General features: G+C 41.3%; 393 protein-coding genes, 3 pseudogenes and 1 riboswitch (1 of these 397 only partly in view). Of the genes and pseudogenes, 169 read left to right on the top strand and 227 right to left on the bottom strand.

Translation table 11 applies throughout. The features are described from left to right. From GLIP_RS20625 to GLIP_RS20610, 4 genes are all read left to right on the top strand, one after another. Nucleotides 1-139: the final stretch of a TonB-dependent receptor gene (locus tag GLIP_RS20625; RefSeq protein ID WP_008846669.1), read on the top strand. The gene continues 2,537 nt to the left of window position 1, outside the view; the window shows 139 of its 2,676 coding nt (coding positions 2,538-2,676); its start codon lies beyond the left edge, outside the window; the stop codon is at nucleotides 137-139. A 618-nt stretch (nucleotides 140-757) separates the two neighbouring features. Beyond that, entirely contained in the window at nucleotides 758-2,560 is a 1,803-nt protein-coding gene (locus GLIP_RS20620; RefSeq protein WP_040523707.1) for a copper resistance system multicopper oxidase, read from the top strand. A gap of 14 nt (nucleotides 2,561-2,574) precedes the next feature. Then, nucleotides 2,575-3,744, top strand: coding sequence for a copper resistance protein B (locus GLIP_RS20615; protein WP_008846667.1), 1,170 nt, complete (start codon nucleotides 2,575-2,577; stop codon nucleotides 3,742-3,744). Between the two features lie 157 nt (nucleotides 3,745-3,901). After that, the gene (locus GLIP_RS20610; protein WP_040523705.1) at nucleotides 3,902-5,239 is read left to right on the top strand and encodes an APC family permease; all 1,338 of its coding nucleotides are present in this window, start codon (nucleotides 3,902-3,904) and stop codon (nucleotides 5,237-5,239) included. Between the two features lie 1,377 nt (nucleotides 5,240-6,616). Here the strand turns inward: GLIP_RS20610 and GLIP_RS20600 are convergent. The 3 genes from GLIP_RS20600 to GLIP_RS20590 all read right to left on the bottom strand — a co-directional run bounded on the left by GLIP_RS20600 (nucleotide 6,617) and on the right by GLIP_RS20590 (nucleotide 8,073). Further along, entirely contained in the window at nucleotides 6,617-6,934 is a 318-nt protein-coding gene (locus GLIP_RS20600) for a DUF4156 domain-containing protein (RefSeq protein WP_008846663.1), read from the bottom strand. A 213-nt stretch (nucleotides 6,935-7,147) separates the two neighbouring features. Continuing rightward, nucleotides 7,148-7,705 (bottom strand): c-type cytochrome, encoded by a 558-nt coding sequence (locus GLIP_RS20595; protein WP_008846662.1) that lies wholly within the window; start codon nucleotides 7,703-7,705, stop codon nucleotides 7,148-7,150. Between the two features lie 65 nt (nucleotides 7,706-7,770). Beyond that, nucleotides 7,771-8,073, bottom strand: coding sequence for a hypothetical protein (locus tag GLIP_RS20590; protein ID WP_040523702.1), 303 nt, complete (start codon nucleotides 8,071-8,073; stop codon nucleotides 7,771-7,773). Between the two features lie 774 nt (nucleotides 8,074-8,847). Here GLIP_RS20590 and GLIP_RS20585 point away from each other — a divergent pair. Genes GLIP_RS20585 through GLIP_RS20570 form a run of 4 tightly spaced genes read left to right on the top strand, consistent with a single transcriptional unit; the run spans nucleotide 8,848 to nucleotide 11,830 of the window. Further along, nucleotides 8,848-10,065: a copper resistance protein B gene (locus tag GLIP_RS20585; protein WP_008846658.1), complete on the top strand. Its 1,218-nt coding sequence runs from the start codon at nucleotides 8,848-8,850 to the stop codon at nucleotides 10,063-10,065. 5 nt (nucleotides 10,066-10,070) lie between these two features. Continuing rightward, the gene (locus tag GLIP_RS20580; protein WP_226992264.1) at nucleotides 10,071-10,505 is read left to right on the top strand and encodes an ion channel; all 435 of its coding nucleotides are present in this window, start codon (nucleotides 10,071-10,073) and stop codon (nucleotides 10,503-10,505) included. A 22-nt stretch (nucleotides 10,506-10,527) separates the two neighbouring features. After that, complete coding sequence (locus tag GLIP_RS20575) at nucleotides 10,528-11,037, top strand: DUF305 domain-containing protein (RefSeq protein ID WP_040523700.1); 510 nt, start codon at nucleotides 10,528-10,530, stop codon at nucleotides 11,035-11,037. Nucleotides 11,038-11,077: 40 nt separating this feature from the next. Next, on the top strand, nucleotides 11,078-11,830 hold the full coding sequence (locus GLIP_RS20570) for a MauE/DoxX family redox-associated membrane protein (RefSeq protein WP_008846655.1): 753 nt from the start codon (nucleotides 11,078-11,080) through the stop codon (nucleotides 11,828-11,830). Between the two features lie 64 nt (nucleotides 11,831-11,894). Here the strand turns inward: GLIP_RS20570 and GLIP_RS20565 are convergent, their stop codons facing one another. From GLIP_RS20565 to GLIP_RS21790, 22 genes and pseudogenes are all read right to left on the bottom strand, one after another. Then, nucleotides 11,895-12,344 (bottom strand): hypothetical protein, encoded by a 450-nt coding sequence (locus GLIP_RS20565; RefSeq protein ID WP_008846654.1) that lies wholly within the window; start codon nucleotides 12,342-12,344, stop codon nucleotides 11,895-11,897. A 14-nt stretch (nucleotides 12,345-12,358) separates the two neighbouring features. Beyond that, nucleotides 12,359-12,568 (bottom strand): serum response factor-binding protein, encoded by a 210-nt coding sequence (locus GLIP_RS20560; protein ID WP_226992263.1) that lies wholly within the window; start codon nucleotides 12,566-12,568, stop codon nucleotides 12,359-12,361. Nucleotides 12,569-12,715: 147 nt separating this feature from the next. Next, nucleotides 12,716-12,840 (bottom strand): annotated as a pseudogene (locus GLIP_RS22525) (hypothetical protein); the annotation flags it as partial. Then, nucleotides 12,814-13,343, bottom strand: a pseudogene (locus tag GLIP_RS21805) (Glu/Leu/Phe/Val dehydrogenase dimerization domain-containing protein). The pseudogenes GLIP_RS22525 and GLIP_RS21805, both read right to left, overlap by 27 nt. Nucleotides 13,344-13,567: 224 nt before the next feature. Next, on the bottom strand, nucleotides 13,568-13,936 hold the full coding sequence (locus GLIP_RS20550) for a hypothetical protein (RefSeq protein WP_008846651.1): 369 nt from the start codon (nucleotides 13,934-13,936) through the stop codon (nucleotides 13,568-13,570). A gap of 49 nt (nucleotides 13,937-13,985) precedes the next feature. Beyond that, a complete protein-coding gene (locus GLIP_RS20545) occupies nucleotides 13,986-14,438 on the bottom strand; it encodes a hypothetical protein (protein ID WP_008846650.1) in 453 nt (150 codons plus the stop codon). A gap of 10 nt (nucleotides 14,439-14,448) precedes the next feature. Then, on the bottom strand, nucleotides 14,449-15,102 hold the full coding sequence (locus GLIP_RS20540; protein WP_008846649.1) for a methyltransferase family protein: 654 nt from the start codon (nucleotides 15,100-15,102) through the stop codon (nucleotides 14,449-14,451). After that, nucleotides 15,092-15,415 carry a DUF2933 domain-containing protein gene (locus GLIP_RS20535; RefSeq protein WP_040523698.1) on the bottom strand — a complete coding sequence of 108 codons (324 nt, stop codon included), beginning with the start codon at nucleotides 15,413-15,415 and terminating at the stop codon, nucleotides 15,092-15,094. Before GLIP_RS20535 ends, GLIP_RS20540 begins: the two co-directional genes overlap by 11 nt. 46 nt (nucleotides 15,416-15,461) lie before the next feature. Next, nucleotides 15,462-15,818 carry a cupredoxin domain-containing protein gene (locus GLIP_RS20530; RefSeq protein WP_083880152.1) on the bottom strand — a complete coding sequence of 119 codons (357 nt, stop codon included), beginning with the start codon at nucleotides 15,816-15,818 and terminating at the stop codon, nucleotides 15,462-15,464. A gap of 9 nt (nucleotides 15,819-15,827) precedes the next feature. Next, entirely contained in the window at nucleotides 15,828-18,176 is a 2,349-nt protein-coding gene (locus tag GLIP_RS20525; RefSeq protein ID WP_008846645.1) for a heavy metal translocating P-type ATPase, read from the bottom strand. A 24-nt stretch (nucleotides 18,177-18,200) separates the two neighbouring features. Then, nucleotides 18,201-18,611, bottom strand: coding sequence for a MerR family transcriptional regulator (locus GLIP_RS20520; protein WP_040523696.1), 411 nt, complete (start codon nucleotides 18,609-18,611; stop codon nucleotides 18,201-18,203). 225 nt (nucleotides 18,612-18,836) lie between these two features. Beyond that, nucleotides 18,837-19,016, bottom strand: coding sequence for a hydrogenase 1 maturation protease (locus GLIP_RS20515; RefSeq protein WP_008846643.1), 180 nt, complete (start codon nucleotides 19,014-19,016; stop codon nucleotides 18,837-18,839). 14 nt (nucleotides 19,017-19,030) lie between these two features. Next, nucleotides 19,031-20,254 carry a hypothetical protein gene (locus tag GLIP_RS20510; RefSeq protein ID WP_008846642.1) on the bottom strand — a complete coding sequence of 408 codons (1,224 nt, stop codon included), beginning with the start codon at nucleotides 20,252-20,254 and terminating at the stop codon, nucleotides 19,031-19,033. 12 nt (nucleotides 20,255-20,266) lie between these two features. Further along, nucleotides 20,267-21,061, bottom strand: a complete 795-nt coding sequence (locus GLIP_RS20505) for a cytochrome c3 family protein (protein WP_008846641.1) — start codon at nucleotides 21,059-21,061, stop codon at nucleotides 20,267-20,269. Then, nucleotides 21,058-21,816 (bottom strand): hypothetical protein, encoded by a 759-nt coding sequence (locus GLIP_RS20500; protein ID WP_008846640.1) that lies wholly within the window; start codon nucleotides 21,814-21,816, stop codon nucleotides 21,058-21,060. The genes GLIP_RS20505 and GLIP_RS20500 overlap by 4 nt, the downstream gene beginning before the upstream one ends. Beyond that, on the bottom strand, nucleotides 21,816-23,750 hold the full coding sequence (locus GLIP_RS20495) for a 2Fe-2S iron-sulfur cluster-binding protein (protein WP_040523694.1): 1,935 nt from the start codon (nucleotides 23,748-23,750) through the stop codon (nucleotides 21,816-21,818). The genes GLIP_RS20500 and GLIP_RS20495 overlap by 1 nt, the downstream gene beginning before the upstream one ends. Then, complete coding sequence (locus GLIP_RS22010; protein ID WP_008846638.1) at nucleotides 23,747-24,589, bottom strand: hypothetical protein; 843 nt, start codon at nucleotides 24,587-24,589, stop codon at nucleotides 23,747-23,749. Before GLIP_RS22010 ends, GLIP_RS20495 begins: the two co-directional genes overlap by 4 nt. 28 nt (nucleotides 24,590-24,617) lie before the next feature. Then, a complete protein-coding gene (locus GLIP_RS20485; protein ID WP_008846637.1) occupies nucleotides 24,618-24,974 on the bottom strand; it encodes a hypothetical protein in 357 nt (118 codons plus the stop codon). Between the two features lie 66 nt (nucleotides 24,975-25,040). Beyond that, on the bottom strand, nucleotides 25,041-25,496 hold the full coding sequence (locus GLIP_RS20480; RefSeq protein WP_008846636.1) for a hypothetical protein: 456 nt from the start codon (nucleotides 25,494-25,496) through the stop codon (nucleotides 25,041-25,043). Nucleotides 25,497-25,588: 92 nt separating this feature from the next. Continuing rightward, entirely contained in the window at nucleotides 25,589-26,122 is a 534-nt protein-coding gene (locus GLIP_RS20475; RefSeq protein WP_008846635.1) for a c-type cytochrome, read from the bottom strand. A gap of 8 nt (nucleotides 26,123-26,130) precedes the next feature. Then, nucleotides 26,131-27,294 (bottom strand): porin, encoded by a 1,164-nt coding sequence (locus GLIP_RS20470; RefSeq protein ID WP_226992262.1) that lies wholly within the window; start codon nucleotides 27,292-27,294, stop codon nucleotides 26,131-26,133. 85 nt (nucleotides 27,295-27,379) lie between these two features. Continuing rightward, the gene (locus tag GLIP_RS21790; RefSeq protein ID WP_226992261.1) at nucleotides 27,380-27,574 is read right to left on the bottom strand and encodes a hypothetical protein; all 195 of its coding nucleotides are present in this window, start codon (nucleotides 27,572-27,574) and stop codon (nucleotides 27,380-27,382) included. A 322-nt stretch (nucleotides 27,575-27,896) separates the two neighbouring features. On the opposite strand from GLIP_RS21790, the gene GLIP_RS20465 reads away from it, so the two are divergent. Together GLIP_RS20465 and GLIP_RS20460 are read left to right on the top strand one after the other, a co-directional pair. After that, nucleotides 27,897-30,026, top strand: coding sequence for an SDR family NAD(P)-dependent oxidoreductase (locus tag GLIP_RS20465; RefSeq protein ID WP_008846632.1), 2,130 nt, complete (start codon nucleotides 27,897-27,899; stop codon nucleotides 30,024-30,026). Nucleotides 30,027-30,094: 68 nt separating this feature from the next. Next, complete coding sequence (locus GLIP_RS20460) at nucleotides 30,095-31,507, top strand: hypothetical protein (protein WP_008846631.1); 1,413 nt, start codon at nucleotides 30,095-30,097, stop codon at nucleotides 31,505-31,507. A gap of 227 nt (nucleotides 31,508-31,734) precedes the next feature. Here GLIP_RS20460 and GLIP_RS20455 read toward each other — a convergent pair whose 3' ends face one another. From GLIP_RS20455 to GLIP_RS20410, 10 genes are all read right to left on the bottom strand, one after another. Further along, nucleotides 31,735-32,430 (bottom strand): DUF1624 domain-containing protein, encoded by a 696-nt coding sequence (locus GLIP_RS20455; RefSeq protein ID WP_008846630.1) that lies wholly within the window; start codon nucleotides 32,428-32,430, stop codon nucleotides 31,735-31,737. Nucleotides 32,431-32,441: 11 nt separating this feature from the next. Then, nucleotides 32,442-32,927 (bottom strand): nuclear transport factor 2 family protein, encoded by a 486-nt coding sequence (locus tag GLIP_RS20450; protein ID WP_008846629.1) that lies wholly within the window; start codon nucleotides 32,925-32,927, stop codon nucleotides 32,442-32,444. A gap of 25 nt (nucleotides 32,928-32,952) precedes the next feature. Beyond that, on the bottom strand, nucleotides 32,953-33,432 hold the full coding sequence (locus tag GLIP_RS20445) for a YybH family protein (protein WP_008846628.1): 480 nt from the start codon (nucleotides 33,430-33,432) through the stop codon (nucleotides 32,953-32,955). 12 nt (nucleotides 33,433-33,444) lie between these two features. Beyond that, on the bottom strand, nucleotides 33,445-34,359 hold the full coding sequence (locus GLIP_RS20440; RefSeq protein ID WP_008846627.1) for a copper resistance D family protein: 915 nt from the start codon (nucleotides 34,357-34,359) through the stop codon (nucleotides 33,445-33,447). A gap of 15 nt (nucleotides 34,360-34,374) precedes the next feature. Beyond that, entirely contained in the window at nucleotides 34,375-34,776 is a 402-nt protein-coding gene (locus tag GLIP_RS20435; RefSeq protein WP_008846626.1) for a copper resistance CopC family protein, read from the bottom strand. Between the two features lie 246 nt (nucleotides 34,777-35,022). After that, a complete protein-coding gene (locus GLIP_RS20430) occupies nucleotides 35,023-35,673 on the bottom strand; it encodes a peptidase (RefSeq protein WP_226992260.1) in 651 nt (216 codons plus the stop codon). Next, nucleotides 35,634-38,768 (bottom strand): efflux RND transporter permease subunit, encoded by a 3,135-nt coding sequence (locus tag GLIP_RS20425; RefSeq protein ID WP_008846624.1) that lies wholly within the window; start codon nucleotides 38,766-38,768, stop codon nucleotides 35,634-35,636. Before GLIP_RS20425 ends, GLIP_RS20430 begins: the two co-directional genes overlap by 40 nt. Next, a complete protein-coding gene (locus GLIP_RS20420) occupies nucleotides 38,765-40,762 on the bottom strand; it encodes an efflux RND transporter periplasmic adaptor subunit (RefSeq protein ID WP_008846623.1) in 1,998 nt (665 codons plus the stop codon). The genes GLIP_RS20425 and GLIP_RS20420 overlap by 4 nt, the downstream gene beginning before the upstream one ends. Further along, nucleotides 40,762-42,123: a TolC family protein gene (locus GLIP_RS20415; protein WP_008846622.1), complete on the bottom strand. Its 1,362-nt coding sequence runs from the start codon at nucleotides 42,121-42,123 to the stop codon at nucleotides 40,762-40,764. The genes GLIP_RS20420 and GLIP_RS20415 overlap by 1 nt, the downstream gene beginning before the upstream one ends. After that, nucleotides 42,123-42,638, bottom strand: coding sequence for a DUF411 domain-containing protein (locus tag GLIP_RS20410; protein ID WP_008846621.1), 516 nt, complete (start codon nucleotides 42,636-42,638; stop codon nucleotides 42,123-42,125). The genes GLIP_RS20415 and GLIP_RS20410 overlap by 1 nt, the downstream gene beginning before the upstream one ends. Before the next feature lie 767 nt (nucleotides 42,639-43,405). On the opposite strand from GLIP_RS20410, the gene GLIP_RS20400 reads away from it, so the two are divergent. Together GLIP_RS20400 and GLIP_RS20395 are read left to right on the top strand one after the other, a co-directional pair. Beyond that, nucleotides 43,406-44,083 (top strand): heavy metal response regulator transcription factor, encoded by a 678-nt coding sequence (locus tag GLIP_RS20400; protein WP_008846619.1) that lies wholly within the window; start codon nucleotides 43,406-43,408, stop codon nucleotides 44,081-44,083. After that, entirely contained in the window at nucleotides 44,073-45,485 is a 1,413-nt protein-coding gene (locus tag GLIP_RS20395; RefSeq protein WP_008846618.1) for a heavy metal sensor histidine kinase, read from the top strand. The genes GLIP_RS20400 and GLIP_RS20395 overlap by 11 nt, the downstream gene beginning before the upstream one ends. 417 nt (nucleotides 45,486-45,902) lie before the next feature. Here the strand turns inward: GLIP_RS20395 and GLIP_RS20390 are convergent, their stop codons facing one another. The 3 genes from GLIP_RS20390 to GLIP_RS20380 all read right to left on the bottom strand — a co-directional run bounded on the left by GLIP_RS20390 (nucleotide 45,903) and on the right by GLIP_RS20380 (nucleotide 49,160). Then, a complete protein-coding gene (locus GLIP_RS20390) occupies nucleotides 45,903-46,481 on the bottom strand; it encodes an aminotransferase class III-fold pyridoxal phosphate-dependent enzyme (RefSeq protein WP_008846617.1) in 579 nt (192 codons plus the stop codon). 294 nt (nucleotides 46,482-46,775) lie between these two features. Then, entirely contained in the window at nucleotides 46,776-48,173 is a 1,398-nt protein-coding gene (locus GLIP_RS20385) for a PhoH family protein (protein ID WP_008846616.1), read from the bottom strand. 222 nt (nucleotides 48,174-48,395) lie between these two features. Next, nucleotides 48,396-49,160, bottom strand: a complete 765-nt coding sequence (locus GLIP_RS20380; protein ID WP_008846615.1) for a substrate-binding periplasmic protein — start codon at nucleotides 49,158-49,160, stop codon at nucleotides 48,396-48,398. A gap of 257 nt (nucleotides 49,161-49,417) precedes the next feature. Between GLIP_RS20380 and rapA the strand changes: the two genes are divergently transcribed. From rapA to GLIP_RS20360, 4 genes are all read left to right on the top strand, one after another. After that, nucleotides 49,418-52,252, top strand: coding sequence for an RNA polymerase-associated protein RapA (rapA, locus tag GLIP_RS20375; RefSeq protein ID WP_008846614.1), 2,835 nt, complete (start codon nucleotides 49,418-49,420; stop codon nucleotides 52,250-52,252). 25 nt (nucleotides 52,253-52,277) lie between these two features. Beyond that, nucleotides 52,278-52,955, top strand: coding sequence for a pseudouridine synthase (locus tag GLIP_RS20370; RefSeq protein WP_008846613.1), 678 nt, complete (start codon nucleotides 52,278-52,280; stop codon nucleotides 52,953-52,955). Between the two features lie 55 nt (nucleotides 52,956-53,010). Beyond that, nucleotides 53,011-53,889 carry a DUF3530 family protein gene (locus GLIP_RS20365; protein ID WP_008846612.1) on the top strand — a complete coding sequence of 293 codons (879 nt, stop codon included), beginning with the start codon at nucleotides 53,011-53,013 and terminating at the stop codon, nucleotides 53,887-53,889. A gap of 279 nt (nucleotides 53,890-54,168) precedes the next feature. Then, nucleotides 54,169-54,492: a hypothetical protein gene (locus tag GLIP_RS20360; RefSeq protein WP_008846611.1), complete on the top strand. Its 324-nt coding sequence runs from the start codon at nucleotides 54,169-54,171 to the stop codon at nucleotides 54,490-54,492. Between the two features lie 7 nt (nucleotides 54,493-54,499). Here GLIP_RS20360 and GLIP_RS20355 read toward each other — a convergent pair whose 3' ends face one another. The 8 genes from GLIP_RS20355 to rppH are packed head-to-tail and all read right to left on the bottom strand — an operon-like array spanning nucleotide 54,500 to nucleotide 63,113. After that, nucleotides 54,500-55,720, bottom strand: a complete 1,221-nt coding sequence (locus tag GLIP_RS20355) for an AmpG family muropeptide MFS transporter (protein WP_052155042.1) — start codon at nucleotides 55,718-55,720, stop codon at nucleotides 54,500-54,502. A gap of 53 nt (nucleotides 55,721-55,773) precedes the next feature. Beyond that, nucleotides 55,774-56,727: a GGDEF domain-containing protein gene (locus tag GLIP_RS20350; protein ID WP_008846609.1), complete on the bottom strand. Its 954-nt coding sequence runs from the start codon at nucleotides 56,725-56,727 to the stop codon at nucleotides 55,774-55,776. 6 nt (nucleotides 56,728-56,733) lie between these two features. Beyond that, nucleotides 56,734-57,804 (bottom strand): response regulator, encoded by a 1,071-nt coding sequence (locus GLIP_RS20345; protein ID WP_008846608.1) that lies wholly within the window; start codon nucleotides 57,802-57,804, stop codon nucleotides 56,734-56,736. 12 nt (nucleotides 57,805-57,816) lie between these two features. After that, a complete protein-coding gene (locus tag GLIP_RS20340; RefSeq protein ID WP_008846607.1) occupies nucleotides 57,817-58,650 on the bottom strand; it encodes a thymidylate synthase in 834 nt (277 codons plus the stop codon). Beyond that, on the bottom strand, nucleotides 58,651-59,481 hold the full coding sequence (gene lgt, locus GLIP_RS20335; protein WP_008846606.1) for a prolipoprotein diacylglyceryl transferase: 831 nt from the start codon (nucleotides 59,479-59,481) through the stop codon (nucleotides 58,651-58,653). It lies immediately after the preceding gene. Between the two features lie 8 nt (nucleotides 59,482-59,489). Continuing rightward, nucleotides 59,490-60,257, bottom strand: a complete 768-nt coding sequence (locus tag GLIP_RS20330; RefSeq protein ID WP_008846605.1) for a sulfite exporter TauE/SafE family protein — start codon at nucleotides 60,255-60,257, stop codon at nucleotides 59,490-59,492. 33 nt (nucleotides 60,258-60,290) lie between these two features. Further along, nucleotides 60,291-62,579 carry a phosphoenolpyruvate--protein phosphotransferase gene (gene ptsP / locus GLIP_RS20325; protein WP_008846604.1) on the bottom strand — a complete coding sequence of 763 codons (2,289 nt, stop codon included), beginning with the start codon at nucleotides 62,577-62,579 and terminating at the stop codon, nucleotides 60,291-60,293. Nucleotides 62,580-62,585: 6 nt separating this feature from the next. Then, nucleotides 62,586-63,113, bottom strand: a complete 528-nt coding sequence (gene rppH, locus GLIP_RS20320) for an RNA pyrophosphohydrolase (RefSeq protein ID WP_040523778.1) — start codon at nucleotides 63,111-63,113, stop codon at nucleotides 62,586-62,588. A gap of 126 nt (nucleotides 63,114-63,239) precedes the next feature. Here rppH and mutH point away from each other — a divergent pair, with 126 nt between their 5' ends. After that, a complete protein-coding gene (gene mutH, locus GLIP_RS20315) occupies nucleotides 63,240-63,926 on the top strand; it encodes a DNA mismatch repair endonuclease MutH (RefSeq protein ID WP_008846602.1) in 687 nt (228 codons plus the stop codon). Between the two features lie 160 nt (nucleotides 63,927-64,086). Next, nucleotides 64,087-64,857, top strand: coding sequence for a PEP-CTERM sorting domain-containing protein (locus GLIP_RS20310; RefSeq protein WP_008846601.1), 771 nt, complete (start codon nucleotides 64,087-64,089; stop codon nucleotides 64,855-64,857). An 82-nt stretch (nucleotides 64,858-64,939) separates the two neighbouring features. Here GLIP_RS20310 and GLIP_RS20305 read toward each other — a convergent pair whose 3' ends face one another. From GLIP_RS20305 to GLIP_RS20290, 4 genes are all read right to left on the bottom strand, one after another. Next, nucleotides 64,940-66,370 carry an aldehyde dehydrogenase family protein gene (locus GLIP_RS20305; protein ID WP_008846600.1) on the bottom strand — a complete coding sequence of 477 codons (1,431 nt, stop codon included), beginning with the start codon at nucleotides 66,368-66,370 and terminating at the stop codon, nucleotides 64,940-64,942. A gap of 9 nt (nucleotides 66,371-66,379) precedes the next feature. After that, nucleotides 66,380-68,020, bottom strand: coding sequence for an acetolactate synthase large subunit (locus tag GLIP_RS20300; RefSeq protein WP_008846599.1), 1,641 nt, complete (start codon nucleotides 68,018-68,020; stop codon nucleotides 66,380-66,382). A 352-nt stretch (nucleotides 68,021-68,372) separates the two neighbouring features. Further along, nucleotides 68,373-69,500: a helix-turn-helix domain-containing protein gene (locus GLIP_RS20295; RefSeq protein WP_161602063.1), complete on the bottom strand. Its 1,128-nt coding sequence runs from the start codon at nucleotides 69,498-69,500 to the stop codon at nucleotides 68,373-68,375. 16 nt (nucleotides 69,501-69,516) lie between these two features. Further along, the gene (locus GLIP_RS20290; protein ID WP_008846597.1) at nucleotides 69,517-71,016 is read right to left on the bottom strand and encodes a CYTH domain-containing protein; all 1,500 of its coding nucleotides are present in this window, start codon (nucleotides 71,014-71,016) and stop codon (nucleotides 69,517-69,519) included. Nucleotides 71,017-71,173: 157 nt separating this feature from the next. On the opposite strand from GLIP_RS20290, the gene GLIP_RS20285 reads away from it, so the two are divergent. The 13 genes from GLIP_RS20285 to rpoS all read left to right on the top strand — a co-directional run bounded on the left by GLIP_RS20285 (nucleotide 71,174) and on the right by rpoS (nucleotide 85,169). Further along, nucleotides 71,174-71,779, top strand: coding sequence for a TIGR04211 family SH3 domain-containing protein (locus tag GLIP_RS20285; RefSeq protein WP_008846596.1), 606 nt, complete (start codon nucleotides 71,174-71,176; stop codon nucleotides 71,777-71,779). Between the two features lie 256 nt (nucleotides 71,780-72,035). Next, nucleotides 72,036-75,836: a bifunctional proline dehydrogenase/L-glutamate gamma-semialdehyde dehydrogenase PutA gene (gene putA, locus GLIP_RS20280; RefSeq protein WP_008846594.1), complete on the top strand. Its 3,801-nt coding sequence runs from the start codon at nucleotides 72,036-72,038 to the stop codon at nucleotides 75,834-75,836. A gap of 104 nt (nucleotides 75,837-75,940) precedes the next feature. After that, complete coding sequence (locus GLIP_RS20275) at nucleotides 75,941-76,444, top strand: TIGR03546 family protein (RefSeq protein ID WP_008846593.1); 504 nt, start codon at nucleotides 75,941-75,943, stop codon at nucleotides 76,442-76,444. A gap of 2 nt (nucleotides 76,445-76,446) precedes the next feature. Then, nucleotides 76,447-78,192, top strand: a complete 1,746-nt coding sequence (locus GLIP_RS20270; RefSeq protein WP_008846592.1) for a TIGR03545 family protein — start codon at nucleotides 76,447-76,449, stop codon at nucleotides 78,190-78,192. 101 nt (nucleotides 78,193-78,293) lie between these two features. Beyond that, a complete protein-coding gene (gene ftsB / locus GLIP_RS20265) occupies nucleotides 78,294-78,572 on the top strand; it encodes a cell division protein FtsB (RefSeq protein WP_008846591.1) in 279 nt (92 codons plus the stop codon). Between the two features lie 63 nt (nucleotides 78,573-78,635). Beyond that, nucleotides 78,636-79,346 carry a 2-C-methyl-D-erythritol 4-phosphate cytidylyltransferase gene (gene ispD, locus GLIP_RS20260; protein WP_008846590.1) on the top strand — a complete coding sequence of 237 codons (711 nt, stop codon included), beginning with the start codon at nucleotides 78,636-78,638 and terminating at the stop codon, nucleotides 79,344-79,346. Then, complete coding sequence (ispF, locus tag GLIP_RS20255; RefSeq protein ID WP_008846589.1) at nucleotides 79,337-79,813, top strand: 2-C-methyl-D-erythritol 2,4-cyclodiphosphate synthase; 477 nt, start codon at nucleotides 79,337-79,339, stop codon at nucleotides 79,811-79,813. The genes ispD and ispF overlap by 10 nt, the downstream gene beginning before the upstream one ends. Further along, the gene (gene truD / locus GLIP_RS20250; RefSeq protein ID WP_040523685.1) at nucleotides 79,813-80,859 is read left to right on the top strand and encodes a tRNA pseudouridine(13) synthase TruD; all 1,047 of its coding nucleotides are present in this window, start codon (nucleotides 79,813-79,815) and stop codon (nucleotides 80,857-80,859) included. The genes ispF and truD overlap by 1 nt, the downstream gene beginning before the upstream one ends. Continuing rightward, nucleotides 80,840-81,592 (top strand): 5'/3'-nucleotidase SurE, encoded by a 753-nt coding sequence (gene surE / locus GLIP_RS20245; RefSeq protein WP_008846587.1) that lies wholly within the window; start codon nucleotides 80,840-80,842, stop codon nucleotides 81,590-81,592. Before truD ends, surE begins: the two co-directional genes overlap by 20 nt. A 35-nt stretch (nucleotides 81,593-81,627) precedes the next feature. Next, entirely contained in the window at nucleotides 81,628-82,266 is a 639-nt protein-coding gene (locus GLIP_RS20240; RefSeq protein ID WP_008846586.1) for a protein-L-isoaspartate(D-aspartate) O-methyltransferase, read from the top strand. A 27-nt stretch (nucleotides 82,267-82,293) separates the two neighbouring features. Further along, nucleotides 82,294-83,235: a DUF368 domain-containing protein gene (locus tag GLIP_RS20235; protein ID WP_008846585.1), complete on the top strand. Its 942-nt coding sequence runs from the start codon at nucleotides 82,294-82,296 to the stop codon at nucleotides 83,233-83,235. 5 nt (nucleotides 83,236-83,240) lie between these two features. Beyond that, the gene (locus GLIP_RS20230) at nucleotides 83,241-84,113 is read left to right on the top strand and encodes a peptidoglycan DD-metalloendopeptidase family protein (protein WP_008846584.1); all 873 of its coding nucleotides are present in this window, start codon (nucleotides 83,241-83,243) and stop codon (nucleotides 84,111-84,113) included. 69 nt (nucleotides 84,114-84,182) lie between these two features. Further along, nucleotides 84,183-85,169, top strand: coding sequence for an RNA polymerase sigma factor RpoS (rpoS, locus tag GLIP_RS20225; protein WP_008846583.1), 987 nt, complete (start codon nucleotides 84,183-84,185; stop codon nucleotides 85,167-85,169). Nucleotides 85,170-85,299: 130 nt separating this feature from the next. Here the strand turns inward: rpoS and GLIP_RS20220 are convergent, their stop codons facing one another. Together GLIP_RS20220 and tpx are read right to left on the bottom strand one after the other, a co-directional pair. Beyond that, nucleotides 85,300-86,385 (bottom strand): polysaccharide lyase family 7 protein, encoded by a 1,086-nt coding sequence (locus GLIP_RS20220; protein WP_008846582.1) that lies wholly within the window; start codon nucleotides 86,383-86,385, stop codon nucleotides 85,300-85,302. Between the two features lie 245 nt (nucleotides 86,386-86,630). Then, nucleotides 86,631-87,125: a thiol peroxidase gene (gene tpx, locus GLIP_RS20215; RefSeq protein WP_008846581.1), complete on the bottom strand. Its 495-nt coding sequence runs from the start codon at nucleotides 87,123-87,125 to the stop codon at nucleotides 86,631-86,633. 149 nt (nucleotides 87,126-87,274) lie between these two features. Between tpx and GLIP_RS20210 the strand changes: the two genes are divergently transcribed. Together GLIP_RS20210 and GLIP_RS20205 are read left to right on the top strand one after the other, a co-directional pair. Then, nucleotides 87,275-87,793, top strand: coding sequence for a hypothetical protein (locus GLIP_RS20210; RefSeq protein WP_008846580.1), 519 nt, complete (start codon nucleotides 87,275-87,277; stop codon nucleotides 87,791-87,793). A 115-nt stretch (nucleotides 87,794-87,908) separates the two neighbouring features. After that, nucleotides 87,909-88,484, top strand: coding sequence for a TetR/AcrR family transcriptional regulator (locus GLIP_RS20205; RefSeq protein WP_008846579.1), 576 nt, complete (start codon nucleotides 87,909-87,911; stop codon nucleotides 88,482-88,484). A 44-nt stretch (nucleotides 88,485-88,528) separates the two neighbouring features. Here the strand turns inward: GLIP_RS20205 and GLIP_RS20200 are convergent, their stop codons facing one another. The 4 genes from GLIP_RS20200 to folA form a co-directional block, all read right to left on the bottom strand. After that, nucleotides 88,529-89,659, bottom strand: coding sequence for a tetratricopeptide repeat protein (locus GLIP_RS20200; RefSeq protein ID WP_040523683.1), 1,131 nt, complete (start codon nucleotides 89,657-89,659; stop codon nucleotides 88,529-88,531). 14 nt (nucleotides 89,660-89,673) lie between these two features. Further along, nucleotides 89,674-90,240, bottom strand: coding sequence for an elongation factor P-like protein EfpL (efpL, locus tag GLIP_RS20195; RefSeq protein WP_008846577.1), 567 nt, complete (start codon nucleotides 90,238-90,240; stop codon nucleotides 89,674-89,676). A gap of 86 nt (nucleotides 90,241-90,326) precedes the next feature. Next, entirely contained in the window at nucleotides 90,327-90,812 is a 486-nt protein-coding gene (locus tag GLIP_RS20190; protein WP_008846576.1) for an AraC family transcriptional regulator, read from the bottom strand. Nucleotides 90,813-90,824: 12 nt separating this feature from the next. Continuing rightward, nucleotides 90,825-91,307 (bottom strand): type 3 dihydrofolate reductase, encoded by a 483-nt coding sequence (gene folA / locus GLIP_RS20185; protein WP_008846575.1) that lies wholly within the window; start codon nucleotides 91,305-91,307, stop codon nucleotides 90,825-90,827. Between the two features lie 301 nt (nucleotides 91,308-91,608). Between folA and GLIP_RS20180 the strand changes: the two genes are divergently transcribed. After that, complete coding sequence (locus GLIP_RS20180) at nucleotides 91,609-91,986, top strand: PA2779 family protein (protein ID WP_008846574.1); 378 nt, start codon at nucleotides 91,609-91,611, stop codon at nucleotides 91,984-91,986. 8 nt (nucleotides 91,987-91,994) lie between these two features. After that, the gene (locus GLIP_RS20175) at nucleotides 91,995-92,999 is read left to right on the top strand and encodes a PA2778 family cysteine peptidase (RefSeq protein ID WP_052155026.1); all 1,005 of its coding nucleotides are present in this window, start codon (nucleotides 91,995-91,997) and stop codon (nucleotides 92,997-92,999) included. A gap of 4 nt (nucleotides 93,000-93,003) precedes the next feature. On the opposite strand, the gene cgtA is transcribed toward GLIP_RS20175, so the two are convergent. The 3 genes from cgtA to rplU all read right to left on the bottom strand — a co-directional run bounded on the left by cgtA (nucleotide 93,004) and on the right by rplU (nucleotide 94,874). After that, nucleotides 93,004-94,167, bottom strand: coding sequence for an Obg family GTPase CgtA (cgtA, locus tag GLIP_RS20170; RefSeq protein ID WP_008846572.1), 1,164 nt, complete (start codon nucleotides 94,165-94,167; stop codon nucleotides 93,004-93,006). Nucleotides 94,168-94,286: 119 nt separating this feature from the next. After that, complete coding sequence (gene rpmA / locus GLIP_RS20165; RefSeq protein ID WP_008846571.1) at nucleotides 94,287-94,544, bottom strand: 50S ribosomal protein L27; 258 nt, start codon at nucleotides 94,542-94,544, stop codon at nucleotides 94,287-94,289. An 18-nt stretch (nucleotides 94,545-94,562) separates the two neighbouring features. Beyond that, on the bottom strand, nucleotides 94,563-94,874 hold the full coding sequence (gene rplU, locus GLIP_RS20160) for a 50S ribosomal protein L21 (RefSeq protein WP_008846570.1): 312 nt from the start codon (nucleotides 94,872-94,874) through the stop codon (nucleotides 94,563-94,565). A 224-nt stretch (nucleotides 94,875-95,098) separates the two neighbouring features. Here rplU and ispB point away from each other — a divergent pair, with 224 nt between their 5' ends. Beyond that, entirely contained in the window at nucleotides 95,099-96,070 is a 972-nt protein-coding gene (ispB, locus tag GLIP_RS20155; protein ID WP_008846569.1) for an octaprenyl diphosphate synthase, read from the top strand. 33 nt (nucleotides 96,071-96,103) lie between these two features. On the opposite strand, the gene pepQ is transcribed toward ispB, so the two are convergent. Together pepQ and GLIP_RS20145 are read right to left on the bottom strand one after the other, a co-directional pair. Continuing rightward, nucleotides 96,104-97,423 carry a Xaa-Pro dipeptidase gene (gene pepQ / locus GLIP_RS20150; protein ID WP_008846568.1) on the bottom strand — a complete coding sequence of 440 codons (1,320 nt, stop codon included), beginning with the start codon at nucleotides 97,421-97,423 and terminating at the stop codon, nucleotides 96,104-96,106. 118 nt (nucleotides 97,424-97,541) lie between these two features. Next, entirely contained in the window at nucleotides 97,542-99,506 is a 1,965-nt protein-coding gene (locus tag GLIP_RS20145) for a lytic transglycosylase domain-containing protein (protein ID WP_153886387.1), read from the bottom strand. A gap of 286 nt (nucleotides 99,507-99,792) precedes the next feature. Here GLIP_RS20145 and fadB point away from each other — a divergent pair, with 286 nt between their 5' ends. Both fadB and fadA read left to right on the top strand, forming a co-directional pair. Next, the gene (fadB, locus tag GLIP_RS20140) at nucleotides 99,793-101,952 is read left to right on the top strand and encodes a fatty acid oxidation complex subunit alpha FadB (protein ID WP_008846566.1); all 2,160 of its coding nucleotides are present in this window, start codon (nucleotides 99,793-99,795) and stop codon (nucleotides 101,950-101,952) included. A 21-nt stretch (nucleotides 101,953-101,973) separates the two neighbouring features. Beyond that, nucleotides 101,974-103,134, top strand: coding sequence for an acetyl-CoA C-acyltransferase FadA (gene fadA / locus GLIP_RS20135; RefSeq protein ID WP_008846565.1), 1,161 nt, complete (start codon nucleotides 101,974-101,976; stop codon nucleotides 103,132-103,134). A gap of 151 nt (nucleotides 103,135-103,285) precedes the next feature. On the opposite strand, the pseudogene GLIP_RS22375 reads toward fadA, so the two are convergent. The 3 genes and pseudogenes from GLIP_RS22375 to GLIP_RS20120 form a co-directional block, all read right to left on the bottom strand. Then, a pseudogene (locus GLIP_RS22375) lies at nucleotides 103,286-103,462 on the bottom strand (IS5/IS1182 family transposase); the annotation flags it as partial. Nucleotides 103,463-103,987: 525 nt separating this feature from the next. Then, entirely contained in the window at nucleotides 103,988-106,105 is a 2,118-nt protein-coding gene (locus tag GLIP_RS20125; RefSeq protein WP_008846563.1) for a TonB-dependent receptor, read from the bottom strand. 177 nt (nucleotides 106,106-106,282) lie between these two features. Continuing rightward, nucleotides 106,283-107,353, bottom strand: a complete 1,071-nt coding sequence (locus GLIP_RS20120) for a PepSY-associated TM helix domain-containing protein (RefSeq protein ID WP_040523767.1) — start codon at nucleotides 107,351-107,353, stop codon at nucleotides 106,283-106,285. A 130-nt stretch (nucleotides 107,354-107,483) separates the two neighbouring features. Between GLIP_RS20120 and GLIP_RS21780 the strand changes: the two genes are divergently transcribed. Continuing rightward, a complete protein-coding gene (locus tag GLIP_RS21780; protein WP_322786229.1) occupies nucleotides 107,484-107,894 on the top strand; it encodes an AAA family ATPase in 411 nt (136 codons plus the stop codon). On the opposite strand, the gene GLIP_RS22005 is transcribed toward GLIP_RS21780, so the two are convergent. Next, nucleotides 107,876-108,055 (bottom strand): hypothetical protein, encoded by a 180-nt coding sequence (locus GLIP_RS22005; RefSeq protein WP_153886386.1) that lies wholly within the window; start codon nucleotides 108,053-108,055, stop codon nucleotides 107,876-107,878. The genes GLIP_RS21780 and GLIP_RS22005 overlap by 19 nt on opposite strands. 326 nt (nucleotides 108,056-108,381) lie before the next feature. Beyond that, nucleotides 108,382-109,077: an esterase/lipase family protein gene (locus GLIP_RS20115; protein ID WP_008846561.1), complete on the bottom strand. Its 696-nt coding sequence runs from the start codon at nucleotides 109,075-109,077 to the stop codon at nucleotides 108,382-108,384. Between the two features lie 271 nt (nucleotides 109,078-109,348). Between GLIP_RS20115 and GLIP_RS20110 the strand changes: the two genes are divergently transcribed. The 6 genes from GLIP_RS20110 to GLIP_RS20085 all read left to right on the top strand — a co-directional run bounded on the left by GLIP_RS20110 (nucleotide 109,349) and on the right by GLIP_RS20085 (nucleotide 113,434). Continuing rightward, nucleotides 109,349-109,780: a hypothetical protein gene (locus GLIP_RS20110; protein WP_008846559.1), complete on the top strand. Its 432-nt coding sequence runs from the start codon at nucleotides 109,349-109,351 to the stop codon at nucleotides 109,778-109,780. Between the two features lie 235 nt (nucleotides 109,781-110,015). Further along, nucleotides 110,016-110,438, top strand: a complete 423-nt coding sequence (locus GLIP_RS20105) for a hypothetical protein (RefSeq protein WP_008846558.1) — start codon at nucleotides 110,016-110,018, stop codon at nucleotides 110,436-110,438. Next, on the top strand, nucleotides 110,435-110,635 hold the full coding sequence (locus tag GLIP_RS20100; RefSeq protein ID WP_008846557.1) for a helix-turn-helix transcriptional regulator: 201 nt from the start codon (nucleotides 110,435-110,437) through the stop codon (nucleotides 110,633-110,635). The genes GLIP_RS20105 and GLIP_RS20100 overlap by 4 nt, the downstream gene beginning before the upstream one ends. Further along, nucleotides 110,601-111,638: a hypothetical protein gene (locus tag GLIP_RS20095; protein ID WP_161602062.1), complete on the top strand. Its 1,038-nt coding sequence runs from the start codon at nucleotides 110,601-110,603 to the stop codon at nucleotides 111,636-111,638. The genes GLIP_RS20100 and GLIP_RS20095 overlap by 35 nt, the downstream gene beginning before the upstream one ends. Nucleotides 111,639-112,016: 378 nt before the next feature. Then, nucleotides 112,017-112,700: a YitT family protein gene (locus GLIP_RS20090; RefSeq protein WP_008846554.1), complete on the top strand. Its 684-nt coding sequence runs from the start codon at nucleotides 112,017-112,019 to the stop codon at nucleotides 112,698-112,700. A gap of 206 nt (nucleotides 112,701-112,906) precedes the next feature. Next, nucleotides 112,907-113,434, top strand: coding sequence for an EF-hand domain-containing protein (locus GLIP_RS20085; protein ID WP_008846553.1), 528 nt, complete (start codon nucleotides 112,907-112,909; stop codon nucleotides 113,432-113,434). Nucleotides 113,435-113,602: 168 nt separating this feature from the next. Here the strand turns inward: GLIP_RS20085 and GLIP_RS20080 are convergent, their stop codons facing one another. The 15 genes from GLIP_RS20080 to rimK all read right to left on the bottom strand — a co-directional run bounded on the left by GLIP_RS20080 (nucleotide 113,603) and on the right by rimK (nucleotide 127,408). Continuing rightward, complete coding sequence (locus GLIP_RS20080; RefSeq protein WP_008846552.1) at nucleotides 113,603-114,562, bottom strand: hypothetical protein; 960 nt, start codon at nucleotides 114,560-114,562, stop codon at nucleotides 113,603-113,605. Beyond that, nucleotides 114,552-114,992, bottom strand: a complete 441-nt coding sequence (locus GLIP_RS20075; protein WP_008846551.1) for a VOC family protein — start codon at nucleotides 114,990-114,992, stop codon at nucleotides 114,552-114,554. The genes GLIP_RS20080 and GLIP_RS20075 overlap by 11 nt, the downstream gene beginning before the upstream one ends. Nucleotides 114,993-114,994: 2 nt before the next feature. Then, the gene (locus tag GLIP_RS20070) at nucleotides 114,995-116,389 is read right to left on the bottom strand and encodes an aldehyde dehydrogenase family protein (RefSeq protein ID WP_008846550.1); all 1,395 of its coding nucleotides are present in this window, start codon (nucleotides 116,387-116,389) and stop codon (nucleotides 114,995-114,997) included. Between the two features lie 133 nt (nucleotides 116,390-116,522). After that, nucleotides 116,523-117,821 carry an adenylosuccinate synthase gene (locus GLIP_RS20065; protein ID WP_008846549.1) on the bottom strand — a complete coding sequence of 433 codons (1,299 nt, stop codon included), beginning with the start codon at nucleotides 117,819-117,821 and terminating at the stop codon, nucleotides 116,523-116,525. Nucleotides 117,822-117,986: 165 nt separating this feature from the next. Then, nucleotides 117,987-118,190, bottom strand: a complete 204-nt coding sequence (locus tag GLIP_RS20060; RefSeq protein WP_008846548.1) for a DUF2065 domain-containing protein — start codon at nucleotides 118,188-118,190, stop codon at nucleotides 117,987-117,989. Between the two features lie 181 nt (nucleotides 118,191-118,371). After that, nucleotides 118,372-119,091: a response regulator transcription factor gene (locus GLIP_RS20055; protein ID WP_008846547.1), complete on the bottom strand. Its 720-nt coding sequence runs from the start codon at nucleotides 119,089-119,091 to the stop codon at nucleotides 118,372-118,374. Between the two features lie 79 nt (nucleotides 119,092-119,170). Beyond that, the gene (locus tag GLIP_RS20050; RefSeq protein WP_008846546.1) at nucleotides 119,171-119,887 is read right to left on the bottom strand and encodes a spondin domain-containing protein; all 717 of its coding nucleotides are present in this window, start codon (nucleotides 119,885-119,887) and stop codon (nucleotides 119,171-119,173) included. A 12-nt stretch (nucleotides 119,888-119,899) separates the two neighbouring features. Then, nucleotides 119,900-120,583 (bottom strand): spondin domain-containing protein, encoded by a 684-nt coding sequence (locus GLIP_RS20045; protein ID WP_008846545.1) that lies wholly within the window; start codon nucleotides 120,581-120,583, stop codon nucleotides 119,900-119,902. 120 nt (nucleotides 120,584-120,703) lie between these two features. After that, the gene (locus GLIP_RS20040; protein WP_008846544.1) at nucleotides 120,704-121,129 is read right to left on the bottom strand and encodes a group I truncated hemoglobin; all 426 of its coding nucleotides are present in this window, start codon (nucleotides 121,127-121,129) and stop codon (nucleotides 120,704-120,706) included. 5 nt (nucleotides 121,130-121,134) lie between these two features. After that, nucleotides 121,135-121,959: a DUF3034 family protein gene (locus tag GLIP_RS20035; protein WP_226992269.1), complete on the bottom strand. Its 825-nt coding sequence runs from the start codon at nucleotides 121,957-121,959 to the stop codon at nucleotides 121,135-121,137. A gap of 43 nt (nucleotides 121,960-122,002) precedes the next feature. Next, nucleotides 122,003-124,327, bottom strand: coding sequence for a bifunctional diguanylate cyclase/phosphodiesterase (locus GLIP_RS20030; protein ID WP_008846542.1), 2,325 nt, complete (start codon nucleotides 124,325-124,327; stop codon nucleotides 122,003-122,005). A 3-nt stretch (nucleotides 124,328-124,330) separates the two neighbouring features. Beyond that, on the bottom strand, nucleotides 124,331-124,975 hold the full coding sequence (locus tag GLIP_RS20025) for a cupredoxin domain-containing protein (RefSeq protein ID WP_008846541.1): 645 nt from the start codon (nucleotides 124,973-124,975) through the stop codon (nucleotides 124,331-124,333). Nucleotides 124,976-125,011: 36 nt separating this feature from the next. Continuing rightward, nucleotides 125,012-125,455: an ATP-dependent zinc protease family protein gene (locus tag GLIP_RS20020; RefSeq protein WP_008846540.1), complete on the bottom strand. Its 444-nt coding sequence runs from the start codon at nucleotides 125,453-125,455 to the stop codon at nucleotides 125,012-125,014. A gap of 19 nt (nucleotides 125,456-125,474) precedes the next feature. Continuing rightward, a complete protein-coding gene (locus tag GLIP_RS20015) occupies nucleotides 125,475-126,503 on the bottom strand; it encodes a succinylglutamate desuccinylase/aspartoacylase family protein (RefSeq protein WP_008846539.1) in 1,029 nt (342 codons plus the stop codon). Next, nucleotides 126,503-127,408 (bottom strand): 30S ribosomal protein S6--L-glutamate ligase, encoded by a 906-nt coding sequence (gene rimK / locus GLIP_RS20010; protein WP_040523672.1) that lies wholly within the window; start codon nucleotides 127,406-127,408, stop codon nucleotides 126,503-126,505. The genes GLIP_RS20015 and rimK overlap by 1 nt, the downstream gene beginning before the upstream one ends. A gap of 286 nt (nucleotides 127,409-127,694) precedes the next feature. Here rimK and GLIP_RS20005 point away from each other — a divergent pair, with 286 nt between their 5' ends. Next, on the top strand, nucleotides 127,695-128,528 hold the full coding sequence (locus GLIP_RS20005; RefSeq protein ID WP_008846537.1) for a mechanosensitive ion channel family protein: 834 nt from the start codon (nucleotides 127,695-127,697) through the stop codon (nucleotides 128,526-128,528). A 26-nt stretch (nucleotides 128,529-128,554) separates the two neighbouring features. Here GLIP_RS20005 and GLIP_RS20000 read toward each other — a convergent pair whose 3' ends face one another. After that, nucleotides 128,555-129,067, bottom strand: a complete 513-nt coding sequence (locus GLIP_RS20000; protein WP_008846536.1) for a hypothetical protein — start codon at nucleotides 129,065-129,067, stop codon at nucleotides 128,555-128,557. Nucleotides 129,068-129,278: 211 nt separating this feature from the next. Between GLIP_RS20000 and GLIP_RS19995 the strand changes: the two genes are divergently transcribed. From GLIP_RS19995 to tamB, 5 genes are all read left to right on the top strand, one after another. After that, nucleotides 129,279-130,151 carry a mechanosensitive ion channel family protein gene (locus GLIP_RS19995; protein ID WP_008846535.1) on the top strand — a complete coding sequence of 291 codons (873 nt, stop codon included), beginning with the start codon at nucleotides 129,279-129,281 and terminating at the stop codon, nucleotides 130,149-130,151. Nucleotides 130,152-130,153: 2 nt separating this feature from the next. After that, nucleotides 130,154-131,143 carry a zinc transporter ZntB gene (locus GLIP_RS19990; protein WP_008846534.1) on the top strand — a complete coding sequence of 330 codons (990 nt, stop codon included), beginning with the start codon at nucleotides 130,154-130,156 and terminating at the stop codon, nucleotides 131,141-131,143. Nucleotides 131,144-131,158: 15 nt separating this feature from the next. After that, entirely contained in the window at nucleotides 131,159-132,496 is a 1,338-nt protein-coding gene (locus GLIP_RS19985) for a magnesium transporter (RefSeq protein WP_008846533.1), read from the top strand. A gap of 121 nt (nucleotides 132,497-132,617) precedes the next feature. Continuing rightward, entirely contained in the window at nucleotides 132,618-134,366 is a 1,749-nt protein-coding gene (locus tag GLIP_RS19980; RefSeq protein ID WP_226992257.1) for an autotransporter assembly complex protein TamA, read from the top strand. Beyond that, the gene (gene tamB, locus GLIP_RS19975) at nucleotides 134,363-138,124 is read left to right on the top strand and encodes an autotransporter assembly complex protein TamB (RefSeq protein ID WP_008846531.1); all 3,762 of its coding nucleotides are present in this window, start codon (nucleotides 134,363-134,365) and stop codon (nucleotides 138,122-138,124) included. Before GLIP_RS19980 ends, tamB begins: the two co-directional genes overlap by 4 nt. 121 nt (nucleotides 138,125-138,245) lie before the next feature. Here the strand turns inward: tamB and GLIP_RS19970 are convergent, their stop codons facing one another. Next, nucleotides 138,246-138,722, bottom strand: coding sequence for a MarR family winged helix-turn-helix transcriptional regulator (locus GLIP_RS19970; protein WP_008846530.1), 477 nt, complete (start codon nucleotides 138,720-138,722; stop codon nucleotides 138,246-138,248). Between the two features lie 328 nt (nucleotides 138,723-139,050). Here GLIP_RS19970 and proB point away from each other — a divergent pair, with 328 nt between their 5' ends. Together proB and GLIP_RS19960 are read left to right on the top strand one after the other, a co-directional pair. Next, nucleotides 139,051-140,154, top strand: coding sequence for a glutamate 5-kinase (gene proB / locus GLIP_RS19965; protein WP_008846529.1), 1,104 nt, complete (start codon nucleotides 139,051-139,053; stop codon nucleotides 140,152-140,154). Then, nucleotides 140,151-141,398, top strand: a complete 1,248-nt coding sequence (locus tag GLIP_RS19960; protein ID WP_008846528.1) for a glutamate-5-semialdehyde dehydrogenase — start codon at nucleotides 140,151-140,153, stop codon at nucleotides 141,396-141,398. Before proB ends, GLIP_RS19960 begins: the two co-directional genes overlap by 4 nt. Nucleotides 141,399-141,458: 60 nt before the next feature. On the opposite strand, the gene GLIP_RS19955 is transcribed toward GLIP_RS19960, so the two are convergent. Then, a complete protein-coding gene (locus tag GLIP_RS19955) occupies nucleotides 141,459-141,869 on the bottom strand; it encodes a DUF2177 family protein (protein ID WP_008846527.1) in 411 nt (136 codons plus the stop codon). Between the two features lie 263 nt (nucleotides 141,870-142,132). On the opposite strand from GLIP_RS19955, the gene GLIP_RS19950 reads away from it, so the two are divergent. The 5 genes from GLIP_RS19950 (at nucleotide 142,133) to GLIP_RS19925 (ending at nucleotide 147,295) form a co-directional block, all read left to right on the top strand. Beyond that, nucleotides 142,133-142,567 (top strand): hemerythrin domain-containing protein, encoded by a 435-nt coding sequence (locus GLIP_RS19950; protein ID WP_008846526.1) that lies wholly within the window; start codon nucleotides 142,133-142,135, stop codon nucleotides 142,565-142,567. A 306-nt stretch (nucleotides 142,568-142,873) separates the two neighbouring features. Continuing rightward, nucleotides 142,874-143,800 (top strand): phospholipase A, encoded by a 927-nt coding sequence (locus GLIP_RS19940; protein WP_008846524.1) that lies wholly within the window; start codon nucleotides 142,874-142,876, stop codon nucleotides 143,798-143,800. Nucleotides 143,801-143,954: 154 nt separating this feature from the next. After that, nucleotides 143,955-145,577 carry a diacylglycerol kinase family protein gene (locus GLIP_RS19935; RefSeq protein WP_008846523.1) on the top strand — a complete coding sequence of 541 codons (1,623 nt, stop codon included), beginning with the start codon at nucleotides 143,955-143,957 and terminating at the stop codon, nucleotides 145,575-145,577. A gap of 238 nt (nucleotides 145,578-145,815) precedes the next feature. Further along, nucleotides 145,816-146,295 (top strand): ferritin family protein, encoded by a 480-nt coding sequence (locus GLIP_RS19930; RefSeq protein WP_008846522.1) that lies wholly within the window; start codon nucleotides 145,816-145,818, stop codon nucleotides 146,293-146,295. 19 nt (nucleotides 146,296-146,314) lie between these two features. Further along, the gene (locus GLIP_RS19925; RefSeq protein ID WP_008846521.1) at nucleotides 146,315-147,295 is read left to right on the top strand and encodes a mechanosensitive ion channel family protein; all 981 of its coding nucleotides are present in this window, start codon (nucleotides 146,315-146,317) and stop codon (nucleotides 147,293-147,295) included. Nucleotides 147,296-147,478: 183 nt separating this feature from the next. Here the strand turns inward: GLIP_RS19925 and GLIP_RS19920 are convergent, their stop codons facing one another. The 5 genes from GLIP_RS19920 to GLIP_RS21775 all read right to left on the bottom strand — a co-directional run bounded on the left by GLIP_RS19920 (nucleotide 147,479) and on the right by GLIP_RS21775 (nucleotide 151,917). Beyond that, a complete protein-coding gene (locus tag GLIP_RS19920; protein WP_008846520.1) occupies nucleotides 147,479-148,879 on the bottom strand; it encodes a hypothetical protein in 1,401 nt (466 codons plus the stop codon). A gap of 127 nt (nucleotides 148,880-149,006) precedes the next feature. Continuing rightward, nucleotides 149,007-149,582: a BON domain-containing protein gene (locus GLIP_RS19915; RefSeq protein ID WP_008846519.1), complete on the bottom strand. Its 576-nt coding sequence runs from the start codon at nucleotides 149,580-149,582 to the stop codon at nucleotides 149,007-149,009. Between the two features lie 223 nt (nucleotides 149,583-149,805). Further along, nucleotides 149,806-151,128, bottom strand: a complete 1,323-nt coding sequence (locus tag GLIP_RS19910; RefSeq protein WP_008846518.1) for a DUF2254 domain-containing protein — start codon at nucleotides 151,126-151,128, stop codon at nucleotides 149,806-149,808. Between the two features lie 358 nt (nucleotides 151,129-151,486). Next, the gene (locus GLIP_RS19905) at nucleotides 151,487-151,681 is read right to left on the bottom strand and encodes a hypothetical protein (RefSeq protein WP_008846516.1); all 195 of its coding nucleotides are present in this window, start codon (nucleotides 151,679-151,681) and stop codon (nucleotides 151,487-151,489) included. A 59-nt stretch (nucleotides 151,682-151,740) separates the two neighbouring features. Beyond that, on the bottom strand, nucleotides 151,741-151,917 hold the full coding sequence (locus tag GLIP_RS21775) for a DUF1328 domain-containing protein (protein WP_008846515.1): 177 nt from the start codon (nucleotides 151,915-151,917) through the stop codon (nucleotides 151,741-151,743). A gap of 291 nt (nucleotides 151,918-152,208) precedes the next feature. Here GLIP_RS21775 and GLIP_RS19895 point away from each other — a divergent pair, with 291 nt between their 5' ends. Further along, a complete protein-coding gene (locus tag GLIP_RS19895; RefSeq protein WP_008846514.1) occupies nucleotides 152,209-153,411 on the top strand; it encodes an MFS transporter in 1,203 nt (400 codons plus the stop codon). Nucleotides 153,412-153,427: 16 nt separating this feature from the next. Here the strand turns inward: GLIP_RS19895 and hemB are convergent, their stop codons facing one another. The 7 genes from hemB to tatA are packed head-to-tail and all read right to left on the bottom strand — an operon-like array spanning nucleotide 153,428 to nucleotide 158,976. Beyond that, entirely contained in the window at nucleotides 153,428-154,426 is a 999-nt protein-coding gene (gene hemB, locus GLIP_RS19890; RefSeq protein WP_008846513.1) for a porphobilinogen synthase, read from the bottom strand. 23 nt (nucleotides 154,427-154,449) lie between these two features. Next, complete coding sequence (locus GLIP_RS19885) at nucleotides 154,450-156,348, bottom strand: sensor domain-containing diguanylate cyclase (RefSeq protein ID WP_008846512.1); 1,899 nt, start codon at nucleotides 156,346-156,348, stop codon at nucleotides 154,450-154,452. After that, a complete protein-coding gene (locus GLIP_RS19880) occupies nucleotides 156,338-157,126 on the bottom strand; it encodes a TatD family hydrolase (protein WP_008846511.1) in 789 nt (262 codons plus the stop codon). Before GLIP_RS19880 ends, GLIP_RS19885 begins: the two co-directional genes overlap by 11 nt. 1 nt (nucleotide 157,127) lies before the next feature. Beyond that, nucleotides 157,128-157,649, bottom strand: coding sequence for a hypothetical protein (locus GLIP_RS19875; protein ID WP_008846510.1), 522 nt, complete (start codon nucleotides 157,647-157,649; stop codon nucleotides 157,128-157,130). Next, nucleotides 157,646-158,398: a twin-arginine translocase subunit TatC gene (gene tatC, locus GLIP_RS19870; protein ID WP_008846509.1), complete on the bottom strand. Its 753-nt coding sequence runs from the start codon at nucleotides 158,396-158,398 to the stop codon at nucleotides 157,646-157,648. Before tatC ends, GLIP_RS19875 begins: the two co-directional genes overlap by 4 nt. Further along, entirely contained in the window at nucleotides 158,399-158,704 is a 306-nt protein-coding gene (gene tatB / locus GLIP_RS19865) for a Sec-independent protein translocase protein TatB (RefSeq protein WP_008846508.1), read from the bottom strand. Between the two features lie 20 nt (nucleotides 158,705-158,724). Further along, on the bottom strand, nucleotides 158,725-158,976 hold the full coding sequence (tatA, locus tag GLIP_RS19860; protein ID WP_008846507.1) for a twin-arginine translocase TatA/TatE family subunit: 252 nt from the start codon (nucleotides 158,974-158,976) through the stop codon (nucleotides 158,725-158,727). 118 nt (nucleotides 158,977-159,094) lie between these two features. Here tatA and GLIP_RS19855 point away from each other — a divergent pair, with 118 nt between their 5' ends. From GLIP_RS19855 to GLIP_RS19845, 3 genes are all read left to right on the top strand, one after another. Next, nucleotides 159,095-160,012: a hypothetical protein gene (locus tag GLIP_RS19855; protein ID WP_226992256.1), complete on the top strand. Its 918-nt coding sequence runs from the start codon at nucleotides 159,095-159,097 to the stop codon at nucleotides 160,010-160,012. Between the two features lie 109 nt (nucleotides 160,013-160,121). Further along, nucleotides 160,122-161,093, top strand: a complete 972-nt coding sequence (locus GLIP_RS19850; protein WP_008846505.1) for a glutathione S-transferase family protein — start codon at nucleotides 160,122-160,124, stop codon at nucleotides 161,091-161,093. Then, a complete protein-coding gene (locus GLIP_RS19845; RefSeq protein ID WP_008846504.1) occupies nucleotides 161,090-161,926 on the top strand; it encodes a pirin family protein in 837 nt (278 codons plus the stop codon). Before GLIP_RS19850 ends, GLIP_RS19845 begins: the two co-directional genes overlap by 4 nt. A 78-nt stretch (nucleotides 161,927-162,004) precedes the next feature. Here GLIP_RS19845 and acuI read toward each other — a convergent pair whose 3' ends face one another. From acuI to prlC, 7 genes are all read right to left on the bottom strand, one after another. Further along, the gene (gene acuI / locus GLIP_RS19840) at nucleotides 162,005-162,982 is read right to left on the bottom strand and encodes an acrylyl-CoA reductase (NADPH) (RefSeq protein ID WP_008846503.1); all 978 of its coding nucleotides are present in this window, start codon (nucleotides 162,980-162,982) and stop codon (nucleotides 162,005-162,007) included. A gap of 54 nt (nucleotides 162,983-163,036) precedes the next feature. Further along, entirely contained in the window at nucleotides 163,037-163,672 is a 636-nt protein-coding gene (gene acuR / locus GLIP_RS19835; RefSeq protein WP_008846502.1) for an acrylate utilization transcriptional regulator AcuR, read from the bottom strand. A gap of 93 nt (nucleotides 163,673-163,765) precedes the next feature. Further along, on the bottom strand, nucleotides 163,766-165,391 hold the full coding sequence (gene ubiB / locus GLIP_RS19830; RefSeq protein WP_040523669.1) for a ubiquinone biosynthesis regulatory protein kinase UbiB: 1,626 nt from the start codon (nucleotides 165,389-165,391) through the stop codon (nucleotides 163,766-163,768). A gap of 4 nt (nucleotides 165,392-165,395) precedes the next feature. Beyond that, nucleotides 165,396-166,037 (bottom strand): ubiquinone biosynthesis accessory factor UbiJ, encoded by a 642-nt coding sequence (locus GLIP_RS19825; RefSeq protein WP_008846500.1) that lies wholly within the window; start codon nucleotides 166,035-166,037, stop codon nucleotides 165,396-165,398. Continuing rightward, complete coding sequence (gene ubiE / locus GLIP_RS19820; RefSeq protein ID WP_008846499.1) at nucleotides 166,037-166,858, bottom strand: bifunctional demethylmenaquinone methyltransferase/2-methoxy-6-polyprenyl-1,4-benzoquinol methylase UbiE; 822 nt, start codon at nucleotides 166,856-166,858, stop codon at nucleotides 166,037-166,039. Before ubiE ends, GLIP_RS19825 begins: the two co-directional genes overlap by 1 nt. An 86-nt stretch (nucleotides 166,859-166,944) precedes the next feature. Next, nucleotides 166,945-167,643, bottom strand: coding sequence for a DNA-3-methyladenine glycosylase I (locus GLIP_RS19815; RefSeq protein ID WP_008846498.1), 699 nt, complete (start codon nucleotides 167,641-167,643; stop codon nucleotides 166,945-166,947). Between the two features lie 26 nt (nucleotides 167,644-167,669). Continuing rightward, a complete protein-coding gene (prlC, locus tag GLIP_RS19810) occupies nucleotides 167,670-169,724 on the bottom strand; it encodes an oligopeptidase A (RefSeq protein WP_008846497.1) in 2,055 nt (684 codons plus the stop codon). A gap of 186 nt (nucleotides 169,725-169,910) precedes the next feature. On the opposite strand from prlC, the gene gorA reads away from it, so the two are divergent. Then, nucleotides 169,911-171,260, top strand: a complete 1,350-nt coding sequence (gene gorA / locus GLIP_RS19805; RefSeq protein ID WP_008846496.1) for a glutathione-disulfide reductase — start codon at nucleotides 169,911-169,913, stop codon at nucleotides 171,258-171,260. A gap of 20 nt (nucleotides 171,261-171,280) precedes the next feature. Here gorA and GLIP_RS22000 read toward each other — a convergent pair whose 3' ends face one another. From GLIP_RS22000 to GLIP_RS19795, 3 genes are all read right to left on the bottom strand, one after another. Continuing rightward, nucleotides 171,281-171,445 carry a hypothetical protein gene (locus GLIP_RS22000; protein WP_008846495.1) on the bottom strand — a complete coding sequence of 55 codons (165 nt, stop codon included), beginning with the start codon at nucleotides 171,443-171,445 and terminating at the stop codon, nucleotides 171,281-171,283. Nucleotides 171,446-171,514: 69 nt separating this feature from the next. Next, on the bottom strand, nucleotides 171,515-174,784 hold the full coding sequence (locus GLIP_RS19800) for an ATP-binding protein (RefSeq protein ID WP_008846494.1): 3,270 nt from the start codon (nucleotides 174,782-174,784) through the stop codon (nucleotides 171,515-171,517). A 113-nt stretch (nucleotides 174,785-174,897) separates the two neighbouring features. Next, nucleotides 174,898-175,821, bottom strand: coding sequence for a GGDEF domain-containing response regulator (locus GLIP_RS19795; RefSeq protein WP_008846493.1), 924 nt, complete (start codon nucleotides 175,819-175,821; stop codon nucleotides 174,898-174,900). A 322-nt stretch (nucleotides 175,822-176,143) separates the two neighbouring features. Here GLIP_RS19795 and GLIP_RS19790 point away from each other — a divergent pair, with 322 nt between their 5' ends. From GLIP_RS19790 to GLIP_RS19755, 8 genes are all read left to right on the top strand, one after another. Then, nucleotides 176,144-176,584, top strand: a complete 441-nt coding sequence (locus GLIP_RS19790; protein WP_008846492.1) for a response regulator — start codon at nucleotides 176,144-176,146, stop codon at nucleotides 176,582-176,584. A gap of 13 nt (nucleotides 176,585-176,597) precedes the next feature. After that, nucleotides 176,598-178,349 carry a putative bifunctional diguanylate cyclase/phosphodiesterase gene (locus tag GLIP_RS19785; protein ID WP_008846491.1) on the top strand — a complete coding sequence of 584 codons (1,752 nt, stop codon included), beginning with the start codon at nucleotides 176,598-176,600 and terminating at the stop codon, nucleotides 178,347-178,349. A 3-nt stretch (nucleotides 178,350-178,352) separates the two neighbouring features. Further along, nucleotides 178,353-181,214: a PAS domain S-box protein gene (locus GLIP_RS21565; RefSeq protein WP_052155024.1), complete on the top strand. Its 2,862-nt coding sequence runs from the start codon at nucleotides 178,353-178,355 to the stop codon at nucleotides 181,212-181,214. A gap of 227 nt (nucleotides 181,215-181,441) precedes the next feature. Beyond that, nucleotides 181,442-182,158, top strand: a complete 717-nt coding sequence (locus GLIP_RS19775; RefSeq protein WP_008846489.1) for an RNA polymerase sigma factor — start codon at nucleotides 181,442-181,444, stop codon at nucleotides 182,156-182,158. A gap of 85 nt (nucleotides 182,159-182,243) precedes the next feature. Further along, the gene (locus tag GLIP_RS19770; protein ID WP_008846488.1) at nucleotides 182,244-182,894 is read left to right on the top strand and encodes a hypothetical protein; all 651 of its coding nucleotides are present in this window, start codon (nucleotides 182,244-182,246) and stop codon (nucleotides 182,892-182,894) included. A 2-nt stretch (nucleotides 182,895-182,896) separates the two neighbouring features. After that, nucleotides 182,897-184,162, top strand: coding sequence for a peroxidase family protein (locus GLIP_RS19765; RefSeq protein ID WP_008846487.1), 1,266 nt, complete (start codon nucleotides 182,897-182,899; stop codon nucleotides 184,160-184,162). A gap of 9 nt (nucleotides 184,163-184,171) precedes the next feature. Beyond that, nucleotides 184,172-184,651, top strand: a complete 480-nt coding sequence (locus GLIP_RS19760) for a hypothetical protein (RefSeq protein WP_008846486.1) — start codon at nucleotides 184,172-184,174, stop codon at nucleotides 184,649-184,651. Between the two features lie 128 nt (nucleotides 184,652-184,779). Further along, nucleotides 184,780-188,025, top strand: a complete 3,246-nt coding sequence (locus tag GLIP_RS19755) for a CHAT domain-containing protein (protein ID WP_226992268.1) — start codon at nucleotides 184,780-184,782, stop codon at nucleotides 188,023-188,025. 40 nt (nucleotides 188,026-188,065) lie between these two features. On the opposite strand, the gene GLIP_RS19750 is transcribed toward GLIP_RS19755, so the two are convergent. From GLIP_RS19750 to priA, 5 genes are all read right to left on the bottom strand, one after another. Further along, a complete protein-coding gene (locus GLIP_RS19750) occupies nucleotides 188,066-188,464 on the bottom strand; it encodes a hypothetical protein (protein ID WP_008846484.1) in 399 nt (132 codons plus the stop codon). A gap of 198 nt (nucleotides 188,465-188,662) precedes the next feature. Further along, the gene (gene hslU, locus GLIP_RS19745; RefSeq protein WP_008846483.1) at nucleotides 188,663-189,991 is read right to left on the bottom strand and encodes an HslU--HslV peptidase ATPase subunit; all 1,329 of its coding nucleotides are present in this window, start codon (nucleotides 189,989-189,991) and stop codon (nucleotides 188,663-188,665) included. Between the two features lie 51 nt (nucleotides 189,992-190,042). Continuing rightward, nucleotides 190,043-190,567, bottom strand: coding sequence for an ATP-dependent protease subunit HslV (gene hslV, locus GLIP_RS19740; RefSeq protein WP_008846482.1), 525 nt, complete (start codon nucleotides 190,565-190,567; stop codon nucleotides 190,043-190,045). Nucleotides 190,568-190,787: 220 nt separating this feature from the next. Next, nucleotides 190,788-191,363 carry an SPOR domain-containing protein gene (locus GLIP_RS19735; RefSeq protein WP_008846481.1) on the bottom strand — a complete coding sequence of 192 codons (576 nt, stop codon included), beginning with the start codon at nucleotides 191,361-191,363 and terminating at the stop codon, nucleotides 190,788-190,790. A 187-nt stretch (nucleotides 191,364-191,550) separates the two neighbouring features. After that, nucleotides 191,551-193,725, bottom strand: a complete 2,175-nt coding sequence (gene priA / locus GLIP_RS19730) for a primosomal protein N' (RefSeq protein ID WP_008846480.1) — start codon at nucleotides 193,723-193,725, stop codon at nucleotides 191,551-191,553. Nucleotides 193,726-193,926: 201 nt separating this feature from the next. On the opposite strand from priA, the gene rpmE reads away from it, so the two are divergent. Further along, entirely contained in the window at nucleotides 193,927-194,139 is a 213-nt protein-coding gene (rpmE, locus tag GLIP_RS19725; protein WP_008846479.1) for a 50S ribosomal protein L31, read from the top strand. 53 nt (nucleotides 194,140-194,192) lie between these two features. On the opposite strand, the gene GLIP_RS19720 is transcribed toward rpmE, so the two are convergent. Next, nucleotides 194,193-195,317: a hypothetical protein gene (locus GLIP_RS19720; RefSeq protein ID WP_008846477.1), complete on the bottom strand. Its 1,125-nt coding sequence runs from the start codon at nucleotides 195,315-195,317 to the stop codon at nucleotides 194,193-194,195. A gap of 435 nt (nucleotides 195,318-195,752) precedes the next feature. Here GLIP_RS19720 and GLIP_RS19715 point away from each other — a divergent pair, with 435 nt between their 5' ends. Both GLIP_RS19715 and GLIP_RS19710 read left to right on the top strand, forming a co-directional pair. Next, nucleotides 195,753-197,000 carry a malic enzyme-like NAD(P)-binding protein gene (locus tag GLIP_RS19715; RefSeq protein ID WP_008846475.1) on the top strand — a complete coding sequence of 416 codons (1,248 nt, stop codon included), beginning with the start codon at nucleotides 195,753-195,755 and terminating at the stop codon, nucleotides 196,998-197,000. A gap of 53 nt (nucleotides 197,001-197,053) precedes the next feature. Continuing rightward, nucleotides 197,054-197,542, top strand: coding sequence for a GNAT family N-acetyltransferase (locus GLIP_RS19710; RefSeq protein ID WP_008846474.1), 489 nt, complete (start codon nucleotides 197,054-197,056; stop codon nucleotides 197,540-197,542). A 60-nt stretch (nucleotides 197,543-197,602) separates the two neighbouring features. Here GLIP_RS19710 and GLIP_RS19705 read toward each other — a convergent pair whose 3' ends face one another. Beyond that, on the bottom strand, nucleotides 197,603-198,778 hold the full coding sequence (locus GLIP_RS19705) for a hydroxymethylglutaryl-CoA reductase (RefSeq protein WP_008846473.1): 1,176 nt from the start codon (nucleotides 198,776-198,778) through the stop codon (nucleotides 197,603-197,605). Nucleotides 198,779-198,999: 221 nt separating this feature from the next. Continuing rightward, the gene (gene metJ / locus GLIP_RS19700) at nucleotides 199,000-199,317 is read right to left on the bottom strand and encodes a met regulon transcriptional regulator MetJ (protein WP_008846472.1); all 318 of its coding nucleotides are present in this window, start codon (nucleotides 199,315-199,317) and stop codon (nucleotides 199,000-199,002) included. Between the two features lie 189 nt (nucleotides 199,318-199,506). Here metJ and metF point away from each other — a divergent pair, with 189 nt between their 5' ends. Together metF and GLIP_RS19690 are read left to right on the top strand one after the other, a co-directional pair. Beyond that, entirely contained in the window at nucleotides 199,507-200,397 is an 891-nt protein-coding gene (metF, locus tag GLIP_RS19695) for a methylenetetrahydrofolate reductase (protein ID WP_008846471.1), read from the top strand. Nucleotides 200,398-200,431: 34 nt separating this feature from the next. Continuing rightward, on the top strand, nucleotides 200,432-201,361 hold the full coding sequence (locus tag GLIP_RS19690) for a virulence factor BrkB family protein (RefSeq protein ID WP_008846470.1): 930 nt from the start codon (nucleotides 200,432-200,434) through the stop codon (nucleotides 201,359-201,361). 30 nt (nucleotides 201,362-201,391) lie between these two features. On the opposite strand, the gene GLIP_RS19685 is transcribed toward GLIP_RS19690, so the two are convergent. Further along, the gene (locus tag GLIP_RS19685; protein WP_008846469.1) at nucleotides 201,392-202,027 is read right to left on the bottom strand and encodes a DUF2959 domain-containing protein; all 636 of its coding nucleotides are present in this window, start codon (nucleotides 202,025-202,027) and stop codon (nucleotides 201,392-201,394) included. 2 nt (nucleotides 202,028-202,029) lie between these two features. Next, nucleotides 202,030-202,251 carry a hypothetical protein gene (locus tag GLIP_RS19680; protein WP_008846468.1) on the bottom strand — a complete coding sequence of 74 codons (222 nt, stop codon included), beginning with the start codon at nucleotides 202,249-202,251 and terminating at the stop codon, nucleotides 202,030-202,032. 125 nt (nucleotides 202,252-202,376) lie between these two features. Here GLIP_RS19680 and pip point away from each other — a divergent pair, with 125 nt between their 5' ends. The 3 genes from pip (at nucleotide 202,377) to GLIP_RS19665 (ending at nucleotide 204,839) form a co-directional block, all read left to right on the top strand. After that, a complete protein-coding gene (pip, locus tag GLIP_RS19675; protein WP_008846467.1) occupies nucleotides 202,377-203,348 on the top strand; it encodes a prolyl aminopeptidase in 972 nt (323 codons plus the stop codon). Next, nucleotides 203,345-203,785: a D-aminoacyl-tRNA deacylase gene (gene dtd, locus GLIP_RS19670; RefSeq protein ID WP_008846466.1), complete on the top strand. Its 441-nt coding sequence runs from the start codon at nucleotides 203,345-203,347 to the stop codon at nucleotides 203,783-203,785. The genes pip and dtd overlap by 4 nt, the downstream gene beginning before the upstream one ends. A 145-nt stretch (nucleotides 203,786-203,930) precedes the next feature. Beyond that, nucleotides 203,931-204,839, top strand: a complete 909-nt coding sequence (locus tag GLIP_RS19665) for a bifunctional GNAT family N-acetyltransferase/hotdog fold thioesterase (RefSeq protein ID WP_008846465.1) — start codon at nucleotides 203,931-203,933, stop codon at nucleotides 204,837-204,839. Between the two features lie 97 nt (nucleotides 204,840-204,936). Here the strand turns inward: GLIP_RS19665 and rpoH are convergent, their stop codons facing one another. Then, complete coding sequence (rpoH, locus tag GLIP_RS19660; protein WP_008846464.1) at nucleotides 204,937-205,791, bottom strand: RNA polymerase sigma factor RpoH; 855 nt, start codon at nucleotides 205,789-205,791, stop codon at nucleotides 204,937-204,939. A 248-nt stretch (nucleotides 205,792-206,039) separates the two neighbouring features. On the opposite strand from rpoH, the gene GLIP_RS19655 reads away from it, so the two are divergent. Both GLIP_RS19655 and GLIP_RS19650 read left to right on the top strand, forming a co-directional pair. Continuing rightward, nucleotides 206,040-207,260: an EAL and HDOD domain-containing protein gene (locus GLIP_RS19655; protein WP_008846463.1), complete on the top strand. Its 1,221-nt coding sequence runs from the start codon at nucleotides 206,040-206,042 to the stop codon at nucleotides 207,258-207,260. Between the two features lie 47 nt (nucleotides 207,261-207,307). Continuing rightward, nucleotides 207,308-208,540: an EAL and HDOD domain-containing protein gene (locus GLIP_RS19650; protein WP_008846462.1), complete on the top strand. Its 1,233-nt coding sequence runs from the start codon at nucleotides 207,308-207,310 to the stop codon at nucleotides 208,538-208,540. Between the two features lie 9 nt (nucleotides 208,541-208,549). On the opposite strand, the gene ftsX is transcribed toward GLIP_RS19650, so the two are convergent. Genes ftsX through ftsY form a run of 3 tightly spaced genes read right to left on the bottom strand, consistent with a single transcriptional unit; the run spans nucleotide 208,550 to nucleotide 211,577 of the window. Next, on the bottom strand, nucleotides 208,550-209,530 hold the full coding sequence (gene ftsX / locus GLIP_RS19645) for a permease-like cell division protein FtsX (RefSeq protein ID WP_008846461.1): 981 nt from the start codon (nucleotides 209,528-209,530) through the stop codon (nucleotides 208,550-208,552). Further along, nucleotides 209,530-210,234 (bottom strand): cell division ATP-binding protein FtsE, encoded by a 705-nt coding sequence (gene ftsE / locus GLIP_RS19640; RefSeq protein WP_008846460.1) that lies wholly within the window; start codon nucleotides 210,232-210,234, stop codon nucleotides 209,530-209,532. Before ftsE ends, ftsX begins: the two co-directional genes overlap by 1 nt. 14 nt (nucleotides 210,235-210,248) lie before the next feature. Next, nucleotides 210,249-211,577 carry a signal recognition particle-docking protein FtsY gene (gene ftsY, locus GLIP_RS19635; protein ID WP_008846459.1) on the bottom strand — a complete coding sequence of 443 codons (1,329 nt, stop codon included), beginning with the start codon at nucleotides 211,575-211,577 and terminating at the stop codon, nucleotides 210,249-210,251. A gap of 179 nt (nucleotides 211,578-211,756) precedes the next feature. Between ftsY and rsmD the strand changes: the two genes are divergently transcribed. After that, a complete protein-coding gene (gene rsmD / locus GLIP_RS19630) occupies nucleotides 211,757-212,344 on the top strand; it encodes a 16S rRNA (guanine(966)-N(2))-methyltransferase RsmD (protein ID WP_008846458.1) in 588 nt (195 codons plus the stop codon). Here rsmD and GLIP_RS19625 read toward each other — a convergent pair. Continuing rightward, a complete protein-coding gene (locus GLIP_RS19625) occupies nucleotides 212,341-212,931 on the bottom strand; it encodes a YjaG family protein (protein ID WP_008846457.1) in 591 nt (196 codons plus the stop codon). The two genes, rsmD and GLIP_RS19625, sit on opposite strands and share 4 nt — an antisense overlap. Further along, nucleotides 212,928-213,527 (bottom strand): YhgN family NAAT transporter, encoded by a 600-nt coding sequence (locus GLIP_RS19620; protein WP_008846456.1) that lies wholly within the window; start codon nucleotides 213,525-213,527, stop codon nucleotides 212,928-212,930. The genes GLIP_RS19625 and GLIP_RS19620 overlap by 4 nt, the downstream gene beginning before the upstream one ends. A gap of 192 nt (nucleotides 213,528-213,719) precedes the next feature. Between GLIP_RS19620 and GLIP_RS19615 the strand changes: the two genes are divergently transcribed. Then, nucleotides 213,720-213,902, top strand: coding sequence for a hypothetical protein (locus tag GLIP_RS19615; protein WP_008846455.1), 183 nt, complete (start codon nucleotides 213,720-213,722; stop codon nucleotides 213,900-213,902). A gap of 66 nt (nucleotides 213,903-213,968) precedes the next feature. Here GLIP_RS19615 and pepB read toward each other — a convergent pair whose 3' ends face one another. Continuing rightward, complete coding sequence (gene pepB / locus GLIP_RS19610) at nucleotides 213,969-215,261, bottom strand: aminopeptidase PepB (RefSeq protein WP_008846454.1); 1,293 nt, start codon at nucleotides 215,259-215,261, stop codon at nucleotides 213,969-213,971. 91 nt (nucleotides 215,262-215,352) lie between these two features. On the opposite strand from pepB, the gene sfsA reads away from it, so the two are divergent. The 3 genes from sfsA (at nucleotide 215,353) to gluQRS (ending at nucleotide 217,674) form a co-directional block, all read left to right on the top strand. After that, nucleotides 215,353-216,057 carry a DNA/RNA nuclease SfsA gene (gene sfsA, locus GLIP_RS19605; RefSeq protein ID WP_008846453.1) on the top strand — a complete coding sequence of 235 codons (705 nt, stop codon included), beginning with the start codon at nucleotides 215,353-215,355 and terminating at the stop codon, nucleotides 216,055-216,057. Nucleotides 216,058-216,284: 227 nt separating this feature from the next. Then, entirely contained in the window at nucleotides 216,285-216,731 is a 447-nt protein-coding gene (gene dksA / locus GLIP_RS19600) for an RNA polymerase-binding protein DksA (protein WP_008846452.1), read from the top strand. 85 nt (nucleotides 216,732-216,816) lie between these two features. Next, the gene (gene gluQRS, locus GLIP_RS19595) at nucleotides 216,817-217,674 is read left to right on the top strand and encodes a tRNA glutamyl-Q(34) synthetase GluQRS (protein WP_008846451.1); all 858 of its coding nucleotides are present in this window, start codon (nucleotides 216,817-216,819) and stop codon (nucleotides 217,672-217,674) included. Here the strand turns inward: gluQRS and treF are convergent. The 3 genes from treF to GLIP_RS19580 form a co-directional block, all read right to left on the bottom strand. Then, complete coding sequence (gene treF / locus GLIP_RS19590; protein ID WP_008846450.1) at nucleotides 217,641-219,203, bottom strand: alpha,alpha-trehalase TreF; 1,563 nt, start codon at nucleotides 219,201-219,203, stop codon at nucleotides 217,641-217,643. The two genes, gluQRS and treF, sit on opposite strands and share 34 nt — an antisense overlap. Then, nucleotides 219,200-220,471, bottom strand: coding sequence for an MFS transporter (locus GLIP_RS19585; RefSeq protein WP_008846449.1), 1,272 nt, complete (start codon nucleotides 220,469-220,471; stop codon nucleotides 219,200-219,202). The genes treF and GLIP_RS19585 overlap by 4 nt, the downstream gene beginning before the upstream one ends. 108 nt (nucleotides 220,472-220,579) lie before the next feature. Beyond that, on the bottom strand, nucleotides 220,580-222,853 hold the full coding sequence (locus GLIP_RS19580; protein WP_008846448.1) for a TonB-dependent receptor: 2,274 nt from the start codon (nucleotides 222,851-222,853) through the stop codon (nucleotides 220,580-220,582). A gap of 264 nt (nucleotides 222,854-223,117) precedes the next feature. On the opposite strand from GLIP_RS19580, the gene GLIP_RS19575 reads away from it, so the two are divergent. From GLIP_RS19575 to panC, 5 genes are all read left to right on the top strand, one after another. Next, the gene (locus GLIP_RS19575) at nucleotides 223,118-224,140 is read left to right on the top strand and encodes a LacI family DNA-binding transcriptional regulator (protein WP_008846447.1); all 1,023 of its coding nucleotides are present in this window, start codon (nucleotides 223,118-223,120) and stop codon (nucleotides 224,138-224,140) included. A gap of 216 nt (nucleotides 224,141-224,356) precedes the next feature. Next, complete coding sequence (pcnB, locus tag GLIP_RS19570) at nucleotides 224,357-225,670, top strand: polynucleotide adenylyltransferase PcnB (protein ID WP_040523749.1); 1,314 nt, start codon at nucleotides 224,357-224,359, stop codon at nucleotides 225,668-225,670. Beyond that, on the top strand, nucleotides 225,670-226,176 hold the full coding sequence (gene folK / locus GLIP_RS19565) for a 2-amino-4-hydroxy-6-hydroxymethyldihydropteridine diphosphokinase (RefSeq protein WP_008846445.1): 507 nt from the start codon (nucleotides 225,670-225,672) through the stop codon (nucleotides 226,174-226,176). The genes pcnB and folK overlap by 1 nt, the downstream gene beginning before the upstream one ends. A 59-nt stretch (nucleotides 226,177-226,235) precedes the next feature. Then, the gene (gene panB, locus GLIP_RS19560; protein ID WP_008846444.1) at nucleotides 226,236-227,033 is read left to right on the top strand and encodes a 3-methyl-2-oxobutanoate hydroxymethyltransferase; all 798 of its coding nucleotides are present in this window, start codon (nucleotides 226,236-226,238) and stop codon (nucleotides 227,031-227,033) included. Between the two features lie 23 nt (nucleotides 227,034-227,056). Then, entirely contained in the window at nucleotides 227,057-227,908 is an 852-nt protein-coding gene (gene panC / locus GLIP_RS19555; RefSeq protein WP_008846443.1) for a pantoate--beta-alanine ligase, read from the top strand. Nucleotide 227,909: 1 nt separating this feature from the next. Here panC and panP read toward each other — a convergent pair whose 3' ends face one another. After that, the gene (panP, locus tag GLIP_RS19550) at nucleotides 227,910-229,523 is read right to left on the bottom strand and encodes a pyridoxal-dependent aspartate 1-decarboxylase PanP (RefSeq protein ID WP_008846442.1); all 1,614 of its coding nucleotides are present in this window, start codon (nucleotides 229,521-229,523) and stop codon (nucleotides 227,910-227,912) included. 235 nt (nucleotides 229,524-229,758) lie between these two features. On the opposite strand from panP, the gene GLIP_RS19545 reads away from it, so the two are divergent. Then, nucleotides 229,759-230,472 (top strand): EAL domain-containing protein, encoded by a 714-nt coding sequence (locus GLIP_RS19545; RefSeq protein ID WP_008846440.1) that lies wholly within the window; start codon nucleotides 229,759-229,761, stop codon nucleotides 230,470-230,472. 73 nt (nucleotides 230,473-230,545) lie between these two features. Here GLIP_RS19545 and trmB read toward each other — a convergent pair whose 3' ends face one another. From trmB to GLIP_RS19530, 3 genes are read right to left on the bottom strand one after another with little or no spacing between them, the layout of a single operon-like run. Next, on the bottom strand, nucleotides 230,546-231,217 hold the full coding sequence (trmB, locus tag GLIP_RS19540; protein WP_040523666.1) for a tRNA (guanine(46)-N(7))-methyltransferase TrmB: 672 nt from the start codon (nucleotides 231,215-231,217) through the stop codon (nucleotides 230,546-230,548). A gap of 25 nt (nucleotides 231,218-231,242) precedes the next feature. After that, nucleotides 231,243-232,013 carry an ABC transporter permease gene (locus tag GLIP_RS19535; protein WP_008846438.1) on the bottom strand — a complete coding sequence of 257 codons (771 nt, stop codon included), beginning with the start codon at nucleotides 232,011-232,013 and terminating at the stop codon, nucleotides 231,243-231,245. Next, nucleotides 232,013-232,945: an ABC transporter ATP-binding protein gene (locus GLIP_RS19530; RefSeq protein ID WP_008846437.1), complete on the bottom strand. Its 933-nt coding sequence runs from the start codon at nucleotides 232,943-232,945 to the stop codon at nucleotides 232,013-232,015. The genes GLIP_RS19535 and GLIP_RS19530 overlap by 1 nt, the downstream gene beginning before the upstream one ends. A gap of 281 nt (nucleotides 232,946-233,226) precedes the next feature. On the opposite strand from GLIP_RS19530, the gene GLIP_RS19525 reads away from it, so the two are divergent. Next, nucleotides 233,227-234,144, top strand: coding sequence for a M14 family metallopeptidase (locus GLIP_RS19525; RefSeq protein ID WP_008846435.1), 918 nt, complete (start codon nucleotides 233,227-233,229; stop codon nucleotides 234,142-234,144). On the opposite strand, the gene GLIP_RS19520 is transcribed toward GLIP_RS19525, so the two are convergent. Genes GLIP_RS19520 through pdsO form a run of 3 tightly spaced genes read right to left on the bottom strand, consistent with a single transcriptional unit; the run spans nucleotide 234,141 to nucleotide 237,606 of the window. Then, on the bottom strand, nucleotides 234,141-234,755 hold the full coding sequence (locus GLIP_RS19520; protein ID WP_083880148.1) for a class GN sortase: 615 nt from the start codon (nucleotides 234,753-234,755) through the stop codon (nucleotides 234,141-234,143). The genes GLIP_RS19525 and GLIP_RS19520 overlap by 4 nt on opposite strands. Then, complete coding sequence (locus GLIP_RS19515; RefSeq protein WP_052155023.1) at nucleotides 234,725-236,848, bottom strand: marine proteobacterial sortase target protein; 2,124 nt, start codon at nucleotides 236,846-236,848, stop codon at nucleotides 234,725-234,727. The genes GLIP_RS19520 and GLIP_RS19515 overlap by 31 nt, the downstream gene beginning before the upstream one ends. 11 nt (nucleotides 236,849-236,859) lie before the next feature. Further along, complete coding sequence (gene pdsO / locus GLIP_RS19510) at nucleotides 236,860-237,606, bottom strand: sortase-associated OmpA-like protein PdsO (protein ID WP_008846432.1); 747 nt, start codon at nucleotides 237,604-237,606, stop codon at nucleotides 236,860-236,862. Nucleotides 237,607-237,830: 224 nt separating this feature from the next. On the opposite strand from pdsO, the gene pdsR reads away from it, so the two are divergent. Together pdsR and pdsS are read left to right on the top strand one after the other, a co-directional pair. Further along, on the top strand, nucleotides 237,831-238,523 hold the full coding sequence (gene pdsR / locus GLIP_RS19505; RefSeq protein ID WP_008846431.1) for a proteobacterial dedicated sortase system response regulator: 693 nt from the start codon (nucleotides 237,831-237,833) through the stop codon (nucleotides 238,521-238,523). A gap of 3 nt (nucleotides 238,524-238,526) precedes the next feature. After that, a complete protein-coding gene (gene pdsS / locus GLIP_RS19500) occupies nucleotides 238,527-240,686 on the top strand; it encodes a proteobacterial dedicated sortase system histidine kinase (RefSeq protein ID WP_008846430.1) in 2,160 nt (719 codons plus the stop codon). A gap of 63 nt (nucleotides 240,687-240,749) precedes the next feature. On the opposite strand, the gene GLIP_RS19495 is transcribed toward pdsS, so the two are convergent. The 5 genes from GLIP_RS19495 to GLIP_RS19475 form a co-directional block, all read right to left on the bottom strand. Continuing rightward, entirely contained in the window at nucleotides 240,750-241,640 is an 891-nt protein-coding gene (locus tag GLIP_RS19495; RefSeq protein WP_008846429.1) for a LysR family transcriptional regulator, read from the bottom strand. 64 nt (nucleotides 241,641-241,704) lie between these two features. Next, the gene (locus tag GLIP_RS19490; RefSeq protein ID WP_008846428.1) at nucleotides 241,705-242,403 is read right to left on the bottom strand and encodes a pirin family protein; all 699 of its coding nucleotides are present in this window, start codon (nucleotides 242,401-242,403) and stop codon (nucleotides 241,705-241,707) included. 8 nt (nucleotides 242,404-242,411) lie between these two features. Then, the gene (locus tag GLIP_RS19485) at nucleotides 242,412-242,861 is read right to left on the bottom strand and encodes a DoxX family protein (RefSeq protein WP_008846427.1); all 450 of its coding nucleotides are present in this window, start codon (nucleotides 242,859-242,861) and stop codon (nucleotides 242,412-242,414) included. Nucleotides 242,862-243,162: 301 nt separating this feature from the next. Beyond that, on the bottom strand, nucleotides 243,163-244,356 hold the full coding sequence (locus GLIP_RS19480) for an RtcB family protein (RefSeq protein WP_008846426.1): 1,194 nt from the start codon (nucleotides 244,354-244,356) through the stop codon (nucleotides 243,163-243,165). A gap of 137 nt (nucleotides 244,357-244,493) precedes the next feature. Then, nucleotides 244,494-245,663, bottom strand: a complete 1,170-nt coding sequence (locus tag GLIP_RS19475) for a slipin family protein (protein ID WP_008846425.1) — start codon at nucleotides 245,661-245,663, stop codon at nucleotides 244,494-244,496. 573 nt (nucleotides 245,664-246,236) lie between these two features. Between GLIP_RS19475 and rtcR the strand changes: the two genes are divergently transcribed. Further along, on the top strand, nucleotides 246,237-247,838 hold the full coding sequence (gene rtcR / locus GLIP_RS19470) for an RNA repair transcriptional activator RtcR (protein ID WP_008846424.1): 1,602 nt from the start codon (nucleotides 246,237-246,239) through the stop codon (nucleotides 247,836-247,838). 89 nt (nucleotides 247,839-247,927) lie between these two features. Continuing rightward, a complete protein-coding gene (locus tag GLIP_RS19465) occupies nucleotides 247,928-248,425 on the top strand; it encodes a thioredoxin family protein (RefSeq protein ID WP_153886384.1) in 498 nt (165 codons plus the stop codon). A gap of 40 nt (nucleotides 248,426-248,465) precedes the next feature. Here the strand turns inward: GLIP_RS19465 and GLIP_RS21770 are convergent, their stop codons facing one another. Together GLIP_RS21770 and GLIP_RS19455 are read right to left on the bottom strand one after the other, a co-directional pair. After that, nucleotides 248,466-249,188, bottom strand: coding sequence for an NINE protein (locus tag GLIP_RS21770; RefSeq protein WP_008846422.1), 723 nt, complete (start codon nucleotides 249,186-249,188; stop codon nucleotides 248,466-248,468). Between the two features lie 490 nt (nucleotides 249,189-249,678). Then, the gene (locus tag GLIP_RS19455) at nucleotides 249,679-252,621 is read right to left on the bottom strand and encodes a KAP family P-loop NTPase fold protein (protein ID WP_008846421.1); all 2,943 of its coding nucleotides are present in this window, start codon (nucleotides 252,619-252,621) and stop codon (nucleotides 249,679-249,681) included. A 189-nt stretch (nucleotides 252,622-252,810) separates the two neighbouring features. Here GLIP_RS19455 and GLIP_RS19450 point away from each other — a divergent pair, with 189 nt between their 5' ends. The 4 genes from GLIP_RS19450 to GLIP_RS19440 all read left to right on the top strand — a co-directional run bounded on the left by GLIP_RS19450 (nucleotide 252,811) and on the right by GLIP_RS19440 (nucleotide 255,518). Further along, the gene (locus GLIP_RS19450) at nucleotides 252,811-253,596 is read left to right on the top strand and encodes an SDR family NAD(P)-dependent oxidoreductase (RefSeq protein ID WP_040523745.1); all 786 of its coding nucleotides are present in this window, start codon (nucleotides 252,811-252,813) and stop codon (nucleotides 253,594-253,596) included. Nucleotides 253,597-253,667: 71 nt separating this feature from the next. Next, the gene (locus GLIP_RS19445; protein ID WP_008846419.1) at nucleotides 253,668-254,045 is read left to right on the top strand and encodes a VOC family protein; all 378 of its coding nucleotides are present in this window, start codon (nucleotides 253,668-253,670) and stop codon (nucleotides 254,043-254,045) included. A gap of 387 nt (nucleotides 254,046-254,432) precedes the next feature. Further along, a complete protein-coding gene (locus GLIP_RS21995) occupies nucleotides 254,433-254,600 on the top strand; it encodes a hypothetical protein (RefSeq protein WP_008846418.1) in 168 nt (55 codons plus the stop codon). Between the two features lie 90 nt (nucleotides 254,601-254,690). Next, the gene (locus GLIP_RS19440; protein ID WP_040523664.1) at nucleotides 254,691-255,518 is read left to right on the top strand and encodes a LysR family transcriptional regulator; all 828 of its coding nucleotides are present in this window, start codon (nucleotides 254,691-254,693) and stop codon (nucleotides 255,516-255,518) included. 41 nt (nucleotides 255,519-255,559) lie between these two features. Here GLIP_RS19440 and GLIP_RS19435 read toward each other — a convergent pair whose 3' ends face one another. Beyond that, nucleotides 255,560-255,793, bottom strand: a complete 234-nt coding sequence (locus tag GLIP_RS19435) for a hypothetical protein (protein ID WP_008846416.1) — start codon at nucleotides 255,791-255,793, stop codon at nucleotides 255,560-255,562. 242 nt (nucleotides 255,794-256,035) lie between these two features. Between GLIP_RS19435 and GLIP_RS19430 the strand changes: the two genes are divergently transcribed. Genes GLIP_RS19430 through GLIP_RS19420 form a run of 3 tightly spaced genes read left to right on the top strand, consistent with a single transcriptional unit; the run spans nucleotide 256,036 to nucleotide 259,485 of the window. Next, nucleotides 256,036-257,496: a RimK family protein gene (locus tag GLIP_RS19430; RefSeq protein ID WP_008846415.1), complete on the top strand. Its 1,461-nt coding sequence runs from the start codon at nucleotides 256,036-256,038 to the stop codon at nucleotides 257,494-257,496. A gap of 9 nt (nucleotides 257,497-257,505) precedes the next feature. Further along, the gene (locus GLIP_RS19425) at nucleotides 257,506-258,687 is read left to right on the top strand and encodes a GNAT family N-acetyltransferase/peptidase C39 family protein (RefSeq protein WP_008846414.1); all 1,182 of its coding nucleotides are present in this window, start codon (nucleotides 257,506-257,508) and stop codon (nucleotides 258,685-258,687) included. A gap of 12 nt (nucleotides 258,688-258,699) precedes the next feature. Continuing rightward, complete coding sequence (locus GLIP_RS19420; RefSeq protein ID WP_008846413.1) at nucleotides 258,700-259,485, top strand: RMD1 family protein; 786 nt, start codon at nucleotides 258,700-258,702, stop codon at nucleotides 259,483-259,485. Between the two features lie 64 nt (nucleotides 259,486-259,549). Here GLIP_RS19420 and GLIP_RS19415 read toward each other — a convergent pair whose 3' ends face one another. From GLIP_RS19415 to GLIP_RS19385, 7 genes are all read right to left on the bottom strand, one after another. Then, the gene (locus GLIP_RS19415) at nucleotides 259,550-261,430 is read right to left on the bottom strand and encodes a TonB-dependent receptor plug domain-containing protein (protein WP_040523663.1); all 1,881 of its coding nucleotides are present in this window, start codon (nucleotides 261,428-261,430) and stop codon (nucleotides 259,550-259,552) included. Between the two features lie 239 nt (nucleotides 261,431-261,669). Further along, nucleotides 261,670-262,290, bottom strand: coding sequence for a cation transporter (locus GLIP_RS19410; protein WP_008846411.1), 621 nt, complete (start codon nucleotides 262,288-262,290; stop codon nucleotides 261,670-261,672). Between the two features lie 308 nt (nucleotides 262,291-262,598). Next, the gene (locus GLIP_RS19405) at nucleotides 262,599-264,338 is read right to left on the bottom strand and encodes a GMC oxidoreductase (RefSeq protein ID WP_008846410.1); all 1,740 of its coding nucleotides are present in this window, start codon (nucleotides 264,336-264,338) and stop codon (nucleotides 262,599-262,601) included. A 56-nt stretch (nucleotides 264,339-264,394) separates the two neighbouring features. Beyond that, a complete protein-coding gene (locus GLIP_RS19400) occupies nucleotides 264,395-265,015 on the bottom strand; it encodes a gluconate 2-dehydrogenase subunit 3 family protein (protein ID WP_008846409.1) in 621 nt (206 codons plus the stop codon). Further along, nucleotides 265,008-266,249 (bottom strand): nucleoside permease, encoded by a 1,242-nt coding sequence (locus GLIP_RS19395; RefSeq protein WP_008846408.1) that lies wholly within the window; start codon nucleotides 266,247-266,249, stop codon nucleotides 265,008-265,010. Before GLIP_RS19395 ends, GLIP_RS19400 begins: the two co-directional genes overlap by 8 nt. Nucleotides 266,250-266,312: 63 nt before the next feature. Beyond that, nucleotides 266,313-267,365: a sugar phosphate isomerase/epimerase family protein gene (locus GLIP_RS19390; RefSeq protein ID WP_008846407.1), complete on the bottom strand. Its 1,053-nt coding sequence runs from the start codon at nucleotides 267,363-267,365 to the stop codon at nucleotides 266,313-266,315. Further along, nucleotides 267,362-268,558 carry a Gfo/Idh/MocA family protein gene (locus GLIP_RS19385; RefSeq protein WP_040523661.1) on the bottom strand — a complete coding sequence of 399 codons (1,197 nt, stop codon included), beginning with the start codon at nucleotides 268,556-268,558 and terminating at the stop codon, nucleotides 267,362-267,364. Before GLIP_RS19385 ends, GLIP_RS19390 begins: the two co-directional genes overlap by 4 nt. A gap of 159 nt (nucleotides 268,559-268,717) precedes the next feature. On the opposite strand from GLIP_RS19385, the gene GLIP_RS19380 reads away from it, so the two are divergent. Further along, the gene (locus GLIP_RS19380; RefSeq protein ID WP_052155022.1) at nucleotides 268,718-269,488 is read left to right on the top strand and encodes a helix-turn-helix domain-containing protein; all 771 of its coding nucleotides are present in this window, start codon (nucleotides 268,718-268,720) and stop codon (nucleotides 269,486-269,488) included. A 68-nt stretch (nucleotides 269,489-269,556) separates the two neighbouring features. Here GLIP_RS19380 and GLIP_RS19375 read toward each other — a convergent pair whose 3' ends face one another. After that, the gene (locus GLIP_RS19375) at nucleotides 269,557-270,399 is read right to left on the bottom strand and encodes a sugar phosphate isomerase/epimerase family protein (RefSeq protein WP_008846404.1); all 843 of its coding nucleotides are present in this window, start codon (nucleotides 270,397-270,399) and stop codon (nucleotides 269,557-269,559) included. Nucleotides 270,400-270,524: 125 nt separating this feature from the next. Here GLIP_RS19375 and GLIP_RS19370 point away from each other — a divergent pair, with 125 nt between their 5' ends. After that, complete coding sequence (locus GLIP_RS19370; RefSeq protein ID WP_008846403.1) at nucleotides 270,525-271,322, top strand: MOSC domain-containing protein; 798 nt, start codon at nucleotides 270,525-270,527, stop codon at nucleotides 271,320-271,322. Between the two features lie 56 nt (nucleotides 271,323-271,378). Here the strand turns inward: GLIP_RS19370 and GLIP_RS19365 are convergent, their stop codons facing one another. The 10 genes from GLIP_RS19365 to GLIP_RS19320 form a co-directional block, all read right to left on the bottom strand. Then, entirely contained in the window at nucleotides 271,379-271,720 is a 342-nt protein-coding gene (locus GLIP_RS19365) for a rhodanese-like domain-containing protein (RefSeq protein ID WP_008846402.1), read from the bottom strand. Between the two features lie 69 nt (nucleotides 271,721-271,789). After that, nucleotides 271,790-273,139, bottom strand: a complete 1,350-nt coding sequence (locus GLIP_RS19360; RefSeq protein WP_008846401.1) for a sugar MFS transporter — start codon at nucleotides 273,137-273,139, stop codon at nucleotides 271,790-271,792. A gap of 15 nt (nucleotides 273,140-273,154) precedes the next feature. Further along, nucleotides 273,155-274,291, bottom strand: coding sequence for an N-acetylglucosamine-6-phosphate deacetylase (gene nagA / locus GLIP_RS19355; RefSeq protein ID WP_008846400.1), 1,137 nt, complete (start codon nucleotides 274,289-274,291; stop codon nucleotides 273,155-273,157). 9 nt (nucleotides 274,292-274,300) lie between these two features. Further along, complete coding sequence (gene nagB-II, locus GLIP_RS19350; protein ID WP_008846399.1) at nucleotides 274,301-275,299, bottom strand: glucosamine-6-phosphate deaminase NagB-II; 999 nt, start codon at nucleotides 275,297-275,299, stop codon at nucleotides 274,301-274,303. After that, a complete protein-coding gene (locus GLIP_RS19345) occupies nucleotides 275,296-276,189 on the bottom strand; it encodes a BadF/BadG/BcrA/BcrD ATPase family protein (RefSeq protein WP_008846398.1) in 894 nt (297 codons plus the stop codon). The genes nagB-II and GLIP_RS19345 overlap by 4 nt, the downstream gene beginning before the upstream one ends. A 130-nt stretch (nucleotides 276,190-276,319) precedes the next feature. After that, entirely contained in the window at nucleotides 276,320-278,929 is a 2,610-nt protein-coding gene (locus tag GLIP_RS19340; RefSeq protein ID WP_008846397.1) for a family 20 glycosylhydrolase, read from the bottom strand. Then, nucleotides 278,919-280,484 (bottom strand): tryptophan halogenase family protein, encoded by a 1,566-nt coding sequence (locus GLIP_RS19335; protein WP_008846396.1) that lies wholly within the window; start codon nucleotides 280,482-280,484, stop codon nucleotides 278,919-278,921. The genes GLIP_RS19340 and GLIP_RS19335 overlap by 11 nt, the downstream gene beginning before the upstream one ends. Before the next feature lie 17 nt (nucleotides 280,485-280,501). Next, on the bottom strand, nucleotides 280,502-282,073 hold the full coding sequence (locus tag GLIP_RS19330; protein ID WP_008846395.1) for a tryptophan halogenase family protein: 1,572 nt from the start codon (nucleotides 282,071-282,073) through the stop codon (nucleotides 280,502-280,504). An 18-nt stretch (nucleotides 282,074-282,091) separates the two neighbouring features. Beyond that, on the bottom strand, nucleotides 282,092-282,811 hold the full coding sequence (locus tag GLIP_RS19325; protein ID WP_008846394.1) for a SapC family protein: 720 nt from the start codon (nucleotides 282,809-282,811) through the stop codon (nucleotides 282,092-282,094). A 148-nt stretch (nucleotides 282,812-282,959) separates the two neighbouring features. Beyond that, nucleotides 282,960-285,551 carry a TonB-dependent receptor gene (locus GLIP_RS19320; protein WP_008846393.1) on the bottom strand — a complete coding sequence of 864 codons (2,592 nt, stop codon included), beginning with the start codon at nucleotides 285,549-285,551 and terminating at the stop codon, nucleotides 282,960-282,962. A 332-nt stretch (nucleotides 285,552-285,883) separates the two neighbouring features. Here GLIP_RS19320 and GLIP_RS19315 point away from each other — a divergent pair, with 332 nt between their 5' ends. After that, nucleotides 285,884-286,921: a LacI family DNA-binding transcriptional regulator gene (locus tag GLIP_RS19315; protein WP_008846392.1), complete on the top strand. Its 1,038-nt coding sequence runs from the start codon at nucleotides 285,884-285,886 to the stop codon at nucleotides 286,919-286,921. 9 nt (nucleotides 286,922-286,930) lie between these two features. Here the strand turns inward: GLIP_RS19315 and GLIP_RS19310 are convergent, their stop codons facing one another. Next, a complete protein-coding gene (locus GLIP_RS19310) occupies nucleotides 286,931-287,392 on the bottom strand; it encodes a hypothetical protein (RefSeq protein WP_008846391.1) in 462 nt (153 codons plus the stop codon). Between the two features lie 204 nt (nucleotides 287,393-287,596). Next, nucleotides 287,597-288,694 carry an acyltransferase family protein gene (locus GLIP_RS19305; protein ID WP_008846390.1) on the bottom strand — a complete coding sequence of 366 codons (1,098 nt, stop codon included), beginning with the start codon at nucleotides 288,692-288,694 and terminating at the stop codon, nucleotides 287,597-287,599. 280 nt (nucleotides 288,695-288,974) lie between these two features. Between GLIP_RS19305 and GLIP_RS19300 the strand changes: the two genes are divergently transcribed. From GLIP_RS19300 to ggt, 4 genes are all read left to right on the top strand, one after another. Continuing rightward, entirely contained in the window at nucleotides 288,975-291,026 is a 2,052-nt protein-coding gene (locus GLIP_RS19300) for a TonB-dependent receptor (protein ID WP_052155034.1), read from the top strand. Between the two features lie 256 nt (nucleotides 291,027-291,282). After that, complete coding sequence (locus GLIP_RS19295; protein WP_008846388.1) at nucleotides 291,283-291,789, top strand: EF-hand domain-containing protein; 507 nt, start codon at nucleotides 291,283-291,285, stop codon at nucleotides 291,787-291,789. Nucleotides 291,790-292,076: 287 nt separating this feature from the next. Beyond that, complete coding sequence (locus GLIP_RS19290; protein ID WP_008846387.1) at nucleotides 292,077-293,453, top strand: Na+/H+ antiporter NhaC family protein; 1,377 nt, start codon at nucleotides 292,077-292,079, stop codon at nucleotides 293,451-293,453. Nucleotides 293,454-293,457: 4 nt separating this feature from the next. Beyond that, nucleotides 293,458-295,131 carry a gamma-glutamyltransferase gene (gene ggt, locus GLIP_RS19285; RefSeq protein ID WP_008846386.1) on the top strand — a complete coding sequence of 558 codons (1,674 nt, stop codon included), beginning with the start codon at nucleotides 293,458-293,460 and terminating at the stop codon, nucleotides 295,129-295,131. A 13-nt stretch (nucleotides 295,132-295,144) separates the two neighbouring features. Here ggt and GLIP_RS19280 read toward each other — a convergent pair whose 3' ends face one another. The 6 genes from GLIP_RS19280 to GLIP_RS19255 all read right to left on the bottom strand — a co-directional run bounded on the left by GLIP_RS19280 (nucleotide 295,145) and on the right by GLIP_RS19255 (nucleotide 301,885). Next, nucleotides 295,145-296,491, bottom strand: coding sequence for a uracil-xanthine permease family protein (locus GLIP_RS19280; RefSeq protein ID WP_008846385.1), 1,347 nt, complete (start codon nucleotides 296,489-296,491; stop codon nucleotides 295,145-295,147). Nucleotides 296,492-296,675: 184 nt separating this feature from the next. After that, nucleotides 296,676-298,160, bottom strand: a complete 1,485-nt coding sequence (gene glpK, locus GLIP_RS19275; RefSeq protein ID WP_008846384.1) for a glycerol kinase GlpK — start codon at nucleotides 298,158-298,160, stop codon at nucleotides 296,676-296,678. A gap of 57 nt (nucleotides 298,161-298,217) precedes the next feature. Further along, entirely contained in the window at nucleotides 298,218-299,147 is a 930-nt protein-coding gene (locus tag GLIP_RS19270) for a GGDEF domain-containing protein (protein ID WP_008846383.1), read from the bottom strand. Nucleotides 299,148-299,253: 106 nt separating this feature from the next. Continuing rightward, on the bottom strand, nucleotides 299,254-300,036 hold the full coding sequence (locus GLIP_RS19265; protein WP_008846382.1) for an AsmA family protein: 783 nt from the start codon (nucleotides 300,034-300,036) through the stop codon (nucleotides 299,254-299,256). Between the two features lie 228 nt (nucleotides 300,037-300,264). After that, nucleotides 300,265-301,035 carry a polysaccharide deacetylase family protein gene (locus GLIP_RS19260; protein ID WP_008846381.1) on the bottom strand — a complete coding sequence of 257 codons (771 nt, stop codon included), beginning with the start codon at nucleotides 301,033-301,035 and terminating at the stop codon, nucleotides 300,265-300,267. Between the two features lie 19 nt (nucleotides 301,036-301,054). Further along, nucleotides 301,055-301,885, bottom strand: a complete 831-nt coding sequence (locus GLIP_RS19255; RefSeq protein ID WP_008846380.1) for a hypothetical protein — start codon at nucleotides 301,883-301,885, stop codon at nucleotides 301,055-301,057. A gap of 174 nt (nucleotides 301,886-302,059) precedes the next feature. Between GLIP_RS19255 and GLIP_RS19250 the strand changes: the two genes are divergently transcribed. Continuing rightward, nucleotides 302,060-303,043: an LLM class flavin-dependent oxidoreductase gene (locus tag GLIP_RS19250; protein WP_008846379.1), complete on the top strand. Its 984-nt coding sequence runs from the start codon at nucleotides 302,060-302,062 to the stop codon at nucleotides 303,041-303,043. A gap of 73 nt (nucleotides 303,044-303,116) precedes the next feature. After that, nucleotides 303,117-304,046, top strand: a complete 930-nt coding sequence (locus GLIP_RS19245; RefSeq protein ID WP_008846378.1) for a glutaminase — start codon at nucleotides 303,117-303,119, stop codon at nucleotides 304,044-304,046. A gap of 21 nt (nucleotides 304,047-304,067) precedes the next feature. On the opposite strand, the gene GLIP_RS19240 is transcribed toward GLIP_RS19245, so the two are convergent. Further along, on the bottom strand, nucleotides 304,068-304,850 hold the full coding sequence (locus GLIP_RS19240) for a substrate-binding periplasmic protein (RefSeq protein ID WP_052155021.1): 783 nt from the start codon (nucleotides 304,848-304,850) through the stop codon (nucleotides 304,068-304,070). Nucleotides 304,851-305,112: 262 nt separating this feature from the next. On the opposite strand from GLIP_RS19240, the gene GLIP_RS19235 reads away from it, so the two are divergent. Continuing rightward, nucleotides 305,113-307,296, top strand: coding sequence for a TonB-dependent receptor family protein (locus GLIP_RS19235; protein WP_008846375.1), 2,184 nt, complete (start codon nucleotides 305,113-305,115; stop codon nucleotides 307,294-307,296). A 67-nt stretch (nucleotides 307,297-307,363) separates the two neighbouring features. Here the strand turns inward: GLIP_RS19235 and GLIP_RS19230 are convergent, their stop codons facing one another. Beyond that, nucleotides 307,364-307,777, bottom strand: a complete 414-nt coding sequence (locus GLIP_RS19230) for a hypothetical protein (protein WP_008846374.1) — start codon at nucleotides 307,775-307,777, stop codon at nucleotides 307,364-307,366. Nucleotides 307,778-308,098: 321 nt separating this feature from the next. Here GLIP_RS19230 and GLIP_RS19225 point away from each other — a divergent pair, with 321 nt between their 5' ends. The 12 genes from GLIP_RS19225 (at nucleotide 308,099) to GLIP_RS19165 (ending at nucleotide 325,251) form a co-directional block, all read left to right on the top strand. Beyond that, nucleotides 308,099-310,405 (top strand): TonB-dependent receptor, encoded by a 2,307-nt coding sequence (locus tag GLIP_RS19225; RefSeq protein WP_052155031.1) that lies wholly within the window; start codon nucleotides 308,099-308,101, stop codon nucleotides 310,403-310,405. Between the two features lie 22 nt (nucleotides 310,406-310,427). After that, nucleotides 310,428-312,581 carry an FAD-dependent oxidoreductase gene (locus GLIP_RS19220; RefSeq protein WP_008846372.1) on the top strand — a complete coding sequence of 718 codons (2,154 nt, stop codon included), beginning with the start codon at nucleotides 310,428-310,430 and terminating at the stop codon, nucleotides 312,579-312,581. A gap of 1 nt (nucleotide 312,582) precedes the next feature. Further along, nucleotides 312,583-313,389, top strand: a complete 807-nt coding sequence (locus GLIP_RS19215; protein ID WP_008846371.1) for a DUF547 domain-containing protein — start codon at nucleotides 312,583-312,585, stop codon at nucleotides 313,387-313,389. Beyond that, nucleotides 313,376-314,671 (top strand): ABC transporter substrate-binding protein, encoded by a 1,296-nt coding sequence (locus GLIP_RS19210; protein ID WP_040523656.1) that lies wholly within the window; start codon nucleotides 313,376-313,378, stop codon nucleotides 314,669-314,671. The genes GLIP_RS19215 and GLIP_RS19210 overlap by 14 nt, the downstream gene beginning before the upstream one ends. A 16-nt stretch (nucleotides 314,672-314,687) precedes the next feature. Beyond that, nucleotides 314,688-316,421, top strand: a complete 1,734-nt coding sequence (locus tag GLIP_RS19205; protein WP_008846369.1) for an ABC transporter permease — start codon at nucleotides 314,688-314,690, stop codon at nucleotides 316,419-316,421. Between the two features lie 41 nt (nucleotides 316,422-316,462). Beyond that, a complete protein-coding gene (locus GLIP_RS19200; RefSeq protein ID WP_008846368.1) occupies nucleotides 316,463-317,116 on the top strand; it encodes an ATP-binding cassette domain-containing protein in 654 nt (217 codons plus the stop codon). Beyond that, entirely contained in the window at nucleotides 317,106-317,750 is a 645-nt protein-coding gene (locus GLIP_RS19195) for a CDP-alcohol phosphatidyltransferase family protein (protein ID WP_008846367.1), read from the top strand. The genes GLIP_RS19200 and GLIP_RS19195 overlap by 11 nt, the downstream gene beginning before the upstream one ends. Then, complete coding sequence (locus GLIP_RS19190; RefSeq protein ID WP_040523655.1) at nucleotides 317,743-318,534, top strand: sterol desaturase family protein; 792 nt, start codon at nucleotides 317,743-317,745, stop codon at nucleotides 318,532-318,534. Before GLIP_RS19195 ends, GLIP_RS19190 begins: the two co-directional genes overlap by 8 nt. 299 nt (nucleotides 318,535-318,833) lie before the next feature. Continuing rightward, entirely contained in the window at nucleotides 318,834-320,192 is a 1,359-nt protein-coding gene (locus GLIP_RS19185) for a TolC family protein (protein ID WP_161602061.1), read from the top strand. A gap of 9 nt (nucleotides 320,193-320,201) precedes the next feature. Beyond that, nucleotides 320,202-321,386, top strand: a complete 1,185-nt coding sequence (locus GLIP_RS19180; protein ID WP_008846364.1) for an efflux RND transporter periplasmic adaptor subunit — start codon at nucleotides 320,202-320,204, stop codon at nucleotides 321,384-321,386. Then, nucleotides 321,376-324,486: an efflux RND transporter permease subunit gene (locus GLIP_RS19175; protein ID WP_008846363.1), complete on the top strand. Its 3,111-nt coding sequence runs from the start codon at nucleotides 321,376-321,378 to the stop codon at nucleotides 324,484-324,486. Before GLIP_RS19180 ends, GLIP_RS19175 begins: the two co-directional genes overlap by 11 nt. 303 nt (nucleotides 324,487-324,789) lie before the next feature. Beyond that, on the top strand, nucleotides 324,790-325,251 hold the full coding sequence (locus GLIP_RS19165) for a hypothetical protein (protein WP_153886383.1): 462 nt from the start codon (nucleotides 324,790-324,792) through the stop codon (nucleotides 325,249-325,251). Between the two features lie 156 nt (nucleotides 325,252-325,407). Here the strand turns inward: GLIP_RS19165 and GLIP_RS19160 are convergent, their stop codons facing one another. After that, on the bottom strand, nucleotides 325,408-325,983 hold the full coding sequence (locus tag GLIP_RS19160; protein ID WP_040523654.1) for a DUF3299 domain-containing protein: 576 nt from the start codon (nucleotides 325,981-325,983) through the stop codon (nucleotides 325,408-325,410). A 130-nt stretch (nucleotides 325,984-326,113) separates the two neighbouring features. Further along, nucleotides 326,114-326,524: a hypothetical protein gene (locus tag GLIP_RS19155; RefSeq protein WP_008846359.1), complete on the bottom strand. Its 411-nt coding sequence runs from the start codon at nucleotides 326,522-326,524 to the stop codon at nucleotides 326,114-326,116. A gap of 149 nt (nucleotides 326,525-326,673) precedes the next feature. Here GLIP_RS19155 and GLIP_RS19150 point away from each other — a divergent pair, with 149 nt between their 5' ends. The 7 genes from GLIP_RS19150 to GLIP_RS19120 all read left to right on the top strand — a co-directional run bounded on the left by GLIP_RS19150 (nucleotide 326,674) and on the right by GLIP_RS19120 (nucleotide 334,208). After that, nucleotides 326,674-327,918 carry an RNA polymerase sigma factor gene (locus GLIP_RS19150; RefSeq protein ID WP_008846358.1) on the top strand — a complete coding sequence of 415 codons (1,245 nt, stop codon included), beginning with the start codon at nucleotides 326,674-326,676 and terminating at the stop codon, nucleotides 327,916-327,918. A gap of 101 nt (nucleotides 327,919-328,019) precedes the next feature. Further along, on the top strand, nucleotides 328,020-328,868 hold the full coding sequence (locus GLIP_RS19145; RefSeq protein WP_008846357.1) for a YciI family protein: 849 nt from the start codon (nucleotides 328,020-328,022) through the stop codon (nucleotides 328,866-328,868). A gap of 10 nt (nucleotides 328,869-328,878) precedes the next feature. Further along, complete coding sequence (locus tag GLIP_RS19140) at nucleotides 328,879-329,238, top strand: YciI family protein (RefSeq protein WP_008846356.1); 360 nt, start codon at nucleotides 328,879-328,881, stop codon at nucleotides 329,236-329,238. A gap of 43 nt (nucleotides 329,239-329,281) precedes the next feature. Next, nucleotides 329,282-329,635, top strand: a complete 354-nt coding sequence (locus tag GLIP_RS19135; protein WP_008846355.1) for a DUF1428 domain-containing protein — start codon at nucleotides 329,282-329,284, stop codon at nucleotides 329,633-329,635. 24 nt (nucleotides 329,636-329,659) lie between these two features. Continuing rightward, nucleotides 329,660-329,839, top strand: coding sequence for a hypothetical protein (locus tag GLIP_RS22175; protein ID WP_407638180.1), 180 nt, complete (start codon nucleotides 329,660-329,662; stop codon nucleotides 329,837-329,839). A gap of 158 nt (nucleotides 329,840-329,997) precedes the next feature. Next, nucleotides 329,998-331,116 carry an efflux RND transporter periplasmic adaptor subunit gene (locus GLIP_RS19125; protein WP_008846353.1) on the top strand — a complete coding sequence of 373 codons (1,119 nt, stop codon included), beginning with the start codon at nucleotides 329,998-330,000 and terminating at the stop codon, nucleotides 331,114-331,116. Nucleotides 331,117-331,130: 14 nt separating this feature from the next. Beyond that, entirely contained in the window at nucleotides 331,131-334,208 is a 3,078-nt protein-coding gene (locus tag GLIP_RS19120) for an efflux RND transporter permease subunit (RefSeq protein WP_008846352.1), read from the top strand. An 84-nt stretch (nucleotides 334,209-334,292) separates the two neighbouring features. Here GLIP_RS19120 and sodC read toward each other — a convergent pair whose 3' ends face one another. From sodC to GLIP_RS22450, 3 genes are all read right to left on the bottom strand, one after another. After that, nucleotides 334,293-334,832, bottom strand: a complete 540-nt coding sequence (gene sodC, locus GLIP_RS19115) for a superoxide dismutase family protein (protein ID WP_008846351.1) — start codon at nucleotides 334,830-334,832, stop codon at nucleotides 334,293-334,295. A 266-nt stretch (nucleotides 334,833-335,098) separates the two neighbouring features. After that, nucleotides 335,099-336,196: a mechanosensitive ion channel family protein gene (locus GLIP_RS19110; RefSeq protein ID WP_008846350.1), complete on the bottom strand. Its 1,098-nt coding sequence runs from the start codon at nucleotides 336,194-336,196 to the stop codon at nucleotides 335,099-335,101. Nucleotides 336,197-336,336: 140 nt separating this feature from the next. Then, entirely contained in the window at nucleotides 336,337-336,846 is a 510-nt protein-coding gene (locus GLIP_RS22450) for a prepilin-type N-terminal cleavage/methylation domain-containing protein (RefSeq protein WP_008846349.1), read from the bottom strand. A 243-nt stretch (nucleotides 336,847-337,089) separates the two neighbouring features. On the opposite strand from GLIP_RS22450, the gene GLIP_RS19100 reads away from it, so the two are divergent. The 10 genes from GLIP_RS19100 to GLIP_RS19055 all read left to right on the top strand — a co-directional run bounded on the left by GLIP_RS19100 (nucleotide 337,090) and on the right by GLIP_RS19055 (nucleotide 347,076). Continuing rightward, complete coding sequence (locus GLIP_RS19100) at nucleotides 337,090-337,881, top strand: substrate-binding periplasmic protein (protein ID WP_008846348.1); 792 nt, start codon at nucleotides 337,090-337,092, stop codon at nucleotides 337,879-337,881. Between the two features lie 115 nt (nucleotides 337,882-337,996). After that, nucleotides 337,997-338,104: riboswitch (TPP riboswitch) on the top strand. 66 nt (nucleotides 338,105-338,170) lie between these two features. Next, entirely contained in the window at nucleotides 338,171-339,001 is an 831-nt protein-coding gene (gene thiD, locus GLIP_RS19095; protein ID WP_040523653.1) for a bifunctional hydroxymethylpyrimidine kinase/phosphomethylpyrimidine kinase, read from the top strand. 5 nt (nucleotides 339,002-339,006) lie between these two features. Continuing rightward, on the top strand, nucleotides 339,007-340,026 hold the full coding sequence (locus GLIP_RS19090) for an FAD-dependent oxidoreductase (RefSeq protein WP_008846346.1): 1,020 nt from the start codon (nucleotides 339,007-339,009) through the stop codon (nucleotides 340,024-340,026). Continuing rightward, the gene (gene thiS, locus GLIP_RS19085) at nucleotides 340,023-340,223 is read left to right on the top strand and encodes a sulfur carrier protein ThiS (RefSeq protein WP_040523651.1); all 201 of its coding nucleotides are present in this window, start codon (nucleotides 340,023-340,025) and stop codon (nucleotides 340,221-340,223) included. Before GLIP_RS19090 ends, thiS begins: the two co-directional genes overlap by 4 nt. 2 nt (nucleotides 340,224-340,225) lie before the next feature. Next, nucleotides 340,226-340,999, top strand: coding sequence for a thiazole synthase (locus GLIP_RS19080; protein ID WP_008846344.1), 774 nt, complete (start codon nucleotides 340,226-340,228; stop codon nucleotides 340,997-340,999). A 26-nt stretch (nucleotides 341,000-341,025) separates the two neighbouring features. Beyond that, a complete protein-coding gene (locus GLIP_RS19075; protein WP_008846343.1) occupies nucleotides 341,026-341,643 on the top strand; it encodes a thiamine phosphate synthase in 618 nt (205 codons plus the stop codon). Further along, nucleotides 341,643-342,662, top strand: a complete 1,020-nt coding sequence (locus GLIP_RS19070; protein ID WP_008846342.1) for a HesA/MoeB/ThiF family protein — start codon at nucleotides 341,643-341,645, stop codon at nucleotides 342,660-342,662. Before GLIP_RS19075 ends, GLIP_RS19070 begins: the two co-directional genes overlap by 1 nt. A gap of 57 nt (nucleotides 342,663-342,719) precedes the next feature. Next, complete coding sequence (gene tenA / locus GLIP_RS19065) at nucleotides 342,720-343,418, top strand: thiaminase II (RefSeq protein ID WP_008846341.1); 699 nt, start codon at nucleotides 342,720-342,722, stop codon at nucleotides 343,416-343,418. Between the two features lie 7 nt (nucleotides 343,419-343,425). Beyond that, nucleotides 343,426-344,865: a sodium:solute symporter family transporter gene (locus tag GLIP_RS19060; RefSeq protein WP_008846340.1), complete on the top strand. Its 1,440-nt coding sequence runs from the start codon at nucleotides 343,426-343,428 to the stop codon at nucleotides 344,863-344,865. Between the two features lie 426 nt (nucleotides 344,866-345,291). Further along, nucleotides 345,292-347,076 (top strand): arylsulfatase, encoded by a 1,785-nt coding sequence (locus tag GLIP_RS19055; RefSeq protein ID WP_083880144.1) that lies wholly within the window; start codon nucleotides 345,292-345,294, stop codon nucleotides 347,074-347,076. Nucleotides 347,077-347,756: 680 nt separating this feature from the next. Here GLIP_RS19055 and GLIP_RS21990 read toward each other — a convergent pair. The 11 genes from GLIP_RS21990 to GLIP_RS19005 all read right to left on the bottom strand — a co-directional run bounded on the left by GLIP_RS21990 (nucleotide 347,757) and on the right by GLIP_RS19005 (nucleotide 363,476). Then, complete coding sequence (locus GLIP_RS21990; RefSeq protein ID WP_008846337.1) at nucleotides 347,757-347,987, bottom strand: hypothetical protein; 231 nt, start codon at nucleotides 347,985-347,987, stop codon at nucleotides 347,757-347,759. A 119-nt stretch (nucleotides 347,988-348,106) separates the two neighbouring features. Next, nucleotides 348,107-349,309, bottom strand: coding sequence for an ImmA/IrrE family metallo-endopeptidase (locus tag GLIP_RS19050; protein WP_008846336.1), 1,203 nt, complete (start codon nucleotides 349,307-349,309; stop codon nucleotides 348,107-348,109). A 9-nt stretch (nucleotides 349,310-349,318) separates the two neighbouring features. Beyond that, entirely contained in the window at nucleotides 349,319-349,603 is a 285-nt protein-coding gene (locus tag GLIP_RS19045) for a type II toxin-antitoxin system HigB family toxin (RefSeq protein WP_008846335.1), read from the bottom strand. A 141-nt stretch (nucleotides 349,604-349,744) separates the two neighbouring features. Beyond that, on the bottom strand, nucleotides 349,745-350,845 hold the full coding sequence (locus tag GLIP_RS19040; RefSeq protein WP_008846334.1) for a hypothetical protein: 1,101 nt from the start codon (nucleotides 350,843-350,845) through the stop codon (nucleotides 349,745-349,747). Beyond that, complete coding sequence (locus tag GLIP_RS19035) at nucleotides 350,845-352,560, bottom strand: AAA family ATPase (RefSeq protein ID WP_008846333.1); 1,716 nt, start codon at nucleotides 352,558-352,560, stop codon at nucleotides 350,845-350,847. The genes GLIP_RS19040 and GLIP_RS19035 overlap by 1 nt, the downstream gene beginning before the upstream one ends. Next, nucleotides 352,560-353,972 carry a restriction endonuclease subunit S gene (locus GLIP_RS19030; protein ID WP_008846332.1) on the bottom strand — a complete coding sequence of 471 codons (1,413 nt, stop codon included), beginning with the start codon at nucleotides 353,970-353,972 and terminating at the stop codon, nucleotides 352,560-352,562. Before GLIP_RS19030 ends, GLIP_RS19035 begins: the two co-directional genes overlap by 1 nt. Further along, nucleotides 353,972-355,615 (bottom strand): class I SAM-dependent DNA methyltransferase, encoded by a 1,644-nt coding sequence (locus GLIP_RS19025; protein WP_008846331.1) that lies wholly within the window; start codon nucleotides 355,613-355,615, stop codon nucleotides 353,972-353,974. The genes GLIP_RS19030 and GLIP_RS19025 overlap by 1 nt, the downstream gene beginning before the upstream one ends. Nucleotides 355,616-355,669: 54 nt before the next feature. Next, nucleotides 355,670-356,788 (bottom strand): protein adenylyltransferase Fic, encoded by a 1,119-nt coding sequence (gene fic, locus GLIP_RS19020; RefSeq protein ID WP_008846330.1) that lies wholly within the window; start codon nucleotides 356,786-356,788, stop codon nucleotides 355,670-355,672. A gap of 273 nt (nucleotides 356,789-357,061) precedes the next feature. Continuing rightward, nucleotides 357,062-360,577 carry a type I restriction-modification system endonuclease gene (gene hsdR / locus GLIP_RS19015; RefSeq protein ID WP_008846329.1) on the bottom strand — a complete coding sequence of 1,172 codons (3,516 nt, stop codon included), beginning with the start codon at nucleotides 360,575-360,577 and terminating at the stop codon, nucleotides 357,062-357,064. Between the two features lie 280 nt (nucleotides 360,578-360,857). Beyond that, complete coding sequence (gene glmS / locus GLIP_RS19010; protein WP_008846328.1) at nucleotides 360,858-362,690, bottom strand: glutamine--fructose-6-phosphate transaminase (isomerizing); 1,833 nt, start codon at nucleotides 362,688-362,690, stop codon at nucleotides 360,858-360,860. Nucleotides 362,691-362,699: 9 nt separating this feature from the next. Beyond that, on the bottom strand, nucleotides 362,700-363,476 hold the full coding sequence (locus GLIP_RS19005) for a DeoR/GlpR family DNA-binding transcription regulator (RefSeq protein ID WP_008846327.1): 777 nt from the start codon (nucleotides 363,474-363,476) through the stop codon (nucleotides 362,700-362,702). Between the two features lie 342 nt (nucleotides 363,477-363,818). On the opposite strand from GLIP_RS19005, the gene GLIP_RS21560 reads away from it, so the two are divergent. Then, complete coding sequence (locus tag GLIP_RS21560; RefSeq protein ID WP_052155020.1) at nucleotides 363,819-365,951, top strand: PAS domain-containing hybrid sensor histidine kinase/response regulator; 2,133 nt, start codon at nucleotides 363,819-363,821, stop codon at nucleotides 365,949-365,951. 31 nt (nucleotides 365,952-365,982) lie between these two features. Here GLIP_RS21560 and glmU read toward each other — a convergent pair whose 3' ends face one another. Further along, entirely contained in the window at nucleotides 365,983-367,341 is a 1,359-nt protein-coding gene (gene glmU / locus GLIP_RS18995; protein WP_008846325.1) for a bifunctional UDP-N-acetylglucosamine diphosphorylase/glucosamine-1-phosphate N-acetyltransferase GlmU, read from the bottom strand. 178 nt (nucleotides 367,342-367,519) lie between these two features. Between glmU and GLIP_RS18990 the strand changes: the two genes are divergently transcribed. Continuing rightward, nucleotides 367,520-368,941, top strand: coding sequence for a sensor domain-containing diguanylate cyclase (locus GLIP_RS18990; protein ID WP_040523647.1), 1,422 nt, complete (start codon nucleotides 367,520-367,522; stop codon nucleotides 368,939-368,941). A gap of 30 nt (nucleotides 368,942-368,971) precedes the next feature. On the opposite strand, the gene GLIP_RS18985 is transcribed toward GLIP_RS18990, so the two are convergent. Genes GLIP_RS18985 through GLIP_RS18975 form a run of 3 tightly spaced genes read right to left on the bottom strand, consistent with a single transcriptional unit; the run spans nucleotide 368,972 to nucleotide 371,724 of the window. Then, nucleotides 368,972-369,850, bottom strand: a complete 879-nt coding sequence (locus GLIP_RS18985; RefSeq protein ID WP_008846323.1) for a DMT family transporter — start codon at nucleotides 369,848-369,850, stop codon at nucleotides 368,972-368,974. A 9-nt stretch (nucleotides 369,851-369,859) separates the two neighbouring features. Beyond that, entirely contained in the window at nucleotides 369,860-370,351 is a 492-nt protein-coding gene (locus tag GLIP_RS18980) for a methylated-DNA--[protein]-cysteine S-methyltransferase (protein ID WP_008846322.1), read from the bottom strand. Next, nucleotides 370,348-371,724: a DNA-3-methyladenine glycosylase 2 family protein gene (locus GLIP_RS18975; protein ID WP_008846321.1), complete on the bottom strand. Its 1,377-nt coding sequence runs from the start codon at nucleotides 371,722-371,724 to the stop codon at nucleotides 370,348-370,350. Before GLIP_RS18975 ends, GLIP_RS18980 begins: the two co-directional genes overlap by 4 nt. Before the next feature lie 188 nt (nucleotides 371,725-371,912). Here GLIP_RS18975 and GLIP_RS18970 point away from each other — a divergent pair, with 188 nt between their 5' ends. Then, nucleotides 371,913-373,010 carry a serine hydrolase domain-containing protein gene (locus GLIP_RS18970; protein WP_008846320.1) on the top strand — a complete coding sequence of 366 codons (1,098 nt, stop codon included), beginning with the start codon at nucleotides 371,913-371,915 and terminating at the stop codon, nucleotides 373,008-373,010. Nucleotides 373,011-373,021: 11 nt separating this feature from the next. Here the strand turns inward: GLIP_RS18970 and GLIP_RS18965 are convergent, their stop codons facing one another. From GLIP_RS18965 to GLIP_RS18945, 5 genes are all read right to left on the bottom strand, one after another. Further along, nucleotides 373,022-374,548: a sulfatase family protein gene (locus tag GLIP_RS18965; protein WP_008846319.1), complete on the bottom strand. Its 1,527-nt coding sequence runs from the start codon at nucleotides 374,546-374,548 to the stop codon at nucleotides 373,022-373,024. A gap of 202 nt (nucleotides 374,549-374,750) precedes the next feature. After that, nucleotides 374,751-376,673, bottom strand: a complete 1,923-nt coding sequence (gene speA / locus GLIP_RS18960) for a biosynthetic arginine decarboxylase (RefSeq protein ID WP_008846317.1) — start codon at nucleotides 376,671-376,673, stop codon at nucleotides 374,751-374,753. A gap of 135 nt (nucleotides 376,674-376,808) precedes the next feature. After that, nucleotides 376,809-377,024, bottom strand: a complete 216-nt coding sequence (locus tag GLIP_RS18955) for a helix-turn-helix transcriptional regulator (RefSeq protein WP_008846316.1) — start codon at nucleotides 377,022-377,024, stop codon at nucleotides 376,809-376,811. 2 nt (nucleotides 377,025-377,026) lie between these two features. Then, complete coding sequence (locus tag GLIP_RS22170) at nucleotides 377,027-377,497, bottom strand: hypothetical protein (protein WP_008846315.1); 471 nt, start codon at nucleotides 377,495-377,497, stop codon at nucleotides 377,027-377,029. Nucleotides 377,498-377,608: 111 nt separating this feature from the next. Then, a complete protein-coding gene (locus GLIP_RS18945) occupies nucleotides 377,609-378,049 on the bottom strand; it encodes a nucleoside deaminase (RefSeq protein WP_008846314.1) in 441 nt (146 codons plus the stop codon). Nucleotides 378,050-378,344: 295 nt separating this feature from the next. On the opposite strand from GLIP_RS18945, the gene GLIP_RS18940 reads away from it, so the two are divergent. Further along, nucleotides 378,345-379,100, top strand: coding sequence for a phosphatase (locus GLIP_RS18940; RefSeq protein ID WP_008846313.1), 756 nt, complete (start codon nucleotides 378,345-378,347; stop codon nucleotides 379,098-379,100). A 17-nt stretch (nucleotides 379,101-379,117) separates the two neighbouring features. Here GLIP_RS18940 and GLIP_RS18935 read toward each other — a convergent pair whose 3' ends face one another. Beyond that, nucleotides 379,118-380,125, bottom strand: coding sequence for a bifunctional helix-turn-helix transcriptional regulator/GNAT family N-acetyltransferase (locus GLIP_RS18935; protein ID WP_008846312.1), 1,008 nt, complete (start codon nucleotides 380,123-380,125; stop codon nucleotides 379,118-379,120). 229 nt (nucleotides 380,126-380,354) lie between these two features. Between GLIP_RS18935 and GLIP_RS18930 the strand changes: the two genes are divergently transcribed. The 3 genes from GLIP_RS18930 to GLIP_RS18920 are packed head-to-tail and all read left to right on the top strand — an operon-like array spanning nucleotide 380,355 to nucleotide 382,106. Further along, a complete protein-coding gene (locus GLIP_RS18930) occupies nucleotides 380,355-381,053 on the top strand; it encodes a hypothetical protein (RefSeq protein ID WP_008846311.1) in 699 nt (232 codons plus the stop codon). Nucleotides 381,054-381,061: 8 nt separating this feature from the next. After that, nucleotides 381,062-381,541: an RNA polymerase sigma factor gene (locus GLIP_RS18925; RefSeq protein ID WP_008846310.1), complete on the top strand. Its 480-nt coding sequence runs from the start codon at nucleotides 381,062-381,064 to the stop codon at nucleotides 381,539-381,541. 10 nt (nucleotides 381,542-381,551) lie between these two features. Next, nucleotides 381,552-382,106, top strand: a complete 555-nt coding sequence (locus GLIP_RS18920; RefSeq protein WP_008846309.1) for a hypothetical protein — start codon at nucleotides 381,552-381,554, stop codon at nucleotides 382,104-382,106. Between the two features lie 126 nt (nucleotides 382,107-382,232). Here GLIP_RS18920 and GLIP_RS18915 read toward each other — a convergent pair whose 3' ends face one another. Both GLIP_RS18915 and GLIP_RS18910 read right to left on the bottom strand, forming a co-directional pair. After that, a complete protein-coding gene (locus tag GLIP_RS18915; protein ID WP_040523725.1) occupies nucleotides 382,233-382,613 on the bottom strand; it encodes a DUF3224 domain-containing protein in 381 nt (126 codons plus the stop codon). 203 nt (nucleotides 382,614-382,816) lie between these two features. After that, nucleotides 382,817-384,328, bottom strand: a complete 1,512-nt coding sequence (locus GLIP_RS18910; protein ID WP_008846307.1) for a winged helix-turn-helix domain-containing protein — start codon at nucleotides 384,326-384,328, stop codon at nucleotides 382,817-382,819. A 227-nt stretch (nucleotides 384,329-384,555) separates the two neighbouring features. Here GLIP_RS18910 and GLIP_RS18905 point away from each other — a divergent pair, with 227 nt between their 5' ends. The 4 genes from GLIP_RS18905 (at nucleotide 384,556) to GLIP_RS18890 (ending at nucleotide 388,487) form a co-directional block, all read left to right on the top strand. After that, nucleotides 384,556-385,341 (top strand): sterol desaturase family protein, encoded by a 786-nt coding sequence (locus GLIP_RS18905; protein WP_040523645.1) that lies wholly within the window; start codon nucleotides 384,556-384,558, stop codon nucleotides 385,339-385,341. Between the two features lie 331 nt (nucleotides 385,342-385,672). Beyond that, complete coding sequence (locus GLIP_RS18900; protein ID WP_008846305.1) at nucleotides 385,673-386,068, top strand: DUF3718 domain-containing protein; 396 nt, start codon at nucleotides 385,673-385,675, stop codon at nucleotides 386,066-386,068. A 276-nt stretch (nucleotides 386,069-386,344) separates the two neighbouring features. Then, complete coding sequence (locus tag GLIP_RS18895) at nucleotides 386,345-387,970, top strand: endonuclease (protein ID WP_008846304.1); 1,626 nt, start codon at nucleotides 386,345-386,347, stop codon at nucleotides 387,968-387,970. Between the two features lie 97 nt (nucleotides 387,971-388,067). Next, nucleotides 388,068-388,487 carry a hypothetical protein gene (locus GLIP_RS18890; RefSeq protein ID WP_008846303.1) on the top strand — a complete coding sequence of 140 codons (420 nt, stop codon included), beginning with the start codon at nucleotides 388,068-388,070 and terminating at the stop codon, nucleotides 388,485-388,487. A 52-nt stretch (nucleotides 388,488-388,539) separates the two neighbouring features. On the opposite strand, the gene GLIP_RS18885 is transcribed toward GLIP_RS18890, so the two are convergent. From GLIP_RS18885 to GLIP_RS18870, 4 genes are all read right to left on the bottom strand, one after another. After that, the gene (locus GLIP_RS18885) at nucleotides 388,540-389,316 is read right to left on the bottom strand and encodes a BPSS1780 family membrane protein (RefSeq protein ID WP_008846302.1); all 777 of its coding nucleotides are present in this window, start codon (nucleotides 389,314-389,316) and stop codon (nucleotides 388,540-388,542) included. A 167-nt stretch (nucleotides 389,317-389,483) separates the two neighbouring features. Continuing rightward, nucleotides 389,484-390,191 (bottom strand): sulfite exporter TauE/SafE family protein, encoded by a 708-nt coding sequence (locus GLIP_RS18880; RefSeq protein WP_008846300.1) that lies wholly within the window; start codon nucleotides 390,189-390,191, stop codon nucleotides 389,484-389,486. Nucleotides 390,192-390,343: 152 nt separating this feature from the next. After that, nucleotides 390,344-391,114, bottom strand: coding sequence for an SDR family NAD(P)-dependent oxidoreductase (locus tag GLIP_RS18875; RefSeq protein ID WP_008846299.1), 771 nt, complete (start codon nucleotides 391,112-391,114; stop codon nucleotides 390,344-390,346). 64 nt (nucleotides 391,115-391,178) lie between these two features. Beyond that, complete coding sequence (locus GLIP_RS18870; protein WP_008846298.1) at nucleotides 391,179-391,895, bottom strand: FadR/GntR family transcriptional regulator; 717 nt, start codon at nucleotides 391,893-391,895, stop codon at nucleotides 391,179-391,181. A 341-nt stretch (nucleotides 391,896-392,236) separates the two neighbouring features. Here GLIP_RS18870 and GLIP_RS18865 point away from each other — a divergent pair, with 341 nt between their 5' ends. Next, complete coding sequence (locus GLIP_RS18865; protein ID WP_008846297.1) at nucleotides 392,237-393,865, top strand: sodium:solute symporter; 1,629 nt, start codon at nucleotides 392,237-392,239, stop codon at nucleotides 393,863-393,865. A 444-nt stretch (nucleotides 393,866-394,309) separates the two neighbouring features. Here the strand turns inward: GLIP_RS18865 and GLIP_RS18855 are convergent, their stop codons facing one another. Continuing rightward, nucleotides 394,310-395,350 (bottom strand): glycoside hydrolase family 43 protein, encoded by a 1,041-nt coding sequence (locus tag GLIP_RS18855; protein ID WP_008846295.1) that lies wholly within the window; start codon nucleotides 395,348-395,350, stop codon nucleotides 394,310-394,312. A gap of 119 nt (nucleotides 395,351-395,469) precedes the next feature. Here GLIP_RS18855 and GLIP_RS18850 point away from each other — a divergent pair, with 119 nt between their 5' ends. After that, complete coding sequence (locus GLIP_RS18850) at nucleotides 395,470-396,465, top strand: arabinan endo-1,5-alpha-L-arabinosidase (protein ID WP_052155019.1); 996 nt, start codon at nucleotides 395,470-395,472, stop codon at nucleotides 396,463-396,465. Between the two features lie 128 nt (nucleotides 396,466-396,593). Here GLIP_RS18850 and GLIP_RS18845 read toward each other — a convergent pair whose 3' ends face one another. From GLIP_RS18845 to GLIP_RS18815, 7 genes are all read right to left on the bottom strand, one after another. Next, a complete protein-coding gene (locus tag GLIP_RS18845; RefSeq protein ID WP_008846293.1) occupies nucleotides 396,594-397,025 on the bottom strand; it encodes an FKBP-type peptidyl-prolyl cis-trans isomerase in 432 nt (143 codons plus the stop codon). Between the two features lie 87 nt (nucleotides 397,026-397,112). Further along, nucleotides 397,113-399,569 (bottom strand): glycoside hydrolase family 127 protein, encoded by a 2,457-nt coding sequence (locus GLIP_RS18840; RefSeq protein ID WP_008846292.1) that lies wholly within the window; start codon nucleotides 399,567-399,569, stop codon nucleotides 397,113-397,115. Nucleotides 399,570-399,584: 15 nt separating this feature from the next. Further along, a complete protein-coding gene (locus GLIP_RS18835) occupies nucleotides 399,585-400,529 on the bottom strand; it encodes a glycoside hydrolase family 43 protein (RefSeq protein WP_008846291.1) in 945 nt (314 codons plus the stop codon). 11 nt (nucleotides 400,530-400,540) lie between these two features. Then, nucleotides 400,541-401,884 carry an MFS transporter gene (locus GLIP_RS18830; protein ID WP_008846290.1) on the bottom strand — a complete coding sequence of 448 codons (1,344 nt, stop codon included), beginning with the start codon at nucleotides 401,882-401,884 and terminating at the stop codon, nucleotides 400,541-400,543. A 309-nt stretch (nucleotides 401,885-402,193) separates the two neighbouring features. Further along, nucleotides 402,194-404,869, bottom strand: coding sequence for a TonB-dependent receptor (locus GLIP_RS18825; protein WP_008846289.1), 2,676 nt, complete (start codon nucleotides 404,867-404,869; stop codon nucleotides 402,194-402,196). 310 nt (nucleotides 404,870-405,179) lie between these two features. Continuing rightward, on the bottom strand, nucleotides 405,180-408,086 hold the full coding sequence (locus tag GLIP_RS18820) for a TonB-dependent receptor (RefSeq protein WP_008846288.1): 2,907 nt from the start codon (nucleotides 408,084-408,086) through the stop codon (nucleotides 405,180-405,182). Nucleotides 408,087-408,191: 105 nt separating this feature from the next. After that, a complete protein-coding gene (locus tag GLIP_RS18815; RefSeq protein WP_008846287.1) occupies nucleotides 408,192-411,623 on the bottom strand; it encodes a LamG-like jellyroll fold domain-containing protein in 3,432 nt (1,143 codons plus the stop codon). Nucleotides 411,624-412,051: 428 nt separating this feature from the next. On the opposite strand from GLIP_RS18815, the gene GLIP_RS18810 reads away from it, so the two are divergent. Both GLIP_RS18810 and GLIP_RS18805 read left to right on the top strand, forming a co-directional pair. Continuing rightward, nucleotides 412,052-412,999, top strand: coding sequence for a glycoside hydrolase family 43 protein (locus GLIP_RS18810; protein ID WP_008846286.1), 948 nt, complete (start codon nucleotides 412,052-412,054; stop codon nucleotides 412,997-412,999). Continuing rightward, on the top strand, nucleotides 412,996-414,573 hold the full coding sequence (locus GLIP_RS18805) for an alpha-N-arabinofuranosidase (RefSeq protein ID WP_008846285.1): 1,578 nt from the start codon (nucleotides 412,996-412,998) through the stop codon (nucleotides 414,571-414,573). Before GLIP_RS18810 ends, GLIP_RS18805 begins: the two co-directional genes overlap by 4 nt. 446 nt (nucleotides 414,574-415,019) lie before the next feature. On the opposite strand, the gene GLIP_RS18800 is transcribed toward GLIP_RS18805, so the two are convergent. From GLIP_RS18800 to GLIP_RS18760, 9 genes are all read right to left on the bottom strand, one after another. After that, the gene (locus GLIP_RS18800; protein ID WP_008846284.1) at nucleotides 415,020-416,948 is read right to left on the bottom strand and encodes a family 43 glycosylhydrolase; all 1,929 of its coding nucleotides are present in this window, start codon (nucleotides 416,946-416,948) and stop codon (nucleotides 415,020-415,022) included. Then, entirely contained in the window at nucleotides 416,932-418,872 is a 1,941-nt protein-coding gene (locus GLIP_RS18795; protein ID WP_008846283.1) for a glycoside hydrolase family 97 protein, read from the bottom strand. Before GLIP_RS18795 ends, GLIP_RS18800 begins: the two co-directional genes overlap by 17 nt. A 66-nt stretch (nucleotides 418,873-418,938) precedes the next feature. Further along, entirely contained in the window at nucleotides 418,939-420,003 is a 1,065-nt protein-coding gene (locus GLIP_RS18790; RefSeq protein ID WP_226992254.1) for an aldose epimerase family protein, read from the bottom strand. 248 nt (nucleotides 420,004-420,251) lie between these two features. Beyond that, entirely contained in the window at nucleotides 420,252-420,836 is a 585-nt protein-coding gene (locus GLIP_RS18785) for an HAD family hydrolase (RefSeq protein WP_008846281.1), read from the bottom strand. A gap of 169 nt (nucleotides 420,837-421,005) precedes the next feature. Beyond that, nucleotides 421,006-422,505, bottom strand: coding sequence for an L-arabinose isomerase (gene araA / locus GLIP_RS18780; protein WP_008846280.1), 1,500 nt, complete (start codon nucleotides 422,503-422,505; stop codon nucleotides 421,006-421,008). A gap of 33 nt (nucleotides 422,506-422,538) precedes the next feature. Continuing rightward, nucleotides 422,539-423,234 (bottom strand): L-ribulose-5-phosphate 4-epimerase, encoded by a 696-nt coding sequence (locus tag GLIP_RS18775; RefSeq protein WP_008846279.1) that lies wholly within the window; start codon nucleotides 423,232-423,234, stop codon nucleotides 422,539-422,541. Then, nucleotides 423,231-424,886: a ribulokinase gene (locus GLIP_RS18770; protein ID WP_008846278.1), complete on the bottom strand. Its 1,656-nt coding sequence runs from the start codon at nucleotides 424,884-424,886 to the stop codon at nucleotides 423,231-423,233. Before GLIP_RS18770 ends, GLIP_RS18775 begins: the two co-directional genes overlap by 4 nt. A gap of 195 nt (nucleotides 424,887-425,081) precedes the next feature. Continuing rightward, on the bottom strand, nucleotides 425,082-427,076 hold the full coding sequence (gene tkt / locus GLIP_RS18765; RefSeq protein ID WP_008846277.1) for a transketolase: 1,995 nt from the start codon (nucleotides 427,074-427,076) through the stop codon (nucleotides 425,082-425,084). 106 nt (nucleotides 427,077-427,182) lie between these two features. Beyond that, on the bottom strand, nucleotides 427,183-428,712 hold the full coding sequence (locus GLIP_RS18760; protein WP_040523637.1) for a glycoside hydrolase family 172 protein: 1,530 nt from the start codon (nucleotides 428,710-428,712) through the stop codon (nucleotides 427,183-427,185). Nucleotides 428,713-429,118: 406 nt separating this feature from the next. Here GLIP_RS18760 and GLIP_RS18755 point away from each other — a divergent pair, with 406 nt between their 5' ends. Continuing rightward, nucleotides 429,119-429,916 carry an IclR family transcriptional regulator gene (locus GLIP_RS18755; protein ID WP_008846274.1) on the top strand — a complete coding sequence of 266 codons (798 nt, stop codon included), beginning with the start codon at nucleotides 429,119-429,121 and terminating at the stop codon, nucleotides 429,914-429,916. An 87-nt stretch (nucleotides 429,917-430,003) separates the two neighbouring features. Next, nucleotides 430,004-430,879, top strand: a complete 876-nt coding sequence (locus tag GLIP_RS18750; RefSeq protein WP_008846273.1) for an alpha/beta hydrolase — start codon at nucleotides 430,004-430,006, stop codon at nucleotides 430,877-430,879. Between the two features lie 649 nt (nucleotides 430,880-431,528). Here the strand turns inward: GLIP_RS18750 and GLIP_RS18745 are convergent. Further along, complete coding sequence (locus tag GLIP_RS18745) at nucleotides 431,529-434,777, bottom strand: BACON domain-containing protein (RefSeq protein ID WP_008846272.1); 3,249 nt, start codon at nucleotides 434,775-434,777, stop codon at nucleotides 431,529-431,531. A gap of 154 nt (nucleotides 434,778-434,931) precedes the next feature. Further along, nucleotides 434,932-435,693: an SGNH/GDSL hydrolase family protein gene (locus GLIP_RS18740; RefSeq protein WP_008846271.1), complete on the bottom strand. Its 762-nt coding sequence runs from the start codon at nucleotides 435,691-435,693 to the stop codon at nucleotides 434,932-434,934. Between the two features lie 284 nt (nucleotides 435,694-435,977). Between GLIP_RS18740 and GLIP_RS18735 the strand changes: the two genes are divergently transcribed. Further along, a complete protein-coding gene (locus GLIP_RS18735; RefSeq protein WP_008846270.1) occupies nucleotides 435,978-437,549 on the top strand; it encodes a sodium/sugar symporter in 1,572 nt (523 codons plus the stop codon). 188 nt (nucleotides 437,550-437,737) lie between these two features. Here the strand turns inward: GLIP_RS18735 and GLIP_RS18730 are convergent, their stop codons facing one another. The 3 genes from GLIP_RS18730 to GLIP_RS18720 form a co-directional block, all read right to left on the bottom strand. Beyond that, nucleotides 437,738-440,134 carry a fatty acid cis/trans isomerase gene (locus GLIP_RS18730; protein ID WP_008846269.1) on the bottom strand — a complete coding sequence of 799 codons (2,397 nt, stop codon included), beginning with the start codon at nucleotides 440,132-440,134 and terminating at the stop codon, nucleotides 437,738-437,740. A 206-nt stretch (nucleotides 440,135-440,340) separates the two neighbouring features. Then, the gene (locus GLIP_RS18725; protein WP_008846268.1) at nucleotides 440,341-441,423 is read right to left on the bottom strand and encodes a glycoside hydrolase family protein; all 1,083 of its coding nucleotides are present in this window, start codon (nucleotides 441,421-441,423) and stop codon (nucleotides 440,341-440,343) included. Between the two features lie 90 nt (nucleotides 441,424-441,513). Then, a complete protein-coding gene (locus GLIP_RS18720; protein WP_008846267.1) occupies nucleotides 441,514-442,647 on the bottom strand; it encodes an alpha-L-fucosidase in 1,134 nt (377 codons plus the stop codon). Between the two features lie 158 nt (nucleotides 442,648-442,805). On the opposite strand from GLIP_RS18720, the gene GLIP_RS18715 reads away from it, so the two are divergent. The 4 genes from GLIP_RS18715 (at nucleotide 442,806) to GLIP_RS18700 (ending at nucleotide 449,559) form a co-directional block, all read left to right on the top strand. After that, entirely contained in the window at nucleotides 442,806-444,335 is a 1,530-nt protein-coding gene (locus GLIP_RS18715; protein ID WP_153886380.1) for a sulfatase-like hydrolase/transferase, read from the top strand. 350 nt (nucleotides 444,336-444,685) lie between these two features. Then, on the top strand, nucleotides 444,686-445,228 hold the full coding sequence (locus tag GLIP_RS18710) for an RNA polymerase sigma factor (RefSeq protein ID WP_008846265.1): 543 nt from the start codon (nucleotides 444,686-444,688) through the stop codon (nucleotides 445,226-445,228). 18 nt (nucleotides 445,229-445,246) lie between these two features. Further along, nucleotides 445,247-446,362 (top strand): FecR family protein, encoded by a 1,116-nt coding sequence (locus tag GLIP_RS18705; RefSeq protein WP_008846264.1) that lies wholly within the window; start codon nucleotides 445,247-445,249, stop codon nucleotides 446,360-446,362. 146 nt (nucleotides 446,363-446,508) lie between these two features. Continuing rightward, entirely contained in the window at nucleotides 446,509-449,559 is a 3,051-nt protein-coding gene (locus tag GLIP_RS18700; protein ID WP_040523633.1) for a TonB-dependent receptor, read from the top strand. On the opposite strand, the gene GLIP_RS18695 is transcribed toward GLIP_RS18700, so the two are convergent. Continuing rightward, a complete protein-coding gene (locus GLIP_RS18695) occupies nucleotides 449,542-451,488 on the bottom strand; it encodes a hypothetical protein (RefSeq protein ID WP_153886379.1) in 1,947 nt (648 codons plus the stop codon). The two genes, GLIP_RS18700 and GLIP_RS18695, sit on opposite strands and share 18 nt — an antisense overlap. Nucleotides 451,489-451,713: 225 nt before the next feature. On the opposite strand from GLIP_RS18695, the gene GLIP_RS18690 reads away from it, so the two are divergent. Together GLIP_RS18690 and GLIP_RS18685 are read left to right on the top strand one after the other, a co-directional pair. Further along, nucleotides 451,714-454,872, top strand: coding sequence for a glycoside hydrolase family 2 TIM barrel-domain containing protein (locus GLIP_RS18690; protein ID WP_008846261.1), 3,159 nt, complete (start codon nucleotides 451,714-451,716; stop codon nucleotides 454,870-454,872). A 15-nt stretch (nucleotides 454,873-454,887) separates the two neighbouring features. Then, complete coding sequence (locus tag GLIP_RS18685; protein WP_008846260.1) at nucleotides 454,888-456,456, top strand: arylsulfatase; 1,569 nt, start codon at nucleotides 454,888-454,890, stop codon at nucleotides 456,454-456,456. A gap of 629 nt (nucleotides 456,457-457,085) precedes the next feature. Here the strand turns inward: GLIP_RS18685 and GLIP_RS18680 are convergent. From GLIP_RS18680 to GLIP_RS18670, 3 genes are all read right to left on the bottom strand, one after another. Beyond that, nucleotides 457,086-459,356 carry a dockerin type I domain-containing protein gene (locus GLIP_RS18680; protein WP_008846258.1) on the bottom strand — a complete coding sequence of 757 codons (2,271 nt, stop codon included), beginning with the start codon at nucleotides 459,354-459,356 and terminating at the stop codon, nucleotides 457,086-457,088. Nucleotides 459,357-459,434: 78 nt separating this feature from the next. Further along, nucleotides 459,435-460,022, bottom strand: a complete 588-nt coding sequence (locus GLIP_RS18675) for a PEP-CTERM sorting domain-containing protein (protein ID WP_008846257.1) — start codon at nucleotides 460,020-460,022, stop codon at nucleotides 459,435-459,437. Between the two features lie 81 nt (nucleotides 460,023-460,103). After that, nucleotides 460,104-460,301 carry a hypothetical protein gene (locus GLIP_RS18670; RefSeq protein WP_008846256.1) on the bottom strand — a complete coding sequence of 66 codons (198 nt, stop codon included), beginning with the start codon at nucleotides 460,299-460,301 and terminating at the stop codon, nucleotides 460,104-460,106. A 346-nt stretch (nucleotides 460,302-460,647) separates the two neighbouring features. On the opposite strand from GLIP_RS18670, the gene GLIP_RS18665 reads away from it, so the two are divergent. Further along, nucleotides 460,648-461,148: a hypothetical protein gene (locus tag GLIP_RS18665; protein WP_008846255.1), complete on the top strand. Its 501-nt coding sequence runs from the start codon at nucleotides 460,648-460,650 to the stop codon at nucleotides 461,146-461,148. A gap of 68 nt (nucleotides 461,149-461,216) precedes the next feature. Beyond that, the coding region (locus tag GLIP_RS22520) for an IS3 family transposase (RefSeq protein WP_161602049.1) at nucleotides 461,217-461,373 on the top strand (157 nt) is incomplete at its 3' end.

Here is a 461,373-nt window from a genome sequence, read left to right as displayed (position 1 = left end):
GCTATTATCTTTGGGGATTGACAATATATTTGATAAAAAAGCACCATATCTTACCTCATGGAACGATGCCAATACCGATGTGATGACATACGATTTATTGGGCCGCAGAGGTTTTGTGAGAGCAACTTACAACTTCTAAGGAACAGTAACTATTGATCAAGTCTCGTCACTTTAAGCATAAGTGACGAGCTTTTCTATGTAAGATGTATCCAATACATAAGCATTGGTGATAAGTGGTGAAACTGAAAAGACAAAACAGCGAAAAAGGGACGTAATTTTTCATTCTAAACCAGCCCCATCTTTTGATCGCGCTTTATTCAATGGGTTATCAGCGGTCATTCGATACCTAAATCACCATAAACTGGTGGCGCTAAAAATACGATACGCTTCTCATAGTCGTTTTTTTTTTGGCAGACTAACAAACATATTTACCAAAATAAAAATTAGGTACATTCAAAGCTACATTTAAGAAGATCGAATGTTAATTTGGAAGGTGAATTATATATAGGAAACGCTCGATTCTGATGAATATCTAACTCATCGAAATTAATTGTCGGAAAAACTAATTCAATTGTAAGTTGATCTAAACTTAAAGTTTCGACTTCGCTGCTTAACGACTTTCAGATGAGCTTTACTTTTTAAACTAATCGTAACATTACAGCCTCATTACATTTTAGTAAATGCTCTTTATATCCAGTTAATTGATGTTAGTCTTAGGTTTAAAATTCTTACTAGAGTTGGTCCGATTAGAAAGCTTATGTCAAAAAACAACAGTAAATGCATTCTGCCTACTTGTGTACCGCGTCGACATTTTGTCAAAGGAACCCTTGCCAGTTCTATAGCTATTGGCATGGGAAACTTAAGTACAGCACATAGTCAAGAACATGCCAGTTCAGCCAAAAACAATACGTTAACAGGTAACGAATTTGATCTCACCGTAAGTGAGACAAGCGTGAATTTTACCGGTAATGTAAGGTCTGCAACAACGATCAACGGTAGCATTCCTGCGCCCACTTTAGTTTGGCGTGAAGGAGAAACAGTGACTATTCGGGTTACCAATCGTTTATCGGTTTCCACGTCCATTCATTGGCACGGGCTCATCTTACCCTACCAAATGGATGGTGTACCTGGAATCAGTTTTCCTGGCATAGCGCCCGGTGAAACATTTACCTACCGCTTTAAAGTGCAGCAGGCTGGCACTTATTGGTATCACTCCCATACTGGTTTTCAGGAAATGACCGGTATGTACGGCAGTATTGTTATTCAGCCTAAAGGGGGAGAGAAAACAACCACCGACCAAGATATGGTGGTGCAGCTTTCTGACTGGACCGATGAAAACCCCATGTCTGTTTTTGCCCATTTAAAACAGCAATCTGATTTCTATAATTATAACCAGCCTACGGCGCGTGACTTTTTCAACGATGCATCCCGTTACGGGATAGGCAAAGCAGTGGCAATGCGTAAGATGTGGAATGAAATGCGTATGAGCCCAACAGATTTAGCCGATGTATCCGCTACAACCTTTACCTATTTAATGAACGGCCAAACACCAAATGGCAATTGGACTGGGATATTCAAACCCGGCGAAACCCTACGCCTGCGCTTTATTAACGGCTCAAGCAACACCTTCTTCGATGTACGTATTCCTGGTTTAAAGCTTACGGTTGTATCTGCAGACGGTCAGGATGTTGAACCTGTTAGTGTCGATGAATTTAGATTCGGCCCGGGTGAAACCTATGATGTTGTAGTTAAGCCCATCGATGAGGCCCACAGTATTTTTGCTCAGTCGATGGATAGAACCGGTTATACCCGAGGAACATTGGCAGTGCGACAAGGACTGAAAGCCGAAGTTCCTACTGTCGATAAACCCATTTGGCTAGCCATGAAAGATATGATGGGCAAAATGGCGCAGGGTAATGATATGTCTGGTATGGATCACGGCAGTATGCCAATGGATCATAGCGCCATGGGGCATGGTGCTAAGTCTATGGATCACAGTCAGCATACTATGAGCAACAATCCTTTGGCAATACCTTCTCAAACTGTCAATCACGCACGTAGCGAGTATGGTCCGTCAGTAGATGCCCGAGTGGAAATGCCGAGAACCAATCTGGACGATCCGGGTATTGGCTTACGTAACAATGGAAGACGCGTGTTAACCCTTGCTGATCTGCATACGCTCGGAGGTTCATTCGACCCTCGTTTACCGGAGCGTGAAGTTGAATTGCATCTTACCGGTAATATGGAACGATATACCTGGTCCTTTGATGGACTCGAGTTTGGAAAATCTACTCCGGTGCATTTTCGCCATGGAGAACGAGTCAGGGTTATTTTACAAAATGACACTATGATGACTCATCCCATGCATTTGCATGGTGTTTGGAGTGATCTGGAAAATGACAAAGGTGAATTCATGGCCAGACGCCACACCATACCAGTACAGCCCGCGCAACGTATCAGCTTTCTGGTAACCGCCGATGCTCTCGGGAGATGGGCATGGCATTGTCATCTGCTATTTCATATGGACGCAGGCATGTTCCGTGAAGTGGTGATTTCATGAGGAATAAACAGAAAATGATTAAAAATAGCGTTATTGCCAGTGTGTTGTGTTTGTATTCACTAGCGGCACTTGCGCAGCAACATGTTCACACTGAATCTGCGGATGAGACGCAAAATACCATGGGTGGTCTGGACTCTATGCAAGGGATGGATCATCCCAAAATGCAGCAAAAGGATGCTGACGAAGCAGATATGCCAATGGATAAAGATACCATGAGTGGAATGGATTCTATGCAAGGAATGGATCATTCCAAAATGCAGCAAAATAATGCTGACAAAGCGGGTATGTCTAAGGATAAAAGTGCCATGAGTGGTATGGACGCTATGCAAGGGATGGATCATTCTAAAATGCAGCAAAAAGATGCTGCCGAAGCAGATATGCCAATGGATAAAGATGCCATGAGTGGAATGGATTCTATGCAAGGGATGGATATGTCCAACACTCCGCCGCCTAACGCACGGGATCCTCATGCTTACTCGGATGGGTTAACCCTAGATAGCGGTGCTTTCGCCTTGCCCGGACCACGGCAATTAATATTGGCCGATGAACATACATTTTGGGCGGTCACTTTTGATCGTTTTGAATATGCCGATGGCCTGTCCAGTAGTTTGGAAAGCCTCAGTCAATATGACGCGCAAGCTTGGTATGGCAATAGTTACGAGCGTTTAGTAATTAAGGCGGAGGGAGAATTAACTGACAACAAACTGGCCGAAAGTGAAACCCAGATCTTGTGGGGACATGCGATCAGCACCTTTTGGGACAGTCAGATTGGGCTCAGATTTGATAGTTCAGAAGGTCCTTCGCGGCAATGGCTAACATTTGGTGTACAAGGGCTGGCTCCTTACTGGTTTGAGGTGGATACCAGCCTGTCTGTCGGTCCCGAGGGTCGTACCGCTTTTAATTTAGAAGCCGAGTATGAGCTACTTATTACGCAGCGCTTGATATTGCAACCACGTTTTGTGGTCAGTGCCTTTGGCAAAGATGATCCTGAAAATGGTGTCGGCAAGGGACTTTCATCGTTAACTACGGGAATTCGACTTAGGTATGAATTCAGCCGCCAATTTGCCCCTTATCTAGGTGTTGAATGGACCGGGCAATATGGTAATACCGCAGATTTTGCCAAATTAGAGGGCCGGGCAACCAGACAGACACAGTGGGTTGCCGGGATACGTTTCTGGTTTTAATGAAAAATACAATGCACCAAACGTCTAAATCTCGGTGCAAAGCGACCACAGATTATGGATGGTTTAAAATTTGTTTTCGCTAGAGAGTAGCGATATTGAAACTTGCACAATCATATTCCATAAACTCCCGTCATCTATAAATAACAGGTTAAATTAAATGCAACGTAATTCATACAACAAGGACAGTCTAAGCCTAGCCGGAGCGGTGGCCATGGGCACTGGAGTCATGATTGGCGCAGGCATATTTGCATTGACAGGTCAGGTCGCCGAGTTATCCGGGTCACTATTCCCCCTTGCTTTTCTAATTGGCGCGATAATAAGTGGGTTTAGCGCCTATACCTATATAAAAGTATCGAATAAATATCCCTCAGCTGGCGGCATAGCGATGATCTTAAAAAAATCATATGGACCAACGACGGTTACGGGCGCCGCAGCTTTGATGATGGCCTTTTCAATGATCATCAACGAAAGCTTAGTTGCCAGAACCTTTGGGACCTATACGCTGCAATTATTCGATATAGGAGGTGACTCCGTACTTGTTTCGATACTCGCGATAGGCCTGATAATCTTCGCCTTTGTTGTCAATATCGCCGGCAATAAGATTATTGGAGCGATATCGACAATCACTGCGATTTTAAAAATTGGCGGCATACTGATCTTCTCACTGACAATACTTTGGGTATCTGGATTTACGTTTGAGTTTACACAAAGTGCACCAAGTTCAGAAAGTTCGAATACGGGTTTTATAGCTGGGATTGCACTCGCGATTTTAGCGTTCAAGGGGTTTACGACAATCACGAATAGCGGCGGAGAAATTGTTGAGCCTAAGAAGAATGTCGGCCGTGCAATTGTGTTTTCTTTGGCAATATGTCTGCTGGTCTATATGACCGTTGCCCTTGCTGTTGGCTCGACCTTGACTATTAACGAAATTGCTACCGCTAAAGACTATGCACTGGCAGAAGCAGCGCGGCCTGCTTTTGGTGAATACGGCGTCTGGTTCACGGTAGCAGTTGCCATTATCGCAACCGCATCGGGTCTCCTTGCAAGTATCTTTGCTGTATCACGCATGCTCGCGATGCTCACTGAGATGAACCTCATTCCACACCGTCATTTTGGAATGCCCGGTGATATTCAAAAACATACGCTAGTTTTCACCGTTATTGCGGCAGGCCTTTTGGCTGCATTTTTTGATTTAAGCCGTATTGCTTCCTTAGGCGCAATTTTTTATCTGGTCATGGACATCATCATCCATTGGGGCGTGTATCGCTATCTTAGAGAGGATGTCAACGCTAAAGCCTCAATATTACTGGGTGCTATAATTCTCGATTTGATTGTACTTGGCGCGTTTCTGAGCATGAAAGCAGCGAGTGATCCAATGATTATTGCCATTTCTTTTATGGGAATTATCGGATTCTTTGCATTTGAGAAGTACTATTTGTCAAAACGTCGGACCGACGACAAAGCAGAAAATGGCAAAGAAAAGCATTCCCATTGATATATACAAATCTGATTAACATGGTGAGCATAGGCGAAACGAAAATTATTCACTACCAGTGTATTTATCATTAACACAAAGGGAAAGAGCGTCAACAAATATCGCACTTTCATTCAATAGAATTCTATTATCTTGATCCAAAAAGCCATTTTTCTATTTCTGGTACGAATCAAATAACTTCGCAAGTTGGCTTAGGTATTCATGGGAATTGTCTCTTTGCTTGGCGTTCCCAATCTCTTCTTTGTCAAAGTAGCAAGTGCCAAGCAGACTATCAATGTAGTAAACAAGCAAAAATTGACATTCTCTTCTGCTGCTGTAACTTCCATATGTTGAATACAGTGCACCATATTATCTTGGTAAAATCCGGTAGTTTTACTGGGAATTACGGATAAGACCATATTTTCACAAATAGTTACTTGATGCACGAGGGCTCTAGTTTAAACCGCAACCAGATGTTTCATTCTGCCAGCAAATGAAGGTTGGCATATTGGTCTGCCGAGCGTTCTTTTTTATTGTCAGTTATCAGTACCTGATGAAAGTCACTGACCGCCTTAGCAGGTGCAAAATCCGTGTTCACAAAAATGCTGGGGCTTAGGATGTTTTCGTTTCTGTATGCATAGGGCAATGGTGTAAAGCATTAAAGTATGATATTCACCCGATGAAATAAACTTCTTGGTGTAAGACTTTTGAAGGACCTAGACTTCTGACACGAATCACCGCCGTAATTCAGATCGTCGTTGCTTTTAATAAAGACAAATTTAACCCTTTGGCATATTCACACTATTTAACCGCAATTTTAAAAGTAACGAGCGACCTAAGAAAAGCACTTTTCTAATGGATGCTTAAGGTCTGTCTGTGGACTACAAAGAGGATCAGAAACGTCAAAATTGACCATTGTAGTATAGTTAGTAACCCATAGCTTGGAGTGGGTAAAACAGGCATATTTGCCGGCTACTGCCAACGAGTTAGTATGTCAGTTGCTAACCACTCCATAAAAATAGTGATACTTAATCCAGTCGCTAGATAAGCTATCACCGGTGTTATAGTAATAGCATTGATCCAATTTCGGGATAGAGCAATTGCAACAGCACTCCAATATCCCAACATCATTCCCATGTTGTTTATTATTTTTCTTTTCTCACTTATCCAAAAGCGTGACAGGATTTAATCGTTTTCCATTAATAGCTGCCGAGTTTTTCGCAAGAACAGAGACCTGCTCGCTTGAATGTATGTATTAAGGTGTTTGCATCGGTCGGCAGGAATCCACTTCATTTTGCAAATTGCTTCGCAGCACAGCCATACGTTTAACACATATTATATACTATAATTTCAACTTATCTATCGGCCACCCCTCAGTTAAGTTAGTAATAGCGCTATTCAAGTGCAGCTATAGACTGTAAAGGTTTGACTACCCATGATTAACGCCGTTTTTTCAACCAAGGTATTGCCACCCAATTTGGCCGCTTCGCTGCGTGCTAAATCAAGCACTTCAGTGGCTATCTTTTTATCTGTACGCGCTGAAGCCCATCTATCTCTTGATTTCTCGGTGACAGTACCGAGCAACGTGCAATCAGCAACATCCGATGGGTTTTGTAGTTTCACTGCTTGATTCTCAGCTTGGAACTTCCCCAAACTACAGGCCGAAGTCACCGCCAGTAAAAATGTTAGCGTAAAATATCGTGTCAGCATGTTCATAATTCAATCTCAATTGTTAGAGTTATAAAAACAACCCAATATATTTTATTGCGTCTCGGCAGAAGTAGTAGCAGTAAGAAAAAAACAGTTTAAATAAAAAATTATCTGCCAACGCTAGGTAATATTAGACTTAGCAAAAGCGTTTAATTTTATTGTCATGTTTATTTTCTGTGTTTAAACATTAATAGTTAATTCGATCTTCAATTTGGCTCATTAATGGGCCATTTCTTGATTGTCCTTGGGATCGCGCGCAGTCAATATATTGTACTGTTCTGCCGTTAACTCAGGTAGTTGTTGTAAAAAAGCTACCATCGCCCAAATTCTTTCGTCCTCATGGGTCGGTCCCCAGGCTGGCATACCTGATGCCTTAATACCATGTTTGATAACCCAGAATTGTCGCTGGGCTAAGCGAATTTTGTCATCATTTTCCAACTCCAATTCCCTTTCATTAGTCGCGAGATTAGGTGGTGTGGGATACAAGCCCAAACTCATATCACTTCTAGTTTTACCCGGCTTTAAATGACAAGCACTGCACATATCGTTGTAATCGACGCCCCCCATAAGAAGAAGATCGGGCGAGTCCAAAGCCGGTACCAGAATGTCTTTAGATGAACGCTCTATCGCCTTGTTCCTAAGTGTTTCTAACAGCCAATATTCCACTTTGTTATGGGGCACATCAGCACCGATCGGATAAGTGCCAGAATAAATAAAGAGACCAACACCTATCACTGCACTTAAAATAACAATAACAATGGCTTTAATCATGTTCATATTAGATTCTTTTTATCGTCTAAGTTTTCAGAGGCAGATTTGACTTGCACGCCCCAGAGAATCAGCTAGTGCTTATCTTTGTGCGCTTGCTCGCTCTTGTCCATTATCGCGTTGTGATGTTCTGTCTGTCCTTCCATTTTCATATTTCCGTTCATCTTCATTTCACCGTCCATCATCTTCTGGCACTTTTTCATCATTGCCATAGCGACGGGATCGTTTTTCTTCATGTTTTTTATATCCTTCATGGCGCTACAATCTAGAGCTTGGTTTTCTTTAGCATGCTCTTTGGGATCGTGCGCCGCTGCATTTATTGATATTCCTATCAATGCAAATGTTAGTACAGATAATATTTTGTGGCTTTTCATCATTAATACTCAGGTTTATTGTTTATGTTTATTGTAGAAGTATTCAAATACTTTTACTTAGGTCTTCAATCAATTTTACTGACAACAATTCTAATCGTCGAAAGGTTCATCATTGTTGTCATCGTTCATTGTCAATTTTACGTCAACACCAGTACAGGTCATAAAGATTACAGAAAACGCTTCGTCAACTTGCTGCGTGAACATGACTAGAAGAATGACAATTTAAGCAATTCTGTGTAACACCAAAGCCTTTCTATTATAACACAAAGAGTACAATTCAATTCTGCTCAAATAGAAACGGATTCACTATACTCCTCAAACATGTCTATGCGATTACCCTTACATTACACTTACGTAATTTAGGGCGACAACGTTGTATTTATAATTTCTATTGAGTAACAGAAGATCGTAATCGATGGAGTATAAAGTGGTCTAACAACTGATTCCAAAAGGCGTTTATTCACTTCATTATGTTGCGCTAAGCTATTTTATTTCCCTTAAGATGTGAACACACTGCATTGTTATTGGAGTTCATTAGCTGCTTTTTTCTATCTGCTCAGCAAAGGAAAGTTTATTGATTTTGACAAATAACTCTATTGTGGATGGTTAACTGCTTCTTGAATCACTCTTATGGCACAAAACTTGATGTAACGGATAGAAAGTAAGCCAAACTAATAAGAAAATGGACTGTTTGAACAGATTGTTCATAGTAATAGTTACACAGTAAGTAAATTTTACACAATAGTTAAGAACGGAATTGAGGGTTTATAAATTTATATGACTCACGGCACTTACAGATTTATTACTTTTAGCGATTTACTTAAGTACCTGCTACTTATTGCAGCCATGCCTAATGGCTTTTCTGTGATTGCCTGTGAGAGTCAAGATATAAAAATTAGCTCGCCTATACTTCAAATGATTGAAGCGGAACATTTTGCGTCTAACACTAACAGTCAGGGACACAGAAAAAATCACGATAGCCAACATTTTATGGAAAAGTGTTGTTTGGGTTTCTGTGATTGTTCTCATGCGAAATCTATTTCGATTTGGACGCCTGTTAGTGATTACGGTTCTTCACTTGGAGAGCTACTGCAACTAGAGGAAGTTCAACATATGACTATAAATGTCACAAGTAATTTAACTGAAATTGGGCCAACTCATTGGCATGAGTTGATACTCCCTTACACTATAGACGGGATTTCATGCGTGCCTTTTCCCGTTATTGCGGCAGGCCACACCTTTACCTATGAATTCGATATTGAACAAAACGCTACATATTGGTATCACTGCCAATCAGGTCCTCAGGGACAACTTGAGCACCTTGGTCCTAAGATCATTGAACCTAGAGATGGCGATATCGGTGCGGAGGGGGAACACAAAATTATTCTCAGTGACTGGACCTTCGAGGACCCTCACGATGTATTCCGTCATCTGAAAGTTGCCCAAGGGAATTACAATTACCAGCAGCGCACAATTGATGACACGATTAATGATATAAAGAATCAGGGACTCATCAATACAGTCAAGGAACGAGCAACGTGGTCTCGTACGCGCATGAATCCAAGAGACATACTTGACGTAACGGGCGCGACCTATACATACCTAATGAACGGCCGTGACCCACAAACAAACTGGACTGAGTTATACAAATCGGGAGAAAGCGTACGTATAAGGCTTATTAACGGGTCTATAATGACATACTTTGATACCAGTATTTCGATGGAAGCGGAATATGATTATCGAGTTTTGCAAACGTCGTACATACAACCACGCAAATCTGTGTCTGCGTCACTATCAGAGTCAGAGCGGTTCGATAGACCATCTGGGGTTAATGCCATTCGTGTTGGCCTACGCTATCGAATGGAGGTTTCTCGTGAAATTGCTCAGTATGTTGGTGTTTTTTGGTTAAAAACATTAGGAAATACTGCATACAACCTTTGTAGCATTGGAGGTTCTGTTCACGAAACAGGCATTGTTTTTGGTGCTCGAGCATGATTCTGATGCCTGAACTTTACCAACAACTTATGGCGCTTTTTCTTCAGCTTTTGATTGCATTAGTTGCGGTTATTGCATGTGCGATGAGTCACTATCGTATATTGCAGTTCTTGGAAAGGCGAATAATGAACGCCTTCACTGGAGCGTACGGTCTAATTGTGCTTTTTTGTGGAATTACCGTTTCTCAACTATTCGCAGCACTATGGTTCACATTTGCTTTTCAAGCGTCCATAACGATGGACTTAGGCAACGTAAGTGGTGGCACACTAAATCCATTCATTGAGCTTTTCTACTATTCGATTATTAACTTAACTACGCTGGGTCTTGGTCAGATTGAGGCTTCTGACCACTTAAGATTTCTTGCTGGCGTGGAGGCCATGACGGGCTTTTTGCTAGTGAGTTGTTCAGCGTCTGTGCTTATTCGATATATGAAACATTAACCCTAAACTTGAGGAATTATATATGTCTAAATATACAAAATTTTTCGCAATGATACTTACTTCGACGGCTTTCATGCTGGTCATGATGTACTTCAATTCGTATTCAATTGAACACGTGTTTTTTAGTGAAACTCGCCTATACATGGCTATTTACATGGGCGCAATGATGGCAGTTATCATGCTGCTATTTATGCTCAACATGTATGAAAGCAAAACTAAAAACGTAGCTATTTTAGCAAGTAGCGTTGCCGTCTTTTGCTTTGCTCTATTTTTGGTGCGATCGCAAGCTACTATTGAAGATAGCGCGTGGATGAAAGCGATGATACCCCATCATTCCATTGCAATATTAACCAGTGACCGCGCAAACATCGCCGATGCCCGTGTTCAGCAGTTAGCAAAAGAGATTATCAGCGCACAAGAGCGAGAAATAAAAGAAATGGAATGGCTAATCGCAGATATTAAAGAAAACGGTATTGCGTCATCAGAAAGCGAAGCTTCAAGACGTCCTGTACCGGATTTTTCAGGCGAGTAATTACGAGTTTTCACAATCAAAAAATAGTTGGAGAATCATCATGAGTAAATCGGCATCGCTGTATAGAATGCATACGAAAGAACACATTTGCCCCTATGGTTTACGTTCAAAAGACTTATTAGAGAGAAAAGGGTATGACGTCAAAGATCATAAACTGAGCTCTCGTGAAGAAACAGATAAATTTAAAGATAAACATGGCGTTGAAACAACGCCTCAAACCTTTATTGATGACGAACGTGTTGGAGGTTATGACAACCTCAGAGAATTTTTCAACATGGGCGAAGCCGGGCAGACTGGCACAACCTATACACCTGTTATTGCAATTTTCGCGACCGCATTTCTAATGGCATTAGCTATTGTTTTTGCTCAAACCGGAACTATCGAATCGCTGTTATCAGTTTCAGTAATCGAAATATTTGTCGCGCTAAGTATGTCCATTTTAGCTATCCAAAAATTACGGGATTTGTATGGCTTTACCAATTCTTTTATTACTTATGACCTGTTGGCAATGCGTAGCATTCGGTATGGATACGTTTACCCATTTGCTGAAGCATTCGCAGGAATAGGTATGCTTGCGGGATTGTCTGGCTTTGTTGTTGGCCCAGTGTCCTTATTTATTGGGACAATAGGTGCGATATCGGTATTTAAAGCCGTGTACGTGGATAAGCGTGAATTAAAATGTGCCTGCGTTGGTGGAGACAGTAATGTTCCCCTTGGGTTTGTTTCGTTGACCGAAAATCTATTTATGATAGGCGCGGGACTTTGGATGCTATATCTGGCAATCGGCAGTTAAGTGTTATGTGTCGCTCCAACCATTATGGATGGAGCGACAAGTTATGAGTAATTGTGTCAATATTTTAACCAACACTTTTAACCTTATTAGTGCAATACCAGAGGACCCAACTACCTAAGGTTATATCAAGGGCACCGCAAAACATTGGCCACCACTGCGGTATATGGTTTCCAACGCTTAAAATATGCATGGCAAAATCGTAAAGGCCATGACCTATTAAAAGGACACCAATTGCCAATGTATAGCGAGAATACCAATACAATGTAATGAGTGTGAAGAGCACAAAAAACATCCACTCATGCCATATAAATCGACTTTCTAGCACTCCAAATAATGGATAATAACTCGCGATCACAATAGTGAGTGTTGGAAAAAAACTTCGGTCTTTATCGAATTTATTTAACTTCGCCAATCCAATGATTAAAACCGCTACCATAGCCCCTATTGAAGTACTCACTAACACGTTAATCACCCACGTGCCGGCAATAGGAAAATTGCCCCTTCCAGCGGCCAAAACTTGCCACGTTTTTACTCGTCTTTGCTTGTAGAAAACGCTTTTAAAGCTTGTTCCAGCGAATCTTCAAATTTTTCTTTATTGCGACAACCGTCATCATTTTGATCAGAACCGTTTTCTGCTGGTTTAGCAGCTTGATTTGGTGTGTTTGTGACTTGGAGTAAATCGTTATTAAGCATTGTGGAATCCCATTTGTTCGCGTTGATTACATTTTGAAAATTCATGTGCCAATACTGCACTAGTTATCTTCAGCAAAGACCAAGCCAAAGTTTAAAATGAACACACGTTTTGAATTAATCCGACTGACAGTAAACAGAATTGAAAACGGATACTCTCAATGCAGCTATACAATGCGCCTAACAATCTGCCCATCACATCATTACAACGACTTTCGCACCTTCGCTCGTCAACTTTTCTACGCAAAAAATAGCGACATTGCCAGCGCCCGAAATAAGCGCTGTTTTTCCCGCTAGTTTTCGTTGCGCATATTGAGCATATGTTGGGTGAAATAAACAACACCGTAACCTGTCGCCTCGGTTCTGATAAGGCTACCGCCATAAGAAAGTCCTTTGCCCGTTAGCGTTACGACAAATCGATTCTTTAATCGCTTATATTGACCAAATAAAAAACTAATTTCCCTTCCACCTACACCGATGTCGCCGGCTGGGATGTCTGTATCTTCCCCAATATGGTTTGAAAGCTCAATCATTAGTGATTGGCAAAAGCGCATGATTTCACGATCACTTTTTCCTTTAGGATCGAAATCACTGCCACCTTTTCCTCCCCCAGAGGAAGTCCAGTCAGTGCATTTTTATAGACTTGCTCAAACGCTAAAAACTTTAATACACTTTGCGTAACATTCGGGTGAAATCGCAGCCCGCCCTTATAAGGCCCAATAGCATTATTAAACTGAACTCTCCATGCTCTATTGCAGTGGAAGTGCCCCTTATCGTCCTCCCAACACACTCGAAAAATCACAATGCGGTCAGGCTCTGTCATTCTTTGCAATATATGGCCATCACATAAGGCATAACGGAACCTGTGAATTCATGTTCTGCTTGATGGAATTCATGCTCGGCTGGGTTTCTTTCAATTATTCCCAAATTAAATGACTTAATTCTGTCCGCTTCGTTTTTATTATGTTACACAGTGTTGTCCTGTTTTCGTTTGGTATGGCTGAACGATCAGGCGTAATATAAGGCTGATCGTTGCTATTGAAACAGTTACTTTTTATAGGTTTTCCTAGGTGGAACACGGTGGCAACTCCAGGGTTTGTGTTTTGCATTTTCACGAATGTTTTCGTCAACGAATTGATAATAGCCTTCTTTCATTTTTGTCCAAAAGTCGTCCGAAATGTCTGCCCCGTTGTCACGAATGATTGTCTCAATGCCATCTAAATTGCAGTGGGTTGCATCGTAGCCTATATGCAGGGTACTTTTGGCGTCCTCAAATGAAACCGCATCGATTCCAAAGGTCCCATCAATGCCAGCAATAATTGCTTCTATGTTATCTTCGGTAATGCCAACCAACTTTAAATGCCGCACGACTAAATTCGCCTCTGATACACCGACTCTGTGATCTAAATCGCTCATCTTTTCCTCCTATAAATCGATTGTTAACTTGTTTATTTTCGTCATTTCTTTAATTATTTAAAACACTATAGGCACCTAGCTGCTGCTTCATTAACGATTGTAAAATTGACATTCTTTGTTCAAGATAAAACAAATGTTCGTCGACCGAATTTCCCATGACTACAAAGTCGTCCCCTTCTATAGCGCTGTCGATAAGAACGAGACTTCGTTGAAGGCCATTTGTGTACGTTTCTTCCAAATGTGCTTTGTGTTGCACATCCGTTTCACTTTGGAGCCTCTTCTCAATATTCGTTAAATAAGTTTCCATCATCTTCATATGCTCAACGATGAGTGTTTGCCTTTCAGAGACGTCGTTGATCCGTTGAATGCGTTGCATAAGTGCATCCATGACACGCTCGTTACTTCGCAGCATATCATCCGCGCTCATCGACGTTTGAGCAGCAGCAAATATAGCGGGTAACAACCCTCCGACGAACACTAATGAAAGTAGTACTTTGTTCATTTTGTAATCCTTAATTAGCGCTTGAAACGTTTGAAATACCCATACGGGGAAACCAACCGGGCGTCGTTTGTTTATAGTGTCTGTAGCTATCACCAAACTCGGATTCAGCTTGCAGCTCTTCTCGTGTGGCGAGTCGAACATAAACAACAATAAGAATTGGAAACATAAGTAAGGTTGGCAGTGTTGGCCATTGCAACAAAAAGCCAAACATGATCAGTATAAATGCAACATATTGTGGATGCCGGCAGCGCGCGTACCATCCAGTAGTGGCTAAACTACGCGATTTTTGCGCGTGGTGAAGGACACTCCAAGAAGCGGAAAGTAAAAAGAAACCTAAAATGATGATGACATTACTTAAGATGTGTAAAACATCCCAGTGAGCATCGCCGGATAGCCCCAGCAAGGTATGCCACAAGTGACCATTTTCATGCGCTAAAAAGTCTACCCCTGGATAACTTTCCGCTAACCACCCTGACAAAAAGTATATTGTCAGGGGGAAACCATACATTTCGGTAAATAAGGCCACAATAAAAGCGGAAAATACACCTAGGCTTCGCCAATCTGTTTTCGACTTCGGCTTGATGAAACTAAACGCAAAAAAGATAAAAATGGCTGAGTTTATGATGACTAGTGCCCAAAGCCCATAATCAGAATCACCGTGCATTACTATTCTCCGTTTTATGTTTTCCTTTACAGGCCTGCTCTAACCCTTCGATATAGCCTTTTCGATATTGCTCATTGTCCTCGGTTTGTTCTTTAAATGTCTTTTCGGTGTGATCATGTGTTTCATGTCCTTTGCCATGACTGCCGTGCATAAAAATGTGCATGACAGGGCACAACAACAAGATCAAGTAAGGTAAATACGGAAACACATGCTCACCATGCTCAACCAGCAAGAAGTAGCTCGCGGCGGTAATAAGGCCTATGGCAGACCAACCACTGGGTGTGCGCCAAAAGGGGACTTTTTGTTTATTCATAATACACCTCGCTTTGGAATCGTTTACGTTAATAAAAAGCGTTTAATCACTTGATCACCAACGTGCCACGATACATTTGCATCTGACAATGAAATGGGTAAACGCCGGCACTGGAAGCAGGAATGGTGACCGTCACTCGCTTGTTAAGCGCTAATGTTTCATTGATATCCAACTCCGGGATCAATAACGTTTCTGCACAGGGCGTTGCATCTTGTCTGACGAACATAAGCTGAAAGGATTGATGCGCCGGCACCGTGATATTGGCAGGCTGATACACGCCATCTTTTACAAGGACTTCGATACTGCCGTCTTTTATCTCCGTTGATTGAGCTTTGTAAAGCCAAAACCACCAAACAATAAGCCCAATCAGAATAAGCCCTGCTAAATTAATCCATATCATCATTGTGTTCTCCTAGTGCTCTTTCGCTTTAAATAGACGTAATCGGTTAGCATTGGTCACCACCGTTAGTGATGAAAATGCCATCGCTGCACCAGCAATAACTGGGTTAAGCAGTATCCCTAAGAAAGGATAAAAGACGCCTGTCGCAAATGGTATTCCAGCGACATTATAGATAAATGCACCGAAGAGGTTTTGCTTAATGTTACGCAGCGTTGCTTTGCTCACGGCAATTGCATCCGCTAACCCGTGGAGGGAGCCGCGCATCAACGTTATATCCGCACTCTCTATTGCTACGTCAGTTCCTGTACCAATCGCAAAGCCGACATTGGCATGAGCAAGGGCCGGTGCGTCATTGATCCCATCACCGGTCATACCCACGATTTCGCCTTCACGTTGAAGTTCAAGTATTTTGTTTGCCTTATCTTCCGGCAATACTTCGGCAACGTAATCTGCAATCCCCGCTTTTCGGGCGACGGCTTTTGCGGTCAGTCGATTATCTCCGGTTAACATCACAACACGTATCCCGTTATGCTGTAGCCGCTTTATCGCATCTATTGAGTCGGGTTTTATTGGGTCAGCGACGGCAATCACGGCGACTAATGTAGAATCAATAGCAAAATACATAGGAGTCTTTGCATCCGCTGCTAACCTCTGCGCTTTATCGATGTAATGATGAAGCTCTATCCCTTGTTCTATCATCAATTTTTCATTTCCAAATAGCAGGCGTTGAGAATTTAGCATGGCTTCAACTCCCTTCCCCGCAATGGACTGAAAATCAGTAACGGAATGGATCGGCACACCTTGCTCCTTTGCAGATTCTACGATCGCCATGGCAAGTGGATGCTCAGAACCAGACTCAAGGCTAGCCGCCAAAGAAAGCACGTCGTTGTGACTATGATCTGAAGCTATAACGACATCTGTTACTTTAGGGGCCCCCTCAGTAATAGTGCCTGTTTTATCTAGAACCATAGTGGTTATTTTTGATGCAGATTGCAGCGCTTCGCCGTTTCGGATAAGAACCCCCGCTTCAGCCGCCTTTCCCACACCGACCATCACCGACATCGGTGTGGCCAAACCCAAGGCGCAAGGGCATGCAATAATCAGTACTGTGGTTGCAGAAACGATTGCAAAAGCTACTTCAGGAGATGGACCAAAATTCAGCCAGACCAGCGCACTGATCACGGCAATGATCATGACGACCGGTACAAAATAGGCGGAAATCATATCTGCTAATCGACCAATAGGCGGTTTAGAATTTTGTGCGCGTTTTACCATGTTAATAATTTGAGCAAGCGCGGTATCTTTTCCCACGCGCTCTGCTCGAAAGACGATAGAGCCAGATTTGTTGATCGTGCCGGCAACAACCTCATCGTCTTTTCGTTTTTCTATGGGCATGGGTTCACCCGTTAGCATTGATTCATCAATACTTGTCTGGCCCTCGACAACTAAGCCATCAACAGAGATGCGTTCCCCAGGGCGAACCCGGATAAGATCATTTAGAAGAACATCTTCAATCGGAATATCTATATCATGCCCATCACGAATGACGCGAGCTGTTTTGGCTTGTAAACCAATCAGTCGTTTAATTGCCTCGGACGTTTTACCGCGTGCTTTTATCTCAAGCGCTAAGCCTAAATTAATGAGACCAATGATCATGGCTGTTGCTTCAAAATAGACATGCCGCGCCATTTCAGGCACATATCCGGGGAAAAACACAACGACCATAGAGTACAACCAGGCTGTTCCTGTCCCCAATGCAATCAAAGTATCCATGTTCGCGGCGTGATTTTTAAAGGAGTTCCAAGCACCTACATAAAAATGCCGACCAGAAAACACCATAACACCCAATGTCATGATCCCTACAATCAACCACACGATCCGCTCAGTGGTCGTGTTGACGCTCATTTCCCCCGTCACCAAGCCATAAAGCATAAGTGGCACACCCAGAGATAATGCAATGACCATGTCTCGCATTAGTTTTTTATAATATGCCCAGTCCGCCTGTTCCTTTTCTTCAATGGCAGCCTCATCTGAATCCGTATTCGCTAATGTTGCGTTATACCCAGCTTGCTCTACCGCCTTAATCAATGCGTGGGAGGATGAACTGCCCAACACCAACACCGTGCGTTCAGCAAAATTCATCTCAGCATTGGTGACACCCGAGACCTGTTTTAAGGCCGCTTCAATTTTAGACACACAACTGGCGCAACTTGCACCTTGGATATTGAGTTGTACCTCACCTGAAGACGCAGAGACTTGCTCAGCATGTGTTTCACTCTCGACCGCCTTACTAGCGGTTGATACTTTTTTGTCACCGCCACAACACGCATGGGCTTTCGTATTGTCTGTTTTTGCATTCATGAGCCGCTCCTTCTCTAAATATTGTTATGATTTAAGTGCTGTGAAACCTTCAATCAAATGGCAAATTGTATCGGCAGTTTGATGCTGATCCGGTGTATTTTCCCATTCTGACATGGCTTTTCGCATTCGCATTCTTAGCTCATGCATGTCCTGATACCGCCGTTCGGTTTCTTTCAACCTTTTTTCAATAAGGCATCGCACAGTCGGGCAGGGTACGTTTGTTCGCGAAGACGTAACTAATATTTCTTTGATATCATTGACCGAAAATCCTAATGATCGCGCACTTATAATAAATCTCAATCGTGTTAAATCTTGAGGCCGATAATATTTGTAACCATTGTGAGATTTACTTGGCTCCAGAAGCCCAATGCGCGTGTAATACCGCACACTGTCGGCGCTAATTCCTAGTGCATCTGCAATTTCTTTAACGCGCATTTCAACGCTCCTCTTTTATCAACATAGATATGCGGTTAAGCACGCCTTTAATCCTATGTTCTACTCTCACGTTACCAGGATAAACCTATGTGTTGCTCACAGGTCAACATCTATTCTTTCAGCAGATCCTTGGAAGCGGCTCATCTTCGAGTTCATTCATGAAACGCCTTCCTCCCATTGGCGTAACAATGGTCACGCGCCCTTTTGATTCGGTGTTTTTTACTATTACACCAATGTGTTCGGCCTGCTCCCCGTTTCGAATGCTCCGCCAGTGTGCATAGCACGAACCGCGTGCACCCCAATGCCATCATCTCGCTGCAATAGATTTCCAACACCAATGATAGCGTAACGCTTAGCCGCATTTTTGATTTGGTCAATTGGTGTAATAGTTTCTAGTGATAGCATCGGTATTTTCCTTATTAGCTATGAGGTGCTGGAATTGACCAGCCAATTACAAAGGATAAAGAGAGAACGATCACCGATAGACCAAGTAATTTTGTTGACCTAATGCGTAGACTTGTGCTTTGGCGCATCACGAGTTTGACCGCGATTATTGTTTGGATCAGGTAATAAAGTGCAAACCCTTTTGATGCGAGATTAATAATTTCAAATACGTTGGATGACCAAACTAATATACCTGCGATGGCGATGACTAAAACATAGTAAAATTGGGGGGAGATAGGTAAATGGAAAAGCTCTTTTAAGAGACCTCCGCCACCGATAGTATCGGCTAATGCTGCACTTAACTGACTTGCCGTAGCGGCAACCAGTAATAAAATCGGCAATACCCATATTGCTTGCCCTAGAGTGTAGCTAATCGTTGTTTCGTTTAATTCCGTGATCGGAAAATCCAGAAAAATAGGACACGTTAGACCGATAAAAACAACATAAAGAAAAATAGCGATCCACTGAGCATAACGACTCGCTTTAATACGCTGTTCTGGCGTATAGTTAATCCCCATAAAACGGGTTGTCTCGAACCCTTGCGTTACCATAAGCATCCCTGCGAGCATGCTAACAGTTTCAAAATGGCTCAATGCCTGTATCGCTTCATGTTGAAACCAAGCACTTTGTACTTGCATGTCGTAGGTTGCCAGCGCTGCGAGCACACCTACTATAATAGCCAACTTTATTGTCACGGCGAATAGCTCAATGGTCTCTAGTCCCCTAGCACCACGGAGCCAAGCGACCACCATAATGATGACAAGCAACCCACTGGTAAACAGTTTGATGTACGTCGTATCAGAGATTGATAAACGATCAAAAACAAACGCTGCAAACAAACTAATATAAAACGCCACGGAAATGGCATATGCCGTACCAAGCGCCCATTGACTTGCTTTTTCAAGCGTCACAATAATGCTTTGTTGATTGCTAGCTAGCTCAGGTTCTGCATGGCGTATATTGAAGCGAATGACCGATCCCAACGCATATGCCAGAATAGACAACAAAACTATTCCAAGCAGTGCCCATTTCCCCATTACCGAATGCAGCAGTGGTGCAATGATCAAAAAGCCGCTACCAATAATGGAAGCCAACGGTGTGACTGTTGCCCGCCATTGGACAGATTGTCGTAAGCGAGACAGAAACAATACTATTGCGATCAACACCGAGGTTACGAGCGCAATGGAATTTGTGATCACGGTTTGCCCCCTTTAATGGTGTTTATACCATCCGGCACGCTTAATATCGTTCCAGGACGTAGATTGATGACAGGCATAGCATTCCTCAACTTTAGCTTTAGGCTCGCCTGCCACTTTGGCGGAAATCATTTTAAAATGCTGCATATAGTGACTGGGCGGCGCTTCATGACATTGATTGCAATCACGTGATTGACTCGACGGGTGAATAAACTTTGGCAGTGACCATTTGTCTGTACTGTGACACTGCACGCAATCCTCTCCAAATAGACCTAAATGGCGATCATCGTTGCTGTGACATTGCGTACAATTTAATAAGGCTTCTTTATCACTGACCTCAGGGTGCACAAACAAGGGATCGGGAGTTTGTTTATTCGCTAGTATGTTCTCTAAAAACGCCATGGTGGCAGCGCCCTCGTCAAACGGGACATTTGGGGTGGGGAGCATATTGAAACCAATGTCGACTAACGCTATATGGCTCATGAGCGAAATATTGGCCGATTCACCTTTGTGTTCTACATGGCAACTTGCACATTCTTTAATGTCGGTATGAAATGCAGTGGGTTGACGCGCTACGATATGCGTATCATTTGCATGACACGCCACACATTTGTCACGCTCAACGCCCTTCATCGGCGTGTGACAACTCAAACAGTCATCCGCGAGAAAGGCATGTGCCTTACTGAGTGAACCGGGTTCAACCATTTTTTCCCATGGAATTTGTGCGCTATCTTCAGGCATATGAATGAAATGACTGACGCCAAAGCCAGCAGCAACTAAGCCAAGAACAATTATTATCCATTTCATCATAACCAGCGCAGTCCAAAGTAAACTTCACTGAAAATGTGAAAAAACAGGACTACATAAAGTGTCATTGAAATCACGATGTGAAATTTTAACCAACGAGAAAACCACATCTTAGCCGTGTCATGAATGAGAATGCTGTACTCAACATCGGAAATTGTATCAATGATGGACAGAACCTGGCTTTCTTGTTTGAACAATTTACTTTGTGCTGAAGTAGGCACATTTAACGTGATGTAAGGAATATGTCGTGCGGATGTTTGGGCAAACGTCGAATATCTGACATCACAGACTGCGTTTTTCAACGCCTGTTTTGCGTTAGAAAGCGCAAGGTGGAGTTCATTTACTTGGCGCTTTTTCTCTTTCACATTCGATGAAATAAGACCGAGTACATATCGACCCACAAACCCACTGATCACAACGACCATCATAAAGATAACAAGCGAAACTCCGGTAGCACTATCAAAACGATGGGCGCTATGGATCAGCGCTAGAATAGGCCCCAGCACACCAGCATAGATGTGTAGACGCAGGAGCGTTGACATAGCAATGTGCTTCGTCACGACTTTTTTAAGTGATTTGTTACGCTTAATGATCATGTATACTAATGGGATAAGCATTAATACCGAAGCGCTTAAACCCACGCCAAATCCAATAAAACTGCCTGGGAATGCTGGGTCTCTATGCCATACAAAACCGAGCCATAGCAGGATCATTAGGACAACCAAGCTGCTTACAATTGTGCGCTCTTGAGAATTCATTAAGCCTCAACCTCCACATCAGATTTAGGGATAGCTTGGCACGCCAGAATATACCCACTGATCTTATCTTCAGGTTCCAGCCCATCATCAACCTCCATATCGACGTCACCACGTAGCAGTTTCACCTTACAACTCCCGCACGAACCCGCTCTGCATGAATTCTCTATATCTACATCGAGTCCATCAGCGACGTCTAATACGGTCTCATCCGGACCCGCGTGGGCTTCGACGTCTGAAAGACTAAACCGTACTTGTCTGTTGTCGCCTGCGTTGGTGTTAGTGGCTAATTGAGGTTTAACGGGGGCGGGCTTTGGTTTAGCAGCCCCAAACGCTTCGGTTTTAATATGCGTGTCAGGCATACCCAATTCGGCTAGCATTTTTTTCGTAGCATCCATCATTGCAGGAGGACCACAAATATGCGCAGTTTTTGAGGCAATATCTGGCACAAATTCGTTTATCATTGCGGATGAGAAGCGGCCTTGGGGACCCATCCAGGATGTACCCTCTGCTTGAGTCATACTGACCAGTACTTTTAACCGAGGGTGACGTGCTTGCAGATATTTTAATTCCTGCTCAAAAATAAAGTCGTTGGACGTTCGCGTACAAAACAGAAAATAAATATCACCGTCCCAGCACGTCGTCGTTAAGTAACGGACAGCGCTCATCATCGGTGTGACCCCCACTCCCCCAGAAATCAACACAACGCTGTTTGCACCATGACCATTGAAATAAAATTTACCGCCGGGGGCTTTAATTGAAAGCGTATTTCCTACCTCAACCGCGTCATGCATATAACGAGAAACCACACCGAACTCCTCTCGTTTAATCGTAACTTCAAAGTAATACTGTTCAGTGGGCGATGATGCAATGGTGTATGAGCGCTTAACTGGCTTTTCAATACCATCGATGGTCAGTGTGAACGTGACAAATTGACCTGGTTCAAAATCAAATGGAATGGTTTGTCCATCTGGGCTGGCTAGACGTAACGTTTTAACATCATGGGTTTCATTAAAAATCGCGGTTACTACCATATCGCCACTAAAAGTGCCCTTGCGCGGTGAGGCAGTGGATGACAATGCTGGCTCGCTACTTTGCGCAGTTGCCGAAGCATGCTGCTGGGCAGGCGGAATAGATTCGGCAATAGAGGGAACTTTTGTCGTTGGCGCAGATGTGCTTGCGGCGTCAGTAGACTTAAGCTCTTCGAGCAGCGCAGCAGCTCTGCGCATCTTAAATCCATACACATACACCATAACGATTGTAAATATGAGTAAAACAAGCATCACTGCGCTGTGAAACGGTGTCATACCAAATAGGGTTGAAGTACCTTTTTCCGGCGCACTGGGAAGCAAATTCATTTGTGACTTGAACCAGGTTAATGCCACTCTTCGCGGTTCTTGGCCGTCTTGTATGGCACGTTTCGCAGCAAGACCACTGTCAAAATGGGCTATACCCTCTTTAACTGTTTCAACAGCCATTTGCATTTGGGAATAGTCATCAGTGGCAGCAGCGCGGGCAAGCCAATCAAAACCTGTAGCGAGTTGCTCACTTCCTTGTTGCATCCTCGCGGACGCTTTACTCAGAACAATCTCTCTTTGCTCGGGTGTGGCTGAATGCATTCGCATTAGCGTGGGATAGAGATCTTTAGGTTTGGGTGCACCCATTTTCTCCATCATTTTATCCATGCCTTTTGCCATACCAGGACCCATCATGGAACTAACATTGCCCGGTGGCCCTTTACCTTGAGTAGCAGTCAGTTGAACATCCGTATTAGCGTTGACAGTGGGATTATTGGTTGCTTCAGGATGGTGGCTTGCATGCTCACTATCCTCTGGCTGTTGCTGTGCGTAACTGCTCGTCGTTGCGAATAACAGCATAACGTTCAGAATGACGGCGTAACGCAGAAAAAATGATGTGTGTGGCCACCACATTCTCATAACTCACCTGTTTGTTCGGCCATCCACAGGCTATTTATCTTCGCGATCTGAGAGGGCGTTAATACTGATACCGCTTTCCCTACCGATGTAATAAACTGCAACCGCAAGGCGCTGTTTGTGGCCTCTATTTCGCTAATGATATCTTTGATTTTGTCGTATTGAGGTAGCCCTAGAGCTGTCAATTCCCACAATGATGCTTCTAGTGTACTTCGCTGCTGCGTTAGGCTTTGTTGAGTCGACTCCCACTCAGTTTGGATCGTTAGAAGCGTTTGGTACTGATCATTGGTCAATTCCAGCGTTTCTTTATGGTTTAAGAAAAAGGCTTGCTCTCCAACGTGATATAAATGCAGCGCGCCACTGACACCGGGTAAGCTTTTATTTGATGGAAAACTAGATAATAACTCTTTTTTATTTTGTTCAGGTGGTGTACCCATCATTGAGCTATTTTTCATCATCATCTTGCACATCATTCCCATGCACGATTTCCCGCGCATTGTCATCATGCCTTTACCCTTTCCCATTTCCATTGTGTTTGTTGCCGAAAGGGGCATTGAAGATGTATTGAGTGAAACACTGGTATCACTCGGATTAACACTCTCATTGCTTTTTGACTGGGTCGCTAATGAATTGTCTAACGAGCGCAAAGCGGTTTGGATTTTAGCGAAGTCATCAACGTTTAACTCAGGCTTAGTATTCATAGTTTTTGATGAACTGGGTTTATTTTCTGAATTCGTTTTTTGTGTTGCTGATGAGCACGCGGTTGTGAATAAGACACTCGCTAACCCCAGCGCCACAATAACCGCAATACGGTAGTCTTGGTGATAAATTCTAATATTCACAACGGCATACTCCTATCTGAAATGTCGACTAAAAGCCACGATCAAACTCGACCATGTCATAGCGAGCAATTTCGCCATTAAGTACTGAAGCTTCAGCGAAGTGTTCATCTTTAGTTTTACCTAGGCGGATTTTGCCAACGAATTCACGCGAATAACCATCATCACCTTCTGAAATAACATAAGGATCATAAACTGTGCGATAAACATTGAAGACTTGATGTTCCTTCAGTCCATCCGTATCAGATACACATACCACGACTTGTTTATCGTCAACCGTAACAACCTGCCCACTCATGATGTAGTCGTGATAAATCTGGCTTGCGCAGCCGCCTAGTAATCCAACTGACAAGACTACAATTGAAAAAAACTTAATTAATTTATTCATGTAAAATTCCTGCAATTATTGGTATAAACGAGACAGCAGGTCCCCTCCTGCCTCGTAACGTGGTGATTAGTTCTTTTTGTGCTTATGTATTGGCTTAGATTTTTCAGCGGTGTGCCCCATCATTTGGCTCATCATGTCTTCCATCATCGACATACGCTGTTCCAGTGTTTTCATTTTGTCTTCGGTGGACATATCACTGTGTTTGTGTCCCATTCTCTTTTCGCCTTTCATTCCTTTTCCCGCTTTCATCCCCATTGAGTCGCTTCCTTCCATCATGCCCATCATGTCTTGCATCTTTTGAGCATGCTCTTGCAGCATGACTTCGCGCTTCTCTGGATCCGATTCACTTTTAACGGCATTTAAGATCGCGCGCATTTCTTCCATATGCGTTTGCATTTTTTGCATCATCTGACCGTCCATCATCGACATTTCAGATTTGTCAATGTTTTGTTGTGCATAAGAAGTTGCGATTGGCGCAGCAACTATAGCGCTGGCCAGTAATAGTGAAGTAAGCTTTTTCATAATGTTTCCTTTGGTTATGCTCAGTTGAGCGTGTTAGATTGAAAATTAAGCCTTTTCACCTTAATCCTATGTCTTAGACTCAGGTCAATAGGCTATTTGGATGATAAAAATTCAGCTAAAGCTTCAAGCTCTTCATCTGTAATCGGCATTTGCGGCATTGCAGAAGAAGCGTTATTAAATTGAGGCTCTTTAACCTTGCGCAAAAAGAATGCCCTGCCTTTTTCGCTGATAACATTATCCAGCGATGGACCGAGTGTTCCGCCTGCGCCTTGCACTTGATGACACCCCTGACAGCCATAGCGAGTGAGCACCTCTTTTGGATCTGCAGCAATATTGACAACCTCCTTCACGTTCATTGCTTGAGCAGGTGTTGTAGCAATTTCCATAAATTCGAGAATGGCCTGTACTTCGGCCCCCTTCAGGTGTGCCTTTTCTCGCATGTGGGGCATAATGACTTTCCATTCACTCTTGGAAAATTCTTGAATTGGCCGACTGTTATGACATCGTGCGCAGTTGTTGTTGATCAATTCTGCACCTGACAATAGCTCGGTACTGCTTACTTGAAGCGAGGTCAGTAAGGTGGAGAACAAAACAAAAATGGTAACAGTTAATTGGTTTTTCATCATTAGCCCTCCTAAAAGCCATAGCTGAATTGCACAGCGAAACGCTTGTCATCTGGACCATCAACTACATCAGTATCCTCATAACCCACTTTGATAACTGAACGAGGATCTAACCAGTAGTTAACACCGACCATCCAACGTTCAGCTTCTTCTACTTTTTTGGTTTGAGCATGTTCAATGACAATTTCAGTGCTGCCGAGCCCATCAAATAAGTGACCTATAAAAAATGTCCCTTGTAAAAACCACCCATTGCGGGAAAACGAATCGATAACATCTTCGTAATCTTTCTCAACAAACGCATCGGTTTCTGTGCGAATGTACTCGCCTCGTAAAATAGCGTGTGTACTGATCAAGTTGATGTCCACACCATTGGCCTTAATGTCTAATTGCCCATTTTCGTCATAGGCTCCTTGATAATAAGAGGTACCAATTTCTATCGACGGGAGCAGCGCTACGGCAATTCGGCCGCCAAAGGCTTTATTGCTATTGTTATCAGAGTTTGTCGCTTCAAACTCGACCTCAGGAAACGCTTCTCCATGTTCATCCGCATCAGGATCTATCGACGCGGTGGGTGAAATTAAGCGAGCCAGTGCAATATCATGGTCGTCGACCACTCCTTCTTCGTCATATTCCGCTTCTGACCGAGGTCCGTTTGTCATAAAGACATCAAGAAACACTTTGGCTGAGCCCACTTGATAAACTTGTTGAGCTGCAACACCAACATCGCTCAATATTGGCAGTATGGGATCCATTGCTTGGCTAGAGCCATGCGCGCCATATATTCCAGGCGTCCAGATACTGCGGTTGATCCAACTGGGATGCCAATTGGCACTAAATTGTCCAAACGGCAGTAGAAATTTACCTGCCGTAATGGTCGTGTTGTCGTTTAAAAAGTAGTGGATATCTGCGTATTCAAGTTCAGTTACCGTTTCTCCATCTGCATTTAATCCAACCTCAAGCTCTGCCTCTACGTGCATCTTGTCATTTAGACTAAATAAGAAAATCGGTACAAAACGTGCCGAAAACGCATCAGTACCAGCCACATCGGCACTTTCGTATTTTACATCTCCATACCCAACAAAGACGAAACGCTCACTCGATTCAGCCGCGTATAATGGCTGCTGCATCATCAGCCCAGCGGACAATATGGTTGCCAGTTGTAGTGTTTTTTTCATTCGCATTGCAGTTTCCAGTATGTACTGTTTTGATTACTAACTTGGGTGTGCGGTAACATAAGCGCCGCCCTATTCTTCTTTGGAATTACGTATCCACTAGGAATGCTATGGAGGGGCGGTCATCCGGTGGAATTGTGCGTTTTAACGTGACGTACACCTCAATGAAACTATCTGTTTCAATTTCCACAGGCATAAACCAAGGCGATAGGGCGATAATGGCCAACGATACGTTCGAGTTAGCATTATCCGAGCGCATTAATTCTGGCTTCTTCAAATGCATGCGAGCTTACTGTTTCCGAATTGAGCAGTAATAAGGCAATACAGAGTAATGTTTTCGTAAGTCGTTGCACCGAACTTCCTTTTCGCTTTTATTAATATTCATCCTAAACCCCACATCTTAAATTTAATTGATCTAGATCAAACTTTCACAAAAATCGGATTACAAACACATTACAATTTTGTAATGAAATCATTAACTTATTTATCGTTAATTCAAAGTTATCTATTCTCGAACTCGGTTAGTTGACCTCATCTAGATTGTTCTAAAGCAATATATTTATTTGGGAGGGGCGTTTTTTAATTGGGTGAATGGATAACAAGAAATGATGAAGTACAAAGTTGCGGTAATTACCGGTGCAGGTTCAGGCATTGGATTGGCATTAACCAATCAGTTTTTGTCAATGGATGATGACACGTTTGTAATTGCAATAGGTCGACAGAGCTCTGAATTGAGAGCGCTTTGTGAAAAGTTCAATGCTCGACTTGTCATCAAGCACATCGATTTCAATCACACAGGGGCAACAAAAAGAATCGAACAGGTGCTCGGTAAATACGACCGCATTGATTATTTAGTGCACTGCGCAGGAATTGTTACACCGCTGAAACGTATCCACACAATCGACTATGAAGATTGGTGTGCAACACAAAAAGTGAATAGTGATATCCCCTTCTTAATAACAAAATTATGCCTAAACAAGTTCAAGCATAGCCGTGTACTTTTTTTGACAAGCGATCATCCTGTAACGGCTGTTGAAGGTGCATCAGCATATTGCGTGAGTAAAGCAGCTATACAAATGATGTGTGATTGCTTTAGACAAGAAATTAGTCATGATATCGCGGCTTTTGCCACAGTGGCCCCAGGGAACGTCGATACCCCGATGCAAAAAAAAATACGAGAGATATCCAGCGACGTGTTGCCGATGTCAGTGCTTTTAAGAGATATGCATAAAGAAAGCAAACTGCTTCCGCCCCACTTAGTGGCCGAATACCTCTGCCAACTACTAACTCGTATCGACTTTAAGACGTTTGGAACAACGCAGTGGAACGTATTACGAAGTGCAGTTAAAGAGCCGCAACGACCAATGAATGCAAATAGCAATATTTTAACGACAGCGGAAAAAACTTCCTTGCAGTATCTACAAGACAAAATTGACGGCGATGTCTGGGCAACTGGAAGCAAGGAATATACGTTGCGGCGTCGTTTATTCAATCAAGCCATTTCGCATTTTCCGATTGCGATAGTCGTACCTAAATCAGAAGCTGATATTGTCAAGACAATCGACTATGCAAACAGGCAAAATTTACAGATTACTATTAAGGGGGCTGGACACGGTGTGACAGGGGCGGCCGTCATTAATGGTGGGATAGTAATTGATATGTCAGCCTTTCAAAGTATAGAACTTTATGCGGATGGCGAATCAGTTAAAGTCGGCGCAGGCGTTAGAAACCGAGATTTAGACTTCTTTTTGTCACACCATAATAAAGTAGTGCCTTTGGGCACCTGTCCGGATGTGGGTGTAGTAGGGGCTACACTAGGCGGAGGTATTGGTTTTCTATCACGTAAACACGGTTTAAGTTGTGACAACGTCTTAGCATTCAACCTGATCACAGCTGATGGTCAGAAGAGGGTCGTAAACGTTAGAGAACATACAGATCTTTTTTGGGCATTGCGCGGCTGCGGAGGGGCTCAGTTTGGGGTAGTCACTCACGTGACATTCAAATTACACTCAGAACCAGACTATATCGAAGGAGGGACCGTTGAATGGCCAATCCACAAGGCGAAAGGGATATTGACACAATACAGTAAAGCAGTTTTACATGGACCGAGAACACAATTTTTGTACGCATACATCGCTCGCTCAACTGCGAAACAAGCAAAAATTTCAATTATGGGATTTAGTGAAGACCCAAACTCTAGCCTACGTGATATTTCAAGTTGGGAAACGGCTGCTGATATCTCCATCAAGCAAAAGCAATATACTGAATGCCAATCCAATAATTATGAGCAAGGGCATGCGTTATATTGGCGTAACGGGATCATTGAAGGCGCACTGACACAAGACTTTATTAGTACTCTGCTGCAATGCTTTCAATCCTGCCCTGATAATGCAGGAGGCATAATGCTAGATCCATTGTGTGGTGCAATACAAGATATTGGTGCTCACGAAACCGCTTTCATTCATCGAAATTCTTCATTTGTTTGCAGTATTACCGCTGTTACACTACCTGATCAATTCAATATCGAAGTAACAGAGTGGGTCAATCAAACCTACGAGCGATTATCCCCATTTTTTAACGGCCACGCCTACCAAAATTATGACATGGGTAAGGACTATCCGTTGATTGGTTACTATGGTCAGCACACAAAACGTTTGATTGCGATAAAACAAAAGTTTGATCCCGAGCTTAGATTTGTAGGCTCTCTGCAATGGCATTTACAAAAAACTGTATAGCTGATGTAATAGCCTACCAGCAAGAGCTTTTCCAACGAATAACCAAGTTATCAATAAGGATATAAGCAGTGTTAAAATGGATGCTATTGTTTACCCTACTCGTCTCGAACAGTTGTTTTGCAGACACGGACGATTATGTGCATGCTGACTTCTACAGGGGATTAGCAGGCCTTAAGCAACACGTAGACGAAATTAACCGAGATTTGCTGTTATTGGAAAATGCCACACTATCCAGTGCTGAGGTCAACCGTCGGCTCGCGCGCATTGAACAAGAAATCGATGCTGTAAAAGCGTTATATGATAAAGCCTACTCTATGCCCCGCACACCGTTAAGCGCATCTGAGCTAGCACAAATAAAGCTATCACTGGATATTCTCGATATGCAAGAAATCCGCTCAAGGCTGCAGTCCGACATAACGCAACAACATCAAAGTGTAAAATCGGAGACTCTGCTCGCTTCACGTGACTTTACGAACCAAGCAACACGCAATATGGCGACGAGTGCGTTAACATTTGCAGCCATCCTTGTAGCTGTCATTTCAGCCGTTATCGCATGGATGAATCACGTTCAAAGTAATCGAACCAAAGACGTAAAAGAAAAAGCAAAAGATGATTTGGAGAAACTTAAAGATGCAACTGATCAAGACTTAGTTGAATTAAGGGCGGTAACCCAACGTCAAATTTCAGCGATCACCGAACGACACCAACGCGATATTGATAGACTGACCGATGGGCATCAACAAAAAATAGAGCGTTTAGAGCAAATAAATTTAGAGAAAGTTCAAGATGCGGAAAATGCGTTCGATAAGCTAATGAGTGAAACGGAGACACAAAACGGACTGGTTTTTAAAAACTTGGCTATATCAATTTATCTTCGTCGTTTTTTAATTGAGGACGGTTATGATCGTTTCTTTGATGATTTAAGCGTTACGTCAATCGAAGACAGTTCAACTGCACGTTGCGATCCGAGTGTTCTTAGAGAAGTCATCGCGATTCAAGAACATGCGATATCGCGCTTTGAGCGGGTCAAGGACAAGCTAGATGACGCACGAATGCTCTATTTTGAAGCATTATTAGATCTGGCGTTTTATGAAGCAGAAATGACACGTTTCGGTGTATTAAATGATCAAGCCTTAGGGCGAATTAGTGACAGTTTAAACAGTTTTGAAGATAATTTAAGTTTCTGGTTAGCTGAAGAGCGCAGTGAGTACCAGGATCCTGAAAGGCTACCGCGATTTATTTTTCGCGTAATATGCATGGTTGACAGCTTAATTTTCATACGAGTCTGCTTACTTGAAAAAAACATCTTCACAAAAGAAGCAGCGAAGAAGGAGATGTTGTTTCATACAAGACAACTCTTAGCCGAAAGTATGGCTACTGATGACGCTATCAGTGGTGTTCTTGCTGGGGAACAATGTGCCAGTCTGTGGAAAAAATATATTGAGTTTCAGACAGAACGTCCAAAATTATTCGAACGCTAGCGGTAGTCTGGGTTTGTTGGAACCAAAAGCATAACGGATCTCCTCGTCTGTAATATTGTTGTTGCATTGGCAGTCATTATTCGTAAAGTATATCGACAGTACTACTAATACGCAAGCATATGTCGCGTTGTACCCGTTAACGTAACGAACAAGTTCACAGTAATGACAATATCACAGCTCTGCACTGAAAGTCTTTTTGTGCATGCCACTGGCAATGCTAAATGGCGTTAGCCAACCACTACGTAAATAGCACCTAAAATGGCAAAAAATATCGGCTGATGTAACACATATACCGCTAAACTATGGCGTCCTAGAAATGTAATTTTTGTTGATAATTTAAGCGAAGCACAGGGGTCTAATCCCTTTTCAAAAAGATGACCTAAGCCAATACCCAACAAAACAACACCTGTCCATGGGAAAAGTGCCACGTAATCGTTGGGCGATGGCGGTAGCCCAAGCTCCCAAAAGTTAAAAGGCCATTTGCTCGTAACCACACCCGTTAAAAATAACACAACAGTAAATACGCCAACGATGGCCGCAATTGCCGGATAGCGAACAAGCGGCAAGCATAAAATACTGGCAACTGCGATAAAGTGTAAAACGCCAAAATATATCCAATTGTTATGGAAAAAGGTGTAGGTGAAAAGCGATATGATTAACGCCCATATCATTATCCACACAATACGTTTAGCAAAGGATTTGAAATCAACCCGTTGGCGATGCGCAAATACCAACGATGCTCCCACGCTCAGGAAAAAAAGCGTTAAGATGACATAGCGAAATTCTTTCCATCCTTTACCATTTGGCACATTCCAATCAACCCAGCCAAAAAAGCGCAGGTCGTACGCAAAATGAAAAATCACCATCAGTACAATTGCAACGGTACGTATGATGTCTATCGTTACGTTACGAGTACCGGCCATTCTTTATTCGCCTAATGATGGTCATGCGGTCGTTTATCGCGCGTAGAAGAATGTGAATGGATGACTTTCCAACCCGAATTCGTGCGCTTGAACAAGTATGTCTGATACCCGTTTTTATCAAAGGTTTCGCTTGATCTTCGAACTTCACCAGACACATTGATAGTTGTGATCGCCCATGCCATGTCATCATCTATCGAAATATCCATATCCAAAATATCGATGGTAAGGCGCGAGAGTACTTCTTTTTCCGGCTCTACGTGATTTTCGACAAGATCCTTTAATCCCTTATTCTGCCCTCCTGACTCAATGTATCGGGCACCTGTATGATCGAGATAATGCTGATAAAAAGGGCGACCATTGCCAGACTCCCATCCCTTCTCAATTGCTATGATTATTTTTTCAATCGCCGCTTTGTCCGCGTCTACTTGCGCTGCATATACGCCTTGTACGGCACTAGTCAACAGCATTATTAATGTTGCTCTGAAGAATAACGTCATTTTTTTTGTCCTATAAAGTAAGTAGTTAGTGGGACCAATGGATGTGACTTATCATCCAATTGCCATCGATACGCTTAAGTACCAGAGTTTCATTGCCTTGTTTGTCAATTTGCTTATCTTTGTATAAGCCCACAGTGTGACTTCTTGAAATTGAGACCGCCGTATCCCCATAAACATGAACATAGTGCTCAATGGTTGCGGTTTTAACCGAAGAAGAAAATCGCATATCAGCTTGCAAATGATGCTGGCGATACTCTTCAGCACTGCGTTCTATGCGTGCCCCTTCTAAGATAATGACATTGGGAGATAGCGCGCTCATAACGCTTTCCGCTTGTCCTTTGGCTAACGCTTCGTGAAATGAGAGTACAGTGCGTCCCGCTTCAGTTTGTAAACCACTAAACTTCGTTGCTGTGAGCTCGCTTGCTGTAGATGGCTCATGAGCAAATACACAAAACGAAAGCAACGATGTAGACAAAAGAGCAATTAAAAAATAGTTATTTTTCATGTAGATCCTTAGTTAAGATTGAGGGCCAAGCACCGTAGTCAACACGGCGGTGATCACAAAAATGCATAGCCCAAGGACCATTTCAATTTGGATCGAACGGCGCAAGACCATCGCAGCGTTACCGTGAGTTAACAGCCTGGGAGTTAATTTAAATTTATGCCATGCAGCGAGCAGCAGGATTGCTGTGACAAAGGACAGCTTTATCAGCAGGCTGAGCCCGTAAGTTTGATTGAGTAAATTACTCACAGTACCAATGAGTTCCCACGCAAGGAGCGCACCAACAAGGAGCAACAAGCACACTAGCCCAATAGCAAGATGGCCAAAATGGCGCATGAGCGTATTTAACACTACAGGGGATAGCTGCTTACAAGCATCAGATAAGGGCCAAAGTGCGCCTATCCAACTAAGTGCAATGACCACATGCACCGCCAAGGCATAGCCATATAAACTATCCAGTTGTACAGTGTGACCGGAGAGCATAAAAGTATAGCCAACGCTCCCCCATTGAATAATTGCAACAATGAGTGTCACATATGCATTAGGTGTTATTTTGCGAGCGAGTTGCCAATAAACCATCCCACAGAATACTAAGCCGACGATAAACACACACAACCGACTGAGCGCGACGGTTCCTAGTGCAGACTGTGCAACCATATTTTGCATGACAGTATCAAACATGCCGGTGAAACCGCTTTGAGACAGAGCCCCCACTTGGAAAAAGAAATCCAATATCGTCGCCAATAAACCGATTAACGCCAACAGGGTCATATAGTTCAAAATATATGATTGCCAAAGAAGTCTGGTCTGGGACGGCCTATCCTGAATAAAAGGCATCATAAGAAAAAGCAGAAAACCACCCATTAGCCCCGACAGCCCGAGATAGACCAAAAGCTTACTGGATAGAATTAATACTTCCCATATTGGCATGTTGAAATATCCTCTTTAGTGGTTCTTGTGTTGGCTGTGGGATTTCTTGTCTTTTTGCATAGACATATTGCCGTGTACCATAAATGTGAATGAGCCCTCCATTTTGTGCCCGTCCTCGCCCAGTATCATCCACTGTGCGGTATAGTTGCCTGGGGACAATACAGGCAATTCATAATCAAATGAGGTGCTCGGTTCCATTGTTGGTATAAATCCAATCGAGACAGGTTCACTGTTTTGACTGTTCAAACTTAATTTGGCTAAACGAACGGGCTCCGTAAAAGAAACGGATAACTGCGGTGGTGATGACATTAACATCGCGTTGTTTTTCGGTATTGATGCGTTCATCGATGTGTGTGCAGAAATACTTGTACTCACAAGCACAGTGGTAAGTAAGAGAGTTGATAGTAATGTTTTCATATGTAAACCTCGATAGTTTTAAGTAGTGGTAAAGGGTGAAAATGAATCGATATAGATAGCATTTTCATCAATGGTGTAATAAATAAAAAATGTTGACTTCTCTTTTAGGTATGTCGAGCATACTTAGTCATGAGCTTAAAATCCGGATGACCCATGAGTTTAACTAACTCTATATTGAAAGTACTTTTCGAATGTGAAAACACAATCATCGCGGGGTACTTATGAATGATGGCGAGTGCATATTAATCAATGACCTTTTGCGACAATGACCAAGAACGAGGACGTAACATCAAACCAACGAGACAGGCTACCAACTCCGACAGTCATTATAACCAATAGTGTATTACTCACATTCTTACTGTCTTGGCTGGTATATAATATGGGGGCAAATAAACACTTAAAATCAACTTGCCACAATGCTCTCGCTAGCGCCGCGACAGCGGTTTTTTCATCGGTTTCACGCAGTAATGTGACACTCTCAACTTCATATGGTTGGTTTATTTGCGATATTGCGATGACGGCAGCCTGTTTATCTGACAGCGGTTTCACAATGTCTCCGGATAAACCACTGACCAAAATAGACTCACCTCCTTGCATTAATTGATAGACAGGCTCCCCCCTTAAGGTCGTTAGTACGATTGATGTCGCGCCTGGAACTCGGTTAAGTGCATCCTCAAAGCCAATATCTGACGTTGGTGATGACGAAAGTTTGGATGGCGCTTTAAGGAAGTGATCGCCATGAATATAGTAAATATCAACCCAGACCATATAGATTCCACTCAACGCCCACAGCAGCATCTGCCCGCCGACTACCAACATCAGATAACCATGTAATCGACGAGCAATACGGCTCATGACTACGCGACACTCATCGATTTGAGTTGCTGCTTTCGCCATATCAAATAGATTGCGGGCAGAATAAGTAGCGTTAATAAAATGGCACTCACCATCCCGCCAACCATTGGCGCAGCGATGCGACTCATAACTTCAGACCCCGTACCTGAGCCATACAGCACAGGTAATAAGCCAAAAATTATGGTTGCCGTCGTCATCATGACGGGTCGAACGCGTAAACCAGCACCATGAAGTACGGCTTCAGTTAGCATGCCAACAGTAGGTTTAATACCCTCTGATTTGCATTTGTCGATTAGCGCTTGATACTCTTGATTTAAATACACCAGCATAATGACACCAATTTCTACAGCGACACCGGCTAACGCAATAAAACCCACCCCTACGGCTACTGAAAAGTTAAACCCCTCTAAGTACATCAGCCAGATACTGCCAACCATTGATAGCGGCAATGTACCCATAATAATGGCCACTTCTATAAAATTGCGGAAGTTGAGATATAACAGGATCACAATTATGGCTAAAGTCAAAGGAACCACGTAGGTTAATTTCTCTTTTGCCCGCAACATATACTCATATTGTCCAGACCATGTTATCGAGTAACCTGCTGGCAACACTAACTGCTCGCTCACTGCTTGCTGAGCACTAACGACATATGATCCAATATCAACACCATCAATATCGACATACACCCAGCCATTAAGTCGCGCATTCTCACTTTTAATGCCGGGAGGGCCATTTTCAATATACACATCAGCAACGTCGGCTAACGCAATCCGTTTACCTTGCGGTGTAACAATGGGAAGTAAAGACAAAGATTCCGGTGACGAACGATAGGACTGTGGATATCGAATATTCACTGGGTAGCGCTCCAACCCTTCGACGCTTTGCGTGACATTCATTCCACCGATAGCGCTAGAAACCACCTGTTGCACGTCGGCAATGTTCAGACCATATCGCGCTGCTTGTTCGCGCTGAATATCAACTTTAACATAGCGCCCGCCTGCGACTCGCTCTGAATAAACCGATGCTGTTCCCTCAACATCTGACAGTATCGTTTCAATTTGCTGACCTATTTTTTGGATTTCCGTGAGATCCGGACCTCCAATCTTTATCCCAACTGGCGTTTTAATACCAGTAGCCAACATGTCAATCCGTGTCTTGATAGGCATAACCCACGCATTGGTTAGTCCTGGCAAATTGACCACAGAATCAAACTCCTTGATTAGATCTTGTGTGGTCATGCCTTCACGCCACTGGTCTTGAGGTTTCAATTGAATAAACGTTTCAATCATTGTAAGGGGCGCCGGGTCTGTCGCAGTATCTGCACGACCAACCTTACCAAATACGGTGTCAACTTCAGGCACGGTCTTTATGAGTTTATTGGTTTGTTGTAGCAATTCACGCGCTTTACCAATCGAGATCCCCGCATACGTTGTCGGCATGTACATCAAGTCACCTTCATCAAGCGGTGGGATAAACTCGCTACCAATTTTATTGATAGGCCAAAGTCCAATAGCCAACACAATAACCGCAATAAGCGTGGTGATTTTTGGAAAACGCAATACCGTTCTTAACGTTGGCATATAGAGAAACGTTAAGAAGCGATTCACGGGATTTTTATGCTCTGCGAGTACTTTACCGCGTACAAAATACCCCATAAGTACTGGTACAAGTGTAATCGCCAGCGCAGCTGATGCTGCCATCGCGTATGTTTTGGTAAAAGCAAGCGGTGAGAACATCCGCCCTTCTTGTGCTTCCAGCGTGAAAACGGGCACAAAACTTACGGTGATAATGAGCAAGCTGAAAAACAATGCCGGCCCGACTTCAGACGCGGAATCTATGACCACTTGCCAGCGGTTTTCTTTTGTCAGGGGAGTACGTTCCATATGCTTGTGCATGTTTTCTATCATGACTATTGCCCCATCGCTCATTGCGCCAATAGCGATGGCAATTCCTCCCAACGACATAATATTGGCATTGATGCCTTGCATGTACATCACAATGATTGCGGTAATGATACCAACGGGGATACTGATGATTGCAACTAGGGATGAACGCACGTGAAACAAAAACGCAATACACACTAGTGCAACAACAATGAACTCTTCGACGAGCTTAGAAGCTAAGTTATCTACTGCTCTTTCAATCAATGCTGAACGGTCATAAACCGTGACAATTTCAACTCCCTCGGGTAATCCCTTTTTAAGGTCTTCGAGTTTAGCTTTAACACCGTCAATGGTTTTTTGGGCATTTTCTCCAAATCGCATGACAACAATACCGCCAACCGTTTCACCTTCACCATTGAGTTCTGCCACTCCCCTTCGCATTTGAGGACCTAACTGAACATCAGCAATATCTCTCACCAATAACGGCGTACCGTTTTCGTTGACACCCAATGGAATCGTTTCGATATCTTGCTTGCTTGAAATATAACCCGTCGCCCTGACCATATATTCGGCCTCGGCCATTTCGATAACGGATGCCCCAACTTCTTGGTTACCTCGCTTAATTGCCATTTGGATATGAGAAAGCGGGATTCCATAAGCTCGCAACCTTTCAGGATCAACCTTGACTTGATACTGCTTTACCATTCCGCCCAACGCAGATACTTCGGACACTCCCGGTACGGTTTGCAGTTCGTATTTGAGGAACCAATCCTGCAAACTCCGAAGTTGTGATATGTCGTTTTTACCGGTGCGATCTACGAGTGCATATAAGTACACCCAGCCCACACCAGTTGCGTCAGGACCTAATTGTGGTCGAGCATTCTCAGGTAGGTTGGGCGCTACCTGTGACAGGTACTCCAGCACTCGACTTCGAGCCCAATATAAGTCTGTACTGTCATCAAATATGATATAAACATACGAGTCACCAAAAAAAGAATATCCTCTTACTGTTTTTGCACCGGGCACTGACAGCATTGCAGTTGTCAACGGATACGTCACCTGATCTTCGACCACTTGAGGGGCTTGCCCTGGGTAACTGGTTTTAATGATGACCTGAACATCAGACAAGTCTGGTAACGCATCGATTGGTGTATTTTTTAGCGTAAAAAGACCACCACCAACGATAATTAAGGTTGTCAGCAACACGAAAAATCGGTTAGAGACTGACCAGCGAATAATAGCTTCAATCATTCGTGTGCACCTCCATGATTGCTATGACCCTTAGCAGAATCGTGATGTTCAGACTCAATGTTTACGATCCTAAAGCTATCTTCGGTGACCTCAAACGTAAAGGTGATCTGATCACCCACCTTCAATTGGTTAATGTCAATTGCATCGTTAATGCTGAAGTCTAGTGTTGCGGCTGGTCTATCCCACTTTGGTATTGCATCGCGTGAGATATTGACCAAACGAGCCTCTAAATCGATGGAGTTAATCTTGCCTACAACCGTTGCCGAATGCGCAGATTCATCATTAGATGATTTAACATGGACGGTTGTGATCAAGTAATCGCTATCACCGGTCTTGGTAATTTCAACATGAAGTGTCATGCCCTCTTTAATCTGCGATAAATCGATATTTTCTGAAACTAAGAAATCCATAGTCATCGCTGGCCATTCCCATTCTTCGATTGCACCGTGATCAAGATTGAGCATATTGTGTGAAGCCATAACCGAGTTGACCGATGCCTCTATCCATACACTCTCTCCACTTGCCCCTTGTGTATCGGCTTCATCAATAACATGCACAGTCGTGACCACATACTGACCATCGTTTTCCTTCCTGATTTCAATGTGTGTGAGCATCCCCTCTTTGAGGTTTTTTAGGTCTACATGGTTAGCGACCGTGAAATCCATTGTCATCTCAGGCCAATCCCATTCATTGATAGCGCCATGATTGACGGTAATCATGTTGTGTGATGGCATAACATCGGTGATAGTTGCTTGCGTAAAGACTGATGAAGGCATTTCATCGGGCACTTCCATACGTTTAAAATCTGAACTAATACTGCTCTCTGAATCGAGTAAAAAGTGTGCCGACGTGACAATCTGGTCACCGTCGACAAGACCTGTTGTAATTTCAGTAAAGTCATCCACCACTCGACCAACTTCCACGGCTATAGACTTGAATTGTCCATCGCCAAAGGCTAGTACGACACGATTTTGCGTACCAGTTCTAATAACGGCTTCTGATGGTACGAGAACATTAGCAGTATCAAAGTCGGAATGTATCGTCACCTGAGCGAACATATTCGGTTTAAGGGCGTAATCGTCATTTTTAAAACGTAAACGAACGCGCAGGGTACGTGTACTTTGTTCAAGTGTTGGGTAAACGTAATCAACCTCACCCTCCCACTCTTTTCCGGGCAAAAATTCTGAAGTCATTGTTACAGGAAGTCCAACAGTGACTTGTGCAGATTGTCTTTCAAAGATTTCAGCATCAACCCACACCTCGTCCAATGCACCAATTGACATAAGGGTAGTACCTGGCTTGATAAAGAATCCTTCGCGGATATTTAAGTTGTCAACAAACCCGGTTTGAGGTGCTGAAAACGTGATTGTTTGACGCACTTTTTTAGTCGATATTAATGACTGGATCGCTTCCCTCGGCATCTGCAATGCGTCTAATCGCGAACGTGCAGCAGCAATCAAATCTTCATTCCCGCGGCGCATTGCTATTAGAAGTTCTTCCTGTGCATTCACCAATTCAGGAGAATAGAGTGAATAGATTGGGTCGCCTTTTTTAACATACTCGCCAGTTGCTCTCACGTGCAGTCGGTCGACCCATCCTTCGACACGGGGGTGTATGTGTATCAGGGTGTCTTCATTGTACTGAACATACCCCACCGTTCGAATAGGCACATGCAATGAACGGCGTTGCACAGATGCTGTTCTTACACCTAAATTATTCACGACATTTGAAGATATTTTGATGGTTCCAGGTCCTTCGCCACCTTCTGTACCGTCTTCATAAACAGGAATCAAATCCATCCCCATAGGAGACTTACCAGGCTCATCACGGCGATAATTAGGATCCATTGGGGCTACCCAATAAAGTGGTTGTTTTTCATCACTTTGTGCTGTTTCAACGTTCGTTGGACCAGTAGGAAGAAGGAACGAATAGACCAACGCAGTCATTACGCCGCCGATAACCCCCCCTAAAACAATTGCTTTAGTGTTATTCATTATTGCTCTCCGGTTTGAGTCTTGAAAATACCAGCGGGGGTATTGAAGTAGTAATTAAGTCGAATGTTTGTTTTAAAGAGATCCACATCTATATCAAGTGCATCAATACGTGCATTCAAATCTGCGATACGCGCTCGAACAACTTCTGCGAAATCTCCATCATCATTGGTATAGGCATTCAAAGATGCTTCCGCTTGCTCTTGCATTTGCTTTAGCAACTCCTCTTTGTACAGGAGTTGTCTGTCCTTTAGGCGCTCGCGCTCAGCATAAAGTGACTGTATTGCTGACATCATTTCTCGCAGCGCGAGAAGTTTGTCGGTCTTTATAGCTTCTGATTGACTAACAGCTGCTGCGACTTCTTGGTCTTGACGGTTTTCAGTAAATATGGGCAAATCAAAACTTACTCCAACGGACAAGAAATCAGCTCGACTGGAGCCATCAGGGGCGTCATCTCTATATGCATAGCTGGCATTAACCCCCCATTGTGGTTTGTACATTTCCCTAGCGAGTTCAACTCCAGTTTTACTTGCTTGTATCCGTTGATTGATGGATAAAATGTAGGGGTGCTCCGCAAGCAGAGTTGCGAGTTCTTGCTGATTTCTATTTTTAACTAGTGTTAACGTGTTTTCAGATACGTTGGTAATGGTCGGTAAAGCGTTGGGCAACTGAAAAACAGTAAACGCGTTAAAACCAAGTTGGCGCATAGACTGTTCGCTTTTTAAAAGCCATTCCAGAAGTTTTCCAGTTGCTCTTTCTTCCAATGCTTGTAACTTGGTTAACCGATCTTTTAACCGAGTCAATTCAAGCTTTGCTCTAATGATGTCTTGTTGTCTTACACGCCCTACAGCAGAGGCATAATTGGCTTTGGCAATGTCGCTAAGTTGCTCAAACAACGTTCTATCTTGATAGATTAATTTTATGCTCTGTTGCGCGCGATAAATTTCCAACCAAATGTCAGATACCTGAACACGGGTGCGAGCTACGCGATCTATACGCATCAGTGGGTGCTCAGCAGCCTGCTCCCGTAATTGACGAGACCGAATATCTAATGAATCGCCTCTTGGGAACATCTGCGAGACCCCGGCCTTAAGTTGCGTCATGGGTTCCTGAGCAAATGCAAATCCATCTGTTGGTAAGTTTGCCAGTCCAATATTGACAACCGGATCCGGCAAACTCGAAGCGGCAATACTACTTGAGACAATTGCTTGTTCGCGATACTTGCTGCCCACAAGCCAAGGGTCGTTATCAATAGCGATTTCAACAGCCTGCTCCAATTTGAGGACTCGTTCAGATTGGCTTTGAGCTAAACCCGCGTTCAAAAGAGTCATCAGTGCAATTACATAGTATGCAGACCGAGTCATTAAAACTGCTCCTCATAAGTCATAACTTCAACGTAGGTCGTTGCACTACCATCATCATTTAATTGCAACACAATGTACGGACGAAATTGCTCATCGACTTCCATACCGGGCGACCCAATTGGCATCGCAGGAACACTCAGTCCAATCGCACCTTCAGGTACATTTTCAAGAAATTGCTGAATGAATTTTGCTGGTACATGTCCTTCAAAAACAAAACCGTCGGCAGACAGGGCCGTATGGCACGAACGATATTTGGGTGCTATGCCATATTTATCCTTAATTCGTGACATCAAGGTAACGTTCGTTACATCCGGTTCAAATCCATGCTCTTTAACGTGTTTCACCCATTTTTGGCAACACTTGCAAGAACGGCTTTTATAAATCTCCAAAGTAATTGTCGGGGCATCAGACACTACATCTGACTCATTGTTCACTTGTGTAGCGTCGGAACAGGCTGATAAAAACAGCACAAAAATAGGCGCTATCCACAACGTGCGTCGTGTAATAATTTTCATAATGAATCTCTCATTTTATTTTTTACAAGTTGCTTGTGACTCATCTCGTCGGCCAAGCGATATCATGTCCGAATAGTAAATGGACTTATCCTATTTAAATGAGAGAGTATTTAGGAGGGCGCTGCAATGCAGCTATGAATACTTGGTGTAGATTGGAATTGTGTGATTGAATGCTCAGTGACACGTCTTCTTGGGACGAGGTGGCATGCCGAGAGGGCAATCCGATGTGAAACATAGCCATAGGGCAGCAGCAGTCTTGAATACAGCAATTTTTCGTATCATCACTTTGAGAATGATCCATCATAGCGTGCGAACTGTGCTCCATCTCAGCAGTCATCTCGCCATTACATGGCATCTGTGCGAGAACAAATGCTCCCCCCACTTGCACGCCAAGCAGTGCGATAATAATAAACATGTTGACGCAGGCGCTTTTCACGTTTCTGTCATTCCTTACCGTTTACAAACTGTGGTGGTTAATCGCTCAATATTTGTGACGATGGTAGCACCCAACTCTGTCAATTAGATTACCCTCACATTACAATTTTGTAATAAACAACCGAAAAGGAAAACTTGTTAATAAATAGTCATGGATCCGTTGCATAATCAGTGCCCAAGGGGCTAACATCTTCTTCGTACATAGCGTGGTACTTAATAAGTAATACCGAAACTACAGCACCATGAATTCAATGTTTATTACGCTTTAAAGATCCTGTTGAACTCAAAAGGGGCCAACCGGGGTAGTAAAAATAACGCAGACAGGACTTTACATGAAAATCTTAGTCGTCGAAGACGAAGTAAAAACAGGGGACTATATAAAACAAGGCCTGATCGAGTCTGGCTTTGTGGTTGAGCTAGTTCGTACAGGCCTCGATGGTCATCACAAAGCAATGACCGGCGAATATGAATTATTAATCTTGGACGTCATGCTCCCTGATATCAATGGTTGGAAAATATTGTCATCGTTGCGTGAAGCTAATAATCATACACCTGTTCTTTTCCTTACGGCCCGCGACCACGTCAACGACCGGGTCAAAGGCCTAGAGCTCGGTGCAGATGATTACTTAGTGAAGCCATTTGCATTTGCAGAGTTGCTAGCAAGGGTGCGTACGCTTATACGCCGCGGCACGTCAGTTCCTAATAACACGATACATATAGCCGATTTAGAGCTTGATATCCCCTCACGTATTGCCACTCGCAACGGGCGAACGATCAACCTAACGACTAAGGAGTTTACCTTATTAGAGTTGATGGTAAGGCGGCAAGGTGAAGTGTTACCGCGTTCACTGATTGCCTCGCAAGTGTGGGATATGAATTTTGATAGCGACACCAATGTAATCGATGTCGCTATCCGTCGTCTTAGAGCAAAAATCGATGATGACTTCTCACCAAAGCTCATTCAAACTGTCCGTGGAATGGGTTATAAAATGTGTATTCATGAGAATTAAGAATATTTCGAAACGACCAAGCTCTCTCGCCTTTCGCGTTACGGTTCTCGTTGGGATTACAATCTTCGTGTGCTTGACGTTTATAAGTCTGATGGTGCAGCAATCTATAACCCAGCATTTTGCAGAGCAAGATGCTGATGAGCTCAATGAAGTATTTTTAGCCGTTAAACGGAAACTCCATGAGGCATTCCACGAAGGTGTTTCACCCTCTAGTATATTGTTCCAAGCTGTCTCGGGACATCATGGTGTCTACTATTTAGTTAAAAATGAGGCCGAAGAGATTATTTATAGTAGCGAAAACGTGGCCTTGGAAAAATATCCAGGAGATACTTTTGAAACTGAACATATTTTGCCATCGAATTTAAGCCTCTTTTTCGATGGCAAACATACATTACGAGCTACTGAGATCAAAATCCCCATTGATGGGGCCCAACATAAAACACAATACCAACTCATTGTTGCTTCAAATATGGAATTTCATATGGACTATATGGAGGCGTTTGAGAAAACACTTTGGAGCATCATTATATTATCCGGGGCTATTACTATATTGGTCGCTCGATTTGCCGTGTATCGTGGGCACTCTCCAATTAGACGTCTAAGTCGGAAAATTGGTTCAATTTCAGCGGATAAGTTGGATATTCGGTTGGATCCGAATGAAGTGCCTGTGGAGCTAGCCAATCTCGTTAAATCCTTTAATGCGATGATAGAAAGGCTTGAAAGTGGATTTGAGCAGTTGTCTCATTTTTCTGCTGACATAGCGCACGAGTTGAGAACCCCAATAACCAATCTTACAACGCAGACTCAAGTGATACTAAACATACCTCGTTCAACTGATGAATACATTGAAATTTTGTATTCAAATTTGGAAGAGTACGAGCGTATGACCAAAATGGTGAGTGACATGTTGTTACTGGCACAAACTGAACATGGATTAATTAAGCCGAAAGCTGAACTGATTGACAGTAGTAAAGAGATTGATGAGTTAGTTGAATATTTCGAGCTATTGGCTCACGAAAAGCATATACGCATAGAACGTACAGGTCAGAGCATGGAATTAATGTGCGATAAGTCAATGTTTCGGCAAGCATTTAGCAACTTGCTATCCAATGCTATACGGTATACTCCAGAGAATGCAATTGTGACTGTGTCAACGCAATCGCTGGATGGAGAAGCGCATATTTCTATTTCAAACCCAGGCAGTAGGATCCCAGAAGCTAAACTTTTACGCCTTTTCGATCGTTTCTATCGTGCAGACCCTTCTCGAAAACGTGATGGGCAAGGGGCTGGATTAGGGTTGACTATTGCTCGCTCAGTCCTTGAAGTCAATGGTGCTTGCATACGAGTAGAATCAAGCGAGTATGAAACGACGTTTACAGTCGTATTTACGTTGAATAGCTAACGTCTCAAATACACTGCCGAGTGAATTCCAAATGTCAGTATAAGAACAGCCATGAATACCAATAGGGACGTCATAGGGGATATTGGACCAGCGATTTCGGATCATTAACATGAGATCTAGTTTCGAAGTCAACAGTTATGCAGCCTACACAAATAGAAATGAAGTAAAAAATAAATTTATTAAAATAATGAAAGAGACGCTGAAGCGTGTCTAGTTTTTAGACTGCAGACACAAGGAGCCAATCTCCTGCTTTATTACTACTTGAAATCAGATTTACTTTCGAAGCGATGAAAAACGCGGATATATTTTAGTTTTGTACCCGCCATTATTAGTATATTCAGCATAATTTGATATTTGCTCAGAAAAAGGGGGGGATATGAGTGAATGGTTATCGAAAGAAGACAACGGCATTAAGTATCACGATCCAATAAAATGGAGCAAGGAAATTAATATAAGTCTCGAAAAAATAGACTGCGCGCATGGACTTGCAGAATATATTCTCATAAATAGTAATCGTTCAACTTCTAACTCTCCTACGTGAGAACAATGATAATACTGGGTTGCATCGGTACGTAAAATGCCCAATGCAGAAAAAGGTAAGTCAAAGTTGGTGTGATTGACTGGCAAGCCTGTTAAAGATGCAGAAGCAACCGTTACTCCATGATAAGAACGCTCGCGGACAATTATTTTGTACTTTTGCGGCTTTCCAATTGCGTTGAAATAATAACGCAGTAATTTTATATTGGTGTCATTCGCATCACTTCCCGAATTCCCAAAAAATACTTTAGCGTCTTTTGTCGGCACCATATCACTGATTTTTTCAGCTAAATCAATTCCTACCTGATGAGTCTTGCCACCAAACATATGCGAGTAAGACAATTTACTCAATTGTTGGCTTGCCGCATCAATCAATTCTTGATTGTTATAACCTAGCGAAGTGCACCACAAGCCTGACATGGCTTCTAAATATTTTTTGCCCTTATTGTCAAATAACATACACAACATCACCTTTCTCAATAACAAGATTAGGCTGGCTTTTTAGATTACTGGCTGGATAAATAATACTGGTCATAATGTACTCAAGTTTAGCTCATAGCATTGAATGATGTGGTTAGCACATGTTGTCATGAATTTAATTTAGAACACTATTAAAACTCAATGATATGAGGGAAACATACTCTTTGTGGAGGGTGTTGATTTTAGGAGCTTTTGTTATCAGTTTGAATATCAAACCTGACAAGGAAATATATAATTCCTTGCCAGCATATAATCAAGTTAGTTAATAGCCGTTTACAAATTCTCTTCTGCAAATTCAGCCAATCGGCTTCGAACGACACCGTCTAGATTGATGGTTGCACTGCCTGAAAAGTTTTTGAATTTCTCAACTAAATAGGTTAAACCTGACGTGACGGCAGACAGATAATTGCTGTCAATCTGCGCTAAGTTTCCGCCGCAAATTAATTTAGTACCTTCTCCACATCGAGTAATAATCGTTTTAAGTTGAGATGCTGTTAAATTCTGGGATTCATCCAAAATCACGATGGCGTTTTGAATACTACGTCCACGCATAAAGTTCACCGATTTGAACTGAATATTGGCTTTTTCCATGATGTAATTCATTGAGCCTTTAACGTTCTCATCATTTTTATGCAGCACTTCTAATGAATCGGTAATTGCCGCCAACCAAGGTGCCATTTTTTCTTCTTCGGTGCCCGGTAAAAAACCGATAGATTCAGCTATCTCAGGTGTACTACGCGTAACAATGATCTTATCGTACATATTCTTTTCGATAACCATTTCTAACGCTGCAGCCAATGCCAGCAGGGTTTTACCACTACCTGCAGGGCCAGTTAAAATAACCAAATCGATATGTGGATCGAGTAATGCGTGAAACGCCATGGCCTGACCGATGTTCTTGGGCGAGATACCCCAAGCATTGCGTCCCATTAGTCGATCGTAGCCTAAATCGAGCACTTCCAAAGTATCTTCGGTAATATTCTCAACCAAACCGGCAAATTGCTCTTCGTCATCGATTAAAAATTCATTGATATAAGCTTCGGGTAGCGCTTTTTTATCAATGGTATGAATGGTATCTCTACCTTCGGTTCGGCTATCAACGGTTTTAACACATTGCCAAAAATCACCATTGAACGTGTGGTACCCCTTAGAAAGGTATTTTATATCGCTAATTAATTGGTCAGTTCTGTAGTCTTCAACGTGAGCCAGCCCTGCCCCTTTGGCTTTCAAGCGCATATTGATATCTTTGGTCACCAATACAACTTGCCGAGGCAATTTAATTTTTTGCAGATAAAGGGCAGCATTGATAATGCGGTTATCGTTTTCGTTACTGGTAAACGCCTGCTGCTCGAAAGGCATTCCATGGTCTGCGAAAATGGATAACATTCCTGTCGGTGCGGCTTCTCCTGAGCCTAACCCAGACATTGCTACCCCTTCAATCATTTGCTCAGGCGTCGCTTCGTGCAATAGGTCTTCCATTGCGCGAATAGACACTCTGGCATCTCGGGCGACGTCTTTTTTGCTGTCTTTGATATAATCCAGTTCTTCGAGAACTGTCATAGGTACAACAACGTCATGTTCTTTGAAAGAGAGGAAAGCAAGAGGTTCATGTAAGAGGATGTTGGTGTCTAGCACATAAAGCTTGGTATTTATCTCGGGTTTTTCTGGCATTCGCGACTCCGTTTTACTGCCCACATAGAAAATAATAAATGCGTTTTTAGACTAAATCCATTCTTACCTTAAACCACTTTTTCTGCACTTTCACCAACTTTTATTAAAGACTTTTGTGGTTAAAAAAAACGGCTTATACATCAAAGTCTTGTTAATCTGAAAGAGTTTAAAAATGACGACAACGAATCATATAAATACTGATTTACGCTACTCGTACTGCAATTAAGATTCAGAATAAATCGCCATGATTTGTTGTAAACGCTGCTGATTTTTTGGCAACCTCAACACCTGATTAAGCTGCTTAATTAGCTTCAGGTTTTCTTCCGATGGATATAACGCTAAATAAAACGGTGTTGACGGGAGACACCCAGCGTTTCTAATCTCAGATACATCAAGATCATGATGGCGAGCAGCCCAGTTATAAACTGCATCATCTTCAATGATTATGTCCACACGGCTTTTTCGCAAAAAATCGATTAACCGCTGAGTTCCTGCAGAACCAGAAATTGCAATGACACCTGGAGTTTGACGTAAAAAGGTATCTACCGGCTCCCCATATCCATAATCTTGGATAACCGCGAGTTTAAGGTTTCCCAAAACGATAGGATTGGTATATCGCCAATTAGTGTTTCGTTTGGTAAAAAAACACATTTGGTAATAGCTAACCGGAATATCAGTAAAGGTTAAACTAGGCGCTTCTTGGTAAGTCGCGGTGAGTAGTCCGTCAACCTGACCATGTTTAGCCAATAGAATTGCCCGGGACCAAGGATAATATTCTATATTAAGTTCAACACTTAGCTCTTTCAAAAGTGATTGTATATATACGCCGATAGTGCCATGGCGAAATTCACCGTCACCACACGTATAGGGGCACCAATGGGTTGTTGCTAATGTCAGTTGCGACTTTTGTTGGGCGTAGGATAACGAACTACAAAAAAGCATTAAAAAAAGACAAAATGTCGCTTTTTTCAACTTTAACCTACCCATTTATAATCACATTCGATTAGTTACAAGGTAAAACAAATTAGTCCACAGCACAAATTTCTGCATGTTTTTGCAGCTCTTTCGTTACGTCGGCTTTTCCGAATTGAGTTCCTATTTCAGATAACACACTGCAAACAGGTAGGATAAAAGATATAATCGTAATCTTTATAAATTTTCGGCGAAAGCCCTTATGTCGTGAAGTGGCTGATTTAGAAAATGTGTCTAAACAGTAGACCAATTCCGCTAACGAGATTTCTACTATGATACAAACACACAACTTTGCTTTAGGGCAACGTTGGCTTAGCAACACTGAATCTGAGCTTGGCCTTGGCACTATTATCGCAGTTAACAATAGAACCGTTGAAATACTTTTCCCGGCCATTGGTGAGACTCGCACTTATGCACCGGCTTCAGCGCCATTAACCAGAATCACCTTTGAGATCGGGGATAAAGTAACCAGCCATGAAAACTGGCAGTTAACAGTAGAAAAAATCACTGACAGCGCAGGCATGTTGACGTATCACGGAAAACGCATAGATAACGGGCAACTCATTGATTTAAAAGAAACCTTTGTCGATCATCATTTTCAGTTAAATCAACCACAAAAAAGACTATTGGCTGGGCAGGTAGATGAACCCAAATGGTTTGATATCCGCGAAAAATGTATCCGCCATCAATTTCAACATGCCACCTCTGACGTACTGGGATTTGTGGGTGCACGGGTGGATATTATTCCTCATCAATTGCATATTGCTTCAGAAGTGGGACGTCGTCACGCACCTCGCGTGTTGTTGGCCGATGAGGTCGGCTTAGGTAAAACCATAGAAGCGGCATTGATTATTCATCAACAGCTATTAACTGGACGCGCCCAGCGGGTACTGATTGTCGTGCCCAACAGTCTAGTTCACCAATGGCTGGTAGAAATGTTGCGTCGCGTTAATCTCGCCTTTTCCATTTTTGATGAAGAGCGTTGTCAAGCAATGGCAGAAGAAGCGGGGAATCCCTTCGAAGCAGAGCAACTAGTGCTATGTAGCCTTGATTTTCTTACCCACAACAGTCGTTATTTTCAACAAGTGTGTGAAGCGCCCTGGGACCTAATGGTAGTAGACGAAGCGCACCATTTGGTTTGGTCTGAAGGCCAACCATCACAAGAATATGAGGTCATAGAACAACTGGCCAAGGTCACTAAAGGCGTATTATTGTTAACGGCAACACCCGACCAATTGGGCCATGAGAGCCATTTTGCACGACTGCGGATACTCGACCCTGCTCGCTTTCATAGTTACCCTGAGTTTATTCACGAAGAACAGCAATATAGCAACTTGGCAAACGCTATCGAGCCTTTATTGAATCATGAGAAAGTCGATGTAGACGAAAAAGCAATTGAGGCTATACAAGCGTTTGCAGGCGAAGATTTGATATCCGATATGGATCTGGCCAGCGAGCAAAATAGGAATAAATTGATTCATCAATTGCTTGATAGACACGGCACAGGTCGAGTTTTATTCAGAAACTCGCGCTCAGGGGTAAGTGGGTTTCCTGCTCGTGAATTGTTGTCCTATCCATTGCAAATGCCAGAAGAGTATGAGGAGTTTCTAGAAACTGAACTAGAACCAAGTCGACTGCTCAGCCCGGAACGTATTCCCGAAATGGTAGATATTTGGACTGACATTGACCCAAGAGTAGATTGGTTTATTGATCATTTACAGCAATTGCGTGGCGAAAAAGTACTTACTATTTGCGCAAAAGCCTCGACCGCGTTGATGCTCTCTGAAGCGCTGCGTCGAAAATCCGGTATTAGAGCTGGCGTTTTCCACGAAGGCTTGAGTATCGTGGAACGAGATCGCATTGCTAACTACTTTGCGCAATCTGAAGAGGGTGCGCAAGTACTGATTTGTAGTGAAATTGGCAGTGAAGGTCGTAATTTCCAATTCGCTCACCACTTAGTTTTATTTGATTTACCCCAAGTGCCCGATTTACTAGAACAGCGAATTGGTCGACTTGATCGCATCGGCCAAAAGCACGATGTTAAAATTCACGCTCCCTTTTTCGTTAACTCAGCACAACATGTAATGTTGGATTGGTATCATGATGGCTTAAATGCGTTTGAATTAACCTGTCCTGCCGGAACCAGCGTGTATGAAGAAGTAGAGGAGATGTTACTCAACTCTATCCAAAATCCCCACGATGAAATTGCCAAACGCAAACTCATAGATGACACGCAAGCTATATACGCCCAATTAAAAAGCAAACTTGAACAGGGCAGAGACAAACTATTGGAGATAAATTCATCAGGTAAAGGGAAAATTCATCAGCTGATTGAAAATATCGATAATTCTGATAATTCGCCGAAGCTTGAACGTTTTATGACTCAGCTTTTTGATACCATCGGGGTTTTACAAGAAGAGAAAGACGACAACTGCTATTTACTTAAGCAAACAGAATCGATGCACACTCAGTTGCCGGGATTGGAAGAAGAAGGAATGACGATTACCTATGAACGTCAAACTGCCACCCAACTAGAACATGTGCATTTTTTCAGTTGGGATCATCCTATGGTTCAACACGCGATGGATACAGTCACCACTGATGTGCATGGTAAAAGTGTGATAGGCATGAACAGAGATAAATCTCTGCCTCCTGGGTATTTTTGGCTTGAATGTTTGTTTGTATTGTCTACAAAAGCTGAAAAACACCTACAAATTAATCGCTATATGCCTGCAACACCTATCAAGGTCACCGTAGATCCAAAAGGCCAGCAAGTCGATAAGGTGTTCAATATGTTAGACGCGGTTAATCCTAAAATGTCGTCACAACTCATTAGCGCACTGCAATCAAAAATTGAAAGTGGTATTGAGCAGGCCAGTGATATCGCCGCAAAACTAGCAAACCAAATTAAGACGCAATGCATAGAAGCTATGCAGAGCAACTTGCAAGATGAGCTCAGTCGTTTGCACGAACTAAGTTTAGTGAATAAGTCGATACGTCAGGAAGAATTAGACTTTATTCGCAATCAATTAGAGGCCTTGGGCAACGCATTAGCGCGAGCAGAAGTGCATTTAGAAGCAGTTCGGTTAGTGGTAAATAACCATTAATTCGAGATAGTAGGTCCAATTAAACATGGCAATCTTAAATTACGCCCCTAGTCTTTATCCGTATTTTGATATCTTATATCAAGATGAAGACTTATTGGTGTTAAATAAATCCAGCGGGCTTCTAACGGTGCCCGGTAAAGCCCTTGAGCACAAAGATAGTTTGCAGCTTCGAGTGCAACGCGCTTTCCCCACCGCGACAATTGTGCATCGCTTAGACATGGCCACATCAGGATTAATAGTGCTGGCATTGAATATGGACAGCCACCGTAAGATATCCAAATCATTTGAATTACGTCAAACGGCTAAAACCTACATTGCAAGAGTGCATGGGAAATTGAAAGACCCCCAAGGCAGTATTGATTTACCACTTATTTGTGACTGGCCAAACCGACCAAAACAAATGGTAGATTTTGAGCGGGGGAAAAAAGCTCTGACCCATTGGAAATGCCTTGCCAGTGACGAGCATGAATCTTTAGTTGAGCTTACCCCTGTTACTGGGCGTTCTCATCAACTTAGGGTGCATATGTTAAGTTTAGGGCATCCGATTTTAGGCGATAGACTTTACGCACATCATGATGCACTTGTAGCGGCAAATCGATTGCAATTACATGCTCAGTTACTAAAATTCAATCATCCGCAGACTAATCAGCCTAAAACATTCACATGTCCTGCACCCTTTTCATTTAAGTCTGAGGGTAGTTAAGCCGATAACGCCTGTAGATGCTGCTTTTGAGTAATTATGTTTGGTGGATAAAATAGTGCGGGTCAAAAAGTTGATTCTGGTCATGTTTATGGTCAGCTTTTCTGTGCACGCAATACAATCCCCAGAGCAAGCACTTCTAGATATCCAACACAGTCAGTTTGAAGATCAGTATGAGATATTACTAGTTGGCGATAAACAAATCCCCATTGTCATTCAAGAATCAAACACAGCTCTTACTCGTGGTGTAGCAGTGTTGGTGGGCGAGTCAGGCAAAAACCCATTTAGTGAACATAGTATTGGTTCGCTCTCAAATTCACTGAATAATGTTGGTTGGGTAACAATGGTTATGCCCGCTCCTATCAGTGGCTTTTGGCCCGAAGCAGAGAATAACGCAGTGCCGAATCAACAAGCGGATCCTTCTACGCAGCCACCTGACGCTACTGCCAATCAAACCAATCAGAATATTTTAAGTCATTCTGCGCTTAGCCAAATAGAAGAAGTGGACTTCGAGCAACATGAACAACAAATCATTCAACAGATGCAAGCTATCACAGAAAAGACCAATCAATACTCAGGTTTTTTCTTAGTTATTTCTCAAGGTACCAGCGCTGCGTGGCTCACTAAAATATACGCTGAAAACAAACTCAATTCACCCGATGGTATGGTTTCAGTCAGTCCACAATGGCCTGATCGTAATTACAATCAACAAATACCTAAATGGGTGTCGCAAACACAAATGCCGTACCTTGATATCTACACTAGCTGGGATACTCCATGGGCGGCAACCACCGCAGCGCAACGGAAAATACAATCCATCAAATCATTGAAGCTTATGTATCGGCAAAGAGAACTGCTTGGGCAATCAATGGACAGTCAACAGTCTGCTCGTTTGGGCAAAGAAATCTATGGTTGGTTAACCCATATGGGTTGGTAAATAAACCATCTACAATCAACTTTTCATATTGAGCGGCGAATTTTATGTATTTTATTTTAGGCAAACTATTTTTCCGCGCTAATAATTTTCTACATTTTTAAAATTATTAATCTCTCTATAAATCAATTGGATGATAGTTTTGGTGCGGAATAGTCCAAACCTATATCAAGCCATTTAAGCATTTTTTAATTAGTCGAGTTATTTTCGCGGTTTGGTATTCGATAAATTTGCAGACTATACTTCTTGATATATGACGAAACGGAGTAACTCAAAATAGCCGTGAACATAGAGAATTTTATAAACAGTAAGGCGAGTCAACTAGCGTTTTTTGTTAGGGGATATTGGTCCTATAAAATACCTTATATTGAAATAGACCTATATTTTTGGGATACCCTAGAGGAGTGGGCGCAGGTTAAAAAACGTGTAGATGAGCCTTATTCACAAAAAGAGCGTGTATTCTGGCACTTATTACACCAGCTACATTTCTGGCCTGAACAAAAGCTATTGCACGACCAATACTTGCGTTCGGAGTTAGAAACTTGCCTGAACTATTTAGAAGGTGAAGGACAATACCCGTTGGATTGTATTGGCATCCGACCTTAACCGAGCGTTATTCGGCAATTGTTTCTTCTACGGCTGTTTTTTGTGAGTTCCACGGCGCTATTTTGAACAGCATTAGCATTCCTGGTATTGCACAAGCGAAACAAATTAAGAAAAACTGAGTATATCCAACGGCTTCAATAATATAACCAGTACCCGCACTAATAAAAGTACGCGGCACAGCCGCTAAGCTCGATAACAAGGCAAATTGCGTTGCAGTAAATAAACGGCTTGTAGATTTGGCCATAAAAGCAATCAACGCCACAGAGCCTAGCCCCACGCCAAAATATTCAAACCCACTAGCCACGGCTAACATCAAATAGTTGTAACCAACAATCGATAGCGCCACATAACCTAAAATAGAGACTATTTGAAAGACGCCAAATATCCACAGACTCTTATTGATGCCCAGCTTAATCATTACCACGCCACCAAGAATCGTACCTACTGTTGCCCCTATGGTTTTTGAGATCTTAGCCACGGTTCCAACCTCTACGGTGGAAAAGCCCATGTCGAGGAAAAAAGGCGTTTCTAACGCGGTGGCCATACTATCCCCTAATTTATAGAAAATAATAAACAACAGAATCCATACTGCACTTTGCCAACCATCTCGATCAAAAAACTCTTTAAAAGGATCAATCACTGCCGATTTTAAAGTGTGCGGTACTTCGCTCGGTTTAGAAGATTCACTCATTAATAAAGTGGTTACAATCCCCACCAGCATAAAGGCGGCAATACTAAGGTGAGCTACAGACCAAGGATAAAAACCAACCAGAATAAGACCTAAAGAGCCAGGTACAAAAGAGGCTATACGATAAGCTTGAGCATAAAAACCATTACCAGCGCCAAGTTCGTCATCAGGTAAAATCTCCCGACGAGCAGCATCAATTACAATATCTTGAGTGGCGCTTAAAAATGCGATTATCGCCACCGTCCAAATGATCTTGGTAAGATTTGTGGTCGGATCATACAAAGCCAATGAAGCTATGGCTAACAGCAACCCCAGTTGCGTAATCAGCATCCACCCTCTGCGTCGGCCTAAAAATGGAGGGACAAACCGGTCAACAAGGGGCGACCAAATGAACTTCCAAGTATAAGGAAAAAGTACAAGGTTAATTAATCCAATGGTTGACAAATCGACATCAAAAGATCGCAGCCAAGCAGGAATAAACTGAATTAGCAGGTAGAGCGGTAAACCAGAAGAGAAGCCAGTACAAATGCATATCAGCATGCGCTTGTTAAACAATGCTTGATATAAAGTTTTAGGGGGAGTTGATCCTACTGTCAAAATTTACTGACCTTATTTCTACCAGCTTTTTTAGAGGTATATAAAGCTTGGTCAGCTTTTTCTAACCACCCCATATGATCTATGTAGCTACTATCAAACTCTGCTACCCCGACACTAACAGTAAACGGAATGTCGATACCTTCATAAACTGGCAAAAGTTTTTCACAATTTTCGCGAATACGTTCAGCAACAATTAACGAATTTTCTGCATTAGTTTCCGGTAACAACACCGCAAATTCTTCACCACCATACCTACCAGCTACGTCGGTCTCTCGAATAGACTGCATCACCACTGATGCTAAGGTTTTGATTATGTAATCCCCAGCTGGGTGGCCGTGGGTATCATTGACTTTCTTAAAGTGGTCGATATCAAGCATCAATACTGAGGCGGGAGAGCCATTACGCAAAATTCGCTTATGTTCTAAAGCAAACTTCTCTTCCCAATAGCGGCGATTAAACACGCCAGTTAAACCGTCAACGCGACTAATTTGTTTCAATTGTTGATTTAGCGATTCAATGCCTTTTTTGTTTAACGCCTCATCTGTTACATCATAAACAACGATACAAATTTGCTCGACGACACCTTCCAATGAAGTCAAAGGAAACAGTGTGACATTTTGATACATGAAGTCTGAAGCAGAAGTGATAGGGCGACTGGTATCAAACTTGAACAAGTAAGGTCGCTGTTCCCAAATGATAAATGCTGGACTTTTCAGGTTTAATACTGGTTCAGTTTTAACTAAAAACCATTCTTTATCGATTTCAGGGAAAAACTCAAACAGATTTTTATACTTAATCTGACTGGGTAAGATACCACTATTATTTTCCATGAACTGATTCCAAACCAATACGTTGAAATCCCTGTCCAATACGGTTATGCCAACTTCTATGGAACCTAATAGATCAAATTGCCAATGCAAAGCATTTATATCTGAAAAGTCATCACTCATTTACGTTTATCCACCCTCTACTAGTTTCTCGTACATAAGATCAATTGATTTATCTGGAAATAGTAAGAGTAAGTCAAAGTTTATCGATTTAGTTTTTATCGCGTAAGCAATCTCAATGGCTAGAACTTGGTTCCACCTTGAAACATTATTCTCTAATAGTTCTTCCAAACCACAATGTTGCCCCAAAATAATCGGGTGGTTGTGCGTGAATTTTACATTTAGTTGGTCTGATAGTGCAGTTAAACAAGCGCTTACTAAGATGTTTGTTACATCCATCAACGCTTCTAATTCCAATGATTCGTCGAGTTTGGCTTGCTTATAATTTAATAGCTTTACCATATTAATGAAATTTGAATCATTAAATATCAGTATGGCCTCTCCATTTATACCCGCACTGATAAACCCTTGGGAAATGGCCGACACACTGTCATTGTGACTTATTTCAGCCATTGCCATGTGCAATTCAGTGGTTTCAATAAGGTTTACATTTGGAATAGGCAAATCAATAAATTCATTGAGTAATTTCGCTAACTTCTCACCGGCTTGTCCCATCGCCACATTCGCCATTTCTCGATAGGCATCTAGTTTTTCAGCCAAAGGTACTTTTGTTATCGAAGGAGCTGCAAAGGCAGTTTTTGAAACTGGGTTTGAAGTTGAGCTGTGTGGTGTGGAAGTATCCACTGAATCCGTCTGGCTAGCCGAAGGTACGCCAGTATAAATACCGTACTGCGCCAAAATTGTGGTGAGCTTTTCATTGTCTACAGGTTTTCTGATGAAATCTAACGCTCCCATCTGCATCATCCGCACACGAGCTTGCGATTGCACATCGCCAGAAACGACAATGACCATAGTTGGCAGATCTTGCTCTTTTATTATCTGCATGGTTTGATAACCATCCATCACAGGCATATTGAGATCTAAAAACATCACATCAGCTTTACCTAGCTTGATCATCTCAATCGCTTGTTGACCATTTTCAGCGAAACTGATTTCAACTTCCCAACCATCAGGTATAGAACGCGCCATCTGTTTACGAGCAAATCCTGAATCGTCGCAGATAAGTACTTTAGTAGACATACAAATCACTCATTAAATGGCAACTGGCGCTTTAATATGCGGATGTGATTGATAATCCACGAGCTCAAAGTCATCAATAGTAAATTCGAATAAATCTTTAATCTTAGGATTAAGTCGCATAGTAGGTAAAGGATAAGGGTCGCGACTTAACTGCAATTTAGTTTGCTCCAAATGATTGGTGTACAAATGCGCATCTCCGAAGGTATGGATAAAATCACCTAATTCTAAATCGCATACCTGTGCAACCATCATAGTCAACAATGCGTAACTGGCAATATTAAAAGGTACACCTAAAAATATATCGCCACTGCGTTGGTATAACTGACAAGATAGTTTGTTATCAATTACATAAAACTGGAACATAGTATGGCATGGAGGTAATGCCTGTTTGCCTTGTTTCGCATTTTCTTTTGGAGACAAGCTGCTATCCGGCAATACGGTTGGGTTCCAAGCACTCAAAAGTAAACGGCGAGAATCTGGATTGGTTTTAATTTGGTTTAATAAGTCGCTTAGCTGATCTACCACCTCGCCATTCGTGCCTTGCCAACTGCGCCACTGTTTACCGTAAACAGGGCCAAGTTCGCCGTCTTCTGTTGCCCACTCATCCCAAATACTGACATTATTTTCTTGTAAATAGGCGATATTTGTTTCGCCTTTTATAAACCATAATAATTCATGAATGATCGAACGTAGGTGACATTTTTTAGTTGTTACTAAAGGGAAACCTTCGGCTAGATTAAAGCGCATCTGATAACCGAATATACTTAAGGTTCCAGTGCCCGTACGATCTTCTTTTTTACTGCCATTTTCCAACACGTGGCGCATGAGTGATAAATATTGTTGCATTTAAACTTTCTTACCTTGTTTTGAGTTAGCCGTTTTAGGTTGGTAAATACGATTCTGTTTGTATGCCCAAACAATCATTAATATACCAATGATTATCATCGGCATTGACAACATTTGACCTCGGCTGAAAAGCCCTAAGTACAAATCCAAATGACTGTCCCACTGTCGGAAAAACTCTACGAAGAATCTAAAACTTCCATAACCTAGCAAAAATGTGCCACTGATGGCACCAATTGGACGCGGCTTTCTAGAATAAAACCACAATATGATAAATAACAACACCCCTTCAAGCGCAAATTCATAAAGTTGTGAAGGATGTCGAGGTTCACTACCCGCATTGGGGAAAATGATCGCCCAAGGAACGTCTGTGGTACGTCCCCAAAGCTCAGAGTTAATAAAGTTTCCTATGCGGCCTGCCCCCAGTCCAATTGGCACTAAAGGCGCGATAAAATCGCCAACCACTAAAAAGGGCACTTTTAAACGCCTAGCACTCAACCACAGTGCCGTTAATACACCAAGAAGACCACCATGAAATGACATCCCGCCTTCATTGATTCTAAATAAATACAAAGGATCGTCGAGAAACAATCCAAATTGATAGAACATTACGTAGCCGAGACGACCACCAATAATCACTCCTAAAAAGCCCCAGAATAACATATCGCTAAGTTGTTCTTTGCTCCACCCAGTGCGCTCTAGTCGGCGATTGGCCAGCCACCAAGCAGCAACAAAGCCGACTAAATACATCATTCCATACCATTTGGGGCTTAACACACCTAAATTGAATATAGCCGGATCAATTTCTGGGAGTGTGTAATAATTTTGCGACATAATTAAACTTATCCTAAAAACATTTGCAGACTAACGAACACCAAAAAAACTGCAAATATTTGTTTTAAACGTTGAGTATTTAAACGGTGACTAATTTTAGCCCCATATTGCGCGGTAAAAACAGACATAATAACTATGCCCAGAACCGCAGGTAAATAAACGTAACCAAATGACATAGCCGGCAGGCCTTGCGTATTCCAACCGGCAATGACAAAACTAATCGAACCGAATATAGCAATCACTATTCCACTAAATGCGGCGCACCCAATTGCTTGTTTTATATCAACTCTAAACCACAGTAGCGCTGGCACCATGATTGCGCCACCACCAATGCCCATAAAAGATGAAATAATACCGGTTATCAAACCAATCAAAACCAATCCAGGTTTCGACACTTTCGATTCTGTACGTTTCGGTTTTATAAACGTCATTTGAAACGCGATAAATAAAACCAACGTTGCGAAAATGAGTTTAAGGCTTTCTACCGATATACTTACCGCTATTTGTGGGCCAACAAGTGCGCCGAGGATAATACCAAGTGCACACCAGATAACAATCTTAGCGTTGATATGACGTAATTTAAAATGCGAAAATGCTGATGATAACCCGGTCAGAATGATCGTAGCCAAAGAAGTCGCGATGGCCATTGGCATTGCGAGTGTCAATGGAATTCCCAAAAGCTGTTCAAACACATAGATAAGTACAGGCACGATAATTAAACCGCCGCCTATGCCTAGCAGCCCTGCTAATAATCCAACTACGGCACCAAGCAACATGAAGAGCACAAAATATATCTGAATATCGACCAACTAGATGCCTGCTCGAACTAACCCACCTAGGCCAACTGAGTCGAGGTACTGATTAACCTGCTCACGAACTTGCTTAGGATCGTCACAACTAAGCACCTCTTTCAACAATACTCTAGCTTGAGCAACGGTAACACTGCGTATAACCCATTTAATTTTCAATAAATTATGGCTGTTCATACTGAATTTGTTGTAGCCCATAGCCAACAACAAAATTATTCCACCGGGCTCACCGGCCAACTCACCACAAACAGTGATCGGGGTTTCATGTAAGTTAGCGTCCGCGACTAAACTGTTCAGTGCTGCCAACACAGCAGGGTGATAACTATCATATAAGCCAGAAACTCGCGCATTGTTGCGGTCAACAGCAAGCAAATATTGAGTTAAATCATTGCTACCCACAGAGAAAAAATCGACTTTTTTGGCGAGTTGAGGAATTTGGTAAATGACCGCAGGCACTTCTAACATGACGCCTATTTTGGGCATTTCTAGAATTTTTCCTGTTCCTGAAATTTCTTCAGAAACTTCGTGGAACGCCTGCTTAATTAAACGTTTAGATTCACTCACCTCAGACACAGACGTCACCATAGGTAACATGATCTGCAAATTACCAATACCAATATTTGCCCGTAACATGGCGCGCACCTGCACAAGAAATATCTCAGGATGGTCGAGGGTAAGTCGAACACCACGCCATCCCAAAAACGGATTTTCTTCGTTGATTGGGAAATAAGGTAGCGGTTTATCGCCCCCCACATCCAAGGTACGCATAGTTATCGGTTTACTCGGCGCTGATTGCAGCATTTCCCGATACAAAGTCATTTGTTCTTTTTCGGATGGAAAACGCTCGCGCAACATAAATGGAACTTCAGTACGATATAAACCAACCCCTTCACCATAGGTAAAGTTGGTATTTTCCATTTCGGCTGATAAACCTGCATTGATGAATAAAGAAACCGGATAATCATCTAGTGTCACGCAGGGCAAATGCGCTTGTTCTAATATTCTGTCTGACAGTTCCTGCTCTTCATCGATGAGCATATTAAACTCACGCAGAACACTCTCAGAGGGCGAAACAATCACTTCACCTGAGTAGCCATCCACCAGCAATCTTTTACCGTCGAGTAACGATAAGGGTGCATCCGACAAACCCATTACTGCGGGTAAGCCCATTGCCCGAGCCAAAATAGCAGCGTGCGAGTTATTTGACCCTCTAACCGAAATAATGCCGCACAAATTAAAGGTTGAAAACTCAGCCAGCATTGGAGCTGTGACTTCTTCAGCCACTAGAATCGCATTTTCTTCTGGATCTAGCGGCCGCTGATCTGGACTTTCGCCGCCCAAAATATTCGCTAAGATGCGGTTTGAGAGATCTTCAATATCAACGGCACGCTCCTGCATGTAGGGGTCACTCATGCTGCGAAATTGTTGAATATAATTTTCAATAATATATTTTAACGAGCTTGCTGCATCCCAGCCTTTTTTGATACGCCCTTCAACTTCGTGTCCTAAGCTATTTGCGTCTAATAAATGGCTGTAAATTTGAAATATAGCTTGAACGTCACTGGGTACTTGCCCTTCAATACGCTTGGAAAGTACCTCTACTTGTCCGCGAGTCACATTTACCGCTTCCCGGTAGCGAGCTATTTCCTGTTCAATATTATTTGAGCGCTTTGCAACGTGACTAGCTAAACTCACTTTGAAATGAGGGACAAATCCAATTCCCATTCCCAAACCAGAAGAACCGGGCACACCAGATATTTTTCGTTGCCACCTATCGCGATTATTTTCATCAACAAATGACAAAAAGCCGCGGGTTTCTGCATGCACAATTTCTAATGCGATTTGAGTGGATAAAGTAACCAAGAACGCTTCTTCGTCTTCGCTAAAACGACGCTTCTTTTTTTGCTGGAGGGTTAATACACCTAAAACTTTACGCTGATGAATGATAGGTGTACCTAAGAACGCATGGTACTTTTCTTCTTTAACTTCTGGATAATGTTTGAAACGCGGATGTGATTGGGCATCGAGAATATTTAGCGGTTCTTCACGCTGACCAATCAAGCCGATTAAACCTTCTGAAAAACCAATTGCAACATTACCGACGGCGCTCGATTCAAGTCCATCTGTGGCCATTAACATAAAATGTTGTTTTTCGTAGTTTGCTAAATATACCGAACAAGAATCAACGCCAATAGCTTCTTTAATGCTACTCGTTAGGTGCGTCAGCGCCTCCTCAAGTACGGGGATTTTGCTGACTTCCTGAACTATCCGTTTTAAACTAGTTAGCATGAGTCTTTACGACTGTCTCCGACGGCGACGGTTGCGTTGAGGTTGCATATTTTTGACATACGCTGGCATCGCGAAAGATACAAATTCTTTCATTACACGGCGATATACGTCACGTTTAAACGAAACCACATTTCGAACAGGATACCAAAAACTGACCCACCGCCAGTCATCAAATTCAGGGTGACCTGAACTTAATACATCCACATCGGATTCTTTGCATTCCAACTGCAACAAAAACCATTTCTGTTTTTGTCCTATGCAAACTGGATTAGTTCCTTGCCTTACCAGTCTTTTGGGTAATTTGTATCTCACCCAATTTTTAGTGACTCCGAGTATTTTTACATGTTCTGGTTTTAACCCTACTTCCTCATTTAACTCACGATACATAGCCTGTTCAGCAGTTTCACCTTGATCTATTCCGCCTTGTGGAAACTGCCATGAATGTTGTCCATAGCGCTTTGCCCAAAATACTTGCCCCATCCTATTGCAAATCACTATACCGACATTCGCGCGGAATCCTTCGGCATCAATCACTTTGACTCCCGGGGGATTGATTTCTTTAATATTTTGCCATTCTTCCATAAACTAAGGGGCAAGCAAAGAAATATCATCTTCTAAGACATAAAGTCGAATGAATAGCATGCCAAACGAAGGTACACATTGATAACACCAGCTACATCACCTCCTAACACAATCGAACAGCTAACACTTCGAGCTCAAGCCTTAGCCGGTCTGACTTTAGGAGAATTAGCGCAAAACGCAAACATACGAATTCCGAGTAATTTTAAACGCGACAAAGGTTGGACTGGGCAGTTGTTAGAACTGTATTTAGGTGCAAACGCGGGATCTAACCCAGAACAGGATTTTCCGGAATTAGGGGTTGAATTAAAGACCTTACCCATTGATTCATCCGGGATGCCACTCGAAACAACCTATGTCTGTTTTGCCCACTTATTGAACGTGTCAGGTATCACTTGGGAATCTAGCAATGTTAGAAATAAGCTCAATTGTGTGCTTTGGATCCCAGTTGAAGGCAACCGTGAATTAAAACCTGCAGAACGTCGAATCGCCACGCCTGTTCTTTGGCAACCAACCGCACAGCAGCTAGCGACATTAAAACAGGATTGGGAGGAGTTAATGGACATGATTGTATTAGGAGAAGTTGAAAATATCACAGCAAAACACGGCCAAGCCTTGCAAATTCGACCTAAAGCGGCCGACGGTAAAGCACTAACCGACGCCATTGGAAAAGATGGAGAAAAAGTAAAAACACGACCCAGAGGATTTTATTTGCGCAAGCAGTTCACCCACCAAATATTACTTCAAGCATTCTATGATGAGGTGTAAAAAACACTATCAGATCTGTCAACATTTTTTACAACCGAATAAAAATCGTTCAAAAAACTATAAATAAGTACGAAATATCAACACCTTACGATATGGCACACTTAATGCTTTTATACTGACAGTGTATTTCGCAGTAGAAGTTTTTAAGGAAATAGTAGTCATGATTAAAAAAATAGTAACTGGTTTAGTATGTGCGTCATCAATATGTTTCACCACTGTTAGCTCAGCAAGCGTTATTGGTGTTTTTGGTGATTATTCCTCTAGTGTTAGTTCTTTAACTAATAGCCTTGTAAACATGGGGCATTCAGTAACCAATCTAGGTACTGACGCAACCCAAGACTTATCTTCATTTGATTCAGTTTGGGGCGTAAGTGCATTTAATGCTTTGGATGCGTCCGAGCAAAGTAACTTAGCCGGCTTCTTGTCTTCAGGTGGTGGGGTTTATTTAACAGGCGAACGTCCTTGCTGTGAAGTGCTCAATTCAAGCCTAACAACATTTGTTAACACCGTTGTGTTAGGCGGTGGTATTCAAGTAGGTGGCATTGGCGATCAAAACAGTTCAGCAACCATCAACCAAAGTGTAGTAGGTAATCTTGCCAGTGCGCCAAATACAATAACATCATGGTCACCTAATGCATCAGGCGGTATGACTGGTTTAGCTGCCGACAATATTTTTGCAACTAGTACATCTACTGGCAACGCGGTAGCAGCCGCTTGGGATATGAGCGATATGGTGGATGCAAGCGGTAGAATGGTACTGATGATGGATGTAAACTGGTTAGGCACACAATTGAATGTGTTAGAAAATATTGAAATATTTTTAGCCGGTGCAGAACAAGCTAACAACTCAAATGATATTCCAGAACCTGCGGGCATTTTATTGCTAAGTTTAGGTCTCGTAGGCTTGGCACTTAAACGCAGAAAAGCATAAACTTTTATCGTTTAACGCTACTTCTAAAATCAACAAAAAAGGACCGCGAGGTCCTTTTTTAATTACACTAGAATATTTTTAGTTACTGTGGCGTTCTCAAAACCATCAAACGTAGTTCGGTCATGTCTTCAATGGCAAAACGAATACCTTCACGTCCCAAACCAGACTCTTTTACGCCACCGTACGGCATATTATCCACACGCCAACTGGGTACGTCGCCAATCACAACCCCACCAACATCTAACACATCCCACGCTTTATGAGCTTTATAAATGTCGCGTGTAAATACACCAGCTTGCAATCCAAATTGGCTATTATTGATCTCTTCAAGTGCTTCATCAAAATCACTAAAAGGGGCGATTGTGGATACTGGACCAAAGGCTTCGTCAGCATTGATGCTGGCGTCGTTGGGCACATTTTCCAGCACAGTAGCCTGCAACATAGCACCATCTCGCTTACCACCGCATAACACACTAGCACCTTTAGACTTGGCTTCTTGAATCCATCCATCTAAACGACTGGCTTCAGATTCAGAGATCATAGGGCCGATAAAAGTATCTTCACTTAACGGATCACCGTGTACTAAATTTGCTACTTTGTCCACATAGCGCTTTTTAAAGTCGGCATAGATAGAATCATGCACTAAAACACGCTGTACACTTATGCAACTTTGACCCGACTGGTAATAAGCACCAAAGACGATACGTTCGATTGCATCATCTAAATCAGTGTCATGATCAACAATACAACCAGCGTTTCCACCAAGCTCTAAGATTACTGGTTTTTTACCCGCACGCGCTTTTAGATCCCAACCCACATCAGGTGAACCGGTGAAACTTAATAATTTAAAGCGATCATCTGTGGTGAATAAATCTGCGCCGTCACGACTACATGGCAAGATTGAAAACGCCCCTTCCGGTAAGTCAGTTTCAGCTAAAATTTCACCAATAATTAAAGCACCAAGCGGTGTTCTGCTTGCCGGTTTAAGTACAAATGCGCAACCCACAGCTATCGCTGGAGCGACTTTATGAGCCGCTAAATTAAGGGGGAAGTTAAAGGGCGAAATAAACGAGCAAGGCCCAATCGGCACCTTTTTATACATTCCCTGATAACCCTTTGCACGAGGTGTGATTTCTAAGTTCATCACTTCGCCGGTAATTCGCACAGATTCTTCGGCTGCAATGCGAAAGGTGTCGATCAAACGGGTCACTTCGCCACGCGCATCTTTTATCGGCTTACCCGCTTCAATACATAGCGCATATGCCAATTCTTCAAAGCGCTCTTCAAAACGCTTTACGCAGTGATTTAATATACTTTGCCGTTCATAAGGCTTCATAGCTGTCAGCGCCGGCTGACTTTTTTCGGCTGCTTCAATAGCTTTGTCGATGACATCTGCTTTAGCCATTGCCACTGTGGTTGCCGCTTCACCGGTATACTTATTCGTCACAACTAGATCTTGATTAGCATACACAGCTTTATTCGCTAGGAAATAGGGATACGCTTTTTGTAACATGTTTAGCTCCTATAATTTCTGGCTAAGTTCGCGAATGGTTTTATTTAAGGTTTGGTCATTCAATGAATAATCAACCGGGACATCAATCAGGTGAACTGCCGGTTCTGACAAACATGCCTGAACGCGTGGCAATAACTCTTCTGAGGCACTAATGCGCCAACCTTTCGCACCATAACTCTCTGCATATTTAACAAAATCAGGGTTACCGTAATCCAAGCCAAAATTATCGAACTCCATGTGTGCCTGCTTCCATTTAATCATGCCATAAGCATCATCACGAAGAATGATAACCACAATATGCAGTTTGAGACGCACAGCAGTTTCCATTTCTTGACTGTTCATCATAAATCCACCATCACCACAGACGGTAATAACGGCTTTTTCAGGATAAACAATTTTCGCTGCCATAGCCGAAGGCAAACCAGCTCCCATGGTGGCCAAGGCATTATCGAGTAACAATGTATTAGGGAAATACGCAGGATAATTTCTGGCAAACCAAATTTTATATACGCCGTTATCTAAGGTAACAATACCGTCTTTTGGCATTGCTTTACGGATATCACGAACAAATCGCTCAGGTAAGATTGGGAATCTATCGTCATCTTCCGAAGTCTTACGATGCGCGATATAGGCGTCATGAACATCGCTGTAAAAGTCGAGTTTCCAATGATTCGATGGCGTTATATTTTGTTTAATTTGCCAAATACTATTAGCGATATCACCTACCACCTCCAATTGCGGGAAATACACTGGGTCAACTGCCGCTGACGCGAAGTTAATGTGAATGACCTTTTTACCATTGTTACTCATAAAGAACGGTGGTTTTTCCACCACGTCGTGACCTACATTGATAATCAAATCTGCACGCGAGATAACTCTATGGACAAAGTCACCATCAGATAAAGCGGTATTGCCCATAAACAATTCGCCGCTTTCATCGAGCACGCCTTTACCCATTTGTGTCGTGATGTAAGGAATGCCTGTTTTCTCCACAAACTCTTTCAACATTTTTGCGGTGAGTTTACGGTTTGCGGCAGCACCGATGAGTAACACAGGTGATTTTGCTGCTTCAATCATCTGCACAGCGCCAGCAATGGATTTATCTTCTGCAATTGGACGTCTTACCGCGCTAGGTTGCAACAATTTGGCTGTTGTCGTCTCTGCAGCAATATCTTCTGGTAATTCAATATGCACCGCACCCGGACGTTCTTCATGGGCTAAACGAAATGCTTCTCTGACCACCGATGGAATGCGATCGCCGCTCACAACTTGCGCAGTATATTTAGTCAAAGGACGCATCATATCAACCGCATCAATTACCTGAAATCGGCCTTGTTTACTGGTTTTGATTGGCTTTTGTCCAGTGATCATGAGCATTGGCATTGCGCCTAGCTGAGCATAGGCGGCCGGGGTTACCAGATTGGTCGCACCTGGACCAAGTGTGGACAAACACACGCCGACTTTTCCAGTCAATCGACCATAGGTTGCCGCCATAAAACCAGCACCTTGTTCATGTCGAGTTAGAATAAGTTTGATCGGCGACTTACGTAGCGATTCTAATAAATCTAGATTTTCTTCTCCGGGGATACCAAATACGTACTCAACCCCTTCGGCTTCTAATGCTTGTACAAATAAATCTGATGCTTTCATATATTTCCCACTAAATATTGGCAAGAGCTACCTGCATAAACCTTTAAAGATAGCCGATAATATTAATCTCGCGAATCATCGGACATCTTTTGACTACTACGTTTTGACAGCTAAGGATAATCGAGACAATGTTGAAAGAGCGCGTAATAGGAGACTCGAAAATACCCATTTTGACTATGCAGTTTTGCTCTAGATATTTTGTTTGTGTTGTCTATCTGTGCTTGACGCTGCAAAAACTCAATCCAGTGTACACACAGAACTTCTTGATTCTAAATGTTTAAATGTGATTACTTTAATCGTTTTATTATATCAATAACGATCGGCAAGCATTCACAGTGGCAGCAATCTCATATCATTGTTTGGGTGGAGTTACCGGTATAGGGTCGGTTTTTTTAGCTTTGCGCTTGCTCCCCATTGCACCAATATATTTTACGAAGACATTACTTAAGTATTTTTCAGAATTGAATCCAAGCCGCTTGGCCACACTTGTCACTTTTTGGTCCGTGCGCATCAAAACTTTCTTAGCGTATTCCAATCGGTAATGGTAAACAAACGCACGAAAATTTCGTTTAAGAACAAATCGTGTTGCCATAGCTAGTGCCGCAGGTTCAACCTGAGCTGCATCTGCTATTTGTTTAATTCGTAGCCCTTTGCGTTTGTAGGCCTTATGTTGAATGATCGCTTTTTCCGCAAGCTTTAAAGTAGAACGCAGCTTCTCCTCGGTATAAGCACCTTTACTCATCTGTGATTCTAAAAATGGGGTAGGAGAATACTTTCTTTTTTGCAGCAGTAATAAGATTAGATATAAGAAACCTAACGCGTTGATCATATTAACTAAAGTTTGCCACTGGGTTAGCGGTAGTAGATCAAAACTAATTAGGGTGACAACACAAATCGTTAAGAATGCGCAAAACATCAACACGTAACAACCATTGCTCGTGATTTTCATTTCGAAAATGTCGATATCGACTACCTGATCAGACAAATAATAATGATATGTAGCAAGGTATTCAGCAGCATGAACTGCAAAACTCAGCGTCACAAAGGCACTGAATAAGTAAGTCGCAAAGTAAGGCCAATTGACTAATAAATCCCCTACCGGCGGCGAGCTAAGCATGTCGACTCTCACGTCCGGTGCTAACAGAAGAAGGGGAAATTGGCCTGCCACCAGAAGTAGTGTCGGAATAAAAAATAAAGCATTGTTTTTTGCGACAAAAGCCGTGGTTATTTTGCGAATACTGAGCAATAAGCATGCTGCAATCAAGGCGGAAACAAACTGCGAAGAACCAATCAGAAAATGAAGCGGTTCTTGATATCCAGATAATTTTAGCCATTCATCTAATAGCATTAATGGCCAAAAAATGATGGCGGTTAACAATAAACTGGCATGTGGGAATTGTTCATAGCGAACCCACATAAGTATAAGCCCCACAAACCAGCCTACCAGCATAGTGCTAATAGCGATTTGATAAAGACTCATGTCTCCCATTACTCTTTCACCAAAATTTTTCTGCCGACAATGCAACGCCTTTACTTAACTTTATAACGGACAAAAGACTGTTTTTCTTAAGCTCGCTCCATTGCAAAAGTTCAGATTTATCTTCCACATCAGAATCCTGCAGCTTAGTTTGTAGTACATTTAGCTTGCGCAACTCTTGTATCCCTTCTAACACGTCCTGCCAAGGTGCAATAAATGCTTTGCGACGTTGATTGTCGACACAACTTCCCAATAACAAGTCACTGTTTAATGCACTGTGCAATTCGTTGTAATGGGTTAAATAAGCTTCAAGGCTATCCACCTCAGGCGTAATACGTGAAAATACGTTTTGCCATTTTTGTTCCAAAAACTCAGTGGCATGCTTACGCAAAGAGGTGGTATAAGCATCCGATTCTTGTCGCCAAGGACGAGTTACCAACAATCGAGACAAGCCTAATTGTAATAATGCATTGTCCTGATGTGTAATGAGTAGATGTGGACGTGACAAATTCAATGTGCCGTCTTGTAGTCCACGCAGATAGCTCACCAACGCATCATGTTGTGCCAGCTTTTTGCTATACATGCCACGCTTAGAGCGTAAGGCCTTAATACTTTTTAATTGTTCGATCCAAGCCCACTTATTCATACGCATATTTAATGCGACTTTTAGACGTTCTATCGCTTGGCAATTCAATGCTTGAGCGTAGGTATTGATACAATCTCGAGTGAGTCTCAAGCCCACATAAACATCAACTAAATCGGCCACTTTTTTGGTTTGCATATAGCGATATTCGGCTTTCTGCCAAAACGACAATGCATAACCTAACCCTTTAATAAATCCCGTTTCGCAATCTTCATGTTCTGATAATGCTACTTCACCTATGAGTTGTGGCTCAGGCGCAAGAGCATTGCGAGCTAAGGTAAATCCCCTGCCTGCTTTACTTAGGTTACACAGTTGACTCGGAGCTAGCGTGACCACTTTCTCGGCAATATCAAATAACAGGGCAACATCACCACTTTTTAGTTCCAATTCCAATTCACAGATATCTGCACTGTTGTCACCAGCGCTGACTACCCCTTGATCAAACACCAACTCCACGTCAGTGCCATCAGAAAGTCGCAACAAATAAGCTTTGCGTTTAAAGTCCGTGTGGAAAATTTGAATAATGTTTTCTTGTAAATCAGCAACTGAAACGTCTTTCGGCCAAATGTCTGCATCAAATAACTCTAACGCGGGCTCTAAGGAATCTATGGAAACATTGTATTCTGGACGCTGATGCAAGCCACCTACACTTTTACCCGCGGTTTTAACGGTTTGCTCTATTCCACGTTCACTGCTGCGCACTCGTAAGCCAATGCTATTGGCGCTTAATAACCATTCAGGTGTATCAAAATATTGGTTAAACAGTGTAAATTCAGACGTTTCTATATTTGCAGAAAACTGCCCAATAGCGGCTAATAGGTCTGATTCGTCGATACCATCTGGTAACAACAACTTTAATTCAATTTCTTTTTCCATTAAAACATGTGCCCAATGAGAGGATAAATATGCGGGTTATCAATAGCCTAAACAATACTCCGATGATCAAACCAAGGCAATCAATCAAAGCATGACTTGCCTTTGCGAATACAAGGCCATACCATTTATGTAAATTACTATTCGACATTGAAGATTTATGGCCAAGCTTTCAACACTATTTTTATTTTTTCTAACGTTGGCATTTAGCAACGTATATGCACAACAAGAGCCGAACGATGGCTCAGGCGACATTCGCTATATTACTGACGACCTATCGGCATTTATGCATGCAGGTCCAGGCAGAAACTATCGCATTCTTGGCTCTGTTAATGCTGGCACTCGAATTAGCGTTTTACAAGTGAACGAAGAAAAAGGGTTTATTGAATTGATTGACGATCAGCAGCGCACAGGCTGGGTAGAGTCTCAATATATTAGTTCGCAACAAAGTATTCGTGAATTGCTACCAGAACTACAGCAAAAAGTGCAACAATCAAGTGCTCAATTAGCCGAATTGACTCAATCTAACGATTTGTTAAATCAGCAGCTTTCTGATTTGACCAATCGTAATGCCGTGTTGGCAGAGGAGCTAGAAAATCAGCGAACTGAAAAGCAAAGTCTTCAACGTGAATTAGACATGTTGGATCAAAGCGCGCAAATGAAATGGTTTACCCGAGGCGGAATTATTGCTCTGGTAAGCATTTTACTGGGGGTAATTATTGCTTATTTACCCAAAAAGCGGAAACGCAGCGATCAGTGGATGTAGTCCACATCACTTTGACAATGAATGTTAACGTCAACAAATTCGCTAACAGGTATCAACATCGTTTTCATAATCCATTTATGCATTTCTTCCATGAAGTGCATAAATGATCTTAACGGGTCGCATTGGCGTATAGAATTGCTTACAGGTGTACCCCGTTAAACCCCCATAAACAGTCTATCACGCACCTGATTTGATTGTGTTTATACCCTTTCAAAATATACACTCACCCGACTAAATCTTTTTACGGAGGTTCACTATGCTTTTTGACGGTAATTTGGTTACCAATTGTCCCATTCGACAGAAAATTAGAGATTTTTATCGGATTGACGAGAATCTGGCTGTAGATCATATATTGCCTGACGCAGAAGTCTCAGTTAGCGCGCGAAGTCGCGCCTGGGAGAGAGCCAGAAAAATGGTATTGCGAATTCGCCGTGAACAAGAAGGACATGGTGGCGTAGATGCGTTGCTAAACGAGTATTCGTTGTCCACTGCTGAAGGTGTGGTGTTAATGTGTTTGGCCGAAGCGCTGCTCAGGGTTCCAGATAAAAAGTCTCAAGATGCATTGATTCGAGACAAACTTTCAAAAGGAGTTTGGAGTTCACATTTAGGTACTAGCGATTCAATTTTTGTTAACGCCTCATCGTGGGGATTGCTGCTTACCGGCAATATGGTGTCTTACACTGACCACCGTAAACGCAACAGTATTGGATTATTGAAAAAAACCCTTGGCAAAATGGGTGAACCGGTCATTCGTAAGGCTATGAATATCGCCATGAAAGTCATGGGTAAACAGTTTGTCATGGGCGAAAACATAGAAGATGCGCTCAAACGAGCGGCCGAAAAAGAACAACAAGGTTATGTTTATTCATATGACATGTTGGGCGAAGGTGCACGCACCGCCAAAGATGCAAAAGAATATTACGATGCGTACGAAGGTGCCATTCATGCCATCGGTAAAGCGGCGCAAAGCAAAGGACCCAAACGCAGTCCCGGAATTTCGGTAAAATTATCCGCGATTCACCCACGATACGAATTCACTAACCGCGAAGAAGTATTAGAAACCATCCCCAGATTGTTAAAACAACTCTGTTTGTTGTGTAAACAATACGATATCGGTTTGACGGTCGATGCAGAAGAAGCTGATCGTTTGGATATCTCGTTAGATATTATTGAAAAAGTGTTTACCGATCCGGAATTAGATAATTGGAGCGGTTTCGGACTAGCCGTGCAAGCTTACCAGAAACGTTCATTGTATGTGATTGACTGGCTTAGAGACCTTACTCTTAGAACCGACCGCACTATGATGGTGAGGTTAGTAAAAGGAGCATATTGGGACACCGAAATCAAAAATGCGCAACAAGACGGTCTAGAGCATTTTCCTGTTTTTACACGTAAGTCTTCTACAGATGTGTCATATCATGCCTGTGCGAATCGCTTATTGGCGTACAAAGACACTATTTATCCGCAGTTTGCTACCCATAACGCCTACACCGCATCGGTTATTTTGGAATTGGCTGGCGACGATAAAGAAGGTTTCGAATTTCAGTGTCTACACGGAATGGGCGATAGTTTGTACGATCAAATTGTGACCGAAGAGAAAGTACAGTGTCGTGTATATGCCCCCGTAGGAGAACATGAGGATTTACTTGCCTATTTAGTTCGTAGGTTACTGGAAAACGGTGCAAACTCATCATTTGTTAACGCGATTGTGGATGATACTAAGCCTGTTGAAGACTTGCTTGAAGATCCAGTTGAAAAAACCCAACGTTTAAAGTCCAAGTATAATCAACAAATACTCAAACCAATCGAGCTGTATGGTGGTGAACGAGCTAATTCTAGAGGATTAGACCTTACCGATGTCAATCATATCTCGCCCCTTAAGCTAGCCTTAGATCGTTGGCAACTTGAACATTGCGTAGAGCAGCCTGCGGAAAATGAAAGCATTCATGTGGTGCGTAACCCTGCCAATCAAGACGAAGCGATTGGACATGTCATTTTTGACTCTCCGGAACAGATTACACATAAATTAGAATTGGCCGAGAAGGCATTCCATAAATGGTCTGCTACCTCTATTGAATCAAGAGCAGATGTTCTGCGACGTACAGCTGATGCGCTAGAGCGCCACTCTGATGAACTTATTGCCTTGTGTTTAAAAGAAGCAGGAAAAATCACCCAAGATGCCATTGACGAAATTCGCGAAGCTGTGGATTTTTGTCGTTATTATGCCGCCCGCGCTGAAGAGCTTGCTGAAGATAACCGCCTGAGTCCGCGTGGTGTAGTACTGTGTATTAGTCCTTGGAACTTCCCATTAGCGATATTCCTAGGTCAGGTTGTTGCCGCATTAGTAACTGGCAATGCGGTTTTGGCAAAACCTGCAGAACAAACTAGCCTGATTGCGATACGCGCAGTCGAGCTAATGGAAAACGTAGGATTACCTAAAGGTACTTTGCAGACAGTCGTCAACAAAGGCCCGGTAATCGGAGAAACCTTATTACCTGACCCTCGCATTAAAGCCGTGATATTTACCGGTTCTACCCAAACAGGAAGCTTAATCGCCAAAGAACTTGCGAACAGAGGGACCGAACAAGTGCCTCTGATAGCTGAAACGGGCGGTCAAAACTGTATGATCGTCGACTCTACTGCACTTCCAGAGCAGGTAGTCGATGATATTATTGCTTCAGGATTCCAAAGTGCCGGGCAGCGATGCTCAGCGTTACGAGTTTTGTATTTACAAGAAGATATTGCCGATACCATCATCCAAATGTTAATTGGTGCGATGCAAGAATTACGTATTGGTGATCCTGCAATGTTATCTACCGATATAGGTCCTGTTATTGATGAGAAGGCATTGAAGAGTTTGCAGCAACATGTTGCAGACATGCAAGACAAAGCGACCTTGTTGTATGACGCTCCGCTGCCAGATGATTGTAAAAACGGATTCTACTTCACTCCTAAATTGTACGAAATTGACAACATTGACGTATTAACCAGAGAAGTATTCGGTCCTTGCGTACATATTGTCCGCTTTAAAGAAAAGCACACCGATGATGTGATTCGACAGATTAACAGCACAGGTTTTGGTTTAACCATGGGTATCCACTCGCGGATAGACGAAAAAGCAATCGAGTTGGGTAGATTGTCCCGTGCAGGTAATGTGTATATCAACCGTAATATGATTGGTGCAATTGTCGGTGTTCAACCGTTTGGCGGAAGAGGCCTATCAGGAACAGGGCCTAAAGCAGGTGGCCCGAATTATCTGCCCAGATTAATGATTGAAAAAGCGACTCCGCTTAAAATCGAAATCAACAATGATTTACAAATTCATCAGGTAGTAGAATCACCGGAATCTGATGAAAGTGGCGCATTAGAAATTATGGAACGAGCGGCACAAGTGGAAGCGGAGTGGCGCTCAACCAGTTTGACCTCACGTATTTCATGGGTACGACAGCTACTAGCAAAACTTGCGCGCATCGATATCATTGATGATTTAGCAGAAGATTTAGATCAAACCCTCGCGGTTTCCAGAGCGCAATTAATTAAAATCGAAAAAATGCTTAAATCACCGATTCAACTCCCTGGCCCTACAGGTGAGTCGAATACTCTATATCTGGAACCTAGAGGTGTGCTTCTGTGTTACGCCGATGAGCAGGTTACCTTTGAGTATTGGACGCTGTCGATTGTAACTGCATTGGCTACCGGTAACGTGGTTATCGCCGTCGTGTCTGATTTGTTTTACGATGAAGCTAAAGAATTTGCGAATAAATGGCGCTCGATCGGTGCTCCAGATTCAGTTCTTCAGGTTGCCAAACTCTCGCACCTGCAAGTGTTGCTGAATACACCTCAATTGGCCGGTGTTGTGGTTGACAGTCAAAGTCAAAGTAAAGCGTATTTAGCGCAAAAATTGGCTGAAAGAGAAGGCGCAATTTTACCAGTGATAACCGCTGAGTATTCCGACAATCTAATCCAACGATTATTAACCGAAAAAACCATCAGTATTGATACTACAGCGTCTGGCGGAAACACTAAGTTGATGACGTTGGAGGAGTCTGATGAATAGAGGGATTTTCTAAAAACACAAAAAACAATGAACCCCAGCCTGTGAGCTTTGTCTCACAGGTTTACTCCTAATTTTAACAGTAGTTGCTTGCAAGGATTCAATGCATGTATGTTTTCGCGAAGTTACTTAAAGCCTTACATTCTGATGCTGGCCCATGGTCGCTCGCATTTGGCATTATGTTGGGAATGATATTTGGGTTAACCCCATTGATTAAATTACACAACCTGATCATCTTATTTCTTGTTTTATTTTGTCGGGTTAACTTATCAACTTTTCTGGTTTCATGGGGAGTATTCTCAGTCTTAGCCTACCTGTTAGATCCCTTGATGATGAACTTAGGCGAAGTGATTCTTACCAGTGAAAGCCTACAAGGTATTTGGACGAGTTTTTACAACACAGGCTTTGGTAGATTGAGCCAATTCTACAATACCTTAACTATGGGTAGCTTAGCACTAAGTCTAGCCTTGTCACCGCTAGTGCTGATTGCAAGTCGCATATTAGTGGTGAAATATCGATTGCATGTTATGGCTTGGATGGACGAATGGAGAGTGTTGCAGGTCATCAAGAGTAGCCGTGTTTACCAAATGTATCAGAGCTTTGGGGGCTAAATATGAATAAAATTATTCGCTGGCCCGGTTTGCTGGGCTTTTTCGGAATTGTAGGCTTAATTGGCACAGTTTTTTTCTTGTTTTTAGATACATGGATAAAACTGGCGGCCACAAATGGCTTAGAGTTAGTTACAGGTGCAGAAGTAAATATTGAATCAGTATCACACAGCTTCTCGCCGTTTGGCGTGACCTTTGAAAAAGTACAGCTAACGGATCCCAATAACCCTAGCCATAACCAGGTACAAGCAGACAAACTAACCGCACAAATTGCGCTAGCTCCACTATTATTAGACAAAATAATTATTGACGATTTAACTATGTCTGGGGTTGCCTTTAGTCAGCCAAGAGAGTCTACAGGTCGTGTATTTAGAGGTCCTGAAGCAACCGAAAAGCGCAATAAGATTTTTGACCCGGAGCGCATTCCCAGTGTGGATGAAATTCTAGCTCGCTCTCCTCTAAAAACCACTAAAGCAATGGAAGAAGTGCAGGCTTCTTACGATTTTCATAACGAAAACGTAAAAACTAAATATGCGCAACTTCCCAGCCAAGAAAAGCTAAAAGAATACAAAGCTAAATTAGAGACGTTGACCCAAACCGACTACAAAGATCCACTGAAGCTTGCTGAAGCTAAAAAGCAATTTGATACACTGCGCGAAGAGCTAAAGCAAGACAAACAAAAAATCGAAGACTTTACTCAAGCTGCAAAAGAAGCCCAAAAAGATTTAGGTCCAAAGTTAGCTGAATTACGACTTGCACCAGAGCAAGATTACGCACAATTGCAAAGTTTAATTGCCGGTGATCAAGCGGCCATTCAAGATGTCACACGCATGATCCTCGGAGATAAAGCCGCTGTGTGGAGCAATTATTTACTGAGTGCGTATAAAATCGCTGTGCCTTTAATGGGCAACTCAGAGAGTGAACAAGAAAAGCAGCGCGCGGAAGGAAAATGGATAGCCTTTTCTGACGACGCTGAATTACCTGACATCTGGATTAAAAAAGCCGATATTTCACTGCAATGGCAGCAAGAAGTGATTGCATCTAAATGGCTAAACATTACTCATCAGCATGATCGAATAGGTAAAGCAACCACGTTTAATATTGACTCTTCCGCTAGCGCACTGTGGCAATCACTCAAAGTTGACGGTGATTTTCGATTGTCAGATGTGGGGTTAGCAGCGAACCAACAATGGGATTTAAAAGGAATTAAACTGCAACAAATTTCGTTAATGGAAGAACAAAAGCTCACCACAAAAGTTGAACAAGCCCTGATGGGAAGCCGTGGTAGTCTCGGCGTTAACAATGGCATAATGAAAGGGTCTGGCAATATTGATTTTAAGCAGTTGAGCATGTCCGCAACTGGTACAAATAATGTCACCAAAGTCATTGCCGAAACCCTGACGAGTTTGAACAGTCTCAATATTAAAACAGATATTGCTGGTAGTTTTGACCAACCGAATGTGTCTTTTAGTTCAGATTTAGACAATCAACTAGGTAAAACGCTTCTAACAAATTTAAGTGGGGATCAAACCTCCAAGTTGGGTGAATTACGTGCAAAACTTGACGCAAAAGCGCAAAACGCTTTAGGTGATAAAAACACCCAAATGACCCAATGGTTAGATTGGCAAAATATCGCTCAGGGCGATTTGGGAAGTGTCGAAAACATGCTTAGCGCGCAATTTAACAATGCACTTGAAAAAGAAAAAGATAAGCTGAAAGACAAACTCAAAGATAAATTATTTGGCAACTAGAGCAAAGGAAGGGAATGACTAGGGTTAATACTGGCTTTGAGAAAGGAATCTCGGCATAATATTGACCATTACAGGGTGAAAAAATCGGAGGCAGACAATTCATGAAATGGATCACATTAACACTTGTGAGCTTATTTTTGTTGCTGCAATACCGACTCTGGTTTGGCAAAAATAGTATTCCTGATTATGTTGAGATTAAGCAATCAGTGGAAGAACAACGTGCTCGTAATGCCGATTTAGTGCAGCGCAATAATCTCCTGCTAGCAGATATTAAAGATTTAAAAATTGGCGGTGAAGCAATGGAAGAGCGCGCGAGAAATGAATTGGGCTTAATCAAAGAAGGGGAAACCTTTTATCGGATTCTGCCTGCTCAAGATTAAGCAAGTTGAATTAGCCGGTCTACGGTTAGTTACTACAACAAACGTCAAACGACTCAAGAATTGATGACTGAAAATAATCCAAGCTTTACGGTAATTGTACCCGCTGCCGGTGTTGGCAAAAGGATGCTGGCTGACAGACCCAAACAATATCTCAAAATTGGCCACAAGACCGTTCTAGAGCACACACTTGAAAAGCTAATATCACATCCCCGTATAACTCGTATAATCGTCGCGCTAGATCCACAAGATCCCTATTTTGATGAACTTCCTATTAGCCAAGCAGATTGGATAACTCGCGTCGATGGAGGAAAAGAAAGAGCTGATTCAGTGCTTGCCGGTTTAACCGCTCTGGATAGTCACAGTTGGGTCGCGGTCCATGATGCTGCCCGACCGTGCGTTAGCCTTTCTGATTTAGACAAATTATTCAGATTGTTCGAAAATAATCAAGGTGGTGGCATACTGGCCATGCCGGTAAAGGATACCATGAAGCGTGCTCAATCAGAGGATTCGAAAAGAGTATCTAACACTGTCGATAGAGACGGATTATGGCACGCTTTAACACCACAGTTTTTCCCCCTAGCTCAGCTAAGACAGGCACTTAGTGAAGCACTAGAACAGAATGTCACTATTACTGATGAAGCGTCAGCGATGGAATGGGCAGGCTGGCCGGTTAATTTGGTAGAGGGAAGCGAGCGCAATATAAAAATCACACGACCAGATGATTTAACTCTGGCAACGTTTTACATATCTCAGGAAGAATTAACATGCGAATAGGTCATGGCTTTGATGTACATAAGTTTGGTGGCGATGGCCCTATCGTTATTTGCGGCGAGTCAATCGATTATGTACATGGTTTACTTGCTCACTCCGACGGCGACGTGGCTCTACATGCACTTTGTGATGCTTTATTAGGTGCTTGTGCTTTAGGCGATATAGGTAAACATTTTCCAGACACAGATGCTGCCTATTCAGGTGCAGATAGTCGTGAACTACTCAAACATGTTTATTCGTTAATTCAGAAAAAAGGTTACAAGCTAGCTAACTTGGATCTTACCATTATTGCTCAAGCGCCTAAGATGGCACCGCATATCGATGCTATGCGCAAAAATATTAGTATCGATTTAGACGTACACATCGACCAAGTAAATGTAAAAGCGACAACCACTGAAAAGCTTGGATTTGCTGGTCGCAAAGAAGGCATTGCCTGCCATGCTGTTGTGCTTTTACAAGTCGCTAGTTAATGATTGAATTAGACACTACACATTGGTTGCATCAGCAATCCCCTCCTCTCTCTACGGGCACAATTAAATCCTGTTATGCAGATTTTATAGTGCGAGAAGAGTTGGGATATGAATTAACTGGCGAAGGCGAACATATTCATCTTTGGGTGCAAAAAGAAGGCTTAAATACCGCTTTTGTTGCAGAACAAATCGCCAAGTTTTGTCAGTTGCCTCTGCGCGCAATTAGTTATGCTGGTCGTAAAGACAAACATGCACAAACTCAACAATGGTTTGGCGTGCATGCGCCAGGAAAACAATCGTTTGCTTGGCAAAATATGCAATTGGAAGGACTCACCATTCTTGCCTCGAAACGCCACAATAAAAAACTCAGAGTCGGTGCGTTAAAAGGCAATCGTTTTGAATTAGTGGTGCGAGATGTAACTGAGCCACAACAACTCTCTGCAAGATTGGAATTTATTAAACAACATGGTGTACCAAATTATTACGGTGCTCAACGATTTGGTGAGTCTCGCCATCATCAATCCGGTGGAAATTTAACTCTAGCGCAGTGCATGCTAAATGGTGAAGTCATCCGCAATCGCAATAAGCGCTCAATGGCAATTTCAGCATTACGTTCTTGGTTGTTCAACGAATTTATTCATCAACGAATAAAGCGGGATATCTATGCCAACCCTATGCCGGGTGAAGTTTGTATTTTAACAGGTAGCAATAGCTTTTTTATTGCACAAAAAATAGATCCTGAAACCCATACTCGATTAGCAAAAAATGATATTGTATTGTCAGCACCAATGTGGGGAAGTGGCGAATTGGCCAGTATTGATGCTGTGCGTGAATTTGAGCAAGACATCGCTGCATGTCATACCAATGTGTGCAATCTTCTGGAATCCTTGGGATTGAAGCAAGAAAGACGTAGCATAAGTGTAAAACCAACAGGTTTAGAATGGCAAATACATGAGAATACGCTCAATATCCAATTTTCGTTGCCAGCAGGATGCTTTGCGACATCAGTTTTGAGAGAATTAATACATGCAAATATTGCTGAGTAACGATGATGGCTATTTCGCTGAAGGATTAGAAACCTTACATGCACATTTAAGTGAGCACTATGATGTGATTGTGATAGCCCCTCAAGATAACTGCAGTGCATTTAGTAATGCGTTATCAATTCGTAAGCCACTACGTATCGAACAGCAAAGTAATGGTTTTTATGCAGTGAATGGTACGCCTTCAGACTGTGTGCATTTAGGTATAAATCAATTTTTACCTAACGATCCAACTTTAGTCGTGTCTGGCATTAATCATGGACCCAATTTAGGGGATGATGTTATATATTCAGGCACAGTGGCTGCTGCAACCGAAGGGCGGTTTATGGGGCTACCTGCAATTGCGGTATCACTTGCAGGACATGACTGTAAGCACTTTGCTACCGCCGCTAAAGTTGTTGTTGATATTATTCAGCGTTTGCATAAACATCCGCTGCCGGCAGATCAAATTCTGAATATCAATGTGCCGGATATCCCTTATGAACAATTAGCCGGTGTAGAAGTGACACGCCAAGGTCGTCGCCATCGTGCGGAAAGCATGGTAAAAGATACTGACCCTCAAGGAAATGAAGTTTACTGGTACGGAGCAATAGGCCAAGAACAAGACGCGGGACCAGGAACAGACTTCTATGCAGTTGCCCATAATCGCTGTTCTGTAACGCCGCTAAGTGTCGATATGACGGCATATCACAGTCTTAGCGATATGAAAGAATGGCTAGATATAAAACTTACATAAAAATCATAATAATAAGATGAAGTACAAGGAATCACATGACACGTGCCACTAGAAAAGGGCAGTCTTTAGCTCAATTGATACAAGCAGAAGGTATTCGTGACCCGCGAGTGTTAAACGCCGTCGCAGCTACTCCAAGAGAGCTATTTTTACCTGCCGCATTGCAACATAAAGCATATGAAAATACGGCACTGCCTATTGGCCAAGGGCAAACCATCTCGCAACCCTATATTGTGGCTAAAATGACTGAACTGTTATTAGGTTCAGATGCCAAAAACCAGTCAATTTTAGAAATTGGTACAGGTTCTGGCTATCAAACTGCTATTTTGGCACAGCTTTTTGACAAAGTTTTTAGTGTTGAACGAATAAAAGCCTTACAGTTTCAAGCAAAACGCAGGATGAATCAGTTAGATTTACACAATGTTTCGATGAAACACGGTGATGGTTGGAAAGGCTGGGCGAATAAAGGTCCATTTGATGGAATCATTGTTACTGCTGCCGCCAGCCATATGCCAACTGAATTATACCAACAGCTAAATGAAGGTGGCATGCTGGTAATTCCTGTAGGTACCAATGATCAAAAGCTTCATTGTGTTATACGCAATGGAGATGAATTTAACTCAACTATCGTGGAATCAGTGCGATTTGTCCCATTAGTGGCCGGAGATATTATATAAGGCCTTATTAAAATTGGAATTTGAATAGTGGAACCCATTAAAAGAAACGCTAAACAGTTTATAGGATTAGGCTTAAAAGGTGCATTGATGGGAGCGGCCGATGCTATCCCTGGTGTATCAGGTGGCACAATTGCCTTTATGACTGGTATTTATGAAGAATTAATTTATTCATTAAAGCAATGTGGTCCTGAAGCCTTAACAACAATATTTAAGCATGGCATCAAAGCCGCGTGGCAGCATATTAACGGGCCTTTTTTGGCCTGTGTTTTTGGCGGAATTCTTATAAGTGTAATCACGGTATCGCATTTAGTCATTTATCTGCTAGAAGTACATCCTAGTTTACTGTGGTCATTTTTCTTTGGCTTGATTTTAGCGGCAGTCTGGTCGGTACTTCGCCATATACATTACTGGACATCTTCGATAATTAGCGCATTTTTGTTTGGTTCATTAGCGGCCTTTTTTATCACCACAATCACCCCCACAAGTATTGAGCCCACTAGTCTAGTAGTATTCTTGTCCGGCATGATCGCTATATGTGCAATGATATTGCCGGGGATTTCAGGTAGTTTCATATTGTTATTATTGGGAATGTATACGCCGATCCTTAACGCCGTGAAATCCTTTCAATTTGGTACACTAGCGCTATTTGCATTCGGCTGTGTAGTCGGCTTGCTGTCATTCTCACGTGTGCTACATTGGATGTTCGAAAAACATAAAACCCTAACGTTAGCGCTTCTCGGTGGCTTTATGCTGGGTTCATTAAATAAGGTTTGGCCTTGGAAGTTAGTGGTAGAAAGCTTTGTCGATAGGCATGGTAAAGTCGTCCCTTTGGTAGAAAATAACGTCCTGCCAGCCACTTTCGAAGCCAGTAGTGGTTCGCCAGCACAATTAATACCCGCAATTGCGTTAATGTTTATGGGAGTTCTAATGGTTGTTATATTAGAAAAGCTAGGTAACAAACCGGATTAGATTAAATGAAATTGCCAGCAGCTTTATGGACCCCCTTTTCTGAGCTTGAGTCTCATGCTGCCGTACGCCTTATTGTCATAATCATTATTGCTAGTCACGCACTATCGGCCTGTACAAGCCGTTCGGCTCCTGCCCCTGTGGTCGAATTATACCAAGGTAAAGATTTTCGAGACTTTGAGAAAGATAGTTTCGCTGGCGACAAATACATAGTCCAAAAAGGTGACACCTTATTTTCGATAGCCTGGCTTTCAGGTAATGATTATCGTGATATTGCAGCCCTAAATAATATTCGCCAGCCTTACGCAATTTTTCCTGGACAAGAATTAGTCTTAGATGCCTTAATAGAGCAACCAAATAAAAGGGTGATTAACTCACCTGGTCAGACCACAAAAACAAAAACAAACAGGACAGTTGACCGGTCGCAAAAGCAGGCGTATGGTAAAAGTAACAAAGTTGTTAACACGGGTGACAAGCGGTCAGAAACCATTGAATTCCCTAGTAGAATAGAAAAATGGACATGGCCTGCAAAAGGTAAGTTAACGACAAGATTTTCACTTTCAGAGCAAGGTAGTAAAGGTGTAGAAATCCAAGGCACTAAAGGCAACCCTATTGTTGCCGCCGCCGACGGAAAGGTTGTGTACACGGGAAACGCTTTGAGGGGTTATGGTCAGTTGATCATAATAAAGCATTCTGAATCTTTTTTGAGTGCTTATGCGCACAACGACGCTGTCTTCGTAAAAGAACAACAGTGGATTAAAGCGGGGCAAAAAATAGCCTCCATGGGAAGTACTGGTACCGATAAAGTGAAGCTTCGTTTTGAAGTTAGGTACAGGGGCAAGTCTGTTGACCCATTGAAGTATCTACCTAGTAGAAAATAACAATAAATAATAATTAGAAATACTTACAGGAGAATGAGGACTAAATAAAATCTTTTAGGAGAATTGTATATGGGTGACAAAAATACCATCGTTGTAAATTTGGCTGAGCCGGTTGTAAACGAAAAAGATATCGATTCGGAATTAGCAGAAATCGAAGCCGATGATGAGAAAGACCCCATGGAAGAAATACTGGCTGGTCAGGAAGAAATCCAAAAAAACCTGGACGCCACGCAACTTTACTTGGGTGAAATTGGTTTTTCCCCACTTTTATCTGCCGAAGAAGAAGTCTACTTTGCCCGCAGAGCACTCAAAGGTGACGAAGCGTCACGTAAGCGTATGATCGTGAGTAATCTGCGTTTAGTCGTAAAAATTGCCAGACGTTATAACAATCGTGGTTTAGCTCTACTTGATCTTATTGAAGAAGGTAATTTGGGATTGATTAGAGCGGTAGAAAAGTTCGACCCTGAACGTGGTTTCCGTTTCTCAACTTATGCTACTTGGTGGATTAGACAAACCATCGAAAGAGCAATCATGAACCAAACCAGAACTATTCGTCTGCCCATTCACGTAGTTAAAGAATTGAATGTGTATCTAAGAGCCTCTCGTGAGCTCGCACAAAAGTTAGATCATGAGCCAACAGCAGAAGAAATCGCAGAGTCACTAGATAAGCCAGTTGAAGATGTGACCAAAATGCTGCGTCTGAATGAGAGAATTACCTCTGTTGATACCCCAATTGGTAGTGATAATGACAAAGCTTTGTTAGATATTATTGCCGATGAAAAAGGCTATGGACCAGAAGAAGACCTGCAAGACAAAGACATAAAATGCAGCATTATTCGTTGGTTAGAAGAGTTAAACCCAAAACAACGTGAAGTATTAGCCAGACGCTTTGGTTTGATGGGCTATGAGCCTTCGACATTAGAAGATGTGGGCGCTGAGATTGGTCTTACAAGAGAAAGAGTGAGACAAATACAGGTCGAAGCGTTAAGACGTCTTCGTGATATGTTAGGTCATCAAGGGTTGAATCTCGAAGCCTTGTTTAATAAAGAAGATTAAACACTCGACCAATTTAAAAAAGACGTCACACAGGACGTCTTTTTTATTTTGAAACTTCGCTTTTTTAAGCAGAAGTTATTGGCTGTATTCATCCGAAAAATTAGCAGAGAATAGCAGCTTTACAATTAACTTATTGTTTAGGTTTTATAGCAGGACCTGTCACCAAGCGTGAAAAAGTTACCTGAACGTAGTCTCCATTTGCTTTATCTGTGGCCCAATCTCCAGTCCCTAAACACTTCGGATACCACATCCCTGGTGCATCTTTAATACTGCACTGGTCATAAGCACCCGCTTTAAAAAAGTGAGCATCGCCAGCATAACCATTTGGATGATCGTGTTCGTCTACAACCCCAGCAGCATCCACATTATTAGCCAAGTTTATTTCATAGTTAACCGTTCCAAGGCGTTCATTGGTAAAAGTAAGGTACATGATATTTTCATATACATTAACTTCGTAGCTGAAACTTTCATCTAAAGCGATACCTTGTTCACCGGGATCTGCAGACTCATCCCAAAGTTTCCCCCAAACTAAATAGCTGATGTCTTTTCTGGCTGGATCTTCTTTTTCTAAGTTGCGTTCATAATTCCAAAAAACTGAACCGTAGTCATGTTGTGGCCATTTTTTATAGAAGATTTTAAGAGGTTCATTACCCAAACCATAACCTTCGCCCTCAGCAACCAGCTTGCTATCTTTAGTTGCGTGAATCTGTCCCACCACAACCGAAAAGGCCGGTTCTTTATTTGGATATGTTGCGCGTTTGGCAACATGATTTACCGCAAGGGTAGCCTGCAAATTGCCACCAATTTGTGTGAATTTATTTGCTCTTTTATTCGCTTTCAGTGAGAAATTACGCACATACTCACTATCCTTTCCATTAACTCCACCAATCACCTGATGCAACTCACTTCGGGTATTACTAGAGTTAGGCGTGGTAAACGCTCGGTTCGGTGACGCAAAAACCATATGTCCTTCATCATTCAAATAAAAATAGTCAGGATGTTGGAAATTTTGCATATCTTTAACACTGATCGAATCGACCTTGCCATCATTATTTTTATCTGTCGGGATAGTCATTTTCCATAAACTTAGATCGAATTTATCCGCTGGCACTAAAGCTTCTTGTTTCGCTTTATCACCATTAGAGATACATCCATATAATGCCAAAGTAGCAAAGACCGTTGCTGTTATGGGAAGCAATGTTTTATTGAAATTCATGATCAATTCTCATATTTGTGGTTAAGCAATCGTTCTGAAAGGCTGACGATGATTTCATCAGGCGTTTGAACCATATCGACCATATAGCCTTTATTAGGTAATTCTAACGTATTTAGCTTTGAGTCTAATCGATTTACATGTTGTTGTTTGAGCTATTAATTATGACAAAGTCCCTTCCTTTAACAGAAGGGACTATCAAGTATAACCTAACGCAATTTATACACGTCAGACAATCGATAGGCTAATTATAATACTGCCAATGCTGCATCGTAATCGGGCTCGTCCACTGTTTCAGCAACTTGTTGAGTAAACAAAACCGTACCATCGGTATCTAGCACAACGACTGAGCGTGACAATAAGCCTGCTAATGGACCAGTTTTGATTGCCACCCCATAGTCGTCACCAAAGCTGGCACGAAAGCTCGAACCGGTAGTGACATTTTCAATACCTTCTGCACCACAGAAACGTGCCGCAGCAAAAGGCAAGTCAGCTGAAACACAAAGTACTTTGGTATTATCCAAACCAGTTGCTTCTTGATTAAATTTGCGTACTGAGGTCGCACAGGTTCCAGTGTCCACTGAAGGGAAAATATTTAAAATTACTCTGCTGCCTTCGAAATCAGCTAATTTTACCGCTGATAAATCAACTTTCACCAAATCAAAATCAGGTGCTTTACTTCCTACTTTCGGCAGTTCACCAACAGTTTCAAAAGAATTACCTTGTAACGTAACAGTTGCCATCTAGCTCTCCATTTTTAAGGGTATAATTTAATGTAGTCTACAGTATAGTCATCAATCGACCGAAAAGATCATCGGGTTGAAATTGAATTCTGATAATTTAGGTCTAATCAATATATCTAATTGACGACAAAAGCAAAATAAGGATTCCCATGTCATCCAAAGTGCGCCTATTTTGGTCGGCTTTAATTTCTTTCATCTTCTATTTCGCCTGGACATATTGGGCAAACGATATGGTTTCAGAAGACACTGAATTAGTATTGCGCTCAGCACTTGTACAAGGCTCTTTAAGTGCCACAATCACACTTTTGTTCACTTTTGCATTGGAAAAGTCAGTACAAAAATACGGTCAACACTCTATTTCACTGTTTTTTGTTGTGCCTATCATTTGCTCTGTTCATTCAAAAACCACACAAAATATCGCAATTTTCAGAACCTTCAATGCTGCACTTAACTTATCAGCTAAAAAAGCGAGCGGCGCAGTTATCCCCGGAACACTGCTAGCGCCAATTTTACCTTTAATAGTACAAGCTTCTATCGCGATAGGCGTTAACTGGCTCAATCAAACACCGAACCTTTGGCTTACCGTCGCTCCTAGTATATTTTTTACTGGTGTTTATGGCTATGTATATACGTTTACCTTACTCAAAGAGCGAACAGCAGCGCAGTGAATATCTTTGAGAAATAGCCAACATAACTAGCAATATGTATCTAAAAGTGTAGAAAAGCGCTACATTTCCATCGAACGTAATTGAACTGAATAATAATCTTAACTAAGGTAGTTAAATGAATAGCATTAATCCCACTAAAACGGCCTTAATCGATTTGGCGCAGGAAATACTGCAAACCAAGTCGTTTTCAAGCGTTTCATTTCAAACCTTAGCGCAGGGAGTTGGGATTAAAAAAGGCAGTGTCTATTACCATTTTGAGAGCAAACAAGAGCTAGCCGAAGCAATAATCGATCGTGCCATGACGCTTCTGCAACAAAGTTTAGCTGAGATTGAAGATGAGCCCATAGCCAAGCAGCTACATGTTTATACCAACTGGTTTGCTGATCATATTGGAGCAGCGCAAAAGCTGTGTCCCGGTGCAAGTTTTGCCGCAAGCTGGGATGCTGTGCCAGATATCATTAAAACGAAAGTACAAGCGTTATACTTATTACATAAACAATCTCTAGCAGACATTATTCAAAAAGGTCGCAATTTAAACGAGTTCGCGACGACCGAAAAATCTGCATTCGAATTGGCTACAATTGTTTTTGCGCTGCTGCAAGGAGGTTTGTTGGCATCCAGAGTTTCACAAGACACGCAAGAATTTGCTGCCTGCAGAACACTAGCCTTGAGTATGGTAAAAGACGGCTAATGCAAGCTCGTTTAAAAACAATCGTTTTAGTTACAATAAATGCGCTACGGACATGGTTGATAAAACGGATTTTTTGATAGCGTTATTGCTTCCTCTACAATTAGCTGAGCCGCTTCATGTTCACCCAAATTGCGGACATTGTTCAACCAACTACGAAAAAGGCGTTGATCGAATAACGCTAAATTTGTCGCTTGATTAAATAAACTGATAGGAACGTTGTTTTGTTTACGTTTTTTTTCTAACTCTTGTACTGCCGCGTCATTCCCTTCTAGCTCAAATATATACTCCTGATAAGCACTACCAATCATTTGGGTAATATTGGTTTTACCTCGTGATTCCATAGTTTCTCCTAGTGATAAACACAATAGCGAAAACTCTTCATCTACTTCAGGTTTTTCTGTACACAATTTTGAAATGATATTGAAAAAGCTGGGTTGAGCAGCAACCACACCTAGAGCAGAAAGTGCATTGGTAGAAAAATCTTCATTTGGACGGCCCTGCAAGGAATCGATATAAAGCTCTATATAGTCAGCGAAACTTTCCTGATATAGAGGTGCGGATATGATCTGACGAAACGCATGTTTGATCTTTTCAGGATCATCCTTGCTTGCATAAAAACTCGCTATTGCAAACCACATAGCTGCATTTTGTCCGTCCACAGAAATAGCTTGCTGCACGAGCTCTTGATTGCAACTTGGATGATCTTTAACCTCGGTACATAGCCCTAACATTTGTTCTAGCGCGATAGGATTGCCAGGGAAGCGTTGGTTAAACTTAAGTAGTTTATCTAATCTAGACTCTTCACCCGTCAATTCTGAGTACAAAGCGTGAGCTAGTTGTTTGTTTTGGGAGTTTGAAGTTTCAAAACTATCAATTATGTCGGCATTGCTGAGATTTTCGTAATCAGTGATATGGTTTAACTTACATTCAACGATATAGTCAGATTTGTCGTTGCTTTCATCGTCCACTGTTTCCTTTTTATTTAGAATTTTAGTAGCGGAACCGAGTTGTAGTGAAACAGGCGTATCTGGGTTCTGTGTTTGAGTGAGCAATTGCGAAACAGGAGTTTCATCAAGGGTAGGTTGGAGTACTTCCTCTTTGTTAACAACATAAATCCAAAAGCACAAAGCAATCCCAAAAATAACAGAGATTGCTTTGAAAACCTTTTTCATCACTTTAAAACACGGTATTACGCGCGACTAGTAAATTTCTGCTCTGCGGTATTGATCCTGATCTTTTCCCCAGAGGCAATATATTCAGGAACCTGTACGACTAAGCCGGTAGACAAAGTTGCGGGCTTTGTTCTAGCGCTTGCAGATGCGCCTTTAATGGAAGGATCTGTTTCAGTAATCACGAGGTCGACTGAAGGCGGAAGTTCAATACCAACCGGTTTTCCATCTACAATCAGCACTTGTAGCCCTTCTGTTTCCTCTGTAATGAATAATAATTCATCGACAATTGTATCTTTGTCTAATGAGTATGGTGTGTAATCTTCGTTGTCCATAAACACGTATTCAGAACCATCGACGTAAGAAAACATCACTTTACGACGAAAGAATTCTGCCGTATTAATCATCTCATCGGCTTTAAAACTTTCATCCGCTTTTGCACCTGTCGCAACTTCATACAAACGCATTCTGTATAGACTTGCGCCAGCTCTGCCACTTGGCGTTAATTTATTGATATCTTTAACCAGATAAACTTTACCATTATGTTCAATGGCAGCATTCTTTTTTACTTCACTTGCTTTTGGCATCTGTTTACTCAACTAAAAATGGCTTGGTGGTAAAATATCATGAAGTGCAAAAACACAGAAGTGATTCGCGACCTCGAAATACGTTATTAGGTTATGGGTAAGTATATATCAGTGATCATATCCAAATCAGATATTTCTGGTGAGAATCGAACACGTTCGAAAAATAAAGGAAAATCCCTTAGTGTATTTTGTGTTGCTACCAGCCACTCTGAAAACAAAAACTCTATGCTTGTCGACATGCTGTGATCAGGCCCGATATGCCGCAGGTAAGCACACCTCCCACTTGGTATTTGCCCATACTGCATATTTTCCGCTAAGTCGTAATCTTTAGACAACACTTCGACCGCTAGTCCAAATTTATTTTCAGATCCCGCGCTTACCTTGGGATTATCATAAACGATATTGAATGTGCGACTATTGTTGGGAGACAGCTTGTTTTTCTGGCGCCAGGCAATAAAGTTCTGAATGGACAAAGGTAGTGTTTGCACAGAACCTCGATGCTCCAAGATCGCGACATCCAAAGCTTTAAAATCGACAATGCTGACATCTTTAAGTGTGACTTTTGAATGCATTTTCACCCCGACTCAACTCGACATACGCTCTAAGGTAATAAATTTATAATCATAAGGGTTTTTTTCATCCGCCGTATGCCCCTCGGAATCAATAACCTGCCAATTAGCTTCTTCATTGTAATCAGGAAAATAAGTATCGCCTGCTACTTGTAGATCAATTTCGGTTAAATACAGGCGCTGACATAATGGTAAAAAGTGTGAGTAAATTGTACCGCCACCGATGACCATCAATTCATCGACATCCCCTGCGGCCTCGACTGCGGCTTCACAACTTCCAACTACTACGGCGTCTGAAAGTGCGTAGGCTGGGTCACGGCTTATTACAATATTTAACCTTCCTGGCAGAGCTTTGCCTATGGATTCAAAGGTTTTTCTTCCCATCACCACAGGTTTACCTAAAGTCGTCCGTTTAAAATGTCCTAAATCAGCAGGAAGGTGCCATGGCATTGTTTTATTTGCGCCGATTACACGGTCTTTCGCCATCGCAGCGATCATAGATACCAGCATAGAGTTTTGATGCCCTTAAAAATAAATGAAAATTTAAAAATGATTTTTTAATTATCACAAAAGAATGTTTTGCATAATAGCACTTTTAGAAATCGGTATGGGTCTTGTCATTGTGTCTTGTAATAGTTACACAAGTTATAAAAAATTTGGACAATTGACGTCCGTAAATTGATCTCAAAACAATGAAAAGAGCGCTAAAGCGGGTGTGAATAGGGGGTTCTAGTTATTTGGTTCAATTTTTGCTTTGCCACTTCTGACAAAGATTTTTAATCGTAAAGGAAGTATCCACATGAAATTAAATAAATTAATTATCTCAAGCCTAATGGCAATGACCCTATTTAGCGGATTAACCCACGCAGAAGCGATTAGTTCAAATAGTGTCATGCAAACTCAGGCGACTCAGTATAATAAACAACAAATTATATCTATGTTTGATCGTGAAGAGGTACAAGACAGACTGGTAAAACTAGGTGTGAATCAAGAAGATGCGATTGCCAGAATTAATGCCATGACTGATGAAGAAATTAACCAGTACAATACCCAATTAAATGAAGCACCTGCAGGTGGAATTGTTGGCACCATAGTCACTGTGCTCGCGGTAATTGCTGTCTTAGATGTGCTAGGTGTAACAGACGTATATCCGTTCATTCGTCCTATTAACAGCTAACATCCAGGATGCAAGTCGACAGACTTTGTAAGTTGATTGTGCGGCTCAGTTGTATACTAGCATTAGTGCTGCTTGCTGGCTGCCAATCAACTCCTCAAGCAGACGCCTTAAAGCTGTCGGCTCCTACAGATATAGCTAGCCAGAAGCATATTCGTGACGTTCCTTTTTATCCACAGCAAGCCTTTTATTGTGGTCCAACGACTCTATCTGAAGTTTTCAACTATTATGGCACCGCAGTGACAGCCGAAGACATCGCACCAAAGTTATTTATTCCAGAAAAAGAAGGAAGTTTACAGTTAGAAATGATCTCAGCGACTAGGCAGTATGACTTTCTAGCGTATTCAGGCAAAGGAACGCTTCAACAATTACTGTATTCTATCGACCAAGATGTACCTGTCATTGTATTTCAAAACCAGTCTATTTCTTTGCTCCCAATGTGGCATTACGCTGTGGTTATTGGCTACGATCTGAGCTCACAAACCATTCAATTACATACTGGTTTAACTGAAAATCACAGCATGTCATTCGAGTTGTTTGAGCGTTTGTGGCAAAGAGGAAATTATTGGTATTTAATCCCACTTCCTACGGGGTTAACGCATCAAGAATTAGATCCATTTAAATATGTGAGTGCTGCCTTTGATATGTTGCAGACAGGCAAAACTGAGGCTGGTTTGGAAAATCTAAAGGCTGCCACAAAACAATGGCCAAACCAATGGTTAGCCTATTTTTTACTTGCCAACTATTACTCAGAGTCAGATTACCAACAAGCTAACAAATGGTTTTATGCAGGATGGCAAGCAGGCAAAGAGCAAGTGCCGTTTTTAAATAACTACGCCTATGCTTTAGCGGGCGCGGGATGTACAAGTCAGAGCGAAGATATTATGGATTATGCTTTGAATAAATTTCCAAATGATGAGCAGCTAGATCGCAGTAAAAGCGATTTACAAATGCAAACAAAAACGCCTGAAATGAATTCAGGCGCTCAGTGCGAAATACCCATTGTTACGCAATGAATTATTATTCGCGGGTATAAACCACTTCTACATCATAGTCATCATCGTCGTCATCAAAATCATCGTCATCATCTAGATGATCTGCTTCAGTTTGGCCATGATAAGTATCCCACTTGAAATTAATTTCTTCCTGAGACTCTTCTAAATCTTCCATTTCGTTAGGCAAGGTATCTAAATAATTCATTACCTCACGACAAATTTCGTCAGTATTTTTCTTTTGGAATGCTGATATTTGAAAACTAGGTCCATCCCAATCTAAAGCCTCAATCACCCTGTCACAAATTTCTTTTGCTTCTTCTTCAAGTAACAAATCGATTTTGTTAAACACTAACCAGCGCGGTTTCGCAGCTAATTTAGGACTGTATTTTTCAAGCTCGCCAATTATTGCTTTTGCATTCTCTACCGGATCTGATTGATCTGCAGGTAGCAAGTCAATCATGTGCAGCAATACACGACAACGTTCAAGATGCTTCAAAAAGCGAATACCTAAACCTGCGCCGTCTGCTGCACCTTCAATCAATCCCGGTATATCTGCAATCACAAAGCTACGCTGAGAGTCTTGTCTTACTACGCCTAAATTAGGAACTAATGTGGTAAACGGATAATCAGCTACTTTCGGTTTAGCAGATGAAACCGAACGGATAAAGGTAGATTTTCCAGCATTAGGTAACCCTAATAAACCGACATCAGCAAGCAACATAAGCTCTAAGCTTAACCAACGAATTTCACCCGGCGTACCATTAGATTTTTGTCTTGGTGCACGGTTAGTACTACTTTTAAAGCGCGCATTACCCAAACCATGAAAGCCACCTTGGGCCACTTTCAATCGCATACCGTGTTTGGTTAAATCACCTAAAGCTTCACCAGTATCTTTGTCTGTAGCCCTTGTCCCTACTGGCACTTTCAATTCTAAATCTTCGCCAGCTCTACCTGTACAATCACTTCCTTGCCCATTTTTTCCACGTTCTGCTCGGTGAAAACGCTCAAAACGAAAGTCGATCAAGGTATTGAGATTTTCGTCAGCTACCAGATAAACACTGCCGCCATCACCGCCATCTCCACCGTCTGGGCCACCTCGGGGAACGTATTTTTCGCGGCGAAAACCGATAACGCCATTGCCGCCATCTCCGGCTTCAACACGTATTTCAGCTTCATCTACAAATTTCATCTGACACCTCGATTAAACATATAAAGGTCGAAGGATATAATACTCCGCCCCTATTTTTTTCTCTAGCAATAAAAAGCCCCGCATGAGCGGGGCTTTTTGAATTTACATGTTAGCTCGTCTTACTCTGCAACGATGCTTACGTATTTGCGGTTCTTAGGACCTTTAACACCAAATTCTACTTTGCCATCAGACAATGCGAAAAGAGTGTGATCTTTACCGATACCCATGTTATCTCCAGGATGGAAACGAGTTCCACGCTGACGAACAATGATATTACCAGCTAATACTGACTCACCACCGAAACGCTTAACACCTAAACGTTTACTTTCTGAGTCACGACCATTACGAGTACTACCACCCGCCTTTTTATGTGCCATTAGTTCGTACTCCTACTATTAAGCGTTTATACCAGTGATTTTCACTTCCGTGAACCACTGACGATGACCTTGGGTCTTACGAGAATGCTTACGACGACGGAACTTGACAATTTTAATCTTGTCGCCACGGCCATGAGAAACTACTTCTGCAGTTACTTTGCCGCCATCAACATAAGGCATACCAATTTTTATATCTTCACCATTACTAACCATCAAGACATTATCGAACTCAACCGCTTCACCCGGTGCAACTTCGATTTTCTCTAGACGAACGGTTTGGCCTTCGGCCACACGGTGTTGTTTACCACCACTTTGGAAAACCGCGTACATATTAAACTCCGCTCTGCGCCCACGGCGCTACAATTCAAAAACAGGGCGCGAATTGTACGTGAACTGACCTATCGTAGCAAGCCTAAATCGCAATTAATTTCATAAATTAATGGCATTTTTTATCAACCGCCATATAAATCACCCGCTTGACTAGATAGATCTGTGTATTTATGTAGAATTGCACCCATCTTAACACACCTTATCAATGAGCCAGTTTGCCGATAATGGACTTAAATAAAATACGCCGTCTTGCTGATCCAGACATGCAAGCTGTTAACGCCCTAATACAATCCCAAGTTAATTCTGATGTTGCATTAATAAATCAGTTGGGATTCTACATTGTAAATAGCGGCGGTAAAAGAATACGGCCACTGATCACGGTTTTAGCAGCGCGCGCCGTGGGGATCGATAATCAACAACACCATACTCTAGCCGCAATCATCGAATTTATTCATACCGCTACTTTGTTGCATGACGATGTGGTTGACGAATCAACTATGCGCCGTGGTAGAGAAACTGCCAATGCTGTGTTTGGAAACCAAGCAAGCGTATTAGTGGGTGACTTTTTGTATACCCGTTCTTTTCAGATGATGGTCGAATTAAAACGAATGCGCGTTATGGAAATACTTTCATCGGCTACCAACGTCATCGCCGAAGGCGAAGTCATGCAATTAATGAATTGTAATGATCCCGACACCAGTGAAGAAAGCTACATGGAAGTTATCTATAGTAAAACCGCGCGATTATTTGAGGCTGCTACATTACTTGCCGCAGTGATAACTAATCAATCACCAGAAATTGAAAAAGCCATGCAGGATTATGGACGTTATCTAGGCACCGCGTTCCAATTAGTAGACGATATTCTCGATTATGCCGCCGATAGTGATGAGATGGGTAAAAATGTGGGTGACGATTTAGCCGAAGGGAAACCCACGCTACCGCTACTCTATGCAATGTGGCATGGTAATGATCAACAAAAAGCGTTGATTAGAGAGGCGATTGAAATTAACAATGGAATGGATAGCTTAGATAAAATACTCGCCGCTATGGAACAAACTGGCTCATTGACTTACACCAAGCAAAAAGCTTTACAGGCAGCAGAGCAAGCAATCGAAGCTTTAGCACCGTTACCCGAGTCAGATTATAAGCAAGCATTAATCGGCTTAGCCCATATATCAGTGGAACGTGCAGCTTAGCAATTCGCTAATATCGCCAAGTCATTGTTGGGGTTAATTTAACCCCAACTCTCGCGTCATATTTTCGTTACGATCACGATGCACAATAATATTGTCTTCGATTCGGATACCACCAAAAGGCCGAAAGCTATCAACGACATCCCAATTCAGATATTTAGAAAGTTCAGTCGCGCGTAAATCAGCCAATAAACTATCAATAAAGTACAAACCAGGTTCAATGGTGAAAACCTGTCTCGCCTCTATTATTCTTGTAGTACGCAAAAACGGATGCGCATCGGGTGGTGGATTAGGTGTGCCGCGATCATCTGCCACGTGACCAGCAACATCGTGCACCTGTAAGCCTAGAAAGTGCCCAATTCCATGGGGGAAAAAGGTTTTACTAATCCCTTTTTCAACAATATCTTCTGGCGTTAAATTGACAATATTAAATCGATTTAGCAATTCAGCCACTTTTTGGTGCGCAGCCAAATGCACTTCCGTGTAGGCAACACCCGGTTTGAGTAAATCTACAAGTTCTAATGTTACTTGATCCATCGCCTTGATCAGCTCAGCGAAACGATCATCTTGTTGGCTATAAGTACGTGTAATATCCGCTGCGTAACCGTTAAATCCTGCACCAGCGTCAATTAAAAAGGAACGTGAATGTTCAGGCGCGTCAACGTCTTTATCCATATTGTGCAATATTGCTGCATTTTCGTTTAGCGCGACAATATTGTTGTAAGGCACTTGGTTGTCTGTTTGCTTTAAGGCTTTTAAATACGCTTGATTGATACTAAATTCAGACAAACCATTTCTAAATGCCTGTTCCGCAGCCCTGTGACCAGCCACGGCTAATCTATTCGCTTCGCGCATACACTCTAGTTCATAATCCGTTTTATACGCACGGTAATAATGTAAATAATGCAAAACTCGATCAGGATTAACTAAGTTAAACCCTAACGCTTTGGCCACTTCCAAGTATTCACCAATATATGCATATTTATCTTTATCGTAAGGTAAATGTTTTTCTACTGCGTCAGCCTGAGTTAAGAGTACAACATCAAATTCTTTCGCCCAGAATTCATATGGCTCAGGTGGTACTTTGTGCCAAAAATCTTTCGGACGATAGAAAATCAATTTAGGTTTATCAACACCATTCACTACTAACCAGCAGTTAGGATTATCAATCACTGGAACCCAAGCTTTGAACTGCGGGTTTACATGAAAGGGATAGTGATTGTCATCCAAAAACATACGCTTACTTTGACCAGAATGGATAATTAAGCCATCTATACCTTCACGTAATAATGCTTCTTTGGTGCGTTTTTGCATTTCTTGAATATGAGTAGGGTATAAATCAGAAAGTATTTGCATAGAGTTTTATGACTTCATCAAAATTATTATTAATAGCGTTACACTACCATATTCGATAGCTGCTTAGTCAATTAGAGCGCTAAAAGCCATCTTCGGATTTGTAAAACAATTAACACAGTTATAGGGTTTGACCGCCCAACTGCATTGTTGCTAATTCATTAAACAAGGGAGAGTTTTTACCCAGCTGTGCAGCATAAATTTGATGATAGGCAAGCACAGCTTTTACATAGTTGCGCGTTTCTTTATAGGGAATTGTTTCAATCCACACATCCATAGGCACGCTTTGATCTTTGGGGATCCACTTTTGAACTCTCCGCCACCCTGCGTTATAAGAAGCAGTAGCAAGTACTGGATTGTTGTCCATTTTATCCATCAAATAACGTAAATACTGTGTTCCGTAACCAGCATTCGTATCAGGGTCAAAAAGTACACTGGTTTTAATTTGCTTTTTAGCCAAATATCGTGCGGTTCCTGGTAACAACTGCATTAATCCCTTGGCACCGGCACTCGAATTTGCATCTGCCATAAACGAACTTTCACGACGAGCGATTGCAAATGCCCAAGCAGGATCCACCTGATTAGCTTCTGAATGATTGACTAGTTCATTACGATAGGCCATTGGGAAACGACGCTTAATATCATCTAAATAACCGGTATTGGAAAAGCCATAAATAGCCCTATCATGCCATCCCCAGCTATCTGCTAGTACAGCAGACACTAACTTTTGTTGCTGATCCAATTGCGATTGTAAATGCAGCCATTCACGTCGCGCAGAAAGGTACCGTCCTAATTGTAAAAATTCATAGGCGCGTTTTGCAGCGTCCATATTAGCAATAGTGCTTAGCGCCTGCTGATCAAACTCTAAAGGTTTATCTACTATTGTTGGAGGTTGTGCTAACTTTCCGCTCGCTAAAAACCCGTAGTAGTGTCGTTGTTGCGCTAACCATTGATAATTTTGATTAGCACTATCCATAGCATTGACTTTTTCCAATGCTCTCGCTTGCCAGTATTTTGCGCTAAGGCCTGAACTGCTTTTTTCTGGCATTTGCTCTATCACTTCCAATGCGTGTTGCCAATCTCCTGATTTCAACACATGTGCCAAATGCCAGCGGTATAGCTGTTCATCCGCTTTTTCATAACTCGCTTTTTCTAGCCATTCATCGGCATTTTTATGTTCAGAAATAGCTAACGCAACTGCAAATTTCCCTGCTAGTTCGTATTGATTGCTTTGCGCTACATCAAATTTTTTTAAGGTTGCTTGCCAAGTTTTAATGGCGAGATCTTCATCCCTCCAAATTAGGCGTCCTAGCCCATATTCAATTATTTCCAATTCAAGTTCTGGATATTTTTTAGGAAACTTTGAAAGATTGCTCACATAATTTGGCGCGCGGCGAACTTGCAACCACAAGTCAGCCAAATATTGTTGCTCCTTTGGCAACAACGTTTTTAGGTAAGGGAGTAACGTATGGCTGCCACCGTTTCCGGCAAGCGCCAAGCGTTTTAAAACCCGTTCATTAGTTCTAAATCCAGCTTTCGTCCATGCATCGAAAACAGGATCGCACTCGTTTGGCTGTGATTTACCCACCACCCAAAGCTCAGAGGCGTGTTTGAAAACCTCGTCATGATTTTTTGGATCTGCCATTTGATAAGTTAAATACTGGCAAGTTAGTTCTACATTTGCAGTGGGTCGAAAATACTGCATAAACAAATCAGCTTGATTTTTCTTTTTAAGATACGTTAACCACTTATAACGCAAAGGGCGATCCAACGGAGAACCTTCGTGAGTCCGTAAAAACGCATCGATTTTGTCTTGATTAGCAAGATAAGGGTAAGTTTTAAGCGTTATCTGCTCGATGTAAGGCTCTAATGGATATCCTTGCAACTGCGCTCGTAATCGTTTGTATTCATCAGAATTTGGTTTGGCCAGCATATTCTCCAGCGCTTTAAACACATTTCGCTGGTGAGCCAAAGTATCGTCCACTGCAGGCGCCTGACTTTGTGCTTGAACGGATCCTATTGTAAATCCAACAAGGTTCAACACAATTAGAGTAACGCGGAAAAAGAAAAACTTTGCGACCTTCATAACTCCAAACCATAAAATATCTGCAAAATTATGCAAGTAATTAGATACATTGTTCAGAAAATATTAATGCATAAATAATTTGAATAATAGAGATCCGACCACATGTTAATATGAATTCGGATTTGAGTTGCGCTTTGTGAGTTGTTCGACAACACTTTGCTGCTTAAGTGCAATAAATTACACGAAATAAAATAGAATACTACCCTACTAATCGGCTGTGTGTGACTAAAATAAAATATATGTAGCCACACCAGCCAATTATTCTGCCTTAAAAAAGGAGATAACGATGATTTATGAAGGCAACAGCCTTTGCGCGAAACTACTGGACAACGGTCTTGCAGAACTCGTGTTTGATGCAAAAGGTTCGGTAAACAAATTTGACCGCCAAACCGTTCAAGAACTAGACGAAGTAACTCAAGCTTTAACCAACAATAGTGAAGTGAAGGGCCTACTGGTTCGTTCCGCTAAATCTACTTTTATTGTAGGTGCAGACATTACAGAATTTACAGAGCTTTTCGATATGCCTGAGAACGAGGTATTGGATTGGGTTACAAAAACGTCCCAAGTATTTGATAGATTCGAAGATCTCCCCTTTCCAACCATAGCAGCCATAAATGGGTTTGCCCTTGGTGGCGGTTGTGAAATGACACTGGTATGTGATTTGCGAGTCGCTGATACAACTGCAAGTATTGGTTTGCCTGAAGTGAAGTTAGGACTAATGCCTGGTTTTGGCGGCACAGTACGTTTACCTCGCCTGATTGGTTCTGATAATGCGCTTGAATGGATGACCACGGGTCGCGACAGGAAAGCGGCAAAAGCTATGGCGGAAGGCGCAATCGATAGCGTAGTCGCTCCAGAACACTTGATTGAAGCAGCAAAGAGCATGTTAGTTGATGCTATTGCGGGTAAGTTCGATTGGAAAGCCAGACGCACGCTAAAACAAGCGCCACTGACATTAGGTAAAAACGAAGCAATGATGAGCTTTTCTACCGCAAAAGCCATGGTTGCAGCACAAGCTGGTAAACACTACCCAGCGCCGCACATGATGGTCGATACCGTCACTAAAGCGGCTGGTTTAGACCGCGACGGCGCACTCAAACTTGAAAATGAAGGTTTTACAACATTAGCCAAATCTGATGAAGCCAAAGCGCAAGTGGGTATTTTCCTTGCTGATCAGTTGGTGAAAAGTAAAGGCAAAAAACAAGCTAAAGCCGCTAACAAAGAAATTAAGCAAACTGCCGTTTTAGGAGCAGGTATTATGGGAGGCGGAATCGCTTACCAGTCTGCTGTGAAAGGCACGCCAGTGGTAATGAAAGATATCGCACAGCCAGCACTTGATCTTGGATTAAGCGAAGCAGCTAAAATTCTAGGTAAAGGCATGCAACGTGGCAAAGTGGATGCGGCAAAAATGGCTGCAACACTAAATAATATTGTCCCCACTCTCGATTATTCGGCAATCAAAAACGCCGATTTGGTGATTGAAGCCGTGGTTGAGAATCCGAAAGTTAAAGGTATTGTGCTGAAGGAAACAGAACAAGTTGTCGCTGACGATGCCATTATTTGTTCGAACACGTCTACAATTTCCATTAATCAGTTAGCTGAAAATATGGAAAAACCAGAGCGTTTCTGCGGTATGCATTTCTTCAATCCGGTGCACAAGATGCCATTGGTTGAAATAATCCGCGGAGAAAAAACCTCGGAAGAAACCATTAACACAGTTGTGGCTGCGACGTTAAAAATGGGTAAAACACCAATTGTGGTAAATGATTGCCCGGGATTTCTGGTTAATCGTGTACTTTTCCCATACTTCGCAGGCTTCAGTAAACTGGTCCTAGATGGAGCAGATTTCGTGGCTGTCGATAAAGTCATGGAAAAAATCTTCGGTTGGCCCATGGGTCCAGCATATTTATTGGATGTTGTCGGCATGGATACCGCGGATCACGCTTCAAGTGTAATGTCTGATGGCATACCAGAAAGAATGCAAAAAATCGGTGACGACCCAGTAACTTGTTTATATAAAGCAGAGCGTCTTGGCCAGAAAAATGGTAAAGGATTTTATAATTTTGGTGTAGATAAACGTGGGCGCCCTAGCAAAACCCCTGCGCCTGAAGCATATGAATTATTGAAACCTGTATGTGCTGATGAAAAAGAATTCGACAAAGACGAAATCATTGCACGCTTAATGGTGCCGATGGCTAACGAGATGATCCGCTGCCTTGAAGAAGGTATTGTTGGCAGTGCAGCAGAAGCTGATATGGCATTGCTTTACGGCTTAGGATTCCCTCCGTTTAGAGGCGGTGTGTTCCGCTACATCGAAACAATGGGGTTAAGTAATTTTGTTGCCTTGGCAGACAAATACGCCCATTTAGGTCCGATTTACCAAATTACTGATGGTGTACGCGAAATGGCTGCATCGGGTAAATCTTACTTTGAACTTTCAGCCTAAACTGACCCAAGGAGACTAAACATGAAAGACGTAGTAGTTATTGATTGCATTCGTACCCCTATGGGTCGTTCGAAAGGCGGTATTTTCCGTAATGTGCGCGCAGAAACCTTATCTGCACACTTAATGAGCCAATTGTTAGCGCGTAATCCAAATGTCGATCCAAGTGAAATTGAAGACATCATTTGGGGTTGTGTACAACAAACTAAAGAACAAGGCTTTAACGTAGCGCGTAACGCACAATTGTTAACGCAGATTCCCCGCTCTACTTCAGCGGTCACAGTCAACCGCTTATGTGGTTCATCAATGCAAGCCTTACATGATGCTGCTAAAGGCATTATGACAGGCATGGGCGATGTATACATGATCGGTGGTGTTGAACATATGGGTCATGTACCTATGAACTTTAACTTAGATTTCCACCCAGGCTTAGCGAAATACACAGCGAAAGCCTCTGGAAACATGGGCATGACCGCTGAATTGTTAGGCAGACAAAACGGCATTACCCGTGAAATGCAAGATGCCTTTGGTGCACGCTCGCATCAGCGCGCTCATCAAGCACACGTTGAAGGTCGCTGGAATGAAATCGTACCCACTGAAGGTCATGACGCTAATGGTGTACTTAAGCTGATTGATGCTGACGAAGTAATTCGTCCGGATTCTACTGTAGAAACCATGGCTGCACTTCGCCCTGTATTCGACCCGGTAAATGGAACCGTAACAGCGGGTACGTCGTCGGCGATTTCAGACGGTGCATCTGCGATGTTATTGATGTCTGCAGAACGAGCCAAAGCACTTGGCTTAACACCAAGAGCTAAAATCCGCTCTATGGCAGTAGCTGGCTGTGATGCTGCAATTATGGGATTTGGTCCAGTGCCGGCTACCAAAAAAGCCCTTAAACGTGCCGGTATGACTATGGATGATATTGAACTTGCCGAGTTTAATGAAGCATTCGCAGCACAAGCTTTGTCATGTATAAAACAGTTGGGCTGGATTGATACATACGAAGACAAGGTAAACCTTAACGGTGGTGCAATTGCATTAGGTCACCCGTTAGGTTGTTCAGGTTCGCGTATCTCAACTACTTTGCTAAATCTGATGGAAGCTAATGACAAATCCGTTGGATTGGCGACTATGTGTATTGGTTTAGGCCAGGGGATTGCCACCGTGTTTGAGCGGGTTTAATTCCTTTAAAAACGACAATTTATAGCTAACGATAAGGCATCTTTAGAATTTTTCTGGAGGTGCCTTTTCTTTTCAAAGTAACGCTTGCTAAAAAATCTTTTATCTTCAGTTGCTTAAAATTAAAAAATTAAACTTTGCAAATTCTTTGCAAGTGAATACGAAAAATCGTTGGCATCGGATACAGGCGACGACCATTATCCGCCTTGGGATAAAAAGGCTCTGCCACGTCCACCGATTGAGACCGCGGTAGCAGGTTATCCATTCGGGATAAGAATATTTCTTTAAGGGTTTAGCGGCACTTGCTGAGAAATTCACTATCGGCGAAGGTAAATTATTGGCTCATGGACACTAGCGGATGTGATTAACTGTGCCGCTATGATCTCACATCAGGGACTTGTAAGCATCTTCCCCAGCAAACCTGAAAAAAATGATGAAGCTCACGGTATGAAACCTAAAAAATCGAAACAAGTCAGACATGGCGTAAAGAGTAAAACAAATATCCCAAATACCCCCCAAAAGAGAAGTTTGTTACGATCGTGGAGAGGTTGTTGAATTGTATGAAAGGGGTATTCGAGAGTTTGAACCTGGCCAGCATGATGGACAGCAAGGATATGGGCAGCTGTTAATGGACACGCACCGTGATCAACAAAACCAAGCACACGGGGCACTGAGACGTCTTGATAACTTGTAGTGGCTTAAATGCCCAAGTTGAAGCAACACCGTGGGCAAAAGGCGCGAATAAGCTGAAAGCGGGAGAGAGTAGCGGCATTACGGTGAAATTCACCAACTATGAGGCGTTGAAAGTTATGGCAAGGAAAAGACACCTCGCCTGCATTAGGCGAGGTGGTATTAGTTAGAATGAGTAAGTGACACCAAGCGTTGCAGTGGTACCTAACCCTTTAATATTGTAGCCACCATAGGTATACGACTGAGCGCGAGCAGGATAGTAGTCGCTGTTAAACAGGTTTTCGACGCCCATAAACGCGTTCCAGTTGTCAGCGAACTGGTACTGTCCACTTATGTTAACAATATTGTAGCTCGATATAGGCCCCTGATCACCAATATAGTCGCCGTCAGCATTTGGCGAGAAGCGTTTGCGATCGCCCACATACAGATAACTAACCGTTAGCGATAAGGTGTCAGACGGCTTCCAATTTACGTTTGCCGTTGCTTTGGGTGGGCTAATTTGGCGAGAGCCAAGATACACGTCAGCTTCAGTATTTTTCCCTTCAACGTAACTATACGTCGCTACCACGTTGAGCGTTTTTGAAATACGGTAGTCCACTAAGCCTTCATAACCCCAAATTTCCTGTGGTGCACGTACAGGCTCATACACACCTGTCGCCTCGTTGAAACTATTGGTAGTACCTAATTCAGATGTACTTCTGTAAGCAGCAACTTCAAGACGTACTTGGTCGAAAAGAGAACTAAAGCCCACTTCGTAGTTATCGATGATAGAAGCTTCTGTTTGAATAAGACCTATATCATCTACCGTTGCAGCGCGCAGTAGACGACCAATGTCAGCGATATCTGAACCTTGCGAGTAATTGAAGAACGGGCTAAAGCTGTCGCTCCAGTTGTACTTTATCGCAATATTATAAGTGGTTGCGTCGTAATCTATGGTGTCACCCTTAACTTGAAGGGGAACAGAACATTGAGTCTCTGAACGGCACAGCTTCAATGTTTCGTAGTCATCAACCGATAAGTCGATACTTTCCCTTCTCACACCCGCCTTTACGATAATGTCGTCGTTAATAACCCACTTCGTTTGTAAAAAGCCAGCTAAGCTGTCCATTTCCATTTCAGGCACCCACACGCGCCCATCAACCAGCGGCTGTGAGGTGGTGTCTTTCAGCGCATCGATACCATAAATGAACGTGGCTTCAACACCATCGAAATCAACGTTAGTATTAAATGTCGCACGAGCTCCACGCTTTTCAGAGCGAATGATTGACTGACCACCTTCGTAGCCTTCATCTGGGTTAGCTAAGTTAGGTGAAAAGAAAAATACGTTCTCAATATCCTGCGTGTACACATCGAGTGTCATTTCGCTGTTTGCAAAGATATTACTGTCTGTATATTTAAGGGTGATGTTCTCATTCCCATCAGGCCCCTGAGGTTTCCCACGTTTTTGCAGAGCTTCTGGTACGTGAATAGCGTAGGTTTTTACGCCTTCGTTAATGTCTCCGGGAACATCTGCCAAATCAGTTTTTTGTTGAGAGCTAAAGTAGTTGTAGCTGAACTGAAGACGTTTTTCTTGATCGAAGTCGTAACCTAATTTGGTAAAGTAATTCTGCGTTTCAGCGTCTGATAAGCCGTACTGCAAACCTAGAATGTCGCCTTCTGCATCGCGCTGAACGCCGTTTTCCTCGTAGCTGGCTGTAACGAGGTAATCAAAATTCTCCACCTTGCCGTTAATCGCTCCTGAAATGCGCGCACCAGTTGATTCTTCAAGCTTCACGGCGCTAAAACGTGATGACAAACTCACCTGCCCTTGATGCGTATCATGCGCAGTAGCTTGTTTAGTAATGTAGTTAATAATACCGCCCGACGCCCCGTTACCATAAACAGACGTAGCGCCCTTAATTACCTCTATTCTAGCAAGCGCGCTAGGGTCAATAGTTTTCACACCTAACGAACCATTTCTAAGCGGCGTAGACTGAGGCACGCCGTCAATCATCACAAGCGGAGCACGTCCGCGCAAAGACTGGCCAGTATTGCTTGAACTACCTGTGTCAGGAGCAAGGCCAGGTACCATCTGCGCTAACAAGCTTTGTAATTCAGGGTTCACCTTCAAGTGATCTTCAATCTGTTTTCTGGAAATAACGGTGATCGACGCAGGTACTTCATCAATACTTTCAATCACTCGACTTCCAGAAACAATAATGCGCTCCATATCTTTTGGAGCGTCATTAGCTAGGGAAGGTGCACTAACGGCTAGGGCAATGAGCGTAAGCGATGGTTTAAACATAAAAACTCTTTAAAGGAAATAGGTTTAGGAAAGGCGCGTTATACTACAGATGTAAATGCGCAATGTAAAGGAAATACGAATGATTCTTATTATCTTATCCAGATTCAATAGTAACCGTTAGATAGTGAAATATAGATGAGATGAATTTGAAGCACTTCGCTCTGCCTTAGAAGCACATCATTTGAAATGGCGTTTATACCAAAAATAAAACCCTGTTATCGTAAAAAACGCAGGGAGTAATGCGATAAATAACCAGATAAATTCAAGCACTGGCCCTGCGAAATCACCAATGTGAAATTTGTATTTGAAGTTCCAAACTAGCGTCGCCACATTCGCTTTTGACGCATCGTAATAACCCGTTATTTTCCCATTTGATGGGTTTGCCCATACCCAACTGTAGGCGTGACTTTCACCTGGGTTTTGCATTCTAAACGCCAGATGTTCACTTGGCTTTTTAGGAAAATAAATGCGAAATAATGACGCATTGGGAAACACCTCCATGGCATTTTGGTAGGACACATCGATAGCCACTGGAGCAATATTAGCGTCGTAAGATAACGGCTCTGGAACTGGCCTAGTCTCGACCTTTGAAAAAGTAACGGCTTCCACCACCTGCTGCGTAGCGCTTGTCCAATTAAACGCCATGCCGCTAAAAGCGATGAGTATCAGCGGTATAGCCAAATAAACGCCCAGCACTGTGTGAAGTTGATACATGAGAATTCGAAACTTGGCGCGGCGCTTAATCGCTAAACGTTTTAATCTATTTTTTGGCTTTACCCAAAGATAAAAACCCACAATCACTTCAAGAAGCAGTACCAAGGCACTAACTGACACCCAATTTCTAAGTGGCCTTTCGTTGTCACCATCTTGATACAACAGCCATCGATGGATAGCCATGGTGAATCCATAAAACGTGCTGTAATAATCGTATCTATGAAGTATTTCGGCCGAGTTAGGGTTTACGCTTATATATTCGCCGTTGTTGAGCTTCGCTTGCCAAGCAAGCTCAGGGTCTGACTCGGGCATTAAAAGCTCGATTTTCTTACCTGTCTGGTTTTCTAGCGAGCTCACAATACTGGAAAGCGGTAACAGAAAGCCTTGAGGCTCTATGGTCCACTTTTCTGGCTGTACAAAGGTTTGGATATCTTTGGCATAAATTAGCAGCGCACCGGTGATACTGAGGCAAGTAATAAATAACCCACACGCCAGCGCTAAAATAAGATGCAGTCGTCGTACCCAAAGTTTCAAAATAGCGTTCACATATTGCGAAATAAATGCGAATAGTAACGATTATCGAAAATAGTTCAATGAAAGTTAAACGCTACAATCAGACTTACAATCGCATTAGGTAAATGAATCTCTCCTACTTTGCAGTAAGATTAGTAGATATATTAGCGGGCGTACTTATGGGCTTAGCTTCCTAAGTGCAATCAAAGATGGTAGTAAATTCTTCATTAAAACTAGTAAATACCAATCATCTTTAGAGCATCAAGGCACTGGAATTAAAAGAGCATTCCTATGGTCGGCGGTCAATACTCTGTGTAGCGAAGGTTTATATAAAAAAGGCACGAAGAAGATTCAAGATGAAAATTCAAAAATATTATTGATAGACGAACCTGAAATTAATCTTCACCCATCTATAATCAAGGCTGCTCGAAAGGCGATTTATGCACTAGCTGATATGCAAGGTTTGCAAATCATATGTACGACATACTCGCCAATATTTATTGTAGTGGTCAGGACGAGTTTTCTCGTACCACGCCAGTCGCTCTATACATGCCGTAGGTAGTTCGCTCCACGTTGGGCTATAAGCAGACTCCCCATTTTTAGCCCTACACCTGAAACTTCTGGTAACAAACCCATGATTCTAATCCAGAAAGTTACGTGAGACACGATAAGCCAGGTGCGTTTGTGGAGGGCCAATGAAGAACCTGCAGTTTCTCTAGACAAAAGAGTTCCCCTCAGCTAGGGTGGGGCTGACTTGAAAATCTAGTCGATTGCCGCCGACTACATATTTGAAGTTTGTCAGTAGAAACTGGCCATGCCTTCAACGAATAAGCCGAGTTCATAGCTCGGTTTTTTCGTTTCTGACCCTGCGAAAGTTCTAATCGATAAGCATCACGCCGAATCAGGAGCGAATTTTTTTGGTAGGGATAGTTTTTTTGGTAAAAAAAACCTTGAACATTGTTCAAGGCTTCTGAGAATGGTGCCCAGAGGCGGGATCGAACCGCCGACACGCGGATTTTCAATCCCGTGCTTAATCGTTTATCTTGCGGTTATTTAATTAAATTATATTGCTGAGTTGATGTATCAGTTTGCAAACCAAAATGACCTAAAGCATAGGTATAACTAGCGTTTTCATTCCAGATTCGGCTACTGTGAACCCCTCCAACTGAACACACTCCAGTGCTACATACTATTTGGTCGAAATTGCTTTTAATCGAATATACCTTAGCACCTAGCGGTGTGCCATAAAGCCCATCAAGGAATGGGCTTTGTACCGACAAGCCATAATAACCACAAGTGGAATTCCAAACATTGTACGGGTACACGCCACACGACCATAGCCCGCGTAAAGCACCAGCGATGCCAACAAAGGTATCTACGCTACTAGATACCGCTAATTTCGAGATTTGCTGGGCTGCAAGCGTCACTCCCATTGAGTGACCGATAACGTCTATTTTACCTGTACAAGAGTTGGCTATCGCAGCATTGATCGCTTGACGCACAGGGGTTTCTTCACTCCCTGAATGATTATTGCAAACCGCGCAACTTTTAGATCCCCAATTTGGCCGAAATATTTCCGACGGACTATAACCTTTGTTCAACAGCAAATCGTAAGTGTTATCCCAACTTGAAGGAGACGCAGTATTGCCATGCACAAGTACAACCGCGTCTTTACAACTATTAGCCAAGGTGTTGAAAGCAGTAAATGACAGTAAAATTACAACCAGAGTAGAAATATATTTCATGGTAGACACTCATCAATTAATCGAATGTCTATTTTTAGTTAACAAAATGTTAATTGGCTATAGTACTTTAGTGCAGTTAGCTCCAGCGGTTGTGCTCTATAAAAATTCAATTAGCGCAAAAAATAAAATACAGCCTAAGACTAGAAGTGTTACTTTACTTGCTCTTTAATTTAACGATAGTTACTGTTCGTAAAAAATCTGATGAAAATCATGTTATTAATCATACTTAAATTACATTGTTAACGATTAAGACCCCATATAAGGACATATAATGCAAATATCTTCACTTTTCAGAGTCATTTTAATCAGCGGGCTAATTCTCGAAATATTGAGTGTAATTGCCGGTTTTAGCCTCAGCGAGTCAACCCTTCCACCTCTGCTGTTGGAGTATTTAGCTCAGCAGGAAAATGAAGAAGTGTCCTCAGGTTTAGCGATTTTAATTTTGATGGCGTCACTCACTTTACTCGTATTATTACCCATCTCCATAGTAGGTGCCTTTATGTTTAAATCTTGGGGTCGCATTTTATACGTGTCAGTGACGATATTTGTTATTTTTTGTTATCCCATTTTTGGGCCGGTTGTAATGAATCCCTGGGAAGCAATGTTCAGTGATATCAGCTTTGTATTTATGGGACTAGCGCTGGCCATGATGTATTCAGGTGAAATTGGTAACAAATTTAATTCGACGACAGTGCAACACTAAACATCTTCTATAGCACACCTTAACAATAAACTTGGTGGTTGAATGAAAACCACCAAGCTCAAGACTCTCTCCATCCTTCTCGTTTCTTCGTTTAAATATTCATTAGTTGGTTTCCATCATTAAGATATCATCAAGACCAGACTTTTTGTAAAATACACTTGACACCACTCAAAATAGCAACTAACCTTCACAAAAAGTAAAGTGTTATTTACTTTATATCAAAGAGGGTATACATATGAACGCGACAGAAAGTAATTCTAGTAATCTAAAACAACGTGCAAAATCGGCTACACAAAAGCTTTTCATCTGGACTTTCGGATGGGTTCTCAGTCTGGCATTAGTGGCTTTTGGCCCGAAATTCTTGTGGGATTTTGCGACTACATTCACTCTAGTAGCCATAGTCATTAATCTTTTTTGTGGATTTAAGATGATAATGGCCAATAAATACCATTTAATGTGTATGGATGAAATGCAACGCAAAATTCAGTTAGAAGCGATGGCAATTTCTTTAGGAATAAGTATGGTATTTGGCGCGATTTACGGCTTGCTGGAAGCGGTTCGTCTTATTTCACATTCGCCTAACCCATCTAATATCTTGTTTGTTATGGGTATTAGCTATGGCATTGCGGTAGGTCTTGGTTACAGGAGATATATGTGAAAAATCGACTAAAGGTTTTACGTGCCGAAAAGGACTGGACTCAAGCAGACTTAGCCGATGCGTTGGACGTATCTCGTCAAACCATAAACGCAATTGAAAAAGGTAAATTTGATCCGAGTTTGCCCTTAGCATTTAAGGCAGCTAGATTATTCAATTTACCGATTGAAAAAATATTTGATGACGAATATGAGGCTTAAGACCAGCATTTTGAATGATTTCAACAGCAAGCCATATATTGTATGTACCTTGCTGTTTTTATTCTTCGGGCAAATTAACGAAACACATGCTTATGAGCCGAATACGGGGCATGCCTTCATATTTTCGCTAGCAATCGAGCAGTTTCTTTCTTGCCACCAAGACAAAAAACAATCCATTCCAGACATCAATATTTTTACCAAAAGATTAATCCAAGGTAATGTGGCAATGGATAAAAGTTTAGGTTGGAATATTCGAGACAGACTGCTACTAAAAAACGCTTCCGTCTTTAGTTTTCAAACTCGGACAAGAAACTGGCACTTCTACAATTCAAAACAGCAAAAACATGCACAAGTTGCAAACATAAATCAATCTATGACGAATTTATGGGACGAAGCATTAGTTGGTTTCCATGAGAACAAAAAACTAAACGATAAATTGTTATTTGTAGGAGCGTTAGCACACTTATTGGAAGATGCCACTGTGCCTGCGCATATCACTCCGATTTATCATGGCCCAACGGCAATAAAATTTCTAAACGCAAAACAGATGGCAAAATTAGTGAACTACATGAAAGAAAGATCTGATAGTCGTTTTGTTATCCATGACAACTTAGACAAATATCCAGTTGAAGTATCAAAACTTCGAGCTAAATTGCGGCAAAAAACATCCTGTGGAAGTCTAGCTAAATCAGAAAACTCTGTTTCTAATTTATTATTGCAAAACGAACGCTTTACGCAAATTTTGCTAGAAACCCCCATTATTGAATGTAGCAATTTTGTTTGGAAAAGTTTTTGGACACCACCAAAAGAAAATGAGTATTTTGGTAGATACAATATCGAAAACGAAAATATACTATTTGGAGAAAAAGGCAATCTTACTGATTCTAATGGCGCTTCCTGTTCATTTGATAAAGACGATGTGAGGTATAGAGAGTTTGCCCAAAAACTTCATTTGCAAGCAATTGAGACTGATGTGCGTTTACTAGAAACATTGCTGCTATAAGTTTAAACCATTATTAGATTTGGGACATTTTGTTTAACGAATGAGACAAGTTTTTGTTTTCATCTGATCTTAAAAAAACGTATCAGCTAAAGGCAACAACATAAACTTTTGGGACACAGAGTTACAAAATTGGGACATTTTTAGTTTAAATTCTGAGACAAAAACATGTAGATTTGAGACAATTTTGAAATCTGAATGCATGTCATTACATCTTATCAACACCCAGTTCACTTTCGTGTAAAGAGTCGTAAAGATTGCGATACTTTGCAGCCTAATTATCCAACAACGCATCTAGTCGAGAACCTTTTAAGCTGCATAGTTTCCGGTACACTGGCGCCGAATTGTTAAAGCACTACAAGTAAAGGATCACAGCCAGTTATGCCATTCCCATCACACCGATTTTACGAAGACATCTTAGCGCTTTTTTGTGCCGGCATATTCGTATCTTTAGGCGTTGTATTTTTTAGTACTCATGGTCTATTGACAGGCGGTACAGCAGGAATCGCGATCATCGGCACGCACCTTACGTCATTTAACTTTGGTACAGTATTTTTTGCAGTTAATATCCCATTCTACTACTTAGCTTGGACTAAGTTGGGTAAGCGATTCACAATCAACACTTTCACTTCTGTGACTATGGTGTCATTGATGACTGAATACATGGATCAATTTATTACAATCGCGAACTTAGAGCCGGTCTTCGCAGCTTTGGTTGGAGGTATGTTGATTGGGGTTGGTTTACTCATAATGTTCAGACATAAATCTAGTTTAGGTGGATTGGGCATATTGGCGTTATATCTGCAAAATAGGTTCAATGTTCGAGCGGGTAACATTGGTTTACTAGTCGACTGTATCATTCTACTTTCTTCACTATTAATGTTTGAACCCTACTTAGTGATGCTGTCAGTTTTAGGTGCTATCACTTTAAATATTCTAATTGCGGTCAATCATAGACCGGGCCGTTATACCGCAACGAAAAAAACCAGCATTAGACTGCAAAAAACCGAAACAACACCTCAGCAACTCACCTTCGATAGCAAGGTTTTAAGATCTAGTAACTAATTCGGCCACCCAGTCAGATTCAAAAAATGTGAATATTTTTCATTTTGATGAGAAAAAAATTCCCTTAATTTTTCGGCTGTTTTTCTTACCTACACCTATCTTTCTGAAATTACTTTACTTTCTAAAATGGCATGGAAGATGATTATCAAACTGTGAGTTGAGTGTGGATTAAGTATTACCACTAAGTGGAAAATTAAGGAGTTATTATGAAAAAGTTAACCTTATCAATTTTAATCGCCGCTGTTTTCGCTGCACCAGCCTTTGCCGGTGGAGATCACAAAGACAAAATTAGTAGTTCGTTTGAAGCTTTAGACAATGATAGCGATGGCTACATTTCGCAAGAAGAAGCAGATGACGATGACATCTGGGAGCATTTTTCTAAAATAGATGGTATTTCTGGCGGTGAAAAAGACAATTCGATTTCACGCATGGAATATCAAGCATACATGGACATGCATGCGGGTGAAGTTGCTGTTGACAGTGAGATAGCAAATTCAGCTGAAGATGCCGAAGTAAAAGATTTAGAGCCAATAGAAAATGAGTTTGCAGATCTAGATGACGACGCTGATGGTTACATATCATTAGTTGAGGCAGAAGGTCACGAAATTGAAAATCATTTCGGCTACATGGACAAAAACAGCGACAAACGTGTATCTAAGTACGAATATAATGATTACGTAGCCAAAGTTACCATGAAACACAAAAATGAATTGGATATTTCTAAAAACCAATAATCATGATTGGCAATAATAAAAGGTGAGTTTTTACTCACCTTTTTTGTGTTTACGTAATCTGCCTTTTATCTCAAAACAATAAAATTCAAAGTTGAGAAAACAAGTTAATAGGAAACAGCTGATATTTTTTGGCTAGTAGATTCTCAGATCTCATCATTGTGGAATTATCTAAAGGTCAAACCCGTATTTAATTCCCAACTGAATGCGAGTATTGTTTTCAAACGCTTCAAACTTTGCAAACCAATCCAATGGAAAATTGCTCGCAAAACTAGATTCTAATTCAAACGCAACGCCATGCCCTGTCGCTAAAAAATCTTCGATTAATTCAATTCGTTGACCAAAGTCGTCACTGGCATAAGCGTAATAACTAAATAGATCCGCACTTTGCGCAAAAAGTGTAAACGACGTCTGAACACTGACGACAATTTTATTAGCTGAGCTATTCAAACGATTAATTAATTCGAACGCATAGGTAGTTTCTGCGTTTCGTGCGTATCGTAATTCGCCGCGCACAAAATTTTGCTTTAGAACATGGTCAGCGCTAATTTCAAAATTGAATTGGCTATTTAGAGCACTAGAGTATTCCAGTTCCACGTAGTTAAGATCATTGATATCACTAAATGCGTTTCTTGCAAGAGTTTGATCTAGGTCGCCTACGACCAACTCCAAGCGACCATTTTGCATTTTCGTCACTTGCCTAACACCGGCAATAAAGCCGTCTTTGGATAAACCAGTCGACGACACTCTACCTTTATATGTTGGGATCACACCAAATTCAGTTTTGTTTTCACCATTTTCATAACGCATATAAAAACGTCTTAGATAAGCGTGATCAGATGAACCATCATCAATTGTATTGTGGCTTGAAGAAAAGCCTTCTCCAGTTGCTACAAACGCATTTACGCTCCACTGTTTTTCACTATCTAAATACATATGAGGATAAAGACGAATTCGGTACTGATAGCGTTCATCAGAACCGGAGCGATCATCGAATCTGAATTGACTGTCCAATTTCACACCAAATTGTTTAGTGTCACTTAGCACGCTAAAAGACATCAACAACAAGGCTAAACTTGAATAGGCATAGATATTGAAGCGGCTCTGCGCCAGCTTAAGATTATTTAGCAAACAATTGCTCCAAATCATTAAACGCCTTAAATTCGAGCGCGTTTCCACTGGGATCTAGAAAAAACATAGTCGCTTGTTCCCCCGGTTGTCCAGAAAATCGCACATAAGGTTCAATGACAAAATCAATATGATGCTCTTGCATGCGCTGCGCTAACGTTTTCCAATTTTGCATGGTCAAAACGACGCCAAAATGTGGAACAGGGACGGATTGATTATCGACTTCATTGGGGTTCGCTACATCTGGCATATTTTCAACTAAGTGTGTTACCAATTGGTGACCAAAAAAATTCCAATCAATCCAATGTTTGTCTTGGCGTCCACGAGAGCAGCCGAGTATATCTCCATAAAATTTTTCTGCCTGCTCCAGATTATTCACAGGAATGGCCAAATGAAATGGACGGATTTGGGTATCAACATTGCCTTTCGTCATGATTAAAGAACCCGTTTTAATATCGACAATTTAAACTTACTAAACGGCGGATAACGTAAGCTAACGTCAAATTTGAAGCTACGTTTCATTACAGTTTTTAAATGACTCAAACGGTCAAAACCAGATTGTCCGTGATAACTTCCCATGCCACTGTTACCCACTCCACCAAAAGGTAAATCCGGATTTGTCATAAACATGAACCCATCGTTCACACAAACATTTCCAGCCGAAGTTTGTTGTAATACTTTTTGCTCATAATCATTACTATCGGTGTAAACATACAGTGCTAATGGTTTAGCGCGCGCGTTTACCATAGGAATGGCTTCATCAATAGAGTCCAAAGTGATAATAGGTAGTATTGGTCCAAAAATTTCTTCCTGCATGATTGTGCTGTCTAAAGCCGGATCTAACACTAAAGTGGGTTCAAAGAAGCCTGTTTGGATGTTTTGATTACCACCAAACACCACGTTTTGATTTTCGAGGTAACCTGTCAATCGCTGAAAGTGTCGTTCGTTGATGATTTTTCCGTAATCTTTGCTGGTTTCAGGCTTTTTCCCATAAAAATCTGATATTTTATTTTGAATCGCAATAACTAACTGATCAGAAATAGACTTCTCTACTAAAACATAATCTGGTGCAACGCATGTCTGTCCTGCATTCATCCATTTACTCCATACTATTCGAGCCGCTGTCACGTCAATATTGGCGGAGTTATCAACTATACATGGGCTTTTCCCCCCCAATTCAAGGGTAACGGGAGTTAAATGTTTTGCCGCTGCCGACATCACTATTTTGCCCACCGCTTCACCACCGGTATAAAAAATGTGGTCAAACTGTTGTTTTAGTAATTCAGTGGTTTCGTCAACAGCGCCCTCAACGACCACATAGGCATTGTTGTCTAGATATTTAGGAATGAGCTGGGCAAGTAAAGTCGACATATGCGAGGATAATTCAGAGGGTTTTAACACTGCGCAATTACCCGCCGCAATGGCTGCCACCAGCGGAGCAATAAGTAGTTGAAATGGATAATTCCAAGCACCGATAATCAGCACAGTTCCCAATGGCTCTGGTAGTACGTAACTCTTTCCAGGTTGTGCACCTATTGGTGTAGATTTTTTTCGCGGTTTCATCCACTTTTTAAGATGCTTTATAGTGTGATTAATATCGCTAAGCACAAAGCCCAACTCAGAAATCCAAGCTTCCGTTTTACATTTTCCTAAATCTGTATGTAATGCGCTAAGTAAGTCATCTTGTTTTTCCTTAATCATCAATTCTAATTGTTTAAGTTGTTCCACTCGCCACGCATAATCCTTACTGTATCCGCTAGCAAATGTATCTCTCACTCCTGATACCAAATTTGCAATTTCAGAATGATTGGTTGGGTCAGCTGCGTTCATCAGTACCTCTAAAAATGTTAATTAATGCGTTCAATATCACACCAGTATAGCTGTATTAAGATTGAGATTATTAGTTCTATTTTCAATGCATAAAAAAAGCCGCCCAAAGGCGGCTTTTCGAACTATCGTTGGCTTATACTGAGAATGGATGACGCAAAATTATCGTCTCATTTCTGTCAGGTCCCGTCGAGATTATATCGATGGGTACACCCGTTAGCTCTTCAAGACGCTTGATATAATTTTTTGCGGCTTGCGGTAACCCTTCGTAGCTGGTTACGCCAAATGAATTCTCACTCCAACCTGGCATTGATTCATAAACAGGTGTAATCAATTCATAATCATCTGCAGCCATAGGAGGAACATCTTTTACTGTGCCATCAGAATGTTGATAACCAGTACAAATTTTCAATTCTTCTATGCCATCAAGCACATCTAGTTTGGTTAAACAAAAGCCAGTAATAGAATTAATTTGAACGGCTCGTTTCATAGCAACTGCATCGAACCAGCCTGTTCTACGTTTACGTCCGGTTGTAGCACCAAACTCATGGCCTTTAACACCTAAATGCTGACCAACTTCACAATCTAGTTCAGTAGGGAAAGGTCCTGCCCCAACACGCGTGGTGTAGGCTTTAACGATTCCTAAAACATAATCAAGATTAAGCGGTCCAAAGCCAGCTCCAGTAGCTACACCACCTACGGTAGTATTCGACGAAGTAACGTAAGGATAAGTACCATGATCAATATCTAGTAAGGTTCCCTGTGCACCTTCGAACATTATCGCGTCACCGCGTAGTCTGGCTTTATCCAGTACGTCGGTTACATCGACAACCATCGACTTTAGAATATCCGCTACTGCTAAAGCGTCTTTCAATACTTTATCAAAATCAACGGGTTCAACCTGATAGTATTGGGTCAACACAAAATTGTGATACTCCAAGATCTCTTTTAATTTAACAGCGAAATCTTCCGCATTAAATAAATCGCCTACGCGCAATCCGCGGCGAGAAACCTTGTCTTCGTATGCCGGACCTATTCCTCTGCCCGTTGTACCAATGGCTTTGGCACCACGTGCTTTTTCTCGCGCCATGTCCATAGCAATGTGATAAGGAAGAATGAGTGGGCAGGCTTCACTGATAACCAAACGCTCTTTAACCGGTACGCCACGGTCTTCAAGCATCTTCATTTCGGTTAATAACGCCTCTGGACTTAGCACTACGCCGTTACCAATTACGCAGGTAACGTTTGCACGTAAAATACCGGAAGGAATTAAGTGAAGAACGGTTTTTTCACCGTCTATTACAAGGGTGTGACCTGCATTGTGTCCACCTTGATATCGGACAACATACGTTGCTTGATCGGTTAGTAAGTCTACGACTTTACCTTTACCCTCGTCACCCCATTGGGTGCCGAGCACTACTACATTTTTAGCCATTGAAGAGAACTGTCAAGAAATTAGGCGTGGATTCTATCAAAAAACATGCTGATAAATCATCCGTTTTTTCAACTTCTGCCTGCTTTTTACTAACTTTATTTCATTTTTTGCTGGAAAGTGCTTAAGGAAATCAAAAAATTATGGAAGTCTTGAAGTGCAACAAACTTAATTACCTAGTAAAAATACCAGTGACACCAGACCAATAGTCACCATCACACCACCGATTGTGCGAAGCTGTTCGTTTGGTTGAGTGGCGATTTGATAAATATAGCGTTTCCAACGCCGGGGGAACAACATTGGCCCTATTCCCTCAATGACGAGCACGATTGAAAAGGCGATAAAAATGGCGTTGCCCAATGTCATTTCCATGTGAATTAGTCTACCTTTTAGAATCGACTGTGAACTAACCTATTGGTGAAAGGTGTTAAGTGTCAATGATTTGCGACACTCAGTATGACGTATCTTGACAAAAATGAAACATGGCATTTCATAATAAATTGGAATTAAAAACCTTACTTTTATACCTAGATTGCAATTTTAAACGAGGAGTTTATTGCACGCCTTCCGGACTAAATTTATAGCCCACTCCCCAAACTGTCTGAACAATCTTCGGCGTTGTAGCGTCTTCTTCGATTTTAGCTCTAAGCCTGTTTATATGAGAGTTAACTGTGTGTTCGTAACCACTGTGATGGTAGCCCCAGACCGATTCTAAAAGCTGACTGCGACTGAAGACTTGGTTGGGATGACTGGCTAAATGAAATAACAATTCAAATTCTGTCGCAGTTAGATCAAGCACTTTATTTTCAAACATAACACTATGATTTTTTTGATTGATTAGCAAAGCACCGATAGATAAAGGTTTTTCCTCTTCGCATTCTTTATGCTGCGTTGCATCATTTAAAAGCGCCACTTTTCTAAGCTGAGAGCGTACTCGTGCTTGCAACTCCCTGACACTAAACGGCTTGGTCATGTAATCGTCAGCTCCTAGCTCTAACCCAAGCACTCTGTCAGTTTCAGAATTTTTAGCGGTTAACATGATAATCGCTTGCTGGGGCTTTTTGTCCCTCACTTGTCTGCATATATCTAAACCACTAATCTGCGGTAACATGACATCCAGAATCATTAGCGAAAAATGACTATTTAAAGCAGAGTCCATTGCAGCCTTGCCGTTATCAATATGGGTTGTTTCAATACCCAATTCGGACAAATTAAGCTGAATCAAACTAGCGATGTCATTATCGTCTTCTACTAACAGTACTTTGTCTGTCATATCAAATTACCTGCATTTTGAAAGTCTAGGTTGACGCTAGCAAGTGGGGTCTTGCCAGCATCAACCTGTACCCGTTCAGTTACTGGGTGCGTGTCACACTAATTCGCGCCACTGGATTATCGAATTTATGTTGCGAATTCAAAACCGATGACGGTAAATTGTCCGACGACGTCACCACTCCAGGATGCGCCGCAACAAAATCAACGTCCATGCGACTAGCATCAAACCCGACTCCGCCATCTGCTGGACCTGGCATAGTGCCGGCGGCTTCAGAATTAACTTCTGTACCCGCATCATAGGCGTGAGCAGTAGTGCTCCATGTATCATCAACACCCAACTCTGAAAGGTCCCAAGCATTAAGACCGGTAAAAGCATCATTTGTATTCACTAACATGGTAGCAATACTCAGTTTTGCATCGGTAACATCTTCAATCGTTATCTCGAAGGTTTCATTACCTCCAGGTCCCAATGGCATTTCGCCAGTCGCTGAGGCCATCACTATTGATAGACCGAGCAGGCCAGAATTGTCCCCTCCTTCAGCCATGGTTTCCAATTCAACCGACGCTGCTTCACCAATCATCCAGAAATTACCTTCTGTATGCAGTGCTAGCGCAATCGGTGAGAAGGGTTGAGCATTGGTTAAGTTTGTTATGGTCACCTGGTATGTAACTTCAACAGGCGCAGGCGGTGGTGTTATTTGCGGATCATCATCGTCATCATGATGGCACGCGATTAATCCCGTGGACATTGCTGCCAGCAACGTTAAACGTAACATCTTTGTATTAAATAATTCCATGCTTACAGTCTCCTAGTTTACGGTTACTGTCACTTTGGCCACCGGGTTTAACCAACGGTGAATACTATTTACCATATCGCTTGATCCTCCGCTTGAATCGGCATCACCCAGATTACCTCGATGAATATGCACACTAGCATTGGTTTCTTGGCTGGTAACACCAGCGCCGCCTGTACCTAACAGGGGATCGAGTGGAGGTGGCACAGGCATACTGGCGCGTATTTCGTCATTTGCTTCAGTGCCAGCGTCATAGGCATTTAGATAAAATGTATAAGTTCCTGCTTCACTTGGAATCTGCCAATTATCCAATCCTACAAAGCCATCATTAGAAGGCAATATCATACCAACAATCGACAATACCGTATTAGAATCATCCGTTGTTAACATTGCTGTCGTTGACAAAGAAGGACCGAGCAATCCTTCTGCTGGATTAGCTATAACATCCGCATTAACAGATGTGGTAACTGTCATTAACCCATCTAAGCTTCCCATTTCCGCCATAGCTTCAATTTCTGTCGATGCACTCTCGCCCAACTCAAATAAGCTTGCTTCAGGTGTATGAGCAGCAACAAGTAAAGGGGTAAAATAAATCCCTTGAGTAAGGTTTTGTATTTCTATTGATAGATCTGCCGAATAAGCAGATTGGCAAGCAAAGGCCAGCAAACTGGCGGTTAAAACTTTGGTTGGTTTTTTCATAATTTTCCTCACAATAAATTAAATATGCGAGGAAAATTTTGGCGTTAATTTATCCCAAAAGTATCACTAAATATTGACGAATTGTTCAAATTTACACTTTTGGCTTATTAAATTATGTGTTTATAGATACAACATATCCTTTCGAGTTGGCGCTAATCCTTTAAGAACTTTATTTTGCAATGGATGTGGCACATTCGCTTTATTCATTGCATTGATAAGTAAATCCACTGTGCGATTAAAGTGATGTTCAGTGATATTCATTCCCGTATGTACCTGCTGCATAGTGTCACCGGTATACTCACAAGGACCATTAGTTACCACGCAAATCTGTTCCGATAATTTTTGTTTAAACCTATCGATATTTGCCCCTTCAAAATAAGGCAATATTTGCTCATCGTATTCTATTTCCCATACAAAATTATCCACTATTTCCGATACTTTGGATGCTCCCCCTAGTTGCTCATACACGGTAGAGGATGAATTTGTCGCACAGCCACCCAAAACAAATAACAGTAGCGCTAATGCGTTTGGCAAATTAAATTTCATTTTGCTCACCATAATTGACCATTAATTGAGAAGTATAATCCTGATTGTTTTTGCGCGCCGGCAATTGAACCAAGATCAGCCCAAGCTAGGGTTAGATTAATACTTTTAGAGGGGATATAAGTAACAAAATAGTCGATCCAATCTTCTTCACCTAAACCTAAATTGTCAGGCTTCTGCCGATATTCCATACCAACAGCAAAATGTCGGCTAAATAAAATTCCTGCGGATGCCTCTAACATGATGTCGTAGTCGTTATCAGTTTGAGATCCAAACCCCAACAGCCCCATTTCATTGGCTTTGGTAGCCCGTGCTGTTAAATTCCACACAGTGTTATATCCGGCAATTGCTCCTAAATGCACTTTTGTCATCGCCACGTAAAAATCAGTGCCACTAGAATCCGAATCCGCTCCTAATGCGTTAGCAATAATGCCATCTTCTAATAATTTGTGCTGCACTCCGACGCTAATTTGTGGAAAGTCTGAAAACACCACATCACCGTAAACTTTGTATTTAACTCCAATGATATTTTGTTTAATTTCACCACCTAAGGTTTTTAAATCGAATCGTTGTTGCGCCAAACTTAATTCAACAGAATCGTAAAAAGAAACCGCACCGGAAATTGTGGCCAAACGATAATCATCCAGATCGACTTGTGTGGCAGCGACACTTACCGAAATTTGTTCTTGGCTATCGTATCCTGCAAGTGTTGCCCAAGGCACTATACCACCACCACCACTGCCCTCTACCTGCATCAAGCCAGCCGTTCCAATCAATTTTCCATCTGCACTGTAAGCTGGTAACGAGAATATTGCTAAACAAGCTATTGTCATAAAATGACCTGAGAACTGCATCAATTTATTTTTCATTTCACCCTCATTCAAACCAATTAGTTTGCGCGTTTTGCAAGCACCACTGAATCATATCTTCAACGTCAATGGGCCTGCATACGTGGTAGCCTTGCACCCAGTCACATCCCCATTCTTTTAATAGTTTGAGGCTTTGTTGATTTTCAACACCTTCAGCGATCACTCCCAACTGAAAATTATGTGCTAACTCAAGAATCGTCTGCACTATTTGCTGATCACTGCTTTGTTCAGCTAATTTGAGTACAAAACTCTTATCTATTTTAAGTTCAGAAACTGGCAACTGTTTTAAGTATGCCAATGACGAGTAACCAGTCCCAAAATCATCGATTGCTAATGAAAAGCCCATTTCTCTAAAGCGATTTAATTCGTCTACCGCCTTTTTTGGATCTGCGACTAAATCACTTTCTGTTATTTCAAAAGATAATCGACTGGCATCAACTTGATAGTGTTTAAGGTGTTGCTCTATAACACTCAGTAATTTTGGATTAAGAATATCCTTAGCGGATAAATTAATCGCAATACAAATATCCAAACCACTTTCGACTATGCGTTTTGCATCAATTATCGCTGTTTTAATCACAAAATCGGTGACTTGACCGATCAAACCTGCCTGTTCAGCAATGCCGATGAACTCGTCTGGTGGCACAAATCCCAACGTTGAGCTATTCCAACGGATTAATGCTTCTGCATGGGTTACTTTGCCCGCTTTTAATTCCAATTTTGGTTGATACACCATTTTTAGTTCTGATTGCGCCGATACAAGCGCGTGTTTTAATTCAGAAATGATTGCCAAACGTCGTGCATAGCGCTTTTCAAAATCTTCATGATATTTAACCAATAAACCAACAGAGGTACGTGCTTCATCAAGGGAAATATTTAATCGTTTAAATACATTTTCTGTATTTTCACAGTTATCAGGGCAAGACAATACACCGATAGCCAGTTTTATGTTCATCACTACATCGTCAATGGTGACTGGCTGTTCAATTCGCTTTTGTATTTCTCTAAGCTCATCTAAAGCAATAGGCGATGCTGGAATCCACAAAAATTCACCACCGTTTAAACGTGCACTTTCACCTCCGAGTTGTTTGAAACGGCTAGCCACTGTTTGCAAGCAATAGTCGCCATTTTGATAACCAAATATGTCGTTAATACCTCGAAAACCAAGAATGTTTGCGCCAATAACTTGAAACGATTGATTAGCCGCAAATTTATCCGTAATAACATCCCTGATTTGATATCTGTTCTGTAAATCGGTCAGCATGTCATGGCTGGCTTGATAACTGATTTGTTTTTGGCGTTCGCGGATATTGTCCTGCATGGTTTGAAAAGAAGTGGCCAATTCATCTATTTCACGGGTATTTGAACTCACATCAATAGATTGTTCATAGTTACCCGCAGCAATTTTATGCGCGACAAAAGATAATTTCCCCAACGGTCGGGACAGTTTTCGGGATACCAATGCACCGAATAAAAGCGCTAACAAAACACTTAAAAGCGCGATGACAGTCACTTTTATTTGTAGTTGATTAAATTCGCCAAAAAGGCGCTGGGAATCTTCAGACATCATTACCCAAATTTGATCTTGCTGACTCTGTTCTAGTAAGAAAGACTTAGAGATATACTGATGGTCTGGCATGAATGAAAGGTCTATCCATGATATATCTTCATTTTCCAACATCACACTGCTATTTAATGCTTGGGTGGACAGCGTTGATGCCTGAAACATACTCTGGTCATTCCGTTTGACTTGAATGGTGGCATCTAGCTGGGTAATACTTTTAGTCAATGATAATAGGTTATTATTGATCTCAAACCCTACCATGGCCAATGCAGGTGCGCCTGGTACTCTCACACGCAGTAAAAGAGCTTGATATAATTTATCGTCAATCAGCAATATTTCACTAGCGCCGCCTTCAACAACTGCTTGTTCGATTAGTTGTGGATACGGAAAATCACTCCCCGGTATTAGGTTACCTGAAGTACTATTTCTAACACTCCCACTTAGAGAAATAAGTGCCATAAGATCAGCAGAGATACGATTGCCATGATTGACCAACACACTGTCTATTGTTGGGCTATCCTGACTACCAATAGCAGCCTTAAAACCATAGTCTGAAGTTAACACATCCGCGGAGTTAAATAGCTGTGATTCTCTGGTTTCCAATACTTGTTTAAATACAGATTCAGCAACTTTTAAGTTATTGGCGAGTTGTTGTTTCGCTTGATCAATAGTCGATATCCAAACATTCACAAGAATTGCGATGGCACACAGCAATACTAGTCCGCTGGATAATCTAAAAACGTGTTGATTGAGCGACTTTGCTGACATTAACTACCCATTTTTGCCAAATTTTCGCGAGCCAAAGGTATTACTCGCTTCTTTTTCTTGCTGCAACAAGGTTACTGAAACTTCATTAAGCTTTGCTTCCTTGTTGATAGGAAGTGTAATGCGCTGAGTCTGCTGAATGGATAAATTGGCATGCCAAATAGTGATTTCTTCAGGCAATGAACGTTCAAAAGTCACCTCCCCCTCAGACGAAGTCACCTTTGCGATTTCATTGTCTGCAACGTAAATGTAACCAACCATATTATCGTGAATGTTACATCCCAAGACCCCCACTCCCGCATTAATATATTGAATAGGTGCTTCGTGTGAACCTTTATAAAGTTTAATTTCAAACGGATTTATAGCAGAAAAACTGTACACGTGGTGGCGTATTTCATCGCTATTTGGAAACGCGACAAACTGGCCTTTTTGAATGACCAGAACTTGCGGTGAAAACTGCTGATTGACTTGATCCATAATCGCAGTGGGTAATGCTATTTCGGATTCAGTATTTTGCGTGACGAAACTGACTACGGCATTTTTCACCGGCTTGCCATTTTGATCCACAACCCGAATTTGATTCGCAAAGCTCACGAAGGACAGTAAAACTAAAAACATAGACAAGGACGTTAGCGACAACAAAGATTGCATTTACACCTTCCTAGATAACTTTTTAACCAGTTTGCCTTACTCGCCGTTACCAAGCAAATACTCTTCACTAGGATCGACGACTAACCGCCCGCTCATCGCCTCTCGTCCTAGCAACATTAAATAGGTCATTTCAGAACGGTCCGTAAGGGTTAAATGTATTTTCCAGGATGAGCCTGCCATTTCAATAAGCGTTTCAATTAGATAACGACGTTCCCGCGTCGCGGTTGAGCTCTTTACTTTACGAACGGCCTCTACTTTCGCTTCACGGCGCACTATTTCGTTCACATCGTGAATGTCTGGATGAATATTAAAACTCACCCAAGTTTCACCATCTTTTTCAAACTCTTCAATGTCATCAACGTGCAAAGAGGAGGTAGTCGCCCCCGTATCTACCCGTATATTCAAGTTCTGAATGGTCAATTCTGGCAAATTACACAGTTCTAAAGCGCCTACAACAGGCTTATTCTGATATGTTTGCATCTGTAAAAAAAGCTCCTATTTAATAGACCATTGGTGCTTCACTGAGAACCAGATTGTCTTGCAATAACTCTACGTGCTCGGCAACTGTATCAGGCTTTTTAAAATAAGCGATGTGATACATAGCTTCCCCTTCCTGAGCCAGAGGAATGTTTTGCTTACCAATCACTATGCCCTCTGCGGGACATAGTACTTTACCTAATTCATTGCCAAATGGATCAGCAATTCTTGCTAATGCATCCCCTTTACTAACATGATCTCCGAGCTGAGCTATGTGATGCACGAAACCACTTTCATGTGCCCTCACCCAGCCACTCTGGCGAGCAATAAATGGTTCGATATTATGTTCTTTTTTGGAGCTGCTCTTATTTAGCATGCCAATTTCTCGCATAATGTTGATGATTCCTTTCACTCCTGCGCGAATCGAAAACTCATCGTAACGCAATGCTTGTCCCGCTTCATACAGCACCACCCGAACACCTAAATCCGCCGCAGCTTGACGCAAAGATCCATCACGGATATCAGCATTTAACATGACTGGCATTCCGAATGCCTTACACATATTTAAAGTGTCTTTATCGTCTAAGTTGGCTCTAACCTGTGGCAAGTTGCTTCTATGTATTGCCCCTGTATGCAAGTCAATTCCAAAGTCGCATTTAGCCACAATTTCAGTCAGGAATGTATGCGCTATTCGACCCGCTAGAGACCCCTTTTTGCTCCCCGGAAAGCTACGATTAAGATCACGCCGATCAGGTAAGTATCGACTTTGGTTAAGCACCCCGTAGACATTTACCATGGGTACAGCGATTAAGGTTCCTCGCAAATTTTTAATGGAGCGATTGCGAATCAAACGACCAACTATTTCAATTCCGTTTAGTTCATCTCCGTGAATCGCAGCACTGACAAAAATCGTAGGCCCCGGTCGTCTGCCGCGTTGTACATAAACTGGAATAGCCATGTTCGTATCGGTGTACAATGGCGGCATTTCTATATGAACATGCTTTTTCTCGCCAGGTTTAATTGCAACGCCACCAATATTAAGCGCTTCCATTAGCCAGTTCCTTTGGTTTTGGTTTTGTGTGGTTTAGCATTTGTCTCGATAAACTCGATTATCATGCCTGCAATATCTTTGTTAGTGGCATTTTCAATGCCTTCCAAACCTGGCGAAGAATTGACTTCCATGACCACAGGTCCGTGATTGGATCTAAGCAAATCCACACCACACATATTCAATCCCATCGTTTTCGCGGCATCCACTGCGGTTTTGCGTTCTGCCGGAGATAACCTGACAATTTTAGCCGTTCCCCCACGATGTAGATTGGATCTAAATTCGCCTTCAGCCGCCTGTCGTTTCATGGCAGCAATCACTTTGCCTCCAACCACCAAGCAGCGAATATCTGACCCGCCCGCTTCTTTGATAAATTCTTGTACCAATATACTGGCATTGAGCCCCATAAACGCTTCAATGATAGATTCCGCGGCTTTTTGGGTCTCGGCTAACACCACGCCAATACCTTGGGTACCTTCTAACAATTTAATCACCACAGGTGCGCCACCTACATTTTTAATTAAATCGTCGATACGGTCTGGATGATTAGCAAAGCCGGTCCTGGGCATACCTATGCCTTTTCGAGACAATAACTGTAACGAACGTAATTTATCTCTGGAACGACTAATGGCAACAGACTCATTGATAGAAAACGTTCCCATCATTTCAAACTGTCTGACCACAGATGTCCCATAGAACGTCACTGATGCACCTATTCTTGGAATAACCGCATCATATCTTGGCAATGCGCGGCCTTTATAGCGTACCGATGGTCGACTACTAGTTACGTCCATATAACAATGCATTGTATCGATTATATCGACTGTGTGTCCCCGCGATTCTCCGGCCTCCTTAAGTCTTTTAGTTGAATAAAGGTTAGGATTTCGCGATAAAATTGCGATACGCATTGTAAAACTCCGGATAATAGTCAGAACTTTTTATTACTCAGCTCAAAGTAAACTACAAAGTTCTTAGCTAACACAATGTTAGCGAATTGATGTCTAGTAATAAGAGTACAAGATTTATGTGACTTTGCATCCTAAATATATCGGTAATTCCATTAATTTATCGATAAGAGTACCTGTAACATCAAACGCTTTGTGCTAATCTGCGTTGTGGTATAGGCTTGCGCTTTGCCAGCTAAAAGCGCTATCTAACAATGGCCTACAAAACTATGGACAATAAACTCTGCTCATGATCGAATTGATTTACCAACATCGCTTAATCTCTACGCTAGCTGTCGCTATCGTGATGATCTCTTTCAAATATTTGCTGGTCAGTTTAGTAAAAAAAAGAGCAAAGAAAACGCGTCAGGATAAACGTTATTTAGTTAGCAATATCAAAAATTTATTAAATTTTATGATGATTGTTTTGTTGCTGAGTTTTTGGATCAATGAGATACAGAATTTTGCTTTGTCAATTGCAGCGTTTGCGGTGGCGATCGTTATCGCTACCAGAGAATTTATTCAGTGTATAATTGGCTTTTTTTATGTCATGTCAACTCGGCCTTTTCGCATTGGAGATTGGATACAAGTTGACGGATTTGCGGGTGAGGTATCAGCCATTGATTGGGTGAAAACCACCATGTTAGAAGTGGATATCGAACGTTACCAATATACCGGAAAGACACTTTTCATCCCAAATAACAAGCTTATTTCAAGCCCGATTAAAAACCTTAATTTTTTAAAGCGTTACGTGACGCATCATTTTACCATTACGCGTGATGAAGACATCAATCCTTATGTAATTATCGATACTTTGAGGGAAAAAGCTAAACAACAATGCGAAGATTTCCACGATGTGGCAACACGCTATAACCAAATTATAGAACGTCGCTTAGATGTTAAAATAGCTGGGCCTGAACCGGTAATTGAAGTTTCCACCAATAACATTGGTCATACTGAAATTCGCTGCACAATTTTCTGTCCTACTGACAGGGCAATTGAAATTGAACAAAAAATTATGCAGGACTTTATGCAATTGTGGTTTATCGAATTTAATAAATTAGATAAACCACATGCAGGATAAATAAAGTTCAGTGCGACTTGCCTAGGTTAAAACGTAATTTCTAGCCCCAAGGGTGTGATATCTACATCTTTGGGGGCAATATCGCCAAAGCCCATTTTAAGTTTGTTAAAATCTACCAGCATGATTTCCGGAAGATTACGCCCTATGGTCTGCTTAATTGTTCTTACGGCATGTTCGCTGTCTTCTATATGATTTTCGAGCATCTTAAAATGTTTGAGTATCGGCTTTTCAATTCTTAAATGCTGATTCAATGGATCGTAATCAAATTGCCCTTCAATAGTCCCTCTAGCAATGAACAACTTACCGTCTTGCAGGCCTCTGATCGACGTTGTGATATCTACTTTTTTATCCAATGCATCGAGCTTTATAATAGGGTCATAAAATGTTGCTTCTACCCCTTGGTATTCGCGCACAATCGGAAAACTAAGAAGTAGCACTGCATTTAATTGTTTTTCTGAAATAGTAAAAACAAACCCAAAACTTTTAAATGAAACCAGAACCAACCATAGACCAAGTATTACGCCCCATTTTGTTTTCACTATTTACCCTCTATTGAGATTTTATAACGCGATTAGTTATAAGAAGTATAAAATTTATACCGTTAAAAGTCATGTTCTCTAGCAAGACCTAAGCAAAAAAGTACGCTACAAGCTAAGCTACAAAATTGATTGTCATTATTTCATGAATAGAAGATGATCGAAGCGGCATAATCTCCGTAATCTCGACTATGGTTTATTTTCAAGGTACAAGATGGATGTAATTTTAGATTTCCTAAATTATGAAGTATTCACACTCGCTGACTATACGTTTTCGGTCGCTGAATTAATTTATGTTCCCATGTTAGTTTTACTGGGAATTTGGCTGACACAGAAACTGGTTAATCTGATAACGAAACGTTTAATCAACAAAGGCGCAAGTCCTGATGTTGTGCATCTTATTAAACGAGTTTTATACATTTTAGCGCTTGTAATATTGGTGATTACCACATTGGATTTACTTAAAGTGCCTTTGGCTGCATTTGCCTTTTTGTCCGGCGCAATTGCCATTGGCGTTGGGTTTGGTGCTCAGAATATTATTAATAACTTTATTAGTGGCTGGATATTAATGTGGGAAAGGCCTATTCGTATCGGTGACTTTTTAGAAGTTGATGATGCAAAAGGCAGAGTAGAAGCCATTAATACACGCTCCACGCGCATTCGTCGGGTGGATGGTGTGCATTTGCTAATACCAAACAGTAAACTATTAGAAAATACCGTGGTTAATTGGACACTAATAGACCAATTAACCCGCACTTCAGTACGAGTCGGTGTCGCCTACGGGTCTGATTGCCAAAAAGTGAGTGAGTTAATAGATCAGGCGGTAAACGAACAATCAGAGGTTATCTCAGACCCAGCCCCCGTCGTAATTTTTGATGACTTCGGCGATAACGCTTTAATGTTTGAAGTGTTTTTCTGGATCAATGCCACAGTTGAACGAGATTTACGTAAAATTAGAAGCAATATTCGATTTCGTATCGATGCGTTATTTAATCAAAGTAGCGTTGTCATCGCTTTCCCACAAAGAGACGTTCACATAGATGGTGCGATCACGTTGTTGGATCAAGCGAACGCTAAGGAAAAGTGAATATGACCAGTGTAAATCAAGCAGAAGCACCCCAAAATAGTATTTTATTTTCGTTACAAATTGATCAAGATGGCCAGTGTAGTCAAGGGAAAACGCAAGACTTGTTCGAACCAGAAGTCACCTCGGGCTATCATTGGGTGCATTTGCAATCAGACACACCAGACGCATGGGAAACCATGAAAAAACTGGGGTTAACGGATGTGATATGTGACTCATTATCAGCACTAGAAACCCGACCACGTGCATTGCTGCAAGATAACGGTATTTTAATTTACCTGCGCGGCATAAACTACAACCCAGACTCAGATTTAGAAGATATGGTGTCATTGCGCATATGGTTCAATGATCGATATGTGGTTACTGCTCGCCGCAAAGACCGCAAACTTTTTTCAGTGCAAGATACAAAGAAAATGCTAGAAAATGGCGAAGCGCCAGACGATACAGCAGATTTCATATTGTTGTTAATCGGCAAAATTGCTAGCCGCATTAGTGAAGTTGTAGAAGCCTTGGATGATGAACTATCGGAATTTGAAGCTGAAGGTGGCTTAGAAACGAAAGACAGATACGCATTGAGCTTAATACGCAGAAAATCTGCCGCAGTCAGACGTTATTTAGCACCGCAAAGAGACGCTTTAGACAATTTATACCGAATGGCAAAATTTTTTAATCAAGAGCAAGCCTATGAGCTTAGAGATTTAACTGACCGCATGACACGCTATGTTGAAGATCTTGATTTAGCCAAAGAACGTTCAATGGTGTTGCAAGATGAACTTCGAAATAGAATTGCGGAGCAACAAGGAATGCGTATGTACGTGCTTTCTTTGGTCACAGCTATTTTTCTTCCATTATCATTTTTAACCGGTATTTTTGGCATGAATGTAGCGGGATTACCCGGTACCGAAAACCCAGAAGCCTTTAATTACTTAGCAACGTCAATGCTGATATTAGCATTGATAATGTTGGCAGCCATGTTATGGAAAAAATGGCTTTAAACGAGGAGCTGTAAAATGTCAGATCAAATTTCCGATTTAATCCATGAAGCTGTCAATCTTGATGATGAATCTGATAGTGAATTGCTGCATAGTAAAATAGCGGTGCAAGACGAAGCAGATATCGCCTTATTACTAGAATCATTACCATTAGAGCAACGTCTAAGTGCTTGGGATGCCGTTCCTCGACATAAACAACTCGACGTTTTGGTTGAAATGCGTGGAGACCCAAGGGAAACCTTATTAGACGCAACCCCAGATGAAGAATTAGATGCTTTATTTACTGATGTAGATGCAGAAACCTTACTAGAACTTTCCGACTCGCTGGAAAGCCGACTATTGGATCGTGCCGTTGCAGCAATGGATAAAAAGCAACGGCATTTATTCGAAGGTGCAAACCAATATTCAGAAGATCAGATTGGCCATTGGCGTAACCCTGAAAATTTAATTTTGCCTCTGACTGCTAAAGTCAGTGATGCCAAACGGTTTTTACGCCGCGAAATACCCGATTATGCAGATTGTATTTACCTTGTGAATCGTGCAGGACAATATTCAGAGGCCGTAAAACTATTCAAAATATACTCCACTCCGGAGCATACACCGTTAGTAGATATCGCTGAAGACGATATAACCATCATTAAAGCGGGTGAAGACTGCAACAGAGCTGCGCTGAATGTACAACGCTCAGGCTTTACCAGCTTGCCACTTGTTGATGATAATTTTAAATTTTTAGGACGTGTAGATATCGGGTCTGCCTGTGAACTACTAAATGAGTCATATGAGCGCCAATTGATGGCAGGTGCGGGTATGGATGAAGATGAAGATCTGTTCTCGCCAGTTAAAAAGAGTGCTAAAAATCGCGCACTTTGGTTAGGTATCAATTTACTTACCGCTTTCTTAGCCTCGTGGTTTATTGGTTTATTTGAAGCAACTTTGCAACAAGTAGTCGCGCTTGCTGTCTTAATGCCTGTGGTCGCGAGTATGGGAGGTATAGCGGGCAGTCAAACGCTCACCCTCATAATTCGTGGTTTAGCACTCAAACAAGTCAACCCGGCAAACTTAAAAGCCTTGCTGATTAAGGAGTTGAAAGTGGGAGGCTTAAACGGTGTTATTTGGGCGATTGTAATAGCTACGGTAGCATCTTATTGGTTTAGCAGTGGCATGCTAGGCGTGGTAATTGGCTGCGCAATTTTAGTAAATATATGTGCTGCGGCTGTTGCCGGAGTAGGCGTACCCGTTTTGCTAGATAAACTGAAGTTAGATCCGGCGCTATCCGGCTCAGTGATCTTAACCACAGTTACAGACATCGTTGGGTTTGTTGCGTTTTTAGGATTAGGAGCACTCTTACTATTGTAATCTGGATTCGAGTTCCTTAATCCAGCGTTAAGAGTTGTCATGGTTTTTGCTTATTCATCCAAAGAGTATGCTTTGAAGCATACTCTTATATTTGTATCTAATTAGTTGGGTTAATGGTTTAGTGTTTAAAAAATTTAAAAATGCTTGGTACACGGGTTCCCTATTTGCATTGTGTTGTAGTCAAGCGATGGCTATGGAGGTGTCTTTAGAAGGGATTAAAGATGGCGATCTGGAAAATAATATTGAAGCGCATCTTAGCACCCTGTCTGCTCCAGGAGACTGTTCACTGTCAGTTGATGAAAAAATCACGATCGAAAACAAGATTACAGAGGCCGCTCGAGCATTTGGTTATTATCATATTTCAATAGATTCAATTGGGTTCACGTCAACTGAAAACTGTCGTTCCATCCAATTAAAATTGAACGCTGGACCACAAGTAAAAATTACCCAGTTGAATGTCATTGTTACCGGCGAAGGTGAATCTGATGAAGGCTTTAAAAATATCGTAAATCAGTTCCCGCTCAAAAAAGGCGATGCGTTAATCCACAGTAAATATAAAAGTGCTAAGTCGCGATTTGATTCAGTGGCGTTGAATCGTGGTTTCTTCGACAGCAAATTTGTGACCAGTCAAATCAAAGTCGATATGGAAGAAAATAGCGCTGAAATTAACCTTGAATACAATACCGGACCTCGTTACAAATTTGGCAAGTTAATTTTTCCAGAAGACCAGCGCGCTTCAGAGTTAATTAAACAGGTATTGCCATTTCAGGACGGCGAACCTTATTTGGCGACAAAATTGGGAGAGTTCAACCAAAGTCTAGGCCAAACTGAGTATTTTCAACAAGTAGTAGCGCGTCCCTTGCTGGATGAAGCAGAAGAATACCGCATTCCAATTGAAGTTGTTGCAGTGAGTCGTCCCCGCGATATTTTTAATGTAGGTGTAGGTGGTGCAACCGATACTGGCCCGCGAGTAACCTTAGGATGGCAGCGTCCGTGGGTAAATAATGACGGCCATAGCATGAGTGCCAATCTCTACATTTCTGAACCTAAGCAAACGGCCAGTATTAAATATAAAATTCCGGTGGAAGATCCGCTGAACAACTATGTATCAGCTCAATTCGGTGTGAAATCTTTAGATGAGAACGATTCAAATAGTGACACAGTATCGTTGGCGTTTCAGCGACATTGGAGTAGCGATGATAAAGTTTGGAATAAGATTGCCTTTATTCGCTTAGAGCAATCCCGTTTCCAACAGGCCGAAACACCTAAGCAAACCACGACTCTGCTTATTCCTGGTTTCACACTTTCCCGCCATCGCAGCCGCGGAGGGTTGGATGTGGATTGGGGAGATCTACAATTGCTTACCATTGAAACAGCAAGTGACAAAATCCTTTCAGACATTAATTTAGCCAGAGTCACGTTTCAAACCAAATGGTTGCGAAGTATAGGTGACCATCGCTTTTTAATACGTGGCGAAGTAGGCGCGTTATCAACCAACGACTTCGATCAGGTCCCTTCTGACCTACGTTACTTTACCGGTGGTGATCAAAGTGTACGAGGATTCGATTATCAAACACTTGCACCGCGCCAAATTGATGAAGATGGAGAGGAAGGTGAATTGCTTGGTGCTAAATATTTAAATGTTGCCAGTATTGAGTATACCTACCCATTATCTGACAACTGGCGTGGAGCCCTGTTTACCGACGTAGGTGGAGCGAGTAACAATCCCGGTGAAAAGTTAGCTTATAGTTTCGGTGTGGGAGCCAGTTGGATGTCACCTGTGGGACCAATTCGATTATATCTGGCCAGTGGTCACGGCGACTATGGTAATTCAGTCAGATTGCATTTTGCGATGGGGCCTGCCTTATGATTTGGTTGAAACGAACCGCTATTTGGACAATCTCCATATTATTATTTTTAGTTGTGTTGCTAGGATTTTTCTTCACGCCGTGGGGAACAACCGCATTAATTTCAATAGCAAACAACGCCGTTGATGGTTTAAAAATAGAACATAAATCCGGTGGTTTACTAGGCACCATCGAATTACAACGTGTTGAATTTAATACTGAGACTTTGCAAGTAGATGCAAAAAATATAAAAGCCAATGTCGATTGGTCATGTAGCATGTTGGTACAGGTTTGTTTGAGTCAACTTTATTTAGGCGAAGCAAAGATAGAGGTAGCAGATACAGATTCCGAGCAACCAGAAAACCAGGAACCGACAGAAAAAATTACGTTACCTATTGCCGTCGTCGCCCCCAATATTCAACTTAATAAATTATCGGTTGATGTGCAAAATGTCGCTCAGATATCCTGGCAATCACTAGTCGCAAACCTTGAAATGTATCAAGAGTTGAATATTACTTCGTTAGAACTGAAGCAACTTAACGTTGTGCTCAGTGAAAGCGAAGTAGATAGTCAATCAACGCTCGCAAACGAGCAAACAACAATTGATATTAGCCAAATTTCCCAATGGCAATATCAACCAATTGAATTACCTCCATTGGTAATTCCTATCGATCTCACGGCCGACAAAATCTTAGTCACCAACGTTAAAGTTGAGCAGGCAAGTCAAACTATATTTGCATTTAAACGTTTAGCGACTCAGGCCCAAATAAACGACAGCAACGTAAAAATTGAAAAGTTTGAATTTGAACACGAGCTAGTGGGTATCAAGGCTGACTTATCACTGAGTAATAATTACGTTATTGGGCTTTCTGGCGAAGCACAAACGACAAAAAGTTATGCAAAAAGCTTAAAGGTAAATATATCGGCAGAAGGTGACCTCAATGCCCTGGCATTTGAAACACAGGTTACTGGCGACATCACAGCAATGGCAAAAGGGTCAGCAACCTTGGATTCGCCACAACTGCCACTTGATATTCAAATCAGTTGGCAGCCACTTACTCTGCCGACAACAGAGCCATTGCATCTTTCCTCAGGCAACTTGAGCCTAAAAGGAAATTTACAAGAATATTTGTTGAGTCTGCAAACCAGTCTTTTTGCAACAACAATTCCTAAAAGTCAGATAACGGTCTCGGCTAAAGGTAATAATCAAAAAATAGAACTTAGCGAAGCCAAAGTGGGGACGTTAGGCGGTAACATACAAACGACCGCAGTCGTCACATTAACTGACGTGGTAACTTGGCAAGGACAGGCAAAAGTTGAACAAATTCAACCTGCTAATTTTTGGCCTGATTTAGAAGGTAATATCAATGCTAACCTGCAACACAAGGGGGTTTATGGCGCCGACATCTTGCAAGCTCAAGTTGAAAACCTAAGCGCAAAAGGCGACTGGTTGGGCTACCCACTTAATGCCAATGGCGCAGTTAAGTTTGATAAAAAGACAGGCTTAGATATTCCAAGTTTAAGTGTATCGAACGGCGATAATAAGCTTATTGTTAAAGGCCGCTTAGATAACCAAAATGCTCTCAATGGTAACGTTGAATTTACCGGTAATGCATTAGAACAGCTGTACCCAGATTTATCTGGTAGTAGTGGCCTAACTGCGCGTATATCAGGAACGCTCTCAGAACCAGAAGTGGAGTACGATTTATTCGCTAAGCAAGTTGAATACAACACGATTTCATTACAAAGTTTAACTTCAAAAGGTCAGGTGGAGTGGGACCAAGAAAAGCAATTTAATGTAACCACAAAACTTGAACAACTGGTGATTAATCAGGAGCCTATTGAAAATATCCAATTAGAGTTAGCAGGTAATGCGTTACAGCACCAATTAACTACCACGGTGTTAAGCGAAGCCTTTCAATTGAATTCAACTATTGGTGGACGATTAGAGGAAACAAAATGGGTTGGAAACTGGCTATCAGGTGAATTTAAAAGCCAGTGGGGTTCGTATACTTTAAATCAAAAAAATACCGGGATTTTAGCTGACTGGGGCAATCAACATTATCAACTTGATGCGCATTGTTGGATAGATCAACAAGCCAAGTTATGTGTAGATAAAGCAAATTTCCAAGATCAAGTCGCCGATTTCGATATTTATGGGAGCCAATTAGAACTGCTACAGATAGTCAGTCAGTTTGTGCCTCAATTGCAGGATATATCTACGGACACTCAGTTCTTTTTTACGGCCAAAGGCAAATGGCAAGCCGATACGTTACCCATTGCCAATATAGAAGGACACTTCTCTCCCACAACAATAAAAATCAAAGGCTTGAAAAAGCCACTAGAAATGAAAAAGTTGGCTTTTGATGCTTCGGTGGATGGCGAGAAACTCATAACTCACTTTGATTTTGTAACCAGCAACTCAGGGGCAATCGATTTGGATTTGACCATCAGCGAGTTGGATGAAAAGCGTTCATTGCAAGGCGAATTAAAAATAAAAGAAATATTAGTCAAACCTTATCAAGAACTAATTCCTCAATTGACAGAATTGTCCGGTTCTATTAATGGAAACTTGGCCTTATCTGGGGACTTAAAAACACCGCTTTTCAACGGTAATTTGAAACTGCAAAACTTTAATTTCGCTGGAGAAGAAATTCCTGGAAGGATTTCTCAGTGGAATCAAGATCTCGAATTCGCTGGGCAAAGTGCCAAAATGCAAGGCGAATTTATTTTTGGAAATGGTAAAGGCAGTAGTTCAGGAACATTTGATTGGAGTGACGAATTAGTTGGTGACTTTAGTCTAACCGGCGACTCATTTGAACTAGAATATCGAGATATCGTCAGAACTCGGTTCTCACCTAATTTAAAAGTAGAGATGACTAAAACAGCAGTCAACGTAACAGGTAGCGCCGACGTTTTTTACGCTCGCATAAAAGTCAAAGATCTACCTCCAGATGCGCAATCTCCTTCTGACGATACGATTATTGTGAATCAGCCTGTGGAACCGAAAACAGCGACACGCGATTTGAATATGGTTTTTAACGTTAAAATCGATCCAAAGAAAACTGACGACGTTAAGCTCGAAGCTTTTGGACTCAAAACTGATTTACGTGGTGCATTAGAACTAAAACAGAAAGACCAAAAACTAACCGGAGTTGGCAGCCTGAACCTAGTTAACGGTACGTATAAAGCCTATGGACAGGATTTAGTAATCCAAAAAGGAAATATTTTATTTTCAGGCCCTCTGGATAACCCACGTCTAGACATTTCCGCCATTCGAGACGAGTCCAAAACCCAAGACGATGTCATCGCTGGTATCCGAGTAACCGGACCTGCAGAACAGCCTTCTGTAGAAATATTTTCAGAACCAACCATGATTCAAAGTGAAGCATTGTCTTATTTGTTGCAAGGACAAAGCTTAAATAGCGGTAGCCAACAAAGCTCGGATGATCAGTTACTTGCATCAGTACTTCTTAATGCCGGACTAAAAGGTAGCGAGAACAAAGTCGATCAATTAGGCCGTAAGTTTGGTATAGAAGACTTAGCACTGGGAACCAATAGTAGCGAAGATGGGACACAAGTTTCGTTATCTGGTTATATCGCGCCAGGCGTGCAGTTAAGATATGGTGTCAATGTCTTCGATTCTTCTGCTGAAGTAGCATTGCGCTATCAGATTTTACCCAAGCTATTTCTAGAAGCAACAAGTGGTGTGGAACAAGCCTTAGATGTTTATTACCAATTTAGTGTTGGTGGGAAGTCCCCTATTGAAGACGAAGAGTAAGATTACTTTTGATAGGGTAATATCTAAACAATTACAAAATAGACGAAATTTCACCCAATAAAATTAGAATACAAAATACTTCTGTCACAATCTCCTGCTATTGCCATGAGTCAGGTAATTGCTATTCAGTTGTTTGAATACCACCCACTTGCAGCATGGGAGCGGCATCAATATCTGACGCATCCATCATCATAGCCATGCGCTCCATGGTTGCTAGCATTTGTGACTGCTCCCATTCCTCCATGGCTTCAAATCGAGTGATGAAATGCTGCTGCAACAATGTGGGGGACTCTTTAATCGCTGCAGCTCCTTCATCAGTCAGGTGTAATTCAACCTTACGTTTATCAACAACAGATCGCTCACGAATCAAAAAGCCCCTAGCCTCTAACCTGTCCAAAATACTGGTAACCGTTGCTGAGCTTAAATTTATATTCGTTGCGATATCTTTAACCATTACTCCATCACTATTAGATATATGTTGTAAGACAATGAGTTGCGGAGAAGTTAAACCCGTTTCTTTACTCAATTTTTTGGAATATAAGTCGATTGCCCGGATGACTTTGCGAAGAGAAACTAATAGTGATTCGTATTTTTTCATAGTGGTTTTATTCTATTATTTTGCATAGAACTCTATCAAATAACCCAATTTGCGCAATCAAAAAGCGCGTTTTTATAACAATTTAAAATTATTTATACAAATATTGAGGAATACTTATTCATATATTTTGCATAATAATTCAGATAGGGTTGATTAGGGTAAATAGCTATCCATACCGATCATCTCATTAACATTTGAAACGCCTCTTCTGGAGAGCCCGCCGTTGCTTATTTGAGCTAAAAAAGGGATAATATCATTCGTACACTAATTAATTCAATACGATTAATTAGTATCTAACTTAATTATCTAAAGTAACTAAGCGGGAAAAATGAATACGTTTAATTGGAAACGAATCGTAATTAAAGTGGGTAGTGCACTTATTGCTCCTAAAAATCAGGGGTGCAGCTCACATTTTTTATTAGGAATAGCGCAATTTATTGTTAAATGTCGCGCGAAAGGAATTGAAATAGTATTGGTATCATCAGGTTCAGTAGCAGCTGGACGACACCTATTCAGTGGTGATACTGAAAATATCGCAATTAAAAAAGCGATGGCAGCGGCTGGTCAAACCGAAATGATGGCGACATGGGATCGCTTGTTTGATTTTCCATCAGCTCAGATTTTATTAACCCATGGCGATCTCCGTGATAGAGAGCGCTATGTCAGCATACGTGAAACCATTTTCTCATTACTTGAAAATGGCATCATTCCAATCATCAATGAAAATGACACAGTAACAACAGATAACTTGCGTGTTGGTGACAATGATAACTTAGCTGCAATGGTTGCAGGGGCGGCAGATGCAGATTCACTTATTATTTGTTCTGACATTGACGGATTATACGACAAAAATCCGCACACCCACGATGATGCGAAATTATTATCTTGGGTTTCTGTTATTGATGAAGACATTTATAAAATGGCCGGAGGTACCACTAGCGCGACAGGTACTGGCGGAATGCGTACAAAAATAGAGGCTGCTGAAAAAGCGGTTTCACATGGTATTGATACATTCATCGTAAATGGATTTACGGAATTGACGTTTAATATGTTACTGGAAGGAAAAAATCCTGGAACACATTTCCAGCCGCATGAAACACCAATGAAAGAACACGAGCACTGGATGAAGCATACATCCAAAGAACAAGGAGTGGTCGTTGTAGGTGATGATGTCGACATCACATCTTTAGATGGTGACGAAGCCTTAACCAGTGATGAAATCATTGAAATTAAAGGCAGTTTTTCGGTTGGTGACACTGTACTTGTCCGCAAGGGCGACGGTACCAGATTGGCTAAAGCAAGATCTAACTACAGCAGTTGTCTTTTGACGTTTATTGCTGAGCAAACAGATCAAGACTTTGCCAACGAGTTTCAGCGTCAAACAGGGCCGATTATTTCGGATAAAAATATAGCATTATTGGAGAAACAATGAGTTTAATTAGAGATCTATCTCTACAAGCTGCAAAAGCAGCTAGAAAACTAGCGGTATTGGATACTGACAGAAAAGACCGTGTATTAAGAGACATGGCCAAGGCTATTAGAGCCAACGAAGAGCATATTTTAAAAGCCAATCTAGTCGATTTAGACAATGCCAAGCAGGCGCAGTTGTCTGACGCTATGATGGACCGACTCACTTTGAATACGCAAAGAATAGAAGATATGGCAGTGGGTATAGAAACCATTGTTAGCCTCGCTGATCCAGTGGGCATTCAACGTGAATTGGGCCAGCGTCCTAATGGCTTAGAAATTAGTAAGATGCGAGTGCCTTTAGGGGTTGTGTGCATGATTTACGAAGCACGCCCAAATGTTACAGCTGATGCCGGAGCATTATGTTTCAAATCAGGTAATGCTGTGATATTACGTGGTGGTAAAGAAGCATTGGCATCAAGTAAGGCTATTTCAGAGATCTTACAAAACGTATTGGTTGAACACGACTTACCAGCTGAGTTGATCACCGTTGTGCCCAACCCTGACCGTAAATTGATGCAAGAGTTGTTAGAGCAGCGTGATTTTATTGATGTTGTTATACCACGTGGTGGTGAAGGCTTGATCAATTACGTTACTGAGAATAGTAAAATTCCGGTTATTCAGCATTTTAAAGGTGTATGTCATTTATACATTGATGCCGATGCAGATTTTGAAACCGCGATTCAACTATTGATCAACGGTAAAACACAGCGCACAGGGGTTTGTAATGCAATTGAAGGATTGATAGTGCACAAAGATATTGCCGCACAAATTCTGCCAATAGTAAGTGATGTTCTGCTACGCCATTCGGTAACTATTAATGCTTGTGAACGTTCTTCAGAACACATTGCAAGTTGTAATGTTATTGCAGAATCTGACTTCGGAGAAGAGTATTTGGATCTGGAAATCGCGGTTAAAACCGTTGATAGCATGGATGATGCTCTTGACCACATCGCACGTTTTGGTAGCAACCATACTGAGGTGATTTGTACGCAAAATGATGTAACGGCCAAACGTTTCCAACGTAGCGTCGATGCATCAGTGGTAATGGTCAATGCGTCTTCGCGTTTTTCAGATGGAAGTCAATTAGGACTTGGTGCTGAAATTGGCATTGCCACAACAAAACTACATGCATACGGACCAATGGGTCTCGAATCATTGACCACTGAAAAGTATTTGGTAAATGGCAACGGACAAATTCGTGCTTAATAAACACGTCTAAAAGATAGGCGAAAGCATTAACTGGCTTTCGCCTTTTTTATGGGCTTTCTAAGCGGCATCCTGATAAAGATTTGATACCAACCACCAGCCACTCCAACAGCTAGCGGCAGTTACGAATGTCCCCCAAGCCCAATCTTTTAATGTAATTCCCAACGGCCAACCTTCTAAAATTGCGTAATTAGTCAAATTGTAAGCGCCATAGGCAGCCAAGCCTAAAATAGCCCCATCGAAAAACACTTGCCAGCCCGGACTGTGTAGATTCTTTAAAACAACCAAATAAACAGCAGCTGCACTGTACAAAATATAAAAAGTCACCCAAGGAAGAACTGGATACGACTCTCGTAACATACCTTGCATTGCTTCCAAATAGCTATTTTTAGCGACCAAACCTAACCAGATACCATCCAGAATTAAATAGCAGCCGGCTACCCCTAAATAGGCAATTAAAAAAACCTTCATGCTGTTCTCCTTTTTGTTTATTTAGACAGCTTTTCTACTCTTTGCGAAGCGAGTCTTGTTTGTACGCTACAACTCTGAAAAAGATACATTTGTCCTGTAATAATTTCCGCGATAACTCACCAGAATTACCCTGCCAAATTTAGATATTAAGATTTAATCCTTAAATATCAATAAATTAGAAATAAATTAAATTTTGGCACTAAGTTCGCTTAGTAAGGTTCAGACCCTTTAACATTTTAGAACTAAATAAAAAGGAACAACTAATGGAAATTTTTGAAGCTATTCGTAAAGACCACGAAAAACAACGTTTACTAATGAAGATCTTGGTAGAGACCTCTGGTGATACAGAAAGTCGTCGCGACTTTTATGCTGAATTAAAACAAGCATTAGTTGATCACGCAATTGCTGAAGAGCGCTATTTTTATGCGCCTCTCATGAAATCAGATCAAACCGTTGAACAATCAAGACATGCGATAGCTGAGCATCATGAAATAGATGAATTGCTTGAAAAATTAGATGACACGGAAATGAGTTCTCCGGGTTGGTTACCGACCATGAAAAAGCTAAGAGACCTAGTTGAGCATCACCTAGCGGAAGAAGAGCATGAATTTTTCCAACAAGCAGGGAAGGTGCTAAGCGCAACTCAAAAAGACAACCTTGCAGGTAAGTATCAAAGCGAAATGGACAAAACTCACTAGCGCAAAAGGCGTTAGGTTACGACTTCCTCTCCCGTATCTTAGGGAACTTTTGGCTCTAACCTTTTTTAGAGCAGGCCACCGCTTTACCACTACTTGGGGCGGTGGCTTTTTTATTTATTGGCTCCATACCAATAACTTAGAGCTATCTTGGTGTTATAAAATTGCTGAACAACGTAAGCTTAATCAAAAAAACACTCCTAAAATTCACATTGGTGTAAAAAAACAGAATATATGTGTTTTACCCTTTTAAACTTATTCAATTAATGAAAAGATCTAACCACTTTTTTCTTGGCAAGCAACTAATTCATGAATCGTGTTAAAACCCATCTCGTCACTGTCTTTAGCCTATTAATATTGGCTTTTTCTCCGCTCGTGTTAGCCCAAACAGTCACTGAGACAGAATTAAAAGACGAGCCCATCAAGGATGAAGAAACACTGTTGGAAAAGCGTGAAGCATCAGATGACTTGGCGCTGCAAATCCCCTTTGCCATTACCCAATACAAAACCAATTATGTGTTACCTCTTACCTATGTCAAAGATCCCAATACGATTGGAGTTACCGAACTTGACTCAGAAAATGTCGATAATCTAGAAGCGAAATATCAGATAAGCGTCAAGCTACCGGTTTATCTTAATGATGACTATCGTTCAGGGGTTTATGCTGGTTTTACGTTACAGTCATATTGGCAAGTTTATAACGACGAGGCATCAAAACCATTTAGGGAGACCAATTACGAGCCAGAAATATTTTACTTCTGGAAAACCCAATATCGTTTTCTAGGCATAAAATTTAATCAGGTACATTTAGGATTGAACCATAATTCAAACGGTCAAAGCGGATTAAAATCAAGAAGTTGGAATCGCATTTATGCTTCAGCCTTGTTTAGTGATAGAGATTCCGTTTATTACTTAAAAACATGGTATCGCATTCCCGAAGATGAAAAGGAAAATGTTAACAGCCCGTCAGGAGACGATAATCCAGATATCACAGATTATTATGGTCATTTTGAAATTGGTTACGGTAAAAAGGTGGGTAACTTTAATATTCTCACGTTACTCAGAAATAATCTAAAATCAGATAATAAAGGCAGCGTTGAATTAAACATCACCTACCCAATAAATGATAGATACGATGTGGTGTTTCAATACTTTAATGGTTATGGTGACTCGTTAATTGATTACAATCGCCATCAGCAACGATTTGGAATCGGTGTGCAACTTAAGTATCTTTAGTTGTGTAATATTTGCTGAACGGCTTGCACTTATTGCTTAGTTGAGCGACTCGCGCATTTTAAAAATTAACTTTTACCCATAAAAACAATAACTTAAATACAAATAAAAATTGGCATGCTGTTCGCTTTATATTATTTATTAAATGGGGAGAAGTATGTTTATTACAAAGTATTATGGACTAGGTGCGCTGTTCTCGTTTTTACTTGCCTATCTAAGCGGCTTCCTCGTACTCAAAGTCTTGTTTATATGGATTGGTCTCTCTTTAACTGCTGTTACGATTGCGTACTTATTCCATTCACCGAAAATTTTCAGAAAAAAAATTGATGGTTCTATTCCCTATTATATTAAATGGATTTTTGTCCCGTTCTTAATTGGCACTCAAGCTTATAATGCGCGAGAGCGAAAAAATGATAGTGTTCCAGCAATTCAAAAAGTTCGTGATAATTTGTATTTAGCATGCCGACTTTTTCCATCAGATATGCCAGAACTAAATCATTTAAAAGTCAAAGCTGTATTGGATGTAACGGCAGAGTTTGATGGGCTCGATGTATCTGCTCACGGCGAAAACATGGATTATTTGAACGTCCCTGTCCTCGATCACCAAAGTCCATCAAAAGAAGTGTTAATGGAAGCCATCAGATGGCTAGACAATCACATTAGCGATGACAGAGCTGTTGTAGTTCACTGTGCGTTAGGAAGAGGACGCTCGGTATTAGTGATGGCAGCTTATTTGTTGAGTAAAAGTCCTGAACTAACCGTAGATCAAGCATTAGAAGAAATTAATCTTAGCCGGTCAACTGCACGCTTGAACAAGTTTCAATTGAAAAAACTGAAAAAGTTACATGAAAGTGGAGTATTAACTCAGAAAAACAAGCTAGCTATCGTAGTCAACCCAGTCGCTGGCGGTGGCAAATGGCAAGATAACGAAGATGAAATCATACAACGTTTGTCACCACACTTTGAATTAGAAGTTTACCAGACCACACCTGAAAAAAGTGGGGCTGAGATGGCGAAGTTAGCCATTTCCGAAGGAGCTAAACAAGTTATAGCTTGTGGAGGAGACGGCACCTTAACGGAAGTTGCTTCTCAATTGGTTGGTACGGATTTAACCCTAGGTATTATACCGATGGGTACAGCAAACGCACTTGCTCACGCATTGTATGGCGCAAGTTCGAAAGTCACGCCAATTGTTATTGCTTGTGATGCCATAATCGCCGGAAACGTGCTCCAAATTGACACCGCGCAATGTAATGATGAACTCACTCTTTTGGTTGTTGGGATAGGCTTCGAACAGCGCATGATTGAAGAGGCCGACCGCGATGAAAAAAATAATAATGGTCAGTTAGCCTATTTAGGGGCCTTGTATGATGCTATTGCAACAAACGACGCGGCAGAATTAACTATACAAATTGACGATCAAGAACCTAAAACAATTCATACAGGTAGCTTAGTGATTGCTAATGCTGCTCCTGCGACCACAGTACTAGCGCAAGGGGGAGGCCTACCCGACTTTACCGATGGATTACTCGATGTAACCTGGCTGGTTAGAACAGAAACGGCTGGTGAAAACTACCTTAAATTGGCGCAATTAGCCCTGCGCACAATGTTTGAAAACGATTCAGATGAAAGTATTGTGCATGCAAGAGCACAACGGGTAAAAATCAGTGGGAACGGCAAACTAAAATATGTTGTGGATGGGGAAAATAGACAAGCAGAGAGTATTGAAGTGATCCAAAAGCCCCGGTCTTTAAAAGTATTTTCTCAACCAGAAGCATAACTATCCCGTAAGGAATCTGCGCACTGGTCTATAATTTTCAAAGGAGTAAGTTAATGATTTCGAATACCAACGTTATCATTAAAGTATAGGGATTTTAATTTAATATATTCAACTAGTTACGCGTTTACTTGGTGTTTAATAAGCGAACCGTTTTAGCCATTGAGTCACATACAAGTTAACGTAATAGAAAAGCGCTTAAACTAGTTTAAACCTACCAATGTAATTAAGGGAGTTTACTATGTCAGCGAATACTAACGACAACAATGAAGAACATGAATCCAATCGCGCACTGTTAAAAGCTGTCATCCAAATGTGTCGGCTCGGCGGAGACTTTTACAATCACGTTGGCCAGAATGTAAAACATTATGCTGTCAAACAAGTGTGTTTCGATATGGCAAAAAGCTATTTTCAGCAAATATCTGAATTAGTAGAGCTTGCAGAAAACCGCTATCAATTGTCAGAAGAGGAAACCATGACCTCTACCAGCATTGAAGATTACTATCAAAATATACTTAGCAAACAAGTCAAACTCAATCCTCGCGATCTAGTAGCCCATTTGGAGGATGTAGAAGAGCAACACTTATCAGAATTGAATAAAGCCATTGCGACTACCAATGATCCGCAAATTGCTGCGTCACTTACAAATGTTGTCAGTGAAATTCAAAGTACCTATCAAAAATTAGCTAACGTCACAGTAACTGAACTCGAAAACCAATAACTATCTGGAAGTACTAAGTATGGACTTTATTGAAATAGATAAATTCTGGTCACTGATCCACGACAAACTGCAAGGGTGGCTAGAGGCAGGCATAAAGCACTTACCTAATTTTGTGGTAGCGATTTTACTGGCAATTGTGTTTGGCATAATCGCAAAAATCGTCGGTCGAACTGCACGAAATATCTTACATAGAACATTAGAATCAAAACAAATTGCCGACCTTTTGGCGTCGATTATTAAAGTTCTTGTTTTATTCATGGGTCTATTTATCGCCCTGGAATTCCTAGGTCTTACTGGTACGGTTACGTCGCTGCTAGCGGGAGCCGGCATCATAGGTTTAGCTTTGGGTTTTGCATTTCAGGATATGGCCGAGAACCTGATTGCAGGCATCGCAATGGGCATTCGAAAACCATTTCAAATAGGGGATGTCATTGAAGCAGATGACGTATTTGGCACAGTACAAACCATTAATCTTCGCAACACGTTGGTTGAAACATTTTTTGGCCAAATTGAAGTCGTTCCTAACAAAATTTTATTTCGAAACGTGCTGACAAATTATTCGACTACGGGTAGAAGACGCATCGAAGTACCTGTCGGTATATCCTATGCTGACGATCCACAGGAAGCGTCAGATGCATTGGTACAATGTATTAATCAGTGTGACTTTGTTATTAACAAGGAAGAAACGGGTGTTTTTGCCAAAGGGTTTGGCGATAGCAGCGTTGATTTACTTGTTTGGTTTTGGATCAAATATCCCGGTGAAACAGGATTTATGCAGGCTAGGCATAAAGCAGTAGTGGAAATAAAACGCGCTCTGGAAGAATCAGATATTCTAATTCCATTCCCAATCAGAACGTTGGATTTTGACGCCAAAGGAGGCGAAAAGCTGAATGTGATGTTAAGTGATAAACACAAAAAAGGTAGTGGGGATAAGGATGCCGAGGAAACACCGGCTGCAAACTCGCAATCTGCTGACGACAGCGAAGCAGAGTCTGACTAACAACGACGTATCAAAACAGACGAGATAAAAGCCTCGTGTATTTCGAGGCTTTTTAAAGATAATGAAAAATGACTGAGCTATCATAGATGCTAATCGAAAACGGCGTTATAGGTAATCGGCTCCATCACCGAGTCACCGAACTGCCTCTTCACAGTTGCGTGTCGAGGCCGTGTTTTACGCCTTTCACCACTCCACCAGCCCCAAACTTTCTCGTAATTTAATAATGTGATCTGGCGCACCTTCGCGATCAAAATTATCATGCCAACGCCAATAATTGGTGTGAGTAAATAGGCGCGGATATCGTTTCGGGTAGGCAGCTTCTACGTCGATATCTAAAATTGGGGAATCTGGTTGCTTTTCGGATACTAAATCTTTGGATATTTGTGGGTTAGAAAAAGCTCTACTAACAGGACCAGAGATTAGATCGCCAAAAAAGATATTGAATGGTTTAGAATAGATATTAGTCCATCTTACTAAGCTAAACACTGCACCATGGTGCAGAAACTTGTCCTCGTTAGTTTGATAATAATAGTGCTCGTTTTCTTTAACCGGTGGTGAGGTTGGATATTCTCGGTCTAATTTTCTATCCACAAAGTCCATTTTCTTGTCGAACAACAGGAAATCTGCATAAGTCAAAGGGCTTCCCAGGGTTACCAGATCTGAAATTAACCATTGCGCATTACCAGATGACTCACCATGTAACTCCATATCCAGCTTTAGCTGCTCAAACAATTGCAATTGAAGTTTACGATATTCAGTAACATCAGGTTGGTGGTCCATATTTTCCATGCTGTGCACCAACTTTAATGCCGCTTCAGAAAGAGGTAATGGCTCTCCTGCAGCGTTTTTAAATTTGTTTTTGCGTGCCCAATATTGAGTTAATACATCATAGGCAATAATCGACCCCAAACTATGGCCCACTAAAACGATACGGTCGTATTTTCCAGTTTGAGCAATACTTTCCAACAGTTTAACTCCGCCATCGCGAATTTCCTTTCTTACCTTTATGTTTGATGGCGTTGCAGTGATATAGCGAGCTACATCCCCCAAATAACTGACAATCTTAGCTACACCAATACTCAAAGCCACCAACAGCACCGGGCTAATATAGTATTCATAAATTTGATGCCATGTTGAGGAGTCTCCCGCTTTTTCTGCTGGTTCAAAAAAACCAATAGAAATCAGCACTAATAAAATCCCAAAAATGAGTGTCCAGAGTAAATAAATCATGGGTTTTAAGGCTGATGGGTAGTCGCTAGGCTTACGTCGCAACATTGAAAATACCCAACCACGTAAGTGTTCAAGGGTGGTACCAACGGTATGGTGAGCCCAATAATATTCAAAAAAATCGACTCTGGATGTGGTTTGTTTATCTGGATTGTTTTTAATTTCGGCGTAGTCTGTGGTCAATCTACGATGTTCAAATGAACCAGAAACCTCACTAGGTTTATTCCAAAACCGAGTATTGTCTAATTTGGTATCTTTAACCCAAACAGATTTAACAAATTCTCGAACTGTTTCCATTGGTCGCTGTTCGCCAATTCCGTGTACTAATACAACTGCTTGCTTTTTAGATTGCGACATGATGATTCCTTCCTATGTATATCTAAGTCAGCAGTATAAACTTTAAGCAATTATTAGTTAACTGCTATTTTCCTCCCTATTAAACATAAAAAAAGCGCCCGAAGGCGCTTCTTAATTATTTAGCTTATTAGTGCTTTACGATGGTCTGAACAACAGTCAGTTTAGATACTACGCTTTTTACGTCGTTAGTATTTTCAGCAATCGCAACAGCTAGCTCTAGTTCTGCTTCAGAATCTAATTCACCGATAAGGGTAACAACACCGTCCTCAACTTCTACGTTGATATCAGTACCACTTACTTCTGATTCAAATAACAAACGGGTTTTAACTACCGATGCTACTTTAGAATCTTTCAGTGTTTGCATAACCTCAGAGGTTTCGTCATCTTCTCCGGCCTTATCTTCATTAAAGACAGTTAATTTATTATCAACGTCTTCAACACCATCAAGCGATAGTATTAGCTCTTCAGCCAATGCTTTATCTACTTCAGTATCAACTTTACCTGTTAGGGTAACAACGCCATTATTTACGTCGGTGTCGATATCGAACGAATCAAGGTTGCCATTGAATAATAAAGTCGTTTCAGCTTTACCATCAATCCATGCATCTTTAGTTCTTTCTGACCATTCGTTTTCTGCGTTAGCACTCATTGAAGCAGTCGTTAACGCAGCAGCAATTAATAGTGAACAAGTAGTACGTTTCATATCAGTGTCTCCTTTTGTATTTAGACAATTAACCTAATGCCAGAACGATGCCAAAATACAATACATTGATTTAAATGAAGTTTTTATAAAATCCAAAATATTTGACTGAGAATTATTTGTATTTTTGTAATGTTGAAGTGTAATTTCTACAGGAGATTTGATGCTCTGACTTAACTGTAACGTTACCAAGGTTTTTAAGCTTAATTATGGATAAGCACAAGACCTAACAAGATTCGGCTTTAACTAATAATTCTCGTTCTAACTTGTGTACACTTTTATCAAAATCTTGGCTGTCTTTTACTGTGTATTGTGCTTTCTGTTTTATCTCTTGTATTGCTTTAAGCTGTTCTCGCAATACGTGATGAATATCAGTTTTATCTGTAGCGATAGCAATTCGGTGTAAGCTTTCCAACAATCGAATTGTCACTGCGACTGAATCTTGCGCATATTGACGAATTTGATCAAAAGCTGAATTCGCCAATCCACTAAAATCATAAGGACGACGCTTTAATCGCAATACCCCGTTCCCATCATAATGGAGACCTTGATGCAGTTTGTGAGTTGCGAGATCACATAAAACTAAGCACAACTTGTCGACACAGGTTATCGCCGTATAGGGATCATTGACTCCGGTTGAAAGGGCTCGAACGGCAATTTCAACCATTTGATGTATGGCATATTCTGGATCTTGAATAGGCGTTCTTATACTACCAATCACGCAACACTGATTAATTTCATTCTGTAAATCATCTGCTATGGGCTTGTGGCTCTTTAACACCGCGAGTTCCGCATGCTTATTAATCAAATCACCGGGACGCCAATGAAACTCTACCAACATGTCATGAGTTTGAGCCAATTGACATAGAGTTTGACAACTCAATACTTGCAAGTAGCCACTGTGTTTAGTTTCAATTGAAAGTGAGTGTACAAAATGCCCTTCTAAACTATTTTGCGTTGAAGAAGCCTGCTCTGAAAAATACAGCGGCTCAACGGAGCGGTTTATTTCATGACATATCTCATTGATAACATTGTCCGCTTGGATGGAACGTGCCACATGATGAATAAAATAAATGAGAATAAAAACACTACATAGTGTTGCAAGCAGGCACCAAATAATGGATAGCCCCATTTTTATTCCCTGATTTGAATCTAAACTCATGCAATAAATTAACACCACGCAGTAGGAAAAATTCGATATAAAGGTGCCCAACACTAATTGTGTCCCACGGTCATCCATAAAATTCCGGATCAATCGAGGTCCAAATTGAGATGAAGCGAGTGTTAACGTTACGATAGTAATCGAGAAGGCAATACTGGTAACCGTAATCATTGAAGCAGCAATAGTATTCACTAACGATAGTAGGGTGTCTTGGTCAGTTTGATAAAGAAACTTTAACCAATCAAGTCTTCCCCAAGCCTGAGCATGATCAATCCAGACCATTAGCCACGCTGATACAATTGAAGTTACAACCATTAGAATGGGAATAAACCAGAAGCTGGTTTTTATTGAATCGAAGAGTTTATCTATGCTGGCCAAATTTTTCATAGAAGCAGAATATATCCCATAAATCGCATCCGAGAGTCAAATTGCAGCCTCACTTCAAATGTAAATAAATAGCAGATTAAGTAGGCTGCGCAATTTTCTTGATTTAGTTTATTTTTTTCTGTTTTTCTTAGCGAAGAGTAGCATGCTAATTACCAGAATGATCATAAATAAACCAAAAGAAGCTAAGAACGTATAGATAGGGCTTCCGCCAGATAAACCTGTGGATGTAACAAAAAAACCCACGCTTATCACTATTGCGATTATTATAATTTTAAAATCCATAAATCACCTCGAGTAAGTAATAAAAAAGGGCTCAATGAGCCCTTTTAAAGTCGTAAAGCTTGAAAGCTAGATTTGATTAACAATCTTTATCTTCAGCTTTAACACCTTCTTTAACGTCTTCACAGGCGTCTTCAATAGCGTTTCCTGCGTCAGTTACCATTTCATCTACTTTTTCTCCAGCGTCTTCTGCAGGTCCCTGCTCACAAGCAGCGATTGCAAATACTGAACCAGCGATAAGTAAAATCTGTAGTGTTTGTTTAAAAGTTTTCATATGTTTCTCCGTTAAGTAATAGCGTTATAAAGTAAAATTTTATTTTTTTGTAAAGTGTCCTAAACGTTAGGACCTTTACCTCGAACTGCATTAGCAATTAATGAAATCACTAGTAAAACTACGAAAACAAAAAAGATGATTTTAGCGATACCTGCTGCAGTACCTGCAATTCCACCAAAACCAAATACAGCTGCTATGATTGCGATTACTAAAAATGTTAGTGCCCAGCTCAACATGATATTCTCCTTTTGTTTGTGTTCACTTTATACATAGCGGATTACGTGCCAACTCCCACAAAATTACGTAACCACTTGATTAAGTTGAAGTATTTATATTTCTAATCTCAAACTAACTGAGTAAATATGAGCTTCCTTTGCAAAAAGTACACGTAATCTAGAAACTTTTTCACACCAACTTAGTATTAGTTTAGTCTCTTTTTGGAAATGAAGTTAATTCTACGATATAGATAAACATGATCCGGTAATTAATAGAAAAATCAGTAAGTAACTAAAGGATGGAATGAGCAAGTGAGTCCAAAGCATAACGATGATAAAAAGGCGTTTTTGTTATTATTGTGTATTTCTTGTTTAACAAAAATTGCAGACCTATTGGTTTCACCAAAAACGACTTTACCCTATATATTAACAGCAGGTGGGGCCCCATCATGGTTAATTTCGTTGTTGGTACCCATCAAAGAATCAGGGTCGTTGCTACCTCAATGGTTACTCAAATCACATTTGTCAGGTCATTTCGAAAATAGAACTGCATTATGGCGAATTGGCACAATGTTGCAGGGCTTTGGTGTTCTCACTATGGTCTTAATTATGTTTTTTTGCAGTGGGAAGCTGTTGGCATATAGCGTTTTATTGCTATTGGCATTAGTAAGTTTTGGACGCGCTATTTGTTCATTAACAATGAAAGATATGGAAGCTGAAACGATTGAAAAAGGTAAACGTGGCCATTTAATTGGTTTGGCATCATCTTTATCGGGCGGGCTTACTTTAATATCAGCCATCGTATTTATCTTAAGTGAACAATCGCTTACTCACAAAATTTCTTATGGATTATTGCTAACCGGGGGATTTGCATATCTCTTCTCAATGATATTTTCAATTCCGTTAAAAGTTGAATATCAAGTTGCAGATAGTCTTAAGTCAGCTGAGCATTTTTGGACATTATTAAAACACGAAAGAAATCTACGACACCTTATTATTAGTCGTATATTACTGATGCAAAGCGCATTAATCGTTCCTTTTATAGTCGCCTCTACTGCTAATGAAAATGCAGAAGGGAATCAACTAGCCTACTTCCTTGGTCTGTCTGCCCTTGCCTCATTAATATCGTCGTACGTATGGGGAATATTATCAGATAAAGGGGCTGTTCTAACGCTTCGAATTGCCACTTTGTTTAGTGTAATTGCGTCTTTCGCTGTTAGTTGGGGAATTGAACATTTCTCTTTGTATATGATTTACACGTTATTTTTTATACTCACATTAGGTCATGCAGGTATTCGCACTGGACGTAAAACATACTTATTAGATATCACGGAACGCAACAACAGGTCAGGCTATGTAGCAGCCGCCAATACCTGTGTAGGTATCGGCTTGTTGGCGTTTGGTGCTATTTACGCTGGATTATTTAATCTAATAGGCAACCAATTAATGTGGTTATTAAGTGCTTTGTTGTGTATAGGTTTAGCTCACTCGTACATGCTTGAAAAAGAAAAGTAATACGAAGCGCCATTCACTATTTTGCTAAAATTTGCGCTGCTTGTTTTGCGAAGTAAGTCAGAATACCGTTCGCACCTGCGCGTTTAAAAGCCATTAGCGATTCCATTATTACAGCTTCTTCATTTAACCAGCCTTGCGCAAAGGCGGCTTTGTGCATCGCGTATTCACCACTCACTTGATAAGCAAACGTTGGGACTTGATACGTATCTTTGCAACGACGAACAATGTCTAGATATGGCATGCCAGGTTTTACCATTACCATATCTGCACCTTCTTGCAAATCGAGTCCAATTTCACGGAGGGCTTCGTCGGAATTAGCTGGATCCATTTGGTAACTGTGTTTATTACCCCCTTTGATGTTACCAGCAGATCCCACCGCATCTCGAAAGGGGCCGTAATAATTTGACGCATATTTAGCAGAGTAAGCCATAATGCAAGTGTGAATATATTGATGTTGCTCAAGCGCTTCACGAATAATTCCAATTCGGCCGTCCATCATATCCGATGGAGCAACAATATCGGCCCCAGCTTCGGCATGCGACAAGGCTTGTTTGACCAACACTTCACAGGTCTCATCATTTAAAACATAGCCAGATTCGTCTATCAAACCATCTTGTCCGTGTGATGTGAAAGGATCGAGCGCAACATCAGTAATCACCGCGAGATCAGCAACGGATTCTTTAATCGCTTTCACCGCCCGCTGTGCTAAACCATCAGGATTAAATGCTTCGCTCGCACAATCTGATTTTAATTCTAGCGGCGTTACGGGAAAAAGCGCGATAGCAGGTATACCCAGCGCAGCAATCTCTTTCGCTTCTTTTATCAACTCATCAATTGATACTCGTTCGACTCCTGGCATAGAGGGCACAGGAATTCGTTGCTGATGTCCATCAACAACAAACATAGGATAAATAAGATCTTTGGCTGTTAGTGTATTTTCTGCCATCATGTCACGCGTAAACTGGTGTTTGCGCATTCTTCTCATGCGATTAGCAGGAAATTTTTGCTCGAACATAAAAGCGATTACCTCATTACTGTTTATACAATATCTCGGGCGTGTAAATGTACACTCTCAACCCGGTTTCTACCTTCACGTTTCGCTTGATACAGCGCTCTATCTGCGCTTTCCAGTAGACTTTTTTCATCATCTAAGCCAGTTACAATAGTTGTTGCAACACCTGCACTTATCGTGACATTAAGTTTCACGCCATCTACTTCAGTGGTCAAATCTTCGATACTCTGACGAAGGTTCTCCGCCAAAGATTTAGCCCCTTCAAAGTCCGTATTGGGTAAAATAAGAGCGAACTCTTCACCACCATAACGACATGCGTCATCTGTCGTTCGTTTTAACTTTGTCTTAAGTACATTTGCCACACTTTTAATGACTTCATCACCCGCTACATGACCATAATTATCGTTTATAGTTTTGAAATGATCGATATCTAGCATGACAATAGATAAATCAGATTGTTCTCGTCGGCAACGACGCACTTCAGCCTCAAACTTTTTATCGAAATGCTTCCGATTTCGTATTCCAGTAAGGCTATCTGTACGTGTTTGTTGTTCCAGTTCATTGTTAGTTTCAGACAATTCTCGTAAAGCAATTTCTAATTCTAGAGTACGTTCTTCAACTTTATATTCTAAGTCTTCTTGTGCTTCTTCTTTGAGTTTAAACGCTTTTGCTTGGGATTCACGCGCCATGCGTTCTTCTAGCAAAACTAGTTCTTGGCTTTGATACTGTTCATCTCGTTGTTTGGTGTAGGAAATCGCCAAAGCGAACGCTAACATATAAGTTTCTACCGCGGCTCCTAACATAACAAAATATTGCGCCGACAAATCCATGTCGATTAAATCAAAGCTTTCCAATCCTGCCATAAAACCGGCAGTGATTAGCACTGACCAAGCGAGCAAGTAAAACCCTGCGAGCCTAACTCCGCGAAACATCAATAGTAAACTAGCTGTAAAAATCAGCAGTGAAATCAAACATAGGGTCACAAGAAAATAGATGATGTAAATATGGTAAGGAATGACGAGACTACCAATGACCGAAACACTCAGCACCCAAACAGCGTATTTTATTAGGTTATCCATAGTACGACTGTGTTTTTGGACATCGAGTAGTTGGCGAGTAAAAATACAGATAAACAAGAGCGTCGATGTAGCGAAAATGCCTACACTTCGACTCTGAAACCAAACCCAATCAGGCCAAATATATTTGAATCCTAAGCCATGCATAGTGGCAACTGTGAATCCCACAGCTACAACATATAGGCTGTAACTTAAAAAACTCGGTGAGCCGGTTGAAACGTAAAAGAATAAGTTACTTAAAGCCATAGCGGCCATAAAGCCAATAAAAAGGCCAAGCAACAAATTATATTCGCCGCTATAAATTAAATATTCGCTTTCTTCCCATACGCGCAAAGGCAGCTTTAACGTACCTTCTGTTTGGACCTTAACAATAACTGAGATGCGATGATCAGATTGCGGAATAGGAAACAGTAGTTTTTCGGTTTGAATTAACCTTTTCTTGAACGGGTAGCTATCACCTTCTTGGAATTCTGCTAACAGTTTTCCATTACTAAAAAACCACATATCAACTTTGTCCAACATCACATAGTCGATTTCGATTAATAGTGGTTCGTCACTTAAGTTATTAGGTAAAAAAAACTTAAACCAGTATGGATTTTTACTCATTCCAAAAGTCAGGGACGTATTTAGCTCTTCTTCCCACTGAGCATTTTGGTAAGTTTGCATTTGGTCAATATCAAAGGCATTTTTGGTATCTTCAAGGTAAAGCGTGCCTTTGTTTATCTCTAAAAGATAATTATTTCCAACACCCAACTTTGAAATAGATAAGATGCATAGCAACCCAATTAAAATGACCAGGCCAATATACCAAGTTTGCCGAACACCTAATTTAGCAACACTAGCTTCCACTATCTGTGCCTATTGCAAATAAATTCATAGTATTTCGCCAACAGTTTTGCTTCAAGTCTTGAATTGATTGTTGACGTAGTTCTGCAATAAATTCCGCAATATGTGGAATATTTGACGGTTGATTGGTTCCCGATTTTAACGTTTTAGGCCTCAAGTATGGAGAGTCTGTCTCTAATAGCATCCTATCTGCAGGCAAATGTTGCACGGCATCTCTAAGCGAAGCGCCGCGCTTAGGGTCGCATACCCAACCGGTAATGCCTATGTAAAAACCTAGTTCAAGATATGCTTCCATTTGTGCAAGGCTGCCTGTGAAGCAATGAACAACAGCACCGTTTAAATAATTTGAATAACGTTTTAATAAAGAAATTTGCTCTTCAAATGCATCACGCTCATGCAAGTAAACTGGCAACTTTAGATCACATGCGAGTTCAAGCTGTTGTTCAAATATTCTTTTTTGAATGTCCGGCGGTGAAAAGTTACGATTAAAATCTAAACCACATTCTCCAATGGCAACGACTTTTTTATCCTCTGCCAATGCGTTTAAGCTTTGCACAAAGTTTTGTTCAGCATCTTTGGCATAATGAGGATGGATGCCAGCTGATGCATACAAATATTCGGGGAATTGATGAGCTATGGATAAAGCATCAGTGCTTTGCTGTATGTCTGTGCCGATAACGAGCATCCCAGTAACATCGTTATTGATAGCGCGTGAAATGACATCGGGTACAGACAATCGCTTATCTGGTAAATTAATCCCGATATCAAACCAATGAGTCAAATTATTTAACTCGTTTTACTCTAATTCGACGGTTTAAGCTGTCTTTACTCAAGTGGAAAGAACCTAACGCACCACTTTCAACATAAATAACATCGCCTACTTTTACTTTAAAGTTCGTGGCTTCTAGTTCACGCCAATGATGTCCGTTATTTAATATGAAAATAGCACGTTTAAGCCCATCTTCTTTCACTTCAACAACAGTCGCATAAATTTTTTCATCGGTATCTTCTGGCAATTTTGGTTGCAAACCAAACTCAGAGTTACGTTTGTTTTTGTCCGCTTCATTTTCATCTTCGCTGTCAGTCTTATCTTTTGCTGACAGTGGAGCTGGCACATCCATTAAATCTTGCAAGCCGCCATAGCGATTTAACTCATTTACAATCTTGTCATAACAGACAAGTCGCTTCAGGCTGTTTTGTACTTGCCCACAGTTTTTCAGCGCTTCACCCACTGTTTCAGCTTGCGCCGAAACACTCAAAATACTCAAACTGAGGGGTAACAAAATTTTTAATAAATTACTCATGATACTTCCTGATGTTCTTCTTTTTCTTCTTCGTCTGATTTTGGCGAATATAAAGCGCCGATAAGAATACCAATCTCAAATAGTATCCACATTGGGACAGCTAAGAGGGATTGCGAAATAATATCTGGTGGCGTTAACAACATGCCCACTACAAAAACGCCGACAATTACATACGGACGCTTAGCCCGCAAAGAAGCGGCGTCGGTGATGCCTGCCCAACACATTAAAATGACTGCGACAGGAATTTCAAATGCCAAACCAAAGGCAAAAAATAGCTTTAATACAAACGCAAGGTAACTACTAATATCAGTAGTAAATGCGACTCCGCTAATCTCAATTCCCGCAAAGAACGCAAAAATAACCGGAAATACAACAAAATAGGCAAAGGCTATTCCTGCATAAAAAAGTAAAGTGCTCGAAAGTAATAGTGGCGCGATTAATTTTTTCTCATTGCGATACAAACCAGGAGCAATAAACCCCCATATTTGATATAGCACAAACGGAATAGCCAAAAAGAATGCCAATACTAGGGTTAATTTAAATGGTGCAAAAAAGGGTGCACCAACATCCGTTGCGATCATTTGCGAATTGTCAGGCATCGCGTTTAACAAAGGAGTAGCCAATAAATGGTATAAATCCTGTGCAAAAAATGCCAATGGTACAAAGATCACTAAGATACTCAAAACAGCCTTCAACAGGCGGCTTCGCAACTCAATTAGATGGGATATAAAACTATTAGAATCAGACATTTAAGACTTATCTTTATCGTATGGTTTGTTCACAGATTCGGCAGATGCCTTCAGATCATCAACTGTCTTTTGAAGATCAGGTGACAAATTTTCAAGTCCCTGCTGCTCTGCTTTCTTCAGATTCTCATGCAGTTCATGTACACGCAACTGCTCCTCAACTTCGGTCTTAAAACCCGTTGCCATCGCTCTAACGCTACGAAACGTCTTCGCCACGCTACGCATTGCCCCTGGCAATCTTTCAGGCCCAAGCACTAATAGTGCAAGTACACCAACAACCAGTATTTCTAAAAATCCGATATCAAACATAAGATAGTTTTTCTTTGTGACTATTCAGTTTTCTGATGTTGTTTTTCAGCATCAGTTTTTTGCTGAACACTTTGATCTTTAGATTCGATTTTTTCATCGGCTTTTTTACTGGCATCTTCGTCGAAATCCGCATCTTTGTCAGATATTGCTTTCTTAAATCCTTTAACCGCAGACCCTAAATCACCGCCTAAAGAACGCAATTTCTTGGTTCCGAACAACAGTAAAACGATAACCAATACAATCAACAATTGCGCCCAACCAATGTTACCCATTTGAAAACTCCTATAAATTTAGTAAGGCTATTATACGTAGCTAAACAGAAACGTCACTGGATTTGATACATAGAAAAAAAAAGAGCATGATTTATGGACCAAATATGGAGCGATAAGTTTGCGTAAATTAGTAGTTATTGTCTATTTCTTTCTACTTTCATGTTTCGCTGTCACCGCACACGGTCAGGAAGAACAAGAGGTGTGGATAGACTCAATGCATAAAACAGTTTCTGAGTCTGTGTTAGATACTGCACAATGGTTTGACAATTTTTTTGCCAATAAAAATGTGCAAGAAGACCAAAAAGCATTGGGTGAGGTCAGACTTAGGTTGGGTTGGATACCTCGTTCAAGAGAATTGGAGGAAATTGAAGCGCGCTTGAAAGTCAGGGTAAAGCTGCCGAACTTGAAAAATAGAGTCGATTTAATCTTAACTGACTCTGATGATGATCAAGAAGACAAAATTAGAAGCAGCCGTAGAAGTCAATTTAATCGCGATGATAGCTTTAATGTGGCACTGAGATATAAAGCCAGACCTGACAGCGGACTATCCCATAGAATCGGTTTTGGTCGTCGTTTTCAGTATTATGCCAGATCACGTTACCGAGACGGATTTACACTGACAGATTCGCTTGAAATGCGTTACGACGCCTCAATTTATTATTATAACAGGGATAAATTTGGAGCCACCCTGAGCTTCACATTTGATTACGATTTTTCGCAGGAACTTTTGCTTAGGTACCATAACCGATTCGATTATAGAGATCGCAGTAAAGATTGGATATGGCAACATAGCTGGCAGGGTTTGCACCAGTTTGATGATACGAGTGCGGTAATATATGGCTTCTACATTGAAGGAATAAGCCAGCCCAATTACCGATTAGAAGAATATTTGGTCAGTGCGAAACTGCGTAAACAAACGAAACGGAATTGGTTGTTTTACGAAATTGAACCCTTTGTTTTGTGGCGCAGAGATGAACACTTTTCAGCTTCTTACGGCATTGCGCTGCGATTAGAAGGTTATTTTGGGGAACGCTAAGCTCAATAACTTCCACTATAATTAGTAGGATCAAGGTAAATTCTAAATATAGATCTATTGTGTGATGATTTACGTAAACAACACAGTTTTAGTGACTTAAGGGCTATTCATGGGATTGTTAGTAGACGGAAAATGGGTCGATAAATGGTATGATACTGAATCCAGTGGCGGAAAATTCGAACGCCAGGCTTCCAAATTCAGACATCAAATTTCGACACAAGCGGACGCATCGTTCAAACCAGAGTCGGGTCGGTATCATCTTTATGTGTCACTGGCCTGTCCATGGGCGCATAGAGCCTTGATTTTCAGAAAACTTAAAGGTCTAGAAGCACATATAGATGTATCTGTGGTCGCACCGGATATGCTAGAAAACGGTTGGGAATTTAGCGACTTTCCCGATGCTACGGGCGATAAGCTTTACAACTTTGACTTTATGCATCAGTTATACACAAAAGCCCAAAGCGACATCACCACACGTGTGACTATTCCTGTGTTGTGGGATAAGCACACTGAATCAATTGTAAATAATGAATCCGCTGAAATTATTCGTATCTTCAATTCTCAGTTTGATTCTCTTACCAACAATCAACTCGACTACTACCCACAAAAGCTTCGCTCAGAGATAGATGAGATAAATGAAAAGGTATACCACAATATCAATAATGGTGTGTATAAAGCTGGCTTTGCCACTAACCAAATGGCATACGAAGATGCCGTAATCCCGTTATTCGAAACACTGGATTGGATAGATGCTCGTTTATCCAAGCAGCGCTATTTGGTTGGTGCACAAATCACAGAAGCTGACTGGCGATTGTTTACCAGTCTAATTCGATTTGACCCGGTTTATGTGGGACATTTTAAATGCAATATACGCCGAATAGCGGATTATCCGAATATTTCAGGATATTTACGCGAATTATACCAGCACCCAGGCGTCGCTGAGACTGTAAATTTTGTGCATATCAAACGTCATTATTACTTTAGCCACACAATGTACAATCCAACGCAGGTCATTCCAGCAGGACCGGTAATGGACCTACAGGAGCCGCACAATCGTGATCTTTTGGAGTACGAAGTATGAACTCTAGTACCAGAACTGTCATTCAAATAGTCAACGCAATGCCTGCGAACGACGGTGCAGGAGTCAAGTTGCAGCGGATAATTGGACAACCTCTGTTGAAAAATCTCGACCCGTTCTTGTTGCTGGACGAATTTGGTTCAGAAAACCCGAATGATTACCTAGCGGGTTTCCCACCCCACCCTCATCGAGGCTTTCAAACAGTTACCTATATGCTTGAAGGGAGAATGCTGCACCAAGATTCTGTTGGCAATAAAGGCGTGATCGAAAAAGGCGGAATTCAATGGATGAACGCAGGTAAAGGCATTATTCATGAAGAAATGCCACAGCACTCAGACAAACCAATGCGCGGTTTTCAATTGTGGGTCAATCTACCCGCTGCGGAAAAAATGTCGAATCCGGGTTACCAAGACATTCAGGCCAAATTGGTCCCAGTTATCGATATGGATATCGCCAAAATAAAAATACTCGCTGGTGAGTTTTCAGGTAAATCGGGCCCAGTGACCACTCAAGCGGCTACGCCACTTTTTGTAGACATTATTTTTGAATCAGAAGGCCAACTTCAGATCCCTATCGAAAAGGAACATAGCACTTTTGTATATTGTTACGAAGGCGAGCTAAGGATTGCAGACAAAAGAATTAGCAAAGGTCAGCTAGCAGTATTGTCAACGGGCGCGGCAATTCATATTAACGGAACAAAAGATGGCAAATGCATTTTAGTCGCAGGTGCGCCAATAAACGAACCTATCGCGCAATATGGTCCGTTTGTAATGAATACCCAAGCAGAAATACAGCAAGCGATAGCAGACTATCAAGCGGGTAAATTAACCGAATAATCGACCAATCGACAGCACACACCATTCCAGCATTATTGAAATGGTGTGGTTGTTTGCTTTATTTGTGGATTATTAATCTTATAATTCAACCACGACGCGTCCACGTACTTTGCTTTCTAAGAGCTCATGTGCTGTGGAAATAACCTCACCTAGATTAATGTAGGTGGCTATTTCGTCCAAGGTTTTAGGATCCAATAACTCCCCCAAACGTTGCCACGCTTCTATTCTATCTGAGATGGGTCGCATCACACTGTCGATACCTGCTAAGGTGACCCCACGCAGAATAAAGGGTGCTACCGATGCCGGAAAATCCATACCTTGTGCTAGACCACAGGCTGCTACAGTCCCTCCATATTGCATACCAGCACAAATATTGGCAAGGGTGTGGCTGCCTACTGAATCAATAGCGCCAGCCCATTGTTCTTTACCTAGGGGGCGACCCGGCTGTGATAAACTGCCGCGATCGATAATATCGACAGCTCCCAACTTTTTAAGATAATCTGCTTGTTCAGGTCTACCGGTCGAAGCTGCAACCCGATAACCTAACGTCGCTAACAGGTTAATGGCAAAACTGCCTACCCCACCATTAGCTCCGGTAACCAGCACTGTGCCTTTTTCGGGTGTCACGCCATTTCTTTCAAGTGCAATGACACACAACATTGCCGTGTAGCCTGCAGTACCAATTGCCATGGCTTGACTAGCAGTAAATGCGTCAGGAATGGCGATTAACCATTCACTTTTTAAACGTGCTTTTTGCGCCAAGCCACCACAATGCACCTCTCCGACTCCATATCCATTTAGTAAAACGGTATCACCCACGCTAAATTTTTCAGAGTCACTATGTTCGACTACGCCCGCCAAGTCGATGCCGGGTATCATCGGGAATTTGCGCACAACAGGACTTTTACCTGTAATCGCTAAAGCATCCTTATAATTCAATGTACTATGGGTGACTTTCACTGTGACATCACCTTCGGGCAGAATACTCTCGTCTAATTCCGCTAACTCAACCTGATACTCGTTGTCGTCTTTGTTAATTAAAATACCTTGAAACATAACCACCTCCGAATTTAGACCGATCGTCTATAAATAGTTAAAAAATTTTCAGTCCTAGCGAGGTAGCCCCGCCAAATACTGATTTAAAAAGTTTTCCAGCGGCTGTGCGCTTTGCGTTAACCTAGCCCGACTGACTGCTCCTTCCCAACCGACCCAAAAAAACTCCGCTAACAACGCGCAATTTGCGTTAGTCGATAATAGCTGTTGTTGCTGAGCTTCACGCAAACAAACTTCGATACGATGTTGCCAATCAATAAAGATATCAGTTAACAACTGTCGATAGCCATCTGGCAATACATCAACTTCTTGCTCTAAATTACCGACTAGACAACCACGTTTATAATGATGCTTTTGTATACCTGCCTTAGCATCCTCAACAAAACTACCGATTCGCTGAATTGGATCTAACTCAACATTGAGCAGATGTGTATCTAACTTTTTAGCAAAGTAACTCGCATAATTTTCGATAACTTCACGACCGAAATCTTCTTTGCTGGAAAAATAATGGTAAAACGAGCCTTTTGGCACACCGATCTTTTTAAGTATCTTATCAATGCCTGAGGCGAAAAAGCCGTGTTCAGTCAATAACTCAACACCGCTACGGATCAGAGCTGCGCGGGTATCGTGATTGTCGTGATTGACCTTAGGCGGTCTTCCACGCCTAGTATTTTTTTGAGCAAGTGAATTCATGGGAACATAATAGACCGATCGTCTAGTAAAATGCAAATTCAATAGCAGAAAGTATCTCAGACGGTATCAGAAAGCGTGTTTGGAAATTACCAGCTAGCGCCTAAACCAAGCGTATATCCAAGCTGAGAACCCGACTCCGGTGAGTACAATACTTGGAATATAACTAGTTGCATATAACGGCAGAATTCCTGCCAGAATGATTAAGGTGGAACCGGTTAGAATGTAAAATAGGCTTTTTTGTGCACTGCGTTGCTGCAATTGCTGTTGTTCAAAATGTTTTTGTTGTAACGCCGGCAATTGTTTCACTTGGCGCAAACTGTCATATATCAAATCGGGAATTTCAGGAAGTTTTTCAGACCAGAAAGGCAAATTTGCGTTAATCTTTTTCACCATCGCAACAAAACCAATCTGCTCTTTCATCCATTGCTCCAAAAACGGTTTTGCCGTTTTCCATAAATCAAGCTGCGGATACAATAAGCGTCCTAATCCTTCTATATACAGTAAGGTTTTTTGTAACAGTACTAGTTGCGGTTGCACGACCATATTGAAGCGTCTTGCGGTGTTGAATAGCTGTAATAATACATTGCTAAAGGAAATCTCTGCTAATGGCTTTTGAAAAATCGGTTCGCAAACCGTGCGGATCGCAACTTCAAATGCTTCAATATCAGTATCCGCAGGTACCCAACCGGAGTCCACATGAAGTTCAGCGACTTTGCGATAGTCACGATTAAAAAAGGCAATAAAGTTTTCCGCTAAATAGCGTTTATCATCGCGATTTAAGGTGCCGACAATACCAAAATCAATCGCAATATATTGTGGGTTTTCAGGCGCGTATTTAGACACGAATATATTACCCGGATGCATATCCGCATGAAAAAAACTGTCTCGAAACACTTGAGTGAAAAAGACTTCAACTCCGCGCTCTGCAAGTAACTTCATATTGGTGTTTTGAGCATTCAAGGCATTGATGTCAGAAATAGGAATGCCGTAAATACGTTCCATCACCATCACATTTCGTGCACAAAAATCACTGTAGATTTCAGGAATATACAATGATTCTGAATTTTCAAAATTGCGTTTCAACTGAATCCCATTTGCAGCTTCACGTAACAGATCCAGTTCTTCAACAATGGTTTTACGGTATTCATCGACGACCTCTACAGGTCTTAGTCGTTTGCCATCGGGTAATAGTTTTTGTACCGCATAAGCCAACGAGTGCATGAGTTCGATATCAGCGTGAATCGTGCCTGCTATATCTGGTCGAATAACTTTTACAATGACTTCTTTTTGATTATGTTTCAGAACTGCACTGTGGACTTGCGCAATAGATGCAGATGCGAGTGGCGTAATGTCAAAATGTTCAAACAGCTCATCTAATTCAGAAATGTGTAGAGATGATTTAATGATGCCTACCGCAACCGCACTATCAAATGGCTGAACCTTATCTTGCAGTATGGCTAATTCATCGGCTATTTCAGCGGGTAAAAGGTCGCGTCGAGTAGATAGCATTTGTCCAAACTTAATAAACACCGGACCCAGTGTTTGCAACGCGAGTCTTATTCTTACGCCGATGGGTTTGTCTGGATGTTGATTACGTAACCAAAATTGACAGGCTCTACCTAGTTTTGCGTACCAAGGTAACCATTTATCTGGGATCAGTTCGTCTAGACCGTGTTGCAATAAGACCTTGTTGATTTTGTAAAGGCGAAGAGTACGCATGATATTAACTGCTCTGCTTATTTGGTTTGGTCGTACTTTGGCGTTCTAGTCGATTCAATTTTGCTTCTAATCTGTCAGTTGCGCTTCGCAACTCATTTACCTGATCACAAAAATCCACAACTAAAATAGGGGGAGCGGCAATTCGCTTTTCTTCGATTGCAGCATCGGCTAACGTTGCAACTAAACGATTCGCTTGTGCCTGCGTGTTTTGAACTAGCTTTTTACCGAAAGCAAAGGCTTTGTGCGCAACCAAATCACCGGTATATTGGGATAGCTGCTCTTCCCAGTCTATCTCTAATTCGGAGATCAACTGACTGAATTGTTGCGCTACTTTCAAATCACCTTCAAGTACTAGATCATTGTTTTGGATTAAGCGCGTAATTTGACTGGTATCTTTTAATTTTTGCAAAGTCGCGATCGACAAAGCTAAGTGGCAATCTCCCTTTACCTCTTCATCCGGCATGCCCACTAATACATCAACTCTATCGGAAAAGTTAAAAATTAACGGCCAAGGTAATTCGTGAACAGCAACACTCAACTGTTTTCCAGCTAACTTTTTTAATCCACTTGCAGAATCTGAGTCGAGTTTCAAAAGATGATTTAACACTCGTTCAATTGCAGAGGAAACCAACTGAGCTGCCGGCATTAAAATTTAAACCCTCGATGCAGCGCCACTATGCCACCCGTTAAATTATGAAACGAGGTTTGTTCAAAACCAGCTGTTTCCATCATGCCTTTTAGGGTTTCTTGGTCGGGGTGCATACGGATAGATTCCGCTAAATACTGATAACTTTCGCTATCATTAGCAACTAGCTGCCCCATTTTAGGAAGTAAATGAAAAGAATATAAATCGTAAGCCTTGGTCAGCATCTCGTTTTGCGGCTTAGAAAACTCTAACACTAACAATCGGCCACCAGGTTTGAGTACGCGATACATTGAAGCAAGCGCTTTATCTTTATCAGTCACGTTGCGTAACCCAAAGGCTATAGTGATGACATCAAAATGGTTATCTGGAAAAGGCAGCATTTCCGCATTCGCTTGCACATATTCTAAGTTGCCTACAATGCCTTTATTACGCAGCTTTTCGCGACCAACCTGTAACATTGCATTGTTAATATCTGCCAATACAACCTGCCCGTTTTCACCCACAAGCTTAGAAAACTTAGCCGCTAAGTCACCGGTTCCACCAGCGAGATCAAGTACTTTGTGGCCCGCTCTAACGCCACTGCAATCGATGGTAAAGCGTTTCCAAATTCGATGAACGCCCATCGACATCAAATCATTCATAATGTCGTATTTAGCAGCCACAGAATGAAATACACCGGCAACCATTGAGGCCTTTTCAGCTTTATCTACCTGCTTAAAGCCAAAGTGGGTTTGGTTACTATCTGGTGAGTTAGGCGTAGAACTGGTCTGCCCCGTTTCAGATGAATCAACATTGCTGTCAGAGACTTGATTATTACTCATGATATACCCTTTAATACTAATCTCTTCAGTTTACAGAAATTCTTTATCTATGACTAATACCCTGAACAAGGTTGTTGCCAACTGTGTTATTCAGCTTGTATATGATTATCACCTACACTGTACGAAATAATCTGACTAATTTCTTGCAATGAACGATTGCTTTGTTGATGTAATTGATTAAACGCATCCTGAATAGCATTCAAGCTGCGCTTTGATGTGGCAGAGCCACTTATTATATTTCGTTGTGTAAAGTATCCCACAACATCTTGACTCAGTATAAACGTATCTTTCCCTAACGCTCGTAGTGCATAAGCGCCCGTATTACCGCCTAAACGCGCGCCATGTTTTTTGAGATAAGCCCACAAACCAATTATGTCGTGTCCAGGCCAATCAGCAACAAATTTGGCAAAACTTGGGTGTTGTTGTCTAACGGCTTGAATCATCATGGCATTTTCACGAATCGTTTTAACTTTATTGTAGTTACGAATGATGCTGCTATCTTGGGCCTTTTTTTCAAGCATTTCGTCTGGCATCAACACCACTTTGTCAATTTCAAAATTGAAAAACACGCGCTCAAAATCTGGCCATTTATCAACCACCACTCGCCACACAAAACCGGACTGAAACACCTTTTTAGTGAACTCAGCTAAAAAACGATCATCACCAATACTTTCTATTTTCTTAGGTGAGAGTGGCTTTGACATCAATTGAGCTAATTTTTCAGGCCCGCCTTTACGTTCGCTAGCGCGCTGAAACAAATGTTCAAATGTCTCTAAATTAGCCAAACCAATTTGTCCTTATTTCAATGTCACTAAGCGGCAATGCCGGAATGACGTAATAATGCATCTACGTTAGGCTCTCTACCGCGAAACGCAACGAATAGTTCCATTGGCTCTTTACTGCCACCCATTTCCAGAATGTTGTGCAGAAAGTCTGAGCCAACATTCGCATCAAAGATACCTTCTTCTTCAAATCGGCTGAAAGCATCTGAACTTAGTACTTCCGCCCATTTATAGCTGTAATATCCAGCTGCGTAACCACCCGCAAATATATGCCCGAAACTATTTTGGAAACGATTAAATTCAGGGGCTTTAACCACTGCAACCTTATCTCGAACTTGTTGGATAAATTGTTGTACATTGGGCGGATTATCAGCTTTATACTGCTCGTGTAACGTAAAATCAAATAGACTAAATTCAATCTGACGCATCATCTGCATCGCGGATTGGAAGTTACGTGCGGCTAACATTTTGTCTAACAAGTCTTGCGGTAAAGGTTCTCCGGTTTCGAAGTGTCCAGAAATAAACGCAAGAGCCTCAGGCTGCCAGCACCAGTTTTCCAAAAACTGACTTGGTAATTCTACTGCATCCCAGGGAACTCCGTTGATGCCCGAAACACCTGCCACATCAACTTTAGTTAACATGTGATGGATACCATGACCAAACTCATGGAACAGAGTAATTACTTCATCATGGGTAAATAAAGCAGGCTTTTCACCAACCGGCCCATTAAAATTACAGGTTAAATAAGCAACAGGAGGTTGTAGTGCACCAATTAGTTGAGTTCTGCGAACTTGGCATTCATCCATCCAAGCGCCGCCTCGCTTATGAGGTCGGGCATACAAGTCTAAATAGAAGCTTCCACGTAACTCGCCTTGGCTATCCACTATATCGTAAAATTTTACGTCTTTATGCCATACATTTACGTCTTCGCGTTGCACAATATCGACTTTGTAGAGTCGCTTAACGACCTCAAACAGTCCTGTTACGACCTGCTTTTCAGGGAAGTAAGGACGTAATTGTTCATCAGAAATGGCGTATTGCTGCTGTTTGAGCTTTTCACTATAGTACGCTAAATCCCAAGCTTGTAATTCGGATTGTTGATATTGAGTTTCAGCAAATCTAGTTACTTCTTGCAAATCTTTTACAGCTTGCGGTTTTGAGCGCTGAGCTAAATCTTCTAAAAAGCCCGTTACCTGTTGCGTTGACTCCGCCATCTTGGTTGCCAATGAGCGCTGCGCATAGTTTTCAAAGCCCATTAAGTTGGATAGCTCATGTCGCAAGGCTAAGGTTTCTTCTATTATTTGGGTATTATCGAATTCGCCCGCATTGGGGCCTAATTCAGATGCTCTAGTCGTGTAGGCACGGTACATTTCTTCACGCAAAGAACGGTTATCCGCATAGGTCATCACTGGCAAGTAACTTGGAATATCTAAAGTAAATAGCCAGCCGTCTAATTCTTTGCTTTGCGCTAATTGTTTAGCTGCATCTAAAGCGGATTCAGGCAATCCCGCTAATTCAGCCTGATCAGTAATATGTTTTTGCCACGCTAATGTCGCATCCATAACATTGTTACTAAAAGTAGAAGATAATTCTGACAGGCGGCTTTTTATCTCGCCATATCTCTGCTTTTTATCGTCTTCCAATGCAACCCCTGACAGAGTGAAATCTCGGATAGCGTTTTCAATGACTTTTTGTTGAGCAATGCTTAACGACGTAAATTCTGCTGATTGTTTAATTTCACAATAAGCCTCATACAGCCCTTTATGCTGTCCAACCCATGTACCATAAGCCGATAACGCTGGCAGACAGGCATCATGTGCTTCGCGCAACTCATCATTACTCACAACTGAATTCATGTGTGATATTGGCGACCACAATTTACTAAGCTGGTCGTCTATTTCATCAATTGGCTGTACAAGTGAATTCCAACTCGGATAGCCCTGCTCTAAAACTTGGTTTATGGTGTTTTTACAGTTTGCAATCGCCTCTTCTATCGAGCTAACAATATCTGCGACTTTAATTTCGCTAAATTGTGGCAAAGTTTGGGTATCTGATTGAGAATGATGAGTGACGATTTGAGTCATAAAAATATCCAATAATTATTTTAGGGTTGGAACTTTGTAGGTAAGGCCTTATAAAGGTAAAAACAAGTGAAAGAAAAAGATATTTGTTACGTTCTTACTCTTTTAACCCTAAATTGAATCCATCAGGTTTTTGCTTTGTGTGTTACCTCAAAAACCTAAACTAACCACTTAACCATAGGATAAAACATGGCAGATTTCGATTACATTTGTATCGGTGCAGGCAGCGGCGGTATTGCTTCAGCAAACAGAGCGGCTAAACATGGTAAGAAGGTCGCCCTAATTGAAGCTAAGGAAATAGGTGGCACCTGTGTAAATGTAGGCTGTGTACCTAAAAAAGCAATGTGGTACGGCGCACAAGTTGCAGAAGCAATCAATTTATATGCTGCCGACTATGGTTTCGATATTTCGGTAAATAAATTTGATTGGAAGAAATTAATTTCCAGTCGGGATGCTTATATTGAGCGAATCCACGCGTCTTATGATCGGGTTTTAGGAAATAACAATATTACTGTAATTCAGGGATTCGCCACCTTTGTTGACAAAAATACAATCGAAGTTAATGGCCAGAAATATACTGCGGATCATATTCTTATCGCTACCGGTGGGCGTCCTAACTTTGATGATGTCCCTGGTGCAGATTTAGGTATTACGTCAGATGGCTTTTTTGCGTTACAGGAACAACCAAAACGAGTTGTTGTCGCAGGAGCCGGTTACATTGCAGTAGAACTCGCTGGAGTCATGCACAGTTTAGGAAGCGAAACCCATTTATTGGTACGGAAAAACGCACCACTTCGTAACTTTGACCCTATGTTAAGCGAAACATTGACAGAAATGATCCAAGCTGATGGACCCAAGCTGCACACCCAAAGTGTGATAAAAGAAGTCAAAAAACAAGATGATGGAAGCCTTGCTATCATCCTTGAAAATGGTGAGACAATCGAGGCAGATTGTTTAGTGTGGGCAATTGGTCGTTCACCTGCAAACGACAATATTGGATTGGAAAAAATAGGTGTAGAGCTCGACGAAAAAGGCTACATCAAAGTAGATAAGTATCAGAACACCAACATCGAGAATATTTATGCTGTGGGTGACTGTATAGGAAAAGTAGAATTAACTCCCGTCGCGGTAAAAGCCGGAAGACTGCTATCAGAAAGACTATTTAATGGTCAAAAAGAAGCGCATATGGACTACAACTTAATTCCAACTGTAGTCTTTAGTCACCCTCCTATTGGTACTATGGGTCTCACAGAGCCTGAGGCTATTGCTCAGTACGGAGAAGATAACGTAAAAGTGTACAACTCAAGTTTTGCCGCAATGTACAACGCGGTCACAGCACATCGTCAAATGACAAAAATGAAACTCATATGTGTAGGAAAAGAAGAAAAAGTCGTAGGATTACACGGTATCGGTTTTGCGATGGATGAAATTCTTCAAGGATTTGCAGTTGCAATTAAAATGGGCGCGACTAAAGCCGATTTTGATGCTTGTGTAGCCATCCACCCAACCTCCGGTGAAGAATACGTAACACTCACCTAAAGTAGAATCTCATGGCGCTATTAAGTTGGTTTTAAGTTACCCTTCAAAACTGTTATTAGCGCCTCATATTGCTTCTCGGCCTGAGGCAGTAACAGCTCAATTGCAGCTAAGTTTTGGGTTTTAGCTTCTATCTCTATTTTGTCCAAGGTTCCATGTAATTGCATTGCACCAATATCACCGGCCACCCCTTTCAAAGCGTGGCTAAAACTGACGATATCTTCGAACGTTTTTTGATGAATACTGGCCGTTAATCGCTATAGTTTTTCCAAAGAAGTTTCTATAAATAAATGAACTATTTTATTTAACAGGGTTTGATTATTCATTAAGCGTTGCAACGCCGCATCTTTGTCCCAAACCGGCAGTGCGGACTCGCCTCCATCAAGGCTGATTTCTTGCTCAGAATGCGACACATCTTTTAGTTTGTTTTGTGGGATGTATTTGGATAACACCCAACTGGTCAACTTAGCGGTTAGTTTTTCTGCCGAAATAGGTTTAGTTACATAATCGCTCATACCTGCATCCAAACATTTTTGTTTTTCGCCTTGCATCGCATTTGCCGTCATGGCGATGATAGGAACATCGATATAAACGTCTCCAGCTGCACCGTTACGAATTTTTTTAGTTGCATCGTAGCCGTTTAATATCGGCATTTGACAATCCATAAGTACACAATGAACAGTTTCACCATCGGCGTCTGATTTTAATAATTGTTCAATCGCTTGCTGACCATTAGCAGCACGCAGAGTATTAACAGCAGTAGGTTTCAATATACCAATGGCGACTTCGATATTGATTTCGTTATCATCAACTACCAGCACAGTAGCACCGTCTAAACTCTTCATATCCATTGCTGATATATCCGTTGTTTGGCGCTGAGAATGGATACTTTCAGCCGGTTCGCTTGCTTGGCCTTTTTTACCACATTTCGCTAAAAATTCAGAAGTGGAAAGTGGCTTTGAAATGAATATTGGCTTGATATTGCTAAATAGAACTTTCGCTTCGGCAGTGTTATGCAAAGCGACTATTTGTTCTGGCGCTTTACCACTTTTCTGTAGCGCTAGCCATCGTTTATCTAATTCGTGCAGTCGCTGATCATGTTGGTCAAATATCAAAATATTCGGCAAACTTTTGGGTAATTGTTCAGGAATGTCCAGGTACTCTAGCAATTCCGATTCTGATACCACTATCGCGCCTAATTTTGTCACTATGTTTTGTAAGCTCTTTTCTAATTGAGAATTCTCCACCAAAATTGAAACAGTGTTCCCGGCGAGATACTTGACTGTTTTTTTGGGGGTGGCATTAACATTTGGGATATTTATCCAAAATGAAAACGTACTTCCTTTATCTTTTATTGATTCAAATGTTATTTCCCCATTGAGTAAACTGCATAACTGTTTACATATTGACAAGCCTAGCCCAGTACCACCAAATTTCGGTGCGACACTACTATTTTCCTGAGAAAATGCGGTAAACAATTGCCCATGATATTCCTCGGCAATGCCAATTCCGGTATCTGTCACCTCACAATAAAAACCACAGTGACTATCATCTTTTTGTTTCGAGTACGCTTTTACCAGTATAGAGCCATGTTTAGTGAATTTAATCGCATTATTGACAATGTTTGTCAGAATCTGTGAATAGCGATGAGGATCGCTAATTATTGATTCACATTGTATATCTACCGTATCGACAATAAATTCAATTCCTTTTTCTTGTGCTTTCACCGCCATACTAGTGCTTAAAGTTTCAATTAATTTGGCTGGATTAAACGCTTTGTAATCGAGATCTAACTTTCCTGCCTCTATTTTAGATAAATCCAAAATATCGTTAATTAATACAGCCAAAGAGTTAACACTCACTTCTGCCATATCCAAATAACGACACTGTTCTTCACTGAGAGGTTCTTTCCTAATTAAATTCAAAGTACCTATGATGCCGTTCAACGGTGTCCGCATCTCGTGACTAATATTAGATATAAATGCACTTTTCACATCACTGACTTTTTCAAGTTCAGCTGTGCGCTGTGCGACTTTTATTTCAAGTTCAGCATTTGCTTTACGGATCTTTTCGTCTGCAATTCTCTCGTTGGTGACATCTCTTACAATCACAGCTACGCCACTAAATCTTGAACCATCTTTCACAATTGCAGATAACGATAGTGACACATACAAAACTTGTCCGTTACCACTATCAATCGTGGTATCAATGGACTGCTGAGATACTCCATTTGCTAAATTATTGATCAGAAGTGCAAAGTCAACATTGGGGAATAGCGACAAATCTGCAATGGATTGATTTATTACTTGCTCAATGTTCAACCTAAAAAGATTTCGTGCGGCTCTGTTCCAACTTGATATTTGACCTTTACTATTTAATCCGATAATCGCATCTTTTGAAGCATCAACAATGGCGTCTGATTCAGCTCTTGTTTCAGCCAACTCCTGACTTTTTCGTAAACCTCTATCAAATGCAATTAATATAAACAATAAAACACTAGTAATGACGAATAAAAATGCGTAAACGTTCGTACGCCTTTGCATAGCAACATTCTTTAATACTTCATCGGGCGTAAGAATATGGGCAATCAAAAAACCGTCTTTAAGGTTACTGCTTAATATGATTTTTTTACCTAAAGAATATAACCTTTCTTCGCTATTTTGGTTTTCAGTTACTTTATACAATTGAGTATCTGTTTTTGAGCCAACGGAATAGTGCGAATCCCAAGTTTCATCTGGATTTAAGTCCTTACTAAACATCAGTTGTTCACTTGGGTGTAACAAAAAATAGCCTTCACTATCAGTTAAGGCCAACTGGCTTGGTTCTTCCACAATGTTTTGTAACGAATCTAATAACTGTGTGGCATTTATATTCATAATTAAGAACCCAAAACGCCGCATCTGATTGTCGAATATAGGTATCGATAACCTAAGCATAGGTCGATAGGGAAACTCTATTTCGCCAAATTCCCGATTTAGGGAAATTGGTGATAAATACATTTGTCCATCAAGTAATTGTGTACTTTGCTTGTAGTAATCATTATTGCTTTTATTTTGAAGCTGAGCATTGCTTACAACCTTTACGCCCCCCCCATCACGATCAACACGAACTAACTCTTTGCCTTTACCGTTTGCGCTAATAATACGAAGTTGTTCATACTCAGAATTGTGTTGAATGAAGGCAACAAAAATAGTTTCTAATCGCAGTTTCCACTGTTCAAAAGTAGAATCATCATATTTATCCTTACCTTCTATCGTGTTTGCTAAGCCAGCAATAGGTGGAGTTGCATAAAGAAAAAGCAAATCATTGCGATATTTAGTGAGTTTTTCGTGAACTTGATAGTTAATTCGATCAGTGGTAATCGTTTGCTCATCTTCAACTGACTGCATGACACTGGAACTAAGCTGCGTTTCAAAAAAGACCACCGTCACTGAAAATATGACAAAAATGACGAAAAAAGACATTGCGAACAAGTTCTTTCCATCGTTCCAAAACTTTAAACTTAAAGTCGCAGTGGTATTCGACATTCAGCAACACCTTCTAAAACGGCTATACGTAAAAACAATACAACATCGCCAAACTTAAGTTAAGTTATTAAAACCTTGTATAAGAATACTTTTGTGATTATTTGCCTTGTATCTTAACTGGCATATTGATTTCGCCCTTTTTGCTTAGCTGCGTAAAGAGCGGAGTCTGCTTTTTGTATAATTTCATTAGCCTGAATTAACGTAGTAATTAACGAGCTATGTATACCAATGCTGACATTAACCAGACCATTTGAAGAGGGTTCATTAGGTATTTTGAGCGCAGCTATCTTTTCAAGAATTTGTTGCGATACATGTTCCGCACCGATTTGTTCGGTATCAGGTAAAAGACATAAAAACTCTTCGCCACCGTAGCGAAATGCTAAATCAGTTGGGCGAAGTAATACATCGCGAATTGCTTCTCCTACCTCTTTTAAACACTCATCACCTTTTAAATGACCATAAGTGTCGTTATAAAGTTTAAACCAATCAATATCGATCATGAGTAACGACAAAGGCGTTTTGCTGCGGATCGATTGTAATATGGTTTTTTCAAGTATTTCATCTAATAAATGACGGTTGTACAAGCCTGTTAAACCATCTACAAATGACATTCTGCGCAGTAGATCTGATTGCAACTTTAAAGTTAAATGGGCCTTTACTCGATTTTGTAGGGTAATTCCATTGACTGGTTTATTTACAAAATCTACCGCTCCAGCTTCCCAACATTTATTTTGATCATCCTGATTTTTTACGGATGTGATAAAAATAATCGGTATATGCTGCAGGTTAGGATCTGTTTTTATTGTTTGGCAGGTTTGCAATCCTGACATTCCAGTCATCAACATATCAAGTAGAATCATGTCTGGAGTATTGTTCTTACAAAACTCTAATGCTTCTTCACCAGAATGGACTATTTTAGTTTGGTACAAATCAGATAATAAGTCTGCAATCACCATTGCACTGATAGGCTCATCTTCCACAATTAAGATAAGAGATTCACTCAATGAACTTTTTTGCTGGTAATAATTTCCGATCAAGAACTAATGCCTTATGAGCTAACTAACCACAACAATTTTGCTGGTTTTTCATGTGCGATTTAATCAGTTTTACTGGGAAAGTCAAACCAATAGGCGCTTTCAAGGGGTATTTTTTTGATTTTATTTTCATAAGTGCCGAGAGTTTTTCTTACCACATGGCACTTAGGTCTATTGGAGTGTCATTAATTGGCGAGCGAAAACTTTTTACCAATTTTTTGATTTTTATAAGAATATCTACAATATTAATGGGATTAGTGTCTAGAAATTGGTCAGCACCGGTTGTTTGACTAGGTTAACAACAAAATAGTAGAGGGATTACATAATGTTGTATGAAAATGTGACCACTCGAAAAGCCACTGTATTTTTAGTCGACGACGATGATCTTGACGCAATAGCAGTGGAAAGAGGGTTCAAAAAGCACAAAATTGTCAACCCAATTGTCAGAGCAAAAAACGGCATGGAAGCCCTCGAGATGTTACGTTCTTTCCATGACGTGCGCGCGCCTTATGTTGTTCTGCTAGATATCAACATGCCAAAAATGGACGGATTAACTTTATTAAAAAAAATCCGCGATGATGACATATTGGCGCAATCAGTAGTGTTTATTTTGACTACATCTGACGCAGAGAAAGACAAATTTGAAGCTTACAATTTAAATGTAGCGGGATATTGCTTAAAGCAAAATAGTGGAAACGATTTCACTAATTTTGTCAAAATGTTAGACAACTTCTGGCGAGTTGTCGAATTACCAGAAATATATTGAATGGATACATTAAATGGGCACACAAAAAGCGATATCGGTGTTAATTATTGATGATGACGAACTGGATCGAATGTCAATCAAACGTGCGTTAAACGCTGCTGAATCCTTAAAGTTTGGATATTCGGAAGCCGCCACGCGAGAAGAGTCGATAAGCTTATTAGAAAAAGGCAACTTTGACGTAGTACTGGTTGACTACCGTTTAACAGATTCAAATGGGTTAGATTTAATCCGCTATATGAATCAACAGGTTTTGGATCAACAATATGCCATTATCATGTTGAGTCACCAAAAGGATGAATCGCTTGCCGAACAAGCATTGGATGTTGGTGCACACGATTTTTTACTTAAAGATGACGTTGATACTCGCAGAATCGTGCGTACGATTCGTCAGGCAATGTATCGTAATAAGCTCGAAAACAGAGTAAATCAACAAACCAATGAACTTCGGCAACTAGCTGAAAACGACGCGTTAACCGGCCTATCCAATCGCTATACTTTCGAGCAGATATTAAAAAACGCGTTTTCTCGCATTACACGCATTTCTGGAACTCTAGGCGTTCTTTTTCTGGATCTGGATGAATTTAAATATGTTAATGACTTACTTGGACATAACACAGGTGACGAACTCCTAAAAGAAATCGCGTTTAGATTGAGAAATGTCATTCGAGGAAATGATTTTTTAGCAAGGTTAGGCGGTGATGAATTTGTCGTTTTGGCGCAAGATATTGATGAAGAAAAACAAATATCCAACTTAGCATCGAGAATTATAGCGTCGTTAAAGCAACCTTTCAAAATTCAAAACAACGATATTACGATTTCCGTGAGTGTGGGAATTGCAGCCTATGGCCCTAGCGCAAGTACCCCTGCTGAAATTATGAAATGTGCAGACATAGCCATGTATCAGGCAAAAATGAATGGCCGCAATCAATTTTGTTTTTATACCCATGATTTACATCATCAAATAAGCAAACGCGCTTGTTTAGAAGCTGATTTACGCAAAGCTATACAAGAACGGCAATTCGAGCTCTATTATCAACCCCAAATTTCCTGCAAAACTGGCATGATAACAGGAATGGAAGCGTTAATTAGATGGAATCACCCAACTAGAGGTTTCTTATCGCCCGTCGAGTTTATTAGTTTAGCTGAACAGATTGGTTTGATGCCGCAAATAGGGAGTTGGGTGTTACATCATGCGTGTTGCCAATTCCGTGAATGGCAACTCAAGTTTGGCTTGAATGATTTAGACTTAACAATGTCAGTAAATGTATCAGCTAAACAGTTATTACGTAGTGATTTTGTAGATTCAGTCAAAGTTGCTCTGCATGATTCAGGACTCAATCCATTTAGCTTAAAGTTAGAATTAACCGAAAATGCGCTGATTCACAACCCAGAAAGTGTTGCGTGTAAATTACAAATGGTAAAAGAAATGGGGGTGCATATTGCCTTAGATGACTTCGGAACAGGTTATTCTTCGCTTCAGCACATTCGTATGTTCCCTATTCACACCCTTAAAATTGACAAAAGCTTTTTAGATACTGCTGGCGATGGCAGCACGCTGGAAAGACTACTAATTGCGGTTGTACAGTTTGGAAAAACATTAGGGCTTTATGTCATCGCTGAAGGCGTAGAGGAAAGTTTTCAACTCGAGTTTTGCAAACGAAATAACGTCGATTCGGTGCAAGGCTATTATTTTGCAAAACCGCTCTCTTGCAAGGATTTTGAAGCCTATTTTTATGGTGCTAAAAATCTATTACCTAAAAAATAATGAATGAGAAATAATATCCTCAATCATAAAGCCATGACATGGAGCTTGGCTTATTTGCTGGTTGCACTTTCGATCTCGTATACGATTGCGAATTATTGGCAAAAAAAGGTAGAAAAAGTCACCTTAGACGACCTGGCAAGCATTGTCGAATATCAGCAAGATGCCATTCAGCAATTTCTATATCATTACGCCGATCACCTTTTATTCTTTTCAAAAATGCCGGATGTAAAACAGGCGATTTCGTCCCTTAAAACGAATGAGTCTCAACTCAGTAAGCCTGAACCGTTTAAGGAGGTCGAAGAAGAGTTTTTATTGTACCTATCAGTCGAAAACAAAGTAATGCAATTACGTTTAATTGACGCTGCCAGTGGTATGGAGTTGATGCGGGTTGAACGAAATGAAAACATTACAAGCGCTATCCCCGAATCCGCATTACAAGATAAATCCCATCGGGACTACTTCAAACATTTAATTGAACTTAAAACTAATGATATCTATATTTCAGATATTTCTTTAAATCAGGAAAACGGAAAAATATCCACACCAGTCACCCCAACTATTCGCTTAGGCAGGCCGGTGGAGACTAATACGCAGACCATCGCTGCTTTCGTATTTATGAATATTGATATTCATAAACTGTTCGAAGAAGTTTCTTATAAACGATTTTTTGGTAATGATACCTACAGTGTATTTTTAAATAATAACAATGGTGACTTCTTAATCCACCCAAACTCAGAAAAAACGTTCGGGTTTGAATACGGTAATCAATATCTATGGGAACATAGCTTTAAAGACCTGCAGCGAGACAATCGCTTCGAATATATCGGCAATGGTCTAACGAATCCTTCTTCAGAATATTACATTTTGTCTAGAAAAATTTGGCTCGACAATAATCGGTTTGTCACTTTATCAGTTGCCACATCAACACAATCCGTAATCTGGGCAAAATGGACGGCATTTGCTTATTGCATGCTTAGCTTTTTTGTTTTTAGTCTTTTTGTAGCGTTTCTTTTATACCGTATTAGAGTAAAAACTGATGAGCTAAATCAGCAAGACTTATTGAAAGCAAAGGAGCGCTTTCATCTAATCGTAGAAGCGGCCCCTCATGGCAAGATTGTGGTTAATGACAAAGGCATAATTGAAATGGTGAATGCAGAGATTGAAGAGATCTTTGGCTATGAAAGACAAGAATTAATCGGCCAACCAATCTTAACCTTAATTCCTGACTCAGTTAAAAGTCGACATGGTCACTACCACAAGACATTTATGCAAACCCCGAGTAAAAGAGCTATGGGTAAAGGCCAAGAACTGTTTGGTCGGCGTAAAGATGGTTCGGAAGTCCCCCTTGAAATTGGGCTTAGCCCAATTAAATTCGGCCAAGAACAAAAAGTACTTTGTGGTGTTATTGATATTTCTGAACGCAAAAAATATGAATCCTTATTCAAAACCGCGATTGATTCAGCACCTAATGCGATATTGATGATCAATGATGAAGGTTTGATTGAGTTAACAAATCGGGAACTAGAAAACTTATTTGGCTACATGCAAGGCGATATGATTGGTAAACCGGTAGAAATGCTTTTGCCTGAACGATTTCGAAGTGCGCATGTGGGTCATCGACAAAATTACTTTAAAGGCCCTAAAAAAAGAGCCATGGGAGCGGGACAAGATTTATTTGGTTTAACATCCTCTGGCAACGAAATTCCCATTGAAATAGCGTTACAACCAGTACAAACAAATGCAGGTTTAAAAATATTTTCGTCAATATTCGATCTGACGGATGTTCTTCGACGTGAACGCAAACTAAGGCATCTAACTGACATCTTAAACCGTACCAACAAAATTGCCAAAATTGGCGGTTGGGAACTAGATTTAGAAACCCTCGAGGTGATCTGGTCTGAACAAACCTTTGCTTTGTACGACATGCCTTTTTCAGATAAACCTATTTCATTTGATGAAAGCATTCGTTGTTATGACGAGCAAAGTAAAGAATTATTGGCTGAGCACATACAAAAGGCGACTGAAGAAAAGCAGGGTTGGAATTTAGAATTATTAATGCACACCAGCAAAGGCAATACTAGATGGGTTAATACGATCGGCACTGTTGAACTTAAAGATGAAAAACCGATTAAACTGATAGGTACGATTCAAGATATCACTGAACGTAAACAGGTAATGGAAGAGCTTGAACGCAGTAACAAAGACTTAGATAGCTTTGCTTATATTGCTTCGCATGATTTAAAGTCCCCTCTAAGAGGGGTACAGCAATTAACGAACTGGATCGAAGAGGATTTAATAGCAGTACAAGATTCTGAAATTAACCAACATTTATCATTGCTGCGGTCTAGAGTAAATCGTATGGAACGTTTGTTGGATGACTTATTAACCTACTCTCGGGTTGGTCGAGAAGACGCTAAAATAGAAACTGTCGATGTAACTGAGTTGATTACTTATATTTTTGATTTTTGTAACGTTTCCGGAAACTTTAACCTCGTCATTGAAGGTTATTCTGGGCATGTAAAAGTACTCCGAGTCCCACTTGAAAAAGTACTTAGAAATCTCATCAATAACGCCATTAAGCACCATGATAAACCAACCGGTACAATAACAGTTAATGTCGAATTACAAACCAAACAATGTATTTTTGAAATAAAGGATGATGGCCCAGGTATTGATGCAGAATTTAATGAAGTGATATTTGAAATATTTAAAACTTTGCGTCCGCGAGACGAAGTTGAAGGAAGTGGAATGGGTTTAGCAATTGTTAAAAAGTCTATAGAGAGTCAAGGCGGGAAAATCAAGGTCTTTGATAACGTACCAAGGGGGGCATGCTTTCGTTTTAGCTGGCAGTTTTATATTGATTAGAATACACAATATTAAATCCACTTTAGGTGATTTTGCCCATAAAAAAACAATCCTTTATTCAAAATCGCTTTTGAACACAATTAAATAATTTAAGAGAACTGACTAGATGCTGTTGCATCGTATAGATATTTCCTCTAAGTTTTAGCTTTCCGATCTTCTGCAATAAAAATACCTGAAAAGTAGATCGTTGATTCATATGTATAAAGTGATGGGAGCTACTATTAGGCATGGGTACGTCTGAGTATCTGGTGAACAGAATTGCCTCTGGCGAAACTCTAGCTGAACAAGAATTGGTCAATAAATATTGGAAAAGTCTGTTGTTTATATTAAAAAAACAGACTGACGATGATGAATTAGCAAATGATATTGCTCAAGACACTTTCATCATTGTTATTGACAAAATCCGTAAACAGAAAATAGAAAATCATGCTGCAATTGGTGCATTCGTTCGTCAAACAGGCGTGAATTTGTTGATCGCTCATTTCCGCAAAGAAGCACGTCGCAAAACGGATAACTCAGATAGCATCGACCTTGAATTTCCCGATGAATCTCAATCAGCATTAAACTCCATTAATTCGAAACAGTTAGTACAAATCGTACAACAGGTTATGGATGAATTGCCGGCACAAAGAGACAAAGATATTCTTTATCGGTATTTTGTATATGGGCAATCGAAAAAGCTCATATGTGATGAATTTGAATTAACATCAGAACACTTCGATCGGGTACTTTATCGAGCTCGAAGTCGGCTAACACAGATCATCCAATTAAAACTAGGAGTTGACCTCAACAAATCCAACGTAACTTCATTGTTAAGTCTTGCGTTAACGTTACAACTTTCATTTTCTGCACAAACTTCAATAAATGATACTTTTTTTCAACCTCAGGTGAGAGAAATATCAATGCCACATCACTTGCTTTTAGACAGCGCTATTAAAGAATAAATCAGCCAAGTAACAATCTCTTAGTCGGAAAACAAAAAATCGACACTTGCAGATGAACGCCTGGCCAATCAAATAAGAGGCTCGAATGAAACCAATGGATCAGGCATATATTGAAGAACGCGACATCGCGAATCGCTATATGCAAGGAAAGCTTTGTGCAGAAGAGTGTGAAGAATTTGAGATTTTCCTAATGGAAAATTCAGACATGGTAGACAAATTAAACATCGACTCAATGTTTATCAAAACACTGCCATTTATAAACAACAAAACAGTTCAAAAGCCTGCATTTACGTTTTGGAAATCGCTATTTGCAACCCCAATACGGGCCAGTTTAGGAACTGCGTGTGCTTGTGCGCTCGTTTTTGCATTTGTATCCAAAACTAACTTGCTACCTCCTGTTAATGACACATTAAACTCGCCGTCATTGATATATGTTTCTTCAATTAGAGGGAATACAACGCAAGTAGATGCTAGTTTGTACCTTAGTGACATTTCTGACTCAGTCTCGTTAGTAGTGCAAGATGACTTTGAATTAGGTCACGAATATCAAATTAATATGTTTGCGAGTGCGAATGATTCAGCAATCCATTCGGCAACATACCTGCCAAATAGTGACCAAGAAATAGTGGTATTAATCAACAAAGATATGCTGCAACCAGGATTACTAGAAATTCAATATTCCCTTAATACAAGTAATCAAAAGTCAAAGTCTTTGGTAGTATCAGTAAGAGATTAATTATGTTGGATTTTAGTTTCACGCACAAGCTTAAGAAAATGTGGAAAGCCGATTATTTGAGTGACCCTGTGTTGCTGCAAATTGCAGAAAAATTATTGGAAAATAACAATACTGTGCCCTCTAGTCATTTAGATGCAGGTATGACGTATTTTGGTCAAATGATTGCCCACGATATTGCTCCGCACACCACGCCCCCCGAGCAACCCGTTAGAGCAATTTCAAATGAATTGTTACTCGAAAGTTTATATGCTTATCCTAATCGCATTGTGAATGATAAATTTGAGATGCGTGCCATACAATGGCAAGGCGTTAAAGGATTCGATGTTGCACGAGATCAAGAGGGCAACCCGTTAATTCCTGAACATCGAAATGATATCAACCGAATTGTGTGTCAGTTGCAAACGTTTTGGCAAAACTTTCACAATCAGTTAATTTCAGCGCCTTATCATTTCGATTTTGAAAATGCAAAATGCCATACAATTTTGACTTTCCAGTTTGTAACCGTGGAGTATTACTTGCGGAACCTTTTAGATCCGCACATTTTTGATATTTATTTCAATCAGAAAAAGAAACCGGAATTACCTTTTAAAGAAGAGCAACGCTTAGACTTTTTCCATAACAGTGCCTTTCGTTTCGGTCATAGTATGGTTAGAAATAGCTATGCGCTCAGGCGTTTTCAACCAGAAGTTCCGTTGACATCGTTATTCGCTTCTTCTCAGAAGATCGAAGATAAACACGTCGTTCAGTGGCGGCGCTTTTTTGGCGATAATCAAAAAGCCAATAAAATTGATCTTTCACTAGCAGATGCTATGTCGAAAATACGATTCCCATCGGGTAATGCTGAAATGATTAGAGTGATATTTAAAAACTTATTGGCTGGACTCAATAAACAAATCCCGTCTGGCTACAGCATTGTTAAAAAGATCAATTCTCAATTGGATTTAAAAGCATGTCTTCAATTGGAGCCGCTGAGTGAATTGCCGCCAGAGTTTTCAGATATCGATGAATTGAGTGTTCAGAATCTGCCGCTTTGGACATACATTTTACATGAAGCGGCGACCACTCATGATGGTGAAAGACTTGGCAAGCTAGGTAGTATTTTGATTGCAGATGTATTGCATGATGCGATCAACACAAAGGCCTTGTCGATATTCAAAAATGGGGTTTATGATAAACATCACGCATTAAATGTCTTGGCAGATGTTAAAGACAGGTTGCTCGACGAAGACAACAATGTAGACTTAAATAAATTCTTCAGTGTAATTTAAGGAACCCAGGTGACAGAACAAATAATAAGAAAAATCAATCCATTAGGCATCGAGGCTACCAGTGATTCGAGTGGTAATAAAACTCAGGAAGAAATGATCTCACAAATAAGTCCTTGGTTTTTTGTACCAGGACACGAGTATTTCATTGAAGTCACTAAAAAAAGATTAGGCGATTTACTTTATGTCCAAGAGTTTGCGGTAAACCAAGACGGATCAAGTGCAGATGAATGGCCTGAGTTATTTAGATTAGCATCCGATAATACGGTTTTTGTACTTAACGAAGACAAAACTCAGTTGGTGAATATCAACGACGGCGTGTCGACCATCTTGTTTGATGATCTAGAAGGCTGGCACATTATTGAATGGACCAATCATTTACCTAAGGATGATAACCCTGAAAGTGAAATAGTTGGTGAAGTCACTTGGCAAGATAAATATGGCAATAAAGCAATATCAAAACATAGTTGGATCGTCTACCTTCTAGATTGAACACTCCTAGGTTTTTAAAGTGCCGCTGCAGCTCAGCGACACTGAGGTAAAGTTTCTTATCCCGAACAACAGTTATATGGGTTACAATCCCCGTAATCCATATTTATTTAAGATTCGCTTTGCCCAAAATGTTTCGTATTTTTCCCTTTTTATTGATGTTTCTTAGTGTAACTTTTAGTTGTCGAGGGACGGAATCTGCTGACGTAGTTTATTTATTGAATGCACAAACTGCACTCTTAAAAATAAGTGAAGCAGAACAACAATTGCATTTTAAAGTAATCGTAAATGAACAATTGCTACTTGAGAAAACGATCAATAACAAGGAGGGCGATGAGTATTTTGAGGTTTTGCAGTTCAATCAACTGCAAAACAATGTAAAGGTTGTGGTAAATTACGATAATTTCGCCCCACAAATTAATCTAACTGAGCTTAATGAAGCTGAAAACCAAGCATATCTAACCGCTAGTAAAACATTAGCAAACTTAAGTGTAAAACCATCCATATCACATAATGCAATTTTAACAAATTTAACTCATAAAAATCTGCAATCAGACTTTTCACAGTGGTCTCTGCGTCGTCTAAAACAAATATCAAAAGAGCACAAGCATTGGTCACTAAGTTTTCTGGCGAGTATCCGTTTAAATCAATTTAGTGCAAACGATATTGTTAGCCAATGCCATTCGCTTACCTCGTTATTCGAACCCTCTAAACACCTTGATACCTCTTTGAAAGTAAGCTACGCCGCTCAACTTGCTGCCACTCTTTATGTATTTTCAAAACATCACGGAAAACTTAATAGTGAGCCTTCAAGTAACCTGACCCAAAATCAGTTTTTACAGCAATGTGGTTTGATTTTCACTGAGTTGCAATCTCCTCAGCAAACAGAATTGGACCTCGATAAATATGCCAAATATATTTACCAAGAAATACTAGAAAGTTTGTCGGATTCACCAAAATGGTTAACCGCAGACATACTTCATCACCTATGGTTTTATTATAACTTTAGAGAAAGGCATGACTTAGCACTAGAAACAGCGGAAAGCGCGATTTCTAAAGCTAAACAAGCGCCTGAATTCGCTTTTTTGATGCCAGAACTATATAGCAATGCATTTTTGTCTTCCTATCGGCAAGGGGCTTTTGCCCAAGCGCATAATTACTTGAATCAAGGTTTGAACTTAGACAGTCAAACCGACAGCCTGAAAATTGCTTCACTATTATTTAGTAAGGGATTCTTATTTTATCAAACAGGTGAATTTGATACGGGCTCTCGCTACTTCAATAAAACAATTTCAGAAATGCAAACCGAAACTCCTAATCAGGCTTGGAAATTAGAAAACTGTTTAGATACCAATAATGGAAATCTAATGATTGCAAGGGCTGCGGTGATGATAGGCGCGACCAGCCGAGAAGAAGAGCAACTGTCAGAGGCTGAACTTTGGCTCCAATGCGCTGCTCATTTGTTGCGGGATAAAAACGATTATTACCAGATTGTATTGCAAGTCGAACTTGCTAAAACAGCTATAAAACAAAACCAATTCGATCAGGCAAAAGTACACTTAGAGAACGTGCTAAACGATCCCCGCACACTTTACTCCACTCAAATCGATGCAAAAATCCTAGAGCAAAAAATTAACATCCTTTACTTAGGTGAAAAATACGATAAAGACGAATTAGATAAGCTCGCCAGCTTATTAGGCTATACCAGTTTTTTTGATGAACATATCACTCAGCTTGAAAATACCGCATTACCCATCAAACAAATTGAAGTATTTACTTTACTTGTACAAATAAGCCATCAACAAAAAGCCTATAAATGGGTCAATATTTTTGCGGATAAAGCGATGTCGTTAATCGAAAAAAGTCGCACATCGGTTGCAAATCCGCAGGCTTGGAATGCGGCAAGGTTCAGCTTTATCAATACATACATTGTATCTTTGTTAGATGAAAGTCGATTACAAACATCTCAAGGTGACTATGCAAAACTGTTTGAAGTTTTAGAAAAATATTATTCAGTTGATCCGCGTTTTGAAAAAAATCTATTTTCCATTAATGACACAACTAGTGAAAATGCGGAACAAATTAAACGCCTTTATGATATCTGGTTAGCCGAAGAAAAAATCATCTTGATGTCTGAAACAGACAATGAAAAATCTCGACTTTATGAAGCAAGAGACGATTATTTGGCACAAGTCTTAAAGCACCAAAACGATTCACTCGTGTTGCCTAATATTAACTTATTTGAATTTCAAAAATTATTACCTGCAGAGCAGATGTTAGTCCGCTTTTTTTCTGACGGTGAGATTATGTATTCGTTAAATATTACTCGAAACCATCAAGAAGTTCGAAAAATAGCAAGAGTCACAGAACTTAAGGAAATGGTGAATAATTACGTAGATGGTACAGCAGCCTCGAACAAACCATGGCTCACTTCAAAATTTCGACATATCCCATTATTGCCAGTTGAAATGATTAGACGCCAAGGTATTGATAAGATTTTGATTATCCCAGATGAAAGTCTGCATAAAATGCCATTTTCAATGTGGAATACAGCAACAGATGAACGTCGCTACAAGCCTTTAGTTGAAAGCGTACAATCGATTTTTATCACTTCAGCTTCTTCTTATTTGGAAGATATTGTTCGTACGAAAAGTGAAAACTTTGAAGTGTCTATTTTCGCTAACCCTGATTTCACGATTCAACAAAACTCCAAAACTGGCAGTCCAAACGGTTCCGAATTTAAGACGTTATTTGGTGTTTCATCCTTACCAGGCACACTTGAAGAAGCTGAATTTATGGCGGGATTATTTTCTGAACAACAAATAAACCGAGGTATTTCTGAAAATGCCACTAGCCAATTTTTGATGTCTGATAAGGTACGTAACTCTAAAATATTGCATATTGGAACGCATGGTTATTTTGACCAACAGTTACCTGATATTGTTGGTGTATTGACTGCGGGAGCAAAAGAAAATGGTCATATCACGCCAGGTTTCCTGAGTCTAAACCAACTATTGAGTAAACCAGTATCTTCTGACTTAGTATTTGTTAGCGGATGTGAAACTATGGTTGGGAAAAATTATAAGGGTTCAGGTATGCGCAGCATTACACGCGGATTTCTTGCCCAAGGTGCGAAATCTGTCGTTGGCACAATTTGGCCCATTCAAGACCGGCCCACATCAGTATTTGTAAAGAAGTTTTATGTCAATTTGTTGGAAACCGACGGTGATGCACCAAGAGCATTGCAGATAACTCAGCATGATTTTCATCGAGGTGGAAAGTATCGCCATCCAAAGTATTGGGCTGGTTTTGTATTGACTTCAACGAATCAAGTAGACAGTCAAATTTTTAGTCAAGAAATAGCTAACAATAGATAACAGTAAAAAACGAGAGGTTCAATGACGAGAGTTATCTTACTCAACCTAAATCGTCATACCGCGTTTTCTCTTGTTCTACTTCAAGCCATTCTATAGCCAATTCGCGGGTGGAAAATAATTGTAAATTCCAAACTTTATTGGCCGGAGTGGTATCTCTTAATACCTCAGTTCGAATCTTTGAAATATTATCGTAAGTAACCACAGCAATCGCATGTAAATTCTGCATATTTGCCAGTTTTAATTGCGCACAAAATTTATAAGTATATGAATTCACTTTATTAACTAAAACTGAAAACGGCGCTGATAAATGTAGAATTAAAAATGTCTCTAATTCCTCGGCGATTTGCCCATCCATTGCAACCCCTTCATTCACAATCACTTCCGCTATGTCTTCTGAAAGAATAATAATTTTAGCAAAATCTAAAACGTGTAAAGACATCCTATTAATCTAGCCTGTAGCAATTTTAATCTTGACCTAATTTAGCAATTTTTTTAGATCAGCAATAGGTAAAATTGGTTATACTTTAGTAGGGTAAACCGGTTTACAAACACTTACAGAAAGTTTAAAAAATGATAAATAAACCAAAAAAAAACGCATTTAAAAATGCGTTTTTCAGGTTATCTGTTAAGTATGAAGTTATAAAATAAAACGACTCAAATCCTCGTTATCAACAAACTTCTCTAAATGATCATTAACATATTTAGCGTCAACTAAAATGGATTCATCCTGCATTTCAGAGGCATCATAGGAAATATCTTCCATTAGCCTTTCCATTACCGTATGCAAACGTCGAGCACCAATGTTTTCTGTGCGTTCATTTACTTGCCAAGCTGCTTCAGCTATACGCCTAATTCCGTCTTCGGTAAAACTCACACTGACACCCTCTGTACCAAGCAGCGCAATATATTGTTCCGTAAGAGAAGCATTTGGCTCTGTAAGTATGCGTACAAAATCTTCGACGCTTAAGGCTGAAAGTTCAACTCGAATCGGCAGACGACCTTGCAACTCTGGAATTAAATCAGAAGGTTTGCTCATCTGAAATGCGCCAGATGCAACAAATAATATGTGGTCAGTTTTGACCATGCCATGTTTTGTAGAAACAGTCGAACCTTCCACTAGCGGCAATAAGTCGCGTTGAACGCCTTCGCGAGAAACGTCTGCACTGCCAGTTCCTTCGCGTTTGCAAATCTTGTCAATTTCGTCAATGAAGACAATGCCATTTTGTTCTACATTGAAGAGCGCTTTTTCCTTCAACTCTTCCTGATTCACTAGACGAGAAGCTTCTTCTTCAACTAGTAACTTAAAGGCGTCTTTTATCTTTAGCTTCTTTTTCTTTTTTTGCGAGCCTGATAAGTTTTGAAACATACCTTGAAGTTGGTTGGTCATCTCTTCCATACCAGGAGGAGCCATGATTTCTACGCCAACCTGAGGAAGGGCAACATCAATTTCAATTTCTTTATCATCTAGCTGGCCTTCACGTAACTTCTTACGAAAGGCTTGCCGTGTGCCTTTATCTTCTACGGCTTCTTTTTCACCCCAGGCATTCTCAGGAGGCGGTAAAAGCGCATCTAATATTCTATCTTCTGCCGCTTCTTCAGCTCGATATTTCACCTTTGCAGTTTCTTGTTCTTTGGTCATTTTAATAGAGATATCTGCAAGATCACGAATGATGCTCTCTACTTCTTTACCAACATAACCCACTTCAGTGAACTTTGTCGCTTCAACTTTAATAAAAGGTGCATTGGCGAGTTTAGCTAACCGACGGGCAATTTCTGTTTTTCCTACCCCTGTTGGACCAATCATTAAAATATTCTTTGGGGTGACTTCTTGACGCAACTCAGGTGTTAACTGCATTCGACGCCAACGATTACGTAGGGCAATTGACACAGCTCGTTTGGCATCCTGTTGACCAATTATGTGACGGTCAAGTTCATGAACAATTTCTCTAGGAGTCATTTCTGACATAAAAAAACCTTTATAATGTGCAGCACTAAAATATCATCTTAGTGTTTTTGATTAATAATCTAGTGTTTCCACTGTTTGACTGTGATTGGTAAAGACACAAATATCACCAGCAATCGTCAGACTTTTTTCAGCAATTTCTTTCGCGCTAAGTTCGGTGTTAGCCAAAAGCGCCGTGGCCGCAGCTTGAGCGTATGGGCCACCCGAGCCAATAGCAATCAGATCTTGTTCTGGCTGAACGACGTCACCGTTACCGGTAATAATAAAAGATGCAGTATGATCTGCTACAGCAAGCAGCGCCTCTAGCTTGCGTAACATTCGATCTGTTCGCCAATCTTTAGCTAACTCAACCGCGGCTTTGGTTAAGTGCCCTTGATGCATTTCCAACTTACTTTCAAAACGTTCAAATAACGTGAAAGCATCGGCTGTTCCACCAGCAAAGCCAGCGATAACTTTATCGTTATACAATCTGCGCACTTTTCGCGCATTGCCTTTCATCACGGTATTACCTAATGAAACCTGTCCATCTCCGGCGATGACCACTTGATTATTACGGCGTACGGATACTATGGTAGTCACGTCTGCTCCTTGTTTAGCTCAACTATGTCAACCCGATAATACAACGGGTGACGATTCAATGGAGTATATGTGGGGAGCGGGAAGGAAATTTCAAGGATTGAAGAACAAGTAACCTAAAATTGCGCATATTTAAATATAAGTCTGCCCAAATTTGTTGAATCAATATGTAAGATTCAACGTTTTAAGAGACTAAGGGCAATGGGACCCATTACATCAGAAATCAAAGATCCCAATACCAAATTTGACAAGAGCCAATGCCGATTCGTTGAATCACATGACGATCTGTTTCAGCATCGCGTTTATAGTCATATGGCCCAAGTATGACTCGATACCAAAGTCCATTTTTACCGTCACTTGCTTTTACCAAAGATTCCAGTCCCTGTAGGGCTAACTGAGCACGCATTTTTTCTGCTTGTTGCTTTTGTCTAAATGAACCACATTGCATTAAATAAGGCCGCTCTGATTTTTCCTGCTCTTTGCGGTCGATCTCTACACTGCCATGTTCAAGCTCTTCAGGATAGATGTATTCCTCTTCTGGCATCTCGGGCAAAGAATCTTGCTTAGTCGACTGCACTTGGTCTTTCTGCGTTTTGTTGGGTTGTTCAGTTTGTTGCGCTTCGAGTTCTTCGTCTGCGGAAGTTGATGGATGACTAATAGCCCACAAAAAGTAAGCAAATCCGCCTACTAAAAGCAATATGATAACCAATGCCAGCCAGGGCGGTTTAGGTGTCGTGTCTTTTTTAGTTTGCTTCTTTTTAGGTGCTTGACCGCGTTTTACAAAATCTTTATGTGCCATAATTATTATTTTTATTTTGAGGTTTGAAAAGACAGACTATATTTTTAAAGGTAATCAACTAAGCATTAAGTGGTAGCGTTTTCTTAAAAGACAATAATTTATTAAAGTTAAAAGCCGATTTCTATGAACTAGGCGTAAATAGTATCGTGAACAGCCCGATAAAACCAACAATAAACTACCTAAACATTTAGATGAAATCCTGCGGATCGATGTCAATAGACCAGCGTACTTTCCTAGCAATTGGAAGCGCTTCTATATCCGTCGAAAAGTGACCTATCACTTGATTTAAAATGGCGCGACTATGGCTTTGTAACAACAATTGCATTCTGTATTTTCCCTGACGTTTTTCCATTATGGCGGGAATCGGTCCAACAATACGAATCTGAGGGTGTTGCAACATTTGCGAAACATGCGACAAAAACTCAAAGCCATCTTGTGCTTGTAACGACTCAGTTCTAAACAAAGCATGAAAACTAAACGGCGGTAAACTGGCTAACTTTCTCTCGCTCAACGCAAATCGAGCAAAATGCCCATAACCATTGTTGATAAGGTCCTGCAATAATGGATGTCCCGGTTGGTGAGTTTGCAGCCACATTTCACCTAGCTTTTGAGCTCGGCCAGCGCGCCCCGAAAGTTGGGTTATTAACTGCGCCAAATGTTCTGAAGCCCGAAAATCTGCACTGAACAATGCCCCGTCTGCGTCTAAAATCACTACCAAAGTGACATTAGGAAAATGATGACCTTTTGACAGGATTTGCGTGCCTATTAAAATTTGGTGAGCGCCGGCATTTATTTCAGTCAGTAAATTATCTAGCTTGGCTTTGCCTCGCACACTATCACTGTCGATTCTAACTGCGCTGTATTGCGGAAATTGACTTTGTAAAAACATCGACAGTTGTTCAGTGCCAACCCCTTGAGTGATCAGCTCATGATGACCACACTCTTTGCATTGTTTTGGTAAAGCTCTTGCTGCGCCACAATGGTGGCACTGAATCTTTTGCAGTGACTTGTGTACGGTAAAGGGCTTATTGCAGCGTTTGCATTCTTCAACATGACCACATTGATGACACAGCAATGCTGGCGCAAATCCGCGGCGGTTAACAAATAACATAACCTGATTGCCAGCCTTAAGATGCTGCTCAATGCGCGTCAACATGCCTGCGGCTAACCCCGCTTGTAAAGGTTGATTGGTTATATCCAGTACACTCTGCTTGGCCTGCACAGCGTTGCCTGCTCGTTGATTAAGTTGCAGGAGTTGGTATTTATGGGTAAGCGCGTTATTTAATGACTCCAGACTCGGAGTTGCAGAACCTAATAATAGCGGAATATTATGTTCTTTAGCACGTATAACGGCTAAGTCCCGGGCACTATATTTCAGACCATCTTGTTGTTTATACGAAGCATCGTGTTCTTCATCAACAATGATCATGCCGGGACGTACCATAGGCGTAAAAATAGACGAGCGCGTTCCAATAATAATCGACAGTTTACCAGCACGACTTTTTTGCCAGACCAATAAACGTTCGTTGTCAGTTAAGTTCGAATGTAAAATACCGACTTCGAGGCCAAAACGATTTTCAAAACGTTTAACCGTTTGCGGGGTTAAACCTATTTCAGGTACTAGAATAAGCACCTGTTTACGATTCCGTAGTACTTCCTCGATACTCTGTAAATAGACCTCGGTTTTACCACTGCCAGTAATCCCTTCCAATAAAAAGCAGGTGTACTTGTTCAATGCTTGCGAGATGGCAGTGATTGCCAAAGCTTGTTCTACATTTGGTTTTGGTTTAATGACGTTTGAATTGAATTGGAAGTCTGCGTCTATACGCGTATCTTCGACTAATTCGATAGTAGCAAGGTTTTTTTCTAATAATCCTTTAATAACACCATCTGTGTATTTTTGTTTAACCACACTTAACGTTTGCGCATGGTTTAAGAGTTCGGCATATAGCTCTCGTTGTTTTTTTGCTCGCCCCAGCACTTCTGGGATTACATCAGGTTCAGTTTGCGTTAAACGTAATGTTTCAATCGGCTTAGGTTTATCAGATTCACCTTTTCTCAGTGCCACTGGCATCACAGTGTGCAGCACTTCGCCAATCGGATGATGGTAATAACCCGCTAACCAGTTACACAAAGACAACATGGTTGAGTCGATAATTGGCTGTTCGTCGATAACTTGGCTAATGGGTTTTAATTTGGACATAAATGGAGAATTTTGCGTGGTTGACATCACAACGCCAATCAATTCTCTTGGCCCAAAAGGTACGCGTACACGACAACCGGGATGCAGGTTTTGCTGTTCATGCAAATAATCGAACAATTGTCGTTTCGGTAACGGCAGCGCAACTTGATAAATAGGCATGGGCTAAATCAGACAATCCTAGAGATTTTATGCTTTGAAAAGCACAATATGGTTAACAAACAGTCAAAACAGCTTGATCAATACAGACCTTTACATTAATATGCGCGCCTCTTTGCGGCAAGCCGCTATTTAAAATTAATTTGCGTATGGTGTGCAACTTCGGGTTGTATAGCGATACGGCCCAGAAATGAGGTAATCCCTATGAAACAAGATATTCATCCAACTTACACTGAAATGACAGCGACTTGCTCTTGTGGCAACAAAATTGTTGTACGTTCAACACTTGGTAAAGACTTGAACCTAGACGTATGTTCTGCATGTCACCCATTCTACACAGGTAAGCAACGTAACGTTGATACCGGTGGTCGTGTTGACAAATTCAAGAAGCGTTTCGGTGCATTGGGCAAAAAATAAGTCCAACTATCGAATCGAAAAAAAGGCGCTATTTGCGCCTTTTTTTGTACCTGTTATTTATTCGACTCTGCAATTAAATCGTGAATATGCCTAAGTGAAGGCAGTTTCTTTTCAGAATGATAAAACAATCGATTCAAGCGGCCGAGTAAATTAATCGAACGACTTGGGTCTTTAGGCTTTCGTCTATGAGAACTGGCCGTTTGCAAAAACTCCCAAGGTTTTAAATCCATTTGATTAATCTGCTCAGCACTGATCCCCTCAGCACTGATGGTCGATAAGATTCGTTCTGTTTTACTTTCTTGAATAGGAATAATGACATTGTTATAAATATCAGTGAGCGGGTCACCTATTGCTGAAAGTGTATTGTTGATTGCTAACCATACTTGATCATGATCGAATTGATGGTGAGCAGGCGCATAATACCCCATTATTTCCCATTCCAGTTCAGCGTTGCTTACTGCAATCGAACTTTGTAAATTGTCTGAAAAAGACAAATCGGGACGAGCACCTATATTGTATACGTCAACTGAGAACCCTAAACAGATGACCAAGTCACCTGTCGTCTTAGGGTCTCGATAAAATCCTTCAAATGCGGCCCGCTTTACTCCCATCCAACCATGAACTTTTGGCGATTCGTTGGCAAATGAACGAACATCATCGGGTAAATCTTCACCATACTTTTCAATGAACAATGGCAAAGGATCTTGCTGTAGTTGATCATCGGGAACCCAGATTTCATATTCCTGACGATTATCACCTTTTCCCCTACTTTTAATGCCATACGACAAATTGGTGGGACGACAAATATTGCGATCTTCACCTACTCGATGAAAATACTCGGAACGAAAACGTTTAATAAAGGGAGCATCTATACCTGCTAGGGCGGCAGTGGGGTAACGAAATCCCAATTCACTTTTGGTTACCAATGATAATCCGGCTACCGCATTTTCCAACACAGGTTTAACCCCAGCGAGAGATTTCAATTTTGGAAACACAATACTTCGTTCTGGTTCAATACACTGTCGTTGACCATCAGCACCGACAAACTTCGGTGTTTTATGATAATCAAACTCGCTTAATCCAAGGCGTGCAGCATGAGCGTTACGAATCAACGCCAAGTCTGTGAACAATGCATCATGATTTTTGATATGTTTGATTAGTGGTCGGTTATCGGTCATAAAAAGGGGAGTGGTTAGCTTCTCAAATTAATAAAGATACCCCTGTTATAAAGTGATAGTACAACTAACACAAGGGAAAATTTAACGACTAAGTAAGTGCTTAACCTGATTGATATCAATAAGTAGAACAACTTATTAAACTAAAGTATAAACAGCGCACAAAAATCCATTATGTTTTTAATAGCTAAACGATATCATATTGATGAATAGTGTTAATAGCATCATCCGATAGGTGATTTTGTTAAAGCTATGTTACATTCTACCGTCTGGACATCAAGCGCGTTCGATTACAGTTCAAAACGAATCAAACCGCATAAACAATAAAAATAATAATCTGATGTTTAATAACTAACCTACAAACATGCTCACTTATTACCCCTTGGAGATCAAGTTAATAACAGTGTGTACCCTACAATTATAAGGAACAGGACAAACATGTCTGATTTTCGGCAAAAAGCATTGGATTACCATTCCAAACCTGTACCGGGAAAAATTAGCGTAGAGCTAACTAAACCGGCTGAAAGTGTTACAGATTTAGCGTTAGCGTATAGCCCCGGCGTTGCCGAGCCCGTCAGAGAGATTGCAGCTGATCCAAGTGCTGCTTATTTATATACTGGCAAAGGCAACATGGTCGCCGTAATTACTAATGGTACGGCCATTCTTGGATTGGGAAATTTAGGACCACTTGCTTCAAAACCGGTAATGGAGGGGAAAGCGCTGCTGTTTAAACGCTTTGCCGGATTGGATTCAATTGATATTGAAGTTAAGCACAACACCACAGAAGAGTTTATCAATACTGTAGCGAATATTGCGGATACGTTCGGCGGCATTAATTTAGAAGACATCAAAGCCCCTGAATGTTTTGAAATTGAGCAAGAATTAATTAAACGATGCTCTGTACCTGTGTTTCACGATGACCAGCATGGAACAGCAATAGTCACCGCGGCTGGAATGCTTAACGCGTTGGAAATTCAAGGTAAAAAAATTAACGAAGTCAACATTGTGTGTATGGGCGCTGGGGCAGCAGCGGTTGCCTGCATGGAACTTTTAATAAAATGTGGTGCTCAACGAGAGCGCATTTATATGCTAGATCGAAAAGGGGTTATTCATACCCGTAGAGACGATTTAACACCGCATAAACTACTATTTGCCAATAATACAGACAAACGTACACTTGATGATGTTATGGAAGGTGCAGATGTGTTTGTGGGTGTATCAGGCCCGGATGTACTGCCTGCCGCCACACTTCAGTTAATGGCTCCAAACCCTGTTATTTTTGCCTGTTCTAATCCAGATCCCGAAATTAAACCGGAATTAGCAAACAAAACGCGCAGCGACTTGATTATGGCTACCGGACGATCTGACTATCCAAATCAGGTAAATAATGTGTTGTGTTTCCCATTTATTTTCAGAGGTGCGTTAGATGTCAGAGCATCAAAGATAAATGACGAAATGAAAATTGCCGCCGTTGATGCTATTCGCAGCATAGCCAAAGAACCCGTCCCTCAACAGGTTCTGGATGCTAGTGACGTAGATAGTCTAGAATTTGGACGCCAATATATTATTCCTAAACCTATGGATCCAAGGCTATGCAAACGTGTGGCCACCGCCGTCGCACAAGCCGCTATCGATTCTGGTGTAGCTGCCATTACCGCCTTGCCCAAAAATTATTTGGAACAGTAGAGTAAGGCGCACTGCGCCTTACCTCAAATTGGGAGTCATTAAAAGGACGTTACATGAATATTCGTCATAGTGAAAAAGCCGATATAGCACAAATAAAACACATTTATGAGCAAACGGTAAATTATGCAAACACCCTACAACTTCCCTATCCGTCATTGGATACTTGGGAAAGTTTTTTGGCAGAAAAGCCGGAAAATTTTTACAGTTTAATCGCGACCAATGACAATCAAATTGTGGGACAGATTGGTATTGAAGTATTCACTAAACCACGCCGTAAGCATGTTGCTAATATTGGAATGGCTGTATTACCTGATAAATGTAATCAAGGGATTGGTAGTGCATTGCTAAAAGCAGCGATTGAACTTCTTGAAAACTGGTTAGCGGTCACGCGTATCGAATTAGAAGTTTACACCGATAATGCACATGCCGTAGCACTGTATGAAAAATTTGGATTCAAAAAAGAAGGAACCGCTAAACAATATGCCTTTCGTAACGGTGAATATGTAGATGTTTTTTTAATGGCCAGAGTCAACATTAAGTGATCAACTCAAAATCATTAGGATTACCTATGCGAAGATGATCCTAATGATTTACATGTATTACTAATCTCTGTTTCGACCGAACTTGTCGTGACTACTTACCCAATGTCCCCCAATCACAGCACAAGCTAGAGAAATATCACCTGCTAGTACTGTTGCAGCGACAATTTCTGCAAATTTATTAGCTTTACCCGTGCCGTAGCAACCCATTAACTCCAAACACTCTTTTTGAGTGGGCAGCCCGGTTCCACCACCATAAGTTGCCACAATTAACGAAGGTAACGTAACTGATAAGTAAAAATCACCGTTATCTAATAACTCATGTGACAATAAACCCGCATGCGACTCAACAACGTTAGCTTCATCTTGTCCGGTAGCAATAAATAATGACGCGATACCATTAGCAGAATGAGGGCCGTTATAGGCTGCGCCGGCCATCAAAGCACCAGTGTTAGCCAGCACGGTAGCTCTAGCTAACATTTTAGTATCTACTTTCATTATTTTTTTAAGCACATCTTTTTTCAACACAATTTCAGCAATGACTCGCTTACCACGAGAATGCAGCATGTTTAAATGTGAATGCTTTTTATCCGTGTCCATGTTGCCCGATAATAGATATTCACAGTGTTCTGGATAATTTGCGACAATCCACTCACAAGCAGCCAAAGTTGCCTTACCCACCATGTTTTGACCAGCGGCATCACCGGTAGTGTAATTAAAGCGCAGATAGCGAGTTTTAGACACTGACCATTGCATAATGTGTTCAAGCTTACCGATACTGGTAGTTGTTTCTGCTGCCGCTTTAATTTCAAAAAAATGTTCTTCAACCCACTTACCAAATTCTCGCGCTTCACGGGCATTGGCAAAAATAAACGCTGGAGCGCGTTGCATAAACTGTTCAACGACAGTGGTATTGACTCCTCCACATTCGTTTATGACTCGCATACCACGACTATAACTCGCCACCAAAGTACCTTCGGTGGTCGCTAGGGGCACATGAAATAGGCCATTTGCGTATTCGCCATTAACTTGCAGAGGGCCCGCAATACCAACAGGCATTTGTACCACACCAATAAAGTTTTCAATATTTCCAGGCAACGCCTCAGGATCAATGGAAAAATGTCCAGTATGGGGCAATTCCGTGCCCGTTTGCTCTGTTAGGTATTCACGGCGCTTTTGGGCCCACTCTAGACTATGATCATTCATTGTATTTCGGGGGATACGCGGTGTTTTTACCATGTTAACTAATCCTCAAAAGGCGTTATATAATTGATTGAATGTGCTATTCGCTATTAAATACTTAATGCAATGAGCCTGCCAGAATAAGGCTATCGCATAAAGATGAATAAATAATGAAATTCATTAGAGTTCTGGCTATTTTTGCACCAAGACTGGGAATTTACAATGCAGTGTTGCTGCATATTTAAGCATAGCATAGATGCGAGAATGCTAATTCGTTATCAATCATCTATCTCTTTAACTTCTAACCCCATAGCTTCCATTAACTCTCTTGCTTCGGTGGGAATCCGATTGGGATTATCTTTGCGCAAATCCTCGTCATCTGGCAGCGGTTGGCCAGTAAACGCATGCAAAAATGCTTCGCATAAAAGTTCTGAGTTGGTTGCATGTCGCAGATTATTTACCTGACGACGAGTTCTTTCATCGGTTAACACTTTTAATACCTTAAGTGGTATCGATACAGTGACCTTTTTTACAAGTTCACTTTTTTTGCCGTGTTCAGCGTAGGGATGTATATATTTTCCGTTCCACTTTGCCATACTGTTGCTCTTTAATCTTTCTTATAAGAGGAAAGTCTAACCTCAAGTGTATTAGATGTCTAAACATCTTGACGGCTTATCATTCTCAGTTTAGTTTAGACGTCTAAACGGCTAAGACCAATCCTTAACTAAAATGTGTAAAACGAGTATGGATTGCGATAGTTTTAATTTTTCTCATTGGAGTACAGCATGGTCTCTTACGCACAAGGTATTGAGTCACTAAATCAGTCGCTGTCTGAATTAAGCGGTATCAATGTTTCTTTTGAATTTTTTCCGCCTAAGACGGAGCAAATGGAACAAACACTTTGGAAATCAGTAGAGCGTTTAGCGCCATTGAAACCTGCGTATATGTCTGTTACTTACGGCGCAAATAGTGGCGAAAGGGATCGCACCCACGACGTGGTTAAGCGAATTCAGAATGAAACCGGAGTAGCCGCAGTTCCTCATTTAACCTGTGTTGACGCTGGCCGTGAAGAGTTGATTCAAATTGCAAAAGATTATTGGCAATCTGGTATTCGACGTATAGTCGCGTTGCGCGGAGACTTGCCGCCAGGGACAAACAACACAGAGATGTATGCTGCTGACTTAGTCGCCTTGTTAAAAGACGTAGCCGACTTTGATATTTCCGTTGCGGCCTATCCCGAAAAGCATCCCGAAGCACCCAATGCCCAATTTGACTTGCTCAACTTGAAACGCAAAGCGGAAGCCGGAGCAACCCAAGCAATTAGCCAGTTCTTTTTTGACGCTGAAGTATTTTTACGTTTTCGTGACCGTGCGGCGGCGGCAGGTATCGATTTAGATATTGTTCCTGGAATCTTGCCTGTCACTAATTATCAAACCTTAAAACGCTTTGCCGGTTTTACTAATGTGCATGTGCCCAATTGGCTGCATAAAATGTATGACGGATTAGATCAAGAAGATCAAACCACACGTAACCTTCTTGGTGCGAGCATCGCTATGGATACCGTAAAGGTTTTGGCCAAAGAGGGAATTAGAGATTTTCATTTTTATACCTTAAATAGAAGTGAATTAAGTTACGCGATTTGTCATTTATTAGGAGTTCGCGCTCAAAACGGATAGACTGAGGTATGCGTAACGTTATTTAGAGGATCATATGACACAGTTTCCTTGGGTTTCAAAAACCAAGGCCTTTTTTGGGCATGTGTATGTTGTTTTGCGCAATGTGGTGCATCATTGCCAGCAAGATAATATTGCCGTATCGGCCGGCCATTTGGCCTATGTTTCTCTACTCTCTCTCGTACCTTTCATCGTGGTGTTTTTCAGCATTTTATCTGCATTTCCAGCATTTTCAGAAGTCAGGTATCACTTGGAACAATTTGTGTTCAGTAATTTCATTCCCACATCAGGGGATGTGTTGCAAAAACACATGACAGAATTTGTTAACAACGCTTCTAAAATGGGAGCGGTTAGCATAGTGTTCCTCGTTATTGTCGCCCTCGCCCTAATATCAAACGTCGATAAGACCCTAAATCGAATTTGGCAGGCGAAGAGCGAACGCCCGAGAATATATACCTTTGCCATTTATTGGATGGTTCTTACCCTCGCACCGTTATTGATTGGAGTAAGTGTGTTGGTGAGCTCGTATTTGGTGGGTTTAGCAAACTATGCCGATGAGTATACGCCTGGCTTTAGCACGTTGATGCTAAAAGTAGTGCCATTCTTAACCTCTGTCATCGCCTTTTTCATTCTTTATATGGTCGTTCCAAACAAACAAATCAGTTACAAACATGCGTTAGCAGGCGCTATCTTAGCTGCCTCCATGTTCGAGCTATCTAAAAAGATGTTTTCTTTATATGTTGAAAACTTCCCTTCCTATCAAGTTATTTATGGCGCGATTGCCGTGGTGCCAATACTTTTTGTCTGGGTGTATTTAAGTTGGATTTTAGTGCTTGTCGGAGCAGAGTTCACGCGCGCTTTAGAGCGACTATTGCCGGAAGAAGATACTGGCGAAGAACGAAACCTGATGCCAAAAGATGATGATGATGAGGAAGAAGAAATTAGCGTCAAAAATAAGAACAGGTAAAAAAATAAGGGGCTAAGCCCCCTATTTCGATCAGGACTGAATACTTGAAATAAATTCGTTCGACTGCTTAATCGCAGAATTCATTTCTTTTATCAATACATCAATGTCTTTTTTGATAACGTTAAACTCACCTTGCAAGGCACCCACAGCACTCGCATTTAAGTTATGTTTTAGATATAACACATTATCTTGCAAAGCAGATAAAACCGGTGCCATTTTGGACTCCGCCTTGCGCATCGTGGCAATTAAAGATTTATAACGCCTTTGTGTATCTCTTAATTGTCGTTCGCTTTCGCGTCTTAGATTGGCATTTGAGTACTTGTCTAACTCTTCTGACCATTCATCAAATAGTGCTTCGGCAACGCTTTCCACTTTATTGATACGGTTGCTAACATTGCTGGCAGCTTCCTGACTTGCTTCAAACTGACTGTTTAGATCATCGTAAACGTCTTGTAATTCGCCACCATCAAAGTTAATTAACTGGCTAAACTCATCCAATGCAGATGCAAACTGCTCCTGCGCTTCTTCTTGTGAGTCTTTAGCTTCTTCTACTCGATCTACCAGTATGTCGCGTTTTTCAACACCTAGCTTCTCCCACGCGGCATAATAAGCACTTTGACAACCAAACATGGCTAAACTAAGCATGACAATTAAGAACTGCTTCATTGCTATGGACCCTTATATTTTGCTGCGTCAATAATAGCCCAAATATAGACTATTCCAGCGATGATTGCTGGTACAATCAAAAACCATAGCGCCGCACCACCAAAAAATAAGATGGCGAATATAAGTGCCGCCAAAATTCGACCTTGTACTAGTTGTCCTAAGCCGGGGAAAAAGATATTACAAATCGCAGCGATTACGTTACCACCTGATCCTTGTCCTGCCATTTTTGCCTCCAATATCGAGTTTTAGTTTAATAGTTAACCTAAATTCAGGTTAGATCACTTAAATTTTGTTGATAAAGTGCTAAATTAAAACAAATGGAATCAATAAACAAACAAAAGCGGAGTTTATGAGCCAACTATATCCAGCAATTAAAACCTATCAAACAGAGATGCTCGATGTAGGTGATGGACACAACATCTATCTTGAACAATCTGGTAATCCGAATGGTATTCCAGTGTTGTACCTTCACGGTGGCCCAGGAGCAGGCTTATCGCCTATGTACCGAAGCTTTTTTAATCCTGAGCTATATAGAATCATTGGCTTCGATCAACGCGGCTGTGGCCAATCCACACCATTTGCAAAGCTAGAGCACAACACCACGTCTCATATTCTTGAGGATATTGAACAAATTCGCCAGCATTTGGGTATTGATAAATGGATGCTGTGTGGCGGCTCATGGGGAACGACGCTGGCATTACTCAACGCAATCGACAAACCTGACACTGTCTCAGCGATTATTTTGCGCGGTGCATTTTTGGCTCGTGAAGAAGACTTTAGTTGGTTTATCGACAAAAGTGGTGGCGCAGCCCAGATTTTCCCAGAACACTACGAAGAATTTGTTGAAATAGTGAAAGACGGCCCTGCAGAGTTATCCATTGTCGACCGTTTTTATCACATCTTTCGACATGGAGACGAGCTTACTAAAATGCATGCGGCTAAATCTTGGTGTATGTGGGAAGAACGGATATCGGTTTTAAATAGTTCGATTAGAGAACATGACTTCCATCAAAACTTACATCGTGCTGCCAGTTTAGCTATGTTGGAATGTCACTATGTCAAACATAATTGTTTTATTCGCCAAAATCAGATCATCGACAATATTAGTAAAATAGACGCCATACCCGGCACAATCATCCATGGGCGCTTTGATATAGTTTGCAAATTAGAAAACGCATTTACATTAAGCAAAGCGTGGCGCTCGGGACAATTACTAATCGTTCCGGAAGCCGGACATAGTGCATCAGATCCTAAAATCAGCGATGCAATTTGCCACGCCACTAACGAAATGGCTACATTTTTAAAAGAGAAAAAATCGTGATTGCTTTAATTCAACGGGTCACCAAAGCCCAAGTAGACGTGAACAACAGTACTATAGGTAAAATTGATAAGGGTATGCTGTTACTCTTAGGTGTGGAAAAAACAGATACTGAGATCACCTTAAAAAAACTGGCCGAGAAAATTTTGAAATTGCGAATGTTCAGTGATTCCGACGGAAAAATGAACTTAAATATTTCTCAATTTGGTGGTGCTATGTTGATTGTATCGCAATTTACCTTGGTGGCAGATACACAAAAAGGTAATCGTCCTGGATTTTCAAATGCCGCACCACCTGATCAAAGTAAACAAATGTATCAACAATTTATTGAATTTTGTCAGCAGCAAGGCGTTATTTGTGAGACAGGAGAGTTTGGCGCAGATATGCAAGTATCTCTAGTAAATGATGGTCCAGTCACGTTTCATCTGCAAATAAATTAACAGTTCTATTGTGCGACGTAAGCGATTGCGCTTTAATGATGAACATTTTTACGTGCCATCATGTATGGCAGGCAAAGATTGCAGACTGAGTTTTATTCATATTTGACTCGATGATTTTACTGCATAAAAAGAGAACGCTATTTATATGTATAGAATTGATACGCCTAAAACCGACAAACAACTTGAAGACTATTTCCATTTCCGTTGGGAAATGCTGCGTGAGCCTTGGAATCACCCTTTAGGTTCTGAAAAAGACGAATATGAACAAGTGGGCGAACACCGAATGGTCGTTGATGGTAAAGGCAAAATTGTTGCCGTAGGTCGCGTACATTTGAACATGGAAGAAGAAGCCCAAATTAGACATATTGCCGTAGCTAAAGATTATCAGGGCAAAGGGTTAGGAAAATTAATATATTCAGCCCTTGAGGAAGTAGCGAGACAACAAGGTGTTAAACGACTAGTTACCAATAGCCGCCGAATCTCAATTGAATTTTTTGAAGCTTGTGGTTTTGTGGTGGAAAAAGAAGCCCCTACTGAAATGGGTAAATTGAAACGCTCTCAGATGATTAAAAAATTATCTGATGTGAATCAAGTTATGTTGCACCCCAAATGGTGCCAAGAATTGCAAAACACCTGGTACGAAACTATCCCCATTAGCGAACAAATGGGCATCCAACTTTATCAATACAGTGGTAAAACCCTAGAAACTCGCGCGTCATTGAATAAAAATATTAATTTACACGGTACTATGTTTGCCGGAAGCATATTTTCCCTAGCAACCCTAACCGGTTGGGGCATGATCCACTTGAAACTAAAAGAAAAAGCCTTAAGTGGAGAAATAGTGTTGGGTGATGGCGATATTCATTACCACAAACCTATTACTATGCAGCCTAGAGCTCTATGCAATATTGAAACATTAGAAGGTAAATTCGAGCTATTAGAAAGAAACAAGAAAACGGCCATCAAACTGCAAGTCGACATTTTAGATGGTGAATCGCCAGTGGCAGAATTTAAAGGGGTATTTTGGGTTTTACCAAATAAAGCAGAAGAGTAATTCAAACGCCACTTTATTGCTTTAAAAAAGCTTATTCATTAAACACAAAAAAAGCGCGATTAATTCGCGCTTTTTGTTTGATTTCACGATTTGGAAATTAAGCAACCATAGCTGATTGTAATTTCTTCATTGCATTTTTTTCAATCTGTCGAACTCGTTCAGCAGAAACTTCGTATTTATCAGCCAAATCTTGAAGAGTCAGTTTATCATCAGACAACCATCTCGTTTGAATGATATGTTGGCTACGCTCGTCCAATGTTTTGATTGCAGAGTGTAGTCGTTTGGTTGCATTCGCATCCCAATCCGAGTTAATCACTTCATTTTCAACATCGGTGGTTTTATCTTCTAAAAACTGGACCGGCGCAAAACTACCATTCTCATCATCATCAGCAGACAAATCAAACGCTTGGTCTTGGCTACTCATCCGAGCTTCCATTTGCAACACTTCTTTTGTGCTAACACCCAGTTCTTCAGCTACTTTTTGCACTTCTGCGTGAGTAAACCAACCTAAACGCTTTTTATTTTTGCGTAAGTTAAAAAATAATTTACGTTGTGCTTTAGTTGTTGCGACTTTCACAATACGCCAGTTTTTCAATACGAATTCGTGAATTTCTGCTTTTATCCAATGCACAGCAAAAGACACCAAACGTACACCGACGGTAGGGTCAAACCTTTTCACTGCCTTCATTAGGCCAATATTGCCTTCTTGAATCAGATCAGCTTGGGGTAAACCATAACCAGAGTATGATTTGGCGATATGTACAACAAAACGCAAATGAGACATTACCAGCTTTCGTGCAGCCTCAATATCTTCATCGCGCTGCAAACGTTCAGCCAGTTGGCGCTCTTCTTCCACAGTCAGCATATCAATGCTGCTCACAGCTTGGATATAAGTTTCGATACTGCCGCTGTGAGGAACGCTTAATACCATAGCTTGCATATTTGTGCTCATGTTTACCTCGTTATTCGTTTCAGCCCATTATTCTATCAAGTCAAATGAACAAAGCCAATTATCTATATTAAAGTAGACCGCAAAAACCTATAAATAATTCACTCAAACATATAATTATTTGTCGATATCACAGACATTAGAGTTATATGGGGGCATAGAAATAAATATAAAGGTATAAATTTAAATTTAAATACTTCACTATAATTGGCTAGAATGCATTCAACTCGAACAAGAAATAGGCAGCAGTAATGTTCTCATATATTGCACGACACGCAATTTTCGACTCTCAAATGCAAGTATACGCCTATGAGCTTCTTTTTCGAGACGGTAAAGTCAATTGTTTTCCCGAAATTGAACCAAATGAAGCCACATCGAAGCTCATTACAAATAGCCATTTTACGTTAGGTGTAGAAGAGATTTCAGATGGTAAAACCGCATTTATCAATTTTCATACGGATACACTGTTATATCGTTTCCCAACTTCACTAAATCCAGATAACGTGGTGATCGAAATCACTGGGAATGTAGACGTCTCTGAAAAGCTCGTGGAAGCATGCCAACATATCAGCGGATTAGGCTATAAGATTGCAATAGATGAATACGATTTCAATTCAAAATGGGACGTACTTTTCCCCTTTATCAGCGTTATTAAAATTGATGTCTCAACCTCAGATTTAACTAAAATCGAAAGCAATATTGCAGCTCTAAGCGAAACAGAAATTACCCTAATTGCGGAAAAAGTAGAAAGCCGAGAAGTCTTTGAACAGTGTTGTTCGTTGGGATTTGAGCTGTTTCAAGGTTTCTTTTTCACCATTCCGGAAGTGCTAAAACAGAAAAATATTCCTTCTTCCAAGCTCAATTTATTGGAGCTAATGCGCGAAAGTGCTAGCGAACAATTTGAATTTGCCAAAATTTGTCAAATCATTGAAAAAGACGTTTCACTTTCTTATATGCTGATGCGGTTTATCAACAACCCGATTATGAATAAACGCAATAAAATTAACTCATTAAACCATGCTATCAACTACATGGGTGAAGTTGAAATTAAAAAGTTTATTGCATTAGTAGCGATTGCTAATTTAGGCGACGAAAAGCCACCAGAGCTAGTTCACTTGTCCTTAGTTAGAGCAAAATTTTGCGAACTTATCTCTATCGCTAAAAAAGATGCAGATAATCCACCAAAGGGTTTCTTAGTTGGTTTATTTTCGCTGTTAGACGCGTTGCTAGATCAAAACATGGAAAAACTAATGGAAAAATTGCCGCTGAGTGATGATTTAAAACAAGCATTATGTGGCACAAATTCGGTGCTCAGGGATTATCTCGTTGTCGCTCGTGCGTTTGAATATGGCGACTGGAAAGGTGTTAAGCACCATTCTGCCAAACTTGAACTTAATCAACACATGTTGCATAGTTTTTACAATGAGTCTATAAAGTGGGGATCAGCAATGACCCGCTCAATTCGTAACTAATCGGAAAATTACACATTTGTGTAAAAACGGAATAATAAGGTGTATTGATGTTCGCTTTTGTGGCTAGGCAACCAATCTTAGACAGGGAAAAAGAAGTATTTGCGTATGAATTGTTTTTTAGAGATGGTCAAAATAATTGTTTTCCAGACAAAATCATTGACCCCTCTAAGCCTCAACAGTCGAACTTAAAGCTAGCGCTGGATGATATTTCTTGTCAAAAAACCTCATTCATCAATTTTACCAACGAAACACTATTAAAGGGTTTACCTAATAGTTTAGACCCTAATACGGTCGTAGTTGAGGTTTCTGAAGGTGAAGAGGGAGACCAAGGATTAATTGAAGCCTGCCAGAATATTCATAATATGGGATTTCAGATTGCTTTAAACGAGCCGAAATTGACCACCAGCAGCGAACTACTAAGTTTGGTGGATATTGTCAAAATTGACACTTTCAAACATGCGTTTCCCAATATAGCAAAACAAATTCCACGCTTTACCAACGCCAACGTAAAACTGGTAGCAGATAACGTCGATACGCTGCAAAACTTTATCTCCTTTGGTGATTTGGGTTTTGATTATTTCCAAGGTTATTTCTTTTCAAAGCCGGTTAATTTCAGCCAAGCGCCGCTACCTGTAAATAAACTGTCTCTAGTAGAGCTGATAGGCGAAACGGCGAACGAAAATTTTGGTATTGAACGAATTAATGAAATCATTGAGCGCGATGTAGGGCTGTCATACATGTTGCTGCGGTTTATTAACAACCCAATGATTAATAAACGTTTCAAAATCACCTCTTTAAAACACGCGCTAAACTACATGGGTGAAGTAGAAATCAAAAAATTCATTGCTTTGTTAGCCTTGGCTAACTTAGCAGATGACAAGCCCATGGAGCTATTGCATATGTCGCTAGTGCGGGCTAAATTTTGTGATCTTATTGCCAAACAAAGACGAATTGGGGATAACCCACCCACCGGATTTATGGCGGGTTTATTTTCATTACTAGACGCTTTGTTAGATCAGGAAATGCAGCAATTAGTGAACAAAATGCCCATTGTAGATGAAGTAAAGTTTGCTCTATGCGGAGGCAAAAACGACTTTTATTTATACATCATGCTTGCCAGAGCGTTTGAAAGCGCAACTTGGATGAAAGTCAGAAAGATTTCTGAAGCGTTGGAAATTGACCAAAAGCAATTACACCATATCTTTAATCAAGCAGTGCTTTGGGGCAATACAATACGTCAATCAATATCACCACACTACCCAAAAGCTCTTGCAAACTAGCCGGTAGCGTTATTTAGGTTCAATGCTTCGAACATGTTTATGTACGGATATCATTGAACCTGCAAGCCCCAGGAAAATAGATAAACCAAGCATAACGATCAGTGAGGTTACATCCAATCCGGTTAAATCAAAATTCTTTGCATATTGAGCGGTTAAGGCATCAATGCTACCGCCCATCCACCAAAGTAGTAAAAGCACGGCAAACCAAGCCATCAAGCCGCCCAACAAACCATACCACATACCTGTATACATAAATGGACGGTGGATAAATGCATCTGTTGCTCCCACTAACTTCATCACCAATATCTCGTCTCGTCTGCTCAATATATTCAGGCGAATGGTATTGCCTATAATCAACACTACGGCTAAGAATAACAAAAGTGCTACTGCATAAATCAGTTCTTTAGCAATTGAAAGAAAACCATGTAAGCGTTCCAACCATTTGATATCTAGTTTTCCAACTTCTACGTGGCGCTCTCGATTTAATTTATCAAGCAACAGTTTGGCCGCTGTTGGAGCAGTATTCTGCGACGTTGGCCTCACCAGAATCACATCTGGAAGTGGGTTTTCATCTAAATAACTTAACGCTTCACCTAGGCCACTTTGTTGTTGAAACTCAATCAAGCCCTCAGCGGCTGGGATATAGGTAACAGAATCAATTTCAGACCACAGACCTAGCCGAGTCACTAATTGACTGGCATCTTTGGATTGTGTGTCTTTACGCAAAAATAAGGTAATTTCAGAAGCTTGTTGCCAATTTTCCGCAATTGATTCAGCATTTTTAACCAAAATATAAAATGTACTAGGCAACGTAATACTCAATCCGAGAACGCCTATTGTCATCATTGACGCAAGAGGTGCCCGCCACAGTTCACCTAAGCTACCTAATGCTTGCCTAACATGGCTGACAAAAAACATATTGATACGCTGAAACATGCCAATTTTGGATGAGTGAGCACCTTGTGAACGTCCTTTAAACAAAATACTCATTAGAAGTCGTACGCCTTAGATTCGCTGCTATCCCAGTCTTCACTTAAACCATCGGTGATCATTTGACCTTGCTTCAACGTTAAGGAACGATATTTCATTCTAGCAATTAAGCCTAAATCATGGGTCGCAATAAATACCGACACACCAGCTTGATTAAAATCTTCAAATAAGCGAATGATTTCCATCGATAGTTTAGGGTCGAGGTTACCGGTAGGTTCATCAGCCAGTAATAGTGGTGGCTTATTTACAACAGCTCTGGCAATGCCCACACGCTGAGCCTCACCACCAGAGAGCATAATAGGTAAACTTCTAATTTTGTCGCGTAAACCAACCATTTCTAATGCAGCATGCACGCGCTTAGTGGTTTCTTTGCGTGAATAACCTTCAATCACCAACGGCAGGGCTACGTTGTCGAATACGGTCTTTTCCATCAATAACTGGTGACTTTGAAAAATCATTCCAATATCTCTGCGGATAAAGGCTATTTGACGACGATGGATTTTATTTAGGTTGTGACCATTAATAAACACTTGTCCAACGGTTGGACGCTCCATAATACTGATAAGTTTTAATAAGGTACTTTTTCCCGCACCTGAGTGACCAGTAAGAAATGCCATTTCACCGGGCTCAATATGGAAACTTACTTTGCGTAAGGCTTGTTGCCCACCCGGATAAGTTTTGCTTACCTGTTCAAACTTTATCACTTCTTTACCTACGTCTAATTTTCATTGTCTTGAAACAATGCTTCGACAAACTGTTGGCTATCAAATGGTCGTAAATCATCAATACCTTCACCAACGCCAATATAGCGGATTGGAATATCAAATTTATCTGCTATTGCGAATATTACGCCGCCTTTGGCGGTGCCGTCCAATTTGGTTAAAGTAATACCAGTTAGCCCAACTGCTTCATCAAACAATTTAGTCTGGCTCAGCGCATTTTGGCCTGTACCCGCATCAATGGTGAGCATAATTTCATGTGGGGCTTGGGGATTTATTTTTTTCATCACCCTTACGACTTTTTTCAGCTCTTCCATTAAGTGATCTTTATTTTGTAATCGCCCTGCCGTATCTGCAATGAGTATATCTACGTTTTTTGCTTTTGCGGACTGAAACGCATCAAATATAACAGATGCGCTATCAGACCCAGTTTGTTGGGCAACTACGGCGATATTATTTCTTTCCCCCCAGACCTGAAGCTGCTCAACTGCGGCTGCACGGAAGGTATCTCCGGCGGCGAGCATAACTTTTTTACCTTGCTGTTGGAATTGTTTGGCAAGCTTGCCAATGGTGGTCGTTTTACCAACTCCGTTGACTCCCACCATTAAAATCACAAAAGGACCTTCAGCCGCTTCAATATTCAAAGGTTTGCTAGCTTGAGCTAAAATATCCGACATTTGCTGTTTCAAAAGTTGATATAAAGCTTCACCATCTTTGAGCTGCGAGCGGTTAGCGCTTTGAGTCAACTCCGTAATAATGCGGTTGGTCGTGTCCATGCCTAAATCAGCTACAAGCAACTGAGTTTCTAATTCTTCGAACAACTCATCATCAATGACTTTGCCTTTAAATAGACTGACAAAGCCACTTCCCAAATTCTGCTTAGTGCGTGATAAACCGCGCTTTAATTTGCTGAAAAATCCTTCTGTTGGCTCTGGCTCTGGCTCTGGCTCTGGCTCTGGCTCTGGCTCTGGCTCTGGCTCTGGCTCTGGCTCTGGCTCTGGCTCTGGCTCTGGCTCTGGCTCTGGCTCTGGCTCTGGCTCTGGCTCTGGCTCTGGCTCTGGCTCTGGCTCTGGCTCTATAATAGTTTCTTGTGGCACCACAGTATGGTCAACAACCTTCGGTAAGTCTGTGGAGTCCTGAACCGAATCAATTGCAAAACTATCTTCTAAATCCGACTCTTTACGTATTTCATCGGTGGATTCAGGAAGTGACTTTTCTTGCTCAACGTGCGCCTCTTCACTCTGGTTTTGCTTAACTTCATCTTGTCCAGATGTTGAATCGGATTTCTCATCTTTATCTTTGTTGAACCAACGGAAAAATTTAGACATGCGTTATTTAAATCTCTTGATAATGTGAGTCTGAGGTTTTGTATTTGATAACAAACAACATTCGACTGATATAAAGTTCTAAGATAGTTACCTTACTTTTCAAAAAGTGAGTATGCAGAAAAGCCCCTAAAGGTATACACTATCGTCCAATTTTGACAATCATAGCATTTCTTGGATTCATGAAGCGAGGCGTAAAAAAGCAAAAATCGACCACAGGCTCTATCCGCATCATAAGTGGTAAGTGGCGAGGCAGAAAATTACCTGTTTTGGATGCCCAAGGATTACGTCCAACAACTGACCGCAACAAAGAAACACTGTTCAATTGGTTAATGCCCTATATCAATGAAAGTTGCTGTTTGGATATGTTCGCTGGAAGCGGCAGCCTTGGCTTTGAAGCTCTTTCAAGACATGCTAGTGCGGTTGTTTTTATGGAGTTAGAAAAATCTGCATGGCAAATTATTAAGAATAATTTAGACAAGTTGCAAGTAAGCGAGCAGCAAACGAAAGTGCTTCAAGGCAACAGTTTAGAGCTGTGTAAAACACTCGACGAAAAATTTGATTTAATCTTTATTGACCCGCCATTTAACGCAGGATTAGTGCCGAAATCTATTGAAACAATTGAAGCTCTAGATTTAGCTGCACCTGATTGCCTTGTTTATATTGAATGCGAAGCTCAAAATCAACACTTTCAGGTGCCAGAAAACTGGCATTGCATCAAAGAAAAAGCAACCCAAAGTGTTTCAAGTAAATTATTCCAAATAAATTAAGCACTGGTGATTTCAATACCTATATTAGAAACACCTTCACTCTTTGCCATTTCTCGCAATGTTTTAACGCTTGCTGCACCTTCTGGCATTGAATTAATTTGCGCTAATAATTCTGTTTGAAATGCGACTTCCCATTGCATTAGTGGATGCTCTTTAATTTCTTGAGAGCTCAATGATTCATCAGATACCAGTTCAACAAATGCTTCAACGCTTCCTTGTGACAACTTCGAAACGATAACTGCACCTTGTGGTTCATCATTGGTTATTAAAGACATGATCGCCGCCAATGAGATAGCCGCATCAATGGCAGGATATACACCATAGCTATCAAAATCGGCAGAATCAGGAGTCACATCTTCGATTTTTTCCAATTGCAGAGCAAAATTAATCTTAGCTCCCGTTCTGGATAACCATTGCCAAACTGACTCCAATGATTTGTGGAATTGACCTTCATCATCAAATTCAGACGACTCACAAAACAGCTGAAAATTGGGCTTCATGCGTTCCGTTAAAGTGGCCGCAAAGGCAACAGCATGCCAACCGTTCAATTCACGAACTTTCTGAAATGTATTTAATTTTGAGGTCAATTCGTCACTCCTAATGAAAAGTAATTACCTACGCCATCGAGAAACATTTGTATTGCTAACATGATCAAAATCATCCCCATTAAACGTTCGATAGCTATAAGTCCGCGCTCTCCGAGTACCTTAAAAAATACACCAGAAAACATTAATATGCTTGCAGAAATTGCCCAAGCAGAAAAAAGCGCCAATGACCAATCCAGCATGCGCAACGGATCTTGGTTTGCAAGTAATATCAATGCCGCTAACAAAGAAGGGCCTGCGATCATTGGAATAGCCAACGGCACGATAAATGGCTCTTGTTCAGACACATCATCGTCATGTTTTCCTTTGTTTGGAAAAATCATACGAATAGCAATCAAAAACAATATGATCCCACCGGCAATGCTAACGGCTTGTTGTTTAACATTTAAAAAATCTAGAACGGCTTGCCCACTAAAAAGAAAAACGAACATTATTAGCAGTGATAATACTAATTCGCGCGCCAACACCTTGCGCCGGCGTTTCGGTTCAATAGATTTTAGAATGGACATAAATATAGGTAGATTACCCAGCGGATCCATAATCAAAAATAGCATTACCGCAGCAGACCATATATCCATGACACCTCCCTCAATTTAAAAATTGCGGCATTGTAAACCGAAACAGGTTTTATCCATAACCGAATCAAGAATAAAAACAACTCTTTAACTTGTAGGTTTAAACTTATTAGCTTACTTTAATCATGATAGGAAACTAGCAAAATAATAACTTTACGCTTTACTTAGTTAAAATGATTGACCAAGGAAACCTCCATGAGTTTGATGACAGTAGCAGAAGTAGCTGAATATTTGGGTGTTCAAGAGTTAAGAGTTGAACGTCTTGAAAGAGAAAGCTTATTAATCTCGAAAGACAAAAACAGTGAAGGAAAACCACTTTTTGATAGAACGGATGTAGAAAAGTATAAGGAATTTGCCGAACGCATTGGTGGCATTTAGCCCGCGTTCGACGTTTCCAGCATCAACCATTACTAATTATGGTTGAGAATAACTAATTGCAGTAATTTAGGCGTCCAAAAGCGCTTGGGCAATGCCTCTAATTCCGATTCCGCTGCCTCCTGCCGGCATTGTCGAAGTTCCGCTAGCGTTATATGCCGCAGCTAAATCCACGTGAATCCATCCTTTGCCTTCATTACCGACAAATCGCGAAAGAAAACCAGCTGCATTCGAAGCGCCACCAGCACCACCGCCCTTTTGAGCACGGCTATTCGCTGTATCTGCAAAAAATGATGAACATTTGTCTTGATGCCAAACTTCGAGAGGTAACGGCCAAACCGGCTCGAATTGTTGCTCTGATTGTTTGATAAATTGTTGAAGTGCAGGTTTATCAAGGGCAAATACAGCATTGTAATCCCCTCCGGTGGCCGCCACAGCAGCACCTGTCAAGGTTGCAGCGTCAATTATCAGCGGCGCATGGGTTTCACTTGCAGCCATCAATCCATCTGCTAACACCAACCTGCCTTCGGCATCGGTATTAACAATCTCTACTGTTACACCATTTTTATAGGTTAAAACGTCACCCAATTTAAACGCGTGACCGCTTATCAAGTTCTCAGCACAACACAAAAATAATTTCACGCGCTTATCTAAGCCTTGCATGATCGCAAGCCCCAGCGCGCCAGTTACTGTGGCAGCACCACCCATATCACATTTCATGCTTAACATGCCTTCGCTGCTTTTAATGCTGTAACCACCGCTGTCAAAGGTAATTCCTTTACCGACCAGAGCGGCTGCAACAGGAGCGTTTTCATCACCGCTTGGGTTGTAGTCAACTTCCAATAATACAGGCGGACGAACACTACCGCGTCCCACATTATAAATGCCAACCCAGCCTGCTTCTGCAAGCTCTTCGCCTACCCAGGTTTTTACCGACAATTTATCACCGGCTAATTGACTCAACCATTCACTACTGCGTTTAGCCAATTCTTCTGGTGGGAGCTGCTCGGGTGTTTCATTAACTAGATCTCGAGTGAAACACAATGCAGCAAAGCGTTGCTCTAACGCTTCTTTGTCTTGATTGTCTAACCAGTTAATTGCTGCCGGATTTCTTGGACGGCGATAACTAAAAGCCAACGCCCATTGTTGCTGAGCACTCCATTGGCCAGTAAAGGTGATACCGGTTAAATTCATGCTGTCGAGCTTGCGAGCTGCCACAGCGATTTTAGAAAGCTGTGTATCAGTTGCGTCGTTAGCGTCGAGGTGAATAGTAGCAGTTTCAGCATTAAAACTAAGTAGCGCATTGTCTCCCCAATGTGCCTTTGCTGGCTGAAAACTGAGTTCGACTAAAAGATGTGACATACTGGTTTCCTTTTTCTTTGTCGTCCATGTTACATCAGATTAAGACATGGACTAATGTACGCGATTAACAGCGCATGATATGAGAGGTAATATGCTGTTCCCCAGTCCACTTATCAAGGGTAAATTAATAAAACGCTACAAACGTTTCCTAGCAGATGTGTCCTTACCTGATGGTTCAACAGTTACTGCGCATTGTCCCAACACGGGGGCAATGACTGGTTGCGGCGACGCTGGATTTGAGGTGTGGTTGAGCCCAGCCAATAACCCTAAGCGAAAACTCGCCTACACCTGGGAGCTAAGTAAAAACAACCAAGGTGATTGGATTGGCGTTAACACTAATAACGCTAACAAACTTGTAGGTGAGGCATTAGTAGCAGGCTTGATTGAAGAGCTAAAGGACTATCAAAATATCAAACCCGAGGTTAAATATGGTGAAGAGAATAGCCGCATTGATTTTATGCTCAGTGCAGATAATCTCACTGATTGTTTTGTGGAAGTGAAATCTGTTACTTTGCTAGAGGATGGAAAAGGCTATTTTCCCGACGCGAAAACCCAACGTGGAAGCAAACATTTGCGTGAATTAACAGCGCTAGTAAAATCTGGAAAACGCGCTGTGCTATTATTTTGCGTTCAGCACACAGGCATTAAAAATGTTAGAGTTGCTGACCATATCGATCCAGAGTATGCGGCGACTTTACAGGCAGCAATTGACGCTGGTGTGCAAATTCTAGCCTATGACTGCAAATTCTCTGAAGAAAAAGTTAATTTAAATCAACAAGTAAGCTTCATACCTTAAAAAAAAGGTTGATTTTTTATCTAAGGAGCCTATGTTTGCGAGTCGTAAAAAACGGCTCATTGTTTTTTATTTAAAAAAATTGGTGAACTTAGCACCCATTTTTACCGCTTTATGAGCGTAACAATTACATATTTTCGACCGAGCCTAATTTGCTAGGATGATAGCAATCTGCTATATATCCTCATTCGCTAAACAGCGTTTGTGTCGTAGTGTAGGAGAATTGGCACATGCCAACAGGAAAAGAAAAAACGTTAGGATTAATTGCACTTGCTGGATTGACTCCATATCAGGAGAAAGACGGCGAAGAGTATATGAACGATGCTCAACTTGAGCACTTCCGTAAAATATTGTCAGCTTGGCGTTCACAACTTCGTGAAGAAGTAGATCGCACCGTGCATCACATGCAAGATGAAGCGGCTAATTTCCCAGATCCTGTTGATCGAGCTGCTCAGGAAGAAGAATTCAGTTTAGAACTTCGTACACGAGATCGTGAACGTAAACTCATCAAGAAAATTGAAAAAACGCTGAAGCGAATTGAAGATGATGATTTTGGGTTTTGCGATGCCTGCGGTATTGAAATTGGTGTAAGACGTTTGGAAGCTAGACCAACAGCTGATTTGTGTATCGACTGTAAAACCTTAGCCGAAATAAAAGAAAAGCAACTGCAAGGTTAATCCTTTGCACGCGAATATGAAGCCGCTACATTGCGGCTTTTGTTGTTTCTAGAGCACGTCACCATTCCACCTCGGGGAAGTGTTTATGCGTCATTCTGATTATATAGGACGATTCGCTCCAAGCCCTTCTGGTCCTTTACACATGGGCTCTTTAGTCACCGCATTAGGGAGTTATCTTCAGGCCAGAATCAATAACGGCAAGTGGTTGTTGCGCATTGATGATATTGACCCTCCCAGAATTATGTCCGGCGCAATAGACAGTATTCAAACGACCCTTAAAGCCCACGCCCTTGTTTGGGACGATGACGTTGTATTTCAAAGTCAGAATAGTGATTCATACGATCGCATCCTACATGAGCTACAGCAGCAAAATCTACTTTATCGCTGTGAATGCACACGGGCACAAATTAAGTCGAGAGGCCATTTTTATCAAGGTACTTGCAAAGATAAAAGTAATGTTGAACCACCTTATTCATTAAGAATTAAGAATCAATTTCAGATTGACCATATTGAGGATATTCGGCTTGGCGTTGTAGCAGTTGATAGCAATGAAACTAACGAAGATTTCATAGTTAAACGTAAAGATGGGTTGTACGCCTATCACCTCGCTTCTGTGGTAGATGATATTAATATGGGCGTCACTGAAATTGTCAGAGGTGAAGATTTGATCAGTGCAACGGCGTGTCAATGGGCACTCTTTAAAACGTTAAAGAGTACCCCACCACTTTGTTTGCATTTGCCATTAGTGACATTTGCAGATGGACGCAAGTTCAGCAAACAAAATCACGCACCAGCATTGGATTTACATCAACCGGAAGCTAACTTAATTGCCGCATTAGGCCACCTGGGATTTATCGTTCCCAACGCGATGTTTCACAGTGACAAACACTCCATTTTAAATTGGGCAACTCAAGCTTGGGCTGACGCCTTTTCTAACAGTTGATAAAACGCCAGAGTCACGCCATTTGTCCAGCCAAATCCATGCTGCACTTCATACTCCCCGCCTTGAGCGACATGTTCAATTTCTTTCACATTATATTTTTCCATTAAACTACCATGTACATCGTAATAGTGCTCCACTGTAGCAATCCATTTTTGCATAATGTGTGTCGCTGTTGCGTGGTGCTGATAATGTTGCAAACCTTTCACCGCAAACCACTGCAATGGCGCCCAACCGTTAGGCGCGTCCCACTGTTGTTCACTTTGACATAATGTCGTAATTAGACCGCCATCGCATAAAAATTGATTGGTTAATCTGTGAGCCACAGCATCGGCTTGCGATTGGCTAGCAAGTTCGGTAAATAACGGCAATACTCCAGCCAACGAAAGTACATTAGATTGCATTTTAGTCTTGAGGTTGAAGTCCACGAAATAGCTATTTTCGGTATCCCATAAGTAGGCTTGGATCGTCGCTTTACGGGTGTCTGATTTTTGTAGAAATTCGCTACTTTTTTGAGACTCACCCAATTTAAGCCAATAGCGACTTAACAAGACTTCTAACTTATACATCAGGCAATTTAAATCTACCGGCACAATATTCGTGGTTTGAATACTTTCAAGATCATGTGGGTCAGCTAACCAACGCGAACTGAAGTCCCATCCAGATTCACATGCTGCGCGAATGTTGCGGTAGAAAAGTAACTTCTCATCTCCGTGTTTATTTGCTGCCGCATGCATGTCTTCGCGATAAGATTCAGGCCTTGGAGATGCTTGCTCGTCCCAATATCGATTTAAATAACCGCCATTAGGCATCTTAAGTACATGTCGATTTGTCTGAAATGAATCAGACAGTTTTTCTGAACCTTGCATCCAATATGCGTATTCTATTTCCATCGCCTCTACACATTGGCGTAAAAACTGTGGGTCCTCATTTTCTTCTTCAGTTGCAAACAACATGTCAACCATCATGCCTAAAACTGGGGGTTGTGAGCGACTGTAATAGTAACTGCGATTTCCATTTGGGATACAACCAATACTTTGTTGTAACTGGATAAAGTTTTTCACCATCGACTTTACCAGTGATTTACGCCCAGAAACCATCAAGCCAAGCGCCGTAAAATAGCTATCCCAATAGTAAATTTCACGGAAACGGCCACCGGGCACTAAATAAGGAAAGTTTAATGGTAACAACGAATTTTTACTTTGCTGGTCAGGTTGTTTCATTAGAACCGACCACAAGGCCTCAATATGAGCACAGACAGTTTTATGTTTAGTTTGGTGCTCCAATTGAATTGGCTTAGGTAAAATGAAGTTGTCGTTCACAAACTCAATTAGCGAAAAGTCGGGCAGCGAGGACTGCAGCTCGAATTGGTGATAAACCTCTTCCCAAGCCACTTTTGGAGTAGCATCTGCGAAATGTTTACTATCTGGAAAAATGCCGGAAACTTGTACTTTGTGGAACAGATCGCTAGCAAAAAAAGCCAAACTTTGATGAAATTCTTGAGGTCTGTCTTGTGATTTTAAGGTGCTCATACTGCTTCCTCAATAGTGCTTGTTACCAAGGGCTGTATTTTTGCTGCTGAACGACGAAATAAAAATAACGTGATCGCAATCAGTAACATCGGTATCAAGGATAAATAAAAGGCCCGTTGGCCACCGAAGGACTCAAATACAAAACCGGTAATAATTGAACCGGTTGTACCACCTAACGCGGAAAATACAACAATGAGACCTGTCATAGGTGCATGCAGTGCTTTTTCAAGTGAGCTCAACATCACCGAGTTAATAACTGGATAAATAGGCGCCATTAATAATCCAATCATAGGTAATAAGTAGGCTGCCAACGGTGCATCTAGTACGCTGGAAATAGTCGCTATTTGCTGCGCATTTTGCACGGCATTAGCTAGTGGCATACACAATAAAATAAGTATGGCCATGCCAGCTAAGCATACGTTCAAAAACCAATACCAATTAATAAAACGCAAAAGTTGCCCAGCTAATAATCGACCAATAGCAATAGCTGCCGCAAATATACTCGTAATTTGAATACTCACGTCTAAGGGTAAATGTAATATTTCGTTATTGAATGTTGGCAACCAAGTACCAATGCCTTGTTCAATTAAAACATAAAAGAAAATGGATAGTACAAACACCAGGACTAATGGTCGATAAGTGAGTCTTATCATTTCCATGAAATCTTCGATTAATGGTCTGCTTGCTTTCAATTTTTTTGGTTTTTTTATCGGTGATAGAAAAACCGATAAGGCAGTAAATGCAATTAACCCAGCCAATAGGTAATACACTTTCATCCAACTTAATGAACTAGGATCACTGGCATCAATAAATCCACTAAAGACCCAATAACCAGTTAAGACTCCCACCATGAATATTCCTTCTATGGTGTTCAATAATGAAGCATGTCCTTTAGTATCATCCGATAACTGGCCGATAATGCTATATACAGAAACTTTAATCAGCGCAAAGGCCGTTCCGATACAAGCAAACAAAACTTGAATCATCGCAAACTCGGCATAAAGTGGCGTTAAAGCACAAACAACGGCGACTAAAATTAGCGCAGCCATCATCGCCAGTTTATAGCCGACTCTGGGCACAAAAGCGGCAATGGCAAAAGAAACAAACGCGATTGAAAGATCTTTAAATCCTTCCAAAGAGCTTGCGACAGGTTTGCTAATGTCAAAACTGTTAATCGATTGAAGAATGACGGTCCCGACGCTATTTAATAAAATAGCAAAAATAAAATAACACGCCGCGATGGCAAATATAGTCATAAATCTAGGCATTAAAATCACCAATAGTCGGCAAACATAGATGTGCAAAAAACAGCTTAATATTTATTAAGCGTAAAAAATGTTAAAAAGGGACGTTGAACGCCCCTTATCGCTAGTTGTTTAATAAAACTCGTAGCTCACACTAAATGTGGCAGAACGAGGCATGATAAAGCGACCATTTGGAGCAGTTGGATTACGCGGGTCCCCTTCTGTCAATGCATCTTCATCAGTGAGATTTTGCACAGCAAATTCAAACTTTAATCCATCCACGTTACTGATAACCAGACCAATATCAAGTTTTTCATATCCCTCTAGCACAACACTGTTTTCGTTATTAGCAAAACGATCATCAACTGCAGATAAAGTACCATACACGTTGGCGAAATAGTCTCCCATATCGAATTCATAACTTGGCGTGAGGCGCAATTGCCAACCTGGTTGTCGCTGAGCTTCGTTACCTTGGTTAGTCGCACTTTGGGTGATCTCAGTTTCCTGGATAGTTGCGTTTAACGTAACGGAAAAGCCACTGTCATTGTAATAAGCCGCATCTAATTCGACCCCGTAGGCTTCGTTAGTTAAGACCTCAACTGGCGCATCGGGTCTGCGAACAAAAGTGTCACCTTTGACTTCGTTAAAGAAACCTGTGGCATAGAGATTGAAGTTTTCAGCTGCAAGTTTGTAGCCCAATTCAAATTGAGTCACATCCTTGATTAAATCTTCGCCATTTTGATAAGCGCCAAAATTATCACGAAAGTCGTCAAAATACGGCATTTTGCTACCCTCACTATAACGCGCAAATACCCCCATATTGTCTTGGAACTGCCAGTTGGCTCCGACCGTCAACGCGGTATCACTTTCGTCATATTGTACGGCTTTGGTTATAACACCATCGAGCCCTTCATCGACTGTATATTCAATTTCGTGATTCTCGCGGCGCAAACCTATATCCGCGCTAAATTGGTCACTGAATTGATACTCCAACGCGGCATATAATGCGGTAGTCGTGCCATCTCCAGTGGAGTTAATATCATAATTCCAACTGCAGCTATCGGCGTTATCATTACATTCGATACCGGTTAGCATTTCTCCGCCAGGCGTGACAACGTGATAAGCTTGGTTTCCTATTGACCACCAATCGTTGGCAGAAAAGTTTGACGCGAAATAGCCAAAGGTAGCTTCAAAATTATCACCTTTTTTGGTTAACGCTAGGTCATTGGTAAATGATTCTATTTCCTTTCGTACCACCCAACGGCCAATTTGCTGCACCATGGTGTCACCTGAATAGGTGTTACCTGTTACTGCACCTGTAGCACTGCTACCGTTATCTGCAACGCTGGCTAAGTCAACAGCGGCTCCTTCAGGTACTAAGCCTAAGGTGTCAGCATTTCCTTTGGTTAAAGTAAAACGGTCGACAAAACTCCAGCCATTGCTAAAGTTAAGATTAATACTACCGCCTGAAATTGAACCATCCCAACCACGACCTTCGCCAAAATCGAAAGTCTCACTGGTGCCATCTGGCCCGTATTGTATGGTCCCTTGGCGATTTAGTGTGCCTAACTGAGTGTAACTATTGTCAACCCCATCCACTAATGGGGTAGGCAAATACCAAGCGCCATGATCATCGGTAATACGAGTAAACAGGTTTATTTTTCCGTTATCTAATACCTTAGTAATATTCAGAGTGACCTGATGACCTTTTTCAGAATCAAAACCAGCATCACGAATGCCTGAACTTTGCTGTACGTAACCACCCAACATGAAGTATAAATCGTCAGCGATTGCACCACTGATCACAGCATCCACTCGTTGTAAGTCATAATCAGACGTTGTGTATTTAATTAAGCCTTCGGTAGTATCGCTACCTTCTTTGAGCATGAAGTTGGTCGTTAAACCCGGCTGTCCATTAGAAACCACCGAGCTTGGACCGCCACGCAAAGCATCCATAAAATCAATTGTCTCATCAATTCGGAATAAGGAAGAGTTTTCTAAAAATGATAGTGTTGGTGGCGCAAAAACAGGTACGCCTTGCAACTGCACGGTGAGAAACGGCGCATCACCACCACCAGGGAAACCACGTACAAATACATTTGCACCAGCTACCCCACCTGAGCTTTCTGACCACACTCCAGGAATTGCTTTAAATAAATCGGCCGTACTTTTTGGTGCAAGCTTTTTAATATCTTCAGCACCGAGAATAGTGGATGCATAACTAGCATCCACTTTTCGTACAGATTGTCCGCTTGCTCTACCGGTTACTAGAATTTGTTCTACGTAATCTTTTTGCTTTTTTTCGTTTTCAGCTGTGCTTTCTTGTGCAATGGTTAGCGCTGGCATCGTCAATGCCAAAGCGACACTTGCGGTTAATAATTTTGGTAAAAATTGTTTGTTATTCATTGTGTATACCTGTGTGTGAGAAATTGCCCAACATGTTAAAAAAAGGTTGCTCCCAACCTGACGATGTTAAACATATGTAAAAATGCAATCGATTGCAAGGAGTTTCGATACTTTTTGCAATCGATTGCACTTCTATTCAGTCATCTCACAATTTTATTTAACAAATACCTCGATTTAGCGTATTTTCAATGGGTACACATTTATGTGTATGCATAGACGATTATGTGATGATGTTAAAACGACTATGGTGAAATGGAGATAAACATGACATTTAAAGTTCGAACGCTTTCTGATTTGGCCAAATTAGCCGGAGTTTCAGGTTCGACAGCTTCAAGAGCACTTAACGATAATCCGTTAATAAGTGAGAAGACTCGGAAGAAGATTCAAAAGCTAGCAGCAGACCACGGCTTTAAAATCAATACAGCCGCTCGTAACTTTCGTTTAAAAACATCTAACACAATCGCTGTCGTTATCGTCAAAAGTTCAGAACTCGACCAGTCTATCACCGATCCATTTGTGCTCAATATTGTAGGCGTTATCGCCGAAGAGTTGCGCATTCATAAATACGATGTGCTGTTGGTTTCTCATAACATCGGTCAAGCTGCCTCACTTGACGAGTATTTTAATATGAATCGTGCGGATGGCTTGATTGTATTTGGACAAGGCGACGACATCGAGGCGTTTGATGATCTCATCAATAAGCAACACCCAATCGTTGTCTGGGGCGCTCAGTCAAATGGAAATGACTATGTCACAGTAGGTACAGATAATGTCAAAGGCGGAGAGTTAGCCACGCAACATCTGATTGAGCAAGGATGTCAAAATATTGTGTTTTGCGGTGTGCGTTCATTTGAAACCGGATTGCGCTTTGAAGGTTATCAAAATGCATTGAAACATGCTCAACTCAATATACCTGACGCGCTAGATATACATTTTACCTTCGAAGATGCCTATCGAGTAACGCTTGAATTACTCAAACAAAACAAATTTAGCTTTGATGGAATAGTGGCAGCGAGTGACACAATTGCACTAGGGATGATACGTGCGCTCAATGAACAAGGGATTAGCATTCCTGAACAAGTTGCCATTGTTGGTTATGATGATATTTCAGTATGCGCATTTACCCAGCCAGCATTAAGTTCAATTCACCAAGACACCCAACTCGGCGGCAAAGCGCTAGTTAGCTCTTTATTGGATTTATTAGCCAAGAAACCGGTTGAATCAATAATGCTAGATACCCAACTGGTGGCAAGAGATTCAAGTTGTCGGAAACTAAACAAGACGTAATTCAGCAATTCACCATTAAGATCATTTGAAAATACCGAGCGCTAGCGATATCAACAGATAGAAAATACTTTTCATCCGGTATATCATTGCGCGCCATTATTGAATATTTGTGTTATCAGGAGCCAACGCATCATTTCTCGAGTGATCAAAAAGGTCAAAAATGCCTTATCAGGAAACGCTGAAGAGTACCATTCGGATCTACTTGATCCAAAGGTGATCACTCGCGCCGAACACGGCATATCCAGAAAAGATATTAGCGACAATGCGTTAAAAGTACTTTATCGCTTAAACAGTGCCGGATTTGATGCTTACTTAGTAGGTGGCTGTGTGCGCGATTTAATGATGGGCTTACATCCAAAAGATTTTGACGTTGTCACTAATGCCACGCCTGATGAAGTAAAAGATTTATTCAAAAATTGTCGTTTGATTGGCCGACGTTTCCGTTTGGCGCATGTGGTTTTTGGACGCGAAATCATCGAAGTTGCCACATTTCGAGGGCACCATCAAAGCGCCCCTGAAGATAAATCCAAAAAGTCTGCTGAAGTGCTTGGCAAACAAAACCAAGAAGGCCAGATCCTCAGAGACAACGTATTTGGTAGCATTGAAGAAGATGCCGAGCGTCGTGATTTTACCGTAAACGCGATGTATTACCGCGTTACTGATTATACGGTAACAGATTTCGCCAATGGTATGCAGGCCATACAAAATAAACGCCTTGAACTGATTGGCGATCCAGAAACACGTTACCGCGAAGATCCGGTAAGAATGTTGCGCGCCGTACGCTTTGCAGCCAAATTGGAGATGGAGATTAGCCCAACCTCCGCCGATGCCATTCATGAACATGGTAATTTGCTAAGCAATATTCCTCCTGCACGACTTTTTGAAGAAGTAATTAAACTCTTCATTTCAGGTCAAGGTTTAAAAACCTTTGAGCTGATGCAGGAATACGACTTGATCCAACCATTATTTCCGCAACTCGCGCCGCTGTTAGTCGATCCGGAAAGTCGTGAAACCCAATTCATTAAACAAATGCTGATCAATACTGACAACCGTATTAATACTGGTCAGCGAGTCACACCTGCATTTATGTATGCCGCCATGCTGTGGTATCCGATTGAAGAACACTGTCAAAAACTCATGGATGAAGCAGGGTTAAATCATTTTGATGCTTTTAATATTGCAGTTAACGATGTCCTTCATCGTCAAATACAGCGAATTATGATACCCAAACGTTTCACTACTACAATGCGCGAAATATGGTTACTGCAATTGCGTTTACCGAAGCGTTTTGGGCGACGTGCTTACCAAATGTTAGAGCACGCACGTTTTCGAGCCGCCTATGATTTTCTGTTGATTCGAGGTCAAATTGAAGGTGGTACTCTGCTTGAGCTAGCTGATTGGTGGACCGAATTCCAAGAAGTCAGTGCTGACAAACGCAAACGCATGTTAGTCAAACTCAGAGAAGCTGAAGGTTCGCCCGCACGGCGTCCTCGTCGACGTCAAAAAAGTAAGAAACCCAGCGCTTCATAATGCAAACCGTCACTAGCTACATTGGCTTAGGCAGCAACTTGTCTGATCCTGTAAATCAACTTCAACAAGCCTTGTCGGCTATTCATTTATTGGAAAACACCGAAGTAAAACAATGTTCTGCTTTGTATGCCAGCAAGCCAATGGGTCCACAAGAACAGCCAGATTACGTTAACGCCGTTGCACAAATTGAAACGCAGTTATCACCCACTGACCTGCTTGTGAATTTACAACAAATTGAAGCGAAACACGGACGAGAACGCAAAGCTGAGCGATGGGGCCCAAGAACCCTAGATTTAGATATTATTCTATTCGGCAATGAACAAATCCAAAGCGACGATCTAATTGTGCCCCATTACGGTATGAAAGTACGAGAGTTTGTACTATATCCTTTGCATGAGATAGCTCCTGATCTCGTGTTACCATGTGGCAATACGTTAGTTTCGATATTACATAATGTGCCCACAAATGGACTGGTTGTGGTCAAAGAAAAAGTTTTTTGGGAATAATCCAAAGTGAGCAAAAAAGTATTTTTGCTGGGCTTTTTAGTTAGCAGAAGGTGATTTAAATGACTAAGAAAGTAACCACGTCTACCTTGTTAAAAATGAAACAAGACAAACAAAAAATCACAGCGCTAACCGCTTACGATGCCAGCTTCGCCAAATTATTTGATGAGCAAGGTGTCGACGTGATGTTAATTGGTGATTCATTAGGCATGGTACTGCAAGGTTGCGAAGATACCTTGTCAGTGAGCATTGACGATATCGCCTATCATACCAAATCTGTACGTAGAGGAACTGAGCGTGCATTTGTAATTGCCGACATGCCCTTTATGACATTTGCCACACCAGAGCAAACCTACCAAAATGCTGCTCAGCTGATGGCGGCAGGGGCCAGCATGGTCAAAGTGGAAGGCGGTGACTGGTTAGTTGAGACAATCAAAGGCTTAAATTTACGTGGTGTGCCAGTATGCGGCCACTTAGGTTTAACACCTCAATCTGTGCACGTGTTTGGCGGCTTTAAGGTGCAGGGACGTGACGATTTACAGGCTGAAAAACTTTTCGAACAAGCACAAGCGCTGGCACAAGCAGGCATTCAAATGTTAGTGCTCGAGTGTGTCCCTTCTTCGCTTGCTGAAAAAATCAGTAAAGCGATAAATATACCTGTCATTGGCATTGGAGCGGGGCCACACACCGATGGTCAAATATTAGTCATGCACGATATGTTTGGTGTAAGTGCGAACTACATGCCTAAATTTTCGAAAAACTACTTGGATATTACCGGCGATATGCGAACAGCAGTCAAAATGTATATCGAAGAAGTACGCAGTGGTACTTTTCCCAGTGCAGAACATAGTTTTAATTAATAGCTAGGACTTAAGGACCAAATATGCAACAAATTAGCGATATTACGCCACTGAGAGAAATTCGTAGAAAGTGGCAAAATGACGGTAAAACCATTGCATTTGTGCCCACCATGGGCAATCTTCATCAAGGCCACTTGCACTTAGTTCAGCAAGCCAAAGAACATGCAGACATTGTAGTGGTGTCTATTTTTGTAAATCCATTGCAGTTTGGTCCAGATGAAGATTTGGCTGCTTATCCTCGTACTATGGAACAGGACAAAGCTGCACTAGAAGCGCTCGGTGTAAACGTACTGTTTACCCCAAAGGCAGAAGACATTTACTCTCGCGGTCTAGAAAAACAAACCTTTGTAGAAGTGCCGGGGTTATCTTATATGATTTGCGGCGCCAGCCGACCCGGCCATTTTCGCGGTGTGGCAACTATCGTTTGTAAGCTATTTAACATGGTGCAGCCAAACATTGCCTTTTTTGGTGAAAAAGACTTTCAGCAATTGCAGGTAATTAAAGCCATGGTGACGGATCTGTCAATGAACTTGCAGATATTTGGTGTTCCCACAGTACGCGAAAGTGATGGCTTAGCTATGTCGTCACGTAATAATTATTTGACCGCAGAGGAACGAGAAAAAGCTCCTGCACTATACGCTTGTATCCAGAAGCTCAGTGAAAATATTGAATTAGGTCGACGCGACTTCAGTCGTCTAATACAACAATCCGTTGACGAATTAACGGAACAAGGCTTACAAGTAGATTACATCGATATTCGTTCAGTTGAAACTTTATTGAGCCCAGGCCATGAAGAGACTGAATTGGTAATATTGGCTGCGGCATTTTTGGGGCGCACTAGACTGATTGATAATATTCAAGTAACCCTTAAATAACTCAACCAACCGATCTTTTTAATTGCGCAAGAGCTTGATCTTCAAGCTCTTTCCACGATTTTGTGAGCTTAGCAATTTGCAACTGCTCTTGTAAAATATTGATTAAATCTTGCTCGGTAGTCAGCGGATTAGCCAACACTACACGAAATACGGTTAATGGATTCAATCCGTATTTTTCAACCGCTAAGCGTGTTCTGGAAACAAAAGACTTTCCAGCTTCACGTTGTTGTTTCTGAACGGCTACATTTAGTTTATCTAGCAATTCACTTTGTTTGCTGCAATGTGCATCCACAAAAGAGGGTTTAACCCGATAAGTTAGCAAAGACAACGTAGGCGCAGTGATAAGCTCAAAATCCTCATGTTCCTCAATCAACTGGGCAAAAGCATGGGCCTTTTCAATACTTTGATCTATCAGCAATTCGTATCCTTGACGACCAAAAATATTAAATGATGCATACACCATCATTGCCATACCGTTTCTAGAGCCTTCTAATGTCGTAGCTCCAAGATCTTTTGAACCTGCACGCAAGATGTATTGAGCGTGATGTCTAACGGCATTGCTGTCTTCAGGGTTTTTGAATACCACCATGCCTGCCCCCATTGGCACATACATTTGTTTATGGGCATCGAGCGTAACCGAATCTGCTTTTTGTATCCCTTTCAACTTGTCTTTGTATCGTTGGGAAAATAATGTCGCGCCTCCCCATGCTGCATCTACATGAAAATGGCAATTTAATTCTTTAGCTACATCCGCCAATTCGTCTAAAGGATCAACGTGGCCGGTTTCTGTCGTGCCTGCAATACCGACTAAAGCGAGTAGCTTATTGCCTCGTTGTTCGAATTCACGACCTGCTGCCAAAGCTTTTTCAGGAGACAAACGCTGTGTCAAACAATCGATAGTTAACATTTGCTCACGACCTAATCCCAGCACATCAACGGCTTTTGAAAGAGAGTAATGTCCACGTTTTGAAGACAAAATCCCCATACTTTCATAACCATAATGTTTTAAGCCTGCGGCTAAACCTTGCTGGGCAACCCCACGAAACTTACCATTCGGCGCTAATGCTTTATTGCGCGCAACCCACAAAGCGGTAATGTTCGCGACAGTACCACCAGAACAAAATGCACCAAGTGACTGTTTTGCACTGTGTAGATGGCTTTTATAAAAGTCTTCTGATTGGCTATAGACCAGCTCATGTAACATACCAATGACTTGCCTTTCCAGCGGTGTAAAAGCTTTCGAGGTTTCAATTTTGACCAAGTTTTGATTTAGTCCAACCAAGAGTTTGGCCAATGGCAAATGAAAATAGGGTAAAGCAGATGTCATATGTCCGATAAATGTCGGTGCATAAGTATTTACCGAATGCGATACGACCTTTTCCAACAATACTTCGGCATGTTTGGTAACAAATTCCGGGGATTCAGGTACTTTGTAATCCTGAAAGTTTTGCTCAATTTCTTCTAGAGACTTTGCTTTAGTCACAACATGTTGGGATAAGAAATCGGACAGATTATCTGACAGATGTTCTTCTATTTGTGCAAGCTTGGAATCTTTACCTTCTGGCTTAGTAAAAACCCGAAATAAATGCTCCAAGCTAGCTGTCGCTTTACCCACTCGCTGTAACCTCTTAATAAAACTATAAGGGGCGGACTTTAGCGCAAAACCGGCACTTCGCCAAATATAAAGCGAGCCAAAGGGGCTAAAAAGTACATTTTTTTAACATTTATGGGGAAGTTTCGTTTTCTGAACTGAAAAAGTGGTGTTATTGTTGTATTTCCGAGCAATTCTGCCCTAACTGATTGAATGATATGACTTGCTTGGACGATTTTAAGGTGTATCGAGGAATTTTATGCACATTACCGAAGTTACGGATCATTTTAATTTAGACAGGATAGTACCTTTTTTCCAACCCATCATGGACGTATCCCATGAACGTGTGTGGCGATTTGAATGCCTTGCAAGACTTGTCACACCCTGCGAACAAACTTTTCTACCTAGCGAATTTTTACATTTAGTTGAAAGACCCCAATCAGTGGCTTTGTTAACTGAAACCATCCTAAATCGTAGCGCACATTATTTTAGAAACCTCAATGTAGCTTGGAATATCAATATCAGCCAACAAGATATGTTAAACCCGGGGTTGTTTGAAATTTTAGCCGAAGCTATGCACGACTATCCAAATCCAAACCGTCTAGGGCTAGAGTTGACCGCAGCCGTAGTACTAGAAAATATCGAAAAATTCCAAACATTCGCAAACGAATGTCAGCGTTTAAATATCGCTATTTATATTGACCATTTCGGCGCTACACCGAGCAATATTAATAGTATTCTTAACTTACCTATCAATGGTATTAAGATTGCTGGAGAATTAATCTCACAGCTAATGGAGAACCAGCAGACCTGTGACTTCGTTAAACATTTCACTCAGTTAGCAACAGACAAAAAGATTACCGTAGTGGCGGTGCACGTAGAAGATAGAGCAACGTTAATAAAATTAACTGATTTAGGTATTCGGTACGCCCAAGGATATTATTATAGTGAGCCCAAACCCGACACGGAGTAGGATGGGATTTATCCCATTTAAGAAGACATCCAACAGGCTTTACGGGCTAAAGCCACTGCTACAAATCGATTTATTATAAACTACTGATTACGCGCCAACTTTTCTGACCGCTCGCCCAGTATTTACGTTCAAATGGTGTTTGCGGCTCGGCATGCTGATACTGACTTAAACTGGCAGTTTTACCTGCGGTTTCAAGCGCTAAGGCAAACTCTTGAATGTAAATATCCCAATTACTTCGTACTTCCAATACGCCGCCTAAACTAACTATATCCTTGAACGCTGCACAGGCATGCCAGCGGCGCTGCACCTGAGAAGACTTTGGATAAGGGTTAGGGTACAGCAAAAAGTGGTGACTCAACTGCCACTTTGCGATATGGGCTAAGCGCCAGAAATCGTTGACGTCAGCGCGAATCACTAAATAGTTAGCAGCGTTTTCGCCGTAATGAGCATGTTTATTAGTACGCAACTCAGATTTATCGATGCCTATTACTAACGCTTCAGGAAACTGATTTGCAATATGTGCGGTACTTTCCCCTACGCCACAGCAAGAATCAAAAATAATCGCTTTTTGCAGCGTTGGATCTTGTTCTACACGCCAACTTTTTACTGCCTCAAATGCGTCTAGGGTATGTTGGTTAAACGGTTTTTGGCTAGAGTTAGCCAAATGTCGAAGCACCAACTCAGGCACCTTTTCATGAGGCCCAAGTTGATTACTAGTGATGTTGCGCGAATTACCATTGAACATAATACTTTTTTGTATAATTTATTGATTAACTACGTATACCAACACCACGATTAATTAGTTGGTAAGCAATGGTAAACATCACTAAATTAAATCCGACCAATAAACCAAGAGAGACTAAATAATTCACATCTGAGATGCCCAAAAATCCGTACCTGAATCCATTCACCATATACACAATGGGGTTGGCTTTACTGACCATCTGCCAAAATTCAGGCAACAACGACAATGAATAAAATACCCCACCCAAATAGGTTAGTGGTGTTAAAACGAATGTCGGCACCATGCTAATGTCGTCAAATGTTTTGGCATAAACAGCGTTAATTAACCCAGCGGTAGCAAACAAAGACGAGGTTAAAATTAAGGTTACGATTATCACTGCAAAATTATGGATTTGGATATCCACAAAGAATAACGACACCAAAGTCACAATAATGCCAATTAATATGGCGCGTGCGACACCTCCTCCAACGAACCCTAGTACTATAATCCAGCTAGGCACAGGTGCTACGAGAAGCTCTTCGATATTCCGCTGAAACTTTGCACTGAAAAATGAAGAACTTACGTTAGCGTAAGAGTTTGTAATCACAGACATCATAATGAGTCCAGGCACGATAAACTCCATATAGGAGAATCCGTCCATCTGACCGATTCTAGAGCCTATGAGACTGCCAAAAATCACAAAATATAGTGACATAGTAATGGCTGGCGGCACTAATGTTTGGATCCAAATGCGTAAAAAGCGGGTACATTCTTTAATCCAAATAGTGCCCAGCGCTGTTAAATTTCTATTCCCCATTACGCTGCCCCCGCTTGTTTTTTTCTACCTGATTCGACCATTCTGACAAACAACTCTTCTAAGCGATTGGCTTTATTACGCATGCTCAACACTGTCACACCTTGTTCAGTCAGTTGTCTGAATACATCGTTTAAACCAATATCTTTTTCAACATCGACTTCCAGCGTGTGATCATCAATATTTCGGAAAACAAAGCCTGTCAATGATGGCTGTTTGGATTGCACCGGTAAGTCGAGCACAAAGGTTTCCATATTTAATTTAGACAGCAAGGCTTTCATGCTTGTGTTTTCGACAATAATACCTTTATCGATGATGGCGATATTACGACATAACATCTCTGCTTCTTCGAGATAGTGAGTGGTGAGAATTATGGTTATGCCTTGTTGATTTATTTCTTTTAGAAACGTCCACATTGAGCGACGAATTTCAATATCCACACCAGCGGTTGGCTCATCAAGAATCAACATTTTAGGCTCATGCATCAAAGCGCGTGCAATCATTAACCGACGCTTCATTCCACCGGATAATTCACGAGCCGGTTCATTGCGTTTTTCCCACAGATCTAACTGCTTTAAATACTTTTCAGCACGTTTTTTGGCAATATTTCGCGGCACACCATAATAGCCAGCTTGATTAACCACTATCTGGTGAAGAGTTTCAAATTGATTGAAGTTGAATTCTTGGGGTACTAATCCAATGCAAGATTTCGCCGCCACTAGATCGTCGTCTACGGAATGGCCGAATACGTTGACCGTGCCGGAAGACTTATTCACTAGCGAACTAATAACCCCAATCGTTGTGGACTTTCCTGCACCATTTGGACCCAACAATGCGAAAAAATCGCCTTCATTGACATGTAAATCGATCCCCTTTAACGCCTGAGTTCCTCCTTTGTAGGTTTTTGTCAGGCCAGAAATATCTAAGGCTTTCATAGTGTATCCCAATTCATTTTTTGCTTTATTTTGCTTTTTAGTACCCAAACAACCGCTAAATGCTGGTTTCGACGGGGATTCGTTCGATTGTATTTTGATGTTACCTGAAGGTGAGTAGGTCAGGCCACTTCTTTATATGCTGCCATTTTGACACAATTCAAGTATCGAAGAACATTTAGTCGCGCTATAGCGACAATACTTATACACAATGGTTTACAGTTTTTCACCTACGGTGTTAACGTACCCCAAAATAGCCATAAATAAGCAATAATAGGACACCTATGAGCCAAGAAAATTACCCTATCGGCACACCTGGGCAGCCTTGGGGCGACGCTGAAAAAGCCCAATGGTTAAACAACCAAGTAGTTAAACGTGAGTATAACGTAGAAGTGTTGGCTAAGTTAGCAAGCTTAGATTCGGATTTTGAGGTCATCCAATACGGAGCCTTGCCATACGATCAAGAACGCTACCCGCTATATGCTTTAAAGTCCAAACAATGGGATGAGAATAAACCAAACATACTGATTACAGGCGGTGTGCATGGATACGAAACCAGTGGAGTGCAAGGTGCGATTCGGTTTGCCCAAAGCAGCGCTAGCGAATACCAGTCTCAATTCAATTTCGTTATTTTGCCGTGCTTGAGCCCTTGGGGATACGAAACGATCAATCGTTGGGACCCGAAAGCAATCGACCCAAACCGTTCTTTTTATCCAGACTCCCCCGCTCCGGAATCTGCGTTAGCGATGCAATTTGTAAATGGCTTAAACCTTGATTTTCTCGCCCATTTCGATCTTCACGAAACGACCGATACTGATAACTCTGAGTTTCGCCCAGCGCTTGGCGCAAGAGATGGTAATTATCAAGCCGTTTGGGAGATCCCCGATGGTTTTTACGGTGTAGGAGACAGCAATAAACCTGTGCCTGACTTTCAAAAAGCCATTATCGAATCGGTTGAAAAAGTCACCCATATTGCGCCAGCAGATGCTGATGGAAAATTGATAGGCACCCCTTTGGCACAGCGCGGCGTTATCAATTATGACAAACGCAAACTTTTCCTGTGCGGCGGATTTTCTGGAGCGGAATACGTCACAACTACAGAAGTGTATCCCGACAGTCCTCAAGCTGATGACGAAAATTGCATTCTAGCTCAGGTAGCCGCCATTACAGGCGGACTTGATTATCTAAAACAAGGCAATTAACTCGTCACTGCTACTTTTAATGCCCGCACCACATATCGTAATTCTGGATTAGGTGCGGCGCTATTAAATGGATAACAAGTGATCAACGTCAATTCGTCGTCGATACCCGATTCGGTCAAATTAATCTGATTTTGATGGGCAATGCGTACTTCTTGCACCTTATATTGCGTAATTTGACTGGCCGTTTCAGTGGTGATCACTTCGCCTATTTTAATCTCTTGCAACAACGAAAAATGCGTATCGCGGTGCCCTGTAATCACCGCATTTCCTGACTCTCCAGGAAACGGCGTACTGCTTAAATGTCCGGGACCAAACGCCATCACTCGACCCGTAGCGCCTGCCAATACATACAGAGTTTCATCAGCAATCGTCAGCTTAGCCACAGGCCAGGTGTCAGCCCAAGCCCACGGCGTTATCTTTTCGCCTGTTTGCACTGATTCCTGCCATGCATCGGCAATCAAGTATTGTGCTAAAATTGCCTTCGCATGAATATAACCGCTTGACGCGAACAAGTAAGCGCTTGCCAGGAAACACAAACTTGCCCATTTGTATCGCCAAATGGCACCGAAAAATCGAACCCTCAACGGTGCCTTGTGAAAATGACCGTACATATTCCGATCCCCATCAATAATAGTGCTAAAATCCATTGCAGTTGCGCAGGCGTGGCTGTTTGTGGCAATAAACCGACTGAATTCTTTGTTCCTTTGGGAAGATGCGATTTAACATGTCCATCACGACTCGTGTCTTGTGCAGTAGGAGTCACATCAACCGCCACCAAACTGGTCATATCGCTTACCAAATGATGTGTCATGGCGACTTGCTCGATCTGTTTGTTAATTTCGTCATAGTCATGCCCAAACCTTTTATCTCGGTCTAGTTGCGTGATTTTGCGGCGCGCCCACAACACATCCAGTCCTTTCGCATTTCCTGCATTTAACAATGACAGTGATTTCTGCCAATACTGATTTTTAAGATTCCCAGTAACTGTTAAGTTGTCAATAAGGTTTTTAGTTCGATAGCTGACCATCAGAGGTTCACCCTTATACAAATCGGGGAAATTTCGAGGATAATATTCAACGTCATCAGAGAAATTCAACAGCAGATCGCTCAATAGAGGATGTGTCAGTTTGGTAAACAACGCTTGCATTCGTTCTTGCACAGTATCAATTGAACCAATATAAGTGAAAGTGCCTTTGCCCATTCGTGCCGCTTCTGTCATAAAGAAACTATTCGGTGCTGACCCTATACCAACCGTAAACAAACGACTTTTTTGCACATTTTGTTGAATATACTCGAACAAGGTTACTTCGTTTCCTACGGAACCATCGGTAATGAAAATAACCTGGCGAATTCGCTCGTTTAATTGCGCTTGTTGACCAAGAGCCAATTGCAATGCGGACAACATTTCAGTACCACCATCGGCGCTCAAATTTGTCACATATTCCATTGCCATTGATTTATTTTGCGCGTTGGCGGCTTGAGCAGTAGGCCACATTTTACGAGCGGTAGAGTCAAATTCCACTAAATTAAATGTGTCTTCTACGGGTAGTTGCTGAATCGCATAATTTAGCGCATCTTTAGCCTGTTGCATTGAATCACCGGCCATAGAACCTGACGTATCTATTACAAAAACAACTTCTCTAGGTAAGCTTAATGATTCAGTCTCGGTAGTCGGTGGCATCAACATTACCATGCCATATACGTTGTCTCGAGTACGTTCAACAAAATGTGCGGCTTTAGGCTGCTGATTTGATTCGGGCTGCCAACTGAGTACAAAATCTTGATTGGCAATCATGTCTTGCTGGAGGGAAATTTCGTATGCGCCTGGTGATTTTTCGAGTTGGTGGATGGGATGGAATTCACTATTGATATTTTGCACTTCAAACCCAGTATTTAATCTAATATTAATCGCCACTTTGTGCTTGGGCTCAGGCTCGGTAGCTGCTTGCGTATTTAACGCTTGATCAGCTTTGTAAATTGGCAAAGTCATTCCCCAACCGCTATCTGCAATTTCTTGTGGATCAGACTCCAACCCTACTTTGGGTAAATAACGGGGTGTTGTGGTAGTTGGAAACCGAACACTAAACGTATCTTCGTCATAGGCCACAGCTTGTTGATATTCAATAGTGACCCGAATAGACTCGCCAGGACCAATATTTGCTACTGAATTCTTGAATAAATTGGGGCGTTGTTGCACCAATAAACTAGCTTTTTTACCTTCTTTTTTTGCTTGTTCGTAGATAGCTTTGGCTTTTTGTTTAGGGTGTATCTGACCAACAATTCGACGTTCACCAATTTGCATTTCTAAATGATCTACAGCCGCATTTTCAGGCAGTGGAAATACGTAAATTCCATTTACCCATTCGTCACTGGTATTAGTAAATATCTGAGTCACTTTTGCCCGCGCAACCAAACCGGTAATATTCATATCAACGCGAGTATCTAAAAGTGGTGACAGTAAATAGCCTTGCTGTCCTTGTTTTTGTAGAAAGAAACTTCCTTGTTCAACTTGTTGGTAATCATTTACATATACTGGGGGTTTATCACCCTTAACCGATTCATATGACACATCAATTTTGAAAGTAGATTGTGTATTGTTTTTCTCATCGATACTCTCATCCTTAAGTAACGGCGTTGCATATTGCAACGCCCCTATGATGAAAAGTAGCGAAAGGACTATGACAAATCTCAGACGCTTTATCACGGCCTCTCTCCTTATAAATTAGATGCGGTCATAGATTGCTGGCCTTCGGCTACGCGCACTAACACTCTGCGGTCGAAAAAGAAATCTTCGCTAGAGCTTTGTGCAGAAACAGGCTGTGTCTCCCCAAACGATAGAGTAAGTACTTGCTCCTCCTTAACCCCTCTAGATAATAGGTAGTCTTTAACACTTAACACGCGCTGCTCAGATAAAGCTTGATTGTACGAATCATCACCACGACTATCGGCAAAACCCGACAAGCTAACGACTAACTTTGGATTATTATTTAGCCCTTGAGCGAGTAAATTTAATTGCGGTTTAAAATGTGACTCAAGCACATAAGATGCAGTACGAAATTGTATATTTGATTCCATTTCCTGCATCACACGTTCAATTTCTTTATCCAATGCCACTAGTTGAACCTTGCTTTGCTGTTGCACTTGTTCATATTGTTTTTGCAAAGCCAGTAGCTGAGATTCTTGACGAGAAAGTTGCGACTGCGTTTTTGCCAACTCTTGCTCACTCGCTTCAAGGGCATTATCGTTATTCACGTCTTCAGCAATTAAGACACCAAAAATACCGCCGACAATCGCCCCTATCGGTCCTGCGACCAATCCACCAGCGACAGCACCAGAGCCAAAACCGATAGCTTCGTTGGTTTGAGCTTCGATACTGCGCGATTCAGATGAAGGACCTGCCAACACGTTTGCAGAAAGGCTGATTGCGATTGCAGTAAGTGGAAATAAAATGCGTTTTTTCATAGTAGTTCTCCAAAAGAGTAAGTTTTTGTTGTTGTGTTGTTTCGATGGAGTCTATTAAAACGTGACTTTCTGACATGAAATGCGTACAAAAATGGCAATGTGGCGAGCAAATGTGGCGAAAAAATGGAAATTGCGCCAATTCAGCGAAAAGGACATTGGAAGAGCTTTGTTTTGCGATATAGTTATTAACACTAGATGTAACAGCAGGAAGAAGCGGTAAACAGATGTCAAAGCGCATAGCCATTGTAGAAGATGACCCAGCCATTCGGGAGAATTATGCCTCAGCGTTACAAAAGCAGGGCTATGATGTGCTTACTTACAGCAGTCGACCTGAAGCAGAGCAGGCATTTATGCAACGGCTGCCTGATTTAGCCGTGGTCGATATTGGTCTAAATGAAGAGATAGATGGCGGCTTTATGCTTTGCCAACAATTGCGTTCGTTATCTAAAACCTTACCCATTATTTTCTTTACTGCTCGGGATAACGACTATGACACCATTTGTGGCTTGCGTATGGGTGCAGACGATTACCTAACCAAGGATATCAGCTTGCCACATTTACTGGCTAGAATTGCAGCGTTATTTAGGCGTACCGAATTATTAAATCAGCCGCAAGTTGCCACCGATTTAATTCAATCTGGCGCATTATTGATGGACAGCAATAGAATGACAGTAAGTTGGGATAATCACCCCATCGAGCTTACCGTCACGGAGTTTTGGATGTTGCACGCGATTGCCAAATACGCGGGACATGTTAAAAGTCGGCAGCAATTGATGGATGAATCTAAGATGGTAGTTGACGATACAACTATCACGTCGCACATAAAACGCATTCGTAAAAAGTTTATGCAGTTGGACGCTTCTTTTGATCGCATCGAAACCGTATATGGAATGGGCTATCGCTGGAAATCTAGCTAAATCATGAACCGAATTCGCTTTGGCATTCGCCTAAAACTTTTACTCCTATCGTTATTTCTATTTACGATTCCATGGCTTGGTTACCAATATGTGTGGGAGCTAGAAAGTTATTTACGCACAGGCCAAGAACAAACAATGGAGGGCACGGCCAGAGCTGTAGCCACTGCTTTGCACGAACGCCCCTCTCTTTTTGATAGTCAATCCTCTTATCTGCAAGATGTAAAACCTGGCACTGATTTGTATGCCCACAAAATTATTGACCCAATTCAATTAGATGGCTTGCTAGATGATTGGGTCGATTACCGGCATTTATCCTTGCTGTACTCAGAAATGCAATTGATTGAACAAAATGAATTTTATGATCCTGAGAGTTTTCACTTTGAACATATGGTGGGCCAATACAATAAGTATCTTTACGCGATGTTTGAAGTGGTTGACGATCACTTAATTTATCGGCCTAAAAATAGTTTACGTGTGGATAGAAACGATTATCTGTTGATCGCGGTAACTGACCCACAGGGCGCGTTTAGACGCTACATAGTTGCGCCTCAACAATCAGGCTGGGTTAATGCTTATTTACTTGATGAAAATCCAGAATCGTTACGTCCGCTAACATTGGAGACTGCCATCCAGGGAAACTGGCAAGAAACTGAAGTTGGCTATAATGTGGAGCTGCGTTTTCCGCTGGAAATCATGTCAAGCAAGATTGCATTTGCCATTGCCGATGTTGACGACTTACAAAGCAAAGCTCGTAAATACATTATTGGTACCGCGAACCCAAACAAATCCGATTCTCTTGGTACGGTATTGGTTCCTTCCCCTGAAATTGAAAAGATCCTCAAGGGATTAAAATATTCAAATGCCAGAGTGTGGGTGGTAGACAAACACATGCGCGTGTTAGCTCGCTCTGGTTCTATTCAAGACGCAACCGGTGTACGCACCTCACCAGCTCCTCGCAAACGGGATACGCTTTGGCGTCGCATCGAACAAGACTGGTTATTTCCGTTGTACTACCAGATTTTGACCAAACCGCCAGCGGGTTTTGTGGATGAACTAGAAAATGCGTATGCCTTAAAAGGACAAGACCTAGCCAAAGCCCTAACCGGTGACGCCAGTTCTCAATGGCGATTATCGCCAGACAACAAAGCGGTAGTGTTATCTGCTGCACATCCTATTTTTATTGATGAAAAAGTCATGGGCGCAGTGGTGGTTGAACAAACTACCCATGGTATTCGCACCTTAAGAAACCGTGCATTAGAACAGCTATTTCATGTCATTATTGCAGTGGTTTTATTGGGGACAGCAGCATTATTTTTGTTTGCTTCACGTATTTCTTTTCGGATCAGTAAGTTACGTAACGAAACAGAATCAGCAATTGATGAGAATGGCAAAATTCTCGGTAATATTCCACGTTCCACTACCCAAGATGAGATAGGCGATTTATCGCGCACCTTCCACAGTGTGCTCGATAAGTTACAACAATATAATCATTATTTAGAAAACATGAGTTCGCGTTTATCCCATGAATTACGCACGCCAGTGGCGATTGTAAAGTCGTCGTTGGAAAATCTATCCATGGAGCAAAACAATGGCGACGATGAACAAGAAAAACAGCAGTATATTGCGCGCGCCCAATCGGGGATCCGCCGTTTGAGTAAAATACTCAGCAATATGAGTGAAGCCACGCGTTTAGAACAAGCAATCCAATATAGTGAACGAGAAAATTTCGAACTCGCTGAAATACTCAACGGCTGCACCGAAGGTTATGGTGTTGCTTATCCGCAAAACCAATTTGCTTTACATACTCATGGCATTCGCAAAACATTAAATGGATCGCCTGAATTATTTGCGCAGATGCTAGATAAGATCATTGCTAATGCTGTGGAGTTCAGTCCTAAAGAAAGTACAATTATACTGTCTTTAATGGAGAAAAGTGGGCATATCACACTCACAATTGCCAATATCGGGCCGAAATTACCCGACAACATGCACGAGCAACTACTAAATTCGATGGTATCGGTTAGGGAGCATCAAACCGAACAAGAAACCCATTTAGGGTTAGGTCTTTATATCGCCAAGATTATCGCCGAATATCACAAAGCAAAAATCCACATTCAAAACCGTGAAGATGAAAAAGGCGTGGAAGTAGTCATCCGCTTGTAGGCAGTGGCTTTAGCCCCGCAAAAAATTCATTCACTGCTCTGGGGTAAATCCCAGCCTACATATTTATAGCCATTGTTGATTTTTACTTTGTTCAATAAACCAAGCTAAGGCATTCCCAGCTTTTGTCTTGTCCCAAGCCATGAAAATAGGAACGGCGGGGCGATGTAACGAGGTGGATTTGGCAACCAATTCACCTGTTTGCAATTGATTTCGGACTAAATGTAACGGCAAAAAGCCCACTCCCAACCCTGCGACTTGTGCGTCCCGTTTTGCGAGCATAGTAGGTACTCGAATAACTTGCTTGCTCTCAAATATCCCACTTGATCGACTAGGCAAATTACGCGAACTGTCTGCCACCACAATCGCTGGGAATGCTTTGATATGTTGTCCTTCCAATATACCGATAAACTCTGCTAATGGATGATCTTTAGCAACCACAAAGACAAATTCAATTTCGCCGATTTGATGCACATCAAAAGGCCCTTTGGGTAACTCTCCTGTCACTCCAATTGCCAAATCACATCGCTGTGAATACAACGCATCCCAGCTGCCACCAAGCGCTTCTTCAAGTACAGTAATTTCCAGTTGTTTTTCCAATCGACAAAAACGCTTCAATAAGTCGTTTACAGGCTGGTTTTGAATAATCGTATCTTTGGCGATAGTGAGTTTGGTTTCCCAGCCGGACTCTACTTGCTTAACTTTATCCTCTAAACGTGAGGCGGCTTCTAAAATTACATGTCCTTCAGTTAATAACACAAGTCCAGCCTGCGTTAATATCGCGCGCTTTCCTTTGCGGTCGAACAATTCTACGCCTAGTTCCGACTCCAATTTCTGCATCGTGTAAGTTAGCGCTGAAGGCACTTTAAATAACGCTTTGGCCGCTTCAGCAAAGCTACCTTTTTTGTCTATTGCGTCTAAAACTCTTAGCGCTTCTAACGTAATCGCATGATGCATAATCTAATTATCCTCAACCTAAAAAGCCTAGAAATCATTCTAGGCTTTGTTGTTTTGATTTAATTTAGCCGGGTAAGTCGAATATTAATGCTAAAGCTTGATGCTGAGACGCATTTTCTATATTCAAGCTCATTTCTTTTTCAATTTTTAACCCGTCAGCTGTTTCCAACTCATGTTGGTTTATCGATAATTTTCCCTGCACTTGATGGATATAATATTTTCGAGTTTCATCAAGCGGAAGTTCAATTTTCTCACTCGGCGAAAGAATTAACTGACTTAACGACGCATCTTGTTTAATCGACAGCGTACCGTTTTCCCCTGTTGGAGTAATGATTGGCGTCAAACCGACTGCATGACCAAAATTCTTTTGTTGATAACCAGGTTGACCACCAAATTCATTAGGTTCAATCCAAATCTGCAAAAAGGTCAACAAATCGGTTTCAGAACCATTGTACTCACTGTGCTGGACACCTCTCCCGGCTGACATCAACTGGAATTCACCTTTTGGTAAAGATTGAACATTTCCCATGCTATCTTTGTGTTCAATCACACCATGAGTAACAAAGCTAATAATTTCCATATCTCGGTGCCCGTGAGTACTAAATCCAGCGCCGGGAGATACAGTGTCATCATTGATAACGCGTAATTTCGAAAACCCCATATGTTTTGCGTCATGGTATGAACCAAACGAAAAAGTGTGTTTACTGTCTAGCCAGCCGAAGTTTGCTGAGCCGCGATCTTGCGCTTTACGTAAAGAGAACATACCGCCTCCTACTTAACCAAGTATTTTACAATGACATTGTCTAAGGACAGTTTTCCTGCACCAGAGATTACCAATGAAACAGATGCCGCCAATAAAGCTAAACCGAATTCGTAACCACCATTAGACATAAACAAGCCATTTCCAATGTGCACAGTTAGAATGGCAACAACCATAGTGATTGCGGTAACTATTGCCGCTGGTCGCGTTAATAAACCAAACAATATTAATAATCCGCCAAAGAACTCAGTTGCTCCGGCTAATACGGCCATCAAATAACCCGGCTCTAATCCAAGAGACGCCATAAATTGACCCGTTCCTTCCAAACCATAACCACCAAACGCGCCGAACAGTTTCTGTGCGCCATGGGCGATAAATATGATCCCAACAGGAATTCTTAGTGCTAACGCTGCAAAGCTATTGGTTGAACTGAATATATTAGTTAAAAATGATTTACTCACGATATTACCCTCAATTTATTTGAATTTAAATATCTTAAAAACTCGTATTGTTTTTAAGGAAACTGAGGTCAGTATACTGATGTGAAAAACTTATAAAATCGGAACATTTTGACTTATTAATTCAAAATTTTTGAATATTATAGAATTGAAGATGAAATGGGACAAATCCCATCCTACATATCCTGTAGCAGGGGCTTTAGCCCCTGAATCCTACGCAAAAATGGGATAATCCCATCCTACATTTTGTGTAGCAGGGGCCTTTAGCCCCTGAATCCATTACATAGTGGGGAAACTCCCCACTTTATCCTTTAACGTTCACAACTTGGGAAAGGGTATGGACGACTTCTACCAAATCGCTTTGCATCTCCATAACCTTGTCGATGCTTTTGTACGCACTGGGTATTTCATCGATAACACCTTCATCTTTGCGACATTCAATGCCTTTGGTTTGCGCTGTCAAATCGTCCACAGTAAAGGTCTTTTTGGCCTTTGTCCGAGACATTTTACGACCCGCGCCATGGGCACAACTACAAAACGATTCTGGATTTCCCTTGCCTTTAATAATGTAAGACTTTGCGCCCATTGAGCCAGGAATAATCCCTAATTCAGATTCTCTTGCCCGAATAGCACCTTTGCGCGTAACCCAAACACTATGACCATCGTGTAACTCCTTTTCTACAAAGTTGTGATGACAGTTGATTGCCTCTTTGGTTACCGTAAAAGGTTTCAATCTAAACGTTAGTGAGCGCAATACGGCTTTCATCATGTGTTCACGATTTAACAGAGCATAGTCTTGAGCCCATGCGACCGCTTCAACGTAATCATTAAAGTACTGCGTTCCCTCTTTTAAATAACCCAGATCTTTATCCGGCAAATTGATTTGATGGATCTCCATTTCTTTGCGTGCAAGGCGAATGAAATATTGGCCGATCATATTGCCGATGCCACGACTGCCCGAATGTAACATCACCCAAACATCATCATTTTCATCTATACAAATTTCGATAAAATGATTTCCCGACCCCAGCGTACCAAGCTGATTAGCGAACTTTTTGGCGCTACCATGTCGACTAATTTGCGGATGCTTTGCGAGGATTTTATCTAGATTCATCGCCATTGCAGAGCCACCCTGCAATTGCTCATATTTATGATGTCCACCAGCACCTAATGGCACTGTGCGCTCAATATCCTGCCTGATTTGTAGTAAATTATCAGGTAACTCAGATGCTTTTAGGGACAAACGCACCGCATTCATGCCACAACCAATATCCACTCCCACTGCAGAAGGAATAATCGCATCAGTGGTAGCAATGACTGAACCAACGGTCGCACCAACACCTAAATGGATATCAGGCATTCCAGCCACATGTTTAAAAATAAAAGGTAAGCTAGCCACGCGACGCATTTGCGCTAACGCTTCATGCTCTACCTCATCGGTCCATATTTTGACCGGCTTTTGATTGTCTTTCGCCGACAACAGCGTTACAACCGGCATTGTTATTCTCCTTTTTTACTAAGACTTCACGCGTCTATAAATCAGTAATTAGCGGTGAAAATGAAAAAGGTAAACCAACATCCTTGTCAGCTCCTTGTTGATCGTTCGACCTAAGACTGTCCTAATCGATTATCGTGTTAGGTCAATTTCACGGTTTCCCGCAACAATTGATCAACTCCTCCATACACATTCAAATTTGCCACTTTTTCAGACACTTTCTCAAGTGACTCAAGCTCTTTCAAACGCAATAATGTAGGATTGTTTTCCATCATTTTGGCAGTGTTCTGCAAGCTTCTGGTTGCCGCAGTTTCTTCGCGACGCTTGATCACGTTAGCTTCTGCCGCTTTTTGCGCCTCTACCACCTGATTAAGAATCGCCTTAATCTCACCCGGTAAGATGATGTCCTTCACCCCAACTCTTTCAAGACTAACCCCAACGGATTTCAACTCTTGCTCAACCAATTCCTTTACGGTCTGGTTTACATACAATTTATCTTCAAGCAGAGCGTCCAAAGTCTTAGTACCTACAGCCTCGCGTAGCGCTAACTGCATTGATTTGTAGATAAAATCATCCAAATCATCGACTTGCTCTGCGGCAAGCACTGGATCCAACGTTTTCACCGTTGCGGTTAAATTAACCCGCACTGTTACCCGGTCTTTGGTCAAAATATCTTGACCAGACACTTCCCGATTACGCGAGCGTAAGTCGTAGGTTTTCACCTCGATTTTGTTGCTCAACTGCCAGAATCCGTACATACCAGCCGTTAGCATACGCATGAATTTCCCATCCACATACAACAAAGCAACATGTTGGGGTTTCACCTCAACCATCGCCACTGGAGCACGCTTAACCGAGTTTTTGGTAGCAAGCAATTTGGTTACTTCATTCTTACCACGATGCTTGATCTCTTCTAAAACCGTTCTGGTTACTTCAAGATCGCCACCTAATGCCACTCTGTCTAAACGGAATTCACCCGCAGATTTCCATAAATGTAGGATTTCACCTGGGGCAACAACGCCACAAAGCTGGTTATCAATATATAACAAACCTAATTCGTCATTACCTAACCGCCAAACATGCACCAACTCCGCCACTTCAGGATAAGTTCTAATTAAATAGAAAGACTCAGGATCTGAATAATACATGCTGTTAGCTGCAAACTGTTTCACCGTGAGCGCATTGGTAAAATCCCATAGACGGTGCACACCTGGGCTTAGCACTCGTTCAAACTGTTGATTTCGATACAGAAACGCAACTGTGTTTTCTGCAACGATAAATACTTTTTTAAATTTTCCTTGTTCTGTCATGAGAACTTCTCCTTTTCTATATTTATGCCTCAACACACTTTTTGAGTATGTGACACAAGGGGTAACTAACTTGCGTGAATTGACAGCAAACAAGGTTGACTTGATAGGCTTGGCAATCCGATTGCCTAAACACTACATCCTTACAGTGCCTACCAAATCAATGTTGCTTGTGCGAATTCACCACAGCGGTTACTCACTAGCCTTATGTCGGGCTATTACAATGTATGTGGGACTCGAACCCACAGGGCTTTCGCCTTTACCTTCCTTAGTTCAATCATCAATCAAACTATGTCGTTTGAGGTGTATTCACACCAATTTAAGTGGTGCTCTTTCCGAGATATACACCCTTGGCAATGCCACGTGTATCAGGTTGCCGTTAGAAACAACTCCGCTTCGTTAAAAACAATTACAGTATTACAAGTGCTGTGCCAGAAAATAAAAACACCAAATAAAAAATATAAGCAATTGATATATATAAATTTATTTAGATCCAATTAAATCGCAAATGAAAACACAGCTTCACAATAATTATCTATTTAGATATATTGATATCTTTATCGATATGGATTATTTATGAACCGCAAAAACGTCATGTTTGCCAATTTAGGCGTGGTAAAAGACCACAAAGGCCGTGGCGCTAAACGCTGGCAGACATGGCGCCCAACAATTAGTGCAGTAATGCAAGATGATTTTCAAGTAGATAGGTTGGAGTTGTTTTATGAACCGTCACACCTTGATTTAGCCCGGCGCATAAGTGCGGATATTGCAGAGGTGTCACCTGCTACAGACGTGGTGCTGGTCGAAGCAACATGGAATGATCCTTGGGATTTTGCCGATGTATACAACTGGTTGTATCAACATGCCAGCCACTATAATTTCGATACCGATAAAGAAGATTATTATCTCAATATCACAACGGGCACGCACGTTAACCAGATATGCATGTTCATGCTAAGCGAAGCACAAATTTATCCTGCTTCTAAACTGGTTCAGGTTTCCCCCGATCCAAACGCCGAAAATCGCGCTAAAGGTACGATAAGTATTGTTGATTTAGATCTCTCCAAATATGCCGCACTAGCAGCCAGATTTTCAGAACAATCAGCATCGGCCCAAGATTTCCTTAAAGCAGGTATTCAAACGCGAAATGCAGCGTTCAATAGCTTAATTGAAGAAATAGAACAAGTAGCCATCAGTGCAACCGACCCAATGCTGTTGGAAGGGCCGACAGGTGCAGGTAAAACCCAGCTCGCCAGACGGATCTACGAATTAAAATCGTCCCGCGGCGGTGTGATGGGCAGTTTGATTCAGGTGAATTGTGCCACTTTGGTGGGTGATGGAGCCATGTCAGCTTTATTTGGTCACATCAAAGGGGCCTATACCGGTGCGCAAAGTGCTAGAGATGGCTACTTAAAAAACGCTGATCAAGGCATACTTTTTCTGGATGAAATAGGCGAACTTGGATTAGATGAACAAGCCATGTTGTTACACGCTATCGAAGAAAAACAATTCTATCCTGTAGGCAGTGACAAAGCCGTTTATAGCGATTTCCAATTAATTGCGGGGACCAACTTGGATTTACGCCAAGCAGTGGTGCAAGGGAAGTTTCGTGAAGACTTATTAGCTAGAATTGATTTATGGAACTGGCGTTTACCGGCACTTAAAGAGCGTATTGAAGATTTCGAAGCAAATTTAGACTTTGAATTACGCCAGTATGCTCGGTTGAACAATGTGCACATTCGTTTTGGTAGTGAAGCTAAAAAACGTTTTTTACAGTTTGCAATGAGTGAAAACGCCTTGTGGACCGCTAACTTTCGCGATCTAAATGCCAGCGTTAAACGCATGGCTACCTTAAGCAACGAGGGACGCATAGGCTTGCAAACGGTTGAAGCTGAAATTTTACGTTTAAACAAACGTTGGCATGGCACGAAACAAACCCATGACGTTGTTTTAAGCCAATTTATCGACGACGAACAGCTTGCGACCTTGGATATGTTTGATCAATTACAGTTGCAAAATGTAATACAGATATGTCTGAGCTCAAATAACTTAGCAGACGCGGGTAGAAAGTTATTTAATGTGAGCAGGCAAAACAAAAGTAGCGTGAATGATTCACATCGGCTACGGGTGTACTTACAAAAATTTGGGCTTAAATTTTCGCAACTAGAACATGAATGAAGTAGGTTATTTTCAATCTGGTGCAATAAATGTCCTATATTCCTGTTCTAATTTCAAAGAATGAGAAAACAATCGGTTGGTTATAAAAAATGCGTCAAAAAAAATCGGATAAACAATCAGGGAATTGGCTCAAGCTGGTGATGGTTATGGTAGTTGCCGTCGGTGTCTATTTCGCTTACCAGCAGCTCCAACGTCATTTAGGCCAGCAAGCAAGAGATAATATTCGCATAGAGATGTTAGATTTCGACGTTGCTTTGGCTAAGGCACAAGCACATGAAAAATTGATACTCGCTGATATGTCAGCAATTTGGTGCCCTACCTGTCGCAAGTTGGACAGCACGATTTTTTCCGATGAACGTGTTCAACAAGTCATCGACAACAACTTTGTATTTGCTCGGATAGACTATGACACAGAGCAAGGACAAGATTTCGCACAACGTTATCGAGTTAGCGGATATCCTGTGTTGTTAATCTTAGATGAACAAGGTGAGAAGCTAACCCGTTTACCGCTTTCATTTGACCCAATGGAGTTTATTGGTAACTTAAACAAGGTGTTGAGCACCCAACAAAAGGCGTTAGCAAACTAACGCTTTTTGTAAGCTCAAAACTATTGATAAAAATACAGTTCTAAAATTGCATACGGCACTTACTTGGCAATGCCGTGTATTCCACTGTAGATTGACTACAATCCCAACTAATTCCTTGTCCTGTGGATTCAGGCGTAATCACCAAATTTCCATAGACACCAGAGTCGTCGTTAAAGTGCACGTAAATAACGCCATTATCCACTTCCATTGAGCGAATTTGCGAACTAGTTAGGTCGCCAGACAAGTCCAGTACTTCAATACTTTCTGGCCACTTTTGCTCGGACAATGCATAGATTTCAACCGCCATCATCACAGTGTCTGTCATCATATGAGTTTCTGCCAATTGAGCTTTTTGTATATAGCTTTGATAGGCTGGAATCGCAATGGCTGCAAAAATACCAAAGATAGCGGATAGCGGAAACAAAACGGCAATAACCACCACAACCGTACCTTTCTCTTTTCCCGCTGAAACGCCTTGATTATATTTTTTATTCCATTCGTCCTGGGAAGTACACAGAAATACGATGCCTTCTATTAAACCCACAATAAACGGAATATAAGTCCAACAAAGCAATAAATAAAAGATGCCCCACCATTGCCCTAGGAAAAACCGGTGAAAACCAAATATGCCGCCGAACAACGCAAGTGCGGCTGCAGCGATTCTACTTTTATAATGAAAGGTATCCTGAATTTCACCGCAACTTGGACATTTGGGTGACTCGGTTGGGATTAATATTCCACATTTTTTACACTGGCTTTCCATGCTAACTCCTTATTTTTGATGACATTATATTCAGATTAAGGAGAAGCTGACAAGTAAAGGTATTTGTCAGCGAGGCTTTAGCCTCGAGAGGTAGAATCAAATAATCCACGGAATAAATCCCGTGCTACACCTGTAGACGGGGCTTTAGCCTCGTGAGATAGAATTAAACAAGCCACGGGATAAATCCCGTGCTACACCTGTAGGCGGGGCTTTAGCCTCGTGAGGTAGAATCAAATAATCCACGGAATAAATCCCGTGCTACACCTGTAGGCGAGGCTTTAGCCTCGTGAGGTACAATCAAACAAACCACGGGATAAATCCCGTGCTACACCTGTAGGCGGGGCTTTAGCCTCGTGAGATAGAATTAAACAAGCCACGGGATAAATCCCGGGTTACACCTGTAGGCGAGGCTTTAGCCTCGTGAGGTATAATCAATTAATCCACAGGATAAATCCCGGGCGACATCGGCTACCTAGATAAATAACACAATTTAATTGACGTTGACGCCGCGCACCCAATACATAAACTTTTGTCGTTTCGTTAAGTCGATTTTTTCTGATTGATTGAGCAAGAGATTAATTTGAGTTTGTAATTCTTGATCTGCTATTTCAGGAACTGGCACTAAATGCCCATCGCTATCTTCATCCAACTGACCGCGGTTAAACTCTAAAATAGCGGTCAGAGTGACTAAATTCGCTTCTCGTATGCCAGCTCCGGATTCGTAGTTTCGCATAGCAAGATAACGCGCCCTATTTACATATCGTTTAATATTTCTAGGGGTGCGATGAGAGATCCCTAGTACTTTTGCCCATAAAGAGACTGCGTGAAGAAATTCATCGGAATCATTTTCAACAATGCGTTTGCGTTGTCTAAATCGTTCTACACGAATTAACAACGCAAACAACGTCAACAATAACACTGGGAGCATTAACCAATAGACGTATTCCTTAGATTCAAAGGTTTTGTAATTTAGTATTTTGGGTTGTTCAGACTGCATGGTCGTTTCTATGCTGCTTTCTTGTTGTTGAACAGCAAGATTATCACCTTCAGTGTTTTGTTGTGTTGTGGCAGTTTCAATAACGGGTTTGTCAACTGATGATATAGGTTGCTCATTATTGATGAGGCTTGAGAAATAACTGCCTATTAGGAAACTGGCAATAAATACTAGAAATATCAGCAACGGCTTTAACCAAGTAAATTTGGCCTCTGGCGGTGCTGAAATATTACTAGATACCAAACCATCGAATTGATCACTTGACGCAGTAGGCACGGGAATTTCAATATTGATAATCTTTTCAAGGTAACGTTTAGCTTTGATTTTTAACGCATCTTGATCAACATCAGTATGGGTACTCTGATAATAACTACAAATAGCATTCTCTATAGGCTCTCTTTCCATCCCAACAATAATGTAGCAGTCACCACTGGAAACGAGATAGTTAATTGTTTCCATCACATCCATAATTCGTTGCTCTTTGCATCTATCCAAATCATCAATAAAGATGGTTAGTGTGCTATCACCTAAAGCGTTACACAGAAGACTAAACTCTTTTGCAAATTTTTCGCGTAGACCTAAGTTTGCGCGCAAGTCCAAATTTCTGCCGGGGCTGCGAAATAGACTTTTTAGTGGGTTGGTATTCACCATACCGGAGATTCGATCCATACCACCTCTAAGCAATGAAAAAGCTCCAAACACCGCGCCTAAATAAGGAATTGATTCAGTCGAAAAGTCTGAAAGTGGTTTTAGTGTCGCTTCCCCAGAAGTTAATATGTACCCAAGCGAACATAAAAATATAACCGTAACCGAAAAGAAAAATAGGGGTGCTTCTACCCAGCGCATTTTTAATAAGTTCCAGCGATACAACATGCCAGCGGCAGTCCAAAAAGGGGGAATAGCGTGGCTTTGGATTGCGCTTAACAGACCTGCCAAAAATTGTTCTTCATTTTGATGATGCCAAGCGTTTACCCACACGGGGTGTAGGCGAAAACTTTCTAGGTTTTGTTTTAAAAAATACATTAATGATGATTTTCCACTTCCCCATAATCCTGTAATCGCGATGGTCAATGGTGCCTTTGTACCGGAATTACGCAAAAAACGTGATAATGCGGAAGAGATCTCCTGAAACCCGAGTTTGTCTTGTGTCAAATCGTTAGCCGGAGAGTCGGAAACGAAACTATCGATAAGTTGCTGTGACCTAATCACTTCTACATCTTTTTGCCCCTGTCCTACCACCAGCACTCTAAGCGCAATAAAAACACTGCCAACGAGTAAAAGTAGAGCAATTGGCGAAGGAAAAACCTGATGTTGCATATCTTCTATTTCAGTGGCCCAATTCGATTTAGCAAACGCATCTAAGTCATGTCGATTGAGGGCACTGGGGAGAATAGCCTCGGTTTTCGTGCTGATTGAACCATCTCGATAAACAATAATATCTCGGTTATAAATTTCCCAACTTTTATCTATTAGTTGCGGTACTGGAATCACTATAGGGCTAACTTCTCTATCGGGTAACGCAGTCCAACTAGCCTCAGACACAGCAGGTATTATCGACACAAACACGCCGTTATTGGGGCCAGAACCAACCTGCCAATCATCGCTGTAATGGCGATCGAAACCATATCCACCAACCACAATATTTGATGCCGAGATAGGGTAATTAGAAGTAATGTAATCGGCTACTGATTGCGCCAATAAAGTAGACTGGTCTTGCGCAAAAGCCGGATTAAGGGCACTGGTTTTTTGTTCTTGTGGGGGATCATATGAACTAATTTTTTGTTTAGGCTCAGCGGCTTTGGCTGTCATAGGCGACTGCCGTAAGCGATCTAAATCGTCGTTGGTGAGCGGTTGGCTCCGCGATAAATAGCCGATGATACTGACTTGCCCGATTCCAACATTTTGTCGAAATAACGGGTCGAATAACCCATCAATACCATTAAATAAATCATTCGAAATATCCTGATTGTTAGACGCCGACCTTAACGTAAAGTTTCTATTTAAGACTGGCATATCAATATCAGCATTAGCCGAATTGACTTGCGAAACGTTATGGTTAGCCAAGTACAGCAAACTGCCATCTTCAAATTGCAATGCGAGTTGATTTTCATCCACTTGATAGGCACTGATTGTTGAGTTGGTATCAACCAGATTCAATCTTAATGCCGCATTGCGCTCTAGTGGATAATACCAACTCATGGGGCTGAAGATATTAAACGGAGAAATCAGAGGAGTTGGGTTTAGGGGCGTAACTTTTGTGATCAAAATACAAGCTAAAATACCCGTCAAAATGATAACAATAGCTAAAATAAAACGAGCTTTAGGAAATGCAGATTTTTGCATAGGTTCTTTTGCTAATTTATTTGCAACAAAATCTTCTGCGACTTTTCTCTTATATGAGTCACTCTTAGTAGTCGCTTGTTCAACCTCAACTTGCATGGTCCAAATCCGTTTTCACTTTCAAGCCTATTCAAATAGTATCAACCAAACCAAACGATAGTGCAAAAAACATACAGCTCAAAAACAAAAGTGGTGCAAAGTGATTTAAAGCATGTGTTATTAATGCATATAGCACCTAAACTTGTTGGAATAACGGCAATTCATTTTGACAGAACGCTAGGACAGTTTATGACTAAATTAAACACGACTTTAATAACGGGAGCGTCAGAAGGCATAGGTAAGAGCTTTGCTGAAACCTTTGCCAAAAAAGGCCATGACGTGGTATTAGTCGCGCGAAACCAACAAAAACTTGATGAGTTATCTGTTTATTTATCAACTAGATATGCGATCAGGAGTTATGTGTATGCCATGGATCTTTGTCATATTGACAGTGCCAAAAATCTACTTAAGCGATTAACTACTGACAAAATAGACATCGATATTTTGGTCAATAATGCAGGGATGATGCAAATAGCACCACTGCATAATGCTGAAGAAGAAGGTTTGAATAATTTAATTCAGTTAAATATCCAAAGTTTGGTCAATATGACAAGAGTTTTTGTTAACCCGATGATTGCACGTGGTAAAGGAAAGATAGTTAATTTGGGTTCAATCGCTAGCTTTATGCCAACTCCAAACTTTAGCGCTTATGGTGCGAGTAAAGCATTTGTGCTGTCGTTCAGTGAAGGGGTTTCAGAAGAATTAAAAGGCACAGGAGTATCTGTCACTTGTGTCTGTCCGGGGATAACTGAAACTAAAATGCTGCGAGAAGCTCATGGCGTCGAAAAATATATTCCACGCATATTCAAAGCTCAACCAGAATCACTTACTGCTGATGCATACAACGCAATGATGAAAGGTGATGTGATATTTTTAGATAAAATCACTAATAAATTAATAGTGCAATATGCTACTCACTATCCGCGTTGGATGGTAAGACGAATAAACGGTTTATTTCGCAGTTTCACGGCTTAAAAAGCGTTAGTTTTCAGAAAGTGACCTATACTTTTTCGGTTACGTTTTGATAGATAAAATAGGAGCTAAATATGTCTAATCCAGTGGGCTGGTTTGAAATTTATATTGATAACAAAGAGCGTGCAAAAAAATTCTATGAAACGGTGTTTAAAATTGAATTAGAACAGCTTGGCGATCCCAGTGATTCTAATGTTGATATGCTCGCCTTTCCTTCTGACATGGAGAAATACGGGGCCTCTGGCGCGCTCGTGAAGATGTCTGGTTTTCCTGCAGGCGGCAATAGTACGCTAGTTTATTTTTCATGTGATGATTGTGCGATTGAAGCAGCGAGAGTTGAAGATGCCGGAGGCAAGATTCAGCGCGAAAAGATGTCGATTGGCGATTATGGTTTTATCGTATTGGCATTTGATAGTGAAGGTAATATGTTCGGCTTACATTCTATGCAGTAACTCTCACGGGATAAATCCCGTGCTACATCTATAGGCGGAGCTTTAGCCTCGTAGGGTAAATTCAAGCAAACCACGGGATAAATCCCGTGCTACACCTGTAGGCGGAGCTTTAGCCTCGTAAGATAAAATCAAACAATCCACGGGATAAATCCCGAGCTACATCTGAAGGCCAGGCTTTAGCACGGAAGTAGTCTCACTGTGTAACGGATTTAAAAAAGAGCAATTCGGATACCAGTTCTGCAACAATTATATTTATCCTGATGATGAATATTTTTTGTTTCACAGCATGATTGGAAGTTGCAATTATATTCTCACTCATAAAAACAAGATGAGCGAAACTCGCATTTTATTTTGATTGAGTAATAGAAGTTTAACTGGTGAGCTAAAATGAGCAAAGATTACAGACGCGAAAAAGAAGATTTTGATAATTCTGACTGGATGAACAACAATTCTGACGCGGTGCACAAAAACAAACGTATGAATGATATTGAAAAGCGCAAACGAGACAGTAAAAAGTTGAGTAGAGAGCGCGACAGACAATCTCAATATCATTAAGTTTTAAAGGTTTAGCAGGCCCAAAAGGCTTGCTAAATCTGCTTAATTAACGTATTAAACGGATAATCTAGTCAAATTCGTGAATTTGTTGTGGACATCCGTTTTTTAAGTACGTTTTTGGAAGTGGCTAATACACGCCATTTTGGCAAAGCAGCAGACAATCTATATTTAACCCAATCAGCGGTTAGCGCGCGTATCAAGCTGCTTGAAGAATACTTTAATACCGCATTATTCATCCGCAATCGAAACAGCATTCAGCTGACTCCAGCTGGCGAGCAATTAATTCCTTATGCCAAACAATTGTCAGCAAAACTGTTAGAAGCTAAACAAGCGTTGAATCACAAAAGTACTCGATTCTTGAGTGTCGCCACCACACCAAATGCGTTTTATCTGTCACTTGATAATGCACTTTGTAACGTCGCTCAACAATTTCCACACGTATCGTTACGCACTGATCTTGGTAATACCGAGTTATTATCTCGACAATTGCATGAGCGTACTATTGATATGGCATTTACCACAGAGCCACTCAAACTAGATAATGTGGAAACGAGCCAAATCCTTGAAATCCCGCTAAGTTTTTTTGCTAAATCTACAAGCGACGAATTAGAAGATTACATCCATATCGAGTGGAGTCATAAAGTCACCGACAATATTTATCAACAGTTTCCACAACTCCGTAACGCGCGGCTAAAAACCAGTAGTTATCAAATTGGTCTACAGCAACTGTCATGCAGCCAGAAGGGATGTGCATTACTGCCAGATTCAGGTCAATACGCTGGATTGAACAAATTAGATATTCAGAGTGACTTTAACGTGCGGATTTATTTAAACGTTATAGAAAATAACGGTATTGAAGAACTCGTTGAAGTAGTTAATTTTGTGAAAAATTCTCTCGCATCAACGAGTATCGAATAAATCATAAGTATGGGGAGACGCAAGCGCTCCCCTATTAATCATTATACTTTTTTAGGCAATGCAGAAATTTTAGCGTAGCCTTCAGATTCCAATTCTTCGTTTACGCAATTTAAAACGAATTCTTGTTTACTCAAATCACCAGTGCCATCTTCCGCAGCAACGTCAACACAGTACTGCATCAAATCTTTAACCGTTTCTGCATCAGCAACTTCTTGTGCCATAGCAGCGTTCATCGACAATACAGCCATAGCTGCAGTTAAAAACCATTTTTTCATTGTAAAGCTCCAATTCACGTAAGGAATTTAAGTTGGTTTAAAAAGTGGCTGAATTTTTAACCCAATAACTAACTTTTACCAGCAAATTAATTTGTTCGTGATGACAATAATTTTTCGTGAATTAGCACTATTATTGTTGTTGTATTTACGAATGGAAAGTCTATATTTCGCACACTTTTTTAAGGTTGAAAGAAAAGACTTTTAGCCGCTTAAACACTGACACTTAAGAGTGAAAAAAACGCATGTATAAATCGTTAGTTGTCGTTGACACTTTAGATGGACTTCCACAAATTGATGCAAATATTATCGATTTTGCTCAATATCTGGCTGACTACCCTAAAGCAGGAGAACCCAAAACTCGGGTTATAAACCTTTGCAATACATCGCTGTATTTAAGCGAGGGCTACTATTGCTCTTTGCTTGCCGAAGCTCGTCAGCACAAAGTACTACCCAGCGTTAATTGCATTAATGATTTAACCGCATTAAACCGCCATGAATCAGAAGAAAAATCTGGCTTAACGCTAGCTAAAGCGTTTTTACCAAGTCAGAACAAAAATCAAGAAGTTGATATTTTGGTATTTTTTGGCTGGACTGAAAATGAAAACTTTAAAAAGCTTTCAAAACACGTTTTTGAGCGTTTTCCTGCGCCTATTTTGCGCCTGAAAATAAAGCCCTCTGAAAACTCGATCTGGGTGCAAATCTCAGTGGTGGGCTGCAACGAATTAGACAGCAAAACTTGGCCGGTGTTTATTCAGCGTTTGGAACACTACACCCAATCTACTTGGCGTAATCACTACAACAAGAAGAAATTCCGTTGGGATATGGCGATTCTGGTTAACGAACAAGAAAAAACACCGCCTAGTGACAGCAAAGCGTTAAAGAGCTTTGTAAAGGCTGCTGAACAAGTTGGGATACACGCAGAGTTAATAAACGCTAAACAGGCTAATAATATTGGTCAATATGACGCTTTGTTTATCCGTGAAACAACCGCAATAGATCATCATACCTATCGTTTAGCGCGTAAAGCTGAGCAAGATGGTCTAGTGGTTATTGATGATGCGCAATCTATTTTGCGCTGCTGTAACAAGGTATTTTTGCACGATGCATTTAGCTACAACAAGGTGCCCGCGCCGAAGAGCAGCTTCGTGTCTAATGCAAATGACGAAACTTGTGAAAAGATAGCCGCCGAGTTTGGCTATCCAATCGTATTGAAGTTGCCAGAAAGCTCTTTTTCTATGGGCGTCTTTAAGGTGGAAAACTTTGTTGAACTAAAATTAAAACTAACCGAAATGTTGACTAAATCTGCATTGGTTTTGGTTCAAGAATACGTGTATACCGATTTCGATTGGCGTATCGGTGTGTTAAACGGTCGAGCGATTTATGCTTGTCGTTATTTTATGGCGCGCAATCACTGGCAGATATACAACCACGGTTCTAAAGCACATTTCTCAGGTGACTTTGAAACCTTACCGACCTTTGAAGTTCCTAAGCCGGTATTAGATGCAGCGGTAAAAGCCAGTTCAATTGTAGGTAAGAGTTTATATGGAGTGGATATTAAACAGGTCAATAATCAAGTGTACGTTATTGAAGTCAATGATAACCCTAGCTTGGAATCGAAAGTAGAAGACCTTTATTTGGGTAAAGAATTGTACATGATCGTTATGCAAGAATTTGCAAACCGCATTGAAGCAAGAGGACGCTAAGTGAATGTTATGGTATCTAAAAACCAAACAATGCCTATTGTTTTAAGGGCTGCATCAAGTGAAGACTTAGAGCAATTGCTTGAGCTTGAAAAGCAAAGCTTTGATTATGATCGCTTGAGTCGCCGTAGTTTCAGACATTGGCTGAAGTCGCCTACTTGCGTGTTTATTGTCGCTGCTCAGCAACAAGCTACCAGCATGCTGATTCAAGACCAATCGAGTACCGATGAAGTGCTCGGTTACGGCTTAGTTTTGATGCGCAAAGGTACTCGCTTGTGTCGTTTATATTCTATTGCTGTTTCTAAAAAAGCGAAGGGAACAGGGCTTGGCAAACGTCTTCTAAGCGAATTAGAAAAAGCGTCTGTTGAGCGCGGTAAATTATTTATGCGACTAGAAGTCGCCTGTGACAACGAAGCGGCAATTAATTTGTATACCGCATTTGGTTATCGCTCGTTTGGTGTATATCGCAATTATTACCATAACAGTGTTGATGCACTGCGTATGCAAAAACCAATTCATCAGCGACTAGCCCAGCAACGTTGGGCTAGTTATCCCTGGTACCGACAAACCACTGAATTTACCTGTGGTCCGGCATCATTGATGATGGCAATGAATAATCTAAATCCTGAGATAAAAATGAATCAATCTTTGGAGTTAGACCTTTGGCGTCAGGCCACCACCATTTTTATGACATCAGGTCATGGTGGTTGTCACCCTATTGGTTTAGGAATTGCTGCGATGGAACGGGGATTTGAAGCACAAGTTTATGTAAATAAAAAAGATACATTGTTTTTAGATGGTGTGCGCAGTGAACATAAAAAAAACATTATGCATGCCGTTGAAAAACGATTTAAACAACGTGCTAAAGAAATAGGGCTCCCGGTCCATTATCAAGCGCCTAGTGTGCAATTGATTCAGGCTGCATTATCAGCTGGCTCGGGGGTGCTAAGTTTAATTAGTACATACCAATTGGATGGCAAAAAATCACCTCACTGGGTGACGATTACTCATGTAGATGAAAACTGTCTTTATTTTCACGATCCTGATCCGGATGACACTGCATCAGAAGTTGATAATCAGCAAATAGCAGATTGCCAACATATTCCATTAGGAAAAGAAGACTTTAATAGTTTATCGGTATTTGGAAAGTCCAAATTACGTACTGCCGTAATTATTAGTCGTGCAGATAAATAAGGAAAAATACATATGACAAGCAATTTTTCATCACAACTTATTGAAGTGATCTGTATTGCAGACACCCTTGATACTAAAGCGATTCAAGCGAAGTTTGCCAAACATTTTGTGGTCAATAAGTACAGAGATGCACTACACATAGATCTGCCTAAAGGCCATGTGTTTATATTTGATTACGGCGTTGTGGTGACATGGGGGATCAGCGAAATTAAGAAAGCTGATTTGATAGAAGATTTAGTCGAATTTAGAACTACTGATCCTGATTTGCATTGGGAAGTTTATCATTTCAATATGGTAAACGATTCAAAACTCACGATTAGTAACGATGTGTTTACTTTAGGATCGAGTAAAACCCATTCACTTTTGGCGATCAGTCATGCTTTTGCACAATCACGAAAGTTAGAAGTATTTGAATCACAAGCGGAAAGTACGATTGCACATAATCGAAACTTAGCAAAGGAATTAGCAGAAACGGGAAATATTAGCTTAAGTCGTAAAAAGCTCGCGATGCGTCGTGGCGCATTATTTCAAACCAAAAACGACATTATGTTACGTTTTAGTTTGTTGGATGTACCTGAATATTTTTGGGATTACCCTGCAACCCAAGAAGACTATATGGCGGCAATAAAATACCTTGAGTTAACCCAACGGATTGAATTACTTAATTTGAAGCTAGAAACGATTCATGAGCTTTTCGAGATGTTGGCTGCTGAGCAAAACCATAAGCACTCATCATTTTTGGAATGGATAATTATTATCTTAATTGCGGTGGAAATTGTACTTTTTTTCGTTCACTAAACTGATGTAAAAGCACACTGGTTAGTGAAATAAGGCCAAGGATCACTTGGCCTTTAAAAATTGATTAAAACTGATAAGTCATGCCAACGCGAATATTCGCATCGTTGTTTTCAAAGCCCACTGAATCTTGAATATCATGAGCTAAGGCATTTTCAATGTTGAGGTTAGTTTTAAAATTATCAGAAATTTGCCAATTCGCTGATATACCATACTTGGCGTAACCGCCTAAGATGATTAGTCCGGTAGCAATTGAACTATCCAGATACTCATCTCTAAAGTCAGCAAAAACTGACACGCTCACATTCTGCCATTGCGCATCTAAACTCGCGCCTCCAAACCATTTTGGCCGTCTGCGCAACTGACTACTTTGACCATCAACTGTGACATCCACGTAACTGATATCAAACGAAAATTGCAGCCAAGTAGTAACATCGAGATTGCTATTAAACTCCACTCCGGTGGTTTCCACATTGCTGCGGTTTACTGAAGTAAAAAGCTCAGCATCAAAATCGACTAAATCTGTAAAATCATTCTCGAATAAAACGATTGTGAACTGACCAGTATGCAACTGCACTTCCATGCCGAGTTCTTTATTCACACTTCGTTCTGGTTGCAAATCTGGATTTCCTACCAAAGGATGAGCTAACGCAAAAAAGCTCGGAAGCTTATACCCTTCGTTATAAACAGCAAATAGATTCACATTCTCGGTAGCGTTGTAATGACCTGCAAATCGAACTGAGGTTTCGCTATCAAAATTATCCGCATCATCGTAACGTAAGCCTACATCAACGCCGTACTTAGGCTGCGCATACTTAACCTCTGCAAAAGCGCTTTGCGAATCTTGTTGTAAAACGTAATCCACTGGTAACGGGAACCCATAGTCGAGAAATCCAGTATTACGTCCTTCCGCATTACGTTTATTCACACCAATCACTAAGGTGGTCGCTTTATTGAGTAGATGATTCACGAATAATTCTACTTCACCGCGTTCAAACTCCGAATCAATGTTGCTGGCCGGCACACCCGACTGCACGCCCTCTGCAATCCCAGGATGATCTGACGATTCTTGGTGGTTTAGCCAAGACACGTTCAAGTTGATAGCGGTAGCATCTGATGTTTTAAATATATTGTTAAAGCCAACGAGCCACTGTTCGCTGTTACGCTGTTCAGGCATTTGTGGCATTGCGTAAAGCTCACCACCGGAATCCTCTGCAAAGCTGATATTTTGATTGTCGCTATAGGTAACTAAAAGATTGTGATTTTGATTGCTATCAGCATAACCTAGCTTAAATAGAGCTTGTTTGCTTGTTGCCGAGGCATTCTCAGATGCTTCGCGTTCTCGAGAAGATAAACTCGCCAATACAGAGACGCCGTTGTCCAACTTATGAGAAAAGTTCGCACCTAAGTTAACCTGCTTATCGCTTCCTACCTCAACACTAATAGCAGGCGCCGCTTGTTCACGAGTGATGATATGAATAACACCACTTATGGCTTCGCCACCATAAATTGCACTAATTCCGCCGCGATAGACTTCAATCCGCTCAATACTCAACGGGTTGATTTGGCTGAAATCAAAACCGCCACCACGGCTATTGGTTGAATCGTTTACCGCCACACCATCTATCATTACCAGTGTAAAGTTAGACTCTCCCCCACGTATCGAGACAAAAGAAACGCCACCTGCTAAACCATTCTCTGCAATGACGATGTTTGGCAATCGATCGAGTAAATCAAGAGTGGATACCGGGTTGATAAGATCGATTTGCTCTCTAGACAAACTCGAAAAACTTCCGGACGTGTTATCTGCAATCCGTGTCCCGGTGACTTGCATCGTTTCAATATTGTGTTGGGCTTGCTCAATACTTTGCTCGGCAATAATCGATGATGAAAATATCGATAAGGGAAACAACGCGCTAAGGCAGCAAATTCGGTACTTCAGATTCACTTCAATTGTCCTTGATTCTTTTTAGTCAGAGAATATTCTTTTTTACGGTGGGCGATTCTAAATGGTTTTCTAGTGGTATTCACCCCACTCTGTCGTTTTTCTTGCGGTATTCAGCAGATGTCATATCTTTATCCACTTTCGTTAACCTGAGAACATTAAAAATACATGTTTAAGGCTTCGCCTAACGAAGTTGACTGATTCGCAGTCAACCAAGCAATAAACGCAATAACTATTTACTGTTATGACGTCGCCGTTTTCAGTTCTAAAGTAGCCTCTTTCAAAACAAAAATAGCGGATTTCATAAACAAAAATGCAAGAGCAAATCCAACTATAATATCAGGCCATGCAGAACTGGTTAACCACACACCTATTCCCGCTGCAATAACTGAAATATTTGCAATGATATCGTTGCGGGAACACAACCAAACTGAGCTCATATTGATATCTTCTGCCTTGTGCTGCCATAAAAGGGCTAAACAAATAGCATTAGCCAGCAATGCGACAACACCGAAGATACTAATAGCTTCATAAGACGGTGAATGAGACACCATGATGCTGTAAATCGCCTGTCCTAATACAAAAAGCCCAAACGCTGCCATAATTGCGCCTTTAAACATGGCTGAGAATGCTTTCATTCTAGCCCCGCGCGCAATCACGTAAATACTAAATATATAGACTAAAGCGTCACCCAGCATGTCCAAAGAATCGGCAATTAATGACACTGAATTAGCCAAAATTCCAGCCGACAATTCCACCACAAACATAACCGCGTTTATTGCCAGTACAATTTTTAATGTCTTGCTTTGTTTGTCCCTAAGCGCTTCTATTTCACAGGATTTTTCACTGCAACAATTTGCCATTTTTTCTCCTGATTATTTTGAAGTTAGTCAATCTCGTATTTTGGGCTACTAGACAATAACTGGCAACCCTTATTACTGGTCAGTATCTTGTTTTTATCTGCATGCTAGGCCCAATCAGAGAAACGCAGCTGCTTAGCCACAACGCTAAAAAATTGTTACAGAGTAATGAGATACCATTGGCCTGTGCGTATCAAATGCGTTTAATTGATAGATAACTATACAGGCCAATGACTTGAACATTACCGATAGACAGATTAGAGGGCAGTGCAAATAGGCATAAAGATGTTTACTCGTTTATGCCTGTCTGATTATAAACGCTGGGCTTTAATTTCTTTGGCGCAATAATCTACAGCTCTTGCGGTTAACGCCATAAAGGTTAATGAAGGGTTCACCACACCAGAAGAACAATAACCTGAACCATCGGTTACAAACAGGTTTGGAATATCGTGACTTTGGCAATGTTGATTTAACACTGATGTTTTGGGATCTCTGCCCATTCTAGCTGTACCGACTTCATGAATAGCGATGCCGGGAGCCCGCTCAGGAAGTTCATAACTCGTGCTACTTTTAATGTTTGTGCAACCACCTGCAGCCAACATTTCTGCACCAAGCTGCGCAGCATCATCCATCATCGCTTTTTCGTTATCGCGATATTGCACATCGAACACTATTTGCGGAATGCCCCATTTGTCTTTTTTGGTAGGGTGCAAGCTCATTTGATTGTCAAAGTGCGGTAACATTTCCCCTTGTGCAGCAAAGACGGCTCCCCACTTTCCTGGCTTAGATAACTGATCTTTATAATCGCTACCTATGCCATCTTGATAGCTCATTCCTCGCCAATCTCCTCTATACGTATCGATACCATAAGCGAAACCGCGCAGATAGCCTTTTCTGTATAGTTCTGGGCGTGTTTGGTAATTCGGCATATAACAAGATGAGGGACGTCGTCCTTTATAGTATTCATCTTCAAACCCATCAAGATCACCGCGAGCAACAGCATTATAGTTATGGTCCATTAGATAATGTCCTAACACGCCTGAAGAATTTGCGATGCCATTTGGAAAGGTCTTTGAGGTCGAATTAAGCATAATTTGCGTACTACCAATGGTGCTGGCACATAAAAACACCACATCAGCAAAGTATTCGCGCGTGCTTAAATCGTCATTATCTATAACTCTTACACCAATCACGCGATTTCGTTTTTCATCATAAATCAAACTATGCACAACACTATTTGCTGCAATACTTAAATTGTTAGTCTCAGCAGCAGCGGGCAACGTAGAACTTTGGGTTGAGAAGTATGCGCCAAATGAACACCCTTTTTGACATTCATTGCGAGCCTGACATTGCACTCGTCCCTGCGACATATGCAACATGGTAGGCTCAGTAAGGTGTGCTGCTCGCCCCATGATTAAACTACGTCCGGGATAAGCTTTTTCAATTGCCGCTTTTAAGGCTTTTTCTGGACCACGCATAGCAAAAGGTGCTTGGAACTCACCGTCCGGCAAATTAGGCAAATTTTCCTTACTACCACTTACACCCACAAACTTTTCCACATAGGAATACCACTCAGCAAGATCGTGATAACGGATAGGCCAATCGATACCAACTCCATCGCGTTTATTGGCTAAAAAGTCGTCCGCACACATACGATAACTTTGACGATGCCAAAGTAATGACTTACCGCCTAATTGATTCGCACGAATCCAACGAAAATCGGTTTTTTCTGACGTTTCATAAGGTAAATCACGATCGTTGCCAAAGAAGTGTTTTGTTCCGTCGTGGAATGCATAACAATCTTTTTGAATTTTGTGCTGTTGCTCAACTAATAAATTATCCACTTTGGTTCGGTTAGCATAATCCCAGACAGGTTTACCTTCAGAAATATAATCTTTACGATGTTCAACCACACGACCGCGTTCAATCATTAGCGTTTTAAAACCACGTTCGCAAAACTCCTTTGCAGCCCAACCGCCAGTTATCCCAGACCCGACAATTAACACGTCAAACTTGTTGTTTTGTTCTTTTATATACATGTCTTTATTCACTTCATTTCCTAACGGTTTTGCGATTATTCAAATGCTACTTCTGGTCTTATTCACCTTTAATAGTAGGCAAGACTTCCCCACACTTTGTCATTCTCTTTTAATGGAATAACACTGAAACCACCTGGCACAGGATCGTAACGAAGGATCTCTTTAGCCCCCACTTCAGAGGTAAAATAACCAAAGATAATCAGAGATTTGAGCAGCGTGAATTGATTTTTTTGGAATTTATTGAAGCCGTCTAAAGCTTCTAGTGATTGCAAGGTTTTCTGCTGTTTTTGTGCATCAAGCTGACTAAATGAAAGCTGATATTTATTCACTGAATATTCTTCAATATCTTTTAAAATATCGATGCAAGTACGTTGTTCGCTTTCACTATGACAACGAAATAATTGATTATCGACAAAACCATGACAATCCAAATCAGCTCCACTTGGGGTGTCTGTTCGCGGTAAAATTGTGTTAGCCACGTGTTTGAGAGTTAGCATCATCGGCTGATCAAACAACACTCCCGCGGTATCTTTAGCATTCGTTCTTATCTGATAGCCCATTGCAACATTTAAGTTAGAGCCATACACCAAAGCTGTTGCTGTCGTCACTCCCATAGCGCGCACTAGGTGTTGAATAAACTGTCGTCGTTGCGGTTGAGTTAGATCATCCGGTTTCAATTTATCACTCATAATCAGCTCCTGTTTGCTCTTTCAGAACAACTTTTTCATTTTTAAATGCCAATAAAAATAATACCGAAACCACTAGGGCAAAGATGGCAGGGAACAACCAAATATCAAACCAGCTATGGCCAGTTTCGGTAGTGTACGAATCGGTAATTTTTCCAGCCACCCAAAATCCGATCAGCATACCAACACCGTAGGTCGCGAGCGTAATAAGACCTTGAGCAGCATTTTTAATTTTTACGCCGGCTTTAGAGTCTGTATAAATTTGTCCTGAAACAAAGAAGAAGTCATAACAAACACCGTGCAACGCGATACCAATCAGTAAAAGTGCAATTCCGCTATCTGCATTGCCATAAGCAAATAAAACATAACGAATAACCCATGCAAGCATGCCTATTAATAAAGTGATTTTGATCCCAAAACGATTTAGAAATACTGGCAAAACAAGCATAAACACGACTTCTGAGACTTGCCCTAACGTCATTTTCCCGGTGGCATTTGCCACCCCTGTTTCGGTCAAAAATGGATTGGCATTTTGATAATAAAACGCCAATGGTATACAAATTAGAATGGAAGATATGAAAAACACTAAGAAGTTTTTGTCTTTCAACAACGCCAATGCATCAAGCCCCAAAACTTCTTTTAAGCCCATGCGCTCACCAGAGCTTTTTGGGGGTGTTTTGGGCAACACAAAGCTAAACAGACCAAGTAATAAAGATGCAACCGCACACAATAAAAACGTATTACGCAACATGCCTTGTGCAATGGCTTCTTGGCCATCCCATGCAAAAAGGTAACTAATGGACAAGCCCGCAACTATCCAACCAATAGTGCCCCAGACTCTGATTTTGCCAAACTGTTTGGAAGGATCACGCATTTGTGCAAATGCCACCGAATTCACCAAGGCCAGTGTAGGCATATAGGCAATCATGTATGCTAAAACAAATGGATAAAAAGCATCAAAATCAGCAGCTTGATAAAGGCAATACATTAATACCGCGCCGACCAAATGCAGCACACCGAGAATACGTTCTGCATTGAAATAACGGTCTGCAATCAGTCCTATGATAAAAGGCGCGATAATAGCGCCCCAAGACTGAGTCGAAAACGCCATACCAATCTGTCCACCTGAAGCCGATAAGTTATTGGCCAAAAATGTACCTAGGGTGACAAACCAACCACCCCAAATAAAAAACTGTAAAAACATCATTAAACTTAGGCGCAGTGTTATATTATTCATTATTGTTATTACTCCTGTGGATAAGCGACAAATCGGTTATAGGTTGCTTATCTATTCTTTAATTTACAGCCCCAAAATACGACGATTCAGCTCTTCGTCTTGTTCCACACCGGCAAAATCATCAAACGCTTTTTCGGTAGGACGAATAAGGTGCTCATTAATAAATTTAGCTCCCTCTTCAGCACCATCCATTGGATGTTTTATACAACATTCCCATTCCAATATTGCCCAACCATCAAAGCCGTATTGGGTTAATTTACTGAAGATCGCCTTAAAATCGATTTGACCATCTCCTAATGAACGAAAGCGACCCGGGCGATCAAGCCAACCTTGATAACCACCATACACACCAGAACGGCCCGAAGGTCGGAACTCAGCATCTTTCACATGAAAAGCTTTGATTCGATCGTGATACAAATCAATAAACGCCAAATAATCCAATTGCTGCAGAATGAAGTGACTTGGGTCATATAAAATATTCGCGCGAGGGTGATGATTGGTGGCCTCTAAAAACATCTCAAACGTAGCCCCATCATGCAGATCCTCACCTGGGTGCAATTCGTAACAAACATCGACACCCGCCTTGTCAAACGCATCCAATATGGGTAACCAACGGTTTGCTAATTCTTTAAAGCCGCTTTCCACAAGGCCGGCTGGGCGCTGAGGCCATGGGTACATGGTGTGCCATAACAAAGCGCCGGAAAAACTAGCGTGGGAAGTAAGTCCAATATTTGCGCTGGCTTTAGCTGCCCACAACATTTGTTGAACTGCCCACTTTTGTCTTGCTTGGGGATTGTTTTTAACTTCGTCTGGAGCAAAACCATCAAACATTTCATCGTAAGCAGGATGAACAGCCACAAGTTGACCTTGCAAATGAGTAGACAATTCACTGATTTGCATACCGTGTTTGGCTACCGTTGCAATAACGTCATCACAATATGCCTGACTACTAGCAGCTTGCTGCAAATCAAAAATACGGCTATCCCATGTGGGAATCTGAATCGCTTTAAAGCCCAAGCCTGCGGCCCATTCACAAATGTCATTTAGGTTGTTAAATGGTGATTCATCGGCAGCAAACTGAGCTAAGAAAATACCAGGACCTTTTATTTGTTTCATACTTTGTCTCCAGGTAGTTGAATATTCGAAAGTAAAAAAGGATGCCACTTCTGCGGAGAGTGGCTGGCTGCAACGGTATTTTCAATAAATGCCATGCCTCTTATTGCCTCTTTTATTCCCGGTGCCTGCATTGTAATGTCGCTTGGTTTTGCGTCATCAAAGTCGCGTATCTGTTGTGCAAATTGCCTATAAATATTCGCAAACGCTTCTATGTATCCTTCTGGATGACCCGCTGGTGTGCGCAAACTTTGCGCGGTAGCAGCTGCGCACTCACCAACACCGGCTCGGATCATCTGACTAGGCTTGTCGCTAAATCTCAGCCACAGCGTATTCGGTTCCATCTGCTGCCATTGCAAACTAGCTTTGCTACCATAGATGCGAATGTTGAGGTTATTTTCCTCACCTACCGCGATTTGACTGGATAATAAAACCCCTTTTGCTCCGTTGTTGAAGCGCAATAAAACCGTGCCGTCATCATCTAATTGACGCCCATCTACCACAGGTTCCAAATCAGCACACAATTTAACAATCTCTAGCCCGCTAATCGTTTCCGCAAGATTAGCCGCATGCACTCCAATATCTCCCATACAACAACTAACGCCAGCGCGCGCTGGGTCCAATCGCCAACTTGCCTGCTTGCCGTCTTCATCATCTTTACTCGCGAGCCAGCCTTGTGAATATTCGACCACGATTTTAGTAATCTCGCCAAGCTCACCATTTGCGACGCGTGAAGCCGCTTCTTTCACCATGGGGTAGCCGGTATACGTATGGGTAAGTCCATATAAACATCCCGACTTTTCTACTATGTCTTTTAAATCAATCGCTTCGTTCAAAGTGAAAGTAGCAGGTTTATCTGACATAACGTGAAACCCAGCTTCTAAGGCTGCTTTAGCGACGGGGTAATGTAAGTGATTCGGCGTAACTATTGATACGAACTGCATTCGTTGCGCCGCAGGAAGTTTAGCTTCCTCTGTAAACATAGTGTTAAAGTCTGTGTAACTTCGATTGGCTGGAATGTTTAACATCTCAGCACTTTCTAAACAGTTTTGTGGATTAGAACTAAATGCCCCACAAACTAATTCAATTTCACCATCTAAGTTGGCTGCAGCTCGATGAATAGCACCGATAAACGCGCCTTTACCACCTCCAACCATGCCCATTCGTATCTTTTTCGTAGACGCCGTATTTGTCATGAATTAACTTGGCCTTTACTGTTATTAACATTCTGTTATCAAGTATAGGCAATATGCCGTTGAGCCAGATATAATTTATTCGGTCATTAGTGCAATTATTTCGGCGTTTAGTATAATTAAAACAACTATTTTTGAAGCATAGCGTCATTCGAGGTGGGTATGTCACAATTCTGGATCGAATCGATGGGAGAGCTTGAAATTAAGCAACTTGTCGATGTTTTTGAGCTGACGCCTGACATCTTATTTTGGATCAAAGATCGTGATAGCAGGCTTGTATATGCAAATAATGCCTACCTTGAACATTCAGGTTTTCATCAAAAGAGTCAAGTTTATGGTAAAACCGACAAAGAACTTTTTGCGCCACATTTGGCTCTGCAATACATCACGGATGACCGTAAACTTTTACAGGGTGAATTAATTACCTCTCGTTTGGAGATGAATATCTCTAAGAATGGCGAATTAGGTTGGTTTTCCACATCAAAGCGTCCCTTAAGAAACAAAAACGCTGAAATAATTGGTTCTTACGGTATTACTCGACATTTCCAAAAGTCATCACAAGCACTGGCTAACTTTGAAAGTATCCGTGTTCCACTAGAATTTATTCGAAACAACTATCACCGAGCAATTTCACTAAACGAGCTTGCAGAATTATCGCATCTATCGGTGAGTGCGCTTGAAAGACGCTTTAAAAAACAACTCGCGAAAACGCCCGCACGAATTATTAACGAAGTACGATTGGAAAATGCCAGAATCATGTTGGTAGAAACCGACGCGCCTATTTCGGAAGTGGCTTATAAATGTGGATTCAGTGACCACAGTTATTTTACCAAGCAATTTAAACAATTTTTTGGTTTCCATCCGTCAAAGATGCGCGATCAAATTAAGGCAAATCAAAGTCACAACAATTTTTTGAAACCTAGCGCAATATAATAATATTGGTGTGACTTAGTAACTCTATTTACATCAAGTATATTAATTATAGTGCGCTATTTTTTTACTTAGTATTTTTCCAATGATTTTAAGTAAGACAAACTCTTTGGAATCTGACTTACTACGCGAGATGACTCATCTTCCAAAAAGAAATAACGAATGCCTTGCTTTTTGGCTTCCGCTACGACGTCTGCGATTCCCACATCACCTTGTCCTAACACAACATTGGTATCGCGATCTGCTGAACCTTTTGAAGAATTAGGCGTACCTTTTTTACGATCTTTTAAGTGTAGTGAAGTAAACTTACCTGGGTACTTCTGCAGCAGTTTGGTCGGATCCATGCCACCGTGTTTTGTCCAAAACACATCCATTTGAAACTTCGCATGCTCTACATTTTGTATGATGTAATCAAATAAGGTTTCATTTTTATACTCTAAATACTCGTAACCATGAGCATGATATTGCAATGTCACACCATGCTTTTTCAATAATTCTCCTGCTGAGTTCATCACTTCCACGGTCTTTTTAGCATCTTCAAAGGTAAAGGTTTCACCATGAGGAACCCAGTAAAAAGTGGTATAACTAGCACCATAAAACTTTGCGCGATAGACCGCAGCCATCGGGTTATCTCGCAATTCTTCAAAACTGGTGTCGGCACTTACTATATCAATATCACGTTTATCTAATTCAGCTCTAAATTCTTCAACCGTATAACCATATAAATCACGACCTCCTTCTACAGCATGTAATCCCCACTCTTGGATTTGATCAAGTGTTTTGGCTGGATCTTCGGCAAATTGATGTCGTAAACTAAACACTTGCAAGCCGAGCTCATGGGAAGTAGCTTGGGCAGTAAATAACAAACTTAGATTGATGGCAGACACACTTATAAGGCGTTTAAGGTTATTCATAATACTTCCGTTCTCGGTTGGTTAATTATTAACGTTAACCAAATGATAACGATTTGTTTACCTATGCCCGTATAAAAATTTCGGTCAAAGCTATAACATTTTCAGCGTAAGAGAAAATCAAAATCATGTCGCAGTTAAAATTAAGTCAAATTAACATTTACCCAATTAAGTCATGCGGAGGGATTTCGCTTACATCAAGTTTGGTTGAACAAAAGGGTTTAGAATTTGATCGCCGCTTTGTATTAACCCACGAAAACGGCAAATTCATCACGGCTAGGACCGATAGCAAACTTTGTATTATTCAAATCCAAGTGAATGATAATGGTCTTTGTTTAAACGCTCCTGACATGCCTGAATTGATTATTCGTTATCAGGACTTTGCTGCAAACTATCAAAATGTTCAGGTCTGGAATGACACTATTGATGCGCAATACTGCAATGCAGAATACGATCAGTGGTTTAGTCGTTATATAGGGAAACCCTGCAAACTCATGTATTTTGGAGAGCGTTCCGAGAGACAAGTCAAAAATAGCCAAAGTCAGGTATCATTTGCCGACAGTTACCCATTCCTTTTAATTTCTAATCCAAGCCTTAACGAACTTAATTCGCGTTTAGCATCCCACGCTAGTATGGCGCAATTTCGACCTAACCTGGTGGTCGATAATTGTGAAGCGTTCGCTGAAGATAACTGGAAAAGAATTCGCATAGGCGAGGTGGAATTTGAAGCTATGAAGCTGTGTTCACGTTGTATATTCACCACAATTGATCCTGCGACTGGCAAAAGAAATGCCGACAGAGAACCCTTAAATACTTTAAAAAGCTACCGGCGCAATAGCAAAGGCGAGGTGTTGTTTGGGCAAAATTTAATCGCATTAAATTCAGGTCGAATTAGTCTGAATGATCAAGTAGTCGTGATCGAATAGAAACGCACAAAGAGATGAATGAGCAGGTCATTCAATTAGATTATTTGATATTTTAGCTATTTATCAACAATACTGCGTTCTTCGCGTGCGTCATCAATGCCACCTGCATTTTTGACGTTATTGTAACCAGCTTGTTGAAGTGCTTCTTGGGCCTTTCCGGCCCGCCCACCACTGCGGCAGTACAAATGGATTTCTGTATTTTTATCCGGATACTGCTTACTCACCTGTTCAACAATATCTGTGTGGGTAATACGCATATCACCTGCAATATTATCAAGTTTGTATTCAGCTTCGCTACGTACATCAATCCAAACGGTTTCTGCTAATATTGGCGGGCAAAAAAGCATTGCCAACAATAGCGTAAAAATAGGTATAAGCGAGTGCATTTGCTTTTTCATTTTGAGTCTACCTGAACAAATATGAATTCCACTTATCATTATAACCTATATTTACGCCTTGCATGGCTACTACCAATTACGCATTTTGTGTCCTTTAATGGCGTAAAACAAAATAAACAAATAACACGGTATCATCATCCAGTAGGCTGATTGCCCATCAAATGCATCGGAAATTAATCCGTAGACTAACGGCAATACCGCACCGCCAGCAATCCCCATAATCAGCAGCGCTGAACCTCTGGCGGTAAAGACACCCAATCCAGCTAATGCGAGAGGCCAAACAGCAGGCCAAACCAAGGCGTTAGCGAAACCTAAAAGTGCGATATAAGTAATCGTATCTGGCAACAATGGAATTCCCATCCAGCCCCATAATACAGCCGAAATACTTGTATTGAGCGGATCTGACAAGACAATTAAAATCGAAAAAACCACGCCTAGCACAGCAGAACCAAATAGTGCTTGTTGTTGGCTAATTACTCTGGGAATAAACAACAGACCCATGACATAGCCAATGACCATAAATACCATGGTGTATGACGTTAAAGATGTGGCATTTTCTACTGCCAACTTAGAACCAAATAAGCCGATGGTGTCTCCAGCAATAACTTCAACACCCACATAGAAAAACAGCGTAATCACACCTAAAATTAACTGCGGAAATTGGGTAATAGAGCTTTTAACCTGAGAAGCAAGACCGCTGGTATCAGCAACGTCGTCACTATCTCTATCTTCACTTAGGTCGAGCTCTGGCAGAGCTGAAAACTTTAACAGTACCGCAAGCACAATCAAGGCAACCGCCATCCACAGATACGGCATAATTAAGCCATCGGCTAGAGCGTTAATCTGTTCAACTCGTGCATCTTCTGACAACAAAGCTATGGATTGCGCGTTAACACCTTCAAAATCTCCCAACACCATTGCGGTGAATATCATCGGAGCCAGCACACCCGCGCCTTTATTGAGAAGTCCCATAATAGAAATACGTACAGCCGCAGTTTTATGTGGACCAACTTTAACCACATAAGGATTGGACGCAGTTTGCAAAATAGTCAACCCGCTTCCCACCACAAATTGGGCAACCAGAAATAATGCAAACATTTGGCTTTGCGCTGCTGGGATAAACAACAAACATCCCGCAGCAATCAGCACTAAACCAAGTACCATTGCATGCTTGAAGCCGGTTTTTTCTAAAACCCAAGCCATGGGAAGCGCCATTACAACGTAGGCGATGTAAAAGCTAAACGCGATAAGCAACGCTTGAGTTTCAGTAAGATCGCAGACAATTTGCAAAAATGGTATCAAAGCACCATTTAGCCAAGTGATGAACCCAAATATAAAAAACAGCGTGCCAATAATGACCATGGGCACAATACTGCTCGTACTTGCGGTTGTCGGCATTGAAGTTGTTGAGCTTTGCATTATCGTTCCTTATTATTATTTTTTAGTCGAACTAGAAGCCACTTGAACACCGCCTATCCAGCAGCCTTGAGAGACAAAATGTTCATCTAAAAGTACAAAATCTGCGGCATTGCCTACAGCTAATCGCCCCATTTGTGAGCACCCCAGAAATTCAGCCGGCGTTAAACTTGCCATATTTAATGTCGGCTCTAGTGCAATCCCCATATTTTTATGAACATTACGTACTGCAGTCGCCATATCCAACGCAGAACCGGCTAACGTGCCATCGGGTAAGGTGAGTTTGTCGCCATCACGAATAATGTGAGTATCTAACCAAGGCAATGTATTAACCTCTGCGCCCACATGAGCCATAGCGTCAGTCACTAACATCAGTTTTTGCCAGCCTTTGCATTGAAAGGCTAAACGACAATTATATGGGTGCACATGCAACTCGTCTGCGATTAACCCACAAGTCACGCGTTGTTCGTGTAACGCCGCTGCGACCATACCCGGATTTCGTCCAGTTAAACCAGACATCGCATTGAATAAATGAGTGAAACCTGATGCTCCTGCATCAATTGCTTTAAGCACAGTATCGATATCTGCGTTTGAGTGTCCAAGCGCGACAAACACACCACAACTCACCAATTCGCTAATTTGCGCGGGCGTGACGTTTTCTGGCGCGACTGTCACCATCACTTTACCTAAATCCTGACGGCAAAAAACCTGCATTTCTTCATCAGATAATGGTCTTATCTCATCACTAGAATGAATACCACGTTTAGGAATACTCAGGTGTGGACCTTCAAAGTGAACACCTAAAATTCCCGGCTCGTTGATACGGATTGCTTCTGCAATAGCGTTAGCCGCCTGCTGCATGCAATCTAAATTATCAGTGATAAGTGTTGGTAACATTGCGGTAGTGCCAAACAAGCTGTGCGCCTGGCGCATTTGTCGTAACGCATCCAAAGTGGGTTGCTGATTAAACAGCACTCCACCACCGCCATTCACTTGCGTATCAATAAAGCCTGCACTGACTAAACCATTGAGGGGGATATCTGTAGATTGAGGATGAGACTCAAGCGTGCAAATTTTGCCGTTTTCAACACCCAATCTCACGTTATCTAGAATATGCTCCCCGTTAAATAGGCGCTGAGCGTGATAGTAAGTCATCACTAGCCCTTACACCGTCTGAGTAACTTTATTTAAACCCACTGGCGAGTCAGGATCACGCCCCATCGCCACCGCGATATTCTCGATATCTAAATAAAAACGCTGCAATACGGTTAATGGCGCTGTACGTGGATGTAAATCAGTACCTACTGGGCAAATCTGACTCAATATTGCTCCGCGACTCGCTATTTCACGTATTTGATCACGATGCGCTTTCGCAGACTCATCGTTCAAATCAATATCAATGACACCAAGCTTATTCGCAACTAAGGTGACTGGTCCGTGTAAAAACTCGGCACTACTAAAAGACTCTGCTTGAATACCACACACTTCTTTTAATTTCAGCGCAATCTCTCGACTGATGGCGTAGCCGAAACTACGTCCTAAAACAACACAATGTCGTAAAGGTGAAATAAATTCTTGCGTCAATTGAGCTGGTGCTTCGACAGCTTGCTGAAGTTGTTCGGGTAATTTAGTTAACGCTTGTTGAAATTCTTCGTTTTGTGCCCAGTGGGCAACTAGTTGTAACAACGCACTTAAGGTAGCCAAATAGCTCTTTGTTGCAGCAACTGCTTTTTCTTCGCCTGCTTGCAATGGCAAAACCACATCTGCCAATTCCGCTAATGGAGAGCTAGTGTCGTTCACTAATGCCACGCAAATTGCACCAGATTCACGCGCCGCTTTTGCCTGAGTAAGAATGTCAGGGCTGCGACCAGATTGAGAAATGCACAATACCAAAGCATTTGAAAGTTTCAGTTTTTTGCCGAATAAGCCTGTTACTGAAGGGGCAGCGGCGCAGACAGGTACACCTAATTCTGTTTCGATTAAATATTTACCAAATACGCCAGCATGATCTGAAGAGCCACGACCAATGATATACACAAATGCAGGATTAAATTTTCGAATTTCTTCACCCAATCGCTCACATTGCGCTTGATTGCTTTGCAATTGTTTGGCGATTACCTGTGGTGTTGATGCTGCTTCTCTAGCCATGATTGTTGTGGTCACAACGCTTTCTCCAAAACTTGAAATTGTTTTCTTGCTAAAATAATTGCCCCAGACTCTGGGGATTGAAATGGTGCCCGTAATGAATGTTGGATATCTTCATCCAACCAAGGTTGAATCTTGTGGGCTAGTCCACCAATAAACGCTAACCGTTGTGGTTTATGACTAAGTAGTTGTTGAGCTAATGCACTTAAATAAGCGGCTCCTTCTTGCACAATCGCTGCCGCTACCGGGTCTTGCTGTTCTGCGTATTCAAAAACCAACGGCGCTAATTTGGCAAACTCAGCTGGGCTTGACGCCAAGTGCTTTTCAACCAGTGGTGCAGCGTCCGTGCATCCAAAAAATCGACATACGGCTTCAATAAACGGACTTGACGGTTTAATTCCATCAAAACTCTCCAATGCCCAACGGACTGTTTGCAATCCGAACCAAGCTCCGCTGCCTTTGTCACCTAGTAAAAATCCATGACCACCGTATTCAAATTGCTCTGCGTCTTTACACACAATTGCTGAGCTTCCGGTACCGACGATAACAATGGCACCCGAATCACTATTGTGCGCACCTAAACAAGCAATATGTAAATCAGTACTTAACGCCAGTCCAGCAAAAGGGTGCTGCCATTCTTGCATCGTGTTTTTGTAGTAAGGCAAGTTTAAACCGGCCAAACCAATTCCTGCGTAGGTCTGCGCCAATGTACTTGCTGGCAACCCGGCTAACTCGATCGCTTCTTGGCTCGCTTGTTGAATCGATGACAAAGCCAATTGACGATCTCGCACCGGATTCGCTGGGCCGGCAATACTTTCTGCGAGCAAATTCCCCTGCGCATCTTCTAAGCGCGCTTTACACTTACTGCCACCGCCGTCGATGCCCAGAAAGTAGGTCTGATTAGGCAATTTCATTTCCTCATATCAACTAAATTGAATTGTTTACTGACATTTCTTGTGGTACTCAAATTCGCATGGCTGCGAGCCCAAACATCACATTTTGATTGTCTGAAAAATTGTAATAAATATACGCTCATACTTAGCGTTCCAACACTTGTTCGCGACTACTAACCTGCGTACCTTCAATACGCGCTCTTACCGTTACTATCGAACCTATCTCAGTTGGTTGCGTATAACGTTGCCAATTTCCTTCTGCTACCTTGTATTCCAGTAACAAACTAGGAAAGGCGGAGTTTAAATTGAGCTTACCAGATACAATTTCTGCACCGGGCATTGGCACTCTGGGAATCAACCCATCTTCAATCAGTTGGGGTAGCATCTTTTGACTCACGTGCTGAGCAAAACGTTGCCAATCCAATTGCTGTTGCGCTTGTTGGTTTGCGTCAAAATGTTGGGTATCTACAGAATAACTACGTCCTGCCTGATATGGCTCTTCCCAATCAGCTTGATGCCAAGCTCGTTCCGCAAAAGCATACATACGCGGAAATAACATGTAGGCGACTTGATGATCAGAGCGGACAGTTTCACTCCATAACTGTGCTTGAATGCCAACGATTTTTTTGCCTTTTTCCAGTGTCACCTGTTCTTTTGACTCATACGGCGACCCCATCACATTTGACCAAAGCTCTGCATGCACAGGCAGATTATCTGGCATAAATTGAAACACCTGATAACTATCTGTAGCTCGTGACCCCCAGTAATAGCCTGGCTCAACCGGGTCAGCTTCATACGGAAAATCAAAATACAGTACATCAGGCAGTGACAACACCACATCCCAATCTTGATTTACCATGGTGTTGCTGCGATTAAAGCCATCCCAAAACAATGTATCCCAAATATTAGCCTGTACCTTTGAGGGTAACTTTTCGACACGCGCATGAGCTAAACCATCACTCCAAGCACCAGGAATCACTTTATTGACGCTATCCATTTGCTCCACCATGTTAGCCACTCTTTCGACAAAATAAGCGCCAAGCATTTCAACAGAAGTAATGTCGGGTTGTTGCTCCAATAATAATTTACACGCGGGTGAGTCTTGCCATGCACCAGCTGTTTCATCTGCTCCAATGTGATAGCGTCGCAGAGGCACTTCTGCTTCTTGATGCATTAATTGCACTTCAGACAGCACTTTGCTCACAAAGTTGTAGGTGCTGGGTAAACAAGGATTAAGGGTATTATCGTTGTAATACTGAATTGAAGAATATTCACTAGTGTCTTCAAGTTCGCTCAGGTGATATTGATTTGCCTCGTCAGAACGTTCTTGCTTAATTAACTTTTTATACCTTGCATGCATTGCCACAATGGCGGCACGAGAATGGCCGGGCATATCTAATGCAGGAATAACTTCAATATTACGTAATGCTGCTAAGCGTAAAATCTCAATATAATCACCACGACTCAGATAGCCATTTACGTCACTGTTGGGATCAACACCGGCAGCAAGTTGCGGCTGTAAACAAGTCATTTCTTGCCAATCTAAACAACGCTTTGAACCTACTTCAGTCAGTTCAGGTAATCCTGGTATTTCCAAGCGCCAGCCTTCATCATCGGCTAAATGCAGATGGAGCTTATTCAACTTTAGGTAAGCCATTTGATCGAGTAATTTAAGCAATAATTCTTTGCTGTGAAAGTTGCGAGCTAGATCTAAATGTAGTCCACGAAAATCATATCTAGGCTCATCAAAGATAGTGCCGGTTGGTAATGAGTTGGATTCAGCGTCGTAAAGTTGCGATAGGCTGATTAACGCGTAAAAAACGCCGATTTGATTTGCCGCACGAATACTGACGTCCAATGGTGAAATGGTTAATCCGTACGCCTCGTTTGCCAGTGTTGAATCAACATTTATATTGATTCCCAAGCCATTAGTATCACTTTTCACCCCGATTTGCTCTAAGCGCGCCACTGTAAACCCGTAATCAGAACGAATCGTATCTAGATTAAGTCCACTTGCTAAGCTAATTCGCTCACCAGACCATTCTGCCTGCTTAACCTGAGGAGTGACTCGATGGTTATTGGCAGTTTTTATTAATTGTTCGTTTTCAAGTTTGTTAGTAAGCATTTGGTTATTGTCAAAGCGCCAACTAGCGTCTGCTCTAGGCACAATATCTTGCTTACCTCTGCGGGTTTGATTGAGCGCTTCAAACGGCAGGACATGCTTGCCACTGGCGTGTTGCATACCGGGTTTAATTTCTTCGCTAGTCGACTCAATCACCCTGGGTTCTAGCCCTTGAGCACTAAGGATATAATTTGGAAACAGGACAGATTCAGAGACTAACCAATTCGCCCCTTTAAACGGAATAACATAAGCTTGATTGGGGTTAATTTGCTCACTTAGAGGTGTTATCACATGCAAATCACCGTTTACATGTTGAATATCAAATTCTTCACTGCCTTCCCATTGTACTGGAATCAAATTACCGAAGTAGATCTTCCAGTTTTCAGGCATGTTCTCTGGTATGGTCAACGTCATATTGGCTAAGTAACACTGATCTTGCTGATTTGGGCAATCCTCTACATCAATATTACTGATTACCTTAATTTTCACCTGCAATTGTTGAGCAGCACTATCTAGAACTTGTTGTGGATTGACCTCTGTTTGCTGTTCTGTTTCTGAGTTACAACCTGCCAACAAAACGAAAGACATAAATATAACACTGAATAATTGGCTAAATTGAAGGTTAACGTTCATTTTTAGTTTCCTGACGTTCAAACAGCGGACGTTGATGCAACCTTTCAAGAAATGCCTGATGCGAACTGCTTTGGCGCATTAGGTTATCGCTGTGTTTTTTTAATTGTGAAAAGAGTGTGTGATTCTGTTGTTTATCAATACACGCGTGCAAACTTGGAAAGTGTTGCATGCCGTACAGAACGTATCGATAATTTTCATCGCTAAAAGTAGTCGTAAAGCCGCCCGCCAAGTCCATGAATTCACAAATCTTATGTTTCCAGATTTGTAACTTTTCGGTCAATTGTGGATTGTTGTCGGCGCTGCGCTGAGCTTGCTGCCAAAAAGCGCTGTCATCTCTATCAGTAAGGCAGTAATGCAACACAATAAACTGTTTTAAATCGTCATAAATTCCGCTCAATTGACGATTATAACTATCTCTAATGGTTTGATTGCATTGGCCTGCAGTAAAATGCGTGGCAAAAAGTCGCGCCCCCAAATTAATCAAATGCAGACCTGTTGATTCAAGTGGTTCGATAAATCCTGCGGAGAGGCCGACTGACAAACAGTTCCCCACCCAAAACGCTTTGCGACAGCCTACTTTCATATCCAGATGCAGTGCATCCTTGGTGGTTACCGCATCGCCTAATAGCGCTCGCAACTCTTGCTCTGCTTGGTCTTTGCTAAGTCGCTTGCCGTCGTAAACATAGCCGGTACCTTGGCGATTCACCAAATCAATTTGCCACGCCCAACCATGACTCAATGCAGTTGCGGTGGTGTAAGGTTTAGGCACTTCACCAGGTAAATATTCACGTTGAATCGCCACCGCCTTGTTACACGGCAATTCATCTTCAAAAGAAATCCAATTATCTTCAGCTAAGGCTTCAATTAACTTGCCACGAAAACCACTACAGTCAATGTAAAAATCAGCTTCATAGGTAGTAGACTTCGAGCTAACAGAGGATATTTCCCCATCTTCAACATGTACAACTTCGATTGTATCTACTACACGTTTAATCCCTGCTTCAAGACCTTTCTTTTGCAAAAACTGGCCTAATAAAGTCGCGTCCAAATGATATCCGTAAGGTACTAATCCTTGATAGGGATGACTCATTGGCGCTTTGGGACATTGCATGCCTTCAAGAAAAGCTGAGCTTGCACAAGTACCTTGATCGTAACGTTGATGCAAATAGTGCTCACCTAGTATCCATTCACTGGAAATATCTAAATTGCCTGAGTGACGCTGTTGTTCAAAAGGATGGAAGTACTCATGGGTTTTTCCGTTTACAGGCTTCATCCAGTTGCGAAATAGAATTCCAGATTTTAGTGTGGCATTTGTATCGCGCATCAATTCAGCTTCATCTAACCCCAGAGCCGCAAACAAAAAACGGATGCTATGCACAGTGGCTTCGCCGACACCTATAGGACCAATGTGATCTGATTCAATTAAACTAATATCTAAATGTTGCCCTTGCTGATTGAAATATTTGTGCAAATATAAGGCTGTTATCCAGCCCGCGCTGCCACCGCCTACAATCAGTAGTTTTTTAGGTTGATGAGTGTGTACTGAATTTGTCATATCTATACTCTCACCAATTATATTCGTTGTAAGCCGAAGCGTTGAATGCGATCGAGCAGATCTCTATGCCCCGGTAATTGTTGTTTTGCTTGGGCGGCCATATCTGCATAACGCTGGAAATTTGTTTTTGCTACATTAACTTGTTCAAATCGGTAGGCACTCTGACTCAAATCAGTCTTAAAATTCATGCCGTATAGCACGTACAGATAGTTTTCTAGATTAAAAATGGCGGCTCTTTCGGTAAAGTCATATTGGTTGGGTAATTGCCATTGCCAGCGGGCCAAATCTTCAGCCAACTGTTCAGACATAGAAGAAGATTGGCGGTGATCCTGCCAAAAGTCGCTGTCTTCCCGTTGAGAGATGCAATAGTGTAATTTAATAAAATCTAATACCTTGTCCCATGCTAAACGGACCTTTTTATTAAATTTATTGGCGGCTAAAGGCATTAGTTCTTGATGTGAAGGAAAGTTTTCCGCCAACATGCGCGCACTAATATCAAACAACAATAAACCGGTCGCTTCCAACGGTTCAACAAAACCTTGTGACAAACCAATGGCAACACAGTTGTTTTTCCAGAACTCTTGATGATAGCCAGTGCGCATGGGAATCTTACGCGGCTCTACCTGAACACGCTGTCCGTTCGTACCTTTGAGGTACTCGGCCAGTTGTAGCTCAGCCTCACTATCGCTTAGATGAGCTGATGAATAAACCAGACCTACACCACGACGTGATGTTAAACCAATATCCCAAATCCAACCTGCTGTTTGCGCGGTAGCTAAGGTGCAACTAGGAATTTCATCTGTTGGTTTTGAATAAGGTACTTGCACCGCCAACGCGGTGTCTGTAAACAACATATGCTTTTTAGAAACAAAAGGAACCTGCAACGTTTTGCCCAGCAAAATAGATTGTGAGCCACTACAGTCCACAAAAAAGTCACCGGAAATTCGTTCATTTTTATCGGTAACTAGGGCGCTAATGTTGCCCTGTTCGTCTGTTTCTATAAGGCTAATTTTTGCCTGACGATGTTCAACACCTAATTTGTTCACACCGTGATCGCAGAGCAGTTTACCAAACTTTCCTGCATCAAAATGATATGCGTAATTACACGTCCCCTGATATTCAGGTTGGGTAATCAGTTTTGGAGCCAGTTGAGCATCACATAAACTGGATTGAATGGAAAAGCTATCTGCGAACGAGCTATCTCCGGCGTGACCTAATGCCCAATAAGGCAGATCCTGCTGAAATCCTGGTGCAGGATAATCAAAAACATGGTGATAACTATGCATTTTCCCATCAGCCATGGGAGGTTGCCAATTAATGAATTGGATACTTTGTTTAAAGGTAGCATCACATGTTTGCAGTAAATCAGTTTCTGAAATCCCTAAATACTGCAAACTTTCGCGAATTGCCGGCACAGTGCCTTCGCCCACGCCAACAGTTGGAATGTCAGGAGAATCTACCAACATCACTCGAATACCATCGGGATGGTTAGGGAGCAGTTTTTTCGCCAAATGACAAGCGCTCAGCCAGCCAGCGGTTCCGCCACCTAACACGACGACTTGTTTAATGACTCGAGTGTTGCTTTTCACTTGCCTAACCACCGAATTCTACTTATTAGCGCTTTTTAATAAGCGGCGCGTAAGTCGATTAACTTGTTTCATCGACATCAGATGAGCATGAATGATTTGCAGTGCGCCATTTTTACGTAAAGTAGCGTAAACCTTATCATCAAGATTTTCTAAACGTTGTTGGTCTACCATGTAGATCCCATCAATAGTTAACGGATCATTATCATTTAATCGAATGGTTAGTTTTTGAGGATGCAGCAGATCATGTTCCAACAGCAACTGAATAAAGCCTTTGGTAATGTGTTGCTGTTCTACAAATTTAATTAAAGATTCAGCTTTATTTTTTAAAAAATCTGTCTGTTCATCGTTGTCATTAAATAGTTTTTGTCCCTCGTCGTGATTGACCAGCGGACTTAATTCATCAATACATACTGCAAACTGTTGTTCGGCAGATTGCTGTAAATAAAAAGGATAATTGCGCAACACTAAAGGCGCATAATTAGCATCATATTGTTGCTCTGATTCATCACTACAATACAAATTTTGCTGTGCTTTTAAACCTAGCATGGCAACTAGCGTAAATTCGCCAGTGCTAGAATTTTTAACAAATAAAACCGGGAATTCTGTGGCTGCATCAACCACTTCTTGTACCACAAGTGGAATCAATTGATCTTCGCTTGCTTGTAAGAAATTGTCATTGCTGCGAATGTAAATATCACGATGTTTTGCAGGGGAAAGCGGACTTATTTGTTTGTTCATCTTTGCATCTCTGGGTTTAAAATTAGGGCTAAAGTGATTTTTTAATTAACTAGATTGGCATGATAGCCGATCAAGCCCCATTATTATTACAGTTAAAGCGGTGAAAGATAGGGGGGAATTTCCCCCCTTAGCTTGGTATTAAGTCAGCTTAGAATCTGACGCTTGCACCGACTGTGATGCGACGAGCCATTTCGTATTCATATAACGGGAAGTCACGGGCGAAACCACTGTAGTTGGTCTGGTAATTATTGTTACCAGTTTGTACAGATGATTCTTCGGTGATGTTGTTTGCATCAATTTTCAAATCAATGTTATCAGTCAGGTGATACACCGCACTCATATCAAGACTTCCAAAATCGTCATGCAAACGGTTTCCGTATGAACCCGATTCGCGAAGCATGTACTCACTACGCCAGTTATAAGAAATACGCACTTGGAACTGCTCAGTTTCATAGTAGCCAGTTACGTTATACGAATGACGTGAGCTATCACTCAATACAGAGTTTGCATCAGTGAAGGTTTCTTCATCGGCTTGGGCGTCTGTGTACGTGTAATTAATTAAGCTACCAAAGCCGTTTCCAAAGTCTTGTTGATACTGGAACTCAATACCTTCAATTTCAGCGGCTTTACCGTTACTCTTCTCTTGAACAGTCCAACCTTGCTCATCAGGACGCAATGTTCCAGCAAACGGTACTTCTGCGTTTGTTGCTGAGTACTCTTGAATAGTTACGAAGTTTTTAACATCTTTTTTGAACCAAGTTGCTGATAGCAAAGAGCTTTCATCAAAGTACCATTCTAAACCTAAGTCGAATTGATCAGATACAAACGGTTTCAAGCCAACGTTGCCGATTACCCAAAACTGGTTGTTTGGTGTGTCATCGTTTACCCCGATAGGGCTTGGATTTACATACATATCAACATACTGAGGTCTAGACATTGCGCGAGCCGCAGAGAAACGTAAGATTAAGTCTTCACTTAAATCCATTGCCATATTGAAACTAGGCAAAAACTCAGAATAGTCAGCATCGGTATGTGATTTCACATCATCAATATAATAAGTAGAAGTGGCATCAGTAGATACATAACGCACACCAAAGTTACCGCGAATTCCATCAGTAGAGAACTTAGCCATGACATAAGCTGCAAAGTTATCTTCTTGAATTTCACTGTAGGTGCCTAGATCTTCGGTTTCGCCAGTGATACTAGCTTTAGCCCAATCTATAAGTGCGTTATCGTCAAATTGAATAATTTGGTAGTCACCTGCACCCACATCGTAAGTACCATTGCTTAAACCAGATGTTGAAATGACATTATCGAAGTCATCTGACTGGTTGAAGAAAAATTGACGGCTCGTGGTGTTGTGATCAGAGAATTTAACACCGGTTTTGATTGCACTAATTGGACCGTAATCAACGTCAAACTCGATGTCTGCCTGAATATAGCTTTCGTCGTCAGTTTTAGGCGTTTTATTAAATGCTGCCCCGGTGCCCATCGCCAATGTACCTGGATCATAAGTGGCCATATCAAAATTATTGATATTCCAAGTTTGTCCACCATTAGTAAAATCATAGGTTCCGTCAATCGGCGTACCGCCGGTGCCATCATCCACTACCATTTCAAAATCGGTACCACCGGTAGATGACGTATCACCTACTTGTAACTTCAGGGTGTAATTTTCACCGCTATAGTTCATGGTTAAATCAAGCACGTCAGATTTCATCGTTGCTTCACGAGGACGAGCTTGATAATAAGCTACATTTAAAGGACCAGCAGCTTGCGTACCTATTGTATCACCTGTGCCGTTACCACCAATCCAAGCTGTTGTTTCACCCGTACCCCAACTGGAGTCGGCTTGAGTCAACCACAATGCATAGTTTGTGTTGTTCGCTTCCATTTCCATATTCATGGCATTAAGTACGAAGTCTAGATTACTCGAAGGTGCATATTGCAATGTAGCGGTTAATGCGCTTCTTTGACGTTCTTGCGTGAATCCAACTGGACCTGCACCCCATTCCCAGAATGCTTCATTACCTTGACGTTGTAGAGAACGTTCTTGCATAACAGCTGAAACCATAACACCGAACTGCTCAGCATCATCTTTCCAGCTAAACATACCTGATAATTGTGGATCAGTTTCACCAGAATCTGTTTGATATTGGCCTTCTACAGAACCGTAGAAAGTCATTGCGTCTAATTCAAGTGGCTTGCGAGTATTTACTACGACAGTACCACCAACACCACCTTCTGCTAAATCAGCTTGAGAACTTTTGTAAACTTCTAGTTTACCCACTAATTCAGAAGGCAATAATTCATAGTTGAATGAACGTTTTGCTGGCTCTAACACAAACCAGCCCGTAGATGCTACGTTTTGGCCGTTTAGTGTGGTTAAGGTCAAATCGAGACCAGCGCCGCGAATTGAAACGCCTGCACCTTCACCGAATTGGCGTTGAATGGTTACACCCGAAATACGTTGCAAAGATTCTGCGACGTTTTTATCTGGGAATTTACCGATATCTTCAGCATTGATAGCATCAATGATGCTGTCTGAGAAACGCTTGTTATTCAGGTTTTGAGCTGTACTGGCGCGGATACCAGAGATTTGAATAACTTCTACACCTTGTTGCTGGGCGTCTTGAGCGGTAGCTGAATTCGAGAATAACATGCCACTGCTAGCAGCAGTACCAATGAACAAAGCAGTTTTTATGCTCTTGGTCAGTTTGTTTATTTTTATATGTGTCATTACTTTTTACCCTGGTATGTTTCGCTTAGAAAAAACTAACATTCTTGTATTTTTTATATGGCCACAGCGTTGATTAGGATGATTAAATCATAAAATGACAACGCTGTCATTTAGTGCCAACAAAAAAATGACCGCTGCAAAAAATTTCCGTATAATTTATGACAGCGCTGTCATTTGACATTTAAACTACAACAGGAAAATGTAGAACGCAATCAAAAAATACAAAATATTTACAAATAAGTGGAAAAAACACACGATATTCTAAGTGTAAATGCTACTATTCGGCAAAAAGATACCGCTCTACATAAGGTGTCTGAAGAATTTGGATAAAAATGAAAACAACCATTAAAGACGTAGCAGATTTAGCTGGCGTATCGTTTAAAACCGTTTCTCGAGTCATCAATAATGAAGGTTCTGTCAAACCCGATACGCTGGAAAAAGTCAAAAAGGCGATTCAACAACTCAACTATCATCCTAACAATGCCGCTCGTAATTTAGCAGGCTCAAAAGCCTTTTCATTAGGGTTTATATATAACAACCCTAATGCTTATTACGTTATTGATATGCAAAATGGAATATTAGATGAATGCAAAGAACGCGGTTATGAATTGCTTATTCACCCTTGCGAGAGTGTTAGTGAGAGTATGATCGAAGAAATTCGTCAGATGGTAAAACGCTCACAATTGTCAGGACTAATCATTTGTCCGCCATTGTCTGAAAGTCCAGATATGATGGATCAACTCGCAGATCTAGACATACAATTTATTCGTATTGTATCGGGTTCTGATGAGTCTAACCTGACCAGCCCTTGCGTACTCATCCATGACCGTGAAGCTTCAGATGAAATAACCGAACACCTCATTTCACTCAACCATGAAAAAATTGGCTTTATCAGTGGTGAACAAATCCATAAATCTACAATTGAGCGTTATCAAGGATACTTGGCTGCGATGCAACGACATAATCTTGAAGTTGACCCAGATTGGATAGTCGAAGGACAGTATTCATTTGATTCAGGGGTAAAAGGTGCGCAAAAATTATTAAGTTTGGACAACCCTCCTACAGCAATTTTTGCATGTAACGATGAAATTGCCGCAGGTGCGTTGTTTGCAGCAAGATTAAGCGGTGTGGAAGTTCCGAACCAATTATCAATCGCTGGATTCGAGGATAGCCCATTCTCCAGACAGACGATTCCTAAGCTTACCACTGCAGCCCAGCCAACTCGGGAAATTGCACGCCAAGCTACACGATTTTTGATTCAAAACGTGGTGGCACAAAGGCAACAAAGTACAGCCAAATCGTTGAATCACCAACATTATCAACCTAGTTTAGTATTGCGGGACTCCACCAGCCAATTCCACAAAGCGTAGGAATTGGCCTTAGTGGCTAATGGTTAGTGGTAACTCGCTTTCACCAAAAAATGCTTTCGCTCTTTCGATTTCCACTCGACTGGGTTTATATTCTGTCCAAGCATCAGATTCTTCTTTCTTGTAACGAAGTACTTGCTGATCAATATCAAACTCGTAAAACGGAAATACTTCACGTAGATTAAAAAACGCCGCAGGTGCAAAAAGTATTATGTCAGCGGCCAAATATCCGCCATTGAATTTCAACGGTAGCAAGCCATACATTGGTTCAGTACCTTCTTTGTGCGCTTTGAATTCGTACTGACCAAAACTGGTGGTTGGATATTTATGCTGTTCTGTACTTGAAATTGCAGCTTCTGGATATTTATCTACGGTGATTTTGACATCATTCTGAACTGAGTTGAATGTAGTAGTTGCGGTGCAACCTGATAATGCTAGAACGCATGCTATAGCACTCGCTTTTAAACCTCTCATTAAATACTCCTTAACGTGATAACAGAGGTGAATGGCTATTATTAAGCGGAGGGTTGGCTATCTATCACATATTGCTTCCCTGCTAATAATCGATATGTTTACCGCCGTACAGTAGCAAAGATATATTCGCCTACCAACAAAAATATCCTTTTTGATAGACGAAATAGGGATAACGAATAGTGGAGTTAAATCACTGCTCTTTGATTATATCTTTATGAATATTTTCCGCTTATAGAGCCAAGCCGATAAAAGATAAAATAAAAATACAAATGCGATGGCGAAAACCAACGAGGCATTTCGAGGTGACATGATTTCTGTTAATCCTGAATACAAAAAACCATGAACACTAATTTCACGTCCTTGAGCATTGGTCCAACTGATTAGGGAGATGGTTGAGGCAAACAACCAAGACAAAACGTAAATAAAAAGTGGATTTGAACCATAAATTTTAGCCCACTCAAAGCCAAAGGTCTGCTTTTTCACATCATGCAAATAGATAATCACCGCTAATGCAAGCCATGCAAATCCATTGGTTGCCAACACGTAGGTGCTTGTCCACAACGATTTATTTACCGGAAAACTGAACTGCCAAGCGATACACACGACAAAAGTAACCAAGCTCCATAGCAATAAGGTTTTCATTCTTTGCTGTTCAGTTTTGGCATTGGCCAACATTTTACTAGTGAAAAATCCAGCCAGCACAGTCACCACAGCGGGAATGCAACTTAGCAACCCTTCAGGGTCAAACGCGACGCCAAAACCTTGATATAAGTGCGCACTACCTAAAACTTCAATATCGATTAGACGAACTAAATTAGTTTCTAGTCCATACGGATTTTCTACTAAATTCAGCATCAGCCAATAACCGATAAGCAGGGTAATACATGCCGCGATAAGTTGTTTTTGGTGTAACACACAAATTAATATCGCAGCTATGCCGTAACATATGGCTATACGTTGTAAGACACCCATTATCCGCCAGTTTTGCGGATCACCGGTGAATGGAAAAATATTTAGTAAAAAGCCGATAGCAAATAACACGATGGTGCGCTTCGCAATTTTCTGCCAAGGAACCTGAAGAGCTTGGTTTGCTTTGGGTAGATAACGTCCCATCGAATGAAACATTGCAGCCCCGACGATAAATAAGAAAAACGGAAAAATCAGATCTGTCGGGGTCAACCCATGCCATTTTGCATGCAAAAGCGGTGGGTAGACAAAGGACCAAGAGCCGGGATTATTGACCAATAGCATGGCCGCTAAAGTTATTCCGCGAAAGATATCTAAACTAATTTGTCGGTTCATCAAGACTCCCAAAGACCAAGTTAAGCGGCGGCAGTCTGCAGCTTTTTCCTTAATAAATCAATGTCAGGGGTTAGGTCTGCTGCGCCCCCGGAAAAATTTCGAGTAACATGGCGGGATATTTGAATCTTTCCTCTAGAATAATTGTAGGCGTGGCTTTAGCCGCGTGAAGCATGCATACTTAACTTACAAAGATAATCTAATTAAAAACGCCTCTTCATTCATGCATTCCAAACAAGGATTTCAATTGTTCTGCTCTAAATTTATAAAATCATCAAACTGCATTTATCTTGCTTTGGCCCCGTTGTTTTTCTCTATTTCAACGTATGCTCAACAATCCACTCATTCAATTGAACGAATAACCACTACCGCCCAAAGAGTTGCTTCAAATGTTTCTGATTTGCCATATGTGGTTAGTACAGTGGATGAAAAAACGCTTGAATTGCTATCTTCGACACATATTGAAGAAGCACTAAGTTTAGTTGCAGGAGCGGGCGTTCAACGTGGTAACGGACAAGAATATTTGCCTGCGTTACGTTCTCCTGTTTTATCAGGCGCTGGTGCTTGCGGAGGTATTCTTGCTGCGGAAGATGGCATACCACTACGCGCTGCTGGATTTTGCAATATTAATGAATTGTTTGAAGCGCATAGTGAAATGGCGCAAAGCATCGAAGTATTAAAAGGCCCTGGTTCTGCATTTTATGGCTCAAATGCTGTGCACGGGGTCATTAATGTGATCACGCCAGATACTAGCACAGATGCGGGCCAGTTTGGCGTAGATTACGGATCTTATGGCTACAATCGCTACAAATTTCGCCAAGGGTTTGATTTTGGAGAGTCAGGTATAGGTGTCAATGCTAGTGTTACCCGCGATTCCGGATATCGCGTTGAAGAAAGTGTTGATCAAGAAAAAGTCAATTTACGGCATCGTTTTGATGGCAAAAGTTATAGCTTAACTAGCGGACTTACCTACACAGATTTGGCGCAGGAAACGGCGGGATATATTAGCGGTTTTGAAAGTTATAAAAACGCAACATTAGCCCAAGGAAACGAGAATCCTGAAGCCTTTAGAAATGCAAGTTCATTTAGACTCTGGTCGAATCTGCTTTGGAATTTGTCTGAACACAACGTGTTTTCCATTACTCCTTACATACGCGATCAGGACATGACCTTTTTAATGCATTTCTTACCGGGAACGCCCATTGAAGAAAATGATCAACAAGGAATAGGAGTGCAATCTTTATGGAAGCATAGCGCCTCCGATAGTGCCACCGTAAATGTAGGCTTAGATGCAGAATATACCGAAGGGGGCTTGCGCCAATATCAAAACTCCCAAACTGAAGGTTCTGCATTTCTTGCCGAAACTGTGCCGATTGGTAAACACTATGATTATAACGTGGATGTAACTTTGTATGCCCCTTTCATTGTGTTCGAGTGGCAGCTCAATAGATGGTTAATATCTTTAGGGATGCGCTACGAATATATGCACTACAACTATTCAAATAATATGCTCAGTGGGCGAAGCAAAGAAGATGGTACTGCATGCGGTTTTGGTGGCTGTCGTTATAGTCGTCCACCGTCAGGTGAGAATAGTTATAGCAACACCTCACCGAAACTTGGAATTTTCTACCAATATTCTGACCAAACGCAACTTTACGCAAACATATCGCGCGGCTATAGAGCCCCTCAGGCCACTGAACTTTATCGCCTTCAACGGGAGCAAGAGATTGCAGATTTAAATTCTGAAACGGTAACCAATGTAGAAATTGGCCTAAAGGGTCAACTTGAATACCTAGAGTATGTGCTCTCAATCTATCATATGGACAAGAATAATTTCATATTTCGTGACAGCGACTTTTTTAATGTTAATGATGGAGAATCTGAGCATAGGGGTATTGAGCTAGAATTACACTATCAGTTTGCTAAACACTGGGATTTGAAAGTTGCTGCTAGTTATGCCAAGCATACTTATTCGTACAATCAAATTCTCAACGATATAAACATCAATGGAAATTTTATCGATAGCGCACCAAAAACCATTGCCAATACGAGGTTAGGCTGGGATATCAGCGCCGATTCCCGCATAGAATTACAATGGCAACACGTTGCAGCTTATTTTACGGATCCGGAAAATATACATCGCTATGAAGGTCATAACATTTTAAGTCTAAGTGGCATAATGCATTTCTCCGAAGCGATCGTTTTGTCGGCTCGCATTAACAATTTAACTGACAGCAATTATGCAGAACGTGCCGATTACACGGAGTTTGGTGGTGATCGTTACTTTCCAGGTCGACCTAGAAATATGATGTTGTCTATGACCTATAAATGGTAGTAAATAAAAATGAAGCCAACATATTAATCTGAGTATAGGCAGCCTGTTTCCTGCGCTGCCTTATGGCTTTCCTTCACAAGGCAATTCTATGCCGTTTTAAAAAATAACTCGATCACTTCTGCAATCCATAAAATCACAATAAATTTATTACTTTCAAATAGATAAGCTTGCATCTGTCAACTTTACGTTATCTTTACACTAACTGGACTCAAACCTGCTTTGTATAAAACATACGTTAATCAACCGGAGCAATTGAATGAGTATTATGTCGATAGGCGGAGGTGTTGATCCCGCTGCCCGTGAAAAAGATAAAACGCAACAACAATTTGATATTGCAGATACCAATCAAGATGGAACTGTCAGTGCCACAGAGTTTATGGAAGCCTTAACAGCTCAAGGTATTGAGAGCACTAAATCGGCAGACATGTTCAGTAACATGGATGCAAATAGTGACGGCAACTTGAGCCAAGAAGAACAAAATAAAGCCATAGAAGAGCGACATCAGAAAATGACACAAATGATGGCAAGTATGGAAGGTGAAATTGGTTTATATGGCGAAAAAGATGCAGAAAAAGCGTCACAATTTGACTCGTTTAAAATAATGTTGTCAGAGATTGCCAATGACACGCAAGATCAAAACACTGCATCTCAGTTAAAAGATTTGCTAACAGAATTAGAATCTGGCGGCTATTCCAAAGAAGATGTGCAGAAATCGGTAGAGCTGATGAATAAAGTTGCGCCACCTATCAACACCACTGCATAGGCACGTAGGCTATTTGGTAAAACGCAACACGTTTTTCATTAAATATCATCAGACTCATAGAGCAATATATACGATTGATTAGAGTTTGATGATATTTTCACTCCAAAACCAAGACGACTAAAACAGCAAATTGTCATCATATTCGACACCTGAACCTCATGTATGACTGTAAATATTCCCTTTTTATGGAGTCTGGTTTATGGTGGGTGTCCTGGTTAGTATATATCTGCGTAAAACTACCAATCCAATACACATAACAATAACCAAAATGCTATAGGGAATAATATATGGACTGGGTTTCCATCATACCGCCATTGGTCGCGATAATAATTGTCTTCTGGAAGAAAGAAGTCATCATGGCATTGTTGATGGCAGTATTAAGTGCTGAAGCACTTATTTTATTCACTTCGGCTGGTCAAGATGTAATTCTTGCGCCAATCGCCTCGATTGAAAGAGTAGTGAGTGTGGCCACCAGCCCGGGAAACACCCGTATTTTATTATTCAGCGTGTTAGTCGGCGCACTATTAGCCTACATACGAGATTCAGGTGGCGTCACTGCAACCGTCAATTGGTTAACACAGCGGGGCATTGCCAATAATCGACGTCAGGTGGGTGGACTTACCATGTTCACCGGGATAGTAGTGTTTATTGAATCCAACTTAAGTGTGCTGACAGCAGGTATATTTGCTCGGGGTTTATTTGATAAGTTCGGTATGAGTAGGGCTCGACTTGCCTATCTTATTGACAGTACCAGCGCTCCAATTTGTATTTTAATTCTGCTTAATGGCTGGGGAGCGTTTGTTCTTGGCCTATTAGACGGATACGAGCTAGAACAATCGTCAGCCAGTATTTTGTGGGGCACTGTGGCATTCAATTTTTATGCGATTATCACCCTTATTATTGCTGCATATACAGTGTTTGCCGACAAAGTACATGGGCCGATGGCAAAAGCGGAAAAGCAGCTTGAATCAAGCGGCGACAATCTTTCAGCTGCGCCAGCGACAAAAGCCCGTTACATGGTGGTTCCCATTTTAACCATGGTACTTAGTATGGTGGGCTTTATGTTGTGGACCGGTAATGGGGTACTTTCCGAAGGCAGTGGCAGTAAGTCTGTTTTATATGCCACAGTATTAGCCACAGTTGTAGCTTACTTTTTACTATTAGCTGGCAAACGATTCACCCATCATCAAGCTGTCGAGATAGGCTTTAGAGGTATGGGAGAACTGCTGCCGCTGGTAACGATAGTGTTGCTTTCTCTTACCTTAGGAGCAAGCTTAAAAGTTTTAGGAACCGGTGTATTTGTTGCTGGCATGGTCGGTGAGTATCTACCGTTAGTTTTTGTGGTGCCCATGCTATTTATTGCTGGCGGAATTATGTCTTTCACAACCGGAACTTCATGGGGGACTTTCGCAATATTAATTCCAATTGGAGTCCCTTTAATACAGCAGTTAGGATTACCTCCCTCTCTGGTAATTGCAGCCATTCTTGGAGGCGGCATTTTTGGTGATCATTGTTCGCCAATTTCAGATACAACGGCAGTGTCGTCTATTGCTTCGGGCTGTGATTTGCTTGAGCATGTTCGTACTCAGTTACCTTACGCTTTGGTGGCTGGAGGTTTAACTCTGGTTGCTTATTTTATTGCTAGTTTACTTTTGATTGGATAAATATATGCGCATATTGATAGTGTTATCTTGGGTTGTTCTGCTTAGCGCCTGCACTCAACCAATCAGTAAAAATTCCAGACAGGAATATGCCGTTGCTATGCCGGACAAGTTTGCAGCCGATGTGGCGCTTGCAGTACTTGCCGAAGGTGGTAACGCGGTGGATGCAGCCATTGCAGCTCAATTTTCACTTGCAGTAACCTTCCCTGAAGCCGGAAATATTGGTGGTGGTGGTTTTATGACTATCTACTTTAATCAACAAGCAGACTTTTTAGATTATCGTGAAGTCGCACCCGGAGCAGCTACGCGAGAAATGTATCTCGACAATGAAGGGAATGTCATCACAACTCAATCTTTATTTGGTGCAAAGGCATCTGGCGTGCCGGGCACTGTGTCAGGGATGTGGGAAGCCCATAAGAAATATGGCAAATTACCATGGAAGCGCTTGGTTCAACCCGCTGTAGGGTTAGCTAAAAAAGGCTTTGTGGTTCCAGAAAAATTAGCCGGCAAAGTTAGCCGCTACATCGAGCGAAAACAGCAAAATGGTATTGATGGTAACTTTGAAGACTATTTTGACGCTGCCACTCAGGCAGGCTCGTTATTCAAACAACCGGAATTAGCAGCCACCCTAGAACGTATCCGTGATCTCGGGTTAGAGGGTTTTTACAAAGGTGAAACCGCTAATCACATTGTTTCTTATATGCAAAAAGAAGGTGGCCTCATCACCTTGGACGACTTGGCAGCATATCAAGCCAAATGGCGTACACCGATTACATTTCCTTGGCGAGGTTACACTTTAATTACCGCGCCTCCTCCTAGTTCAGGAGGCATTGCCGTTGCCCAGTGGTTAGGTATGATCGAAACAGTCATACAAAGCAATCCACTGCCTAAACAAAATTCTACAGCCTATCTACATCTTGTATCCGAAGCAGGGAAACGCGTTTTCGCTGACCGAGCAGAGTATTTAGGCGATCCTGATTTCATTGATGTTCCACAAACGGAATTAATGATCCCAGAATATATTCAATCACGAGCGCAAGATATTAACTTAACAGCAATATCTGCTACTGATGAAATCCAGCCTGGCCTTTATGAAAGCGAAGATACAACGCATTTTTCTATTGTAGATAGTGCAGGCAACGCAGTGGCTAACACTACGACAATTAATTTAAGTTTTGGCGCTGGTGTCGTGGCTGAAGGCGCTGGCTTCCTTTTAAATGATGAAATGGATGATTTCAGCGCCAAACCGGGTGTACCCAATTACTTTGGAGCCATTGGCGGTGAAGCAAATGCAATCGCGCCCTATAAACGTATGTTATCGTCGATGACTCCGACCATAGTACTAGAAAATGAAAGTGTAAAACTGGTAACTGGATCTCCCGGTGGCACTACCATTATCTCATCGGTTGCTCAATCGATACTCAACACCTTGTTATTTAACATGGATGCTGAAGAAGCCGCGAATAGCCCACGATTTCATCATCAGTTATTGCCCAAAGACACTATCAGAGTGCATCCCGGAATTGATGAAGCAACCATACAAGCATTAAAAGATATGGGTTACATCATCAAGGAGAGTCGTTTTGGAGACGTGCATTTGATTTTACAGAACCACGGTAAGCTCACTGCTGCATCAGAAAAGAACGGCAGAGGAAAGGCGGCAGTGGTTTCTATCCCATAAGTTACAGAATGAATTAAATCTCGCTTTCTTTTTCATCAGGGAGCGGGATTAATAAACTCATTACAATTGCAATTACCCCTGCAGTGGTAATTGCTGATGAAAATATATTCCTCAGCGCTTCGGGTAATCCTTGCAGCGCATTTGGCTCCATTAGTACGCCAAATCCTGCCCCAAAAGACGTCGCCATAATTAATGTTTTGCGTCTATCAATAGGCTCGCTTGCCAAAATTTTAATACCTGCCACGGCGATTGTGGCGAACATGACCAATGTAGCTCCGCCTAAGACAGGCTTTGGAATAGACTGTAGTACTCCGCCAATTATTGGAAACAAACCTAATACCACGAGAATTCCAGCAATATAAAACCCAACGTGCCGACTAGCTACACCGGTTAACTGGATCACCGCATTGTTTTGGCCAAAAGTGGTGTTTGGAAAAGTATTAAATACCGATGCTAGGGCCGAATTAACGCCATCGGCAAGTATGCCACCTTTGATCCTGCGCAAATAACGTTTCCCTTTAATCGGCAAACCACAGAACAAACTGTTAGCAGTTAAATCGCCAGAACTTTCTAAGGCAGTCATCAGATAAATAAGAGCAACGGGTAAAAACACTTCCATATCGAAGTTTAGACCGTATTTAAACGGGACAGGCACGCTAAAAAGCGGTTGTTTACCGATTTGCTCCAAAGACACTAAGCCTAATCCATAGGCCAGCAATGTGCCCATTACCATCCCGACTAGAATTGCGGACAACCGCACCCAAGGATTTGCGGAAACATTCATGATAATAATGGTAATGAGCACGAAAATACCTATAAATAAGTTTTTCATATCGCCAAAATTATCACTGCCAAAACCACCCGCGAGATCAGTCATACCCACTTTAATTAAACTAAAACCAATGGTCGTGATCACAATCCCCGTAGTTAGCGGAGTAACAATACGTTTAACCTTAGTAATAAATTGACTGATAATGACTTCAATAAAAGCGCCAAGTAAACATACGCCAAAAATGGTCGACAGAATCTCTTCGTTACTCCCCCCTTTAGCCCTTATCGCAAAACCCGCCACCAATATCGCGCTAACAAATGAAAAGCTTGTACCTTGCACCGCGATGAGGCCACTGCCAATAGGACCAATGGTTTTAGCTTGAATAAACGTAGCCACGCCAGACACAAATAATGCCATGCTGAGTAAATAAGGCAGCTCTGCAATCAACCCCAATGTCGATCCGATAATCAACGTAGGGGTAATAATTCCTACAAAACACGCTAAGATATGCTGTGTTGCAGCAGTGATACTTTGCCTTTTTGTTGGGACATCATGCAATCCATAAAGCAATTCAGAATTTGATTTCATTAGTAAAAGTGCAAAGTAAATAAATTGATTGGGCTAGCTATGCAAGAAGATGACCAAATGGTCTAGATTTGCACATATGCTGATTTTAGGTTGTTTCAGCGGTGTTTTTGACTTTTTACTTTGCTCAGGTGAGTGACTGTGCACTAAAAAGTGGCGGCGGGTTCACAATAACTGCAAACCAACACTAATCACAACGGATTCGATTTACAGCCTGCTGCCAAAGTGAATAAGCTTTGTCTCTTTGCTGTTTAGAGAATCGCGGACTGAAAGTGCGTTCGCAACGCCATTGGCTACTTAGTTCATCTAACGATTTATAAATGCCCGCCTGCAAGCCGGCTAAGTAAGCAACGCCAAGCGCGGTCGTTTCAGTAATTTCAGGCCTATCCACTTCTGCGCCGAGGATGTCTGCTAGAAAGCCCATTAACCAATCATTTTTAACCATACCGCCGTCAACACGAAGATTAGTCGCACGCGCTCCGTCACTTTCCATCGCCTTTTGTAAGTCTTTGGATTGATAACAAACAGATTGTAAGCCAGCAGCCACTATCTCATTAATACCAGTATCGCGAGTTAAACCTAAAATTGCGCCGCGAGCATTCGGGTCCCAATAGGGCGCGCCTAAACCAGTAAAAGCTGGCACCAAAAATACTTGATTATTAGGGCTTGCCATCTTTGCCAAAGACTCTGTTTCAGACGCCTCTTTGATAAGTTGTAAGCCATCTCGTAACCATTGAATTGTTGCTCCCGCCATGAAAATACTCCCCTCTAATGCGTAGGTCGTTTCTCCATTCAATCTATATGCAACTGTGGTTAACAGGCGATTTTCTGATTTAAGCGGTTTAGTGCCGGTATTGAGCACCATAAAACACCCAGTTCCATAAGTACTTTTTGCCATACCGGATTTGAAACATGTTTGCCCAAACAATGCAGCCTGTTGATCACCTGCGACGCCTTGAATGGCGATAGATTCGCCAAGAATAAGCGGATCGGTTTTACCAAACTCATCAGCACTATTTAACACTTTTGGTAACATAGACTGGGGAATATTGAAGGTTTGAAGTAGTTTTTGATCCCAATCTTGTAAATGAATATCAAACAGCATAGTTCGCGATGCATTTGTTGCATCCGTGTAATGACACCGTCCCTTCGTTAAACGCCATATTAGAAAAGTATCTATAGTGCCAAACGCCAGTTTTCCAGCTTCTGCTTTTTTTCGGGCTCCTTCAACATTATCTAAAATCCACTTAATTTTAGTCGCTGAAAAATAGGGGTCTAACAGTAACCCGGTTTTATTATTCAGGTGCGTTACTAATTCTTCGTCTTCGCTAAGCTCATCACAAAGAGATGAGGTACGCCGGTCTTGCCAAACGATAGCTGGGTAAATAGTTTTACCGGTACCTTTATCCCATACCAGTGTGGTTTCGCGTTGATTTGTAATGCCAATTGAGATTATTTGTGAAACAGAAATTTGCGCCTCTGCAATAACTTTCTTACAACTATTAACCACGCTTTGCCATATTTCTTCTGGATCATGCTCGACCCAACCGTCATCGGGATAGGATTGGCTAAATTCCTGCTGGGCAATAAAACTCGGTTTACCTTCGAGGGTAAATAAAATAGCTCTTGAGCTAGTCGTGCCTTGATCAATAGCCAGAATAAAATTTTGCAAACTCAATCTCCTTTACTAAACCGCACACCATCTCGAAAACAATCATATCAAGAGCATTTAATCTTCTTGATGATTAAAAACTTCAATTCTGTTTCGTCCTTTGAGTTTCGCTAGATAAAGCGCTTTGTCTGCTTCATTATAGAGTTTCTCGAAGGTGACGTTGTCGGCACAAGATGTGATCCCCATAGACCCCTTAACAGATATTAATTGGCCATTGTATTGCACGCTTGTAGAAGAAAACAAAGCAGCGATGCGCTGAGCAATGACAATTGCCGCTTTCAATTCAGTAGCACCTAAAAAAATAGCAAATTCTTCTCCACCTAAGCGTCCAACAATATCGTATTGACGAGTGGCTTGCCGCAATATGTCCGCAACACAAATCAATACTTCATCGCCCGCCTGATGCCCAAAGGTGTCATTTATCGTTTTGAAAAAATCGAGATCTAATAAAATCATTGCAACGCTATCTGCGGATCGACTAAACCGAGATAATTCTGCTTCCACTGATTTTACAAAAGAACGGCGATTTGCCAGCTGAGTTAGCTCATCGGTAAGGGCGAGCACTTGCAGTTGCGACATAGTCAACTGCATTTGTGATTCTAACAATTTTTGCTTAGTGATATCTTTGCTATGTACTAGCAGCTCACCCGTGTCTAGTAGTTGTTCTGACAACAATAACCAACGCCCGTCTAGCAGATCAACTTCAAAAATTCGAAAATTAAGTTGTCTTCTAACTAATGAGGCCTTATCTAGCCAAGCCTCAATGTTGTCAGTCTCTAGGTTCACACCACGTTTGTGTTTATAGGCATGATTTATCATCTGATCAAAGGTCAAGCCCAGAGCTTGCTCATCGTCAAATCCGAAGATATTAAAAAAAGCACTGTTGCCGTACAGGAGCTCATCAGTACCACCAAAGATGCCGTAACCATCTTCGCTTTGTGCAATGCACTCCAATAACAACCCAGTAATATTAGATTTATAAGGCAAACTGGTTATCCTGATTAACAACCTCAGGTTAAGATTAGTTAACAATCCTCATGCTTGCTACTAAATATCAACCAGTGGGTTATTCATTAAGATTACCCCACTGAGTTTAATCTTTATTAAATAACCCTTTTAGCTTGTCTTTTGCTTTATCTGTTAGCTTATCTTTTTCTTCTTCCAGTTTTTCTTTTGCTAGCTTTTTGGCTTCCTCTTCCAGTTTCTTTTTAGCCTCAGACTTCGCTTTTGCAATTATGTTATCCAGCATTTCGTTAACAATCGCAACACCAGCCTGATCAGCTGGAATACCATTTGGTTTTCCTATAGGTCCGGCGTTAAACGTTGGCAATGTAATTTCATAGGTTTTTTGTTCGATTTCAAAATCACCGGTGGAAAGCTTTTCAAAGTCGAGTTTCAAGCGCACATTACTAACGGTAACATTTTCTACTATCAACAAAGGATTGGCACCTGCCTCACTTGAGGATTGTTCGTTTGACTTAGGTAAATTAGCCGCTAAGTTATTTTTTAAAACCAACAAGTTTCCCTGCCCGCTTTCATCTAATTCATAAAGCACTTCTGGTGCATTAATGCTGACTGTTTGTACCACATAAGGCTCGCTTAACACTTCGCCCAAATCTAATGTGATTGACTCCAGACTAAATGCGTCTTCGTCACTAAAACCATCTGGATTTTCAACGTCGACGTCACTGATTGTTAAACGGCCTTCGGACAACGCTAAATCGACACTTGCTACAGACACCGTCGTTCCAAGGTATTTAGAACCTTGCTGTTCAATTTGCGTACGAATAAAATCACCTGCACCACTTAACGCATACCAAGCTCCACCCGCTATAAGCAGAATAATAACAGCGAAAACGATCAATCCTTTTTTCATCTTTTTAGTCTCTTTTAATTAAGTTTAAACTTTACTTACAAGGTTACATTTATTTTAAGTTAGCATATGAACGCTTAAATATCTGTACTACATCAACACAACCTAACGGTTATAATTTACAGAGTATCTTAACGAGTACTAAGCATATTTTTCCACATACTAGACAATTCATGACTATTGCATTGACGATTTATGATGAACAGGGAGTCAACTTTTAAATTAGTTAGTTTACTGAGCTTTCATATGGCGCATAATATTAATATAACTATCCACCCAATACTGCTCGCGATGTTTCGCAAGATATTGCAAAAGCGCTTCATGGGCTTGTTCTGTGACTTGCAAGTGATCTCCTCCTACTCCATGAAACAATATACTTACGACTTTAGTACCTGGTTTAGCATTGCGAACATAATTAATCAGCGTTTCACCATCTACAGCTGAGGGGGCGTGGAGTACTTCGCTGCCATCTTCTAGCCCCATACCTTTAATTGCCACAAATAAATCTTCGACTGCAGGCAGGTAGTTTTTGCCACCAGCATTTACGTCACCACAAGGTATAGTAAAGGTGCGCTGAGTTTGGCCATCCAAAGCCTGTAACAAACTATTCGCAATTGAAATCTCAGCACGCATGTGAGCGACACTACGCTTATCTAAATCTGCGTGTTCTGCTACCCAATCCCGATTTGGCGCACTACCACTGCATACGTGATACAAAGAATGATTACCCAACTCATGTCCGAACTTAGCCACTGCGCGCCAATCCTCAAGTCTAGAAGAAAAACTGTCTGCACTTGCATAGACATAAAAAGAAGCGCGCAAGTCATGGCGATTTAGTGCTGGCACGACCTTGTCCAACTGACTATCTAACGCATCGTCATAAGATAAGCTGACTGCGATTCTTTCGCCGTTTGGAAAAGTCACAGACTCATTTGCCTTTGCAACGCTAAGTAAAAGCATCATCAACGCAATATTCAGTGCCGCAAGTTTACCCTTTTTCATAACAATAACCTTTGTGATGTTAATTTGTTTGGTAGTAAAACGCCGTTTGAGAAATGCGTTGGATAGTATCGTACTCTAATCCTAGATGGTTGGTATCCCCAACCTTCGGAATGCTATTTTGACTATGTATAACTACCCCCCAATGATTGTCACCTAGTCCCTCGAAGATAACATTAATGCTCAAGTTGTTGGCTTTGGTAATGGCGGCAACGCTAAACTGATTCATCAGCACTCTGAGTTTATATAATATGTCAGACAACGCTTGGGTGTTAGGCGCTTTTTCGAGCCCAGACACTCTTTCAAAATGAGCCGATGGTACAAACCCAGCTTCTTTTGATGGCCGATATACAATCAATTCCGCGGGCGTAATAAACGTGTTATTGATTCTGTATACATCTATAGAGGTTTGTTGAATTAGGGAGAGTCCTGCGGTTTCTTGAAATCGAGCTAGTTCATCAGCGGCAGGTTGCAAGAATTCGTTAATAATTGTTAGTCTTCGTTGCAGGCAATCATCCTTTTTACAAATTGCTAAGCTAGGGAGTTTTGCTAATGTCTGTTTGTCGACATTCAACATAGACGCCCCTAATACTCCGAAGTTAAAATTGATAAACTGACGCTTGCTCTCGTCGTTTTTAAAACTGTTGGCATGAATATCTAGCAGATTGAACGGCGTAAATGACGGCAAGTAAGCAAGAGGTAACTCTGATTTTGGTAGTAAATCGTGCAGATGAAATAGTAAAGCACGATATTCTTCATCAATATTTTGAGTAAAATATTCGGGCGGCTTAGCGTGCATGTGAGTCGAACAAAAAGCACTCACAATTAAAACGAATTTAAAAAGGTATTTCACTATATTCCCTGCTGAATATTAAATTCCAACTAAACTCTAATAAAAACACGATAGCGATACAATTTAATAAGGATCATTTGGTTAATAATTCCAACCTATTAGTCATGTTCCCCTTGCTTCGACACAAAACGACCACATTAAACTAAACTACTTTGATGTTTTAAGAAATTAACCATGATCCCAATTTCGATACTCGACTTGGCGACAATTGGCGAAGGACGCACGGTCGCCGAAGCGCTTAATATAACACGCATTACAGCGGTCGCTGCAGAAGCCAGTGGTTACAAAAGATATTGGTTGGCAGAACATCACGGAATGAAAAGTGTCGCCAGTTCAGCAACTGCAGTTTTACTCTCACATATTGGTGCTGCCACTCAAAGCATTCGTATTGGTAGTGGCGGGATCATGTTGCCTAATCATGCGCCTATGGTCATTGCTGAACAATTTGGGACCTTAGCGGAGCTATACGGTGATAGGGTTGATCTTGGGTTGGGCCGAGCACCCGGAACAGACCAACAAACATTGCAAGCATTACGTCGCAATAACAACATGTCAGTAGATCAATATCCCCAGGACATTCGCGAATTACAAAGATACCTAAGTGACAAGGCCTCACCCATATTGGCGATCCCCGGGCACAATACAAAAATACCTCTGTGGTTATTAGGTTCAAGTTTATATAGTGCTCAACTTGCAGCACAATTTGGTTTACCGTTTGCATTTGCTTCGCATTTTGCACCAGATCAATTACTGCAAGCACTAGACATCTATCGCAATCAATTTAATTCCTCCGAGCAAAACCCCAGACCTTATACAATGGCAGGGGTGATGGTGGTTATTGCTGACAGTGATGCAGAAGCCAAGTACTTATTTACTTCTGTTCAACAGAAATTTCAACAAATGCGCTCTGGAGCTAACACGCCTTTTCCTGCGCCGGTTGATACAATGGACGGTCGTTGGAATGCATCAGAAAAACAGATGGTAGATCACGTTCTACAATTTGCATTGGTGGGGACCAAAGAATCGGTAAAACCCAAGTTAGCGCGCTTTATTGAAGCAACTGGAATTGATGAATTAATTGTATCGTTTCCGATTCATGACACCGATGCCAGATTAAAAAGTTTAACTTTAATGGCAGAATTAAGAGATACTATGTGAGCGGAATACTGCGCTTAACAGCGTGAATCCTGCCCCTTTAGAACCCCCATCAATCTAGTTATTGGAGATATTTTTGCAAAGCATAATTGATGAAATTGCTCGAGATATGATGGCCATTGAAAATAAAGGTGAAGTGGCTAGCTATATTCCTCAATTAGCGAAAGTCGATCCTAATCAATTCGCAATTAGCGTCGCTTTAACCAATGGTGAAGTTTACCAAGCAGGTTGCGCTGATACGCTATTTTCAATTCAGAGTATTTCGAAAGTATTTACCTTAACGTTAGCGCTGGGCAAATTGGGTGACAATATTTGGCATCGAGTTGGTAGAGAGCCATCAGGTGACCCATTTAATTCAATCGTACAACTCGAACATGAACATGGAAAACCTCGTAATCCGTTTATTAATGCCGGGGCGATTACAATTGCAGACCTAATAATGCAAGGCCACGCCCCCAAAGAAGTGCTTGCTGAAATTTTGCATTTTATTCGCTATGTTGCTGACGATGACAGTATCGCAATTGATGAAAAGGTCGCCCACTCGGAACTCAAAACAGGTGCAAGAAATGCGTCACTAGCGCACTTTATGGCATCATTTGGGCACTTTGAAAATCCGGTAGAAAAGGTCTTAGGGACGTATTTTCATCACTGTTCCATCGCAATGAACACCACCAACCTAGCCAAAGCCGGTTTATTTTTAGCTAACAACGGGGTTAATCCTGTAACCGGCTACACAGTGGTTTCTGCACAACGAGCAAAGCGCATCAATGCGTTAATGCTAATGTGTGGTCATTATGACGGGTCTGGAGAGTTTGCATTTAGGGTAGGCTTACCCGGTAAAAGTGGTGTTGGGGGCGGTATTCTCGCAGTTGCTCCAGGCAAAGCGTCGATAGGCGTTTGGTCTCCCGGGCTTGATAAAATTGGCAACAGCAAACTAGGTACCATGGCATTAGAGTTGCTCGCGAATAAAACCGGCTGGTCCATATTCGGAAAAGAATCCTGCTGACCTAAAATTCAACGAGTTGGCTTAGTTAGTTGCTTCTGTTTCAGCACTTCCAGAGTATCGCGCAAAGATTTTTTTGTATTTTCCGGTATCTTTTAACCATTTCAACTGCGTATTAAATTCGTCTCGAATTTTTTCTGATTTAAATAAAAACCCGTTTGGACTAGCACCAAACAATGCAAAACGGTCCACTTTGGATGTGACATCAAGGTTTTTAGATTCAGTTAATTTTTTTCGATAGTAATTAAAAATTTGCGCATCCATTTGCACGACTTCATACCGTTCTAAAAACAACATTTTGACCTGATTGGACTGATCATAAGTCTCACCGTAACGCTTGTTGTTATTAACCATTTGCGCATACTCGTCACCCAAATGTACTGCTGCGTCTTGCCAAGAAAGTAAACTATGATGTTCTAAATCACTCAATTGCGTGAAATTAAATTTATTTTTACGCAAACTAAATGCAAAATTTTCATAACTATAAGCAATGTCGGAAAAATATCCCTGCAAACCATGAGTTTCAATGGTATTTTCATTCATGTCGGAAACAACATCCACTAGCCCTGACTCAAACGCCTTTGTTCGCCGCGCATAAGGTAAATAGACGTGTTCTATTTCGTACCCTAAGGGTGTCATTGCCGCTTCAAATATTTCGACAATTATCCCTTCATCTCCATCTGCAATCACCCAAGGAGCCAGCATTTCAGCGTAAGCTACTGTTATTTTTTGCTTAGCATACACTTCGTTAATACTTAGGAAAAAGTATAGAGCCAGACAGAAACTAATGATCTTGTAGGGTCTCATAGTTGCTCAATATTTATTAATTTTATACCCAGATGTTAGCGGCTAATGTGAAATTGAACAAGCCCGCAATAATTAGCACTTTAGCGTTAGTTAGCCTTCCAATGCAGTTGCCCACATGTAAATCAAAAATGTCGATTTATGTAAATAAAAGTTAACGCGAAGTTGATTTTACTACCCGCTTACGCCAAAATGCGCGCAATCATAATGTAAACAAGAACTATTTCTATTTATATTAATTTAATCATTGTATTGGGAGAAAAAAATGAGTCAAACAAACGCGATGCGTTTAAGCCTATTAGCAAGTGCATTATTAATCACGTTTAGTTCCGCTGCTAAAGAAGAAAACGCAGAAGCCAATGTTGAACAAATGACCATTTTTGGTAGCAAGAATCCACTTAATAAAGTACCTGGCAGTGCCCACGTCATTAGCACCGCAGATATAGAAACCTTTAAATATACCGACATTATGCGAACGCTAGCCGCCGTGCCCGGAGTATATATCCAAGAAGAAGATGGTTATGGTTTGCGCCCTAATTTAGGTATGCGTGGTACCGGTCAAAATCGCTCGGAAAAGATTACCATTATGGAAGATGGCGTATTGGCCGCTCCTGCGCCATATGCATCACCGGCAGCATATTACTTCCCCACGTCTGGACGAATGCAGAGTGTGGAAATTCTTAAAGGTAGCTCAACCGTTAAATTTGGTCCTCGCACAACGGGTGGTGTCATTAATATGCTATCTCGTCAAATTCCTGATACTAGTTTTGCAGGTAGAGTTGATATTGCAGCGGGACAAGATGGTTTCGGTAAAATACACGCTTATGCAGGCGGCCAAGGTGAACGCGTAGATGCCGTTGCCGAAGTTTATCGTTATCAGGCTGATGGCTTTCGAGATATTAATGGTGTTGGTGGCGACACTGGTTTTGTCAAAAACGACGCATTAGCTAAAGTTCGCTTTAAATCAGATAAATCTGCGAAGTATCAGCAAATAGTCGAGCTAAAACTTAAATATGCAGATGAAGTGTCAAATGAAACCTACATGGGATTAACCGACGCAGATTATTCTGCAACACCATTTATGCGCTATTCGGCTTCGCAAAAAGACCAAATGAACACTGAGCATAAACAAATTCAATTGAGCCACGTTATCGAATTTAATAGCGACCTCATTTTAAATACCACGGCTTATTACAATGACTTTCATCGTAACTGGTACAAAGCTTACAACGTAAATGGCGATAGCCTAAGCGGTGGCGGCATTCAAACTGCGTCAGATTTTGATAGTGGCTTGATCGCAGCACCGGTTGAAGTGGGTGTTAAAGCGAACAACCGTGACTATTTGTCACAAGGTATTCAAAGCGAATTAAATTATTACGTAAACAACCATGAGTTAGCATTTGGTGTTCGTTATCATGAAGACGAAATGGATCGCTATCAGTGGGCTGACGTATATGAATTAGACACAAATCAAGTAATGAGCCGCATTTCTAGCGGTATTCCTGGAACAGATTCAAACCGTATAGATAGTGCCGACGCTCTAGCTTTATTTGTTCAAGACCGCATTTCATTAGGTGATTTAGCAATTACAGCTGGTTTACGCTTTGAAGATGTAACGACCAAGCGCTTAGATTGGGGAAAAACTAATCCAGGTCGAGATGGTGCAGCTAGCACCAATGTAGAAAACAGCTTCAGCTCAATTTTACCCTCGTTATCAGCGACATACCAAGTAAATCAATCGTTAATTGTGTTGGCAGGTGTACAAAAAGGGTTCTCTCCTGCTGCGCCAGGTAATGCAGATGGTCAAGAAGAAGAAAGCTGGAATTACGAGGCAGGTTTACGCTACAGCCAGAACGCTTTTACCTCTGAAGCCATTGTATTTTACGGTGACTACAGCAACATGCATGGTAACTGTACAGAGGCGCAAGGTTGTGACGAAAACAATATTGGCAACCAATACAATGCTGGTGAAGTCGAAGTAAATGGTTTAGAACTAAGCTTGGGATACGAATTTCAACAAAATAACAATATTAGTTTCCCAGTCAAATTGGCCTACACTTATACTAGCGCCGAATTTGGTTCAGACTTTTCCTCTGCTTTTGAAAGCTGGGACGACGTACAAAAAGGTGATTCGCTAACCTATTTGCCTGATGATCAATTGTATCTTTCTGTTGGTGTTCAGGCCACTAGATGGCAAGTCACTTTGGCAGGTCGTTACACCTCAAAAATGCGCACTAAAGCAGGTCAAGGTGCAATTCCTTCAGATGAGTTAATTGACGCTAAAACCATTGTTGATTTATCAGCAAGATACTTTATCAATGAAGCTTCCGAACTGTATTTCAACGTAGATAATCTGTTTGACGAAAGCTACATGACCACTCGTGTGCATGGTTCAGTTTTTGCTGGTAAACCACAATCTGCGACCTTAGGATATACATACAACTTCTAATTCAGGTTGAAGCTAACCTAATTAATTAAAAGGGCTAATTTGATTAGCCCTTTTTGTATCTTTCAATTTATTTAACCGTGAATTTAACGTCTTGATCACGTAATAAATATAATGCAAAACATGCAGCCCACATCGGCCAAGCCGCGAAAAACAATAAGTTGTTAAACCCATCAATGTATTGATTATAAGAAGATAGGGTAGACAAACCATGCAACACAAAAATCAATCCATAAGTGATACGTTTTTTGATACCCGCCATAAACGCCAGTATTAATACCATCTGCAATGTACCTAGAATATAAGCCACCACTTCATTTGCGCCGCTTATGCCATAAAACCCTTCTAAAATGCGCGCGCTATGCCCAGGGTTAACAAATTTATCTAGCGTCCACATTAACATCACGATAAAGACGCCTAAGCGCAGTGAAAAAAGTGACCAGTGTAGGCGTTTTTGGAAATCAGGATTTGTGGAGCTTGTCATTAAGGTTCCTTAAATAAAAATAAATAATCTTCAGTTGAGCAAGACCGTACTAATGCAGATATATTTCGAAAATTTAAAATTTATTTATAAAATTTTGCGTTTCTCAATGTAAAGTTATCCAAGCTCATATCTTGGGTGACTGAAAAAACAGTATAAAAAACAATTATTTCCATTAACCTAGATTCTAATAATCGGATTTATTTGAAAGTTTATCCGATGGTCTATGGTCTTTAGTGACACAATATTTTAGATCTATGCGGAGCTTTCTTGAATCCAACACATTTAACAATGGCGTTTGTAACGACGTTGACAATACCTTTAATGGTCAATGCCTCTGACGATGCAACTGCTGAAAACCTAAATGCCATTGAGCATGTTGAAGTGGTTGGTCAAACGCTTAAATCACAGGGACTTTCAGTAAAAGACGCATTGATTGATGGTCCATTTGGTAGTGACAAATCGCTACATGAAATAGCACGCTCAATTACCCCAATCTCTAGCGAACTCATTGAGCAACTCAACATATCGAGTTTACATGATGTACTCGCAATCAGCCCTAACACCTATGCGGCAAGTGGCTTTGGTGCACCTAGTTTGCCGACTATCAGAGGACAATTAGGTGAGCTGTTTCAAGATGGAGTGCGGCGACAAGCAGGTAATAATGGCTTTGGTGTACCTTTGTCATTTAATGCGGTTGAGCAAATTGATGTCGTAAAAGGAGCGCCACCAGTGCTGTTTGGTTCAAGCCAACGAAATGGTGGTTTTGTGAATCTAGTATCGAAAACAGCAAGCACAGATGCTAAATCGGGTAGGGTTAGCTTTTCTGCGGGACGATGGGATCAATATCGTTCCAGCTTAGATTACACCGCACCTTTGGTCACAGATAAAGTAGGGATTAGAGTCAGTGTCGAGCACATTGATAGCGGTAGTTACTATGACTTCACGCAAACTAAAAGCGATAGTGCGTATGTAGCATTGCGAATATTGCCCGACAGTAAAAGTAGCTGGGATATTAACTTTGAGATATACCAAGTCGAATTTACTGACAATGCCGGTATAAATCGTCCGACTCAAGCATTAATTGACCACGGACTTTATATCACCGGTCAAGGTGTGCAAGCCGACGGAAATACGATACCTGCAGCAGGTTCAATTGTGTCTCCAACTGGACAAGTTTTTATAGATCGCAACACGGTATTGACGGATCCTGAAAATGAAAACGAGGCCACCACTTATCTGCTTCACAGTATCTATAAACGCCAAATCACAGCCAATACTTCAATCAAAAATATAAGTTATTTTCAACATTTGCAACGCGAAGAAATTGCTCAGAACAGTTTCGTTGAAATTATTGACGGCGCCGATACTGCGCAAAACCGCACTGAGTTATCTCAGCAATGGAGCAATAATCAACACACCACTTTTGCTTTCGATGTGCGTTACAACAGCGTTTTAGGCTACAGTCAATTTACTACCGAAGCGGATCTACCAATTGATTTAACCGGTCCACTTTCAAATCGTCGCATCCCCCTGACTACGGAACAACAGGCAAGATTGGTCGAACTGCGACCAGGTGTATTTGTGTCACCAGGCGGTCAATACGATATCAATAATGACGGTATTGGCGACTTTAATTTATCCGACACTACCGATTCAAAATCTTGGCAAACAGGCATTGCTGTTCAGCACGACTCTGACTGGACAGATAAACTACTTACTAGCGTTGGATACCGCATAGATTTTTATAATGTGGAAGCGCGAGATCCCATAGCACCAGAAGGACAAATTGCAGCAAGCGACAAAATTGACGATATTTTACATTCCGGTCAGTTTAGCCTTAATTACCAAGTAGATAGTGATGTGACTACTTATATAGCCGCTAGTTACAACGAAGCTACAGCCAATAGTATGGCAGGCGGAAACACCTTAGGCGGTGATAATATGATTAGTGCGCAAAACTTTGCCACGCAAAACACATTATTAGAATTGGGCGTCAAGTACGCACCATCAAACAGTTTTTGGTATGTGGATGGGGCTATTTTCAGCCAACGCCGCAGCTTACGCAATCGTGATGGCAGCAACACCGGCATTCGTACTCAGGGTTTTGAGGGACAAGTGTTTTATGATGCTCACCCTTATTGGTTTAGCGCAGGTTACAGTTATATCGACGCACGCTACGACAATTCTGCAAGCAGCCAAGACTCTGCTCAAGTTGCAGACGCCTTTGACAACTCGCGCCCAGATATTATTGCAGGTACCGGCGTCGGCGCACCAAGCTTTACTTCCTTTGCACCTTCCACTCAACAAGTACAAGGTATTCCAGAGCAATCTTTAAGTCTCAATGGAAGTTATGCAATTACCACAAATTGGCAGGCTGGATTTTCGGGCTTGTATACTAAGAGTTACCCATTGGACTTTTTAGCAACCGTTAAAATTCGTGATCAATATACCTTAAACGTCAATTCGAGCTACGCGTTTACACCCGCAACTAAGTTACGTTTAGATATAAACAACATCACTAATCAACAAAACTGGCGACCGGTTTTTGAAGGTGGTTATTTTGGAGCCACATTGGTGTTTCCTGAGTTGCCAATTAATGCCAAATTAACCCTGAGTCATACTTTTTAAGTAGACGTTTAAAGAGAAAAAAATGTTTAAAAAAATAATCTTGTTGTTCGTTGCAGCCATTGCTGTTGGCTTGTTTTTTCACTTCGATCTTCATCATTTACTCACTCTGGAAGGCCTGAAAGGCTCGATGGAGCAGTTTGATCAATTCAAACAAGCTTCTCCGCTTTTAGTGATAGGTGGATTCTTTTTACTTTATGTTTTTGTCACCGCACTATCATTGCCCGGAGCCGCAATTTTAACCTTGGCAGCGGGCGCACTGTTTGGATTATTTGAAGGCTTATTGATCGCATCATTTGCTTCGAGTATCGGCGCAACATTGGCCTTTTTAGTTTCTCGTTACTTGCTACGCGATGCCATTAAAAAACGCTTCCCTGAACGACTTAAATCGATAGACAAAGGGGTTGAAAAAGAAGGGGCCTTTTATTTATTTACCTTGCGATTAGTCCCGGTATTTCCATTCTTTTTAATCAACTTGCTGATGGGATTAACCGCGATTAAAACCCGAACATTCTATTGGGTGAGCCAAATTGGCATGTTAGCAGGCACATTTGTTTACGTTAATGCGGGCACACAATTGGCGCAAATCGAAAGTCTATCGGGAATTTTATCGCTGAACTTAATATTATCTTTCGCACTATTAGGTTTTTTCCCACTCATTGCTAAAGCCATTTTAAACCAAGTAAAAAAACGCCGAGTTTACCAAAACTATACTAAACCGAAAAAATTCGACCGTAACATGATTGTTATTGGCGCAGGTGCCGGCGGCTTAGTTACAAGTTACATTGCAGCAACAGTCAAAGCCAAAGTCACTCTAATTGAAGCAGGTGAAATGGGCGGTGACTGTTTAAATTACGGCTGCGTGCCCAGCAAAGCCATCATTAAAAGCGCTAAAGTGGCGGAACAAATACGCCATGGGGAAGACTATGGCCTTGAAAACAGTGTTCCACAATTTTCGTTTAAAAAAGTCATGGCAAGAGTGCACAAAGTCATTGCAGACGTAGCCCCGCATGATAGCGTTGAACGCTATACCAACCTTGGTGTCGAGGTTATTAAGGGTTACGCAAAACTGGTTGACCCATGGACAGTCGAAATTAACCTTAATCAAGGTGGTAAGCAAACCTTAACCGCTCGCACAATTGTGATCGCCACAGGTGCGCGCCCATTCGTTCCTCCATTACCGGGCATAGAAGAAACAGGTTATGTCACCAGTGATACCTTATGGAGTAAGTTTGCTGAACTAGATGAAGCCCCCAAAAAACTAGTTGTGCTTGGTGGAGGGCCGATTGGCTGTGAATTGGCGCAAAGTTTCTCGCGGTTAGGGTCGCAAGTAACTCAAATTGAAATGGTAGACCGCATTATGATTAAAGAAGATCTTGATGTATCTACTTTTGCTCACCAAGCGCTTACTGAAAGCGGTGTAACGATACTCACATCGCATCAGGCACTTCGTTGCGAAACTCGCGATAATAAAAAATATATTGTCGTGAAGCATCAAGAGCAGGAACAACAAATTGAATATGACGAATTGATCTGTGCTGTAGGAAGAAGTGCTCGGTTAGAAGGTTATGGACTTGAAGAGCTAGGAATTGAAACCAATCGAACCTTGCAGACTAACGAATACCTGGCAACCTTATACCCCAATATTTATGCTGCCGGTGATATTGTCGGCCCATATCAGTTTACCCATGTTGCGTCGCATCAAGCTTGGTATGCGGCGGTTAATGGTTTGTTTGGCCAATTTAAAAAGTTTAAAGTAGATTATCGAGTGATCCCTTGGACAACCTTTATTGATCCCGAAGTGGCGCGGGTTGGTATCAATGAAACGGAAGCAAAAGATAAAGATATTGACTATGAAGTTACCCGTTTTGAATTTGCAGAGTTAGATCGCGCCATTACCGATAGCGCGACAAAAGGCTTTATTAAAGTTATTACACCAAAAGGTAAAGATAAAATACTTGGGGTAACTGTGGTATCTGAACATGCAGGAGACTTAATCGCTGAATTTGTATTGGCAATGAAGCACGGTTTAGGTCTTAATAAAATACTAGGCACAATTCACAGTTATCCTACTTGGGCAGAAGGTAATAAATACGCTGCGGGTGAATGGAAACGTAATCATGCCCCGCAAAAGGTGTTGAATTGGCTTGAAAAATATCACACGTGGCGCCGAGGATAATATGTTGAAATATATGACAAAAACGCTGCTGCTAGTAACATTTGCGCTATCAATACCCGTTGTAAGCAGCGCAAGCGACTTGCACAACAAGTGGCACGAAATCGTCAGTCAGCATGTTGTGACCATTGACAATGGCCATAGCACAGCAGTGGACTATGCAGCGATTAAACAACATCACGGTGAGCTAAGAGCCTATTTGAATTCATTGGAAGCAGTAACTCAAGATGGATTTAAACAATGGAATAAAGAGCAACAATTGGCATTTTTAATCAATGCTTATAACGCCTGGACAGTCGAATTAATCTTAACAGAATACCCAGATCTTCAATCAATTAAAGATTTGGGCGGTCTGTTTAGCTCGCCGTGGAGCAAAAAGTTTATTCCTCTGCTTGGCAAAACACGAAGCCTTGATGATATTGAACATAACCTGATTCGGGGAAGCGATAAGTACAATGATCCGCGAATTCATTTTGCAGTGAACTGTGCAAGTATCGGCTGCCCTGCTTTATTAGAAGAAGCATACACTGGCGAGAAACTAGACGAACAATTACACGCTCAAACAGTGCGCTTTTTAAGCGATAAAACGCGTAACTTTGCGCAGGATAATACCCTAAACTTATCCTCCATTTTTAAATGGTATGGTGACGATTTTAGTCAAGGCTTTAACGGCGCAATGTCGTTACAACAATTTTTACTGCAGTATTCAACAGCATTAGCACTCACGGATAAACAGCGAATAGCGCTAAAAAATGACGCTATGACAATTAACTTTTTAGACTACAACTGGGAATTAAATGCTCACCAATAGAGGTCGGCAGGTGTCAAATCGATTCAGGTTTTGGCCTCTTGTTTATTTCCTTTGTAGCATGATAAGTATCTCGAGTTTCGCAGTTTCCCTGAATAGCAGCATCGACGAAAAAGACCTAGATGATCCACATACTCATTGGCAAGAGGTCGAAAGACTCGGTAAAAACCAAGAGGTGTATTTTTATGCTTGGGGCAGCGACGCACAAATAAATGCATATATTCAATGGGCAGCCGAAGAACTTAAGGCCAAATATAATATTCAACTTGTGCACGTAAAGCTCAGTGACACTAGTGAAGCGGTAAGTCGTGTTCTAGCCGAAAAATCTGCGAATAATCATCATCTGGGCAGTGTAGATCTCATTTGGATAAACGGTGCAAATTTCGCCACTATGAGTGAACACGCTTTACTGTTGAAAGATTGGGCAACTAAGCTGCCGAATTTTCAGCTAACGGATCCACTTAATAATCCAACGGTAAACTTCGATTTTGGTATTCCCACCAATGGTATGGAAGCACCGTGGGGACAAGCTTCTTTTACCTTTTACTTCGACAGCCTCGCAGTCAAAAAACCACCCAAAACTTTAAGCGACTTATTCACTTGGAGCCAACAGAATCCGGGACGTTTTAGCTACCCTAAACCACCTGATTATTTAGGTATGAGCTTTTTAAAATATGCGTTGGTTATCTTGCATGAGCAAAGCAACGAATCCATTCGCGCACAATTAAATCAACCAACCAGGTCGCAAAATATTAAAACAATGCTCGAACCACTTTGGCAATTTCTAGATGAACTACATCCAAACCTGTGGCGAAACGGCAAGCATTTTATGCAAAGTAGTGCACAAATGCGCCGATTGGTAGATGATACTGAGCTTAGCTTAGGATTCACTTTTACTTCCCCGGAAATACCGGCGGCGGTGGACCGTTACGATTTACCCCGCAGTATTCGCAGCTATGCAATGGCAGACGGTAGCTTAAGTAATACTCACTTTGTTGCCATTCCGTATAACGCCAGTCACCCTCATGCGGCTCAAGTTGTGGCTAATTTTTTATTAAGCCCTGAAGCACAGGCGCATAAACAAAATCCTGCTATCTGGGGGGATAAAACGGTGCTTGTTCAATCGGCCTTAACGTCAGAACAGCGGGCTTTATTCCACAGCGACAATCAACACCCAAGTGCTTTACCAACCAATAGTATTGAACGAACACTGAGTGAGCCTCATCCAAGTTGGGTGGCTGCAATTGAGCAGGGATGGGAGCGGCGCTATGGAGCAAGTCGATGAGTGAGGTTGCAAGGTTATGGCGCTGAATTCCAATGCTCATCAACGCAATAAAGTAGATTTCTTTTCGCGCATAACCAAATTCAGCCCGCATTTTTTATTGTGCATATTAATAGTGCCGGTGTTGGGCGGTTTACTAAGCGTCCTGTTACCCGCATTTGGTTGGGCTCCAGCGATGGAGCAAACGACATTCGGATTACATGGTTTCAAGGCGCTTTGGCAAACGCCGGGATTAGGGCAAATGGTCATGTTAACGATTACCACCGGACTGGTAAGTACAGTGTTAGCATTTGTCATTACTTTGCTGATGTTATCTGCATTTTTCAACAGTCCTTGGTTAAATCGCATTCAGCGTATATTTAGTCCAATTTTAGTCATTCCCCACGCAGCAGCTGCCATTGCCGTTGGGTTTTTAATAGCGCCATCAGGTATGATTTCACGCTTGATTTCACCGTGGTTAAGCTCTTGGGAGCTGGCCCCTAACGGCATTTTTCCTCACGACTCCTTAGGCATCAGTATCATTTTAGGGCTGACCTTAAAGGAGCTACCTTTTTTGTTATTGATGGCTTTAGGTGTGCTGGCACAACCAGAATTGGGAAAAAAGCTGAAGCAGCAACACCAAGTTGCGCTTAATTTAGGATACTATCCTATGACTGCTTTTTTTAAGGTAGTACTACCGAGTCTTTACCCGATGCTTCGCTTACCAATATTAGCAGTGCTTGTTTACGCCAGTGCCAGCGTAGAAATGCCATTGATTTTAGGCCCTAATACACCTCCAACATTAGCAGTGGCAATAATGCATTGGTTCCAAGATGTTGATTTGAATTTACGCATAAAAGCGTCAGCCGGCGCATTGTTGCAATTGTGCTTGAGCGGTGGATTGCTGGCTTTATGGTTGATTGCAGAAAAAGCAATAAGTCGATTGAGTCATGCCCCGCTGACCAATGGTAAACGGCAATACTGCGATGCCATTTGGAACAAAGTTACGATACTCCTCACGCTACTGATAATTGCTTTTATTGGTCTGGCATTGATCGGCTTAATTTTGTGGTCTCTGGCTGGATTTTGGCGTTTTCCGGCACCCCTTCCTGAACATTTAGTACTACTACATTTTGAAAGCGCGATTGCGCAAATGGGAAATCCGCTATTTAATACGCTAGCAGTAGGTGTTATTGCAACTATGTTTGCTGTGATAGTCACGTTATTTTGCTTAGAAGCTGAACAACTCAGTGCTAAGCCTCTTTCGAGGTTTACGAGCATCATTATCTATTTACCATTAGTTATCCCCAGCATTGCGTTTTTATTTGGTTTAGTCTGGATCCAGCAATTAGTGCATGAGCAAGCGTCTTTTTTTAACGTGGTATTTGTTCATTTACTATTCGTGTTGCCGTACGTATTTTTGTCTTTGGCCAGCAGTTACAGGCGCTTAGATCCGCGTTTTGCAAGAGTTGCCGCAAGCCTAGGAACAACTCCACTCAATGTATTTTTACAGGTCAAATTGCCGCAGTTGTTTGCGCCTATATTAATTGCCATTGCCTTAGGGTTAGCGATTAGCTTTGGTCAATACTTACCCACCCTTTTAGCCGGAGGTGGGCGGATCAGTACAATTACAACAGAGGCAGTAACGTTAGCTAATGGTGCAAGTCGGCGCACTAGTGCTGTTTATGCCATTATACAAATGGTACTTCCTTTGATTGGGTTTATGTTGGCGTGGATTTTACCAAAGTATTTTTTCAAGAGCGCATACAAGTGAAGAAACGAGTGAGTAGTAACAACAAAGTTATAGGTATATAAATGCAGCCCTCATTGCAAATTAAAAATTTACAATTGTCTCTGCAAAACGAACTGCTTCTCAAGCTTAGCGAAGACGTCATTGGCGGCGAAGTTCTAACTATTATGGGACCATCGGGAAGTGGTAAATCCAGTTTGTTAAACTGGCTCACCGGAACACTACCCAGCGCTTTCAATGCCACAGGCGAAGTTTGGCTTAATGGTTTGAATATCGACAATTTGCCATCGCATATGCGTCACATTGGCGTTCTATATCAAGATCCACTACTGTTTTCACATTTATCAGTAGCCGGTAACGTGGCATTTGCTATGCGTAAAGGCAATAAGAAGCAACGACAAGAAAAAGTCGAACACGCCCTTGAACAAGTAGGCTTAAAAGGCATGGGGAAACGACATCCTGACACCCTTTCGGGAGGACAACAAGCCAGAGTTGCCTTGTTGCGGCTACTTTTGAGTGAGCCAAAAGCAATATTACTTGATGAGCCCTTTAGTAAGCTGGACACTCAACTTAGAGTTGATATTCGTCAATTGGTATTTGAACAAATTCGCGAACACACACTCCCAGCCATAATGGTGACCCATGATCATAGCGACGCGGAAGCGGCCCAAGGAAAGGTTGTTACATTACAACCTTTAGGTAATCAAGATGCTAGATAGATATATTACGCCTGTTATAAAACCTTTGCTTACACCTATGGTTGTGCAACTAGATAAACGCGGTATCAGTGCAGACCAGCTAACCGTCGCCGGTTTTATAGTAGGTCTATGCGCACTGCCATTGTTGGCTTTTGAGCTTTGGTATGCAGCCCTTTTTATGATTATTTTAAACCGAGTAGCTGATGGTTTAGATGGCGCATTAGCTCGTTATACAGATCAAAGTTCCAGTGCCGGTGGTTTTCTAGATATCACCCTAGACTTTTTGTTTTACGCTGCCGTTCCATTTGGATTTATCCTCGCAAACCCTGATCAAAATGCAATTGCAGGCGCATTTTTGTTGGTCAGCTTTATTGGCACAGGTTCAAGCTTTTTAGCATTCGCCATTGCCGCTGAAAAATTTTCGTTGGATAAGCCCCAATTCAAATATAAAAGCTTTTATTACTTAAATGGCTTAACAGAAGGTACTGAAACGATCGCATTTTTTGTGGCCCTATGTATTTGGCCAGAACATTTCGCTGTGCTTGCCAGCCTATTTGCAGTTGCCTGTTTTATTACCGTATTCACCCGCATTCACGGCGGCTATCACACTTTAAAGTTGCAACAGTCCACAGCAAAAGAAATGTCCAATGACTAATGAAATATGGTGGCGACTAGGCTCCTTCGTCAGCATTCTATTTATCATGATGCTACTAGAATGGCGTCATCCTGCTCGAACCTCGGCTGTTAAGGCGAGCACTCGTTGGCTGGCAAATTTTGGATTAGTGTTTAGCGCATCGATAATTGCACGCTTAACCGTTCCAATTGGCCTAACGGCCGTGGCGATATATAGTAATAAACACAATCTGGGGCTTTTTAGCCACCTTGAACTACCCAATTTTTTAGTCATTATTCTAAGCTTACTGGTACTCGATATACTTATTTATTGGCAGCATAGATTGTTTCATCAAGTACCTATTTTGTGGCGTTTACATCGAGTACATCATGCGGATGCCCATGTAGATACGACAACCGGCTTGCGATTTCATCCGATAGAGATTGTATTGAGCATTTTACTAAAGTTGAGTGCAATCATCGTGCTTGGAGTGCCTGCGATCGCTGTACTTATATTTGAAATAACTCTCAATGGGTTAGCTTTGTTCAACCATGCCAATATTCGTTTACCCAGTGTCATTGAAAAACCATTACGCCTTGTGCTTGTTACCCAAATGCTCCATCGTATCCATCACAGCCAATATGCGAAGGAAACCAATTCAAATTATGGTTTTAGCGTTATTTGGTGGGATAAATTATTTGGTAGTTATAATGATGTTGCGAGTAAAAGCGATGACGCATTAAAAATAGGCTTAATCGAGTATCCAGATCCTAAGCAAAACGCCTCTCTGTGGGCGTTACTGAGTATGCCATTTAGACAAAAATAAGCATGTAAGACGGCCCCCGCTCGACACTGTCTCTAAAAAAACCTTCAATACTAATTCGTATAAAACTAAATTAATTCATTACGTGCTATTGAATCTTATTTGTTATATATAATAATACACAATGTAAATTTTTCGAAAAGATTCTCAGCATCTGCATTAATGTGCTAATTTCGCTTATTAAACGATTAGATCAAACATCACGATGTATTTGCAATAACACCTAATTAATGGGCTTGGCTAGGATGCGACTAAGATTATTATTCACAGCTAAACAGACTTTTTACCGATATAGTTTGTTGATGCTGTCTTTTACAATAGCCGGTTGCAATATAAACCACGTTGAAGGAATCGACGTAGACGAAGTTTTTTCCCAATATGAACCGTCTTTACGCGACGGCCAACAACTTCTCCTCAATGATAAATGGTGGTTAGCTTTTAATGACCCTATCTTAAATGAACTCATTGAATTGGGATTAGCTAATAACCCTTCCCTTTCTTCTAGTCTTTTAAGGCTTAAAAGCAGTCAACTAAACATCGACATCGCCAATGCAGACTTTTACCCCGACTTAACCCTGAATAGCAGCGCCACTACTGATATCGAAAAACCTAACAAAGTAACAGATTCATTAATTGGCTTGTCGAGTTCTTGGGAGCTTGATTTATGGGGCCGTATCTCCGCATTGGAAGAAAAAGCGAAGTGGGATTATGCGGCCAGACGAGCTTTACACCAAGCCAGAGTCAACGCGTTGGCAGGCAGCATCACAGTTACTTGGTTCAATTTATTGGCAGAAAACGAAAAAGGACGTATTTTTGCTGGTCAATTTAGTCGAACAGAGCAAGCACTTAAAGTTATCAAGCAGCGGTTTGCCAGTGGTAAAAACTCCATTACAGACATCTGGCAACAAGCGCGCTTGTTAGAATCAATCGTCGCCCAACAAACTCAAAATAATGCGCGCGCACAATTATTTAAACAACAATTATCATTTCTGGTTGGTAGCCACACACTCCCAGACATTGAGTTACATCCTTTACCGACATTTGATTCGCTCCCCGAAATGGGCATTTCCATTTCTATGTTGCAACAACGACCAGATATTCAACAGGCCTACGCAGAGTTGCGATCGGCAAATGAGAACTTGGCGGCTTCAGTAAGCGCAATGTTTCCCAGACTAAGCTTACGTGCCAGCTACAATACTCGGCAAAATGATACCAGCGAATTATTTGATCAATGGGCAGGTAATTTGGTTGCGTCTTTGGCTCAACCTCTATTTGACTCGGGGGTAAGACGTAATCGAGTGAACCAACAGGAATTAATATTACAAGCCTCTTTTGCTGATTTTAGACAAGCCTGGTTGAGTGCAATTCAAGCTGTTGAAGAGCGCATTATCAATGAAGAACGCTACTTTAAGATTAAAGAATTACTCACCAATCAACGGGAATTGGCTGAAAAGACTGCACAAGTCGTTTCGATTAAATATTTACATGGCAAAACAACCTACTTGCAACTATTGCGGGCTCAGGAAACGAACTTATCTCTAGAAAGACAATTGTTCGATGCGCGGTTAACTTTGATAAATAACCGCGTCGCCTTATTCCGAGAGTTAAGTCACGGCCAGTTTAATCAAACGCCACAATTTATCGATTTAAGTAAGAATTAATGAAGCACAATGACCACTGAAAAAAACGCTAGTACCACAAAAAAACTCGTTCCGATTGTGATCGTAATATTGACGATCATTTTGTCATTTTGGTTGCTCGACTCTGGGGAAGTAGAGAAGAGAGCTAACAAATCGGTTCATAAAAAAACGCGAGTTGTTAAAGTCGTACCTTTTACTAAACAGACTGTTGTGCCGAAGTGGCAAACCTCAGGCTTAGTAAGTGCGACTGAATCGGTTGTGGTAACACCTGAAATTAGTGGTGTCATTGAAGATATAAATACACAGGCTATTCCCGGTGCGCTGCTAGATAAAGATACTTGGTTGGTTAAATTAGAAGCCGAAGATTATTTGCTCAATTTACAAACTCAACAAGCGCAATTAGATAATTCCCAAGCAAAACTCGAACTTGAATTAGCTGACCAAAGGCTGGCGCAAGAAGAGCTTAATCTACTAACAGATATCGATAATATGAAAGTTGATATGGCTCTTGTATTACGTGAACCACAATTAAAATCAGCAGAAGCACAAATCACTATTGCTCAAGTTAATCTAAAAAAAGCTCAGGTGAACCTTCAAAGAACACAAGTGACTATGCCTTTTAAAGGAATGATAGAGCGACGTGAAGCCGGCGTGGGTAGTAGAGTCGGATTGAACACGCAACTATTTGAAATTATTAACGTTGACCGATTTTGGCTGGAAGTTAAAGTTCCCAGGTCATTTTTAGCATTATTAGACACCCAAGCTACCGCCTCTGTTACCCAACCTTCACTATGGACCGAGGAACAACAAAGATCGGCAAAATTTGTATCGGTATTACCCAGCCTCGACGAAAAAGATCGACAAGTAAAACTGCTTTACGAAATTGAGAATCCATTGTCTGAATATCCAGAAATCTACATTCACGACTTTTTAAAAGTTGAATTATCTGGTGTTGCCTTGAAAGATTCATGGGCTGTGCAAGCGGGTTGGATTCAATCCGACAATACTATTTGGGTGGTGGACAAGAATAAACGGTTAGCCAAAAGGAATGTTGAAATTCAATTTAAAGGGCAAGAAATTGTTTATGTAAAAGGGGATATTCAAAAAACTGATTTAGCTTTAAACGAACAACCTCGTGGTGCTATTGAAGGTATGGAAGTCAGGCCCCGACGAGATAAGGTAATCGAATTACAAGAGCAACAAGATGCCGAGTAACAGCCCAACACATTTTAATCCTATCAGTTGGATGATCCATCATGGCGTGGCACCGCATCTATTGATGCTTCTGCTAATCCTAGGCGGCTTAGTTATGTCGCTGATGATCCGCAAAGAATATATGCCGGAAACGACATTAGATAGCGTATCCGTGATGGTTAGTTATCCTGGTGCTGCACCAAACGAAATAGAACCATCGATTGCCATACCGGTAGAAGACGTAGTAAGCAATGTAGAAGGGATAAAGAGCACGCGAACATATATTCGTAATGGGTTTCTGCGTGTTCGTTGTGAGTTGGAAGCGTCAGCCAATGGACAAAAAGTCTACCAAGACGTACAACAAGAAATAAATCGTATTACCTCGTTCCCTTCTGGCATCGAAAAACCAATAGTCAGGTTAGATCAAAGAGTTGTCGATGTGATGGAAATCGTAGTCCACGCAGACCTAGACAAATTCGACATAAAACGCTTAGCTGAACAACTTCAAGGGCGACTGCTAGATTCGCCTTATATCTCGCAAGTGGCATTGCGTGGTGTGAGAAGCGAAGAAATCCACGTTGAGGTTTCACAACTCACTCTGCAATCATACGGTCTTACTTTAGAACAAGTTTCTGGCTTAATACGACGCAGCGTAGTTGAACAATCCGCAGGTAAGGTCAAAACCAATGAAGGTGATATCGTTGTTGTTATTGATGAAAGGCGCTATTGGGCAGAAGAGCTAGCAAAACTGCCGATTATCGTTGACGCCGACGGAGATCAACTATTACTCGGTGACATTGCAACTGTGTCAGAAGGATTTGCAGATGAACGCAATCTGGTTACTTACGAAGGTCAATTATCAGCCCAGTTAAAAATCTATCGTGTTGGCAACCAAAGCCCCACTGATATAGCCAACTCTGTGAAAGAGATGTGGCCAGAACTGGAAGCTTTATTGCCTCCCAACGCAGGCTTAGCCATTGTTGATGATGATGCTACCAATTATCAGAAGCGACTTACATTGTTGCTAACCAATGCCTTTATGGGATTGATTCTGGTACTCATAGTGATGAGTTTGTTCCTCGAGTTTAAGTTAGCATTTTGGGTGGTTGCAGGGATACCAAGTTCATTCTTAGGGGCAATACTGTTTATGCCCAGCTTCGATGTTTCTATCAATATGGTATCCATGTTCGGATTTATTATTGCGCTGGGCATAGTAGTAGATGATGCGATTATTGCAGGTGAAAATATCTATTCTCATCGACAGGAAGGCATGTCCTATTTCGATGCTGCGGTATTAGGGGCAAAAGAAGTCGCCAAACCCCTGACGTTTGCTATTTTAACCAACATTGTCGCCTTTTTGCCGCTATTGTTATTACCAGGATCAATGAAACTGCTATTTGGCGCGATTCCCATTGTAGTTGTGCTGTGTTTCTTGGTGTCGTGGGTTGAAGCTTTATTTATTTTACCCTCACATTTAGCCTCGATTAAAGACCGTAAACCGGGTCGTTTTATGGTCTTGGTCAATAAATGCAGAGCGGTTTGCACAAATGGCTTAGAAACGCTGATCACTCAACACTACTTGCCTTTGTTGAAAAAATGTCTCGCTTGGCCTGCCCTCACACTCTCTTTGGCAGTGCTAAGTTTTGGACTCGTTCTATCCTATGCAATGAGCGGTAAAATGGGCTTTAGTCTTTATCCGCAAATGGACGGCCGCTGGGTCAAAGCAAACTTTGAAATTAGCCAAAGCGAACCAATGGAAAAGGCCTTGGCCTTGCGTGAAAAATTAGAACAAAGCGCAAGTGAGATGTTAGAAAAAAATAATGCTAGCGACATTTTGGTAGCCACCCGCAGTATCATAAGCGATACCGGTGTTGAGGTTGCGTTACTGCTGGTCGAAAGTGAGGAACGTGAGTATAGCACTCAAGATGTACGTCAATGGTGGCGCGAAAGTGCTAAAGAATTAGGCGCATTTGGCAAGTTACGTTTTTCAGGCGCACGACGCGGCAGTAGTGAAGTAGCGGAGTCCTCTTTAACCTTAAACATTGAACACACTGATACGCAAACCTTAATGTTAGCCTCACAAGATGCTCGCGAATATTTAACTAATATAGAAAGTGTGGTTAGCACAGTTATCTCATTAGAAGAAGGTAAACCACAGTGGAAGCTCAAATTGAATGAAAATGGTCGTGCGTTAGGTTTAAAAGCGGCGGATTTAGGCGCACAAATGCGCGCCGCATTATATGGCTCCAGAGCACAACGACAGCACAGGCTTAGCAATCAAGTTACCACACTGGTGCGCTTACCGGAAAACGAGCGTGCTAACGCTAATACCATTGAAAACATAATGATAAGAACGACGGGGGGAGGCTATGCGCCGCTCGGCAGTGTGGCAGAGATCGAAAAAGTGCTCTCGCCTGGAAGTATATTCCGTCGAGACGGAAAGCGCATTGAAAAGGTCGGCGCAGATATTGAGCCTGAAGAAGCTATTCCAGCTGTTCAAGCTAGCGTTCAAGACAATTTGGTTGATGAGTTAGAGCTGCGTTACCCCGGGCTAAAAGTACAATTTGGTGGTAATCAGCAAAAAATCGCGGACAGTGTTAGTAGTCTTGAACTCGGCACAGGCTTTGCGCTGTCAATGATTTACATATTACTTGCCATCGCATTTAGAAGTTATGAACAGCCATTGTTAATCATGGCGATTATTCCATTTGGCGCAATTGGTGCAATTCTGGGTCACATGGTGCTTGGCTTTGGACTTAGCGTAGTAAGTCTAATGGGAATGTTGGCGTTGGCAGGCGTGGTGGTCAATGACAGTCTTATCTTAGTTGAGTACGCCAATAAACGATTAGCCAAAGGAGACGACGCTCACACTGCGATAGTAACCGCATGCCAAAGGCGATTTAGACCAATTATATTGACGACGTTAACGACATTCGGTGGTTTGGCTCCGATGGTTTTCGAAACCTCTCGTCAAGCACAGTTTGTAGTACCTATGGCGGTATCACTCGGCTTTGGCATCCTTTTTACTACCATTATTTGTCTGTTGGTATTGCCTTCATTGTTTATTGTATTTAATAAAGAGCCGATACCTAAAGTAAACCCGGTTGTGATTGAAAATTAACATTAATCAATTTAAGTGCTCTCCATCGGATGTACTTATCTGCCCCCCAAATTAAACGGTTTCTGGTGAGCTTTATAAATAGCCGTTTCGTCGATATAACTTGACCGATACACAAGCATTTTGCTAAGTTCAAAATTCAACCATTTGGGAAAGTAGGTTAAATGGACAACCAACGCTTTCCGATTGGAAGCGTTGAGCTCTCGTGTATCTACCTTGCTAATTTCCAAACAAAAACCGGTTCTTTTTCGCGTTTGCTAAAAGAATATTGTAAACCTCGTTCAACTGACAAATTAGGCTTTAAAGATGAAAAAATTATCTGTTTTTCTTGGGTATTGTTGCGTACTTTTTTCAGCGTATAGCTTTAGCTGTCAATACCACGAATATGGAACAAGCAAAATCCCCCAATTTCCTCCGTTGTTACCCGAATTGCACCCAGTGATGCTTCAGCATTTTAAACCTCCACAAAGTGCGCCATTGAACGTTACTCTTTCTGCTGATAGAAGTGCCTCAGCAAGGGAAGGAGCCTTTACGATTAGCTATTACATACACCCAGATTATCACAATGTAAAAGCAGAATTAGTGAGCAGTAAAGGCGTCAAAGTGATAGGCAGGAGTACTATGTATTTAACTCGAATTGAAGGGGAGCAGTCGATTAAATATCAGGCCATATCAGATGATTCACAGAAAGTCCGAGTGCGTATTTCAGCAGTGCACAAAGATATGCCAATCATCGTTGAAAAACGGATTAATCTGTCTTCAACTTAATTAGAAAAATGCGGCGTGAGCGAAGCTGCCCCTACTTCTTCTAAATTAATAAGTCGCAGCTTGTATAGATGAAAACGTGTAGGTGCTTCCAACATGGCGGAAAATGGTTGCGGCTCAATTTAACTTGAACCGCTCTACCTTTTGAAAGAAGTGACGTTAGTTATATGTTTCAATATTATCTAACGAAATTGCGTAAGCTGATGTTCCCAATTCATTACTATTGGTTTCAACATTAATCACTCCTTCAAACCAAAACGCAACATCCAGTTGAGGTACTTCAACCCCTTTATCAAATTTCGCATGAATAATTTGATTAGGCGGTGGTGGTGGCATATGTAGACATGCTCCGAAATAAGGAACAATGAAAAACTCCACGACACGATGCTCGTCATCTGAGCTAAGTGGCACAATAAATCCAGGAATTCTGACCGATTTTTTGTCAAAACTTTCCATAATACGAGTGGATGTCAGCGCCTGTTGAAAACGTTGTACATTATCACTCTTCGTCCCCATGCTAGATAGCGCATCAACTGAATCCAGTTCACTGCCATCTTCGATATCAATCAAAAAGTCAGGTGGATCAAGAAGTGCGTTTAAATCATCCTCAGGAATTAACTCTACCCATTCAATCTCATCATAAGTCGGATTACTTATCGCATTTGCACACATAAAAATAAGTAGCAAAATTGATAGGCTCCACCGACAACGCCCAAAAGCTCTTATTTTTTTCATTGTGTTTTTTACTCTTAATTGAAATGACCGTGCGCTTAAAAGATATCACTCAATACCCGCGCATAGCAATGCTTCAAACTCAATTACCATCACTACTGCGGGGTACTTCATCCCATAAACAGAGTCATTATTATTGGTTTTGTTCAGCTAATTTTTTATCTTTGATTGATTGCGCAATGTGTTTAAATTCATAGGTTGGATAAATTTCAGTATCAAAAATTCCCCACGCTGCTTTTTCTATGGCTAGATTAAGCGTACGTAAATCTTTTGGATGAATTTTGACAGTAATAACCTGACCCAACCCCATCATCACGTACCATGAATCGATTTCCATTCCCTGCGGAGGAAAAGACTGCCAAAAACGATTTTCATCCATTTTTGCTTGTAACTCTGTCAGGTTTTTATCTTGTTGATGTTTGAGCACTACAGTTACTAAAATTTTGTCACTGTTAATGGTAGTGCCTTCATCTGCATTAGCTGTACTAAAAAGGCCTATAAAGTATAGCGCTGGGATGGCGATAAATTTTAAACATAATTTCATAAATTAACCCATTTAATTAAGCTGGAATGTTCATACTTTTTACGCAAAGTAAAAACGTAAGACGAAACACTTCGGTTACGTTTTGTGGCTTGCGTGTTCACATATTAGACGTTTAAATAGCGCTTTACACTTCTTTTTATGAAGGTCAAATGAGTGCATCAAAAGACTTAAGTGAGCAGCTAACGCACCTATATAAAAACCACGCTAGCAAGGTGCTTGCTAGTTTAGTGCGCCTGCTAGGAGATTTTGATTTAGCTGAAGAGGCCATGCATGAGGCTTTTTCAGTAGCGCTTGATACATGGAACAAACAAGGTGTTCCAGCGAATCCCACCGCATGGTTAATTTCCACTGGACGTTTTAAGGCTATTGATAACTTGCGCAGAAGCAAGCGCTTTGGTGAACTTGAGCCTGACATTCAACGCTTACTGACTGAAATTGAGGAACATAATCAAACGCTAAGTCAGCAAGATATAGAAGACGATCAACTGCGGATGATTTTTACCTGTTGCCACCCAGCGATCGATCCGCAAATTCAAATTCCATTAACCTTACGGGAAGTGTGTGGGTTAAGTACCGAGGAAATTGCCAGCGCCTATCTCGTTTCTACCTCCACGATGGCGCAAAGAATTGTGCGCGGAAAAAATAAAATTCAACAAGCGAAAATCCCGTTTGTGATTCCAGATTTACAAGAACTGCCAGAGCGACTTGATGCAGTGTTATCGGTAATCTATCTAGTTTTCAGTGAAGGATATTCAGCATCAACAGGCAACTCTTTGTTACGTGTCGATTTATCCAATGAAGCTATTCGCCTTGCCAGGCTGGTGTTAGCTTTGCGACCAGATTCGGAAGTAATGGGATTGTTAGCACTAATGTTGCTACATGAATCAAGACGCAAAGCCCGCACCGATGAAAATGGCAATATTATTTTGCTACAAGATCAAGATAAAAGTTTGTGGCTACAAAGCTATATTGATGAGGGACGTTCGCTGGTTCAGCAAGCATTAGAAACACGCAGAGTAGGAGCTTACACATTACAAGCGGCGATTGCTGCCGTGCATGCGCAATCGACTGACAATACCGATTGGAATCAGATAATTTCACTTTATTCAGTGTTATTGCAAGTCGAACCGTCTCCCGTAATAGAGCTTAACCGAGCAGTAGCTATTGCTATGCGAGACGGGCCACAGGCCGGTTTAGATGCCATAGATAATATTGAGGAAAAATCAGAATTACGTGGTTATCACAAACTTTACTCTACCCAAGCCGAGTTTTTTAGTCGTTTAGGCAAAACCACAGAAGCCGCTGCTGCATATAAACAAGCATTAAAACTCGTAAAACAATCAGCTGAGAAGCGGTTTTTATCTGAAAAACTAGCTGAACTTAGCCCGAATTAAAATTTATTTCAGAAATTTTTTATTTCTTGTCGATTTAATCAAATCTCATTCGATTAATAGATATGAAAAGAAAAATGCTTAATCTGAATAGGAAACAAAACATGAAAGTAATGGTAATAGTAAAGGCCTCTACTGATTCGGAAGCGGGAAAAATGCCTAGCAGTGAGTTATTAGAAGCGATGGGAAACTTTAATCAAGAATTGGTTAATGCCGGAATTATGGAATCGGGTGATGGGCTTAAGCCCAGTAGTCAAGGCTATCGTGTGCGGTTTAGTGGTAAAGAACGTGCTGTGACGCAAGGTCCATTTGCGGAAACCAACGAATTGATCGCGGGCTACTGGATATGGAATGTTAGTTCGATGGAAGAAGCTTTAGAGTGGGCGAAAAAGTGCCCCAACCCAATGGAGGTCGATTCGGATTTAGAAATTAGACCTTTCTATAGCATGGAAGATTTTGCTGATATAGAAGGATCTGCGGATGTCGAAGCCCAAGAAAAAGAAATGCAGCAGACCATATCTTTGCAACAAGCCAATCTAAACAACTACTTATTTTTTTCTGGTCGTTGTGAAGAGGCTTTAGATTATTATCAAACACATTTAGGGGCTAGGTTGGGGATGTTAATGCGGTTTAGTGACAGCCCCGAACCGTTACCTGAAGGTATGCTGTCACCCGGATTTGAAAACAAAGTGATGCACTGTGAGTTCTGCGTGGGAGACTCAAAAGTATTAGCCTCTGACGGCTGTGGTGAAGGCAATACGTTTAGTGGCTTTAGTTTAGCTCTAACAGTAAATACTAGCGATTTAGCCCATCGAATATTCGCAGCGTTAGCGGATGATGGTGAAGTAAACATGCCATTGGCAGAAACATTTTGGTCGCCACTTTACGGACAGGTTACCGATAAATTCGGAATAGCTTGGATGATAATGTTACCCGCTACAGAATCTCATTGAGGAGAAACGAATGCAATATATGCTATTAATTTATAGTGATGAAAACGATTGGACGGAAACTCAGCGCTCAGATTGTATGCAAAAATCCATGCTGATTAGCGCAGAATTAACTGCACAAGGCAAACTGATTTCTGCTTCTCCGCTACATTCAGTTACCACTGCTACCAGCCTGCGTATAAAAAATGGCAAACGGCAGGTAACTGACGGCCCTTTTGCAGAAACCACAGAGCAGCTAGGAGGGTATTACATTATTGATGTAAATAACCTAGATGAAGCAATTGAAATAGCCAGTAGTCTGCCCCCAGCGCAAAAAGGCACGGTAGAAATCAGGCCAATATTTGAATTGCCAGAAATGCAAAGTGCAACATAAAAGAGTGGTTTAAAAACAACTGAATTTTGTGAGGAAAAATAAGATGAATTATGTAGATGGTTTTGTAGCCGCTGTAGCGAGCAGCGATCGCGAAAAGTACCGCCAATATGCGCAAGATGCGTCAGCCGTATTTAAAGAAAACGGTGCATTATCAGTAGTTGAATGTTGGGGAGACGATGTACCTGAGGGTAAAATTACTTCATTTCCAATGGCAGTGCAGTGTAAAGCCGATGAAACCGTGATATTTTCATGGATAATCTGGCCATCCAAAGCAGTGCGCGATGCTGGATTAGAAAAAGCAATGCAGGACCCACGCTTCGATATGGAAAAAAATCCAATGCCATTTGATGGAAAACGGATGATTTTTGGCGGCTTTGAAATGATAGTTGATGCATAATATGGTGTTACAAATAATAAGGAGGTGTTTTTGACCGTTTTAATTATACTCGGCGTGTTGATCATTGCCCTTCTTATCGTTGTGCCCTTATTAGAGCGTTCAAACTTTAGAATGTCTAACCAACAGATGTCTAAGATGAGCCGTTGGATTTTGCCATTGGTAATGTTAATGGTAGTGATTCAACTCATTATGTATTACATGTAGATATCGTTAGAACGATTAAAAAAGCAAGAATCGACAACAAAGCCCACAATTTTTTAATTTTGGGCTTTCCTTTTTATATGTATATATATACAGTATTATTTTTAATAAATGCTAAACCGGTGTTTATAAAAGCACTTTAAATCGATAGAGGATTTGACATGTCTCGCAGCCGTGCGATTTTATTTTCCCTAGTGTTGCTAATTATCATCATTGCGATAATTGGCGGCATTAAAGCACAACAAATTGGTTTCATGATTGAAAGCGGTGAGTCTTTCAGTCAACCACCCGAAACTGTCAGTGTAAGTGCAGTGGAGCAACAAACCTGGCCGAATAAGTTGTCTGCAGTCGGCTCACTTGAAGCTTGGCAAGGTTTAACCATTACCTCTGAAGTTGATGGCCGTATTGCCAAAATCCATTTTGATTCTGGTCAACAAGTCAAAGCTGGTGATTTATTGGTTGAACAAGAATCGGGAAATGAAAAAGCATTGTTGCGTGCAGCGCTAGCCAGATTAGAATTAGCTAAAAATAATCTCAAACGTTTAAATTCGTTACGTGATAAACAATCGGTATCTCAAAGTGCGTTAGAAGAAGCATCTCAACTGCTAGATTCCACGCAAGCAGAAGTAGATGGCTTGAATTTCACTTTGACCAAAAAGCGCATAGTCGCGCCTTTTGATGGGCGCTTAGGGATACGTAAGGTGTATTTAGGCCAAGATCTACAAATTGGCAGCGAAATTGTCACATTGCAGTCTATCGATCATCTTCGGGTGAACTTTCGTATTCCGCAACAATGGGCAAATAAAATTAAGCCAGGATACCCTGTTTTAGTTGGCACCCAGCAAGGCGACAGAGTTAATGGAGAAGTACTTGCGACTGCTGCAGAGATCGATAGCCAATCACGCAATTTGCACGTCCAAGCTAAAATAGATAATTCATTGCAAACCTTATTACCCGGCATGTCAGTGGGCTTAGAAGTGACCTTACCCGACGAATTGCAAGTTTTGGTAATTCCAAATACGGCCGTATTGTACGCGCCATATGGTGATACCGTCTTCGTGATTGAAAAAGGTCAGGCTGGTAATGCAGATACTGTTAGACAGCAATTTGTAAAATTAGGCGGTAGCCGTGGCGATTTTGTTGCAGTTGAAAATGGTTTATCAGCGGGACAACAGGTAGTAAGTGCGGGTGCTTTTAAACTATTTAACGGAATGTCTGTGGTAGCGAGTGATAAACCCGATCCAGAACGCAGCCTCCATCCCCAGCCGACTGATTCCTGAGAAATGACTTTGTTATGAAATTCACCGACTTATTTATAAAACGTCCTGTTGTTTCTGTCGTTGTCAGTATATTAATCTTGATAGCAGGCTTTCAGGCTGCAACTAATTTAACCGTGCGCCAATACCCTAAAAGTGATGTGTCTGTTATCAATATTCAGACGGCATACATAGGTGCCAGTGCTGATTTAGTTAAAGGTTTTATTACCAGTCCTCTTGAGCGTGCAATCGCGTCAGCGGAAGGCATTGACTACGTTGAATCCAGCTCTTCATTGGGGCTGTCTGACATTAAAGTACACTTAAAGCTGAACTTTGATCCCGTTAGAGCTATGTCTGAAATCAATGCTAAAGTCAGCGCAGTTAGAGGGGATTTACCACTAGAAGCAGAAGTACCGGCATTGAGTATCATTTCTGCTGATAGCGAATTTGCCGCAGCCTATTTAAGTTTCACTTCAGATATCCTGTCGCAGAATCAGATTACCGATTATCTGCGGCGCAGCATTCAGCCGCGTTTAGCTGCCATTGATGGTGTGCAAAAAGCGGAAACCTTGGGTGGTCGTGTATTCGCCATGCGCATTTGGCTCAAGCCTGAAGCAATGCAAGCGTTAAGCGTTACTCCGACTGAATTGCGTCAAGCCTTGGCTGCCAACAATGTACAAGCAACTTTAGGTCAAACTCGAGGCATGTTGACCCAAGTGAATTTGAGTGCTGATACTGACCTAACATCGGTTGAAGATTTTCAACAACTGATTATTCGGCGCACCGCTCAAGGGACAGTGCGACTTGCAGATGTAGCAGACGTCGAGTTGGGCGCGGAAGATTATAATACCGTGGTCAGTTATTCAGGCCAAACAGCGGTGTTTATGGGGGTTTGGGTAATGCCAACCGCCAATGCCTTAGATGTGATGAAAGCGGTGCGTGAAGAAATGACTGCAATCCGTGAAAAGCTTCCCACTGGTTTAGATGCAATCGTATCTTATGACTCGACCGAATATATTGAAACCGCGATTGAAGAAGTTATCAAAACGTTGACAGAGACATTGCTGATTATCATTGTAGTGATCTTCTTGTTTTTAGGTTTTAGTCGTTCGGTATTAATCCCTGTTTTTGCGATTCCGTTGTCATTAATTGGCGCATTATTTTTAATGCAAATGTTTGGGTTTACATTAAACCTTCTCACTTTGTTGGCAATCGTTTTGAGCGTTGGTTTGGTGGTGGATGACGCCATTGTTATGGTTGAAAATATAGAACGACATATCGAAGAAGGTAAATCGCCGATTCAGGCCGCTTTAGTAGGCGCGCGTGAACTAGCTGGGCCTATCATTGCCATGACCATTACATTGGTGTCTGTTTATGTGCCGATTGGTTTTCAAGGTGGCCTTACCGGCACACTCTTTCAAGAGTTTGCGATTACGTTGGCAGGCGCTGTCTCGATATCAGCTATCGTCGCCTTGACCTTGTCTCCCATGCTTGGCTCGCGCTGGTTAAAAACTCATAAGAAAGTCAAAGCGCCACTGGGTCCTGTATTCGATAGTTTCCAAACGTATTATAGCCGTAGCTTAACGGGTAGCTTGAACAACCGGCCTGCTGTTTACCTGTTTTGGATAGTTATTTCTGTGTTAGCGATTGTGATGTATATGATGTCCCCCACAGAACTGGCTCCTACAGAAGATCAGGGCGTGATATTTGGTATTACCGAAGCACCCGCAAATAGTACTATTGATCAATCGGTGTTTTATGTTGAACAGGCCAATGATGTCTATCAAAGCATTGATGAAACTGACTTTACGTTTCTACTAACATTTCCCAGCGGTGGATTTTCAGGCATGGTCGTTAAACCTTGGGATGAACGCGAACGTAGCGTGATGGAAATTCTACCTGAGGTACAGCAAAAGCTGGCGACTATTAGCGGTGTTCGTATATTCCCAATTACTCCTCCTGCCTTACCGGGTGGCGGTAGTTTCCCTTTCGAGTTCGTATTGACTTCTCAAGCCGAGCCTGAACAGATATACGAGATATCTCAGATTTTGGTCAATAAAGCTATGGAAAGCGGTATGTTTGCTTTTCCTCCTATGATTGATTTAAAAATTGATCAACCAAATGCCAAATTAAAAGTAAATCGTGAAAAGGTTGCCGAGCTTGGTTTGGACTTGCAGACAGTCACACAAGACTTAGCCGTATTATTAGGTGGTAACTATGTGAACCGCTTTAATATGGAAGGCTACAGTTATAAAGTGATACCGCAAGTTAAGCGCACGTCACGACTCAATCCCAGTGATATTGAAGATCTTTACGTGACTGGTCTAGGTGGCAATATGATAAGGGTTGCAGATATTGCCGAAATTGAAGTGAGTACAGTGCCTCGCAGCCTGAACCGCACACAACAAATGAATTCCGTGAAAATAAGTGGCCAACCCATGACATCGTTGGATGAAGCTCTAACCTTCATGGAAACCGAGGCGCGCAAAATTATGCCTCAAGGATACGGTATTGATTACACTGGCCAATCAAGACAATTACGACTTGAAGGCAACACTTTTTTACCGGCGTTTCTAATGGCAATCACGATGATATTTTTAGTTTTGGCTGCACAATTTAATAGCTTTCGTGATCCGTTAGTCATTTTAGGTGGCTCTGTTCCATTAGCATTATTCGGGGCAATGGTATTTACCTTTTTAAAAATACCTGCACCTATGCCGTATTGGACAGATGGTTGGACGACTACACTAAATATCTACTCCCAAGTAGGCTTAGTTACTTTAGTTGGACTGATTGCTCGTAATGGTATTTTAGTTGTGGAATTTGCTAATAAATTACAAGAGCAAGGAAAATCAAAATTAGAAGCTGTACAGCAGGCTTCTATTATACGTTTGCGACCGGTAATGATGACGAGTTTGGCAACTATTGCAGGTCATACGCCATTGATATTTGCATCTGGTGCTGGAGCTGGGGCGCGCAATGCCATTGGCCTAGTGTTAGTGTGTGGTATGGCGATAGGTACGATTTTTACACTTTACGTGTTGCCGTCGGTTTATATGCTGTTAGCTAAAGATCACAGCAAAGCCGAACATTTACAGGCTGAGTTCCAGACCTAATTATGAAGCGTAATCAGACGGGCTGAATATAAAAGCCCGCTAGCAACGTTGTCACTTACGCTGTTAGCGGGTATGTTTATGCAATTAACTTTTTGGAATAACACCACAAGCTACACGCTCACCACCACCGCCTAATGGCTTGGGCGAATCAGCATAGTTATCACCATTCGCATGAATCATAATTGCTCGACCTTCAATGTCTTCAAGCTCTAGCTCAGGTGCGAATACCGGTAAGTCAGCTTTACCTTCGATATCCACGTAAAGAGTAGGTAAGTCACCTTCGTGTCCATCTTCAGACCAAGGCACGCTATGTTTGTTGGTGTTTTCCGGATCATAGTGTCCACCAGCTGCGCCACCTAACACTTCTTCGCCATCCTTCATGGCCGCTGAGCAATCCCCATTTTGATGAATGTGGAAACCATGAATTCCTGGTGTCAAACCAGTTAAGTTTGGTGCGAAAACAACGCCATCATCGTCATAATTGCTGACAACAATGGTTCCAATGCTTTGGCCACTTTTTAAGTCATTGATGGTGACTGTTTTTCCGGTCTCCCCGGCCAAACTTGTAGCGCTTAAAGCCAACGATATTGAGCCTGCCAATAGTGCAATTAATTGATTCTTCATGATGTCCTCCGTTTTCAAAACAATCTTTAGATCGTGAATTTTGGGTAATAAAAAACCTTTCTTAAGCTTGAGATAGCATAAAGCACACCATAAAATTTCTGGTCTTCTCATATTCGAAAAAAAAGCTTAATTTATAATAACTTGCAGAACGGAGAGCCAAGACTAACTGGCCACAATTAAATGTTTAGAAAGAAGTGATTAATTGCAAACGTGAAATTTTTACGCAAATCTACGTCATAATGACACGCGTTCACGACGCAACAAACTCATTCGTCAGTAGGAGGGTTCAGGTTAGGCATTTCCTTTATGTATAAATCATGTTTTGAATAGGGAATTTCAATATTATGTAATTTGAATTGCTTGAAAATCTGACAGTTTAAAATATCCACTACACGCCCGCGTAACGCAGGCTTATCTATCCAGACCAATAGTTCGAATTCCAAAGCAGAAGCACCATATCGTCGGAATCTCACTCTTGGCTCTGGATCGTTACAAACATATTCTTTTTCTGCGTACGCGATGTCCATCAAAACTTTGCGCACTTCATCGATATCAGCATCATATGCCACGCCAATGGGTACTCTGCAACGGGACTTTTCGTGATGGCCACCGGATTCATTGATAATTTTCGAATTACCCATTACCGAATTTGGGATGGTTATTTCGATATCTTCGCGAGTTAACATACGTGTACTGCGCATGCCAATATGCGTTATTTCGCCACGCTCTCCGGTATCAAGAACCACATAATCGCCAATTTTGTATGGCGCATCAGCCATAATAAACACACCTGAGAACAAATTCGCTAAGGTGTCTTTAGCGGCAAAACCTACGGCTATTCCGACTATGCCCGCCGAGGCCAGCCATGCAGTCATGTCTACTCCCCAAACCGTAAATACAAAATACACTGACAACACTAAAATAATGATATTCAGAAGGTTTAAAAATAGCGGTAAGGTCTTGTTATTTATAGCTAGGAAACGCGTTGGGTTTCTGGCAATTTTAATTAAAATTGCGCGATTGGCACGCAGCAAAAAAGCAGTCCAAATTAAGATTGCTATTGACTGCAAAGACGAAAACAAAATATGCGCGTAGAATTGAGAAGGGTCTAATATGAGAACGGCACTAGAAAATCCCATAAGTAATAAACTGTAATAAATTGGCGAATGTAGCAAGGTCAAAAAGCTACTGTCCAAATCTACATTAATACGCGATATGAGCGCTTCTACTCCCACCATCAATACATATTTAAATAAAGAAGCAACAACAAATGAAAGTGCTATAACAAGCATTGCTTGGGTATAAGGGTTTTCGCCGAAAAAAGTTAAAAGAGGCGTAATTGCTTGTTGTAATTGCTCAAACATGTAGAAATTCCCAAAAATAGTGCCATCTTAATGTGATTAAGGGAGATGACGGACTACATTAATATATAGCTGAATGGAACATATCATTCGTGTATTTATTTACGAATAGCTTAATAACCATCTGCTTCCCAAGTATCTGTTTAGCACCCTGAATTTACAAATTCAAAAGTTGGAAGCCCGTCAAGGACCGCTGGGGGAGTGTAGGTCAAATAGCAATTCGGACTGCGCAATGGAATATTGTTGTTGGTAATGCCGCTAAATCCAGCAATACTGGCAGGCGAAATAAAAAATTGCCCTCCGCCAAATGTGTCACCATAAGCCCAATCCTCTCCCAACTGAAGCGCATTCGCTATTCCAGTTGTGCGGTTTGCGCTGGGAAAACCATAAATCGTCGCAATATCATCAACTCCGTCACCATCCAGATCAACACTTCCATCAGCATCCTTGTGAACCTTCTGTATTATCGCTTTTGCATAAACTAAGTTTGCTGTATCAATAGCGGTTGCTTTCATTCCGTCTAGAGCCGCTTGATTTGCATCAGAGCTTAGATTGATAAATTTGGGGGCTGCGACCACCGATAGTATTCCAAGAATAACAATGACAATGATCAATTCAATCAACGTAAAACCACTTACTTTTTTTATTTCCAACAAACCAAACCTACTGAACCTAACAAGTGTAATTTTTGCAAGAATACATTATTTGATAGCCTGGCTGCACATTCTTTATCATGTAAGCTCGCAATAATGATTAACTGAACATAAAAGTTGATATAGAGCATCCATAACGGTTTTTTTTAAGCCTTATTTGGTCAAAAGGTGAATTTTTGAGCGAATTTATAGTAAAGTAGAAGTAAGAGATGTTGTGATGATGTACGCGTGAGGGTCCAGTATATGAATAAGATGCTCTCCTTGGTTCTGCTTAGTTTGGCTTTTTTTTGCTTAGCCAATGACGCCTCCGCAAAAGATTTTAACCTAAAAATCTACACTGAAGAATTCCCTCCTTATAATTTTACATTCCAAAATAAAATCGTGGGAATCAATAAAGAAATTGTCGAAATGGCCTGCTCACAAGCTAAATTCAAATGTACATTTGAAATCCTACCCTGGCAAAGAGCCTACCAATTAACTCAAAAAAACCTAAGAAGTGGCTTAATTTCAACATCCAGAAATAACGAACGAGAACACAAATTTCAGTGGGTGGGACCGCTCGCATTTTCGACCACAAACTTTTATAGACTTGCCGTCAGAGAAGACATACAAGCACTTAATATATCAGATCTACATCGCTTTTTAGTCGGTATATCTAGAGGTGATATATATGAAAAACTGCTTATAAAAAATGGCTTTTCATATGGTAAAAACCTTTTGGATTTCTCATCTAAAAATCAAATGCTGAACTTGTTAATTCACCAAAAAATAGATCTAGTGATTGGTTCTGAATTGACAATACCCTATCAGGCTAAAATGGCAGGTATTGAACTAAACCAGTTAATACCTGTTATAGAGTTGCCTGTAGACGAACTACGCGGCAATTTTTTAGCCTTAAATAAAGATGTACCAAAATTTGTGACAGATAAACTGCAAAATAACGTATCACAACTACTGGATTCTGGTCAGGTGGATAGAATCATCAATCGTTATAAACGCTCACCACTTATCAACGACTTAGCGGACGAAAAATAACAATATCAAGTTTGACTCTAATCTAGGTCTAGGAACTACTGATATCAGCTAGCGCCATAATTTATATCTAAAATGAACTTGAATACTCAATTAAAGTTCCCTACCATTTCAAACAGTAAGTCCGTCGGGGTGCTTAAATTAATTTTAGGCTGAGAGATGAAAACATCAACCCGGTGAACCTGATCCGAATAATATCGGCGTAGGGAACGGACACGACCTTATGCACCACTTCGGTTGCATTCTTCGTGCACCATTTTCCTATGTCGCTTAGTAAAACTGGGTGATAATGATGCCGAACTCTTCCTACAAACCGTCGATCGCGTTAACCATTGCAGGCTCAGATAGCGGCGGCGGAGCGGGTATTCAAGCTGACCTAAAAGCCTTTTCAGCTAATGGCGTTTACGGCGCGAGTGTAATAACTGCGGTCACCGCGCAAAACACACAATCTCTCACACATGTTCACGCTATCCCAATAGATGTTGTAAAGGCTCAAATATCAGCGGTACTCGATGATTTAGACGTACATGCGATCAAAATTGGTATGTTATTTTCAAGCGATTTGATAGCAGCGGTGTCGGATGCCCTTAAAGGCTACCGTGGTCAAATTGTCTTGGACCCAGTAATGATATCTAAGACTGGCAATGCCCTATTACAAGAAGAAGCTGTAGATGCATTAAAAGAGTTACTCATTCCACAAGCCGACTTGCTTACCCCTAATTATCCAGAAGCAATGGTGTTATTGGGGTTATCACCTGACACTGACTTGGAAGAATGTAAGCTATCAGCTTTCGCTACAGAGTTACTTGCGCTTGGATCAAAACACGTATTACTTAAAGGTGGGCACGGAACAGGCGACACTTGCACAGATGTATTAGTCGGCAATAATAGTCAATTGCCGACGACACTGAGCGCACCACGCATATCCACAAAAAACACCCACGGCACTGGCTGCACCTATTCATCGAGCATTGCCGCATGGCTAGCGAAAGGTGCCACCGTAAAAAAAGCGGTTGAAGAGTCGCATGCCTATCTACATCAAGCTATTCACTTTGCTGATAACCTGCGAGTAGGGCGGGGACAGGGGCCTGTGCACCATTTTCATCAGTGGTGGGAACAATAAGTAGTATGATCAACACTCACGATGGCGTCACGATTGTGGGCGCTGGCGTTGCTGGCCTGTGTATCGCAACAGAACTTGTACAACGAGGAATAATTCCGACAATTATAGAGCGGCAAACCGAGCCGGGGCCAGACTCATGTTCGTGGTGGGCTGGCGGCATGCTAGCCCCTTATTGTGAAGCTGAAAGCGCCGATAAAGAGGTGGTTCATTTTGGGAAATCTGCATCACAGTGGTGGCAAGAAAAAACCGGATTGGTAACACAAAAAGGTACGCTTGTACTGGCCTTAAACCGTGACCACTCCGAATTACAACGTTTTGCAAAACGCACTGAAGCACATGAGCTGTTAAGTGCTGATGCGATTAACGAATTAGAGCCTGACTTAGACATGCGTTTTTCACGAGGATTGTTTTATAAAGATGAAGCTCATCTACCTCCTCGCAAAGCCCTTAGCGCACTCAAAGCATCATTAATCCAAAATGGGGCTAATTTCCTCTACCAAAATGCAGATCTCAACGGATTTGCAAAAGATGAACTTGTGATTGATTGCCGTGGTATCAAAGCAAAACCTACTTTACCAAGCTTACGTGGAGTAAAAGGCGAAATGCTCATTTTGCGCTGCCCTGACCTGAGTTTGAACAGGCCTATTCGTCTTTTACACCCTCGTATTCCTTTGTATATCGTACCGCGAGGAGACGGGGTATATATGTTAGGCGCAACCATGATAGAAAGTAGCGCTAAACAGCACGCCTCAGTGCGTTCAGTAATGGAGCTATTAAACTCAGCTTATGCACTTAACCCCGCGTTTGGTGAGGCTGAAATTCTAGAAATTGGCGTGGATAGCCGCCCTGCATTTGCAGATAACATTCCTAAAATCACTCACCACGGACAGATTATTAGCGCCAATGGCCTATATCGTCATGGTTTTTTACTTGCACCGACGCTGGCAATCATGCTTGCGGACTATATTCATCAGGGTATTAAGCCTGAATGGCTTACTACCTGCACACCCGAGTCAAAAACATGAAACACATACAAATAAATAGTGAATCTATGACCTGCCAATCAACCAATCTCGCTGAACTGTTAAATGAAAAAGGCTATCAAAACGCCACAGTCGCGACCGCAATTAATGGCAATTTCGTCCCCCAACAAAATAGAGAAAATACGCTTTTAAAAGAAGGCGACCGAATCGAAATACTTGCCCCCATGCAAGGAGGATGAGTATGAAGAAATTTTACGATGTGAGCCTAGCTAACCCGTTTATGCTTGGCACCTCTCAATACCCTTCGCCTGCTGTTCTTGCTAAAGCATTCGAACGCAGCCAAGCGAGTGTTGCGACTGTTTCATTGCGTCGCGAAGCAAGTAATGACAAAGCCGGACAAGACTTTTGGAAGCTAATTCAGCAGCTTAATGTTCACATTTTACCAAATACAGCTGGGTGTCATACCGTAAAAGAAGCTGTAACCACCGCGCATATGGCGCGAGAAGTATTTAATACTAGGTGGATTAAGCTTGAAGTTATTGGCGAAGAAGACACCTTGCAACCCGATGTTTTTCGATTGGTAGAAGCTGCTCGGATTTTAAATGAAGACGGGTTTCACGTATTTCCTTATACCACAGAAGATCTCGTGGTTGCAGATAGGCTGGTTGATGCCGGCTGCCGAGTGCTAATGCCATGGGGCTCCCCTATTGGTTCAGGAATGGGCTTAAATAATGTATTCGGACTTCGTGCATTACGCGCCCATTTTCCTGACATTCCACTGGTCATAGATGCAGGTTTAGGTCTTCCAAGCCAAGCAGCGCAAGCAATGGAGCTTGGTATGGACGCCGTATTACTAAACACGGCTGTGTCTAAAGCTGGCGACCCAGCGATGATGGCAGAAGCTTTTGCGTTAGCTATTCGAGCAGGACAACTAGCGCACTGCGCCGATCCTATGCAAGTGCGCGATATGGCTTGTCCCTCCACGCCGATACTGGGCAAAGCATTTCTTGACTAAATTAACCTGACTTCACGGAATTGAATATGCAACTAGATCGTTTTTACCCTATTTTTGACAGCAGTGAATGGCTAGCCCGTTTAGTGCCGTTAGGTATCCACCTAGTACAACTACGCATCAAAGATAGTAGCGAGGAGGATATTAGAGCACAGATAAACAAAGCTAAGGCAATTTGTCAGCAGCACAACTGTACGTTGATCATCAATGATTATTGGCAACTGGCGATAGAATTAGGCTGTGAATGGGTGCACTTAGGCCAAGAAGATTTGGAGACCGCGAACATTGAAGCGATACGAAATGCGGGATTAAAACTAGGGATTAGCACCCATGATGAAGCAGAGTTGCAAATTGCGTTACAGCTAAATCCCGATTACATCGCCTTAGGGCCTGTTTACCCCACTATTTTGAAAAAAATGAAATGGCATGAACAAGGTTTAGATAAGGTCAGTCAGTGGAAACAAAAAATAGGCGAGACGCCTTTAGTCGCAATTGGCGGAATGTCGGTGAAACGAGCACAGGGAGCATTTTGTGCAGGTGCAGATATTGTAGCCGCTGTCACCGATATAACCCTGCACGACAACCCGGAAAGTAGAATAAAGCAATGGCTCGAAGCCTGTAAAACAACTCAACAAGAGGTTGTTTAATGGGCCGTTACGAACGCCAAACTTGTTTACCTGATGTTGGGTTAGCTGGACAAAAGCATCTTGAGACAGCTCATATTCTAGTAGTAGGTGCGGGCGGTCTAGGTTGTGCGGCACTGCCCTATTTAGTGGCCGCTGGCCTCGGTCGTGTCAGTTTAGTGGATGGTGATGAAGTATCATTATCTAACTTGCATAGACAAGTACTCTACAAAGAAACCGATATCAATAAACCCAAAGTTGAGTGTGCCGCGCGCCATCTACGCGCAATAAACAATCACTGTGAAATAAGTAGTCACTACCTCAATCTAACGCCTAAAAACGTTTCGGCCCTATGCGATAATGTTGATCTAGTATTGGACTGCACTGATAACTTTGCGGTGAGTTACGTATTGTCTGATTACTGTTATCGCGAATCTATCCCTTTGGTATCTGCTTCAGTGCTTGGCTTTAACGGCTATGTTGGTGGTTTTTGTCAGCAAAGTCCTTCTTTGCGCGCGATATTTCCTGAGTTACCACAACGTGCCCAAAACTGTTCTTCTGCCGGTGTTATGGGGCCGGCTGTGGGAACGCTGGGCAGTATTCAAGCTCAATTTGCACTCAATATCTTGCTGCAATTGCAGCCTTCTCCGCTTGGACAACTCATGTCGATTGATTTACGAAATTTACGGCAGAGTTCGTTTCGTTTTGATATGGCTGTAGAACCAAGCTTTGAAGACACACTTCACTTTATTGATTTCAGCGATATTCATAAAGACGATTGGATCGTTGATTTACGGGCTGTTGATTTACAGACAGGCACCAAACGCAGCGAAGCAGAAAATGGCAATAGTGACCCAATCATCCAATTTGTAACTCTAGATGAATTTAGACAACAAAAACCACGACCTAAATCTGAACAACGTGCTGTTATCGCCTGCAAAACAGGCTTAACCGCGTGGCGGGCTGCGCGGATTTTACAACAGTACTGGCAGGGCGAGATTAACTTAATTGCAATGGGTGAAAAGCCGTTAAAACTGCCCTAATCATTACCGAACAACAAACTTAACCTATCTTCAAAAAACTGACAAAAGGAAGCAATGATGACAAAGGAAATACCCAATTACGGTAAAACATTCGCACTGTTACGCGCAGGATGTGAAGTGCAATGGGAAGAATACATAGAACACGATTTTGTAAAGTCATTGGGCAATGGCACATTGCCACAAGCTTCTTTTTTACATTATATGGTGCAGGATTATGTATATCTTGTTCATTATGCCCGTGCATGGGCTTTAGGTGTAGTGAAAGCTGAGTCTATTGAAGAAATGCGATTATGTGCTGCCACCGTGGACTCATTAATTAATAAAGAGTTTTCTCTACATATTCAAACTTGCGCCGCGCAAGGTATTGAAGAGTCGTCCTTGTATACCGCAACCGAAGAATTAGAAACCATTGCTTATACCCGCTACGTACTTGATGCTGGCTTACAGGGAGACTTCTTAGACTTACTTTTAGCGCTTGCTCCTTGCGCATTCGGCTATGGTGAAATAGGTCTTCGCTTAAAAGATAACGTTTATTCAGGACATCCATACGAAAAATGGATAAAGACCTACTCAGGTGATGATTTTCAGAATGTGTGTATTAAGGTAGGAAAGTTGCTGGATTTAGCAATTGCTAGCCGAGTTGGCGACACACCTCAAAACAGTCCGCGTTGGCATAAAATGCAAGCTCGTTTTACCAAAGCAGCAGAACTGGAAGCCAATTTTTGGGGTATGGGTTTACGAGCTGGGAAGCAATAGGCAAAGTATGATCACCTTTTCATCCGCTCTAATTTGGCTCGTTTTCTTTGCTGCGCTGTTTGCGTTTGCCGGCTTTTGGTTTGCATATCGAAGTCAGGACGGTCTAGAGGACGTTATCGTGGCACGCAATAGCCAAACGAGTAAGGCCACGTTTTATACCCTATTAGCTACCAATATGGGCACCTGGATTTTATTTGGGCCTGCAGAATCAGCCACATGGGGAGGAATAGGAACGATTCTGGGCTACGCGCTAGGATCATTACTGCCAAGTCTACTTATGATCCCATTAGGCTCTCGAATTCGACAAATAATGCCTAATGGTCATACTCTAACCGAATTTGTCTATGCTCGTTATGGCGTTAGCGTGTACATATTTGTGCTGTTTATCATGCTGTTTTATCTCTTTATTGGCTTAACAGCTGGGTTAACCGGCATAGCGCAGATGGTTGCGATATTGGCTCCTGTGCCATTGTGGGTAACAGCTTCAATCGTGATGTTATGTACCTTGCTTTACGCGTTATATGGCGGTCTGAAAGTCACCATTTTTACCGACCGCATTCAAATGCTGGTTATTTTACCGTTTATTTTGTTGATTTTGATTATAGGTTGGCAAGCCACCGGCGGTTTTACGCCAACGATCAAAGGTCTACAAGAACAAGCTCCTCACCTGCTCAACCCATTTGATACTGATGGTATGCAAACCGGTATAACCTTCTTTTTAGCGGTATGCCTAACAGGTTTGTTTTATCAAGGTACCTGGCAACGCGTTTTCGCAGCGAAAGACAATAAAGCAATTCGCAATGGTTTTATTGTTAGTGGTCTTGTGAGCTTTCCCATTGTGTTCGCCTTAGGGCTTTTTGGATTAGCATTTGTAGGGTTATCGCTACCGGGATCAGGCTCAACGGCTTTATTCAGCGTCGTTTTAAATGAGGCACCATACTGGCTATTAATCGGAATGATTTTTTTTGGCCTTGCGCTAATCATGAGTAGTGCAGACTCAACTATAAGCGGTTTACAGAGCCTATTTATCGTTGATCTGCATCGGATTTTACCCACAGTCAAACAGCATAAATTGCTAGTGATTTCGCGCTGCTTACTTGTCGCTGTGTCAATTGTAGCTTTACTCATAGCTTCACAAGGATACAGCATTTTATACTTATTCTTGTTAGCTGACTTATTATGTTGTGCGGCGGCTTTCCCTGTTTTTTATGGCTTCTACAATAGCCAATATCAACATTATCAAGCTTGGTTAAGTATCATTGGAGGCTTAGTAGCAGGCTTCTATTTTTTCCCGATGCCGGGTGAACCAATTCAGCATTTGTTTGAGTCATTTATTCTGGCAACTTTAATTCCCATTGTTATTTCAATACTTTTGCTGCTTCTACCCCGCAATCAAGCTTTTGATTTTGCACAAGTACGACTGGTAGTGAAAAAGTTCAGCAATTAAAAGCAAAAGAAGGCTATATGATTAACGCTTGTAAAAGTATATAAGAGCTACGCCTTGCAATGGATCGACTCATCGTGATGTTCAAGTAGCGCCTTAGCTGCGGAGATCCCCTCCGCAGCCATCTGTAATTTTGTATATACAAATCATTGAAACAAACCAATAGTCTAGCGCTGAGGTTAAGCAGACAATCCCAATAACCCTTCCTCTTGTATAGCTCGGGCCGGTGTATTATGCTCCTAATATTCGATATAGACGACACAGCATGAACACCAAATTGAACCTGAATTTTCTAGCCTACACGTCCATCAACCCTAAGCTATTTCGGAATACTCCGATCTGTGAGGACTTGATAATTTTCAGACTAATAGGTACTAGGGAGCACATTCTATCAAAACAACACATGATAAATTAAGTGAGTTATATTATATGCAAACTTACACCAAAACTTTAATCATTGTTCTACTAACCTTATCGACACTCGTAGCCTGCACATCAAAGGTGGAACCACTTACACAGACTAAAGCGCCAAATATTATTATCGTGATGACCGACGATCAGGGCTATGGCGATTTAGGCTTTCATGGCAACCCCATCTTAAAAACGCCTAACCTGGATCGACTTGCCAAGGAATCTGTGCGTTTTACCGATTTTCATGTCAGCTCATTTTGCACGCCAACTCGTGCTGCGTTGATGACTGGTAACTACGCCGGCTACACCGGCGCATTCAGAACAAGTTCTGGTCGAACAATGATGCATAGAGATCAAAAAACAATTGCCAATTTGTTTTCAGATGCAGGATACGTGACCGGTATGGTAGGCAAGTGGCATCTTGGCGACAATGCACCTCATCGACCGCAAGATCGCGGTTTTGACGATGTTGTTTGGCATCGAGCTGGCGGCGTAGGGCAAGCGCCAGATTACTGGGGTAACGACTATTTCGATGACACATACGAGCGCAATGGGGTTTTTGAAAAATTTGAAGGGTATGTGACCGATATTTGGTTCGAAGAGGCCATAAAGTTTATTGATAAAAATAAAAGCAGCCCCTTTTTGCTATATCTTCCATTAAACGCACCGCATGGCCCGTATTTTGTCCCCGAAGAATGGGCAGCTCCATACAAAAACCAGCCAAATGTAAACAATGCCAATTTTTATGGCATGATCGCGAACATCGACCACAATATGGGTTTGTTGCGTGATCACCTAGAACAAACTGGTTTAGACGAAAATACCATATTAATCTTTATGACGGACAATGGCACCTCTGCTGGTGCCCGCTTTGAAGGGCTTAATTCAGAAGCCATTTTGGGCTTTAACGCTGGCATGCGCGGCAAAAAATCATCCGTATACGATGGCGGTCACAGAGTTCCCTTCTTTATACATTGGCCCGCAGGAGGTCTAGCTGGAGGTCGAGAGATCGACAGGTTATCAGCACATATTGACGTGTTACCCACCCTCGCTGAATTGGCCGGCATTGAAATTCCTGAAGGCTACGACCTTGATGGCTTATCACTAAAGCCCCTGCTTGAAGAGAATGACAAGGACTGGCACAGAGAGCATTTAGTTGTTCAGTATCATGGCGGCCCCCGCGCCAATGCAATGCCTCCTCAACCTCAGCGTTTTTCGGTAGTGATGACCGAACGTTGGCGCTTGTTGCTCGACCCCGACGGAACAGGCAAGACGGAATTATTTGATATCACCAAAGATCCCGCACAACGCGAAAATCTGGTAGCACAGTTCCCAGAAGTGGTTGAATCTCTAAAATCGGCCTACCAACCTTTTTGGGACAGAGTTTCTCCTAGGTTAACGCCCGTTAGCATTGATATCGGTAATGTCACTGAACCCCATAGCGTACTCAGTTCGCAGGACTGGCACATGGAGACCGGTAATCCCCCTTGGAATTTCAGGCAAATAAGTAAACTTCCAAAAGTAACTGGGCCCTGGCATATAGAAGTTAAGCGCTCAGGCAATTACAGATTAACTCTTCGCCAATTCCCCAAAGAGGCAAATCGAGACCTTGTTGCTGAAAAGGCGAGCCTAGAGATTTTTGGTTTTAATGTTGAAAAGCGTGTTACCCCCGGAGATAAAGGGGTTGCCTTTGAGTTAACCCTGCCCGCCGGCCCCACCCAACTCAAAACCTACCTGTATGACAGTGAAGGACTCGTTGGAGGTGCTTATTTTGTTGATGTTGAATGGCTAGGAGAAAGCTAAACAAACATCAAACGACAGCCAGATCGGCTTTGTAGAGGCAGCGATCCATCAAAGAGCGCCATACAAACATGGCAAACGACTCATTAAATGCAAAAAACGTTTATTCAACGGCAAATGCATTTAGAGCATCTGGACTACAAACGAAAAAACCTTAGCTTTTACGCTAAGGCTTTTTTTGAAGTCAGAGACAATTCCGCCTTTAATTCAAATCGACATCTGCTAAAGATCCGTTTTTATGACTTACTTGTGGTATTCAAATAATGTTGGAAAGCCTAGTAGGCATTTAAATAGCTAATTTATAAATAAAGTTTGAAAGCGCTAAAAAAAGCCTACTCCATTTTTCACAGGTCTTGTGGACTATAATGGATTAAACTGAATTTTGTGTTTACATAGCTTGAACAAAACTGACAAACGGCTTAGTGCCAAATATTGTCATTCAGGTGTAACTAGCTTCTGCCCCTTTCTGCGCCAGTGAAGCTCAACCTCTCAAACCACATATCCTATTTTCTTTCATACATCGAAGTGTCTGCGGAATGGCTATAAACTGCGCCGCTTACTTCGCACCAAGCGTATAACATGGGAAATAGCCAAAGGTGTCATCTGTCTAATGTAACCAATTGAATTGGATAAAAGCCGAGCATTTGCTCGGCCCCCCCTATGCTTTACATGCGGTTATAAATTCAATCCATCATATTAGATCCGGTATTGCGAACATCTTCAATATTCACCTCCATCAACTCGTACAATAGTGGGTTTAAAGTTGTTCTAAAAGTGTGAATTTCTTTTGCGACTGCCTTAGTTACAATGCCATTGTTCCTAAGGATATCGATACAAACAGAAAAATCGGTTCTTAAAGTAGCTCTGTTGGTTCTGAGTTGCTCTTTGGTTAGATGACGAAGCTCTGTTTCCAAGAACTGTCTAAGTATGTGTATTTTGTTGGCTAAAAATCATAGTGGGTTTTAAAGTTTACGCTGGATTTACATAACTAAAATAGTTGAACGTAGGAGCTTTAAACTGCAAGGTTTTAAGCTCAGAGAGGAAAATTATGCTTTACCTTTTCTCTAAACAGTTTTCCAAACAATTTATGGTCACCAGATTCATATCTCGCTCTTCCTGCAACAATACATGGTGATATCCCAATATCAGAAGAAGCAAGTCGAACGCTAGTGGCATCTTTTATTGAATCGGCATTCCACTTCTCTTTTGGAATTAACGCTTCTTGAGCCAATGCATCTGCTTCTTGTTCAACTTGATCTCCACCTTGAGCATCAAGATCATCCAGAAACCATTGTTCTGTTTTATCCAGATGCAAAGCGATATGTGCTAGTTCGTGCATTAGTGAAAACCAAAAGTTATCTAACCTGTCGTGCCTGAGTGTCAGCGCTACAACTGGGTTACCTTTATGAGCTAAACACACGGCACCATCGAGATAAGTCTTAGGTAAGTGAGGTTCAATAATAAGGTGGATCCCATGCTTGTTGAGATACTCTTTAGCTAAGACAGGCCCTTGTTCAGACCATGAAAGTTGCGCTAGTTTTCGCATCCATGCTAGGTCAACAGTATGTTTCACGTATTTTGTTGCAAAAGTAACGTCTTGTGCTTTTTTCAGAACTCTTATTTGCCAAGCCCACAAAGCATATTGGTCTGTTTCTTTGTCGTTAGTACGCAAGTGTGCTGAAGTTCTTAGCAATGCTGGTGCCAGCTTAAAACCATTCGGTACGGATGAAATAAATGAAGTTAAAGTTTCAGCACAATATTCCTTTAATTCTCTAGCGGAGCCACTGAAACCATCAAAATAACCACGAGATCGCATGTCGGTAATAGGAAATGCTTCCCAATTGACATCGCTAGATATCGCTTGTTGATGTGCAGGCTCTTTAATTAATACATCTAATGAGATACCCAGTCCTTCATGCAATTTACGGATCATATTTAGACTAAGATTACGTGTGCCATTTAGTACTTCGGTAACTTTAGGTGCTGACCCTATGTAAGGAATTAAGTCTTTTTTAATTAACCCCTGTTGCTCCATCCGAAATTTTATAGCTTCAATAGGTTCAGGTGGATCAATTGGGAACGTTTCCTGTTCATACTTTTCAATTAAAAGAGCAAGAACCTCTAGTTCGTCTGATTCAGGAGAGTTAGGCTCAAGATCAAGAGCCATCAAACTCACAAGTCGGGCTAACGCTTGTTCATGATCTTGTTTAGATTTAATTATCTTAATGTTTTTCATGTTCCCTTCCTAAAAGCGTTGCTTGTCGTACTGCGCATGGGTTCCAACCCACTCAACAACAGCAATGCCATTTTTATATTTAACTTTTACAACCAGTCGATAATGATTACCTTTGATATTAAAGATAACTTTATTGCCTGCTAGAAAATCTGCGCTGCTATATCGATTTTTAATGTCTTGAGTCGTTTTCCACTCAGATTTTGTTGCCTCATCGAACCAAGCATCTAGCGCCGCTTTTACATTCGCATGCTTTTGACTAAACTCTAAAAGTTTGTCTCTTCCTAAGACTTTCATTAAACCTCGAAGTTCCCTAAAAGGGAATTATAGTTGTTATTTCCGAAAAGGGAAACTAATTGTCGCAACAAATACTGTTCCAATAAATCATGCTTAGTCTACAATTAGGCTTAAAACCAATACCGCAAACAGCTATATTTATCAGCCATTTAAAATAAAATCGGCACCGATTTCGGCTTGGATTTGCGTAAACTCTTGCCTTGCCCAAAATGCTTCAACATCAGGGACTCCAATCTGTTGTAACTGACTAAATAATTTCTGATACCAAAACTTCCACTCTTTTCGTTTCAAAGTATCAGCAGTACTAGGTCGTGCTTCATCGCGTATTCTGCCTACAAGGTGGGCTGCATCTCTTGGGCGAACCTCGTCTTCTATGATTGCTTCAAGAGATCGAAATTGACCTTCTACACGGCTTCGAATTTCGTATACTTCATCCCACGTATTAAGCTTGTCCAGTAACACTCCGTCCTGCGTGTTCCAATTTACGTTTATGGTAGGTTCTGGGTCACGTAAGTTTTCAATTTCGATCTCAATTAAACCCTGCGCATCTTCGGTAAAGGGATAAAACGCTAATCGATCTGTGCCATTCTTGTGCCTAAACAAATCTTTTGCTTTTTTTGCATCCTGATTACAAACATCGCAAAGTGGAATAAGATTATCTGGATGTACTGAAAAGATGGGATATTTCGATTTGCATAACTGGTGATCATAGTCGGCACGCCACTGTTCACCGTCAGTTACAGCAGCTCTAAATGGTGCAAGCTCTTTCATTCCGCACGCTTTGCAGATGTTGCCGTTTACTAGCTGTGCTCGATATCCATTAAAGTGATCTGTGATGTTTATACCACCAGATGCTATGACAATAGGGACTAAATCTTTGGTTGCGCAATATAAGTGAGTACACAATGATTTCAGGGATTCTCGACAAGAATCGCTCATAAAATCGAACAGATTTCTTTGAGGATTTTCAAAGAATATTTGAAGATCTTGGTTGTCCCTCATCACCTCAAATAATTGCTGTTTTAGATGATGTCCAGCCCCTTGCAAGGCGTTGAATAAAACCTCGTATTTATCACGAGTCGGAGTATTTGCCCAACAGGCATCCCCAATAGCGCTTTGAGTAAAAAGTACTCGCCCAAAGGCATTGGTAATAACAGATTGCTCGATAAAATGTAAAAGCTCTACATTAAGCAATCGAAATACTTCAAATTTTGGTGTATTGGGCGCTAAACAAAACAACATTATTGGCTTAGCTTCCTTATTAAATAAGCTTTTTCAGCTGATAGGCCAAGATTTTCTTCAATCCACTCTACAGCGTGGCCATCACCTTGTTTTAGCTGCTCACGAATTTCATCTATAACGCTTTGTGATATCAATGAGCGCAGCTCAAATAAGTCCTTAATCAACACATCAAAGGATGCACCGTAGGTTTCATTTTGCGCCACTTTCATATCAATTAAACCATCATCGCTGCGGCGGAATTGATACACATTATTTCGCTTAAGCGAAGAAACCATGAAAGGCGAGTGGGTAGAGATAAATAGCTGAGCTTTCTCATTGTCTATACCAATCGTATGTTCAACGAATGAATGAAAGTAGGTACGCCAAGACGGATTAAGGTGAGTTTCAGGTTCATCAAGTAAAAACAATACTCTACTGTCTTTGTAGATTGAGGCCATGGATAAAATTTGAATCAGTTGCGCTTCACCGTCGGATAAATCATCAAATTCAATGCATTGCTGGCCATCTGTTAACTTGAGAGACAAAACAATAATTGGCGATTTCCATTTTTGTGGTCGTTTTGCCGATCGGTCGAAATTATCTTGTCTGAGTTGACGCTTGGTTTCGCCTTGCCAAAAGTCCGCCGCCAGCAGTTGTAAGCGGTAAAGCTTTTCGAACAACACTTGTGGTGTGAAAAAACTGCTTTCCAAAATGCTCTGAACACCGGTATCGCTATAATCTATAGTGATTTCGCCTGCTAAGTAGTCCAATTCAAACTGGTTATAAAAATCTTCAGAAGTTTTGTCTACTCTCGGTAACGTTTGGAAGTAGCAAGAGGGTATGTTGGCCAAACATTTTATCAATTTAGCTATATCTAACAAAGCCCCGGCATCATGCGTGAATTTACGTAAATCATAACGTAGTGTCACCGAATGAATTTTATTGAAGCGCTGTTTTCCTTGCCAGATAGATTGCTGCTGGGCATCTGCAAGCATGCCCATGCTCGCCAGCATAAGGGCGGTGGTATCCTGATCAAAATACTTAAGGCGAGGTAAGACTGTTGATCTTAAACCAATATCGGCGTTATCCGACAGTGATGAATCTTTAGGTAAGATTGGAAATAACGCAGAGTGACGAGTTTGATAATAGTGGTAAGCTTCTCTAAATTGGCGTTCAAGCAACTCGATGTCCAATTCAGTCAGGTGCTTACCTTTTTCATTTTTCGCTGCATTAATTGTGGCGAATCGTTGTTCCCATTGACGCTTTACGTTCATCACATCCAAATATTGGATTGTGTTTTTCATAAAGGCGCGTTGTAAGTTTTCATTTAGACCGGACGAATAACCTATAATCTGACTTGGCAGAATTTCCTCTTCAATGCCTGAATGTTCACGTGATTCGATTTCGACTAAGGTGCCATCACGATAGAGTTTCATGATACCCGATTGGTCGATTTGAACAGCATAGGTGTTGGCGTGTTCTTCTGAGTCATAAGCTTGATTAGTGTAGCGAAGCTCAATCGCCAAATTTGAAAACCAATTGCGGCACTTGAAATCACTGCGCAGAAATCGTTCTAAATAACCAAAACTTTCTGCAATCAGTTCTAATAGTTGAGATTTACCAGAACCATTAAGACCGATAAATGCAATAATATTACCTTGTGCATTATCAAAGCTAAAAGTTTGGTCTTTCAAACCTTTATATCGCCCGCTCAGAGTCAGTGACAGCAAACGCATTATGCTTTTTTCCTTGCCGCAGTTTTCTTCTTAGGTTGTTTTTTTAGCGTATCACGTTCGGCCTTTATTTTTCCCAACAAGGCCTCTGCGCTGTTGTCACCGCTGATTAGCTCAGGGTTGGCGGCGCGCCAGTAGGCCGTGAGTTCACCCCGAAAGGCTTTGGCTAGGATGGATTGAGTGAGGTTATTGACCCGCTCCAAAGCGGCATTGGTTTTTTGCTCGATATTATCTGCAAAGGCGAACAATTCTTCGACGCGGCGGACGATTTCGGTTTGTTCTTTTAGTGGAGGTAGTGGAACATCTAAACCTTTTACTGAGGTTTGGTTAATTGTATTTTGACCAGCGCTTGTTGAAAGGCTACTTTTCAAGTACTGACGACCAGCTCCTTCATTGGAAACATAGATTAAATACTCAGGTAGAATCTTTTCTTGATTTAGGCGCAAGCGAATAAAGTGGTCACAAAAACCTTCTATTTCTTCGTTTTTTTCATATCGGATAAATTTACCGGCAAGATCAATACTTCCATTAACCCGAATGACCAAAATGTCACCATTGGCCAATGAGTATTTATCAACTTCTTTTGCATTTAATTTAATCGTTCTTTCGTTACCATATACTCGTACAGCATCTTTGAAATCAGCAAGTCTTAAAATTGTCGTTTCTTCGCCATCTTTGCCGCTTCTTTTTGATAGACCATTTGCAGACGCCATTATCAACTTTTCAAGTTTTATAACATTCCAATTCAAGTAACTTTCAACCTTCCGCCACTCTTCCGTCAACTTACCACTCACGGCGGCGGCGAGGACGGATTGGCGGAAGGTTTTTAGGATTTGTGGGATGCGGTCGAGGCGGGCTTTGGTGGTTTCCAGCTGCGCCAGCAGGGTATCGAGTTTATCGGCAATGACTTTTTGTTCGGCTAGGGGGGGAAGTGGTAGTTCAAATTGTTCTAGCTTTTTTCGAGTAATCCTTTTTCGGGTTGTGCCTGATGCGTTAGCAGCAATTAAATTCCTAATCACAGGAGAGTTAATCCAGTAGGTTAAAATTTTATTAGATATTGCTGCCTTTTCTCCTGTACGTATTAAGCATATATCAACAACAGTTACAGCCTCTTGTCCTACACTGGGAAATAGGCAAGCTCTCCCTAATGGCTCTGGCATTCGAGCAATTAAGACATCACCAGATTTTAAGAAAGTACAATTCAGAGCGTTGGCACTTTCAGGAGTCATAAATCGTTGAGACTTATTTCGAAAATCGCCATCACCTATGTCCGCTAATTGAATTAAGCGTACTGATCCATTAGGGTCTTGGTCTTTCGATTCGACCCAGTCGCCATCAGAAATTAAGCCATTCGCAGAGATAGTCTTGGACAATATTGACAGCGCCCAGCCCTCGGGTAATTTAGCTTCACTCATTAATTCGCCCCTTCCAAGGCAGCCAATAACTCATCCAGTTCACTCATTGCTGCGGCTAATTCATCTTTCGCCTCTCTCGCTAAAACATCCGGCTCTGGCAAATCCGCAGCATCCACACTGTCTTTATCTTTTAACCAAGAGATATCCAGTGAGTCGCCTTTGGTTTTGGCAATCCAGTCTCGGCTAAAACAACGCCAGCGGCTGTGGACGAGTTTGTCGTCGACTCCTTGGTTCTCAGCTACTTTGGTTTTGTCTACGCTAATTTGTTCGGCACCAAAGCTATATTCGCCTTCAGTGCGAGCTGCGAGTATTGCTGTAAAATCTTGTTGTCGCGATAAATCACGACCTACAGGATCGTAGACGCTCTCAAATGGTGCTAAATGGCTTTCACCGAAGGGGGTGCGTTTTCCAAAGCTGGGCATGTTGGTGCGTAGGTCATACACCCATACGTTTTGGGTGCAATTTTCATCTTGTAACTTGTCGGAAGCACTGCCTTTAGTAAAAAACAGTACGTTAGTTTTCACTCCAGCGGCGTAAAAAATACCGGTGGGAAGACGTAAAATTGTGTGTAAGTTGCATTTGTGCATTAAGTCGCGGCGTACGTCTGTACCCACACCCGCTTCAAATAACACGTTATCGGGCAATACTACCGCCGCACGACCACCAGGTTTTAAGTTGCGGTAAATATGCTGCAAAAACGCTAATTGTTTATTACTTGTAGGGTAGGTGAGATCGTCGCGGGTAATGCTGGCGTCACCGCCTTTGCTGGTACCAAAAGGTGGATTAGCCAGAATAATATCAGCTTTAGCTAGGTTCGCCCCCACTTGGCCTAAGGCATTACCTAAATGCACTACGCCTTCATCGTCACCCTCCATGCCGTGTAATAGGCAATTCATTAAGGCTAAGCGGCGAGTAGAAGGCACTAATTCCACACCAATAAAAGCGTCATTCTTTTGAAAGTTTTTATCGTCCTCGCTGAGATCGTACAGTTTGTCAGTGTGATCTTTTATGTATTGGTCAGCCGCGATTAAGAATCCGGCAGTGCCTGCCGCTGGATCTTGAATGATCTCGCCAGGTTGGGGGCGAATACAGCGAACCATAGAATCAATTAAATCACGGGGTGTAAAGTACTGGCCTGCACCCGATTTAGTCTCGCTGGCGTTTTTCTCTAATAAGCCTTCGTATAAATCACCTAAGCCGTCTTTTTGTACGCTAAACCAATCAATTTGATCTAGGGTTTTAATCATCTGTTCTAAATGGCGCGGTTCACGCAAACGGGTTTGAGCGTCGGCATAAATGGCACTGATGAGCGGGTCTTCATGAACGATAACCTCTTCAATTTTATCCTCATCATCTGGCTTTTCAGCTTTTATCACAGTAGTGCGCTTGCCCGTGGACAACGCCAATAAAATAGCTTTGTAATCATTAAGCAGGTTAATACCTGATTTACTATTTAAATCAGTCCAGCGGCAACCTTCGGGTAAGGTATGTTTGTCTAAGGTCTCTGCCTCGGTGTTCTCGTGCACCATTTTTATAAATAGTAGTAAGACTAGTTCGGTAACATAGTCGCTGTAGTTAATGCCGTCGTCGCGCAATACATCGCATAAGTTCCATAGCTTTTGCACGATACTGTTGTTGGTCATGGGTGTTCCTATTTATTAAGTATTCTATTTCAGGTGAAATCTATGTCAGAAAAATCAGGCATAAAGTTCAAATTTGTTGTTGTCTAGGGTCATTAACTGCATCAGTTTCGGATGCACAAAGAGCTTTTCTTTGCCCACTTGTTGTTCTTGTAATACGCCAATATCCACTAGTTGTTTAAGGTACACAGATGCGGTTTGTCGTTTGGCAATGTCTTTATCTACCAAATTGGCAATGCGGCAATAAGGTTGTTCGAAAATGACTTGTACTAGTTCAAAGCTGTAAATTTTGGGCAAATTTAACTTAATAAACTCGCTGGTATGTTCAATTAAGGCTTTAACTGCGGCTATTTTTGCCGTTGTCCACTGAGCCATCTCGGTCACGCCCGTCAACATATATATGATCCATTCTTGCCAGTTACCGTGCTTGGTGACGCCATTTAACAAATCGTAATAGTCGGCTTTGTGCTGGACTATGTATCGACTTAAATACAAAATCGGCAGGGTTAACAAGTCTTGCTCTATTAAATACAGAATATTCACTATTCGACCGGTTCGGCCGTTGCCGTCATGAAAAGGGTGAATGGCTTCAAATTGGTAATGGCTGATAGTCATTTTAATAAGCGGATCCAAACCGTCGTCTGCATGCAGAAACTGCTCCCAGTTGCTAAGCAAGTCACGGATCTGTTTCTCACCCACGGGCGGCGTGTAAATAATCTCACCGCGTCCGTTATTTGCAAAAGTATTGGCAATAACAGTGCCCGGCACTTTGCGCACATCCATTTGGGTGCCTTTTAAGGTGCTACATACCTCAATTGCTGTGTTGGTACACAAAGGCCGCTCTTTTAATCGAGTAAAGCCATCATACAAAGCCGTACGATAGCGCAAGGCTTCTTTGGTAGCAGGGTCGGCTTGGCTGTCTTCCTGCGCATGTTGAAATAATTTGTCTGAAGTGGTGATAATGTTTTCAATCTCAGAGCTGTCTTTTGCTTCCAGCAGGGGTAAAAGATTTATTAGTAAGCCTTGATTGGGTAATAACGCCCCAGCTTGTTTAAGTTCGGCCAGAGCTGCTCGGGCAGGAATACAGGCTTTAAGTACAGCCACAGAATCCAAGACCTCTTCTGCGGGTGGCAATGGCGAAAGTTGATTGTAAGGAATATCGGCTTGCCAAGTCATGTTTATTTTATTCTATTTTTTCGACATTAAGTGAGTATATGTCGATGAGATCGACAGGTAAAGCTATTATGTCGAAAAAACTTATCTATTTCGACACGTTTTGGTTTCATGTCGACGTTATCCACATGAAAGCCTAATATGTACATAAAGTTGGCTTTTATGTACATGAATAGTGCCATGTATACAGATTTTTAGATTTTCTATACATGAAGTAATGCTTTTATGTAGATAAAATGATTTTGAGTAATTTATTCCTTCTAAGCCAATCTCTTCCTAAGCCCAAATTGCCTCACCTAATTCATCAAGCACTACATCAAGCTGATTGACCAATATTTTGTCCAACTGCTTGGCACCACCATGTTCGGCGAAGCGTTGATTAACAAAGTCACGATCAATGATCACCTCGTGAGTCAGTTGTTTAGCTAAGCGTTCTAACCATTTACGTTGAGCAGGTAGCCAAGTGTGCTGACTATAAATACCTTGCATTGCGTTGGCAACTCGCTGTTCAAAGGGAACTAAGGCTTCACCTAAGGCGGCACGGCGAATATGACCAATGATACTGGCGGCAATGTCTTGATTAGTTTGACTACGCACTGCGCTTTGCAATTTGGCCTCGGAATAACCAGCACCATCCAGCATTAACTTAATTTCTTTAAGTTGTTCACGGCTTAAATCGCGGGGTTTATTGATTACTACTGCAAGTGCCACTGACTGATTAAGCTGGTCTTTTATAAACTGGTTAAAGCTGTCGAGATAATCTTCTGGTCGAGCATAATTATCGAAACTCTGGCTACGCTCCCGAATTTCATCTGCATGCTCAGAAATCACAGGCCGATAATCACTGCCCATCATGTTAGTGACTTCAGTTAATTGCTGAAGTAGCCCAGTATGCTTTTGCACAAATTGGTTCGCTTGCTTAGGGCCGATTTCATGTAAATGTTTATGAAGCAGTTTTGGCTCAACGCCCCACAGTCCTTCTAACTCATCAAGTTTTTGTTTGAGTTCTGGCTTAAATTCAGCCTTCTTATTAGCTTTGCGCAACACTCGCATGACCTTTTGACTGAGTTGACTAACGATAACGTCTGCTTGGCTCTCGCCTTCTTTCTCTCCGCGGCTATTGAGAGCTTTCTCTAGATGTTCAGCATCGGCCAATTCATTCACCAACTGCTCAAGAGTAACATTCGGGTCTTTAACCAATGGCTTCATGGTATTGACTGCTTGCAAGGCAGCATAGATATCAACAGGGTCGTAAATACGGAATACGGTTTTACCAATTTCATCACACCGACGAGTGGCACGGCCGATCATTTGTTCATATAAAATACGGGACTTCACTCGACGCATAAATACTAAATTACATATTGTAGGTACATCTATTCCGGTGGTGAGAAGATCAACCGTAATAGCGATATTAGGGTAGCGTTCGTTTTTATACTGGCGAATTAGTTGACTGACCTTATCGCTTTGACCAGTGATTTTAGCTACCGCAGCTTGGTTATATTCTCCGTTATACAGCTCTTTAAATGCATCATCTAAAAGCCGCTTGACCATATCAGCATGCAAGTCGGTGGCGCAGAAGATCATCGTTTTCTCGTCGCTAAAGGGGTCAACTTCCATGGCCAGTTGTGTACAAATAACTTGATTAAAGTTTTCGTTAATCACGCGGCGGTTAAACGCATCCACCTCAAAATTGAGTTCATCTTCGAGCTCGTCTGTTTCGACTTCTCCGGTGCCGGTATTAATACTGCTGACTACAGTCCCTTTTTCAAACTTAATGCCTTTTTGAGTAAGCAGGGTTTCGTAACGAATAGGCGGTTCATGATCAATCAGCCAATCAGCTGCAACCGCTTCGCGATAAGAGTAGGTGTATACCGGTTTGCCAAAGACTTCGCTGGTATGTTTGGCCGGTGTAGCTGTTAAGCCTATTTTGGCTGCATCGAAATAATCCAGTACACGGCGATAAGTTGATAAGTATTGGCTGGCATCTCGGGTGGCTAGCTCGCCTTCTGTCATATCTTGATCTAGGGTATAACCTCTATGGGCTTCATCGACAATGATGCAATCGAATTGATCTACAGGGGGTGGACTATCTGACATAAAAAGTCGTTTAACCATGGCTTGTACAGTGGCAACTTGAATTCGCGTTTCAGCCTCGGCAGCCATATCACCCAATTGAGCAATATTATAAATTTTGGAAAGGGTTTGGTTTTGTTCAAGGGGCGCTTCTTGAAAGGTATCCATTGCTTGCTGCCCAAGTGCTGTGCGGTCGACTAAGAACAGGATGCGTTTAAATCGCTCTGTTTTGAGGAAGCGGTACATCAGGCCAAGAATAGTTCTTGTTTTGCCTGTACCTGTTGCCATCGCTAACAAACAGCTTTGCTGATTATTGAGCAGAGCATTCTCTACCTTAGTTATCGCCTGCTCTTGATAGTCACGCAGTTTTAGGTAAGAAAAACCTTCCTGACGCAGCTGTTGCTCAGCCAATTCTTTACTACGTGTAAGTTTATCTATCAACCCTTGAGGACTATGAAAATTATTTAACGGTTTAGCTAGATTGCTGTTGTGTCGTACGTCGCGAAACCAAGTGCCAGAGTGTTCTGCTAGCTGTTTTACAAAGGGGCGGCCATTGCAAGAGTATACAAAGGGCACATGATAGTGGCCATCTTCTGCAAATGGCCACGCAACGGTTAAGCCTTGTAGTTCCCACGCAGGGTTCATTTTTGAAGTGCTTTTAAAACCTTTAGAATATCGCTCTGCCTGACCTATCTTCCCTGCCACATTAGTATTTTCTTTTTTGGCTTCCACAATACCCATGGGAGTTAAGCCAACAAACAATACGTAATCGGCAACCCCCTTTTTGCCTTTAAGTTCAGTAGGCCATTCGGCGATGGCTAAATTCTTACCTTTTTCAGGTCTTACACCATTTTGGTAAGTTAATCTTTGAGTATCAGCCTCCCAACCCGCTTCGACTAAATGTTGGTCGATGACTATTCGAGTAACTTCTTCATTTAAATACAGAGCTTTACTAGCCTTGCGTAACTGTGCGCAGTATACCTTTTGCTGTTTTTTAGCTTTTTCAAGTTGCTCTTTAGATGCGTTTTCCAGTTGTTTTTGCAAGGATGCTATTTTATTTTCGAATTCTACCGCTTGCAGTGATTGCTGCTTTTCACGCAACTCCAATTTTTGCTGAAGCTCTCTGGACTCAATATCCATGTGTTCAGCTAGTTCTGCATATTCTTCTTTTTCTGAATTAATCAGTTGCTTTAGCTTTTGATCTGATTCTAGCTGTTGATTGGCCTCTAACAATTCGCTGGATAATTGTTGGATTTGATTTTGTAACGCACTAAGCTGAGTACTTGGATCTTGTGGTGGAACAAACGCGCCGGGCTTGAAGTTAGTGGTATTTTTAGCAAAAGCACGATGGAACCATATGGCAAGATCTCGTGCTACTTTTAGACCATCCATCGCTTCTTTATGTTTGGTTTTAAACTGATGGGTAGCTCTGTTGCCTTCAACACGTAAGGTGTGAAAGAGATCTTTTATTTTGGGCTCAAAACCTACTTGGCGATGGATTTTAAATAATAAATCTGACTGCGAGGTATTGTCGTCAAAAAGCACTCCACAACGAGCGGCAATTTCCTGTGCAAAAGCTTCACCAAGTTGGCGTAGTTTAATCAAGGTAGTGTTTGGGTCGGCAGCGAAAACTTGCTCAGCATTTATAGCTAGCTGTAAAAAGATAGGGTCATGTTCTTCAAGGAAAGAGAAATTAGATGAGGTGTTGCTATTCAAAATAAAATACTCTCCCTGTCAGCTAAATAACATAGATATTATTAGCTAATAACGTTTTTATTTTATGAACTTACCGAGTCATAAGTTCACCATTTTTTATCATCGTATCAGTGACAAACCAAAAACACACGCTTTTAACCATTGTCTAATTAAAACGTGAAAAGTGATTCACTGTAAATGGTGAAATCACTTTCCAACTTTATTTAAGAGTTTCCATCTTTATTTAAGAAGTTCCAACATTATTTGAAAACCACAACTTACTTTCTATCTTTGTTTGTCACTATTCTACAGTCACGGACTTGGCTAGGTTTCGTGGTTGGTCAACATCCGTGCCTTTGATAACTGCCACGTAGTACGACAATAGCTGCAATGGCAACGTGTATACTATGGGTGCTATCGCGGGTTCGCAGTGGGGCACGTTGATGACGCGCATGGTTTCGTCACTGGCGAATTTCGCTTGTTTATCGGCAAATACATACATGATGCCGCCGCGCGCGCGCACTTCTTCGACGTTTGATTTTAACTTTTCGAGCAGTTCGTTATTTGGCGCTACAACAATTACCGGCATTTCGTCGTCGATGAGCGCTAATGGGCCGTGCTTTAATTCACCTGACGCATACGCCTCGGCGTGAATGTATGAAATCTCTTTTAGTTTTAGCGCACCTTCCATTGCGATCGGATATTGGTCACCGCGACCCAAGAATAAACTATGTTGTTTATCGGCAAATTCTTCGGCTAGATCTTCTATCCCGGCGGTTAAGCTAAGGGTTTCTTCTAGCTTAGCTGGCAGACTATGTAACCCGTTTACAATCGAAATTTTATCCGCGTCTGAGATGCCATTGTATTTACCAAGTGCTAAGGTCAGCATCAGGAAGCCTGTTAGCTGTGTGGTGAATGCTTTCGTAGAAGCAACGCCGATTTCTGCTCCCGCTAATGTCATAAATGCCATGTCTGATTCACGTACCAATGATGAACCGGGCACGTTACATATTGCCAGACTCGACATATAACCTAAATCTTTCGCTAATCGCAACGCCGCCAAGGTATCTGCCGTTTCACCCGATTGTGAAATAGTGACGAGCAAACTGTTGGGGTGCACAACAGATTTACGGTAGCGAAACTCAGATGCTATTTCGACATTACAAGAAACATTGGCATATTGTTCTAACCAATATCGCGCGGTCATTCCCGCATGATAGCTGGTGCCACAGGCGATAATTTGTACGTGTTTGATATCTTTTAAAATCGCTTCTGAACCTGCGCCGAATATACCTTCGACTAAATCGGTTTCACCTAAACGGTCTTGTAGCGTATTGCGTACGACTATAGGTTGCTCATGAATTTCTTTGAGCATGTAGTGGCGATATCCGCCTTTATCACCTGCATCGTGTTCAATTTCAGAATCAAACACTTCACGCTCTACTTTTGCGCCCTTTGCGTCATAAACGGCCACAGAAGTGCGGGTAATTTCCGCCACATCACCTTCTTCTAAAAACATAAAGCGGCGTGTTACTGGCAATAATGCCATCTGATCTGAAGCAATAAAGTTTTCACCAATTCCTAAACCGATTACCAATGGACTTCCAGATCGAGCGACAATGACGCGGTCTGCATCTTCTTTATCCATAATAACCGTACCGTACGCACCGTGAAACTGGCTCACCGAATCTTGTACAGCTTGCAGTAGGTCTTTGCCTTTTTTGAGCTCTTCATGCACGGTATGGGCAATGGTTTCGGTGTCGGTATCAGAACCAAAGGTATAGCCTTTGCTTTTCAAATCAGTACGTAAACTTTCGTAATTTTCGATGATACCGTTGTGCACCACGGCAATACGCTCATTTGAAAAATGTGGATGAGCGTTTTTTTGATTTACTCCACCGTGCGTGGCCCAGCGGGTGTGCGCAATACCGGTAGAGCCTTTTACAGGGTTTGCTTTAATTGCATCGCTTAATGCTTGCACTTTTCCTACCTGACGCTCACGAGTCAGATTCCCTTTACCATCGAGCAAAGCGACACCGGCAGAATCATAACCACGATATTCTAGTCTTCTAAGTCCTTCTAACAATATTTCAACGACGTTACGTTCGGCGATAGCACCTACGATCCCACACATAATATTCTCCTAATGTGTTTCAAGGGTTGGAGCGCAAAGCACGTTTACGCCATGTTGTTCGATTTGACGTTTGGCTTGTTCATCAATGCCATCGTCAGTGACCAAAGTTGAAATTTGCGACCAAGGCAATTCAACATTGGGAATTTTACGCTGTAATTTTTCTGATTCAGCCATCACAATGACTTGTTTCGAAACGTCTGCCATAGTGCGACTGAGTGAAGTTAGTTCATTGAAAGTGGTTGAACCGCGCTGAGTGTCTAATCCCGCAGCCCCTAAAAAAGCCTGGTCAAAATTGTAAGCGCGTAGCATTTGCTCTGCCATTTGACCTTGAAATGAATGAGACTGTTGATCCCAAGTTCCACCTGTCATTAGCACTTGCGGTTCGTTTTCACGTTCTAATAATGCATTGGCCACTTGTAAGGAATTAGTCATAACAACTAACCCCATTTTACTCGGTAAATGGGGGATCAAAGCGGCTGTTGTGCTGCCACTGTCGATAATAATTCGGTTATGGTCTTTGATAAGTGTTGCAGCAGCAATGGCTATCGCTTTCTTTCGATTCGAAAGGTTTTCATTGGTTAACTCGGAAGATTCTGAAGGTAACAAAACCGCTCCACCAAATCGACGCAACAACAAGCCATTGCTTTCAAGTTCTGCTAAATCTTTACGAATCGTCACTTCTGAAGTCAAAAAAAGCTTCGAAAGGGCGTCAACAGCCACTTCTCCATGCTCATTAAGACGCTCTATTATTGCTCGACGACGTTGTTGGGTATTACGTTTTTGCAAAATACAATTCTCTGGCGAAAGCACACAAGTTACGAAACGAAAGAAATAATAGTCAATAAATTACGATTTGCAAGTATTAAGTATCATACCTGTGTATTTTTCAATCAAAATGTCAACTCTGTCATGCTACAGGTTGCGATACGCCCCCCCTTCTAATTGCCCCTGAGTATCAATTGACGTTGGATTGAGACGGGTTTTCGCTTCAAAACGTAAAAATGAAGCCGCCAATGTAGACAGTTTTTATCGAAGTTGTCTTTCCACATTCGAATTGCAGATGAAATTGGATTTCTGTTCAAATTTACTGTTATTCTGCCAAAACAAGTACCGCTTTGGATATGGAATATGGTGAATACAACCACGCTAATTCCTTTGGATGTCATTCGTGACCGCCTTTCAAATACGTTGACGGTAACCGCAGCTGCATTTGTAATCTTTGCAGTGGCGGCCTCGTTATCACGTATACCCGCTATTGGTTTTTTACCTGTTATGAAACTGCAAATTGTGGCGGCAGTTAGTGTTTTAGGTGTTTATTTTTTCCGTCATAAACTCTCCTATCGCTTTAAAGCTACGATCATATGCAGTTTGTTTTTTATCGCTGGCGTGGCTGGTGTGCACACTTTCGGCATCGCTGGCAGTAGTATATATATGTTGCTGGCTGCTAGCCTTTATAGCAGTTTTATATTGGGTACGTTTGTCGCAGCCATTTTTAGTTTTCTTGGTGGTTTAGTGATTGCATTTTATATGCTGTTGTCACAGCTAGGTTTTTATGAATTCCAAATTGAGCAAAGCGCATATGGGTTAAGTTTGGGAGGTTGGGCAACGCATCTACTGGTCTATTCGTATGTGTGTGGTATCGCATTATTTTTATCTCATCACTTTTTTAATTATCTTCAAAAGTTATTAGTGCAACAAAAGACTATTATCGCTTCGCAACACACTAAAATAGAAGAATCAGAAGCAATTCTACAAACTGTAATTAACCAATTACCTTTCAGTATCTTGTGGAAAGATACATCGCATCGATATATTGGTGCTAATCGACGATTCATGGAAGATAGCGGCGTACGAGACATCGCTCAACTTATTGGCAAAACGGATCATGACGTTGTTGATAAAGAATTAGCTGATCAATTCTATGAACTTGATGAACAAATTATCACCGGTAAAAAAGACCGTATTCACTTTGAGGCAAAGCATGAAAATATCCATGGGGAAAGTGTATACAGTGAAATTGATCGAGTCCCATTGTTAACCAACCAGAATCAATTGTTAGGCGTACTGGTTTCCTATCACGATGTAACTGAACGTAAACTACTGGATATTAGTACCCAGCAAGCTAAACAAGAAGCGGAGTTGGCAAACAAAGCTAAGTCGCAGTTCTTGGCAAATATGTCGCATGAGATTCGCACTCCTATCAATGGAGTGCTCGGTCTTATTGATTTGTGTATGCACACGTCACTTAATCAGCAACAAAAAGGTTATCTTATTCGAGCTGATCACACGGCTAAAATATTGCTACAAATCATCAACGATATTTTGGATTTATCAAAAATTGAAGCGGGCCATTTACAATTAGAGTCCATTCCATTCAACTTCGAACCTATGCTGGATCAATTAAGTAGTATGTTTGACCAGCAATGCACAAGTAAAGGAATCGGTTTCAGTACAGAGTTTGTAGGCCCTAACCAAGTGTTTTTATTAGGTGATCCAACGCGCCTCATGCAGGTGATGATTAATCTTACCTCTAACGCAATTAAATTTACTGCCTCAGGAAACGTTAAAGTCGCGCTAAAAATGGTGACTAATGAAAGCGAAGCAAAAGTGAAACTTACGGTAACAGATAGTGGTATTGGCATTCCAACCGCTGCAATTCCGCGTTTATTTGACAACTTCACCCAAGCGGATGATGCCGTCACTCGGAAGCATGGCGGCACCGGTTTAGGTTTAGCCATAGTAAAAAATATGATTGATGCCATGGGTGGGCAGATAAAAGTAAACAGTGAGGTTGATAAAGGTACAGAGTTTGTTGTGACTTTGACATTTAAGCGCACGCTAGCACCGAATGAAGAAGATGCTCAAAGTATTGAAAAAGTCGATTTAAGTGACAAACATATACTGTTAGCTGAGGATAACCTTATTAATCAAGAAATCGCCATTAGCATGCTAGAACAGGCTGGCGCGAGAGTCAGTGTTGCGTTAAATGGTCAGCAAGCCATAGATTTACTAGAAATTGAAAAATTCGACTTGGTGTTATTAGACATCCAAATGCCGATAATGGATGGCTGTACTGCCATCCAAATTATCCGTCAATCAGCTAACTATGCAGATCTGCCTATCATTGCCATCACGGCTAACGTTATGGCGGAAGAAATCGCCTTCTACCAAGAAATCGGTTTCAATGCGCATATTGGCAAACCGTTTGCCCGATCTCAGCTACTCCACATTGTTTCTAGCTACATAACTGAACCACACTAATAGTCTGTATACTTGAGGCAGTTAAAACAGGCTATTTTTTAGTGGGTCTTTGCCAGCCTTGAATGTTACGTTGTTTGCTGCGCGCTACTGCAAGTTCATGGTCATCGACATTGCTGCTAACCGTCGAGCCTGCACCTACTGTGGCCATTTTTCCAATCGTCACGGGCGCAACCAAAGCACTGTTTGAACCAATAAAGGCACCATCTCCAATAATGGTTTGCGATTTATTTACACCATCGTAGTTACACGTAATAGTTCCAGCGCCAATATTGGCCCCTTCGCCTACTTGCGTATCTCCTAAGTAAGTCAGGTGATTGGCTTTTGAGCCTTTCCCTAGTGTGGTTTTCTTCATTTCAACAAAGTTACCCACTTTTGACTTATCGTGCATCACTGCACCAGGTCTAAGTCGCGCATACGGGCCAACACTGCAACCATTATGTAGTTGCGCCTGCTCTACAATTGAATTGGCTTCGATTACCGAGTCATCGCCAATCTGGCAATCAATCAAGATACAGTTAGGGCCAATTGTCACATTATTCCCTAATACCACATTCCCTTTAATAATCACGTTAACATCGATGCGGCAATCTACACCAAACGAGATTTGACCACGTAAATCGAATCGCTGTGGATCTAAAATATATAGTCCTTCCATTAATAAGTTTTCAGCATTTTCTAACTGATAAGCGCGTTCGATCATGGCGAGTTGTTTGCGATTATTAATTCCTTCTACTTCTACTGAACTGGAAGGATGTGACGCCTTGATGCTTTTACCTTCTTTTGCTGCCATTTCAATCACGTCAGTAAGGTAAAACTCGCCTTGGGCATTGTCACTTTTCAATGCAGACAACCAGCGTTTTAAATCCGCCCCGCCCATAATCATCATGCCGGTATTAATTTCTTTGATTTGACGCTGCGCTTCGGTTGCATCTTTGTGTTCAACGATGGCTTTTACATGCTCGCCGTCACGAATAATGCGTCCCATACCGGTAGGATCGTCTAATTCCACGGTTAATAACGCTAAATCAGATTGCTTTTTTGTGTCTATTAGTTGCTGCAAGGTTTGCGCTTTAATCAAGGGCGCATCGCCAACTAAGATCAACACATCTTCGTTGTCTTTAATATGCGGAGCGGCTTGCTGGACAGCGTGTCCTGTCCCCAACTGCTCAGCTTGTAAACACCAATTCAAGTGATTATGTGACAATGCAGATTCTAGTTGCTCGCCGCCATGCCCATAAATCAAATGAATATTATCAGCCCCAAGCGTATTTACCGTATCTATGATGTGTTGCACCATAGGTTTATCTGCTATGGGATGAAGTACTTTTGGCAAATTAGACTTCATTCGTGTGCCTTTGCCTGCTGCAAGCACCACCACTGAAAACGTCATAGAGTATCCTTTAATCTAAAAATTATATTTATTCTAACTAAGCGCACTGAAAGGTCTAGTGAAATAATACAGTGTAATTAGACACTATTATACTTGAGTTAATTTTAATCGTAGAAGTCTAGGGCGCATACGGTTAATATAGCGTCTAGAAAATGACTAGAATTGAAAGTGGATTTCTTTGAACGCCTTTCGGACATTACATCGTAGTATTTTAATTTTGTTTGCTGTAGTGGTTATATCTATTGTGACCCTAGTGCATTTTACTGCATCAAAAATAGTGGCAGAACAAAGTAGAGCGCAACAACAATCCATCTCACCAGCCATTTCGCTGATTATTGAACAACTCCTAAAACCGCTGCACATATCGCAGACTCTTGCGGAAGCCAAAGAACTAAAAGATTTAATGAAAGATAAAAACATTGATGAGAACGCAATGTTTTCAATGCTCAAAAGAATCGAAAATGAATTTGGTATGGCATTTTTTATCGCCAGTGAAAGCAGTCGCATGCAATACAATTCTAACGGCACAAAACTGGCTCTGATTGAAAACAAAGTCGATTGGTATTTTCGGTATAAAGCAGCGCCTAATGATGCAATAGCTGACATAGGCCAATGGCAAGACCCGCACTTTTATATCGACCTGAAAGTCTACGATGAAGACGGTAACTTTCTTGGATTTTTTGGGATCAGTAAAAGTTTAGATAGTTTTGTTGATATATTTGCGCAGTATAAGCGTGTTTATGGTTACGATTTTATTTTTGTAGATCAAGACAATAATATTGCGCTGTCTTCGGACCCCAACTTGATAGTCGAAGAAACCACTTTTAAAACGTTAGAAAGCCTCGATTGGTATAAAAGTTTAGATATCGATAAATTGCCAGACGGATCACTAAATAACTTATTGGTTAAAGCATCTGGGGTTGACGCACTAATTGCAGAGGTGAAAGTAGAGCCTTTCGGTTGGACCATGTACTTGCTAACACCGTTGCAAGCTAGACAAACCGAGATTAGCCGCAGCTTTATTATCAGTATTGTTACTCTATTGGTAATCATATTTGCGCTCTTTATGCTGATTTACCATTTGCTCTATTATTTCAAACAAGACATGCAAAAGAACTTTCAAACGGACCCACTAACTCGTTTGCCGAATCGTAATAAAGTTGAATTACGTTATGCCGAAATGTTAGACAAAGGTATTGAGGTCGGCCTTGTCCTAATCGATATTGATCACTTTAAAACGGTGAACGATACCCACGGACACAATGCAGGTGATAATGTTTTGCGACAAATATCACATATGCTGAGCAACCAATTACGCGAAGGTGATGTTGTTGGACGTTGGGGCGGAGAAGAGTTTGTTTTATTATTGCCAGACACCACTCCGGAACAGGCATATGATGTAGCCCAAAAGTTACGTGAAAACATGTCGAATATGACCGCATCTACAGGTTCATTAGCGCTACAAGTTACTGCAAGTTTTGGGGTATCACATACCGATACTCATCGTCCACTTACCGAAGTAGTCGGCTATGCAGACGATGCTTTATATCAAGCTAAACGCGACGGCCGTAACATCGTCAGAATGCAACTTCCGAAGTAAGAAAGAAAGTAAATACTTACTATCAACAAACTAGGCTAATTTAAGACGAAACTTGATCACTCCGGTTGTTAAGCTAACACCCAACAGTATCAATCCAGCGCCTGCTAACATGCCAAGACTAACCACTTCGTGCAAGAACAATACACCCCACAATACACCAAAAACCGGAACTAAATATGCCACTGTAATGGCTTTTGCTGCCCCCACATTGGCGATTAATCTAAAATAAAGAATGTAGGCAAATCCAGTACAAGCAACGCCTAATACGATCACCTGTAACCATGCATTAAAGGATGGCATCTGTTGTGGCCAAAGTACGACTGCAAACGGTAACAAAGCGAGCGTTGCAAATACTTGGCTACCAGTGGCAATAGCCAGCGTATTTACTCCGGTTAAATGCTTTTTGGTGTAACAAGCAGCGATTCCATAAGCGCAGGTAGATGCCAATGCAGCGAGCACAGGTAAAACTGACAAGTGTAAATCTATGCCAGTACGCATTAGACTTATGACTACAACACCACCAAAACCAATAAATAAGCCCAAAACAGCTAACCCAGTTAGTTTTTCTCTCAACCACAAAAAAGCCACAATAGCCCCAAACATAGGGGCGGTAGCGTTGAGTATTGAAGCAAGCCCCGCACCTAATAACACCGTGCTATAACTGAACATCACAAAAGGAATCGCGGTATTGACGATCCCGACAAACAGAATAGGCCGCCAATATTGCAAAGTAATTGATACTTTTTTACGCATGAATAACAGAGGCAACAAGCAAAGTGCTGCCACACCAGTACGCATCGCTACTAAAGCAAAAGCGCCGAACTCGGGAGTCGCAGAGCGCATGTAAAGAAACGAAGAGCCCCATATTGCTGCCAATAACACCAATTCAAATACGTCTTGTAATCTCATGCCTGCAATTTACCTTTTACTAATTGTTCCATTCACTTTTTGCTCTAATGCAAGCAACCAGGATTTTCTATCGAGCCCTCCCGCATACCCAGTAAGCGTGCCATTTTTGCCAATGACACGATGACAAGGTACAACGATGGAAATCGGATTTTTACCATTGGCAGCGCCCACTGCTCTCACCGCTTTTGGATTTTGCAACTGATTGGCAATATCGGCATAACTGCAAGTCGAGCCAAACGGAATGTGGCAAAGAGCTTGCCATACCTGTTGCTGAAATTCTGTGCCGGCTGACCCCAGTGGTAATTGGAATTCAGTTAAGTTGCCGTTGAAATAAGCCGTAAGTTGGGCTGCTGCTTCATGGGTCAATTCACTAGTTTGCGCATATTGCTGCTGAACATTTGAAAAGTAAATAGACGTAATGGCACTTTCATTTGCGCAGATTTCTAACTGTCCAATAGGCGTAGTCAAATATTCGAAATATATCTCGCTTTGATTATTCATGCCATGCTCCATAATTGAAAAGTGAGGTAGCTTCGCCAAGGCGCGGCTTCATTTGGTTGTAGCTCATGCTGCTGAATTTGTTTTTTTATAATTAAATCTGTATCTAGCCAGATATCAGGATGTGACTGTCCACGCATAGTGGCATAAGCTACAGTCCAAGGGCCAATTCCTTTAATACTTAACCATTTGTTCAAATCAGTTAGCTCACTGTTGTGTACTTGAAATTTTGCTAAATCTTGCAAACACTGACGTCGCTTTTCAGGGATTCTGAGGAAACTCAGGTCAGAATCAGCAATGGCTTCAGGCGTTGGAAAAAGTAAGTATTCCTGATGAACTTCGCCTAACTCATGTGCCAGTTGAGACACCAAATTCACGGCTGCTTTAACAGAAATCTGCTGACCTAAAATAGCGCGACACGCCGCTTCAAACGCACTCCAAACTCCAGGAATACGAATGCCAGCGCAAATGGTATCGACTGGCAAACCTGTGGCGGATAAACGCGCGTTGATAGTTTGCGGGTCACAATCTAAATCCAACAATCGCCGTATTTGATACACGACTCCTTGAAAATGATTTAAATTGTTTATTTGCAATGACACATCAAAACAACTTTTTGCAGGGTTTATGGTCGCACAAAAATGTCCTTTTGCATCAGCATAGGTGAAGCCTTTGCTATAGCTAAACTCGGTCACGGATTCAATATCTGGAATCGCTCGTAATCTAAGAAAATCACGTAAATGTGGCCAGTTATAAGGCTCCCGATAGGATAATTGAATACGCAGGGAAGTCGCTTCAGCAAAGGCTAATTCTGGCACTTTACTAACATCATTTTTTCGTATTTGTGATGGAGTAAGTTGCAAATTAGTGCGCAAATTTTCTTGTAAGCGACGAGCGCTTGAAAATCCGCTAGCCTGCGCAATATCCTCAATACTCAGGCGACTGTTGTGCAATAAATTTTTAGCGACCAATAACTGATCATATAGTCGAAACTTTTTCGGGGCTATACCAAGATTTTGGGTAAAGAGTTCACGTAAGTAACGATCACTTACACCTAACTTCTCGCAGATTTGTTCGACATTTAATTCTGGGTGAGCACGTAACAAGTTAATCCCGCGATCCAGCGTTGTCGTTGTACCTTTCCACGCAAATGAACCGGGCGCGCTATCTGGTCTGCAACGTAGACACGGTCGAAATCCTGCCTGCATCGCTAAAGGAGCAAGTTGATAATATTCAACATTTTCTTCTTTAGGAGAAGGAGCCGGGCAAATAGGACGACAAAATATTCCGGTGCTTTTCACCGCCACAAAAAACATTCCATCAAAGCGAGAATCACGTGCTTTACGTGCTTGCTGATAAATTTGATTGATATTCATTTGAATGCCCTACCTTATTTTCCACACAGTTTAACCTCATTAATTAAATAAAACGCGCGGAAAACGGAAGTCATTCGAAATTAATCATGCAATCTCAATTTTACACTTGCCAGTTGTCTCACTAGGCTTCAACTAGTATCCTTAGGCCGATGAGATGTTTAACTTTAATTGCACTTTTTTGGCTGACAATGCATGTCTTCCAACCGGTCCTTGCTGAGGAAGATGCTTGGCTATACGACTTCGCCTCTAAAACTCAAGCGCAAGCCATGAAATATAACCTGCCTGGTTATGTGTTAGTTTTTGTACGTAAGGGCGAACCAGCGAAAATTATTACCTATGGCGTAACTGAAAATTTCGGCGATAAAATCGACCGCAATACAGTGTTTAGATTAGCCTCAGTCTCAAAAACCTTTGCTGGGGTATTAATGGCTAAAAAAGTGGCGGAAGATCAGCTAAGTTGGCAAACACCACTACTTGAAATTGTGCCTGAATACGGCTTCAATCGATTAGATCCCAATCCGATTACGCTAGGCCATTTGTTGAGTCAATCTAGTGGCTATATTCCTAACGCTTACGACAATTTAATCGAAGCTAACTATTCGTTAAAACGTGTCCTTAGACAATTAGCAAAATTAGAACCGCTATGCTCTCCGGGCAAATGTTATACCTATCAAAATGCGTTATTTGGTGTGCTTGAAGATTATTACACCAACCAGAAAAGTAGCTATGCCGATGAATTGCGAAAGGGTATTTTCCAACCTTTAAAAATGCCGCATGCCAGTACGGGTAAAAAGGGCTTACAGAGTTCAAGCAAATGGGCCAAACCACATATCGCGATTACTCGCTCAAAATGGCGAGAGTCAAAAGTACAAGATGATTATTATCGTTATGGTCCAGCCGCCGGAGTAAATGCCAGTATCGAAGACATGGCAATTTGGGTGCGCGCTATGTTAGGAGAATACCCCGAAGTCATCTCTGGGCAGATAATCGATACCGTCACGTCAGAGAAAATCAAAACCACACGCGAAATGCGTAGGCGCGACTGGCGAAGGTTCTTAAAAGATGCGCATTATGGCTTAGGTTGGCGCATATACGACTTCAACGGGCATAAGTTGAATTACCACGGCGGCTGGGTAAAAGGTTATCGGGCAGATGTATCTTTTGCGCCAGATGAAGAAGTGGGTTATGCGATGTTAATGAATGCCGAATCAAACCTCATCAATAGCTTTACCGCCAAATTTTGGCAGGCGTACTTTGAAGAAGCCGAAGAAGTCAAACAGAAATAACTATCCCTTGATTATAAGTTACGAGCCTTTTTGGGTTCTCGTGACGGACGATGTTTGTTTCGAAGAGACCACTGTTGATGAATTGATTTAAGCGTAACGACAATGTCAGGGTACTGCTCTATGAGATTAATTGATTCTTCTGGATCTGATTCGACATCATAAAGAAATTCACCTAATTCAAGATCGACCATTTGCTTTTCTGCGTAATAGTCGTCGTATACTGCGTGGTATTTCCATCTGCCTTTTCGTACTGCTATTTCATGGCCCGTATCCCATACCAAGGCTTCCCTACTCATGGGAGAGTTGTTTAACATGAGCTCAACGAGTGATTCACCATCTATGTTTTCTGGCGCTTGTAAACCCGCCGCTTGCAACAACGTGGGATAAATATCCATGGTGCTAACAACATCATCAATCCGCCTATTCATTGTCGTGTTGTGGCGAAATTCCTCAGGAATATAAACGATCATTGGGACTCTTATGCCACCTTCATATAGGGTATATTTGCTCCCTCTAAATCGACCATTATTTGCATATATGGGAGTAGACCCGCCGTTATCACTAAGATACACAATAATCGTATTTTCTAGTAAATTATTTTTTTCGAGCTCATTCACTATTTCACCAATCGCTTGATCAAGGTAATACAACTGACCTAGATAATACTCACGCCCATATTCATTATTAGGCGCACGAGCAGCAACATACCACTGTCTAAAACTTTCGTTGTTTGGCTCCCAATCCATTCGTTTAGGTAACTTATGTTTAGCTAAATATTCATCAGGTAATTGATGAGTAAAGTTATGCAGTGCATTGAACGAGACTTGCAAATAAAATGGCGAGCTTTGATTGTTACGGATAAATTCTGTAGCTTGCTTTTCAATGAGTTCTGTTGAAAACCCGTTTTGTTTAACTTTTTTGTGGTTCACCCAAACCGAACCCATGGTTAATGATTCACCTTTGGCTTTAAGACTATTTCTTGTTTTGTTAAATGCTTTTTCTTTGGCATCATTATGGATTAAGTAATGTTTACGACCACCTTCAAAACCATAAAAATAATCGAAACCATGATGCAAAGGGAAGTTTCTATCGATTGATTTTTTACTATTACCATAGTGATACTTACCAATGTAACCCGTGGTGTAATTCGCTTCTTTTAGCTTTTCAGCCAATGTCTGAAACTCTGGATTTTCCAAGCCTTTGCCACCATACCAATACATCCCCAGCCGCTGAGAATACGAGCCGGTAATCAGTGATGTTCTGGATGTGCTACAGATGGGTGAAGGTACATAGGCTTGGGTGAAATCAGTGCCAATTGCAGCCAACTTATCGATATTGGGAGTGTTCACATCATCGGCTAAGTTTTTGTAAGACACATCTGCGTAACCTTGATCATCTGCCACGATTACGACAATGTTTGGCGCTGGAGAGAGAGCAGCATCTACTGTTTTGTCATCTAGTTGTTCACATGCTGACACTAGAAAAGTGATAGAAAACATCACAATCATTAACGGTTTTATGGTTAACGTAGAATGCATGATTAGCTCAATATTGACAGAGTAAGATATATTCTTTTGAAACAATATTGATCATCTAACCCGTAAAATAGCCCGGGGTTGAATGTTTAGCTTAAAATGAAATCGTTTAATTCTAATCATTTTTTCTGTGTCACTGACAAACAAAAAAGGTGGAGTTGATACTCCACCTTTTAACATTTGATTGCTAGCAATTCATTCGCTGTTACGAAGTTTTCAAGTAGGTATACCCTTTCAAGCAGTTTTCGTAAAAATCAGTCCACTTTACACCTTCGCGAGGTTTGATTTCACCTTCTGAAATCTTTGCATCAATCAACTTCTTAACCGATGCTGCCATGAATGTGGGGTTGTATTGCATTATCGATAAAACATTATCCACAGATGACCCTGTTACTACTTCTTCTATATAGAAATCGAGAGGATCATCGTCATGACTGAAAATATGCACTTCGTTCAAACGTCCAAACAGATTATGCATATCGCCCATTACATCTTGGTATGCGCCGGTTAAGAACATCCCCAAATAATAGTCTTCGCCTTTATTCAATTTGTGCATAGGCAACACATCGGAAATGCCTTTCCCTAAAACAAATTGGTCAATTTTGCCGTCGCTATCACAGGTAATATCCACAAGTGAACAATTCACATTTGGACGCTCGTTCATTCTTGAAAGCGGCACTATCGGCAGCACTTGATCGATTGCCCAAGTATCTGCTGCCGACTGAAATACCGAAAAGTTACACAGGTACTGCGACGATAAGTTGTAATCGAGTTCTTGCATTTCTTCTGGAATAAACTCAGCCGATTGCATACGCTCCTGCAAGTTGACCATGATTTGCCAGTATAGGGTTTCAATTTTAGCTAATTCTTCAAAGCTAATTACCCGCAATTTAAACGCAGATATCGCTTGTTCTTTGTATTGAGAAGCATCGTTAAAAATTTCTTGTAAATTTTCCTGTGTTTCCAACAAACGAATCTGATCGCGCATGTTGGTAACCAAAATATGTTCGTGTTCCTCGACGTCAGTTTCCATTTCTGCACTATTAGCGCGAATTTCACCAACGATTTGCGCCACAACGCAACTGTGATGTGCAGTGATTGCACGACCACTTTCAGTCACTAAAGTAGGATGAGGAACCTGCTCTAAATCACATACCTCTTTCATACCAAACACGACATCTGCAACGTATTCGGCGATACTGTAGTTTCGCGAGGAGTCGTTTGTCGATTTACTTCCATCGTAGTCAATACCGAGTCCACCGCCAACATCAACGTAATCCAATTTGAATCCCATGTGATGCAGCTCGGAATAAATCATTGCTCCTTCGCTTATGGCATCTTTAACCGCACGAATGTCGGTTAACTGGCTGCCAATGTGGAAATGCAAAAGTTTAAAGCAATCAGCCATGCCCTCAGACTCAAGATAACGAGCTGCCTGGATAATTTCGGTATTGGTTAATCCAAATTTAGCCCGATCACCACCAGAACCTTCCCACTTACCTTTACCTTTTACGGTCATTTTTGAACGCAAGCCGATAATCGGATCTATGTCTAATTCTTTTGCAATTTTGACCAGCAACAACAATTCAGAATATTTTTCAATAACAACTATGATTTTGCGTCCAAGCTTGCGGGCCAATAGCGACAAGCGAATAAACTCTTCATCTTTATAACCGTTCAAAATGGTCAAAGCTTCTGGATTAGTGTTGTAAGCCAATACAGTTAATAATTCAGCTTTTGATCCAGCTTCTAGTCCGTAATTATACTTGTTGCCCGCATCAACTATCTCTTCAACTACTTCACGCATCTGGTTTACTTTCACCGGATACACGCCGCGATATTGGCCTTGATAACCTGCGTCTTGAATCGTTTTAATAAAGGTTTCGTTCAAAAGTGCAACTTGTGAGCGCAAAATGTCGTGAAATCTAAGTACCACCGGAAACTGAATTCCTTCTTCCTTGATTTCTTCAATCACATCGTTAAAGTCGATGCGCATTTCAGCATTTGTTACATCGGGAGTAACATGCAAATTTCCGTTGGGTCCAATTTCAAAATAGCCGCTACTCCAGCGTTTAACGCCGTAAAGCTTTTCAGAGTCTGAAATTGTCCATTTAGCGGTTTTGCTCATTTATTTGCTCCGAAGTTAATCAACATTTGTAAAAAATGGGGCAATTCATAAGGAATTGCCCCATTGTAAAGTTGTCAGTTTCATCATTATCGATTATCTGCATTATACTTTGCAGACGCGCCAAAAGTGTACCTATTATTTTGCTTGATACTGAAAAATATCATCCAGATGACACTCAAATACTTCCGCCATTTTAAAGGCCACTTCCAATGAGGGTGAATATTTACCCTTTTCGATAGCCATAATGGTTTGCCGAGTAACGCCTACTCTATCGGCTAATTCTTGCTGTGTCATTTCATCTGCGAAAAAACGTTTTTCGCGGATGCGATTAATAATGAGTGATTCAGCCACCTTTAGTAACCTCGACGATAATTGAACAGGGTTACCGCAAATCGTGCCACCTCAGATAATATAAAACTAAACATCAGCAAGTGCGCAGTCAAGAGTGGAATTTGCAAGGAGCTGTAGTGATCGGCGAAATCGGGGTTATATTCAATAGTGATTATTCGTCCCAACGTAATTACCACACCCACGACCAAAATCGTATAGCCAACTTGATTGCCACGATATTCGAACAGCTTATCTCTCTCATCGGCGCCCATTTCTGCTGCTTTATGATTTGTCGCTGCCAACATAGTATGCAAAATTATCTCCACCAGCACACTCAATACAATCGCTTGAATTAGCAAGTCTTTAGCGATGTCTTTCGCTTCCTCAACAGGTACGCCCGCTAACATAACAATGTTGTAAAAGTAGTAACCAAATATACAGATTGTACTAACCAATGAAATCCAGTGACTTTTTTCTTTAAATGACATATCCATAATCTTCTCCATATTTAATCAGGATGAGATTAATGTATAGCCAAGATAACTCAATGTCAATTATTTTTAACATTGAGTTAATTAAAAATCACACAGTGTATGTATTATTTACTATTCTGTACCGATATCTTCATTCCACAGTTCAGGTGATTCGATAATAAAATCTTGCATTAGTTGAATGCACTCAGGATCTTGCAATACTTCAAGTTCAACTCCACGCCGTTTTAGTAGTTGCTCTTCACCAATAAACGTCTGATTTTCACCGATAATTATTTTAGGAATTTCATAGAGTAAAATTGCGCCAGAACACATTGAGCAAGGTGACAGCGTTGTATAGAGCGTGCATTGGCGATAAACACTCGCACTGCGACGCCCTGCGTTTTCAAACGCATCCATTTCGCCATGCAATATAGGGCTACCAGATTGCACTCTGCGATTATGTCCTCGACCTATGATTTCGTTTTGATAAACAATAACCGAACCAATTGGGATCCCACCTTCTTCTTTACCTTTAATCGCTTCATCAATGGCCGCTCGCATGAATTTATCCACTTTATTCTCCTTTCGTAGGCGTTTGAATCGCAAATTTTGACGCATAGCGATAATGGTTGTTTCTGTTGTTAAACCTGCATTATTTAACTCACTGATTTCACCAAGTTAGCATAAGTTGATACAATGCTGATGTACAGATTAGAAGCACTTAAGAATAAAAGACAATAACGCGCTTAGCCACGAAGCGTAACGTCTTGTCATTGATGCGCAACATAAATGCGATATATAGGAAAGGTTACCGCTCCAAACTTTATGGGTTAATAGTCATCCAACATCAAAAAGGATACACCAGAAAATGAAAATACTCGTCGATACCCACTCTCACACAATTGCCAGTACGCATGCTTACAGTACTGTGCATGACTATTTTGTAGAGGCCAAAGTGAAGGGTATGCAAATGTTTTCATTAACGGATCATGGTCCTGAGATGCCAGACTCGCCACACCCGTGGCATTTCGGTAATCGTAATGTCATACCAAGAATTGTAGACGGAATTGCCTGCTTAAAGGGAATCGAAGCGAATATATTACCCCCTGATGGAGGTTTAGATGTACCAAATGGAATGCGACCGTATCTAGACTTCGTTATTGCCAGTTTTCATGAACCGGTATTTCCGCCGGCTTCGCAAGCAATCAATACCAACGCGGTGATCAACACCTTTGCGACAAGTGAATGCCAAATTTTAGGTCATCCAGGAAATCCAAACTTTCCGTTGGATTATGAGGAAGTGATTTTAGCGGCAAAAGAACATAACGTTTTATTAGAAATAAACAACAGTTCGTTTGTGCACTCTCGACAAGGCAGTGAACCAAACTGTATTCGTATTTTGGAATTGGTCGATAAACATGATTGGAAGGTGGTATTTTCAAGTGACGCTCACATTGCTTATCACCTTGGAAATTATGACAAATGTATTGCCCATGCGGAATCTATTGGTTTTCCTTTAGAGCGCATTGTAAATCGCAATGCAAAGTCGTTTTTAGCTTTTCTAGCAGAGCATAAGCGTCCTGTTGCAGATGAATTATCCGAGTGGTGTAATAATCTTCAGTAACGTTAAACAGCTATTGGCTAAGCGCCGTCAAAGCGCATAGCCACATCACATCGTTGATAGCTCTTGCCGTATTTTTCCATAATCTGCTTGTCGTGTTTAAAACCGTTCTTTTCGTATAAATGAATGGCGGCTTCACATTTTGCATTAGTTAATAGGAATAGACAGTCAACAGGCAATGATTTCGCTTGCGCTATCACATGCTGCAACAATTTTTCACCGACTTTTAAGCCCCGTGCATCTTCCAACACACCCATTTTAGTCAATTCAAATGCGCCATCACCTTTGTTCAATAATGCACAGGTACCCACAATACCGAGTTGTGAATGTTCAGCAAACCAAACCTTTCCGCCCTTGTCGACGATATTCTCTTGCGGATATCGCAGAACCTGTTTATCCACGTCTTCAAGCACAAACATGCTTTCAATCCACTGACTGTTTATTTGTTCAAAAAATGGCGCAAGCTTGGGTTCAAATTCTAGGAAAGTAAGGTTGTTTTCTAACATAGTAATATCCACAACATTGGTATCTTGTAAGGTTTTTGATTGTTCAAAATGATCTTTGCTTCGCTCGAGTAAAGAACGCTTATCCAAGGCTTTTTCGAAGGTTTTTAGTGCATCATAAAAGTGATTTTCAAATTCATGACATAAGTCTTTAGCCGCCTTGTCGACTGCGGCCCAAACAGGTCGCATTTCTGAGACTTTTTGATGCCCTAACGCTGATAAAGTCAGTACTCTCTTTCTTGAATCTTTCGTATCTAATTTAATATTGATTAGTTTTTTGGACTCTAACTGCCGACTAAACTGACTCAATGCTGGTTGCGTCAATCCGAGTAAATTAGCGGCCTCTACAACACTTACCTGCTTTTTTCGGTCCAATAAAGCCAGCAAGGTAAACCATTTGGGCTGAATGTTCATGTCAAAATGCGCATACACCTCCGCAGCATCTGCCATCATTCTTTCACTAACTCGTTTTAGGCGGCTACCTAACGCCAACTCACCTAATTCATTTAAAAAATCTTTTTGCATATACACCTCAATATAAGCATTTATATAATCACTTATATAAAAATGCAAGTAGATAAATTAAACTCTGCTTCAAGGTGATGTAGTTTTGTCGCTTCTGAAAAAACTCGCCACCGATTCATAAACGTTATAAAGCCGTTTTGACAACGACAAAAAAAGATTTAGAAAAAATGTCAGGTTTATTTTGTTTGTCTCGACTATCTAAGTAAATCACTAAAACGAGAGAGTCGATATGAACACTGCAACATTATTAATGAATCAAAAAACCACTTCGTCACAAAGTATTCTTTGGCTAAAACACGGTCTAAGTTTATGCTTAAAAGCACCGTTTAAAATATTCTTTTTACTGTTAGCTACCATCATTATTGAGGGTTTATTTCAATTGCTACCCGCCCCAATAGGCGTCATCACATCTAAATTAGTGATGGTTATGTTAATTGCTTCTTTGTGGCCAGTATTAGATCAAATATCAAAACACAGAACCTTTACATTCAAAAGTTTAAGGCTCTATACAGGCTGGTCAAAACTCCCCTTGTTAAGTTTATTTATGCTACTTCCCACCGTCGCGCAAGTGCTCACGGCTATTGGTTTATTGGGGAGTAGTGGCATCGATTTATTACTCTATGCTCAAATGGTAGATGTTACGCCTGTCCAGCTATCCATTATATTTGCCTCAGCAACCCCAGTTAGCATATTGTTGATGTTTGTACCTGCGTACTTATTGTTAGATAACAAAAATGTACAAACTGCAATTGGTAATGGAGTTCGTTTGGTTCTTCGAGCATGGAAACCTTTGACAGTCGTCTTTGCAATCAACCTACTGGCAATAATAGCTGTACCATTTACATTTTTATTGAGCGCACTATTACTTGGCCCATTGTTGCTTTGTATTAACTATGTAGCGTTTATCGATCTCACTCAAAACCAATAGGACGGTGCGTGACTCAACCAACAAGGATTGAAGATATTTTACTGCAATATGCGCCTTTATTGGCACGTATTGCAGCGACTTATGAGGCGGATTTGGGGCTCAGAGAAGACTTAATACAAGATATCAGTCTGGCGGTTTGGCGAGCATTGGAAACATTCAGAGGTGACAGCAGCGTAAAAACCTTCATTGCAAAAGTTGCACATAATCGTTCAGTTGATCATGTACTACGAGAAAGCCGACGTAATAAAAACCTCTCAAATGAGAGTGTTGATGATTTACAAAATCTGACTTCAAATACGACTAACCAAGAAAAACACCTAGATCTAATGTCAGCTATACGTCAACTAGCTCTTGGCTATCGGCAAATTATCACTATGCAATTGGAAGGTTTTACGCAATTGGAAATTGCCAGTGTTTTAGGTTTGTCAGAAGCCGCAGTTGCTAAACGAGCCGGTAGAGCTCGGCAACAACTTGAACAATTGTTATAAAGGAACAGTTATGGATCCACAATTTGAACAATGGCAGCAGTCTTTTCAAGAAGGCACACCAAAAGTAGACGTGCACAAATTAGCCATGCAAGTTTCAAAAAATGATAAACGGGAAAAGGCAAAAGCGTGGATTGATCTAATTGCAGGCTGCTGCGTGAGCGCATTTTGTGTCTATTTTCTGCTAGTTTATGCTGACACGACCCTCAGCAAACTACTTGTTGCTACTTTAAGCCCAATTCCTTTGGCTTTTAGCCTTTGGGCATTTCGCTTACGTCAGTCGCAATCTATCGAACACAGTTTGGATATCAATCAATTATTAGAATTCAAACGTAAAAAACTATACAACCAAGTGTATTACTGGAAAGTTAGCGCCATAGTCTTGACCGGCCTGTGGCTAGGCTTAGTTGCATTCGCAGGGGTTTCTTTTATATATCAAGTTAGTGATAACCTATGGTTAACGCAAGTTTTGATACAAACTATAGTGTTAATTGTGACATGGGGACGTTTTGTATTTTTGAAAAAGCATTTACACAAGCGCATAACGGCAATTGATGCTTTACGCTAAACTCAGTTGAAACAAAGCACATTTGTGTTGTTTCAACTAGATGCGCTAATAGTCACCTTTTAGCAGGTATAAGCTGACTTCAGTAGATACACTTTGCTTAAAGTCAGCAATACGGCTTGGGAAAGTCTAGGGTAAGGTGTAATCAAAAAGATAAAAGTGCTTACCATCTACAATTTCAATACTCATTTTGCCTGAAATACCTGTTAGCTCATCACTTCCTGAATCTGGTATCACGCTTATCTCAAGAGATTGAGCACCTTTATCCATAATGCCTTGATGCATCAAAACAAAGCCGCCTTTTTTACCATCTAAACTGCCATTAAACGATTCCATGGCGACATACCCTGCGGATCCTTTCACATTGGTTACATGACTTAGCATCTGGCCTTTTGAAAACCCATGCAAATCACCGTGATAAGTTTTATCTAACGTCATCCTGCCAACCGCAAATTCGTCGTCGGTTTGCGATTCCATCGCTACATCGAATTCGCCTTTTATATGTTTCATTTTCAAACTTACGTCTCCTGAATAAACAACTTGCGCATAAGGGATAGCAATCAATCCTATAATGCAAAACAAAGCGAAGATTAATATGGTTTTAAGATTGTGCATGCATAGGACCCAGAAATAAACAGGGACTGAGTATAGCAGCAAACTTAAACTGTATAAATAAACAGTTAAAAATAATTCGAATGCTGTCGAATACTTAATTAGCGTGCGTATTTAGCAATTGAAGCATCGTCTAAACCAATACGAATCAACAGAGCACTGAATCTCGGATCTTGCCTGATTGGCGTGAGTCTTAAATCATTTCGGGTAAACACTAAACAATTTGAGCGCGATTCCACTGCGTCATTTAAATGTGCAAATGCGCGTTCATAGTCCTCTAATAAAATGTAGTTCACTGCAGATTCATAAGGACATACATAACTATTCAGTTTTTCTGCTTTTTCTAACAAAGCAGGAATTTTATCGACTTGATTAGCAAAACCATAGGCTTGGGCTAAAGCGAGATAGGCATAGGGTGATTCAGGATCAAGTTGTACGCCATTTTGTGCCAATGAAATTGCTCGACTATGCTGTTTCGATAAAGAAGCCGTTACGCTCGCGCCACTGTAAATCATCCCCACTTTTGGATGTAACCTGAGTTTATCTTTACTCCACGTTATAGCAGCTTCTTGCTCGCCCACCATCATCAATGCCCAATTTCCCCAATCGGCAATTTCAACGTTTAACGGATCAAGCTCGCGAGCTAAAGTTAAAGACCGAACAACACCTTCCTTGTCACCAATTCCAGAGTAATATAAAGCAAATCCCAGTTCTGTCTGTGCAATGTTGGGATCTATGGATTTCGCAGCATTTAGCATTTTCCATGCATCTTGCCATCGCCATGCGAACACATAAGCCAGTCCCAGTGATGATAGCGCTTGTGCTGATTGGGGATTGACTTTCAGTGCATCTAGCACGGCACTCACAACTTTTGGAAGAACTTCAACAGGTCTTTCGAAATACGACATGATCAGACGATATGCATTGGCCTTTGCTACATAAGCAGCCTCAAATTGCGGATCTAACTCAATAGCTTGATCAAATAGCTCGATGGAGCGCAGTAACGATTGATGATCTAGATGACTAACTTGTAATTGTCCGGCAACGAAGAGTTCATAAGCAGCCAGATTTGATGAAGGTAACAAATCAAGCTTTTGCGACTCTGAATTAGGTGTCTGCTGGTTATTTATTTCTACCAACTCAGGTTTCTTTTGTGATGAACTTTTTGATGCGATGTCTTGCCAATTCAGCCAAGCTGCATATATTAAAAGTGGGAATAGCACTATTAACGGCAAAACTCGATTCCAACTAAAAGCCAATGTTCTTTGGCTTTTACTGTCTGGGTCGTGTGTTACGACAGCATCATATTCTTCTACAGGCGCAACAAATTGATAGCCTCGACCGCGCACCGTTTTTATCACATTTTGTAATTCACCGTTGTCACCAAACACCTTTCTGGCGCTTTTTATATGATTACTCAAGGTTGTATCTGATACTTCACGTCCGGACCAGATTTGCGCAAAAAGCTCGTCTCTAGAAATCAGATTTTGGCGATGCTTAATAAGATAAACAATTAAATCGAAAACTTTAGGTTCAATTGATACTGCGTTGCCCGAATTAGTAATCCTGAACTGCTCGGTATCCACTTCAAATTTGTCAATCTTATAAATCATCGAATTTATTTAAGTCCGTTTTTATTTTGGTTGTCACTTTAACCTTGATTAAGCCATTAAGTCTTATGCTATCAGACCTAATTAGCAAATAGTTATCGAATCGTTATCAAAGAATATAGTAAATATGATGCTTTGATTACCTAAAATTCAGGTTCATTAAAAGGTAAAGCGCATACTTGTCTGAGCAATTAAAAGGCCCATACAGCCGCACACGACAGGAGCAAAATATGCCTACACCACTTGAAATTTTATTTGATCCATTATCTTTAGGTTTACTTGCGTTATATGCATTTCTCATGCTTTTAGAAGCATTGAAACCAGCAAGAGAGCTAAACAAAGTTAAAGGTTGGATACCACGAGCCATGCTTACCTTTACTGTCTATTTTTATCTTGCCAGCTATTTACCACTATTGTGGGACAAATATCTGATTGAGTACCAACTGTTTAATATTGAAAGCATCAATGTTTATGCTAGCACTTTGATTGCGCTGCTTGTGTTTGAGTTTATGCTGTATGCTTGGCACCGCGCTATGCATCAAACTAACTGGTTGTGGCGTACATTTCATCAAATGCACCATAGCGTAGAACGTGTTGATACCTATGGCGCGTTCTATTTCAGCCCACTGGACATAATAGGTTTCACCTTGCTTGGTAGCTTGAGTTTAGTGGTAGTGGTTGGAGTAAGCCCAGAAGCAACAACCTACTTTTTATATATCACAATGTTTTTAGCAATTTTTCAACATACCAACATTCGCACCCCACAATGGCTAGGCTACATAATTCAGCGCCCCGAAAGCCACACCATCCATCATGGAAAAGGTATACATCGCTATAATTATTCAGATTTACCGATTTTTGACCTTTTATTTGGCACCTTCCGCAACCCTAAAGGCTATGAAGTTGAAGTTGGGTTTTATCAAGGAGCATCCAGCAAAGTATCAGAAATGCTCAGATGTCAGGATATTTCCATTAAAAAAGGTAAAATTAACAATCCTGTTCCTGCTTTGAAATGAGCCTTAGGTTCTTCAAAAAAGATTAAACTGCAACATTTAAGCTAAGTAAACACTCAAAAAAATGTTGCAGTTGATATGACCCCGACTTGACCTTGTTTTTTATTGCATCGCACCTGAATTGAACGATTTTCATACAAAACAACAAGTTAAATAAATGCTTTCTATCTTATGCAGATTTAATAAAAGGATTAAAGGGAAACGCTATGATTTTTACGTATTTGCTCACATACCAATGTATTCTCATCGCGCTATCGCTATTTTGGTTTTTCAAGTTTAATGCGCCCCATCGAAACACGCATACTTTTAAACTTTAATTTTTGAGGAAATAACCATGTTGAAAATAGTTAAAACTTCTATCTCTATCGCTGCTTTGTCTTTCATCTTTGCTGGACAAGCGCAAGCTGACGTAAATGAAGCTCTTAAGAACATCTGTACCATCGTACAAGCTGATGACAAAGGTGAATTACGTAAGAAAATGAAAATGGTTGAGTCTGATTACAGACTTAAGCTTCAAGATTACTATACGTCTGTAAGTTGTGGTGGTGAAAGTTTGATACGCACTGCGTTCAAAGCAGGTGCTGTTGAAACTGGTGAGCTGCTTGTGAAAAAAATGCCGAAAAGCCAATTAAATTCACCAGAAGCTGACGGTCTAACATTGAGAGCTTGGGTATCTGAACAAGGCCTAATGGATTCTCCTATTGCTACCGTTTTAAACGAGCGTATTTAACCATTAGCAACTAGTTACTCGCAGGATCACTCCCTGCTAACAGAAACGGCTCCGATTAAGGGGCCGTTTTTGTTTCTGCTGTTTTATTTCTATCCACACCATTCAGGTTTGTTAATTTACCGATTTATTCCGCTTTTTCAAAAGCAATCATTGACTAGAAAATGACCATATGGTCAACTATTTTACCAAGCGTCATAAAAAAACCATATTCATTCCGTATGGTTTTGCAGTTAAACAAAGCTCTTTAATTTTAACAATCAGCCAAAGAGAAAAAGAATGAAAAAACTAAGTACTTTGTTATTCAGTGCATTACTAATATCACAACTGGCTCATGGAAACGTAACTAATGGCGAATTTGAAGATTGGTCTAGTGGAACACCCGATAGCTGGACAACTATCGATAGCGGTATTTCAACCAGTGAATCAACCAGTGTTGTAAAAAGTGGCTCTAGTGCGGCAGCAATAAATGTAAATACAGCAACCCAAGGCTCAACAGATTTTCGCCAAAGTATTGCCGTCAACTCTGGGCAAACCATCGAGTTTAGTACCTGGGTTTACCATACTGAGGGAGGTATGCGAGCCCGCCTTTATGTTGACGGTTATCGGAACTACTCGAATGCAAGTATAACCAATCAATGGCAACAGCTTAGCTACACTTATACGGCTAATACTACAGGTAATATAGAAGTCGGTTTACGGTTTTACGATGTATCTGGGTTCGATGGTTCTGAAGTCGTTTATATTGACGACTTTCAACCTAACAGTGGCACAAATGGTGGTGGCACAGGCGGTGGAACTGGGGGTTGCCAAGTAAATAGCGGCAGCTTCGAACTTCTCACCGACAACTACGCATCAGAAACTAGTTGGGAAATCACAAACGCGCAATCTTCTGTCGAAGCATCAGGCTCAGGTTATGCCAATAATACCAGTTATAGTGAAGCATTATGTTTAGCCGATGGAGAATACACACTCACCATCAATGACGCTTACGGCGATGGGATATGTTGTAGTTATGGGAGTGGTTCATATGAACTCGTTATTGAGGGGACGTCGTTAACGAGTGGGGGTAATTTTGCTTCAAGCGAAACTTTTGTATTTACTCTGGGTAGTGGTGGAGGCACACCGCCAGACTTAACAGGCTATTATGCCGATGCGTCTGGGCTGACTGGCTACAATCTTAAAACTGCTTTGTACGATATTATTAAAGGTCATAGCTCTCAAGGGTATGGTGGTTTATGGACATTTTACAGTAGCAATTCCCTTGATCAATATTACGAAAATGATGGCAGTATTTTAGACATTTATGCAGAGCGTCCAAGTAGTAGCGATCCATATACTTATTCCCCGGTAAGCGATCAATGTGGTAACTATTCTGGTGAAGGAAGTTGTTATAATCGCGAACATTCCTTTCCTCGTAGTTGGTTTGGTGGTGCGATAGGGCCTATGAACTCAGACGTGCATCATATTTTTGCGACAGACGGCTACGTTAACTCAAAGCGCGGCAGTTACCCTTACGGAGAAGTCTCTAGTGCTACATATACTTCGCAAAACGGTTCTCTTCTGGGCTCAGCACGTTCTGGCTTAGGTTATTCAGGTACGGTGTTCGAGCCAATTGATGAATTTAAAGGCGATCTTGCGCGTGCCTATTTTTATATGGCTACTCGCTACGAAAATGTCATTTCTGCTTGGGAGTCAAATAGTTCATCTAGTGATGCGGCTTTAAATGGGAGTTCAAATCAGGTTTTTGAAAACTGGTTTATTGATATGCTAAAAACCTGGCATAACCAAGATCCAGTGAGCCAACTTGAGATTGATCGCAACGAAGCCGCTCACTCTTATCAAGGAAACCGTAACCCCTTTGTTGACCATCCTGAGTTTGTCGGAGAAATCTGGGGAAATTAACCCTTAGCAACAATCGATTAAAATAGTCAACGGCTCCATTGTGAGCCGTTTTTTCGTTTATAATACATATCATCACTTTCAAAAATGAGAATCTGCCTTGGACACAATCAATCAAACTGCACTGCAACAAGAATGGACGACATTGCAGTTTCAATACGACAGTTACGAGAAATTTTCGCTCATACTTAAACTATTCAGTGTGGTGTTATGCAGCCTTTTAGTGTTCCATTTGCAATTAGATTTTGTACTACCAATATTGTGCTTAATAATTTGGATGCTAGATGGCATTTGGAAAACGTTTCAAAGCAGAATTGGGGAGCGTTTGCTAGTAGTCGAAAAATCACTGCGAGATTCTATCCAAGAAAATGCGCTGCAATACAATACGCAATGGGAATTAAATCGTCCTAATTCAGTGAAGTTAATTGCAAACTATCTGAAAAACGCGCTAAGCCCAACGGTTTTTGTTCCGCACTTGGCAATAATCAGTTTAGCGCTAATTGGCACTTGCATTTCTTGAGGAGAAAACTGGAGACACCGTAACTTAGTGTCTCCAAATTATTAGAAGGGGATTACGACGCTTCTGTTAGGTAGATTGAACGGTAAGAGGTATACATTGATGTAAATATTAATGGCACAACAATTAGCAGACCTAATAGTAAAGGAATAGCACCTAAAATATACAAAACCAACATAACAATTCCGTAGATTAAAAATGGCAGAACATTTTTAAAGCATCCTAGAAAACTTTCTTTTATCGCCGCAAATACAGGCATGTCTTGTAACACGATAAGCGCAGGAGCAAACCAAACCGCCATTACCATAGGTAACATGAGTGCCATACCAACCAAGAACGACAACCAAAATTGCACGCCCATATCACTCGCATCAGCGTTACCTGCTAGCAGGTCCATGTACATAGACCCCATAGCGACAAACATAATGGCTATACTGACCACTGCAGCTAATAATGACAGGCCAATTAACCGACCTGCACGATACGAAAAGCCAGCAAATAAATATTTAATATCAAAAGGCTTTCCATCAAATGCAGCCTGACAACCTAACATAAGTCCACCCACCCAAATGTAGGTAAGAAACATACTAATAATTGAACCGATAAATGGAATGATATTGATCACTATGGCAACGATAAAGCCTACAATCATAGTAACAATCCACATCCCAATATCTTGTTTAAATAAACTAAAACCATCAGATATCCAAGTCATACCATCGCCAACAGGCCTTCCTGTCGGGCCTGAGTATACCCAAGTGCCTGCTGGAGCATCAGTAGCGGTTAAATCAGATTCAGGAGCTTGATATGGGCTGTTGTCGTTATTATCCATTTGCTAATTCCTATTTAGATGGCTTTGAACATCAAAAGTTGATGTTTTTGAATATGTTAACAGTTAAAACGAAATTATCATTAGATTGCTTATGATTTCAACTGTTATGCGAGAGATATAGCATTTTAAGTTTCTAATCATTTGATTTAGTGGCAGAAGCGTTCAATTTAAGGGTGAGAAAAAATCAACATTATTCCGGATAACATAGCAAGCGATAAGATTAAATGACGGATTAATTTTTCGTTTACTTTACTATTAAGCAAAAACCCAAAGAACCAACCCAATATAACTGCCGGAATACATTGCACAAATAATTTAAAGTCAGTTTCGTTCGCAGAGCCAGTTAACCATAAAACGAGAATACCGAATAAATTTATATAAACGAAAAAGATGCTGATATTTGCTTTAATTCTTTTTCGTTCTTCACTTTGATATAACAATCCCATCGGCGCACCTCCTGCGGAAGTGGTTGTGCCCATGAAACCAGAAACAACTGCTGCTACAAAATTACTTAATGCGGAAACTCTTGGAGTGTACCCTATCAAAGATAGCGCTACTGCGAATAGAATGGAGGCCCCGAAGAATAATTGATATTGGTAACTATCAATATACATCATTATGCTACCAGCAATTAATACCCCAATTGTGCCTCCCAGTATCGAATAACCAGTTTGCTTGATATTAATGTCAGCTCTGTGTTTTATAGTCAGCAACGAAGTGATTAATAATGCGTTTAGTATCATTGGGCCCGGCACTAATTCTGGCATTAATAAAAATAACACAGGTGCACATAGCAGTCCGAGGCCGAAGCCAATAACACTTTGCAGACATGCACCTGCTATTAACACCAAATAAATTAAGACCCATTCCGACACATACGCACCTTTGCAAAATATATAAAAGGGCCAACGTTTTATTTCAGCAACCCAAAAATAATTTTATATTACAATTTAATTTAATCCAACTTAAGATTTAATAATGATTTTAAATTTAAAGAATTAAACAAAAGACTTGCTTGGATAATTAATTAAGTCCAACCAGCATCAACGACAATGGATTGTGCAGTCATCATTTTACTATCGTCGGAGGCCAAGAAAAGTGCAGCATTAACAATATCATCAGGATACAAAGTGGCGTGAATACACTGCTCTTGCTGCACCTCTTTGACTATTTCAGGATCAAGCCAATGGGTCATTTGACGCTCAGTCATCACCCAACCAGGTATGAGAGTGTTCACTCTAATATTATGTTTGCCGTTTTCCGCGGCTAAAGTACGAGACAACCCTTCGATTGCGGCTTTTGCCGTCGTATAGGCGGGCATACAAGTTTGTTTTTTACGCCAACTTACCGAACCCAGATTGATAATACTACCTCCGCCTAAACGGATCATCTGTGGCACAATCGCTTGAGTAGAGAAGAAACAAGGTTTTAAGTTTACGGCAAAACGATCATCCCAATAATCGGAACTCATGTCTTCAAAGCTATGTCGAGTATCATCCGCCGCGTTATTGATTAGAACACCAATATCACCTTGTCGTTGGCCAGCATCTGCAATTGAGTTTTGTAACGCTTCTACATTACGAATATCACATTCAATAAAGTGCGGGGCACAAGAATATTGTTTTTTGAGCTTTTCACATAATTTAAGCCCTTTTTCTACGGCAGTATCGATAAAGGTTACCTTAGCTTGCTGTTGACAGAACCTTTCCACCATTACTTCACCGATACCTGCAGCACCTCCAGTAATAAAGACACTTTTTCCAGCTAAACTTGGATAGACCGCATTTTGTTTACTCAAACCTTAAAGTGCTCCCGAATTCTTGTTTATGATTTATCTAAATAAATTTATGACATTCTACAAATTAACTTTCTTGTGCTTTAATCTCATCTTCTATGACTGTCATAGCCTCATCTATCAAATAAACCATCAAGTTTTTGGCTCGCTCAACATTTCCTTCAGAAATGGCAATGTAGACTTTGTGGTGTTCCTCGACTATCGCCTCATTACTGCCTTTGGCAGGCGTTGTATGCTGAATACTTACGTTCAGAGCCGTTCGAATAAAATCCTTTAGTTGAGAGAAGAATCGGTTCCCGCTGGCTTGCAAAATCGCGGTATGAAACTCTAAATCGGCTTTATGTAAGTCACCATCAGGAGTTTGTGCAGCTGCTCGCATTCCCTCTAGCGCTTTTCCAATTTCAGCAATATCTTCTTTTGTGCCATATTTAGCAGCAAGAGCTGCAGCTTGGGGCTCAATGGCAAATCGCATTTGCAAAAATTCCCTTAAAACCGTTAGTGAAGGGCTACTAGCTAACATCCAAGTCAACACATTAGTATCATAAAAATTCCACTTTTCAGGTAACTCTATACGAATTCCTTGTCTTGGCTTTGATGAAATTAGGCCTTTTGCGGCGAGCATTTTAACCGCTTCTCTAACTGATGTTCTGCTTATACCATACTCTTCACATAACTGAGCTTCAGATGGAAAGCCCGTTTCATTGTTATAGCTACCATCGATGATCGCTTTTCCCAACTCGTTTGTTACTTGATCAGATAGATTTAGATTTGTTAATCGCGCCATTTAATCTCTCACTCAGCCGCTTGTTTATCGTATTATTATAAGTACTATTTAGCATGTTAACAAAGCCCCTTGAATAAACAATCTTTTACTTTTTAAACACTCATACTTCATCGTATAAACTTGCACAAACGTTATTTAAGCAAGTGAATACCAGCAAACAATAGTGAGACTATCTGATTTTTGAAAAAGCTGTTTTTGTCGTAGAGCATACTCACCTTTCCTGAGAAAAAAACATGCATTAACTGATTGTTAACAAATACACTTCACTTCCCTTCAATTGTATTATAATATTTCATATTAGATAACAATATCGATATTATTGAATTATAAGTGAATTACATATGGTTGAGTTAAGCACGTTAGACTGGATAGTATTAGCTGGTTTTTTTGTCCTTCTGCTTGGTGTGGTCGTTATGTCGATGCGCCAGAAGGAAGAAGACACAGCAGATTATTTTTTAGCAGGTAGAAACGCTAGTTGGCTTGTGATTGGTGCATCTATATTTGCATCGAATATAGGCTCAGAACATTTAGTTGGATTATCTGGTGCGGGGGCTCAGTCGGGTATGGCGTTAGCCCATTGGGAACTTCAATCATGGATAATATTGTTGCTGGGTTGGGTGTTTGTTCCTTTTTATTGGAGCAGCAAAGTTTACACCATGCCGGAGTTCCTCGAACGCCGTTATAACGCTTCTTCTCGCACCTTCTTATCGGTAATTTCACTCATTAGTTATGTATTAACCAAGGTGGCAGTAACGGTTTATGCCGGTGGCATAGCGTTTAAGACGATATTGGGTATTGAGAGTATTTGGGGGATTGATTTTTTCTGGATATCAGCCCTAGGCTTAGTCATCATAACTGGGATATACACTGTTTTAGGTGGCATGAAAGCGATCATGTGGACTTCAGTGTTGCAAACGCCTGTTCTGATAATAGGTTCGGTGGTTATTTTAGTTGTCGGCTTAGACAAAGTGGGTGGGTGGTCAGAAGTCGAACGCTTGAATGATGCTAACATGCATCTTATTCGTTCCGCATCAGATCAAGAGTTTCCCTGGCCTGGTATTATCTTCGGATCTTTTATTATCGGTTTCTGGTATTGGTGTACTGATCAATACATTGTGCAACGAGTGTTGTCTGCAAAAGGTATAAAAGAAGCTAGGCGAGGCACCATGTTTGCAGGTTACTTAAAGCTGTTACCAGTATTTATATTCTTAGTTCCGGGCATGATTGCTTATGCACTAAAAGCAAAAGGTATCATTAGTTACGACAGTGCAGATCAGGCATTTCCAACCCTAGTTTCAGAACTTTTACCATCAGGTGTGAAAGGCATAGTGATTGGTGGATTAGTAGCTGCCTTGATGAGCTCATTGGCATCGCTATTTAATTCATCTGCCACTCTATTTACGATCGATTTTTATAAAAAGTTTAAGCCCGAGTCTTCAGAAAAACATCTTCTAAAAGTAGGCAGGTTGGCCACTATTGCGATTGTAATCCTAGGTATACTTTGGATTCCGGTAATGAGCCTAATTGCAGATGTTTTATATGAATACCTACAAAGTGTGCAATCGCTTATTGCGCCGGGAATTGCCGCTGTCTTTTTACTCGGTTTAGTAAGTAAACGCATTACACCTAGCGCAGGGTTTATTGGCTTAGTTTCTGGCTTCGTGCTTGGCATGATACGCCTTGTAATGCTGCCGTTTAGAGAGTCTCTACAGGACAGTAGCTTTTCGTGGATAGTCACGATGAACTGGTTATATTACTGCATTTTATTATTCGTAGTGGTAGTGGCAATCATGATCATCGTAAGTGTATTTACGCAACGTGCTAGTGATGAAAAACTAAAAGGCCTGACGTTTTCTACCCTAGACAAAGGGACTTACAAAGAGGTCATTGCCGGTTTAGACAAATGGGATTACATTCATACTGCTGGGATAATTGGAATTACATTCTTTATCTATATTCGTTTTTGGTAATTCGCGGGACTAAAGTCCCGCCTACAGGTATAAAACGGAATTTATGCCATTCAACCCTAAGTTGTAGAATAGGATTTATCCCATAATACTTCTCAAATTTAATGTGCGGGACTAAAGTCCCACCTACAGGTATAAAACGGAATATATGCCATTCAACCCTAAGTTGTAGCATGGGATTTATCCCATAATAATTCTCAAATTTAATGTGCGGGACTAAAGTCCCGCCTACAGGTATAAAACGGAATATATGCCATTCAACCCTAAGTTGTAGCATGGGATTTATCCCATAATAATTCTCAAATTTAATGTGCGGGATTAAAGTCCCGCCTAGAGGTATAAAACGGAATATATGCCATTCAACCCTAAGTTGTAGCATGGGATTTATCCCATAGTACTTCTTAAATTTAATGTGCGGGACTAAAGTCCCACCTTCAGGAATAACGCCTAATCTGCTTTACTTGGCTGTAAAACAGGAAACCCTTCGGCATCCCAATAAATTATACGTGCTCTAGCATGGCGGTTAGGATCGGTTAACGGAGTGCCTTGCAACGCTTTATAATCACGACTGTGATATATCATCAAATCAGTTTCCCCGTCTTCAGCTTTCACAAAACTGTTATGGCCAGGTCCAAACCGTCCCACATTTTCATTGGTAGTGAAAATAGGCTCACGACGTTTTTGCCAACTATTTGCTTGGAGTAAATCTGCGTCGATATCTGCCCAAATCAACCCCATAGCATAACGATCATCGGTCGCGCTCGCCGAGTAAGTCATCATCACTTTATTATTACGAATAATAACAGCCGCGCCTTCATTGACTTTATATCCTCGAGTCTCCCAATCAAAGGTGGGTTCTGTTATTGCTACAACCGGCAGTTTGATTGAAGTAGGGGAATCCATTTCAGCAATCCACAATGCTGAATTATAAGTGCGATCTTCATCTTGTTGCGCCCACACTAAATACCGTTTACCTCTATGCTCAAACGTTGTGGCATCAAGAGAGAATGAGTCTAAATGTGTGTCAATTTTACCGACTTCTTGCCATTCACCTAGCATCGGATCAGCATGTACATTCTTTAAAGCATACATGCGAATGCTAAAGGGTTTGTCGATGTCGCCTGCTGCAAAGTAAATATACCAGTCACCGTTCACTTCATGCAGTTCAGGAGCCCAAATATTTACACTCATTGGCCCTGCCGCTTTCTTTTTCCAAATAACTTTCGGTGTCGCCAATTTTAAGTCATTCAAGCGACATGCTTGTCGTAATTCAATTTCATCAAACCTGGGTGACGTCCCAATAAAAGTGTAACAACCACTTTTTTCATGCCTAACTAACCAAGGATCTGCTCGCTGTAATACGATAGGATTATCAATGAGTGTGACTGTCTCACTGAGATTAGGTTCGGCACTAGCTGAGCAGCAAAAAGTTAAGGTAATAAATGTACCTATTTTTTGAATAAATGTATGTTTCTGCGATTTTTTCATGGCGATTACCTCACTAATAAATTTAAGTTATCGTTTTAAATATTAATATTGTATTACAAATATTAATTAATTGCTGCTAAACTAGACTCGTTAATTTTTTGCATTTAGAAGGTTTAAAAATGAATCTGTACACTCCTAATTTCTTTTGCATGTTGGCTGCATTGCTAACGAGTATCTGTGCATGTGTTCAAGCAAAACAGGTTGAAGTGCATGACCCGGTCATGACAAAAGAAGGTGATACTTATTATGTTTTCAGTACTGGTCCAGGCATTACTTACTACCAGTCAACCGACTTAAAAAACTGGACATTAACCGGTCGCGTGTTCCCAGATCAGCCAAGTTGGACTAAGCGAGTTGCGCCAGAATTTGAAGGACATTTATGGGCTCCCGATGTCTACCAAAAAAATGGCTTATTCTATTTGTATTATTCGGTCTCTGCGTTTGGCAAAAACACTTCAGGTATCGGTGTCACAGTAAACAAAACCTTAAACCCAGACTCACCCGATTATCGGTGGGTTGATCATGGTATTGTGATTCAGTCACAGCCCAATCGAGATAACTGGAACGCGATAGATCCAGCCATTATTGAGGATGAAAACGGCACCGCATGGATGAGTTTTGGTTCATTTTGGGGTGGTCTGAAGTTAGTTAAGCTAGATGATGATTTAGTGCGTCTTGCACAACCAGAAGAATGGCATACTATTTCACGACGCGATGGAGTTGGTGCAGTTGAAGCGCCCTACATATTCAAAAAAGACGATTTTTATTATCTTTTTGTATCTTTTGATTTCTGCTGTCGAGGCATGCAAAGCACTTATAATATCCGAGTAGGACGTAGTAAAAATATCAAAGGGCCCTATTTCGATAAGCAGGGAAAATCCATGTTGGATGGGGGTGGTTCAGTTGTGTTGGAAGGCAATGACAATTGGGTTGCTTTGGGTCATAACTCAGCATATACGTTTGATGGAACAGATTACCTGGTTACACACGCCTATGAAAGTGCCGATAAAGGCAAACAAAAGTTACGTATTCTGCCAATGGACTGGAAAGATGGTTGGCCAGTAGTTGACCCTACTGACTTAGATAACCATACGACACACCTGCTAGAGAAATAACGTAAAGGGTGTATCAAAAAATAGTTTTGGCTTTTGTTCTAGTGAACGTGATTACTTCTCTTTGAGTGAAGGCCATCGCTATTCAATATTGGGAAACACTTACCCCATTCAAATATGGCACCAAGGGTTTACTCAAAACTAATTAAACGAACATCAACTATCATCACTGTATTGGGGCCAATTTTACTTCTATTCCCTTTCTTTCCCCATGCTAGCTCTGGCGGAATGACAAATTCAAAGCGCGAACCTACGGGCATCAACTGTATTCCTTCACGCAGTCCTTCTATCGCTTCTTCTAAACTGAACTCTTCTGGAATGCCAGTTTTATAAGTGTCATCAATTACGCTGCCATCGGCTAAGAGAATACGTTGATTGACTCTAACTATATTCGGTATTTGTGGCTTTTGACCGTCACTCATGTCGATGATCGTGTACAACAACCCACTGCCTGTGGCACTCACGTCAGCCCGCCCCTGATATTTATTTATAAAGTCCGCCGTAAGGTTTTTATTATGTCCTGTTGAGCCTTTTGCAGTCTTTTTTTGTTTCTGTTTACCCATACATATATGTCGCTTTTAATCTTGTGGAGTAGAATGAAAAAAGCCGGTCAAAACCGGCTTACACATTGTATATATTTTGCTGCGTCACTAATTTGATAGCAAGCGAATTCCGTAAATACCTCCAGCAATAGAGTGTTGCTTTGCTTCGAACCTTAATACCAGTTTCGTAGCATTTTGCATGGCGTCAGTTAATGGATAATCAACTTGATAGAATTCTTCACCTTCTGCGATTACTGGCAAACTAACATCGGCCAATATTTCATCGTTCAATTTAATTCTAAAACGCCGGTCCACATCTCCTTTAAAGTAAGTAATACGCAACCTTTTAGCTCGTTGTTGATGATTGCTTAGTTCATATTCAAACCAGCCAGACGCATCACGCCAATGCTTACCAGCATTCACTCCCGCACGAGTATCTTGACCTTTGAAGTTATGTTCTACTTCAGGTTGTTGCTCTCCCGGTGTGATTATATCTACAGTAATAGCACGTAACCGTTCTTCAATTTCCGCTTGCGCTTTAGCGTCATCTACAAACTGTTCAAATGCTTGATCGTTTAACTGCGGCCAATAAATTTGATAGCGACTATCGTGCAATCGGAAAAAGGGAATTAAACGCTTAGTTAGAGCTTGATCATCAGGGGTGTTACCAATTGCAAAATGTTCAGTGCTAGTAAACGCCAACTGCACGGAATCGCTACGTTTGAGCGAACCGACGAACGTTTCAGGATCTCCTAATATCACCGGCAGTGCCTCTGGCGGACACACAGGTCCAGAAGCAATGTGACCCATACGACTATCATCTGCCACAAAGCTCAGTTCCTCATTATCAAACGCTTGAACTTGAGTGGCTAATACCACTGGACCATACAAAACTGCATAATAATTTTGCCCGTCTGGCAATTGCTCAGTAGATAAGCCGGCCGCCAATTCAAAACTTAATTCATCGCCATCCTGCCAGTTTTGTTGAATCTGAATATAGCCTTCATTTTCTACATAATTAATTTTTTCACCGTTTTTAAACATCGAGATATCGTGACTGAACCATGCAGGTTTGCGAATGTTAAGCACGAATTCACCCATTTGCTTTTCGGCTAATTGGTGTAGTTTTATCACCACGTTTTGACTGTCAGGAAACTGGGTTTCAAGGGTTAATTTCAAACCTTTTTCTGGCCATCTCAACGTCGAACTTATAAACAGGTTAACCGACAGGTTATCCACAGAATGCGAATAAATTAATTCACCATATTTACTATGATTTTCAATGCCTGATCCTACACAACACCACATTGAATCCTGCACTGATGAATACATCCGATAATGTCCAGGGCGCATTGAAGTGAAATAAACTAGTCCACCATGTTCTGGATGTTGTGATGAGAGAATATGGTTATAAGTAGCCCTTTCGTAATAATCTAAATAGCGGGTATCGGCAGTTTGTAAAAATAACAACTTGCTAAGTTTGATCATATTGTAGGTATTGCAAGTTTCAGGTCCTTCCGGATCTTCCACCATAGGACTGAAATCTGCTGCATCGTGAAAATGCTCGCGTACGCTGTTACCGCCAATGGCCACTGACCGCTGTTTGGTTACTGTTTCCCAGAAAAACCTTGCTGCTTCTTTCCAACTTTCATCGTTATTTAATTGCGCGACTTTAAGAGCGCCAATAATTTTCGGGATTTGCGTATTAGCATGTAATCCATTTAATTCATCTTTATGAGCTACCAATGGGTCGATGATTCGTTTATGAGAAAATTTACGCGCTAGTTCTAGATAGGCTTTATCACCACTGATTGTGGACATATCGGCGAACACTTCGTTCAAACCACCGTGTTCTGAATACAGCATTTGTTGGATTTGCTCGTCACTAAGATTATTGGTGACATCCAACATCCACTGCCCCAACGACAGCAGCATGGTTTTGGCTTGTTCGCTGTTGGCAATAAGATAAGCATCGCGTAAGCCGTGGAAAATTTTGTCTATGTTGTACAAGGGTACCCAGCGGTCGTTTAGACTAAACAGGTCGGCTTTAATATTTCCCTGTTTTATTTCATCCCACATAACCTTGCCATTTGGAATCCCCCCTAGATACCCACCATTGGCATTTTGTGCTTTTTGCAATTCATTTAGCATATAATCTAGACGGCGTTTCAATTCAGTATCTTGAGTCGCTGCCCACGCCAAACTCAAGGCACTTAAATAATGCCCACCAATATGACCGTCTAAACCGGTGTTTTCCCAATTACCATAAGAGTCTACTTTCGGTTCTAGACCGGCTTCACGCAAATAGGGAGCTAATAGTTTGTCTGGTTGTATGGCCAATAAATAACCCACATTAGTTTGTTGAGCGTGAGCAAATGGGCCATCAAAAATACTTACTTGTTGTAAATTAAATAGTTGTTGTTTACCAACCGGTTGTTTGTGCAGGGCAGATTGTTCATACGCAGAATTTTCGCTACCTTGATTGTCGCAGCCAATAAGACTAAGGGTAAAAAAACAGGCGCACATAAAAGTGCGCAAGTTGGGAGAGGTTAATATAATTTTCATGTTCTTCACGTCACTTTAAGGTTGACCCGGTTTACCAAAGACAGGCATACCATTGTCATCCCAAAGCAATCGTTTGATAAAAGTATGACGATCAGGATTCCATAACGGGTCGCCTTCTATTTCGGTATATTGCCGACAGTGATAAACCAAAATATCGTTGCCATCCTCGTCTTGCGTAAAGCTATTGTGGCCAGGACCAAACATTGACAAAGGTTCGTTACTTCGAAATACCGGCTCTAACTCTTTAGTCCAACTTTTAGGGTCCAACAAATCCGAATCTAAATCGGCATGCAGCAATCCCATCGCATAATTTTCGTCGGTAGCGCTGGCAGAATAAGTTAAAAATATTTTGCCATTGCGTTTAAGTATATTCGCGCCTTCGTTTACCCAAAAGCCAATGATTTCCCAGTCCAATTCGGGAACGCTTAAACGCGTAATGTCACCTTTAATTTTGATAGGTGTTTCCATTTTGGCTAGGTACAAATTGGAATTACCTCGTATCCCTGGTTCTTTTTGCGCCCAGCAGTAGTAGAGCTCGTCATTGTGATAAAACGAGGTTGCATCTAAACAAAATGTATCAAACGGTGTTTCAATTTGTCCGCAAAAATCCCAGTCCCCATCAATTGGATTGTCTGCCTTAGTGGTAATGGCATACATACGATGTTGAAATAAATCGTCTTTAATTTCTCGGCTCGGTGCTGCTGCAAAATACACATACCAAGCATCATCGTTAAAGTGAATTTCTGGCGCCCAAATTAATTCAGAATACGGGCCAGTTTCAGGTTTCATCCATACCATTTTTGTTTTTGCTTCGGCCAAACCTTCAAGGGTTTTCGAACGGCGCAACTCAATTCCATCGTATGCTGGCACTGACGCCGTAAAATAATAATACCCATCCGTGTGCTTGTGGATATAGGGATCGGCGCGTTGCGGAATCAGGGGCGTAGGAATCGCAGTCATAAAAACCTCTTTTAACTTTTTTCGGGTAAACGCTGTGTTTTCACCATGTTGGTGTAATAGTCATCTGATATTTTGTACTTGAATAAAATCAAGCCTAAGAGCGCATGGAAAATACCTGGGATAATCGTCAACATCAGTGCTAAACCTACTAAGGTATAATCACTTTGCTGTACGTTAGGTTCATAGTTGAAAAATGCCAATAACAAACCGCCAGTAAGGCCAGCTAAACCACCACCGGCTTTCTGACAAAACGAAATGCCACCAAAGGATAACCCTGAGGCGCGAACACCGTCTTTGATTTCACCGTAATCCACCGCTTCTGCGATAGCGGACCAAAAAACTGGCGCATGCAAATCCACTACAAAACACAAAATAATATAGAGTGAAAAAGCAAGCACTATGTCACCAGGTTGAACAGTGAAAAACATCGCAATTGAAATTAACAAAACGGCTATTTGTGACCAGCGAAACAACTTGATTTTGCAATAGCGTTTAGTTATCCAGGTACTGGCTACCATAGAAACAATCGACGCAGCGATTCCAGCACTTGTGAATGTGCCAGCCAAATCTGGTGCATTTAAATAATATTTGGCATAGTACATGGCCACACTGCCACGAATGGCATAACCCAAAGTACCTAGAACACAGGCAGCACACAATAATAGCCACTGGTCATTTTTGAGTAGTACTTTGAGTTGTGTTAGCACGCTTTCTTTTTGAGGTTCATGAATGATGCGTTCTTTGGTGGTAAAAAAACAAAACAAGAACAAACCAACACCGCAGGCTGACACCAAAATCATTGCTAAACGATAGCCTTCTGCTAAGTTTTCGCCGCCCCATTTGGTTGCCAACAATGGCACTGAAAACACGATCACTACGTTCGCAATTTTAGCAAAGAACATGCGGTAGCCGTTTGCAGACAAGCGTTCTTGCGGGTCAGCCGTCAACACACCGATATATGAGATATAAGGGATAGCGACACCAGTGAACATTAAAGTGGCAAATAGATAAGTTACGTAAGCCCAAAGCAGCTTCATGTTGTAGTCGAAATCAGGGGTGGTAAAAAGCAACACTACAGAAACGCCATATGGTACTGATAAAAATAAGAACCAGTGTCTAAATTGACCCCAACGGGTTTTGACTTTGTCGGTAATGACTCCCATGAGCGGATCGGTAAACGCGTCAACGAAACGAGCGACTAAAAACAAAATTCCCATATCGACTGGATCTAAACCATAAATATCGGTGTAAAAAAACGACATAAAGAAAAATAAAGCTGCAACCATGACATTGACTGCCATATCACCTGCGCCAAATCCGATTTTTTCTACGTGGGATAATTTTTGAGAAGCCATACCGCTGTGCCCGAGTTATAAACCAAACCTTGACGATTCAAGAATGCGGTTTGAAGAATAAATATTAGTCACGTTATACACTGTTTTGTTAAGGAAATAATATGCGTTCAATGTATTTGCAAACTAAATGTTAATTTTCCAAATATACTATTATCATACTAATAAAAATACAAGTAGTTTCGTTTATAATTGTGAGTAGTGAAGGGATGTCAATAAGCCTTGATTGATTCCAAAAGAAGAATTTTTACGAGCGTATTAAAAAAGGCCCTAATCGAACGATTAAGGCCTAATCAATAACGTTAAGCAGTTTTACAATCTTGCTCGAACACCGATAGAGAAAGTTCGATCTCTTATGTAAGTATCTCTAGGGTATAAAGTCGCATCAGCAGATGAATCGCCACCGAAATAATCATTTGCAACATCATCCGTTAAGTTAGTGCCATCCAAAGAGATAGTCCAATGTTCATTCACATCATAATTGATTGAAAAATCTAATGATTTAATAGGCTTATGTACCACAGATTTACCCGGTTGGTCACCAGCTTCGTTAAAGCTACCAAACCACTCACTACGCCAATTATAAGCTAAACGTGCAGATACACCGTCTTTTTCGTACATCAATACTGCGTTATAAGATTCATCCGAAACATTAGGTAACGGCTCCATAACACCCGCAGCGTTTTCCGCTTCCGCGTCAATAAACGTGGCATTAATTTGCATACCTAAACCAGATAATAAACCAGGGAGATTATCGAAGAATTGCGTATAAGCCAGTTCAGTCCCAGTCATGGAACCTGCACCACTATTGACCGGACGAGTAATTGAAAACTCCTCGCCATTGACTGTTTCACGATTTGCTACTGACTTAACATATCCATCAATATCACGATAAAAATAGCTCGCGGTTAAAGATCCTGCATCGTTAAAATACCATTCGGCAGACAAATCAAAATTTTTCGACTCTACCGCTTTTAACTCAGGATTTCCGCCATCACCATAACCCAATGTGGCAGTTTCAGAGGGTAAGAAATACGAAACACTTGGATTCAATTGTGCAAACGCAGGTCGACTAATAGTTTCACCATACGCGGCACGAAGATAAACTTCGTCAGTTACTTCCAAGCGCAAGTTTACAGCAGGTAACAACTGATTGTTGCTGGTACTTACTGTAATGGGGCTAACCACACCATCAGTGATGCTGTTACCGTTAAGCTCAGTTTTTAAAGTCACGTAACGTACCCCAAACTGACCATCTAATACCATATCACCAAATTCTTGAGTAAAATTAGCTTGCGCATAGGCTGCATAATTTTTTTCAGTATTATCGTAATAACGTGCAGGGAGGAAGTCAGGATCATCAGGCGAGTAACCCATCGCGGTTCTAATTTCAGCTCGGTTAGCTAAAATATAGTCGGCATTTGGGGTGAGCCATTGAGTGTTATTTAATTGGGTAACATCACTCATATAACCTGTTGGGGTATAGTCAGCCATGCCTGGAAATTCAGATAGAAACACATCACGACCAGATATATTGCCTCTGCCGCCAGAATCTGCTTCTTGATTAAACGCCGTGCGTTTGCTCAAACGCACACCGAAATCCACTGAGGTGATCCACGAATCTAAACCATAATTAGCATCTATCGTCCAATCAACCGCGTCTCCCTCTTGACGACTGAGCTGATCGAAATTAGTAAATAATAAGTACTGACTTTCATCGGTCATATCGTAGGGATTACCATCTGCATCCAGAATTTCCACATCGGAAATGCCTGCTCCATTTTTGGAATAATCGTAGTTAATAGTGTCTGCAAAGAAACCTAAATCAAGAATAAAACCACGATAATCCGCTGAGCTATCAGTGAATGCTAAATCAGATTTCACCGTCATATTGTCAAATAACCACTTTCCACCAATCGCGTATTGATAGGTATCCGAGGCGTTATAAAAGGATTGGTTACTGGTTATCGTGCCAGGTGCATCTGGACGCACGACACTTTGCGCTACGTTAGTACCTTCTTTATATTCGGTTACATAGCCCTGACCCCAGCCGCCCCAATCCGGTAATGGTACCCAAAAGTTTAGCTGGCTATTTTGCTCATATTGCACGGCAAAAAAGTCAAAATAATACATGCTGTTTGAATTTGGTTCCCACTGAAAAGTCACGTTAGCCGAATCTCTGACACGGTCTCCATAACGGAAATACCCGCCTATAACGTTAGGTGCCAGTGCTGCTTCCCCTTCAACATTTAATGGTACAGAGTTGGGATTATTTACCACTGCATCGGGCAGAGTGAATGGTGCAGTGACAAAGTTTACTTGATCCATAAAATCGCGATCTTGATGAGATACGCTAACTAAAGCACCAAAGCGGCCCGCATCCGAGTTCCAATTATTATTTAGAGTTACACTGCCAATCGGATTCCACTCTTCTGCTTCATCACTGTATTCATAACGCAAGCCACCAGCGGCAGAAAAGCCTTCGTCGAAATCGAAGGGTTTTCTTAGCTGTACATCAATAGAACCTGCAATTCCACCTTCAAAATCCGAAGCACTTTGCGATTTTTTAACATCAACTTTGTACACTAAGTCTGCTGGAATATCCGCCAGCGCAATTGATCTACCCGTTGTGGTGAAGATATTGCGATTATTCATTGTAGTAACAACATCGGGTAAACCACGAATCAGTACTGTATTTACTTCACCATTTGTTCGCTCTACTTGAATCCCGGTGACTCGTTGCAATGCAGCCGCCACGCTATTGTCAGGTAGTTTACCAATATCTTCTGCAACAATAGCATCGACAATAGTTGCACTATTCATTTTGATATTCTTTGCGGAAACAAGACTAGCTCGAACCCCACGTACATCAATGACTTCAACATTGTCTTCATCAGAACTAGTTGAATTTTGACTTTCTTGTGCGTATACAGCTTGGCTAGACAGCGCCAGAACTATGGCAGCAGCTAAACGAGTTCGGTCAAACATAAAATGTTTTCTCCATTTGATAATTATTATCTGGAATACAAAAGGGCTAAACCTTTTAATCTTGTGAATTAAGCGTTAAGAGCACGCTGAAAGTTGTGATTATTTTGTTAATCAATTAAGTATTATACTATTGTATGACATATATGGTGTCAACCTGCAAATATGATTAATTTACAAGTTTATAGTTCGAACTAGTTGCCTTTCGAATCAAATATTTCAGATTAAAGAAAGTAATTTATAGTCTGTCTAAAAAACAAAAAACCTCGCAATGCGAGGTTTTAAAAAAGTTACTGTAATATTTTGTCTATGATTACAACGAGTATCTAAGACCTAACGCATAGGTACGGCTATAAATCCCGCTAGAGAAATTGTAGATATCAGGTTGTTGGTAATATGCCTGGAATTTCTCATCGGTGAGATTAGTTGCATCAAATGTCAGTACTAGATTTTCAGATACGTTGTAAGACAATTGAAAATCCAAACTCGTTTCAGGCGCTCTGTAGCGAGCCAATGGATTAGCAAAGATAGCGGTTTCATTGTCGTAACGAAAAGCGTCACGCCAAACATAGGATAGTCGACTACTAATATCATCTTTTTCATATGCCAATACGACGCTGAATGACGAATCAGATACGCCAAACATCTCAACTGTATCAAAACCAATTGGCTCTGGATTGGTTGGATCGTCTTCATCATAAATGGGTAAATCTTGTGACGAATCCAAAGCAGTGTAACTGGCCTGAACCCCAAATCCATCTAATAACCCTGGCAACTCTTCAGGGAAATAAACCACACCCAACTCATATCCGGTTAACTCGCCATTGGCTGAGTTATCTGGGCGCGTTAATATGTGCAGAAGTTCACCTATCTCTTCACCATCTTCGTCTACGTCATTGGGGTAATCATAGTAAATTTCAGAACGAGAACTAACCACTAGTCCGTCTATTTCACGTTGAAACAAGGTTGCGTAAATCGCGTTAGCTTCACCAAAATAGTATTCGATTGATAAATCGAGGTTTGTCGAGATAACCGGTTTCAAGTTTGGATTACCAGAATTTGCCGTTCCAGTCCCCACTGAAGTAACCCCTTTAGAATAGGTAGTATAAGGGTTTAATGCACCAAAATCAGGGCGTCGCATAGTTTCAGTGTAGGAAAAACGGAACAATAAATTATCGTCATAAGTGTATCTGGCAATAAATGAAGGTAAAACATCACTACTGCCATTTTCACCGTTATCTTGTTCAACAATTTGATTAGCCGTATCGACACGATCAAAAATATATGGAGTTTTCGCATCGGTATAACGCAACCCAAACGTCCCATCTAAAACACCACTGTCAAAGTCATATTCAAAACTCGCTTGGGCATATAAATCCAAAGTCGTTTCATCTGCTTCAAACGTTCTGCGCATGATCAACGATGCGCCCCCCGTTAAGTAGTTATCAATAGGCGCGCCGTTTTCGTCGTAATAGCCATATAATTCCCGAAACGCATCTTTATTTGCCAACATATAATCGATATCACCGATTAACCATCCATCAGGAAAATCTGCTCTACCGTCGAAAAAGTCTTCAGTGCTATCCAAAAACTCCACTGGCATGCTGGTCATAGGAATATCATATTGATTTACTATGATATTTGCACCGCGACTGCGATTATTTATACTGCGTTTTTCATATAACAAACCAAAATCAATTTGTTTTATACCACCAAAATCTACATACCAATTGGCGTCTAGATATAGCGCATTTGACGTACCTTCATCACGACTTCCGTTATCCCAAGATGGACCCATTGAATATAAGCGTGGGTCCAATAAATCAGATTCATCGATATCCGAGGTCATGGGATTATCATGAAACTCAAGACCAGGTACGCCTTCGTAAGTATTAAAATCAACGGTCATCGAATAATAATCATGTAACAATCGAACTGCGAAAAAGTCTGATGTGAACACACTTTTTTGATTCACAATTTCCGCTTCTAAGTGAAAATAATCGGAAAGATCCCATTTTCCACCTAAGGCAAACATGTAGGTATCAGTTTGTCTTTCATCAGCATCCGTACTATTGAAATCAGACTCCCACACACCATAACGAGGGTCGCCATCATAAACAGTTCGTGATTTGACAACATTAGTACCTTCATAAAGTACAATATCGTCATCAAAGTTGATGTTATAAGCTGAATCTGGAAACGTGAAAAACAGGCTGTTTCGCACGGTTTCTCGATATCCATTGTAAAAAGCTTCAAACAAATATTCAGATTTATCATTGGGCGCAAACTGTAGCGATAAATTTACTGCTGGGCGTTCGCGTTTACCTGAAAGGTCACTGGCAAAAACAGCATCACGAGACAAAATGTATTCGTTAGTGTAACCATTTGTATTTAACGTTGAACCAACCGTGTTAGGCAGACCTTGTTCTAACCCTGGATCCCAATAGGCTGAATTGATTCGTTCAAACGCAGGAAAGTCACCAACGTTACCAAATCGATCAGCACCTTCACCTTCAGGATTAGCAGTAAAGTATGGGAACACCGCTCCAGCGGTTATTGCTTGGTCTCGCCAGTTTGTTTTCGCATAAGCGACGTTAAGAAGTGCACCGAATTTACCTGAATCTAATTCCCAGGTATTACTTGCCATGGCACTAACATTTGGATCAATAGTGCCTTCTTGATCAGAATAAATACCTCTGGCTGCAACAACGAACTTAGCACCGTCGAAATTGAACGGCCGTTGTGTCATCACATCAACTTGTCCAGCAATTCCGCTTGGAAGTTTGTCAGCAGAACGTGCTTTATACACGTCCACTCTTGAGATGAGTGCTGCTGGTGTATCGGCCATAGTATAAAAACGCCCTGTAGAAATATACATTTGGCGTCCATTTACGGTGGTGGTAATGTCATTCAAACCACGGATAGATAAAGTACCTACTTCGCCGCGATCACGGTTAGTCACCTGAACGCCTGGTACCCGTTGTAACGCTTCAATAACGTTGTTATCCGGAAACTTACCAATATCTTCTGCAACGATTGAATCAACGACTTCAATCTTTTCGCGTTTGATATCAATGGCTTTTGCCAAACTTCCACGTATTCCTGATACTTCGATAACTTCGACGTTATCGTTCTCTGTATTCTCTTGAGCTTGAACGCCCTGGCTCATCGCTAAAAGGGATGTCGCAACCGCCAAACTGAGTAAGGAGGGCTTAAACATGTTTTTTCTCCCAAAATGTGACTTCATATAATTTGCTTTAACAGCAGCAAATCAGAATTAATATTGTTTATAAATGACTGGGGGGTTTCCCCCCACAGGGCGTTATTATTGCGAACTTCCTTCTGCGTAAAGTTCCTGCACATCATCGATTGAAATGGGATCATCGAAGATAACCAACTCATCCATTTTGCCGTTAAAGTTGGCATCCCAAGGGAACAAATTAGTAGCCAATGCAAAACTTGAGTTACCACCTACAGGCGTAAATACATCTGGGAAACCGTCGAGGCTATTAGTCAACTCGCCATTAATGTACGCATTGAAAGTCCTCTCATTCACAACCACAACAATATGTGTCCATTCATTATCTGGAATCAGCGACCCCATGTTGCCATCAAACCAAGCCTCACCTGACCACAGCATGGTTTGTCCAGAAGGTCCAAATGGAGCCAAGCTTATCCAACTATTGCTTGCGGCATAGCCAAAAAATGCTGAGGTAAATTGGGTTTTGGATGTAGGGTTAAGCCAAATTGAAATTGAATAACTATTGTCGCTAATTAAGCCATCTGGAAGCTTCGCGCCAGGGCCTGCGTCACCAAGGAAATTAACCGCAGAACCAACAACACCGTCAACATAAGCGAGAGTTTTATCTGTTGGAGTTATCAGTGGCAATTCTGCTGTTTTATCCGCAGGTTCACCTGAGCCGAAGTCGCCAGCAGTATCCTCTAAGTTTTCTTCAAAGCTAAAGCGAGCAACGGCTGAAGGAGGTGTTTTCGATATAACAGTGGCAACAAATTCCTTACTGGTAGTTTCACCATCAAGCGTAATTGTGGCAGTTAAAGTGACCGTAACATCTGCTTCGCCTCGTTCGGGACGAGTGACGACACCAGTTGCAGGATCTATTACCGCGGAATTTGATGATTCCCAAGCCAATGCTGATGCAAACGGCCCAGAGTAAGGTAATACTAAATCTCCCAATACAAAATCTAGATTTCCTAAATCCAGCGCTTGTTCAGCGATAGTAAGTAATTGATCAGCAGGTAACTCATCTACATCCAAGGCTTTGATTTCTGCCGCTGATAGCGCTTCATCATAAACTTTCATTTCATCTATGTAGGCCACTAAAGGGGCATCCCAATAGTTCAAACCTAATGTGATGATTGAACCATCAGGCTTCGCGGTATGCATATCTTCTAAGCCGCTTCCAGAACCGACTTGCTCGCCGTCATAGTAGATTTGAAATTGACCTGCGTTAACGGACAACGCTATGTGATGCCATTCGTTTACTGGATAAACAACGCCAGTAACACCATCAAGCCAAGGCCAAGAACCATCTTCTTCTAACCAATTTGACCACAGCATCAACTCGGCATTCCAACTGCTAGGTAAAAAACTCTGCCATCTGTCGGGGGAACGCGCAGCAAAATAGGCTGGTCGGAATTGGAATGAAGCTTGTTGATTCATCCAAAAAGAAACAGTGTACTGATAGCTATCAATTATATCGGGTGGAAGTAATACACCAAATGAACCATCAAGATTAACTGCTTGGCCTGTTTTTCCGGTAACAAACACAGGATTAACGGTTGTTGTACCGGTAGTGTCTGTGGATGCAACTCCATCACCAAATGTCATGTTGATTTCACTCAGTGAATTTTCAAATGGATAGTAGGCCGTTCTGTTGTAGGTTGAACGCTCTGCGACAATCACATCTTTTGTGACAGTCATTGTCTGCCCAAGCACATCAATGGTGGCAGTTAAAGTTACTGTTTGATCACCTTCACCAACATTCGGGCGCGTAACCGTGCCATCATTTGCAATGTAACGCGGTAGGCTAGAGGACCAACTAATTTGTGCGCCACGCGCTCCGTTAACTGGAAATTCGAGATTTTGTTTTACCACCAGCGTTTGACTAGGATCGGCTTCATTGGCAAAGGTTTCTTCCACTGCAGCATTGATGTCATTTACTATGTCAGCTGCTGTTTTTTCTGGAAGCTTAGCGGCAAGAAGTGACTCCCCACTTGCACTCATAGCAGAAATAGTTACTTCAAAACGTTCGTCTTCAACGTTCCATTGCCATTTAGCCACACCTTCGTAGGTAGTATCGTCGTTGATGACTAAACGAATTCTATCGCTATCGTCACTAAATAGTTTGTAAACTCCGCTTAAATCGCCTTGGATATAGCGACCTTGGTTAGTGAGTGTCACGTAAACCGAAGTATGTTCATTACCGTTACTATCTTTACCTTGTAAGATTAAGCGATAATCTCCGGCAACATCATTAGCATCAACAAGGTTATCACCGTCAATTGGCGCGTAACGATGTGGTGAAACTACTAACCAATCATCGTTATTCAACCACATTTCGTGCACTCTTACTGCATGTGCTTCAACGTTATCGTAGCGCTCTTCTTCTACTGGAAAACGCGTATGAGTAAACAATAAATATTTACCTAACTCTTCGTCATACAAAGCAGAGTTATGACCGGGAGAGTTATATCCATATTGTGCGGAAGGATCCCCAAACGCGGACTCCCATAAAACGCTGCCAAGTAACTTGGTTCCATAATTATTTGCAACTGTCGCACCGGTAACATTGTTGCCATCAGCATCTAGATAGGGTCCTTGAGGGGTACGTGATCTAGCGACGCGAATATTGTAACCATCATCCGCCGCGAAACCAGCATTTGACCAGAATAGGTAGTAGTAATCGCTTTCTGGACTGTAGATAACGTAGCTACCTTCAATGGCTTCGAAATTGCCACCTACTAAATGGGTTCCGAAGCCTTGTCCAGCTTCGGGCATCCCAGTGGATTCGTCCATTGCAAGTATAAATATCCCGCCAGAATAAGACCCATAAACTAACCACAGGTTGTCGTCTTTATCGTAAAATGCAGCTGGGTCAATGGCGTTAGGATGTTGTGCTTGGATATACGCTTCAACGCCTTCAATTGGGTAAGTGTCCAATTCACCATCACGGTGACCTGAACGCACAAAAATGCCTTGGTCAACGTAGGGTCCGTCGATATTGTCAGACACGGCTAAACCAAGATAAGAACGATTCCAACACACTTCATCTACTTCTGGTGTGTCTGGGTTGTCTTGTGCGCAGTGATTGTAATAAAACCAGAACTTTCCATCTGGAGATTCAATAACATCAGCAGCCCAATTGCCTTTAAATCCATCAGTCCAAGCAATACCTTCAGCTATTTCGCTAGAGTAAGTATCAAAAAGCGGAGACTCATCAACTGCGTTATTTGCAGATAAGGACGAAATATATTCCCAGGTCATCAAATCGGTAGTCTTCGCTGCCGCTAAATGAGAACCGAATACGTAATATGTTCCATCCACTTTTATAATTGACGGATCGTGCACGCCAAGATCATTGTAAAGAGAACTATCTGAAATATTTGATGTGGGATCTACTATTGTTTGATTGCCAGGTATGATGTAAGTTTCTGGAGGATTGCTATCCTCACTTGAACCACCGCACCCAGAAACCGCTACAACCCCACTCAAAATGAGTGCCATCTTTAGTTTCATTTTGGTTATTCCTCTAGCTTTATGTGTGTTTTTATTTTCACTTAAAATAATTTTCGTCTTTAAAAACGATAATTATCTTACCTACCCAAAATCATTAGTAATACAATAGTACTATATAAAATACCCAAGCTCCACATTTCAACATACATAATTGCAATATTTTTTTAACAATATGCGATAAACCCTGCGAAATATGAGTAGTTACGGGCAATCTAAGCCTAAAAACAAAGCTTGAAAAAAAAGATATTAGTAATACAATACGATAATAGTTAACATTTTTTTGATGAAAAGTGTCGATTTATTGGTAAAGAGATGAGCCGTCAGCGCTGAAGTAGAAAGTGAAGTTCAACAACTTTATTTCCTTCATGTCTATTTTAAAGAATCTACATTACTAATCTGCAAACTCGTAAAAAAAAGGAAATCATATGATGAAATATTCCATCCCATTCATGTTGCTATTCAGCAGCATCACAATGGCCAAAAACCCCTTGTTTACAGATGTATTCACGGCAGATCCTGCGGCATTAGTGCATGACGATGTTGTATATCTATATACAGGGCACGATGAAGCTCCAAACAACAATGTGTTTTTTGAAATGCATGATTGGTTAGCGTTTAGTTCAACAGACATGGTTAATTGGCAATCTCATGGGCCAATAATGCGTGGTACCGATTTTAAATGGGCAAAAGAAGGTTTCGCATGGGCCTCACATATGGTCGAAAAAGATGGCACTTTTTATTTTTATACGACTGTACGTCATAAAGACGATAAACCTGGATTTGCTATTGGTGTAGCGACTTCCAAATCGCCTACGGGCCCTTTTAAGGATGCCATTGGCAAAGCCTTAATAACTGATGATATGACGACCCATTCTCCGAATGATTGGGATGACATCGATCCCGCCATTTTTATCGAAGAAAATGGAGATACCTACATGTTTTTTGGCAATTTGGTACCTAAGTACGTCAAATTGAAAGACAACATGCTCGAATTGGATGGTGAAATCAAAGTCATTGACGTTCCAAATTACACAGAAGCCTCTTGGGTGCATAAAAAAGGCGACAACTATTACTTATCTTATGCCTGTGAATTTCCAGAGAAAATTTGTTATGCCATGAGCAAAAGTATTCATGGTCCATGGACTTATAAAGGCATTCTTAATGAAATTGCAGGAAATTCTGAAACTAATCATCAATCAATAATCGAATTTAAAGGTGAGGATTATTTTATTTATCACACCGGAGCAATCCCACCAATAGATGGCAAACAAAGTGGTGGACGTTTCAGACGTTCGGTTGCCATTGATCCTCTTTTTTACAATCAAGATGGGAGTTTGAAACGCGTTATTATGACTACTGAAGGTATACAACCATGATTACTAAACATAGCGTTAGATTTGTAAAATTTTACTTTTTACAAACAACCACTATTTTTTCATTAGTTTTTACCGCATTGGCAGTACAACAAGCATGGGCAGCCCCTAACCAGGTAAACATTTCAGCAGATCTCAACGTCCAAGGGCCAACAATCAATAAAGATATTTATGGCCAGTTTGCCGAACATTTAGGCAGGGGAATCTATGAAGGTTTATGGGTAGGAAAAGAGTCTTCAATTCCAAATACCAAAGGCTTTCGTAATGACGTAGTGAATGCGCTGAAAGCTATTCAGGTGCCCTTAGTTCGATGGCCCGGAGGCTGTTTTGCCGATGAATACCATTGGCGTGATGGCATTGGCGATAGCAAAAAGCGTCCGATCAAAGTTAATACTCATTGGGGTGGTGTTGAAGAAGATAATGCAGTGGGAACTCACGAGTTTTTTGATTTGGTCGAGCTGTTGGGGGCAGATGCATATATAAACGGTAATCTAGGTAGTGGAAGTGTTCAGGAAATGGCTGAGTGGATGGAATACATGACGTCTGATAAGCGCTCCAGCATCGCAAATGAGCGACGTAAAAACGGGCGTGAAGAGCCTTGGGATATTGCCTATTTTGGGATTGGTAATGAATCTTGGGGCTGTGGTGGTCATATGACGCCTGATTATTACACTGACCTTTATCGTCAATACGCAACATTTCTTAAAACTCCGCCTGGTAAAAAGCCTAAATTAGTTGGTAGTGGTGGTCACACCGAAGATACAAGCTGGACAGACATTTTAAGCACTAATATAAAACGTGACTTGGATGGCATTAGTTACCATTTTTATACCCTTCCAAATAGTAATTGGCAAAACAAAGGGCATGCGACTGAATTCGACTACATCGATTGGTTCAAAACCTTAGAACGTACCATGCGTATAGACACATATTTGAAAGAAAACATTGCTAAGTTAGAGCGCAATGATCCCCAAGGTAAGATTGATTTATACGTTGATGAGTGGGGTACTTGGTACGATCCTGAAGAGGGACGTGAGCCAGGCTTTTTGTATCAACAAAATACATTAAGAGACGCCATAGTCGCCGCGGTTAATTTCAATATATTTCATCAATACGCCGAGCGTGTAACTATGACCAATATCGCCCAAATGGTTAATGTGCTTCAAGCCATGATCTTGACTGACAAAGAAGAAATGGTTTTAACGCCTACCTATCATGCGTACGGACTTTACAAAGTATTTCAAGATGCGACTTCAATACCTTTTAATATTAATAGCGATAAATATTCTCATGAAAACCAAAGCTTACCAGCGATTACTGCATCTATAGCAAAGGGGAAAGATGGACGTGTATACATAGCGTTGGTTAACCTTGATCCAAAAAATGCAGGAAAGGTAACACTTAATTTGAAAGGAACAGATGCAAGTCGATTGTCAGGTCAGGTATTAACCTCTAGCTATATTACTGACAAAAACACTTTCAAAGATAAAGATATGGTTAAGCCCCACCCTTTCAATGCAAACATTAACGATGTTAGCATTCCGCCAAAATCAATAGTGGTCGCAGCCATTTTGTAGCACGGGATTTATCCCGTGGATGTTTTGACTCACTAACCGGGCTGAAGCCCGGACTACAAAGTTGGTTTCGGTAGCACGGGATTTATCCCGTGGATATTTTGACTCACTAACCGGGCTGAAGCCCGGACTACAAAGTTGGTTTCGGTAGTACGGGATTTATCCCGTGGATGTTTTGACTTTCCTAACCGGACTGAAGCCCGGACTACAAAGTGGGATTTAGTAGCACGGGATTTATCCCGTGGATATTTTGACTCACTAACCGGGCTGAAGCCCGGACTACAAAGTTGGTTTCGGTAGCATGGGATTTATCCCGTGGATATTTTGAGTCTCTGACCGGGCCTGAAGCCCGGACTACGAAGTGGGATTTAGTAGCACGGGATTTATCCCGTGGATGTTTTGACTATCTAACCGGGCTAAAGCCCGGACTACAAGGTTGGCTTTGTGTTTTAACCTGGCTCTCTTAAATGGAAAATTTGACATCTAGTTGCCAAGTTAGGCTGTTGAGCGATGTTTGTTCCATCTGCCAACCCACAATCAGAAACGCCCATCGCTTGTCGAGTATAACGGTTGATCAGCATAAGCCCTCCTCCATCGACTGGTGACAATCGCCACTGAGCTGTTTTTTGCTCACAAGATACCAGTTTCAGGTTTGCACCTGGGACCATAGCATTGTTTGTCACCCCCACACATAATTCAGCATTCATACTTGGCTTAAGTGCCATATAGCCAGTATCCGTCGGTTGAAAATACCAATTTTGTGAACCTAGGTAATCGAATGCACTTTGCTCTACATTCTGTCCTTCAACAACTTTATCTTCCGCTAAAGACACTGCCTTCCCACTTTGCTGACTCAGCAAAACCACTTTACCAACTGGATTTAATTGCCACTGATTGCACGCACTTGTACTATCTTGTTGTAATACAGCTTGATTCTCTGCTGAGGAACAACCCGCCAATGCCAATGATTTTCCAGAAAATCGATTAGTAATTGTGACATTTCCATCTACACCGCTTTCTACATTCCATTGTTGGCAATAGTTATTGCGCCATGCTGATGATTGTACTCTTGCATTATCAGCTGTAGAACATCCTTGGACTTCCAGAAATTTACTGTCTTCCCGATTTGCTAAACGCACAAAGCCATCAGTCGTTGAATCTAAAATCCATTGTCCATTGGTTCCTGAACAGGCGCGTTGAACCGCTCGGCTATCCTCTGGATTGGCAGCAATGTCTAAACATAGATTAGAGGTTGCATTGACTAAATTGTAACGTTGACCTTGAATACGTGTGACAAGTGGTCCGTTTTCGCCTGAAGGCGGTGCAACCACAACTCCTGGTGTAATAGGTTCACCAAAATTAGGCTTGCCATCTTGGTCCCAAGTAAACTTTTGAGCCCGCAATGAACGAGTAGCGCTGCACCCATGCTCAACGGAATCGTTTCCGTGATAAACCAACCAATCTTCAGTACCATCAGGTGAAGTGAAAAAACCATTGTGTCCGGGTCCAAAAACCGATTCTGTGCGAGAAAAGACCGGCTCAGATGACTTTTGCCAATGTTCGATGTTGAGGGGATCATTCCCCACCAATTCAAGCAAACCTAATTTGTAATCTGGCGTATTACAAAAGCTAGCAGAGTAAGTCATAAAAGTACGACCGTTTCGCTGCAAAATTTCAGCACCTTCAGTCACTTTGCGACCACTAATTTCCCAGTCAAACTCAGGTCGCGTCAAAATAGTATGGGGAACCCCTTCTTTTAACTTCCAAGGATTTTCCATCTCAGCAATAATATTAAGCTGCTGATCTCCTTGCCACTGAGAATAGATTACGTAAAGTTTGCCGTTAAAACTAAGGTAATTACCATCGATATTCCATACATCTGGCATCAGGGCACCTTTATATTGATATGGGCCCATAGGATCATCGCCTGCGCTTTCCAATACGTTGAGGTGTTGATAATCAAGAGTGCCATCTCGACCCGCTGTATACATCATGTACCAACGAAATCCATCTGGACCTTTAATACGATGAAATTCAAACGCCCAAAAATTACAGCATCGTTCTGGATCAGTGGCAGACCAAACGTTGACAGGTGTAGCATTTGCTAATCCAGCTAACGTGGGCGATTTGCGCATCACTAATTCAGATGTCCAGGTTGTGGTGGTCAAATAGTAGTTTCCGTCCCAATATTCTAGCCATGGATCAGCGCCATTTGGAAACAGTGGATTGGTAAAGGTACCCGAGGATTGAGTCGCTTTTTCCACATTGGCTTCAAGGACACTTTTCTCGTTGTCGCTTATCTGGCAACCTGACAAAAATAAACTTAAAAAGCCGGCTAAAGCAGCGTATTTAAGCAACTTTTTAGATGTTACATGCATTGCTATTCTCTCTTTGGGTTTGGTTGTTCGCTTTATTTCGGGTCACGATCACAAAGCCACTATTAGGTTTAACCACGAGTTGTAGTTGAGGTCTTTTGATATCGTAGCTATTAACTTCACGATTGTGTTGGCCTTCAACGTACACTGTGGCATCTTGCATTTCGGTGAATGACAAATCCAACTCTAATGGCAGGTTTTCTTCCATGGCGTTAACTCCTGCCACATACCACTCACAACCTGACTTTCGTGCTACCGTTATATGTTTTCCAGGAAAACCTTGCAGCAACTTACTCTTTTCCCACATAACTGGAATGTTACGCAGGTATTTTTTAACCGGCTCAGACACCTGCGACATTTGTTCTGGAGTTGTGACTAAATGCTGTACACCAGACAAAAACAAAATGGGTAACGCCAGTTCAAAAGCATTACTTGTCGAGCGTTTTATATCCGTCATATCGCCTAATACCATCGGTGTAAAATCCATTGGATCAAATACGTTGCGGGTAAAGGGCAGTGTGGCAGTATGTACTGCCTGACGATTAGCGAAATCTTGAAAAAAGGTAATCATTTCCTGACCTTTTACCGCTTCTACTGTCATTAAGTTCGGATATGTTCTTTGCAACCCTCTAGGCAAAGTTGCCCCATGAAAATTAACCATGAGTTTGTACTTAGCAGCATCTTTTAGAATCTCTTCATAATATGCAATTGCAGAAGAGCCATCACCGGGGAAGAAATCAACCTTGATGCCTTTAATGCCCATTGAACTTAATTTTTCAAATACAGTGGCTCTATCTGTGTGCGTGAGCAAACTGCCCTTAGGGCTATAAACAGTCTGATTCCAAGCACCTGAAGAGTTATACCAAACCCAAAGAGCTACACCTTTTGATTGTGCGTAATCCGATAATTCCTGTAGTTTTTCAAAACCGATTTTTTGATCCCAATCTGCGTCCACCAGCACGTATTGCCAATGCATGTCTACGGCATAATCAATAAATTTCTTTTGGACAGGAAAAATAGTGGAATCATCTTTTAATAATCCCCAACTCCAGGCTGCAATGCCAGGCTTAATAAAGTCTGTAGAAGTTAATTGATTGGCTTTGGCAACGTCTGTACCTAAATTTGATTCAAAGACAGAGGCAAGACTGCCCACCACAACAATTCGCCACGGCGTAACAAACGGTAAGCTATGCTCTGGAAGGTATTTCCCATTTGTCGTGATTTCGCTTGGATGAGGAAATTTCACAAAGAAATTCCCCTGCTCATCGTTGCGTAAATTAGTACCACTGTAATACGCCGGAAGTCCCGCTTCAGATAATAATAAATAGTTCTGATCACGTTTAAACAACGCTGGATAGACCCATCCATTGCTACTTGGAGACTGAGTATTCACACTAACTTGTTGCAAGTATTCTTCTTCATAAGAAGGGTTAGTATTCATCCAACCTGATTGCGCTTCGGCTTTGGGTTGTAACCACGCCTGTGTATCTGCGAAAAAGGCAAACTCAGTAAATTCTTCCATTACCACACGCGTATCGGTACTTTCCCCCAATAATTCGTATCTAAACGCTAGGCCATCGTTACTCATTCTAAACTGGATGGCTATTTCATGTGCGCTGCTATTTCGCAACGTCACTGTTAACGAATTTGCTTCAAAATCGTAGTCAGTTTGCTTGCCTGTCCACAATTTGTAACTGCCGGTTTGAGTGATTGGGGAGGTAACATTAACTACAGTCAAACCAGTCTGAAAACTCGTATTATTAAGTGCCAAACCTAAATTTGAAGGCGCTAACAAGGCTTTTTTTGCACTTAATAATTGATACTGTACCGCTCCTGTAGCCGTTTTATAAACAATGACTTCCAATTTAGTGTCTGGGCTTTCAAGTCTCGCTATGGCATGACTTTCGGCAAAAACAATATTGCTCACTAAATAGCAATATATACTCAGACATATACAAAGGGGTTTAAATAATTTCATCAATGTAATAGCCCTCTAACGCGTGCCAAATTCATACACAATACGGGTTGAATATACGTCACTTGGCATTAGCGTCGTGCTAGGAAAAGCGCTCTGATTTGGTGAGTCTGGATTGTGTTGAGGTTCTAAACAAAAAGCACTTCTATAGTGATGCACAGTTCCTTTTTGGGAAGTAGACCCATCTAAAAAATTACCAGAATAAAACTGCACTGATGGTTCAACAGTGCGCACGATTAAGGTTCGGCCGGTATTTGGTTCATATACGTTAGCAGCTTCGATTAATTTGTTGTCAGGCTGAGTTTTTAATACATAATTATGGTCATATCCCTTACCAAATTTAAGTTGCTGATCGTTGTTCTCTATATCTTTACCAATGGCTTTAGGTTGTCTGAAGTCGAAAGGAGTACCAGCAACGGATACCAGCTTACCGGTTGGAATTAAGCCACTGTCTACGGGAGTAATTTGTGAACTTGGGATCTGTAACTGATGAGACAAGATATCGCCCTTGCCGGCCAAATTGAAATAAGTATGCTGAGTTAAATTGACAATCGTTGGTTTGTCAGTGGTGGCGGTAAAAGTCATGTCCAATGTATTGTCATTGGTTAAAGTATAAGTGACTTCAGTGACTAATTTACCTGGGTATCCTTGATCGCCATCCGGACTGGTTAATCGAAGCACCACACCTGCACTATTAGCAGTCGCAAACGGGGTCATATCCCATATATTTTTATCAAATCCTTGCATACCTCCATGCAAATGATTTTCGCCATCATTAGTCGCGAGGTGATACTCGGTACCATTTAGCGTGAATTTACCTTTGGCAATACGATTGCCATAACGTCCGATGATCGCGCCAAAGTAGGGGTTTGATTTCACATAATCATCTAAATTATCAAATCCATGGACGATATTGCCCATAACGCCCGTTTTATCGGGGGTTAACATTCGCGTTATGATGCCGCCATAGCTAATCACATCAACTTCAAGACCGTGACTATTGGTGATTTTTGCCATGTAAACAGGCGTTTTATCTTCAAGCGTACCGTATAGCTGCAAATTGACGGTTGGCATAAGTTTCATTGCATTTCCTTCTTTAGCAATAGAGAAATTAGCGAATAGCACCAAGCTCAAAGAAATGATGAAAGCCGCGCTACGGAGTGCAGAAATAATCGAAAGGTAATTTTTCAACGTGATCGAAAAAGACATATGTTAACCTTTATTTAACTATATTTGTACTTTTATAATACAATTAAATATTGAAAAAGCAAAGGTAAAAGTGATGTATGTGTGAACGAAAGAAATAAGCCGTTAAAGAAACCTAACGTTGCTTATATTTGAATTTTCCCATCATTTACGAGAATGCAGTCCATTCCCGCACTTTGCGCCGCTTGGGCACCAATAGTGGTATCTTCAAAGACTATGCATTTACTCGGCTCAACACCCATTTTTTGAGCAACCATTAAAAAAGTTTCAGGGTGAGGTTTACCATGAGTTACATCAGAAGCTGTCACAAGTGCATCTAGACGTTCCAATAAACCGTGATGGGTTAACAAATGTTCTGCATTTGGACGCTCAGCTCCGGTCCCAATGCCTATAGGCATAATCGGTCGATAACGATTAAAAACCGCCATAGTCTCTGCAATTAACTCGGGGATATGATTCATAGCAACAAAGATTTGCCGCTTACGCTCTGCAACCAACTCAGGTTGATGTGTGTTTCCGTGCAATTCATTCAGCATTTCCACTGTGCGTTTAGTCGGCACGCCTCCTAAACCATGCATATACTGGCGGTCAAACGGATAATTAAACTCCTGACACACAATCTCCCAAGCATCAATATGGACACCCATAGAATCAACTAGCGTGCCGTCCATATCAAAAATAATTCCATCATAGGCACTTAAATCAGGCATGTAATCTCCATCTTGATTGAAATCTTTTAGTTGTACGTAAGAAGAGTATGTAACGAACTTAACGTTTTAAGAGCACGCTCGCAAATAAATTAAGCCCGTATAATAAATTGCCACCAGAGTATAAATAGTGGCAATTTTAATTATTACTTAAAAGTCTATAACTAGGCTCTTATATACCTTGTTTTAATGCATAATAAGCTGCGTTATGACGAAGATCCGTTTTAAATGTACGAATATTAGTATCCGCATCGATTACAATCGTTTCAACACCAGCCATGTCAGCATAGTCAATGATCATATCGGTAGTAACTGCTTGACTGTATGCCGTATGGTGCGCGCCTCCAGCATGTATCCATGCTGCTGCAGCAACTGATAAATTTGGCTTAGGTTCCCACAACGCTGAGGCTACCGGTAATTTGGGCAGCTCCGCAGGAGGAGCAACCGTATCAACTTCATTTATCAATATACGAAAACGATTTCCTAGGTCAATTGGCGAGACATTGATTGAGGGCCCAGGTGTCGCAGTAAATAATAAACGTCCTACATCACATTTCACACCAATCGTATGTCTATGTACTTCTAAACGCGGTTTCGCTGAAGCAATAGAAGGGCAGACTTCCAACATATGAGCACCTAGGACCTGATCCGTTCCACCTAAATTGTAAGTGTAATCTTCCATAAAAGAACACCCACCTTTTCGACCTTGCCCCATGACTTTCATAATGCGCACCATGGCTGCAGTTTTCCAATCGCCTTCGCCGCCGTAACCATAGCCACTAGACATTAACCTTTGTGTTGCCAGCCCGGGAAGTCCTGTAAGACCTGATAGATTCTCAAAACAATTCGTAAAAGCCTTGAATCTACCCTCGTCTAGAAAACGTTGCATCCCCAACTCTAGTTTGGCTTCATTTTTTAGCATATCGACACTATATTGGTCTTTTAAGGTTGCTTCAGAAATACTATATTCCTGCCCATAAAGATCCATTTGTGCATTGACATCACCATCTGTAACACCATTCACGACTTCTGCTAAATCTGCAACACTAAAAGCATGGACTTCATAACCAAAAGTAATTTGCGCTGATACTTTATTGCCTTCAGTTACAGAAACCTGACGCATATTGTCACCGAAACGAGCGACTTTCAGTGACTGACTTTCAGCCCAACCCATTGCCGCTCGGCACCAATCATCGATTTGCTGGTGAACATCGGGACGTTCCCAATGCCCAACTACGACTTTACGTTCTTTTCGCATCCGCGTACCAATAAAGCCAAATTCTCTATCACCATGCGCACTTTGGTGAGTATTCATGTAATTCATGTCTATATCAGCCCACGGCAACCCTGCATTAAACTGTGTATGTAAATGCAACCATGGTTTACGCAATTCAGATAGGCCAGCAATCCACATTTTTGCTGGGGAGAAAGTGTGCATCCATAAAACCAAGCCGATGCAATCCGGATTTGCATTAGCCTGCTGACACACGGCATGAATCTCTTCTGGGCTTTTTACGGTTTGCTTACAAACAAGGTTTACAGCTAAATTTGCTTGCTTATTTAATCCGGCGACAATTGCCTGACTGTTATTTGCCACTTCTTGTAAAACTCTAGGTCCGTATAAATCTTGAGAGCCGGTAACAAACCAAACCTCTTGTTTTTTTGTTGTCATTTTATAAATCCTCTTGTGTTAACCACGACTGCGTTACTTGTTTTGACCGTAGTAAGCATCTTTGCCGTGTTTACGTAGATAATGCTTGTCTAAAATTGCTTGATTTAAAGGCTGTGCACTGTGATCTAAAGTGCGCGTGAGGTACGCCATGCGTGCTATTTCTTCTAACAATGCAGCGTGATAAACAGATTGATTGGCGTCTTTTCCCCAAGTAAATGGAGCATGACCGGCAACGATTACCATTGGCGCAGCCATCGGATCTTTATGGGCATAAGAGTCGACTATTTGTGCCCCTGTCTCTTCTTCGTAATCCCCGTTAATTTGTGCATCGGTCAGTTCTCGGGTGCAACTAATTTCACCATGCACATAATCTGCGTGGGTAGTACCAAAGCAAGGAATACTCTTTTTCGCCTGTGCCCATGCAGTCGCATAAGTGGAATGTGTGTGTGTAACACCACCAATATTGTCAAATTTACGATATAAATGCGTATGCGTTTTTGTATCTGAAGATGGACGCATACTGCCTTCAACAATCGCATTTTCCATATCAACAATTACGATATCTTCCACTTTCAAAAGATCATAGGACACACCACTGGGTTTAATCGCAACTACCCCTTTTTGCCTATCAACTTGTGAAACATTGCCAAAGGTATAGATAACTAAATTACGACGCTGCAGTTCCATATTGGCTTCGTATACTTGCCGTTTTAACTCTGTATAACTCATGATTTTCCCTCACTTACATAAGCTCCAAGGGTTTGGTATTTTTGAAAAAGCTGGTCATAAATTGCAACGCGTTGTTGATTTGGTAGGTATTGCTTACAAACAGGAGAAGCCATCACTTTTTGCGCGGAAGATACTGAATCGTATGCCCCAGCGGCCACCGCTGCCATGATTGCCGCACCCAAAGCACAACTTTGCTCAGACTCGAGTACATCGATAGGGCAGTTCCATACATCTGCACATGTTTGCATTACGTAATCAGATTTTTTAGATATACCGCCAATCACTACTACCGATTCAATTGGTACGCCTTCATTTCTGAAACGTTCAGTAATTGCACGCGAACCAAAAGCAGTGGCTTCGACAATTGATTTGAATAGGTGTGCTGCATCTGTTCCCATTTTGATGCCAGAAATAGCCATCGATACGCCCTGATCAGCATCAGGAGTACGCCGTCCGTTAACCCAGTCTAACGCGGTAACATCATTGGCTTTTAAAGGGAGTGCCGAAGCGGCGTTGGACAACTTTATTAAGGTAAGCGCTTCAAGCTTTTCAATTAACTCATCACTGTTAGTCGCTAATTCAGGTAATAATTCCTTGGTCGGCCACAACAACACGTTTTTAAACCATGCGTACAAATCTCCAAAAGCAGATTGCCCCGCTTCTAAGCCAATCATGCCGGGGATAACTGAACCATCAACTTGGCCACAAATTCCTTTTACGCAGGTTTCGCCTAAAGCTTGTGTGGATGCAACAGTAATATCACAAGTAGACGTTCCCATAACTTTGGTCAAAACACCGGGGCGGACGTTAGCCGCTACAGCTCCCATATGGCAATCAAAAGCTCCATAGCCCACAACAATTCCTGCAGGCAGTCCAAGTTTCTTAGACCATTCCTCGGTCAGGTGGCCAGCAACAGAATCACTGGTTTGAGTGGCGGGGTTTAATTTATCTACTACACCATCAAGTAGCGGATCAATATCGGTGAAAAAAGCATTTGGCGGAAAGCCACCCCAGCTTTCGTTCCACATCAACTTATGACCTGTTGCACAACGACCAAGCAATAAATTATCAGGATGTGTTTTGCCACACATCAATGCGGTCATCCAATCACAATGCTCTATCCATGTATGTGTAGCCTGCTTTACAGTGTCATCTTGACGAAAAATATGTAATGCCTTTGCCCAGTACCATTCTGACGAATAGATCCCCCCCATATGAGACAAATAATTCACATCATTGCAGGTTGCAGCGGAGGTAATTTCTTTGGCTTCTTCAATTGCAGTATGATCTTTCCAAAGCACAAACATAGCGTTTGGATTTTCGCTGAATTCATCTGTTAGTGATAAAGGTGTTCCTTGTGAATTGATCGCCACTGGCGTTGATCCAGTTGTATCAAAACTCAGTCCTATTACCTTTTCTGATGTCCCTGGAGGTACGCGATCCCATAAACCGTTGACAACTTCCACTAAGCTTTCAATGTAATCTAGTGGATGTTGACGATATTGATCTTTACTCGGGTCGCAATATAAACCTTTTGCCCAACGCGGGTAATTGACTAAATGACTGGCTAACTCTTCCCCAGTAGCAACATCAACAAGCAGCGCTCTCACTGAATCGGACCCGTAATCTAGCCCTAATGCAAAACCAGACATATAACTTTCACCTTTATCGTTGCATTTTGAATTAATATATAATTGTATGATAATATCAACATTAGTGAATTTGTAAAGGAATTGGTTAATAATATTTAATTTGTTACTCAAATGATCACGGCCGAACCGCGTGTATGTACACCAACAAAAATGCCCACTCGTAGTGGGCATTCAAATTCGATTTATCGCATCAAATTAAGTGAGTAAAGACAGAGCCTTATTCACCAAGTTGTCAGTTGTAAAGCCGAAGTGTTCAAGCAATACTGCACCAGGAGCAGATTCCCCAAACGTATTTAAACCTAGTACATCACCATTGTGGCCCACATACTTCCACCAAAAGTCTTGGTGAGCAGCTTCTACAGCCAGTTTAGGCACTTCGCTAGGTAAAACTTCCGCTTTATATTCTTTTGATTGGGTATCAAATTGATTAGTACTTGGCATTGACACGACACGCACTTGCTTGCCTTGTTGATTTAAAATGGCGGCTGCATCTAATGCGAGCTGCACTTCGGAGCCGGAAGCAATTAAAATTAAATCTGGTTTTGAGTTAGGTTCAAGAAGCACATATCCACCTTTTGCAATATCAGCAATTTGTGCAGTATTACGTGCTACAGCGGATGTACCTTGGCGCGTAAACACAAGTGCACTTGGACCGTTTTTCACTAGCGCTTGTCGCCAAGCTTCCGCTGTTTCAGTACTGTCACACGGACGCCAAGTGGTTAAATTTGGTGTTAACCTAAGTGTTGCTAACTGTTCAATAGGTTGATGTGTGGGGCCATCCTCTCCCTGACCAATCGAGTCATGAGTGTAGACAAAAATACTTTTGGCTTTCATCAAAGCAGCCATACGAACAGCGTTTCGAGCATATTCCATGAACATTAAAAACGTCGCACCAAATGGGATAAAGCCCCCATGTACAGCGATTCCATTCATAATGGCACTCATGCCAAATTCGCGCACACCGTAATACACATAGTTTCCAGATGCGTCTTCTTGAATGCCTTTAGCGTCCGGCCAAAGAGTTAAATTTGAACCGGCTAAATCCGCAGAACCGCCAACTATTTCTGGTAATAAACCTGCAAAGAATTCGATTGCTTTTTGTGAAGCTTTTCGCGTTGCCACATTTTCCATTTGTTGCTGACATTGACGTATATACTCATCTGCTTTTAGGTCAAATCCCTGTGGCATTGTTTGTTCAATTACGCGACGTTTAAATTCATTTGCTAGTTCTGGAAAAGACTGCGCATAATTCGCAAATAATGTTTGCCATTGTTGCTCACGTTTTTCGCCGGCCTTTCTTGCATCCCACTGCTGATATACATCATCAGGCACTTCAAAAGGTGCATGCGGCCAATTCAATTGTTTACGAACCGCTGTGATTTCATCATTACCTAACGGGGAACCGTGGCAATCGTGGCTACCTGATTTATTTGGTGATCCAAAACCAATTACCGTTTTACAGCAAATTAATGTTGGCTTATCAGTAATTTTTCGAGCGTTTTCAATTGCTTCTTTAATCTGTGTTTCGTCATGTCCGTCAACGCCAGTAATTACATGCCAACCATAAGATGCAAAGCGTTTAGGCGTGTCATCAGTAAACCAACCTTCCACATGACCATCGATTGAAATACCATTGTCATCCCAGAATGCGACTAATTTTCCAAGCCCTAAAGTACCTGCAAGTGAACAGGCTTCATGTGAAATTCCTTCCATCAAACAACCATCACCTAAAAAACAATAAGTAAAATGGTCAACAATATCGAAGTCAGGTCTATTAAATTGTGCTGCTAGTGTTTTTTCAGCGATTGCCATTCCCACTGCATTGGCAATTCCAGCTCCCAATGGCCCAGTAGTAGTTTCAACACCTTCGGTATATCCGTATTCAGGATGACCTGGAGTTTTAGAATGTAGTTGACGAAAATGCTTCAAATCTTCAATTGATAGATCATATCCACTTAAATGCAGCAGCGCATATTGCAACATCGAGCCATGCCCGTTTGATAGCACAAATCGGTCGCGGTTAGGCCATTGATAATTATTTGGATTATGAGAATAAAAATCCTGCCATAAAACTTTGGCAATATCAGCCATTCCCATTGGCGCTCCAGGATGACCAGAATTCGCTTTTTGTACTGCATCCACAGCAAGTATGCGAATCGCATTTGCAGATGGTGTTGAAATATGACTCATGAAACACAACCCCTTAATTAATATTATAATACAATTAAAAAAAGATAAGTGTATGCTAAAAAACTAAAAAGTGAAACCTCAACTTGTCGCTACAGCAGGTCAGGAGTTAATTTGGCAAAGGAGGGACATTTCGCGCTTCAAACTCATCGGGCTGACGGTTGGACGTGGTATTTTCATCGGCATACCAATATAACCCCACACCGTAACCCATTTGCGCATCTGCCCAACTCCAGATCTCCATGTCGAGCTTTAAGGAACTAGAAAACGGCATAGTATCCAAAGCACGTACTCGCGTTTCAGTGCTATAACCTTGAGTATTCCTTTCATCTGTCGTCTTTCGATTTAGTTTGTTATACACATTAGCTCGAGGTTGCGCATGAAAAGGGTGTTGATAAAAGTCGGTACTCTTCCCACCCCATGAGTAAGCATAATAATCTTCGGTGCCGGTTCCAAAAATGGAAGGAAATGTTTCGCCATCAACATAAATTTTTTCGTCACCTTCGCCCCACCAGCGCTTATCAGGATTCATAACTGTAAGCGAGTCGCCAACGTAAACCCCTTTTCCTGTTAAGGTGACATAATTCCAGTCAGAATACGGGCGAGTGGCAACTGGATACTGCCCCCGCCACGCTGCATTAAAATACATTGAGGCATCATCCCAAACCCACTCACCTGTGTTTGCTTGGAGGTCAACGTCAACGGGGTCAGGGCCAATATTTTTAAGTGTTATCATAGCGTTACGTTGATAAGGCATAACCCAAGAACTCAACATAGTGCCATCCTCTAACACTGCGCGATAGCGGTCTTCAAACGGATTTACCCCAATACCTGTGCCAAAAAAATCACCGATTGGTGACCAAACGGTTTGCTTATCGTCAAAACTCATTTTAATGATGACGTGTCGGGTGATATGCGCGTCATCGTAATTTCCTAGTTTTACTTTTATAGCTTCAATCGCGGCATTTCCGGCTGGCAGGGCTAAGCTCATTTGTTCGCCCGATCTTAAAATGGTACTTGCCGCTAATTCATAACTTTGCTGAGGCTGATTCAGGTTTGACAATGTTTGGGCCGTTTTTTCAATAAGCTCAGTAGCACGGGTGTAGTCAGCCATAGTAAATGATTTAACGTGAGTGTCGGCGTCATAGGCCCGATATGTAAACTGAAAAAAGAATGGCATTTCAGATACGGTGACCTTCATACTTTTTGCATAGGGAATAGGAAAAAATGATACTGCTGATGCAAGCGATTCATGGGCAAGAGGATACGGTATTAATCCTTTCCCATTGAGTAGATCGAACATATTACCTTGTAGAGCAGGCTCTGATTTACCATCAATGTAAAATCGAATAATCGCATTCGTGCCCGGTTTCTTATATGACTCCCACGGCATCCAGGTTCTCACAATTGCGCCTGGGCCGGTGTGCTCCATTACTACATATTCTTCGCGACCATTAATGATTTCTTTACGTTCAAAGTTGCCATTCTTTTTGTTCGAGTTTCGGTCAAAGTTTGCAAACCAACCAGTGGCTTCGTATTTAGCTTCTTCAAATTCAACAGAATCTCTATCGTAGCTACTTTGTTGAGCCAATCTAAAGTCATTACGAGGAAAACGTGCAATTCGCGATTTGTCTGTCATTTCCTCCAACAACGTTTCTATGCTAACTAATTGGTTGTTAGTTTTAGTAGCATCCGCTTTTTAAGCGATCTGGCAACTGACCACGAAAACCAAAATTAAATAGATATATGTTATTTTTTTGAACGTAATCACTTAGCCCTATCCCTAACAAATTCATGGATTGTGTTATAAAAAACAATCTAAACCGGAATTTACGTAAATATTTTTGTGTGAAATTTGTTTTAACTTGTTTAATAGCTATCGACAGTTGGTGGTTTGGTTACAGAGGGTATAGTGTTCTGGGAATGAACACCGGAGAATGACGAAATAAGGACTCTAAAAAGTAAGGCTTAACTCGCCCGAAAGCCTTAGCACGTTATTCGTAAGATTAGCGAGCAAATAATAAGAGTTAGAAAAGGGTAATATTATGACAAAGTCAGCAACGCAAGAGGCTACAGCCAAACGTAAAACCTATAGTGCACCTGCGCTTGAAAAAGGCTTAGATATTCTAGAGTTGTTGGCTGGTGAAGCCGACGGGTTAAATATTTCCGAAATCACACAACGATTAAATAGATCTGTCGGTGAGTTATTTAGAATGTTGGTGGTGTTGCAGCAACGTGGTTATGTTTCATTAGAAAACGGTAGCGATAGATACCGACTTACCTTAAAAATATTTGGTTTGGCACACCGGTTTCCTCCCGTCAAACGCTTAACTAGTATTTCAGCACCGATTTTACAACGACTCTCCTATGACATTGAACAATCATGCCACTTAGTCATTTATTATGAGGGCCGGGGACATGTGGTTGTGCAGCAAGACTCCCCATCCGCACGCGTATTTAGTGTACGACTCGGTGCTGAAGCCCCGCTATTAAACACATGTTCAGGCCATTTATTGTTGTCTTTTGCCGATCAGAACACGCGTAAGCAAATGTTAACTCGAATACCATCACAGCATCATACTGATGATGAATTTGATCTGGAGAAAGTATTGGCTAAAGTGCAGAGCCAAGGTTTCGAAAGTATTCAAAGTGCACAAGCCCAGGGAATACAAGACGTAGGTTACCCTGTTTTTGATTATCGCGATCAGGTAATAGCTGCATTAGTAGTACCATTTTTCGAATATTTCGATGGCTCACGCCATACCAGCATTAAAGAAGCGCACCGATATATTAAACAGGCGGCAATGGACATATCTACATCACTTGGTTACGAGCCAGGTTAGCGCTAATCAATATGGATACGCCGGACACTGCCAGAAAGTCTAAGTTGAAACACCAATTCCCCCCTTTACTAAAAAAGAGACATTTTTATGTTGCTAAAAAAATTATATAAAACGCTCACAACCCACAGTTTAGTGCTGTTCATTGGACTCAGCGCTGGTGCTGCGGTTAGTCAAGAAGCAGACAAAGATACATCTTTCACGCGTCAAGAGATTGTTTACAAACAAATTGATAATATCAAACTTACGTTAACGATTTTGACTCCTAAAACAATTGAAGAAGGTTCGAGTAATCCAGCGATTTTGCTGTTTTTCGGTGGTGGTTGGAATTCTGGTTCAATAACGCAATTTGAAGGTCAGGCAGAGCACTTTGCCTCGCAAGGTATGATTTCTGTGTTAGCAGACTACAGAGTAAAGAATAGGCACAAAACGACGCCTTTTGACGCCGTTAGAGATGCTAAGTCAGCTATGCGTTATCTACGCAAGAATGCAGAAAAACTGAATATCGATCCCAATAAGATAGCCGCAGGTGGTGGCTCAGCAGGTGGTCACTTAGCCGCAGCCACAACGATAATTGAAGGATTAAATGAACCAGATGAAGATGTAAGCATCAGTACGAAAGCTAACGCCTTAGTGCTTTACAATCCCGTGATAGACAACGGTAAAGGGGGATATGGGTTTGATCGAATTGGTGACCGTTATCAAGAAATATCGCCTTTACATAACATTTCAAAAGGCGCACCTCCCACGCTTATTATGCTAGGAACCAAAGATAGATTAATCCCTGTAGCGACTGGTGAGGCATATCAACAAAAGATGCAAGCAGTGGGCAGTCGATGTGATCTTATTCTTTACGAAGGAGCTGGCCATGGCTTTTTTAACAAGAATAGACAAGGTGGAAAGTACTGGCAACCGACCATATTACAAGCAGAACAATTTTTACGCTCGCTCGGCTACATTAAATAATCTCGGCCCACACAAGTAGTGTGGGCCTTAGCCCAATAATCTCAGATACCTCTTGCGCTGGAATAAATTCCAGCCCAAACAGGTAGCGTGGACTTCAGCCCATAAACCATAGATACCTCCTTCACTGGAATAAATTCCAGCCTACACATGTAGTATGGGCTTTAGCCCATCAATCACAGATACCTCTTGCGCTGGAATAAATTCCAGCCTACACAGGTAGCGTGGGCTTTAGCCCATAAACCATAGATACCAGCCCAAACATGTAGTATGGGCTTTAGCCCATAAACCATAGATACCTACTCCACTGGAATAAATTCCAGCCTACACATGTAGTATGGGCTTCAGCCCATAAACCTTAGATACCTCCTTAACTGGAATAAATTCCAGCCCAAACAGGTAGCGTGGGCTTTAGCCCATAAACCATAGATACCTCCTTCACTGGAATAAATTCCAGCCTACACATGTAGTATGGGCTTCAGCCCATAAACCATGGATACCTCCTTAACTGGAATAAATTCCATTCCAAACATGTAGCGTGTGCTTTAGCTCATAAACCGCAAATTCCACTTTTGCTCTAAATATCAGGATAAAAAAAAGCGGTGATATACATCACCGCTTTGCTAAGTAGGAAATTTCCTTTGTGCTGAATCTATAAGGACCTAGCACAAGCCGTGCGCGAGCACAGCGTCTTCATAACGTAAACATCTGTTCGATTAATGGTCGAATCATTATTCAGGTCAAAACGTGAATCAATTTCTTGATTAAGCGAAATGGCACGCATAAGTCCACGTATGTCGTCTATATCAACATAACCATCGTTATTCCAATCGCCTAATACGGTTTGCTCAGCGGTTAACACTTGAATATCATCGATTAAAATATTTGCTTGTGCATTGCTAGTGATCATACTGCTATCCAAAGGTTGTGCTACAGCAGTATCTACGAATAACTCACCATGTTGCCAAAGTATACGGTTGCGATAAATATTATAGGCAATATTGGTTTGGTTTTCGGCGGTTTTAGAAAAGGTTAAGCTAACATCATACGGATAATCTACCTGTAAATCTGTTATCTCAGCCAATGTTAAGGTGCGCACACCATCTTCACCGGTCACTTTAACTTGTATATTTGGCTGTTCAGAATCGCTGTTAAAAACAACACTATAGCCAACTGATGTTGACCCATTTAATACACTCACTTCACTAGTTGCTATGGCTGGCGTTTGATCAGTGCTTAATGCAGTGAACATTGCCTTGGCTTTTAACGTTACTGAAGGTAAAGCGTCCACATCCAAACTCGTTTCCATCGCGGCAGTTAATTGAGCATTATCTAGGTTTGAGGCGTGTGCCCCCATAGATAACAGTTGCTGCTTAAAGTAACTGGAAGCGGGTTCAATGTTAACTTGGCTAGCATCACTGTTTACCTGATATTGCCATAGGTTATCCGCATTCAAATCGCCATTTGTGCTCAACGTTGCCGTTTGCGCAGAATCCCATGATTCAGAAAATACTGGTTCATCGGTAGCAATATCGAATGTCAGCATAGTGACTGATTGGGTATTAATATTAAGTGAAAATGCATTGTCTGCCTGCACATTTGCTGTACCGGTAACCGCAGTGGCATTGCCATCAATCCATTGTTTATAGGCGACTTCTGATGTTACTTCACCCGAGTTCAATTTAAAACTGTAATCATCAAAACTGTTGGTTTCATTGATATTCAATATCCACACAACCATTTTATTACCATTTCGATAAGCTCGAGTATGGAGTTTTCCGTCGGTTAAGGTATCACTTCCGTCATGATCATCCATCAATACCGGCGTATAGCCAATAAGATTCGTGGTTAGATGACGCATCAACACACCGCGGTAGTTAGAGCGTTTGTAATCCCACCACATTAAACCTTCAAATCCTTTGTCCGTCATATCTAAGAGACTGGCAAATCCATCTTCTACTTCTAAAATATCATCGACATCTGATTTGGCATTCCAATGTAATTCCGAGTGCCAACGCGGTAAGTCACCAGCATAAGCTAGGTCTGACTCTAGACGCGCGACTTTGTTGGTATTACGATCATGCGGATAATAATGTGTGCCAAAAATATCGAGGCGGTCAACCGCATCATTTGCCGCTAAATCACGCATCCAATTGGTGTAGCCAGGAACATAATCCTCGTGACCGATAATTTGCGGCATCGGGAAGCCCCGTTCTACTGCTAGCTCTTCCAATAGATCAACAATTTGTTGGAAACGCTCTGGGGTGATATTCCCTTCATTAAATAAACGTTCGTTATCTAAGCCTAATATATGAGTAGGAATACCAACACTAGCCATGTATTCAATATAGTCTGCGAGTAAAATGACGTATTGCTCAGGGATCACGCCAGATGAATCTTGTACCCATTCTGGGAAGCTATATTTGCCGTTAAGTTTTTTACTAGCAAATATGATGAGATCGGGATTAACCTCTAGAGCTTTCTTGATCATCGCGACATCGTTTGCATAGTATTCCGGTAACACTACTCCAGGTTCTGGATGAGCTGGTCTACCGTTTGTGGTATCAGGCTTATCACGCGTCCCCCAAATATTAGTTCTAATGCCATTAAACCCATCGGTGACAAAATAGTTGTTAATCGCTGCGTCTGAAAGTGACGCTCTAAAGACACTTTTTAGATCATAGAAAACATACTTTATTTCTTGGTTTCCGGTGTTTGGATATATTACGGCATCTGTTACCAGTTCATCGGTAATGGTCGCTTGCACAAAGTTGATTTCGATATCGTTTAACATTACTTGAGCACTGCGAGCGACATTGCTAGCATTATTTTCGATGACAAAATTTAGCGTTGTACTGCCATCACCAGACGTTTCATTTACGCTTAGCCAATCGGGTAATCCTGTGACTGTCCAACTTATGTTAGAGGTAATGTCAACGGAGACATTCCCACCATCAACGGGAAGCGTAAAGTAGTCCGCTGAAACTTCAAAAATGGGATCGCCTTCAATTAGATTTTCAACACCTAGCGCAACTTGTTCCGCGGTTAATGCATCATCCCAAATACGCACGTTATCAAAGACAGCTTTAATCGACCCTTCCCGCGTATTGCTTCCGCCGGTGCCAAGATATCTATCCTCTCCATCAAGTTCGGTAATAGAACCCCCAGCATATCTAGCGCCTATCATTATGTCAGTGTTAGCGTAATTCCAATCAGTAAAGGATTGCTGGAACTCTTGATAGTAAGCATAAATACCATCGACATACCAAGTCAGTCGATTATCTTCAAATACCAACACATATTCGTGCCATGACTCTTTATCAAAATCAGGAATTGCCGCAGGATCTCCTTTTACGTGATTACCACTTTCGGATATACCCACCACAGAGTCGGACCAAAAATCATTGCCCAAATTTCTAAAACCATGTGACCAACCATATCCTTGAGACAGATCTCGTATGGCGAAACTATGTGCATTCCAAGCAGTGGTGCCATTTGGTTTGGAGCTGATATGGTAATAATCGTACTTCACAGTAAAACTGCCATTGCTTTGTTCAACGACATCTAGCGGAATCCGTAAGTAACGCAAAAAATCTACTTTGAAACCATGACCTGATTTAGCAATATCTGTTGTAAACGCAATGTCACCGCTAGTTTGCTCACCAGTGTCGTAATCGCTTTTCAAGGAAACTTCATCAACGACGCTTGCATTATTAAAATCAATGGAGGTGACTAATTCTTGTGCTTCGATCTGTGCATGTGATGCCAAAATGATACAACATGCTAGTTTTTTCAAAGATAATAGTCTGCCAAATTGCTGCTTTAAGACTGAAGCAGATACGTCTTTACCGAAATTATTGGTAGCGAGGTGTTTATAGTACTTAGTGGGGTACTTTTTCATTGGGCTGCCTTTTTGTTAAAAGATGTACAAATAACAAACGTTTGATTAACAACCCGTAAGAATATTTTTAAAAGTTAGTTCTAACAGCAAAGTAAGTGCACCCTAATGCCAAACTGAAATACGAAATCTACAAAATCAAGTTAGTAAGCATGTGTTATAAATTTCCTTGTATCACTTTGCTAACTGCTTGCGCTTGGAGCTCCCGCCCCCGCTTATTAAAATGTACATTTATAGGTAATTGAACTTCATTTAATTTAGGTAAGGCTTGAGCATACAAATCATTTATCTGGATATTTCGTTGGTTCATTATTTGTTTCGCAATACTGTTATAAAGCTCAGCGTCATCGGGCAATCTCGCGGGCTTTACACCAACCGGGTAAGGTGTTGTGGTAGCAAAAATCAATTTTGCTCCAGTGGCTTGTAAACGGTTTACAAGCTGTATTAAATTGGCACGATATATTTCTGGTTCAGATTGTCGCGGATCATCAAAGTTATTGGAGTTTTTGCCACTATCAGAATGCACATGTTTAAGATCATGCAAGCCCCAGTTAAAGTGGATGACCTGCCATTTTCGATCCCCTAACCAACGATCTAAATGCTTAATCGAATAGCTTGTACCCTGACAATTTTCGGGCTTTTTACCACCATTTCTATGGGGTCTGAAGACATTCGCCTGATTTGCCAACTCTTCTCTAACACCTAAGGTGTACCCTATCGATATTGAATCCCCGAGAAGTAAAACATTGGGCAAATTCGGGTCCGGTTCAATTGCCCAAACACCTGTGGTTTCCTTTTCCACGTGAGAGCCTTTTTCTGCGACATAATCCGCAGCTTGATTAGTTTTCATTGAATGACAACCTTGTAAAATCAATCCTGCTGCAAACAGAAACATAAGTTGTTTCGCAGTCTTTCTCATAAAATCCCCATCCATTGTTAATAAAAAGCTGTCATTTTGTTAGTCAGGCATTTAATCTTGACTCATAAAAATTAATTAAATCAAACGAAAATAAGTTTATTCCACCAAAACCTTGGTGTTTAATTAACAATAATCATACACGATTTCCGTAAAATTAGTAATATGCTTTACGGTTAGTGTTCTGACGATTGTCTTATTGCTAATACCCAAGCTATTTACTAAAGCAAGTAGCAAGTTATAGATACAGAAAAATTAACAGTAAATAATAAAAACTAGGATACGAGATGAATCTAGCAAACCTCGATATTGGCATTTTTGTAGTATATGTTTTGGGCCTTTTAGCCCTAGCACTTTATATTTCCAGAGCCGAGAAAAACCATGAAAGAAATACTAAGGACTATTTCCTTGCAAGTAAATCACTGCCTTGGTGGGCGATTGGTGCATCCCTAATTGCATCAAATATTTCGGCTGAGCAAATTATTGGTATGTCAGGCTCGGGGTATGTTTTAGGTTTAGGTATTGCGTCATATGAATGGATGGCAGCAATCACCTTGATTATTGTAGGTAAATATTTCTTACCGATTTTTCTTAAAAATAATATCTACACCATGCCTCAGTATCTACAACAACGTTTTGATAGTCGCGTTAAGACCATAATGGCGGTGTTTTGGTTAGTAGTGTATGTTTTTGTAAACCTCACAGCGGTCTTGTGGTTGGGCGGATTAGCAATTACTACGATCACCGGAGTTGAACTAGCTTACGGAATGATTTTCCTTGGAATATTTTCGATTGCTTACTCCTCCTATGGTGGCCTAAAAGCCGTTGCTTACACTGACATTATTCAGGTTGTGTTGTTAGTGTTCGGCGGATTAATGTTGACCTACATTAGTTTAGATTTGGTATCTAATGGTCAAGGTATGTTGGCTGGATTTTCGGTACTAACTGAACAAATGCCAGAAAAATTCGATATGATATTTTCACCAGATAGTCCGCACTACATCAGCCTTCCAGGTCTATCGGTATTAATTGGCGGAATGTGGGTAATGAACATTTCCTATTGGGGTTTCAACCAATACATTATTCAACGTGCATTGGCTGCAAAAGACCTAGCTGAAGCACAAAAAGGTATTGCATTCGCCGCTTACTTGAAAATTTTGGTACCTTTTTTCGTCGTTGTACCTGGTATTGCCGCCTCAATATTGTTTGCCGACTTAGAGCAAGCTGATCAAGCTTATCCTAGTCTTATGAATCTGATGCCCGTTGGACTGAAGGGATTAGTTTTTGCAGCATTAGTTGCGGCGATTGTGTCGTCCTTAGCGTCTATGTGTAATAGCGTATCAACTATCTTTACGATGGACATATATTCGCACTTTAAAAAGGATAAAAGTGAAGCCCACTACGTAAAAGTAGGGCGTATCGTTAGCATTTCAGCATTAATTATTGCGATGGTTTGTGCTAAACCATTACTTGGTCAATTTGAACAAGCGTTTCAATACATTCAAGAATTCACGGGCTTTTTCACGCCGGGGATTGTGGTCATATTCCTATTAGGCATGTTCTGGAAAACCATGAATTCAGTGGGTGCAATTACTGCGGCAATCGGTTCAGCTGCCTTGTCAGGTGTCCTTAAACTTGCAATGCCTGCGTTACCTTTCATGGACAGAGTAGGCGTTGTATTCTTGGCTTGTATTGCTCTGGCTGTGGTAGCGTCACTTGCCACCCGCAAAAACTACGTGGATGGCGGCACAGATGTGGTGTCTTTAGACGAAGTCAATTTCACAACCAAAAGCTCATTCAATATGTTAGCGATTTGTCTTGTGATTATACTAGTAGCACTTTATGCAACCTGGTGGTAATTGGATTAGCAAGTCGAAATAGATTACTAATTTAAGCGTAACCCATATAAAAGCCCAGTTGTTGAATTTGAACTTCTCAACACTGGGCTTTTTTGTGGGAGCGTCTAAATGCGCTACCGGAAAAGCACGATTAACAGCCAGACACTCAAGATGGTGATTCTTTTACAGTTAGCTATTCATGGCTTGCCTTAACGATTTTCCAGCCTGTTGTAATCTAACCAGCCACCTTCGATTGGATTGCGCTGCATAAATAATTGATTTAACTGATCACTGAATTCCCAAAAATTGTTAGCAGTGCGACGAACAGCAAATAAGTCCATAAATGCTCTATAATCTTCTTCTGTTCGAATTTGTTGAGCATTCGCAACTAGCTTTGCCAGATTTGACTCTTTGACTCGCCAAAATGCATCTGGATAGCTACCAATCAGCCCGTGTACTAATGTGACATTATCATTCGTTTTATCGCGATTGGCATTCTCAAAAAATAGACTATTTACATTATAATGCGCACTATTACGAATTAAGGTGAAAAGCTCTGCTTGGTCTCCGCTCGTGGGTTCAACCATGATCATACTCAGCTCAGGCAATATAGACGCGCTCGTACCTTTTATCCTTTCCAGTTGTGCCAACAACGCCTTACTATTTTCACTTAAATGACTGTCCTGTAATCGATACCGTTGCGGTTGCACATTTTTAAGGTGCTGATAAAAAATCTCGTATAATTCATTTTTGTGATCATCAGTTTGAAACTCGATACCGCTGGGATGCTCAAAAAGATTGATTTTGCCTTTCACAAATGAGGTCAGCTCTGGACCAGGGTTTCGATACCATGAAGCTAACTCTCGACGGCGACTCTGCGGTGGTAAGAATGATAGAAAGTTTGACTCTCCTTCCATGCGTAAAAAGTCCATATACAGACGCGTCAACACCTGATGTCCGTAGTTACCATAAACATCAAAGCCTGCTACCAATAAATAATGTATTCGCTCTAACAAGGCGTAATCAATAACCCATGCCGTTTTAGGCGGGGCGCCTATCAGACCTTTAACCACAGTAGCGTTGTCAAAATGCCGAAATACGGTCAGTGTTGCATTATCGTTTTCACCTTCTCCATTCCAAATATCGTCAGCAGTAAAGTGGTGCTCGTCCTTAGCAACACTATTTAAGAAATCTTGTCTGGCTTGAATATAGTCCCCTTGGCGTGCTGCATATTCCAGCCAACCGACCGCTAAAGCAGTACTTTGGTGTTCGGCAGGCAACCGTAAATTATCTTGTTGTGACTCGTAGAAGGCGTTTATTTGTGGAGACGCTGCCACTTCGGGTTTTACAAAATAGACCCAAAACCGATCATTAATCACGTTGAGTGCCACTTGCCCACGACAGACGGGCCCTTTAATGTAGCCCATGATGGTGTTCTGTGCGCGTTCTAACATAAAGCGATAACGCGCATTCACCGGCAATTGAGTAAATGCCGTTAAAGGATTGGCAGCAATATGGGGATCGTAACTGGGTAATTGCGAAACATCATATTCTGCATCTACAAACCATGCCTGCCATTTGTCTAATAATGTTTTATTAAGCGCGTACGGCTGATGGGTTTTATTTACGATAGTGGATACTACCGGCTGCAGGCGATAATACACGCGCTGCACATTAGGCTTGTCAAATGGCCTGCGACTAGCAATCAAATCAATAGGAAGCGATGAAGGTGTTCGAGAACGCACTAATTTAAAGAACTGCGGCTGTGCATTGGCCTCTGTCAATTCACTAAAATACAAATGTGAACTAAACAGATGTTCGTATATATAACGCGCACTTAATTGCATTTTTAAACTGTCGTGATTTAAAAATGCCTCAAGCTTTTTGACGGCCTGTTGTTCGTCGTCCGAAATTGATGCATGAGCGGGCATGAAGCCTCCGCTTTCAATCCAGTGCATTAATGTGTTGTGCTCTGTTTGCGTAAGTTCCGGTAGCGCATAAGGCATTCCCGCCAACGGCTGTTCCTTAGCGTAACCTGCAAATTCTTCCACCGTTGGACACTGCTGACTGCGGTCAATACTCACGTCAAACTGGTTATCTAACAATTTGTCTTCAGGCAATGGATGTTGCTGCTTTAGCATTAGCATTTTTGCCAATACCGAGGATTGAGTATTGGCTTCTGGAGACTGTTCCCTTTCATTTAATACTGGATGAAAGTCCCGCTCTCTCCACTGAGACGGGCTATGCGCATCAACAAACAAGCGATTCGGCGTAGCTGCCAAAATACGCGTGCCATGATAAACCTTCTCCTTATTCGCCCCTCTTTCCAGCCCCTCAGGTGAAGTCATTTTAAGTTGGCAAGGCGCATCGTAGCACGCGTGACAAACCACACAGCGACTTTCTAAAATGGGTTCAACTTGGCTTTGATAAAAGTTACTTGCAGAGCTGTTTACAGTCGCATGCTGATTAGATGCAGCAACCCGATTGGTTGTCGCTTCTTCACCATATAGTTGATTTAAATCGAGTTTAGCGATGGTGGCGCAGCCTGAACAGATCAACAGAACGCCAAAGAACAATTTAACCCATCTTTTTCTTGTGGTTTGCATATTAGTCCAAATGAGACCAGAGGTTGGGCAACCTTTACCGTGTGCAGTTAGATTTTAACCAAATAGGCAATATAGGTGCTTGATTATCTACAAATATGCGGACGAGTTTACCTTGGCAGCAGCAGTGACTCAAATTTAAACGCAGAAGTACGCACAACCCCATAATTAGATATAGATGAGGTTACGCGTTATTAAGTTAATTCCATCTAATCTGCAGATGGATTTTGCGGGACCATTTTAAATACGTGAGAGCGGCTTCCAAATCCCGACTTAGGGTTCGTTCCCGTAGCGAGGTATAAATAAGCAGGTTTATCATCTACGAATAATATTTGGGGGCGCTCTAATCTGCCGGTTTTATCACCCCGATGCACTATTGCGTTGCGCAACGCATCTTCGCCCAAATAATGACTTAAATGTTCAAATGAGCGTGTCACCTGATGATTGGGGAAATTAAATCCATCCTCTGATTTCCATAACAAGCCACCACCATGGGATCCTTTTTTACTACCAAAATCACGACCAAGCATGTACACACGGTTGTTAAACGTAAATGCATATGCATCTTCAATTGGCATACCGACTTTAGTCACCTGGGTTGGATGGTGACGATAGGGACCTTCCAGTTTGTCCGCCACAGCAACACCATAGGTATAGCTTCCTCGCTTTGCTTCTGGGGTCTTTTTTACAACCGATTTGTTGTAAAGCAAGTATTTACCATTGTGCTTAATCAACGAAGGATTGGAAACGCCGAGTTTAGCCGTATAATTCCAATCACTTGGGTTATTTGATTTGCGCAAAATAGTGCCATCAGGCTCTCCACCAGCGGCGGGCTTCCAAGTGTCGTTTAAATCGTCGGCAACGTACATCACGATTCGCTGGGTAGCTAATTTATTATTTTCGTTAACTATAAAACTAAGAACGTAGCGACCGTCTATTTGTTTTATGGTTGGATTATGCGGTGAATTAAACGTACCGTTTTGGTCAGGAACGGCAACCCGCACAAATTCGAAAGGTCCTTCTGGGCTGTCGCTAATATAGTGGGCTATTTCACAATCTTTAAACCAACCACTAAAATTAGATTGAGTATCAGTTGGCCACTGCGCAACATACAAATGCACTTTACCTTTGGGACCGATAATTGGCGATGATCCCCAAACATGCATACCTTTGCTTTCAACTGCTACACCCAAGTGTTGATAATCAAACTCTGCATTTTGTGCTAAACAGAAAAAAGGCAACAAAGATAAGCTTGCCAATAGTTTTTTGGCGCTAAATTGTCTTTTCATCATTTTATTATCCTAAGCAAAGTTTCAGCTTGTGAATTAGGCGAAGAACATAATGTCTTCGCCTAAAAATGCAAATGTAGTGAACGGTCAATTCTAGCTTGCTAACACGCCCTCCCACCCTTTAGTTTTTAGCTCTTTTCCAACCTCACGAAGCACAGCAACATCTTCTGCTGGTATTTCACCCGAACCTTTAGGACCAGTATTAAGTAACAAATTCGCTGGATAGCTATCTGCTCTTTTTAGCATCTTGATCACTTCGTCTTTCTTTTTATGATTGCCATCTTGAGACTTGTCATAACCCCACGATTTGCGCTGCAAATGATCACACAACTCTAGTGGAACACGCGAGCCTTTAGACTTATCAAACTTGCGTTCTGGGGCTAAAAAGTCCTCAGTACCCAATAAACCTTGTTTATAAGAGACTAATGTTTGTGGTTGCTTAGCATGCACTAAATCATACAAGTCTTGAGCTTTAAACACTGAACGATCACCCGAATAAGGCACACCGATTCCATCTAACCAAATGCCTGCCACATTAGAGTAATTGGTCATTAACTCATTCACTTGATTAGTCATGAAGTCCAAATAGATATCTAGATCGTGTTCCGCTCCATACTTGTAACTTGGCTCTACGAAATCGTAATTAGGACGGGCTGCTCCGCCCCATTTATCATTATTGGGTGCATGAGGGTGTTTCCAGTCACGACCATGAGAATAATATAAAAATAATGCCAGACCTTTTTTGTTACATTGTTCAGATAATTCGCGCACAAGGTCACGTTTAGCGGGCGAATTGACGCTGTTAAATTCGGTAAATTCTGTATCCCATAAGCAGAAGCTATCATGGTGACGAGTCGTGATATTAATGTATTTCATACCCGCATCTAAGGCTAAATCAGTAATAAAATCAGCGTCGAATTTTTCCGCAGTAAACTGATCTTTAAGCTTCACGTATTCAGGTAAAGGCACCTTTTTGCTATATAAAACCCACTCTCCACTGGCCATCAACGAATACAGTCCATAATGGATAAACAAACCATAACGCGCGTCTCTAAACCATTCTGTAGCCGCTGCTCGCGGGTTTTGCTGATAGGCATCTTGGTAATCTGTTAAGTAAGGCGGTACGATCAACTTCCCAGAATTTTGCATCGGACGACTCATACATCCGGGAAGTAAAGCAACACCGGCGCCTACTGCTGACATTGCTAAAAAGTCTCTTCTATTCATAAATAGCCTCTGTATCAAAAATGTTGTGGCGTCATGCCGCGCTGAGTATCTGTGTAACACCTAACAGTTGAGATGCCATATAACCGTAAAAATTTTTATTATGGTTTTACGGTATTATTTTGTTTAGTGACTATAGCAACTTGACCAATTTAGATAATATGAGAATTCAATTCACTTTAAGAGCAACTTCTTCTTCCCATAAATACAAATCAATCAGCCGTTTAGCTGTATTGTGTTTACTCGGAATCCTGCAATGTTCCGTTGCTTGGGGGGCAAAAGAAAAAACTAACGTATTATTTATTTTAACTGATGATCAGGCCTACGACACTGTGCATGCACACGGTAATAATCGTATTGCTACCCCCAATATTGACTCGCTAGCTAAACAGGGCATGAGCTTCACGCACGTTTTTAATCAAGGTAGTTGGTCTGGTGCTGTGTGCTCTCCTAGTCGTCGTATGATCAATACTGGACGTCATTTGTATCAAACTGGTCGCGGACCAGAAAAATTAGATTCAAAAACGGTAGCGAACATAAAACTTATGGGCGAAACCTTTAAAGAAAATGGTTACCAAACTTTTATGACTGGTAAATGGCATATGTCTGAACAAGATTGGGAACGTAGCTTCGATCAAGGAAAATCGATTTTCATGCACGGCATGGCACATCTGCATAAAGGAGGTCAGTTCAATACCGAATTTGTCGATTACACTCCGTCGAGTTCTGCAAAAGAAAAATTTCCAGCTTTCAAAGCCAGTAAACATTCCAGTGAAGTTATTGCCGACGCAGCGGTAGACTTTCTGACAAGTGAAAAATCGAAACCATTTATGATGTACGTGGGGTTCCTTGCGCCCCATGACCCCAGACAAGCTCCGCAGGCTTATATGGGCAAGTACCCTGGAGACAGTATCGAGCTACCTAAAAGCTTTGCTCCGAGTCATCCTTTTAACCAAGGTGATTATTATATTCGAGACGAAATATTAGAGAACAACCCGCGCACTCCGTATGTGATACAAAAAGCGATTGGCGAATATTACGCAATGATTGAACATACAGATGCGCAAATCGGACGGATTATCGAAGCGCTTAAAGCATCTGGAGAGCTAGACAACACTTTGATTGTATTCACTTCTGATCACGGTTTAGCAGTTGGACGTCATGGATTGTTAGGCAAACAAAATCAATATGATCATAGCGTGCGAGCACCTTTCATTATGCAAGGGCCTAATGTACCCAAAGGGAAATCAGTTCCGGGTATGTTTTACTTAAACAGTGTATTCCCAACGGTAGTAGACATGGTAGGTATTGAAATACCTGAAAGCGTACAAGCCCCTTCTGTTCGCCCGTTAGTAAAAGGCGATAAAGACAAAGTATTTGATAGCATTTATGGTAGTTATCGTCACTTTCAGCGTATGTTACGTACAGACGATTATAAGTTAATTTACTATCCCATGTTAAAGAAAACACAGTTGTTTAATGTGGCAGAAGATCCAGATGAATTAATTAACTTGGCTAATTTGCCAGAGCAACAATCTCGCATTGAAAATATGATGGCCAAACTTGAAGATTGGAAAAAAGTTGTTAATGACCCGCTGGATAATGACAATGTTATTGAAAGCTATAAAACCTTGTCCACTGGGGTTAATGATTCAAACAAGCGACCCAAAGCATGGCCTGCTTTACCCTAATTAATTGGGATAAATAAACAGGCTAAACTTAATAATTCAAAAATAAGTAAAATAAATTACGGTTATTGAAATTTGGATTGTTAAGTAGGTATAGGCAGTAATTATCATTTGTTGTATTCACAAGCCAGCTACTTACAAGGCTAGCAGGTTTAAATTATGAAACGAAAAACAAGTGAATAATTAACAGAAATTGGATTGAAAACGACATACGATAGAATAAACACCGTTTCATATGTAAAATTTTATTGTATGTTTGTTTAAAAATTTGTAAAGTACCTCCTAATTCGGTTGCATCGATGTCATGAGTGTTTTCATGTGATTGCATTTTCAGAGCAGGAAGGTCGTCAAATATGTCTATAATTTCTAAAGTCTTTATCGAAAATAATGATTTTCTGAAACGCTTTTTGATGAAGTATTTGAAGTCTGAGCAAGCTATTGAAGACATAGTGCAAGAAGTATTCATTAAGGCACATAGTGCTGAGCTGAAAAAGAAAATTGAATACCCCAAAGCATTTTTGTTTACTATCGCAAAGAACTTGGCACTTAATGAGATAATTAAAAAATCAGCTCAAAGAACGGTTTATTTGGAAGATTGTGCAAATGAAGAGCATAATCACGTTGGCGACACGTTAGAACAAGAGATAGACGCCAAAAGAACCGTAGAAATTTATTGCGAAGCAATGGCAGATTTACCTGAAAAGTGCCGAAAGGTGTTTTTATTAAGAAAAATGCACGGATTGAAGCAGCAAACAATTGCGGACGAATTAGGCATATCACTTAGCAGTGTGGAAAAATATTTAAAAACGGCAACATTAAGTTGTAGAGATTATTTAAAGCGGCATCAAATCGACCTACACAGCGCAACTCATGTTGAGAGAAAGCGCATGAAATAGAAAAATGGAAAAGAGTAAATGAATCACAATGTCATTAAATTTGCAGCACCAAAGTCCGTAGAGGACATTGCCGCGGATTGGCTGATTAGAATGGATGGTGAACCTACTCTTAGTCCTGCCGAGCAAGCTGAGTTCAAACGCTGGATCAACAAAGATCCAAAACATAAAAGCGAATTTATGTCCCTTATGGAAGTGTGGGATAATGCGCCAGTCGAAGAAATCCACCAACTTCTTTACGCTAAGAAGGTTACCGCACCTCCAAAAAAGTCCCCCATATTTAAGCCTGTATATATGTTTTGCAGCATGTTTTTTATTGCTGGCTTAGTATTTATGTTTACGGATTTTAGTCGCTTTACTCAACCCGAATCTGTTTATTCAAGCAATGGTATTTACGTCACCAGTATTGGGCAACAACAACAATATTCATTAGATGATGGTTCGACCGTTTATCTGAACACCAATAGTCGAGTACAAGTAGACTACACTGACGATAACCGAAATGTGTGGTTAATATACGGTGAAGCGCACTTCGAAGTGGCAAAAAATCCAAACAAACCTTTTAGAGTGTATGCGGCAGGTGGACGAGTTGAAGCTGTCGGTACGGCATTTAATGTCAAACTAAGCGATAACTTACTTGATGTATTGGTGACTGAAGGACGAGTCGCTATGTCAGCGGTTGTGGATAAACTCATAGCTTCACCATTTAGCCAAACTAAAACCCATGAAGATGTTAATCAGATTGATGAAATGTTATCCACAGTGGGCACCTTAGATGCAGGTCAACGAATTAAATTAGATGCTGTATATCAAGGACAAAATGGCGAATCACCTACTGCCTATAATATTGAAACCTTGAGTGCACAAGAGTTGCAACGTCAACAAGCTTGGCGTTCGGGCGTGTTAGTATTCGATGGCCAACCCATGAGCGATTTCGTACATGAAGTGTCGAGATTCACCCACGCTTCTTTTATAATTGAAGATCCGCAGGTGGCAAACTTAAGGGTAGGTGGTCGCTACAAAATTGATAAACTCGATCAGGTGATTGTGGCACTAGAACACACATTCAATATTCAAGTATCACAAGTTAATCAAAGCACCTACTTACTGAGTAAAAAACCCGAAGTCAAAGAGTAATTTATTGGTGATAACAGCGTTTTATATAGAAACTCTACAAACAAAAAATGAATTTCTAATATGTAGTTCACTGCAGAACACTGTATAGTTGAACAACATACTATTAACATTTTATCTTGCTTTTCGGTTATGAAAGCAATTAGCCAATGAAGTATATGCTTTTCAAACACGTTATTTTCAGCGTTTTCTCGCTTTTCTTTATAATCAAGCCCTGCATTGCTGAAATAACTGATCCGATTCAATTTGATATCCATGCCGGCAATACGGCTAACGCGCTCAAGCAACTTGCCGAACAAGCAGATATCATGATTCTTTATCCGTACGATCTCGTGAGCCAAAAAACATCGCCAGCGGTAAAGGGCAATTTAAGTTATGAAGAGGCTATATCAAGGCTGCTGGAAGGAACAAATTTAATAGCCATAAATGACAATCACGGATTATTTAAAGTCCAATCCGCAGCCACAAGCGTGCCAGTAAAGGAAACGCCTGACGACGTAAAAGTTAAAGATGAACCACCGGATGTGTTGATTGCTGTTGATTCACACTTAGAAGAAGAGCAAACCGAACGAATTGCTATCGTAGGAAGGCTCAGTAATTATCAAAAACGCTACCTCAAAAAGCGCTATTCAAACCTGATTATAGAAAGCTTAAACCTACAAAATAACCAACGCTATATTCAACGTAACGTCGGAAATATGCTGCAAAGTGCCGCTGGTGCAAGTACAGACTACCGAAAGCGTGAAGGTTTATTTTTAACTGTTCGTGGCTTTGGGCCTGAATTAAATACAGTGTTATACAACAACCGTCAGTTGCCATCGACCAATCTAGGCGGAGGGTTTAGTTTTGATACCTTGTCATCTGAAATGTTTACTTCATCAGATGTATACAAAACCCAAGCTTCTGAGTTAGTGTCAGGAGGCATAGGTGCAACGATTAATTTAGTAAACCTGCCCACGCGAGGTGAAGACACCTATGAGTTATCTGGCGGATTTAGACTCTCTTCCAGTGATGACGGTGGGTTTTTCCCAGAGGTATTTGGGTCAATCAATTATGCAGGCGAAAATATCGCAAGTATCATTGCGGTAGACTTTTTACAACAAGATTACCGTATCGAATCAGCCAATTCAGATGGTTGGTTCGCCGCCGATTTAAGCGGCGTTGAAACCAAAAGCGGCAGCTTAGATTACACGGAAATTTGGGTGCCTCGAAATTTTGACCTACGAATAGAAGAATCGGAAAAAAGACGGTTTGGCTTATCATGGGTTAGTCGGATTAATTTAACCCCAAATCTTTATGTGATAACCGACCTGGTTTACTCACGATTTGATGTGACATCGAACATCGCCTCGTCCGCCAACTGGACCCATGTTAATGGCAGCACTGCCAATCCCGACGAAAAGGATACATTTGGCAGAATTACCGTTGATAAAAATAACACATTATTGAGCTACCGGTATAAGCCTGAGCTTTCACTAGCAAGTGATTATGTCCAATTGGTGCGAAATCGCCCCAGCGAAATGGCTCATTTTGCGACGGCATTAGGTTACGAGTTTAGTTTAGACTCCAGTGTCATTTTGGATTTATCTTATACTGTCGCTAAAAGCGATAACGGCGGAAATAAGCGTTTTTCTGCCGTGGGCTCCCCCAATGCTAATCCAGAATATACCTTGCTACCCAATAGTCCGTACGCAAACATTGATTTCAAACGCAGTATTGACGCTTCTGATCTACGCAGCCATATCACGATTGATAGTGGCGACAATCTAGATGACTCCATATTTCAGGCAAAACTAGATTTTCAAACGATCTTAACTCATCCCAATTGGGAACAAATTGACATAGGCATCTACTTCGCCGACAGAAATAAAGACAAGGTAGCGTTTCGTACACCTTGGGGATTCGAGTTTGGTGGTTATGAATTTGATGTACCGGATGAGTTATTTAGACCCATAGACGCAAGTAACTTTTTAGAAGGGGGTGTGCCTGAAACTTGGTATGGGTTTGATTCGCAACGTTACATTGATTATCTATGGTCTGATGAACACATTCAAAGAGAGATAATTGATAAGGGCCATCCTCTTGCTGACTCAATAGAGCTGCGCAAACAACTAGGCGGATTTACCGCTACAGAACTACCAAACAGCACTTGGAGCGTCCAAGAACGGTTATTTGAGGCTTATTTTAAAACCTTTTCCAGCGGACAACTATTTGAACTCAATTGGTTTGCTCAAATGGGTGTAAGATGGGCCGCCACACAGATTGAATCTCGCGGTTTCGATCAACCAATACAAGATTTGCTTTACAGTGATGTAGATCCCACAGCTTTACAAATCATTTATGCCCAAAGCAATCCGGTTTATGCATCAAATAAATACGCTAATTGGTTACCAAATCTAAGTTTTAAACTTGAACTAACCGACAACCAATACCTCAATCTAGGGTTATCCAAGACGATTTCCAGACCGTCTTTAAATAAATTGGCTCCTGCCATTGGTGATTTTGTTGCGAGAACCGGCTCAAGCACAGCAAACCGTGGTAACCCACAATTAAAACCTTTTGAATCGATTAATTTGGATATGAGTTGGTCTTGGTTTTTTGACGAAAACGGCTTACTTGATGTCACTATCTATTACAAAGATATAGATAACTTTATTTTGCAGAGTGTTGAATTCGAAGAATTACTTGACCACCCTGAAGGGGAATTCCTCGTTAGCACGCCAGTAAATCTAAATAAAACCTCCTTTTTTGGTTTTGAATTTGTGTATCAAAATCAGTTTGAATCGTTACCTTCACCATTTGATGGCACCGGAATCGAATTACGATATACCCAGGTAGAAGCGCAATCACTAGAAGACAATGGCGCACTGCGCGGAGATGTTATTGAAGGTTTATCAAACACTTATAGCTTTGTGCTGTTATATGAAAAAGGTGCCTTTAACGCCAGCCTAATTTACAACCATAGAGACGAATTTGTGCGCAAACAAAGCGGTCTATTAGGACAACCCGAAATGGTCGAAGGCTATGGCCAGTTTGATGTGAAGTTTGGATATCAAATTAATCCCCAGACACGGTTATTTTTTGACATCCAAAACCTCACTCAAGAAAATCCGCGTAGTTTCTCATTATATAGAGAAAGGTTGTTATCCTATGAGAAACACCAACGAATTTTCACTACCGGACTAAGATTTAGCTTTTAACTTCACCACAATCGTGGCTGCTTTCGGGACTTCTACACTCAGCGGTAGCGAAACTGGGATACTCGTCATTTTCGACAAGGTTATATTGTCCACAGCACCTTCCCTATTATCATCGACAGGATTACCGGTATTCGATTTTAGAATCCATATTTCAGCAGAACTGTCTTCATCAACCGCCATATTTTCAACCTTTAAGTCGACGGAGATTGCTTTTTGGGCCTGAGTATTAGTTAAAATAAGGCTTAGTTTATCGCCTTGTTCGTTCACAGTAGCGGTACTAAGTAGCGCTGGAAAATCACTTCCATCAACCTGCATTGTAGGTGCTTGAACGTTACTTTTAACAACCAGTTGCTCGGAATGCTTACTAAATAATGGAACGGGTAAAGCACGTGAGCGCACAACCCCATTGTCGTTGATCATTGGGGTATTATTATTTAAGAATAATGAATGCCCTAACAAGGCCCCTACAGTCTGACTATACTGACCAATTACAGTATGCATTGTGGCTACTTGGTTTACATGTCCACGTAATCCATATTCGGTAAACCAGAGTTTTTCATCGCCAGAAATCGCCGAGTTTTGGTGCTCTTTAATCCAATGTTGATGTTCTTTTATGGTTCGCTCAATACCAAGTCCTCTAGCTATTTGCGCTTCATAAGCGAGTTCTTTAGGGACGTTTTTGAACGTACTTGGATAGTAATGTTTTACCACACCATCAAAAGGTGCATTTACCTCGGCCATACCACGATAGAATGATTCTTTTTCGAAACAAGACAGCACAATAATGTCTGGATCGACGGCTTTCATTTTTTGGTAGTACTCAATAAATCCAGGTTGACGCCCACTGCGATAATTCAGCATAACAAATTGTTGTTTGGGTGGGATTGCACCGCGTTGGCCATCACCAAAGGTGATCATTCCGGATTCAGTATCTAAGGTGTAATGTTTGTCTGTAGGGCTGGATTTCGAAAAATCAGCCACTTTTTGCCATTTAATGTCTGCGATAGTTAATTCAAATGGATAGCTTTCTTCACTTAAATCAACCGGAGCAAATTTTACGTAAAGCTGTTGTGAGGGCTGGCCACTGGTTTTAATATGCGCATCTTTCCACGAAGACTGACTAGCCGCTTTTTGCTGTTCAAAGTACTTATAACCACCATGTATGTAACGATGAGCATCACCGAATGGCAGAGTACCGGCTTTAGCAGACACGGTATCTACGGCAACGTTACCAGTTCCCCGTTTGGCATCATATTTGGTTGGATATGAGCCCCAATTCAACTCCCAATTGCCATAGACTTCATTACCAATTTCCCAATATTTGATGCCGTAGGGTTCTGGATGTCCGTTGTCGGCGCGAACTTGCGCCCAATCTATACCACCATTTGGGTTTTCACCAACTGGGCTATTCATGTATTCAACCCAATCTGCCGCATCATCAGGTTTTTCATATCCATATGCGACCATCATAAAGCCTTGATCGAAATTTGTGGTTTCCAACAAGCGACCAAACTCATCAGAACCAAATTCGTTGCTCTGGGGCCCTTGATTGTTACCACTGATATTATCTATTCGTTGTTCAAGCGGACCTATGCCTCGCTTCCATTTATATAAATTTCCTTCTGAGCCTCCCGGAAAACGATATGCTCTTAAGCCTAAATCAGTGGCTAATTGAATGGTTGTTTTATCAAATTGTTGGTCACTATTGAGTAATCCTTGCCCACCTTTAGGGTAGATATTATTACCTCCATAATATAGAGGGCTTTGTTGACCTATTATGTTTCCAGCATCAATGGTTACATTGGCTTGTTGCATTCCCTTATTATTAGTCGTCGAAGTTGATTGAGAACAGCCCAGTAATAACCCTGTGGCGGTCATCAAGCTGGCATACTTCAGCGTCTGATAGAAAAATTTGGTTCGATCGCGCATTAATTACTCACTCTAAAACAGAAAAACCTTTGTTGATGTAACAATCTAGTTAACAAATTCCGCAATCTAAAATCATATCCATTTATCCAGCAAATCCAAAATGTGTGTAACACCGTGATGAAGAATATTAGGAACTAATTAACATTTTAATTACGGGAAAGGGAAAGATATCGGTTTAATAAGCATATCAACTTTTTAATAATATGCAGTCCAAGGACATCGTTCATGTCGAACTATTTAAGATTTTTAAAATATGTAGCGGTTGCTGCTGGTATGATTATACCTGCACATGCAACGACATTAGAATGGCAAAACCCTGAAGTTTTTAGGGTGAATAAAGAACCAGCTCGAAGCTTTTTTTATAGCTATGACAATCCTCAAGCGGCGTTTTCTAAAACCCCTTGGGATCAGAGCAATCACCTACTGTTAAATGGCAGTTGGAAGTTTAAATGGGTTGAATCTGTTACTAAAAAGCCAAGCGATTTTTATAAAACTGAATACGACGACAGTAAATGGGGCGAAATCACGGTTCCTGCAAATTGGGAAGTAAACGGTTACGGCACACCTTTTTATCACTCTCATCAATGTTTTAAAGCCAACGCAGTGCCACCTGAAATGCCCTCCTACTATAATCCCGTAGGAAGTTATCGTAAAACTTTTACCGTGCCTGATGACTGGCAACAAAAACAGGTTTTTGTACATTTAGGGGCGGTGAAATCTGCGTTTTATATTTGGGTCAACGGTAAAAAAGTTGGCTATTCACAAGATTCTAAAACCGCAGCTGAATTTGATATTAGTCCTTATCTTAAAAAAGGACAAAATCAGCTCGCGTTAGAGGTTTATCGCTATTCAGACGGCTCTTATTTTGAGTGTCAAGATATGTGGCGTGTCAGTGGTATCGAACGCGATGTTTATCTTTATGCTACGCCAAAAGCGCACGTAAAAGACTTCCATGCTTATACTACGTTAACTGACAACTACACTAACGGAAAACTGGAATTAACCGCTTTAATTGATAACAACTTTGAGAGTTCGATCCGTGGATATCAACTTCAGGTTCAATTAACTGACGATGCGCAAAACTCGCTGCTTGATGAAATGTTAGATGTGAATAGAGTTAGCAGTAACGAGAGCAAAAAAGTGACATATAGCGCGCAAGTCTCTAGTCCAAAATTATGGAGTGCTGAGCAGCCTAATCTATACAACCTAAAACTTACCCTGTTAAATTCAGACGGCCAAGCAATCGAACATATTGGCCACAAACTTGGATTCCGCTCTACCGAACTTAAAAATGGCAACATTTTAATCAATGGCAAGCCGGTATTGTTTAAAGGTGTCAATCGCCACGAACATGACCCAGTCACTGCGCATGTTGTATCACGAGAGTCGATGTTAAAAGATGTTCAATTAATGAAGCAGTTTAATATCAACGCTGTACGTATGTCTCATTACCCTAGTGACCCTTACATGTATTATCTGGCGGATTTATACGGCTTGTACGTAATGGATGAAGCGAATACTGAGTCACATGGTATAGGCGCAGCTAACCAAGGTGCAGCTTACGATCCTCAAAATCACTTAGTGAATAAGCCGGAGTGGGCAGCCGCTTACATTGATCGTGTTAGCAATATGTATCATGCAACTAAAAACAATCCATCGGTTGTAATGCGTTCTTTAGGCAACGAGTCTGGCGACGGTCCTAATTTAGAAGCCACATTCGATTGGTTGAAGAAACAAGAACCAAATACTCCGGTTATTTCAGAACAAGCTCAAATGCGCCGTCATACGGATGCATACGGTCAAATGTATGCGCCAATCGATGACATTGAGCGTTATGCTAGACGTAAGTTAGACACCACTCGCCCGGTTATATTAATCGAATACGAACATGCCATGGGTAACTCATTAGGTAATTTTAAAGAGTATTGGGATAGTTTTGAAAAATATCCTTCATTGCAAGGTGGCTTTATTTGGGATTGGGTTGATCAAACATTTGCGATGAAGACGTTAGATGGTACACCTTATTGGGGTTACGGTGGTGATCTTGAGCCTGCCGCTACCGTTACGTCACTCAGTTTTGCGGCAAATGGCTTAGTATATGCTGACCGCACGCCTTACCCATATTTATGGGAAGTTAAAAACGTACATCAAAATGTCGGTTTTAGCAGTGACGATATCGAAAATGGTAAATTGACCATCACTAACAAGCACTATTTCGCAAGCTTAGAAGGTCAAAGTTTGTCGTGGCAACTACTGGCTAATGGCGAGAAAGTTGCGCAAGGTGAAGGTATTCCTTTAACAGCACAGCCACAGCAACAACAGGTTGTGAGTCTGAACTATGTTATTTCGCGTGAACCCGGCGTGGAATATTTTCTGGATGTGCAGGTAACTAGCGATACAGAAAATGGTTTAGTTCCAAAAGGTCACATCACTGCTTGGTCGCAGTTGGCATTACCAACTATCGAAGCATCTGAAGAAAAGCCTGACGAAGTCAGATTATCAGTCAGCGATAAGAAAGAAGAGTATCGATTTAAAGGTAAAGACTTTAGTTTAGTGATTGATAAAACAACCGGTCTTATCAGCTCAATGGAGTACTTTAAAGACGAGTTATTAAAAGCTTCTCCACGTCCTGACTTTTGGCGTGCTCCGATAGATAACGACTTACCCATACGTGGCTATGGTGATAAATTTGGACCTTGGCAAAAAGCAGGTAAGAATACCAAACTCACTTCAATTAAACTTATTAAAGAGTCTCGATACTTAGCCAAAGTCGAAGTGGAACATTACCTAAGTGCTGTAGGCAGTCGATATTTTACGACTTACAACATACATGGAAATGGTGAAGTAAAAGTGGATGTGTATTTCTATGCTGCTCCGCATAAACAACAATCTGAGATTCCACGTTTAGGTACGTTATTCGAGTTAGATCAAGAATACGAAAATGTGGCTTGGTATGGTCGTGGTCCACATGAGAACTATAGTGACAGACAAACTTCTGCGCACGTTGGTTTATATCAAAGTAGCGTAGATGATCTATACGTACCTTATGTAAGAGCACAAGAAAACGGTTATCGCAGTGACGTAAGACAAGTTCACTTTTATAACCAAAAAGGCGAAGGGGTTACGTTTGAAGGCGAACCTCTACTTGGCTTTGGTGCTCAGTACTACGATACCGATGATTACCACGCAAGTGCAGGACAAGCAAAAACGAAAAATATTCATCCACATGACTTACCTAGAAAGGAGCGCATTTTTGTAAATATAGATTATTTGCAGCGCGGCGTTGGTGGTACTAATACTTGGGGAGCAAAACCGTTATCAGATTACATTATTCCCTTTTTAGATTACCAATACTCTTATTCATTTAAGCCATTTAAAAAGTAGTCAAGGCAGATTTATATGAAAACTATATTCAATCCATTGAACAACACAACCAAGCTATTGTCTGCGATTGCTATTTCGCTGGCATTGGCTGGTTGTAACGAATCCAACAGTGCTCAGACCGAAGAACCACAAGCAGCTAAAAAGCCGAATGTAATTTACATTCTTGTAGATGATTTAGGCATAGGCGATATAGAACCCTATGGACAGGAGCTCATCAACACACCCAATTTACAGCGCATGGCTGATCAAGGCATGGTTTTTTCTCAGCATTACGCAGGCAACCCTGTTTGTGCGCCATCTCGTGCGGCGCTAATGACAGGTCAACATTCGGGACACAATCAGATTCGCGGTAATTTCGAATTAGGCGGTTTTGCAGATGAAGAAGAATTTGGTCAGATGCCGTTGCAACCTGGTACTGAAACGGTAGCCAAATTAATGAAGAAAGCGGGCTACACAACCGCTCTAATAGGTAAGTGGGGATTAGGTGGCCCAGGTTCATACGGTGTGCCTACTAAGCAAGGGTTTGATTACTTTTTTGGCTACTTAGACCAAAAGCAAGCGCATAACCACTACCCAACTCACCTATGGCAGAATGAAACCTGGTTCCCGCTAAATAATGAGTATTTGGACCCCCATAAAGGCTTGGGTAAACATGATGATCCCAACGATGAAGCAAGCTATGAAAAATTCAAGCGTGGTGACTTTGCACAGCAACGCCTTACCGATGAAGCACTAAGCTACATTGATAACAAAAAAGATGAACCTTTCTTTTTATACTTGTCTTATGCCGCGCCTCACGCTGCATTACAAGCACCAGATGAAGAAATTGCCAAGTATAACCACTTTGAAGACACGCCTTATGATGGGGTAGCAGATGGTGGTTATGTACCTTCTTTTAGACCAAGAGCGACCCGTGCGGCGATGATTTCGCATATCGACGAAGGCGTTGGTTTAGTCTTAGATAAGCTGAAGAAACTTGGCTTAGATGAAAATACCTTAGTGATATTTTCAAGTGACAATGGTCCAAGCTTTGAAGGCGGAGCTGATTTAGAGTTTTTTGACAGTAATGCTCAATATCGTGGTTTCAAACGAGATTTGTATGATGGCGGTATTCGCATGCCGACTATTGCTCGTTGGCCCACAAAAGTACCTGCCGGTAAAGTGAGTGATCATGTTTCGGCATTCTGGGATGTATTACCCACATTGGCTGATTTAGTGGAAATTGAAGCACCAAAGAATATTGATGGCATCTCCTTTTTACCCACGCTATTAGCAGAAGATGGGCAACAGCAACATGATTCCTTGTATTGGGAGTTTCACCACTGGAATGGTAGCCATAAGCAAGCGGTTAGAATACAGGCAGAGAAAAATGCCGATTGGAAAGCGATCCGTTTCTTTGATGAAAAATCAAAAGAAGGCAGCCCAATTGAGCTTTATAACCTGACAGAAGATCCACAAGAGCAGAATAACCTAGCTGAACAACACCCGGACCTAATAGCGAAGGCTGAAGCTTTATTTGAAAGCTCTAGAACACGATCGTTTATGGATACGTGGAACTTTGATTATCATGCAGGTAAAAAATAACCAGCGATTCCTAATCTTATAACGCTTAGGAAAAGGTCACCTGCTTTTATTTTGTCCTTCGCAACAGGGTTTGGATTATCAAACCCTGTTTTTGCAATTGAATAGAGTAAAAAATCTGCATCCAAGCCTAATACTATAATAATTATGGTGGATGAATTAGGCTGGTGAGCTCAAGTACAAGCTCCCTTCCAATTACCAGTCAATCCTGAATATATTCCAGAAGCTGAAAAGCAGCGCTTGCAAACAGAATAAGAAATTACTTGTAAGTGAAAATTAATCCGTTTAAACCTTCATTTGGCTGAATGCTTTAAGGTCAAGTTTTGTGAGACGAGCAAAGATCTTAATACTAGGGTCGCTACAATCGCAGCAGAATAAAAATTTTAGCACTGATGGGATATCTACTCAGCGGATTTCTCCTTAAATCTGCTTAAACATGTAGTTTACGGTTTTTAGTGAGCTTTAAATCAATCAAGAAAGGTTAGATTCAGTCGGCGATGAAAGCCTTTTTGCTGTTGATAATAAGAATTAAAGCGTTAGTTTTGTATTACTACTTTAACTCCTTGCGCAAATAAAAACGCCAACCAGTTAACATGCGTTAACAGGTTGGCGGTTATGTCTTTATCTAGTATTTATTGCAGACGATATAGACTGTAAAGCTGACTGTAATCAAAGCGAGTGATGACACCATCACCATCTAAATCTGCAGCTGCGATATATCCTTCATCCGAGCTGCTCAAGCCATAAACGGCAACAAACGCTGTGATATCAGCAACCGTGATCTCACCATCGCCATTAACGTCTCCTGTTATCACTTCTTCAGGTAAATAAAAGACAAAGCTCGTTATCGACTTACCCGTAATTTCGGTATCTAAGCTGCTCGTATTCGCAGGGCTGATGGTTGATTCATCACCTGAACTTGGTGACTCTGCATGCCAAACAATTTGCTCTATATTAGCGCTGCTAATCTCTTCGCCATTAAAGTGAATAGTCGTGTCTGCATGTGCAGTTTCGTTATTATTCATTACCCACAAAATGACTTTATTGCCGCTTCTAAATGCCATGGTTTCTGCATTAGCTAAACCAGTAACGTTGGTAGCAAGGTAATGTGAGCCCATGGGAGCATGATTACCAAATTGCTTCATGATGTAGTAAGCACGATAACGCTCTCCAGGCATGTTGTTTCTGAAATAAATAGCGCGGGTTTCGCGGCCAATACCTCGAGACCAAGGCTCAAAGAACAATTCGCCTTGCATGCCCGCTCGATACCACATTGCACGTTGAGAGAATCGACCAATTGGCATGGAAATATCGAGTTCGACACCCGAAGTTGGACCCGTTCCTAATCCCGTTTCTGTGTGCCACACCGGCAAGTCAACAGAGTTTGCGGTATTAACTAGGTTGGTCCAAGTATCTTCAGTCGCGCCATCGTAGGCGTGAGTTGAAATACCTTTAAATAAATCTAAGGCATTCTGATTGATATAGCTGTTTAACACGTTGACCGCTTGCTTAGTGCCCCATGTAGAAGGCCCAGAGAACTCTGGCTCAGGTACACCTGCGTATTCGCTGGTTGCTAACAAGCGTTTAATTTCATTAATAACAGCCACTTCTTTGACCGCAGACACCACTTGAGTCCATTCCTTAACGACGCTAAGCACACTAATTTCCACACCGTTATCACTCATATACTTTAGATAGTCAGATAAGAAACGAGCGTATTTTTCGACGTTTAGTTGGCTAGGATCATAACTTCCTCCGTTGTATCCACCGCCGGTATATACCCAGTCAGGAAGATTATTAGTTGTTCCATAACCGTCGTAATCAGACTTCAAGGTCGCCCAAAACTTTACGTTTGGATTAGCTTGTTTAACCATTTTCATTGAAGATACAGCGCGATCGTAAAACGCCAGATTTGGCGAACCTTCAACTAACTCTTGCTTGCGATCGTAGGACACGCGTGAATAATCAAAAGCAATGTCTTTGAATACCCAATCAGCGATTTGTTGTGAATTAGTAGCGTTGTTTAGGAAGAACTGTGAACGCTCCATATCAGAACCCATTAGCGTAATTTCTTGCTTAGGATTCGCTAAATCAATGGTGATTGTGTTTTCAACTTCCACTTCACGAATCCAGCAATATTTAGCGCGTCCTGGAATGGGGTCGCCAAACTCACTGTTTGCACATACGACATCAGAATTATGAATTTCATAATTAAATGCCCCATCTCTACCGTAAGCGACTTCGTGATAACTATCTAAATAGCAAGTATCTCCCTCATTTGCACAAAACGTCCAGTCTGGACCTTCTGGCGCTTCGGGTTCGCCTTCACTGGGTTTTCGCACCCAGCAATGCTTATATTTACCAGGTGCAGCATCACCAAATACGGCATTTGTACAACTCACACCATCTTGATGGGTTTGATAAGCGAATTTGCCATCTCGACCAAAAGCCACTTGAAACGTACCTGTGAACGAACAGGTATTGCGTTCACCAATACAAAATAGCCAACCAGCGCCCTCTGGTGGGGTAAGATGTGATGTGTCATTACGTTTCCAGCAATGTTTTCTTTTGCCTGGTAAAGGGTCACCAAATACAGAAGTGGCGCAATAAACACCATCTTGATGCACTTGATAAGCGAATTGACCATCAAGACCAAATGCAACCTGCTTACTGCCGTCAAATTCACAAGTTTCATTGGCACCAATACAATAAGTCCAGTTTCCTGGCGGGGATATTAGGTCATTCTCTTGCGCTTGAGTCACACTTATATGTAAGCCTAAACTCATGCAAATAAGGACCTGATATATTTTGATTTGAGATAAATACCCATGTTGCTTAAACATCGAAAGTGCAAAATAGCTTCCGATACTTTTTCTTTTAATAACTTTCTGGCTATTAAACATAGTGATACCTTAAATATTTATTTATATTTTTCAGTTAGAACGGATTTTTCATGTCAAAGCATGAAAACACTCACTTGCTTAGCTGTTACTTTGTCGTTTCCAAATCCGGCTCGCCAATGTTGTCAGGGCTAACAACATGATGGCTAAAGTTGAAGGTTCAGGTACTTCATTCACTTCAAATGTGATGCTGGAATCAATTGCTTCATAAGAGCTAAAAGCATCTAAAAACAATCCTGATGAGAACGCAGAAAACTGGTCATTCCCAAGCAAAGTCAAGGTCTCAGTTCCGGCGCTAAGAGCAGTAAAATTAAGCGTTGCCAACAATATTTCTGAGCTATTAACCCCAGGAAACGGAGCGATGACAAACTTGTCAATGTCAAAACCGAATGGGAAACTTAAAAAGTTAGGATCAATTAAACTATCGCCATCGTAATTGACCGTTTGTAAGTCTTCATCATTAATATCAAAGGCGAAGCCTTCGAGTGTTAATTCATTCGGATTATCAAAGATAACATCAATTGAAAAGGTGTCGCCGACTTCGATATCATCCGAAGACAGGTTAAAAATGATGCCTGCATGCGCATAACTAATGCACACGTTTGCGAGTAAAAAAACTGCCACGGTTGATGACTTTACAAAACGTTTAATGTTGTTTGTTGTGTTCATAATATATCTACCTGTTTATTAAAAAGTGATACTGAAACACCCGCCTGCCAAGGTTTTAACAGATGGGATATCTCTGACTAATCAATCGATTATTTCTTCTTGGTTGGCGGCATTCTGCAAATTTGAACCGCTGCGCTCCATGTCACCGCCCATCATCAATATTTGCTGTTTAACGTTCTTGGCGTCGACCGTTATCGATTGCGCATGAGCCTGCATTGCAAGTAATGAAAGAAGCCATAGTGCAGCTAAACTTCTTAGGCAATTTCGAAAATTACGCATGGTATTTCCTTTTTAAAAAAGTTTGTGTTCGCGCTAGCTTTCACTTTGCAATACAGCTTCACATCAAGGAGAAAAAACAAAATAGCCTTACTAGCATTCGTCAGTTTTAGTTCTCAAATTTCAATTAATTTTCGTATCAAAAAATACCCCATCACATAAATTAAACGCGCAAAAAACCCCATTAAGGCTGTCAAAGGGAAACAATTCCACCGCTATGACCTGATAATGCAAACTGCTTTATTTATGTATTCAGAGTTGGTTTTAAGAAATAAAAAAGGCAGCGGAGGTCCGCTGCCTTTGAAGTGACCCCCAATAGTTGGACTATCCAATTACTGGGGGTCTTTTTATGTCCAAATATCACAGAGTATTTAAGTTAAACCTAGCGCGACTAGCGCAAGAAGAGAGTTCAGGAGTCTTAGGTTCAAAGTTTGAAGTACGCCCTAACCTTATTCGTTATTGGTCTCAAGTTTATCGCATCAACGGCTTTGATAGTTTTGTTCATAAGCAACTTCCTTACTCCTTCGAATTTAAGATTCATGTACTTGAAACTATGTCAGTGAACAATTGGTCACTGGCTTATACCAGCGCCTATTTCGACTTATCATCCCCTGGTATTTTATTTCAATGGCAAAAGCTTTATGCTCGCGGTGGTATAACCCGTCTAATACCAAAGAACAAAGATAGGCCTCGCGTGACTAATCATTCTTCGACTTCTAAACCATCAGCAGAAATGTCTGAAAAAGAGCTCAGGGAAGAATTGGATTACCTACGTGCAGAGAACGCTGTCTTAAAAAAGTTAGAAGCCTTGGCTCAAGCCAGAAAGAAAAAAGCAAAGACAAAACGATAGTTGTCGAAGAGCTCAAGGCAAAGTACAGCTTACAACACTTATTAAAAGTCACAGGGCTTCCCAAGAGCGTGTATTACTACCATCGTAATACACTTAATCGGCCTAGTTCCAATACTGACTTACGCGTAAAAATACGTGATATCTATCACAACCATAAAGGGCGATACGGCTATCGTAGAATTACTTGTGCGCTAAGAGCCATGGGCTTAGTGGTTAATCATAAAT

The organism is Aliiglaciecola lipolytica E3, from assembly GCF_000314975.1.
GTDB classification, from domain to species: Bacteria; Pseudomonadota; Gammaproteobacteria; order Enterobacterales; family Alteromonadaceae; genus Aliiglaciecola; species Aliiglaciecola lipolytica.
The sequence above is the reverse complement of the archived record's forward strand: the minus strand, read 5'-3'. Positions and strand labels throughout refer to the sequence as shown.

Excerpts from the sequence above, each read along its gene's own strand:
- GLIP_RS19665 (WP_008846465.1), top strand. The coding sequence starts at position 203,931 with ATGTATAGAATTGATACGCCTAAAACCGACAAACAACTTGAAGACTAT.
- putA (WP_008846594.1), top strand. The coding sequence starts at position 72,036 with ATGCTTTTTGACGGTAATTTGGTTACCAATTGTCCCATTCGACAGAAA.
- GLIP_RS20520 (WP_040523696.1), bottom strand. The coding sequence starts at position 18,611 with ATGCGCGTTAAAGAAATTGCAGATGCACTAGGAATTAGCGCCGACAGT.
- GLIP_RS20425 (WP_008846624.1), bottom strand. The coding sequence starts at position 38,768 with ATGATTGAAGCTATTATTCGCTGGTCAGTCTCTAACCGATTTTTCGTG.
- GLIP_RS18670 (WP_008846256.1), bottom strand. The coding sequence starts at position 460,301 with ATGCGTAATTTTCGAAATTGCCTAAGAAGTTTAGCTGCACTATGGCTT.
- GLIP_RS18790 (WP_226992254.1), bottom strand. The coding sequence starts at position 420,003 with ATGAAACTTATGCCAACCGTCAATTTGCAGCTATACGGTACGCTTGAA.
- GLIP_RS20050 (WP_008846546.1), bottom strand. The coding sequence starts at position 119,887 with ATGGAATTATTTAATACAAAGATGTTACGTTTAACGTTGCTGGCAGCA.
- folA (WP_008846575.1), bottom strand. The coding sequence starts at position 91,307 with ATGATCGCTGCGATGGCGAAAGACCGTGTAATCGGCGCAAATAAAACA.
- GLIP_RS18770 (WP_008846278.1), bottom strand. The coding sequence starts at position 424,886 with ATGTCTGGTTTTGCATTAGGGCTAGATTACGGGTCCGATTCAGTGAGA.
- tkt (WP_008846277.1), bottom strand. The coding sequence starts at position 427,076 with ATGAGTCATATTTCAACACCATCTGCAAATGCGATTCGCATACTTGCT.
- pdsS (WP_008846430.1), top strand. The coding sequence starts at position 238,527 with ATGAACCGAATTCGCTTTGGCATTCGCCTAAAACTTTTACTCCTATCG.
- GLIP_RS20580 (WP_226992264.1), top strand. The coding sequence starts at position 10,071 with ATGCCTGAACTTTACCAACAACTTATGGCGCTTTTTCTTCAGCTTTTG.
- ubiE (WP_008846499.1), bottom strand. The coding sequence starts at position 166,858 with ATGAGTAATAATCAAGTCTCTGACAGCAATGTTGATTCATCTGAAACG.
- GLIP_RS19260 (WP_008846381.1), bottom strand. The coding sequence starts at position 301,035 with ATGAAAAAGGGTAAACTTGCGGCACTGAATATTGCGTTGATGATGCTT.
- GLIP_RS18835 (WP_008846291.1), bottom strand. The coding sequence starts at position 400,529 with ATGACTGCGATTCCTACGCCCCTGATTCCGCAACGCGCCGATCCCTAT.
- GLIP_RS20540 (WP_008846649.1), bottom strand. The coding sequence starts at position 15,102 with ATGCACGGTGATTCTGATTATGGGCTTTGGGCACTAGTCATCATAAAC.
- GLIP_RS18750 (WP_008846273.1), top strand. The coding sequence starts at position 430,004 with ATGTTGCTAAAAAAATTATATAAAACGCTCACAACCCACAGTTTAGTG.
- GLIP_RS19410 (WP_008846411.1), bottom strand. The coding sequence starts at position 262,290 with ATGGCAAATTGTTGCAGTGAAAAATCCTGTGAAATAGAAGCGCTTAGG.
- GLIP_RS20390 (WP_008846617.1), bottom strand. The coding sequence starts at position 46,481 with ATGTTATTTGACAATAAGGGCAAAAAATATTTAGAAGCCATGTCAGGC.
- GLIP_RS19380 (WP_052155022.1), top strand. The coding sequence starts at position 268,718 with ATGTCACAATTCTGGATCGAATCGATGGGAGAGCTTGAAATTAAGCAA.
- treF (WP_008846450.1), bottom strand. The coding sequence starts at position 219,203 with ATGAGCACCTTAAAATCACAAGACAGACCTCAAGAATTTCATCAAAGT.
- GLIP_RS20370 (WP_008846613.1), top strand. The coding sequence starts at position 52,278 with ATGGCAATCTTAAATTACGCCCCTAGTCTTTATCCGTATTTTGATATC.
- GLIP_RS19060 (WP_008846340.1), top strand. The coding sequence starts at position 343,426 with ATGATCACCTTTTCATCCGCTCTAATTTGGCTCGTTTTCTTTGCTGCG.
- GLIP_RS19225 (WP_052155031.1), top strand. The coding sequence starts at position 308,099 with ATGGTCAATGCCTCTGACGATGCAACTGCTGAAAACCTAAATGCCATT.
- GLIP_RS19375 (WP_008846404.1), bottom strand. The coding sequence starts at position 270,399 with ATGAATAACCTTAAACGCCTTATAAGTGTGTCTGCCATCAATCTAAGT.
- GLIP_RS18725 (WP_008846268.1), bottom strand. The coding sequence starts at position 441,423 with ATGATGAAAAGACAATTTAGCGCCAAAAAACTATTGGCAAGCTTATCT.
- GLIP_RS18810 (WP_008846286.1), top strand. The coding sequence starts at position 412,052 with ATGAAATATTCCATCCCATTCATGTTGCTATTCAGCAGCATCACAATG.
- GLIP_RS18820 (WP_008846288.1), bottom strand. The coding sequence starts at position 408,086 with ATGTTTAAGCCCTCCTTACTCAGTTTGGCGGTTGCGACATCCCTTTTA.
- GLIP_RS19080 (WP_008846344.1), top strand. The coding sequence starts at position 340,226 with ATGAAGAAATTTTACGATGTGAGCCTAGCTAACCCGTTTATGCTTGGC.
- GLIP_RS19395 (WP_008846408.1), bottom strand. The coding sequence starts at position 266,249 with ATGAATAATATAACACTGCGCCTAAGTTTAATGATGTTTTTACAGTTT.
- GLIP_RS19360 (WP_008846401.1), bottom strand. The coding sequence starts at position 273,139 with ATGCAAAGCTCAACAACTTCAATGCCGACAACCGCAAGTACGAGCAGT.
- GLIP_RS18905 (WP_040523645.1), top strand. The coding sequence starts at position 384,556 with ATGCCTACACCACTTGAAATTTTATTTGATCCATTATCTTTAGGTTTA.
- GLIP_RS20560 (WP_226992263.1), bottom strand. The coding sequence starts at position 12,568 with ATGAATTTTCAAAATGTAATCAACGCGAACAAATGGGATTCCACAATG.
- GLIP_RS21790 (WP_226992261.1), bottom strand. The coding sequence starts at position 27,574 with ATGCATTTGAAGAAGCCAGAATTAATGCGCTCGGATAATGCTAACTCG.
- GLIP_RS21560 (WP_052155020.1), top strand. The coding sequence starts at position 363,819 with ATGGTGAATACAACCACGCTAATTCCTTTGGATGTCATTCGTGACCGC.
- GLIP_RS19960 (WP_008846528.1), top strand. The coding sequence starts at position 140,151 with ATGAGTTTAATTAGAGATCTATCTCTACAAGCTGCAAAAGCAGCTAGA.
- GLIP_RS19055 (WP_083880144.1), top strand. The coding sequence starts at position 345,292 with ATGCAAACTTACACCAAAACTTTAATCATTGTTCTACTAACCTTATCG.
- GLIP_RS19735 (WP_008846481.1), bottom strand. The coding sequence starts at position 191,363 with ATGGCACATAAAGATTTTGTAAAACGCGGTCAAGCACCTAAAAAGAAG.
- GLIP_RS19920 (WP_008846520.1), bottom strand. The coding sequence starts at position 148,879 with ATGTCGCAATCTAAAAAGCAAGCAGTTGTATTAGTACACGGAATTGGC.
- GLIP_RS18815 (WP_008846287.1), bottom strand. The coding sequence starts at position 411,623 with ATGAAACTAAAGATGGCACTCATTTTGAGTGGGGTTGTAGCGGTTTCT.
- GLIP_RS20290 (WP_008846597.1), bottom strand. The coding sequence starts at position 71,016 with ATGGAAAAAGAAATTGAATTAAAGTTGTTGTTACCAGATGGTATCGAC.
- GLIP_RS18885 (WP_008846302.1), bottom strand. The coding sequence starts at position 389,316 with ATGGATAATAACGACAACAGCCCATATCAAGCTCCTGAATCTGATTTA.
- GLIP_RS18865 (WP_008846297.1), top strand. The coding sequence starts at position 392,237 with ATGGTTGAGTTAAGCACGTTAGACTGGATAGTATTAGCTGGTTTTTTT.
- prlC (WP_008846497.1), bottom strand. The coding sequence starts at position 169,724 with ATGACTCAAATCGTCACTCATCATTCTCAATCAGATACCCAAACTTTG.
- GLIP_RS19155 (WP_008846359.1), bottom strand. The coding sequence starts at position 326,524 with ATGAAATTATGTTTAAAATTTATCGCCATCCCAGCGCTATACTTTATA.
- GLIP_RS20330 (WP_008846605.1), bottom strand. The coding sequence starts at position 60,257 with ATGTTGCTTGGTGCCGTAGTTGGATTATTAGCAGGGCTGCTAGGCATA.
- dksA (WP_008846452.1), top strand. The coding sequence starts at position 216,285 with ATGCCAACAGGAAAAGAAAAAACGTTAGGATTAATTGCACTTGCTGGA.
- GLIP_RS20240 (WP_008846586.1), top strand. The coding sequence starts at position 81,628 with ATGACACGTGCCACTAGAAAAGGGCAGTCTTTAGCTCAATTGATACAA.
- GLIP_RS20515 (WP_008846643.1), bottom strand. The coding sequence starts at position 19,016 with ATGCTATCACTAGAAACTATTACACCAATTGACCAAATCAAAAATGCG.
- GLIP_RS20350 (WP_008846609.1), bottom strand. The coding sequence starts at position 56,727 with ATGAGTGATGACTTTTCAGATATAAATGCTTTGCATTGGCAATTTGAT.
- GLIP_RS19785 (WP_008846491.1), top strand. The coding sequence starts at position 176,598 with ATGGGCACACAAAAAGCGATATCGGTGTTAATTATTGATGATGACGAA.
- GLIP_RS19420 (WP_008846413.1), top strand. The coding sequence starts at position 258,700 with ATGACAAGCAATTTTTCATCACAACTTATTGAAGTGATCTGTATTGCA.
- priA (WP_008846480.1), bottom strand. The coding sequence starts at position 193,725 with ATGCCTATTTATCAAGTTGCGCTGCCGTTACCGAAACGACAATTGTTC.
- GLIP_RS19450 (WP_040523745.1), top strand. The coding sequence starts at position 252,811 with ATGACTAAATTAAACACGACTTTAATAACGGGAGCGTCAGAAGGCATA.
- GLIP_RS18710 (WP_008846265.1), top strand. The coding sequence starts at position 444,686 with ATGTCTATAATTTCTAAAGTCTTTATCGAAAATAATGATTTTCTGAAA.
- GLIP_RS20310 (WP_008846601.1), top strand. The coding sequence starts at position 64,087 with ATGATTAAAAAAATAGTAACTGGTTTAGTATGTGCGTCATCAATATGT.
- GLIP_RS19750 (WP_008846484.1), bottom strand. The coding sequence starts at position 188,464 with ATGTCTTTACACGTTTTAGATTTTGCTAAAATTATTATTCTTTCAGAA.
- GLIP_RS20030 (WP_008846542.1), bottom strand. The coding sequence starts at position 124,327 with ATGTCAGCAAAGTCGCTCAATCAACACGTTTTTAGATTATCCAGCGGA.
- GLIP_RS18775 (WP_008846279.1), bottom strand. The coding sequence starts at position 423,234 with ATGAGTTATACAGAGTTAAAACGGCAAGTATACGAAGCCAATATGGAA.
- GLIP_RS19165 (WP_153886383.1), top strand. The coding sequence starts at position 324,790 with ATGAAAAAATTATCTGTTTTTCTTGGGTATTGTTGCGTACTTTTTTCA.
- GLIP_RS20220 (WP_008846582.1), bottom strand. The coding sequence starts at position 86,385 with ATGAATTTCAATAAAACATTGCTTCCCATAACAGCAACGGTCTTTGCT.
- GLIP_RS19180 (WP_008846364.1), top strand. The coding sequence starts at position 320,202 with ATGACCACTGAAAAAAACGCTAGTACCACAAAAAAACTCGTTCCGATT.
- GLIP_RS19370 (WP_008846403.1), top strand. The coding sequence starts at position 270,525 with ATGTCGCAGTTAAAATTAAGTCAAATTAACATTTACCCAATTAAGTCA.
- GLIP_RS20295 (WP_161602063.1), bottom strand. The coding sequence starts at position 69,500 with ATGAGTCTTTATCAAATCGCTATTAGCACTATGCTGGTAGGCTGGTTT.
- surE (WP_008846587.1), top strand. The coding sequence starts at position 80,840 with ATGCAAATATTGCTGAGTAACGATGATGGCTATTTCGCTGAAGGATTA.
- sodC (WP_008846351.1), bottom strand. The coding sequence starts at position 334,832 with ATGAAGAATCAATTAATTGCACTATTGGCAGGCTCAATATCGTTGGCT.
- hemB (WP_008846513.1), bottom strand. The coding sequence starts at position 154,426 with ATGTTCGAGCAAAAATTTCCTGCTAATCGCATGAGAAGAATGCGCAAA.
- metJ (WP_008846472.1), bottom strand. The coding sequence starts at position 199,317 with ATGGCAAAGTGGAACGGAAAATATATACATCCCTACGCTGAACACGGC.
- GLIP_RS19280 (WP_008846385.1), bottom strand. The coding sequence starts at position 296,491 with ATGAAATCAAATTCTGAATTGCTTTATGGATTGCATGATGTCCCAACA.
- GLIP_RS19705 (WP_008846473.1), bottom strand. The coding sequence starts at position 198,778 with ATGGTAAAAACACCGCGTATCCCCCGAAATACAATGAATGATCATAGT.
- tpx (WP_008846581.1), bottom strand. The coding sequence starts at position 87,125 with ATGGCAACTGTTACGTTACAAGGTAATTCTTTTGAAACTGTTGGTGAA.
- GLIP_RS19990 (WP_008846534.1), top strand. The coding sequence starts at position 130,154 with ATGACCAGTGTAAATCAAGCAGAAGCACCCCAAAATAGTATTTTATTT.
- GLIP_RS19620 (WP_008846456.1), bottom strand. The coding sequence starts at position 213,527 with ATGGATATATGGTCTGCTGCGGTAATGCTATTTTTGATTATGGATCCG.
- GLIP_RS20035 (WP_226992269.1), bottom strand. The coding sequence starts at position 121,959 with ATGACAATAGCTTGTTTAGCAATATTCTCGTTACCAGCTTACAGTGCA.
- GLIP_RS19685 (WP_008846469.1), bottom strand. The coding sequence starts at position 202,027 with ATGAAGCAGTTCTTAATTGTCATGCTTAGTTTAGCCATGTTTGGTTGT.
- pdsO (WP_008846432.1), bottom strand. The coding sequence starts at position 237,606 with ATGAAAAAACGCATTTTATTTCCACTTACTGCAATCGCAATCAGCCTT.
- GLIP_RS19430 (WP_008846415.1), top strand. The coding sequence starts at position 256,036 with ATGTATAAATCGTTAGTTGTCGTTGACACTTTAGATGGACTTCCACAA.
- GLIP_RS18745 (WP_008846272.1), bottom strand. The coding sequence starts at position 434,777 with ATGAAAAAGTACCCCACTAAGTACTATAAACACCTCGCTACCAATAAT.
- GLIP_RS20570 (WP_008846655.1), top strand. The coding sequence starts at position 11,078 with ATGAGTAAATCGGCATCGCTGTATAGAATGCATACGAAAGAACACATT.
- hslU (WP_008846483.1), bottom strand. The coding sequence starts at position 189,991 with ATGTCAGAAATGACTCCTAGAGAAATTGTTCATGAACTTGACCGTCAC.
- fic (WP_008846330.1), bottom strand. The coding sequence starts at position 356,788 with ATGACTTGGCAAGCCGATATTCCTTACAATCAACTTTCGCCATTGCCA.
- GLIP_RS18665 (WP_008846255.1), top strand. The coding sequence starts at position 460,648 with ATGTCCAAATATCACAGAGTATTTAAGTTAAACCTAGCGCGACTAGCG.
- GLIP_RS19125 (WP_008846353.1), top strand. The coding sequence starts at position 329,998 with ATGTCTCGCAGCCGTGCGATTTTATTTTCCCTAGTGTTGCTAATTATC.
- GLIP_RS18850 (WP_052155019.1), top strand. The coding sequence starts at position 395,470 with ATGAATCTGTACACTCCTAATTTCTTTTGCATGTTGGCTGCATTGCTA.
- GLIP_RS19845 (WP_008846504.1), top strand. The coding sequence starts at position 161,090 with ATGAACTCTAGTACCAGAACTGTCATTCAAATAGTCAACGCAATGCCT.
- fadA (WP_008846565.1), top strand. The coding sequence starts at position 101,974 with ATGAAAGACGTAGTAGTTATTGATTGCATTCGTACCCCTATGGGTCGT.
- GLIP_RS19340 (WP_008846397.1), bottom strand. The coding sequence starts at position 278,929 with ATGAACGTTAACCTTCAATTTAGCCAATTATTCAGTGTTATATTTATG.
- efpL (WP_008846577.1), bottom strand. The coding sequence starts at position 90,240 with ATGCCAAAAGCAAGTGAAGTAAAAAAGAATGCTGCCATTGAACATAAT.
- GLIP_RS20410 (WP_008846621.1), bottom strand. The coding sequence starts at position 42,638 with ATGAAAATTATTACACGACGCACGTTGTGGATAGCGCCTATTTTTGTG.
- GLIP_RS21995 (WP_008846418.1), top strand. The coding sequence starts at position 254,433 with ATGAGCAAAGATTACAGACGCGAAAAAGAAGATTTTGATAATTCTGAC.
- GLIP_RS20585 (WP_008846658.1), top strand. The coding sequence starts at position 8,848 with ATGACTCACGGCACTTACAGATTTATTACTTTTAGCGATTTACTTAAG.
- GLIP_RS20505 (WP_008846641.1), bottom strand. The coding sequence starts at position 21,061 with ATGATGAAATGGATAATAATTGTTCTTGGCTTAGTTGCTGCTGGCTTT.
- GLIP_RS18965 (WP_008846319.1), bottom strand. The coding sequence starts at position 374,548 with ATGCATTCTACGTTAACCATAAAACCGTTAATGATTGTGATGTTTTCT.
- GLIP_RS19250 (WP_008846379.1), top strand. The coding sequence starts at position 302,060 with ATGATCCCAATTTCGATACTCGACTTGGCGACAATTGGCGAAGGACGC.
- GLIP_RS18805 (WP_008846285.1), top strand. The coding sequence starts at position 412,996 with ATGATTACTAAACATAGCGTTAGATTTGTAAAATTTTACTTTTTACAA.
- GLIP_RS19580 (WP_008846448.1), bottom strand. The coding sequence starts at position 222,853 with ATGAATAACAAACAATTTTTACCAAAATTATTAACCGCAAGTGTCGCT.
- GLIP_RS20085 (WP_008846553.1), top strand. The coding sequence starts at position 112,907 with ATGAAAAAGTTAACCTTATCAATTTTAATCGCCGCTGTTTTCGCTGCA.
- GLIP_RS19425 (WP_008846414.1), top strand. The coding sequence starts at position 257,506 with ATGGTATCTAAAAACCAAACAATGCCTATTGTTTTAAGGGCTGCATCA.
- GLIP_RS20470 (WP_226992262.1), bottom strand. The coding sequence starts at position 27,294 with ATGAAAAAAACACTACAACTGGCAACCATATTGTCCGCTGGGCTGATG.
- GLIP_RS18895 (WP_008846304.1), top strand. The coding sequence starts at position 386,345 with ATGAAAAAACTAAGTACTTTGTTATTCAGTGCATTACTAATATCACAA.
- GLIP_RS20040 (WP_008846544.1), bottom strand. The coding sequence starts at position 121,129 with ATGAAATTTAATTTGCCAAACGCATTAGCGCTACTGTTATTTGTTTTG.
- GLIP_RS20065 (WP_008846549.1), bottom strand. The coding sequence starts at position 117,821 with ATGGCTAAAAATGTAGTAGTGCTCGGCACCCAATGGGGTGACGAGGGT.
- ftsB (WP_008846591.1), top strand. The coding sequence starts at position 78,294 with ATGAAATGGATCACATTAACACTTGTGAGCTTATTTTTGTTGCTGCAA.
- GLIP_RS20070 (WP_008846550.1), bottom strand. The coding sequence starts at position 116,389 with ATGAACGCAGCTGACCCAACCAATCATTCTGAAATTGCAAATTTGGTA.
- folK (WP_008846445.1), top strand. The coding sequence starts at position 225,670 with ATGCAAACCGTCACTAGCTACATTGGCTTAGGCAGCAACTTGTCTGAT.
- GLIP_RS18720 (WP_008846267.1), bottom strand. The coding sequence starts at position 442,647 with ATGAATAGAAGAGACTTTTTAGCAATGTCAGCAGTAGGCGCCGGTGTT.
- GLIP_RS20175 (WP_052155026.1), top strand. The coding sequence starts at position 91,995 with ATGCAAGTCGACAGACTTTGTAAGTTGATTGTGCGGCTCAGTTGTATA.
- GLIP_RS20525 (WP_008846645.1), bottom strand. The coding sequence starts at position 18,176 with ATGAATGCAAAAACAGACAATACGAAAGCCCATGCGTGTTGTGGCGGT.
- GLIP_RS19650 (WP_008846462.1), top strand. The coding sequence starts at position 207,308 with ATGTTCGCTTTTGTGGCTAGGCAACCAATCTTAGACAGGGAAAAAGAA.
- GLIP_RS20110 (WP_008846559.1), top strand. The coding sequence starts at position 109,349 with ATGCAAATATCTTCACTTTTCAGAGTCATTTTAATCAGCGGGCTAATT.
- GLIP_RS20380 (WP_008846615.1), bottom strand. The coding sequence starts at position 49,160 with ATGGGTAGGTTAAAGTTGAAAAAAGCGACATTTTGTCTTTTTTTAATG.
- truD (WP_040523685.1), top strand. The coding sequence starts at position 79,813 with ATGATTGAATTAGACACTACACATTGGTTGCATCAGCAATCCCCTCCT.
- gorA (WP_008846496.1), top strand. The coding sequence starts at position 169,911 with ATGGCAGATTTCGATTACATTTGTATCGGTGCAGGCAGCGGCGGTATT.
- GLIP_RS19145 (WP_008846357.1), top strand. The coding sequence starts at position 328,020 with ATGAAAGTAATGGTAATAGTAAAGGCCTCTACTGATTCGGAAGCGGGA.
- GLIP_RS18935 (WP_008846312.1), bottom strand. The coding sequence starts at position 380,125 with ATGCAAAAAGATTTTTTAAATGAATTAGGTGAGTTGGCGTTAGGTAGC.
- GLIP_RS20500 (WP_008846640.1), bottom strand. The coding sequence starts at position 21,816 with ATGAATTCTCAAGAGCGCACAATTGTAAGCAGCTTGGTTGTCCTAATG.
- GLIP_RS19520 (WP_083880148.1), bottom strand. The coding sequence starts at position 234,755 with ATGTACGGTCATTTTCACAAGGCACCGTTGAGGGTTCGATTTTTCGGT.
- GLIP_RS20395 (WP_008846618.1), top strand. The coding sequence starts at position 44,073 with ATGAGAATTAAGAATATTTCGAAACGACCAAGCTCTCTCGCCTTTCGC.
- GLIP_RS20620 (WP_040523707.1), top strand. The coding sequence starts at position 758 with ATGTCAAAAAACAACAGTAAATGCATTCTGCCTACTTGTGTACCGCGT.
- GLIP_RS20535 (WP_040523698.1), bottom strand. The coding sequence starts at position 15,415 with ATGAATAAACAAAAAGTCCCCTTTTGGCGCACACCCAGTGGTTGGTCT.
- GLIP_RS18855 (WP_008846295.1), bottom strand. The coding sequence starts at position 395,350 with ATGAAAAAATCGCAGAAACATACATTTATTCAAAAAATAGGTACATTT.
- GLIP_RS19120 (WP_008846352.1), top strand. The coding sequence starts at position 331,131 with ATGAAATTCACCGACTTATTTATAAAACGTCCTGTTGTTTCTGTCGTT.
- GLIP_RS19235 (WP_008846375.1), top strand. The coding sequence starts at position 305,113 with ATGAGTCAAACAAACGCGATGCGTTTAAGCCTATTAGCAAGTGCATTA.
- pepQ (WP_008846568.1), bottom strand. The coding sequence starts at position 97,423 with ATGCAAATACTTTCTGATTTATACCCTACTCATATTCAAGAAATGCAA.
- GLIP_RS19045 (WP_008846335.1), bottom strand. The coding sequence starts at position 349,603 with ATGAAAGTCTTAGGAAGAGACAAACTTTTAGAGTTTAGTCAAAAGCAT.
- GLIP_RS19040 (WP_008846334.1), bottom strand. The coding sequence starts at position 350,845 with ATGTTGTTTTGTTTAGCGCCCAATACACCAAAATTTGAAGTATTTCGA.
- tamB (WP_008846531.1), top strand. The coding sequence starts at position 134,363 with ATGATTTGGTTGAAACGAACCGCTATTTGGACAATCTCCATATTATTA.
- GLIP_RS18845 (WP_008846293.1), bottom strand. The coding sequence starts at position 397,025 with ATGGGTAAACAGAAACAAAAAAAGACTGCAAAAGGCTCAACAGGACAT.
- GLIP_RS20455 (WP_008846630.1), bottom strand. The coding sequence starts at position 32,430 with ATGGCCGGTACTCGTAACGTAACGATAGACATCATACGTACCGTTGCA.
- GLIP_RS18785 (WP_008846281.1), bottom strand. The coding sequence starts at position 420,836 with ATGCCTGATTTAAGTGCCTATGATGGAATTATTTTTGATATGGACGGC.
- rpoS (WP_008846583.1), top strand. The coding sequence starts at position 84,183 with ATGGGTGACAAAAATACCATCGTTGTAAATTTGGCTGAGCCGGTTGTA.
- tatB (WP_008846508.1), bottom strand. The coding sequence starts at position 158,704 with ATGTTTGATATCGGATTTTTAGAAATACTGGTTGTTGGTGTACTTGCA.
- GLIP_RS18910 (WP_008846307.1), bottom strand. The coding sequence starts at position 384,328 with ATGATTTATAAGATTGACAAATTTGAAGTGGATACCGAGCAGTTCAGG.
- nagA (WP_008846400.1), bottom strand. The coding sequence starts at position 274,291 with ATGACTTACTATCACGCTCAGCGCCTATTTAACGGGGAGCATATTCTA.
- ispB (WP_008846569.1), top strand. The coding sequence starts at position 95,099 with ATGGACTTAAATAAAATACGCCGTCTTGCTGATCCAGACATGCAAGCT.
- GLIP_RS18685 (WP_008846260.1), top strand. The coding sequence starts at position 454,888 with ATGAAAACTATATTCAATCCATTGAACAACACAACCAAGCTATTGTCT.
- GLIP_RS19755 (WP_226992268.1), top strand. The coding sequence starts at position 184,780 with ATGTTTCGTATTTTTCCCTTTTTATTGATGTTTCTTAGTGTAACTTTT.
- tenA (WP_008846341.1), top strand. The coding sequence starts at position 342,720 with ATGACAAAGGAAATACCCAATTACGGTAAAACATTCGCACTGTTACGC.
- tatC (WP_008846509.1), bottom strand. The coding sequence starts at position 158,398 with ATGTCTGATTCTAATAGTTTTATATCCCATCTAATTGAGTTGCGAAGC.
- thiD (WP_040523653.1), top strand. The coding sequence starts at position 338,171 with ATGCCGAACTCTTCCTACAAACCGTCGATCGCGTTAACCATTGCAGGC.
- GLIP_RS20495 (WP_040523694.1), bottom strand. The coding sequence starts at position 23,750 with ATGAGAATGTGGTGGCCACACACATCATTTTTTCTGCGTTACGCCGTC.
- GLIP_RS19585 (WP_008846449.1), bottom strand. The coding sequence starts at position 220,471 with ATGCCTAGATTTATGACTATATTTGCCATCGCGGCGTGTTATTTTATT.
- GLIP_RS19265 (WP_008846382.1), bottom strand. The coding sequence starts at position 300,036 with ATGAAAAAAGGATTGATCGTTTTCGCTGTTATTATTCTGCTTATAGCG.
- GLIP_RS19445 (WP_008846419.1), top strand. The coding sequence starts at position 253,668 with ATGTCTAATCCAGTGGGCTGGTTTGAAATTTATATTGATAACAAAGAG.
- GLIP_RS19985 (WP_008846533.1), top strand. The coding sequence starts at position 131,159 with ATGTCAGATCAAATTTCCGATTTAATCCATGAAGCTGTCAATCTTGAT.
- GLIP_RS19175 (WP_008846363.1), top strand. The coding sequence starts at position 321,376 with ATGCCGAGTAACAGCCCAACACATTTTAATCCTATCAGTTGGATGATC.
- GLIP_RS18840 (WP_008846292.1), bottom strand. The coding sequence starts at position 399,569 with ATGAAAATTATATTAACCTCTCCCAACTTGCGCACTTTTATGTGCGCC.
- GLIP_RS18980 (WP_008846322.1), bottom strand. The coding sequence starts at position 370,351 with ATGAATAATCAAAGCGAGATATATTTCGAATATTTGACTACGCCTATT.
- glmS (WP_008846328.1), bottom strand. The coding sequence starts at position 362,690 with ATGTGTGGGATCGTAGGTGCTATCGCCGAACGTAACGTCGTTGAAATA.
- GLIP_RS20180 (WP_008846574.1), top strand. The coding sequence starts at position 91,609 with ATGAAATTAAATAAATTAATTATCTCAAGCCTAATGGCAATGACCCTA.
- GLIP_RS20045 (WP_008846545.1), bottom strand. The coding sequence starts at position 120,583 with ATGAAAAAACCAACCAAAGTTTTAACCGCCAGTTTGCTGGCCTTTGCT.
- glmU (WP_008846325.1), bottom strand. The coding sequence starts at position 367,341 with ATGACGTTTTCAGTGGTGGTGCTTGCAGCAGGCAAAGGCACACGAATG.
- GLIP_RS20600 (WP_008846663.1), bottom strand. The coding sequence starts at position 6,934 with ATGAACATGCTGACACGATATTTTACGCTAACATTTTTACTGGCGGTG.
- GLIP_RS19455 (WP_008846421.1), bottom strand. The coding sequence starts at position 252,621 with ATGCAAGTTGAGGTTGAACAAGCGACTACTAAGAGTGACTCATATAAG.
- rpmA (WP_008846571.1), bottom strand. The coding sequence starts at position 94,544 with ATGGCACATAAAAAGGCGGGTGGTAGTACTCGTAATGGTCGTGACTCA.
- rpmE (WP_008846479.1), top strand. The coding sequence starts at position 193,927 with ATGAAACAAGATATTCATCCAACTTACACTGAAATGACAGCGACTTGC.
- GLIP_RS19530 (WP_008846437.1), bottom strand. The coding sequence starts at position 232,945 with ATGAAAGCCTTAGATATTTCTGGCCTGACAAAAACCTACAAAGGAGGA.
- ispF (WP_008846589.1), top strand. The coding sequence starts at position 79,337 with ATGCGAATAGGTCATGGCTTTGATGTACATAAGTTTGGTGGCGATGGC.
- GLIP_RS20430 (WP_226992260.1), bottom strand. The coding sequence starts at position 35,673 with ATGGCGAAAGCAGCAACTCAAATCGATGAGTGTCGCGTAGTCATGAGC.
- GLIP_RS19070 (WP_008846342.1), top strand. The coding sequence starts at position 341,643 with ATGGGCCGTTACGAACGCCAAACTTGTTTACCTGATGTTGGGTTAGCT.
- GLIP_RS18915 (WP_040523725.1), bottom strand. The coding sequence starts at position 382,613 with ATGAAACATATAAAAGGCGAATTCGATGTAGCGATGGAATCGCAAACC.
- GLIP_RS18675 (WP_008846257.1), bottom strand. The coding sequence starts at position 460,022 with ATGAACACAACAAACAACATTAAACGTTTTGTAAAGTCATCAACCGTG.
- GLIP_RS19295 (WP_008846388.1), top strand. The coding sequence starts at position 291,283 with ATGAGTATTATGTCGATAGGCGGAGGTGTTGATCCCGCTGCCCGTGAA.
- lgt (WP_008846606.1), bottom strand. The coding sequence starts at position 59,481 with ATGTCGCAAAATTATTACACACTCCCAGAAATTGATCCGGCTATATTC.
- GLIP_RS18940 (WP_008846313.1), top strand. The coding sequence starts at position 378,345 with ATGAAAATACTCGTCGATACCCACTCTCACACAATTGCCAGTACGCAT.
- GLIP_RS20105 (WP_008846558.1), top strand. The coding sequence starts at position 110,016 with ATGAACGCGACAGAAAGTAATTCTAGTAATCTAAAACAACGTGCAAAA.
- GLIP_RS19325 (WP_008846394.1), bottom strand. The coding sequence starts at position 282,811 with ATGAACAAACAAATAAGTCCGCTTTCCCCTGCAAAACATCGTGATATT.
- GLIP_RS20355 (WP_052155042.1), bottom strand. The coding sequence starts at position 55,720 with ATGCTGATATGCATTTGTACTGGCTTCTCTTCTGGTTTACCGCTCTAC.
- acuI (WP_008846503.1), bottom strand. The coding sequence starts at position 162,982 with ATGTTTCAAGGTATTTTAATTAACAAAGACGACAACGAGTATCAGGTT.
- GLIP_RS19390 (WP_008846407.1), bottom strand. The coding sequence starts at position 267,365 with ATGAAACAAATAAAAGGTCCTGGTATTTTCTTAGCTCAGTTTGCTGCC.
- GLIP_RS20340 (WP_008846607.1), bottom strand. The coding sequence starts at position 58,650 with ATGCAACAATATTTATCACTCATGCGCCACGTGTTGGAAAATGGCAGT.
- GLIP_RS19955 (WP_008846527.1), bottom strand. The coding sequence starts at position 141,869 with ATGAAGGTTTTTTTAATTGCCTATTTAGGGGTAGCCGGCTGCTATTTA.
- GLIP_RS19525 (WP_008846435.1), top strand. The coding sequence starts at position 233,227 with ATGAGCCAAGAAAATTACCCTATCGGCACACCTGGGCAGCCTTGGGGC.
- GLIP_RS19305 (WP_008846390.1), bottom strand. The coding sequence starts at position 288,694 with ATGAACCGACAAATTAGTTTAGATATCTTTCGCGGAATAACTTTAGCG.
- GLIP_RS19475 (WP_008846425.1), bottom strand. The coding sequence starts at position 245,663 with ATGACAGAACAAGGAAAATTTAAAAAAGTATTTATCGTTGCAGAAAAC.
- pepB (WP_008846454.1), bottom strand. The coding sequence starts at position 215,261 with ATGTCACATCTTTTAGTCGAACTCAGTTTTCAGCCAGCAAAGGCACAT.
- GLIP_RS19335 (WP_008846396.1), bottom strand. The coding sequence starts at position 280,484 with ATGACAAATTCAGTACACACTCATCAACCTAAAAAACTACTGATTGTA.
- GLIP_RS19495 (WP_008846429.1), bottom strand. The coding sequence starts at position 241,640 with ATGCATCATGCGATTACGTTAGAAGCGCTAAGAGTTTTAGACGCAATA.
- GLIP_RS20485 (WP_008846637.1), bottom strand. The coding sequence starts at position 24,974 with ATGAATAAATTAATTAAGTTTTTTTCAATTGTAGTCTTGTCAGTTGGA.
- GLIP_RS18730 (WP_008846269.1), bottom strand. The coding sequence starts at position 440,134 with ATGCAAACCACAAGAAAAAGATGGGTTAAATTGTTCTTTGGCGTTCTG.
- GLIP_RS20475 (WP_008846635.1), bottom strand. The coding sequence starts at position 26,122 with ATGATGAAAAACCAATTAACTGTTACCATTTTTGTTTTGTTCTCCACC.
- ubiB (WP_040523669.1), bottom strand. The coding sequence starts at position 165,391 with ATGCGTACTCTTCGCCTTTACAAAATCAACAAGGTCTTATTGCAACAC.
- GLIP_RS20530 (WP_083880152.1), bottom strand. The coding sequence starts at position 15,818 with ATGATGATATGGATTAATTTAGCAGGGCTTATTCTGATTGGGCTTATT.
- GLIP_RS19765 (WP_008846487.1), top strand. The coding sequence starts at position 182,897 with ATGTTGGATTTTAGTTTCACGCACAAGCTTAAGAAAATGTGGAAAGCC.
- GLIP_RS19800 (WP_008846494.1), bottom strand. The coding sequence starts at position 174,784 with ATGTCGAATACCACTGCGACTTTAAGTTTAAAGTTTTGGAACGATGGA.
- panC (WP_008846443.1), top strand. The coding sequence starts at position 227,057 with ATGCAACAAATTAGCGATATTACGCCACTGAGAGAAATTCGTAGAAAG.
- rpoH (WP_008846464.1), bottom strand. The coding sequence starts at position 205,791 with ATGAGCACAAATATGCAAGCTATGGTATTAAGCGTTCCTCACAGCGGC.
- GLIP_RS20385 (WP_008846616.1), bottom strand. The coding sequence starts at position 48,173 with ATGCCAGAAAAACCCGAGATAAATACCAAGCTTTATGTGCTAGACACC.
- GLIP_RS20610 (WP_040523705.1), top strand. The coding sequence starts at position 3,902 with ATGCAACGTAATTCATACAACAAGGACAGTCTAAGCCTAGCCGGAGCG.
- GLIP_RS18800 (WP_008846284.1), bottom strand. The coding sequence starts at position 416,948 with ATGCATGTAACATCTAAAAAGTTGCTTAAATACGCTGCTTTAGCCGGC.
- GLIP_RS19680 (WP_008846468.1), bottom strand. The coding sequence starts at position 202,251 with ATGGCAGGACAAGGATCAGGTGGTAACGTAATCGCTGCGATTTGTAAT.
- GLIP_RS20400 (WP_008846619.1), top strand. The coding sequence starts at position 43,406 with ATGAAAATCTTAGTCGTCGAAGACGAAGTAAAAACAGGGGACTATATA.
- GLIP_RS18900 (WP_008846305.1), top strand. The coding sequence starts at position 385,673 with ATGTTGAAAATAGTTAAAACTTCTATCTCTATCGCTGCTTTGTCTTTC.
- GLIP_RS20060 (WP_008846548.1), bottom strand. The coding sequence starts at position 118,190 with ATGGAAATGACATTGGGCAACGCCATTTTTATCGCCTTTTCAATCGTG.
- GLIP_RS19185 (WP_161602061.1), top strand. The coding sequence starts at position 318,834 with ATGCTGTCTTTTACAATAGCCGGTTGCAATATAAACCACGTTGAAGGA.
- GLIP_RS19210 (WP_040523656.1), top strand. The coding sequence starts at position 313,376 with ATGCTCACCAATAGAGGTCGGCAGGTGTCAAATCGATTCAGGTTTTGG.
- ptsP (WP_008846604.1), bottom strand. The coding sequence starts at position 62,579 with ATGCTAACTAGTTTAAAACGGATAGTTCAGGAAGTCAGCAAAATCCCC.
- GLIP_RS21770 (WP_008846422.1), bottom strand. The coding sequence starts at position 249,188 with ATGGAAAGCCAGTGTAAAAAATGTGGAATATTAATCCCAACCGAGTCA.
- GLIP_RS20415 (WP_008846622.1), bottom strand. The coding sequence starts at position 42,123 with ATGACTCGGTCTGCATACTATGTAATTGCACTGATGACTCTTTTGAAC.
- GLIP_RS19950 (WP_008846526.1), top strand. The coding sequence starts at position 142,133 with ATGGAAATTTTTGAAGCTATTCGTAAAGACCACGAAAAACAACGTTTA.
- GLIP_RS20075 (WP_008846551.1), bottom strand. The coding sequence starts at position 114,992 with ATGACGAAAGGCAATGTTGATACCCAAATCCGTCCATTTCATTTGGCC.
- GLIP_RS20305 (WP_008846600.1), bottom strand. The coding sequence starts at position 66,370 with ATGTTACAAAAAGCGTATCCCTATTTCCTAGCGAATAAAGCTGTGTAT.
- GLIP_RS19195 (WP_008846367.1), top strand. The coding sequence starts at position 317,106 with ATGCTAGATAGATATATTACGCCTGTTATAAAACCTTTGCTTACACCT.
- GLIP_RS19535 (WP_008846438.1), bottom strand. The coding sequence starts at position 232,013 with ATGGGGAATAGAAATTTAACAGCGCTGGGCACTATTTGGATTAAAGAA.
- GLIP_RS18760 (WP_040523637.1), bottom strand. The coding sequence starts at position 428,712 with ATGACAGACAAATCGCGAATTGCACGTTTTCCTCGTAATGACTTTAGA.
- GLIP_RS19545 (WP_008846440.1), top strand. The coding sequence starts at position 229,759 with ATGCACATTACCGAAGTTACGGATCATTTTAATTTAGACAGGATAGTA.
- GLIP_RS20545 (WP_008846650.1), bottom strand. The coding sequence starts at position 14,438 with ATGAACAAAGTACTACTTTCATTAGTGTTCGTCGGAGGGTTGTTACCC.
- GLIP_RS19100 (WP_008846348.1), top strand. The coding sequence starts at position 337,090 with ATGAATAAGATGCTCTCCTTGGTTCTGCTTAGTTTGGCTTTTTTTTGC.
- speA (WP_008846317.1), bottom strand. The coding sequence starts at position 376,673 with ATGAGCAAAACCGCTAAATGGACAATTTCAGACTCTGAAAAGCTTTAC.
- GLIP_RS19575 (WP_008846447.1), top strand. The coding sequence starts at position 223,118 with ATGACATTTAAAGTTCGAACGCTTTCTGATTTGGCCAAATTAGCCGGA.
- cgtA (WP_008846572.1), bottom strand. The coding sequence starts at position 94,167 with ATGAAATTTGTAGATGAAGCTGAAATACGTGTTGAAGCCGGAGATGGC.
- GLIP_RS19930 (WP_008846522.1), top strand. The coding sequence starts at position 145,816 with ATGTCAGCGAATACTAACGACAACAATGAAGAACATGAATCCAATCGC.
- GLIP_RS19290 (WP_008846387.1), top strand. The coding sequence starts at position 292,077 with ATGGACTGGGTTTCCATCATACCGCCATTGGTCGCGATAATAATTGTC.
- GLIP_RS20230 (WP_008846584.1), top strand. The coding sequence starts at position 83,241 with ATGAAATTGCCAGCAGCTTTATGGACCCCCTTTTCTGAGCTTGAGTCT.
- ggt (WP_008846386.1), top strand. The coding sequence starts at position 293,458 with ATGCGCATATTGATAGTGTTATCTTGGGTTGTTCTGCTTAGCGCCTGC.
- GLIP_RS18975 (WP_008846321.1), bottom strand. The coding sequence starts at position 371,724 with ATGAATATCAATCAAATTTATCAGCAAGCACGTAAAGCACGTGATTCT.
- GLIP_RS20420 (WP_008846623.1), bottom strand. The coding sequence starts at position 40,762 with ATGAATAACACTAAAGCAATTGTTTTAGGGGGGGTTATCGGCGGCGTA.
- GLIP_RS19140 (WP_008846356.1), top strand. The coding sequence starts at position 328,879 with ATGCAATATATGCTATTAATTTATAGTGATGAAAACGATTGGACGGAA.
- GLIP_RS20015 (WP_008846539.1), bottom strand. The coding sequence starts at position 126,503 with ATGGAAGCGCTTAATATTGGTGGCGTTGCAATTAAACCTGGCGAGAAA.
- GLIP_RS20270 (WP_008846592.1), top strand. The coding sequence starts at position 76,447 with ATGAATAAAATTATTCGCTGGCCCGGTTTGCTGGGCTTTTTCGGAATT.
- fadB (WP_008846566.1), top strand. The coding sequence starts at position 99,793 with ATGATTTATGAAGGCAACAGCCTTTGCGCGAAACTACTGGACAACGGT.
- GLIP_RS19110 (WP_008846350.1), bottom strand. The coding sequence starts at position 336,196 with ATGTTTGAGCAATTACAACAAGCAATTACGCCTCTTTTAACTTTTTTC.
- pdsR (WP_008846431.1), top strand. The coding sequence starts at position 237,831 with ATGTCAAAGCGCATAGCCATTGTAGAAGATGACCCAGCCATTCGGGAG.
- GLIP_RS19435 (WP_008846416.1), bottom strand. The coding sequence starts at position 255,793 with ATGAAAAAATGGTTTTTAACTGCAGCTATGGCTGTATTGTCGATGAAC.
- GLIP_RS19205 (WP_008846369.1), top strand. The coding sequence starts at position 314,688 with ATGGCGCTGAATTCCAATGCTCATCAACGCAATAAAGTAGATTTCTTT.
- GLIP_RS18700 (WP_040523633.1), top strand. The coding sequence starts at position 446,509 with ATGAAGTATATGCTTTTCAAACACGTTATTTTCAGCGTTTTCTCGCTT.
- GLIP_RS18985 (WP_008846323.1), bottom strand. The coding sequence starts at position 369,850 with ATGAGATTACAAGACGTATTTGAATTGGTGTTATTGGCAGCAATATGG.
- GLIP_RS20440 (WP_008846627.1), bottom strand. The coding sequence starts at position 34,359 with ATGCCAATATGGGAAGTATTAATTCTATCCAGTAAGCTTTTGGTCTAT.
- GLIP_RS19910 (WP_008846518.1), bottom strand. The coding sequence starts at position 151,128 with ATGAAAAATTTGGCCAGCATAGATAAACTCTTCGATTCAATAAAAACC.
- ftsY (WP_008846459.1), bottom strand. The coding sequence starts at position 211,577 with ATGTCTAAATTTTTCCGTTGGTTCAACAAAGATAAAGATGAGAAATCC.
- GLIP_RS18830 (WP_008846290.1), bottom strand. The coding sequence starts at position 401,884 with ATGGCTTCTCAAAAATTATCCCACGTAGAAAAAATCGGATTTGGCGCA.
- gluQRS (WP_008846451.1), top strand. The coding sequence starts at position 216,817 with ATGCGTCATTCTGATTATATAGGACGATTCGCTCCAAGCCCTTCTGGT.
- GLIP_RS21565 (WP_052155024.1), top strand. The coding sequence starts at position 178,353 with ATGAGAAATAATATCCTCAATCATAAAGCCATGACATGGAGCTTGGCT.
- GLIP_RS19090 (WP_008846346.1), top strand. The coding sequence starts at position 339,007 with ATGATCAACACTCACGATGGCGTCACGATTGTGGGCGCTGGCGTTGCT.
- GLIP_RS19050 (WP_008846336.1), bottom strand. The coding sequence starts at position 349,309 with ATGAAAAACATTAAGATAATTAAATCTAAACAAGATCATGAACAAGCG.
- GLIP_RS20205 (WP_008846579.1), top strand. The coding sequence starts at position 87,909 with ATGAATAGCATTAATCCCACTAAAACGGCCTTAATCGATTTGGCGCAG.
- rsmD (WP_008846458.1), top strand. The coding sequence starts at position 211,757 with ATGAAGCGAGGCGTAAAAAAGCAAAAATCGACCACAGGCTCTATCCGC.
- GLIP_RS18715 (WP_153886380.1), top strand. The coding sequence starts at position 442,806 with ATGAGAATTCAATTCACTTTAAGAGCAACTTCTTCTTCCCATAAATAC.
- GLIP_RS18690 (WP_008846261.1), top strand. The coding sequence starts at position 451,714 with ATGTCGAACTATTTAAGATTTTTAAAATATGTAGCGGTTGCTGCTGGT.
- GLIP_RS19315 (WP_008846392.1), top strand. The coding sequence starts at position 285,884 with ATGAAAACAACCATTAAAGACGTAGCAGATTTAGCTGGCGTATCGTTT.
- GLIP_RS19875 (WP_008846510.1), bottom strand. The coding sequence starts at position 157,649 with ATGAGTAATTTATTAAAAATTTTGTTACCCCTCAGTTTGAGTATTTTG.
- ispD (WP_008846590.1), top strand. The coding sequence starts at position 78,636 with ATGACTGAAAATAATCCAAGCTTTACGGTAATTGTACCCGCTGCCGGT.
- GLIP_RS20275 (WP_008846593.1), top strand. The coding sequence starts at position 75,941 with ATGTATGTTTTCGCGAAGTTACTTAAAGCCTTACATTCTGATGCTGGC.
- GLIP_RS20595 (WP_008846662.1), bottom strand. The coding sequence starts at position 7,705 with ATGAACATGATTAAAGCCATTGTTATTGTTATTTTAAGTGCAGTGATA.
- GLIP_RS19790 (WP_008846492.1), top strand. The coding sequence starts at position 176,144 with ATGTTGTATGAAAATGTGACCACTCGAAAAGCCACTGTATTTTTAGTC.
- GLIP_RS20615 (WP_008846667.1), top strand. The coding sequence starts at position 2,575 with ATGATTAAAAATAGCGTTATTGCCAGTGTGTTGTGTTTGTATTCACTA.
- tatA (WP_008846507.1), bottom strand. The coding sequence starts at position 158,976 with ATGGGTAACATTGGTTGGGCGCAATTGTTGATTGTATTGGTTATCGTT.
- GLIP_RS20090 (WP_008846554.1), top strand. The coding sequence starts at position 112,017 with ATGCCATTCCCATCACACCGATTTTACGAAGACATCTTAGCGCTTTTT.
- GLIP_RS20210 (WP_008846580.1), top strand. The coding sequence starts at position 87,275 with ATGTCATCCAAAGTGCGCCTATTTTGGTCGGCTTTAATTTCTTTCATC.
- rtcR (WP_008846424.1), top strand. The coding sequence starts at position 246,237 with ATGAACCGCAAAAACGTCATGTTTGCCAATTTAGGCGTGGTAAAAGAC.
- GLIP_RS19220 (WP_008846372.1), top strand. The coding sequence starts at position 310,428 with ATGTTTAAAAAAATAATCTTGTTGTTCGTTGCAGCCATTGCTGTTGGC.
- trmB (WP_040523666.1), bottom strand. The coding sequence starts at position 231,217 with ATGTTCAATGGTAATTCGCGCAACATCACTAGTAATCAACTTGGGCCT.
- GLIP_RS18735 (WP_008846270.1), top strand. The coding sequence starts at position 435,978 with ATGAATCTAGCAAACCTCGATATTGGCATTTTTGTAGTATATGTTTTG.
- GLIP_RS19655 (WP_008846463.1), top strand. The coding sequence starts at position 206,040 with ATGTTCTCATATATTGCACGACACGCAATTTTCGACTCTCAAATGCAA.
- metF (WP_008846471.1), top strand. The coding sequence starts at position 199,507 with ATGGTCTCTTACGCACAAGGTATTGAGTCACTAAATCAGTCGCTGTCT.
- GLIP_RS19850 (WP_008846505.1), top strand. The coding sequence starts at position 160,122 with ATGGGATTGTTAGTAGACGGAAAATGGGTCGATAAATGGTATGATACT.
- GLIP_RS19915 (WP_008846519.1), bottom strand. The coding sequence starts at position 149,582 with ATGAAACGTACTACTTGTTCACTATTAATTGCTGCTGCGTTAACGACT.
- rapA (WP_008846614.1), top strand. The coding sequence starts at position 49,418 with ATGATACAAACACACAACTTTGCTTTAGGGCAACGTTGGCTTAGCAAC.
- GLIP_RS19970 (WP_008846530.1), bottom strand. The coding sequence starts at position 138,722 with ATGAAAAAATACGAATCACTATTAGTTTCTCTTCGCAAAGTCATCCGG.
- GLIP_RS20025 (WP_008846541.1), bottom strand. The coding sequence starts at position 124,975 with ATGCAATCTTTGTTGTCGCTAACGTCCTTGTCTATGTTTTTAGTTTTA.
- GLIP_RS20450 (WP_008846629.1), bottom strand. The coding sequence starts at position 32,927 with ATGACGTTATTCTTCAGAGCAACATTAATAATGCTGTTGACTAGTGCC.
- GLIP_RS18740 (WP_008846271.1), bottom strand. The coding sequence starts at position 435,693 with ATGAGAAAGACTGCGAAACAACTTATGTTTCTGTTTGCAGCAGGATTG.
- GLIP_RS20190 (WP_008846576.1), bottom strand. The coding sequence starts at position 90,812 with ATGCATTCAAAAGTCACACTTAAAGATGTCAGCATTGTCGATTTTAAA.
- GLIP_RS20125 (WP_008846563.1), bottom strand. The coding sequence starts at position 106,105 with ATGTTTAAACCATCGCTTACGCTCATTGCCCTAGCCGTTAGTGCACCT.
- GLIP_RS20445 (WP_008846628.1), bottom strand. The coding sequence starts at position 33,432 with ATGAAAAATAACTATTTTTTAATTGCTCTTTTGTCTACATCGTTGCTT.
- rplU (WP_008846570.1), bottom strand. The coding sequence starts at position 94,874 with ATGTACGCGGTTTTCCAAAGTGGTGGTAAACAACACCGTGTGGCCGAA.
- GLIP_RS19190 (WP_040523655.1), top strand. The coding sequence starts at position 317,743 with ATGACTAATGAAATATGGTGGCGACTAGGCTCCTTCGTCAGCATTCTA.
- GLIP_RS19770 (WP_008846488.1), top strand. The coding sequence starts at position 182,244 with ATGAAACCAATGGATCAGGCATATATTGAAGAACGCGACATCGCGAAT.
- GLIP_RS19905 (WP_008846516.1), bottom strand. The coding sequence starts at position 151,681 with ATGAAAACTTTTAAACAAACACTACAGATTTTACTTATCGCTGGTTCA.
- GLIP_RS19385 (WP_040523661.1), bottom strand. The coding sequence starts at position 268,558 with ATGACAAATACGGCGTCTACGAAAAAGATACGAATGGGCATGGTTGGA.
- araA (WP_008846280.1), bottom strand. The coding sequence starts at position 422,505 with ATGACAACAAAAAAACAAGAGGTTTGGTTTGTTACCGGCTCTCAAGAT.
- GLIP_RS18920 (WP_008846309.1), top strand. The coding sequence starts at position 381,552 with ATGGATCCACAATTTGAACAATGGCAGCAGTCTTTTCAAGAAGGCACA.
- GLIP_RS20435 (WP_008846626.1), bottom strand. The coding sequence starts at position 34,776 with ATGAAAACATTACTATCAACTCTCTTACTTACCACTGTGCTTGTGAGT.
- GLIP_RS20480 (WP_008846636.1), bottom strand. The coding sequence starts at position 25,496 with ATGAAAAAGCTTACTTCACTATTACTGGCCAGCGCTATAGTTGCTGCG.
- GLIP_RS19465 (WP_153886384.1), top strand. The coding sequence starts at position 247,928 with ATGCGTCAAAAAAAATCGGATAAACAATCAGGGAATTGGCTCAAGCTG.
- pip (WP_008846467.1), top strand. The coding sequence starts at position 202,377 with ATGAGCCAACTATATCCAGCAATTAAAACCTATCAAACAGAGATGCTC.
- panB (WP_008846444.1), top strand. The coding sequence starts at position 226,236 with ATGACTAAGAAAGTAACCACGTCTACCTTGTTAAAAATGAAACAAGAC.
- GLIP_RS19480 (WP_008846426.1), bottom strand. The coding sequence starts at position 244,356 with ATGCCGGTTGTAACGCTGTTGTCGGCGAAAGACAATCAAAAGCCGGTC.
- GLIP_RS19240 (WP_052155021.1), bottom strand. The coding sequence starts at position 304,850 with ATGAGACCCTACAAGATCATTAGTTTCTGTCTGGCTCTATACTTTTTC.
- GLIP_RS20300 (WP_008846599.1), bottom strand. The coding sequence starts at position 68,020 with ATGAAAGCATCAGATTTATTTGTACAAGCATTAGAAGCCGAAGGGGTT.
- GLIP_RS18930 (WP_008846311.1), top strand. The coding sequence starts at position 380,355 with ATGAACACTGCAACATTATTAATGAATCAAAAAACCACTTCGTCACAA.
- GLIP_RS19160 (WP_040523654.1), bottom strand. The coding sequence starts at position 325,983 with ATGAAAAAAATAAGAGCTTTTGGGCGTTGTCGGTGGAGCCTATCAATT.
- GLIP_RS19925 (WP_008846521.1), top strand. The coding sequence starts at position 146,315 with ATGGACTTTATTGAAATAGATAAATTCTGGTCACTGATCCACGACAAA.
- GLIP_RS19075 (WP_008846343.1), top strand. The coding sequence starts at position 341,026 with ATGCAACTAGATCGTTTTTACCCTATTTTTGACAGCAGTGAATGGCTA.
- GLIP_RS22170 (WP_008846315.1), bottom strand. The coding sequence starts at position 377,497 with ATGGATATGTCATTTAAAGAAAAAAGTCACTGGATTTCATTGGTTAGT.
- GLIP_RS19715 (WP_008846475.1), top strand. The coding sequence starts at position 195,753 with ATGTCTGATTTTCGGCAAAAAGCATTGGATTACCATTCCAAACCTGTA.
- GLIP_RS21775 (WP_008846515.1), bottom strand. The coding sequence starts at position 151,917 with ATGTTGAGCTGGGCACTAACATTTTTAGTAATCGCAATCATAGCAGCT.
- GLIP_RS20005 (WP_008846537.1), top strand. The coding sequence starts at position 127,695 with ATGATCGAATTGATTTACCAACATCGCTTAATCTCTACGCTAGCTGTC.
- proB (WP_008846529.1), top strand. The coding sequence starts at position 139,051 with ATGAATACGTTTAATTGGAAACGAATCGTAATTAAAGTGGGTAGTGCA.
- GLIP_RS20285 (WP_008846596.1), top strand. The coding sequence starts at position 71,174 with ATGGCCAAGCTTTCAACACTATTTTTATTTTTTCTAACGTTGGCATTT.
- GLIP_RS20145 (WP_153886387.1), bottom strand. The coding sequence starts at position 99,506 with ATGAAGGTCGCAAAGTTTTTCTTTTTCCGCGTTACTCTAATTGTGTTG.
- GLIP_RS20115 (WP_008846561.1), bottom strand. The coding sequence starts at position 109,077 with ATGAAATATATTTCTACTCTGGTTGTAATTTTACTGTCATTTACTGCT.
- GLIP_RS19490 (WP_008846428.1), bottom strand. The coding sequence starts at position 242,403 with ATGTTCTCTTTACGTAAAGCGCAAGATCGCGGCTCAGCAAACTTCGGC.
- GLIP_RS20550 (WP_008846651.1), bottom strand. The coding sequence starts at position 13,936 with ATGAGCGATTTAGATCACAGAGTCGGTGTATCAGAGGCGAATTTAGTC.
- GLIP_RS19720 (WP_008846477.1), bottom strand. The coding sequence starts at position 195,317 with ATGACCGATAACCGACCACTAATCAAACATATCAAAAATCATGATGCA.
- GLIP_RS19710 (WP_008846474.1), top strand. The coding sequence starts at position 197,054 with ATGAATATTCGTCATAGTGAAAAAGCCGATATAGCACAAATAAAACAC.
- GLIP_RS19825 (WP_008846500.1), bottom strand. The coding sequence starts at position 166,037 with ATGCCGGCAGCTCAGTTGGTTTCCTCTGCAATTGAACGAGTGTTAAAT.
- GLIP_RS20575 (WP_040523700.1), top strand. The coding sequence starts at position 10,528 with ATGTCTAAATATACAAAATTTTTCGCAATGATACTTACTTCGACGGCT.
- GLIP_RS19025 (WP_008846331.1), bottom strand. The coding sequence starts at position 355,615 with ATGACCAACAACAGTATCGTGCAAAAGCTATGGAACTTATGCGATGTA.
- GLIP_RS19200 (WP_008846368.1), top strand. The coding sequence starts at position 316,463 with ATGCAGCCCTCATTGCAAATTAAAAATTTACAATTGTCTCTGCAAAAC.
- GLIP_RS19935 (WP_008846523.1), top strand. The coding sequence starts at position 143,955 with ATGTTTATTACAAAGTATTATGGACTAGGTGCGCTGTTCTCGTTTTTA.
- GLIP_RS19035 (WP_008846333.1), bottom strand. The coding sequence starts at position 352,560 with ATGCGTTTGCTGTCACTGACTCTGAGCGGGCGATATAAAGGTTTGAAA.
- GLIP_RS18825 (WP_008846289.1), bottom strand. The coding sequence starts at position 404,869 with ATGTTTGACCGAACTCGTTTAGCTGCTGCCATAGTTCTGGCGCTGTCT.
- GLIP_RS20590 (WP_040523702.1), bottom strand. The coding sequence starts at position 8,073 with ATGATGAAAAGCCACAAAATATTATCTGTACTAACATTTGCATTGATA.
- GLIP_RS19030 (WP_008846332.1), bottom strand. The coding sequence starts at position 353,972 with ATGAGTGAAGCTAAATTACCCGAGGGCTGGGCGCTGTCAATATTGTCC.
- GLIP_RS19310 (WP_008846391.1), bottom strand. The coding sequence starts at position 287,392 with ATGAGAGGTTTAAAAGCGAGTGCTATAGCATGCGTTCTAGCATTATCA.
- GLIP_RS19230 (WP_008846374.1), bottom strand. The coding sequence starts at position 307,777 with ATGACAAGCTCCACAAATCCTGATTTCCAAAAACGCCTACACTGGTCA.
- GLIP_RS18695 (WP_153886379.1), bottom strand. The coding sequence starts at position 451,488 with ATGCGCGATCGAACCAAATTTTTCTATCAGACGCTGAAGTATGCCAGC.
- rimK (WP_040523672.1), bottom strand. The coding sequence starts at position 127,408 with ATGCGTATCGCAATTTTATCGCGAAATCCTAACCTTTATTCAACTAAA.
- GLIP_RS19135 (WP_008846355.1), top strand. The coding sequence starts at position 329,282 with ATGAATTATGTAGATGGTTTTGTAGCCGCTGTAGCGAGCAGCGATCGC.
- GLIP_RS20055 (WP_008846547.1), bottom strand. The coding sequence starts at position 119,091 with ATGACAGACAAAGTACTGTTAGTAGAAGACGATAATGACATCGCTAGT.
- GLIP_RS20465 (WP_008846632.1), top strand. The coding sequence starts at position 27,897 with ATGATGAAGTACAAAGTTGCGGTAATTACCGGTGCAGGTTCAGGCATT.
- GLIP_RS19690 (WP_008846470.1), top strand. The coding sequence starts at position 200,432 with ATGACACAGTTTCCTTGGGTTTCAAAAACCAAGGCCTTTTTTGGGCAT.
- GLIP_RS19320 (WP_008846393.1), bottom strand. The coding sequence starts at position 285,551 with ATGACACATATAAAAATAAACAAACTGACCAAGAGCATAAAAACTGCT.
- GLIP_RS19150 (WP_008846358.1), top strand. The coding sequence starts at position 326,674 with ATGAGTGCATCAAAAGACTTAAGTGAGCAGCTAACGCACCTATATAAA.
- GLIP_RS19940 (WP_008846524.1), top strand. The coding sequence starts at position 142,874 with ATGAATCGTGTTAAAACCCATCTCGTCACTGTCTTTAGCCTATTAATA.
- GLIP_RS20020 (WP_008846540.1), bottom strand. The coding sequence starts at position 125,455 with ATGCAAACATATCAGAATAAGCCTGTTGTAGGCGCTTTAGAACTGTGT.
- GLIP_RS18970 (WP_008846320.1), top strand. The coding sequence starts at position 371,913 with ATGCATGTCTTCCAACCGGTCCTTGCTGAGGAAGATGCTTGGCTATAC.
- thiS (WP_040523651.1), top strand. The coding sequence starts at position 340,023 with ATGAAACACATACAAATAAATAGTGAATCTATGACCTGCCAATCAACC.
- GLIP_RS19215 (WP_008846371.1), top strand. The coding sequence starts at position 312,583 with ATGTTGAAATATATGACAAAAACGCTGCTGCTAGTAACATTTGCGCTA.
- GLIP_RS19995 (WP_008846535.1), top strand. The coding sequence starts at position 129,279 with ATGGATGTAATTTTAGATTTCCTAAATTATGAAGTATTCACACTCGCT.
- GLIP_RS18705 (WP_008846264.1), top strand. The coding sequence starts at position 445,247 with ATGAATCACAATGTCATTAAATTTGCAGCACCAAAGTCCGTAGAGGAC.
- ftsX (WP_008846461.1), bottom strand. The coding sequence starts at position 209,530 with ATGAGTATTTTGTTTAAAGGACGTTCACAAGGTGCTCACTCATCCAAA.
- GLIP_RS18680 (WP_008846258.1), bottom strand. The coding sequence starts at position 459,356 with ATGTTTAATAGCCAGAAAGTTATTAAAAGAAAAAGTATCGGAAGCTAT.
- GLIP_RS19365 (WP_008846402.1), bottom strand. The coding sequence starts at position 271,720 with ATGAAAAAGCAAATGCACTCGCTTATACCTATTTTTACGCTATTGTTG.
- GLIP_RS18870 (WP_008846298.1), bottom strand. The coding sequence starts at position 391,895 with ATGGCGCGATTAACAAATCTAAATCTATCTGATCAAGTAACAAACGAG.
- GLIP_RS19615 (WP_008846455.1), top strand. The coding sequence starts at position 213,720 with ATGAGTTTGATGACAGTAGCAGAAGTAGCTGAATATTTGGGTGTTCAA.
- sfsA (WP_008846453.1), top strand. The coding sequence starts at position 215,353 with ATGCTGTTCCCCAGTCCACTTATCAAGGGTAAATTAATAAAACGCTAC.
- GLIP_RS20345 (WP_008846608.1), bottom strand. The coding sequence starts at position 57,804 with ATGTCTACTAAAGTACTTATCTGCGACGATTCAGGATTTGCTCGTAAA.
- GLIP_RS18755 (WP_008846274.1), top strand. The coding sequence starts at position 429,119 with ATGACAAAGTCAGCAACGCAAGAGGCTACAGCCAAACGTAAAACCTAT.
- GLIP_RS19400 (WP_008846409.1), bottom strand. The coding sequence starts at position 265,015 with ATGAGTGATAAATTGAAACCGGATGATCTAACTCAACCGCAACGACGA.
- GLIP_RS19775 (WP_008846489.1), top strand. The coding sequence starts at position 181,442 with ATGGGTACGTCTGAGTATCTGGTGAACAGAATTGCCTCTGGCGAAACT.
- acuR (WP_008846502.1), bottom strand. The coding sequence starts at position 163,672 with ATGAATTCACTTGCTCAAAAAAATACTAGGCGTGGAAGACCGCCTAAG.